The organism is Bacillus sp. FJAT-44742 (assembly GCF_002797315.1).
Classification (GTDB): domain Bacteria; phylum Bacillota; class Bacilli; order Bacillales; family Marinococcaceae; genus Thalassorhabdus; species Thalassorhabdus alkalitolerans.
This window is the reverse complement of record NZ_KZ454936.1, coordinates 885,975-1,347,347: the sequence shown is the minus strand read 5'-3', so window position 1 is coordinate 1,347,347 and position 461,373 is coordinate 885,975. Positions and strand designations below refer to the sequence as shown.

At 41.0% G+C, this 461,373-nt stretch carries 444 protein-coding genes, 1 tRNA gene, 3 rRNA genes, 4 pseudogenes, 4 riboswitches and 2 other annotated features (1 of these 458 cut by a window edge); of the genes and pseudogenes, 115 read left to right on the top strand and 337 right to left on the bottom strand.

The window, feature by feature from the left end:
• Positions 1 to 7 precede the first annotated feature (7 nt).
• From CEF17_RS06705 to CEF17_RS06650, 12 genes are all read right to left on the bottom strand, one after another.
• Positions 8 to 1,234, bottom strand: coding sequence for an FAD-dependent oxidoreductase (locus tag CEF17_RS06705; protein WP_157842958.1), 1,227 nt, complete (start codon positions 1,232 to 1,234; stop codon positions 8 to 10).
• Positions 1,235 to 1,437: 203 nt separating this feature from the next.
• On the bottom strand, positions 1,438 to 2,427 hold the full coding sequence (locus tag CEF17_RS06700; RefSeq protein ID WP_100398849.1) for a 3,4-dihydroxy-2-butanone-4-phosphate synthase: 990 nt from the start codon (positions 2,425 to 2,427) through the stop codon (positions 1,438 to 1,440).
• A gap of 13 nt (positions 2,428 to 2,440) precedes the next feature.
• Positions 2,441 to 2,791, bottom strand: coding sequence for a hypothetical protein (locus tag CEF17_RS06695; protein WP_100398848.1), 351 nt, complete (start codon positions 2,789 to 2,791; stop codon positions 2,441 to 2,443).
• A 23-nt stretch (positions 2,792 to 2,814) separates the two neighbouring features.
• Complete coding sequence (locus CEF17_RS06690) at positions 2,815 to 3,357, bottom strand: NADPH-dependent FMN reductase (protein WP_100398847.1); 543 nt, start codon at positions 3,355 to 3,357, stop codon at positions 2,815 to 2,817.
• A gap of 26 nt (positions 3,358 to 3,383) precedes the next feature.
• Entirely contained in the window at positions 3,384 to 3,986 is a 603-nt protein-coding gene (locus CEF17_RS06685; RefSeq protein WP_100398846.1) for a cysteine hydrolase family protein, read from the bottom strand.
• A gap of 68 nt (positions 3,987 to 4,054) precedes the next feature.
• The gene (locus CEF17_RS06680; RefSeq protein ID WP_100398845.1) at positions 4,055 to 5,224 is read right to left on the bottom strand and encodes an LLM class flavin-dependent oxidoreductase; all 1,170 of its coding nucleotides are present in this window, start codon (positions 5,222 to 5,224) and stop codon (positions 4,055 to 4,057) included.
• A gap of 17 nt (positions 5,225 to 5,241) precedes the next feature.
• Positions 5,242 to 6,006 (bottom strand): alpha/beta fold hydrolase, encoded by a 765-nt coding sequence (locus tag CEF17_RS06675; protein WP_157842957.1) that lies wholly within the window; start codon positions 6,004 to 6,006, stop codon positions 5,242 to 5,244.
• A gap of 232 nt (positions 6,007 to 6,238) precedes the next feature.
• Complete coding sequence (locus CEF17_RS06670; protein WP_100398843.1) at positions 6,239 to 7,078, bottom strand: SDR family NAD(P)-dependent oxidoreductase; 840 nt, start codon at positions 7,076 to 7,078, stop codon at positions 6,239 to 6,241.
• A 25-nt stretch (positions 7,079 to 7,103) separates the two neighbouring features.
• A complete protein-coding gene (locus CEF17_RS06665) occupies positions 7,104 to 8,132 on the bottom strand; it encodes a zinc-dependent alcohol dehydrogenase (protein WP_100398842.1) in 1,029 nt (342 codons plus the stop codon).
• Complete coding sequence (locus tag CEF17_RS06660) at positions 8,132 to 8,956, bottom strand: IclR family transcriptional regulator (protein ID WP_198508911.1); 825 nt, start codon at positions 8,954 to 8,956, stop codon at positions 8,132 to 8,134. Before CEF17_RS06660 ends, CEF17_RS06665 begins: the two co-directional genes overlap by 1 nt.
• 90 nt (positions 8,957 to 9,046) lie before the next feature.
• Positions 9,047 to 11,062, bottom strand: coding sequence for a TRAP transporter permease (locus CEF17_RS06655; RefSeq protein WP_157842956.1), 2,016 nt, complete (start codon positions 11,060 to 11,062; stop codon positions 9,047 to 9,049).
• A 117-nt stretch (positions 11,063 to 11,179) separates the two neighbouring features.
• Positions 11,180 to 12,289 carry a TAXI family TRAP transporter solute-binding subunit gene (locus tag CEF17_RS06650; RefSeq protein ID WP_100398839.1) on the bottom strand — a complete coding sequence of 370 codons (1,110 nt, stop codon included), beginning with the start codon at positions 12,287 to 12,289 and terminating at the stop codon, positions 11,180 to 11,182.
• A gap of 482 nt (positions 12,290 to 12,771) precedes the next feature.
• On the opposite strand from CEF17_RS06650, the gene CEF17_RS06645 reads away from it, so the two are divergent.
• A complete protein-coding gene (locus CEF17_RS06645; RefSeq protein WP_100398838.1) occupies positions 12,772 to 13,563 on the top strand; it encodes an IclR family transcriptional regulator in 792 nt (263 codons plus the stop codon).
• A 629-nt stretch (positions 13,564 to 14,192) separates the two neighbouring features.
• On the opposite strand, the gene hmpA is transcribed toward CEF17_RS06645, so the two are convergent.
• The gene (gene hmpA / locus CEF17_RS06640; RefSeq protein ID WP_100398837.1) at positions 14,193 to 15,428 is read right to left on the bottom strand and encodes an NO-inducible flavohemoprotein; all 1,236 of its coding nucleotides are present in this window, start codon (positions 15,426 to 15,428) and stop codon (positions 14,193 to 14,195) included.
• 200 nt (positions 15,429 to 15,628) lie between these two features.
• On the opposite strand from hmpA, the gene CEF17_RS06635 reads away from it, so the two are divergent.
• Positions 15,629 to 16,063, top strand: coding sequence for an Rrf2 family transcriptional regulator (locus tag CEF17_RS06635; protein WP_100398836.1), 435 nt, complete (start codon positions 15,629 to 15,631; stop codon positions 16,061 to 16,063).
• 205 nt (positions 16,064 to 16,268) lie between these two features.
• On the opposite strand, the gene CEF17_RS06630 is transcribed toward CEF17_RS06635, so the two are convergent.
• Both CEF17_RS06630 and CEF17_RS06625 read right to left on the bottom strand, forming a co-directional pair.
• Positions 16,269 to 17,978 carry a GMC family oxidoreductase N-terminal domain-containing protein gene (locus CEF17_RS06630; RefSeq protein WP_100398835.1) on the bottom strand — a complete coding sequence of 570 codons (1,710 nt, stop codon included), beginning with the start codon at positions 17,976 to 17,978 and terminating at the stop codon, positions 16,269 to 16,271.
• Positions 17,968 to 18,609, bottom strand: a complete 642-nt coding sequence (locus CEF17_RS06625) for a hypothetical protein (protein ID WP_100398834.1) — start codon at positions 18,607 to 18,609, stop codon at positions 17,968 to 17,970. The genes CEF17_RS06630 and CEF17_RS06625 overlap by 11 nt, the downstream gene beginning before the upstream one ends.
• A gap of 757 nt (positions 18,610 to 19,366) precedes the next feature.
• On the opposite strand from CEF17_RS06625, the gene CEF17_RS06620 reads away from it, so the two are divergent.
• The 4 genes from CEF17_RS06620 (at position 19,367) to CEF17_RS06605 (ending at position 23,593) form a co-directional block, all read left to right on the top strand.
• The gene (locus CEF17_RS06620; protein WP_100398833.1) at positions 19,367 to 19,795 is read left to right on the top strand and encodes a Chromate resistance protein ChrB; all 429 of its coding nucleotides are present in this window, start codon (positions 19,367 to 19,369) and stop codon (positions 19,793 to 19,795) included.
• Positions 19,788 to 20,210 carry a chromate resistance protein ChrB domain-containing protein gene (locus CEF17_RS06615; RefSeq protein WP_232725437.1) on the top strand — a complete coding sequence of 141 codons (423 nt, stop codon included), beginning with the start codon at positions 19,788 to 19,790 and terminating at the stop codon, positions 20,208 to 20,210. The genes CEF17_RS06620 and CEF17_RS06615 overlap by 8 nt, the downstream gene beginning before the upstream one ends.
• 32 nt (positions 20,211 to 20,242) lie before the next feature.
• Positions 20,243 to 21,385 carry a chromate efflux transporter gene (gene chrA / locus CEF17_RS06610; protein WP_100398832.1) on the top strand — a complete coding sequence of 381 codons (1,143 nt, stop codon included), beginning with the start codon at positions 20,243 to 20,245 and terminating at the stop codon, positions 21,383 to 21,385.
• An 837-nt stretch (positions 21,386 to 22,222) separates the two neighbouring features.
• Entirely contained in the window at positions 22,223 to 23,593 is a 1,371-nt protein-coding gene (locus CEF17_RS06605; RefSeq protein WP_100398831.1) for a DUF2254 domain-containing protein, read from the top strand.
• A gap of 301 nt (positions 23,594 to 23,894) precedes the next feature.
• Here CEF17_RS06605 and CEF17_RS06600 read toward each other — a convergent pair whose 3' ends face one another.
• Together CEF17_RS06600 and CEF17_RS06595 are read right to left on the bottom strand one after the other, a co-directional pair.
• Positions 23,895 to 25,208, bottom strand: a complete 1,314-nt coding sequence (locus CEF17_RS06600) for a 6-phospho-beta-glucosidase (RefSeq protein WP_100398830.1) — start codon at positions 25,206 to 25,208, stop codon at positions 23,895 to 23,897.
• A gap of 246 nt (positions 25,209 to 25,454) precedes the next feature.
• Positions 25,455 to 26,723 carry a Gfo/Idh/MocA family protein gene (locus tag CEF17_RS06595; RefSeq protein ID WP_100398829.1) on the bottom strand — a complete coding sequence of 423 codons (1,269 nt, stop codon included), beginning with the start codon at positions 26,721 to 26,723 and terminating at the stop codon, positions 25,455 to 25,457.
• 192 nt (positions 26,724 to 26,915) lie between these two features.
• Here CEF17_RS06595 and CEF17_RS06590 point away from each other — a divergent pair, with 192 nt between their 5' ends.
• From CEF17_RS06590 to CEF17_RS19900, 4 genes are all read left to right on the top strand, one after another.
• The gene (locus CEF17_RS06590; protein ID WP_100398828.1) at positions 26,916 to 28,193 is read left to right on the top strand and encodes an ABC transporter substrate-binding protein; all 1,278 of its coding nucleotides are present in this window, start codon (positions 26,916 to 26,918) and stop codon (positions 28,191 to 28,193) included.
• 112 nt (positions 28,194 to 28,305) lie between these two features.
• Positions 28,306 to 29,181: a carbohydrate ABC transporter permease gene (locus CEF17_RS06585; RefSeq protein WP_100398827.1), complete on the top strand. Its 876-nt coding sequence runs from the start codon at positions 28,306 to 28,308 to the stop codon at positions 29,179 to 29,181.
• A 181-nt stretch (positions 29,182 to 29,362) separates the two neighbouring features.
• Positions 29,363 to 29,998 carry a carbohydrate ABC transporter permease gene (locus tag CEF17_RS06580; RefSeq protein ID WP_198508910.1) on the top strand — a complete coding sequence of 212 codons (636 nt, stop codon included), beginning with the start codon at positions 29,363 to 29,365 and terminating at the stop codon, positions 29,996 to 29,998.
• Between the two features lie 101 nt (positions 29,999 to 30,099).
• Positions 30,100 to 30,196 (top strand) — tRNA-Sec (locus CEF17_RS19900).
• Positions 30,197 to 30,254: 58 nt separating this feature from the next.
• On the opposite strand, the gene CEF17_RS06575 is transcribed toward CEF17_RS19900, so the two are convergent.
• The 9 genes from CEF17_RS06575 to CEF17_RS06535 form a co-directional block, all read right to left on the bottom strand.
• Positions 30,255 to 30,488 carry a hypothetical protein gene (locus CEF17_RS06575; RefSeq protein WP_100398825.1) on the bottom strand — a complete coding sequence of 78 codons (234 nt, stop codon included), beginning with the start codon at positions 30,486 to 30,488 and terminating at the stop codon, positions 30,255 to 30,257.
• Between the two features lie 64 nt (positions 30,489 to 30,552).
• Positions 30,553 to 31,806, bottom strand: coding sequence for an NADP-dependent malic enzyme (locus tag CEF17_RS06570; RefSeq protein WP_100398824.1), 1,254 nt, complete (start codon positions 31,804 to 31,806; stop codon positions 30,553 to 30,555).
• A gap of 332 nt (positions 31,807 to 32,138) precedes the next feature.
• Positions 32,139 to 32,603, bottom strand: coding sequence for a glycine/sarcosine/betaine reductase complex selenoprotein A (gene grdA / locus CEF17_RS06565; protein WP_232725436.1), 465 nt, complete (start codon positions 32,601 to 32,603; stop codon positions 32,139 to 32,141).
• Positions 32,604 to 32,623: 20 nt separating this feature from the next.
• Entirely contained in the window at positions 32,624 to 32,953 is a 330-nt protein-coding gene (locus CEF17_RS06560) for a thioredoxin family protein (protein ID WP_100398823.1), read from the bottom strand.
• 2 nt (positions 32,954 to 32,955) lie between these two features.
• Positions 32,956 to 34,404 (bottom strand): glycine/sarcosine/betaine reductase complex component C subunit beta, encoded by a 1,449-nt coding sequence (gene grdC, locus CEF17_RS06555; RefSeq protein ID WP_100398822.1) that lies wholly within the window; start codon positions 34,402 to 34,404, stop codon positions 32,956 to 32,958.
• A 1-nt stretch (position 34,405) separates the two neighbouring features.
• Positions 34,406 to 35,362: a thioredoxin-disulfide reductase gene (trxB, locus tag CEF17_RS06550; RefSeq protein WP_100398821.1), complete on the bottom strand. Its 957-nt coding sequence runs from the start codon at positions 35,360 to 35,362 to the stop codon at positions 34,406 to 34,408.
• Between the two features lie 10 nt (positions 35,363 to 35,372).
• Positions 35,373 to 35,834: a glycine/sarcosine/betaine reductase complex selenoprotein A gene (grdA, locus tag CEF17_RS06545; RefSeq protein ID WP_100398820.1), complete on the bottom strand. Its 462-nt coding sequence runs from the start codon at positions 35,832 to 35,834 to the stop codon at positions 35,373 to 35,375.
• 43 nt (positions 35,835 to 35,877) lie between these two features.
• A complete protein-coding gene (locus CEF17_RS06540) occupies positions 35,878 to 37,194 on the bottom strand; it encodes a glycine/betaine/sarcosine/D-proline family reductase selenoprotein B (protein WP_100398819.1) in 1,317 nt (438 codons plus the stop codon).
• 14 nt (positions 37,195 to 37,208) lie between these two features.
• The gene (locus CEF17_RS06535) at positions 37,209 to 38,516 is read right to left on the bottom strand and encodes a glycine/sarcosine/betaine reductase component B subunit (RefSeq protein WP_100398818.1); all 1,308 of its coding nucleotides are present in this window, start codon (positions 38,514 to 38,516) and stop codon (positions 37,209 to 37,211) included.
• 234 nt (positions 38,517 to 38,750) lie between these two features.
• Here CEF17_RS06535 and CEF17_RS06530 point away from each other — a divergent pair, with 234 nt between their 5' ends.
• On the top strand, positions 38,751 to 40,304 hold the full coding sequence (locus CEF17_RS06530) for a glycine betaine uptake BCCT transporter (RefSeq protein WP_100398817.1): 1,554 nt from the start codon (positions 38,751 to 38,753) through the stop codon (positions 40,302 to 40,304).
• A gap of 14 nt (positions 40,305 to 40,318) precedes the next feature.
• Here the strand turns inward: CEF17_RS06530 and CEF17_RS06525 are convergent, their stop codons facing one another.
• Positions 40,319 to 40,981, bottom strand: a complete 663-nt coding sequence (locus tag CEF17_RS06525; RefSeq protein WP_100398816.1) for a TetR/AcrR family transcriptional regulator — start codon at positions 40,979 to 40,981, stop codon at positions 40,319 to 40,321.
• Positions 40,982 to 41,125: 144 nt separating this feature from the next.
• On the opposite strand from CEF17_RS06525, the gene pyc reads away from it, so the two are divergent.
• Positions 41,126 to 44,575 (top strand): pyruvate carboxylase, encoded by a 3,450-nt coding sequence (pyc, locus tag CEF17_RS06520; protein WP_100398815.1) that lies wholly within the window; start codon positions 41,126 to 41,128, stop codon positions 44,573 to 44,575.
• A gap of 212 nt (positions 44,576 to 44,787) precedes the next feature.
• Here the strand turns inward: pyc and CEF17_RS06515 are convergent, their stop codons facing one another.
• The 8 genes from CEF17_RS06515 to CEF17_RS06480 form a co-directional block, all read right to left on the bottom strand.
• Complete coding sequence (locus CEF17_RS06515) at positions 44,788 to 45,279, bottom strand: OsmC family protein (protein ID WP_100398814.1); 492 nt, start codon at positions 45,277 to 45,279, stop codon at positions 44,788 to 44,790.
• On the bottom strand, positions 45,272 to 46,453 hold the full coding sequence (locus CEF17_RS06510; protein ID WP_100398813.1) for a cobalamin-independent methionine synthase II family protein: 1,182 nt from the start codon (positions 46,451 to 46,453) through the stop codon (positions 45,272 to 45,274). The genes CEF17_RS06515 and CEF17_RS06510 overlap by 8 nt, the downstream gene beginning before the upstream one ends.
• Before the next feature lie 142 nt (positions 46,454 to 46,595).
• Entirely contained in the window at positions 46,596 to 47,417 is an 822-nt protein-coding gene (locus CEF17_RS06505) for a phosphate/phosphite/phosphonate ABC transporter substrate-binding protein (RefSeq protein WP_100398812.1), read from the bottom strand.
• Between the two features lie 21 nt (positions 47,418 to 47,438).
• Positions 47,439 to 48,566: an acyl-CoA dehydrogenase family protein gene (locus CEF17_RS06500; RefSeq protein ID WP_100398811.1), complete on the bottom strand. Its 1,128-nt coding sequence runs from the start codon at positions 48,564 to 48,566 to the stop codon at positions 47,439 to 47,441.
• Between the two features lie 444 nt (positions 48,567 to 49,010).
• A complete protein-coding gene (locus CEF17_RS06495) occupies positions 49,011 to 49,994 on the bottom strand; it encodes an MmgE/PrpD family protein (RefSeq protein WP_198508904.1) in 984 nt (327 codons plus the stop codon).
• A gap of 21 nt (positions 49,995 to 50,015) precedes the next feature.
• Positions 50,016 to 50,963, bottom strand: coding sequence for an ABC transporter substrate-binding protein (locus tag CEF17_RS06490; protein WP_100398809.1), 948 nt, complete (start codon positions 50,961 to 50,963; stop codon positions 50,016 to 50,018).
• Positions 50,964 to 51,113: 150 nt separating this feature from the next.
• The gene (locus CEF17_RS06485) at positions 51,114 to 52,478 is read right to left on the bottom strand and encodes a sigma-54-dependent transcriptional regulator (RefSeq protein WP_100398808.1); all 1,365 of its coding nucleotides are present in this window, start codon (positions 52,476 to 52,478) and stop codon (positions 51,114 to 51,116) included.
• Positions 52,456 to 54,594: a sensor histidine kinase gene (locus tag CEF17_RS06480; RefSeq protein WP_100398807.1), complete on the bottom strand. Its 2,139-nt coding sequence runs from the start codon at positions 54,592 to 54,594 to the stop codon at positions 52,456 to 52,458. The genes CEF17_RS06485 and CEF17_RS06480 overlap by 23 nt, the downstream gene beginning before the upstream one ends.
• A 176-nt stretch (positions 54,595 to 54,770) precedes the next feature.
• Between CEF17_RS06480 and citZ the strand changes: the two genes are divergently transcribed.
• From citZ to CEF17_RS06465, 3 genes are all read left to right on the top strand, one after another.
• Positions 54,771 to 55,886 carry a citrate synthase gene (gene citZ, locus CEF17_RS06475; RefSeq protein ID WP_100398806.1) on the top strand — a complete coding sequence of 372 codons (1,116 nt, stop codon included), beginning with the start codon at positions 54,771 to 54,773 and terminating at the stop codon, positions 55,884 to 55,886.
• A 415-nt stretch (positions 55,887 to 56,301) separates the two neighbouring features.
• Complete coding sequence (locus CEF17_RS06470) at positions 56,302 to 56,682, top strand: Na-translocating system protein MpsC family protein (RefSeq protein ID WP_100398805.1); 381 nt, start codon at positions 56,302 to 56,304, stop codon at positions 56,680 to 56,682.
• Positions 56,683 to 56,903: 221 nt separating this feature from the next.
• On the top strand, positions 56,904 to 57,914 hold the full coding sequence (locus CEF17_RS06465; RefSeq protein ID WP_100398804.1) for a sodium-dependent bicarbonate transport family permease: 1,011 nt from the start codon (positions 56,904 to 56,906) through the stop codon (positions 57,912 to 57,914).
• Positions 57,915 to 58,146: 232 nt separating this feature from the next.
• Here CEF17_RS06465 and selA read toward each other — a convergent pair whose 3' ends face one another.
• Positions 58,147 to 59,550, bottom strand: coding sequence for an L-seryl-tRNA(Sec) selenium transferase (gene selA / locus CEF17_RS06460; protein WP_100398803.1), 1,404 nt, complete (start codon positions 59,548 to 59,550; stop codon positions 58,147 to 58,149).
• A 302-nt stretch (positions 59,551 to 59,852) separates the two neighbouring features.
• Here selA and CEF17_RS06455 point away from each other — a divergent pair, with 302 nt between their 5' ends.
• On the top strand, positions 59,853 to 60,743 hold the full coding sequence (locus CEF17_RS06455; protein ID WP_100398802.1) for a selenium metabolism-associated LysR family transcriptional regulator: 891 nt from the start codon (positions 59,853 to 59,855) through the stop codon (positions 60,741 to 60,743).
• 564 nt (positions 60,744 to 61,307) lie between these two features.
• On the top strand, positions 61,308 to 61,418 hold the full coding sequence (locus tag CEF17_RS21010) for a ketopantoate reductase C-terminal domain-containing protein (protein WP_442857432.1): 111 nt from the start codon (positions 61,308 to 61,310) through the stop codon (positions 61,416 to 61,418).
• 903 nt (positions 61,419 to 62,321) lie between these two features.
• Here the strand turns inward: CEF17_RS21010 and CEF17_RS06450 are convergent.
• Entirely contained in the window at positions 62,322 to 62,414 is a 93-nt protein-coding gene (locus CEF17_RS06450) for a YjcZ family sporulation protein (RefSeq protein WP_100398801.1), read from the bottom strand.
• Between the two features lie 723 nt (positions 62,415 to 63,137).
• Between CEF17_RS06450 and CEF17_RS06445 the strand changes: the two genes are divergently transcribed.
• On the top strand, positions 63,138 to 63,416 hold the full coding sequence (locus CEF17_RS06445; RefSeq protein ID WP_100398800.1) for a GerAB/ArcD/ProY family transporter: 279 nt from the start codon (positions 63,138 to 63,140) through the stop codon (positions 63,414 to 63,416).
• A gap of 144 nt (positions 63,417 to 63,560) precedes the next feature.
• A complete protein-coding gene (locus CEF17_RS06440; protein WP_100398799.1) occupies positions 63,561 to 63,761 on the top strand; it encodes an aspartyl-phosphate phosphatase Spo0E family protein in 201 nt (66 codons plus the stop codon).
• A gap of 187 nt (positions 63,762 to 63,948) precedes the next feature.
• Here the strand turns inward: CEF17_RS06440 and CEF17_RS06435 are convergent, their stop codons facing one another.
• Positions 63,949 to 64,161: a hypothetical protein gene (locus CEF17_RS06435; protein ID WP_100398798.1), complete on the bottom strand. Its 213-nt coding sequence runs from the start codon at positions 64,159 to 64,161 to the stop codon at positions 63,949 to 63,951.
• A gap of 44 nt (positions 64,162 to 64,205) precedes the next feature.
• Positions 64,206 to 64,538 carry a hypothetical protein gene (locus tag CEF17_RS06430; protein ID WP_100398797.1) on the bottom strand — a complete coding sequence of 111 codons (333 nt, stop codon included), beginning with the start codon at positions 64,536 to 64,538 and terminating at the stop codon, positions 64,206 to 64,208.
• A gap of 478 nt (positions 64,539 to 65,016) precedes the next feature.
• Here CEF17_RS06430 and CEF17_RS06425 point away from each other — a divergent pair, with 478 nt between their 5' ends.
• A complete protein-coding gene (locus CEF17_RS06425) occupies positions 65,017 to 65,865 on the top strand; it encodes an STAS domain-containing protein (RefSeq protein WP_157842952.1) in 849 nt (282 codons plus the stop codon).
• A 567-nt stretch (positions 65,866 to 66,432) separates the two neighbouring features.
• Here CEF17_RS06425 and CEF17_RS19890 read toward each other — a convergent pair.
• The 8 genes and pseudogenes from CEF17_RS19890 to CEF17_RS06395 all read right to left on the bottom strand — a co-directional run bounded on the left by CEF17_RS19890 (position 66,433) and on the right by CEF17_RS06395 (position 72,068).
• Positions 66,433 to 66,585: a toprim domain-containing protein gene (locus CEF17_RS19890; RefSeq protein ID WP_157842951.1), complete on the bottom strand. Its 153-nt coding sequence runs from the start codon at positions 66,583 to 66,585 to the stop codon at positions 66,433 to 66,435.
• Positions 66,572 to 66,733 (bottom strand): annotated as a pseudogene (locus tag CEF17_RS20585) (group II intron reverse transcriptase/maturase); the annotation flags it as partial. The gene CEF17_RS19890 and the pseudogene CEF17_RS20585, both read right to left, overlap by 14 nt.
• A 15-nt stretch (positions 66,734 to 66,748) precedes the next feature.
• Positions 66,749 to 66,997: a maturase gene (locus CEF17_RS20580; protein WP_232725434.1), complete on the bottom strand. Its 249-nt coding sequence runs from the start codon at positions 66,995 to 66,997 to the stop codon at positions 66,749 to 66,751.
• Between the two features lie 213 nt (positions 66,998 to 67,210).
• Positions 67,211 to 68,086 carry an isocitrate lyase/PEP mutase family protein gene (locus CEF17_RS06415; protein WP_100398795.1) on the bottom strand — a complete coding sequence of 292 codons (876 nt, stop codon included), beginning with the start codon at positions 68,084 to 68,086 and terminating at the stop codon, positions 67,211 to 67,213.
• Positions 68,087 to 68,149: 63 nt separating this feature from the next.
• Positions 68,150 to 68,926, bottom strand: a complete 777-nt coding sequence (locus CEF17_RS06410) for a class I SAM-dependent methyltransferase (RefSeq protein ID WP_100398794.1) — start codon at positions 68,924 to 68,926, stop codon at positions 68,150 to 68,152.
• A 32-nt stretch (positions 68,927 to 68,958) separates the two neighbouring features.
• Positions 68,959 to 69,399 (bottom strand): tripartite tricarboxylate transporter TctB family protein, encoded by a 441-nt coding sequence (locus CEF17_RS06405; protein WP_100398793.1) that lies wholly within the window; start codon positions 69,397 to 69,399, stop codon positions 68,959 to 68,961.
• Positions 69,400 to 69,408: 9 nt separating this feature from the next.
• The gene (locus CEF17_RS06400; RefSeq protein WP_100398792.1) at positions 69,409 to 70,896 is read right to left on the bottom strand and encodes a tripartite tricarboxylate transporter permease; all 1,488 of its coding nucleotides are present in this window, start codon (positions 70,894 to 70,896) and stop codon (positions 69,409 to 69,411) included.
• A gap of 68 nt (positions 70,897 to 70,964) precedes the next feature.
• A complete protein-coding gene (locus tag CEF17_RS06395; protein WP_100398791.1) occupies positions 70,965 to 72,068 on the bottom strand; it encodes a Bug family tripartite tricarboxylate transporter substrate binding protein in 1,104 nt (367 codons plus the stop codon).
• Positions 72,069 to 72,272: 204 nt separating this feature from the next.
• Between CEF17_RS06395 and CEF17_RS06390 the strand changes: the two genes are divergently transcribed.
• From CEF17_RS06390 to CEF17_RS06380, 3 genes are all read left to right on the top strand, one after another.
• Positions 72,273 to 73,859: an ATP-binding protein gene (locus CEF17_RS06390; protein ID WP_198508902.1), complete on the top strand. Its 1,587-nt coding sequence runs from the start codon at positions 72,273 to 72,275 to the stop codon at positions 73,857 to 73,859.
• 38 nt (positions 73,860 to 73,897) lie between these two features.
• The gene (locus CEF17_RS06385; RefSeq protein ID WP_232725433.1) at positions 73,898 to 74,599 is read left to right on the top strand and encodes a response regulator; all 702 of its coding nucleotides are present in this window, start codon (positions 73,898 to 73,900) and stop codon (positions 74,597 to 74,599) included.
• 275 nt (positions 74,600 to 74,874) lie between these two features.
• The gene (locus CEF17_RS06380; protein WP_100398789.1) at positions 74,875 to 75,732 is read left to right on the top strand and encodes a manganese catalase family protein; all 858 of its coding nucleotides are present in this window, start codon (positions 74,875 to 74,877) and stop codon (positions 75,730 to 75,732) included.
• Between the two features lie 304 nt (positions 75,733 to 76,036).
• Here CEF17_RS06380 and CEF17_RS06375 read toward each other — a convergent pair whose 3' ends face one another.
• Together CEF17_RS06375 and CEF17_RS06370 are read right to left on the bottom strand one after the other, a co-directional pair.
• On the bottom strand, positions 76,037 to 76,279 hold the full coding sequence (locus tag CEF17_RS06375) for a hypothetical protein (RefSeq protein WP_100398788.1): 243 nt from the start codon (positions 76,277 to 76,279) through the stop codon (positions 76,037 to 76,039).
• Between the two features lie 229 nt (positions 76,280 to 76,508).
• The gene (locus CEF17_RS06370) at positions 76,509 to 77,423 is read right to left on the bottom strand and encodes a patatin-like phospholipase family protein (RefSeq protein WP_100398787.1); all 915 of its coding nucleotides are present in this window, start codon (positions 77,421 to 77,423) and stop codon (positions 76,509 to 76,511) included.
• A gap of 373 nt (positions 77,424 to 77,796) precedes the next feature.
• On the opposite strand from CEF17_RS06370, the gene CEF17_RS06365 reads away from it, so the two are divergent.
• Entirely contained in the window at positions 77,797 to 77,997 is a 201-nt protein-coding gene (locus CEF17_RS06365; protein ID WP_054637271.1) for an aspartyl-phosphate phosphatase Spo0E family protein, read from the top strand.
• A gap of 254 nt (positions 77,998 to 78,251) precedes the next feature.
• Here the strand turns inward: CEF17_RS06365 and sda are convergent, their stop codons facing one another.
• The 3 genes from sda to CEF17_RS19885 form a co-directional block, all read right to left on the bottom strand.
• A complete protein-coding gene (gene sda / locus CEF17_RS06360) occupies positions 78,252 to 78,401 on the bottom strand; it encodes a sporulation histidine kinase inhibitor Sda (protein ID WP_100398786.1) in 150 nt (49 codons plus the stop codon).
• Positions 78,402 to 78,587: 186 nt separating this feature from the next.
• Entirely contained in the window at positions 78,588 to 79,223 is a 636-nt protein-coding gene (locus tag CEF17_RS06355; RefSeq protein WP_100398785.1) for a hypothetical protein, read from the bottom strand.
• A 514-nt stretch (positions 79,224 to 79,737) separates the two neighbouring features.
• Positions 79,738 to 80,742: a hypothetical protein gene (locus CEF17_RS19885; protein ID WP_157842950.1), complete on the bottom strand. Its 1,005-nt coding sequence runs from the start codon at positions 80,740 to 80,742 to the stop codon at positions 79,738 to 79,740.
• Between the two features lie 600 nt (positions 80,743 to 81,342).
• On the opposite strand from CEF17_RS19885, the gene CEF17_RS06340 reads away from it, so the two are divergent.
• Positions 81,343 to 81,942, top strand: a complete 600-nt coding sequence (locus CEF17_RS06340; protein ID WP_232725431.1) for a peroxiredoxin — start codon at positions 81,343 to 81,345, stop codon at positions 81,940 to 81,942.
• Positions 81,943 to 81,986: 44 nt separating this feature from the next.
• Here CEF17_RS06340 and CEF17_RS06335 read toward each other — a convergent pair whose 3' ends face one another.
• The 14 genes from CEF17_RS06335 to CEF17_RS20835 form a co-directional block, all read right to left on the bottom strand.
• Positions 81,987 to 83,441, bottom strand: a complete 1,455-nt coding sequence (locus CEF17_RS06335) for a sodium:solute symporter family protein (RefSeq protein WP_100398782.1) — start codon at positions 83,439 to 83,441, stop codon at positions 81,987 to 81,989.
• A gap of 22 nt (positions 83,442 to 83,463) precedes the next feature.
• Complete coding sequence (locus CEF17_RS06330) at positions 83,464 to 83,709, bottom strand: hypothetical protein (RefSeq protein WP_054635891.1); 246 nt, start codon at positions 83,707 to 83,709, stop codon at positions 83,464 to 83,466.
• Positions 83,709 to 85,373, bottom strand: a complete 1,665-nt coding sequence (locus tag CEF17_RS06325; protein WP_100398781.1) for a class I adenylate-forming enzyme family protein — start codon at positions 85,371 to 85,373, stop codon at positions 83,709 to 83,711. The genes CEF17_RS06330 and CEF17_RS06325 overlap by 1 nt, the downstream gene beginning before the upstream one ends.
• Before the next feature lie 20 nt (positions 85,374 to 85,393).
• On the bottom strand, positions 85,394 to 86,950 hold the full coding sequence (locus tag CEF17_RS06320) for an acyl-CoA carboxylase subunit beta (protein ID WP_232725430.1): 1,557 nt from the start codon (positions 86,948 to 86,950) through the stop codon (positions 85,394 to 85,396).
• A 13-nt stretch (positions 86,951 to 86,963) separates the two neighbouring features.
• A complete protein-coding gene (locus tag CEF17_RS06315) occupies positions 86,964 to 87,416 on the bottom strand; it encodes a hypothetical protein (RefSeq protein ID WP_100398780.1) in 453 nt (150 codons plus the stop codon).
• Between the two features lie 14 nt (positions 87,417 to 87,430).
• A complete protein-coding gene (locus CEF17_RS06310) occupies positions 87,431 to 87,868 on the bottom strand; it encodes an acyl-CoA thioesterase (protein WP_232725429.1) in 438 nt (145 codons plus the stop codon).
• 244 nt (positions 87,869 to 88,112) lie between these two features.
• Positions 88,113 to 88,289 carry a hypothetical protein gene (locus tag CEF17_RS19880; RefSeq protein WP_157842949.1) on the bottom strand — a complete coding sequence of 59 codons (177 nt, stop codon included), beginning with the start codon at positions 88,287 to 88,289 and terminating at the stop codon, positions 88,113 to 88,115.
• Positions 88,290 to 88,823: 534 nt separating this feature from the next.
• Positions 88,824 to 88,967 carry a hypothetical protein gene (locus tag CEF17_RS20330; RefSeq protein WP_198153442.1) on the bottom strand — a complete coding sequence of 48 codons (144 nt, stop codon included), beginning with the start codon at positions 88,965 to 88,967 and terminating at the stop codon, positions 88,824 to 88,826.
• Positions 88,968 to 88,969: 2 nt separating this feature from the next.
• Positions 88,970 to 90,064 (bottom strand): hypothetical protein, encoded by a 1,095-nt coding sequence (locus CEF17_RS06305; protein ID WP_100398778.1) that lies wholly within the window; start codon positions 90,062 to 90,064, stop codon positions 88,970 to 88,972.
• Positions 90,065 to 90,236: 172 nt separating this feature from the next.
• The gene (locus CEF17_RS06300) at positions 90,237 to 90,506 is read right to left on the bottom strand and encodes a DUF3006 domain-containing protein (RefSeq protein ID WP_100398777.1); all 270 of its coding nucleotides are present in this window, start codon (positions 90,504 to 90,506) and stop codon (positions 90,237 to 90,239) included.
• Between the two features lie 2 nt (positions 90,507 to 90,508).
• Positions 90,509 to 91,906, bottom strand: coding sequence for an MBL fold metallo-hydrolase (locus CEF17_RS06295; protein WP_232725428.1), 1,398 nt, complete (start codon positions 91,904 to 91,906; stop codon positions 90,509 to 90,511).
• 62 nt (positions 91,907 to 91,968) lie between these two features.
• Positions 91,969 to 93,042, bottom strand: a complete 1,074-nt coding sequence (locus tag CEF17_RS06290; RefSeq protein WP_198508901.1) for a restriction endonuclease — start codon at positions 93,040 to 93,042, stop codon at positions 91,969 to 91,971.
• Between the two features lie 377 nt (positions 93,043 to 93,419).
• A complete protein-coding gene (locus CEF17_RS20840) occupies positions 93,420 to 93,923 on the bottom strand; it encodes an NAD(P)/FAD-dependent oxidoreductase (protein WP_269799473.1) in 504 nt (167 codons plus the stop codon).
• Positions 93,920 to 94,300, bottom strand: a complete 381-nt coding sequence (locus CEF17_RS20835; protein WP_269799472.1) for an NAD(P)/FAD-dependent oxidoreductase — start codon at positions 94,298 to 94,300, stop codon at positions 93,920 to 93,922. The genes CEF17_RS20840 and CEF17_RS20835 overlap by 4 nt, the downstream gene beginning before the upstream one ends.
• A gap of 297 nt (positions 94,301 to 94,597) precedes the next feature.
• Between CEF17_RS20835 and CEF17_RS06280 the strand changes: the two genes are divergently transcribed.
• Together CEF17_RS06280 and CEF17_RS06275 are read left to right on the top strand one after the other, a co-directional pair.
• The gene (locus CEF17_RS06280; RefSeq protein WP_100398775.1) at positions 94,598 to 95,080 is read left to right on the top strand and encodes a PaaI family thioesterase; all 483 of its coding nucleotides are present in this window, start codon (positions 94,598 to 94,600) and stop codon (positions 95,078 to 95,080) included.
• Between the two features lie 318 nt (positions 95,081 to 95,398).
• Positions 95,399 to 96,151 (top strand): sulfite exporter TauE/SafE family protein, encoded by a 753-nt coding sequence (locus CEF17_RS06275; RefSeq protein ID WP_100398774.1) that lies wholly within the window; start codon positions 95,399 to 95,401, stop codon positions 96,149 to 96,151.
• Between the two features lie 357 nt (positions 96,152 to 96,508).
• Here the strand turns inward: CEF17_RS06275 and CEF17_RS20570 are convergent, their stop codons facing one another.
• From CEF17_RS20570 to CEF17_RS06235, 8 genes are all read right to left on the bottom strand, one after another.
• Positions 96,509 to 97,492, bottom strand: coding sequence for a hypothetical protein (locus CEF17_RS20570; RefSeq protein WP_232725427.1), 984 nt, complete (start codon positions 97,490 to 97,492; stop codon positions 96,509 to 96,511).
• A gap of 337 nt (positions 97,493 to 97,829) precedes the next feature.
• A complete protein-coding gene (locus CEF17_RS06265) occupies positions 97,830 to 98,738 on the bottom strand; it encodes a PucR family transcriptional regulator (protein WP_100398773.1) in 909 nt (302 codons plus the stop codon).
• A gap of 202 nt (positions 98,739 to 98,940) precedes the next feature.
• Positions 98,941 to 100,440, bottom strand: a complete 1,500-nt coding sequence (gene xylB / locus CEF17_RS06260; protein WP_100398772.1) for a xylulokinase — start codon at positions 100,438 to 100,440, stop codon at positions 98,941 to 98,943.
• Positions 100,441 to 100,537: 97 nt separating this feature from the next.
• Positions 100,538 to 101,866, bottom strand: a complete 1,329-nt coding sequence (xylA, locus tag CEF17_RS06255; RefSeq protein ID WP_100398771.1) for a xylose isomerase — start codon at positions 101,864 to 101,866, stop codon at positions 100,538 to 100,540.
• 29 nt (positions 101,867 to 101,895) lie between these two features.
• Positions 101,896 to 103,917: a glycoside hydrolase family 31 protein gene (locus CEF17_RS06250; protein WP_100398770.1), complete on the bottom strand. Its 2,022-nt coding sequence runs from the start codon at positions 103,915 to 103,917 to the stop codon at positions 101,896 to 101,898.
• Positions 103,918 to 103,961: 44 nt separating this feature from the next.
• Complete coding sequence (locus tag CEF17_RS06245; protein ID WP_232725426.1) at positions 103,962 to 104,792, bottom strand: carbohydrate ABC transporter permease; 831 nt, start codon at positions 104,790 to 104,792, stop codon at positions 103,962 to 103,964.
• Complete coding sequence (locus CEF17_RS06240) at positions 104,789 to 105,724, bottom strand: carbohydrate ABC transporter permease (RefSeq protein WP_100398769.1); 936 nt, start codon at positions 105,722 to 105,724, stop codon at positions 104,789 to 104,791. The genes CEF17_RS06245 and CEF17_RS06240 overlap by 4 nt, the downstream gene beginning before the upstream one ends.
• A gap of 35 nt (positions 105,725 to 105,759) precedes the next feature.
• Positions 105,760 to 106,983 (bottom strand): ABC transporter substrate-binding protein, encoded by a 1,224-nt coding sequence (locus CEF17_RS06235; protein ID WP_198508900.1) that lies wholly within the window; start codon positions 106,981 to 106,983, stop codon positions 105,760 to 105,762.
• A 411-nt stretch (positions 106,984 to 107,394) separates the two neighbouring features.
• Between CEF17_RS06235 and CEF17_RS06230 the strand changes: the two genes are divergently transcribed.
• Together CEF17_RS06230 and CEF17_RS06225 are read left to right on the top strand one after the other, a co-directional pair.
• Positions 107,395 to 108,564 carry an ROK family transcriptional regulator gene (locus CEF17_RS06230; RefSeq protein ID WP_100398767.1) on the top strand — a complete coding sequence of 390 codons (1,170 nt, stop codon included), beginning with the start codon at positions 107,395 to 107,397 and terminating at the stop codon, positions 108,562 to 108,564.
• 148 nt (positions 108,565 to 108,712) lie between these two features.
• Complete coding sequence (locus CEF17_RS06225) at positions 108,713 to 109,852, top strand: ABC transporter ATP-binding protein (RefSeq protein WP_100398766.1); 1,140 nt, start codon at positions 108,713 to 108,715, stop codon at positions 109,850 to 109,852.
• 184 nt (positions 109,853 to 110,036) lie between these two features.
• Here CEF17_RS06225 and tyrS read toward each other — a convergent pair whose 3' ends face one another.
• The 3 genes from tyrS to CEF17_RS06210 all read right to left on the bottom strand — a co-directional run bounded on the left by tyrS (position 110,037) and on the right by CEF17_RS06210 (position 112,569).
• A complete protein-coding gene (gene tyrS / locus CEF17_RS06220) occupies positions 110,037 to 111,281 on the bottom strand; it encodes a tyrosine--tRNA ligase (RefSeq protein ID WP_100400817.1) in 1,245 nt (414 codons plus the stop codon).
• Between the two features lie 48 nt (positions 111,282 to 111,329).
• Positions 111,330 to 111,553: a binding site (T-box leader), on the bottom strand.
• Between the two features lie 14 nt (positions 111,554 to 111,567).
• Positions 111,568 to 112,080, bottom strand: coding sequence for a MarR family winged helix-turn-helix transcriptional regulator (locus CEF17_RS06215; RefSeq protein ID WP_100400816.1), 513 nt, complete (start codon positions 112,078 to 112,080; stop codon positions 111,568 to 111,570).
• A gap of 198 nt (positions 112,081 to 112,278) precedes the next feature.
• A complete protein-coding gene (locus CEF17_RS06210; protein ID WP_100398765.1) occupies positions 112,279 to 112,569 on the bottom strand; it encodes a hypothetical protein in 291 nt (96 codons plus the stop codon).
• Between the two features lie 171 nt (positions 112,570 to 112,740).
• Here CEF17_RS06210 and CEF17_RS06205 point away from each other — a divergent pair, with 171 nt between their 5' ends.
• On the top strand, positions 112,741 to 113,103 hold the full coding sequence (locus CEF17_RS06205) for a SpoIIAA family protein (RefSeq protein ID WP_157842947.1): 363 nt from the start codon (positions 112,741 to 112,743) through the stop codon (positions 113,101 to 113,103).
• 268 nt (positions 113,104 to 113,371) lie between these two features.
• Positions 113,372 to 113,572, top strand: coding sequence for a cold-shock protein (locus CEF17_RS06200; RefSeq protein WP_054635849.1), 201 nt, complete (start codon positions 113,372 to 113,374; stop codon positions 113,570 to 113,572).
• A gap of 191 nt (positions 113,573 to 113,763) precedes the next feature.
• Here the strand turns inward: CEF17_RS06200 and CEF17_RS06195 are convergent, their stop codons facing one another.
• The 4 genes from CEF17_RS06195 to CEF17_RS06180 all read right to left on the bottom strand — a co-directional run bounded on the left by CEF17_RS06195 (position 113,764) and on the right by CEF17_RS06180 (position 118,707).
• A complete protein-coding gene (locus CEF17_RS06195; RefSeq protein ID WP_100398763.1) occupies positions 113,764 to 115,218 on the bottom strand; it encodes a glycoside hydrolase family 32 protein in 1,455 nt (484 codons plus the stop codon).
• Positions 115,219 to 115,221: 3 nt separating this feature from the next.
• Positions 115,222 to 116,178: an aminoimidazole riboside kinase gene (locus CEF17_RS06190; RefSeq protein ID WP_100398762.1), complete on the bottom strand. Its 957-nt coding sequence runs from the start codon at positions 116,176 to 116,178 to the stop codon at positions 115,222 to 115,224.
• 104 nt (positions 116,179 to 116,282) lie between these two features.
• Positions 116,283 to 117,656, bottom strand: coding sequence for a sucrose-specific PTS transporter subunit IIBC (locus CEF17_RS06185; protein WP_100398761.1), 1,374 nt, complete (start codon positions 117,654 to 117,656; stop codon positions 116,283 to 116,285).
• A 226-nt stretch (positions 117,657 to 117,882) separates the two neighbouring features.
• Entirely contained in the window at positions 117,883 to 118,707 is an 825-nt protein-coding gene (locus CEF17_RS06180) for a PRD domain-containing protein (RefSeq protein WP_100400815.1), read from the bottom strand.
• A 402-nt stretch (positions 118,708 to 119,109) separates the two neighbouring features.
• Here CEF17_RS06180 and CEF17_RS06175 point away from each other — a divergent pair, with 402 nt between their 5' ends.
• Both CEF17_RS06175 and CEF17_RS06170 read left to right on the top strand, forming a co-directional pair.
• Positions 119,110 to 119,670, top strand: a complete 561-nt coding sequence (locus tag CEF17_RS06175) for a protein-L-isoaspartate(D-aspartate) O-methyltransferase (RefSeq protein WP_332835285.1) — start codon at positions 119,110 to 119,112, stop codon at positions 119,668 to 119,670.
• Between the two features lie 112 nt (positions 119,671 to 119,782).
• Positions 119,783 to 121,351: a BCCT family transporter gene (locus tag CEF17_RS06170; protein ID WP_100398759.1), complete on the top strand. Its 1,569-nt coding sequence runs from the start codon at positions 119,783 to 119,785 to the stop codon at positions 121,349 to 121,351.
• A gap of 126 nt (positions 121,352 to 121,477) precedes the next feature.
• Here CEF17_RS06170 and CEF17_RS06165 read toward each other — a convergent pair whose 3' ends face one another.
• The gene (locus CEF17_RS06165; protein ID WP_442857450.1) at positions 121,478 to 122,923 is read right to left on the bottom strand and encodes an aldehyde dehydrogenase family protein; all 1,446 of its coding nucleotides are present in this window, start codon (positions 122,921 to 122,923) and stop codon (positions 121,478 to 121,480) included.
• Positions 122,924 to 123,121: 198 nt separating this feature from the next.
• Here CEF17_RS06165 and CEF17_RS20830 point away from each other — a divergent pair, with 198 nt between their 5' ends.
• Together CEF17_RS20830 and CEF17_RS06160 are read left to right on the top strand one after the other, a co-directional pair.
• Positions 123,122 to 123,247 (top strand): hypothetical protein, encoded by a 126-nt coding sequence (locus CEF17_RS20830; protein ID WP_269799444.1) that lies wholly within the window; start codon positions 123,122 to 123,124, stop codon positions 123,245 to 123,247.
• Entirely contained in the window at positions 123,222 to 123,659 is a 438-nt protein-coding gene (locus CEF17_RS06160) for a hypothetical protein (RefSeq protein WP_100398757.1), read from the top strand. Before CEF17_RS20830 ends, CEF17_RS06160 begins: the two co-directional genes overlap by 26 nt.
• 60 nt (positions 123,660 to 123,719) lie before the next feature.
• Here the strand turns inward: CEF17_RS06160 and CEF17_RS06155 are convergent, their stop codons facing one another.
• From CEF17_RS06155 to CEF17_RS06145, 3 genes are all read right to left on the bottom strand, one after another.
• A complete protein-coding gene (locus CEF17_RS06155) occupies positions 123,720 to 124,649 on the bottom strand; it encodes an alpha/beta hydrolase (RefSeq protein ID WP_100398756.1) in 930 nt (309 codons plus the stop codon).
• 192 nt (positions 124,650 to 124,841) lie between these two features.
• Positions 124,842 to 125,132, bottom strand: coding sequence for a putative quinol monooxygenase (locus tag CEF17_RS06150; RefSeq protein ID WP_157842946.1), 291 nt, complete (start codon positions 125,130 to 125,132; stop codon positions 124,842 to 124,844).
• Between the two features lie 99 nt (positions 125,133 to 125,231).
• Positions 125,232 to 125,897 (bottom strand): type 1 glutamine amidotransferase domain-containing protein, encoded by a 666-nt coding sequence (locus CEF17_RS06145; RefSeq protein WP_100398754.1) that lies wholly within the window; start codon positions 125,895 to 125,897, stop codon positions 125,232 to 125,234.
• Between the two features lie 611 nt (positions 125,898 to 126,508).
• Here CEF17_RS06145 and guaC point away from each other — a divergent pair.
• Both guaC and CEF17_RS06135 read left to right on the top strand, forming a co-directional pair.
• On the top strand, positions 126,509 to 127,492 hold the full coding sequence (guaC, locus tag CEF17_RS06140; RefSeq protein WP_100398753.1) for a GMP reductase: 984 nt from the start codon (positions 126,509 to 126,511) through the stop codon (positions 127,490 to 127,492).
• Between the two features lie 277 nt (positions 127,493 to 127,769).
• Positions 127,770 to 128,132, top strand: a complete 363-nt coding sequence (locus CEF17_RS06135; RefSeq protein ID WP_100398752.1) for a hypothetical protein — start codon at positions 127,770 to 127,772, stop codon at positions 128,130 to 128,132.
• Positions 128,133 to 128,187: 55 nt separating this feature from the next.
• Here the strand turns inward: CEF17_RS06135 and CEF17_RS06130 are convergent, their stop codons facing one another.
• The 4 genes from CEF17_RS06130 to CEF17_RS20825 form a co-directional block, all read right to left on the bottom strand.
• On the bottom strand, positions 128,188 to 128,898 hold the full coding sequence (locus tag CEF17_RS06130; protein ID WP_269799443.1) for a phosphoadenylyl-sulfate reductase: 711 nt from the start codon (positions 128,896 to 128,898) through the stop codon (positions 128,188 to 128,190).
• An 81-nt stretch (positions 128,899 to 128,979) separates the two neighbouring features.
• Positions 128,980 to 129,306, bottom strand: a complete 327-nt coding sequence (locus tag CEF17_RS06125; protein ID WP_232725425.1) for an IDEAL domain-containing protein — start codon at positions 129,304 to 129,306, stop codon at positions 128,980 to 128,982.
• Between the two features lie 261 nt (positions 129,307 to 129,567).
• A complete protein-coding gene (locus tag CEF17_RS06120; protein ID WP_100398750.1) occupies positions 129,568 to 129,984 on the bottom strand; it encodes an RrF2 family transcriptional regulator in 417 nt (138 codons plus the stop codon).
• Positions 129,985 to 130,353: 369 nt separating this feature from the next.
• Entirely contained in the window at positions 130,354 to 130,482 is a 129-nt protein-coding gene (locus tag CEF17_RS20825; RefSeq protein WP_269799442.1) for a hypothetical protein, read from the bottom strand.
• Positions 130,483 to 130,896: 414 nt separating this feature from the next.
• On the opposite strand from CEF17_RS20825, the gene CEF17_RS20315 reads away from it, so the two are divergent.
• The 5 genes from CEF17_RS20315 to CEF17_RS06095 all read left to right on the top strand — a co-directional run bounded on the left by CEF17_RS20315 (position 130,897) and on the right by CEF17_RS06095 (position 138,792).
• Entirely contained in the window at positions 130,897 to 131,034 is a 138-nt protein-coding gene (locus tag CEF17_RS20315; RefSeq protein WP_198508899.1) for a hypothetical protein, read from the top strand.
• Between the two features lie 504 nt (positions 131,035 to 131,538).
• Complete coding sequence (locus CEF17_RS06110) at positions 131,539 to 132,291, top strand: ParA family protein (protein ID WP_157842945.1); 753 nt, start codon at positions 131,539 to 131,541, stop codon at positions 132,289 to 132,291.
• Between the two features lie 254 nt (positions 132,292 to 132,545).
• A complete protein-coding gene (locus CEF17_RS06105) occupies positions 132,546 to 134,186 on the top strand; it encodes an alpha/beta hydrolase (RefSeq protein ID WP_100398747.1) in 1,641 nt (546 codons plus the stop codon).
• A 141-nt stretch (positions 134,187 to 134,327) separates the two neighbouring features.
• The gene (locus CEF17_RS06100; protein WP_100398746.1) at positions 134,328 to 137,312 is read left to right on the top strand and encodes a PAS domain S-box protein; all 2,985 of its coding nucleotides are present in this window, start codon (positions 134,328 to 134,330) and stop codon (positions 137,310 to 137,312) included.
• A gap of 151 nt (positions 137,313 to 137,463) precedes the next feature.
• The gene (locus tag CEF17_RS06095) at positions 137,464 to 138,792 is read left to right on the top strand and encodes a DUF2254 domain-containing protein (protein WP_100398745.1); all 1,329 of its coding nucleotides are present in this window, start codon (positions 137,464 to 137,466) and stop codon (positions 138,790 to 138,792) included.
• Between the two features lie 39 nt (positions 138,793 to 138,831).
• On the opposite strand, the gene CEF17_RS06090 is transcribed toward CEF17_RS06095, so the two are convergent.
• From CEF17_RS06090 to CEF17_RS06080, 3 genes are all read right to left on the bottom strand, one after another.
• A complete protein-coding gene (locus CEF17_RS06090; RefSeq protein WP_100398744.1) occupies positions 138,832 to 139,554 on the bottom strand; it encodes an endonuclease/exonuclease/phosphatase family protein in 723 nt (240 codons plus the stop codon).
• Positions 139,555 to 139,693: 139 nt separating this feature from the next.
• Positions 139,694 to 140,062, bottom strand: coding sequence for a DUF2512 family protein (locus CEF17_RS06085; RefSeq protein ID WP_100398743.1), 369 nt, complete (start codon positions 140,060 to 140,062; stop codon positions 139,694 to 139,696).
• A 233-nt stretch (positions 140,063 to 140,295) separates the two neighbouring features.
• Positions 140,296 to 141,201, bottom strand: a complete 906-nt coding sequence (locus CEF17_RS06080; protein ID WP_100398742.1) for a phosphatase PAP2 family protein — start codon at positions 141,199 to 141,201, stop codon at positions 140,296 to 140,298.
• A 188-nt stretch (positions 141,202 to 141,389) separates the two neighbouring features.
• Here CEF17_RS06080 and CEF17_RS06075 point away from each other — a divergent pair, with 188 nt between their 5' ends.
• The gene (locus CEF17_RS06075) at positions 141,390 to 141,764 is read left to right on the top strand and encodes a hypothetical protein (protein ID WP_100398741.1); all 375 of its coding nucleotides are present in this window, start codon (positions 141,390 to 141,392) and stop codon (positions 141,762 to 141,764) included.
• A 12-nt stretch (positions 141,765 to 141,776) separates the two neighbouring features.
• Here CEF17_RS06075 and CEF17_RS06070 read toward each other — a convergent pair whose 3' ends face one another.
• The gene (locus CEF17_RS06070; protein ID WP_100398740.1) at positions 141,777 to 142,973 is read right to left on the bottom strand and encodes a class I SAM-dependent rRNA methyltransferase; all 1,197 of its coding nucleotides are present in this window, start codon (positions 142,971 to 142,973) and stop codon (positions 141,777 to 141,779) included.
• Between the two features lie 213 nt (positions 142,974 to 143,186).
• Here CEF17_RS06070 and CEF17_RS06065 point away from each other — a divergent pair, with 213 nt between their 5' ends.
• Positions 143,187 to 143,549, top strand: a complete 363-nt coding sequence (locus CEF17_RS06065; protein ID WP_100398739.1) for a hypothetical protein — start codon at positions 143,187 to 143,189, stop codon at positions 143,547 to 143,549.
• 62 nt (positions 143,550 to 143,611) lie between these two features.
• Here the strand turns inward: CEF17_RS06065 and CEF17_RS06060 are convergent, their stop codons facing one another.
• Positions 143,612 to 143,917 (bottom strand): hypothetical protein, encoded by a 306-nt coding sequence (locus CEF17_RS06060; RefSeq protein WP_100398738.1) that lies wholly within the window; start codon positions 143,915 to 143,917, stop codon positions 143,612 to 143,614.
• Between the two features lie 340 nt (positions 143,918 to 144,257).
• Between CEF17_RS06060 and CEF17_RS06055 the strand changes: the two genes are divergently transcribed.
• Both CEF17_RS06055 and CEF17_RS06050 read left to right on the top strand, forming a co-directional pair.
• Positions 144,258 to 144,677 carry a muramidase family protein gene (locus tag CEF17_RS06055; RefSeq protein ID WP_100398737.1) on the top strand — a complete coding sequence of 140 codons (420 nt, stop codon included), beginning with the start codon at positions 144,258 to 144,260 and terminating at the stop codon, positions 144,675 to 144,677.
• A 130-nt stretch (positions 144,678 to 144,807) separates the two neighbouring features.
• Positions 144,808 to 145,437: a hypothetical protein gene (locus CEF17_RS06050; protein WP_100398736.1), complete on the top strand. Its 630-nt coding sequence runs from the start codon at positions 144,808 to 144,810 to the stop codon at positions 145,435 to 145,437.
• 39 nt (positions 145,438 to 145,476) lie between these two features.
• On the opposite strand, the gene CEF17_RS06045 is transcribed toward CEF17_RS06050, so the two are convergent.
• Positions 145,477 to 146,145 (bottom strand): haloacid dehalogenase type II, encoded by a 669-nt coding sequence (locus CEF17_RS06045; RefSeq protein ID WP_100398735.1) that lies wholly within the window; start codon positions 146,143 to 146,145, stop codon positions 145,477 to 145,479.
• Between the two features lie 400 nt (positions 146,146 to 146,545).
• On the opposite strand from CEF17_RS06045, the gene CEF17_RS06040 reads away from it, so the two are divergent.
• Both CEF17_RS06040 and CEF17_RS06035 read left to right on the top strand, forming a co-directional pair.
• Positions 146,546 to 146,791, top strand: coding sequence for a hypothetical protein (locus CEF17_RS06040; protein WP_100398734.1), 246 nt, complete (start codon positions 146,546 to 146,548; stop codon positions 146,789 to 146,791).
• Positions 146,792 to 146,816: 25 nt separating this feature from the next.
• Entirely contained in the window at positions 146,817 to 147,251 is a 435-nt protein-coding gene (locus CEF17_RS06035) for a GAF domain-containing protein (protein ID WP_100398733.1), read from the top strand.
• An 18-nt stretch (positions 147,252 to 147,269) separates the two neighbouring features.
• Here the strand turns inward: CEF17_RS06035 and CEF17_RS06030 are convergent, their stop codons facing one another.
• The 3 genes from CEF17_RS06030 to CEF17_RS06020 all read right to left on the bottom strand — a co-directional run bounded on the left by CEF17_RS06030 (position 147,270) and on the right by CEF17_RS06020 (position 149,587).
• Positions 147,270 to 147,737, bottom strand: coding sequence for a hypothetical protein (locus CEF17_RS06030; RefSeq protein ID WP_100398732.1), 468 nt, complete (start codon positions 147,735 to 147,737; stop codon positions 147,270 to 147,272).
• A 202-nt stretch (positions 147,738 to 147,939) separates the two neighbouring features.
• On the bottom strand, positions 147,940 to 148,830 hold the full coding sequence (locus CEF17_RS06025) for an SMP-30/gluconolactonase/LRE family protein (RefSeq protein WP_157842944.1): 891 nt from the start codon (positions 148,828 to 148,830) through the stop codon (positions 147,940 to 147,942).
• A gap of 205 nt (positions 148,831 to 149,035) precedes the next feature.
• Complete coding sequence (locus CEF17_RS06020) at positions 149,036 to 149,587, bottom strand: excalibur calcium-binding domain-containing protein (protein WP_100398730.1); 552 nt, start codon at positions 149,585 to 149,587, stop codon at positions 149,036 to 149,038.
• A gap of 279 nt (positions 149,588 to 149,866) precedes the next feature.
• On the opposite strand from CEF17_RS06020, the gene CEF17_RS06015 reads away from it, so the two are divergent.
• Positions 149,867 to 153,100, top strand: coding sequence for a DEAD/DEAH box helicase (locus CEF17_RS06015; protein ID WP_100398729.1), 3,234 nt, complete (start codon positions 149,867 to 149,869; stop codon positions 153,098 to 153,100).
• 45 nt (positions 153,101 to 153,145) lie between these two features.
• Here the strand turns inward: CEF17_RS06015 and CEF17_RS06010 are convergent, their stop codons facing one another.
• Positions 153,146 to 154,105 carry a bile acid:sodium symporter family protein gene (locus tag CEF17_RS06010; RefSeq protein ID WP_100398728.1) on the bottom strand — a complete coding sequence of 320 codons (960 nt, stop codon included), beginning with the start codon at positions 154,103 to 154,105 and terminating at the stop codon, positions 153,146 to 153,148.
• A 188-nt stretch (positions 154,106 to 154,293) separates the two neighbouring features.
• Complete coding sequence (locus CEF17_RS06005) at positions 154,294 to 154,623, bottom strand: nucleoside triphosphate pyrophosphohydrolase (protein ID WP_100398727.1); 330 nt, start codon at positions 154,621 to 154,623, stop codon at positions 154,294 to 154,296.
• A gap of 179 nt (positions 154,624 to 154,802) precedes the next feature.
• Between CEF17_RS06005 and CEF17_RS19875 the strand changes: the two genes are divergently transcribed.
• Positions 154,803 to 154,958, top strand: coding sequence for a hypothetical protein (locus CEF17_RS19875; protein ID WP_157842943.1), 156 nt, complete (start codon positions 154,803 to 154,805; stop codon positions 154,956 to 154,958).
• Between the two features lie 59 nt (positions 154,959 to 155,017).
• On the opposite strand, the gene CEF17_RS06000 is transcribed toward CEF17_RS19875, so the two are convergent.
• The 5 genes from CEF17_RS06000 to CEF17_RS05980 form a co-directional block, all read right to left on the bottom strand.
• The gene (locus CEF17_RS06000) at positions 155,018 to 155,806 is read right to left on the bottom strand and encodes a YheC/YheD family protein (protein ID WP_157842942.1); all 789 of its coding nucleotides are present in this window, start codon (positions 155,804 to 155,806) and stop codon (positions 155,018 to 155,020) included.
• A gap of 275 nt (positions 155,807 to 156,081) precedes the next feature.
• Positions 156,082 to 157,248, bottom strand: a complete 1,167-nt coding sequence (locus CEF17_RS05995; protein ID WP_100398725.1) for a mandelate racemase/muconate lactonizing enzyme family protein — start codon at positions 157,246 to 157,248, stop codon at positions 156,082 to 156,084.
• Positions 157,249 to 157,416: 168 nt separating this feature from the next.
• Complete coding sequence (locus CEF17_RS05990; protein WP_198508898.1) at positions 157,417 to 159,294, bottom strand: sigma 54-interacting transcriptional regulator; 1,878 nt, start codon at positions 159,292 to 159,294, stop codon at positions 157,417 to 157,419.
• 23 nt (positions 159,295 to 159,317) lie between these two features.
• A complete protein-coding gene (locus CEF17_RS05985; protein WP_100398723.1) occupies positions 159,318 to 160,328 on the bottom strand; it encodes an LLM class flavin-dependent oxidoreductase in 1,011 nt (336 codons plus the stop codon).
• A 97-nt stretch (positions 160,329 to 160,425) separates the two neighbouring features.
• Positions 160,426 to 160,896, bottom strand: a complete 471-nt coding sequence (locus CEF17_RS05980) for a gamma-glutamylcyclotransferase family protein (protein ID WP_100398722.1) — start codon at positions 160,894 to 160,896, stop codon at positions 160,426 to 160,428.
• Between the two features lie 142 nt (positions 160,897 to 161,038).
• Here CEF17_RS05980 and CEF17_RS05975 point away from each other — a divergent pair, with 142 nt between their 5' ends.
• Entirely contained in the window at positions 161,039 to 161,704 is a 666-nt protein-coding gene (locus tag CEF17_RS05975) for an LPXTG cell wall anchor domain-containing protein (RefSeq protein WP_157842940.1), read from the top strand.
• 83 nt (positions 161,705 to 161,787) lie between these two features.
• On the opposite strand, the gene CEF17_RS05970 is transcribed toward CEF17_RS05975, so the two are convergent.
• Positions 161,788 to 162,027 carry a hypothetical protein gene (locus CEF17_RS05970; RefSeq protein WP_100398720.1) on the bottom strand — a complete coding sequence of 80 codons (240 nt, stop codon included), beginning with the start codon at positions 162,025 to 162,027 and terminating at the stop codon, positions 161,788 to 161,790.
• A gap of 300 nt (positions 162,028 to 162,327) precedes the next feature.
• On the opposite strand from CEF17_RS05970, the gene CEF17_RS05965 reads away from it, so the two are divergent.
• A complete protein-coding gene (locus CEF17_RS05965; protein ID WP_100398719.1) occupies positions 162,328 to 162,504 on the top strand; it encodes an aspartyl-phosphate phosphatase Spo0E family protein in 177 nt (58 codons plus the stop codon).
• 154 nt (positions 162,505 to 162,658) lie between these two features.
• Here CEF17_RS05965 and CEF17_RS05960 read toward each other — a convergent pair whose 3' ends face one another.
• The gene (locus tag CEF17_RS05960) at positions 162,659 to 163,699 is read right to left on the bottom strand and encodes an NAD(P)/FAD-dependent oxidoreductase (RefSeq protein ID WP_100398718.1); all 1,041 of its coding nucleotides are present in this window, start codon (positions 163,697 to 163,699) and stop codon (positions 162,659 to 162,661) included.
• A 182-nt stretch (positions 163,700 to 163,881) separates the two neighbouring features.
• Here CEF17_RS05960 and CEF17_RS05955 point away from each other — a divergent pair, with 182 nt between their 5' ends.
• From CEF17_RS05955 to CEF17_RS05935, 5 genes are all read left to right on the top strand, one after another.
• Positions 163,882 to 164,730, top strand: coding sequence for an ABC transporter ATP-binding protein (locus CEF17_RS05955; RefSeq protein ID WP_100398717.1), 849 nt, complete (start codon positions 163,882 to 163,884; stop codon positions 164,728 to 164,730).
• On the top strand, positions 164,678 to 165,601 hold the full coding sequence (locus tag CEF17_RS05950; RefSeq protein ID WP_100398716.1) for an iron-hydroxamate ABC transporter substrate-binding protein: 924 nt from the start codon (positions 164,678 to 164,680) through the stop codon (positions 165,599 to 165,601). Before CEF17_RS05955 ends, CEF17_RS05950 begins: the two co-directional genes overlap by 53 nt.
• A 123-nt stretch (positions 165,602 to 165,724) precedes the next feature.
• The gene (locus tag CEF17_RS05945) at positions 165,725 to 166,735 is read left to right on the top strand and encodes a FecCD family ABC transporter permease (protein WP_100398715.1); all 1,011 of its coding nucleotides are present in this window, start codon (positions 165,725 to 165,727) and stop codon (positions 166,733 to 166,735) included.
• Entirely contained in the window at positions 166,732 to 167,739 is a 1,008-nt protein-coding gene (locus tag CEF17_RS05940; RefSeq protein WP_100398714.1) for a FecCD family ABC transporter permease, read from the top strand. The genes CEF17_RS05945 and CEF17_RS05940 overlap by 4 nt, the downstream gene beginning before the upstream one ends.
• 126 nt (positions 167,740 to 167,865) lie before the next feature.
• Positions 167,866 to 168,387: a MogA/MoaB family molybdenum cofactor biosynthesis protein gene (locus CEF17_RS05935; protein WP_100398713.1), complete on the top strand. Its 522-nt coding sequence runs from the start codon at positions 167,866 to 167,868 to the stop codon at positions 168,385 to 168,387.
• A gap of 156 nt (positions 168,388 to 168,543) precedes the next feature.
• On the opposite strand, the gene CEF17_RS05930 is transcribed toward CEF17_RS05935, so the two are convergent.
• The 7 genes from CEF17_RS05930 to CEF17_RS05900 all read right to left on the bottom strand — a co-directional run bounded on the left by CEF17_RS05930 (position 168,544) and on the right by CEF17_RS05900 (position 175,441).
• On the bottom strand, positions 168,544 to 169,185 hold the full coding sequence (locus CEF17_RS05930) for a malonate decarboxylase holo-ACP synthase (protein ID WP_100398712.1): 642 nt from the start codon (positions 169,183 to 169,185) through the stop codon (positions 168,544 to 168,546).
• On the bottom strand, positions 169,176 to 170,870 hold the full coding sequence (gene mdcD, locus CEF17_RS05925) for a biotin-independent malonate decarboxylase subunit beta (RefSeq protein WP_100398711.1): 1,695 nt from the start codon (positions 170,868 to 170,870) through the stop codon (positions 169,176 to 169,178). The genes CEF17_RS05930 and mdcD overlap by 10 nt, the downstream gene beginning before the upstream one ends.
• Positions 170,863 to 171,162: a malonate decarboxylase subunit delta gene (locus tag CEF17_RS05920; RefSeq protein ID WP_100398710.1), complete on the bottom strand. Its 300-nt coding sequence runs from the start codon at positions 171,160 to 171,162 to the stop codon at positions 170,863 to 170,865. Before CEF17_RS05920 ends, mdcD begins: the two co-directional genes overlap by 8 nt.
• 16 nt (positions 171,163 to 171,178) lie before the next feature.
• Positions 171,179 to 172,054: a triphosphoribosyl-dephospho-CoA synthase gene (locus CEF17_RS05915; protein WP_100398709.1), complete on the bottom strand. Its 876-nt coding sequence runs from the start codon at positions 172,052 to 172,054 to the stop codon at positions 171,179 to 171,181.
• Positions 172,055 to 172,066: 12 nt separating this feature from the next.
• Positions 172,067 to 173,719 carry a malonate decarboxylase subunit alpha gene (gene mdcA, locus CEF17_RS05910; protein ID WP_442857449.1) on the bottom strand — a complete coding sequence of 551 codons (1,653 nt, stop codon included), beginning with the start codon at positions 173,717 to 173,719 and terminating at the stop codon, positions 172,067 to 172,069.
• Positions 173,720 to 173,758: 39 nt separating this feature from the next.
• Positions 173,759 to 174,697, bottom strand: a complete 939-nt coding sequence (locus tag CEF17_RS05905; RefSeq protein WP_100398707.1) for an ACP S-malonyltransferase — start codon at positions 174,695 to 174,697, stop codon at positions 173,759 to 173,761.
• Between the two features lie 78 nt (positions 174,698 to 174,775).
• Positions 174,776 to 175,441: a GntR family transcriptional regulator gene (locus tag CEF17_RS05900; RefSeq protein WP_198508897.1), complete on the bottom strand. Its 666-nt coding sequence runs from the start codon at positions 175,439 to 175,441 to the stop codon at positions 174,776 to 174,778.
• A gap of 283 nt (positions 175,442 to 175,724) precedes the next feature.
• Here CEF17_RS05900 and madL point away from each other — a divergent pair, with 283 nt between their 5' ends.
• The 3 genes from madL (at position 175,725) to CEF17_RS05885 (ending at position 178,014) form a co-directional block, all read left to right on the top strand.
• Positions 175,725 to 176,126 carry a malonate transporter subunit MadL gene (gene madL, locus CEF17_RS05895; protein WP_100398706.1) on the top strand — a complete coding sequence of 134 codons (402 nt, stop codon included), beginning with the start codon at positions 175,725 to 175,727 and terminating at the stop codon, positions 176,124 to 176,126.
• Between the two features lie 15 nt (positions 176,127 to 176,141).
• Entirely contained in the window at positions 176,142 to 176,903 is a 762-nt protein-coding gene (gene madM / locus CEF17_RS05890) for a malonate transporter subunit MadM (RefSeq protein WP_100398705.1), read from the top strand.
• 658 nt (positions 176,904 to 177,561) lie between these two features.
• On the top strand, positions 177,562 to 178,014 hold the full coding sequence (locus CEF17_RS05885; RefSeq protein WP_157842939.1) for an Hsp20/alpha crystallin family protein: 453 nt from the start codon (positions 177,562 to 177,564) through the stop codon (positions 178,012 to 178,014).
• Positions 178,015 to 178,131: 117 nt separating this feature from the next.
• Here CEF17_RS05885 and CEF17_RS05880 read toward each other — a convergent pair whose 3' ends face one another.
• Together CEF17_RS05880 and CEF17_RS05875 are read right to left on the bottom strand one after the other, a co-directional pair.
• The gene (locus CEF17_RS05880; RefSeq protein ID WP_269799471.1) at positions 178,132 to 179,706 is read right to left on the bottom strand and encodes a malate:quinone oxidoreductase; all 1,575 of its coding nucleotides are present in this window, start codon (positions 179,704 to 179,706) and stop codon (positions 178,132 to 178,134) included.
• A gap of 355 nt (positions 179,707 to 180,061) precedes the next feature.
• Positions 180,062 to 180,712 carry an SDR family oxidoreductase gene (locus tag CEF17_RS05875; RefSeq protein WP_100398702.1) on the bottom strand — a complete coding sequence of 217 codons (651 nt, stop codon included), beginning with the start codon at positions 180,710 to 180,712 and terminating at the stop codon, positions 180,062 to 180,064.
• A gap of 374 nt (positions 180,713 to 181,086) precedes the next feature.
• Between CEF17_RS05875 and CEF17_RS05870 the strand changes: the two genes are divergently transcribed.
• Entirely contained in the window at positions 181,087 to 182,373 is a 1,287-nt protein-coding gene (locus CEF17_RS05870; RefSeq protein ID WP_100398701.1) for a chloride channel protein, read from the top strand.
• A 181-nt stretch (positions 182,374 to 182,554) separates the two neighbouring features.
• Here the strand turns inward: CEF17_RS05870 and CEF17_RS05865 are convergent, their stop codons facing one another.
• The 7 genes from CEF17_RS05865 to CEF17_RS05835 form a co-directional block, all read right to left on the bottom strand.
• On the bottom strand, positions 182,555 to 183,922 hold the full coding sequence (locus CEF17_RS05865) for a permease family protein (RefSeq protein ID WP_100398700.1): 1,368 nt from the start codon (positions 183,920 to 183,922) through the stop codon (positions 182,555 to 182,557).
• Between the two features lie 47 nt (positions 183,923 to 183,969).
• Positions 183,970 to 185,511, bottom strand: a complete 1,542-nt coding sequence (locus CEF17_RS05860) for a class I adenylate-forming enzyme family protein (protein WP_100398699.1) — start codon at positions 185,509 to 185,511, stop codon at positions 183,970 to 183,972.
• Positions 185,512 to 185,719: 208 nt separating this feature from the next.
• The gene (locus tag CEF17_RS05855) at positions 185,720 to 186,919 is read right to left on the bottom strand and encodes a thiolase family protein (RefSeq protein ID WP_198508896.1); all 1,200 of its coding nucleotides are present in this window, start codon (positions 186,917 to 186,919) and stop codon (positions 185,720 to 185,722) included.
• Positions 186,903 to 188,966, bottom strand: a complete 2,064-nt coding sequence (locus CEF17_RS05850; RefSeq protein ID WP_198508895.1) for a 3-hydroxyacyl-CoA dehydrogenase/enoyl-CoA hydratase family protein — start codon at positions 188,964 to 188,966, stop codon at positions 186,903 to 186,905. The genes CEF17_RS05855 and CEF17_RS05850 overlap by 17 nt, the downstream gene beginning before the upstream one ends.
• Before the next feature lie 36 nt (positions 188,967 to 189,002).
• Positions 189,003 to 190,109: a cupin domain-containing protein gene (locus CEF17_RS05845; protein WP_100398698.1), complete on the bottom strand. Its 1,107-nt coding sequence runs from the start codon at positions 190,107 to 190,109 to the stop codon at positions 189,003 to 189,005.
• A 14-nt stretch (positions 190,110 to 190,123) separates the two neighbouring features.
• Positions 190,124 to 190,621 (bottom strand): DinB family protein, encoded by a 498-nt coding sequence (locus CEF17_RS05840; RefSeq protein ID WP_100398697.1) that lies wholly within the window; start codon positions 190,619 to 190,621, stop codon positions 190,124 to 190,126.
• A 12-nt stretch (positions 190,622 to 190,633) separates the two neighbouring features.
• Positions 190,634 to 191,569, bottom strand: coding sequence for a fumarylacetoacetate hydrolase family protein (locus CEF17_RS05835; protein WP_100398696.1), 936 nt, complete (start codon positions 191,567 to 191,569; stop codon positions 190,634 to 190,636).
• 159 nt (positions 191,570 to 191,728) lie between these two features.
• On the opposite strand from CEF17_RS05835, the gene CEF17_RS05830 reads away from it, so the two are divergent.
• Entirely contained in the window at positions 191,729 to 192,499 is a 771-nt protein-coding gene (locus tag CEF17_RS05830; protein WP_100398695.1) for an IclR family transcriptional regulator, read from the top strand.
• 12 nt (positions 192,500 to 192,511) lie between these two features.
• Entirely contained in the window at positions 192,512 to 193,288 is a 777-nt protein-coding gene (locus CEF17_RS05825) for an IclR family transcriptional regulator (protein ID WP_198508894.1), read from the top strand.
• Positions 193,289 to 193,337: 49 nt separating this feature from the next.
• Here CEF17_RS05825 and CEF17_RS05820 read toward each other — a convergent pair whose 3' ends face one another.
• The 4 genes from CEF17_RS05820 to CEF17_RS05805 all read right to left on the bottom strand — a co-directional run bounded on the left by CEF17_RS05820 (position 193,338) and on the right by CEF17_RS05805 (position 196,863).
• Positions 193,338 to 193,907, bottom strand: coding sequence for a hypothetical protein (locus CEF17_RS05820; protein ID WP_100398693.1), 570 nt, complete (start codon positions 193,905 to 193,907; stop codon positions 193,338 to 193,340).
• An 18-nt stretch (positions 193,908 to 193,925) separates the two neighbouring features.
• Complete coding sequence (locus CEF17_RS05815; RefSeq protein WP_100398692.1) at positions 193,926 to 195,152, bottom strand: FAD-dependent monooxygenase; 1,227 nt, start codon at positions 195,150 to 195,152, stop codon at positions 193,926 to 193,928.
• A 140-nt stretch (positions 195,153 to 195,292) separates the two neighbouring features.
• On the bottom strand, positions 195,293 to 195,697 hold the full coding sequence (locus CEF17_RS05810; protein WP_100398691.1) for an acyl-CoA thioesterase: 405 nt from the start codon (positions 195,695 to 195,697) through the stop codon (positions 195,293 to 195,295).
• Between the two features lie 524 nt (positions 195,698 to 196,221).
• Positions 196,222 to 196,863: an O-methyltransferase gene (locus tag CEF17_RS05805; RefSeq protein ID WP_100398690.1), complete on the bottom strand. Its 642-nt coding sequence runs from the start codon at positions 196,861 to 196,863 to the stop codon at positions 196,222 to 196,224.
• A gap of 482 nt (positions 196,864 to 197,345) precedes the next feature.
• Here CEF17_RS05805 and CEF17_RS05800 point away from each other — a divergent pair, with 482 nt between their 5' ends.
• Positions 197,346 to 198,677 (top strand): CitMHS family transporter, encoded by a 1,332-nt coding sequence (locus CEF17_RS05800; protein ID WP_100398689.1) that lies wholly within the window; start codon positions 197,346 to 197,348, stop codon positions 198,675 to 198,677.
• 54 nt (positions 198,678 to 198,731) lie between these two features.
• On the opposite strand, the gene CEF17_RS05795 is transcribed toward CEF17_RS05800, so the two are convergent.
• The 5 genes from CEF17_RS05795 to CEF17_RS05775 all read right to left on the bottom strand — a co-directional run bounded on the left by CEF17_RS05795 (position 198,732) and on the right by CEF17_RS05775 (position 203,481).
• On the bottom strand, positions 198,732 to 199,451 hold the full coding sequence (locus tag CEF17_RS05795; RefSeq protein WP_100398688.1) for a response regulator: 720 nt from the start codon (positions 199,449 to 199,451) through the stop codon (positions 198,732 to 198,734).
• Positions 199,432 to 201,114, bottom strand: a complete 1,683-nt coding sequence (locus CEF17_RS05790; protein ID WP_232725423.1) for an ATP-binding protein — start codon at positions 201,112 to 201,114, stop codon at positions 199,432 to 199,434. Before CEF17_RS05790 ends, CEF17_RS05795 begins: the two co-directional genes overlap by 20 nt.
• A gap of 226 nt (positions 201,115 to 201,340) precedes the next feature.
• Positions 201,341 to 201,628, bottom strand: a complete 288-nt coding sequence (locus CEF17_RS05785; RefSeq protein WP_100398687.1) for a hypothetical protein — start codon at positions 201,626 to 201,628, stop codon at positions 201,341 to 201,343.
• A 118-nt stretch (positions 201,629 to 201,746) separates the two neighbouring features.
• Positions 201,747 to 202,052, bottom strand: a complete 306-nt coding sequence (locus tag CEF17_RS05780) for a hypothetical protein (RefSeq protein ID WP_100398686.1) — start codon at positions 202,050 to 202,052, stop codon at positions 201,747 to 201,749.
• Between the two features lie 127 nt (positions 202,053 to 202,179).
• Positions 202,180 to 203,481: an ArgE/DapE family deacylase gene (locus tag CEF17_RS05775; RefSeq protein ID WP_332835284.1), complete on the bottom strand. Its 1,302-nt coding sequence runs from the start codon at positions 203,479 to 203,481 to the stop codon at positions 202,180 to 202,182.
• 348 nt (positions 203,482 to 203,829) lie between these two features.
• Here CEF17_RS05775 and CEF17_RS05770 point away from each other — a divergent pair, with 348 nt between their 5' ends.
• Positions 203,830 to 204,057, top strand: a complete 228-nt coding sequence (locus CEF17_RS05770; protein ID WP_100398685.1) for a hypothetical protein — start codon at positions 203,830 to 203,832, stop codon at positions 204,055 to 204,057.
• Between the two features lie 56 nt (positions 204,058 to 204,113).
• Here CEF17_RS05770 and CEF17_RS05765 read toward each other — a convergent pair whose 3' ends face one another.
• Together CEF17_RS05765 and CEF17_RS05760 are read right to left on the bottom strand one after the other, a co-directional pair.
• Positions 204,114 to 206,609, bottom strand: a complete 2,496-nt coding sequence (locus CEF17_RS05765) for a YhgE/Pip domain-containing protein (protein WP_198508893.1) — start codon at positions 206,607 to 206,609, stop codon at positions 204,114 to 204,116.
• 117 nt (positions 206,610 to 206,726) lie between these two features.
• Positions 206,727 to 207,332 carry a TetR/AcrR family transcriptional regulator gene (locus tag CEF17_RS05760; protein WP_100398683.1) on the bottom strand — a complete coding sequence of 202 codons (606 nt, stop codon included), beginning with the start codon at positions 207,330 to 207,332 and terminating at the stop codon, positions 206,727 to 206,729.
• A gap of 276 nt (positions 207,333 to 207,608) precedes the next feature.
• Here CEF17_RS05760 and CEF17_RS05755 point away from each other — a divergent pair, with 276 nt between their 5' ends.
• On the top strand, positions 207,609 to 209,060 hold the full coding sequence (locus tag CEF17_RS05755; protein WP_100398682.1) for an alanine/glycine:cation symporter family protein: 1,452 nt from the start codon (positions 207,609 to 207,611) through the stop codon (positions 209,058 to 209,060).
• Between the two features lie 93 nt (positions 209,061 to 209,153).
• Here CEF17_RS05755 and CEF17_RS05750 read toward each other — a convergent pair whose 3' ends face one another.
• Positions 209,154 to 209,360, bottom strand: coding sequence for a hypothetical protein (locus tag CEF17_RS05750; RefSeq protein ID WP_054635779.1), 207 nt, complete (start codon positions 209,358 to 209,360; stop codon positions 209,154 to 209,156).
• Positions 209,361 to 209,515: 155 nt separating this feature from the next.
• Here CEF17_RS05750 and CEF17_RS19870 point away from each other — a divergent pair, with 155 nt between their 5' ends.
• The 4 genes from CEF17_RS19870 (at position 209,516) to CEF17_RS20310 (ending at position 212,181) form a co-directional block, all read left to right on the top strand.
• Positions 209,516 to 209,689 carry a hypothetical protein gene (locus tag CEF17_RS19870; protein ID WP_157842938.1) on the top strand — a complete coding sequence of 58 codons (174 nt, stop codon included), beginning with the start codon at positions 209,516 to 209,518 and terminating at the stop codon, positions 209,687 to 209,689.
• Positions 209,679 to 209,858 carry a hypothetical protein gene (locus CEF17_RS05745; protein ID WP_100398681.1) on the top strand — a complete coding sequence of 60 codons (180 nt, stop codon included), beginning with the start codon at positions 209,679 to 209,681 and terminating at the stop codon, positions 209,856 to 209,858. Before CEF17_RS19870 ends, CEF17_RS05745 begins: the two co-directional genes overlap by 11 nt.
• Positions 209,859 to 209,983: 125 nt before the next feature.
• The gene (locus CEF17_RS05740) at positions 209,984 to 211,951 is read left to right on the top strand and encodes an aconitate hydratase (protein ID WP_100398680.1); all 1,968 of its coding nucleotides are present in this window, start codon (positions 209,984 to 209,986) and stop codon (positions 211,949 to 211,951) included.
• A 56-nt stretch (positions 211,952 to 212,007) separates the two neighbouring features.
• A complete protein-coding gene (locus CEF17_RS20310) occupies positions 212,008 to 212,181 on the top strand; it encodes a hypothetical protein (RefSeq protein ID WP_198508892.1) in 174 nt (57 codons plus the stop codon).
• 247 nt (positions 212,182 to 212,428) lie between these two features.
• Here CEF17_RS20310 and rrf read toward each other — a convergent pair.
• The 7 genes from rrf to CEF17_RS05705 all read right to left on the bottom strand — a co-directional run bounded on the left by rrf (position 212,429) and on the right by CEF17_RS05705 (position 222,240).
• Positions 212,429 to 212,545 (bottom strand): 5S ribosomal RNA (gene rrf / locus CEF17_RS05735).
• Positions 212,546 to 212,624: 79 nt separating this feature from the next.
• Positions 212,625 to 215,565: ribosomal RNA gene (locus CEF17_RS05730) — 23S ribosomal RNA — on the bottom strand.
• A gap of 297 nt (positions 215,566 to 215,862) precedes the next feature.
• A 16S ribosomal RNA gene (locus CEF17_RS05725) occupies positions 215,863 to 217,430 on the bottom strand.
• Together the 16S, 23S and 5S rRNA genes form the textbook arrangement of a ribosomal RNA operon.
• A gap of 559 nt (positions 217,431 to 217,989) precedes the next feature.
• Positions 217,990 to 218,406 (bottom strand): GNAT family N-acetyltransferase, encoded by a 417-nt coding sequence (locus tag CEF17_RS05720; protein WP_100398679.1) that lies wholly within the window; start codon positions 218,404 to 218,406, stop codon positions 217,990 to 217,992.
• Positions 218,407 to 218,619: 213 nt separating this feature from the next.
• The gene (locus tag CEF17_RS05715; protein ID WP_100398678.1) at positions 218,620 to 219,714 is read right to left on the bottom strand and encodes a Ger(x)C family spore germination protein; all 1,095 of its coding nucleotides are present in this window, start codon (positions 219,712 to 219,714) and stop codon (positions 218,620 to 218,622) included.
• A complete protein-coding gene (locus tag CEF17_RS05710; RefSeq protein WP_100398677.1) occupies positions 219,711 to 220,799 on the bottom strand; it encodes a GerAB/ArcD/ProY family transporter in 1,089 nt (362 codons plus the stop codon). The genes CEF17_RS05715 and CEF17_RS05710 overlap by 4 nt, the downstream gene beginning before the upstream one ends.
• A 10-nt stretch (positions 220,800 to 220,809) precedes the next feature.
• Positions 220,810 to 222,240 carry a spore germination protein gene (locus CEF17_RS05705; protein WP_100398676.1) on the bottom strand — a complete coding sequence of 477 codons (1,431 nt, stop codon included), beginning with the start codon at positions 222,238 to 222,240 and terminating at the stop codon, positions 220,810 to 220,812.
• Positions 222,241 to 222,430: 190 nt separating this feature from the next.
• On the opposite strand from CEF17_RS05705, the gene CEF17_RS05700 reads away from it, so the two are divergent.
• From CEF17_RS05700 to CEF17_RS05690, 3 genes are all read left to right on the top strand, one after another.
• Positions 222,431 to 222,649, top strand: a complete 219-nt coding sequence (locus tag CEF17_RS05700; protein ID WP_054635769.1) for a hypothetical protein — start codon at positions 222,431 to 222,433, stop codon at positions 222,647 to 222,649.
• 105 nt (positions 222,650 to 222,754) lie between these two features.
• Positions 222,755 to 222,870, top strand: a riboswitch (TPP riboswitch).
• Positions 222,871 to 223,002: 132 nt separating this feature from the next.
• Positions 223,003 to 224,790, top strand: coding sequence for a phosphomethylpyrimidine synthase ThiC (gene thiC, locus CEF17_RS05695; protein ID WP_100398675.1), 1,788 nt, complete (start codon positions 223,003 to 223,005; stop codon positions 224,788 to 224,790).
• Between the two features lie 21 nt (positions 224,791 to 224,811).
• A complete protein-coding gene (locus CEF17_RS05690; RefSeq protein WP_100398674.1) occupies positions 224,812 to 224,982 on the top strand; it encodes a serine protease in 171 nt (56 codons plus the stop codon).
• A 156-nt stretch (positions 224,983 to 225,138) separates the two neighbouring features.
• Here the strand turns inward: CEF17_RS05690 and CEF17_RS05685 are convergent, their stop codons facing one another.
• The 4 genes from CEF17_RS05685 to addB are packed head-to-tail and all read right to left on the bottom strand — an operon-like array spanning position 225,139 to position 236,937.
• On the bottom strand, positions 225,139 to 228,531 hold the full coding sequence (locus CEF17_RS05685) for an AAA family ATPase (protein WP_100398673.1): 3,393 nt from the start codon (positions 228,529 to 228,531) through the stop codon (positions 225,139 to 225,141).
• Positions 228,528 to 229,697, bottom strand: a complete 1,170-nt coding sequence (locus tag CEF17_RS05680; protein ID WP_100398672.1) for an exonuclease SbcCD subunit D — start codon at positions 229,695 to 229,697, stop codon at positions 228,528 to 228,530. The genes CEF17_RS05685 and CEF17_RS05680 overlap by 4 nt, the downstream gene beginning before the upstream one ends.
• Positions 229,698 to 229,700: 3 nt before the next feature.
• The gene (addA, locus tag CEF17_RS05675; protein ID WP_100398671.1) at positions 229,701 to 233,444 is read right to left on the bottom strand and encodes a helicase-exonuclease AddAB subunit AddA; all 3,744 of its coding nucleotides are present in this window, start codon (positions 233,442 to 233,444) and stop codon (positions 229,701 to 229,703) included.
• Positions 233,434 to 236,937, bottom strand: coding sequence for a helicase-exonuclease AddAB subunit AddB (addB, locus tag CEF17_RS05670; RefSeq protein ID WP_100398670.1), 3,504 nt, complete (start codon positions 236,935 to 236,937; stop codon positions 233,434 to 233,436). Before addB ends, addA begins: the two co-directional genes overlap by 11 nt.
• A gap of 228 nt (positions 236,938 to 237,165) precedes the next feature.
• On the opposite strand from addB, the gene CEF17_RS05665 reads away from it, so the two are divergent.
• Positions 237,166 to 237,429: a hypothetical protein gene (locus tag CEF17_RS05665; RefSeq protein WP_100398669.1), complete on the top strand. Its 264-nt coding sequence runs from the start codon at positions 237,166 to 237,168 to the stop codon at positions 237,427 to 237,429.
• Positions 237,430 to 237,451: 22 nt separating this feature from the next.
• On the opposite strand, the gene CEF17_RS05660 is transcribed toward CEF17_RS05665, so the two are convergent.
• Together CEF17_RS05660 and CEF17_RS05655 are read right to left on the bottom strand one after the other, a co-directional pair.
• Positions 237,452 to 237,703 carry a DUF2651 family protein gene (locus CEF17_RS05660; protein WP_198508891.1) on the bottom strand — a complete coding sequence of 84 codons (252 nt, stop codon included), beginning with the start codon at positions 237,701 to 237,703 and terminating at the stop codon, positions 237,452 to 237,454.
• Positions 237,704 to 237,990: 287 nt separating this feature from the next.
• Positions 237,991 to 238,293, bottom strand: coding sequence for a CC/Se motif family (seleno)protein (locus CEF17_RS05655; RefSeq protein ID WP_100398667.1), 303 nt, complete (start codon positions 238,291 to 238,293; stop codon positions 237,991 to 237,993).
• A gap of 379 nt (positions 238,294 to 238,672) precedes the next feature.
• Between CEF17_RS05655 and CEF17_RS05650 the strand changes: the two genes are divergently transcribed.
• The 5 genes from CEF17_RS05650 (at position 238,673) to CEF17_RS05635 (ending at position 243,982) form a co-directional block, all read left to right on the top strand.
• Positions 238,673 to 240,469 carry a gamma-glutamyltransferase family protein gene (locus CEF17_RS05650; RefSeq protein ID WP_100398666.1) on the top strand — a complete coding sequence of 599 codons (1,797 nt, stop codon included), beginning with the start codon at positions 238,673 to 238,675 and terminating at the stop codon, positions 240,467 to 240,469.
• Positions 240,470 to 240,487: 18 nt separating this feature from the next.
• Positions 240,488 to 240,646: a hypothetical protein gene (locus CEF17_RS19865; RefSeq protein WP_157842937.1), complete on the top strand. Its 159-nt coding sequence runs from the start codon at positions 240,488 to 240,490 to the stop codon at positions 240,644 to 240,646.
• A 244-nt stretch (positions 240,647 to 240,890) separates the two neighbouring features.
• On the top strand, positions 240,891 to 242,087 hold the full coding sequence (gene pgsB, locus CEF17_RS05645) for a poly-gamma-glutamate synthase PgsB (RefSeq protein ID WP_100398665.1): 1,197 nt from the start codon (positions 240,891 to 240,893) through the stop codon (positions 242,085 to 242,087).
• Positions 242,087 to 242,536, top strand: coding sequence for a poly-gamma-glutamate biosynthesis protein PgsC (gene pgsC, locus CEF17_RS05640; protein WP_100398664.1), 450 nt, complete (start codon positions 242,087 to 242,089; stop codon positions 242,534 to 242,536). Before pgsB ends, pgsC begins: the two co-directional genes overlap by 1 nt.
• Before the next feature lie 12 nt (positions 242,537 to 242,548).
• The gene (locus tag CEF17_RS05635; protein ID WP_100398663.1) at positions 242,549 to 243,982 is read left to right on the top strand and encodes a CapA family protein; all 1,434 of its coding nucleotides are present in this window, start codon (positions 242,549 to 242,551) and stop codon (positions 243,980 to 243,982) included.
• 31 nt (positions 243,983 to 244,013) lie between these two features.
• Here the strand turns inward: CEF17_RS05635 and CEF17_RS05630 are convergent, their stop codons facing one another.
• The 4 genes from CEF17_RS05630 to CEF17_RS21005 form a co-directional block, all read right to left on the bottom strand.
• Positions 244,014 to 245,630, bottom strand: a complete 1,617-nt coding sequence (locus tag CEF17_RS05630; protein ID WP_100398662.1) for a carbon starvation CstA family protein — start codon at positions 245,628 to 245,630, stop codon at positions 244,014 to 244,016.
• Between the two features lie 17 nt (positions 245,631 to 245,647).
• The gene (locus CEF17_RS05625) at positions 245,648 to 246,154 is read right to left on the bottom strand and encodes a DUF8052 family protein (RefSeq protein WP_100398661.1); all 507 of its coding nucleotides are present in this window, start codon (positions 246,152 to 246,154) and stop codon (positions 245,648 to 245,650) included.
• 232 nt (positions 246,155 to 246,386) lie between these two features.
• Entirely contained in the window at positions 246,387 to 246,680 is a 294-nt protein-coding gene (locus tag CEF17_RS05620) for a CC/Se motif family (seleno)protein (protein ID WP_100398660.1), read from the bottom strand.
• 375 nt (positions 246,681 to 247,055) lie between these two features.
• Positions 247,056 to 247,199: a macro domain-containing protein gene (locus tag CEF17_RS21005; RefSeq protein WP_442857431.1), complete on the bottom strand. Its 144-nt coding sequence runs from the start codon at positions 247,197 to 247,199 to the stop codon at positions 247,056 to 247,058.
• Positions 247,200 to 247,463: 264 nt separating this feature from the next.
• Here CEF17_RS21005 and CEF17_RS05610 point away from each other — a divergent pair, with 264 nt between their 5' ends.
• The gene (locus tag CEF17_RS05610; protein WP_100398659.1) at positions 247,464 to 248,180 is read left to right on the top strand and encodes a YqjF family protein; all 717 of its coding nucleotides are present in this window, start codon (positions 247,464 to 247,466) and stop codon (positions 248,178 to 248,180) included.
• Positions 248,181 to 248,233: 53 nt separating this feature from the next.
• Here the strand turns inward: CEF17_RS05610 and CEF17_RS05605 are convergent, their stop codons facing one another.
• The 5 genes from CEF17_RS05605 to CEF17_RS05585 form a co-directional block, all read right to left on the bottom strand.
• Positions 248,234 to 249,259: an STAS domain-containing protein gene (locus tag CEF17_RS05605; protein WP_100398658.1), complete on the bottom strand. Its 1,026-nt coding sequence runs from the start codon at positions 249,257 to 249,259 to the stop codon at positions 248,234 to 248,236.
• A gap of 91 nt (positions 249,260 to 249,350) precedes the next feature.
• Entirely contained in the window at positions 249,351 to 250,277 is a 927-nt protein-coding gene (locus CEF17_RS05600; protein ID WP_100398657.1) for a manganese-dependent inorganic pyrophosphatase, read from the bottom strand.
• A 224-nt stretch (positions 250,278 to 250,501) separates the two neighbouring features.
• Positions 250,502 to 251,053 carry a hypothetical protein gene (locus tag CEF17_RS05595; RefSeq protein WP_198508890.1) on the bottom strand — a complete coding sequence of 184 codons (552 nt, stop codon included), beginning with the start codon at positions 251,051 to 251,053 and terminating at the stop codon, positions 250,502 to 250,504.
• Between the two features lie 160 nt (positions 251,054 to 251,213).
• Positions 251,214 to 251,816, bottom strand: a complete 603-nt coding sequence (locus CEF17_RS05590; RefSeq protein WP_100398655.1) for a class D sortase — start codon at positions 251,814 to 251,816, stop codon at positions 251,214 to 251,216.
• A gap of 99 nt (positions 251,817 to 251,915) precedes the next feature.
• Positions 251,916 to 252,584, bottom strand: a complete 669-nt coding sequence (locus tag CEF17_RS05585) for an HAD family hydrolase (protein ID WP_100398654.1) — start codon at positions 252,582 to 252,584, stop codon at positions 251,916 to 251,918.
• Positions 252,585 to 252,696: 112 nt separating this feature from the next.
• On the opposite strand from CEF17_RS05585, the gene CEF17_RS19860 reads away from it, so the two are divergent.
• On the top strand, positions 252,697 to 252,861 hold the full coding sequence (locus CEF17_RS19860) for a hypothetical protein (RefSeq protein ID WP_157842936.1): 165 nt from the start codon (positions 252,697 to 252,699) through the stop codon (positions 252,859 to 252,861).
• 229 nt (positions 252,862 to 253,090) lie between these two features.
• Here CEF17_RS19860 and CEF17_RS05580 read toward each other — a convergent pair whose 3' ends face one another.
• The 6 genes from CEF17_RS05580 to ablB form a co-directional block, all read right to left on the bottom strand.
• Positions 253,091 to 253,744 carry a 3-oxoacid CoA-transferase subunit B gene (locus CEF17_RS05580; protein WP_100398653.1) on the bottom strand — a complete coding sequence of 218 codons (654 nt, stop codon included), beginning with the start codon at positions 253,742 to 253,744 and terminating at the stop codon, positions 253,091 to 253,093.
• Positions 253,729 to 254,430 (bottom strand): CoA transferase subunit A, encoded by a 702-nt coding sequence (locus CEF17_RS05575; protein ID WP_442857448.1) that lies wholly within the window; start codon positions 254,428 to 254,430, stop codon positions 253,729 to 253,731. The genes CEF17_RS05580 and CEF17_RS05575 overlap by 16 nt, the downstream gene beginning before the upstream one ends.
• Positions 254,431 to 254,449: 19 nt before the next feature.
• Positions 254,450 to 255,811 (bottom strand): aspartate aminotransferase family protein, encoded by a 1,362-nt coding sequence (locus CEF17_RS05570; RefSeq protein ID WP_100398652.1) that lies wholly within the window; start codon positions 255,809 to 255,811, stop codon positions 254,450 to 254,452.
• Between the two features lie 69 nt (positions 255,812 to 255,880).
• On the bottom strand, positions 255,881 to 256,165 hold the full coding sequence (locus CEF17_RS05565; RefSeq protein ID WP_100398651.1) for a YokU family protein: 285 nt from the start codon (positions 256,163 to 256,165) through the stop codon (positions 255,881 to 255,883).
• Complete coding sequence (ablA, locus tag CEF17_RS05560) at positions 256,165 to 257,586, bottom strand: lysine 2,3-aminomutase (protein ID WP_100398650.1); 1,422 nt, start codon at positions 257,584 to 257,586, stop codon at positions 256,165 to 256,167. The genes CEF17_RS05565 and ablA overlap by 1 nt, the downstream gene beginning before the upstream one ends.
• Before the next feature lie 215 nt (positions 257,587 to 257,801).
• Positions 257,802 to 258,671, bottom strand: a complete 870-nt coding sequence (gene ablB / locus CEF17_RS05555) for a putative beta-lysine N-acetyltransferase (protein ID WP_232725422.1) — start codon at positions 258,669 to 258,671, stop codon at positions 257,802 to 257,804.
• Between the two features lie 160 nt (positions 258,672 to 258,831).
• Between ablB and CEF17_RS20305 the strand changes: the two genes are divergently transcribed.
• Positions 258,832 to 259,005 carry a hypothetical protein gene (locus CEF17_RS20305; protein WP_198153430.1) on the top strand — a complete coding sequence of 58 codons (174 nt, stop codon included), beginning with the start codon at positions 258,832 to 258,834 and terminating at the stop codon, positions 259,003 to 259,005.
• A 69-nt stretch (positions 259,006 to 259,074) separates the two neighbouring features.
• Here the strand turns inward: CEF17_RS20305 and odhB are convergent, their stop codons facing one another.
• On the bottom strand, positions 259,075 to 260,334 hold the full coding sequence (gene odhB, locus CEF17_RS05550; protein ID WP_100398649.1) for a 2-oxoglutarate dehydrogenase complex dihydrolipoyllysine-residue succinyltransferase: 1,260 nt from the start codon (positions 260,332 to 260,334) through the stop codon (positions 259,075 to 259,077).
• Entirely contained in the window at positions 260,334 to 263,183 is a 2,850-nt protein-coding gene (locus tag CEF17_RS05545) for a 2-oxoglutarate dehydrogenase E1 component (RefSeq protein WP_100398648.1), read from the bottom strand. Before CEF17_RS05545 ends, odhB begins: the two co-directional genes overlap by 1 nt.
• A gap of 597 nt (positions 263,184 to 263,780) precedes the next feature.
• Here CEF17_RS05545 and CEF17_RS05540 point away from each other — a divergent pair.
• The gene (locus tag CEF17_RS05540; protein ID WP_100398647.1) at positions 263,781 to 264,578 is read left to right on the top strand and encodes an HAD family hydrolase; all 798 of its coding nucleotides are present in this window, start codon (positions 263,781 to 263,783) and stop codon (positions 264,576 to 264,578) included.
• A 207-nt stretch (positions 264,579 to 264,785) separates the two neighbouring features.
• Here CEF17_RS05540 and CEF17_RS05535 read toward each other — a convergent pair whose 3' ends face one another.
• A complete protein-coding gene (locus CEF17_RS05535) occupies positions 264,786 to 265,448 on the bottom strand; it encodes a hypothetical protein (RefSeq protein WP_100398646.1) in 663 nt (220 codons plus the stop codon).
• 171 nt (positions 265,449 to 265,619) lie between these two features.
• Between CEF17_RS05535 and CEF17_RS05530 the strand changes: the two are divergent.
• Positions 265,620 to 266,873, top strand: a pseudogene (locus tag CEF17_RS05530) (YeeE/YedE family protein).
• Positions 266,874 to 266,946: 73 nt separating this feature from the next.
• Here CEF17_RS05530 and CEF17_RS05525 read toward each other — a convergent pair.
• The 3 genes from CEF17_RS05525 to CEF17_RS05510 all read right to left on the bottom strand — a co-directional run bounded on the left by CEF17_RS05525 (position 266,947) and on the right by CEF17_RS05510 (position 268,707).
• Positions 266,947 to 267,252 carry a hypothetical protein gene (locus CEF17_RS05525; RefSeq protein WP_100398645.1) on the bottom strand — a complete coding sequence of 102 codons (306 nt, stop codon included), beginning with the start codon at positions 267,250 to 267,252 and terminating at the stop codon, positions 266,947 to 266,949.
• 276 nt (positions 267,253 to 267,528) lie between these two features.
• A complete protein-coding gene (locus tag CEF17_RS05515) occupies positions 267,529 to 268,422 on the bottom strand; it encodes a manganese catalase family protein (protein ID WP_442857430.1) in 894 nt (297 codons plus the stop codon).
• 72 nt (positions 268,423 to 268,494) lie between these two features.
• Entirely contained in the window at positions 268,495 to 268,707 is a 213-nt protein-coding gene (locus CEF17_RS05510; protein WP_232725421.1) for a YuzF family protein, read from the bottom strand.
• Between the two features lie 360 nt (positions 268,708 to 269,067).
• On the opposite strand from CEF17_RS05510, the gene CEF17_RS05505 reads away from it, so the two are divergent.
• Complete coding sequence (locus CEF17_RS05505) at positions 269,068 to 270,384, top strand: YjiH family protein (protein ID WP_100400806.1); 1,317 nt, start codon at positions 269,068 to 269,070, stop codon at positions 270,382 to 270,384.
• Between the two features lie 325 nt (positions 270,385 to 270,709).
• On the opposite strand, the gene CEF17_RS05500 is transcribed toward CEF17_RS05505, so the two are convergent.
• On the bottom strand, positions 270,710 to 271,039 hold the full coding sequence (locus CEF17_RS05500) for a hypothetical protein (protein WP_198508889.1): 330 nt from the start codon (positions 271,037 to 271,039) through the stop codon (positions 270,710 to 270,712).
• Between the two features lie 550 nt (positions 271,040 to 271,589).
• The gene (locus CEF17_RS05495) at positions 271,590 to 272,282 is read right to left on the bottom strand and encodes a hypothetical protein (protein WP_100398640.1); all 693 of its coding nucleotides are present in this window, start codon (positions 272,280 to 272,282) and stop codon (positions 271,590 to 271,592) included.
• A gap of 273 nt (positions 272,283 to 272,555) precedes the next feature.
• On the opposite strand from CEF17_RS05495, the gene CEF17_RS05490 reads away from it, so the two are divergent.
• Positions 272,556 to 273,353: an SDR family NAD(P)-dependent oxidoreductase gene (locus CEF17_RS05490; RefSeq protein ID WP_100398639.1), complete on the top strand. Its 798-nt coding sequence runs from the start codon at positions 272,556 to 272,558 to the stop codon at positions 273,351 to 273,353.
• A gap of 45 nt (positions 273,354 to 273,398) precedes the next feature.
• On the opposite strand, the gene CEF17_RS05485 is transcribed toward CEF17_RS05490, so the two are convergent.
• From CEF17_RS05485 to CEF17_RS05460, 6 genes are all read right to left on the bottom strand, one after another.
• Positions 273,399 to 274,565, bottom strand: a complete 1,167-nt coding sequence (locus CEF17_RS05485) for an alpha/beta hydrolase (protein ID WP_100398638.1) — start codon at positions 274,563 to 274,565, stop codon at positions 273,399 to 273,401.
• A gap of 205 nt (positions 274,566 to 274,770) precedes the next feature.
• Positions 274,771 to 275,610 carry a polysaccharide deacetylase family protein gene (locus CEF17_RS05480; RefSeq protein WP_100398637.1) on the bottom strand — a complete coding sequence of 280 codons (840 nt, stop codon included), beginning with the start codon at positions 275,608 to 275,610 and terminating at the stop codon, positions 274,771 to 274,773.
• Positions 275,600 to 276,349 (bottom strand): oxygen-insensitive NADPH nitroreductase, encoded by a 750-nt coding sequence (gene nfsA / locus CEF17_RS05475; RefSeq protein ID WP_100398636.1) that lies wholly within the window; start codon positions 276,347 to 276,349, stop codon positions 275,600 to 275,602. Before nfsA ends, CEF17_RS05480 begins: the two co-directional genes overlap by 11 nt.
• A gap of 14 nt (positions 276,350 to 276,363) precedes the next feature.
• Complete coding sequence (locus tag CEF17_RS05470; RefSeq protein WP_100398635.1) at positions 276,364 to 277,338, bottom strand: YbgA family protein; 975 nt, start codon at positions 277,336 to 277,338, stop codon at positions 276,364 to 276,366.
• A 167-nt stretch (positions 277,339 to 277,505) separates the two neighbouring features.
• Positions 277,506 to 277,889, bottom strand: coding sequence for a type II toxin-antitoxin system PemK/MazF family toxin (locus CEF17_RS05465; protein ID WP_100398634.1), 384 nt, complete (start codon positions 277,887 to 277,889; stop codon positions 277,506 to 277,508).
• 61 nt (positions 277,890 to 277,950) lie between these two features.
• Positions 277,951 to 278,223 carry an antitoxin gene (locus CEF17_RS05460; RefSeq protein ID WP_100398633.1) on the bottom strand — a complete coding sequence of 91 codons (273 nt, stop codon included), beginning with the start codon at positions 278,221 to 278,223 and terminating at the stop codon, positions 277,951 to 277,953.
• 212 nt (positions 278,224 to 278,435) lie between these two features.
• Between CEF17_RS05460 and CEF17_RS05455 the strand changes: the two genes are divergently transcribed.
• Positions 278,436 to 278,996, top strand: coding sequence for a hypothetical protein (locus CEF17_RS05455; RefSeq protein ID WP_100398632.1), 561 nt, complete (start codon positions 278,436 to 278,438; stop codon positions 278,994 to 278,996).
• 43 nt (positions 278,997 to 279,039) lie between these two features.
• Here the strand turns inward: CEF17_RS05455 and CEF17_RS20820 are convergent, their stop codons facing one another.
• Positions 279,040 to 279,174, bottom strand: a complete 135-nt coding sequence (locus tag CEF17_RS20820) for a hypothetical protein (RefSeq protein ID WP_269799441.1) — start codon at positions 279,172 to 279,174, stop codon at positions 279,040 to 279,042.
• Between the two features lie 244 nt (positions 279,175 to 279,418).
• A complete protein-coding gene (locus CEF17_RS05450; protein ID WP_100398631.1) occupies positions 279,419 to 280,123 on the bottom strand; it encodes a YhcN/YlaJ family sporulation lipoprotein in 705 nt (234 codons plus the stop codon).
• A 310-nt stretch (positions 280,124 to 280,433) separates the two neighbouring features.
• Positions 280,434 to 280,620, top strand: a riboswitch (Lysine riboswitch).
• Positions 280,621 to 280,790: 170 nt separating this feature from the next.
• On the opposite strand from CEF17_RS05450, the gene dapA reads away from it, so the two are divergent.
• Positions 280,791 to 281,678 carry a 4-hydroxy-tetrahydrodipicolinate synthase gene (dapA, locus tag CEF17_RS05445; protein WP_100398630.1) on the top strand — a complete coding sequence of 296 codons (888 nt, stop codon included), beginning with the start codon at positions 280,791 to 280,793 and terminating at the stop codon, positions 281,676 to 281,678.
• Here dapA and CEF17_RS05440 read toward each other — a convergent pair.
• Both CEF17_RS05440 and CEF17_RS05435 read right to left on the bottom strand, forming a co-directional pair.
• Positions 281,610 to 283,125 (bottom strand): annotated as a pseudogene (locus tag CEF17_RS05440) (IS1182 family transposase). The gene dapA and the pseudogene CEF17_RS05440 sit on opposite strands and share 69 nt — an antisense overlap.
• 552 nt (positions 283,126 to 283,677) lie before the next feature.
• The gene (locus tag CEF17_RS05435) at positions 283,678 to 283,809 is read right to left on the bottom strand and encodes a YfhE family protein (protein ID WP_100398629.1); all 132 of its coding nucleotides are present in this window, start codon (positions 283,807 to 283,809) and stop codon (positions 283,678 to 283,680) included.
• Between the two features lie 185 nt (positions 283,810 to 283,994).
• Here CEF17_RS05435 and yidD point away from each other — a divergent pair, with 185 nt between their 5' ends.
• Positions 283,995 to 284,240 carry a membrane protein insertion efficiency factor YidD gene (yidD, locus tag CEF17_RS05430; RefSeq protein WP_100398628.1) on the top strand — a complete coding sequence of 82 codons (246 nt, stop codon included), beginning with the start codon at positions 283,995 to 283,997 and terminating at the stop codon, positions 284,238 to 284,240.
• Between the two features lie 8 nt (positions 284,241 to 284,248).
• On the opposite strand, the gene CEF17_RS05425 is transcribed toward yidD, so the two are convergent.
• The 7 genes from CEF17_RS05425 to CEF17_RS05395 form a co-directional block, all read right to left on the bottom strand.
• Positions 284,249 to 285,190, bottom strand: a complete 942-nt coding sequence (locus CEF17_RS05425) for a DMT family transporter (protein WP_100398627.1) — start codon at positions 285,188 to 285,190, stop codon at positions 284,249 to 284,251.
• A gap of 118 nt (positions 285,191 to 285,308) precedes the next feature.
• The gene (locus CEF17_RS05420; RefSeq protein WP_100398626.1) at positions 285,309 to 286,706 is read right to left on the bottom strand and encodes a hypothetical protein; all 1,398 of its coding nucleotides are present in this window, start codon (positions 286,704 to 286,706) and stop codon (positions 285,309 to 285,311) included.
• A gap of 78 nt (positions 286,707 to 286,784) precedes the next feature.
• Positions 286,785 to 288,038 (bottom strand): M24 family metallopeptidase, encoded by a 1,254-nt coding sequence (locus tag CEF17_RS05415; protein ID WP_100398625.1) that lies wholly within the window; start codon positions 288,036 to 288,038, stop codon positions 286,785 to 286,787.
• Between the two features lie 72 nt (positions 288,039 to 288,110).
• Positions 288,111 to 289,556 carry an aldehyde dehydrogenase family protein gene (locus CEF17_RS05410; protein ID WP_100398624.1) on the bottom strand — a complete coding sequence of 482 codons (1,446 nt, stop codon included), beginning with the start codon at positions 289,554 to 289,556 and terminating at the stop codon, positions 288,111 to 288,113.
• Between the two features lie 48 nt (positions 289,557 to 289,604).
• Positions 289,605 to 290,645 carry a homoserine dehydrogenase gene (locus CEF17_RS05405; RefSeq protein ID WP_100398623.1) on the bottom strand — a complete coding sequence of 347 codons (1,041 nt, stop codon included), beginning with the start codon at positions 290,643 to 290,645 and terminating at the stop codon, positions 289,605 to 289,607.
• A 22-nt stretch (positions 290,646 to 290,667) separates the two neighbouring features.
• Positions 290,668 to 291,885, bottom strand: coding sequence for a M20 metallopeptidase family protein (locus tag CEF17_RS05400; protein WP_100398622.1), 1,218 nt, complete (start codon positions 291,883 to 291,885; stop codon positions 290,668 to 290,670).
• 17 nt (positions 291,886 to 291,902) lie between these two features.
• On the bottom strand, positions 291,903 to 293,117 hold the full coding sequence (locus CEF17_RS05395) for a cystathionine gamma-synthase family protein (RefSeq protein WP_100398621.1): 1,215 nt from the start codon (positions 293,115 to 293,117) through the stop codon (positions 291,903 to 291,905).
• Positions 293,118 to 293,377: 260 nt separating this feature from the next.
• Between CEF17_RS05395 and CEF17_RS05390 the strand changes: the two genes are divergently transcribed.
• Positions 293,378 to 295,096 carry a PucR family transcriptional regulator gene (locus CEF17_RS05390; RefSeq protein WP_100398620.1) on the top strand — a complete coding sequence of 573 codons (1,719 nt, stop codon included), beginning with the start codon at positions 293,378 to 293,380 and terminating at the stop codon, positions 295,094 to 295,096.
• A gap of 99 nt (positions 295,097 to 295,195) precedes the next feature.
• On the opposite strand, the gene CEF17_RS05385 is transcribed toward CEF17_RS05390, so the two are convergent.
• Together CEF17_RS05385 and kapB are read right to left on the bottom strand one after the other, a co-directional pair.
• Positions 295,196 to 296,341, bottom strand: a complete 1,146-nt coding sequence (locus tag CEF17_RS05385; RefSeq protein ID WP_100398619.1) for a PQQ-dependent sugar dehydrogenase — start codon at positions 296,339 to 296,341, stop codon at positions 295,196 to 295,198.
• 18 nt (positions 296,342 to 296,359) lie between these two features.
• Complete coding sequence (gene kapB, locus CEF17_RS05380) at positions 296,360 to 296,734, bottom strand: kinase-associated lipoprotein KapB (protein WP_100398618.1); 375 nt, start codon at positions 296,732 to 296,734, stop codon at positions 296,360 to 296,362.
• A 327-nt stretch (positions 296,735 to 297,061) separates the two neighbouring features.
• Between kapB and CEF17_RS05375 the strand changes: the two genes are divergently transcribed.
• On the top strand, positions 297,062 to 298,150 hold the full coding sequence (locus CEF17_RS05375) for an FUSC family protein (protein WP_100398617.1): 1,089 nt from the start codon (positions 297,062 to 297,064) through the stop codon (positions 298,148 to 298,150).
• 190 nt (positions 298,151 to 298,340) lie between these two features.
• Here CEF17_RS05375 and CEF17_RS05370 read toward each other — a convergent pair whose 3' ends face one another.
• The 5 genes from CEF17_RS05370 to CEF17_RS05350 all read right to left on the bottom strand — a co-directional run bounded on the left by CEF17_RS05370 (position 298,341) and on the right by CEF17_RS05350 (position 307,208).
• A complete protein-coding gene (locus CEF17_RS05370; RefSeq protein WP_100398616.1) occupies positions 298,341 to 299,825 on the bottom strand; it encodes a glutamate synthase subunit beta in 1,485 nt (494 codons plus the stop codon).
• 69 nt (positions 299,826 to 299,894) lie between these two features.
• Positions 299,895 to 304,490 carry a glutamate synthase large subunit gene (gene gltB, locus CEF17_RS05365; RefSeq protein ID WP_100398615.1) on the bottom strand — a complete coding sequence of 1,532 codons (4,596 nt, stop codon included), beginning with the start codon at positions 304,488 to 304,490 and terminating at the stop codon, positions 299,895 to 299,897.
• A gap of 625 nt (positions 304,491 to 305,115) precedes the next feature.
• Positions 305,116 to 305,994 carry an alpha/beta hydrolase family protein gene (locus CEF17_RS05360; protein ID WP_100398614.1) on the bottom strand — a complete coding sequence of 293 codons (879 nt, stop codon included), beginning with the start codon at positions 305,992 to 305,994 and terminating at the stop codon, positions 305,116 to 305,118.
• Positions 305,978 to 306,778: an NRDE family protein gene (locus tag CEF17_RS05355; RefSeq protein WP_100398613.1), complete on the bottom strand. Its 801-nt coding sequence runs from the start codon at positions 306,776 to 306,778 to the stop codon at positions 305,978 to 305,980. Before CEF17_RS05355 ends, CEF17_RS05360 begins: the two co-directional genes overlap by 17 nt.
• Positions 306,779 to 306,800: 22 nt before the next feature.
• On the bottom strand, positions 306,801 to 307,208 hold the full coding sequence (locus tag CEF17_RS05350) for a DUF2203 domain-containing protein (protein ID WP_100398612.1): 408 nt from the start codon (positions 307,206 to 307,208) through the stop codon (positions 306,801 to 306,803).
• A 247-nt stretch (positions 307,209 to 307,455) separates the two neighbouring features.
• On the opposite strand from CEF17_RS05350, the gene CEF17_RS05345 reads away from it, so the two are divergent.
• From CEF17_RS05345 to CEF17_RS05330, 4 genes are all read left to right on the top strand, one after another.
• Complete coding sequence (locus CEF17_RS05345; RefSeq protein WP_100398611.1) at positions 307,456 to 308,496, top strand: toxic anion resistance protein; 1,041 nt, start codon at positions 307,456 to 307,458, stop codon at positions 308,494 to 308,496.
• Between the two features lie 30 nt (positions 308,497 to 308,526).
• Positions 308,527 to 309,465, top strand: coding sequence for a hypothetical protein (locus CEF17_RS05340; RefSeq protein WP_100398610.1), 939 nt, complete (start codon positions 308,527 to 308,529; stop codon positions 309,463 to 309,465).
• 84 nt (positions 309,466 to 309,549) lie between these two features.
• Positions 309,550 to 310,518: an MBL fold metallo-hydrolase gene (locus CEF17_RS05335; protein WP_100398609.1), complete on the top strand. Its 969-nt coding sequence runs from the start codon at positions 309,550 to 309,552 to the stop codon at positions 310,516 to 310,518.
• A gap of 155 nt (positions 310,519 to 310,673) precedes the next feature.
• Complete coding sequence (locus tag CEF17_RS05330) at positions 310,674 to 311,648, top strand: DUF2777 family protein (protein WP_157842935.1); 975 nt, start codon at positions 310,674 to 310,676, stop codon at positions 311,646 to 311,648.
• A gap of 37 nt (positions 311,649 to 311,685) precedes the next feature.
• On the opposite strand, the gene CEF17_RS05325 is transcribed toward CEF17_RS05330, so the two are convergent.
• The 4 genes from CEF17_RS05325 to CEF17_RS05310 form a co-directional block, all read right to left on the bottom strand.
• Positions 311,686 to 313,161, bottom strand: a complete 1,476-nt coding sequence (locus tag CEF17_RS05325) for a PH domain-containing protein (protein ID WP_100398607.1) — start codon at positions 313,159 to 313,161, stop codon at positions 311,686 to 311,688.
• Complete coding sequence (locus CEF17_RS05320; protein ID WP_100398606.1) at positions 313,148 to 313,627, bottom strand: PH domain-containing protein; 480 nt, start codon at positions 313,625 to 313,627, stop codon at positions 313,148 to 313,150. The genes CEF17_RS05325 and CEF17_RS05320 overlap by 14 nt, the downstream gene beginning before the upstream one ends.
• A 26-nt stretch (positions 313,628 to 313,653) precedes the next feature.
• The gene (locus tag CEF17_RS05315) at positions 313,654 to 313,860 is read right to left on the bottom strand and encodes a hypothetical protein (protein WP_100398605.1); all 207 of its coding nucleotides are present in this window, start codon (positions 313,858 to 313,860) and stop codon (positions 313,654 to 313,656) included.
• 163 nt (positions 313,861 to 314,023) lie between these two features.
• A complete protein-coding gene (locus tag CEF17_RS05310; protein ID WP_100398604.1) occupies positions 314,024 to 315,160 on the bottom strand; it encodes a conserved virulence factor C family protein in 1,137 nt (378 codons plus the stop codon).
• Positions 315,161 to 315,306: 146 nt separating this feature from the next.
• Between CEF17_RS05310 and CEF17_RS05305 the strand changes: the two genes are divergently transcribed.
• Positions 315,307 to 316,035 (top strand): metallophosphoesterase family protein, encoded by a 729-nt coding sequence (locus CEF17_RS05305; protein WP_100398603.1) that lies wholly within the window; start codon positions 315,307 to 315,309, stop codon positions 316,033 to 316,035.
• 45 nt (positions 316,036 to 316,080) lie between these two features.
• Here CEF17_RS05305 and CEF17_RS05300 read toward each other — a convergent pair whose 3' ends face one another.
• The 6 genes from CEF17_RS05300 to rnz form a co-directional block, all read right to left on the bottom strand.
• Positions 316,081 to 316,503, bottom strand: coding sequence for a TlpA disulfide reductase family protein (locus CEF17_RS05300; protein ID WP_100398602.1), 423 nt, complete (start codon positions 316,501 to 316,503; stop codon positions 316,081 to 316,083).
• A 37-nt stretch (positions 316,504 to 316,540) separates the two neighbouring features.
• Complete coding sequence (locus CEF17_RS05295) at positions 316,541 to 316,852, bottom strand: thioredoxin family protein (protein WP_157842934.1); 312 nt, start codon at positions 316,850 to 316,852, stop codon at positions 316,541 to 316,543.
• Between the two features lie 250 nt (positions 316,853 to 317,102).
• Complete coding sequence (locus CEF17_RS05290) at positions 317,103 to 317,315, bottom strand: hypothetical protein (RefSeq protein ID WP_100398600.1); 213 nt, start codon at positions 317,313 to 317,315, stop codon at positions 317,103 to 317,105.
• Between the two features lie 73 nt (positions 317,316 to 317,388).
• Positions 317,389 to 318,303, bottom strand: coding sequence for a DUF6612 family protein (locus tag CEF17_RS05285; protein WP_157842933.1), 915 nt, complete (start codon positions 318,301 to 318,303; stop codon positions 317,389 to 317,391).
• A 137-nt stretch (positions 318,304 to 318,440) separates the two neighbouring features.
• Complete coding sequence (locus tag CEF17_RS05280) at positions 318,441 to 318,701, bottom strand: DUF2524 family protein (protein WP_157842932.1); 261 nt, start codon at positions 318,699 to 318,701, stop codon at positions 318,441 to 318,443.
• A 94-nt stretch (positions 318,702 to 318,795) separates the two neighbouring features.
• The gene (gene rnz / locus CEF17_RS05275; RefSeq protein WP_100398597.1) at positions 318,796 to 319,710 is read right to left on the bottom strand and encodes a ribonuclease Z; all 915 of its coding nucleotides are present in this window, start codon (positions 319,708 to 319,710) and stop codon (positions 318,796 to 318,798) included.
• 56 nt (positions 319,711 to 319,766) lie between these two features.
• Here rnz and CEF17_RS20300 point away from each other — a divergent pair, with 56 nt between their 5' ends.
• The gene (locus tag CEF17_RS20300; protein ID WP_198508887.1) at positions 319,767 to 319,943 is read left to right on the top strand and encodes a hypothetical protein; all 177 of its coding nucleotides are present in this window, start codon (positions 319,767 to 319,769) and stop codon (positions 319,941 to 319,943) included.
• Here CEF17_RS20300 and CEF17_RS05270 read toward each other — a convergent pair.
• From CEF17_RS05270 to CEF17_RS05255, 4 genes are all read right to left on the bottom strand, one after another.
• On the bottom strand, positions 319,932 to 320,453 hold the full coding sequence (locus CEF17_RS05270) for a type 1 glutamine amidotransferase domain-containing protein (RefSeq protein ID WP_100398596.1): 522 nt from the start codon (positions 320,451 to 320,453) through the stop codon (positions 319,932 to 319,934). The two genes, CEF17_RS20300 and CEF17_RS05270, sit on opposite strands and share 12 nt — an antisense overlap.
• A gap of 67 nt (positions 320,454 to 320,520) precedes the next feature.
• On the bottom strand, positions 320,521 to 321,276 hold the full coding sequence (locus CEF17_RS05265; protein WP_100398595.1) for a DUF3891 family protein: 756 nt from the start codon (positions 321,274 to 321,276) through the stop codon (positions 320,521 to 320,523).
• A gap of 250 nt (positions 321,277 to 321,526) precedes the next feature.
• A complete protein-coding gene (ilvA, locus tag CEF17_RS05260) occupies positions 321,527 to 322,774 on the bottom strand; it encodes a threonine ammonia-lyase IlvA (protein ID WP_100400805.1) in 1,248 nt (415 codons plus the stop codon).
• 294 nt (positions 322,775 to 323,068) lie between these two features.
• Positions 323,069 to 324,553: an aldehyde dehydrogenase family protein gene (locus CEF17_RS05255; RefSeq protein ID WP_269799440.1), complete on the bottom strand. Its 1,485-nt coding sequence runs from the start codon at positions 324,551 to 324,553 to the stop codon at positions 323,069 to 323,071.
• Between the two features lie 215 nt (positions 324,554 to 324,768).
• On the opposite strand from CEF17_RS05255, the gene CEF17_RS05250 reads away from it, so the two are divergent.
• The 4 genes from CEF17_RS05250 (at position 324,769) to CEF17_RS05235 (ending at position 328,180) form a co-directional block, all read left to right on the top strand.
• Positions 324,769 to 324,969: a hypothetical protein gene (locus CEF17_RS05250; RefSeq protein ID WP_100398593.1), complete on the top strand. Its 201-nt coding sequence runs from the start codon at positions 324,769 to 324,771 to the stop codon at positions 324,967 to 324,969.
• A 200-nt stretch (positions 324,970 to 325,169) separates the two neighbouring features.
• A complete protein-coding gene (locus CEF17_RS05245) occupies positions 325,170 to 325,502 on the top strand; it encodes a phasin family protein (RefSeq protein WP_100398592.1) in 333 nt (110 codons plus the stop codon).
• Between the two features lie 33 nt (positions 325,503 to 325,535).
• The gene (locus tag CEF17_RS05240; protein WP_100398591.1) at positions 325,536 to 327,209 is read left to right on the top strand and encodes an ABC1 kinase family protein; all 1,674 of its coding nucleotides are present in this window, start codon (positions 325,536 to 325,538) and stop codon (positions 327,207 to 327,209) included.
• Positions 327,210 to 327,574: 365 nt separating this feature from the next.
• Entirely contained in the window at positions 327,575 to 328,180 is a 606-nt protein-coding gene (locus tag CEF17_RS05235; RefSeq protein ID WP_054635694.1) for a trimeric intracellular cation channel family protein, read from the top strand.
• Between the two features lie 144 nt (positions 328,181 to 328,324).
• Here the strand turns inward: CEF17_RS05235 and CEF17_RS05230 are convergent, their stop codons facing one another.
• The 3 genes from CEF17_RS05230 to CEF17_RS05220 are packed head-to-tail and all read right to left on the bottom strand — an operon-like array spanning position 328,325 to position 330,125.
• Entirely contained in the window at positions 328,325 to 329,161 is an 837-nt protein-coding gene (locus CEF17_RS05230; protein WP_100398590.1) for a sulfurtransferase, read from the bottom strand.
• Positions 329,162 to 329,221: 60 nt separating this feature from the next.
• On the bottom strand, positions 329,222 to 329,602 hold the full coding sequence (locus CEF17_RS05225) for a YppE family protein (RefSeq protein ID WP_100398589.1): 381 nt from the start codon (positions 329,600 to 329,602) through the stop codon (positions 329,222 to 329,224).
• A 43-nt stretch (positions 329,603 to 329,645) separates the two neighbouring features.
• Complete coding sequence (locus tag CEF17_RS05220) at positions 329,646 to 330,125, bottom strand: helix-turn-helix domain-containing protein (protein ID WP_100398588.1); 480 nt, start codon at positions 330,123 to 330,125, stop codon at positions 329,646 to 329,648.
• A gap of 186 nt (positions 330,126 to 330,311) precedes the next feature.
• On the opposite strand from CEF17_RS05220, the gene CEF17_RS21000 reads away from it, so the two are divergent.
• Entirely contained in the window at positions 330,312 to 330,419 is a 108-nt protein-coding gene (locus tag CEF17_RS21000; protein ID WP_442857429.1) for a hypothetical protein, read from the top strand.
• A 49-nt stretch (positions 330,420 to 330,468) separates the two neighbouring features.
• On the opposite strand, the gene CEF17_RS05215 is transcribed toward CEF17_RS21000, so the two are convergent.
• Positions 330,469 to 330,720 (bottom strand): DUF370 domain-containing protein, encoded by a 252-nt coding sequence (locus tag CEF17_RS05215; protein ID WP_054635689.1) that lies wholly within the window; start codon positions 330,718 to 330,720, stop codon positions 330,469 to 330,471.
• Between the two features lie 173 nt (positions 330,721 to 330,893).
• Here CEF17_RS05215 and recU point away from each other — a divergent pair, with 173 nt between their 5' ends.
• Positions 330,894 to 331,493 (top strand): Holliday junction resolvase RecU, encoded by a 600-nt coding sequence (gene recU / locus CEF17_RS05210; RefSeq protein ID WP_100398587.1) that lies wholly within the window; start codon positions 330,894 to 330,896, stop codon positions 331,491 to 331,493.
• 85 nt (positions 331,494 to 331,578) lie between these two features.
• Positions 331,579 to 334,404, top strand: coding sequence for a transglycosylase domain-containing protein (locus tag CEF17_RS05205; protein ID WP_100398586.1), 2,826 nt, complete (start codon positions 331,579 to 331,581; stop codon positions 334,402 to 334,404).
• Positions 334,405 to 334,636: 232 nt separating this feature from the next.
• Here the strand turns inward: CEF17_RS05205 and CEF17_RS05200 are convergent, their stop codons facing one another.
• From CEF17_RS05200 to dinG, 11 genes are all read right to left on the bottom strand, one after another.
• Positions 334,637 to 338,221 (bottom strand): dynamin family protein, encoded by a 3,585-nt coding sequence (locus tag CEF17_RS05200; protein WP_100398585.1) that lies wholly within the window; start codon positions 338,219 to 338,221, stop codon positions 334,637 to 334,639.
• Between the two features lie 134 nt (positions 338,222 to 338,355).
• The gene (locus CEF17_RS05195; RefSeq protein WP_100398584.1) at positions 338,356 to 338,883 is read right to left on the bottom strand and encodes a YpoC family protein; all 528 of its coding nucleotides are present in this window, start codon (positions 338,881 to 338,883) and stop codon (positions 338,356 to 338,358) included.
• Positions 338,880 to 339,539: an endonuclease III gene (nth, locus tag CEF17_RS05190; RefSeq protein WP_100398583.1), complete on the bottom strand. Its 660-nt coding sequence runs from the start codon at positions 339,537 to 339,539 to the stop codon at positions 338,880 to 338,882. Before nth ends, CEF17_RS05195 begins: the two co-directional genes overlap by 4 nt.
• Positions 339,540 to 339,578: 39 nt before the next feature.
• A complete protein-coding gene (locus CEF17_RS05185; protein ID WP_100398582.1) occupies positions 339,579 to 340,280 on the bottom strand; it encodes a DnaD domain-containing protein in 702 nt (233 codons plus the stop codon).
• A gap of 303 nt (positions 340,281 to 340,583) precedes the next feature.
• Positions 340,584 to 341,873, bottom strand: coding sequence for an asparagine--tRNA ligase (gene asnS, locus CEF17_RS05180; protein WP_100398581.1), 1,290 nt, complete (start codon positions 341,871 to 341,873; stop codon positions 340,584 to 340,586).
• Positions 341,874 to 341,995: 122 nt separating this feature from the next.
• The gene (locus CEF17_RS05175) at positions 341,996 to 343,180 is read right to left on the bottom strand and encodes a pyridoxal phosphate-dependent aminotransferase (RefSeq protein ID WP_100398580.1); all 1,185 of its coding nucleotides are present in this window, start codon (positions 343,178 to 343,180) and stop codon (positions 341,996 to 341,998) included.
• A 173-nt stretch (positions 343,181 to 343,353) separates the two neighbouring features.
• A complete protein-coding gene (locus CEF17_RS05170) occupies positions 343,354 to 343,839 on the bottom strand; it encodes a hypothetical protein (protein ID WP_100398579.1) in 486 nt (161 codons plus the stop codon).
• Positions 343,840 to 343,855: 16 nt separating this feature from the next.
• On the bottom strand, positions 343,856 to 344,026 hold the full coding sequence (locus CEF17_RS05165) for a YpmA family protein (protein ID WP_083465308.1): 171 nt from the start codon (positions 344,024 to 344,026) through the stop codon (positions 343,856 to 343,858).
• Between the two features lie 147 nt (positions 344,027 to 344,173).
• The gene (locus tag CEF17_RS05160; RefSeq protein ID WP_100398578.1) at positions 344,174 to 345,493 is read right to left on the bottom strand and encodes an amidohydrolase; all 1,320 of its coding nucleotides are present in this window, start codon (positions 345,491 to 345,493) and stop codon (positions 344,174 to 344,176) included.
• Positions 345,494 to 345,525: 32 nt separating this feature from the next.
• Positions 345,526 to 346,383 carry a ComEC/Rec2 family competence protein gene (locus tag CEF17_RS05155; protein ID WP_100398577.1) on the bottom strand — a complete coding sequence of 286 codons (858 nt, stop codon included), beginning with the start codon at positions 346,381 to 346,383 and terminating at the stop codon, positions 345,526 to 345,528.
• 76 nt (positions 346,384 to 346,459) lie between these two features.
• Entirely contained in the window at positions 346,460 to 349,276 is a 2,817-nt protein-coding gene (dinG, locus tag CEF17_RS05150; RefSeq protein WP_100398576.1) for an ATP-dependent DNA helicase DinG, read from the bottom strand.
• Between the two features lie 215 nt (positions 349,277 to 349,491).
• Here dinG and CEF17_RS19855 point away from each other — a divergent pair, with 215 nt between their 5' ends.
• Complete coding sequence (locus CEF17_RS19855; protein ID WP_157842930.1) at positions 349,492 to 349,659, top strand: hypothetical protein; 168 nt, start codon at positions 349,492 to 349,494, stop codon at positions 349,657 to 349,659.
• Here CEF17_RS19855 and panD read toward each other — a convergent pair.
• The 11 genes from panD to CEF17_RS05100 form a co-directional block, all read right to left on the bottom strand.
• Positions 349,654 to 350,037, bottom strand: coding sequence for an aspartate 1-decarboxylase (gene panD, locus CEF17_RS05145; RefSeq protein ID WP_100398575.1), 384 nt, complete (start codon positions 350,035 to 350,037; stop codon positions 349,654 to 349,656). The two genes, CEF17_RS19855 and panD, sit on opposite strands and share 6 nt — an antisense overlap.
• 19 nt (positions 350,038 to 350,056) lie before the next feature.
• Positions 350,057 to 350,926: a pantoate--beta-alanine ligase gene (gene panC / locus CEF17_RS05140; RefSeq protein WP_100398574.1), complete on the bottom strand. Its 870-nt coding sequence runs from the start codon at positions 350,924 to 350,926 to the stop codon at positions 350,057 to 350,059.
• Entirely contained in the window at positions 350,926 to 351,762 is an 837-nt protein-coding gene (gene panB, locus CEF17_RS05135; RefSeq protein ID WP_100398573.1) for a 3-methyl-2-oxobutanoate hydroxymethyltransferase, read from the bottom strand. The genes panC and panB overlap by 1 nt, the downstream gene beginning before the upstream one ends.
• Before the next feature lie 115 nt (positions 351,763 to 351,877).
• Positions 351,878 to 352,048, bottom strand: a complete 171-nt coding sequence (locus CEF17_RS20295; RefSeq protein ID WP_198508886.1) for a hypothetical protein — start codon at positions 352,046 to 352,048, stop codon at positions 351,878 to 351,880.
• Between the two features lie 16 nt (positions 352,049 to 352,064).
• On the bottom strand, positions 352,065 to 353,069 hold the full coding sequence (locus CEF17_RS05130; RefSeq protein ID WP_442857428.1) for a biotin--[acetyl-CoA-carboxylase] ligase: 1,005 nt from the start codon (positions 353,067 to 353,069) through the stop codon (positions 352,065 to 352,067).
• Positions 353,042 to 354,214, bottom strand: coding sequence for a CCA tRNA nucleotidyltransferase (locus CEF17_RS05125; protein ID WP_100398571.1), 1,173 nt, complete (start codon positions 354,212 to 354,214; stop codon positions 353,042 to 353,044). The genes CEF17_RS05130 and CEF17_RS05125 overlap by 28 nt, the downstream gene beginning before the upstream one ends.
• Positions 354,215 to 355,354: an N-acetyl-alpha-D-glucosaminyl L-malate synthase BshA gene (gene bshA / locus CEF17_RS05120; protein WP_100398570.1), complete on the bottom strand. Its 1,140-nt coding sequence runs from the start codon at positions 355,352 to 355,354 to the stop codon at positions 354,215 to 354,217. It abuts the gene before it with no gap.
• Between the two features lie 2 nt (positions 355,355 to 355,356).
• Positions 355,357 to 356,049: a bacillithiol biosynthesis deacetylase BshB1 gene (gene bshB1, locus CEF17_RS05115; RefSeq protein ID WP_100398569.1), complete on the bottom strand. Its 693-nt coding sequence runs from the start codon at positions 356,047 to 356,049 to the stop codon at positions 355,357 to 355,359.
• Positions 356,042 to 356,455, bottom strand: coding sequence for a methylglyoxal synthase (locus tag CEF17_RS05110; protein WP_100398568.1), 414 nt, complete (start codon positions 356,453 to 356,455; stop codon positions 356,042 to 356,044). The genes bshB1 and CEF17_RS05110 overlap by 8 nt, the downstream gene beginning before the upstream one ends.
• A 9-nt stretch (positions 356,456 to 356,464) precedes the next feature.
• Complete coding sequence (gene dapB, locus CEF17_RS05105) at positions 356,465 to 357,268, bottom strand: 4-hydroxy-tetrahydrodipicolinate reductase (RefSeq protein WP_100398567.1); 804 nt, start codon at positions 357,266 to 357,268, stop codon at positions 356,465 to 356,467.
• Positions 357,268 to 357,663 carry a nucleotide pyrophosphohydrolase gene (locus CEF17_RS05100; RefSeq protein WP_083465291.1) on the bottom strand — a complete coding sequence of 132 codons (396 nt, stop codon included), beginning with the start codon at positions 357,661 to 357,663 and terminating at the stop codon, positions 357,268 to 357,270. Before CEF17_RS05100 ends, dapB begins: the two co-directional genes overlap by 1 nt.
• 88 nt (positions 357,664 to 357,751) lie before the next feature.
• Between CEF17_RS05100 and CEF17_RS05095 the strand changes: the two genes are divergently transcribed.
• Entirely contained in the window at positions 357,752 to 358,627 is an 876-nt protein-coding gene (locus tag CEF17_RS05095) for a YitT family protein (protein WP_269799439.1), read from the top strand.
• Positions 358,628 to 358,688: 61 nt separating this feature from the next.
• Here the strand turns inward: CEF17_RS05095 and CEF17_RS05090 are convergent, their stop codons facing one another.
• The 45 genes from CEF17_RS05090 to CEF17_RS04875 form a co-directional block, all read right to left on the bottom strand.
• Positions 358,689 to 359,372 (bottom strand): zinc metallopeptidase, encoded by a 684-nt coding sequence (locus CEF17_RS05090; RefSeq protein ID WP_100398566.1) that lies wholly within the window; start codon positions 359,370 to 359,372, stop codon positions 358,689 to 358,691.
• Between the two features lie 101 nt (positions 359,373 to 359,473).
• Positions 359,474 to 360,259: a sporulation protein YpjB gene (locus tag CEF17_RS05085; RefSeq protein WP_100398565.1), complete on the bottom strand. Its 786-nt coding sequence runs from the start codon at positions 360,257 to 360,259 to the stop codon at positions 359,474 to 359,476.
• A gap of 72 nt (positions 360,260 to 360,331) precedes the next feature.
• A complete protein-coding gene (locus tag CEF17_RS05080; RefSeq protein ID WP_100398564.1) occupies positions 360,332 to 360,928 on the bottom strand; it encodes a lipoprotein heptaprenylglyceryl N-acetyltransferase LhaT in 597 nt (198 codons plus the stop codon).
• A gap of 161 nt (positions 360,929 to 361,089) precedes the next feature.
• Positions 361,090 to 361,917, bottom strand: a complete 828-nt coding sequence (locus CEF17_RS05075; RefSeq protein WP_100398563.1) for a menaquinol-cytochrome c reductase cytochrome b/c subunit — start codon at positions 361,915 to 361,917, stop codon at positions 361,090 to 361,092.
• Between the two features lie 54 nt (positions 361,918 to 361,971).
• Positions 361,972 to 362,643, bottom strand: a complete 672-nt coding sequence (gene qcrB, locus CEF17_RS05070; protein ID WP_054635662.1) for a menaquinol-cytochrome c reductase cytochrome b subunit — start codon at positions 362,641 to 362,643, stop codon at positions 361,972 to 361,974.
• A gap of 14 nt (positions 362,644 to 362,657) precedes the next feature.
• Entirely contained in the window at positions 362,658 to 363,158 is a 501-nt protein-coding gene (locus CEF17_RS05065) for a ubiquinol-cytochrome c reductase iron-sulfur subunit (protein ID WP_100400803.1), read from the bottom strand.
• A gap of 138 nt (positions 363,159 to 363,296) precedes the next feature.
• Entirely contained in the window at positions 363,297 to 363,767 is a 471-nt protein-coding gene (locus tag CEF17_RS05060) for a YpiF family protein (RefSeq protein ID WP_100398562.1), read from the bottom strand.
• A 51-nt stretch (positions 363,768 to 363,818) separates the two neighbouring features.
• The gene (locus CEF17_RS05055; protein ID WP_100398561.1) at positions 363,819 to 364,379 is read right to left on the bottom strand and encodes a ReoY family proteolytic degradation factor; all 561 of its coding nucleotides are present in this window, start codon (positions 364,377 to 364,379) and stop codon (positions 363,819 to 363,821) included.
• 129 nt (positions 364,380 to 364,508) lie between these two features.
• A complete protein-coding gene (locus CEF17_RS05050; protein WP_100398560.1) occupies positions 364,509 to 365,777 on the bottom strand; it encodes a tetratricopeptide repeat protein in 1,269 nt (422 codons plus the stop codon).
• 424 nt (positions 365,778 to 366,201) lie between these two features.
• Positions 366,202 to 367,500, bottom strand: a complete 1,299-nt coding sequence (aroA, locus tag CEF17_RS05045; RefSeq protein WP_100398559.1) for a 3-phosphoshikimate 1-carboxyvinyltransferase — start codon at positions 367,498 to 367,500, stop codon at positions 366,202 to 366,204.
• 11 nt (positions 367,501 to 367,511) lie between these two features.
• Positions 367,512 to 368,612, bottom strand: coding sequence for a prephenate dehydrogenase (locus CEF17_RS05040; RefSeq protein WP_100400802.1), 1,101 nt, complete (start codon positions 368,610 to 368,612; stop codon positions 367,512 to 367,514).
• Positions 368,613 to 368,695: 83 nt separating this feature from the next.
• A complete protein-coding gene (gene hisC, locus CEF17_RS05035) occupies positions 368,696 to 369,802 on the bottom strand; it encodes a histidinol-phosphate transaminase (RefSeq protein ID WP_100398558.1) in 1,107 nt (368 codons plus the stop codon).
• 42 nt (positions 369,803 to 369,844) lie between these two features.
• Positions 369,845 to 370,657, bottom strand: a complete 813-nt coding sequence (trpA, locus tag CEF17_RS05030; protein ID WP_100398557.1) for a tryptophan synthase subunit alpha — start codon at positions 370,655 to 370,657, stop codon at positions 369,845 to 369,847.
• Positions 370,657 to 371,856, bottom strand: coding sequence for a tryptophan synthase subunit beta (trpB, locus tag CEF17_RS05025; protein ID WP_100398556.1), 1,200 nt, complete (start codon positions 371,854 to 371,856; stop codon positions 370,657 to 370,659). The genes trpA and trpB overlap by 1 nt, the downstream gene beginning before the upstream one ends.
• Positions 371,831 to 372,490, bottom strand: a complete 660-nt coding sequence (locus tag CEF17_RS05020; RefSeq protein WP_100398555.1) for a phosphoribosylanthranilate isomerase — start codon at positions 372,488 to 372,490, stop codon at positions 371,831 to 371,833. Before CEF17_RS05020 ends, trpB begins: the two co-directional genes overlap by 26 nt.
• On the bottom strand, positions 372,477 to 373,247 hold the full coding sequence (trpC, locus tag CEF17_RS05015) for an indole-3-glycerol phosphate synthase TrpC (protein ID WP_100398554.1): 771 nt from the start codon (positions 373,245 to 373,247) through the stop codon (positions 372,477 to 372,479). The genes CEF17_RS05020 and trpC overlap by 14 nt, the downstream gene beginning before the upstream one ends.
• Positions 373,237 to 374,265, bottom strand: a complete 1,029-nt coding sequence (gene trpD / locus CEF17_RS05010) for an anthranilate phosphoribosyltransferase (protein WP_100398553.1) — start codon at positions 374,263 to 374,265, stop codon at positions 373,237 to 373,239. The genes trpC and trpD overlap by 11 nt, the downstream gene beginning before the upstream one ends.
• Positions 374,234 to 375,778, bottom strand: a complete 1,545-nt coding sequence (gene trpE, locus CEF17_RS05005) for an anthranilate synthase component I (protein ID WP_100398552.1) — start codon at positions 375,776 to 375,778, stop codon at positions 374,234 to 374,236. Before trpE ends, trpD begins: the two co-directional genes overlap by 32 nt.
• 236 nt (positions 375,779 to 376,014) lie before the next feature.
• Positions 376,015 to 376,398 (bottom strand): chorismate mutase, encoded by a 384-nt coding sequence (aroH, locus tag CEF17_RS05000; protein WP_100398551.1) that lies wholly within the window; start codon positions 376,396 to 376,398, stop codon positions 376,015 to 376,017.
• A 12-nt stretch (positions 376,399 to 376,410) separates the two neighbouring features.
• Positions 376,411 to 377,487 (bottom strand): 3-dehydroquinate synthase, encoded by a 1,077-nt coding sequence (aroB, locus tag CEF17_RS04995; protein ID WP_100398550.1) that lies wholly within the window; start codon positions 377,485 to 377,487, stop codon positions 376,411 to 376,413.
• Positions 377,487 to 378,659 (bottom strand): chorismate synthase, encoded by a 1,173-nt coding sequence (gene aroC / locus CEF17_RS04990; protein ID WP_100398549.1) that lies wholly within the window; start codon positions 378,657 to 378,659, stop codon positions 377,487 to 377,489. Before aroC ends, aroB begins: the two co-directional genes overlap by 1 nt.
• Positions 378,660 to 378,829: 170 nt before the next feature.
• Positions 378,830 to 379,651: a CheR family methyltransferase gene (locus CEF17_RS04985; protein ID WP_100398548.1), complete on the bottom strand. Its 822-nt coding sequence runs from the start codon at positions 379,649 to 379,651 to the stop codon at positions 378,830 to 378,832.
• A 196-nt stretch (positions 379,652 to 379,847) separates the two neighbouring features.
• Positions 379,848 to 380,291, bottom strand: a complete 444-nt coding sequence (gene ndk / locus CEF17_RS04980) for a nucleoside-diphosphate kinase (RefSeq protein WP_054635653.1) — start codon at positions 380,289 to 380,291, stop codon at positions 379,848 to 379,850.
• Between the two features lie 309 nt (positions 380,292 to 380,600).
• Positions 380,601 to 381,572: a heptaprenyl diphosphate synthase component II gene (gene hepT, locus CEF17_RS04975; protein ID WP_100398547.1), complete on the bottom strand. Its 972-nt coding sequence runs from the start codon at positions 381,570 to 381,572 to the stop codon at positions 380,601 to 380,603.
• 11 nt (positions 381,573 to 381,583) lie between these two features.
• On the bottom strand, positions 381,584 to 382,447 hold the full coding sequence (locus CEF17_RS04970) for a menaquinone biosynthetic enzyme MqnA/MqnD family protein (RefSeq protein WP_100398546.1): 864 nt from the start codon (positions 382,445 to 382,447) through the stop codon (positions 381,584 to 381,586).
• Positions 382,444 to 383,052, bottom strand: a complete 609-nt coding sequence (locus tag CEF17_RS04965; RefSeq protein ID WP_100398545.1) for a UbiX family flavin prenyltransferase — start codon at positions 383,050 to 383,052, stop codon at positions 382,444 to 382,446. Before CEF17_RS04965 ends, CEF17_RS04970 begins: the two co-directional genes overlap by 4 nt.
• Positions 383,049 to 383,909, bottom strand: a complete 861-nt coding sequence (locus CEF17_RS04960) for a UbiA-like polyprenyltransferase (RefSeq protein ID WP_100398544.1) — start codon at positions 383,907 to 383,909, stop codon at positions 383,049 to 383,051. Before CEF17_RS04960 ends, CEF17_RS04965 begins: the two co-directional genes overlap by 4 nt.
• 9 nt (positions 383,910 to 383,918) lie before the next feature.
• Positions 383,919 to 384,653, bottom strand: coding sequence for a demethylmenaquinone methyltransferase (locus CEF17_RS04955; RefSeq protein WP_100398543.1), 735 nt, complete (start codon positions 384,651 to 384,653; stop codon positions 383,919 to 383,921).
• Between the two features lie 2 nt (positions 384,654 to 384,655).
• Positions 384,656 to 385,471 (bottom strand): heptaprenyl diphosphate synthase component 1, encoded by an 816-nt coding sequence (locus tag CEF17_RS04950; RefSeq protein ID WP_157842929.1) that lies wholly within the window; start codon positions 385,469 to 385,471, stop codon positions 384,656 to 384,658.
• Between the two features lie 218 nt (positions 385,472 to 385,689).
• Positions 385,690 to 385,908, bottom strand: coding sequence for a trp RNA-binding attenuation protein MtrB (gene mtrB, locus CEF17_RS04945; protein ID WP_100398541.1), 219 nt, complete (start codon positions 385,906 to 385,908; stop codon positions 385,690 to 385,692).
• A gap of 32 nt (positions 385,909 to 385,940) precedes the next feature.
• Complete coding sequence (gene folE, locus CEF17_RS04940; RefSeq protein ID WP_100398540.1) at positions 385,941 to 386,507, bottom strand: GTP cyclohydrolase I FolE; 567 nt, start codon at positions 386,505 to 386,507, stop codon at positions 385,941 to 385,943.
• A 157-nt stretch (positions 386,508 to 386,664) separates the two neighbouring features.
• Complete coding sequence (gene spoIVA, locus CEF17_RS04935; protein ID WP_100398539.1) at positions 386,665 to 388,146, bottom strand: stage IV sporulation protein A; 1,482 nt, start codon at positions 388,144 to 388,146, stop codon at positions 386,665 to 386,667.
• Between the two features lie 277 nt (positions 388,147 to 388,423).
• Complete coding sequence (locus CEF17_RS04930) at positions 388,424 to 389,143, bottom strand: hypothetical protein (RefSeq protein WP_100398538.1); 720 nt, start codon at positions 389,141 to 389,143, stop codon at positions 388,424 to 388,426.
• 57 nt (positions 389,144 to 389,200) lie between these two features.
• Positions 389,201 to 389,413, bottom strand: a complete 213-nt coding sequence (locus CEF17_RS04925; RefSeq protein WP_100398537.1) for a DUF2768 domain-containing protein — start codon at positions 389,411 to 389,413, stop codon at positions 389,201 to 389,203.
• Positions 389,414 to 389,669: 256 nt separating this feature from the next.
• Positions 389,670 to 389,927: a stage VI sporulation protein F gene (locus CEF17_RS04920; RefSeq protein WP_100398536.1), complete on the bottom strand. Its 258-nt coding sequence runs from the start codon at positions 389,925 to 389,927 to the stop codon at positions 389,670 to 389,672.
• Between the two features lie 60 nt (positions 389,928 to 389,987).
• The gene (locus tag CEF17_RS04915) at positions 389,988 to 391,073 is read right to left on the bottom strand and encodes an NAD(P)H-dependent glycerol-3-phosphate dehydrogenase (RefSeq protein WP_100398535.1); all 1,086 of its coding nucleotides are present in this window, start codon (positions 391,071 to 391,073) and stop codon (positions 389,988 to 389,990) included.
• A gap of 48 nt (positions 391,074 to 391,121) precedes the next feature.
• The gene (plsY, locus tag CEF17_RS04910; RefSeq protein WP_100398534.1) at positions 391,122 to 391,766 is read right to left on the bottom strand and encodes a glycerol-3-phosphate 1-O-acyltransferase PlsY; all 645 of its coding nucleotides are present in this window, start codon (positions 391,764 to 391,766) and stop codon (positions 391,122 to 391,124) included.
• Between the two features lie 36 nt (positions 391,767 to 391,802).
• The gene (gene der, locus CEF17_RS04905) at positions 391,803 to 393,116 is read right to left on the bottom strand and encodes a ribosome biogenesis GTPase Der (RefSeq protein WP_100398533.1); all 1,314 of its coding nucleotides are present in this window, start codon (positions 393,114 to 393,116) and stop codon (positions 391,803 to 391,805) included.
• Between the two features lie 186 nt (positions 393,117 to 393,302).
• Positions 393,303 to 393,914 carry a YphA family membrane protein gene (locus CEF17_RS04900; RefSeq protein WP_100398532.1) on the bottom strand — a complete coding sequence of 204 codons (612 nt, stop codon included), beginning with the start codon at positions 393,912 to 393,914 and terminating at the stop codon, positions 393,303 to 393,305.
• A gap of 187 nt (positions 393,915 to 394,101) precedes the next feature.
• Positions 394,102 to 395,151, bottom strand: coding sequence for a type 2 isopentenyl-diphosphate Delta-isomerase (fni, locus tag CEF17_RS04895; RefSeq protein WP_100398531.1), 1,050 nt, complete (start codon positions 395,149 to 395,151; stop codon positions 394,102 to 394,104).
• Between the two features lie 15 nt (positions 395,152 to 395,166).
• Positions 395,167 to 396,321, bottom strand: a complete 1,155-nt coding sequence (gene rpsA, locus CEF17_RS04890; protein WP_100398530.1) for a 30S ribosomal protein S1 — start codon at positions 396,319 to 396,321, stop codon at positions 395,167 to 395,169.
• 95 nt (positions 396,322 to 396,416) lie between these two features.
• Positions 396,417 to 397,013: a lysophospholipid acyltransferase family protein gene (locus tag CEF17_RS04885; RefSeq protein ID WP_100398529.1), complete on the bottom strand. Its 597-nt coding sequence runs from the start codon at positions 397,011 to 397,013 to the stop codon at positions 396,417 to 396,419.
• Entirely contained in the window at positions 397,010 to 397,690 is a 681-nt protein-coding gene (gene cmk / locus CEF17_RS04880; RefSeq protein WP_100398528.1) for a (d)CMP kinase, read from the bottom strand. The genes CEF17_RS04885 and cmk overlap by 4 nt, the downstream gene beginning before the upstream one ends.
• A 111-nt stretch (positions 397,691 to 397,801) precedes the next feature.
• Positions 397,802 to 397,975 (bottom strand): PilZ domain-containing protein, encoded by a 174-nt coding sequence (locus CEF17_RS20565; protein ID WP_157842928.1) that lies wholly within the window; start codon positions 397,973 to 397,975, stop codon positions 397,802 to 397,804.
• Positions 397,938 to 398,477, bottom strand: a complete 540-nt coding sequence (locus CEF17_RS04875) for a flagellar brake protein (protein ID WP_100398527.1) — start codon at positions 398,475 to 398,477, stop codon at positions 397,938 to 397,940. The genes CEF17_RS20565 and CEF17_RS04875 overlap by 38 nt, the downstream gene beginning before the upstream one ends.
• 553 nt (positions 398,478 to 399,030) lie before the next feature.
• Here CEF17_RS04875 and CEF17_RS20995 point away from each other — a divergent pair.
• Positions 399,031 to 399,176, top strand: a pseudogene (locus CEF17_RS20995) (IS5/IS1182 family transposase); the annotation flags it as partial.
• 188 nt (positions 399,177 to 399,364) lie between these two features.
• Here CEF17_RS20995 and ypeB read toward each other — a convergent pair.
• The 7 genes from ypeB to prsW form a co-directional block, all read right to left on the bottom strand.
• Positions 399,365 to 400,720 carry a germination protein YpeB gene (gene ypeB / locus CEF17_RS04870; protein WP_100398526.1) on the bottom strand — a complete coding sequence of 452 codons (1,356 nt, stop codon included), beginning with the start codon at positions 400,718 to 400,720 and terminating at the stop codon, positions 399,365 to 399,367.
• Between the two features lie 15 nt (positions 400,721 to 400,735).
• Positions 400,736 to 401,755 carry a spore cortex-lytic enzyme gene (sleB, locus tag CEF17_RS04865; protein WP_232725418.1) on the bottom strand — a complete coding sequence of 340 codons (1,020 nt, stop codon included), beginning with the start codon at positions 401,753 to 401,755 and terminating at the stop codon, positions 400,736 to 400,738.
• A 255-nt stretch (positions 401,756 to 402,010) separates the two neighbouring features.
• Positions 402,011 to 405,460, bottom strand: a complete 3,450-nt coding sequence (gene metH, locus CEF17_RS04860) for a methionine synthase (protein ID WP_100398525.1) — start codon at positions 405,458 to 405,460, stop codon at positions 402,011 to 402,013.
• Between the two features lie 39 nt (positions 405,461 to 405,499).
• Positions 405,500 to 407,344, bottom strand: a complete 1,845-nt coding sequence (locus tag CEF17_RS04855) for a bifunctional homocysteine S-methyltransferase/methylenetetrahydrofolate reductase (protein ID WP_442857447.1) — start codon at positions 407,342 to 407,344, stop codon at positions 405,500 to 405,502.
• Positions 407,345 to 407,374: 30 nt separating this feature from the next.
• Positions 407,375 to 408,481 carry a methionine biosynthesis PLP-dependent protein gene (locus tag CEF17_RS04850; protein ID WP_100398523.1) on the bottom strand — a complete coding sequence of 369 codons (1,107 nt, stop codon included), beginning with the start codon at positions 408,479 to 408,481 and terminating at the stop codon, positions 407,375 to 407,377.
• A 183-nt stretch (positions 408,482 to 408,664) separates the two neighbouring features.
• Positions 408,665 to 408,771: riboswitch (SAM riboswitch) on the bottom strand.
• 60 nt (positions 408,772 to 408,831) lie between these two features.
• Positions 408,832 to 408,996 (bottom strand): hypothetical protein, encoded by a 165-nt coding sequence (locus CEF17_RS20290; RefSeq protein WP_198153567.1) that lies wholly within the window; start codon positions 408,994 to 408,996, stop codon positions 408,832 to 408,834.
• Between the two features lie 12 nt (positions 408,997 to 409,008).
• Positions 409,009 to 409,665: a glutamic-type intramembrane protease PrsW gene (gene prsW / locus CEF17_RS04845; RefSeq protein WP_332835283.1), complete on the bottom strand. Its 657-nt coding sequence runs from the start codon at positions 409,663 to 409,665 to the stop codon at positions 409,009 to 409,011.
• 136 nt (positions 409,666 to 409,801) lie between these two features.
• On the opposite strand from prsW, the gene CEF17_RS04840 reads away from it, so the two are divergent.
• Complete coding sequence (locus tag CEF17_RS04840; RefSeq protein ID WP_100398522.1) at positions 409,802 to 410,773, top strand: asparaginase; 972 nt, start codon at positions 409,802 to 409,804, stop codon at positions 410,771 to 410,773.
• Positions 410,774 to 411,065: 292 nt separating this feature from the next.
• Here CEF17_RS04840 and CEF17_RS04835 read toward each other — a convergent pair whose 3' ends face one another.
• The 7 genes from CEF17_RS04835 to CEF17_RS04805 form a co-directional block, all read right to left on the bottom strand.
• Entirely contained in the window at positions 411,066 to 412,073 is a 1,008-nt protein-coding gene (locus tag CEF17_RS04835; protein WP_100400799.1) for a YpdA family putative bacillithiol disulfide reductase, read from the bottom strand.
• Positions 412,074 to 412,156: 83 nt separating this feature from the next.
• Positions 412,157 to 413,422 (bottom strand): Glu/Leu/Phe/Val family dehydrogenase, encoded by a 1,266-nt coding sequence (locus CEF17_RS04830; protein ID WP_054637400.1) that lies wholly within the window; start codon positions 413,420 to 413,422, stop codon positions 412,157 to 412,159.
• A 259-nt stretch (positions 413,423 to 413,681) separates the two neighbouring features.
• Positions 413,682 to 414,272, bottom strand: a complete 591-nt coding sequence (locus CEF17_RS04825) for a genetic competence negative regulator (protein ID WP_100398521.1) — start codon at positions 414,270 to 414,272, stop codon at positions 413,682 to 413,684.
• A 94-nt stretch (positions 414,273 to 414,366) separates the two neighbouring features.
• The gene (locus CEF17_RS04820) at positions 414,367 to 415,281 is read right to left on the bottom strand and encodes a MerR family transcriptional regulator (RefSeq protein ID WP_100398520.1); all 915 of its coding nucleotides are present in this window, start codon (positions 415,279 to 415,281) and stop codon (positions 414,367 to 414,369) included.
• A gap of 43 nt (positions 415,282 to 415,324) precedes the next feature.
• The gene (locus tag CEF17_RS04815; protein WP_232725417.1) at positions 415,325 to 416,092 is read right to left on the bottom strand and encodes a metallophosphoesterase; all 768 of its coding nucleotides are present in this window, start codon (positions 416,090 to 416,092) and stop codon (positions 415,325 to 415,327) included.
• Positions 416,093 to 416,305: 213 nt separating this feature from the next.
• A complete protein-coding gene (gene yhfH, locus CEF17_RS04810) occupies positions 416,306 to 416,434 on the bottom strand; it encodes a protein YhfH (protein ID WP_100398519.1) in 129 nt (42 codons plus the stop codon).
• A gap of 390 nt (positions 416,435 to 416,824) precedes the next feature.
• Positions 416,825 to 417,535, bottom strand: coding sequence for an SIR2 family NAD-dependent protein deacylase (locus tag CEF17_RS04805; protein ID WP_100398518.1), 711 nt, complete (start codon positions 417,533 to 417,535; stop codon positions 416,825 to 416,827).
• 118 nt (positions 417,536 to 417,653) lie between these two features.
• Here CEF17_RS04805 and CEF17_RS04800 point away from each other — a divergent pair, with 118 nt between their 5' ends.
• Positions 417,654 to 417,863, top strand: a complete 210-nt coding sequence (locus CEF17_RS04800) for a hypothetical protein (protein WP_100398517.1) — start codon at positions 417,654 to 417,656, stop codon at positions 417,861 to 417,863.
• A gap of 146 nt (positions 417,864 to 418,009) precedes the next feature.
• Positions 418,010 to 418,240: a hypothetical protein gene (locus CEF17_RS04795; RefSeq protein ID WP_100398516.1), complete on the top strand. Its 231-nt coding sequence runs from the start codon at positions 418,010 to 418,012 to the stop codon at positions 418,238 to 418,240.
• Positions 418,241 to 418,296: 56 nt separating this feature from the next.
• Here CEF17_RS04795 and CEF17_RS04790 read toward each other — a convergent pair whose 3' ends face one another.
• The 3 genes from CEF17_RS04790 to CEF17_RS04775 form a co-directional block, all read right to left on the bottom strand.
• A complete protein-coding gene (locus CEF17_RS04790; RefSeq protein ID WP_100398515.1) occupies positions 418,297 to 418,752 on the bottom strand; it encodes a DUF2663 family protein in 456 nt (151 codons plus the stop codon).
• A gap of 402 nt (positions 418,753 to 419,154) precedes the next feature.
• Entirely contained in the window at positions 419,155 to 420,681 is a 1,527-nt protein-coding gene (locus tag CEF17_RS04780; protein WP_100398513.1) for a RecQ family ATP-dependent DNA helicase, read from the bottom strand.
• A complete protein-coding gene (locus CEF17_RS04775) occupies positions 420,671 to 421,738 on the bottom strand; it encodes a YpbB family protein (RefSeq protein ID WP_157842927.1) in 1,068 nt (355 codons plus the stop codon). The genes CEF17_RS04780 and CEF17_RS04775 overlap by 11 nt, the downstream gene beginning before the upstream one ends.
• A gap of 219 nt (positions 421,739 to 421,957) precedes the next feature.
• On the opposite strand from CEF17_RS04775, the gene CEF17_RS04770 reads away from it, so the two are divergent.
• Complete coding sequence (locus CEF17_RS04770) at positions 421,958 to 422,212, top strand: ferredoxin (protein ID WP_100398511.1); 255 nt, start codon at positions 421,958 to 421,960, stop codon at positions 422,210 to 422,212.
• A gap of 30 nt (positions 422,213 to 422,242) precedes the next feature.
• Here CEF17_RS04770 and CEF17_RS04765 read toward each other — a convergent pair whose 3' ends face one another.
• On the bottom strand, positions 422,243 to 423,349 hold the full coding sequence (locus tag CEF17_RS04765; protein WP_100398510.1) for a M14 family metallopeptidase: 1,107 nt from the start codon (positions 423,347 to 423,349) through the stop codon (positions 422,243 to 422,245).
• 146 nt (positions 423,350 to 423,495) lie between these two features.
• Positions 423,496 to 423,709 (top strand) — a binding site (T-box leader).
• 223 nt (positions 423,710 to 423,932) lie between these two features.
• On the opposite strand from CEF17_RS04765, the gene serA reads away from it, so the two are divergent.
• Positions 423,933 to 425,555 carry a phosphoglycerate dehydrogenase gene (gene serA, locus CEF17_RS04760; protein WP_198508884.1) on the top strand — a complete coding sequence of 541 codons (1,623 nt, stop codon included), beginning with the start codon at positions 423,933 to 423,935 and terminating at the stop codon, positions 425,553 to 425,555.
• Positions 425,556 to 425,618: 63 nt separating this feature from the next.
• On the opposite strand, the gene CEF17_RS04755 is transcribed toward serA, so the two are convergent.
• The 26 genes from CEF17_RS04755 to CEF17_RS04630 form a co-directional block, all read right to left on the bottom strand.
• Positions 425,619 to 426,032 carry a hypothetical protein gene (locus CEF17_RS04755; RefSeq protein ID WP_198508883.1) on the bottom strand — a complete coding sequence of 138 codons (414 nt, stop codon included), beginning with the start codon at positions 426,030 to 426,032 and terminating at the stop codon, positions 425,619 to 425,621.
• A gap of 35 nt (positions 426,033 to 426,067) precedes the next feature.
• Positions 426,068 to 426,247 carry a hypothetical protein gene (locus CEF17_RS04750; RefSeq protein ID WP_100398508.1) on the bottom strand — a complete coding sequence of 60 codons (180 nt, stop codon included), beginning with the start codon at positions 426,245 to 426,247 and terminating at the stop codon, positions 426,068 to 426,070.
• A gap of 67 nt (positions 426,248 to 426,314) precedes the next feature.
• On the bottom strand, positions 426,315 to 427,427 hold the full coding sequence (locus tag CEF17_RS04745; protein ID WP_100398507.1) for a Ger(x)C family spore germination protein: 1,113 nt from the start codon (positions 427,425 to 427,427) through the stop codon (positions 426,315 to 426,317).
• Positions 427,424 to 428,515, bottom strand: coding sequence for a GerAB/ArcD/ProY family transporter (locus CEF17_RS04740; RefSeq protein WP_100398506.1), 1,092 nt, complete (start codon positions 428,513 to 428,515; stop codon positions 427,424 to 427,426). The genes CEF17_RS04745 and CEF17_RS04740 overlap by 4 nt, the downstream gene beginning before the upstream one ends.
• A 17-nt stretch (positions 428,516 to 428,532) precedes the next feature.
• Complete coding sequence (locus CEF17_RS04735; protein ID WP_232725416.1) at positions 428,533 to 430,038, bottom strand: spore germination protein; 1,506 nt, start codon at positions 430,036 to 430,038, stop codon at positions 428,533 to 428,535.
• Positions 430,039 to 430,242: 204 nt separating this feature from the next.
• Positions 430,243 to 431,163 carry a VanW family protein gene (locus CEF17_RS04730; protein WP_100398505.1) on the bottom strand — a complete coding sequence of 307 codons (921 nt, stop codon included), beginning with the start codon at positions 431,161 to 431,163 and terminating at the stop codon, positions 430,243 to 430,245.
• Positions 431,164 to 431,274: 111 nt separating this feature from the next.
• On the bottom strand, positions 431,275 to 431,847 hold the full coding sequence (locus CEF17_RS04725; protein ID WP_100398504.1) for a cob(I)yrinic acid a,c-diamide adenosyltransferase: 573 nt from the start codon (positions 431,845 to 431,847) through the stop codon (positions 431,275 to 431,277).
• Position 431,848: 1 nt separating this feature from the next.
• Positions 431,849 to 432,280 carry a bifunctional adenosylcobinamide kinase/adenosylcobinamide-phosphate guanylyltransferase gene (locus CEF17_RS04720; protein ID WP_100398503.1) on the bottom strand — a complete coding sequence of 144 codons (432 nt, stop codon included), beginning with the start codon at positions 432,278 to 432,280 and terminating at the stop codon, positions 431,849 to 431,851.
• On the bottom strand, positions 432,232 to 432,837 hold the full coding sequence (locus tag CEF17_RS04715; protein WP_100398502.1) for a histidine phosphatase family protein: 606 nt from the start codon (positions 432,835 to 432,837) through the stop codon (positions 432,232 to 432,234). The genes CEF17_RS04720 and CEF17_RS04715 overlap by 49 nt, the downstream gene beginning before the upstream one ends.
• Positions 432,795 to 433,568: an adenosylcobinamide-GDP ribazoletransferase gene (cobS, locus tag CEF17_RS04710; protein WP_100398501.1), complete on the bottom strand. Its 774-nt coding sequence runs from the start codon at positions 433,566 to 433,568 to the stop codon at positions 432,795 to 432,797. The genes CEF17_RS04715 and cobS overlap by 43 nt, the downstream gene beginning before the upstream one ends.
• The gene (locus tag CEF17_RS04705; RefSeq protein WP_198508882.1) at positions 433,565 to 434,140 is read right to left on the bottom strand and encodes a bifunctional adenosylcobinamide kinase/adenosylcobinamide-phosphate guanylyltransferase; all 576 of its coding nucleotides are present in this window, start codon (positions 434,138 to 434,140) and stop codon (positions 433,565 to 433,567) included. The genes cobS and CEF17_RS04705 overlap by 4 nt, the downstream gene beginning before the upstream one ends.
• Positions 434,125 to 435,201, bottom strand: a complete 1,077-nt coding sequence (locus CEF17_RS04700) for a pyridoxal phosphate-dependent aminotransferase (protein WP_100398499.1) — start codon at positions 435,199 to 435,201, stop codon at positions 434,125 to 434,127. Before CEF17_RS04700 ends, CEF17_RS04705 begins: the two co-directional genes overlap by 16 nt.
• A complete protein-coding gene (gene cbiB / locus CEF17_RS04695) occupies positions 435,188 to 436,144 on the bottom strand; it encodes an adenosylcobinamide-phosphate synthase CbiB (RefSeq protein ID WP_100398498.1) in 957 nt (318 codons plus the stop codon). Before cbiB ends, CEF17_RS04700 begins: the two co-directional genes overlap by 14 nt.
• Positions 436,144 to 437,619 (bottom strand): heme ABC transporter ATP-binding protein, encoded by a 1,476-nt coding sequence (locus tag CEF17_RS04690; protein ID WP_100398497.1) that lies wholly within the window; start codon positions 437,617 to 437,619, stop codon positions 436,144 to 436,146. The genes cbiB and CEF17_RS04690 overlap by 1 nt, the downstream gene beginning before the upstream one ends.
• Positions 437,620 to 437,641: 22 nt before the next feature.
• Positions 437,642 to 438,682 (bottom strand): FecCD family ABC transporter permease, encoded by a 1,041-nt coding sequence (locus CEF17_RS04685; RefSeq protein ID WP_100398496.1) that lies wholly within the window; start codon positions 438,680 to 438,682, stop codon positions 437,642 to 437,644.
• A complete protein-coding gene (locus tag CEF17_RS04680) occupies positions 438,663 to 439,676 on the bottom strand; it encodes an ABC transporter substrate-binding protein (protein ID WP_100400795.1) in 1,014 nt (337 codons plus the stop codon). The genes CEF17_RS04685 and CEF17_RS04680 overlap by 20 nt, the downstream gene beginning before the upstream one ends.
• A 230-nt stretch (positions 439,677 to 439,906) precedes the next feature.
• A riboswitch (cobalamin riboswitch) is annotated at positions 439,907 to 440,101 on the bottom strand.
• A 79-nt stretch (positions 440,102 to 440,180) separates the two neighbouring features.
• Positions 440,181 to 440,912 carry a class I SAM-dependent methyltransferase gene (locus CEF17_RS04675; protein WP_157842925.1) on the bottom strand — a complete coding sequence of 244 codons (732 nt, stop codon included), beginning with the start codon at positions 440,910 to 440,912 and terminating at the stop codon, positions 440,181 to 440,183.
• Positions 440,913 to 441,070: 158 nt separating this feature from the next.
• A complete protein-coding gene (locus CEF17_RS04670) occupies positions 441,071 to 442,855 on the bottom strand; it encodes an ATP-binding protein (protein WP_198508881.1) in 1,785 nt (594 codons plus the stop codon).
• On the bottom strand, positions 442,855 to 443,571 hold the full coding sequence (locus CEF17_RS04665; protein WP_054637369.1) for a response regulator transcription factor: 717 nt from the start codon (positions 443,569 to 443,571) through the stop codon (positions 442,855 to 442,857). The genes CEF17_RS04670 and CEF17_RS04665 overlap by 1 nt, the downstream gene beginning before the upstream one ends.
• 256 nt (positions 443,572 to 443,827) lie before the next feature.
• On the bottom strand, positions 443,828 to 445,015 hold the full coding sequence (gene ccsB, locus CEF17_RS04660; protein WP_100398493.1) for a c-type cytochrome biogenesis protein CcsB: 1,188 nt from the start codon (positions 445,013 to 445,015) through the stop codon (positions 443,828 to 443,830).
• A 5-nt stretch (positions 445,016 to 445,020) separates the two neighbouring features.
• Complete coding sequence (resB, locus tag CEF17_RS04655) at positions 445,021 to 446,685, bottom strand: cytochrome c biogenesis protein ResB (protein ID WP_100398492.1); 1,665 nt, start codon at positions 446,683 to 446,685, stop codon at positions 445,021 to 445,023.
• A gap of 15 nt (positions 446,686 to 446,700) precedes the next feature.
• On the bottom strand, positions 446,701 to 447,231 hold the full coding sequence (gene resA, locus CEF17_RS04650; protein WP_100398491.1) for a thiol-disulfide oxidoreductase ResA: 531 nt from the start codon (positions 447,229 to 447,231) through the stop codon (positions 446,701 to 446,703).
• A gap of 119 nt (positions 447,232 to 447,350) precedes the next feature.
• Complete coding sequence (locus CEF17_RS04645) at positions 447,351 to 448,073, bottom strand: pseudouridine synthase (protein WP_100400794.1); 723 nt, start codon at positions 448,071 to 448,073, stop codon at positions 447,351 to 447,353.
• Positions 448,074 to 448,247: 174 nt separating this feature from the next.
• Positions 448,248 to 448,778, bottom strand: a complete 531-nt coding sequence (locus tag CEF17_RS04640) for a spore maturation protein (RefSeq protein ID WP_100398490.1) — start codon at positions 448,776 to 448,778, stop codon at positions 448,248 to 448,250.
• A 1-nt stretch (position 448,779) separates the two neighbouring features.
• The gene (locus CEF17_RS04635) at positions 448,780 to 449,373 is read right to left on the bottom strand and encodes a nucleoside recognition domain-containing protein (RefSeq protein WP_100398489.1); all 594 of its coding nucleotides are present in this window, start codon (positions 449,371 to 449,373) and stop codon (positions 448,780 to 448,782) included.
• A gap of 6 nt (positions 449,374 to 449,379) precedes the next feature.
• The gene (locus CEF17_RS04630; protein WP_100400793.1) at positions 449,380 to 450,519 is read right to left on the bottom strand and encodes a D-alanyl-D-alanine carboxypeptidase family protein; all 1,140 of its coding nucleotides are present in this window, start codon (positions 450,517 to 450,519) and stop codon (positions 449,380 to 449,382) included.
• Between the two features lie 182 nt (positions 450,520 to 450,701).
• Here CEF17_RS04630 and CEF17_RS04625 point away from each other — a divergent pair, with 182 nt between their 5' ends.
• Entirely contained in the window at positions 450,702 to 451,382 is a 681-nt protein-coding gene (locus tag CEF17_RS04625; RefSeq protein WP_232725558.1) for a YetF domain-containing protein, read from the top strand.
• Positions 451,383 to 451,413: 31 nt separating this feature from the next.
• Here the strand turns inward: CEF17_RS04625 and CEF17_RS04620 are convergent, their stop codons facing one another.
• Genes CEF17_RS04620 through CEF17_RS04595 form a run of 6 tightly spaced genes read right to left on the bottom strand, consistent with a single transcriptional unit; the run spans position 451,414 to position 454,840 of the window.
• Positions 451,414 to 452,277 (bottom strand): DUF421 domain-containing protein, encoded by an 864-nt coding sequence (locus CEF17_RS04620; RefSeq protein WP_232725414.1) that lies wholly within the window; start codon positions 452,275 to 452,277, stop codon positions 451,414 to 451,416.
• A 21-nt stretch (positions 452,278 to 452,298) separates the two neighbouring features.
• A complete protein-coding gene (locus CEF17_RS04615) occupies positions 452,299 to 452,505 on the bottom strand; it encodes a DUF1657 domain-containing protein (protein ID WP_054637877.1) in 207 nt (68 codons plus the stop codon).
• 11 nt (positions 452,506 to 452,516) lie between these two features.
• Positions 452,517 to 452,864, bottom strand: coding sequence for a stage V sporulation protein AE (gene spoVAE / locus CEF17_RS04610; protein WP_100400791.1), 348 nt, complete (start codon positions 452,862 to 452,864; stop codon positions 452,517 to 452,519).
• Positions 452,865 to 452,866: 2 nt separating this feature from the next.
• Complete coding sequence (spoVAD, locus tag CEF17_RS04605; RefSeq protein WP_100398487.1) at positions 452,867 to 453,883, bottom strand: stage V sporulation protein AD; 1,017 nt, start codon at positions 453,881 to 453,883, stop codon at positions 452,867 to 452,869.
• Entirely contained in the window at positions 453,883 to 454,362 is a 480-nt protein-coding gene (spoVAC, locus tag CEF17_RS04600) for a stage V sporulation protein AC (protein WP_100398486.1), read from the bottom strand. Before spoVAC ends, spoVAD begins: the two co-directional genes overlap by 1 nt.
• A gap of 16 nt (positions 454,363 to 454,378) precedes the next feature.
• Positions 454,379 to 454,840, bottom strand: a complete 462-nt coding sequence (locus CEF17_RS04595; protein WP_100398485.1) for a hypothetical protein — start codon at positions 454,838 to 454,840, stop codon at positions 454,379 to 454,381.
• Between the two features lie 245 nt (positions 454,841 to 455,085).
• Here CEF17_RS04595 and CEF17_RS04590 point away from each other — a divergent pair, with 245 nt between their 5' ends.
• Entirely contained in the window at positions 455,086 to 455,769 is a 684-nt protein-coding gene (locus CEF17_RS04590) for a DUF421 domain-containing protein (RefSeq protein ID WP_100398484.1), read from the top strand.
• A 216-nt stretch (positions 455,770 to 455,985) separates the two neighbouring features.
• Here the strand turns inward: CEF17_RS04590 and CEF17_RS04585 are convergent, their stop codons facing one another.
• From CEF17_RS04585 to CEF17_RS04570, 4 genes are all read right to left on the bottom strand, one after another.
• Positions 455,986 to 456,192, bottom strand: coding sequence for a DUF1657 domain-containing protein (locus CEF17_RS04585; RefSeq protein WP_054636405.1), 207 nt, complete (start codon positions 456,190 to 456,192; stop codon positions 455,986 to 455,988).
• 151 nt (positions 456,193 to 456,343) lie between these two features.
• Positions 456,344 to 457,261, bottom strand: coding sequence for a superoxide dismutase (locus CEF17_RS04580; protein ID WP_232725413.1), 918 nt, complete (start codon positions 457,259 to 457,261; stop codon positions 456,344 to 456,346).
• A 193-nt stretch (positions 457,262 to 457,454) separates the two neighbouring features.
• On the bottom strand, positions 457,455 to 458,033 hold the full coding sequence (gene scpB, locus CEF17_RS04575; RefSeq protein ID WP_100398483.1) for an SMC-Scp complex subunit ScpB: 579 nt from the start codon (positions 458,031 to 458,033) through the stop codon (positions 457,455 to 457,457).
• A complete protein-coding gene (locus CEF17_RS04570; protein WP_100398482.1) occupies positions 458,026 to 458,790 on the bottom strand; it encodes a segregation/condensation protein A in 765 nt (254 codons plus the stop codon). The genes scpB and CEF17_RS04570 overlap by 8 nt, the downstream gene beginning before the upstream one ends.
• A 437-nt stretch (positions 458,791 to 459,227) precedes the next feature.
• On the opposite strand from CEF17_RS04570, the gene CEF17_RS04565 reads away from it, so the two are divergent.
• Positions 459,228 to 459,755 (top strand): DUF309 domain-containing protein, encoded by a 528-nt coding sequence (locus CEF17_RS04565; protein ID WP_100398481.1) that lies wholly within the window; start codon positions 459,228 to 459,230, stop codon positions 459,753 to 459,755.
• Between the two features lie 64 nt (positions 459,756 to 459,819).
• On the opposite strand, the gene CEF17_RS04560 is transcribed toward CEF17_RS04565, so the two are convergent.
• The 3 genes from CEF17_RS04560 to CEF17_RS04550 all read right to left on the bottom strand — a co-directional run.
• Positions 459,820 to 460,185, bottom strand: a complete 366-nt coding sequence (locus CEF17_RS04560) for a GNAT family N-acetyltransferase (protein ID WP_100398480.1) — start codon at positions 460,183 to 460,185, stop codon at positions 459,820 to 459,822.
• Positions 460,186 to 460,378: 193 nt separating this feature from the next.
• The gene (gene ribH / locus CEF17_RS04555) at positions 460,379 to 460,852 is read right to left on the bottom strand and encodes a 6,7-dimethyl-8-ribityllumazine synthase (RefSeq protein ID WP_100398479.1); all 474 of its coding nucleotides are present in this window, start codon (positions 460,850 to 460,852) and stop codon (positions 460,379 to 460,381) included.
• A 20-nt stretch (positions 460,853 to 460,872) separates the two neighbouring features.
• A protein-coding gene (locus tag CEF17_RS04550) for a bifunctional 3,4-dihydroxy-2-butanone-4-phosphate synthase/GTP cyclohydrolase II (RefSeq protein WP_100400789.1) crosses the window boundary here: on the bottom strand, positions 460,873 to 461,373 show its end. Its footprint extends 693 nt past the window's final position; the window shows 501 of its 1,194 coding nt (coding positions 694-1,194); its start codon lies beyond the right edge, outside the window; its stop codon occupies positions 460,873 to 460,875.

The window sequence follows — 461,373 nt, the reverse complement described above, 5'->3', positions numbered from 1 at the left end:
TATTTATTCACTTTGTGGGATTAACTTCAGGAGGTTTCCCAATGCCTTGATCTTGGACACTGGCAATTAACGAAGAATTAATCAACCACTCCCTAGCTTTTTCAGGGTCGTTAGCCACTTCACTCAGTTCTTTTTGCAGGCGTTTTCTTTCCTGTTCATCTTGTTCTTTCATTAACTTGGTATTCTTTTCGCTTATAGCTTTTACGTAATTTTTCGCCACACGTTGACGGACTTCACTGTACTTTCTTAATTCGGCTTCTCGATTAGATCCTTCTTTAAAGATACGTACTAACCTGCGGCTGAGATCTACCGCATCGTGTATGCCACTATTAAGACCCAGACCGCCCATAGGGCTATTTAAATGAGCAGCATCCCCTACTAAAACGACTCTTCCGTTATAAAACTTATCAGCTACTCTTTGATGTATCCGATAAATGGTATTTTCTACAATTGGGAAATGGTCAGTCGTATTAAGGGCTTTTTGAATTGTCTTTTGAATATTGTGTGGATCCAGGGCTTCCTTTTCAGGTGTATCCGGTTTCACAGGGTATAGAAACCTCCACGCTTCTGGCACTCGTAAAATAAACAAAAATTCGTTAGGATCTGATATATAGTTAACATAGGCTAAATCAGGAATATAATCATGAAAATCGGTAGGAGTGCCAACCAATAACCATCGTTCTTCATGAGTATAGCCATCAAACTGCACACCTGTTAATTTCCGGACCTTGCTTCTTCCCCCGTCCGCTCCAAGCAAATAAGGAGTTTTGAGGACTCTTTCTCCTTCCGGCGTCCCTATCGTAACACTTACTTCATCTTCATTCTGGGTATAATCAACAACCTCAGAATTAAAAATAACTTCGACATTTGAACGGTCCTTTAACCGTTCAAAGACTAGTTGAACATAAGTAGCCTGAGAGCACTGTAAGCGAAACGGATAATTGGTTATGTCAGAAATTTGGCTAAAATCAAACTCTGCATATAGCCCATCATTTCGATCTCTGTAGTGGACTTTGTATGCTTTAAAACCTTTCTCCAACATACGATCAACTACACCTGTTTCTTGTTCTAATAATTCCATGGTTCCAGCGTGAAAAGTTGATGCCCGCCACTCTTTATTTGGTTCAGCTTCTTTTTCCACAAGCAACACAGGAATATCATTTAAACTAAGTATTTCAGCAAGCGTTACACCAACGGGTCCTGCACCAGCAATAACAACGGGTTGATTAGACATAATCATGCCTCCAAATATTTAAGTCTTCTTGTTAATACTTTGATTTCTAAAATAGAATTACACTCCCTTTGTGTAACTCACTAAATGAGTTGGCAATCTCATTTTATAAGTAGACTTTATCAATTTTTTAGACAATTGTCAATATTTTGTGCTTTAATCACTCAACTAAAAATAAAAAACCCTCACTATTGGACAGTGAGAGGTTATACATATACCTTAGAATGAGCTGGGGAAACTATTCTTTCTTTTATAAGACGTTCAATCTCCCTCATAACTGCTTGCTGGACGCACCCCTGCTTTGTTTTAGAAACGTTCCTTTCTGGTGTAAATCCAAAAACAATCGTGCGTATCAAACCATTCTCTAATTGCTCATAATAGTCTTTAAAATGCAACAAACATGAACAGGCAGTTGAGTTTAATAAATCACCAATATGGCATGGTTGATAATAAATCGTCTCCATTTTCATATTGCCTAAAGAGTTAAAATAAACCTTGTATCTTTCATCTAGATAGTCATTTTTCAATTCTAAAACACTAACACCTTTGGCAGGATCGATGACTTCTTCATTTTCAACTTTTAGCCAAGTCGTTTCAAGTGCTTGTATTTTAAGAAGCGAACTAAAATGAAAAATCTCCATGTTATGATATGTCGCCAATTGTTTAACCTCTTCGAATGATGCAATATCCCCTTGTTTATTTAATATCTCACAAACGGTTGCGATCTTCCCTAACCCCTTCTCTTTCACTGCTACCAAAGCAGCTTCCGCAATTCCCTCCCGTTCAAGAAGCTTGTTAGGTTTACTGATTAAAGGGAAAACATGTCCAGGTCGTTGAAAATCTTTTGGTTCAGTCATTTTGTTATCAAACGAAGCTATTGTTTGATAACGTTCAAAAGCAGAAATTCCTGTTGTACTATCTATATGATCTACTGAAACGGTGAACTCTTTGTAATGATCTTCTCCTTCTTTCTTCAAGCTGTTTAGGTTGAAGCGTTTTGCCATGTCCTTTTCAATACAGACGTATACTAGTCCCTTCCCTTCTGTAATCATAAAGTTGACCATCTGTTCATTAAAATGCTTATCTCCACCTAAAAGATAAGCTACTTTTGAATGTAAATCATCATACAGTACGATAGGTTTGTGGAATTGGCTTTTATGAGGATAGTTTTTTTCGTTTTCATTTCTTGTAGACATGACCTGCTCCTCCTCAGCTTTGAGCTATTTCTCCTTGATTGGAGAGTGTATGAGCTCGAGATAAAAAGACATTGATTCTAGTAACTAAACCATGACTTCCAAATTTCACTCTTCCGTTTGACTTGATTCCTTTTTCTTTATCCAAATAAAGGAGAAACTCTATGATTAGTTTTCGCCGATCAAGAATCTGAGTCGCTCCTTTTTGATAAAAGATATTCTCTATAGTGTTATACATCCCTCGGTTGATAAAAAACTCTTTTTCACAATACTTGACAAACAATAAATCGGGGAGGTGAAGAAGTTCTTTCTGCTTTTTAGAAGAGATAGTAAATGCTGCTTTTGGTTTCTTTTTATACTTGCTCATAAGATTCTCCCTTTCCCTCCCCTTCATTGTTTCGTGTGCATTGCACCAAAGAAGCTAACAGAGTCATTTATAAATCTATGAAGCCTTTCCACCATCTCCTTATCAACCACCTCGTTATGTTCATTGAAGTGATCTCGGTGAATATAAACATAGGATGGCAAGGTGTATGCTTTAAAGTATGATAGGATAGGTTTTAACTGGTTCTCCATTACAAGGTAATGATTATATGAGCCACTAGTGGCAAGAACAGAGACACCCTTATTTTTCATTGCCTCCACGGGAAGTAAATCAAATAAGTTTTTTAACGTTCCAGGTATGGAAGCTTGAAAGATGGGTGTTGCTATAATGTAACAATCAGCATTAGTAATTTTGTCGATGATTTTTCGGGTATCACCTGTGTAAGCTGAGGGATCACGACCATCACAAAATTCAACGTCAAAATCTTTTAAATTAATAGTCTCCACCTCTACCTCCGAGTACTGCTCTTTAATTTTGGAGGCTACGCTGTTTAACACTGCTCCTGTTTTACTTCCTACGATTGTTCCTGATATGGCAAGTAGCTTCACATCTCTCTCCTTTCCGGGAAAACTTTTTAATTATTACCTGATAAAAGTTCCCTTTCCTTAAAATAATTGTTGATGGTCCTTACCTTGCCGAAGTATTGTTTTAAATTAAAGAGAGCATTTTCATGTTCATTCTGTGAATAGGCTGCTGTAGCATCTTCAAGGGTGATGGTTCCATAGTTAAGCATAAACCCATGCCGAACCGTGCTTTCTACGCAGACATTCGTTGTGCACCCGGCAAACAGCACCCGATTTATACCTTGGGACCTTAAAATTAGATCTAGATTTGTTCCTAAAAAAGCATCATATCTATTTTTTTCTATAACCAAATCATTTTTCTCTGGTCTTATGCCATAAAAATCCTTCCCCCATAGCGTACTACATAGTTGCCGAACGCCTTCACTTCGACTCTCCCAGACCGGTGCATTTGAAAGTGAATGGTGATGCGTTTGAATGTAAATAATCAAACATTCATTTCTTTTTGCATGCTCCACAGCTCTTTGAACATTAGGCACAATCGATTGAACTGCCGAGACATCGATCCCTCTCTTGGCCATCATTCCGTCGGAAGAACAAAAATCATTTTGCATATCAATGATTACTAATGCTTCCTTAACTGGATTTTTTGCCAACCTCCCTGCTCCTTTCTCTCTTTTATTACTGACAAGGGAGGAAAGTGTTCCTCTCCTCCCCCTTTTGGCTATCCTTGTACTGCTTTAGGCTGGTCTTCAAGTTCATGAAGCATAGGGATCACATGTTTTCCAAGTAGTCTAATATTATTCATCGTTCTCTCGTGCGTCATATTTCCAAATTGTATATTCATATTAACTACACCAAACCCAAGCTCAGAATGATACTCTTTAAGCTTTTGTTTAATTGTTTCTGGGGAACCTACAAGAATATATCCATTGTTTACTAGATCTTCAAACTTTAATGCACCAGGTGTACCTAACCCGGCCTTGGTTTTCAAAATCTGTTGCATTGCTTCTGGTGGGATATAACCAGGTGGGAAGAAAAAGTCTCTTGGCATGACCATTAGTTTGTCAAAAAAGTACCTTGCATGTTCTTCTGCTTCACGATAAGCTTGTTCGTCTGTTTCAGCACAGTAGATAAGCACGGACCATCCTAGCTGGCTTGCTTGTGCTGTGTACCCTTCTTCTTCTGCTGCTTCCCGGTATGCATCAAAAGATTTCTTTACACTTTTAATAGAGCTAAACGTCTGCAAATAGGTATAACGCTTCTGGGCAGCAAACTTAATTGTATCCTTACTCCCCTGTGAAGGGCACCAAATTGGCGGATGAGGTTTTTGGTAAGTCTTCGGCCAGGAGTTAATATTAAACGCATCATAGTGTTCACCATGGTAGGAAGTTGGGCCATCTTCAGTCCAGGCTTTTAAAATAATATCGTGTGCTTCAAAAAATCGGTCTTTTGATTTCGTAGGATCTAGTCGGAAAGAATAGGATTCTGCTCCGATTCCTCTCACAAAACCAGAAATGATTCTACCTTTCGTGATGACATCCAGCATGGCAACTTCCTCTGCTACACGCTGTGGATGTTCATGAAGGGAAATAGCATTTCCCAAGATTGCAATCTTTGCGCGGCTTGTTCGTCTTGCTAACGTACCAGCCATTACATTAGGAGATGGCATTAATCCATAAGCAGTTTGATGATGCTCATTGACTCCAATCCCGTCAAAACCCACTTCTTCGCAATATTCCAACTCATCTAGGTAAGAATTATAAAGCTCATTTGCTAATTCATGATCAAAATGAGAATTGGAGAAGTTTACCCATGCGCTCTCATACTTATCATTAAAATCCTCAGGCATATTTTTGTAAGGCATTAAATGGAATCCAAACGCTTGAACCATTATGATCCACTCCTTCTTTATATAAATTTTGAAATTTCTTTTAGTAGTTCTTCTCGCTTTTCGATGTAAGGTAAGTGTCCAGTTTCCTCAAATACAACAAGTTTTGAATTTGGCAATGCAGCATCTAGTTTTTCTCCGTTTTCGACTGGGATAAGTTCATCATTTTCTCCCCATATAATCAAGGTTGGGACGTGAAGACCTTCCGCTCTGGACAATAATTTAGGATCATATCCCTTCTCCCACATGAGTCTTGCATGCATGGACCTATTTTTTAACATTTCGATTGGCATGCTATCTAGAGGCGGCATTTGAGGAGCTTTAGATTTATCATAAAAAAGGCGTTGAGAAAGGTCATGAATAGTCATGCTAAACGGATCAATGGATTCCACGCCAGGAATGTTTATACCGGCTACATTCGAAACCACCAGTTTTTTGACTCTGTGTTGGTGAGTCAGTGCAAATTGAATTCCAATCCATGCACCGAGGGAACTCGCACAAATGGAAACGCTTTCTACTTCCAGCAAATCGAGAAAATCACGATAATGGAAAGCTATGTCCTCGACGCTGTCCATGTGTTTGCAAACATCTGAGTCATTGAAACCAGGGTGATCTGGCGCTATTACTTCATAATGCCTGGATAACTCCTCTAAGAAAGGATTCCATCCGCCACCATTTGCGCCGTGGAGCCAAAGTACCTGTTCTCCTTCTCCTTTCCGTAAGACTCTTACATTACACCCCTTCACATTAAGGGTTTCTTCTTTATAACTAACTACTGTGCTCATCATAACTCCCCTTTCATTTCACTAGATGAGATGTCCATCTCATTTTTGTTATAATAAAAGTAGCACGAGTTTTATGCTACTGTCAATGAATTATAAAAAATATTCAGATATTTATAAAAACCGTTTACTCTTTCTGTTATGTTGGAATATAAAAAACCCTTATACAGCATGAAAATGCCGTAAGGGTTTGTTTACAGGTTTCACATCCTTCTCAACAGGTTCCCCTAATCAATCAACTAAAGTACATGCCACCGTTCACGTTAACTGTTTGTCCTGTTACATATTGAAACTGGGTGGTGCAAAGACCGAGTACAACACTAGCTACCTCTTCAGGGTCCCCAAACCTTCCTTTAGGTATTGATTGCAACAGCGCTTCTTTATGTTCTTCCGGTAAGCTCTCTAATGCTTGTCCACGCGCTGATTTCACAAAACCTGGGGAAACAGCATTTACATTGATTCCATACTCTGCTGTTTCTAGTGCAAGTTGACGTGTCATGCCTATGATGGCTGCTTTGGCTACGGCATACGGGCCTGAGGTGAAAGATTCAATTTTGTTTACACCTCGCTGGCCAGCTATGGAAGCAAAATTAACAATGCGGCCATACTCTTGCTTTTTCATATAAGGAAGAACTGCTTGAGAGCAAAAAAAGGCACTATTTAAGTTAACATTAATAATTTTTTCCCATTGTTCGACGGTAGCATTTGAAATACCAAGGAGAGGCGTACTGCTTGATGTAGCAGTAGAGTCGGAGCCACCAGCCACACTTTCTCTATCTGTCTTGCTGGTGCCCCCTACATTGTTTACTAATATATCAATCCGTCCTTCTTTTTTAATCACAGTGTCTACCGTTTTTTTAATTTCTTCTAGATTGCTAACATCTACATCGTAACTAGAAGCAGATATGCCCTTCGCCTCTAAATCGTGTACAGCGCTTTCCAAGTATGTCTGATCAATGTCACCTATCACAATCTTGGCACCGTGGTTGCCCAGATGATTCGCAATGGATCGTCCAATACCTAGAGGGTGTGCTGCTCCTGTTATCAAAGCGACTTGTCCTTTTAAACTATACATACTAGATACCTCCCCTTATACATTGTTAGAATCTAAAAACAGGCTTAACAACTTTTTTGCGAATAGCATCTTCAAATGCTTTTTCCGCCTCATGTATGGAATAGAGTGTGATAAGATCACTTAACTCTAGTTTTTTAGTTGCTAATAAATTAATTGCTTGCCGAAAGTTGTTCCATTTATAAGCGCAACTTGAACGAATACTTATCTCACTTCTCACTAGGTGGGTTAAGTCTATTTGGGCAGGGCGCGAATAGAGGCCTACAAGGGTGACCACACCACCTTTTTGTAACACCTGTAAACTCGATTGAAGCGCAAGGGTAGATCCTGAGCATTCAATGACTACCCCTACTTTATCTGTTTTAAAGTGATGTTGAAGATAAGTAGTCATTTGTTCCTTTTCTACATTCACTGCGTGGAAACCATTCTTTCGCAACAACGGTGACCTCGCTTTTTCATCATCTGACAGTCCAGTTATAACCGGGATCGCTCCCATTGACCGAACGACGCAGGCTGTAAGTATACCAACGGGACCAGGTCCTGAAATTAGAACCAGCTCGCCGGGGGTTACGTCACAATTGTCTACAACCGCATGAATTGCTACTGCTAAAGGCTCAACCAGACAAGCTTGCTCAAAAGACAACTCTCGAGGAACTTTGTGTAGGTATTTTGGTTTCGTCACGATTTGCTCCGTAAAAACACCATCCATCTTCATTCCCCTTACCTCAAACTCGTTGCATAAATGAGTGTTTCCTTGCATGCAAGAAGAACACTTTCCACAATACAAAATGGCCTCCACTACAACAGGATCACCTGGAACAAAATCTTCTACGTTTGATCCAACCTCTATAACCTCTCCTGCACATTCATGCCCCATCGTAATCGGGGTGTTTATATAGTGATGAGTTGGCGAAAAAGTGTATGCGTGAATATCAGACCCGCACACAGACGCTGTTTTGATTCGTACGGTCACCTCATTTTCAGTACAGGTAGGCAGTGGAACTTCCTCTACCCCGATGCTTCCATATTTTCTCTCTTGCTTTCTTATCGCTTTCACTAGGACCTATCCTCCCTGCTTATAAGTAAAGAATCTTTCTTCTCTTTGAAATACTTACCCTTGTAACCCATACGGACGGATATCTCTTGTGTTGCTTTCAAAAGGAGATGTTCGGCCTTTGCAAGTTCTGGTCCTTTTAGCTGAACAGAGGGACCTACAATCCCGACGGCTGCTTCAGGTTGCCCCTTTTGATTAAAAATCGGCGCTCCCACTCCTGTAACACCTATTGTGGTTTCATCCTTTTCTGTAAACAGACCTTTTGAACGAATATCATCAAGCCTACGCATTACTTTCTCTTTCTTTGTTACTGTATATTTCGTTCGTTTAGGAATATCTTTATCCAAGATCCGCTCTACCTTATCTGTTTCTTCAAAGGCGAGTAAGGTATATCCCAAGACCCCATATACGTAAGGACGGCGTTGGCCTACGACTGATGAAAACTTTAAGCCTTCACTGTTTTCTTTAATGAAAACATATATGATGTCCTCTTCATCCCCTAGCGCCATTACAATCGATTGTTTCGTATCTGCCTGTAAGCGTAGGAGAATATCTTCCGCTTCTTGATACACATCAAGGGAAGAGGAAAGAAACACTCCCATTTCAATCAGCTTAAGCCCTGGTTTATAGTTTTGTTCTTTTTCATCAAACTCTACCATTCTTCGACTCTCAAGCGTACATAAGATCCTATAAACCGTAGACCTGGGGATTCCTGTGTATTCAACGACCTCTTCTAAAGTGAGCTTTTCATTAACCGTAGTAAATGCTTGTAAAACATCTATGCTTCGTTCGATCGATCGTATGGGATTAAATTTAATTTCTCTCATGTTTACCATTCCTCTAATCATTTTTCCAGGTAACGAAAAACGCGGCTTCTAAAAAACTCAGGAAGAAACCGCGTCTTTTTTACATTACGTTTAATCATTTTGAAGTTTATAATTCTCTTTGGTAGTTAAAGGTTGAAAATCTTTTTTTTTCAATTTCCATTCATTTAGAATGAAAAGAATACCAAGAACAAGACCTGAATAGTTTAAAATCCAGCTATACTCCCACATGGTATAAGGCATAAATAGAAATGCGGCTATAACTGTGACTATGATCCTTTTTCCGTAATGTAAACGATCAAAGAGATATCCCTCTACTCCCATGGCCAAGAGGTAACACGCAAAGACAGCTGTAGCTAAAGAAATCCCAGTTGCTACCCATGCTTGACTACCATCAAGGTTTATTAATAGTTCCGGTGCATAAACGAATAAAAATGGGACAATGTATGCAACAATGCCTAATTGCATGGCCCGGAACCCTATTTTATGTGGACTGCCCTGAGCAATAGGTGCAGCAGCAAAGCACGCAACAGCAATTGGCGGAGTAAAATTAGAGACGATGGCAAAATAAAAGACAAATAAGTGGGCAGCTAATGGTTCAACTCCCAATTGTATAAGAGTGGGAGCAACGAGTACGGCAACAACCGCGTACGCTGCTACAGAAGGCATACCCATGCCTAGAACAATACAGACCAGGGCACTTACGATCAAAAGTGTCAGCAATCCATAATCCGCAATCCCTTGTAAAAGCATACCAATATTAAAACCTAAGCCTGTAATTCCAGTTACACCCATGACGATACCCGCGGCTGCAAGTACTATCGTGATTTCTAGCATGAGTTTTCCAGTGCCAAAAAGAAGATCATACAACTTCGTAAATAGTTTTTTTCGAACCGATTTTTGCAGCAATCCTAACGTTAAAAAGGCGATAATAGAAGCATACATCCCTGATAAAGAGGGAGTATATCCAACAACAAATAAGAAATATACCAAAGATCCAAAGGCTGGGATGATTAACCAACCTGTCTTTACAACTGCTTTAAAAGAAGGCAGCATATGTGATTTTAATCCAGTAGCACCTTGTCTAGCTGAAATAAAGTCCACTTGTAAAAATAAACATAAGTAATAAAGAAAGGCTGGGATGATAGCTGCTACTGCCACTTCCACATATGGTACTCCTAATGTCTCAGCAATAATAAAGGCCGCAATACCCATCACCGGTGGGATAATCTGTCCTCCCGTTGAAGCTACTGACTCAACAGCTCCTGCTTGGGTAGAGTTAAAACCATTTCTCTTCATCAGAGGGATCGTCACATTTCCAGTGAGCAAGACATTGGAAACTGGGTTCCCAGTAACTGACCCAATAAAAGTTGACCCCAGTATGGACCCTTTAGCTGGTCCGCCTCGAAACCGACCGAATGAAAATAAGGCGATATCATTTAAAATATCTCCACCACGCATAAAAATTAATATCTGTCCAAACAGAATAAATACTAAACCAATGGTAGCTGCTAGATTTAACATGCTCATCATTGCGCTTGGATCAAGGTATAAATAATTAAAGAGCTGATCAGGGGCGGTAGCGCTTCCGCTTAGTACCCCTGGCATATACGGAGCCAGGAAACCATAAGATATAAAGCTGACCACAATGAGCAATAAAACGAGTCCAAGCATACGGCGTATGGCTTCTAACACTAATAAAACGGCAAGAGCACTAATAATAAATCGTTCGGTTGTGACTTGTCCGATCATTAACATAATACTTGGGTAAAAAAACAAGAGATACCCACCCACAGTTAAGCCAGTAACGGCAAGAATCCAATCATACCAAGGAACTTTGTTTTTAGGCGAGTTCTTCGTAGCGGGGATAACAAGAAAAACCCCAAATAGAATAAGCGCAAAAAACAAACCAAAATACTGTTCATTAAAAAGAGTAAGACCCATTTGTTGGTGGACATTTAAAACAAACAAAATCCCAACTACAGGAATCATTGTTAAAGAAGCACTGACTAATATATTCATAAATTTATTCTCAAATTTACGGTATCTTTGCTGCTGGGCTTCTTTCGGAGGTCTTTGATTGGTTGTTTGCACTTTTTTATCTGACATAGAACTTTCCTCCTGCATAAACTATATTGAGAAAGATAAGGAGAAGAAAGACAATACATCACTAAGAGATTCTTATCGTTGTATTGCCTTAAGAAAAACTCCTATTTTCAAATAGATTTAGTCTCCAGTTAGTTCATCTTGGGCTTCCTGAGCTTCTTCAGTCCAAATCCCCTGGTCTTCAAAAAACTCGATTGCTCCTTCGTGGTATGGAATCTCAGGGTTTTCATCAAACATTTGCTCTGGCTCCCATGTACTTAGCCAAGGATGAATATCATGTAATTGCTCGTGATTTTCCCACAATGTTTCCAGAACTTCATAAACCGTATCATTATCCATATGTGTAGAAGAAATAAAGTAGTTTGGATATTGAATCCCAGTTGTCTTCTCTGCTAGGTATCCTTCCGGGTCCACAGTCGTCATTTCAACTCCAGGAACTCTTTTTTCAATTTCTTCAAAGACTTCCTCTGAAACGCTTTCAATTTCATCTGGTCCATAATCATCTAAAAAATCAAAGCCAGCAAGTCCGGTCGCATTATGAGCTTCCTGCATTAGAGGCGTAGATGGCACAAGAGCAAAAGTAGCATCCACTTGGTTGTTTTGAAGGGCTTCTACTCCCCTGTCAATGGAAGGAACTGGTACATTATTTACATCATCCCAAGTCAATCCATTAGCATATAACGTTGCTTCCGAGATAAGCCTTGCTATAGTGGCTCCGGAAAAGTCTGACGCTACACGCTTGCCCTCCAGGTCTGCCACACTCTCGATACCAGAATCTTCTCTGACTGCCAGTCCAGTTGCTTTAATAAAATTACCTCGTACAAGTAGTCTCAGTTCATCCATTGACTCCTCGTATCCTACTTCCTCGTTTCCTTGATAAGCAAAAACCATGTCTGGTGCACTATCAACGCCAAATCCTATGTTTCCTTCATTTAATTGAGAAAGCCACGCATTAATCCCTGCATAAGGTTGAATAGAAGTTGACACATCGGAGTTTTGGTTAATCATACTGGCTAATCCATTTCCCACGGCGTTAACGGATGTCCCTTGAGGAGAAGTGGCAAAACTATAGGATCCACCATTTCCATTTTCAGCTTGTTCCACTTCTGGTTGTCCCTCATCCGTTCCCGTTTGCTCGGAGCCAGCAGATGAGTCGTTTCCCTCTCCACATGCAGTTAAGAGCAAAACGGTTCCCCCTGTAATTAACATACCTTTGTAAAATTTTCTCATATCTTCACCCTCTTAAATAAGATTCTTGTTTCAACATCAAGAGAACTAATTACCAAAATAAACCAACAAAGATAACGCTTTCAAAAATACCTAAAGGAACTAATGTCTAGTAAAATAGTAGTGCAGTCTACATGGGACCTCCTCACTTTGTACATTCACCTTTTACTCACTATGTGAGTTCATTAACTCATTATTTGATAAAAGTATAGCAATTATTGTGAGACTAGTCAATGTTATTTAAATTTTTGTAATTGTTTGAATTTAACGTTCTTTTGAGTAATATTAACTCGTCTCAGTAAGAGTGGAAGATAGAGTTTAAGACTATGTAAAAAAGATTATTGTACCTTTTATAAGGTGTTTGATCCTTTCCTACTTATTTAGATTGGTTAACATTTCTCTTCCTTTAGAATTTTGATATAATTACCATACAAAAATGAAATTACTTTCTCGATGTATGAGTTAAAATGTAGGGGGGAAGCCCATTGCGTAATGTTAAAATGAATCCCATTCGTTCTGTCGACCGCGCAATCGATATATTATTAGCTTTTTCCGCAGATACACCTGAACTAAGTATTGAGGAACTAGCAAAGAAAACAGAAATACCTAATTCCACTGTTTATCGTCTCTTGTGTACGTTAGAAAAAAGGAGTCTCGTTCATTTCAATGAAAAAACAATGAAATATAAACCAGGTGTTCAACTCTTTGCCCTAGGGTCTCTTACTCCCTATGTTCTAGACGTTCGGGAGGAAGCACAGCCGATATTAGAAAATATCTTTGAAAAAACAGGACAAACCATTATTATGTCAGTACCTGATGGGGATGAGATCATTTATGTATTTAAAAAAGAAAAAAACCATGGGCTAAAATTTTCTTCTTCTATTGGACAGAGAAGACCTTATATTTACGGGGTACTCGGCCCAAGCATATTAGCTTTTTTTCCGGAAAAAGAGAGGGAGCGCATTTTAAAAATTCCTAGACCAACATACACGACAAAAACGATAACCGATCAAACTGTTATAAATGAACGCTTAGAGAACATAAGACAAACAAAACTTTATACTGAAACTGATGAAACTACTTTAGGGGTAACCGGGGTTGGAGCCCCTGTTTTTAACATGAACGGAGAAGTTATTGCGGGTATAGGGGCAGTTGGACCTACGGTCTATATAGAAGATCAATTAGAATTGGTTCAAGAACTAATTCGAGAAGGGGCCAAAGAAATATCTCAAAAAATGGGATATACAGAGGACAATGCGGGCATCAAAATCCCGTAGAGTGAGTTAAGCAATGCTAGACCTAAGAAAAAGGCACCGAAAATATTTAGGGGGAAATAAATATTTTCCCAGCGATCTGTAACCAGCTAATTTAACCGTAAATTACCTGGCCCGCAGATCGCAGTTTTCTTTTCTCATACTGATGCTAGTAGATCCTTTTGGATTGATTGTTTGTTTTCATCAAAGATGCCACATCCCATTCCTATATTTCAATTCCTTTTGGACTACGTCCCAGAGCTTCTTTGTGGGATAGTCGCCCTTCTATAGGGTGTTCAAAGTTTAAAAGTAAATTAATCCTCTATAATCCCCCCATATAAAACATGAAAAAGCCATATCAACAAATGTTGATACCGGCCTTCAACAAACGATTAAAACACCAAGCATAAAAAATACAGAGGTCATGCACCTTATAAGGACCGTTTCAGTACCAGACGATCAATACACCTTCCAGACATAACGCTTCCAATCAGGTTTGTAAATTAGTGAGTAGGCTCCTCTAACAAGGCCTGTCAAAAAAGGAGCACACCTAAGCTAAGAGCGTAAGGGCCTATGAGTGGAAGATGGAAAATGTATCAAAAATGACCCTATAGGTCTAAAAAAAACGGAGAGGCTGCCTCTCCGTTTTTTTCTTAGCCCTCTAACGTTTGAGCCGGGCCAAAGAACTCAAAATGAATATGCTCTTCAGGAACGTCCCAGCTTTTTAAAATATAATTTACTGCTTTCATAAATGGTACCGGGCCGCAAAAATAAAAGTCTGCTTCCTTCGTTTCAATGACTGAACGAAGGAACTCCTTATCAATGAATCCTTCTTGCTTTAGAAATTCATTGCTTGTATCTTCTTGGGTGGGAGACTCAAAGCATAGGGCATAGTGTATATTCTCTCGCTCCTTAGCTAATGTTGCCACATGTTCATGCATGGCATGATGCTGTCCATTAATAGCTGCATGAATAAACGTAATCTCCCTTTCAGAATCCTTTTTTACAAGGGTATTAAACATGCTCATTAATGGTGTCAAACCTACCCCGCCGCTTATGAACACAACAGGACGTTTACTATCTTGATCCAAAACAAAGTCCCCTGCAGGGGCAGTATATTCTAATATATCTCCCTCTTTTACATCCTTGTGTAAGTAGTTAGATACTTTTCCAGAAGGGAATTCGTCTGGCCCAGACTCTCTCTTTACACTAATGCGGTAGTAATCATTTCCTGGAGCATCGGACAGGCTGTACTGCCGCATATGAGTGTACTCTTCTCCTTCAATCTTTGCTTTAAGCGTCATATATTGCCCTGGCAGAAAATCAGCAAGCTCTTTTCCGTCAGCAGGCTTTAAATAAAAAGATGTAATGACGTCACTTTCAACCACTTTTTTCTCGACGATAAATGGTCTGAATCCCTTCCAACCACCTCGTGCCTGTTCTGCTTCCTCATACATTTCTTTCTCTACTTGGATAAACACATCGGCAATCACACCATATGCCTCTCCCCATGCATTGATGATGTCATCTGTGGCGGCTTCCCCCAATACTTCTTTTATGGCCGCCAATATATTTTCTCCTACAATTGGGTATTGTTCTGGCATAATATTCAAGCTTCGATGCTTATGGGCGATTTGTTTAACAGCAGGTAATATTGTTTCTAAATGATCAATGTGGACAGCTGCGGCATAAATTGCATTGGCTAGTGCCTGAGGCTGTCTGCCCTTTTTTTGATTCGTCTGGTTAAAAACATTCAGCAGTTCGGGATGATTGCTGAACATCCGCTGATAAAAGTGAGATGTGATTTTCTCTCCATGTTCCGCTAATACCGGAGCAGTTGCCTTTACTATTTCTTTGGTTTCTTTACTTAAGGCTCTGTCAGAGCTCATATGAATTCCCCTCTTCCTCACCGTTCATTAAATATGCATTTTAAATACATATTTAATTTAACCATAAGCCGATGATGAAAATCAATATATAAAATACATATTTAAGGAAATGCCTATATGTTGTCACAAGTTATTAAACTTCATGCTCTGCAGGCAAAATTGTGTTAAGCTTTTTTTAAGAAATAGGAGGAGTGACTACTATGCAATTAACAACGTATACAGACTATTCCCTGCGTCTTCTTCTCTTTCTGGCCGTCCAGCCTGGTAAAGAACTGACAAGTATAAAAAAAGTATCAACTATATACGGCATTTCCTATAATCATTTGACAAAAGTCACCCATGAGTTAAGTAAAATGGGTCTAGTAGAAACGATTAAAGGAAGGAATGGGGGCATCCGCTTAGCGAAGCAGCCTTCCGACATTAATATTGGAGAAGTCGTCAAACAAACAGAAGATAACCTTGAACTTGTGGAATGCTTTAATGAAAACACTAATACGTGCGTTCTCAGCCCTGCCTGCCGATTAAAAGGCGTATTGAAGGAAGCTTTAAAAGCTTACCTTAACGTCCTAGAGCAATATACTCTTGAGGACCTTCTAATTAACGAGGAGACATTAAAAGAACTTTTCACTATATAATCCTTTTTGGAAGGTATATACTGTGCTAACATCCTTTAACTATTAAAAAAAGACAGGTTTATCCTGTCTCTTCATCCTGTATTCTCTTCTTTTTCACTGACCTCCAGCGCCATTTTCCGTTCCGCTCTTACAAACATTTTTCTCTTTGGTTTACCTTTCCGAATTCGCTTAAGGTATACAACATTTAAACCCAAATAATTCTTCTTTAAAAATATTTCTTCGCGATTAATTCAGCTGTCCTAGTAGCCAATGCTTGCGTGGTCATAGTAGGATTAGGGCCTCCAATTGAATTATAATGGACGCTATTGTCTGCAATAAAAAGACGCTTTACTTGGAAGGTTTCACAAGAAGAATCCACCACATACCCCATTCTCATAGTACTCTCTAAATGAATAAATAAATTTGGAGGCAAGTCACTTCTTATAATCTCTTTTGCACCCGCGTATTTTAACATTTCAGCAGCTACTTTTGCTAATTTATTTCTCTTTTCCTCGTCTCGTTTGCTTGGGGTATAACTAATACGTGGCACAGGTCCATGTTCATCTTTAATAAAAGGGTCTAGTTCTACTCGATTTCTATACTGTACCTCATCATCTGTCACAATTAACATTGTAAGTGATCTTTGGTATTCACTCATCGCTTTCTTTAACTTATTTCCGACTGTTCTTCCCTGGCTGTCCCATAGATCATTCGAATTGTTTGAGTCCTGTAGAGAACTATATCCTGTTTGACTGAATCCATGAAGAAATTGAGCAGTTAAACCAGGACTATTCCCCATGTTTTCAATCATCCCTAACCCCGGATAGTCAAGACGAGCTCCGGAAGTATGGCCCACAAATGGGTTCACTTCAGAACTCCCTAGAATATCAAGAAGCACCTCTTCTTCAAATGTCCCAGTAACAGCATCCATATAATGATTGGTTAGTCCTCTCCCCACCCATGGATTGTGGGGTAAATGAGAATTCATCCACAAACGTGGCGACTCTATACAGCCTGCCGCCATGACTACTACTCCAGCTTTCAGTTCTTCTACTTCACCGGTCCACGTATCACGTACCTGTACTCCTACTGCATGATGTTCACCACTTTTATCCTTTTCAGTCAATATTTTGGTTGCAAAAGTATTTGGTCTGATTCTCACTTTCCCCGTTTTTAATGCCAAAGGAATATAACTTACATTGGTCGAACGTTTTGCTGTCTTGTCTACGGAAGGACCATAGGGACATCCCTGTTCGCAATGTCCACTTAAAGTGCACCCTTCCATATGGCTGACTTCTTCTAATGTATAGTTTTCACTTGAAAGCGCTTTATTAGGAGGTAAAATGGCATTCGGTTGAGGACGGTACCCAGGACGGGTGACATCTAAGTTACCCAGAAGAGAAAAACCTGTCTTTTCTGCCCCATAGTAAAATAGTTCCTCCTTCGCCGTAGTGGGGGCAAACTGAACAGGCAAGGTTCTTTCTACCTTTTCAAAATAAGGGATGAGCTCTTTATAACTGATAGGCCACTCCCTATCAATAGCATGCGGGTAAGGACGAGGAGAGTTTGCAAAGTAATGAAGAGTAGTCCCACCAATGCCTGCATTTTGCCAGACAAGCCCTTGATCAGGTATATTTCTGAACCAAGGAGATCTCCTCCGATCTGCTGCTCCCCATCTAAATTTTCCAGTAACTGGGTCATTCATGTCCTGTTCACGTCTCGTGAGCTGCTCTCTGTAAAGGGACACATCTAAATCGTAAGTAGTATCACTTTCTTGATCTCCCCGCCTTTTATTAGGTTCGGGCCACTTTTTGTTTCCATACCATGGCCCTGCATCTAGAACTAATACGTTCAGACCTAACTCTCCAAGCTCTTTTGCAGCCACAGCTCCACCGCCACCAGAACCTATAATAATGATATCTGGATTATTTTCCATTTTTCTTCCCCCCATGTTTTAGCTCTAGTAAAAAACCTCTTAAGTCACGATGTCCATGTGAAACGCCAGGATAACCCGTTTGCTTCCAACTCAGAGGAAGGTACTCAAGTTTTCTCTCTTTCATATCATTCTTTTTAGTTATGCCATACCCCGGCCATTCTGAGTAGTATCCCAACATAGCAAATCGATTTAGTGCATCCGTTATATGCTTCACTAAACCACCGTTATTTTTAAAGGGATACGGCAAAGAAAACAAATCAAGGTCAAGGGATTCAAGCATGGATAAAACACGAATTCGATCAGATGGCGAAAGTTCAGGAAACAAAAGCTTGGGAGGAACGGTTTGCTTTAAAGCTGTCTCTACCCTATTGGTGTTAAGTAAGTGTATAGAGGCTGTGTTTAACAACTCCGCCGTAGGGGCTGCAAGCCGGATGGGGGCTAGAGAAAATTGTTCCTGCAAGGAAATATAGTGATTCAACGAATAAATAACATACTCATGAACTCCCATGTCATACGCAGATAAAGTAAACTCCGATCCTTCCTTTTCACCAAGCTTTGGAGTAGATGGAAGGATAGCATCCATTAAGGCAATAAAGGTTTTTTGCATGTCTTCTTGCGAAATGTTTGACAAGATCAATCACCTCTTTCAAAAAAATTAATGTTTGCTAATAAAACTTTTTTATATAAAAAGTGCCGCCATCCTAAACATTCTATTGGAAATCGATATACCCATTACTTTTTTATGAGAAACCTATTTAAGTGAAATAGATATTTACTAATAAGCATAATTATGTAACATATCTGGTAACGATATCGAAACACAAAAAATGGGATGTGGATTTCAAGAATCTTCTTTATCGGAATGAATTGTGCCTAGAGGGTTACTGCTAAACTATTGCTAGGAGAAGAGTGATGGAGGGTGATGAACAAATGATTCTTTCACTTCAAACGATAGAGGGCTTTTATTACTTCCATTGCGCCATGGTTTGTGAATATCTTTTAATACATAGTAATGATCCAACGCCACAAAAGACCGCGTAATAAATGATAGTTTTTGTTCAACTGAAGCACCCTGGCATACTATATAAGCTACGTTCCAGAAGTTGAATCACCCCGGCTAATTAACCAATCCAGCAGCTTTTCAAAGACTTGGCTAATCGTTAATCCTTTCATTTCATCTCCTCCTCAGCTCTTAGCATGAACCCCGTAGCCTAGTACAGGTGAATTTTCCAATTTTTATTTTCTCTTCTTTAACGACAGAAGGTCAGTGAAAGTTTCACTCTCTGGTTTCAATCCGTTTGTTTAAATATACTTGTTCATAATTGGTTGATAACTTAATTACATACTGTATAATGTAACCATGGTTACATACAAGTGGTGGTGAAGGTATGAATACTTGGTTACATATCACGTATAAAATTCCAAGACAACCTAGCGCACGAAGAGTGAGAATTTGGAGAAAACTTAAGCGTTTAGGAGCTCTTCATTTACATGAATCTATTTGGGTTCTTCCAAATAACAACTATACTTATGAGCAGTTTCAATGGTTGGTTGTTGAAATCAAAGATTTAGGGGGAGAAGCCTCATTGTGGGAAGCAAAAATAGCACTAGGGCTTTCAAATGACGAGCTAAAACAAAAGTTTCTAAAACAAGTCAACGTCGAGTATGAAGTGCTGTTAAAACAATTAACAGATAATACGAGTAATTTGGTTGATTTAGCAAAAAAATACCAACAAATAAAGTTGGTTGATTATTTTCATTCTCCGTTGGAGCGTGAGGTTCGTGAACAAATCAAACGAAAGAGAGGATATGATTAAAATGAAATGGGTGACATGGGAAAATATTGGGGTTGACCGAATGGCTTGTTGTTGGGTAATTCAAAAGTTTATTGACCAGAATGCAGAGTTTATTTTTATCCCTGAAGGAGAAACGAATATCCCTAAAGGAACTAAAGGTTTTGATATTCCTGGGGTTGAATTTTCTCATAGAAATGGGAATTGCTCATTTCACACGATATTAAACGAATTTAATCTAGATGATAAGACCTTACAAAAAATTGCTCAAATTGTAGATGAGGCGGATACTGTACAAGAAGTTTTTTTAGAGCCAGTTGCCCCCGGTCTCGATTATATATGTGAGGGGATAAGCTTAAATAGTAAGGATGATTACGAAGCATTAGAAAAAGGGATTATGATCTATGATGCTTTGTACTCAATGTTAAAAGAGAAATAGATGGTTAAAAGAATTAGAAGGAGCAACCAATAATGAAACAACCAAGTTTATGGCAGATTTTTTGGAACTACATTCTCATTGGATTGCAAGGATGGGGAGGTCCTGCTGCACAAATTCAGGTTATTCATGAAGATGCGGTGGAAAAGAAAAAATGGATTGATAATGACCGTTTTAGAGATGCTTTTGCCGTTTGCGGGATGTTGCCAGGACCTGAAGCACACGAATTATGTACATATGTAGGTTATCGCCAACGTGGTATCTGGGGCGGTATTATGGCGGGATTAGGATTTATGTTACCTAATTTTATACTGATTACGATATTGGCTTGGGCTTATTTTAAATTTGCCACAACTTCTGACATTGCTCAAGGTTTGTTATACGGTGTAAAACCTGCAATGGTTGCGATTGTATTATTTAGTCTATTTCGCATTGCCAATAAGTTTGGAGTTTTACAAAACAACAAAAAGATTTTTATTACCGTATTAATGATTATTCTAAGTTTTGTAACAACGATTGATCTTATTCTTTTACTGCTTGTCATGGGCTTTATATATATGCTTATTGTTCGTTACTTAGGAAACAATAAAACTTATAGTATCAATCCCTTGCCTCTCCTAGCAGTTTCAACAGCTGTAACAGCTGGTACAGCTTCACTTGCTACGACACTTTCTCTATTATTCTTAAAGGTTGGTGCTTTAAGTTTTGGAGGAGCTTATACAGTTATAGCACTTTTACAATTTGAGGCGGTTGATACGTATGGTTGGCTGACGACTCAACAATATATTGATGGTTTAGCTATTAATGAGTTGACACCTGGACCATTGATTATGGTTGCTGCTTTTGTTGGTTTTGCTGCTTATGGATTTTGGGGAGCTTCTCTAGCGACATTTTTCATATTTTTACCTGCTTTCCTCATCGTGCTGATCGGTGCACCTTACTTTGATAGAATAAGAAATAATACAAAGTTAAAGTTATATTTAGCAGGTGTAAGTGCTGCGGTTGTTGGTCTGATAACAAGCTTTCTTATTCGCTTATCCGTGGAAGTTTTTCAAGATTGGGGGAGTGTCTTGATCTCGATCATCGCCCTTGTTTTGCTTTTTAAATTTAAATGGAAGATTTGGCAAGTTTTTTTACTCGCATTAGTTGCTGGAACAGCTATAATGCTGCTTGGATAGTAAAACATGTCCCAAATAAGGGGGACATGTTTTTTATTATACTACATTGGCTTATTAAAGAATTCTTTCCATTACTTCAATAAGACATTTGTTGCACAATATCAGTCTACTGGAGTGTTAGTTCCTTATAAAAAAATCTAAAAACAAGTTTAACACTATTCTATACGGGGAATAAACTATAAATAACCGCCTTTTTCCTCCCATCGTCCTTTCTTTGTACATTAAGAAAGGCCTTTTTTTGTTTACTAGCGAATATTTTATTTTGTCATGATTTATTTTTCCTCTGTTCCTAATCGGTTGTTCACCACCTTACATTCCCCATTTAATCATTCATAGCCTTAATATCTATAAATGTTAGAGTGCTGCGATGGTTCCAAAAAAGATCCCGCCCCCCAGTTTAAAACATTAACAAATATCCTTTCAGGCATGCGAGTGAACACTAAAAAATCTAAACACTATATATTGTTCTTTTAAAGAACCAAGTAAGTAAGAAACCTACTTTAAGAACCAGTTGGTGGCAGTGATCAAAAACACTAAAAGGTAAAAGGTGTAACTAGCTACATAGCAATCCTAGGGGGCAATAGAAATAAACTCGTCGCTTGGACGTTTTCTTCTTGACACTTGTAGTAACCTATTTGGCTTAAGGTAGCTAGGACTGTTCATCCACAGAAAAACTATATCTTTGGAGCCAATGTTGCTGTTTTCTCTTAACAGTGACCCAAACAAAGTTTGACTTCCTCCTTTATATGATTTGTTATTACAGTTTGAGAAAGGAAGTTTTAAAATAGCCAATTCGCGGAATGGAAGGAGGTAAATATTGATCAGGAAGTGGGTAACATGGTGTCCTCTTTAAAGAAAATTTCATCCAAGTACAACAACTTATCAAGAAGACAAATAAAAAATGAATTAAACTCTCAAATTTGGTTTACCCCATTACTGTATAGTATTGGAGCAATTATACTAGTCTTCTTAACTTTATCAGCAGATTACTCTTTACTTCTTGGAGAAAAAGTACCTGACTTTTTCAGCGTAAGCTTTGAACTGACGAATACATTAATCAGTACTTTAATGCCTGCTATTTTAACGTTGACTGCCTTTACATTTAACTTAGTGTTGGTCGCTTTTGCCACATTTTCAGGGCAATTTTCTCCTCGTGTTCTTAAAAATTTTACCACTTCAAAAACGACGCAAAGAATTTTAGGTATTTTCAACGGTAGCTTCTTGTTCACTCTCATTATTTACTTTTTTCTAAGTGGCGAACAAGTAGGAGCTTATTTTGCCATTCCAGTGATGGCTACGTTTCTTGCAGGTCTTTGTGCAGGTATTTTCGTTCATTTTATTAACCATTCTGTCAAATGGATGCAAGTTAATAACATGACTCAAAAAATGAAAAAGGATTCAAAGACTTCTATTCTACTTTCTTTAAGAGATGAGCTAGAACCATACAGGCACACAAATTATTCGAGAGCACAACAAGAGATTCCAGTGAGCGAACCTTTTTATATAAAAGCTCCCCATTCAGGCTACATCCAAATTGTTGATTTTATTAAATTAGTAAAGTATGCAAAAAAAGACCACATTATTGTCAAACTAGAATGCGATATAGGTGACCATGTGTTAAAAGGCGCTCCTTTGCTAAGTTACTGGCCTGAAGAAAATCAACAAATCGATGAAAAATTATATTTATCAGCTTACTTTATTGGCAGCACGCAAACCGATATTCAAGACATTCGCTTTAACCTATCCAAATTTGTAGAAATTGCCATTAGGTCTCTTGGGAACTTTGACACAAAAACAGCATCCAATGCTATCTTCCAAATTAGTGATTTGCTTCGCGTAATTTGTGAAGTCACTAAGTTTATGCCTTTCTTAATGGATGAAAAGGGGAACTTGAGAGTTATTTTGATCAAATACGACTTTAGCGATTATCTGTATTATAGCTATAGCAGTATCCGTCATCACGCCAGGGACAATGTCTCGATTACGATTGAGTTGTTGAAGGCTCTAACAACGCTTTCTCAATCAGTCGATGAAACATATAAAACGGATATTTGGAACTTTGCCCTCTACATCGTTAACGGATTTAATAAAGATTATTTATTCTCTCATGATAAACGTTGCTTTTACGAAGCACTAGAGAACCTAGCAATTACTACTGACCATCAAGAAAGTTTCAATGACGATGTTAAAATACATGGTTTAGAGTAGAAAATGTGACAGGTCTTTATACCATTGATTCGTTATCCGTCCTAGACTTAACCAACAAAGGTGTCTTCGTGAAGAAAGAGAAAGCACTATTTGCAGATTTCAAACAACCAAAAAGACTGGTAGTTTAACCAGGAAAACTATTATTTCCCGTCACCTCATCTTACTATAAGAGTCTTTTTTTAAAAGAATACGACCTGAAATCACGCCCATACTTCAATATGAGAAGTGATTCCCTACCTTCTCCTAGGAACCTGCTTATTAAAAATGGTTCAAGTGTATAAACACTTGAACCATTTATCTTTTACGTACCTACTTTTTTATAAAAATTTGGTAAATGCTCTTTATGTGCTTCAAGCATTTCATCTAATATTCTCTTACCTACTTTGTTAGATGGAACAAGTGGGTTCTCTGTCATAGCAAGCAATGCTGTATCATAACTTCCTGTTACAGCGGCCTCCACACTCATTCCTTCAAACCTTTTGAGTTGTTGGACGAGTCCTCGTACAGCACTTGGAATGTCACCATGAATAATTGCCTTCGGGCCATTTTTTGTAATAACACAGCTTACTTCAACAGTAGAGTTACTCGGAAGACTAGCGATAGCTCCCTTATTTAGGGTGTTTACCGGTTGGATATCCCCCTTATCGTTATAGATAGATGAAATTAAACGAACTGCTGCCTCACTATAATATGCTCCCCCGCGTTGCTCTATTTGGGGTGGTTTTATTGCTAAAGTAGGAGATTTATAAAGGTCGAATAATTCCGTTTCAAGTTTTTTCACTACGGCTGCCCTCGTTCTACCCTCTTGATAGTTTTTCATCTCTTCTTGTAGAACTTCATCTTTCTTTTCATAGTACATTTGGTAAGGGCATGGGATAGCACTTAGTTTACGAGATTCTTGGCCTTCTACGTTTTTTATAAAGGCGTACTTCTTTGTATGTGATAATAAATCTATCACTTTCTCTTTCACACTCACTCCATCTAGATATACGTCTACCCCATAAACCATATGATTTATCCCAACAAAATCCATGCGAATACGGGAATGATCCACCTTTAATAGCTTTGCAATCCCCTTCTCCATTCCTATCGGGACATTACATAAACCAACGACGTTCTTATAATCACTGCAACGAAAAACGGACTCGGTTACCATACCGACAGGATTCGTAAAGTTAATTAACCATGCCTCAGGGCATAATTCTTTTATGTCTTTTACAAGGTCTAACATAACTGGAATGGTACGTAGCCCCTTAAATAACCCTCCTGGTCCATTGGTTTCTTGCCCGAGTACTCCATGTCTTAAAGGAATATTTTCATCTCGAGCCCGAGCCTCTAATAGCCCTACACGAAATTGAGTAATAATAAAATCAGCACCCTCTAAAGCTACCCTTTTATCTATTGCTAAATGAACCTCTATTGGAAAACCCGATTTCATAATCATTCTTTTAGCTAAGTTTCCAATTATCTCTAATTTTTCTTTTCCTGGTTCAATATCCACTAACCATAATTCCGTTACTGGCAATTCGTGGTACCGGTTTAAGATTCCTTCTATTAATTCAGGTGTATAGCTAGAGCCCCCGCCAATTGTTACGATCTTAACACCTTGTTTCATCGTTAATTCACCTCCACGTTGCTGTAATTCGCCCGTTTATCACTTCACTACCTTGTTCCATCGGTCCCCTTGCAAAGACAATTTTAGAGAGGACGTTAGTATATCAAATTGGTTATAAATTTATCTTGATTAAAATTTTAAAAACTTCTAGGAAGTTGTGTGTAAATAAGTCTTCCCCGAAAAAATTCTCATTTCTTCATACGATTGTGGTAATTCACTTCCTTGCTTCGCCGCACTCTCTGGCAACTAAGACACTATGGAATGAAAAATGGTTTGTCTTTTGTACTCCTCAATATTAACTGTTCTTTTTGACAAGCGTGATTCTTCGGCTGCGTGTGCTAGGATATGGCTTTCCACCAGTCGTTCATCTGGCGGAAAACTAATCCCAGAAAGGCCTAGGGATACGTCATGAACAAAAGCTTCCATTAAGCCGGCATCCCCTCCGGCATGTTTACCAAAAAAGGATGGTTGCATTTTTATGTGTTGTGGATCTTTTCCAAAGGGTAGGACAGTGAGTTCATTTTCTTCCATTGTCCCCTGCACCTCTCCTTTGGTTCCTAGTATTTTTACCGTTCTTTTTAACTTCTGAGTAAAGCCACTCATTGTTAAGGTCGCCGTTGTACCACTAGAAAATTCCATATTTACAATCTGATGATCTACGACATCATTATTGCATCGGTACACACACTTTCCATAAGGACCTTCCTCTAGTGCCTTTCTTCGTCCTGTCATGGAAAGATCGGAACTAATAGTAGAAACAGGCCATTCTATATTTTCGCCAAGATATATCTTTACAGCAGAATAAGGACATTCATTTTCTATTACACAATCTAAGCACCTATTAGAGGAACCAGTGGGCGCGTTGGCCTTTTGAAAATGAATTAAATCCCCAAACGAGGAAACACTCTCACACCTTGCATCCAGTAAGAATGATAAAATATCAAAATCATGACAGCTTTTCGCCAAGACCATTGAACAGGAGGTCGCTTGGTTATTCCAATTGCCTCTAACAAAACTATGAGCCATATGCCAGTACCCCACATCCATTTCAATTCCTACATGCCTAACCTCACCAATGACCCCCGCTTTTATTATTTCCTTAATTTTCTGAAAAAAAGGAGTATATCGTAAGACATAACATACCATTAATAACCTTCCTTTTTCTCTGGCTTTCCTTTCCATAAGAATACATTCACGTAAGTTATGGCTCATTGGCTTTTCCACAAGTACATGATATCCCTTCTCTAACGCATGCATCGTTGGTTCAAAGTGCATTTGATCTTGGGTGGTAATAATAACGGCGTCACAAAATCTAGGTAGTGAGAACATATCCTCCCAACTTTGAAAGCACCTTTTTTCTTGTAATTGAAACCTATCAGCCAGTTTCTTTCTTCTACTTTCATCTGGTTCCGCGACAGCTACAATTTCCATTTTAGCTGGATGTTGTTCTGCATACTCGCTATAGACGGTTCCACGATTGCCCGCCCCAATGAGTGCGACTCTTACTTTCTTCATAGAAAACACCCCTCACTTTTTTAGGGAATATTAAAATTTTTCTGCAAATAATCATGATTATGTTTTAATTGTAATTATTTTTTATTATAATGTCCATAAGTAATTGTTATTTGAAAGACTTTTATAATTTCAAATGTGAGGAGGTCTATGAGCACGGAGTCAGTCAATCTAAAAACGATGAGGTGAAAAAACATGAGAGAAAAAAGCACTCTATTAATTAGTTTACTTTTTTTATGTTTACTTACGGCTTGCACGGAGAACACAGGGACATCCGAAGCAGGGGACAATCAAGAAGAAAAACCACAAGGGTCCATAGACCTTGACATTTGGGTAATGGGGGCGGATGACTATTGGAGATCCTATCACGATGATTTAGCTAATCGGTTTGAAGAAAAACACAACAACATTACTATAAACATTGACTACATTCCATGGGATGAAGGTGAAAATAAATTAGTCACGACAGCTGCTAATGATCGTTTACCTGATATTACCACGGTTGCGGGGCGGTGGACTCCACAACTTGCTGCTATGGGAGCCTTTGAACCTCTTGACCAATTTATTGATACAGATTTCAAGGAAAGTTTTGTAGAAGCTCCATGGGAGACAACCCAATACGAAGACCAAACATGGGGATTGCCAGTTGGCTTTACAACAACCGGTCTTTTTTATAGGTCTGACTGGCTGGAAGAACAAGGTTTTACCTCTCCCCCTGAAACATGGGAAGAATTTGTAGAAGTAGCTAAATCTTTTACCACGGACAATCAGTACGGCTTTGGGTTAGTTGGCTACAATGGAATGGAAACCACCATGTTTTGGGCCCCTTTTCTATGGTCCAATGGAGGAGATTTTCTTACTGAGGACTTGCAACAAGCTGCTTTTAATAGCAATGAAGGAGTAGAAGCTCTAGAGTTCTACACTGATCTATTAAGGAAACATTCCGTGGCACCAGAAGGAAGCGTGAATAATGATAGAACTGACTCACGGGATCTGTTTATTACCGAAACAGTTGGTATGACCACACAAGGACCCTGGCTGCCAAAATTTATTGAAGAAGGGGCTCCCGAGTTAGAATATGAAATCGCTCCATACCCTGTAAAGAAAGAAGCAGTAAATCTAGGAACGGTCGATCACATTGCTATGACAAAGCAAGCTACTCATAAAGAAGAATCATGGAAATTTATAGAGTTTTTTACAAATAAAGAAAATGATATGAAATGGGCTCAACATCAAGGGTTTATCCCCTATCATAAAGAAAATTTGGACCGTGATGACCGAAGAAATACTAAAGAATTTGAAGTTTTCTTTGAGGTAGCACCCGATGCAAAAGCGTATCCAACAATTCCCGAATGGCCTCAGATTGACCAAGCGATTGCAGAGGCCATTCAAGAAACATTAATGGGGGTTAAATCACCACAAGAGGCACTAGATGAAGCAGCTGACGAGGTAAACCAATTATTATCAAAGTAAACGATAGTCCAGATAAGTAGTTCAGGCCTGCTATGTTATACTCCTTGCACGTTTGGGAGTGAGTAGGCCTTAGCTATATCTGGTATAACCAGTCCTGGAAGGAGGACTTCTATTGAAAAGAAAAGGTACAGTTATCTTTTTTATTTTTCCAGCAAGCGTAGTATTAGCCTTTATTGTTTTGTATCCTATTTTCCAGACGTTTTTATTAAGCTTTCAACACAAAGTACTAATATCGCCTGAGAATGATCGGTTTATCGGATTTGGACATTACATTGAAATATTTAAGAGTGCTGTTTTTTTACATTCTATTTTCATTACTATCATCTTTGCCTTTACCTCAGTGTTTCTTAAATTAACCTTTGGAATGATTGGGGCCCTTATGTTGCGTGTAAAATCAAAAGCTTCTACATTTTACTTGTCAATATTTATGATTCCCTGGTTAATACCCTCGGTAGTCGCGGCGCTCACATGGCGTTGGATACTTCATGATCAATTTGGCATCTTAAATTATGTATTGGAAACTCTTAACCTTATAGATGTAAAAATCAATTGGCTGGGAACTCCTATTTTAGCTTTATTAGCAGTCATCGTCGTAGATACTTGGACAGGTTTGCCTTTTATAATTATTGTTTGTCTGGCCGGACTACAAACCATTCCGAAAGAATGGTATGAAGCATCTAATATTGACGGAGCCAACGCCTTGCAACAATTCTTGTATATCACTCTTCCTGGAATGAAACATATTATTCTCGTCATGGGAACCTTAAGTTTCATCGGAACCTTTAATAGTTTTAATATCATTTATACCCTTACGGGAGGTGGCCCGGCCAATGCTACCAACACCCTAGTCTTATACATATACCAAATGGCTTTTACAAATTATGATTTTGGAATGGCTGCGGCCTTATCTGTGGTTACATTCATATTTATTATGTCTGTCGTTATCATGTACAGAAAAAAGCTCGATAAGGAAGGGGAATTTATATAAGATGCATAGTTGGTATAAATTGTTGTGGTGGATAGGTACAAGCCTGTATGGCTTACTCCTTATAGCACCTTTATTGTGGATGTTCTCCACTTCCTTAAAAAAAACAAATGAAATTCTACAGCCACATCCTACTATAATTCCTGACAACATAACGGTGCAAAATTATATTCATGTAGTCAACATGCCAGCTTTTCGTGGGTATTTATTTAACAGTCTTTTTGTCTCCGGAACTACCACGCTGATCGTTATTCTTTTATCGAGTTTAGCGGGATACGGGTTTTCTCGTTTAACATTTAAAGGGAAGAGGTTCTTTTTTAATAGTTTTTTAAGTGTGCAAATGATACCGGGGATTGTTTTACTTATTCCTTTATTTTTTATTTTACAACGGTTAACTCTAATCGATACCTATACTGGCTTAATTGTTACGTACGTTGCCTTTTCCCTGCCCTTTTGTACATGGATCATGACAAGCTTTTACAATCGAATCCCGAAAGAATTAGAAGAAGCTGCTTTTATGGATGGTGCTACAAGATTCCAAGCCTTTTATAAAGTTGTAGTCCCCCTGTCTTTTCCTGGGGTACTTGCTGTGGGAATCTTTTCTTTCCTGATAGCGTGGGATGAATTTCTTTTTGCGTTAACCTTAACTGATTCAGAAAGTAAACGAACACTACCCTATGGATTATATAGCTTCATGAATCAATATGGAGTGGAATGGAATACCTTAATGGCTGCAGCCATTCTCACTATGATTCCTCCAATAATCATTTTTTTAGTTATCTATAAGTATTTTTCTAAAGAGTTTCTCTCAGGACATTAAAAGAATAATAGGTTCATTTTAGGTAAATAAAATGAACCTATTATTCGTATAAAATTACTAGTATTTTTGTCATTTTTGTAATATAATAGTAGTATCAATACGGGGTTGGTTGGGGTACTGGTGACCCCCTAGGTCTTCAAAACCTTTTGGGAGATGCGTGACATCTTCGGTGGGTTCGATTCCCACACAATCCCGCCAAAATTTATTCCTTCGAATCCTTCCCCTCTAAACTTTTATGATATCTCCAACTAAAACATTAAGAAATCCTACTTGTATAATATTTATGTGATAACTTTTCTATTTCATTAAAAGTAAGGGTACGTGGGTCTAAGGAAGAAATTTTACTATTGAATTCATTTACTTGATACACCTCGTATACTCTCGTATTTATCTCTGGTGAGATAAAGAGAGTTCCACAGATGGTGACTTTTTGAACACCAAAACTTTCTCCGTATTCAAAGCTATTCAGTTTAAACTTTGCTTCACTCATTCAGTATCCCTCCTTTTATAGTACATTCACCATCGGACTCAGTCATTTACAAACCATGTGATTTTTAAAAAATTAACTTTTCCTCTTTTCCTATCAAGGATAAATTTTCTGTTTTTTCTCTAACTGTGCAAGGATCTACCTCTTTTCTTGCCACTCCCGTGTTGAGTGCTTCCTGGGCAATGGCCGCAGCTACATTCGGAGCCACCCGTGGATCAAATGGACCGGGTATGACATAATCTTCTGATAATTCGTCTTCAGATATGAGGGAAGCAATAGCATACGCGGCTGCTAATTTCATTTCCTCATTTATTTCGGTAGCGTGTACATCCAGAGCTCCCCGGAAAATACCTGGAAATGCCAAAACATTATTTACTTGGTTGGGAAAATCTGAGCGCCCTGTTCCAATAACTCGAGCACCAGCTTCTTTCGCTTCATCCGGATTGATTTCAGGATCTGGATTGGCCATAGCAAAGATAATTGGATCTTCGTTCATGGTTTGAATCATTTCTTTCGTTAATGTCCCAGCTGCTGAAACGCCAATAAATACGTCTGCTCCTCTTAAAACGTCCTCTAATTTCCCTTCCAATTTTTCTGGATTCGTAATTTTTGAAACTGCTTCTTTTGCAGCATTCATTCCATGAGATCTACCCTCATAAATAATTCCTTTTGAATCACATAAAAAGAGGTTTCCAACTCCAATTCTTTCTAACAATTTAATAGTTGCAATCCCTGCCGCCCCTGCTCCATTGACAACAACCTTTATATTAGGTAGCGATTTATTAACGATCTTTAATGCGTTTAGCAAACCTGCTACTGTCACAATTGCTGTCCCATGTTGATCGTCATGGAAAATGGGGATGTTTGTTTCTTTTTTTAGACGTTCTTCAATAACAAAACAGTTCGGTGCTGAAATGTCTTCAAGGTTGATTCCGCCAAAGTTTGGTTCAAGAAGTTTTACCGTTTCCACAATCTTATCGATGTTTGTAGTATTCAAGGATAGGGGAAATGCATCTACCCCAGCGAAGCTTTTTAACAATACTGCTTTACCCTCCATCACCGGAATCGAGGCTTCAGCTCCAATATTACCTAATCCAAGAACTGCGGTCCCATCAGAGATAACAGCAACCATGTTTCCTTTCATGGTATATTCAAACACTGCACTCTTGTCTTTTTGTATTTCCTTACAAGGTTCAGCCACTCCTGGAGAATAGGCCAAACTTAAATCCTTTGGGTTTCTTACTTGTATTTTTGATGTAGTTTCCAGTTTTCCTTGTTTTTCCCGATGAACTTGCAATGCTTCTTCTTTAAAACTATCCAATCCGCCCACACTCCTTAAATTTGTAAAAGTTTTATCTTTCTTATCTTTGAGCCTAGTCAAGAATTCTTTTCACAGTGCAGTTCATCGTTCGGCTACCTTTTTCTCCAGTTAATTTCTTCGAGTAGCATATTTAAAAAATTTTTGTCAATGCGTTTCTCTTTTCCTAATCGATAGATATACAACAACGTATCAGTGGATAAATTTTTAATTGGTAACAGCCCCTTGTTGTCCTTACTAAACTTTATGGTGGTATGAAAAAGTCCCTGCGATAAGGGACTTTTTCTTGAAGTAGATTCATTGTTTTGGAAAGCTATTATTCAATTTGTGGAACGCTACACATTTTCACTAGCACGAGCATTATTCATCGCGGTAATAATTTCATCTTTATCTAGTGATAACTCCATTAACCCAATTTGATCCTGATAGACATCTTCGGGGATTAATGCCTTAATTTCGTCTTCAAGAATATGATAAACAGGAAGGCCTAACGGTACGCCAGCTAACGGTCCGGCGAACGTAGGATCACCCGCTGTAACTGTCTCAGCAAAGATTTCGGCACTATCCTCATCTGGAGACCCTAAAATAACATACACATTTTCATTCCCATACTTTTCAGCTGCTTTCTTTACCTCTTCTTGGACCACCTGGTCCATCGCACCGGCAGCCGTTCAAACAAAGCACTGTGTATCTTTGTAAATAATCTCTGCCCCTGCTGCTTTCATGCATTCTTCAATTGCTGGGGCTGGTACTCCGTCTCTTTCTCCAAGAACAAACACTTTTTTGTTTGATAGATCCATTATCATCCCACCCTTTCAAGTTATTGAGATACTTCCAGACTTTCGTCAATTAATTTTTTTATGTCTTCCTTCGTCAGCTCTCCGCCTGAGATGCGATTTACCTCTTTTCCATCTTTAAATAGTAAAAAAGAAGGGAGGCCCATTACACGATGTGTAATGCATACTTTTCGATTTTCTGAGCTATTTAGTTTTACTATCTTTACCTGATCTCCGTACTCCTCAGCCAGTTGTTCCACATCCGGCATTAATTTTAGGCACGGTTGGCAACTAGGTCCCCAAAAATCAACAATTACTGGTTGTTCCGCTTGAAGTACTTCTTCTTCAAAATTCTTTTTGTTTACATCCTGCATCCTTATACAGCTCCTTTGTTTTTTTCTATAATAAAAGACATTCCATCGGAAAGCGTTGTCATTTTCCCTAAGAAAAGACTTCCTTTTCCCACAAACATGGCGTTATTTATTTCTCCGTTATTAATCATGTCTCTGGCATGACCAATAAACGGAATCGCTGAAGCAATGTGCCCTTGAGTAGGTGAAAAACCTATCATTCCACGTTTCTCTTCAAACGAATTCATTTCCGACCGGTCTAATTCTTTTCTTAAGACGGCCATCCCAGCTATTGTACGGTAATTTCCTCTTGGAACATTTCCATTCCCATTCGGTTCTGTCACATCTGGATTATGAAGTTCTACTGCATACTTATCGATATCTGTGATCTTCTTTCCTATTCTTTCAAGAGGGTTTACAACCAACGTTTGATAAATGGCTTGAGCAGAAGATCCAGCCGAGATATCGTGCTTTCCAAACCCATCCATTCGAATTTGAGGATTTTTCCCATCATCCTCTCCAATCAATATAGCAATTGCGCCCATTTGATCTTCCGTGATTGGCATTTCTTTAGAAAGGTTTCCGGCATATTTCATTCCAAGTTTCGCTAGGCAACCACCTCCGATTACTAATACTTCTTTATGAGTCCCGGCTTGTACGAGACTGGCTGCAATGCTAATTGCGTGGGCAGGCGCACAACAAAAGGATTTAATATCTGAACCAGAAGCATTAATACACCCTGCGTGCTCAGCAATTGACTTGGCCATGTTTCCACCGCCACGCTGATAACGATCTCCCACTGCTTCCTCATCACAACCAATGACATAATCAATCTGTTCAGCGGAGACATTAAAGCCGTGTAATACATGCCGCATCGCAACAATGCCGGATGCTTTATTACTAAGGTTCTCTAATAAAATATGAGCGGATAAAAACTTGTCTTCATCATGACCTGCTTCAATGACCCCTATTAATTGGTCTTTGTTTACATGCAAAGGTAAGGCATTTCCATTCGATAGCTTTTCATCAATTTCATTTAAAGAAATCCCTTCGCCTAACGCTTCAAGATCTTCTTTTGAAATCAAGGGATGCTTTTCCAAAGAAGCTTTCACATATTCTTCTAAAAACTTTTCTTCTAAAGAAATCAAATTATACCCATCTGCTATTTTCAGCCACCCGTAAAACTCCTCCTCAGGGAGAATTTCTCCCCAGGGGCTGAAGCGTTCAGCCCCTTCCAATTGAGTATTCGTCCATGGCCTTTCATAGTCTTTTAATAATTCAGGTCTCATATTCCCGATAAAGACTTGGTTGGGAGGATAAGAGACTGCATCTTGAAAACTACGTAATCCATTTAAAATTTGATCTAAGGTTTCAGGTTTTTTTTCAATTTCTCTCACTGGTTTTGATCCATGACGGACCAAGCTTGGGGTATGAGTAATAACAAAGGAAGACCCTTTAATAACAGGTGCTGTCATGTTACACCTCCAAATTTATTTCTTTTAATTCTTCTTCTAAATTTTCTACGTATTGTTGAGCTGACAGTGCTGCAATACTGCCATCTCCTGTTGCTGTAATGATTTGACGAAGCATTTTCTCATTTACATCGCCGGCGGAAAAAACTCCTTTAACCTTGGTTTTCATGTCTTCATCAACTTCAATGTATCCATTTTCATTGGTTATTCCTAAATTCTTTACACAATCAGTGAGAGGATCCATGCCAATGTAAATAAACGCTCCTGCACATGGGAATTCACTTACCTCACCTGTCAATTTATCTTTGATACGAACACCCGAAACCATCCCATCCCCCACTATCTCTTCTACCGTGTGGTTCCAAATGAAGTGGATTTTGTCATTTTCAAAAGCCCGTTTTTGGATGATTTTTTGGGCTCGCAACTCACCTCGGCGGTGAATGATGGTGACCTTTGTGGCAAATCTTGTTAGAAAGATGGCTTCTTCCACCGCAGAGTCTCCTCCGCCAACAACGACTAACTCTTGGTCTGCAAAAAATGCTCCGTCACACACGGCACAATAGGACACTCCAAAACCCGAAAGCTCCTCTTCTCCTGGAACACCCAGACTACGGTGTTTTGCTCCTGTGCCAATAATCACCGATTTTGCTTTATATTCCTGGTTATCTACGACTACTGTTTTCATAGGATAGCCATCTCTTATCTCTTGAATGTTTCCTTGAACATATTCAGCGCCGAACTTAATAGAATGTTCATACATTTTATTCGATAAGTCAGGTCCTAAAATGGCTTCATACCCGGGGTAATTCTCAATATCTTCTGTTTTTGTCATTTGCCCCCCAGGAAGTCCTTTTTCTATCATTAATGTTTCCATTTTGGCCCTCGACGTGTAAACAGCAGCCGTCATACCAGCAGGACCTGCTCCAGCAATAATCACATCATAAACCTTTTCGCTACTCATAGGCTCCCCCTTATTCTGCAGAAATCTGTCTGGCATTCTTCATTGCCGAAATGATTTCATCCTTATCTAGTGATAACTCCATTAACCCGATCTGATCCTGATAGATATCTTCGGGAATCAATGCCTTAATTTCGTCCTCAAGTATGTGATAGACGGGAAGGCCTAAAGCCACTCCAGCCAACGGTCCGGCAAATGTGGGATCACCCGCTGTCACCGTCTCAGCAAAAATTTCGGCACTGTCCTCATCTGGTGATCCTAAAATGACATACACATTTTCACTCCCATATTTTTCAGCTGCTTTCTTTACCTCTTCTTGGACCACCTGGTCCATCGCACCGGCAGCCGTTCAAACAAAGCACTGTGTATCTTTATAAATAATTTCTGCTCCTACTGCTTTCATGCATTCCTCAATTGCTGGTGCTGGTATTCCATCTCTTTCTCCAAGAACAAACACTTTTTTGTCTTTAATCATTTGCAATTCCTCCTTTAATAAAATAAATATCATTTAGTTATCTTTAGATTTTCACATCCAAAATGGTGGCTTCTTCAACGTCAGCGGCTAACGCACCTACCGCTACTTCTACACGATGTTTTCTAAGTTTCCATTGCTCCTCAATCGGTGTATTAGGATCACCTAATGGGTAAGGGATTGATATGGTCGGTACTATACGATTTGATCCAACCGTCTTAGCAATAGACACAAGATTCGCCATTTGTACAATAGGAATGCCGGCTTTTTCAATTTCCTTGGTAATCGTTGCCCCGCAACGAGTGCAAGTTCCTCAGGTGGAAGTCAAAATAACAGCTGAGACATTAGCGTTCTTTAGATCCTGAGCAATTTCTGCCCCCATTCGGCTCGCTTCTGCTTGCGTTGTACCGGTTCCTACGGTGGAATAAATATACTCATGAACCTTTCCTATTTCCCTTTGTTTTTCCATCTCTCTTAATGCATCCAAAGGAACAATGACATTTGGATCTGCATTTGCCGCAGAGGGATCAAAACCAGCATGAATGGTTTCCCATTTCCCTGCCTCTAAGGAGTCTAGAGTGGAAATATCATATTTCCCCCACTTTGTGGCTGAGGCAGATTGAATTCGGTCTGGATTTCCAACCGGTACAATCCCCCCCGAGTTAACCAGCGCAATTGTTGCTTCATTCAGTTTTTCAACAGGGGAAGCAATGTCTACCCGTTCAATCACAGGCATTGGCATCTCAGTCTCATATTTTTCATCATGTAGTTTTTTTAGTAACATGGTTACAGCTCGTTGGGCCCCAATTTGCTCAGGTTGGTGAAACGTTTCTAACCTAATGCCTCTCGGAAAGTATCCTTCTTCTTTAGCCGATTGAACTTCTTCACCTTGAAGAAGTTTTTTTCCAAAACGGGCCATTTTAGGAACGTCTTTTCTCATTGCCGCTGCACTATTCCCACCAGGAAAAATGTAAAGGTCCTTATGAAACATTTCTACAGCAGGATTTTCAACATACATACTTGTCACTACAGGAACACCAAATCTATCTTGGACGGCTTTGCAAATTTCACCGCAGGCAACGCCATAGCGCCCAGCCATAAAAGCAGGACCGGCAAAGAAAATATCAAACTCTTTATCTTCTAAATACTCTAAAATTCTCTGAATCGCTTCTTCCCTGTGAGACCCCATAAAGTTATCGCCACAAATCACCGTGTGAGTAACCTCTACTTCAGGGGCCAATAATTTGTTTAGTAGTAACCCCGGGCCAATCGTACCTGAGCGTATTTCCGGTTCAAAATCAGCTTTATCCTCTCCGCCAATTTGACCAAAAAATTGATTAATATAATGAATGGCTTTTTTCACTCTCTATCCCTCCTTTAATACTCAACTACGGTCTTGTAATGGTTTCCAGAGCTAGAATCGGCGCAAAACACACCATTGTTTTCCATTTCAATTGACCCATCTTCTTTGACTGATCCATCCCACCCCCCGGAGTTTCCGTCCCGAGCCAACGCTTCCAAGTCGCCGATGACAGTTTCCATAGGAGCCAATTTAAGATATTGAGACACGTTCCCTGTTGAAACAATGGCGTTAGCCTTATCTGAAAGATCAACAAGTGGTTGAGATTTTCCATCACGCCCTGTACATTCATTTGTAATTCCTACTACTTTAATCCCGGCATCCTCTAACTCGTTATAAACAAGAATGAAATCAGAATCAGGGTTTCCATACCCCTCTTCGGAGATCACTGCCCCTGTTGCTCCCAGATTTGTAGCAATCTGTCTTACAAAAAGAGCTGACCGCTGCTTTTCTTCTAAATTCACATTTAAGTTGGAGAGTATCACCCCAAGGAAATTTATACTTCTCCCGTGTTCCTTCAATAAATGCTTGACCACTTCATTATTTACATGCTGATAAGTGGATATTTTGGAAGACGATGGCATAAAGCTCCCAGAAACAACCGCTCCGTCGAGTAACTCATTTGGTGACATGAGTGTGGGAACCATGCGATTGGCATCCCAGCCATACACCATCGCGTTGTACCCTGTTTCAAGCATTTGGGATTGAAGTTGAAGGACATAGACGACACCTGGGAGGTTTTTAATATCCTCCATACGTTTACCTAGGGGATCATGTCTATACACGTCCATGTCTTCCGGCTCTAAATCTTTCACACAGCTTCCCAAATACTCCGCCAATCGCATCGCTGCCCAACGTAGAGCAGTGTTTTTTTTCTGTTGTTCATTTTTTTCAAAGTCTTCATTAGTATCTGCAACCAAACAAATGTTCAATAATTCTGAAAAATATGTTTGCTGAGCTCCCGGACCGCTCATATCGATAAGTCCATCTTGAAATCCCCCCCAACGTTCCCCTACCGCCAGCACACTAGTTCCTTTTAATGCATGAGTTCTTCCATGCCCAGCTTGGGTCAGTTTGTTTGTTACTCCAGGAAACATTACTCCCCCAGACACTTTATACCGAGGTTCAACTGCTTCTTTAACTGGAGTGATTCTAACAGATTCTCCGGGTTTTGCTAGGACAATGTCAGCTGATCGAATCCTTTCATCTTCATAAACAACTTTTAAAGCTTCTTCTTTATTAATGGTTAAGACACCATTATGAAAAGAAGTGTGACTGCCAAAAATTACGTCTTTCACATGAAAATTTCCTACTTCTAACTTCAAAGCGTTCCCCCCTTATGAATCATTCGATAATCATGATTATTTTTTGTTGATTGATTACATTATATTTACCCAGAAGGCAAAAGTAAACATTTTTTTTAAATTAGTTTAGAAAATATTCTGAATTGTTTTTTAATCATGATTATGTTACTATCGTGTTTAACAAATAAAATAACCTTTTAAAGGAGGGATAGCCCCTATCAAATGGAAAAACTAAAACTATAAGGAGGATCATACGTGAGGGAATTCATTCAGAAGAATACAGTCTTAAGTATTTCCCTAACTATCATTTTGCTGTTTGTCATCTTTGGCGCCTTTTTTAATGAGTTGCTGGAATTGTGGGTGAACTATTTTTTAGACACAACTGTTGAATATTTTGGGTGGTTTTATTTAACCGCTACTCTAGTATTTCTATTTATGGCGATTTTGTTGATTTTCTCCAGGTACGGAAAAATTCGCTTAGGAAAAGACACCGACAGACCTGTATACAGCAGAATGTCTTGGATAGCGATGTTATTTAGTGCCGGCATGGGGATTGGATTGGTATTTTGGGGGGTGGCTGAGCCTTTATTTCATTACATGACTCCACCATTTGGAGATGCCGCTACGGCTGATGCTGCAAATACGGCAATGACATATACGTATTTTCATTGGGGACTGCATCCATGGGCGATCTATACCATTATTGGACTAAGTTTAGCCTTCTTTCAATATCGAAAGAATCTTCCTGGGCTTATCAGTTCAACCTTCTATCCACTTATTGGAGATCGTATTTATGGGCCAATTGGAAAAGGGATCGATGTGTTAGCCATCTTTGCCACAGTGTTTGGGATTGCTACGTCCTTAGGCCTGGGAACACTGCAAATCGCTGGGGGGTTAAGCTATTTATTTGATGTTCCCAATGTAGTCAGTACACAAATAATAATCATTGCTGCTGTGACAGTACTTTTTGCAGGTTCGGCGGTAATTGGAATCAACAAAGGAATGAAAATCCTTTCTAATTTTAATATTTTACTTGCCTTGGGCTTAATGTTACTTCTGCTGTTTTTAGGTCCTACTTCTCAGATATTCAAAGTATTTACTAGCACTTCGGGGAGTTATTTAGATGACGTCCTTTATATGAGCTTACGTATTAGGCCTTTTGGTGACAATTCTTGGATTGCAGGATGGACCCTATTCTACTGGGCATGGTGGATTGCATGGGCTCCTTTTGTTGGTAGTTTTATAGCAAAAGTTTCAAAAGGTAGAACGATAAAAGAATTTATCCTAGGAGTCCTGTTTATACCTACTGTCGGCACATTTGTATGGTTTTCCGTTTTTGGAGGGACGAGTTTACATCTGGTACACAATATGGGAAACACAGCGTTAGCTGAAGCAGCCACAGCTGACGTAGCTGAAGCTTTGTTTGTATTCTTTCAGTATTTCCCATTTAGTACGGCTTTAAGTGTCATTGCGGTTATTCTGGTCGTGAGCTTTTTTGTCACATCTGCTGATTCCTCTACGTTTGTTTTATCAGTTTTCAGCTCAAATGGAAACCTAAACCCTACTAGGAAGCTTAAACTGACCTGGGGATGTTTATTATCTCTTGTATCCATTGTTTTACTTTTAAGTGGCAGCCTCGAGACCTTACAATCTGCTTCGATTGCAGCTGCTTTTCCCTTTACTATCATTATGTCAGTGATGTGTTATTCTCTTTTGAAAGGATTGATACTCGAACATGGAAAGATACAAAACCACCCCACTCCCAAGGAATCAAATATTCAGGAGAATAAGCATAAAGAGGTCATGTAGTACTTTTCACTCTATTAGCTCTTATGTTTCTCCATAGAGGATCGTATATGATTTACAGTTATTTCTGTTGCTTCTTCAACGGTGTATTCGCATCTTTTATTCAAAAACATCGTATGCATGCCTTGCCATATTAAATAATGCATCTCGCTAATTTGGTTTGCATCTCCGGCTTTAATGTAGCCTTTTTCAATACAAGCATTCAATGCTATACGATCTCTTTTCGTAAGATTCGATTCTAACAGCATTTCTCTTAACTCCTCTGGAACTTCAACAAGGTCTGTTGGGAACATTCCATAGTATTCCTTTAAGAGCTTCTCAGCAGGGCAACCTAAGTTTGAAGAAAACACGGAGTAATAAATTTGTGGATCACTAAAGGAAAATCTTGAAAAGCACTCCCACATTTTTAGGTACTCTTCCAGAGGATCGTTAGAGGAAGCAAGGTATTCAGGTAAAGCATTAACATACTTTTTAATATAACGCATCGAAGCAAAAAAGATTAAATGAGACAATTCTTCAAAATAGTTATAAATTGTGGCGCTATTGAAGCCGGCTAAATCAGCGATTTTCCGAATGGTGATTTTGTCCATTCCTTCTTGTTCAATAATTTCTGACGTGGCATCTATGAAATACACCATCATTCGAATGGTCTGAATTTCTTTGTTCTTTGCCTTTTTCATAATCTTCACCTCAATAATCGTTTTTTAATCATGATTAAAATATGATTACGATAAGTTTAGTGTAGCATAATTTTCAGTTATATGGGTCAGATTTTCTTTTTTTATTTTTAAAAAATGCTTATTACTATTAAAGGGAGTGGTTTGATGGAAATCAAGAAAATTAAAAAACTGTTAGTAGCCAATAGAGGAGAAATTGCGATTCGAATTTTTAGGGCTTGTACTGAGTTAAACATCCGAACAGTAGCCATATATTCTCAAGAAGATATTGGGGCTTATCACCGCTACAAAGCAGATGAAGCGTACCTTATCGGAGAAGGAAAAAAACCAATTGAAGCCTACTTAGATATTGAGGGAATCATTGAAATTGCAAAAAATAATAAGATTGATGCAATTCACCCAGGTTATGGATTTCTATCTGAGAATGCTCATTTTGCTTCAAGATGTGAAGAGGAAGGCATTAGTTTCATCGGTCCGAAAGTGGAACATCTTTTAATGTTTGGAGACAAAATTTCTGCAAGGAAAGAAGCCATTAAAGCAAATATCCCAGTCATTCCTGGAACAGACGGCCCTGCTAAAAGCTTCACGGAGGTAAAAGAGTTTGCTGATCAACATGGTTATCCTATTATCATTAAAGCCTCACTTGGTGGTGGGGGCCGAGGTATGCGAATTATAAGAAGCGAACAATCGTTAGAAGAAGGGTATAACCGAGCCAAGTCAGAAGCCAAAGCAGCCTTTGGCCAGGATGAAGTCTATGTAGAAAAGTTTGTAGAAGACCCTAAACACATTGAAGTCCAAATTCTGGCTGATCACCATGGAAACACGGTGCACTTATATGAAAGAGATTGTTCGGTACAGCGTAGACATCAAAAAGTTGTAGAAATTGCCCCTAGTATTTCGATCAGTCCTGTTCTGAGAGAAGAGATCTGCCAAGCCGCTGTTCGGTTGGCTGAAAACGTTGGATATCTCAATGCCGGGACAGTTGAGTTCCTAGTCACCAACTCTAATGAATTTTTCTTTATCGAAGTAAATCCAAGGATTCAGGTGGAACATACAATTACTGAAATGGTCACGGGCATTGACATCGTTCAATCCCAACTATTAATTGCTGAAGGAGAATCTCTCTTTGGGACCAATATAAACATTCCCCATCAAGATAACATTCATACAAATGGGTTTGCTATACAATCGAGAGTAACCACGGAGGATCCGAGCAATAACTTTATGCCTGATACCGGAAAGATCACCGTTTACCGTTCAAGTGGAGGGTTTGGCGTAAGGCTTGACGCAGGAAATGGTTTCCAAGGTTCGGTCATCACTCCACATTATGATTCTTTACTAGTGAAAATTTCAACTTGGGGCACAAGTTTTCACCAAGCTGCTAACAAAATGTTAAGAAATCTAAAGGAGTTCAGAATAAGAGGGATTAAAACCAATATCCCCTTTTTAGAGAATGTAGTGACCCACTCCAAGTTTTTATCAGGAGAATATAATACTTCTTTTATTGATTCAACCCCTGAACTGTTTACCTTTCCGAAACGATTGGACAGGGGCACGAAAATGTTATCTTATATAGGATCCACTACGCTAAATGGATTCCCTGGCTTGAAAAAAGAAATAACAAAACCAAATTTTCCTAAACAAAGAATACCAAAAGTAAAATCATACGAGCCCCACCCTCCTGGTACAAAGCAAATTCTAGATCAAGAGGGTCCTGAAGGAGTAGCCAATTGGGTCAAAAAACAAGACAACGTATTATTGACCGATACTACATTCCGTGACAGCCATCAATCCCTACTTGCCACACGGGTACGAACCAAAGATTTAATGCAGATCATTGAACCCACCTCCCGTATGGTACCGAACTTATTTTCTGTTGAAATGTGGGGTGGAGCCACATTTGACGTAACGATGAGGTTTTTAAATGAAGATCCGTGGGACAGATTGATCAAATTACGCGAGAAGTCTCCTAATGTTCTGTTCCAAATGCTTCTCCGTGCCTCAAATGCTGTAGGGTATAAAAATTACCCTGACAATTTAATTAAAGAATTTGTGAAAAAGTCTGCAGAAACTGGGATCGATGTGTTCCGTATCTTTGACAGTTTAAATTGGATAGAAGGGATGAAACTTGCTATAGATTCTGTTCGGGATAGCGGGAAAATTGCTGAAGCTTCTATTTGTTATACCGGAGATATTTTGGATGCCACACGTACCAAGTATGATATCAACTATTACAAAGAAATGGCACGGGAACTTGAACAGTCTGGGGCGCACATTTTAGGAATCAAGGATATGGCTGGGTTATTAAAACCTGAAGCTGCCTATCAACTTATTTCCACCTTAAAAGACACAATCGATATTCCGATACATTTGCATACACATGATACTAGTGGAAATGGCTTGGCAATGTATATCAAAGCTATTGAAGCAGGAGTAGATATCGTCGATACAGCAGTAAGTTCGATGGCTGGTCTCACGTCACAGCCGAGTGCAAACTCTTTATACTACGCGTTAGAACACAACAATCGACAGCCTGACATAAATATAGATAGCCTAAACAAACTTTCTCATTACTGGGAAGATACGCGAAAATATTATGCAGGTTTTGAAAGCGGTATGAATGCTCCCCACCCTGAAATTTATGAGCATGAAATGCCTGGTGGGCAGTACAGCAACCTTCAACAGCAAGCAAAAGCCGTCGGTCTGGAAGAAAGATGGGATGACGTAAAACGTATGTACCGGAAAGTAAACGATCTATTTGGTGATGTAGTCAAAGTAACGCCTTCTTCTAAAGTCATTGGCGATATGGCCTTGTACATGGTCCAAAACGATTTAACAGAAGATGATATTTATGATAAAGGGTACTCATTGGCCTTTCCCGACTCTGTCGTAGAATTTTTTCAAGGCTATCTCGGGCAACCGTATCAAGGATTTCCAAAAAAACTCCAGCAAATCATCCTAAATGGTCGGAAAGAGATTACTGTTCGCCCAGGGGAGTTGTTGGAACCGATTGACTTCCAAGGGATAAAGGAACAGCTGTTTCAACAACTAAACCGACAAGTTACCGATCTAGAGGTTCTATCCTATGCTCTTTATCCAAAGGTTTTTATGGATTATGCCAAATTGCGCGAGCAATATTGGGACCTATCTACTCTAGACACACCTACTTTCTTTTATGGGATGAATGTTGGTGAAGAAATTAACGTAGAGATCGAGCAAGGGAAAACGCTGTTTGTAAAACTTGTTTCCATAGGGGAACCTCGTATTGACGGTACTCGTGTTGTTTACTTTGAACTAAATGGAAAATCACGTGAAGTAACAATAAAGGATTTCAATATTGAAACATCATCTGCTGTGAAACCGAAAGCAGATCGACAGAATGAGGAGCATATTGGTGCTTCTATGCCAGGTACTGTGCTTAAGGTTTTAGTGACAAAAGGAAACAAAGTAAAAAAAGGAGATCAATTAGCTGTTACTGAAGCAATGAAAATGGAAACCACCGTCCAATCTCCTTTTGATGGATTAGTAAGAGATGTTCATGTCTCCGATGGGGAAACCATTGAAACAGGAGATTTAATTCTAGAAATACAAAAATAGTTTTCAAAAACATAACAAGGAGGCGCTCTTATATAAGGCGCCTCCTTGTTTTGGAAAGATAAGAACCTTCAAATGTAAAAGTTTGGCCATATTGAAATGTTTAAAAGAAATGGAGTTTGAATTTAACACACATAAAGAAGTCCGAGAATTCCAAACAGATTCTCGGACTCGTGCATAATGGATAGCATTCTTGATCTATTGAAATTGGCTCCTCATAAAAGCTCCTTGAAGTTAACTTCTAGATCCATGGATCTCTTTAAGGTATTATAAACAGGTGAACGGTTGAGCGCCTTGGTACAAAAATCAAAAAAATTACTGTCTTTAAGTTCAACATATAAATAAACGGTTACCGTTATTTTATTGATACACGGTTCATCCTCATAACCTCTTACGCCTAATAAGGTTAGAGGGTTTTCCAGTGAAAGATTCAAAACTCCTTCAATTTCTTCAATAATGGACCCCTCCTTTTTGGACTGCTCTAAAAGGGTCAATATAATGCTACTTAAAACAGATCCTCCAAAATACTCGAGACTACTAATTTGTTCGTATTCTGAGTCAAAACTGACTTCCTTTTGAATCTGAAAGCTATTATTATTTGTAAAAATTTTCACAGATGAGAGATCATTAGACGTTCCTCTAAAGCTCATATCAAAAACTCTGGACTCCTGTAATGTATTTATTTCATCTCTTGGCTGTTTACTCATATTTGCTCCTTAATACTGAAGCGGCTTCTGTTAGTGAGCGTATTTTACCTGAGATATTTTCAAGTATGTTAACTGGACTACTTGAAAAGGTTGCAAACCCGCAGTCAGGATTCAGCCATATTTTTTCCTTTGGAAGAGAAGTCATGGCTTCTTCCACTCTTGATAAAATGGAGTCCATTGTCTCAATTTCATCTGTACGTGGATTAATCACACCTAAGCCAAGTACTGGATTCTCACGAATTTTTGGATCAGCTAATAAGGAGTTCAACTCTCCTGCCCTTGGTGTTGAGAATTCAAGTGTCAATAGATCAGGATTCACCTTCGCAAATAACTCTATCAGCGGCGTATAGGGGCCTGTCAATAATATGCTCTCATTCTTACTCCAGTTTCCTCTGCAGATATGAATAGAAGCAACGGTTTTTGTTCTATCAATATACTCCATTATCTGCCCAATCAAGGAACTGGCGAATTCTAGCTCCTCTTTAGGATCCTTTTTTTCGGAAAGAGCAGCGCACATAAACGACCTTGGCCTTCCATCTGTAAAAACCACCTCGGTCAATACCGGTTCATCAAATTGAATTACATCAACTCCGATATTGATCAGATTGTCTATCTCTTCCTTCATAACCTTTATAACATCTTGCCCAAGTTCCTCCTTGCTCCCGTAAAACTTACCAGAGAGATTAGGAAGCCACATTGATCTTGTAAGGAGATAGGGACCGGGTAATGTAATCTTTACGGGTTTATCAGTAAATTTCTTCATAGTCCTAAGCTCATCTGCGACAATATCACCTTTGTGTTTCAACTTACCGACACAAATGGCATTTTTAATACTGATTGCTGGAACATCAAGTGTGGTCAATATATTTTCAAAAGCTTGTTTATCTTCAATATAATCGAGCATTTCACTCATGCTCATCATTTCTACGCCACTAATTTTATCGGAAACAAAGGACACATAGTTATCTCGTCCAATTTCTCCACTTGTGATGATATCAATCCCAAGACCATCTTGTAGATTAATCACCTTTTTGGTTTCCATCTCAATTAGCTTGTTAAAGTCATTTCGTTCAATCGTTCCTCTTCTCATCTTTCTTAGTGCGCTTAAAACCTCTTTTGATCTAGGCATGCTTCCCATTAATGAAGTAGGAAATAATGGAAATGGTCTTTTCATTTTTCTCATCTCCTAAAATGGATGTACATAGGTAAAGAGAAGAAACGGTTACCCCCTCCTTCTCTTTTTCATGGGAGTTTTATAAACTAGGTAAATAAAACGATTGATTTTGACCGAGCCGTTAGATTTGATTTGTTAAAAATTACTTGTGAAGGAACTTCAGATAATCATTCGCTTCACGTAATTGCTGATATCCTGTGATTCTCCCTTCAACCCATTCCTTCAACCCTTCCATATCCATCATCTTCTTATGGTCTTCGTTATTGTAATCCATTGTATTAAGCACTTTTTCCCATTCTATAAATCTTTCCGTTGAAAAATCAGGATGTGCAACGAAAATACAGTGATCAAATACTTCCGTCGTATCAATACAAACCAATTGGTTTTCATCAATCGTGCCATCCTTCTTCCATGCTTCCCAGTTTAAATCCAATACGACAGATACATCTACTGCACCTGCCGACAAGGCTTTGATAGCATCTAATTCTCCCCCAACGTGGTCTCCATGAAGACCAATCCCAATATTAAACAATTTCTCCGTGTAATCTTTACCATAGTCAAGCCCATATTTTTTATGTAAATGGTTGATTGGGATCAGTCTTGCTTGAGGTGAGTCTATTGCTCCAAAACCAATCGTCTTGCCCTTTACCTCCATAAGATTTGTGATACCGCTATCTTTTTTGACAATAAAGCAGGTCTTTCTGTCTCTATCCGTATCTCTCATTGACCCCATCTGGCATTTCCCATCGGTTCTCAAATATGTGTCCAACCATGCTAGAGGTGAATTCCAGGCAATATCTATTTCCTTATTCAACAATCCGTCTACTTGACTTTCATAATCTTTATAGAAGACACATTCTACTTCAATTCCTTCCTCATTGAAAAAATCAGCTATGATCCCCCAGATTACTGTAACCCTCGGATCATAAATAACAGCTCCTACTTTTATTTTATCGTTATTCAATGAAATTCCTCCCTATCGTTTTTATGGAATCATCTGACCTGTTAATGATTTGCCAAGCCAAACAGTCAGAACGTCATTGCTTGGAGCCATAACTTGTCCAGCATATGCATCTCTCAAAAGTCTTTCAATCGGCAATGCCTTATTGTAAGCTTTCCCTCCTCCCACTCTCATGGCAAGCCTTCCACAGTCGATTGAAGCTTCAGATGCGAAGACTCTGGCTGCCAGTATCTTTGCTAGCGCATCTTCTTCTCCGTTGGCACCCGCATTTGCAGCATCCAAGGTCATAGCTTTTGCAGCAAATGCCTGCTTATAGATATGACCAATATGCACTTGTACCGTTTCAATATTTGAAAGCGAACTTCCATCAGGATATTTACGATCCGCAGCATAAGGGCTTACGATATCAACCATATGCATAGCAGTACCACTATTTACCGCTCCTAGTCCTGTGATGAAGAACGGTGCAACAACGTTAAATACTTGCTCTTCACCAGAACCTTCTGCTCCAATGCGATAAAAGGAGTGCAAAGTCACATCATTAATATGCATGGGACATGACGAGTTCCCCCTCATTCCAAGACCATTCCAATTTGAATTTTCAAAAGTTAAGCCTTTTTCCTTCAGAGGGATGACCCAGTTGTTTATTTTTCCTTCTTCTACAGAAGGCGCAAGAACCAGATAATAGGAAGCATACGTTGCTGAAGTGACCATGCTCTTTGTACCGTTAAACGTTGTGTAATCACCATTAACCTCAGCTGTAACTTCTGGTTTATAAAAGTGTGTTCCTGTCCCGATTTCGCTGTAGGCTAAAGCTAAAAATTCCCCTTTTTCTACGATGTCTGTAAAAATTTTTTTCTTAAGGTCATCACTGCCATGCGTTAGAACACACATCAAGGCAACATTATGCATCATATAGCAAAGAGCAGTGGTAGCACACGTCTCTGCAAAGGCTAGACAAGCCTGAGTATGTTCCACAAGTCCTTTGCCATAACCACCGTATTCTTCAGGCACAAGCAGTTTTAAAAAGCCTTTTTCCCCTAGTGCCTTAAATGATTCTTCAGGAAATCTCAGCTCCTGATCCGTCAATTCTGTGTATGGCAGTATGTAAGACTTTGCAAAATCCTTGCCATCTTGATAAACATTGTTCATAATTTCTCCCCCTTGTTTATGGAATGTTATTTTAAGAATCTATGAATCTATTATGATAAAGTTTCTAAAGTCAACATGACTTTTAATGATAATAAAACATCACACTTATCAAATATGCTCAAAAATCAGAATACTATTACAAGCTGTACTTACCGATTTGTTTTCTCTACCAAGTTCCCGTTGAACTATTTTAATTACTTTCTTGCGCATACTCGACTACAATGACTTCATTTGCTGCGCAGTATCCTTCTACTACGTTACATAACATTACTTATATGGAATTAAGCTCTCAATAAAAATAAATTTATTTAAACCACTTGACTTTTAAACATACTGCTACAACCTACATTGAATAAACCTCATATGCAAAACGGTAGAAGATACTATCTCCATGGGAGATCCCTCTTCTACCCTTTTCCTATTCCACGTAATTGTTACCTTTCTTTATACTACTTTCATTAAGAACACATTACTAATAACCGAAGTAAAGTTCCTCATATCAGCTACATCCTCTAGACTATCGATGGAATTAAGGATGTGAATACTATTTTCCCTTCCTATAACAGGCTCTGTGAGGGAGAGAAATTTCTGTTTGACTTCATAATCTGTCACCTCTCGAAAGGGTTTTACAAATCCAATGGGCTGCAGCGCATCCTTAGGACAAAGATTTAGTTTATACCAGAGATCCTTAATTAAATACTCTTCTCCTATGTCTTGTACTTCCGGACTAAAACTTAGATTAACAGGTGAGAAACGATCTCCCTTACGTTCTATTCCCTTTTCGGTAAGACGAGGTGAATTCGCTCCAGCCATACTGCCCCAAGCAGCTACATCACATTGATCAACAGAACAGTCAATAGAATCCATTAACGGAGAATAGGTAATATAATGTTCAGTAGACCCTAACGCATACTCTATTTTATTTTCAGGTAAACCAATGATTCGACTGACCCCTGCTGCAGCACCCATAGCAGCCCAAGAACAATGCTGGTTTAAAGGAGTAGAAGAGTGGTTCCCGATCATCTCCGATCGTATCCCTACCTCGTAGCCTACCAGTAGAGCAGATAAAAAGGTTTCACCGCTTACCTTTCTTTCTTCTGAGGCAGCTAAAATGGCTGGAAAAATAATGGAACCGAGAGGACCAGTGATTAAAGAATGACTATCATCGACTCTTGATGAACGAGCCATGGTGGCGTTCATAAATGCTGCCCCAACGGAATTTAATTTTTCTGATGATAGATAAACTGTGGATTCACCTTTTTTCCAAAGTTCAAAAGCACCGTCTTTTGCATGTTCAGCTTCCTTTGTTTGAGAGCCCGCTATGATACTTCCAACGCTATCTACAATGGCTTTTTTTAGGGTTTCTTGAACCACCAGTTGAGTTTCTTTATATTGTTCTTCCAAAATATAAGTCGTCATTCTATCCATCATAAAGCCCTCCTTGTTCAATCAATCAATTAACTGTTGTTCCTCTAACCATTCCCTACTAACCTCAAGGGTATTTGCATGTAAGATATCGACTTCATAATTAAGAGACCTTATTGTTTCCGTATCTAAACGTTCAGCAATGTCGTTTAAAAGATTAGGCAAGTCGTTAAATTGTTCAAGTACCTCTTTTCTTACAGCCGGAGCTACATTATACGCTGGAAAAAATGACTGGTCATCCTCCAACGCAACAAAATCTAAATTCTGCATACTGCCATCTGTGACAAACCCAACAATCGCATCTACGCGTTGATCTTCCAGAGCTTTGTACGTAAGGTGAGAATCCAACCTCATGACTTGTTCAGAGGGTAAACGGAAATTATAGGTATCCTCCAATCCTTTAAGCCCGTCATATCTTTGGTGAAACTCTGTTTCAGAGGCAAAAGTGAAGTCATCCGTATTCTCGATGTAATGAGCTAATTCTGAAATGGTTGTGATTCCGTGTTGTTGGGAAAAATTCTCTCTAACAAGAATAGCGTAAGTGTTATTAAATTCTGACTTTTCAAGCCAATAAATATCATTTTCTTTTTCTAAAGCTTTTACTCTTTTATAGGCTTTCTCTGGATCATTTTCGCCTTCTTCATTTAGATAAAGCATAAGAGCAGCGCCTGTATATTCCCAGTAAAAATCAATATGACCGTCTAGCAACGCAGTGCGAAGATCATGACTTAACATGTCACTAACGGTTTCGACTTCATATCCATTTTCTCTTAAATACACAGAGGTAATTGTTAAAAGAAGGGATTGTTCTGTGAAACTCTTTGCACCAATGGTTAACTTTCCTTTGCTTTCTGGTTGTTCATTTACTTGATGTGATGATTGGTTATTCACACACCCAAACAGTAAAAGTAGAAATAAAAGACATAAAAGCAGTTTTCTTTTCTCGCTATACTTCCATCCTTTGTTTTTCATGCTGCCTTCTCCCCTATTATAAAATGCAAATCCCGTGCCAACTTGAAAGCCCTTTCTTTTCTGGTAGCACGTAGATATTTGTAAAAAAATCTCTCATTTCCGTAAAAAATTTTTTACAAAAAAGGGACAATCATTAAACCTTGATTCCCCCTACTCTTTTTGGAAATATTTGTTCATCTTATATAATAAATTTTGACGAGAAATTCCCAACATCTTTGCTGCTGCTGCAGGTTGACCTGTGGCTTCATCTAACGCCTTAAGGATTAATTGTTTTTCAATCGATTCCAACTTCTCAGGAAGTGGTTTATTATTTTCAAGATTTGTTTCACTCAAGTCATCATTTTCTTTGAAGTCTCGAATTTCCATCGGAAAATCATCAATGAATAAGGTGGTATCCTGGCACATAACAACAGCTCTTTCTACTGCATTTTCTAACTCTCTAACATTTCCTGGCCAATTATAGTTTTTTAAAACGTGTAAAGCATCTCTATCAATATCATAATTCCGTTTGTCCTTTTTTCTAAATCCCTCTAAAAACTTTTCAAGTAACAATGGGATATCGTCTTTTCTTTCTCGCAAGGTAGGGATATATATATCAACTATATTTAAGCGATAATAAAGATCCTCACGGAATGCCCCCTCTTCTACCATTGTCTTTAGATTGCGGTTCGTAGCTGCAATAATCCTAACATCGACCTGATTCACTTCATCACTGCCAACTGGAATATATGTTTTATCTTGTGTCACTTGAAGCAGTTTCGCTTGGAACGCTGGAGAAACTTCTCCTATTTCGTCTAAAAAAATGGTGCCCCCATTTGCAGCTTCAAATTTACCTTTTCTATTACTTTGAGCCCCGGTAAACGCTCCTTTTTTATGGCCAAACAATTCCGTTTCTAACAACTGTTCAGGGATTGAAGCACAATTGACTGGGATAAATGGTGCTTTACTCCGATAACTTAAATGATGAATCGACTTTGCAATTAAGCTCTTTCCTGTCCCACTTTCCCCCTGAATTAAGACATTAGCATCAGTCGTTGACACTCGTTCTACTAATTGAAAGATTTTCTTCATTACGGAGCTTGCTCCAAATATTTCTTCTACCATGGACGTTTGTTTTAATTTTTCTTTTAATACATTGTTTTCTTCTTTTACTCTCAACCATTCAATCGCTTTTTCAATGACTATGGATATCTGCTCAATTTTCGCAGGTTTAATGATATAGTCAAACGCCCCTGCTTTCATTGCTGTCACTGCGTTTTCTATATTTCCGTAAGCTGTCATTAATATATATATTTTTTTCGGATAAAGGGAAGTAAATTCCCTTAATAAATCTACTCCGTTACAATCTGGAAGTTTAAGATCAAGAAAAATAATATCAACTTCTAAATCTTTTATTTTCTTTCGAGCTTCTTGTCCATTCGCTGCAGTAAATACAGTGTATCCACGTTTTTTTAAAGATAACTGAAATATTTTTAGTAATTTATGTTCGTCGTCAACTAGTAATATCGACCTCACCAAGATTCTCCCCTTCCTCCGGACATTTCGGCAACACAATAAAAATCGATGTTCCTTTTCCTTCTTCACTTTTGGCCCTTATTTCACCACCCTGCTGGGTTATAATCTCATAGGCAATCGATAGTCCCAACCCAGTCCCTTCTTTTTTGGTTGAAAAAAAAGGGTTAAATATCCAGTTTATCTTTGAAGGAGGAATTCCATGCCCTGTATCTCTAAACTCTACCTCCCAATTGGAAGCCCCCTCTTTGATGTTCATTGACAATTCCCCGCCTGATTCCATTGCTTGTATACTATTTAAAATGATATTTAAAAAGACTTGTCCTAATTTGCTCCTATGCGATAGAACATAAGCCGAATCAAACTTCTGGTATTCAGACTTTACTGTGATTTGATGGTCGTCAAATTTTTTCCTTAATAACAATAAAAGTTCATCCAATATCAAAACAACATTAACTTTCTCAGTACTAACGTCGTGCTCATCCTTTGCCATCTTCAGGAAGTCGGTTAATAGCAAATTCATTCGTTCTGTCGTTTCCACAATGTCATTGCTTAATTCTTTTATAAAGCTTTTATCTACTTCCCCGTCCATTGTTTCATATTGTATGGCTTCAGAGGCTGCTTGAATAATACTTAACGGGTTTTTAATTTCGTGGGCAATGCCGGAGGTTAGTTGTCCTAAAGACGCTAACCGTTCATTTTGCTTTACGTAGTTTTCTAATTTTTTTACTTCACTCACATCCCTAATTATTAACAGCGTAGCAACTTTATTTTTGATTTGATCTCTAAATCTGGAAGAATAGATGCTTACCTCAAACTCTCTATTCTTCGTATCTACCAAAGAAGCTTCAACCTCGTGAAACTCCCTTCCATCTAAAAACTTTCCCCAGGAAACATTTCCTTCACCGGTAGTACTTTTAAGGGGAACGTTAAATATTAGTTTCCCTACTGCCTCTTTTTTGCTATAGCCCGTTAACTGTTCAGCCCCATTATTAAATGTTAATATTTTCCCAGTCTGATCCAATGTTATCACTGCATAAGGAATCGATTCTAGAATACTAGCCAGTCTTCTCCCTTTATTTGTCAGCTCTTTTGCCATGCTGTGCATCGTCACAGATAAATCTTGCAGCTCATCATTCGTACTTACGAGAGCAAAGTTACTTCTTTTTCCGTCTTTATATTCTTTTGCTTGATTAATAAGATTGGTAATTGGTTTAACAACACTAGTCGTTCCGAAAATAGTAAATAGGACTGTCAGAAAAGATACAATTAAAAACCCTTCAATTAGTACCTTTTGTACACTGACCACTGGAACAAGAGCCTGTTTCTCTGTTTCCCCAACGATTAACCCAAATTCGCTTGTTAGAACGGGACGATAGGCTAACAGCATCTTTTGGGAAAATATGATCCCCTCCCAGTGTCCAATACGCCTTTTACTTAGAAGGTCATGTATGGGATGCATGTGTAACGGTTCTCCGATTAAACTTTCATTTTGATGGGCAATCACTCGACCATTACGATCAATTAAGGCGTTCATTCCTTCCTGGCCTACTTGTACTTGACTCAAAGCAGTCGACAAACTTTCCAAATCCACCAGAGCACTAATTCCACCTCTGAATTCTCCCTCTTCACTCAGTATAGGTACGGTTATTGCAATGGTTGGTGTCCCATCTTCCAGTGTAACTAAATTTGAAATGTGATGGGTCTTGCTCCAGCGAAGTCGCTGCCTGATCTCCTCCAACTTATTATCTGGAAAATCAAGATGGTCAGGGACCGAAAGAACCCTTTCTCCCTCTTCATTAAAAATATTCAGATAGGAGAAAAACGCATTTTGTAAAACTAATTCGGTCAATTCCTCATATACACCTACAACCTCCCCCTCTTGGTCCATAACATAGGGCGAAACGCTGTTTATTTCACTTACTATTTGTTGAATAACAAGATCCGTATGACTAGAGAGGGTTTTGGCCATTAACTCATTCCGTTCATCTATTTGCTCCCGAATGGAATGGTTTAAGACAAAGGTTGCGATAACAAAAATGATCGTTAAAGAAACAATACTTCCAAGTAGCGAAAGCAAGAGATATTTTTTTGTTAATTTGGAACGAAAATATTTCATGACCTTTTTTTCCCTTTCAAACAGAAACGTAGAGTGACTGTTTTTCTTTTAATTATAGTAAATAGTAGTTTTTTTCTAAATAGAAAAAATATTATTTCTTTCTATGTAAAATAATCAAAATTATGATATAATCATGATTACAAGAAGTTACCATTCAAGAAAAAGGAGCGGGTTATGTGTTAAAAACAAAGGGTCTAGAAGGAATTGTTGCTACCACATCACGTGTAAGTTCCATTATTGAGGATCACTTAACCTATCAAGGATATAACATTGATGATCTAGCTGTACAAGCTAGTTTTGAAGAAGTGATTTATCTCTTATGGCATGGGAAACTTCCTAATCAAACAGAGCTTGATGAATTGCAAGACCAACTCCTCAGCAATAGTCAGCTACCAGACATGTTTATAGAGCATCTGAAAGCTTCTCCTCTTAAAGACGTACACCCTATGGCTTCTCTTCGTACCTGGGTTTCCCACTTATCCCTGTTTGACGAGGAAGCGGATGACTTAAACAAAGAAGCCAATTATAGAAAGGCTATCAGAATACAGGCAAAAATCCCCTCCATAGTAGCTGCTTTTGCTCGTTTGAGAGAGGGAAAGCAACCCCTTCCCCCTCGTGAAGACTTTTCTTACGCCGCTAATTTTCTTTACATGTTAACCGGTAACGAACCTAATGAAACAGCAGTAGAAGCTTTAAACAAAGCGCTCGTGCTTCATGCAGATCACGAGTTAAATGCCTCTACTTTTACCTCACGAGTTTGCGTTGCAACTTTATCGGACTTGTATTCAGGTATTACTGCAGCGATTGGTGCCTTAAAAGGTCCTTTACATGGCGGTGCTAACACGGCAGTTATGGAAATGTTAATGGAAATTGACCAGGTTGAAAACGTAGAGCCATTTATTCGGAATGCCTTGAGCAAGAAACAAAAAATCATGGGGTTTGGCCATAGAGTGTATAAAGACGGGGACCCGCGAGCCAAGCATCTCAAAGAAATGTCTAAACAATTGGCACTACTTACCGGCGAAAGTAAATGGTATGATATGTCAGTCGAGATTGAAAATATAGTGACAAAGGAAAAGGGGCTTCCACCTAATGTTGACTTCTATTCAGCCTCGGTTTATCACAGCTTAGAAATCAAACATGACCTGTTTACTCCTATCTTTGCAGTGAGCCGAACTTCTGGCTGGATTGCACATATTCTAGAACAGTATGAGAATAATCGTTTAATTCGTCCTCGTGCTGAGTATATTGGAAAGGTAAATCAAACCTACCTCCCCGTTGAGAAAAGATAAATAAATTATAGAAAGAGGTTGTTTCAAAAAATACCCGTGCAGACTTCAGCCCGAAAAGTCCGCACTGGGGGGGCTTGCTCACGAGGAAGCTGAAACATTGACTGTGGCATAGGAGGCACCGTGAAAGTAAAGGAAGTGAAGCGTGAATGGAGACTGTACCTGTTTTGCCCATAGGTGAAAGCGAAGTGTATTTCAGTTGAAAGAAGCCTTTTGGAACAGCCCATATTTAATAAATGATATAAAATTTAAGTTGACAGATACAGACAGATAAATATAATTAATTATATAATTTGTTTATCCTCTGGTGTTAATGGCTCCATTACTGCTAAGGGGCAAATGAGCAGTCTGTTATAAAGGTATTTATGGCATGCTGAAAATTTGTTATCTAAGCTATATTACACGAGTGGAGGAAGCAATGACTTCTCAGCAGCTTCGTAAAAAAGGGATGCTGGAATCCGAAATTAGTAAGGCTTTTACCCAGTGGGAAAAAGACTACTTAGGACGGGGATCAGTAAAAGTAAAAACAGATATTGTACGACATATGATTATCGTAGTTGTTAACGGGATTTTAACGCCTGCGGAACAAGAGCTTGCCAAAGACAGACAGGGCATGCTTTCGATTAAGAAGATCAGAGCTGACTTGATTGAAACCGGCAACGCTCAACTGAAACAAATTATCTATGATATAACGGGTGAAAACGTGAAAAGCTTTCATACTGACATCAGCATTCCTCAAGGGGAGCGTGTCATTATTTTTATGCTACATTCAGATCTTCAAGCGAAGATCCCTTCATAAAATGGGAGATCATTTAAACGCAGAGAATGCGAGTGAATGATAAACCGACATTCATCTAAAAAGGAAGTGGGCAGCCACCCATACATCCTTTTTACATGGTGTCGGTTTTTTTATTGCCTTCATCTGCACCGGCACTGCTCAAGACACTTTGAATATAAACAATGCTGCTAAAAAATTTACGAATTTAAAAAATGCAATACATGGAAAGGGTGAAGAAACCGATGGAAATTATCTTACAAAACCTGCTTTCGCCAATTATCTTATTTTTTATCCTGGGCATTGTGGCTTCCTTATTCAAGTCTGATCTTTCGTTTCCCAGCGGGTTAAGTGAAGCACTAAGTATTTATCTATTAATTGCCATTGGGATTAAGGGAGGAATTGAGCTTTCTAATTACTCCTTTCAAACAGTCATCACCCCGCTTGCCGGAACTCTTTTTCTAGGGATTTTAACTCCTGTGTTAACCCTTATGATTCTAAAAGTTTTCTTTAAAATGGATCTTCATAATGCGATTGGTCTGGCAGCCACCTACGGCTCTGTCAGTATTGTCACCTACGGTGCGGCGATTGCTTTCTTAGGAGATTTTGGTGTCAGCTACGAAAGCTTTATGAGCGCTATGGTTGTTGTCATGGAAATTCCCGCGATATTAGTCGCCCTTATCCTATTTGGGATGGCTCAGAGTAAAAAGAAACAGCAGGAAATGCCTGTACAAGGTGTTGGAATTGTAGCTCAGTCGCCAATTCCTCTCATTGATAAAAGCATTTTGCGGGAAAGCTTCTTTGGGAAAAGTGTTTTGCTTCTGTTAGGGAGCCTTCTTGTCGGCCTCGTAACAGGGGAGGATGCCATCCCGGTTGTTCAACCGTTATTTATGGATATGTATTACAGCGTCTTGATTCTTTTCTTGCTTAACATGGGACTCATTGCCGGAAAGCGATTAAGTGTCATCAAAGAACACGGCATTAAGCTTATCTCACTGGGAGTTGTTATTCCTGTAGTATACGGTGTGCTAGGTATTGTTACAGGATACGTTGTTGGCCTGTCTCAAGGAGGAGCAACCCTGATGGGAGTGTTAGCCGCTTCTGCTTCCTATATCGCAGCACCGGCTGCTCTTCGGGCGTCTGTGCCGAAGGCTAACCCATCTATTTATTTAGGGCTGGCTCTCGGAATAACCTTCCCGTTTAATTTAATTGTCGGCATACCGCTAATGTACGCTATTTCTCAGTGGTTTTACTAAAAAAACTTTCGTACAGCAGTCCGGTCCGGCTCCTTTGAGGAGCCGGATTTTTTCTATTCCACCTATTGAAACCGCACTCGGATGGGCGTCCTACGCCCACAGCATATGGAAAGTGACGACGGCAAAACATAGCCCCAAAAGAGACATCGCCTAAAAATATTAGATTATGAAAAATTTTCATCGGTATCATCACTGTTGGAGATTTTATTTTAGGAACAGATGAGACCGCCCATTAACCTTCTTTTACTTTTTTTATTTTGTTTAATATTAACGGAATTTCCTCCATTGCTACTGTGCGAAAATCAATGAGAACTTTCTCATTTTTAAGACGTGCAATAATCGTAGGCTCCCCTTCACGCAAAAGATCAAATATCTGTTGAGAACTGAATCTTGAATGAGTTAAAGTGACAACACAAGTAGGAATCTCCACCCCGGGCATTGTTCCTCCTCCAATTTGGGCAGTCTCCTCTCTTACTTCCCCTTGCCACCTTTTACTTTCCATTGTATTGATGTGCGTCATAAATATCTCTGCTTTATCTTTTACATTTGTGAGGGGCGTAAGTATATCTCCAATAGCTGGTATTTGACTAGCGTTTCCTTTGAGATATGCTTTTATTGTAGCTTCTAATGCTGCCAAGGTCATTTTATCTACTCGTAATACTCGTGCAAGCTGATGTTTTTTTAACTTATTGATCAACTCCTTTTTTCCCACTATAATTCCAGCTTGTGGGCCTCCTAGCAATTTATCACCGCTAAAAGACACGATGTCTACTCCTGACTTTACCACCTCATCAACAGTCGGTTCGTCACCAATTCCATAATTGCGAAAATCATGTAACGCCCCACTTCCCAAATCTTCATAGACCATTACGTTTTTGTATTGAGACGCTAGATCTGTTAACTCTGTTGCCTTTACGGACTTGGTAAAGCCAATGGTTTTAAAGTTACTTGTATGAACTTTCATTAAAAGCGAGGTATCTTCATTGATAGCACATTCATAGTCAGATAAATGCGTTTTATTCGTCGTCCCTACCTCTTTTAGTTTCGCTTCACTCTCTTCCATAATTGAAGAGACTCTAAAAGATCCTCCTATTTCTACTAATTCTCCTCGAGAAACAATCACTTCTTTTCCTTTTGCTAATGCTCTTAAAATAAGATACACGGCTGCGGCGTTATTATTAACTACCATGGCCCCTTCTGCTCCGGTAATTTCTTTTAAAATAGATTCAATAATATCATGCCTAGATCCACGCTTTCCCTCTTCAATATTGTATTCTAAATTAGAGTAATTTGTAGCGGTTTGGATCACTTGTTCAATAGCTTCTTCACTCAATTTTGCCCTTCCAAGATTTGTATGCAATATGGTACCGGTAGCATTGATCACTCGTTTTAATCGGTAACAGTGAAAATCAACCGCCTTTCTTTCCACCTTCAGGAAAATTTCATCTACAAAACGGGGATTTTCCTCGTAGTCATATTCATTATTACGTATCCCATCCCTTATTACCTCAATTTCTTCTTGTATCCATTCAGTTAGTTTAGTGTATGGGATCTCCTTTTCGTTTGCTAGAGTCAAAAACCTTTTATCAGATTTAAGTTTATGAACAGCTGGTAAACCTCTAAAAAGTTTTTCCATGAAACCCCCTCCTCCTTGTCATGTTCATCTAGTTTTATCGTAGTAAATAAACAGTATCATCACATAACCATGATTACAATATGGTTATAATATTTAAATTATCCAACCTTTTTTACTATTACAGTAAGCGATCTCACTCCTAGTACTATTACTAACTTTTACTACAAGGATAGAAACTTGGTTATATTTAAAATCTAATTGTTTACTTTTTTTAGACAGTTAGTTATATTTACTTTAACTATAAGTAATCATGATTACAACATTTTTTGCCATTAAGCCAGAATACAGAAAGGACAATCAAAATGAATTTAAAGAGAGTTGAAACCTTTTTGCTTCTTATAGATCATAAAAGTTTTTCAGTTGTTGCTGACCTATTGAATATTAGTCAACCAGGAGTCACTAAACAATTAAAAACGTTGGAGAAAGACTTGGGATCTACTCTCTTACATCGAACCTCCCTTGAACCTACAGAGGCCGGGCGAATTGTTTATAAAAAAGGGAGGCACCTTTTACGTGAATGGAAACTATTAAAGGAAGAATGTCAGGCATTCCAAAATCACTTAACAGGGTTTGTTCGTGTTGGAGCTAGCACGATCCCTAGTACATACATTGTTCCGCCTTTATTGAAAACGTTTATTACCCAAAACCCGCATGTAGAAATCTCACTCACCGTTGATGATTCTGAAAAAATACTTGATTTTATTCAAAATGATAAATTAGATATAGGCATAATTGGTTGTAAGACTGCAGATAAAGAATTACATCACAAGGTTATCACGCAAGATAAGCTAACTTTAATTGGGCCAAACGATAGCGAAGAAATTAAAGATTTCGAAGATATAAGGGATCTTCCATTTATTTTTAGAAGTGAACAGTCAGGTACTTGGAAGGCCGTTCAACAAGGATTGGCTGAGTGGGGTGGTTCGGTTAATGAGCTACATTGCTTAACGACTGTCCACAGCACTGAAAGTGTTATCACCATGGTCGAATCAGGGCTAGGGTACTCCATTGTGTCCCATCTAGCTGCTCGAAACGCGTATAATCACAAGAGGATAAAAATTCTTCTAGAATTGCCTATCAATCGGGAATTTTATTGCGTCTATCCTTCCCATAAACAGAATAATTTTGTGGTTAGGATGATGATTGATTTAATAGAAAAAGAAATAAAAGAAGGAAATGGCTTTTATTCTTAGTTTTAGGATGTGGTAATTTCTGTACTTTCCCTACCTACTCTATATTGGTCCTCATCATAGTACCAATACACTTTTGAAAAATAACAAAATTGAGATGTTTCGTTATGAAAAGAACTAAATCCGTGACATCCCACAGATACTCATACTAAAGACTTTGGGAACGATTTATGTATTGTACCTCTTTAATTTGTAATCGTTTTCGTTGAAAATCGGTAGATAATTATATAAAAAATAAGGGATATAAAAATGGCAGAAATAAAGTTGATTAATGTTGCTAAGGTTTATGAAAAACAAATTATATAGAGGAAAGCAAACATTCTCAAACACATGTAAAAAAATATATTTTTATTGCTTCCTTTTCAGGCATTACCTCCGCGATGCTACTCCCTGCTGTGTATATTGCTAGTACAAAACCTTCTTTTTTCTGTTGCAAAAAAGATGGTCTACGAATTGAAGTCCCTTGCTGATATGGAAGGAATATCTTTAACGAAAAAATGAAGTCCTGCCCATGATACGTAAGTTAAAGACTTTTCCAAAAGAGGCTGTCTCTTCGATGCACCAGGTATGAGGAAAGGTTTTCCTTTGGAAGTTGAACATTTACATGGGGGCGCCCTTCGAATTGCTGCCAAACATAAAGTGACTCTCCCTGTCATTGACACAATATATGGATTCTAAAACCATACGAAAGAGGAACCTCACGGTAAACTCCTAAGAATAAAACACCTTCGATAACAATCTTCGGAGGTGTTTTCCATGAGCCAACACATGTATTAATAAAGCGGAATAATAGCACAAAAGAACTGGAGCAGATCCACCATTTGATTAACAGAATTCCCCGTAATAATGGTTCTCCTTGTTTAAATACAGTCCTTAGAATTTAATTTTTTCAAAGTTTTATATAGGCTATTACTGGTCTCTTTACTCCTAACACATAAGATGATTTTATGTAACGTTAACATGCCTTGGTAGCTAATGGAAAAGTATTACACCACCCGGATTTCGCCCATATTCATTGCAATATCTTCAGTTGCTTGAAGAGTGTTTTGTGCGGCGTTAAACACGACATCAGTATACATTTTTTACGGTGTTCGTAAAACCTTATCTTCCATTTTGCTGTTGGTTCTGTTGATTATTTTGTTGATTCTGATGGTGTAGTTAACTAATGACCTTTTTGTTTGTGCAGATAAAACGAAATTCAAAGTAAGTCCTTCATTGTTGTTCTCAAGATTCTACCCACCCCTATTAAAGCTCTATTACAGAATAAGTAATTTAATTAAGACAAGAGGGGCTTATTTAAATTCCAATCGTTTTTTATATTCCAGTTTCCCTACTGCGACAGCAAGAAGCTCGGCAATCCTGGAAAGATAGTAAACAATATGATCCCTGTGTAACGTGACTGAAACCTTTGGTGGTTCCAGTAGTTCGGCAAGCTATCTACAACCGAAAGTAACCAAAGTTTAAAGGATAAATCGAACGATAAAAAGGCAAAGGTAGAGACCTAAGCCTTAGTTATAAAAAGAGGAAATGTCTGCACGGATAAGCATTCCCAGATCTAATATCACAAAACCAATCTTTTTATTAATATCTTCTAACAACAGTTGCTCCAATAATGACTAAAAGGATGAAGAGCACCACGATTAAAGCAAAACCACTATCGCATCCATAGGACATCTATATCCCTCCTTCCTGCCTTTCGCAAGATATACTTTTAGAATACTCAACCACACGTGGGTTTGATTGTGCAGATAAGGAAGGCGAGTATGTATTTTCTGTAATTTGTTATAGGAAGGAAAAAAGCGCCTTTCTATACAAAAGACGCACAAGTCCAGGATTATTTGTCGAATTTATGTATAATTTCAGCGAGGTAATCACCAGGAGCAAAATGATGAGTGATTAACAAACAATCTTTTCATCTTAAGTTGTCACTCTAATTGCTGGTTTTGTTGATTTCGTTGGTTTTGCTGCTGTGATTGCTGGTTTTGTTGCCGAACTTCTTGAACGTCAGATTTTCCTTTTAATCCCTGATATTTATTTAGTAAAACGTTTAGTTCCTGGCTACATGAACGGTTCTTTCATCCGTTATGTTTTTTACTTGCTTAAAGAACCTGTTAGTAGAAGCAGGTTAAAAATCTTCCTCCTCCTCTGAATACTTTGCTTCAGGTTCATGATTAAAATATTATTAAAGGAGATAATTTTGAGAAGAAATGCACGCAATGATAAAGTAAGCCGTGGCTCAAAAATTACAAGAGATAAAAAATGAGATGCAAAATGAAAGGAAAAAATGCAAAAATATATGATTCAGAAAAGACAACGTATGAAATCTGACTGTAACCAACAAATACCAAAGGGGCCCGACACTGTTTCACTAGGTCAAGGAGAGCAATCTGAAACGTTATGTTGATTATAAGTACTTATGCCGCCTCAAAAGGAATCGTATTTTTAAATATCTTATTCGTGCCCACCATTATCTTAACAATAAGTGGTGTCATTGTTATAAATATTGGTAACGCTGAGATCAAAAAAATGTTTCCGATGTTGGCAGCAGGTGTGTTTCCTGTTTTTGAAAGTGTCTTTGTTCCTTTATTTGCTTTAAATTCCTTTATTCCCTTATTTATATTACTTGGTTTTTTACAACATAAAGAAGTAAAAATAACCCATTGTATATCAGCGTAGGAATAACTACTTTCATCTTTGCAAAAAATCGCGTTAAAAACTTGGGTATTAAAACAAGATTCAACATACTTTCTCCACTACTTTCTGGTAATGTAAAAGACGTGCTTTTGATTTCTTGTAAAAACCTAAGGGAGGACACGTGCCATGAAGGATAATGACAACAAAGATTTACTATACAAAATACAAAGTAAAAGAAAAGAAATGTACAAAACTGCCACTCAATATGGTGTGACTGACGGTAGAACTATCGTGGCGAGCCAAGAGTTAGATGTCCTCCTTAATGAATATCAATATTTTCAGCAAGGCCTCAACATATCTGTGAGATACAAAGCGCATGATGTTTAACAAAGAATAAGCTTTTTGTTGATTAAAACCATACACAAATATAGGATCTGGTAACCCCCCTTCCTCAGTGAATGGAAACAAAAAATGGCACACGGACATTAGTGTAGAAAAGGGATTGAATCAGCTACCGAACCGGCAATAGAAACGGTAAAAATAGGCAGAGTAAAAGCGCCCCGGGCAGGACGCCTTACTTTCGTTTCATGGTTATGATCATTCCATCGTCCGTGTCAATAAGTAAGTATTCAATCAAATCGGTTTCGGCCTTCATCGTCTCCCAACCATCTTCATTCACGTAAGCGGCAAATCCGGATTTATTGACTAAAAAGTCGTCTATATCCTCGATGCTTTCAACATTATCCCGGTCTAACGCGAACATTGCACCTGCCATAGCAGCAAGCAAACCTCAGCTACCTTTCTCGCTCTCGTCTGTCTTGCCAAGGATTGTCACTTCGGTAACATTCCCCCTTTCCGATACCTTAATAGAATGCGTAACAAAGTACTCATCTGTTGGTGGTAATTAGATCCAGGCTGAAACTCTTCAACATTAAAGACTAACTCACTATCGAAATACATTGAAATGAAGGAGTTGTAGTCTGAAACGAATTGCTCGTATTGCGGAATAGCAGCTGTCCCTTTCTCTACCGGTGATGAGTGGTCTTGCTTACCTGGAACGATGTGGTCTTCCTCACTTTCCCAAACTTCCCCCATTTCTTCTTCCAATCTAGTCACCTCCCCTGCCTCTGCCGATTCGACCTTTTCATCTGCAGAGGCATGCACTTCTTCTTACGGGTAGCCTTCACTCACCTCCTTCTTTATCAAGGATTTTTTTCTCCATCCCCCTTTGTTACTTCCACCTATTTTTTTCAAGTCACGTTACCACCCACCTTGGTGTTAGTAAGAAATCAAAATATATAATTATACGGTAGGTGAAATATAAAGAATCCTAAAATAGGACCTTACCTTCTAAAACCGCCTCGCTTTCAACCTTTTCCATGTGTTTCCTGCTACTCCTAGCTTCCTGATCTCCATCACCTCCTGTCCACTACATTGATACCAAACCTAACTTTTACTTGAAAGGCTTGTCTTAAAAAAATTATCTCTTCTCAGTTCTCTTCCTAGCATTCTTGTGGAAAGGATATCTCTTGGTAATACCATAATTTTCCGTGTGGTTTCCTAAAAATTGTTTTGTTACGATGGCTGTATGCAAACTTACATACCTGGTATATAAATTAAATGGATGATTGGAGGCATGTCGATGTTAAATGAAGCACAAATGAATCTTATAGGGAACGAAATTATAATACAAAAAGAAGCCATAACCAGGGAAGTAGAAGAAAGAATAAATAAAAACCAGGGTCTAGGAGGATTAAATAGCGAAGAACTCATTCAAATAAGAGCTGAGTTTGTCGGGTTTATTGGCGAATCTTTAACGAAAGCCAATATTGACCATGTATTAGCTAAAGCCTATGAATGGGGGAAGCAGTTAGGACAGCATGCGACCGCGCTAGATGTTCCGTTGGATGAAGCTCTAGCAGTCATACCTCATTACCGAAATTTTATTTTTTCCTTTATAAATAAGAGCTTCCAACACGAAAACTTAACTTTTTTAGATTGTTCGTCCCTTGCGGAACGAATTAACCCAACCATTGATAAAATTATTTATGGTTTTACTCAATCCTATAAGGATTATCATGAAAAGATATTTAAGGAAGCGAAAGAAGAACTGATCGAACTTTCCGTACCTATTGTTCCAATCACAAAAGACGTGGCTATTTTACCGTTAGTGGGAACCTTAGATACATACCGTACCCAGGAGCTAATGGGTAAAACGTTAAAAAGCGGAGCTGATCTTGGGTTAACGTACCTGGTAATCGATTTATCAGGTGTTCACATGATTGACACTGCTGTTGCTCAAAACCTTTTTCAGCTCCGGGAAGCTCTACAGCTTCTTGGCATCACTGCTATTATGGCTGGAGTAAGGCCAGAACTAGCACAAACGATGGTCACCTTAGGTATCTCATTCCAAAAGACTTATATCGTACGCAGCCTGCCTGAAGCTTTATCATTAACAGGGGTAGAAATTGCTATTAAAAACCAATCTTAAACCTAACCCTTACAATTGAAGTACCAAATCTTTTTACGTCTTATTAGCCAACCACCACACCAACATGATTCTGGTGGTTGTTTTTTGTTTTCGTGTAACTTAGATTTCTAACATTCAATTGATTTTTTCCTTTTTTTCCATAAATTAGTTTAAACTCTTTACAGAAAAGGAAAGGACCTTTAAGCAAACGATAGCGTCAGGGCTTACCGTTTGCTGGGAAGACTTTTACCTTCAATTGTTGTTCGGAGAATCTCTTATTACAACCATCCGATGCATTCTGATGGTTGTTTTTTTTGACTAGACTACAAAAATTTCTTTTATTAATCAACAGGGTTTTATCGTTACGTAAAGTACCAAGTCATAAATTTAAACATTACATAAGAACGAATAAACGTTATTTATTATGGTAATACAAGAACAAATCTTCTCGCATTGTGATGGATGAGCATGAATTTTACAGATAAGGATGCTGAGATTTTTGATCCTTTTATTTTCATTCCAAACGTGATTAAAAATTTTGAAAGGTATATGAAAATCATTGAAAAATCTCCATTCGAATTGACTTTCTCAACCATATATCCCTTTTCCCCTGCATAATTGCTGCTCGTTTAATGCTTCCATTTTTAAGTTGCCTATACTGACCATCCGGGTATCTTGAACCTTTTCTTTTTTCCCCGACCAATAGGAAAGCAGATCAATCGGAGATTCAAAAACGTCCACCCTGATACGCCTTTGACTTTGATACACCTAAAGCGAAGAGTTCTCTGATTCGGGTTTTGGGTCGTTTCCATACTTTCCATCTAATCATTCGAAGTCTTCGTCGAATCCATTCCATCATCCTTCGGAAGACAGGCGGGGTCGCTGGGAGACCGAAATAGTTCTTTCATCCGATTAAGAACCGATTCAACTTTTCGATCCGGGCTTCCATTGAGGTACTCTTTCTTCTGGAAGTCAGGTCTTGGCCCCGTCCTTTTGCCCGTTCGATAGACTCCTTGTGAATTCGAATTCTTGCTTTCCCTTTCACAGATGGAGTAAAGCTGAAGCCAAGAAACCTCCGATTCCATGGCCGATCAATCCTCCCCTTTTCCCGGTTGATCTTTAATTTCAACTTCTTTTCGATAAACGTAATCATATTTTGTACACCCTCTGTGCTGCTTTGATTGGGAAATATTACATTTTCATAAAATTAGAATTTCACCAATAATAATACGCGAACTATTCCTCTCATTTTCACATTTACATTTATTATGAATGTGCTCAAATACAAAAAAGCCTTCATTATTTTCAAGAACCCATTTGGCAAAATGGGTTCTTGAAATAACAACTTTCCATAAAGTATATCTAATTAATTAATTGATAAATATTTATCCTCTAGATGTTTGATTTTTTTTAAGTGTGTTAGTCGGTTTCTTTCTTTCATGGAAATAATCTCGTCGAGCATGTGTTGAGTAGTCTGATCTTCCCTAAGGGAAAGTAAGGCATCCTGCATTGCTTTTATTGCTCTTCTATTAAGAAAGTTGGCATAAAGGACAATCTTATACCCGAGAGTTTCTAGTTCTTCATTTGTCTTTAAAGGGGTTAACCCATGTTCAACCATGTTGGCAATTTGTGGAGCATGAGGCAGTGATTTTGTGATTGTCTTCATTTCATCCTCTGTTTGAGGTGCTTCAACAAATAAAATGTCTGCACCGGCTTCGCTATACCTTTGAGCTCTTTCAATTGCTGAATCAATCCCCTCAGTTGCTCGTGCATCTGTTCTTGCTATAATTTTAAAGTTAGGATCTTTTCTTATGTCTACTGCTGCTTTTATTTTGTTTGTCATCTCTTCAACGGAAACTATTTGTTTTCCGTCAAAGTGTCCGCATTTTTTTGGAGTACTTTGGTCTTCCAGTTGAATAGCTGAAACACCGGCATGTTCAAATTCAATCACGGTCCTTACCAAATTAATCGCATTCCCAAACCCGGTATCACCGTCAGCAATAACTGGTATGTTTACTGCATCACAAATGTACTTCACTTGATCCAACACTTCTTTAAAAGAAAGCAGCCCAACATCTGCCATTCCTAACAAGTTGTTTGATAAGCCGGCTCCAGTAACGTATACAGCTGGAAACTCTGCTTCTTCAACCAGCCGAGCTGTTAAGGCATTTGCAGCTCCTGGAGCGACAATGATACCTTCTTCCTTTGTTAGTAGATTGTGAAACTTTATATTTCTATCCATACCAATCTCCTTTGAAGAAAAGCTAGTCCCAATACCGTAAATAAGGATTTACATATCACAAATCTATGATGATTTAATAGCTTTTAAAACGATAGCCTCTCCATTAAAACTGACCACTCTGTCTTCTTCAGCTTTTATATTAAATTTTGCCTTAATCTCCTCGTCTGCGTTATTGATGAAAGAGCTTAAGTCTTGTTTTTCGGTTTCTGTCATTTTCATTCGATCACACCAATCATCAAAGTGAAAGGTTTTTTCATAACGATGGCATACACTGAGTTCCAACCCATGCTGCTCAATCATAGCCAGCCACTCAGACTTTTTCCATGCTCTTACATGGCTGTGGTCCCTTTCTTTTTCAATCGTGTTATAAAATGTGTCAAAACTGTCTAGTTCTGGTGCAGTATTGTCTATAAGTAGAAATTCTCCACCAACCTTTAAGACTCGCTGTACTTCCTTTATAAACTTGTGCAGGTCTGGAAAGTGGTGGGCGGCAATCCGACAGGTAACTATGTCAAAGGAATCATCCTGGAAAGGCATTTCTTCTGCATCACCATGAACAAATGAGACATTATCGTGTTGATTTTTCTGAATCAAGGAACGAGCTTCTGTTAACATTTCTTTAGTAAGGTCAAAGGCAACCGCTTCAGCTACATAGGGAGCAAAGGCATTGACTGTATGCCCGGCCCCTGTAGCCACATCTAATAACTGTTCGCTGCCTTTTTTCTCTGCTAGTTCTACTAACAACGAAAGATCCTTTCCTTTCGCATGAAGATCGCTTACTGTGTATCCGTAGGCATTCTTACCAAACTGCTGTATCACATCTTCTTTTTGGTTAGTCAAAGAAACCACCTCATTCTATTATTTACTCCGCCTTACATGAAAAAGAGTATTCCTCCTGGCCACTTTAACTCTACAAACTCTCCTAGTACAAAGAGGAAAGCTAATGTTCCCCCTACACTAACTGCAATTTGGAGTAATTTCATACGAGTGACAAAGTATAAAAAAGCAATTAAATAAATTACCGTAGAAGGAATGAAACCTATAATAGTTATTAACAGGATATAACCGATCAACCATCCAGCATACTTTAGTACTTCTCCAAATTGCTGATGAAAGAGCGTTTCTTCCTTCGTTTTCACATGATGTATTAATGTTTGTATAAAGACAATCAAGGAAATGATTGCCCCTATAGATGCTACAGTCATCGGGAAATATCTAGCTGTATCTTGAAAAGAAAAAGATTCAATGATGAACCAAATACATCCTATAAAGATAAAACCAATAAATATAAGAGACACGGTTGTTTTCCGCATGATTAATACTCACCCTTTATTTTTAGCTCCTCTTAGAGCACTTAATTTAGTTATCCAATAACTGCTGGCAAATATTAAAATGATGATACCTGCTATAATTAAAACTCCCGGTCGGTACACCCATTCCCAATCAAAACGAGAGACGGAAATCCAAAGGTATCTTTCGGCTGCCAAAGCTAATACAAATCCTATTAATATCGGCGCTCTTGGCCAGTCAAGCTGAACCATAATCCAACCAATAATACCTAACAACACAAACAACAATAGATCTCCCCAGTGCTGACTTGTTTGATAAGCTCCTATAATTAAAATGATGGCAAGGAATGGAACAAGCTTCGAAGGTTCAATTAAACTAAAGCGTGAAATTGGTTTGGTTAGGAACAGACAAGCCGCAGCCCCTATGATATTTGCTATTACAAGTGTCCATATTATTGACATCGTCAAGGAGAGTTCATCAGTTACCATTCTAGGCCCCGCTTCTACACCCATTAAAAGCAGTCCGCCAAGGAGGATGGCAGTGGTTCCGCTTCCAGGTATTCCAAACATTAACGTTGGAATTAAAGAACCTCCTTCTTTTGCATTGTTAGAGCTTTCAGGTGCAATAACACCCCGAATGTCACCCTTTCCAAAGGATTCATTGTTTTTACTCGTTTGTTTAGCCGTGCCATAGCTTAACCAATCCACAACACTTCCACCTAACCCAGGGATAAAGCCAGCTACTGCCCCCAAAATAGAACTTCGTAAGACTAACCAACGGTTCTTTACTGCATCTTTAACTCCCTCAAACCAACTGCCCGAAAGAGACGAGCTTTCTGATATACTGCGTCTGCCAACTAGTAAGTCAATCAGCACAGGAAAAGCAAAAAGGCCAAGTGCCACTAGTGGCAGCGGAATGCCATTATACAAGTACAACCAGTCAAAGGTATAGCGGTATTCAGGTACAGATGGAGCACTCCCTATTACTCCAAGCATCATTCCAAATAAACCTGCTAAAATTCCAATAAAAGGGTTTTTCCCAGCGAGAATACCTACCATACTTAACCCTAATAGAGCGAGCATAAAGAGTTCTGGCGATCCAAAGGTGAGTATTACTGGCCGAACAATTGGGATAATAGAAAAGAGGATAATCCCGCCTATCACACCTCCAACCATAGAGGAAAAAAATGCAGCTCCTAATGCCCGTGCAGCCTGACCTTTTTTAGCTAGTGGATAGCCGTCCATTATCGTTGCCTGAGATCCAGAAGATCCCGGTATCCCTAAGAGCACAGAAGGAAACGTGTCTCCTGTGTGAACAACCGCTACCATACCTATTAATAGAGCCATACCTGCATATGGATCCATCCCATAAACAAAGGGAAGAAGGATTGACATGCCTACTGTGCCGCTTAACCCAGGCAGCAATCCAATCGTTAACCCGATAAATATACCAAGCATCATGTATAGTAACCGAGATCCATCTAAAACGATCGTTAATGTTTCAACAAGAGTTTCCAGCATCTTTGTGTTCTCCTCCTTTCCTTTGCTTTGCTTTAAATTTTGAACTTACATGCATGCACCAAAGAAATTTATTGGTCCAGTCCATAGGTTTCATCTAAAAATCCTTTCACCCATTCCTCTGTACCTTCAGGAAGATCAAGAAGTCTTGGCATCATTTCCCGTATTTCATCTCCTACAAACGGTTCATAGCCCATTACTTCCTCTCCTTCAACTTGATATTGCTCGTCTTCGACCATCCCTTCGGCCCCTTCTACTAACTCATTAAATGCTTCTTCAGGGACATCTTCATGCACCCAAAGAACCTTTTGGACAGTAAACACAGCACCTACAAAGGCCTTGTAAGCATCCCATGCCTCTCCGGATGGCTCTTCACCGTAAATATCTATGTAGACTTCTTCTACTGTCGGTAAATCAGGAAACTGTGGATCTCTGACAAGGTTTCCATCCTCATCAAGCTGTCCTATTGAGTACATTGGTACAGCTTGTCCATCTTCTACCATAGGCTCTACGTTTGATAAATAACTAGAAGTAGTCTGAAAATCCATGTTCGTTTCACCTTGTTCAAAAGCAACTCTAGCTGGTCCACTGCTTTCATAGCCAAAAATCCCATCTACATCTAACCCCAAAACCTCAAAGGATAGAAGAATGGTTAGTGGTAGTCCTGTGACACTGGTGCCCCCATAAACCAACTCCTCCTCGGCTTCTAAAATTTCATTAGGGTCGCTAATCCCAGTAGAATCAGAAACATAAACTACCCCTCCATCAGGGTATCCAATGACTGGCTTGAAATTTTCGTAGTCATATTCTACTCCCTGTTCATCTAGTAAGTAAGCCGTGGTTGTAGATATACTAGCCCACAAAGAACTTTCACCGTCTGGCTCTCTCATTAGGGCAAATTCGTTGGAACCTGTAATGGTTCCCCCGCCAGCTATGTTTACAACTTGTACGTCAGGAGAACCCGGTATATGTTCACTTAAGTATGGTGCCATAAATCGTGCCTGAATGTCTGAGCCACCCCCCGGACTAGTAGGTACAATCATTTCTAAATCATTGTTTTCGTAAAAAGGTTCTCCGTTCTCTGAGCTTGCCTCCTGAGCGGAATCATCTCCACAAGCTGTAAGCGCTAATAGTGATAGACATGCAACCCCTAAAACTTCATTTCTTCTTTTCATTTTCCTAACAACTCCTTTAATCACTTGTTATAATTAAATAGTTAAATACGTAACGCCTTGAAAGCGTTAACAATTTCGTAGCGTAAGTGTAACAGTGTAATTTAGAGATTATAATATTTTTAAAATTTACATTATTTAAATCATTGATAAAATTAATTTCATAATATTCAAATTGGTAATTATTGGATGATGGGAGTTGTAGTTGTGAAGTTCTCTTTGTTACAAAAAATGATGGCCTTAATTATTGTGGTGGTTTTTCTTAGTCTTGGAACGGCTGTTCTTTTACTCTCATTTAGCTTTAATGGTATAATGCACAATCACTTTGGGGAGCGTGCCATGGATGTGGCTAAGATGACTGCTAATAACGAACGTATCATAGCAGGTTTTCAAGATGAAAATCCTTCCTCTATTATTAACCCCCTGGCAGAAGAAATTCGTTTACAAACAGGGGCAAGCTATGTAGTGGTGGGAAATTTAGAAGATATAAGATACTCCCATCACGATCCTGCACAAATTGGAGAACCAATGGGCTCTTCTAATACCCCGGTGTTTGAAAATGAGGAGTCTATTGTATACATAGACAAAGGCGTATCTGGAAAAGCAGCCAAAGCCAAAACCCCTATCTACAATCAAGATGGAGAATTAATTGGCGTATCTTCCGTTGGGTTTTTAAGAACGGATATCAATGAAACGATTATTCAACACCTCATCAGTATTTCTACGTGGTTTTTAATTCCCTTATTGCTTGGGATGGTGGGTGCATTTGCAGTTTCAAAAAACGTTAAAAAATCTATATTTAATCTCGAACCAGAAGAAATATCTTACGCTTTTAAGGAAAAAGAAGCAATTCTGGAGTCCATTCATGACGCAACGCTAGCAGTAGGTACAAAAGGTGAGGTCGTCTCAATAAATAAAAAAGCAAGAGAAATTCCCTACTTAAAAAATCAAATAATAGGAGAGAAAATACAGCATGAACAGTTGCTCCTCGTGTTAACTTCTATGGTAAATGAGAGATTGTCGCACAAAAGCTTCAGAGTCTTACTAAGTGAAAAAGTTTACCTTGTTAATGCATCGGCTATTATGGACCAGGAAGTAAAGGGTATTGTGTTCACTTTTCGTTCCTTAAAAGAAGTAGAATCCTATGCTAAAGAATTTTCAAAAATAAAAGAACATAAAGAAAATATGCGTGTTACCAACCATGAGCATCTAAACAAATTAAATACAATCTATGGGTTATTAAAATTAAATAAGGTAGAGGAAGCTACACTTCTTATTTCACAAGAAGTGGAAAAGCAACAAGACCTTATCTCATTTTTAATGGAATCTGTGTCTTCTCCACTCATTGCTGCGTGCTTGCTTGGAAAGACAAACCGTGCATCGGAACTAAAAGTATCATTAACTATTGATAAAGATAGTTGCTTATCTTCTCTTCCTTCACATATATCAGATGAGAAAATAGTAACTATAGTGGGCAACATCATTGATAATGCAGTCGAGTCGGTTAGAGCTAAACCAAATCAAGACGGGAAGGTTCTCGTTTCATTTACCGATATAGGGAATGATATTGTATTTGACATTGAAGATAACGGATCGGGGGTCCCTAGGGACATGGTTGATAGAATTTTTTTGGAAGGGGTTACAAGTAAAAGCGGAGATGACCACGGGCTTGGGCTTGCGATTGTCACCAGGACTTTAAAGCACCTTAATGGTGAAATCATAGTTGAAACCAGTCAATGGGATGGCGCACGATTTACAGTGATTATTCCAAAATCTATAAGTAGGACAGCCTAAAAAGATTTACATCCACTTTTTTATAGGGAGTGAGTATCGTGAAAACAATCGAAGTAGTAATTATAGAAGATGACGAAACAGCGGCTGCTATATATGCTGAGTTTATTAGTAAATCCCATGGGTTTGCGGTATCTTTTATTGCCAACTCCGCTGAACAAGCATTGGAGATGTTAAAAATAAAAAAGCCAGATCTTATATTACTAGATGTATTTTTGCCCGATATGAATGGAATAGAATGCATTTGGGAAATAAGAAAAAATTATAGTGGAATTGATTTCATTTTAATTACTGCCTCCAATGAAACAGAAACGGTGAAAGAAGCAATACGCGGAGGTGCCTTTAGCTATATTATAAAACCGGTAATGATGAACCGTTTTTTACAAACTCTGGAACAGTATAGAAGTACTTTTTCTCGTCTTTCAAAAGAGATTGAAATAGAGCAAAATGATATTGACAATATGTTTAAATATGAAGCAAAACAAACAGAATCTCAATCTTCTAACACAAAAAAAGCTTCCTTACCAAAAGGAGTTGACAGTTTAACACTAGACCGAATTTTAAAAGCCACACAAGAGTTTGATGATAGTTTCAATGCCGATCAATTAGCTAAATCTGCAGGAGTTAGTCACTCCACAGCGAGACGTTATCTTGAATACTTAATTTCTTCGAAAAAAGTAGAGGTCTTTATGCATTACGGACAAGTCGGCCGTCCCGAAAGGAAGTACAAAAAAACAAGATAAATGATCCTTTTTACTCTCTTGTATTCCGTTTTTGTGCCGTCAAAATGAGTTACACGCATGCTGTAAGTAAAATTGCTAAGAATTGTGTTGGCCCAATGGTGTACTTTTTCACTTTATTCTCCTCTTTTCTCTCTATATGAATTGGAAATGCCTGCTAATTGAAACAAGGATATGAATGACCTGTAAACTGGACTGTTATTATCATATCTTCATGGAATATATATCATATCTTTTTGGCAATATATATGAGAATTCATTTGAAAGGTGGGGGCATTATGTATTTTTATAGAGAAGATTTAATTAATATGATTGTGCCTGATAAACCAGATCCTCATGCTGCAAAAGTTCTCCAAGAGGCACTTGGGGGTCAATTTGGCGAAATGAGAACTTTGATGCAATTCTCATTTCAAAGTGCAAATTTCAGGGGGAAAGCGAAACAATATCGTGATCTAATAAGAGGGGTCTTTCTTGAAGAGCTTAGTCACGTGGAACTCGTTCAAACAACGATTAACCAACTATTGAACGAATCTGGCGGGGATATGCCAGGAAATCAGGCATCTGATGGTGCTCCACTAGATGATGTCATACAATCCGGCGCAAACCCTCACCATTATATTATGGGTGCTAAATCTTCTCTTCCGGTTGACGCAGGCGGCAATCCATGGAACGGTTCATGGGTATATGACCATGGAAACCTTGTAGCAAACCTCCTTAATAATATTGTCCTTGAATCAACGGGTGTTCTACAGAAGTCAAGAATTTACGAGATGAGCAACAATAAAACGCTGCGGGAGACAATCGCTTTCTTAATTGTTCGGGATAATGCCCATCAAAATGCATTTGCCAAAGCCTTAGAAACCCTGGGTGTTGATTGGGGGAAACTTTATCCGATTCCAAATTATGATTTAAACAAATATCCAGAATGCCGTAAATATGTCGAGATGGGCTTTCATAATGCACAATTTAATTTCCGTCTGGACGATACCCGAATCAGTGAAATTTTTCAGGGTACAACCCCAAGCAGAAATGGCGGGGAGTTATCAGTGGTTGATCCACCAAAAGGCTACCCCGTTCCTGAAATGCCTGAAATGCCAAATGAGCATGCCCCAGGCCTTTCTGATCTCAATAATTAAATTGAAAATCCTTTCATTTTATCACTGCGCCCTTACCTGTAAGGGCGTTATTAGTTTTCAAAAGAAATAACCCCTCATGAGTAGTTAGTATCAGGTCCACATTTATCCCGCTTTTCAAACAATAAATACTTTTTAAGCTCATGTTCTTAATAGTCTGTTTACGCACTAAGTATTTTACTCAAGAATAAGACACGCGAGAACTCACCCCTAGTTATATCCACAAAAAAATAGCATACGAATTGTTTTACGAATTCGTATGCTATTTTTTTATATTTTGATTGCTTACAAAGCCGAAAAGGTCTTTTTACGACTTATTTTCTCGCAAGCGGAGAAACTGAGGGAGATCTTTTAGGAAAAAAACGAGAAAAATGCCTGATACAAACAAGCCGATCCCTATGTAAAACAAGGTGGTTTCGCTTGATAACCCGATGAGCGCTGCCCCGAGAGAAGCAAAAGGATACCCAACCATCCCGACGGTTTCTTTTTTGTAAAATGAATAAATGGAAATGAGCGCATACGCTCCTGCGATAAACAGAAAAACTCCCATAAGTCTCCTCCTTGAATCAATTACTTTGTTGATTGTACCAAAGTTTTTGGTTTTTTTCAGTAACTGATCTGGGTTGGATCAAAAAGCAGGTGATGCCATCACCTGCTAATTACGTCTGAGAACGATTCATCCTGTTAGGATCCCCCACAGGATGAAGGGCACGGTACAGAAAGAGATGTCTTTCTTCTGATTCCTACTCCCAACACAAGAGCTATTTTCTAGGCTTATCCTATTTAAAAGTGTGGGATCTACCTGCCTTATGAACCGCAAAATCCCAAGTATCTAAGAAAGATCTAGCTGAAGAGTACCCAGCATGTAAAAGATAGTCGATTTCTTTTTCGGTTAAATCAAAGTCTGTCGCTGTTATGTCACCCGTTGGAATAAGAATGGTTCGGTCTTTGATTTCCTCGCTTATATATCGTAAATCATGTGCTTGAAGCATGGTTCTAAAAATATTTTTAAAAAGGTGGAGAGGTGTAGGAATGACAGAATGAACGTTCACTTCCTCTTTCACAAACCGGAACCCAAATGTCGGGAAACGAGGATGAGGGACATCAAAAATCCAGACAGGAAAGTTACTTAATAACCAGCCATCTAAAATATAAGCTTTTTTTTGGTTTTTTGTTTTCCATATGACAGGACGAAAGAAAAACGGGATGGTAGCACTCATCGTTACGGCCGTTGAAACTTTTAGATCACCAGCTTCCATGTTATACTTTTGTAAATCATCAGGTAAAATGAGCATCCGGCCATTAGATATATCAGAGGCTATGATTTTTAGCCGCCCCTCTGGTAAATCAGCGAAAGTTACGATCCCTTTTGCAGCAAGAAGAGTATCCAGCCAAGATTCTAGAAAATCGTTTTTATATATACCCAAATGGATAATGAGTTGGAGCCAGTTCCCTATAAAGGGAACCCGATTAAGTAGTGACCTTCCTTGAAGCTGAGTATAATCCAGCTCTGCCATTAGTTCTTTCATTTCCCAGCTTTTATATCCACTTGCCAAGAGAGCTGCAATGACCGCTCCAGCGGATGTACCTGCTAGACGCTGCCACTTTATACCCTCTTCTTCCATCGCTTCCACTGCACCAACCATGGCAATAGCCCGAACTCCTCCACCTTCAAAGACGGCATCCGCTTTCATATGTCTTTCCCTCCTCTCCTACAATTCTGAGTTCTTTCATTACCGTTTCCCTTTCTCCTTGTAAATTACCCTATAGAAAACTTCTAAATGAAGGATGATGTTGTAAGAAATCTTGTCTATTACTGATCATCCATACTTGTTGTCGTATAGACAAAAATAGAAGCTGCATCATGGAACTCATAGAGGCCACAGGACACAAAACCGCTTTTTTATTAGGCTGAGAGCAACATAATAAGTAATAAACCAAAATAAAACTTGGACACCAAAACAAAATTCAACACACTTCATCTACCACTATCTGGTAAGATAAGGGTCATGATTTTTACTAATTTTGGAATAAAAGAATACTGATAAAAGGGAGGAATGCATTATAATGGAAGGGTTTCATGATAAAAATTTAGCACACCAAATACAAAATAAAAGAAAAGAAATGTATACAAATGCCAATCAATTTGGTATTAGTGATGCAAGGACTCTCTTAGTCAGCCAAGAATTAGATGTTCTTCTTAATGAGTATCAGTATTCTCAACAAAGTCAGAATATATCTGTGAGATACCAGGGACAAGATATTTAACAAAGAACAGACATTAAAAAACCCATAAGTGAACGAAACTATGTAGGTCTCATAACTTGAAAAGCGGTTATTTATATTTGAACCCTCACTTCTTCCTTGTAGAATTTACGCACTTAAAATACCCACATTTTACACACCCATTGAACTGTATTCCCATAAAAGGAACAGTCTATATTTATTAATTCCCTAGTTGATAAATCGTTAGAGAAATAAATCAAAAAAAAGAGAATGCAATTTATGCACTCTCTTCCAGGTTAATTGCCAGCTAGAGAGCCTGGAACTGAGAGATTCCTTTTCCTTATTTCTTTCCTTAACAATTCTACAAATTGTTCTTCCAGATTTTCTTCTTGCGCCAAGCGATAAGCTTCAAGCAGCTTTTTGTCTGATAATTCTTCTAACGACACTACCTCTCCCCCAGTGATGCTCCCTATTTATTGTATCCATTACCGTGTAGGAAAGGTTTCTAAAACACTTTTTGATTTCTTGATGTCCAAGCCTTTTGGTAATCAAGAGAGAAATCGGCCTAAGGGGTGGATTAGAGCCAAACCAACTGTTTATCGCGGCATGTAAAACACTGGTATCTGAAGAACTTATTCACCAACTCTTTCTGCTTTTTCAACTAACGTCTGTACTCGGTTATATCTTTCCCCTGATTGCACGCCTGCATATATCGTTGCACCGTATTGCTCTTCATCGTACCCATTATAGGCAACATCGAGATCATGAATGATTCGATGAGAATAGACTAGAGCATCCTGGTTGTTTTCTTCAACTGCCAAGCGTGTAATCTTGATAAAGTTTTCTAAATCACCTTTGATATCTGAACTGGCTAGACCAATCAAATCTTCAATTAAGTCAGCTTTATGTAAAAGAGAGCCTTCCACGTTGGCAAACGCTTCATCCCTTTGGAAGTCCTCAATTCCTCTGTGTCCCGTGAATTGATTTAATAGTTTATGAGATTCGTCTATGGCATCAGCAAGTTCCCATTCATGGTCAGCATGTTCATCACCTACTATGGGCTTGGCTTCTTCTTCGAATTCATGGTCCTGTTCCTCCGCAGATTTTTCGGTCTCTATTATTTGATCTTCCTCTGCTGCAGCTTCAATTTCTTCAGTTTCTTTCGTTTCCACAGTTTCATCTGTCATGGTACCAGTAACATAAATTATGCCAAGGACAGACACCGTAATCCCTGTAAGTATAGAAGCAATTCTGGTTGTTTTCTTCATTTAAATACCAATCCTTTTCTATGTTGTATCTCATTGAAGTATAGGTTTTATTTTGTTCTTTTCCCGGTAAGAGGGTTCATTTTAACCTGCCCTTCCTTTTTTTCAGAACAAGGAACAAGATTATGATTCCAACGATGATCGTAATTATTGGTAAAAACATTACTATGGAATAAATAAGGTCGCCATTGTTTATTACAGCAGCTGGTATGACATCCAAATTAAAGTCACTCCTCTCAGTTGGATTCACGGAACAATATTTCTAGAGTAACACATGGGTCCTCACTTGGTTATCAATTCCCTTATTAACCTCTTGTTCCGTCATTTTCACATTTTAGCGGAAAACATTCATGTTGTGTGGGTCCCCGGCTCCTTCTTTCGTTTACTAAAATGTTAACGTATTTCATTTGACGAATCATTAATACTTACAGAGACATTTTCAATATAGTGAATAAAAAGAAGAAAGCTCCTTATTTTGAGCTTCCTTCTTCTTGTCTAACATGCTATTACCTTGCTTTTATTCAGTATCTTCAACGTCTGCATCTGCAGAAGCTTGATAGTTAACGGTCACTTCGTCCGTGTCATTGATTTGCACAGCTTGCTCTGCTTCAATGTCAGTCTCTGTCTCTAGATTATCCTCTTCTTCTACTCCTTCTTCATTCTCTTCTACTGCGTCCTCATCTTCTTCTATTGCATCTTCATCCTCTTCAACTGCATCTTCATCTTCTTCTACTGCGTCCTCATCTTCTTCTACTGCTTCGTCATCCTCTTCTACTGCTTCGTCATCCTCTTCTACTGCTTCGTCATCCTCTTCTACTGCTTCGTCATCCTCTTCTACTGCTTCGTCATCTTCTTCTACTGCTTCGTCATCCTCTTCTACTGCTTCGTCATCCTCTTCTACTGCATCTTCATCTTCTTCTACTGCATCTTCATCTTCTTCTACTGCATCTTCATCTTCTTCTACTGCATCTTCATCTTCTTCTACTGCATCTTCATCTTCTTCTACTGCATCTTCATCTTCTTCTACTGCATCTTCATCTTCTTCTACTGCATCTTCATCTTCTTCTACTGCATCTTCATCTTCGACCACAGGGATTGTAGCAAGTGTCTCCTGTAACTCTAAAACTTCAGCTTCAGTTTCAGAGATATAGTTTTCCGCTTCCATTGCCTCATCGCTATCAGCATCAATCCTGTTGTTCGTTAACCCAGATAATTGATTTGAGGAAGCGTTCAATCTATTTAATAGAGAGTTTAAGTTTCCGCTATACTCCTCATATTCTTCTTCCGTTAATTCAGTAGCCTCATTTAGGATGGAAGAAAGTATGGCAACTTCAGTCTCTACAGAAGCAACCCTTTTTTCAACACTTCCTAAAGGACCTTGTCCGTTTGCTTGTGCCTGTGCTGCTTGATTACCTTGTGCTTGAGCATTTGGATTTTGAGCGTCAGCCTCGCTTGCTCCAGAAGTAGCTGCCAGTCCTAAAGCTAAACTCGGTGCTGCTAGCCACATAATTCTTTTGTTCATAAATTTCTGCCTCCTTAACATTTTGTAAAGAAATGCTACACCAGCAGATATCCCCCATGAAAAAGCAAGACAAAACTAATTTTTTAGCAGTAATTTCCTTTTAATATTCATGTAACACACGGCATTTCACTTGTGAAAAGTAAGTAATAATTACTAAGTTATATTCAATCATCTAATCTTTTTTAATCCTACATTTTCTTTACAATTACGTTACAATTAGTTATTTTAATATAATAATTAATTTTGCTTTCAACATTATAAAGTACCCATAATGACAACTATCTATCTATAGTCTTATTATAATATCCTATATTTATATATTAAAAACGTCCCTTTAACAGCAACTGAAATTTGTATTCTATTCAATCATGAAATATGGCCTGCTAAAATTGAAACCAGGTTCCCTGACTTCCTGAAGCTTTAGATGAAATGTCGTATGAATGTATTCTTTTATATCTATTTCATATATTGAATGGAGTATAAAAAGTAAGGAGGGTTATTTTCGCTTCACCACGTATCTTTAGGGAATGACATTACGCAACAACATTCATAAGAGCCGAGAGGATGGTTTAGAAGGATGGAGGCGCAATATCGACAGCAATGGAGGTCGGTCAAAGCAATGCTTGTCCGTTACCTTTTTGTGCATCGAGAGACGATGTGGCTCCCACTTTTTCAGCCGAAGCCTATGTGAATGGGCAAATACAAACGATCAATTTAGAAGACTTTCGTGGAAAATGGGTGGTGCTTTTTTTCTATGCCAGTGATTTCACCTTTGTTTGACCGACAGAGTTAGCAGCAGTTGCTGCTCTGTATCCTCAGTTAAGGGAAATAAATGCTGAGGTTTTTGGTATTAGCACAGATAGCGTTTATGCTCATAAAGTGTTTAAGGATATTTCACCCTCTGCACGGCAGGTTCAATTTCCCTTGATTAGTGATCGGAATCAATATATAAGTCGCGCATACAGGGTACTAGATGAACAGTCTGGATCCTCCTTTAGAGCAACAGTCATTGTAGATCCTAATGGAGTCATTGTGTCTAAATTAATCTATCCACGGGAAGTTGGCAGAAACACTTATGAAATCCTAAGATTGCTCCAAGGCATTCAATTTGGAAGACAGACTAATTTAGGAGTGCCTGTGAATTGGGTTCCAAGCATGCCGGGCATTGAACGTAGAACGGAAGATATCGGAAAGATATAAAAGCAAAAAAAAGGCTCGCTCGCTGGCAAGCCTTTTTTTTGCTTTTATAAATGGTACGCATCCATCTTCTCAATGATCTCTTGTGATGCCTTTTCACTAAATAAAGAGACAACATACATGGATACTAATGAGACTGGAAGAGCGATTAAGATTTCTGAATTGTACGGCATCGTGAAGAAGATAAAGCAAATGAGAAAACTAATCGAACCTGTTAACAGACCAATAATCGCTCCTGTTCGAGAGGCTTTCTTCCACCAGATCCCCAATACTATTGGACTGAATAAACTTGAAACCATAAATCCTACTGCCGCCGTATATAATACAATTAAGAAGGCGGGCGGATTAAGAGAAAGCAGCATAACGACAATCCCAACCACCCAGGTGAAGGCCATCGATACTTTCACGACTCTTTCTCTACTGGCATTCGGGTTTAAGACTCCTTTATATAAGTCATATGAAAAAGCACTGCTGACCGCTAAAAGCAGGGCATCGGTTGAAGACATGACCGCAGCCATTATACCCGCTGTAATAATCCCCATAAGGAATGGACCGAAAAATTGTTCTGCGATTAAAAGCAGCCACATATCAGGTGGTGAGTTTGAAAGCAACGTTGCATCCATTGTTGGTATATAAGGCACGATGACAAGACCCATTCCAATCATTAAAATTCCAAATATCAACATACTTATATTTAAAGATAATTTTGCAGACCTTACATTACTTGCCGTAAAAATTCTCATTACTAAATGGGGCGTAACACAGACCGCCGTTGCCCACGTAACAAACGCTCCCATGTAAGCCGCTACAGGCAGCGTAGCACCAACCGATGCGAGAGCAGGATTCTCACTCGTTGCATTTACAAAAAACGATGGCCAGTCCATTGGAAGATGAATAACCCCGGCAATAACGATAGAGGAAATTAAAAAAATCATCATAGCGCCTTGTAGTATATTCGTCCACGTGACTGCAAGCATACCGCCCAGGGATACATAGAATATAAAGACGAGGACAATAATTATCAGGCCCCATTCATAGGATAACCCCGTTACATAGGAGGCAATTAATCCTCCAGCAGTCATTTGTGACATTAAGTACATTGCAGAGCCAATAATAATGACCACGGGAATCGCAATTTTAAAGAATTTTCCTCCAAAGCGATCATTAATAAACTCAGATACAGTAAATTTCTGTGAATTGCGCAATGGCTTGGCTACTAATACACTTGCTACAGAAAACCCGACAACAGATCCAACGGTCATCCAGGCCAGGAATGGAAAACCTAAGTTCCATATCGTCCCGGCCCCGGCCATAAATGACCCCCCACTACCAAGCGCCGCCAGCATAGCCAGAGAATTCACTCCGGTCCCAATCTTACGGCCTGCTACATAATAATCTTCTATACCAGTTTGAGATTTCGAGATACGCCTTTGGCTGTATAGTCCAAGTACTACCAAAAAAAGTAAATACATAATCATGATCGAAAGCTCAACTGTCTTCACTTTTACTCCCCCTATTAAATACTTAAGTATCGAAGGAGCGATTAGATCGCTCGCTGTCGATGTTCACCTCTTTGGACTTGCTCCTTATAATCAAATAAATCGCCACAACCGGAGCAATAAGATGCAACGCATACGCTCCCCATGCCTGAAGCGTTAGATGAAGAATCATTACATCATAACTCCATGGTAAAAAGAAGACACCGGCATAAAGGAAAATTCCAACCAGGAACCACCCTTCCCCTTTTGGCAGACGGTACCAGTTTCCCATTACGCTTCACTACCTTCTTTTAAGAGTCTCCGTAACACTTTTCCTGAGCTTGTAGCTGGAAGCTGTTCGCGAAACTCTACATACCGGGGATATTTGTAAGCTGCCATTTTCTCCTTAGACCACTTAATAATCTCTTCTTCAGAAACCTTTTCGACTGATGGATTCAAGATTACAAATGCTTTAACACTTTCACCGCGGACAGAATCTGGTACACCAACCACTGCAACTTGTGCAATCGCAGGATGTTCCATTAACATTTCCTCGACATCCTCTGGAAAGACACTGTAGCCGGAGCATTTAATCATTTCTTTTACTCTGCCGCTAAAGAAGAGATAACCATCTTCGCTGAAGTATCCAATATCTCCCGTGTGGACCCACCCATTCCTGAGAGTTTCTCTTGTGGCTTCAGGGCGGTTCCAATACCCTTTGAATACACCAGGATTTTTAATGACAATCTCCCCTTGCTCTCCAACAGACTGGTCCTCTCCTGTTTCGAGATTAACAATCCTCATTTCGGTATCAAAAACAGGAATCCCGCAGCTGCCGAACTTGATGTTGTCTGCTGGCATAAAGGTGTCACACGTGTGAGTCTCACTTAATCCATAGGCCGCTTCATACATCTGGCAGCCGCCTGTCACGTCCTTCCATTTGTCAGCTAACTCTTCAGTGACTGGCATACCAAAGCTAGTAGCCAGATTTCGTCTAAGAGTATTTAACTTTCTTTCCTTTAGCCCCGGGTATTGGAGAAGTCCAGCGTTCATCGGAGCCACACTATACCAAAAACTTATTTCATATTTCTCTATAGCCGTTATCACAGGCTCTGGTTCAAATTTGGTCAACAGAACACATGGCGTCCCCGAGTAAACTGGAATATTGACTCCCATCACCATGCCTGCAATATGACATAACGGCATCACCGCAAGCCATCTATCATCAGATCGTGCCCCGTTTGCCAGTACTGCGGCGGCCGTTTTAAATAAAGCGTTTTCATAAGTGAGCATCGCTCCTTTTGGTCTACCTGTTGTCCCGGAGGTGAAGACCATTAAAGCTACGTCTTCGTCTACTTTCACAGAACGTTTCATGAAGTCCGCTGGATACTTCTCTAATTCTTCTTTCAAATCAAACACGCCTGACGCTGCTCTCTTCTTTTCATACTGAAAATCAGCAGGAAATGGGTACGGACTCTCTTTTCCCATAAAGTCCTGGTAATTCGTTGTGACAGCCACTTCAAGGGACGGAATGTGAGCACGAATATGTTCGATTTGGGGGTATATTTCATCACCAGCTACAATGACCCGCATACTCGTCTCGTTGATTAAATACTCCAGTTCGGTTTCCTTATACATCGGGTTTAATGGACAGACAATCACTCCGAGCTTTTGGGCCCCGTAGTGAGCAATAATGTACTGGGGACAATTCTGCATAAATAATCCAATGCGGTCTCCCGTTTCAACTCCTTTTTCCAGTAAGAAATTTGCAAATTGATTGCTCGCGTCGTTTATATCCTTCCAGGTTATTTCATTCCCGTAATAAATGTAGGCTGACTCATCAGGTCTATTGGTAGCATGATCTTCTACATATTCGTGAAGGGGTTTCTTTCCTAATCGGTAGGTTAATTCCTTCGGTACATCCTCCGGCCAGTTTTGCATCCACACGTTTTTCATCCTTCCATCCTCCCTATCATTTAGAAACTTGTCGGCCAATCAGCTAACAATCGTTTACTTTTTGAACCTTTATTTACACAAGCATATTCAAGCATTTGACATAGAAACTTTCTTGTATCTCGAGGATCAATCACATCATCGATGAGAAATTTGCCCGCCGCCTTATACGGTGAACTGTCAAATCCCCAGGCAGCAAGAAGTTTTTCTCTTTCTCGATCCGGTTCCTCTGCATCCTTCAGCTTTCTGCCATAAACTACATTGACTCCCACTTCCGGACCGGTAAAATTTATTTCTGCACTCGGCCAGGCTACAACAAAGTCTGCTCCCATCGTCGGTCCGCACATATTGCCATAGGCTGCTCCGATGCTTTTTCGAATTATAACTGATAGTTTAGGTACAGTTGACCTGGCCAAGGCTTGATTCCACTGCATAATCTTGCTTGGAACCTTCTTTTTCTCAGCAGAGCTGCTCACTCTGAAGCCTGGAATGTCATGTAAGAAAACGAGGGGAATATGAAACGAGTCACATAAACAAATGAAATCCGTTGCTTTATCACATTCCTCCGGACCGCTTGAACCAGCAAATTTCATCGGTTGATTGGCAATCACCCCTACGACCTGCCCATTTAAGTGAGCAAGTCCTGTTAGCAATGATTGTCCAAATAATGGCTTTAACTCAAAGAATTCACCATCATCCATAATTAGCTTAATAAGTTTTTTCATATCGTACGCTCTTGTCCGCCTTGTAGGGACCAGGTCAAAGACCTCGTCCAGCCTTCGATCAGCATCATCTTTTGTTGCTTTTCTTGGCGGCTCTTGTTCAGCGTTAAGGGGCATATAGCGAAAGAAATCTTTCATGGCCTCAATTGCTTCTTCCTCTGACTCTGAGACATGATCAATTTGTCCAGTCACCTTTGCATGAACCTCCCATCCACCTAACTCCTCTGGAGAAATCTCCTCTCCTGTTGCCATCTCCAGCATTCTGGGTCCGGCAACCGCCATGGAGGTTCCTTTTACTTGGGTGGCAAAATCTGAGGAGACGGTAAGCCAGGTCGGGCCCCCGTAACTATCACCCAGGATGCTTGATATCATTGGGATCTTTCGTCCAATGGTCAGGAGGTTTTGAGGAAATAGCTTATCACTTATGCCATCGGATCCCATCCCATCAGGCATCCTGAGACCCCCACCTTCCCCCAGGTTAAAAACTGGAAACCCCCGCTTAAGGGCATACTCGTGCAGTGCCTCTGATTTACGAAGATGAACTTCCCCTTCTGTGCCGGCAAACACAGTCTTGTCAACCGCTTCCACCACTACAGGCCGTCCTTCAATTTTTCCAACTCCGCATACCATTCCATCGGCAGCACTCTTTTCTTCTGCACCAGGAAACGTGGAATGGCTTAAGGCACCAAATTCTATGAAACTGCCAGCATCCAGGAGTTTTTCGATTCTTTCTCTAGCCGTGTAAAATCCACACTCATGGTGTCTATGAATTTTTTCTTCTCCCCCCATTAACAGAGCTCGTTTTCTTTTGTCTTCCAACTCCTCTATCAGTTGGTTCATGGTCACTTCTTCGTTCATGATATCTCTCCTTTCAATCCCTTTCCCAGGTACACATTCTTTTCCATTTCAATCGATTCTTTGCCTGTAATAAGTAGGCAAATTGAAAACGGGGATGATTAGTAATGATCCATGGAGACGTCTGACACAATTCCTGTAAATCAGTAAGGAGTTGACGTAAAACTCTTTTATTATCAGAGTAGGTAACCGATAAAAAGGTAATTCCCTCAAAATGCTTGCGACTTCCTACCATCCCCGAGAAGAAACGAGTCAGAGGGTCTCCTGAAACATAAATCAAGGTAATGGTCATTTCATCAGTTTCAAGTAAAATTCTTTCATGCTTAGAATCGTACATATAAAAAGGAGGCCGTCTCTTCTCCTTATAAGGGATTTTGTTTTGAGAAAGAACTCCTTTAAACAAGTCGGCAGCCTGGTTCTGGGGGATTCCCACAAACGTTTCCCATTTACGACGATGAATAGATAACACCAAAACTCCTCCTCTTATTTCACTGAAAGGGCCGTCCCTTCAAACGAGCTTATTTTATCTACTACTTCTTTTGGTATCGCTTTTGCCTTTCCGGCTGTACTATCAAAACAAACTTGTATGGATTCAGCTTGAACAAGGACTTCTTCGTCACGAGTGATGACATATTCAAAGGTCATGCTTGAAGTACCGATCTTTTTCACCCGGCAATGAACCTGTAGCATGTCATCAAGCTTTGCTGGAGAAAGAAATTCAAGCGTCATTTTTCGAACGACCAGATCAAATACATTTTCCTCTGCTAATTGCATCCAATCGGGGCTGATCACTGTACGAAAATATTCGGTTACTGCAACGTCAATATAAGTTGAATAATGGGCATTAAAAACAATTTTTTGACCGTCAATTTCTGAATAACGGACTCGTATGGGATGTGAAAAATAATAATCTGATAACAAGAGTTCTTCCTCCTTCCAAAACATACTAACCGGTTAGTATGTTTTGCTCATAGGTATTTAAAAAGGGTGTAACAAGGATTTTCACTTACAACTAAATTTATGAATAAATCGTTCTTCTACAGAGGAGGTCCTGCCGTGGCTGTTGAGGTGTCTAATTATTAGGGTAGCATCAAAAATTCAGAGATGCAATAAATAGTCTGAAAATTTTAAATATAATAGACGCCACTTGCTTTACTTAGTGGTGTTAAGCAACGTAAGGGGCAAAGGCATTGACAGTGTGTCCTGTCCCTGTTGCCACATCTAATAACTGTTCACTCCCCTTCTTATCTGAGAGGGATACTAACAGCGGAAGGTCCTTTCCTTTTGCATGAAGTTCACTGACTGTGTATCCCTGTGCATTTTTCCCTAACTGCTGTTTCACATCTTCTTTTTTTGTTTATTCAAAAAAATATCTCCCTGGCAAATATTATATTTGTTACCGTCTTGCTTCTAGATGGGGATTCTGCAGACCATACTATTTCTCCCATCACTCCATCATGGGTTTCTCCATTTTACTTACATTAGCATCTTTTTCCTATATAATCTTACATGACTATTCTACAAGGTCCATACTCCCTGGCATTATATCCGCCTAAAATGGGACAAGTATGTAGAGATAACCGACAGACTAAAAGCTCGTCCACCTTCTCTCTGTATAAATCAACAAGCATTCGGTCAAGATGATAAAAACCGATCTTTGAGGAGGCAGGAATGATGAGTAAATCTGAAACATCGAAACAAATGGATGAAATGATTAAGCAAATGAAGGAAAGAAATGAAAAAGCAAGGGAAAAAGGGAATAAAGCGCTGGGAAAATAAGCTCTATGTAACGAGTTTTCGAGGTCGGAATCCGGAGACTAACATCCTACATACACCCATATAAAAAAAGACGAAACCACCGGGGTTCGTCTTTTTTCTAGTTTCCTGTCTTTTTTAACTCATTATTTTTCAATGCTTTAAGTGCTTTCTCTCGTGCTCTTTTATTTTCAAGCTTGCGTTTTTTCATATATTTGTCGGAGAGTTGTTTAGAATAAGGCTTTTCTTTTAGCGCTTCTCCCATCTTTACTCCTCTCCTTTCTTAGGGGCTTGGCTATTTTCTGAGAACTTGTTTAATAGCTCGCAGCAAATCCATAGGATCTCCTGGATAATCGTTACATTTAGTTTACCAGTTTCATCCTTAATGTTCAACTTGTCCCGGTTTGAACGATCAAGGTGCAAGGAAAGCACCCATTGCGATCCATCCTGCAGCGTTCGTGTCCAGGAAATAAAGTCTTCTTGAATATAGGGGTTTGATTGGCTCCTGGTGGTAGATCGTATGTATTTGTTATTCCCATCATTTATCGGGATAAAACGATCCACCTCTGCAATATTGATTCCATAGCCGCCTACAAAGAAAAGTCCAGCGTCTTCTATTCTATAAATAGTATAACTAGAACCAAAGTTAATATGATCGAGGTTAAACTGATCATTGACTAATAAATTTAACTTCCCTTTTAACTGGTACAATATATCAATCATAAAATCTGCTTTTTCTTTAAAGAAAACAGCTGAGTTTTCAGAGTGATCGAGTTCAATAAGCAGTGTTTCGATGGCTTCATCTTTTACTTTTATTGATTCATTTTTTTCTTCAATCCACTCATTCTTCTTCCTTATTTCTTCTCTCAGCTTTTCGATATCCTGTTCTAATTCCTGCTCTAATTGTTCTTTCAAGATATAAAGGAAATCTTTTTCTCTTGCCATAGGAATAAGGGAACTATATTCCTTTTTCTTTCTTTTCTCATATACTTCAAGGTGGAACATGTCACTGTCTACACTGCTCATTTCATGTAAAACAAGGTTTCTCAAAAGAGCTCCTGCCAATACTATGGCTATGATGATCAGGACGAGCATAGAACTTAGGGGAAGCTCAATTATGGGCTGAAAGGCATTCGTAGCAGCCGCAGCAAGCCACCCAGGCACAACGATTACCAGAACCCCGGCTAATCCTCTAAGGGAGAGGAAGTCATCTACTCTTCTCCATAAGTAACGAAGAGAATTGAACAAGAGAAGTTTGGCGGAGACTGTTTGTTGCTGCTTGGATGATTCATAAAGTGCATTTACTAGCTCATTTAATTCATTAGACAGGATGCTTAGTTTATATTTAAGCTTCGGATTCATCACAGCCTCCTTTCATCTTCCACTTTTTTCTATTATACATGATAATGGGAAAGAATGAGAATGGGTGTTCTGTATTTCCCGTTGAAATTACGGTGATCCTATTAAAAAATCCCCACCCGCTAGATGGTGTCTAACAAGTAGGGTACAATCACATCACTCATTCCTGCTCTTACTACTTTCTCTTAAACTTACTTCCTTTCCCCTTCGCACGCACCTTTTCCATCTTATTTCGGATGCGTTCACTCATCTGTTGAGCGTGCTCTCTGTCTAAAGAGAGTTTGGTTACCTTCTCTTTTTCTATCGTCAAAACAAACCAGTCGCCAGTCGAACTGCCTTGTGGCAGCTCTTCTTTATTGATCACATACTCTTTTCCTATGTCTTCTGCTAAAATAACAGCATACTTATCATCTACAATTCGATCGAGTACTCCTTTTGTCTCCATCCTTACCCTCCTACGCAGGCCAGCCCTTCCGCCTTAATTTCATCGATTCTTGCAGAACCAATCCCGCTTATCCTGGTCATCTCTTCTACAGAACTAAACGGTCGGTGGCTCTCCACTTCCTCTGCCCGATCCGGACCGATTTGATGAATCTCCTGCAGCTCTTCAAAAGACGCTGAGTTTATATCAATACATCCATTTATATCTGTTTCTTCTTGAACAGATTGATCTTCCACTTCCTCTTCTGTTTGGGAAAGGGTATCATTCGAAGATTCTTCTGTAAGGCTGGATTCACCTCTGTCATCATCGCTTGTATCACTGTCAGATGTTGATGATGGCGATATGGTTCCATCCTGGTTGGCAGCTATATCATAGCTTTCTCCATCAGTTGTTACAATGATCGTACTATCGATATCTGTCCCGTAAATTTCTACATTTCTATCCTCTAAGCGTTGAATGACGGAATCATGTGGGTGTCCGTATTGGTTATCTTCTCCTGCCGAATAAATAGCAGTCTCGGGGCTTACTTCATCTAAAAAAGGGGCAGTGGTTGAAGTATCGGAACCGTGATGACCTAATTGAAGAATGTCAGCCTCTAATTCATGGCCCCGCTCAATCATCGCCTTTTCTGCTTCTTTCTCTGCATCTCCTGTCATTAGCAGTGAAAAGGAATCACCATAAAGAAAGCGAGCAGATAAAGATCCGTGGTGAAGGTCTCCATTAATACTGTCTGGATTCACCATTTCCAGTGTCAGCGGACCTATATCATAAATTTTACCAGCTCTTGGTTCCTCATAAGAAACGTCACTGTCATCAACTGCATCCATGACCCGTTCAAATGTTTGTGAATCATGGGTATCTCCAGACATCCATACTTCGTCTACTTCAAACTCTTCAATAATAGTGTCAGCCTGGCCAATGTGATCAGCGTGGGGATGACTTAGCATCATAACATCAAGGGTTTCAATATCGTGTGTATGTAAATAATGTACTACGTTATTTTGGTTCCAGTTCCCAGCATCAAAAAGAAGGTTGTATTCTTCCCCTTCATGGCTGTATTCAAAAAGTGTCGCATCTGCTTGCCCTGCATCAATAAAGTGTATGGCCAGCTCTTCTAATTCCTTAAAATCTTCGGAAGCACCTGATGAATTCCCATTCACCTCTTTCGTTTCTCGTTCTGTTTCTTCGTGTTGATCTCCTTCATGAACCGGGTCTTCCGTCCCCTCTTCCGGGATTTCTTCTTTTTCCTTTTCGTTTTCTTCTTGCTCATTTCCTGGGCTCTCTTTCCCTGTTTCTTCACTCGTAGTCTCTTCGGCTGGTTGATCATCTATTGTGCCTTGCCCGCACCCAGCTGTAACCATAATAGAAAACGCACCCACATAAAGTAATTGTTTAATTTTCATCTGGCTGTTCTCCTTCCTTTTTATTAAAAGCTTAAAGAGGACGGAGTATACATAGATTCTACCTAACTAAGGTCTTCTCCCTCACCATTCTCTAGTAAACTATCTGTATCCAGTGTGTAATAAGATATATCTTTTTTAACAACTAAAGTCTCATGTTCGAATATTAAGTCGATTAATTTCTTTCCATCTATCAAGGTAATTGGCGCAGCTCCCCTTTCAAGTGAGGCTTCCTTTGCCCCTCTTGAAAAGTCGGATAACGTAATAACCGTCCCTCTAAAGGCTTGAAAACGGTGAAGGCTCCCTCTCAGCTGATCTATTACCGGTCTCTGGATGTTGTTTCTAAACCTTTTTACTTGTACTACCTCTTTTACAGTAGTGATACCATTTTGAATTGTACCGATCACATCCACCCCCTTGTCATTGGTAAGTGAGGTAACTTCAAGATCTTGGTAATTCATTGCTTCTAGTAAATCTCTAATGATATATTCGAATTTTTGCGGAGATACATTATGAAGTTGTTCTTTTAACTGCTGCTTTTGTTTCTCATTATGTTCATTAATAAGTAGCGTAAGGTTTTGTTCTTCACTTATTTCTTTCGAAACAAATTGTGAGGATGTTTCTTGTAAATATTTCTTTCCTACCTCTGTTATGTAATAAGAAATTCCATCTCTATAAACAAGGCTTCGAGCCATAAGGTTGGCCAGTCTTCTGCCGAGGAAATTTTTAACCACTGAATCTGATTTATAGTTTGAGTTTTCTTTTAGATATTTTCTCCATTCTGGAAGAAAGGTTTTTCTAGTGCCCCCTGGATGAATTGAGGTTAAATATAGAATAAACAAGCACCCTTCTTGTTCATCAATTTTTTTTATCATTTCATTAGATTCAGAGGAAGCAAATATCTTTCCCCTTTCGGTGATTGAAAAAACACCCTCTGTTGTTTCCTCAATCAGTGAATAATTTGCCATGAGTTTGTTACTCCCCAGAACATACCGTGGATTTATTCCGGTTTCACTATGTATTTGCTGAGCCATATCTTTAACATCCCCTGTTAACCGCTCTGGAATCCATTCATCAGGATTCTGCCAATTCACTGTTTCCTGGGGTGTACCGGTTAAATTCCATATGGTTTGATTCATTAATTTGTATTGTCCAATGCTCTTGTTTTGAAGAAAATGAAGTAGAGCTTTAACCTCCCAGTATGGTCGAAAACCGGGTGTACGCACCATGTCAATCACCTCGCTAAAATGTACTTATCAACCTTTATCTCACTACTATTAACCATGCCATTCGGAACAGGTATTAAACAAGGAAAAATGGTTGTATTCATAAAATTGAACGTTTCTATTATAAAATAAAATAATAGTTTTATGGTTTGTTCAGTCACAACATTTTTCTCTCGTCAGAAAGCCGCAACGTAAATTATATTTTCATCAGGAAAAATCTAGAGTTAAAAGACGATAAAGAAAAAACACAGAAGATCCCTTGGAGTCTCTGTGTTTTTACGTTTCGATTATTATTTCTCCTTCTTTAAAAGTGGTCGGGTCTGAAGATATAAGTCCAGATCTTTACTCGCTCCCGTTACAATGTTCTCGGTTAGAATTTTTGATAAGATCTGGCTGTATACAGTTCCGTTATCCCCGAACCCAAACAAAAAATAACTGTTTGGTGCTTCGTCATATATACCGATGATGGGCAGGCCATCTACTGTGCCGCCATAAAAAGCGGCCGAATAATAAACCGGCCTTATCTTAATATCAGGGAACAGCTTGTTGAATTCTTGGACCAGCAAATCTTTTTTGTTCATTAGCTTACTGTCCCTTACCTCCGGGTAGGCGGTATTTTCATCAAGACCGCCAATGATTACCCGGTTGTCTGCTGTGGTTCGCATGAATACATATGGCCGGGCTGTCTCCCAAATCAATGTACGATTATGACAGGATGAGAAGTCCTCAACACGATTGGTAGTAATCGTATATGTACTTACAAACGAGACCATTTTCTCTTTTTTCATATCTATGCCTTCATATCCCGCTGCATAAATAACCCTCTTCGCATGGATGAGTTTTCCGTTTTTGGTGAGACAGTCACTCTGTCGTTTTTCTCATCATACGTGTGCCCATTCAGTTCAGTATTCTCAAAAATGCGGACACCCTTTTTGGCGGCATAATCCAACAATCCATGAGTGAATTTATATGGATTAATTTCTGCGTCATTATAGGTGTACAATGCAGCGTGTTTTGTAAACGGATATTTCCTCCCAATATCTGTTTCTGTCAGAAATCCCAGCTCAAACTGGTGCTTTTTCAATAATTCATATCCTTTTTCCAGCCGCTTTACATCTTCAGAATAGCTTGCAAAATAAAGGGTATCCCGTCTTGAAAACTCGACATCAATATCAATTGATTATGACAATAAAACCCATAATATCTTTAATTTTCAAGTACCGTCAATTAAGTTTTATGTTGTATTCTCTTTACGTCATTATAAAAGATATTCACAAATCAAAAGAGCACGCAACAAATAAAGGTGCTTAACGACAATGGGCTTTCACCCGATTTTCTACTATATTTAATAATGAGTAATCTCTTTTGTAATTCTTAAGCTAGATTCATAATCATTAATTTGACACAGGAAAATGTGGCACTTTGGCGAACCATTAGTAGGGATCATATCTTTGATGGGGGGCTATTTATGGAAACGGTAGATAAAGCTATTCAGGATATTTACCCAGAAGAGATTGCCTGGTGTTATGGCTGTGGACGCTTAAATGAAAAAGGCCACCACTTCCGTACAGGCTGGCATGGTGACCAGACAGTGACCATTTATACACCATCTGAAGAGCACACGGCAATTCCAGGGTTTGTCTATGGCGGTGTGATTGCGTCCTTAATTGATTGTCACGGGACAGGTACCGCTTCATTAGCCCTGCATCACAAAAACGGAAATCATATTGGCGATGGCACTGAACCTCCCCGCTTTGTAACTGGATCATTACACGTGGATTTTCTCAAGCCAACGCCAAAAGATACACCACTTAAAGCCATTGGAACAATTGAAGAAATCCATCCAAAAAAGTGGAAGGTTCATACTGAAGTCTTTGCAAATGATGTTCTATGTGCGACAGGAGAAGTTGTAGCTGTCGTGATGCCTGGCACATTTTCAACACAACAATAGCCGCCCTGCTATGAAGAGACGGATCATTCCTCTTCATAGTAGGTTTTCGTATGTGTGGAGTTGTTTGTTTTTCAGTTCCTTTTACACTTTTCCCCAGCCGTTCTTGGATGGCTCTCATACAAACCAGCAAGAGGAAGCTTTCGCTCTAAGCCAGCAGTCCCTTCCCTTGATAACAGACGAATACGTTAACACGTGTTACGATCAGAAAAGGAAATCGATTCTATAATAGTACGATGTCATTCTTCCTTATTTAGTAAACTAACTAGCTAACTACTATTCTCATAATAAAATATATCTATCAAAAGTGGAGGAATCGTTTTGGCAGGGTTACATACAATAGAGCTTTTAATTGTTATTGGGTGCGCTATCTTAATAGGCATTTCAAAAACCGGTCTCCCCACCCTTGGCATATTTGTCGTAGCTGTGATGGCTACCGTTTTCCCTGCAAGGGATTCCATTGGTATCGTTCTCCCTATGCTTATCACGGCAGATATTATTGCAGTAGCATATTACCGGAGAAGTGCTAATTGGAAATTGCTTTTTCGTCTTGTCCCATGGGTATTAGGGGGGTTAGCTGCAGGGTTTATTTTTCTGTTTTTTGTAGATGTCAGCCGCCCTATTGAAGTTACTTTAGGAAGCATTGTGGTGGCAATGGCTATTCTTCAACTAATTAACGACCGCCTAGGTGCTCAGTGGATGAAAAATCTTCCTGACTCTGTGTGGTTTACAGCCTTCTTCGGAACGCTTGCCGGTTTTACTACGATGGCTGGAAATGCGGCCGGGCCTATCATGGCTTTATTTTTACTATCCATTGGGCTCCAAAAGAAAGAATTCATAGGTACTGGCGCTTGGTTTTTCCTTACGGTCAATCTAATCAAAGTCCCCTTGTATGTTTCAATTGACTTAATCACTATGCATACACTGACCTTAAACGCCTGGATGATACCAGCTGTATTACTAGGAACACTAATTGGAATTACCACGTTAAAGAAAATTCCTCAACGTATTTTTGAGTATATAATTCTAGCCTTAGCCTTTATAGGAGGCATCCGTCTTCTAGTAGGTTCATAAAAAGAAGGTCCACTGCTTTGTTCTTAGCAACGGACCTTCTTTATCTTTCTAGTATAGGTTCTTACACCTTTCCATGTTTTATAGTAATGCCTTATCTTAATTATGAATCATTATCTTTAACGCTTTCACAAAGAATCAAGGCTCAACCCATTGACCTTCCTGTGACACAATAATAAAAAATAACCAACATCAACCATTCAGTTAAATACTTAACCCTTCTTGTTTTTTAACATTTATGCAATCATTCCTTTTTATAATTGGTCTCTCACATCCTTGGTATAATTTCTTCCTTTACCTTTTAGACAAAAAAATGAGCCTTAAAATGGCTCAGTAACTATTGTTCTTCTACTTCTACCCCTACTCAATAGGAATAAGCTTTACGGGAGCTCTTGATTCAATAACAAATCCATCTGTTACGAAGAATACATATTCATTTACCCCATGGTCACTCCGGTTACTTAAAATAGTATTTACTGTGGATCTTCCATCATTATCATTTACAAATAGGTTACTACCCTGGCCTTCAGGCACGGCCTTGTAACGGCCTTCCGGGAGATCGTGGCCCACCACAAACATGCCCGCAGGAAGGACAACAGGTTCTTCACTTTTTTCTTTTATTACAGTACCTATTGCTTCCAGTTCCTCTTTTTTCTCATCGATTTCTGCTTCAATTTTCTCTTTTTTCTTCTTATTAGAATATATTTTACTAGTTAGCGATGTCAGTTCTTCCTCCATTTCTTCTTTTTTTGCAGCTCCTTCTTCCTCATAAGAAGTCATTTCTTTCTGAACTTGTGCTTCCTTTTTTTCCAGCTCCTCTTCCAAGGTATTTATATCAGATTTTATCTCTTTTTTCTTCTCGTTATAAATTTCAACAAGTTCATTTACTTCATTGTTTAATTCTTCTTCAAATCCTGCTTTTTTTGTTTCCAGCTTACCTTTTATCTCTTGCAGTTCTTCTTTAATGACGCTTTTTTGGTCAATAAGATCCATCACCTCTTTGACTTCTTCCTCTTTTGCTGTTATTTTTCCCTCTTCGGCTTTCAGCTTCTCTTCCGCTTCCGCAGTCTTTTCCTCCACTTCTAATAAGTCTGCCTCTGCCTCTCTGATTAATTCCCGGAGCTCACTGTAGGTGACCATTTTCTCTTCTATCTCTATATTTCTCTCCTCTTCCGATTGGGGTATGAGTAATGAAAGAAACATTACCGCTATACAACTGCCTATGACTATTAGCGGTTTTTTTACTTGTTTTCTTTTTATCAAATGAATGATAAGCCACACACCGCTGCCAAACAAGGTGACTAAAGCGAGAAAGAACAGCAATCCCGCTGCTACGCTCCCCATTTTTTCTCCCCCTCTACAAAGAATGTGACTATCCTGCTAAGCAGATAAAAATCTATAAAAAAAGGGATGTTTTAAGAAAACACCCCTTAGCAATCGTTTTACCCTTTTCATATTTTTATCTTTTTAGTTCTTCTCTCCCCCTCGAATTCTTTATGATTCAAACAAAATATATGCTCAGTCAGAAAAAAAATTACTAGCTTCTGCTTTTCTTTTTTAGCTCTTCTTTCCTGTTAAATCCCTTACTTCAAAGAAATTATTCAATGCTTCTTGTACACTCCTTAATTCTGTGGCACCGTTAATCATTTGGTAGATATCTATCCGCTTTAGGTATCATAAATTAGTTTTTTAATGATTCTTTTATCATCAAGGTAAAATATACACCAGCTGCTATGGAAAATTTTTTTATATCCATTCCAGTGACATCAATAAATTTATCAAGTCTATATTGAAGTGTATTTCGATGAAGGTGAAGACGTTTCGCCGCTAAACTAGCATTGAAGTTAGATGCTATATAGATTTTTAGCGTAGAAAAAAGATCCTCTTCTCTCTCTAGCTCAGCAAAAACATAAGAAATCAATGATCGCTTTGAAAACATATCATCATTATCATTCTCAACCATGACATAAGGAATACTCTCATAAGCTTGAAAGGTTTTCTTTGGACAAAGCTTGTAAGCATTATAAAATAATTCTTTTTCCAGTTTAAACCATTTTATTGCGTCATCGTAAATGCAAATGGACCTTCCAAAAAATATGGAAATATTAACTAGGAAATCTCCCATAATCATCTCTGAAAGTTGATCTTCTTCTAGCATCTCTTCTTGGTCCTTTGTATTTGACAAAATGACTACCGCGTAGTCTGGTTTTTCAAATACTAATATAACCTCTGTACCAAAGTAATATGTTAAAGCTTCTTTTAGACCAGAGTACTCACTTTGTAGATGATCACCCTTAAGGTGGATCATTTGAAAGGAAGGTTGTTTTTTATATTTATCCTTAAGAGGATGACCATGAAACAAATGATTTGACCACTCTTTCTCCTCTGTAGTATAGAGTGTGAATGAGTAGTCTACCTTTGTTAAAAACAAAGATAAGAGATGTTTTTCTCTTTCAGTCACACCTTCTTTAGGAAGAGCAATGTATTTACCCTCTTTTGATTTGTAAAAAAGAAAAGACTGGAGTGCTAATTCGTCTACCTCTTCAAGGTACCTAGCCTTTGGAAACAACTCCTTTATTTGTTCAATCATAAGAATACTCCTCTGAAATAAACTTAAATTGCTACCTCTTGATATTAAACAGAAGACACCATTTCCTCTTTTGTACTTAATTGAAAGTTTCCCCTTATTCTCTTAAAGCATTACTATTTCTCCACTAATCAATTCTTGAGAAAATAATATATGGAAGGTGAATATGGGACAAGTATCTACCCGGTCTAAATTAATATTTTGTTTATACGCGAAATTCTGCTAGCTCTTTTGTTATTCCTTTGGTATGGTGGTAGACTTTCTTGTAAAGTGGATAAAGCTTTTCATACTCTTTAACATTCGATGGTTGGGGAGTCACTATTGTTCCTTCCTTCACCCAATTTTGGGCGGCTTCGTGAAGAGAACTAAACCACTGACAACCTGTAGCCGCAATGATAGCAGCCCCCATTGCCGGGCCTTGTTCATTTGTAAGACTTACTACCTTTTTCCCAAAAATGTCAGCCTGCATTTGCAGCCATACTTCCGACTTAGCACCGCCTCCAATAGCTATCACAGTGTCTATTTCCATTCCATTTTCTTGAATAATATCTAGCGATTCTTTTAAAGAAAAAGTTATTCCTTCCATGATTGCTTTCAAAAACTCTTCTTTCCTATGAGAAGAATCCATTCCAATAAAAGAGCCCCGGACAAAAGGATCTATATGCGGAGTTCTTTCACCAACTAGATAAGGAGTAAAAAGGAGACCTCTCGAACCGACTGGTAAAGATGCAGTAGCAGCAATGCATTCACTAAAATCCTGTTCTTTTAAAAATACCTCTTTAAACCATTGCAAACTGTAACCAGCAGCAAGAGTTACACCCATAGCATAATACTTACCGTCTGGGGCGTGATTGAAAAAATGAAGATCTCCATTAAAATGCGTCTTCTCCTCCCCTGCATAAGTTAAAAGCACGCCTGAGGTTCCAATAGAACACATTGTTTTCCCTTTAGATAATATCCCAGCTCCTACAGCCCCACATGCATTATCTGCCCCTCCTGCAAATACCTTTGTATCTTTTGAAAGACCGATTTCTTCTGCAACACCCTCAAGAAGTCCGCCGCAGTAAGTATCTGATGGAAAAACAGGCGGACATAAATGGTGGGGAATCCCCAGCTCTTCCAGGATCTCAGTACTCCATTCATTTTTGTTTAAATCGAGCATAAGAGTGCCTGCTGCATCTGATAGATCTATTCCCATTCTTCCAGTGAGACGATAACGAACATAATCTTTGGGCAGTAAAAAGGTTGTAGCCTGTTTATATATCAATGGTTCATTCTTTTTCACCCACAATAACTTAGGTAAAGTGAAGCCTTCCAATGGGTTATTTTTTGTGATGTTCCATAATCGATTTTGGCCGATGACCTCTTCTATGTCTTTTGTCTCTTCATTTGTTCTTGTGTCATTCCATAAAATAGCTCGTCTTAATGGATTGTTTTCTTCATTTAATAAAATTAAACCGTGCATTTGTCCAGAAAAGCTTAATCCCTTGATATCGTCTTTATTTAAATCATATTTGTTAATAAGTTCACGTAATACATTTTTTGTTTCCTTAACCCAATCGTCTGGAGCTTGTTCGCTATACCTATCATGGTCATGAAAAATGGGATACGTGGCTGTTGTTTCACCTGCTACATTACCTTTTTTATCTACAAGTAAAGCTTTTACACTACTTGTTCCTAGATCTATGCCAATTACATATTCCATCCATTCCACTCCTACATTTTGATTGAATTTTAGACCTCTAGGTAAAATTCCCTCTATAAAAAAGGAGCTGCTTCTTGCCTGCAGCTCCTGCTTTGTTTTACACCTTTGCCGGCACTCCAGCTTGCAGAATATATTGATTCAATATTCCTTTTATCATTTCCTGATGTCCGGATTCATTTTTAATAGTGTTCTCCATTGCATACTCTTGAAGTTCCTTAAAGGAAACTTTATTTTCGATGATAGCTTTTCCAACTCCTTCCTCGAAGCTAGAGTAACGCTTAGCAATGATATTTTCAAAGACTTGATCTTCTATTAATCGTTGAGCAACCTTGCAGCCATAGGCAAAAGTGTCCATTCCTACGATATGTCCATGCACGAGATCAATCGGTTCAAAAGAAGGTCGACGAACTTTGGCGTCAAAGTTGAGTCCCCCGTTACCTAAACCTCCGTTTTTGAGTATCTCATACATTGCTAACACAGCACTGTAAATGTCAGATGGGAATTCATCAGTGTCCCATCCTAAAAGCATGTCTCCTTGATTGGCATCTACAGAGCCTAGGATACCGTGCTCTCTAGCATATCGTAATTCATGTTCAAATGTATGGCCTGCCAACGTTGCATGATTGGCTTCAATGTTAACTTTAAAGTGATCTGTCAGATTATAGTGCTGTAAAAAAGCATAAGTTGTAGCCGTATCAAAATCATACTGATGCTTTGTTGGTTCTTTAGGCTTTGGCTCTATTAAAAATTGACCGTCATAACCTATTTCTTTCGCGTAATCAACTGCCATATGATAAAAACGCGCCAGGTTATCAAGCTCAAATTTTGTATCTGTATAAAGAAGTGTTTCGTAACCTTCACGCCCGCCCCAGAATACATAATTTTTTGCATCAAGCTCTTTTGCTATCTCTAATTGCTTTTTTACTTTAGCTGCTGCATGAGCATAAACAGCAGCATTGTTTGACGTAGCTGCCCCAAACATAAAGCGGGGGTGGCTAAACATATTGGAAGTATTCCATAGTAAAGAAACATTCTGGGCTTTCATTTGTTTTTTTAGAAGACTAACAATTTCATCAAGATTTTGATTGTACTCTTTTAAGTTACTTCCTTCTGGAGCCACATCTACATCATGAAAAGCAAAGTGATCAAAGCCAAGCTTATCGATGAATTCAAAGTTTGCTTCAACTCTAACTTTAGCCTGATCCATCCCACTATATTGATCCCATGGTCGCTGCATGGTAGGAGATCCAAATGGATCGGAGCCATCCATGGTAAATGTATGCCAGTAGGCAACTGAAAAACGAAGAAGTTCCTTCATTGTTTTTCCTGCGATTAATTCATCAGGATTATAGTGCTTAAAGGCAAGAGGGTTATTACTGTTCATTCCTTCATATTTTATTTTTTCTATATTTTTAAAATAATCCATTTCTCACACCTCTTAGTGACGTAATATTTTTATTCTTCAAAAAGATTTACTGATAACTCGGACCCTTCTCTTAGAAAAACTGGTATAGACTCTAGCGGGGCAGAACATTCTATAAATTGTCCACCTTCATAGGTTTTATGAGTGTTTACGTCTTTCCAAACCTGTCCTTCTGGCAAATACAACTTCCTTGAACGCTCACCTTCATAAAAAATAGGTGCTACTAGAAGATCTGGCCCAAACATATAAGTATCTTCTATGTCCCATGCTTCTTTATCTTTTGGAAAATCATAGAAAAGTGGCCTCATCGGTGGTGTTCCATCTTGATGTGCTTCATCCATCAACTTAGTGATATAAGGACGAAGGTTCTCTCTGATGGTCATATACTTTTTGAATATGTTATATGCTTCCTCTCCGTAGCTCCAAACTTCATTATCAGAGCCACTATCCCTGAGACCTCCACCGCTAGTGCCTAATGGTTCGGAATGAGGTTCTCTATCTCCATGAAGCCTGAATACAGAACAGAATGCTCCAAATTGAAACCAACGAACAATACATTCTCTAAAAGAAGGGTCATCTGGGTAACCTCCATGAAATCCTCCTATGTCTGTGGTCCACCACGGTATACCGGCTAAGCCCATGTTCAATCCAATAGAAAACTGGTTTCTAAGAGATTTAAAACTTGAATCTATGTCACCTGACCAGACTAAAGCTCCGTATCGTTGACTTCCCGCCCAGGCAGACCTTACTAAATTAATAATCCCTTCATGACCTTCTTCTTTCATTCCGTCAAAAAAAGTTTTAGCGTACATAGCCGGATAAATATTACCTACCTGAACATTTGGACCTTTATGGTACCTATAGTTATCAAAATCATATATAGAGTATTCTGGTTCAGCTTCATCTAACCAAAATAGATTAGTACCCTTATCGTAGTAGTTTTTCTTTGCTTTTTCCCAAACATATTTCCTTGCATCTGGGTTTGTTGCATCAAAGAATACCGTATTCCCTAGAAAATCCATGGTTGTTCTAATTCCTCTATCAGTTCGAACAAGCAACCCTTTTTGAAGCATCTCTTCATAATTTTCACTAGTTTTATCTACAGTCGGCCAAATTGAAATCATTAATTCAATATCCATCTCTTTTAACTCTTGGATCATCCCATCAGGATCAGGCCAGTAATCTAAATCAAACTTCCAGTCTCCTTGATTTGTCCAATGAAAATAATCTATAACGATCACTGAAATAGGAAGGTTTCTTCTTTTATACTCTCTAGCAACATTTAACAACTCTTCTTGTGTTTGATAACGTAATTTACATTGCCAAAAGCCCATCGCATAATCAGGCATCATAGGAACGGTTCCTGTGGCTTTTGCATACTGTTTTTCTATCTCTGCTGGAGTGTCACCAGAGGAAATCCAGAAATCCAACTGTTTCGTTGATTGGACAAACCACTCAGTGATATTTTTACTAAAAGTAACTTTCCCAATAGCTGGATTGTTCCATAAAAAACCATAACCTAGACTAGATAAGGCAAAAGGTACTGTTGATTGAGAATTCCTATGAGCTAGCTCTAACGTACAATTCTTTAAATCTAAATTTGATTGCTGATACTGACCCATTCCAAAGATTTTTTCATTTGGGTCCGACTCAAACCGAAGAGTTAACTGGTAATCTCCACCGAGGATTGGCTTGAATTCTCTAGCTTCAATATTTAAGGCACTTTTAAACTCCTTGACATCATCTCTTTTATCCCTTTTTCGTACGAATTCTTCTAAAAGTATTTCTCCTTTACTATTAAAGAAAGTTATTTTTCCGCCGTTTGTAATTTCAGCACTGATTTTTCCATTCTTTATTACCGCTTTCTCTTCATAAATTCTAATATCTGCCTCAAAGTCTTCAGGAGGAAGCAATGCCCAATTTTCATTTTGCATGGCCTCCATATGAGTGGCACGCACTCTAAAACTATTTTCTCCCCACGGTTCTACCCAGAGCTTCTCACTGTCATATAACCTGACTAGCCTTTGATTTTCTACTTTAAAGTAATTGTTCAATTTCTATACCTCCAATATTTTGTATGGTAGTAAAAGGTGAGTTATCACTTTTCAGATCCAGCTGTAATACCGCTAACAATGTACTTTTGCATTGCTATAAACAATATGATTATCGGAAGCGCTGCTACAGTGGCCACAGCCATTAAGCTTTCATACTGTGTTCCATATTGTCCTATAAACTGAGTAATTCCTACTGTTAAAGGTCGAACACTTTCATCTGAAGTAAGCGTTAATGCAAAAATTAGATCTCCCCAAGCAAATAAGAAGCTAAATGTCCCAACGGTTAAGAGCATGGGACCCGTCAGTGGTAACACAACTCTTATAAATGCTGTAAAACGGTTACAACCATCAATGAGAGCAGATTCTTCAAGGCCTTTAGGGATTGAGAGAAAAAATGGTCTCATGATTAATACAGCAAATGGGAGCGCTATTGTAGTGTTGCCTAGTATTAAAGCTGGAAAGCTATTGAGTAAATTCATATTACTGAAGAAAATAAACAACGGCATTGCCATCATGATTCCAGGAACCATTTGCGTGACAAGAAGGATAAGCAAAAATGCTCCAGTCCCTTTTAACCTGTATCTTGCCATCGCATACGCAGCAGGAAGAGCTAGCAAGAGAGTCAAAGTGGTAGTTCCTATAGCTACTATGAAAGAATTGCGCAAATACATTAGAACACTTTGATCTTCAATCACGTTGTTTATATAAGCACTGAAATCAAGAGTGTCAGGAATAATGACTGGAGGGATAGCAAATATATCTGATGATGGTTTAACGGAAGTGGCAATCATCCAGTAAATTGGGAAGAGAAAAATACCTGTTATAAATATTGCTGCTACAAATAACAAATATTGTTTAGGTGTATATTTCTTCACTCTGTCTCCTCCTTTCTACTTAAATAGATGTAGATTAGAGCCACAAAAGTTAAAATGACTAATATAACAGTTGATACTACCCCACTTAGACTAAATTCATAATTTACAAAAGCCAATTCATATGCATAAAAAGGTAGAACATAAGTTGAATTTACAGGACCGCCGCCAGTCATTATTAAAATTAAATCAAACACTTTAAAGGTATAGATAATACCTAGTACAAGAATTACTAATAGAGAAGGTTTTAACAGTGGCAATGTAAGAGAGAAAAATGATCTTATTTTTGAAGCCCCGTCTATTCTAGCTGCTTCATAGATATCTTTTGGCAAGGATTGAAGCGCTGCCAGGATTAAGATCATGTTAAAAGGTATCCCTATCCAAACATTCGTTACTATCACTGCAAACAGAGCTGTACTTTGCTGTCCTAACCAATTAACCGATTGATCAATGAACCCCAATTGTATTAGTAAGTAATTGATAATTCCGTAATCAACATCTAACAGCCAAGTAAACAATGTCCCTGTTATAACCATTGGTGTCATCCAGGCTAACAATAATATAGAACGAAAAAAGTTTCTAAAAGGGAAATCCTGATTAAAAAACAAAGCTAACAAAAATCCGATCCCAAACTGCAATACGATACAAGAAACTGTATAAATGAGCGTGTTACCTAAAGCTGCTAAGAATAAAGGGTTCTGTAATACTTGTACATAGTTTTCAATTCCAATAAATGATCCACCAGCTCCTAAATTCATTAAGGTTACATCTTGAAAACTAAGTATTATGTTATAGGCGATAGGGTAAATCATGAATATCAAGACATATAATAGAGCTGGTAAAAGAAACAAATACTTAAATAAGCTTTTTTTAAAAATCAACCTTGGAAGAAGCAAATTTTTGCTCCTTCCAAGTTGAGTTACTCTTTTTTCCATCTTTACCCTCCTTATAGTGACAATGTGGTACTTGGTTAAGGTAACAAAGGAGTAACGCGTTCATCTGCTTCATTTAAGACTTCCTCAACATCTTCCCCCATTAAAGATCTTTGAAGTGATTCTTGAATGATTGTTGAAATTTCAGGATAGTTGCTTCCGTATGCCCTTGGTTGAGCCGTTTCTAGCTGATCTATAAAGACTCTTAATTGCTCATCTTGATTCCAAATGTAATCATCGTCATCGCCTACATCTACTCTGCTTGGTAATCGCCCTCCATCCTCATGAGTTGGTCCTAAAATTTCTGGCTGTTGAGTATACTTTAGAAATTCCCAAGCCTCTTCTTTATGTTCAGATGCCGAAGTAATCGCCCAATTTTCGCCACCCAGGATGGACGCTTCCTGATTTCCTGCAGGCATAGTAACTACGTCCCAATTTAAATCTTCAGCCTCATTTCTTATATTTGGAACTTGCCAAGGGCCATTAACCATCATGGCCACGTTTTCAAGCTGGAAGTGAGTTCTTAAATCTTGTTGATCCCAGTTAATTACGTTTTCAGACATTGATCCTTCATCGATCATTTGTTGCAGAAGCTCCATAGAAGATATAGCCTCTGGACTAGACAAGCTGTCTAGATCCGCTCCTGCCTGCCAAAGAAAAGGAAGGTATTGGAAGGTGCCTTGTTCATCTCTTACAGCACTAAATGCGAAACCGTACCTGTCATCAGTGGTTAACTGACTAGCTACCTCTTCCAGTTCTTCCCAAGTATCAGGAGGTTCAGTAATACCAGCCTCTTCTAACATATCAACATTATAAAAAAGAGCTAATGCATTACTATTATTAGGGATCCCATAGTTTCTTCCATCAAATATAGTAGATTCCCATGCTCCTTCATAATAATGTTCCGCCTCTCCCCACTCTTCCACTTCCTCTGTAATATCTGCAAAAGCACCAGCTTCAGCAAACGCTTGGTGAGCAGGATTATCTACTAAGACTATATCTGGTAATTGATTACCTGCTATTCCTTGTGATATACGTTGATTAAGATCTGCATTTGGTACATAAGTACGTTCAAAGGTTATGTGGGGGTTTTCTTCTTCATATGCTTCAAGCAACTCAATTTGTTGTCTACCATGGGCAGCATCGTTCTCAAAATAGTCCCAAACAGTCAAGGTAATTTGGCCATTATCCTCATTACCAGTACTACCTTCTTCCGCTCCGTTTCCACAGCCTGCCAATAATACTAAACTTGAAACTGTCAAAACTCCTATTTTTTTTGTAGACGCTTTCAAAAAACACACCATCCTTTAATAAAGTAATTAAAAAATTATAGACACTGTCCTTCAATTCCATTAGTTTGTTTACTATATAAACTAATTGAAGTTTAACTTATAGTCTAGGCTTATGTAAATAGTTTTTTCAATATTTAGTTATTTATTGAGCAGTTTTTTCCTAGAATATATAACTTTTGTTGTTGTTAAATTATTCTTAACTCTAATGCATTGCTTTTAAACTAATAGAAAACACCTATAACTTTGTTATATTATTAAACTAAGTTTATTGATAATTCCGTAATGTTTAAGGTATTATTACTTTAAACTTATAAATTATTTTTCAATTTTTTCAAATTCATGCTACTTTTTGCCAAAATTGTTGTTACAGGAGGGATACCTATGAAAACGGGAGATCACAGCCTTGTAAAAAAAATAAATAAATCTATCGTATTAAATAAGATCCAAAATAATAGTCCTATATCTCGAGCTCAAATTTCTAAGTTAACAGGTTTAAATAAAGCTACTGTTTCCAGCCTTGTTAGCGAATTATTAGAAGAACAATTCGTTCAAGAAATAGGGTCTGGCATATCCAGTGGTGGTCGTAAACCTGTTATGCTCTACTTTAATAAAAACGCAGGCTTCTCAATTGGAATTGATCTTGGTGTTAATTATGCTCTTGCTATTCTTACTGACTTACAAGGAAACATTCTTGAAAGAGAAGAAATTACTATTACTGATAAAGAACCAGCAGCTGTGTTCCAACAATTAAAAAGCTTAATTGAATCTATTGGAGTAAAATCTCCAGACTCACCCTACGGAATTATTGGTATTGGAGTTGGAGTACCTGGAATTATTAACAATGAAGGAAGAATCCTTTTTGCTCCTAACCTCGATTGGCATGGCGTACATTTAAAAGAATATCTGGAAGAACATTTTAACGTACCAATAACAATTGAGAATGAAGCAAATGCAGGAGCTCACGGAGAGAAAATTTATGGTGGAGGGAGAGACTCTTCAAATTTAATTTACGTAAGCATCGGGGTAGGGATAGGAGCGGGTGTAGTTATAAGAGATCAGTTATATAGAGGGGCTTTAGGAATCTCTGGTGAAGTAGGTCACTTTACAATTGAATCTAACGGTAAACGATGTGAATGCGGGAATAAAGGATGTTGGGAACTTTATAGCTCAGAAAGTGCAATAATCAACAGATTAAACCCTCACTTTTCAGACGAAGAGCTTACATTAGAGGTACTAATTAAGAAAGCTCAACAAGGAAATATGGAGGTAATCAATACTTTCTCTCAAGTTGGTGAATTCGTTGGGATAGGATTAGCTAATATAATTAATTCTTTTAATCCTGAACAGATTATCATTGGAAATAGGTTCTCAAAACTAGAGAAATGGTTGCAAAATCCTATAAAACTGGTATTACAGCAAAGGCTTCTTCCATATTTTTATGAGACTACTTCTGTTACCTTCTCAAATCAAGGTATATATTCATGCGCTTTAGGGTCTTCTGCTTTTGCAATAGAACGTTTTTTATCCGCTAACAAAGTTACAGTAGTATAAAACGTCATATGTACTAAAGTAGTTCACCTTTCTGTTATACAACCTGCACAAACTATGAAACTTATTTTGATGCAGATGTAATATATTAAAACGCTTACATTGATTTTATACTAGAAACATACTTACACTTTAAAAAGGAAGTGAGAATATGGCTAAAATCAAACTTAATGAGATTTATAAAATTTACGGTGGAGATGTCACAGCTGTAGAAAATTTTAATTTGGATATAGAAGATAAAGAATTTATTGTTTTCGTTGGTCCATCAGGCTGTGGAAAATCTACTACATTAAGAATGATTGCTGGGCTCGAGGATATTAGTAATGGAGACTTGGTTATAAATGGAAAGCGAATGAATGATATCCCTCCTAAAGACAGAGATATAGCTATGGTCTTCCAAAATTACGCTCTTTATCCTCATATGAGTGTATATGATAATATGGCCTTTGGTCTGAAGCTTCGAAAGTTTAGCAAAAAAGAAATTAAAGAACGAGTGGATAATGCAGCAGACATTCTAGGTTTAAAAGACTATTTGAATAGAAAACCAAAAGCTTTATCTGGAGGACAACGACAAAGAGTTGCGCTTGGAAGGGCAATTGTACGAGATCCCCAAGTTTTCCTTATGGATGAGCCGCTTTCAAACCTTGATGCAAAACTACGCGTGCAAATGCGTGCTGAAATAATTAAGCTCCATCAACGCCTTCAATCTACAACGATATATGTAACCCATGACCAGACGGAAGCAATGACTATGGCAAGTCGGATAGTCATAATGAAGGATGGAGTTATCCAACAAGTAGGTACTCCAAAAGAGGTTTATGAAAAACCAATAAATGTATTTGTTGGTGGATTTATAGGCTCTCCGGCTATGAATTTCATTGAGGGAACATTAAAAAATAACAAATTTGTAACAGAAAACACAGAAATAACTATTCCAGAAGGAAAGCTTAAGCAATTAAAACAAGAATCTTTGCCACATAATAAATTGATTTTAGGGATAAGACCTGAAGATGTTCATGATGAGCTTTTATTTATCGATTCTTCACCAGATTCAAAGATCACTTTAGATATTGAGGTCGCAGAGATGAATGGAGCAGAAACATTACTTAACAGTACCATAGGCGGCCAAAAATTGATTGCAAAGATTGATTCCCGAACGGATATCGCTAGTGGCAGTAAATTAGAGGTTGCTTTCAATATGCATAAAGTACATTTCTTCCATCCTGATACAGAAGAAAGGCTTACTTACACTTCCAATGAAGAAGAAAAAAAATCAGCTATAAGCGGTTAACCATAACCTTTTCTTTAAAAGATTACGTTTATTAAGATAGACCCAAGAAAAGATCACTTGGGTCTTTTTATTTAGCTAGATTAGAATCAATAGAATAAGCTATACTTCCATGTAATATTTTAAAAGTTCCCCAAGAAGAAATTATCAAAAAAAAGTACAACAAAACGTTGTACCTTCCCCTCGATTATAATTTTATTTTAGCAAATTTACGTTTTCCTACTTGTACGATTAAGCCATTACTCAAGGTAATAACAGCTCCCGTATCTTCTATTCTGTTCCCATCCACCTTGACACCTCTATTTTCAATCATACGCCGGGCTTCACTTTTAGATTTCAAAAGATCCAGCTGAACAAGTAGATCTATTACGGACACTTCGGCGTTGCCCTCCCATTCATATTCTTGAATGTCTTCTGGTGTTTTTCCTTGTTGAAAGACAGAGACAAAGTGCCCCTCTGCCTGTTCAGCTGCTTCCCTTCCGTGATACATCTCAACAACCGTTTTTCCTAATAGCATCTTGGCATCTCTTGGGTGAAGCTCCCCTGACTGTACCTCGTTTTTTATCGTTTCAACCTCAGCTGGGGATAAGTTTGTAATGAGTTCAAAGTATTTGTTGAGCAACTCATCTGGAATGGACATTGCTTTTCCGTACATTTCATTTGGACTTTCATCAATACCAATGTAGTTTTTCTTTGACTTTGACATCTTTTCTACACCATCAAGGCCTTCCAATAAAGGCATTAACATCGCTACCTGAGGTTCTTTATTAAACCTTTCTTGAAAGTGCCTGCCCATAAGAACATTAAAGTGTTGATCGGTTCCCCCAAGTTCTATATCACTTTCTAAAATGACAGAATCATATCCTTGCATGACCGGATAGAAAAATTCATGAAGGGAGATCGGTTTACGAAATGCCATACGCTCCTCAAAATCGTCTCGTTCAAGGAGCTGGGCAACAGTGACCTTCCCGGCCAGGTTGATCACCTCTTCAAATTGTAAGGGACTGAGCCATTTTGAATTATAGTGAAGTTCTACTTTCTCCATATCAATTACTTTTCCAAATTGTTCGAAGTACGTTTTTGCATTTTGTCGTACTCCTTCATCGGTCAACTGCGTTCTGGCAACAGACTTCCCTGTAGGATCTCCGATTTTTCCAGTAAAATCACCAATAATGAGCTGAATGGTATGGCCATTCTCTTGAAACTGCCTGATTTTATTAAGTACCACCGTGTGGCCAAGGTGAACATCTGGAGCCGAAGGATCTAATCCAAGCTTAATTTTTAATGGCTTGCCTTCAACAATTGATTTCAACAATTTGTTTTCCAGCTCTTCGGTTGGTATAATCTCACGAACTCCCTGCACGTAAAGATCTAATTGTCTTTGGACTTCTCTTGCCTGATCTTCTGTTAATTGCTTTTTACTTGTACTCATCATCGTCTTCCTTTCTCTAAATAAAATATAAAAAAACCACGCCCCTGCTAAAGGGACGTGGTTATTGTTGTACGCGGTACCACCCTTTTTGAAGAGCATGAACTGCTCTTCCACTCATTTCCTTAACGGTATCACCCGTTCTTTGCTGCTGTACATTCACAAAGACATCTCAAGGAGGTAATTCATAGCTGCCTTTATGTCAGTTCACACCAGCCACTGACTCTCTGCAACAGGGAGGTAGACTACTACTAAGTTCCTATCATCGATTTTTTATATTTACTTTTACTTAAAAGTTGTTCTCTTTAATTACTTTTCGCAACAGTTCAGAGACTTGCTTTTTTTCCTCTTCCCGTAAACTACTGACAATCTCGACCTCTCCCTGGTGAAAGCGAGGATATAGCTCCTGCATGACTTCCCTTCCCTTTTCGGTGATCGAAAGGTACGTAATGCGTCTGTCGCGATTATCTGTACTTCGCTGGCAAAGATCCTTTTTCTCCAGTGTTTTCGTTATGTTGCTAACCGTCGCTTTGCTCACTGCTGAAAGTTCTGCAGCTCTTTTTGTTTCAACGCTTTTCCATACCCACAAATCATAAAGGATGGAAAACGCAGTCCAGGAGAGTCCGTAATCTGCAAGGACTTCACGCTCCATTTTATTTCTCAAGCCCTGTGCAATCCGATAAATATTTGTAACCACTGCGATAGATTCTAAATGTAATGATTCGATAGGCAGTTTCGTTAAATGATTGATCGTATCAATTTCTTCCGGAAGCAATTCACTATCATTATCAAAAGAATGGATGACGACCACCTCGTTTTCATAATCATTAGCTATGAAACGATTTTAGCAAAAACATTTGCAGGTGACAATAACAACATAAAAAATCTTTTCTCAATAATTTTTTACTTTCTCTAATTGTTATAAAATGGTGACCATGTTTATACAAACTGAGGAGATAAAAGAAAGGACCCTCTTCTTAAAGGGCCCCCCTCCCCTTATTCATCCTGCTCCCCCCAGCATTGCCTTCTTTTGATACCCGCATCTTTTACAAACATACACACGAACAGACTTCAATTCCTGATCATAACCCTTGTGTTCATAGTTATGGAAACCCACTCTGCATAATAAAGGCTTGTCTTTTTTTACGACAAGTGAAGCGATGACATGCAAGATAATACCAACGATCATGGCGCTCAATGCGTACATCCACATTGCCTCAAAGTCAATGATGAGCATTATCGCGCCAATAAAAACCAACGTCCAGGCACTAAATTTCACTTTTTCAAACATAACATCCTACCTCTCCTCCTTATGCTCTATACCCCCTTAACTATTCCTATAAAAGATACACCCTTCCCTCAATCTGCTTAAATCATGAATTGTTTCTCTCTTAATCATCCGATTATTGTGTCCGATGGAACGGGTATTATAAAAGGACACTACTTCGCGGAGGTGAGGCACATGATTAAAGAGCTTCCCATAAGTGAGAAAGAGATTGTGGCCTTTGAGGCCCAGGAAACACTTACCGAAGAAGAATTCCAGCAGGTAGCCGAAACTGTTAAATCCCGTATTAATAAGTATGAAAATGTCCGGCTCATGATTGTTCTTCCCCACTTTGTGTTTCGGAAAGTTACTACGATAGAAAGCCGGATCAGTTTTTTAAAAGATCATCTGGGTTATATTGAAAAGTTGGGCCTCGTAGGTGATGAAGACCAGAAGCTCTTTGATGCTGTTTCTAAAATTGTGGATATGGCAAGCGACACGGATATCCGTCGATTTACTTTATCAGAGCAGGAAAAAGCAAAGGAATGGATCGCTGAGTAGGCAGGCGGTGAGACGAAAAGTCCTCCCGCTTTCCTATCTTTTTAGATGATCCTCACTAATGGGCTCACACTCCTGTAAATTTTTCCTAACATTTATAATCATAGGATTTTTTCATAGAGCTTGTATTTAGTTCAGGATAATGGTAAGCTATTATTACTTAAGATTGTTCACTGCTTCAAGAAGAAAAAGGGTAACCCGCTTCGTCTTAACACCAAGTAGAGCAAGTTTAAGAATTATCGTGCTTAAAAGCACTAGGAGGATTTTTTCCATGGAACAAGGTACAGTTAAATGGTTTAATGCAGAAAAAGGATTTGGTTTTATTGAGCGTGAAGGTGCTGACGATGTATTCGTACACTTCTCTGCTATCCAAGGCGACGGATTCAAAACTCTTGAAGAGGGACAAAACGTAACATTTGAAGTTGTAGAAGGACAACGTGGACCACAAGCGGGTAACGTTGAAAAACAATAATTAAATTCACAAAGACGCTGCTTACCGGCAGCGTCTTTTTTGTGTCTCTATTTTGGACAACAACTACGCCCTATGGCTTTCCCTATCCTATGAAAAGCCTTCACCTTTTTACTCCATATTCAAAGAAAAAACGGCCCTTCTTTTGATAAGAAAGACCGCTATACCAATATTTCCTTACAGCATAATAAAAGTCAGGAGAAGACCTTTTTGAGGTCCCATTTTCTCACGGCAAAGCTGCATTTGTGACTGGAGCCGAAAGTGATCTCACTATTCTTTGGATCCGGATAAAATCTTGCCGAAAAAGTTTCCCTTCCCTCATTGATAAATACTTCAATAGAAGAGGTGTCAACAAATACTTGTAAGGATTCCAAATCATTTAAGTGACACTGGCGTCTCTCCATGGTGCCGTCCACGTAGCTTTTTCTCTCAAGGGTAACCAATTGTTGTTCCGAGGAGTAAACCAAACGAGCAGCTCCATTGATGTTTATTTCAAACCAGCCCTTTTCAATGACTATATCCTCAAGCATTAATTCTATCGTATTACCGTTTATTTCTGGTAAAAAGATCGTCTCCCCGTTCAGCTGTGCCTGGTGTATTACACCACTTCCTTCACGCAGCTCTTCAAGCTCTCTTGCCGGCTTTTGAATAACCTTGTGATCTACAATCGTCAACTCTCTTGGAAGAGTCATAATATGGAGCCATTTATAATCTACCGTCGGGTGAGCCTGTTCATCCTGGTCAGGAACACTCATCCATGCAAATAAGATTCTTCGTCCCTTTGCGTCAACAGTGGTCTGAGGCGCATAAAAGTCGAATCCCCGGTCCAGTTCTTCAAACTCACCATGGTCAAAGGAAGAGGTTTCAGGATCAAATTTCCCGATAACGTAGCCTGCCTGGTAGACGTTTTGATATTTCATGCCTTCTGCCTCTAACCCTTGCGGGGAGAAGATAAGCATATCCTGGTCATCCAGGGAAAAAAGGTCAGGGCATTCAAACATATAGCCAAAGTCCTTTATCCTTCCTTTATCTCCTCCGGCAAGAATTCCTTCGTGAGTCCATTCGGTTAGATTGTCAGAGCTAAAAAGAGCCACAGCTCCTTTCAGGTCCTCTGTCTGAGCTCCGACGACCATATAATACCTGTCACCCTGCTCCCATACCTTCGGATCCCGAAAATGAGCCGTATATCCTTTCGGCACCTCAATGACCGGTCCTTTTTTCTCAAAAGTAAGGCCATCATCTGAAACGGCCAGACATTGATAAGACTCTCGATTCCCTTCTTCATCCTTTACATTCCCGGTATAAAAGGCATATATCTTTTCCTTATGCTCAATCGCACTACCAGAATAGCAGCCATTTTTTTCAAACCATTCAGAAGGGGCCAGGGCAATTTCTTCTTCCTTCCAATGGACAAGGTCTGTTGAAGAGTAATGGCCCCAGAATTTAGCTCCGTGTCCTGTTTTAAATGGCATCCATTGATAGAAAAGGTGGTAGGTACCTTTCCATTGTATAAAGCCGTTTGGGTCATTCAGCAGGCCAACAGGAGGCATCACGTGGTAGTGAAGGCGGTACGGGTCACTAACGACTGTATTCTTGTGTTCACTTACAGCTTCTGCAGCCTCTTTTCGCAGTTGCTCATCACGAGTCATTCCTTACATCCCCGCTTTCTTCAGATGTTTCTTTACTTCTTCCAGAACAGGAAGTGCGGTCATTGCACCTTTGGTAGATGCCGCGAGTGCTCCGGAAACCGATGCAAATCTTGCCATGGTAACAGCTTCAGGTAGCGTTATGGAGTCAACGGATCCTTCATGTTCGTTCAATGAATAGAGCATTCCGGAAACAAAAGCATCTCCGGCGCCTGTTGTATCCACAGCTTTGACTTTCAGAGCGTCTACATGAGCCTTCCCATCCTGTGTAAATACATAGCTGCCTTCAGCACCTAAGGTCACCACAATTAACGGGATGTGATATTGGGATAACTTTTCGACGCCAGTATCTATATCTTTCTCACCTGTAATAAATTCAAGCTCTTCCTCTGAGATCTTTAGGACATCAGCCTTACCGAGCATGGATATGATCGTATCTTTTGCCTGCTGTTCAGAGTCCCAAAGCCCTAACCGAAGGTTTGGATCATAGGAAATGATCAATCCTTTCTGTTTGGCAAGTTCGACAGCATGAATAATGGCCTGTTTTGCCGGATTGCTTATCATGGAGATCGAGCCAAAATGAAGAATTTTATGATTATGTAAGTCCCTTTCTGAAATTTCTTCAGGCTTCAAAAAACGGTCTGCACTCGGATTAATATAAAAATCAAAGCTCCGTTCCCCGTCTTCCGTGTTTGTCACAAAAACAAGCCCGGTTCGTACATCCGCTGAAAGAAGCATATGATCTGTTCTTACTCCGTACTCGCTGAGTGTCTCCTGTAAAAAACGACCTAATACATCATCCCCGACTTTCCCCACAAACGTTGATTTTGCTCCCAGACGAGCCAGTCCTACTGCAACGTTGGCAGGTGCGCCTCCTGGGCTTTTTTGAAAGTTCACATTCTCCTTGTCAAGAGGAATAAAATCAATTAACGCCTCACCAAGTGATACAATCCCTTTTTTCAATTTGTTAACCTCCTGAAATTATTTACTATTACACCTTTTTATTAATAAAAGCACAACCCGGGCAAGCCACAAGAGGCCTGCCGAGGTTGTGCCTCAAACAATACTTATTTATTTGGTTCATCATCCCATCCGAGCAGGAGGGTAGCAATTATGGCACCAATAAGAGCAACAATTACCCCAATGCCATAATTAATAGGGTCCTGGGCAATAGCAAACATTGGTAGTCCTGTTAAACCGATACCATTTGCCATTACTTGTGTGAAGACGACATATGCTCCGCCTAGGGCACCCCCGATCGCCGCACCAATGAATGGTCTGCGGTGCTTTAAGTTAACCCCAAAGATAGCAGGTTCCGTAACACCAAGAAACGCAGATACAGCAGCTGGAACAGCAACTTCTTTTGTTTTCTTGTTTTTTGTCTTAAAGAAGACAGCCAACGTGGCCCCGCCTTGGGCAACATTTGCCATCGCCCAGATTGGAAGCAGGTAATTTCCTCCAATCTGAGTAAGGAGCTCGGCTTCTATTGCATGGAAGCTGTGGTGAACACCAGTTAACACAATGGTAGAGTACAAGCCTCCAAATATCAAGCCTGCTACAGGCCCAGCGGTCTCATAAAGAAACCCTAGTGCTCCTGTAATCGCATCACCGAGAATACGACCAAGAGGGCCGATAAATAGTAAAGTAAAGAATCCGGTTAAAATGACTGTTAAGAATGGCGTAAGCAGTAAATCTACTACGTTTGGAACGATTCTGCGCAAAACTTTCTCAATTTTCGCCATGACATAAATAGCTAAGAGAACCGGTATTACCGTCCCCTGATAACCAAGCATTTCAACTCCGATGCCAAAGAAGTCCATAGTTTCCGGCTGAGCATCTGTAAGACCCCATGGGTTGAGCAGTTCAGGATGCGTCATTATTCCGCCGATAACGGCCCCAAGATACGGGGTTGCACCAAACTCTTTTGCCGCACTAAAGCCGATTAATATGGGCAAGATGATGAAGGCTGCGGAGGAAAACATATCGAGCATTATAAATAAAGCAGTGTCCTCATCAACCCAGTTATACGTGCTCATTAATCCGAGGAGACCCATCAGCATACCAGATGCCACTATGGCAGGAATGATCGGAACAAAGATATTAGACAGCGTCCGTGCAAAACGTGCAATCGGGTTCATTTTTTTATTAGCAGCTTCCTTATGAGAGCCTGAATCTTCTTTTTCCCCTGATCCAAGACCTGCAAGAGGAGCAAAATGAGAGAATACTTTGTTTACTGTGCCTGTCCCAAATATAATCTGAAATTGCCCGGAACTGGAAAAAGCCCCTTTTACTCCTTCAAGCTCTTCAACGGCACCTTTGTCAATTTTGCTTTCGTCATCAATTACCAAGCGAAGACGGGTCGCGCAGTGACTGCCGCTGATAATATTATCTTCACCGCCTAAAAGCGGGATTAAATCCTCTGCGATCTTTTTGTGATCCATTTTATACCCTCCCCTGTATTTTTTCGCAAACAAAAAAGACCTAAAGTATATAAAAGTACACATGTCCTGTCCAAAAAAGACAGACTTCTTGTGTCCCTTTACATAATTTAGGTCTTGCCTGCACTACCAGTCACAATCCTGCGATATGAAGTTTAACTTTTTTTAGTTTACAACATGAAAGCGCTACCGTCAAGAAGAAACAAAAAGACTAAAACCAAGAATTTTGCTACTTTTTGAGACGCTGGAGATGAAGGGAAAGATACGCTATTTCTGACGATGGAAAAGTAATTCCATATTCCTTCTTCAGGTATTCAGCAGCTATCTTAGCACAGTGGTAGGCTTTCTCATATTTTTCTTTAATCAGCTCCGCCATCTCTTTTTCAATGGGTTCGAATTCGCTTTCCTGCTCCATGCGATTCAAGGCAAACCTCAAATGGGTAATCAATCTTTGATAATTAATGCTCTCTTCATCAATTTCAAGGTTCATCTCATTTTCCACCTGGGCGATAAAATCATGAATCACTGTTGCTTGCTTCATTGTATCACTCATCGTAGCATTTTCAGGCTTGGCTGTATGAATATGAAGAGCGATATGAGCCGCTTCATCATCCGGAATCTCTATTCCAAGTTCCTTCTTAATTTCTTCTTTTGCCCATACCCCAACCTCAAATTCTTTTTTGTACAAAAGCTTGATTTCACTTGTCAGTTTATTTTTTATTGGGATCCCCTCTCTCATTCTCTCTAACGCAAATGAAAGATGATCGGTAAGAGCAATATGGATATGGTCATTTAAAGGGACTTCCAGATGCCCTTCAGCATAGCTGATAATTCTTTCTGCCAATTCTATATGTGTTTCCGGCAGGGTGGAAAGGAGCTGTTGGAATTTTTCTGACGTCTTCTCCTGCAACAAAAAGACCTTTTCAATTTTATCCTTTGGAATGATATCATTCTTTCTTTTCTGAAAAGCAATTCCATTCCCCATTACAATCTTCTCTTGCGGGCCATCTACAACCACAACAGCATTGTTGTTTAATATCCTGAAAATACGCATCATCCTGTTCCTCCATAAAAGTAATAAGAAATATTACCGTGAAAGGACTTAATTTTACCAGTATAAAGTGATTAAGGTCAATTGAAAGGGTGCCCTGAAAAAGAAAGAAGTCTTAGTTTATGTATACAGAAACAAAGGTGGTTGATGGATGAATCAATTTACTATTAAACCAGCTGCCTGATCATTATGCAAGTTTGACGGCTTTTTCTGACGGGTACTATTTCATGGTTATCTTTACCAGGAAATGAAGGTAATACCCTGAAAAATCTATGATTTTCGTTCTACGTTTTGGGGAAATGAAAAAAGATAAGATGGTTGCTTGCCTTCTTGGTTACTTTGAGAAAAAAGGGGTGAGGAGAGATGAGTTCACAGGAAAAAAAGATAATCCAATACTTTCGCCAGATGAATAGAAGCTTTTATATGAATACAGATAAAGATATGGCACACATGGACCTGGCTGTATCCATTGGCCACGGCCAGACCATTTCTCAGCCTTCCCTTGTAGCGAAAATGACACTTACTCTGGATCTTGAGTCCCATCACCGGGTACTGGAGATAGGGACAGGATCTGGGTTTCAAACCGATCTATTAGCTGCTTTTTCAAACGAAGTATATACAGTAGAACGGATTGAAGCTCTCCATGAACGAGCTAAAGAAAAATTAGCTCAAGCTGGGTTTGAAAACATTACATTTAAGCTCGGAGACGGCAGGGCAGGGTGGAAAGAAAAGGCTCCCTTTGACCGGATCATGGTCACAGCTGCAGCGTCTGTTATACCGCCGGAATTGCTTGAGCAATTGGCGCCCGGTGGAAAAATGGTGATCCCTGTAGGTTCGCCTAACAGTCAGGAGCTCACTCTGGTGGAAAAAGATGCAGATGGCTCCGTTTCATCAACAGTTTTAGGAAGCGTTGCATTCGTTAAGCTTCAAGGCGCATATGAGCAGAAAGATGACCTTGATGGGTGAAATCAATAATTAATTATAAGTTACACAAAGGTTGACTTGTAAGACAGCTTTTATATGTTTTCAATACTCCTACCTCTTAGAATATAAATCATAGAAATGAAGGAGAAATTGGATGAGTTCGAAGAAAGTAAATAAAACAGAAAATGATTCAAAACTGAAATTAATAGATTATAAGATATTTTTACCCGCCTTATTCATCATTATCGCAATCAGTATCCCATTTGCAATCAATGAAGAAGGATCTCTTGAAGTATTAAACGCAGTGTTTGACTCTATTGTCGGGGCATTCAGCTGGGGGTATCTCTGGTACGGGGCCATCCTGGTTGTGGCAGGACTGTATTTATCATTTTCAAAGTATGGAAATGTCGTATTGGGAGATCCCACAGAAAAGCCCAGGTTCACTCTTTTTGAATATGCTTCTATTCTCGTAGCCATGGGGGTAGGTTCAACACTCATGCGGACAGGCATGCTTGAATGGTCCTCCGTGGCAATAGACCCACCACTTGGTGTAGACCCTCAGTCCACCGAAGCCATCCTGTGGGGGAACGCCTATAGTATGTTCATGTGGAGCTTTCAGGTATTTGCAATTTTTGTAATGATTGCGCCGGCTATGGGCTACATTTTACATGTGAGAAAGCGCCCCCTTATGAGGATTTCTGAGGCCTGCCGTTCGATTTTCGGAGACCGATTTACAGATGGTTTTGGGGGAATGATTCTGGATATTATTTTCCTCATTAGTATTCTTGCTGGTGCAGCTGTAACTCTGGGATTAGGAGCTCCGATTGTCACTTATAATTTATCAGCCTTACTTGATATCGAGGTAACGTTTGGCTTAACTCTTATAGTAACGATTATCTGGGTATTGTTATTTTCAATCAGTGCCTATGTAGGGATCGAAAAAGGAATAAAGCGTCTAAGTAAATTCAATATGTACCTTGCCGGTGCCTTTGCCCTCTTTATCATGTTTGCAGGTCCTGGAATTTTCATCCTTGATTACTTTACGGAAAGTGTTGCTTTCCTTCTTTCCAACTATCTGCAAATAAGCTTCATGACAGAGTCCTTGGCCGGCGGTGACGTAAGTCACATCCAGAGCAACACAGTTTTCTGGTTTGCCTACAGTGCTACATGGGCCATGCTTCACAGTGTATTTGTGGCTAAGATTTCTCGTGGTCGGACCATTAAAGAGATGATCCTCACGTATTTCCTTGCTCCCACACTCATTTCATGGGCAGCAACAGGGGTTCTTGGCGGACTTGGTGTCTACAAGTACCTGACTGGTGAAGTGGCTGTCCTTGATATCGTGCAAAATGGAGATGAGATGGCGGCGATTCCTGCGATACTCTCTTCTCTTCCACTCCCTGAAGTGGCTTTGATTATCTTTATGGTTGTGGCGTTAATCTTCTTAACTACAACACTAGATTCAACTACGTACACGATTGCAGCTTATACAAGTACAGAAGATATGAGCAAAACAGAACCTTCAAAATTTCTGCGTATCGTTGTAGCCGCTATTATTACGGCAGTAGCTTTAATTTTGATGAGAGTGGGCGGACTCGCTCCCCTGGAAGTCATTTCGGGGCTTATGGGCTTACCTGTGATTATCATTCAGTTCCTGTTAATCTATGCTGCTATAAAAATGATGAATCAGGACCGTGCTTGGGTCTACAATGTAAGAAAATAAAAAAGATGTCTATACGTAAAAAGCCGAGCTGGAATGAACCAATCCAGCTCGGTTTTTTTGTTGATTTGATTGTCTGCAACAGACACGTAACATCGCTGCAAAAACAAATTTATCATTGGTTTGTTATTAAAATGGATACTCTCTGTAGCCAGACATCACGCTTACAGTTTGAACAGTAGTAAATTTATCTAGAGCCCATACTCCGCCAAAACGGCCAAGCCCTGAATCCTTTTCTCCTCCAAAGGCAACGTGGGCCTCGTCATTGACGGATTGATCATTCACATGGATCATCCCTGTTTCAATTTGACGGGCAACCTCCATACCCCGAAAGCGGTCCTTTGTAAAGACAGAGCCGCTAAGTCCGTAAATTGTATCATTAGCCGTTTCAATGGCTTCTTCCTCTGACTGTACTTTAACAATAGAAACCACAGGCCCAAACAATTCATTTTGGAAAATGTCCATATCTTTTGTCACGTTACTTACAACTGTTGGCTCAAACACGTTTCCTTCATGTGATCCGCCGGTTAGAAGGTTGGCTCCCTCTTTTACACTGCGGTCTACTTCATTTTGAATGCGCTCCACTTGTGAGTGATTAATCAGCGGTCCTACTACCGTAGATGAATTTGATGGATCTCCATAAGGAAGGTCTTTTACTCTTTTTACAAATTTCTCTACGAATTCATCATGAATAGAAGCATCCACAATAATGCGATTGAGGGCCATGCAAATTTGGCCCTGATGAAGGAACTTGCCAAAGATAGCCGCGTCTACGGCACGGTCAACATCTGCATCACCCAGGACAACCATCGCGTTATTGCCGCCAAGCTCAAGGGCCGTATCTTTTAGAAGCTTTCCTGCCTCGGATGCAAGGTGGCTTCCTACCTCCGTGGAACCTGTAAAGGAAATCAGTTTAGGCACCTTATGCTGGACGAAAGCATCACCTATTTCAGAGCCCCGGCCGACCACCACATTCACGACTCCTTTAGGAAACCCAGCTTTTTCAAACAAATATCCAAATAATAGTCCTGATGTCATTGGTGTATCTGATGCCGGTTTAATAACGACTGTATTCCCTGCTGCAAGCGCAGGTGCCACAGAGCGCATAGATAGATGGAACGGAAAATTCCACGGGCCGATGACTCCAACGACTCCTTTGGGACGACGGTATACGTAATTCTCTTTATTTGGAACATTAGAAGGTAGAATTTGTCCATTCATTCGTGAAGGAAAGGAAAGGGCTTCTCTTGTTACTTCATAAGCTGCCCCAAACTCAGCTTCTGCTTTTATTCTCGTACTGCCTGATTCTTTTACCAGCCACTCTGTAATCAAATCTTTTTCTTCTTTAAGTACCTGAAGCAGTTTTTCAAAGTATCCTTGCTTTTCTGCAGGTGTATAAACAGCCCACTCCTTTTGAGCATGGGCTGCTGCAGAATATGCTTCATTTACCTCTTTTTCAGATGCTGATTTTATAGTGGAAATTCTTTCATTTGAGAAAGGATTATTGTTTTCTATCGTTTTCTCACTGCTGCCTTCTTTCCAGTTTCCATCGATGTATTGTAGATCTAGGTGCAAAGTCAAGGTGACTCATCCTTTCAATGTATAGTAGATATTTAAGTTTTTAGTTTAACACCACTGTATTTTGAAACAAGAAATATGCTCACCCGCTCTTTTTTTGCTGATACACTTTGAAACAGCTTGTTATATTTTCTGATGATAATTATACTAATATAATATTCGTAGTTACATAAATGGAAAGCAGGGGGACGCATGATGAAAGAGAAATGGCTAACCTTTGGACTGTCTGCCTTAGTCCTGTTAACAGCGTGCGGGGACGGCAGTTCTGAAGAAACATCAGCAGAAGAAAGAGAAAGTGAGCGAAACAGGGAGCATCGGTGATGGAAAAGAAGTGTTTGAGGAGAATTACGGGGAGCCTACACAGGAGGGTGATACGCTTATCAGTTACCATGATGATTACATTCTCGTTTCTTTTCTGGAAGGCATAGCAAATTCAGTTACTGCCCAATTTGAAATGACTGATGAACCAAGAAGAACGGAAAGTGAAGTGCTTGAGGAACTTCGGGGTATGATGCCTGAGGATGCAGTGGAAGTAGATGCTTATGAAGAGCCTGATTATTTCAGAAAAGTCCTTGTTTACCAAAGTGATTTGGTGGCAGATTCCTTTGAGAAGTTGGAAGACTACAACCCCTTCAGGGAAGAGGAGGCTGGAACCTTTATTCTCATTTTAGAAGGCGAGCCTGAAGATGACAGCTACTTTGGTGCGTTAATCGCTCCGGGCCATCATCCATAAACAAAATAAGGGACACTTTTTTACAATAGGAAGTGTCCCTTATTAATTGATTGCAGGCAGCTACTTGTTAAAAGCCTGTTTCAAAGAAACTGCTGCCTTCTCAATACTTTTCTTTCCTTGATCTATAACCCCTGGCATCCAAAAGAAGCCATGCATCAACTCGTCATAATGAGCCTCTTCTACATAGACACCGGCGTGTTTCAGACGTTCAGCATACGCTCTCCCCTCATCACGAAGGGGATCGAAACCGGCAGTAACAACTAAGGCTGGAGGCAGCCCCGTTAGATCTTTTGCAAGCAAAGGGGAAGCATATGGCTCCCTTCCTTCTTCTGGGCTGTTTAAGTAATGATCCCAGCACCATTTCATCGTGTCTTTTGTCAAAAGGTACCCGTCACCGTTTTCTTCATATGACCTTGTAGTATAGGCATGATGGGTTACAGGATAAATTAGCATCTGATACCTCAAAGACACTTCTTGTTTGTCCCTTGCCATTAAGGATACAACGGCAGCAAGATTTCCGCCGGCACTGTCCCCGCCTACAGCTATCCATTCCGGGTCCGCTCGTATAGTGTGCCCTTGCTCAGCTGTCCATTTTACAGCGGCGTAGGCATCTTCCACGGCTGCAGGGTATTTATGCTCAGGAGCAAGCCTGTAGTCTACAGATATGACTATACAATGAGCGCGATTAGTAAGTAAACGGCATGACACGTCTACTCCATCGAGATCCCCTGCTACCCACCCTCCACCATGAAAGTAAACCAAGGCAGGAAATGGCCCTTCCCCTTCTGGAGTGTAGATACGTATGGGTATCTGTCCTTCAGGGCCTGGTATCAATTTGTTTTCTACCTTCCCTACATGCTCTGGCTCTCCAGAGAAACTTGAGAAATCAGTTGCTGCCCTTGCCTCCGCTGGTGTTAAAGCATGTGTCGGCGGTCTGCCAGCTGCCTTTATCTGTTTTAAAAGATCTTTAGACTGTGGATCCAGTGCCATCCTTCATTCCTCCCCTCAATATGTGTTGTCTCTTTTTACTTACATCCTTTCACATCCCCTTCAGGTCTCTTTCACCCTGAGAAAAATATATGTCCGCCCCCTTCTCCTAGAACAAGAAAGAAAAAATACCAGGCATAGAAATTCAGCCTGGTATAACAAAGTGATGTAACTGTCTGTGGCCCCTCGCTGCCCTTACGCAAATACATTATTATATGTAGTAATTGTATAAGGCTCTTCAAGCAATTCAGGAACTCTTTCTTTAAACCGTGCAAAATGTTCTGTTTCACGGTGCTTTGCCTGGTCTTCAGGTGCTTTATAGACTTCAATAATTAAAAAGCGGGAGGGTTCCTCCTTTTCTTGAAAGACGTCAAACTGAACGATTCCTTCTTCCTCAATGCTGTGCTTTCGGTTGTCTTCTACCACCTCAATAAAATTGTTGACTTCATCTTCTTTCACTTTCATAGATACATGGACGATATACATCATTTACCTCCTCGTTTTTTTATTTGTAATTGCTTATAAAAAAGGAAACTCCCTTATATTAGGAGTTCCCTTCCCAATGATATTATACGCTTCCTGCTCTTAACTTTCTATGGCTTCTACCACTTTATGGGCGGCACTTTCACTGGACATAGGGTTTTGTCCTGTTACCAGGTTTCCATCGCGGACGGAGAAATCCTTCCAGCTTTCCCCTGAAACAAATTCTCCTCCTTTTTCACGGAGCTTTGATTCAAGTAAAAATGGCATTTCTTTTTCCAGCTTCATACCTCTTTCTTCCTCATCCGTAAAGGCATTCACTTTCTTCCCTTTAACTAGTGGAGTGCCATCCTTATAGGTGACATTAACCAGACCAGCTGGTCCGTGGCATACAGAGCCAATGACTTTGTCTTCTTCTGCAAATTCCTGTAGAACCTGCTGCAGGGTTTCATTCTCCGGAAAGTCAAACATGGTTCCATGGCCTCCAGGCAGGAAAACAGCGTCAAAGCCATTGGCATCGTCACTGCTTAATTTTGCAGTGTTTTTTAATTCCTCTTCAGCCTCATGCCATTTTTCATTTTTCTCTTCAGGAATACTGTTTGGGTCAAGAGGCACCTCTCCGCCTTTAATGCTGGTTACCTTGACCTCGTAACCTTTTTCCTTAAAGATATTATACGGCACAGCAAACTCCTCTAACCAAAGGCCGGTTTTATGATCGGCTGAGATCGTTGTATGATTTGTTACTACCATTAATACTCGTTTATTAGCCATGTGAATAGCCCCTCCTACGTGTTGTTTTTTAACGTTGCACCCTAATTTTACGACCTTAGGAAAAGAACCGACAAACAATATGCTTATACATAACAGTTAGACGGGGTTAGTTTACACCCAAGGCAGAAGATTATTCTAAGGTGCCTTATGAGGGTGCCTATGAGGGTGCCTGGCACCACTATTCTCTGTAACATAACTTCCCCACTACATCACGGGTTCCTCTTCATTTATGTTACATCCAGGCAGCGGTGCCTGGCACCACTATTCTCTGTAACATAACTTCCCCACTACATCACAGGTTCCTCTCGATTTCTGTTACATCCAGGAAGCGGTGCCTGGCACCACTATTCTCTGTAACATAACTTCCCCATTACATCACGGGATCCTCTTCATTTATGTTACATCCAGGCAGCGGTGCCTGGCACCATGGCGTATCTGTTTTTTCTAGGGAATTAAAACTTTTAAGCTCTATTTTCTGGTTAACGTAAGGTTAAATCCTAACAATATTACAAAAAGGCTTTGACATCTTTCGTGAAATGATGTAAATTACCTAAGGGACGAACAATTAAAAGTCCCTTACTCTACATCATTCGTTTTTAGGAGTGTAAATTATGGACAATGTATTTGATTATGAAGACATTCAATTAATTCCTGCAAAATGTGTAGTTAACAGCCGTTCTGAATGTGATACAACCGTTACTCTAGGCGGGCATAGCTTTAAGCTGCCTGTTGTACCAGCAAACATGCAGACAATCATAGACGAACAGATCGCAAGGTTCCTAGCTGAAAACGATTACTTTTATGTAATGCATCGTTTCGAACCAGAAACTCGGATAGATTTTATTAAAGATATGAAAGAAAGTGGATTAATTGCCTCAATTAGTGTTGGAGTCCAGGAGGAAGAGTACTCTTTCATTGAACAGCTAAAAGCTGAAGAACTTTCTCCTGAGTTCATCACCATAGATATTGCCCATGGCCATTCAAACTCTGTCATCAACATGATTCAGCACATTAAAAAGCACCTCCCTGAGAGCTTTGTCATTGCTGGAAATGTCGGTACACCGGAAGCAGTAAGAGAATTAGAGCACGCTGGTGCAGATGCGACAAAAGTGGGGATTGGCCCAGGAAAAGTATGTATTACCAAAATTAAAACAGGGTTTGGAACTGGCGGCTGGCAGCTGGCAGCCCTTCGCTGGTGTGCTAAAGCTGCAAGTAAGCCAATAATAGCCGATGGCGGGATTCGGACTCATGGTGATATTGCTAAATCTGTACGCTTTGGTGCAACAATGGTTATGATCGGTTCTCTATTTGCCGGTCATGAAGAATCTCCTGGTGAAACAGTTGAAAAAGACGGAAATCTTTACAAAGAATATTTTGGTTCAGCTTCAGAGTACCAAAAAGGGGAAAAAAGAAACGTGGAAGGCAAGAAAATGTACGTTGAGCACAAAGGATCTCTTCATGATACATTAACTGAAATGGAGCAGGATCTTCAATCAGCAATCTCCTATGCCGGAGGAAATAAGCTGGAATCAATTCGTACCGTGGACTATGTAATCGTAAAGAATTCTATCTTTAATGGTGACAAAGTATTTTAACAACTACGTTAATTTCTCCCCTTTTGGGAGATAACCAACCTAGCTTACGATATTTTAACGAGCACGGGCTCCATTTTGGAGCCTTGTGCTTTTTTTTACCGTATTTCCCTCCTTTGGCTTCATTTCTGTTTAACATATGAAAGCCATAGGGTAAGGAATTAAGAGCCCTTCATTTACAGCCGACATTTACCTTTTCCTGACTTCTTTTCAGGAATGAAATGGTCATATTGGGGTAAAGATAAAGGAATGGAAAATTTCACTAAAGGAGGCTTATGAATTGGATCAGCAAATAGATCAAGTATCACAATGGCTGGAATCCCAAAAAGGAAATATCCTTTTTATCAAAAAAGAAGAACTGGAAACCGGGAAAGATGAAGTGATGAATACAGATAATGTCCGGTTTACGTTAGATTCTGTAGACGTCAAAAACAATAAAGCGTCCATTGATGATTACATTCCATCTAAAGAAATCATTCTTCATGGATCCGGTACAGTTCAAACTGATGAAGGACCAACTGATCTCCCTAGTGATGTATACGAGATTCCATTAGGTGGAGAGATAAAAACCGAAAAAGACAACAACGGAGTCAAGTTGGAGACAGAAGACGTAATTTATACCATCTTTGCCCAAAGCAGATAATTCTCACTTTCCATATCAAAAGAAGCGATCTCTCAAAAGAGGATCGCTTCTTTACTTATTCCTTATGAAGTCCGCATTCTGTTTTACCGCTGCCGCTCCATCTTCCGCTTCTTGAATCCTGCCCATCAAGTACAGCTGACGTACAATGAAAGCAGCCGATGCTTGGAAAGTTCTGGTCATGAAGAATGTTATAAGGAAGGTTATTTTCTTTAATATGCTCCCATACCTCATCCCAGGTCCAATGAATCAGGGGAGCAATTTTAATGGATTGAAAACGATTGTCAATATTGACAAATTGCGTATTCTTTCGGGTTGGAGACTGTTCTCGACGCAAGCCAGACATCCAGGCTTTATGCTTGGACAACTCTTTTTCCAATGGTTCCAGCTTTCGCAAAGCACAGCATTTATCAGGAGCTGTTTCCCATAGTTTATCACCGTACTGTTCAGACTGCTCCTTCACGGAAAGCTCAGGCTTAATGGACTCTATCGAAAGATCCGGAAAATATTCTCTCACTTTTTTCAGTAGATCGTAAGTCTGCTTAAAGTGAAAGTCTGTATCAAGAAAGACTACTCTTGCTCCCGGTTTCACTCGATTGATAAGATCAAGGAGAACCATCCCCTCGGCTCCAAGACTGCATGCGTACACAAGATCGTCACCGTACGTTTCATATCCCCATTTCACAATGTCCAACGCATTCCTGCCGTCTAATTCCTCATTAACTTTTTCCACTTCATCTTGTGTGGTAGTCGGGTAATCTAAAATCAAACCCTCACCTCCGTTTATCGTTCAGCACCTGTCTGGTTGTAAGGATTTGCAAGCCACTGATGAAAGAAAACATTTTCCTTATTATAATTCCTTTTGCTCTTTTTTCTTCCATTCTGCAGAAAGCTCTAAGAACCATTCTTCATCTTTCGTTTCTAAAGCCAGATCTATAAGAAATTCAAGCTGTGTTTTACTTTTTTCAAATGAGCTCGGAATTGTTTCGACCCAGTGGTGAAGCATTTCAATTGTATCTCCCACTATATCCTCGTTATCAGAGTTGACTACTGTGACTCTTACGATGTCCTTTGCCGGATCAATCTTGTCAATATACCCTATGATCAGCTCTCCATTTGGTGTCTTTCCTGTTACCCAGCAGCTTTCTTCAACAAATGCTTTACTTACTGTAAACAATAGCATTCACCTTCCTGTGGTATTTGTCCGACCTGAATCAGTCCATTCTGATTCCTTCAGCGGCTCTTTTTCATTGACACATCGGCCGTTACCCTCACTATTTATATATTGTATTTCCGTTTTTCCCATATTGCTAACGTATATTTCTTTCTCTATGCTCTTTTTTATCTGTAGTCATTTTTGTTACATTTAAAATAACTGAAAAGAAAGCTTTACGCTTCCTCAATGTTTATTATCTTAAAACATTTATTCCCTTGTCAATTACTTTTGTTTAATATAGATAAAGTTAACAACTTCTCTGATTGTATAATCTTTTAAATATTCACCAAGGTGCTCTTCTGCTCCTAAAAATATATGCAGCAGGACATTTTTCATGTTCGCCCCAACAATACAGTCCTCATTAGAATCGGGACACTTAGGCTGCAAAGCTCCTTCAGAGGTAACTTGGTAAATATCCCACAATGTTATCTGACCAGGATCAAGCGCAAAAATAAATCCACCGCCAGTACCTTCCTTTGAAGTAATAAACTCATGCTTTCGCAGTAAACTTAACACTTTCCTTATCCGTACTGGGTGCACACACGCACTTTCTGCTATCGCCTCGCTTGTAGACATTCGGTCTGGTTTCAAGGCAAGAAGCGTAAGGCTGTGTACGGCTAGTGTAAAATTACTGTTCATTTCCATGGCCTCCTGCAAACATTCACTAAATGATAAGTGAGTCATCAACATCTTTGTTGACCTATAACTGTAATAATATACATTACAGTTATGATTGTCAATGATATTACCACTTTTTCGTTACATCTTTGTTTGCTAAGAAGGATGCCCGTTTTTTGTTTATAACAGGCTGCGGCCATGGCAAATGTTTTTTTAGATCTTTATTTAATAAAGCTAGCCTGACGCCTTTCCGCTGTATGCAAAGGAGAATAGGTCTAACACAGATCCCAGAAAAAATAATTTGCTTCCCCTTCCCCCCTCCGTAATCAGGTGCAATTCGTGTTCTCAACAAAAAAAGCACCCTTTGGCTGCTTTTAAGAGGGAAAATTATTATCTTTTTTCATATTTATATCCATCGATCACTTTAAAAGGCTGATACCCCCATTTGCGGTAACACTTTAAAAGACCCATTTCCTTGGGCTTGTAGTAAACAGATAAAAGCTTTTTTGCAAGTAACAATTGAAATTCCTCCTCACAGTGATGGACGATCGTAAGATGAAAAAATTCTTTGTTATCCAATTTTATTGATTTCCCGTATTAATTTCCGTTAAACATTTAAATCTTATTCTTACCCCACCTTCCTTTTCATAACTTTTTTATCTTTCTCAACTATCTGCCACTTAGTTTGTTATATTCCCAACAAATTTTGAGAGAAAAGCAAAAAGCAGAGGAATAAGGAGCATTTATTCGTTTTATTAGGAAGAAAACATACCAAACAAAACAAATAAGATATAGAGTGATTTGTCAGAAAATTTAACAGTATATCGCTTTTGTTTTACTATTACCCTTCGTGCTACGATTATTACTGTCAAAAAAACATTTTGAAAGGGTTGATCGGACATCCATAGGATAAGCTCCAATCACACAACTGAAATGGAAAAAGCGATGTACCAATCCCACGGGTTTGGATACGCGGAATATGACAGATGCCTCGATAAACGAATGATCGTTGAAGCTTCACGAGAAGAAAACTACAAAAAAGGCTGTGAGATTGCAGCTGAGTTTCAGTAAAAAACATAAAATAAAGAAAAAAGAACCGGCAGAAAGCTGGTTCTTTTTTCTATTTCAAGTATGAGCGAACCCCCTATCCTAATTTCCTGTCTCCCGGTTACTCGAGTTACCAGTATGTATACACCCGTTTTTCCTTCTCTGGATCCCAAACAGCTCTAGCTCTAATCATCTGCCAAACCATTCACATCGATTGATGGACATGTCTCCCTCATGTTTTACGTGACGTGTTTCGAGCTGGCCGCGTTTCTTTCCTTTAGGGGACTGAGCTAAAAAACTAGAAGCCGTTAATTTGAATCTTTAGTTTTATTTATATTCTTTTTTAATTCTCATACGATTAGGGTAGCAGGGACTAGGGAAATAGTTTACTCTTACCTTACTTACTATTTTTCTATTGACTAAAAAGGCAAGAGGAAGATTCTACAGAATATCTATTATATCGGCGCAGGACTCTTGCTAACGACGTATTATTGTTAGTCTTATTATATGAAAGAAAGGAACATCGATATGGGGAAAGTAATTTGTATATATAATAATCAGAGTGAAAGTTTAAAAACTACAACAGTTATCAGTTTAGCCAGAAACTTAGCCAAGGAAGGAAAAAAAGTTTTAATCATAGACACCAATTATGAAGCAGATGTCTCCCTTTCTTTTGTCAGCACAATTGATAATTTTTTAACAAGCCTTTATGAGGTGATTATGAAAGACGTTGATCCTTCAAAAATCACAGCTGCTGTTCATCGCTACATTGACCTCTTGCCTGCAAACGATGATTTAGCAGGAGTGGATATTGAAGTCATAGGCAATCCAGAAAAGTACCCTGCACCCTTTAATTTAATAAAGGAAAAGTGCACCAAGCTGCGAGAAACCTATGATTACATATTACTGGACACGCCTTCAAACTTTTCCTTGCTGTCAGGGAACGCTATCCAGTTTGCTGATCAGGTACTCATCCCTTACGCGCCCGATTCATCCTCACTGCGATCTTTACAGCGGGTGATTAAAACAATCAAAGACTTTAGTAAGAGGTATCATCCTTCTCTTGAAATTGCAGGTGTATTTGCCGTCAAAGTAAATTTTGAAACCACCCTTCACCAGCAGATTATGCAGGAAACAAGGCGCTATTGTGTAACTGAAAGGATTCCTATGTTTGAAACATTTGTGGCCAACACTCCGAAAACTTCCGGATCCATCTCACAAAAGCCTGAACACCTTTCTGTATACCAGGAACTTTTAGAGGAATTAAAAAAGGCAGAGTGAAGCATCTTCCGTTTGGATTTCTCCTGACTAATGAAACCAGCCTTGCTGCTGGTCAGGCTGTTGAGAATACTTCTCAACAGCCATTTTTTACCTCATTAACCTGATTACTCCGATAAGAATAGTTAACTTAAAATAACTAATACACTAGGATGCCGAATAAAATAGTCCAAATTTTAAGTGTAATTTTCCCTATGCTGTGCATCTTAATAGTGAGAACTTATTTGGCAACTGAATTTTGACAAGGAGAGGCTGTTATGGTCCAATTGTGTAGATCTGCAGACAACCTTCATAAAAGGCTCTATATCCTTCTGCTTTGTGCCAATATCCTCACTCTGCTTCTTTGCACTGTATATCTAGCCACAGCTCCCCTTCATGTCTGGTGGAATGCCCTTGGGGTCCTTCTTCTGTTAACTTTGCTGGGCAATATAGTCGCAGCGATTACGCCAAGCCCTCATTCATGGATCGATTATCTTTATTTACTGGCAACCGCCGGATTCTTTGTGGCCATTCCTCTCTTAAACCGAGCCGCTTCAATAAATATTAGCCATTTGTCATCTCGAAGCACGCTTACAGTTGTATTGCTCTTTTCTCTACTCTTTCTAGGTTTAATAGTAACTTTCATGAAATTACATAAGCGTGCATCATATTCTGAAAAGGCAATACCAGACAGCCTGACCGTAAAAGGGATAACAATACTGCTGACCATCACCATTTTCATTGGTGTATACGCTTCCGTTCATTTAATTATCGGGAAAAGTGCAGGAATTATCGAAATGACATTTCCCCAGTATGCCGTATTTTTCAGCCTTGTCTATCTTGCTTTAACAGGCCTCCTCTTAAAAATGCACAGAAACAGAAAAAGCTCTTTTTTCTATAAATCAGTACTCATTGGCGGGGTTTGGTCTGCATCCGTCTTTTTGATCCCGCTGGCTGTGACCCCCTTCTGGCTGGTTGATGCAGAGGAGACCTATACACAAAGCTTTGAAATAACCTCTGAGCCTTTAATTTCTTTAGAGGCAAAATCTCAAACGATGATGAACATACCTTTTTCCCTTCCTGACTATTTTTTTGGAAAACGATCTGGGGAGTACCGGGTGATCGAAAACATCCCTTATTATGAAGGGACCACTGGTCCTGACAAAGGTATCAAGCTGAAATTTGATGCCTATCTTCCTCCAGAAGGGAAAACAGACCTTCCTGGTAAACAGTCTGTGCTGATCAGGATTCATGGCGGTGGGTGGACAGCCGGAGATAAAGGTTCTTCTAATAATCCCCAGGTAAATAAATATTTTGCAAGCCAGGGTTTTGTTGTTTTTGATGTTCAATACGGTCTCAGCCACGAGGAGAAACTCTTTTCCTTTTCCCAGGTGCCAGAAAACATTGTGGCCGGTTTTTCCATAGATGATATGGTCCGCCATATTGGTATTTTTACAGACTACCTGGCTAAGCACCACCAGGAATATGGTGCTAATTTGAATTCTGTCTTTGTTTCAGGAGCTTCTGCCGGCGGGCAATTAGCCAATGCTGCAGGACTTGGCGCTAATGGAGTGCATGATTTTATTAATCCATCACTTCATGTGAAAGGGATTATTTCTGTCTATCCTGCAAATGGGTTAGCCCCTTATTTAGAGATAGAAGGGACAAAGGAACTGACAGATCCAGCTCGGCTTATCTCTGAAAAAAGTCCACCGGCACTTGTTTTCCAAGGAACACACGATGGTCTGGTACCTCCATTTGTTGCCCAGGCTTTTGACCAGACTTACAAACAATACAATTTACAATCAGCACTTTTGTTGGCTCCTTTTGGGGGGCATGCCTGCGTTTCCTATTTTCCTGGCTACTATAACCAGACGTTTCTTTATTATATGGAAAGGTTCTTATATCAATTTCAGTAAAAAACTGGAGGAAGTTATACCACGCTCTTATGGAATCTGTTACTCTAGAAATAGGCGCGACAGCTTACTTTCTCCTTTCTTATGAGCTGGAAAAAAGCTGTTGTACGAGTAATTGCTGTACAAAGGAGTTAGAATATACTCATGTTTCAGAACCTTTTTAATAAAATACAAATTCCTCTTATGATTACAAATTCAGATGGGAAAATTGTTTTTATAAATGATGCAGGGAAAAAAGTTGCAGAAGATGTAACCGGCAGCAACCTCTATCAATATTTACCTGCTGCTTATGAAAGCGTTGTTAAAGAGTACACATTATCGCCCAAAGCTTTTATGTCAAAACAAGCTGCTGAGAAAGTGGAAATCCTCCTAAATGGCAGCCTCAAAACAGCTGATATGACGGTACTGGATGAACAGCACCTCCTTTTTCAATGGAACCATTCTCTGACGACATTTGAAAAACTTTTTGAAATTAAAGAAACGATGACAAATAGAATATTAGATGGAGGTTCACTCCTTGACATTCTTACAGCCCTGTCTGATGTGGTGAAACAAGAGCTTGGGATGAGTCCCCACTACTCTCTAGTCCTTTTAGAAGACGAAAATAAAGCAGCAGATGTGATCTCCCCTACTCTTACAGAATGCTTGCCTCCAAGGCTTAATGGACGAAGGCTCACAAAAGAAGACGGCCTCTATGGAGAAACTGTACATGCTAATAGATCTTCTTTTGTTTATGACCTTTCGGAAAATGAAAAGTTGAGTAATTATTACCACTTTCTTTCTTCATACGATATACGCTCAATTTGGTGCGAACCTATAATCATAGACGGAAACATCGCGGGCATTTTTACAATGTACCATAATGCTTCTTCAGCACCAACGGAGCACGATATAAAGCTGCTACATGTCTGCAGCTGTCTAATTGCCCTTGCTATCAGGCATACAAAAATGAAAGAGAAATGGGAACAGGTAGAAAAACAGGAATATGAGATGATCGCTAATTATGCCGGAGACGCTATTACTGTTCTCAACAAAGAGGGCTGTGTTATATATGCGTCTCCTTCCCACTTGCCCATTACAGGATATTCTGGAGGGGAATTAGAACAAAAGAGTGTACTTGATTATATTCATCCAGACGACCGTCCAGAAGTTGAGGAAAAAATCAGCTGCTTACATGAATCAAAGCAAGAAGGCTATATAGAGGTGAGATTCAGAAGGAAGGACGGCACATATATCACAGTAGCCTGCAATGCAAAGCCCGTCCTTAAAGGAAATAACAATGGTGATATATACCGTATTATTGTTATAAGCAGGGATATTACTGAGCAGAAAATCGCTGAAAAAAAGCTCGAAGAAAGCGAACAGCACTATAAGTCTCTCTTTCATTATAATGCTAACCCTGTTGCTCTCTTTAACTTGGATGGGAAGATTGTCTCGGCCAACGGTCCCCTGGAAAAAATGCTTCCTTATCGTAAAGAAGAATTTAATGGTTACTACCAGCAATATATTCATCCAGATTACATTGAAAGTACAGACTGGTATTTTCAAAGAGCCGTAAATGGCGAGGCTGTTTCCTATGAAACTGTCGGTCTTAACAAAAATGGCCATCCCGTTTATTTCCTTATTACGAATATCCCTGTTATTCTTGGTGGAAAAACCGTGGGAGTTTATTGCATAGTAAACGACATTACAGATAAAAAACTTGCACAGGAGCGCTTAAGAGAAAGTGAAGAGGAGCTCAGGGTCCTGCTGAATTCAATGCCTGAATTTGTTATTTTCCAGGATAAAGACGGAAGGCTTATTGAATTAAATGAATCGGCAAAGCAATTGCTCAGCTATACGCAAACAGGTTCTCAAGGCAAGTGGAATCCAGGATGGTTCTCTCAAGTAGAGAAGACAGAGTGGGAGAAAAAAGATAAAGAAGCCTGGGAAAAAGGAGAATTTATTCAATATGAACAAGAGATGGTCCATTCTGATGGCGAGCCTCGAACCTATGAAATTGTAAAAGCGCCCCAATTTAGTGATCACAACGAGAAAAAGTATATGGTCACTATAGGACGCGACATCTCTGTTCGCAAGGAAATGGAAGGGGAATTAAAAGAAACGAAAGAACTTCTTGAAGCTGTTTTTAATAATAGCGCTGATGCCATTCTTATTTTTAAGCTAAACGGAGAACTGCTGAAAGCAAACCCTGCCTTTTACTCTCTCTATGGTTACTCACCAGACGATCCTAACATTCTTCAAACGAATTTAATTCCCGAAGAATTACAAGAGGAAACGAATGCGCTCCTTGAACGAGTGAAAAAAGGCGAGAAAGTCGTGGACTATGAAACAAAGAGAAAAACAAAAAATAGAGAGTTATTTGAAGTCAGTATAACTTATTCTCCTATCAGAGATAAACACGGCAATATATCCGGTATTTCAGCTATTTCAAGAGATATTCGCGACCGAAAGAAAACAGAGGAGCTCCTGCGCAGATCGGAAAAACTGTCAGTTATAGGCCAGCTTGCAGCAGCTGTTGCCCATGAGGTACGCAACCCTCTAACTTCTATTAAAGGCTTCACTCAATTATTCGAGGATAAAATTGAAAAAGAATATACAGAGTTAATGCTTTCAGAATTAAGCAGAATCGAAATGATTATCAATGAGTTTCTTACATTGGCTAAGCCGCAGGCAGTCAACTTCAAACAAGAAGACATTATCACCGTACTGAGAAATATTCTTTCTATCATTGAAGCCCAGGCGCTATTAAATAATATTACTATACAGACAAGCCTTCATGCTGAAAATGCCCTGATAAACTGTGATCAAAACCAAATGAAACAGGTATTTTTAAATATCATCAAAAACGCAATGGAAGCGATGCCTACAGGCGGGGTTTTGTCTGTAAAGACCCAGATTACTGATTCCTGTTTGGAAATAAGGATTACTGATGAAGGTGTCGGCATACCTTCTGAAAGAATACAAAGACTTGGAGAACCCTTCTTTTCCAACAAAGAAAAAGGCACAGGCCTTGGGTTAATGGTCTGTTTTAAGATTATCGAAGACCACGATGGCCGAATTGACATAAACAGTGTGGAAGGACAAGGCACCACAGTCACCATCAAACTCCCTTTGCAAGAGGAATGATCAAGAAAGAAACTTTACCCTGGCAAATGCTATTTTCAGATGAAAAGCCTCCCTGGCAGGGAGGTTTTTCTTCTTATCCTTCCATTAATTATGGATAATCCTTCCTTCCCTCGCACAACCTAGGGGTAAAACGTACAAAGGAGGAGCTCCAATGTCATTACACCATTTTGTCCATTGGCTTCGGTCACGGTTTTGGTACCTTCCTTTGGTGTATGGTTTGTTTGCATGCCTTTTTGCATACGTCAGCTTACAGATTGATGTAAACCTTTACCGGTTTGACATGATAAATCAAATTCTTCCTGACTTATTGTTTTCGGATCTTGATCGGGCAGAAACCATTTTAAGCTCTATTTCTGCTTCATTGCTGACCATGACAACAATTACCTTTTCTACCATTCTTGTCGTCCTGACCACGTACTTATCTGAGTTTTCGCCTCGTGCTCTGCATAATTTTATCACTGATCGGAATACTCAGCGTGTACTCGGCGTGTTTTCCGGAGGCTTTATTTATACCATCCTTCTTCTGCTTCTTCTTCATGAACCTGGATCAGAAGCCGGCTATATTTCCCCGGCCATCGCTGTTGTCTTTGCTATTGTATGTTTAGTTGTATTTATATTTTTTGTGCATCATGTAAGCAGCTGGATTCAGGTCAGTAATTTAATTCATACCATCACTCTGGAAACAATGGAGAAAATTGAACATGACCTCAGCAGCATAAAGGAATTCACTGAGGATTCACCGTGGCAAGACTGGGAAAGCGGTGAACTCACCCATTTAGATGCGATCTCCCTGACTGGAAATCAAGCAGGATATATCCAGGATGTGGACATACTCGGCTTAGTTAAGCAAGCAGAAAAAGATGATACAATTGTAAAAGTATTACGTAAAGTCGGAGAATATGTAGACCAGGACACCCCCATACTTTCTATCTATACTTTAGAGCCACATGAAATTCATGGGGCCTATCAAAAATACATTTCCATAGGCATACGCAAAATTGCTTATGATAACATTGAGTTTGGCCTGACCAAACTGGTTGAGATTGCCCTGCGGGCTCTTTCCCCGGGTGTAAATGACCCCAATACAGCCATAAATGGCATTGATAATCTAGGTAAAATTCTGTCAAAGCTGGGCAAGAAGCATCTCCCTCAGGCCTACCACAACGACAAAGAAAACAATTTGCGAGTGGTATATGATAAACCATCTTTTCTGGATTATTTATATAAATCCTTTTACCAGATACGCCAATACGGAACGAATGATATCTCTGTTCTTTCTTCCCTTCTCGGTGCGTTAACTTTAATCGCTGAAAGCAATCATTCTTCAATAAAGAAGAATGTATGGGAGTTTTCCCAGTATATTATTGAGGGAGTAGATCATCAGGCTATGCTTTCATTAGACAAACAATTTATTAATAAAAAGCTACATAAGCTATCTCAAGCTGCCGGGTATTCAAAAGACTACAAACCCTTTGTGTAATGGAGTTTGTAAAGTATGGTCCCTTTGGGAAGTTCTCCATTATAAACGGAGGCAGGCTACTAAAGGCAAATGATCTGATGCATTTGGATGAGTGGTCACTACTTTTGCTTCGGTAACAATTACATTATTACTGGTAAATATATAATCTAACCTGAATCTTGGTTGTAGAGAAGGGTATGTATGTCCTTTTCCATTCCCGGCAAAATGCCAAACATCCTGTCCCTTTCTTGTTATCTTTCTCCACCCTTCTGATCCTGGTCTCATATTAAAATCTCCCATTATTATAGAAGATGGGTTCTCAGTAAGCTGATTCATTATAAACTTAGTCTGCATGCGGTGGAGAAACGGATTAAGGCTAAGGTGCGTTACGTTAAAATAAACGGCCTTGCTGTTTACTTGGATAGATGTCTGCAGGAATGACCTGCCTTCAAGTATGCCGGGGACAAAATCAAATTGGTAAGTTTTTTTAGTAAGGATCGGAAAGCGGGATAAGATTGCATTTCCATATTGCCGCAGACGTGTGCTTTGTTTAGATTTTAGTGTAAGAGAACCACTGAAAGCCTCGTACATGTTTAATTTTTCAGCTAATACGCTAATTTGGTCCATATGATTGCTGCGCCTGGAAAAGTGTTTATCTACCTCATTAAGACCAACTATATCTACGTTACTTTGGGCTATGACGTCTGCAATTCTATTAATATCTACTTTTCGATCCATTCCCTTGCCATGGTGAATGTTATAGGTCATTACCTTTACTTCCATCTTATCTCCTCCCTCCACCTAATGAATGGAAAAACAAAAGAGCAAGCGTATCCATTGCTCAGTCGATGGCTGATGCATTCCTAAAATTAAATAACGCCGGCTTCGTTTACGAAACCGGCTTTTTGCTTTTTGATCGTACTTATGACTGCGGAGTAGGTTCTCTGTCCGGAAGAACACCTTCCGCAATAAATTTATGATAGAACCACTCTCCTACAGCGATGACAACAGATGAAATAACAGCAACGGTGAAAGGAACGCCGGTACCATACACTAACGGCCCGATCAGCCAAATCGCTACAGCGGCCAAAGCTATATCACCAATGGTTGCTACAGTATTATTAGAAACGCGAAGAATACCTAAGTCACCAACTAAGTAGCTGAGTCCTGCAATGATAAGGCTTAATCCAAATGTAGCTCCAGCCGGGTATCCATACATGCCCGTCATAACAATTAATAAAACAACAGCAACCATTAATACTTTGATAATAAGTGCAACAACATGCTTCAAGAGAAATTCCTCCTTTTTTCATCTCCACCCATAGTCTTTACAAAAAGTTTTTTTTCACAATGAATTTTCCCATGTAGTATTTTCCATAACTGAAAACACATGTAAAAGGTGTCTTTAAAGAAAGTTTCAATTTCTCTCTATGCTGTGATGATCCTGCCGTTAAAAGCACCAAAAAAACAGAGGACCCGCCTTTTTAAACACACGGGACCTCTCACTTTGAATTATGTTATTTTTTATGCCGATAACGTTTTCTTATTCTGAGTTGAGTGTCCTCCTGTTGGATAAAGACCAAGCTTTACAAATACATAAGGGGCGCCAAGGAGCCCCCATAACCCAATAAGCCCGTATCTTATAAAGTCATAAGTAGCTGTTTCTGGAAAGATTATTTTTACCCCCGATTGCAAGGCAATGATACCAACAAAGCCAACACCGAAAGCAATACTTTTTTTGAGCCAGTTTTGCGGAATTTTCATTTGGACATGTTGTTTTTCGAGTAAATATCCAATCCCCGCTCCTAAGAGGAACCCTGCGTATTTCAAACCCTCTGAATGGGGGAATATCGCGGTCAGTAGAAATGGAAAAGCGATAACCAATCCCCAATGTACACCTGCTGGCAGGCTAGCAATCTTTTCTTGAAGAAAAAACCCGGCCAGAATGACTGCAAGTCCAATCCCTATTCCAGTTATTACATCTGTTGGCCAATGTACTCCAGCATATAAACGAGAAAGAGAAATGCTTAAAATAAGGAAAACTGCAAATAACGAGAACCACTTGTTTCTTATGATTAAAGCTAAATATCCCCAAAGGGTCATTGATCCTTGCGCGTGGCCGCTTGGAAATGAATCGTAGGGGTAGTGGCTCCCCACTTCTGCTGAAGAAACAAACAGAGAGTTGATTCCTTCAATCCCGATCGGCCTTTGTACAGCAAATTGAATCTTTAAAAAGGCATTGATAAAGATTGATACTAAAAAAACATAAAAAAGCCGAAAGCCTATTGGTTTGGATATACACCAATAAACAAACGGAAGAATAATAAAATAGAATTCTTCATTTCCTAAAAAGGTGAAAATCGTTGCAAAGAAAGTAAGTATGGGATTTTGCCACTCGGTAAATGCTTCTAAAATGTCAATTTGATTCATCTTCTGCTCCTTTGTGTAAATTACAAGTAAATACTTTCTGCACAAAAGAACTATTTCCTTTTACCTGTTAGAATAAATTACAATTTATAAGAAATAAAATAATTTTGAATATTATTTGAAGTTTATTGGCAAAGTTTGTCATTGAGGGTATAATTGAATTGTAATCTTCATACGAAGGGGTGAGAAGCATGAATGAAATTCCAAGTATTTATTTGGCATTGGTGGAAAGCTATGACAACGCCTACGACGTCTATCTTGTGAATAACACTGAGCATCTTATCGATCAGGCTAACAGATCTATAGGAGGCCAATATGATGATGATTTCAAAACAAGCTCCGACAACTTAATTTTTGAGTTCGGCCCCCTTGGCCCCTACAGTTCTGTTAAAATAGATCGTTTAGAATTCTTCGACTTTCAATTTGTAAATCCTTATCGAATGACTTTTGTACTAGCCGGCCAGGAAACGAAGAAAACCTTTATTGTTTCCAAATACCTTAACGAACATCCTTCGAGCCCGTATATTCTTCCTGAAGAACAAAAGTCCGGGTATCTTGTAGAATAATCCTGTAATTAATTATTTAGTTACTTTAATAAAGACCACTTTTAAGTAGTTACCTTCCTTAAAATCCGCTGTTGTTTTGAAGTCTGAAGGCAATGAAAATTCCTCTTCTAGTTTGTATTTTCTGCCCATTTCTTTGAATGCTTTTTCAATGAATCCTTTGAACTTTTCCATTCCAAAGCCGCTGTAATTAGTTGAAGCTACAATCATGCCATTTTTTTCGGTAATAGCTATCGCATCTTTTACTAGATTTTTGTAATCTTTTGCTGCGCTGAAGCGATTCTTTTTTGAGCGTGCAAAGCTTGGGGGGTCAAGGATAACCATACCAAACTTCAATTGTTTTTTTACCGCGTATTTAAAATAATTAAATACGTCCATTACTTTAATTTCATGCGCTTCATGGTCGATGCCATTTACACTGAACTGCTCTATTGTTTTAGGGAGGCTACGGTTAGCAAGATCCACACTGGTTGTCTTTTCTGCTCCCCCAAGAGCTGCGTACACGGAAAATGCGCCCGTATATGAAAACGTATTTAATACGGTTTTGCCCGATGCATACTTGTCTCGAATCTTTTTTCTCACTTCCTTTTGGTCAAGAAATATACCGGTCATTGGGCCTTCATTTAAATAAATGGCGAAGCTGACACCGTTTTCTTTTACTATAAGAGGAAACTCGCCCCGCTCCCCTTTTATAAAATCATCATCTTCAATGTATTTCCCTTCTGTATTGAACCGTTTCTTCTCATAAATACCTGTATATTCTACAAGCTTCTCAAGAGCTTGGAGGATTGTACTTTTAAATTGATATATTCCTTCACTGTACCAGCTTATTACGTAATATCCATCATAATAATCAATCGTAAGCCCGCCAATCCCATCACCTTCCCCGTTAAACACGCGGAATGCTGTTGTATCATCTTTATCAAAGAATATCGCTCTTTGGTTTAAGGCTGAACTGATCTTTTTTTCAAAAAAATTAAAATCAATGAATTCCTTTTCTTTTCGAGTAAGCACCCAGCCATACCCTTTATTTTGCCGTCCATAATAGCCTCTTCCAATAAAATTTCCTCTTTCATCTACAAGGCGGATCAAGGAACCCTCTTCCTTAAGGTCTTGTATATTAACAATGGCTTCCTTTGTTATCAAAGGATAACCGCCTTTCATTTTTCCTGCCTGCTGATTCTCGATGGTAAGGGTAATTTCCTCTGCCATGTTATATCATCCTAACGTAGAGTTTTATGTATAGGTAAGTTCTAAGCTCGGATTTCATTATAATATAATTTCTGTGATCACTTCCACTTCGTTACATTTCCTTTATTCGCACTCAAACAAAAATTTAGAAGCGTGGGGGAGGAAGGCAATGTTTCAGAACAGATTACCTTTTTCTTTACTTAAGAGGCAGGTAGCATAAGGAGGGGGAAACTTATGTTACTAGATGTTTATATCGGTACATTAGATGACAGCATTTTCTCATATAAAGGGGGAAATTGGAGCGGCAATACTCCTAAGAAGATAAGCCCATGGTTTCCAGAAGGCCACAAAGCATTTAGCCTCCTTTTGGAAAAAATAAAAAATAATGAGTTCAGAGGAAAACAAGTTGATTGGGGAGGTTGGGCTGCTATTATAACTTCAGACATAATCTGTCTGTTCCTTAACGAGCTTCCAGCCAGTGAAAAACGGAGCCAGTTACTTACTCAGGTTTGCAAAAGAGCAGCTCAACCAGCAGAAAGAGTATGTACTTGTTGGCATAGAGTCGTAGCCATGCTGAAAAGCCCTTGTTTCTTTTAAGAAATCAAGGGCTTATTATGGCATTACGCCTGCACTATTCTCATTACGTTACTTTGGATGCTTTAACTCATATAAGTACCCTCTACCTTGTATTCAATATCTCCGTTATCTAACACTAAAGCCGAAATTTTTTTGATCCGAAGGTTAACTTTTCTATCTTCGATTATTAGTTCGCACTGATCATTATGATTTATTTCAATTCCAGAGACAAATTCAAGTTCCACAGTTCCCGGTACCAATTTTCCTTTTCCATAAATCGCTCCTCCGCCAAGCTGGAGCTGATAAAACTTTTCTCTATATGGCACCGTGTGCTCAATGACCTTACCTTCCACGATAACGTTTTTATTTTTGAATAATAGTACAGACATAATAATAACTCCTTCCTATTTTTCAAAATATTCTTCTTGGTAGCTCTCTTATTCCCTGATTAAAACAGAATATAACATTATTCGTTTGACAAAATAACACAAGAAATTTCGCGATAATTTTTCAATGGAAGATGACCTCGTCCCTTTTGTTAATGATTCTTTTTTTAAAATAATTGTTTATTATGGTAGGTGAAATTTTATAATTGAGCATTTCTTCTAGGTAATACCTCTTTAAAAAGCTATAAGCAAGCACTACCTTTGGTTTATTTTTCCTCCCAGTGCTTTTAAAAACAAAAAAACCGGGAAAGGGGATGTATCCAGAAAAAAGGAGGAATACGTAATGAAATCAATTAAACTGGCAGCAGCTTCTTTCTTTGCATTGTTATTTTTTGTTTCATCCGCTAACGCTTCCGATGCCTGCGCGTGCAGTGAACCTTATGAAGTGAAGCCCGGAGACACGCTCTATTCGTTAGCCCAGCAATACGGAGTAACGGTCGAGCAAATCCAAAATAAAAACTCTATGGGAACATCTACTTATATTATTGCTGGAGAGGACATTCTCCTTCCTCCGGAACCAATAGCAGATGCTGAGGCCCAGGAACCTTCCGCTGAACCAGAGTCTGCGGTATATATTGTCGAAAGCGGGGATACCCTTTATAGCATTGCTCAGTCAGAAGGCACGACAGTACACGCCCTGCAGACCCACAACGATATAGAAAGTGACGTAATTTTCCCCGGCCAGGAATTAACCATACAGTAAATGATAAGAGGAGGTCCCAACATATTTGAGGACGTCCTCTTTTTTGTTTGAGTGCCCCATTACAGTCTGACCCGCTAGTCATAACTAGCCCCTTTTGGACATACATTGAGGTAATGTAAGGGGGGCTGTTATGGATTATTTTTATGAATATGGGTGGCTGCTTTTCCTCGCTGCCGAAGTCCTGACATGGGGAACTGCCATGGCATTGTTTTACAGCCGCTACTTTCTTTCATCGAGATTTCTTACTCGTGTGTCGATTGTCAGTATTCTTGCATTAACTGCCTTTCAACTTTATTTAGTAGGAGTCGATTACTATATAAATCAAGAAGTTTCCTTTACCCAGGTACTCATGCTCCTTTTTATTTTTTATGCGGCTACTTTTGGAAAATCATACATTTCACGCTTGGATGGGTATATGAAACAGAAATTTGAAAACCGAGATACTTCCTGGAAAACTTATCTTCCATTTTCTCTAAAAATTCAGCCCGAACAAAAACGGCAGCAATGGTTTTACCTCCACACAGCTGTATTTTTTTCTCTCCATTTATTATTGCTTCCTATGACAAACAGCTCTTTACCAACCTGGGAATGGTCTTTTTATACCGGATGGATGAGCCAGCCTCATCTTGGCTTCTACCCCTATCACTCATTTAACATTTTCAGTTATGTGTGGAGAATCATCTATATGATTGATGTTTTCTTTTTTCTTTGTTTTTCATATTTTCCTTTGCTGGTTCAAAGACTCCGATCTCGCTTATAGAAGGGGCCACTAGCCTTATCCCGACATCATACACGCCCATCAGTCAGTATGGTTTAATAGCTTTAAAATCCCTGTCAAATCATTACTTTCTATATCAGGTCTTACGTCAAGCTCTTCCAGGGGCAAGTGCTTGCGGTTCACCCAGGCGGTGCGAAACCCAAAGGTGGACGCTCCAATTACATCCCAGCCATTAGCAGAGACAAATAGTACTTCTTCTCTTTTTACCTTCAAGTCTCTGAGCACTGACTGGTAAGAAGCCGAAACGGGCTTATAATGTTTATAATCATTTACACTGATAATCTTGTGAATAAGAGAAGAAATCACAGATTGGCTGACAAGAGGCTCAATCATATCCCGGGAGCCATTGGAAAAAATCACACGCTGATAATCATTCAGCTCTTCCAGCACTCCTTTGGCTTCCTGAAAGACGGCTAGATTCAGATATTCATTGCGTAATGCCTGCTCGTCACTTTCACCTAACTCAAGCGCTAATTCTTTACACGTATACCGCAAGCTGTCTGTGGTGACTTTTGAAAACGGCTCATAGATACCCATAAGCTGACGTAAAAACGTGTATTCAATTTGCTTTTGCCTCCATCTTTCACTTATCTCCCTTCCGTTTCCCGGAAATAATTGTTCTGCCTTCTTTTCCACTGAGTGTACATCAAAAAGAGTTCCGTATGCGTCAAAAACAAGCGCTTGAACCATATTACTCTCCCTCCTTGCTGTTTCTTTTCCCCGCGTTCAGAAGTTACCTTTTACAATGTTCGAGTCTTTACCGACAAAAACCTTCTGTTGGGTATGATCATCAGTCCCATTAGAAGGTTTTCGTTGTTTTTTGTTTGCTTGCTTACATAAAACCACGTCACCTGGAAAGGACAGGTTGGTGTCCTATTGCGGTAGGTTTCGTTTTATTTCAAACAGCAGAGACTGAAGCCTGTTTGAAATAAGGCCTCTTATCATCTGCCCTTTTCCCTTTTTATGACCTACTCGTCTTTTCTTTTTTTACGTTTTTTGTTTTTAAAGTGATTTCTATCACAAAACCTTTATTTTGGGATTGCTATACTTTTCTTATGAATAGAGTACAAGATAAAGGAGAGTGATAAGCATGTTGATGGATTTTCTATCTCATTATCAAATAAATGCTTATTACCTGATCACCTTAAAAGCAAGCAACCAGACTATGAGCATAGACGAATTTATCACTTATATAGAGGGCATAAACAAAAGTAACGCTATAAAAGAACGGTTATTAACTCTCGGGATGTTAATAGATAAAGACATGATTCTGGCTTATTTGGCAGGAACGGCAGAATTATTCTTGCAGCACAGCAATCTACCTGTCCATAAATAATGGACATAGCAAGGGAGAGCTTTTTATGAATTCTTGTTTTGAACAGGATTTACAGATGATAAAAAAAGAGACAAATAGTGATTTTGCTGCTATTGCCTGGACTGAGGAAGGGGGCAACACCCACCGCTGGAAGGAGGCTGTCGGCTTTTCAAATAACAGATACAAAAATATTTGCAAAAGAAATGGCTCAGGTCTTGCAGGTGTAATCTTTACTGCAGGAAGGCCGTTTCGCTTAGATAGTGAGAATCCCTATTTAGAGCATAAGAGGCTGGAATCTCCAATTATGCTTGCAGAGAACCTTTTTGCCGCAGCTGCTGTACCAATTAAAATAAATGATAAAGTAAAAGGGATTCTTCTCGTCGGAAGCCGGACTGAAAGACTTTACACGAAGTCGGACCTCTCCCATATGACCAAAATGGCAGAAAAAATCGATGCCTGGCACCCTGCTCGAATGTCATAAAAAATGGCAGAATCCTTCTTATGAAAGGATTCCACCATTTTTTTCTGTTACAGCTGAATCGGGCGCCATGCACCAGGAAGAAAATTCCATAATCTCAAGGACGTCTTCCTCGGAAATATGGAGCATGCGTGCGATCTCTGTAACATAAGGGCTTTTTAATTCTCTTGTAACCAGTACGTCGTTTGTTTCTTTTATATCCCTTGAGCTTGGCATCGCTTGCCCCTGCAGTTCTTTTCTTTTATGTTTCATACGCTTTAAAGCGTTTATTCTTATGACTGCCATCACATCTTTTTTGCTATAGGTCTGGCATGCCTGCAGCTCTTCAATTGAAAAATACATTCCAGCCGATCGGTACAGCGGTATTTCCTCCGTTGATTTGGCAAAGGTTAAAGCAAGGTGTTCAATCTCTTTTTCTACTTCAAGCATTATATACAAAGGTGCACCAATAGAATCAAGAGCCAGCGCTTCAGATGGAATCATCCCCATTGTTTTCCTCCTTTTTTTCCCTTTATCTTCATCTTAAGCAAAGAATTTATAATATCTAGTGAGAAATGTCACTTTTAGTAAAAAAAGGTACTTACCTCCTACAAACAATCACCTGGACTCCTGGGCCCTCTGTCATATAATAGCGTTCAACACTTTCATATGATCTATTTTTTCTTTCAAAATGTTACAAGCACCTTGGGTGTTATGCACCCTGGTAGCGGTTTGGAGGCAGGCCGGTTACGTCTGCCAGAGTGATGACAAAGGTAAACCCTGCCATAGGCTGTTCTTTTTTCTCTTTTTCTGTCAGCTTCACATCGGCTGTAGTGACAAAAAGCTGATTTAAGTCCTTCCCCCCAAAAGTACAAGACGTTACCAGAGAAGCAGGAAGATTAATTTCTTCCTGTTTTTCTCCGGTGTCAGGATCCCATCTGCTTACTTTTCCACCTTCAAAGTGAGCAATCCACAACTTCCCCTCTGAATCAATTGTCATGCCATCTGGTTTTCCTTTTTCCTCAGTAAAATCAATCACAGGCCGAGGCGTAAAAATATCTCCAGTCTGGAATTCATAGTTAAAAACGACAACCTGCTGTTCAGGAGTGTCTATATAGTACATGCAATTCCGGTCTCTGTTCCAGGCCAGCCCATTAGAAACTGTGACAGGGGAATGCATCTTTCTCACTTTCCGCCTTTCATTGAGACAATATAAGGCTGCCGCTCCTGTCTCCCTCGTTAAGGAGATGGTTCCTGCCCAAAATCGTCCTTCCGTATCACATTTTCCATCATTAAAGCGGTTATTGGCTTTCTCTTCTTCCGGGTCTGAAAGAAAGTGAAAATTGTGGTTTTCCATATCAACGATATAAAAGCCATGCTGCATCGCTGCTACGAGTTTTCCTTGTGAAGTAGGGGCTACCGCTCCTACCATCTGTCCTGTCTTGATGGAACGAACCTTTCCATTTTCTGGATCATACTCATGAATCCGCTCCCCGGTAATATCCACCCAATATGCTTTCTTTTTTTCATCATCCCAGATCGGACTTTCTCCTAATTCTGAATAGTGGGCAATGACCTGGGCATCCACTTCTCTCTCCCTCACGCTGCATTTCACCTCTCTCCTTGAAGTCAATTTACCAATCTCTTTTCACACCATTCCCAAGAGAGAAAGGATTTAACCGGTATTTCTCCATAACATCTTTGTCACCGGGTTCAAATAAGTAAAATTTTTTCTTTTTAACATATAAAAAAACGCGGCTCTGAAAAGCCGCGTTTGTCAGAAGGGTGGACTATTTTATCTTTAAAAATTACACAGTAGCTCGTCTGCGAATGGTTAACAGTACTGCAGCCCCTGCGGCAGCTAATGTGCCCATAAGCACCATGAAAGGATTAGCTGTCGCTGTTGCAGGAAGGGCTCCTCCCTCTTCTTCAGAACCATTGTCCTCTTTTACCGGAGCTGGGGCCTCTGCATCTTCCTCAGATGCTTCTTCCTCTGTGCCATCTTCTTCTGTTGCTTCTTCAGCAGCATCCTCTTCTTCTACTGCCTCTTCTTCCTCAGTTGCATCTTCTGTCGTGTCTTCCTCGGTTGTACTAGTCATGACTTCTTCATGATCCGTGAATTCTGCTTCAAAGTCTGGTAGAGTCAGGCTTTCACATGGGATACCGTCACTGTCACCGTCCAGGCCATGTGGATCATTTTGAGAATGATACCCATTTGATTCCCAGAAGTCCCATACTTCCGCCCCGGAATCAAAGTCCCCGCAGTTTCTGTCCTGGGCTCCTGCCGGCAATGCAAAAGCCAGAGCGGCCATCAATAAAAATACAAAACCAAATAACGAGATTGATAGTTTTTTCACCATAACTTCTAACCCCTTTATTAAGTATTTAGTCCACCCCTCCTTTAATCCTATCAATCTACTTCCTTATTTTACAAGTAATATACTAAGATGGCATGAAAGATTATATTTACCAATTTCTTGCTAGTTTAATAGATATGTTTTTTCCTTTTCTGAAATGAACTTTCTTCACCATTTTTCTGAAAAATTTCTGCAGACAGTCCTGTTTGAAATAAGAGCATGGAAATCTCCTTTCGATCCTTGGTATAATAGAGGAATTACAAACTTCTCAAGGAGTAAGATATGTTTCCACTAACCTTAGACGACGTTAAAAACCTGGCGGGAGTTTCCATTTACTCCAGGGGCCTCACTTATTATCAAAAAGGCTCTGTCCATAAATTTAATATAGATACAGAAGAAGAAGAAACAATCGTAACTGCAAAGGTTGCGGGCAGGAGGATCTATGAGGTTGACTTGTTTTTAGAGCATAGAACCGGCCAGGTATCAGGACATTGCAGCTGTCCGGCAGCTGAGATGATGGATACCTGCAAGCACATGACTGCTGTGCTGATTAAAGCTGTGAATGCTGTCTCAAATGACGATATGCTTCCATACGAGACAGAGCCTCTCGTAAACAGAACAACGGTTTCCTACGATCCTCACGTGAGTGAATCATTTACTGAAGAAATTATTTCCCAGCTGACTGATGAACAAGATCCTTCTTTTCATCCTGAGATCCCTTTAACAGTCCAATTTACAATTAAGCCGGATGTGGGAATCACGTACTGGAACAAAGGGTCATTTTCCTTGCGGTTAAAGGCAGGAACGAACAGCAAGCATTATGTGGTGAAAAACACTAAAGAATTTCTTGAATCAATAGCTGAGAAAAGGACTCACTATTTTACACCTTATTTTACTTATGATCCGAGTGAACATTATATCGCTGAGCCTTTAGGACAGTTTTTACAGCTGCTGAAAGAAATCTCTGATCATAACGACTGGTACGGTGAAGATCACTACCGTTACAGCTCGAAAAAAGATGAAATCAATATCCCTCCTATGTTTTCTCAACGGACAATAGACCATCTACTCACTTTAGAGGAAGTCTATGTCCAAGAAGATAGGGAGGCTATACCTATACAGGTAAAAGAAAAAACCTTCCCTCTTTTGTTTTATGTAAAAAAGGAGAATGACTATATTGTTCTTTCCCTTTCCGATTCATTTAAGATCTTAACAAGCCTGGAAGGGACAGACTTTATAATGGATCAGGGAATCTTTTACAAAGTAAATGAAGAGCTCCAATTTTCTGCTTTTTCTCTATATAAAGCGATAAAGAAAACCCGCTCCTCCTCCATGGCTCTTACAAGGCCTCAGTTTGAGAAGATAGCGGGTACCGTGATTCCTATTTTAGAAAAATACAGCCTTATCCATCTTGACCAAAACATTATGACAAACATCCAAACAGAAAAGTGTCACCCTGTTGTAGACATTGAAAAAGACGGAAGCCAGCTGCTTGCTCGATTATCTTTTCAATACGGAAGACAAGTCATCTATCCATTTGAAGAACGAGAAGAACAAGAGATCCTCATTGCTCGTGACATGAAAACAGAGCGAAAAATAGTCTCATTAATTGAAGAGGCCTATTTCCATTGGAACGGCAGTAGATTATCCTTAAACGGCGAGGAAAATATCGGACGTTTCTTTTACCGCATCCTTCCTGACTTAAGAAAACATGCAACCGTTACGCTTTCCGACGAAGCAGAAGAGATGATTGCTTATGAGCTTCCCGACTCTGTCCTTACTTTTGATATTGACCCTTCTAATCAGTGGTTTGAAGTCAGTTTCCGAACAGATGATATTTCCGGAGAGGAAATAGAGTCTATTTTGTCTTCACTGAAAGAAAAAAAGCATTATCATACAACAAAAGAAGGAAAAATCATGTCTTTGGATCAAGATCATTGGAAAGATACCTTGCATTTTTTAGAGAGGACAGGGATGCATCCTGAAAGCTTATCTGATGGTCCTTCACTCCTTCCAAAGTATCAGGCTCTTGAAGCAGATGAACTTGCGAAAGGAAAGGGGTCGTTTCACCGCTCTCAGGCATTTGAAACGTTAGTGCAGTCTATTCTCCATCCGGAAACAACAGAGCACAGGATCCCGGCCTCCCTGAATGCCGAGCTTAGGGATTACCAGCTCAGAGGTTTCCAATGGCTGAAATCATTGTCTCATTACGGTTTTGGCGGGATATTGGCTGATGATATGGGTCTTGGGAAAACTGTACAGGCCTTAAGCTTTATTTTATCTGAACAAGAAGAAAAGAAAACAGGACTTCCCTTTCTTGTCGTCGCACCCTCTTCTCTTCTGTATAACTGGGAAAGAGAAGGCCAGACGTTTTCTCCCTCTCTGCGTATAAAGGTAATAGGTGGGAGTAAGGAAGAAAGAAAAGAAATGCTCAGTGATCTTACAGACACAGATGTTTGCATTACCTCCTACCCTCTCTTACGAAGAGATACCGATTTATATGAGCCTTTATCCTTTCAAGGTCTTCTTTTAGATGAGGCACAGACCTTTAAAAACCATGCTTCACAAACCTTTAAAGCAATCAAAAAGGTAAAAGCTGCCCAGGCCTTTGCTCTTAGCGGCACACCTATTGAGAATCGCATGGAAGAACTCTGGTCATTAATGGCGGTAGTTATGCCTGGCCTCTTTCCTGACAGGACAGATTTTAAAAAAATATCGTTAGAGACGATCCAAAGAAAAGCGGCTCCGTTTGTCCTCCGCCGGACAAAAAAAGAAGTGTTAACAGAGCTTCCTGATAAAATCGAACAGACTCGCTATTCTGAGTTGACGAAAGAACAGCGTAAACTCTATTTAGCTTACCTTGAGAGAATCCAGTCTGAAACAATGCAGCAGTTAAGCACAGAAGGCTTTCAAAAATCCAGGATGCAGATTCTCGGCAATTTAACCAGGCTGCGCCAGCTCTGCTGTCACCCTTCTCTTTTTATAAATGATTACGAAGGCGAGTCTGGAAAAATGGAAGAACTGATGTCTATACTTGAAGATTCTCTAGCAAATCAAAGCCGGATTCTTATTTTTTCCCAATTCACCACCATGCTTTCTTTAATTGGAGAAGCCTGCGAGAAAGAAGGAATCTCATACTTTTACCTTGATGGAAGTACACCATCGAGGGAACGGCTTGAATTGGCCAGCCGTTTTAACAACGGAGAAAAGGAAGTGTTTCTTATTTCCTTGAAGGCTGGGGGGACCGGGCTCAATTTGACCGGGGCAGACACGGTCATTTTATATGATTTGTGGTGGAACCCTGCGGTTGAAACTCAAGCTGCGGACCGGGCTCACCGCATGGGACAAAAGCAGGTTGTCCAGGTCATGAAGATGGTCACCAAAGGAACAATTGAAGAAAAAATCCAGTCTCTGCAGGAAAAGAAAAAATCGTTGTTTGACAACCTTATTCAATCAGGAGAAACAAATTTAACCTCACTCTCAGAAGAAGATATAAGAGACATCTTATCGCTGTAGGAAAGGACGGGCCGGGCCCGTCCTTTTAGTTATGTTACAGAAACATTACAATCCTTTCGGGTGCCAGGCACCCAAAGAGGGGCGGCGCAGGCTCAGCCGGTTAGCAATAAAGGCTCCTACGGAAAGATTGATGATCATATTAATGATGGGGGGGACAGCTCCTAATTCTCCGATAAACTCAAAAGCAAGAATAGCCGCAAGTGCTGTGTTGCATAAACCGACGTGAAATAAAACTGCTCTTGCTTCCTCTTCCTGTACTCCTAATTTCTTAGCAAGGACGTAGGCGAGCGCCATAGGAAGAACAACCTGTAAAAAGGCAGCTAAGACAATTAGGGGAAGGATCTCTGCTTCCCTTGCAATCGTGTCTTTTCCATCTCCAACGATGGTATGTATGATAAGAAGCAAAGAAACGGATGATCCAAACCTCGTCAGAGACTTGGAGTGTTCTCTGGCCCTTGGGAAAAGGCGCTGAACAATAATGCCAAGAAACAAAGGAATAACAACAATGAATAGAAACGATTGAAGAAGACTTATAAATGATATCGTTACTTGATTTCCTGGCAGCCCTGTCATCGCCAATAAAGTAACAATAGGGCTGATCCCTACATCAAGTAAGGAAGCGGCAATCACAAGGGATGTATTCCCTCCTGCCAAAAATGTATAAAGAGTGGCTGCTGTTGCGCTTGGAACTGTCCCTGACAAAATCACACCTGCCGCTACTTCAGGTCGGCTGGAAAAGAAGAGATAAGCAAGACTGAGGGACACCCCTACAGTTAATGTCCACTTTAACATTGACGCAATAAAAAGCTCTTTTTTCTTTTTTCCCACATCCTTAATTGCAGTGATATCCATGGAAAGCCCGGTAAAAAATATGACGATTCCAAGAAGAACACCTGGAACCCAGCCAGGAGCATCCCAATAAATAGGGGAAAAATAAGTGAGGATAGCTGCTAAGATGATAAGCAAAGGCAATTTTTTTGAAAGAAATTCAGAGATAAGGTTCATGATTTAATCCCTTTCTTGTTCAAATCCACTATGTAAAAAGGAGCTCTTTAGAAACGAGCTCCCTTGCTGCGTAAAATCTAAGCTGTTTTGGCATATCTTTAAAACTCCTAGGCAGAGAAGCGAGCATGTTTTTCTGCGGCAACAGATGTCGCTGTACAGCTTATGAGCCTGCTGAACAAATGAACTTGTTACTTCTTATCTTCAACCATAACTAAAAATCTTTTCTCATCGAAACCGCCTCTGACTCTTGCTTTTTCCTTTCTTATTTCCTCAAGCTTTTCTGGAGAGGCCCCATGTTGATTTGATAAAGCATGAAGAAGTTCAAGAATATCAGCTAACTCATTCAGTGCATCTTCATCTGTTTCAGCAGATAGATATTCATTTAATTCTTCCTGAAGCTTCTTTTGAGCTTCTTCCTTATACTTCTCGTCTGACAGCTCTTCGGCCTGGTATCCTTTTCCGGACAGCCGGAGCATATCGGGAATATGATCACGTACCAGCTTGTTGTAAATTGGCATCCAATCATCCTTTCAAATAATCTGTTCTATAGTATACCTGTTTTTATAGTGTGCGTAACACATCATTTTATCTCTTGGCTTAATACAAATTGTCTTTTTTTGTTTTTATTATTCTTTCTCTGAATGAAGAATGATTCCTTTCGATTTGTGACATAGTAAGAAAAAAAGTGGTGATAACAATGTTACGATACAATGTGCCCCGTCTTGTTGTCTGGAGCATGATCCTGACTTCAGTCCTTAACCTGGTAATTATTATGATGACCTCCATCCATCACGGACAAGTCAAGCAGCAGTTTCGAGACATCAAAAATATATTAAAGATAAGGATTCAATAAACAGGAAAAGGAGGGTCTTTTTTATTAAGACTCTCCTTTATTACAAACGTGTTACATTCTTATGAGGTGCCAGGCACCCGTTTCTCGTGTTCCTTGCGGATTTTTTTAATTCTTCGATACATTGTTTTGTCGGTGAGCTTATAGAAATTTCTAATGCCAGGGCACAAATTCCCTTCGATGACCCACACATGTCCCCCTTTATCCACTCCGATATCAAAGCCCATGATGGTATGCTTTTTCCATCGTACAGCCAGCCTTTTGGCAGCGAGTAATGAGACTCGTTCTGCTTCCTCCATTATTTCTTTTCTGCTCACTGACGGATCGATACTCGCCTTTTTTAATGCTTCGGGAACGGGTAGGATTATACCCTTGCTTATTTTGTTATTCGTTACAATATAGCCTTTTCCAGCAACCTTTGTTACCATCCCGGTTGCTTCCCACTTTTTCGTCACTTTTCTTTTTTGAACAATAACCCTGATATCAAAGGGACTGTTATTATATTCGGCCAGATCAATGTATCTTTGAACAATGTAGTTTCGCTGCAGTGGATGTTTCCTGGTGCTGATATACTTGTCAATAAATGCCAGCATTTTATCTCTGCTGCTGTATGTGACCTTATAACTTCTTTCCTGAACTTCAAATTTGTTATTTTCAAGCTGCGTTACTTTTAAAATATTTCTCCCTCTTCTTCCAATCACAGGCTTTACCATCACCTGGTTGTATTTTTTTAGAAAATCCAGCAACATTGTATGAGTATATTTTTCCGTAGCTGGCAAATGAGGCTGAAGCTCCTCTCTTTTTTGCATGAGTTGATGCTTCTTCCACTTGCTTCCTCCCGTATATCTCATGCCTCTCCCTCTTTCATGAAGACTGAGTCCGCCCGTTTCATTACACCCCATCTTTTTCAAGGATGCAGTTCAATTATTTTTCAAAGCGGATACTGTTACTTTTACTTGGTATGATTACTATACGCTTTTGGAAAAAAGCAGTTTAGTGAAAGCAACCAGCCAACAATTCAAAATAGAAAAAAAGACAACAGCCTTTTCTGGAAAACTAGCTATATTCTTTAAGGTGAAATGAAAAGAAGCGCAGACCTGAACGGCCTGCACTTCTTTTCATAAGATTATTTAGCCACCGTCTGTAAAAGCTCATATAAATTGGACTTTGCTTCAAATCCAATGCCGGGCACATCTGGAAGACTTACGTACCCATCTTCTACCGGAAAGTTATCAGCAAATCCACCAAAGGGCTCAAACACTCCCGGATAGGATTCATTTCCTCCAAGACCCAGACCTGCCGCAATGTTCAAGGACATTTGGTGCCCTCCATGAGGAATACACTGTCTTGGCGACCATCCATAATCACTAAGCATATCAAGAATTCTTAAATATTCTACGAGTCCATAGCTGAGCGCACAATCAAATTGGAGAATATCCTTGTCTGAGCGCATTCCACCGTAGCGAATAAGATTGCGGGCATCTTGCATGGAAAATAAATTTTCACCTGTGGCCATCGGGTTTTTGTAATACTTTGCAAGCTCAGCCTGTAATTCGTAGTCAAGGGGATCACCTGCTTCTTCATACCAAAACAGATCATAGGGCTCCAGTTCTTTGGCATATTCAATTGCCGTTCCTAAATCAAAGCGGCCGTTAGCATCAACAGCCAGATTCTTCCCTGATGGCACTACGTCAAGCACCGCTTCAATTCTCTTTATATCTTCCTTTAAAGAATCTCCTCCTATTTTCATCTTTACGACATTGTAGCCAAGATCCAGGTAGCTTTTCATTTCTTCCTGAAGCTTATCCAGTCCTTTATCAGGCTGATAATATCCGCCCGCTGCATAAACAAAAACCTTCTCATCCACCTGTCCATTTCGGTACCTGTCAGCAAGCACCTGGTATAACGGCTTTTCTTCTATTTTTGCCACGGTATCCCATACAGCCATATCCAACGTTCCTACGGCAACTGAACGCTCGCCATGTCCTCCAGGCTTCTCTCCTGTCATAAGAACATTCCAAATTTTGTGTGGATCAAGGTTTGTTTCTTCTTCATTTAGGATGTCACCAGGTGATGCATCTAAAAGCCTGGGGATAAACCGCTCTCTTAATATTCCGCTTGGTGCATATCTTCCATTTGAATTAAAGCCATATCCGATCACTGGTTTGCCATCTCTTTCAACATCAGTCACAACAGCCACGACAGAAGCAGTCATTTTACTAAAATCAATATAGGCATTACTTATGTCAGATTTAATGGGTACAGCCTTTTCTTTGATATCTACAATTTTCATTTTTCTTTCACCTCTGTGTTTATTGTCTCTTGTAGTCACGAAGAGCTGCCTAATTAAATATGCAATATTTGTGCCAACATTTTTAAAACCATGAAAAAAGTGCAGAAACAACACATCCAAGCATTGTTTCTGCACTTTCATTTGCCTATATGTTTCATATTTGAAATATCATTTTTCATTATTGAAACTCAACTTTCTCCATAACGTTGATTTACTGATCCTGTATTGTCTGCAGACTTCTTCTTTATCGCCGTCATACTGATCCAGAATTTTTTCCCAAAGCTCTTTTTCCATCAGCTTAATGTCCTGGGTCACTGAGAGCTCAACTTTTGCTGATTTCGTTAGCGGCCTCTTGTTTAACTGTTTTTCAACAAACCCCTTTGAAATATCTTCAGCAGGTGTTAACAAAACTAAGCGGTGAACAAAATTTTCAAGCTCCCTTGCATTGCCTTTCCATTTATGAGCGAGAAGAGGAGAAAATACATCCTCGCTTTGCCAGCGGAGAGGTTTGCGACCGGACTTCTTCTCTTTTTCGAGAAAAGAAAGCGCTAAAGGAACAATATCCTCTTTTCTCTCACGAAGAGGAAGAAGTTCAACCTCTAGTATAGCGAGTCGGTAATAAAGGTCTTCCCTGAATTTTTCCTCTTCTACAAGCTGAGACAGCCTTTGATTGGTTGCACATATCACTCGTACATCCACTGGGGTAATACGGCCGCCGCCAATTCTCTTGACCTCTTTTTCCTGAAGGACACGAAGAAGCTTTGCCTGAAACTCAAGAGAGATTTCACCTATTTCGTCCAGAAATAATGTGCCCCTGTGTGCTAATTCAAACAGGCCTGGCTTTCCCCCTTTTACAGCTCCGGTAAAAGCACCTTCCTCATAACCAAACAGTTCACTTTCAAGAAGAGTTGGTGAAAGTGAAGCACAGTTTATCGAAACAAATGGTTTCTCTTCGCGCTCACTTTCATTATGAATACTCTGGGCAACAAGCTCCTTGCCTGTTCCGCTTTCCCCGTATATCACCACGGTCCCTTCTGATGCGGCAAACAGTGCTGCCTCCTCTAAGGCCTCTTTCATTTCTTTATTTTTTGTTACGATATCTGTAAATCGATGCTTTGCTGTCAGTCCTTTCTTATTTAGTTCCTTTCGGATTTCGAGTTCGAGCTTTTGCAGTTTTTTCGTTTCTTCAAAAATAAGGACTGAGCCTTGAAAATTGCCATCTATGTATATGGGCAGGGTAGTGTATATAATTCTTTTTCCTTGAAGAAGTTTATTTTTTTGTTCTTTTTTTATATTAATATCCTTTGCCTCAGGGATTGCTTTTCTTACATCGCGGCCTGTTACCTCTTCATTTTCCTTTTGAAAAATATGCTTTGCCGCTTCATTAAAAACCGTGATTCTGCCTTCTTCATTTACTGTAATGACGCCTTCATTTACATAGTGAATAACGGATTCCAGCTCTTTTCTCTTTGCTTGCTCATTACGCTGAATGGAAAGTAAATGCTTGGCGGTATCTAGAGCAGTGTGAAGAGCTTCTTCACCTGATAATAACAGTTCACTGAAAACACCTAGCTTTGTCGCTGCTTTTACAGCCGCTTTATCGCCAATGACAACTTTCACATTATTCTTTACTACGAGGCCTTCTATTTTTTTCTTTATCTGTTTTTTGTTTTGATAGCTTTCAAATGTAATATTAGTATCCTTTGACAAGGAAAGATTTTCTGTGAAGGTCAACAGGTTCTCAGGGGTGACCACGGCAACATCGATAAACCCTTTAGTTACTGTGCTGCTCACTGAACGAAGAACGTCCTTAACCGAGACAGGGATATCAATGACTGGCACACTTCCCTTCTCTCTCAATAAGCGAGCTGTGCCTCCGCGGGAAATAAGAACTTTTGCTCCCCTCACCTTTTCCGGCAAGTCCCTCTCATCCTTTAGGTCTTTTTCCAGGGAAATCAGCGAAAATGGAACATCAGTCTTCAGCCGAAGTCCTTCAAACCGTTCAGCAAGCTCAGCAAAGGGTGTAATCACCACAACATCTTCCATGAAACTCCTCCTTTCTGACATATCTATCTATTCTTACCTTGTAAATGAAAGGCTTTAGAAAGAAGCTCATAAGACCGTATTCTTTTTCTCTTGTCATATATATTTGTTATGATCAACAATTCATTTGTCTGGTAACGGCGGCTCAGGACTAAAAGCTCTTCTTTAACCTGTTCAGGGGTTCCGATAACTGCTCTTTTTCTGTTTTCTATGATTCTTACCTTGTCATTATCACTCAATAACCTGGCTTTAGCCTCTTCAATAGAAATAATTTGTGTATTACCTCCTTTTTCTACAGCTAGCAGCCAGTGATCCTGACTGACAGCAAGCTCCTCTGCTTCCTCTTTGCTTTCTGCACAGACTACGAATACACAGGCATTTACCTTGGGATTATCCATTCTTGGAGATGGCGTGAAAGATTTCAAATAACTGTTCACAGCTTCTGCCCCGCTATATGGATTAATAAAATGGCCGTACGTAAATCCGGCACTATTCCTCCCTGCTACTTTGGCCCCTCTTTCTGAAAGGCCAAGAACCCAGGTTTCAGGCAGCGTTGAAGTGACTGGGTTGGTGTTAATTCCTTTATAAGGATGGCCTTGAGGAAGATTTGAATCTAAAAAGCCTTGCAAATCAAAGAGCTGGCGGGGAAATTCAATCAAGTTCTTTTTTACTCCGTCAGTCAAGGCTAAGCGTATAGACGGCCCCCCTCCAGGTGAACGCCCTACCCCTAAATCAATTCGGCCAGGAAAAAGGGCTTCCATTGTTTTGAAATTTTCCGCTACTTTGTAAGGGCTGTACTGGGGAAGAAGTACTCCTCCTGATCCTACCCGTATACGATTGGTATTTGAAGCAATGTGGGTCATCAAGATTTCCGGAGAGGAGCTTGCCAAGCCTGCTGTGCTATGGTGTTCAGCGACCCAGTAGCGGCTGTATCCTAATTGCTCTGCTCGTTGAGCCAGTAAGACAGAATGATTTAGTGCCTGACCTGCACTTTCACCCTTAGAAATAGGAGATTGGTCAAGAATGCCTAACTTCATGTGGACTCCTTTCTTTCCTACGTTTCTATGTGGTTGAGTTTTGATAAAAATAATAATGGAAGCGTTGCTGCTAATTCACTGCCAACCCCCGCTAAATTTATTTCTTTCTTTCATGAATATGAGTAATCCAGCATCCGGATGAAACATGTTCAGCCGTCCCGGCGGGATGGTTCCAATAATAAGTATAAGCTTTGGTTTTTTTTCCAGATAAAGATTCGACAATAATGGTTCTTCTTACATAATCACTGCCCTCTGGTTGTTCGGGATCATATCCTTCTAATAAATCAAGATTTTTTTGGACCTCTTCATAATACTCAGGGCTTATATATAATAAATCTCCTTTGATTTTCTCTTCACCCTTGCGCATGCAAGGAAAAGCACCACCTGTTACCGAATAAAGCACACCCTTCGCAATGGCTGGAACTTCTTCTATCGTTTTGCCTCGAATAAAGGATTCATAATTGTAAAGACCTGGCCGGAGAGTTCCATAAACAAAAAAAGGAATCTGGGCTTTCACCTGATGATTCTTCTCCTTCCCGCTTCGATATTTATTCTTTAATTTTCTCATTATACAATACAAGTTTTTTTCCTAAAAATAATCCCTATTAAGATTATTTACCTAAATGTCCTATCTAATAAATAGACGATACAGGAAACTTATGCTACCATTAGTAGGTATTTTGACTCATATCATAGATTGGAGTGTTTTGATGAAGGTACATATCTTGTTTCCTTTTGCTCTGCTTATCCTTTTGCTTTCGGGGTGCGCAAAGCATGAAATGGTTCTGGACCTCAAGGAGGATGATAGTGCTCAATTTGAGATGACTGTCTCAGTGGATACTACTCAGGTGCCATTTGGAGAATCTGAACTGAGAAGAGAAATCGCTGAAGCTTCCCAGGAAGCAGAGAAGGAAGGCTTCACCGTTCAAGTTATTGATGAAGAAACTGAAGCAGGGCTCATAGTTTCAAGAACGATTGAGGATGTCACACAATTAGAGGCTGATGATCTGATTGATGACGCAGCGGAATTCATAGAGGTCCAAGCTCTTGATCATCACACAAGAGTTCTGAATATCCAGTTTACCGGTGAAGAAGATGAAATGGCAGCGGCTATGCTTGACTCTTCTTTGGTGGTACATTTTCCTTCTGTCCCTGTAAGTCATAATGCTCATTCTGAAGATGGGCAGACTCTTACCTGGTATATTGATGTCGCGGAGGGAACCGAAGTCCATGCTGAATACGAAACAGGAAGCAGTACTTCAATGCTCTTAATTGCCGGGATTATTGCTATTCTATTGGGAGGTATAGCAGTCTTACTCTTAAAAAGAAAGAATCCAAGGAAAGATGAAGCACAACCACCGAAACAAACCGCCTAAATATAATAAGACTGCAGAAGAACTAAACCATACATGAGAGGAATAGCCCCATGTAGAAGCAGTTCAACAGCAGTCTGTTTTTATTACTCTGATTCTTCTCTTTCTTCTTCATCCTCCAGTAGCTCATCTTCTATCAATTCTTCTACCGGCGGCTCCATGTTTTCAGCAATTGTATTGACTATCGTAGGATTTAACTCTGCTCTTTCTATCACTTCAACCTGTGTTTCAGGGGGATCAGTCTTTACCAGCCACTCTACCATTATGAAACCTAATAATAAACCTGCAAGCACCGTTCCAGTCGTCACTGCCGCAACTTTCTTCAATGGCATCCCTCCCTTGTCCCTGCTTAAATTGTATCACCGGGCCTGAATGCACAACAACTAGATTCGTCCTCTATAGATTTCTCTTTTTCTCACTTAAACTTGTATTTTTTACATTTTTTATCTATTACTATGAATATTCAATCACTTTTTACTTTTTTAACTTTTTTTACTTACAAAACAAATTTCAACAAACTTCTACATATCTGATATCTTATGATTAAGAAAGTGTTTGATCAACCCACCTTAGAGAACTCAGCTCAGACCCACGTAAATATTATTCATGGGAGGCCAGCTGGAAAAATGGAACTAATCGTGCTGAACAGGCAGATAAAGAGTAAAAAGAAGGAAATGTATCATAAAGCCAAGCAATTTGGGATTAATGATCCGAAGACGATTCAATGCAGCCAGGAACTTGACCTGCTGCTTAATCAATATCAGGAACTAAAAATCCCCTCTAAAGAACCATCATTAGTTTAATGGCTCACAAATATTTATTGATTTATGCAGAATTACTTGTCTGAGGAAGAAAAACAAAAAGCAGTTTTTGTTTTTCTTTCTCTTTTTTTAGGTTCATTCCAAATCTTCATCACCGCCAGCTCCGTCTCTTCACCTATGTAACTTTTTCCCTTGCTTACTCTCTTGCTCTCTTTCTATTTTTCTCCTTAAAGATCTCATTGTGAGAGGAAACTCTTCCTTTTTCTTCAGCTTGAGGCTCGATAAATTGCTTTGCTTTATTAACAGCGTTTGCTGCATCCTGAAAGGTACCGGCAATTAAATTCAGTTTTCCGTTATGGGAAAGCACATCTCCTGCTCCGAAAAGACCTGGCTCAGAAGTTTCACTCGCCGCATTTCCCGCAATAAGCTTATTATTTTTTAAAGTAAGAGTAAGGCTGCTTTTCTGAAGCAAATCCGAGTCCCTTTCATATCCGTGATTTATAATCACCTCATCCACTGGTAAACTTATTTTTTCCCCGGTCTCAATATATGTTAACTCCACTTGGTCAATAGTTTCTTTATTTACAGCAGCTATAAGTTTGGAAATGAAGGTTTGGAAGTAGCATGTGACAGAACTATTTAACATCTGGCTTACCTGTGATTCATGGCCTTTTAATTCACTATTACGATAAGTAACAAATACTTTTTCAGCAAGAGGTTCCAGCTCGTTTGCCCAGTCTATTGCTGAGTTTCCTCCCCCCGAAATCAGTATCCTTTTCCCTTTAAATGCTTCTAACGATTTCACTGTATAGTGAAGGTTAGTGATTTCAAATCTATCAGCTCCTTCTATGTCAAGCTTTTTAGGGTTCAGTATTCCTCCTCCTACAGCCACAATCACCGTTTTTGTTCGGTGAAGAGCACCTGACGAGCCATAAAGGAGATAATGACCCTCGTCATTTTTTATGATATTTTCAACTTTTTCATTCAAGACAACCTCTGGATTAAATGTCATGCCTTGTTCTATCAGCTGCTCCATTAGCTTTGCTCCGGTAATGGGGGTAACTCCCCCGACATCCCAAATCAACTTTTCTGGATAGACGTTTAATTTTCCGCCAAGCGTTGGCTGATATTCTATCAATTTAGTTTTCATTTCCCGCAAACCACTGTAAAAAGCTGAGTAAAGCCCGGCTGGCCCTCCTCCAATAATCGTTACATCATAGAGCGGAGACTGGTTCATCATTACTCACTCCTGTCTTCTCAATTATAAATGATTATCATTATCAATTAAGCTTACTCGTTTTTACCTGTTTTTACAATACAAAATAGTGTTGACAATCATCGAGGGCAGAATTATAGTGTTGTTGTAGTGATATTGATAATCATTTTCAACAAAAGTTATGTAGAGCTGGAGGTAATTTTATGGAACGACTTTTTGCATCCGGCCTTTATGTTGGCTACGGGGAAGAAATAATCGTTAAAGGAGTTAGTACCACCATTCCTGATGGTAAGATTACGGTCATTATCGGCTCTAATGGATGTGGAAAGTCTACTTTACTTAAAGCCATGACACGTATCATTCCCCATCAATCAGGCTCCATCATCTTGGATGGCAAAGATATAACAAAGGAAAAGACGAAAACGTTAGCTAAAAAGATGTCCGCTCTTCCCCAGTCACCGGAAAGTGCAAGCGGGTTAACGGCGGGAGAACTTGTTTCTTACGGGCGTTTTCCTCACCAAAATGGTTTTGGGCGTTTAACAAAAAAGGATCGTGAAGCTATTTGCTGGGCCCTTGAGGTCACAGGTACTAGAGATTTTGTATATCGGCCAGTAGATTCTCTGTCAGGCGGTCAGCGTCAGAGGGTCTGGATTGCCATGGCATTAGCTCAGGAAACAGAAATGATTTTCCTAGATGAACCAACTACCTATTTGGACATGGCCCACCAGCTTGAAGTATTAGAACTACTGGAAAGTCTGAATAAAAAGCAGGGGCGGACAATTGTAATGGTCCTTCATGACATTAACCAGGCAGCACGGTTTGCTGACTATATCATTGCTTTAAAAGACGGAGAAATCATTAAATCAGGTTCCGCTGATGAAATTATCTCTCCTTCCGTATTACAAGAAGTCTTTCAAATTGATGCAGAGATCGGCAGGGACCCACGGACAAATAAACCTCTGTGTATTACTTATAACCTGATTAAAGGAGAACAAGAAAATGAACAAACAACTATTGATTGCTCAACTTACACTAGGAGCATTTCTTATTAGCGCATGCGGCAGCCAGTCTGGTTCATCGGCTGAAGAGGATGTTTCCTCATCTTCTGAAACTATCACTTATGTATCTGAAAACGGGCCCGTTGAAGTACCTGCCGACCCAGAGCGCGTGGTGGTCCTCTCTTCCTTTGCCGGAAATGTAATGGCCCTGGATGTAGATATAGTCGGGGCAGACTCCTGGTCCCTTGATAACCCAAGATTTCAGGAAAAACTAGAAAACGTTGAAGAAGTAACAGATGAGAGTCTGGAGAAGATTATTGAGCTTGACCCCGACCTGATCATCGGACTTTCAAATATTAATAACGTTGATAAATTAAATGAAATTGCTCCCACTGTTACCTACACCTACGGGAACGTTGATTATTTAACTCAGCATATTGAAATTGGCAAGCTGTTAAACAAGGAAGAAGAAGCAAAGGAATGGGTCGATGATTTTCAGGAAAGAGCACAGACTGCCGGGAATGAAATCAGGGAAGAGATCGGTGAAGACGCCACTGTTTCAGTGATAGAAAGCTTTGATAAGCAGCTTTATGTCTTTGGTGACAACTGGGGCCGCGGTACAGAAATTCTTTATCAGGAAATGAATCTGGAGATGCCTGAAAAAGTGGAAGATCTCGCCTTGGAAGAAGGATACTATGCCCTTTCAGCTGAGGCCTTGCCTGAATTTTCAGGGGATTACCTTGTCTTTAGTAAATATTCAGATGCTGATAATTCTTTTCAAGAAACAAAAACCTTCCAGGAAATACCTGCAGTGAAGAATGATCAAATGCTGGAGGTAAATGCGAAAGAATTTTATTTTAACGACCCTTTAATGCTTGAACTTCAGCTTGAAGAATTCAAGGGATTTTTTCTTGATGATAAATAAAAATTTTTAAAGGGGCAGGCTATGCAGTTTCTTTTTCTTTCAGCTGAAGTTATCTACCAAATCAAGCTGAATTGACATAGGACTGCCCCTTTCTATTTCACTTTAGAAAAGATGGGAAACACGATGAATAGAAAGTTCCTACGCAAAGTAAGTTTTACATATAAATTAATAGTTTCACTCATCCTTCTCATTGGAATGTTCACGGTTTCTCTGCTTATGGGTGCCGCTGAAATCACTGCTTACGATGTATGGCTGGCTCTTATTTCAGATATTAGAAATGAACAAGTGCTTCTCATCCAAGAGATTCGCCTCCCAAGGGAAATTGGGGCCTTATTTACAGGGGCAGCATTGGCAGTGGCAGGGGGAGTAATGCAGGGACTGACAAGGAACCCTTTGGCAGATCCCGGTCTATTAGGCTTAACGGCAGGGGCTAACGCAGGTCTTGCAGTAACGATGGCTTTTTTTCCTGGGATTAATTACTTTGGAATCATGATTGCCTGTTTTATCGGTGCTGCTGCAGGAGCAGCCATGGTATTTGGCATTGGCGCAGTAAAAAAGGGCGGTTATTCCCCCTTTCGGATTGTTTTAGCAGGAGCAGCCATATCTGCTTTCTTGTTTGCCTTAGCAGAAGGGGTTGGAATTTATTTTCGCATTTCTCAGGATATCTCGATGTGGACAGCAGGGGGGTTAATCGGCACGACCTGGGGACAGTTGCAGCTCATTGTTCCTTTTATTACTTTCGGAATCGTACTCTCTATTCTACTTTCAAGACAGCTCACCGTTCTAAGCCTACATGAAGAATTAGCAGTCGGTCTCGGCCAGCGGACCATGCAAGTAAAGGTTCTCCTATTTATTATTATCATCATTCTAGCCGGATCTTCAGTAGCACTGGTTGGCAATCTGGCTTTTCTGGGCCTGATGATTCCTCATATCGTCCGCTGGATGGTCGGCACTGATTACCGGTTCATTATCCCCATGTCAGCAATTATGGGAGGAGCATTTATGCTGTTTGCTGATACGGCCGGCCGTGTTATTCATGCCCCCTATGAAACACCGGCAGCCGCAATCGTGGCTATCATTGGCCTGCCTTTTTTCCTCTTAATTGTCCGGAAAGGGGGAAATAGATTCTCATGATTCATCCAGACCTGTATCGCAAGCAAACAATAGTACTTATTATTCTCCTTTTTTTAAGTGTGACGACAATTTTCATGTCCACTGTATTAGGCTACTCTTCCTTGTCTATTCATAGAATTATTCCTGTTATTTTAGGACAAGGAACGTTTAAAGAAGAATTTGTTCTCTTTTCTATTAGACTGCCGCGTATAGGGATAACCTTTCTGGCTGGTATGGCGCTTGCCTTGTCTGGAGCGATTCTTCAGAGTATTACAAGAAATGATTTAGCAGACCCTGGGATTATAGGCATTAATGCAGGAGCGGGTACAGCTGTAGCTGTCTTCTTTTTATTTTTTCCTGTCCAGGCCGGAACCTTTGTTTTACTGCTTCCTGTGGCGGCCTTTATTGGTTCTCTTATTACTGTTTGTTTTATTTATTTCTTCTCTTATCAGCGGCACACTGGACTTCAGCCAATCCGCCTTATTCTTGTAGGCGTAGGTTTTTCTACGGCTCTTTCCGGGTTAATGATTATTCTAATTTCTTCAGCAGATCGCCAGAAAGTAGACTTTATTGCCAAGTGGCTGGCAGGAAGCATCTGGGGAACGGACTGGGTATTTATATGGGCTCTTTTGCCTTGGCTGGTTATCCTGGTTCCTTTTACATTGTACAAAGCAAACCGGTTAAACCTTCTAAGTCTCAGTGAGGAAGCAACAGCAGGAGTCGGCGTATCCATAGGGAAGGAACGAGTTCTTTTATTACTTACAGCTACAGCCCTTGCCGCTTCTGCAGTTTCTGTTACAGGTGGAATTGCTTTTGTCGGCCTGATGGCTCCTCATATAGCAAAAGCATTAGTAGGACCCAGACACCAGTTGTTTCTTCCTGTAGCAGTTTTGACAGGCGGATGGCTTTTATTATTTGCTGATACAATCGGAAGAAACCTTGTAGAGCCTGATGGGATACCTGCTGGGATTATTGTGGCTTTGATTGGAGCCCCGTACTTTATTTATTTGTTATTAAAACGGTGATTCTTGATGTATGCTAAAAAATCAAATTCTGAAAACCTTTACGCCTCCCAACTAAAAAATTGGTACAGAATCTATAGTATGGTAGAATATAAATCGTTATCATTACGAAAAGGAGGTATATACGAAATGTCTGTCACTGAACACCGTAACGAGGCCCCTTCCTCAGTAAATTGCATGATTATCACTGTTTCAGACACCCGAACAAAAGAAACGGATAAAAGCGGTAAACTCATTAAAGATTTATTAGAGGGTGAAGGTCACAACATCACCCGTTATGAGATTGTACAGGATGATTATCAAGGCATCCAGGAATTAATTAAACGTTCTGCCAAAGACAAGAACATCGATTCCATTTTGTTAAATGGCGGTACGGGAATAGCTCTCCGTGATACAACCTATGAAGCCGTTGGGTCACTATTGCAAAAGGAAATGCCTGGCTTTGGAGAATTGTTCCGTTATTTAAGCTTTGCAGAAGATATCGGAACCGCTTCGATATTAAGCCGGGCAGTAGCAGGTGTATATCATCATACTGCGGTCTTTTCCATGCCTGGGTCTTCAGGAGCTGTGCGACTGGCAATGAATCGAATCATTCTCCCTGAAATTACCCATATCATCCGTGAAGTACGTAAAGATTTACCAAAAGACTAGCTGAAAGAAGACATTATTTGCAATAAGGCCCTCCTATCTTTTTTTGAAGAGAGGTGGCATATTCTCCCCTCTTTATAGGTGAACTCGCCATTAATTTGTAAACAAAGACAAACAGGCTCAGCGTTCCTAAGAGAACATACTGAGCCTGAATTCGTTCTACAATTCTACGACCTGCCTTTTACCCCAGGGATTTTCAGTAAGCATGGGTCCTTCACTCGTTCGCAACAAGATTTTACTGTTTTCCCTCGCAAACTCTATAAGGGAAAAAGCTCCTTCAGATGTTTCTACTTGAGCATCAATACGTGTCTCAATAGTAGACAACTCATCAACAATACTTGCTGCCAAATATTTATCTAAAGGATATGGTGCCCGAATAATGATATCAATATCGCTTGTTTTAGAGACAGAAGGAAGGCCGGTTGCCAACTCAAACCCTGAGCTTCCACCAGGCCCCCAGCAAAGATTGTTTTTACTCATTATTTGATCTACCATCTCTAAGGATTGAAAAAGCCCCTGGTTGATTAAGCTTCTGTGCTTTTTCCATCTCTTTTCTGTGACTATTGATTCAGGAGTAACAACTTTTTTTATATTTTTCTTTGATAAATAACAGGCAAATCGTTCACCTCTTGATCTTCCTCGAAAACCCGCTGGGAAACTGTCTTCTGTTTGTGGAGCTCGGCGAACGACCGTCCAACATGGATAACGAAGAGTTTCTTCAAGCCAGGAAATGTTTTGGGCTATGCTCAGTGCTTCCTCCCCGTCATTCATTTCAACCAAATCATGCGGCCTTAGTTCCATTGTTCATTCAGTCTCTTCCTTACTTCCAAAGAAGCTTTTCTACCGCCTCCAACGGCTTCTTTGGAAGTAAGTCTATTTTGTAGATTATGGTCTTTTCCCAGCCTGGAATCATCAATTGCCTGATCGATTTCTTTCATTATTTTTTCGGTGTCACCCTTTAAAGGTGAGGACGCATTTACATCCGTAATTAATTTGTGGAGTGCACCCAGGGTTTGAAATGAACGAATGTCATAAGCTGTGGAAGGAACGGTTTTTGCCGATTGTTCTAATTGTTCAAGAGAACGTCTTGTAATTCTTGCATTAGACTCCTTCGACATCACTTGAACCTGTACAGATGGATCGTCAACTGCCAGGATGCGATTTGCCTGAAGACCGTGAGCCAAAAAGGCTCCGGAAATCGCTTTGCCGACCACTAAAGATACAACCGGGTGTCCTGCTAAACGAGCTTTTGCGTAAGCATTCGCCGCAGCGGCACATGCCAGGTGAATTCCTATCAATTCTTCATTATACCCATAGGCCTGACTAGGGACATCTACAACCGCTACGATCGCCCTTTTTTGCTCCTTATTTTTGTCTTCTTCTATTGCTTGATGTATGTGATAAGCAATCGTCCATCCTTCTTCTAAACCTACTTCTCCACCTCGGACTCTTGGAAACTTATTTTCTTTATCGGGGACGACGGCAAGGACACGGGCATCTTTCCCATTGATAATGGTATCACCGCAGCGAACAGTCTTTACTTGGGAAGATTCGACCGCCCCGTCTATCGCCATCAGTTCGGTAAACCACTTGCTTCCGTTGCTGTCAGCTGAAATGGACATGCCAGCTGTTTCATCTTCTATCGTAATCGCTCCCTTGCTTTCCTTCCAAAGCGCCAAATACTTTTCCGGAGTAAGTGATTCTGAAGGGTCAAAAGAATGAAGCAAATGAAGAAATGAGCTGATTTGTTCACACCTTGGTTCTTCATTACCAGGTTCCTCAAAGTGTTTCATCACTTGAGAACGGATGCTTTGAATATCATCCTCTATCAGTGTATCAGCATGATCTGTTTTCTGTCGTTGCTCGCCTCCTACTGTTCTCCAGACAAGCTGCCTGTCACCGGCATCAAATTCTTCAATTCCCGCTTCTTGCTCAATAACTTCTGGTCCATTTAACCCTAGTCTGCCTTCTTTCGTAATCAAAAGCTTGCTGAACAATCCTGCTGCAATAGACATTCCGCCAAACGATCCTATTTTACCGGGAATAATTCCTATTACTGGGGTTTTTTCGCGAAGAGCAACAATGGACGCCTGGATTTCTGCTATGGTTAATAGTCCATAGTTTGCTTCTTGCAGCCGCACTCCCCCTGTGTCAAAAATCAGCACCGGCCGGGTGGGAATACCATTCTCATGATCCTTTAATGCCCTCTCGAAAGCACCTGCGATTTTGGAGCCAGCCACTTCACCAATCCCGCCTCCTTGAAAATCTCCTTCAATGGCCACAACAACTGCATTTTCCCCGCCAAGGAGACCTCTTCCTACAATAACTCCGTCATCACTTTGAGGAACTACTCCTTGAGGTGCAAGATGGGGTGATTCAAGCTGTTCATGGGGTGGTATTAACTCTCTAAATGTCCCTTCATCCAATAATGCTTTAACACGCTCTCTTGCTTTTAATTCTGTCAGACTTTCTCTTAGCTTAAGCATATTGCCTGCTCACCTCCATTAATTGTGCAAGTCTCATGGAAACAACTCCAGGAGTGGCTCCAAAATCATTAATGATTACATCGGCACAAATATCATGATAAGAAAGAAATCGCTCCAGAACGTTTTCCCATGTTTCATTAAACCCATTAATACTTGTCCTTACTTGAATGGAGGTTCTGGGCTGATCAGTCGGCTGAAGCAGTATTTCAAGGTCCCCGGATCCTACTACCCCAACATGCGCTGAACTAGAAACAGGGGTTGTTGCTGGAAACTCAAATCGCAATGTATCCATTTAAAACCTCTCCTTGTTATAATTTTTGGAGCTGTAACTCTGTTTTGTATCTAGAACGTCTTATTTGTATACTATCGATGAATAACACAGCTGCAAGCAGATCAGCACTCCCTCCAGGCGAAGCATTTTCTTCTATTAAATAGTTGTTTAATTGAAGTAAGTGACGCCATCCCTGACCAGAAGCAGGACCACCCGCTAAAAGAATTTTACGACATCTTTCTTTTGTCTGTTCAAGTACTTGACTGCCGCCGCGGTGTAAAAGACAGGTGTCGTCCAGATAAGCCATCATTGAGATCAGGGAATAAAGTCTTGCCTGTTCTTCAGAATGGCCTGCCTCTCTGTACTGGAGCAAAGCTGGAAGCCCTATATCTATAACATGAGGGAAACCGTGCTGAGCCTGCCCTTTTGCTCCACGCACCTGATATTTTTTAATTGCTTTTTCCCCATTTGTTTCCTTTACGGGCGCATAGCGGTCATCAAACCGGGCAATCTGTGCTGCAGTATCAGTGATGGAACCAGCATCCGCTTCAGGGCCTTTAATAGCCGATGCAGCAGTCAACAATCCAATAGCCCATATCGCACCTTTATGGGTATTGACGCCTTTCGTCTCTTTCAGCATATCGTACTCGCCTTTTCGACCAATTCTTGCAATCTTTTCTCTCAGCTTTTGTGTTGGTTTTTCACTCCAGGCAGCTTCCCCAATCTTATAAAAGGTCTCTTGAAGTGAGGCTGCTGACTTCAGCATTAGATCGAGATTCATATCGGAATGAGAGCCAGTATCACGTCGATCTACCAGGCCGGGCTTTGGTGTAAGCAAGGCTTCTTCCATCAAAGCTTCTACCGCTTTATCTGCTAAATATTCTGATCCATCAACCATTGTTATATTTTTCATAATTCTCCTTCCTTACCAGCTTCTAAATTTTGCCGGCGGCTCGTACAAACCTTCGGACCATTCCACTAGTTCCTCTACACTTTTTGCAGCCAGAAGTGACCTTTTTGCTTCTGTTCGGTTGATGTTAAGGTCCTCCGGATATGAGATAATCCCTCTCTCCCTTAACTTGGCCGTTTTCTTCCTGGTTGTCTCCAGGCCGATTGGAGTCACACCTGCAACAGAAGCTATTGCTTCTCTCCTTTCTTCAATGCTGTCAGTTTTGTACAAATAGGCGATTCCTTCTTCTGTTACCAAATGGGTCACATCGTTACCGTAAATCATAACCGGAGTAACTGCGAGGTTAGCATCCTTGGCTACATCTATCGCATCCAAAGATTCCACAAACACAGGCCGGTTTCCAGCCTGGAAGGTTTCCACCATTTGAACAACAAGCTTTTTACCCTTAGCAAGAGGATCGTCACTGTTTACCATATTCATCCATGCAGGAGTAGAATGGCGACGCCCTCCCGGGTCATGACCCATATTTGGCGCTCCTCCAAAACCAGCAAGCCTTCCAGAGGTTACAGTGGAGGAATTTCCTTCCCGGTCCATCTGAAGGGTCGAACCCACAAAGATGTCAACCGCGTACTGACCAGCAAGCTGACAGAATGTACGGTTAGAACGGAGACTTCCATCTGGTCCAGTAAAGAACACATCAGGACGTGCCGCTATATAATTTTCCATCCCTACCTCACTTCCAAAGCAATGAATGCTGTCCACCCATCCACTTTCGATAGCAGGTATCATGGTTGGGTGAGGGTTCAGGGCCCAGTGCTTGCAAATTTCCCCTTTCAAACCAAGTGACTCACCATAAGTAGGGAGAAGAAGCTCTATGGCTGCAGTATTAAACCCAATTCCATGATTTAATGACTGCACATTGTGCTTTTCGTAGACACCTCTAATGGTCAGCATGGCCATTAAAATCTGTATTTCTGAGATGTGGCGCGGGTCCCTTGTGAACAAAGGTTCAAGCTGGAACGGCTTGTCTGCTTCCACTATGAAATCAATCCAGGATCCCGGAATGTCCACACGGGGCAGATCATCGGTAATTTCGTTTACCTGGGCAATGACAATCCCATCCCGAAAAGCAGCAGCTTCAACGAGCGTTGGAGTTTCTTCTGTATTAGGACCAGTATATAAATTTCCGTTACTGTCTGCTTTTTCAGCAGCTACTAAAGCAACGGATGGAATCAAGTCGATAAAAAGCCTTCCATATAATTCAATGTACGTATGGATATCCCCCATTTTCAGGTCGCCGTCTTCCACCATTTGAGCCATACGACGGCTCTGCGGCCCAGCATAGGCAAAATCAACTTTCTCGGCAATTCCCTTTTCAAAAATATCCAAGTGCTCTGGTCTTGAAAGACTGGACATAATCATATGAAGCTTGTTTACTTGGTCAGGGTTTACGTGTGATAACGCATAGGAAAGAAAAGAAGCCTGCTTTTGATTATTTCCTTCTAATACTACACGGTCCCCGGGGGATATCAGTGATTCCATCGCTTCAACAATATTGGCTGTTGGTATGACCTTATTTTCAGCTATGTTCTTAATAGACTGTATTCTTTTTTGTTTAGCATCTCTTCGTCTAGTCCACTTTCGAGCCGTCGGGGTTTTAGGAATCATATTCATATTGATTTCTCTCCTTTCAACTTTAAAAAATACTTAGAGACCAGCGGTTCTGTTTCTTTCCATTAGGAGCCTTGTTGAACGGATTCCGCTTTGCATGGCTGAAACCGCTCTGGCAGAAGGAAACGCCCTTTCTGCAAGGTCCTTTAATATCGTACTGGCAGAGCATTCAACAAATAAACGTCCCCCCTTCTCAAAAATAATCTCTGTGGATTCATGCCATTTCACAGGCTGAGATATACTTAATGACAAATCCTTTTTAAGCTTTGGACCAGCGGTGATCAATCTGGCTGACGAAATGCCTGCCAGGGGGAATTTTAGAGGACTGAACTTCACGCCCTCGAGAGCCTTCTCCATCTTTTTACTAACCTCTGTTAACAAAGGACAATGGGAGGGGACGCTTACTTGAAGAGCATCTGCCTTTCTGGCGCCCCGCCTTCCTGCCTCTGCGACGACTTGCTTGATTGCCTTTTTGTGACCTGAAATGGCAAACTGATCAGGAGCATTTTCATTCGTTACATACACAGGATAGCTATCCGAGTAGATCGCTTTAATGATTTGCTCTATCCGGCCTTTCGGTAAGCCGGTTATCACTCCCATGCCATACTCATTACTTTGAAGAGAGGCTTCCATGTATTCCCCTCTTTTTTTTACAAGCTTCACAGCGTCAGGAAAAGAAAGCGCTTCTGCTGCTGCAGCTGCCGTAAATGCCCCGACGGAGTGACCTGCTCCCATCTCCGGCAGGGCGACCTCTTTTGTGAGCAAACGGTATACCGCCATACTGGCAACTAGAATAGAAAGCTGTACAGAGGTTGTGGAGGTTAAGGCATCAGGGGAGTCCCTCAATGTTATATCTTCATTTATTGCATTGCTTGCTTCCTCGATCGTTCGTTTTACTTCGGGTTCTTTTGGTAATGACTGAAGCATGTAAGGCCTATGCGATCCTTGTCCTGGAAAAAGAAAAACAATACTCATCTTCTCACCTCCACCAGTCGATAGTCGACCGAATAATTTGTAAGCGTATACAATGAATTCTTAAAAAGAGAGGAAGAGTTATTCTTCCTCTTTATCTTTTAACAGTTGATTTTGAATGCTAACTATAACATCATGATTATGCTTGTGAAGAAGGCTATCGGCTTCCTTAAACTTACCCGTTTTTAAAAGTTTCACCAGCATTCTGTGTTCTTTTACTGACTTATCTATGTTTCCTTCGACTGAGAAGGAAAGATTTTGTATGGTTAACAATGGCTGTTCGATTCTTACATAGTTATTTTTAATCACTTCACTTTGGCTCATTTTAATAAGTGCAGTATGAAAGGAATGATTTAATTGAGTATAATTCGTGTGGTTTGTTTCTTTTTCCATTTCAGCTAAAATAGATTCCATCTCTTTCAAGGAATCAGCATTGATTCCATTTTCCTGGATTCTTTTCATCGCAAGTGCTTCAAGCATAATACGGATTTCAAGAAGGTCATATACTTCAGACTCGGTATACCCTTTTACAATCGCTCCTTTTCGTGGAATTCGTTCAACCAGGCCCTCAATTGTCAGCAAGTAGATGGCTTCTCGGACTGGCGCTCTGCTTGTGCCGTATTCCTCCGCATATAAATGCTCGACTAATTTCTGGCCAGGCTTCAGTTCCCCCGTCATAATTTGTTCAGTGATGTGTTTAGCAATGACGCTTGACAAGGCATTATCCTTTGTTAAATTCATGCTCATAAGGACAGCCCCCTTTCTCTTCTATTTGGTCGACTGTCGTTTCACTTAGTATAATACGTAAAAAACAAATCCGCAAGAACTTTTTAAATTTTAAAAAAACCTTGAATTATCAAAAAATTATGTCTAGTATAAGAGTACAGTCAATTGTCGACCGTTTCCTTTGCATTTTTTGTAATCGTTTACACTACTTTACGGGAGTGATGCCTCCTCGTCAATGATTATGAGTGGTAATGTTGATCGTCCTCTGTCCTTTGTTATCTCTATTATAAAGGAGTTGAATGCATTGGTCATTTATGGAGTGGCAATTTTAGCAGTTTGTATGCTTATTGGTGTAGTGCTCGGAGATTACCTTGGTATTTTGATGGGTGTTAACGCCAATGTCGGCGGTGTTGGAATCGCGATGCTTTTTCTGGTCCTGTTAATTGACCATTTAAAGAAAAAAGGAATGTTGAATCCTAAATCAGAACAGGGAATGGCATTTTGGAGTGCGATGTATATCCCGATAGTCGTTGCCATGACTGCTCAGCAAAATGTAGTCGGTGCTATCGAAGGAGGTCCTCTTGCTATTTTAGCTGGTATCTGTGCAACTCTTGTAAGCTTTGCCCTTGTTCCCCTCTTAAGCCGTATTGGAAAGGACAAGTACGACAGCTTGAAACAGGAAGAAGAGTTTAAAAAAGCAAATTAAGGAGGGTAACCATTTATGGAAGTTATTTTAGAGATCCTTGAAGCAAACAGTCTTGTTACCGCTTTTGCAGTTGTAGGCGTTACGATGTATATTTCTTATTTCCTTTCAGATAAACTCACGAAAGGGCGTCTCCACGGCTCCGCTATTGCTATCATTCTCGGCTTAGTCCTCGCTTATATTGGCGGCGTGTATACAGGCGGTGAAAATGGTTTGGCTGACCTGTCAATGTTTTCCGGGATTGGGATGATGGGCGGCGCTATGCTTCGGGACCTGGCAATTGTTTCCACAGCATTTGGAGCCAGCTTTTCAGAATTTAAGAAAGCAGGCTTTGCTGGGATCCTTTCTCTCTTTGTCGGTGTCTTCATTTCTTTTTTTGTCGGAGTCCTGGTTGCACTTTCTTTTGGATATACGGACGCAGCAAGTTTAACAACTATTGGCGGCGGAGCTACTACCTATATTGTTGGTCCTGTAGCAGGTACCGCAGTTGGTGCAAGTTCTGAAGTGATTACGTTAAGCATCGCTGCAGGACTTGTGAAATCTATCATCGTAATGGTCGGTACTCCTTTTGTTGCAAAATATATTGGATTGGACAACCCTCGTGCAGCCGTGGTATATGGCGGTCTGATGGGCACGACAAGCGGCGTAGCAGGAGGGCTTGCTGCCACAGATCCAAAATTAGTACCGTACGGAGCAATGACCGCAACATTTTTTACCGGGCTTGGATGCCTTCTTGTCCCCTCCATCCTCTTTCTTATGATCAGCTTTGTTGCTGGTTAGTTAGATTACCTTCTTAAGGATTTAAACCAATAAACTACCACTTTTGAAAGCATGGCTGCTTTTAGTGGTAGTTTTTAATTTTTATGCATTCTCGATTACACATAGCTTCGTCATGTTTCCTTTACATGAGTTCCTATGTCTCTTTGTATTGGGTGAACAGGTAATAGTCTTCCTCCACAGAATTCCTCCTTAGTAATCGTACTATTATAAGAGTAAAGCCTGCTTTTTTTTGCCTTACATCTTTGATCAAGCCAAAAATAACTTGTACACAAATAATACGTTTTTACATAATTGTGCCTACAAGTGTTGAAAATACTAATAAGGAGGGATCTATATGGGAAAACAATCAAAATCAAAACGAAACATAATAAAAGGGAAAGATGCGGTTCAACCACAAAACGGAGATAGAACAACCATCTCAAAATCAGGAAGAGAGAATAAAGACAATTAAAAAAAGGGGCGACATCGAGACTGAGGTTTTGATGTCGCCCTTTTTCTGATTTATTGTTCGAGGGGCTTTCAGAGCTTATATAACTGGTTTCGCTTGCCTATGTTACGAGCCCACACACCTCCTTTTTCAAGACGTATAAATAAGAAGAACTTATTAGGTATAGCCTTCAAATCATATTGTAAGAAAAAGAGGTGAAAATGAGTGGATATGAACCATAAAAAACTTCCAAGCCTTTTTACTGAAGGTGTAATGAGGGACCTGATACAACCCATGGATTCTTTTATAAATGAAGCTTTTAAGCACTTTCATTCTTTTTCCGAGAGTAGATTTGTTGAGAGAGAAATAGAGGAAACCGAAGATCATTACTTTTTGGAATTCTATCTCCCCGGATGCTGCAGTGACCAAATTCAACTTGAAGTTATAGACAATTTTTTAAAATTGTCTGTGAACCACTCTTCCATCATCGAAGAAAAGAATGACCTTACCATGGATCAGAAACGAGAACAGTCTTTTCAAAGAATGCAGCGACTTATTCCATTTTCTTTTCCGATCTCGGAAAACGAAATCAACGCAATCTTTGAAAATAAGGTACTGCGGATTACTGTCCCCAAAAAAAGTACCAGCGAGAAAGTAATTGAGATAAATAAAACAGATGAGTAAAGAAATGGATTCGTGACACCATTGACCTTTCTTCACCAGTAAAACAAATAATCTTCGTTAGGGATGCTAAGGATATATAAAGAGAACTCCTTGCAAAAAAATACAGGAAGCATAAATCTATGCTTCCTGTAACATACGGGCCTTATCCTCGTTTTTTTCTTGGGTAATATCATCTTCAAATCCAAGGGACTTTGCCGTAGAAGCATGCATTTCTTTCAAAAGCTCAGGGTTTTCCATTAACGACAAGCCATAAGAGGGAATCATTTCTTTTAGTTTCGGTTCCCACTCTGTAAGATGATCCGGGAAACATTTTTTTAGAACTTCAAGCATAACGTGAACAGCTGTAGAAGCACCCGGTGAAGCACCCAATAAGGCTGCAATAGAGCCATCTTCAGAACTAATTACTTCCGTACCGAATTGAAGTGTTCCTTTTCCGCCTTCTTCTGTATCTTTAATCACCTGTACTCGCTGTCCAGCTATGACCAAATCCCAATCCTCGCTCTTAGCATTAGGAATAAAATCACGAAGCTCTTCCAACCGCTGTTCTTTTGACAGCATCACTTGCTGCATCAGGTATTTTGTTAAAGACATCTCTTTTGCTCCTGCAGCAAGCATAGTCAAGACATTATTAGGCTTTACCGAATTTACCAGATCGAACATTGAACCACCTTTTAGGAACTTAGGTGAAAAGCCGGCAAACGGTCCAAACAACAATGATTTTTTATTATCAATATATCTTGTATCCAGATGAGGAACTGACATTGGTGGAGCGCCAACTTTGGCTTTGCCGTATACTTTTGCATTATGCTGCTCTATAACGTCCGGGTTATTACAAACCATAAATATACCACTGACCGGGAACCCACCGATATTTCTTCCTTCAGGAATACCTGATTTCTGGAGCAGATGGATACTTCCTCCCCCGCCTCCAATAAAGACAAACTTAGCAGTGCGGCGTTCAACAGAACCATCGTAAAGATTCTTCACTTTTAACTCCCACGAACCATCGCTTCTGCGCTTAATATCATTTACGCTTCGTCTATACTTTACTTCCACATCTGTACTTTCCAAGTGATCGAACAACATATTGGTTAATGCACCAAAGTTAACGTCAGTTCCCGTGTCAATCTTTGTCGCAGCTATTGGTTCATTTGAATCTCGCTCTTCCATCACAAGCGGGATCCATTCCTTCAGTTTCTCTGGATTATCGGAGTATTCCATGCCTTCAAATAAAGGATTATCCGAAAGCGCTTTAAAACGATTCTTTAGAAACTTAACATTTTGTTCCCCTTGTACAAAACTCATATGAGGCAATGGCATAATAAAATCCTCGGGACTTTTTATCAGCTTTCTGTTAACTAGATAGGACCAAAATTGCATGGAAAGCTGGAACTGTTCATTTATTTTTATCGCTTTACTAATATCTACAGACCCATCTGGTTTTTCAGCTGTGTAGTTAAGCTCGCACAGGGCCGCATGTCCGGTTCCTGCATTATTCCATTCATTGGAGCTTTCCTCTCCAGCATTGTCGAGCTTTTCAAACACAGTTATTTTCCAGTCGGGGACTAATTCCTTCAGCAGTGCACCTAATGTTGCACTCATAATTCCGGCACCAATTAATATAACGTCTGTATCCGTTTGATTGTTGCTCATGTTTACCACCCTCATACGCATAAATTTACAGAAAAGGATGCATGCGTCCTTTTTTAGGCGCCAACATCTAACAAGTCAGGGCGCGACTCGTCACACATCTTTTCTGAATCAATTATAACCTGTTTATAGTGTATCACTATCGGTAAAAGATTAAAATATTTACTATTATATGATAGATTAAAATTTTCTAACACTATTATATAATAGCCCGGTGTTATTTAAAAGCTGAAAGGTGGAAGAATTTCACTTCTTTATTATCTCATCTCTGTATTTCCCCTCTTTTAAAATGATCTGAAGTTTTACTAGTACAGGAGCGGTAAGGATTGTCTTAAAAAAAGACAATTCACCTTGCCGGCAAATTGTCTTCCATGAATCGAACAAGAGTATCATTTTTTTAGATTGAATGTATTGCTTCTTCTACAGGTTTATCTCCCTGAACTATCTGAAATTCTTTTCCAATTGTTTCCTCATTTTCTAATGTGGCAACAATGACTTTTGCCACGTCCTCCCTTGGAATTTCGTCTATCTTAATGTAAGCAGCTGCCTTTATTTGACCCGTTCCCTTATCATTTGTAAGCAAGCCGGGATGAATAATTGTATAATCCAAATCTGCCGCTCGTAACCATTCATCAGCATAATGCTTCGCTGCGACATATGGGGCAAAGGAAGCAGGCGCCTCTTGTATCGCTTGACGGCGGGTATCAAAGGAACTAATCATGATAAAGCGTTTTACCCCTGCAGTTTTGGCTGCCTCGATTGTTTTTACAGCACCATCCAAATCAATCATTATGGTTTTGTCTTTGCCTGTATGCGGCCCGGACCCTGCAGTGAAGACAATGGCATCGACTCCCTCTGCTGCTTTCGCTATTGCTTCGATATCCTCTTCCAAATCCACTACCGCAGTTTCAGCCCCAAGGCTTTCAAAATAAGAAGCTTGCTCCTCTTTACGGATCATTGCTCTGGCTTCCAGGCTTTCATTTTCCTGAATAAAAGAAACTAGGTGTTTTCCAATTTGGCCGTTTGCACCTACAACAAGAACTTTCATTTATATCATCCTTTCTATGATTTCCATCTAAATTTTCCCCATTACCTGATGACTCCAATCCGAAAAGACCCTGTTTCAGTCTGTAACTCCTATAAAATTTGATCAGGTACTGAAAGTAAAGAATATCAACAAGACCAACTGTAATCAATTAATTTGCTGACCAGTCAAGGAGGTCGCCTAGTACATTTACATACTTCCTATCTGTTACATAAATAATCCAGGCTCAGTAAAAGATAAAAGGAAGGGACAAATAAAACATTAGATGGATATTGAGTCTGCCAGAAAGGAAAGCTGCCTTTCCTTATTTGTATCACATAATTAATATGAAGACGCTCTACATGGGGATATAAGCTAAGGAAGAGAGGAGAGTTCCTATGCTCTCTAAGCACTTTTTGCTTACCGTCACAAAGTGGGTATTAATAGGAGGAATCATTGGCCTGATTATTGGCTCAACCACGGCACTGCTCCTGCATACGAACGATTTTCTTGGAGAATTACGCAAACAAACCTCCTGGCTTATCCTTTTCCTTCCTCTTGGAGGCTTGTTGATTGGATATATGTATATGACTTTTGGGCCCAGTGGGGGAGTGGATTTATATAAAGGAAATAACCTGGTAATTGAAGGCGTTCAGGGGAAAGGAAAAGTCCTTCGCAGAATGGGGCCAATTGTTTACTTAGGAACATTTATCACAGTACTATTTGGAGGCTCAACCGGCAGAGAAGGTGCTGCGATACAAATGGGCGGAAGTGTTGCAGAAGCTGTCATTCGTTTTTTTAAAATAAATGAAATCGATACTAAGATCCTGCTCATGAGCGGCATAAGTGCAGGTTTTGGAGCGGCCTTTGGCACCCCTGTAACTGGCGCAGTGTTCGGGATGGAAATGACAGCTTTAGGAAAACTGAAATACGAAGCTATTGTCCCATGCCTGACAGCAAGTTTTATAGGGCATTTTATAACTGAAAAAGTATGGGGGGTGGAGCACGAAAGCTTCATCATTCAATCCGTACCCGAACTATCAATTCTGGCATTTGCCAAAGTCATTTTTCTCGCTGTCCTTTTTAGTTTCATAAGTGTGCTTTACTGTCAATTACGACACGGTATCCATCAGATTTCAGAAAAACATACAAAGAAAAACCATATGCTGCGTGCCTTTGTGGGTGGAGTCATCATTGTCGGCTTAACGTACCTTGTTGGTTCCTATGAGTATAATGGACGAGGGTTGGAAATGCTTGAACAGTCATTTACACACGACGTTCCTCCCTTTGCATTTCTCGCTAAACTGGTTTTCACTGCGGTTACGTTAGGAACAGGCTTTGTGGGCGGAGAAGCCATTCCTTTGTTTTTTATTGGTGCTACTTTAGGAAATACTCTCTATCAATTTTTTGATTTCCCTATGTCTTTCCTTGCTGCGCTTGGTATGATTGCCGTTTTTTGCGGCGGGGCAAATACTCCAATTGCTGCCTTTCTTTTAGCAGTAGAAATGTTTGATGGAAAAGGGCTGGAATACTTCTTTACGGCATGTCTGGTCAGCTATATCTTTTCAGGACATCATGGACTCTGGCCATCTCAAACAATTTATGAACCGAAAAGCCGTCTCTACCAGACCGCAAGCGGGGAGACGATCAAAAAGGCAGAGCAAAAGAATAGAGGATCAACATAACAAAGAACAAAAAAATTTTAGAATAAACCACCACTTGCCCCTCACCAACAAAGCCCACTTCAAGTGGGCTTTGTTGGTGAGGCTTATGAGTACTTTTCATTTTTTAAAATAAATTTGTACTGTATATCATAAAAAGACTGAATTATCAGATATAACTTTCTATTTAAAATGATCTGAATTATTAAACAACATCTTTTCCCTCGCTTCTATATACTTGTTCTTTGCTTTTACTGATAAATACCTCTTTTTGCAAGAGAAAGTATAGAAGAAGCCCAACGACAAGGCCGTAAGCTGCTCCATATACTGCCAGTACAATACCCATGACACCTGCAACACCAATTTCCGTTTCATTTTTTAATTGCTGAATACCTACAGTAATACATAAATATCCGGTTAAGATTAATGTAATAGAAAGAGCAATAGGTAAAAATGGTTGAAATAAAGTAACTAAAGGCAGTATAAAAATAACCAATGACAAAGAAATAATGAGGGAATTTGTACCTGAAAAAATGGATTGCATCGCTTTTTTTCCAAAAGTATATCTTTCAGCGACAGAAGCGGTTCCTGCTGTAAAGATAGGACCTGCTAAACCAGGGTGTGGGAAAAATAATGCATGCATGAAATTTCTAAAAAAAGTCAAGAAGTGAATTTGATTTGAATCATATTCAATTTTTTCGTCTGGTCTATAAGAACTTGACCTTTCTAAGAGCTTATCTCCTACTATGATATCACCATAGGCTATAATGTAAGCAAGAATAGCTGTAGGAATAGCAGCCATAAATATTTCCCATGCAGGAAAGCCTAGAACAAATGGTGTTACATTCCACGTTTCACTGAACGAAGGTATGGTAATTCCCCATTCTACTTGTGGAGATGGGTATTCAGCTACAAGCCATCCAATAATGATTGCAACGACAATCGAAGGCATAATTCCATAACTTGCTATAAAACGTATAAAACGTTTTTTTTCGTGGAGTCGACGAAATGATCTAGAAAACATAATATATAAGCATAAGAAAGCTCCAATAATCAACGTAATCGGCGTCTCTGCCAGCCTTCCTCCTGCTTCAATTTCAGTCATGATTGCAGCGATACCAGCTCCTATTAAAATCCCTGCTTTTAATGAGACCGGAAGCTTTGTGATAAACACTTTACCTAAACCCGTTACCCCAAATATAAGAAAGATTAAAGCTACGAGTAATTGCAGGGCAATGAGTGCTTGTATTGCTTCAGTTCCCGGCTCGAAACCACTTAAAAAAACAATTAGAACAGGGATTAATGGTGTAATAAAACCTGGAACAAACGGTACACCAAACATAGGAGGTATTAACATAAAAAACTGACCGAGCATAACAATGGTGATGGCCGCCCCATAAGACATTCCTAAAGGACCTGTCATGATTTCAATCATACTTAGCCCAATAGCAAAAATAACAATTCCTTGAATCAGCTCTGGTGTTTCTAGTCTATAGTGAATAAAGGGAATACGCACCTGATATTTCCCTAACTTCCAATGAGGGTGAACTTTTCCTTTCGTTTCTCTATCCATGGAAATCCTCCTACTAAATAAGTTTTAATTAAACGCTTACAATTTTCTTATTGACTTATTTGCTCACGAAGTTTTCCCTTTTGAATTTTCCCGCTTGCCGTCATCGGAATGTTGTCTGTAAAAATAATTGTTGCTGGAGTTTTATATACCGCCATATGATCAGCTACATAATCCTTCACTTCTTGTTCAGTCATTTTTTCTCCTGAACGAAGCTGAACTACAGCGTATACTACCTCACCAAGCACTTCATCAGGCATACCTATGATAGATGCAGCCGCAATTTTTTCAGGTTTAAGAAGAAGCGATTCTATTTCTTGAGGGTAAATGTTAAAGCCCCCGCGTACAATCATTTCTTTTTCTCTTCCTACATAACGAAGATTACCTTCTTCATCTAGTACACCTAAATCCCCTGTATAGTACCAGCCTTCTTTATCAAGCACTTCGTTCGTTTTTTCAGGCATTTTATAATAGCCTTTCATGTTCCCAAAACTGTGAACGGCAATTTCTCCCGTATGGCCAACTGGAAGCTCTTCTCTATGTTCATCTACTATTTTTAGCTTTACACCCTTAAATGGTTTACCAACTGTCTCTAGTATCACTGATTCTTCATCATCCATAGAATTGATCGTCACACCGCCACTCGTTTCACTCGAACCAAATGATTGGCACAAATTAAAATCCATTTTCTTCCGTATTCTTTTCATTTGTTCTGGTGAAATCGGTGCTGCACCAACCATTCCGGTTCGCAATGAGGATAAATCATAGGTTTCAAATCCTTCTACTTCTAATTCTTTTAAAAACATCGTAGGAACCCCTTGATGTACAGTAACCCTTTCCTGCTCAATTATTTCAAGTGTCTGCTGTGGATTAAACTTTTCCAAAAGCACCATGCGAGCTCCAGCAATTATTGCCGGAATCATATTACAGGCAATACCAAAAATATGAAATAACGGTGCCGGGACCACAAACACATCACTATTATTGCAGGACATTTCCTTTACTACTGCGTCTGCACACTTCGCAACGCTGAGATGGGAAATCATAACCCCTTTTGGTGCCCCGGTTGTCCCAGAAGTATATAAAATACAAAATAAATCCTCTGATGGATCAATGAATGCATTTCTTCCAATATTACCGTTATGGGATACAACACGTTCATAAGAAATAAGCTTGTCTTCTACAAAGCGAACAGACACAACCTTTGGTACCAATTGAGAAACAATATCCATGTTTGCATTGTTCAAAAAATTCTTCATTACAAACAGCACTTTGGGTTCTGCATTTTCTAAGATATATTCAATTTCTTGGGATCGGTACAGTGGATTGAATGGTACGACTATCGCTCCAATTTTTGCAGCAGCGAAAAATATACAGACTGTTTCATTCCAATTGGGCAGACAAACGCCTACTCTGTCTCCTTTTTGTACCCCTAATGCTAATAGCCCTTCTGCCAGCTTGTCACTTTGCTTTACCAGCTCGTTATAAGAAAGTCGATTTTTTTGATCGAAAGCGATTTCCCTATCCCCGTATTGCATTGCTGAAATATTTAACAAATCGTGTACGGTTTGTTCTTTTTGCCCGTATACCATTCATAACACCCGCCTTTTAAAGTCTCTTCCAAGATTAAGATTCATGCTACTTTTTCCTTTTGAAACCGCTTACTATCAGTATAAATAAATGCAGAAATTACTTTATACCTACTTTCTTGTATGTAGAACAACTGTGAATAATTTTAATTTTTTTTAAATGAAAAAGCTGTTGAGGGATCCCCAACAGCAATCTTACAACACCTTGTGACTACTCAATTTTTAAGATGATAGCAGCACCATTGTCCCCTGCGGCACACCCAGTCACTAATGCATACCCGCCGCCCTTTTCAACCGTTTCTTCAATGGCTTCTATTATAAGACGTCCGACTGTAGGTGCTTGAGGGTGGCCAAAAACTAAGGAGCTGCCGTAATTATTGAAGTCGTAAGCATCTATACCCAGGGCTTTCGCTAAATATAAATCATTAACTATGAATGGATTATGATTTTTTATTGTGGAAATTTCTTCTATTCCTATTTCAGCTTTTTCCAACGCCATTTTTACAGCAGGAACCGGAGCAGCTGGCATAGTTCCTTTATCCGCTCTGGCATACCCGTAAGAAACAACTTGAATAGAAACACTTGGATCTGTACTTAATCGTTCTGCATGCTCTTTAGTCGTTACAATAATACCAGCATTCCCATCTGCAGGGTGCGTCTGTCCGCCAAAAGAGACAATACCATTTTCCATAGTAGGATTCAGGCGACGCAGAGATTCTAATGAGGTCTCTGTCACCCCTTCATCTGTTTCTATCGTTTTTGATTGACGTTTCGTTACCGCAACCTCAATGGGTAACATATACCGCTTTTGAAAAGCACGATCATCTTTAAGCGCCTCTCTATATTGCTCATATCTTCGCCAGGTGAGTTCATCAGCTTCTTCTTTTCCAAACTCATTGTCCCTGGCTACTTTCTCAGCTGTCATCAGCATACCTTTACCAGTGGAAGGATCGGCTGCCATGTTGTCTAAATTCCAGTTCTCTGCTATAACCTGACCACCCGGCCCATTAGGATGAGGCCAAATCGTATGTGGTCCGTTTGAACATCTATCTGTTAATAAACAGTACCCTACCGACATATTCCCAACTTCTACAGAAGCTGCAGCATTATAAAGAGCAGTTGTTGATGTGGCACAGGCATGCATTAGCGTCTGTCCTGGTATATCGGGTGCCCCCATCAATGTAGAAGCCCAAGAAGCACCATAAAACACACTTTTTTGACCAACAGTTATGCCTAAATAAATATAATCTAACTCATTGTTAGGATCAATATTGCGCTGTTCAAACCATTTTTTACTACTTTTAGCCCCAAGTTCAAGGGAATTTTCATGTTGAAAGCTACCCTGCCATTTACAAAATGGTGTCGCATAATAACCCCCATAAGGGATAAATGCTTTATTTAACATGCTCATAATTATCAGACTCCCCTACAAACACAGGACGACTTCCCGTAAGAGAAGAAACCAATCCATTTAGTGCATCTTTTGTTTTAAAAATCGTTGTTAAATGATCAAGCTCAAGCTCGACCCCTTCATCAATTGTACACTTCGACTGTTCATTAATAAGCTGATTTATCAACTTTAAGGCAACGGGGCCTTTTTTGGAAAGAATTTTTGTCAGCTTATCTGCTAATGCTTCATCTACTGCATCTGGCTTTTCTCCGTTCAACATTTTTTGGACATTCTCATCTGAAAAAGCTTGAATATATTCATCATAGGAAGATGGAATTTCTCTTCTTATATATTTATCATCTTGTCTTTTTTCCGCTACTGTCTCAATTGTTTCTTCAAGATTCTCCGTGTTAGTTATTTTCGCTATAATTTTTAAGTTTTCCGCATCTTCAGCACGGATTGATTTTCCTGTCATAACATAATATTTTGTTAGTTCTTTACCAACATGATGATTCATTCGAAGCATCCCGCCAAGTCCTGGGTAAATCCCTAAACCGCTTTCAGGAAAGGCCATCGAACCCTGACTAGTTGCAACGATTTTCTGACAGGCCAATGCCAATTCACTGCCACCCCCAAGTGATAGTCCATCTAATACGGCAATGGTTACTTTTTCAGAGGTTTCTAATCTTCGTAACAGAGAATGACCTTTTCTAGTAAACTCCACGTTCTTTTCTATTTGATTGTTTTCAATACAGTCAATAAAGAATCGAATGTCAGCTCCAGCGATAAAGGCTTTTCCCGAGCCTTGTATAGCTATTCCCTTTACTTCCGCCTGCTTTTCTACTTTATCAAACTCTTGTTCTAATTGCTCAACAACTACTGGGTTTAACGCATTCATTGCTTCCGGACGGTTAATCGTTAGATAGGCTATTCCATTCTTTATCTCTGACTTAATAAATTGGAAGGTAAAAGGTTGGTCCTTTTCTGCCTGTTCTTTTAATAAGACTGGATTATGAAAACCAGGATAGCTGCCATTTAACTCTTTGACTAGCTTATAAGCTTCACGTACTCCAACCTTGTTCATTAATTCAAATGGACCTAGTTTCCACTTCAACCCCACTTTAGCGCCGATATCTGTATCTTCAATACTTGCTACTCCTTCTTCAACTTGCGCTGCCGCAATACCAAAAACAGTGGCATATAAGCGTTCTTGGATAGAAGGAAAGTCCTTTTCAATCACACTTCCACTAAGATCCCAAGTGTCATTTTTATTGACTTGTTCTTTTAATAATTCTGCAGGCTTATAAAATTCGCTAATTTCTTTCGCTAAATAGGAACAAGAATGCTCAGCAATTGGCAAGCCAGTAACATTCATCAATTCAAATGGTCCCATTCCAATTTCAAATGCTTCTTTTGCTGCTTCCTCAATTGTCGGAATGTTTGCTACTCCCTCTTCTACTAAACGAACAGATTCATTTAAGAATGGTACAAAATAGCGGTTAACAGCAAATCCTGGAGAATCTTTTACAAGAATGCACGTTTTGTTATGAAGCTTCCCAATTAACATTGTCGTTTTTATTGTATCTTCACTGGTTTGTTCGTGAGGAATCACCTCAACCAGCCTGTTTTTAGCCGGATGATAGAAATAGTGCATTCCTATTACTTTTTCAGGCCGGGATGTATACCCTGCAATATCTTTAACAAACAAACTTGAAGTATTCGTAGCAAATATAGTTTTGCTTTCACAAACTTTATCCAACTTCTCAAAAACGCTTCCTTTAATACTTAAATCCTCAAAGACTGCCTCTACCACTAAATCTGCATCCTTTAATGCTTCATAGGAAGAGGAAGCATGAACTCGATTCATAATCTCTGTTAATTGGTCATCACTAAATATCCCTCGATCTACCCCTTCTTGCAAGGTTTCCCTAATGATGTCTATCCCTCGTTGGACTTTTTCTTCATTTATATCTACTAAGGTAACATCCAGTCCCTCTTGGGCCATTTTTTGAGCAACCCCGGACCCCATGTTTCCGGCTCCTATCACACCCACTTTATAATTAGCCAAAACTATTTCCTCCCTTTATATAAAACCATTTTGTCCTTAACCATATGGTTGGAATGTTTTTTCAATAGCCTGTTTTTGGTCCGCTTCTTCTTCCCGTTGCCATGAAAAATGTTCCATTATAGGTGTATCATGAACAGAAAACAAATGGGAATGCCCATCTTCGAGATTCACATGTTCATGCCAACACCAGCTTGGAATGATAAAGAAATCTCCCTTCTCCCACTCAAATTTAACACCATCAATCACACTATAGCCTCGACCCTCATGAACATAATAAATCGACGAATTTGTGTGGCGGTGAGCTTGGGAGTGAAATCCTTTAGGCAGCCTTTGCATCCATGCAGCAATATTGGCGTTTGCCGTTTTTCCAGTCGAGGGATTAATAAATTCCACTGTGTAGCCATCATAGGCATCCGGTTCATATTCCATCATCCCGTTTAATGCACTTTCTGTCTGAGCCCACGTATAGGCTCCAACCGGAGCTTTTTTAGGTTGACGATCTGCTTTCGGTCGAACGAGTCCTCCTTGATACTGCTTACTGGAATAATTATCAGGGTGAGTGGCTTTCTCCAATCCATCAGGATGTCCTTCAAAGAAAGTCCCACCGGTCGAATAAACAAAAGGAATATCAAGAACATCCATCCAAAACATCGGTTCTGTACCTTCGTGACCGTGTCCATGCCACATTCCCTGGGGGGTGACTACAAAATCTCCTTCATTCATAAACATCCGTTCCCCGTTAATAACCGAGTAGGCACCTTCACCATCCATAATAAAACGCAAAGCACTCTGGGTATGCCGGTGGGAAGGTGCTTCTTCCCCTGGGAGAATTAGCTGAACTGCTGCGTACAAATTTTGTGTAGCAGCACCCCATCCCCATGGCTCCCGTTCTTTTAAACCAGGATTCTGAAGGTAAATTGCCCGTCTTTCGCCTCCTCGTTCAGGAGTGAATATCTCTTTTGCCTCCAAGAGGTATTCCTTCAAGGTAGACCATTTCCAAAGATAAGGAACAGCCAATGGCTTTGGTTCTTTAGAAACCAGTTCAGGTATTGCACTCCATAGCGGGCCAAGATGATCTTTTTCAATTTTATTATTGAAATCTTTTACAAGTTCACTTTCAAAAAAAGCTTGTTTTTCAGCCACTTCCGAATCCCCCTTTAATGTTCTTGTCTATTTTGATATTGTGTTATAATCCGTTGAAATTGATTCTTGTGAGTTTCCAGGTGTTCTACTAAAAAATGCTCTACAAGAAAAGACATAGGCTTTGTCCCAAACTTAGGGATATTGTGTTCTCTCTCTATATTCAACTCATGCTCTTTTACGTTTTGTAACCTATCAATTGTTGTTTTTTTCGTGTTATGGATACCATTGATGACCTCTTCTACCTGACGATCATCTGCAGCAGCGACTGCATCCAGACGGCCTTGATGCTGCATATTTCTTCCCCACTTTTCAGCGTGATGCTCCAGGACATTTTCAAGCTCTCCCGTAAAATATAGAGGGAATTCTTCTACATGGCAGAGAAGCTCCATAATGGACCACTCTTGGTCAGAAGGTTTCCATCGGATTTGCTCTTCTGGTAAGGAAGCAGACTCATCAATAAAGAATTGGAGCTGTCCTGCAATCTTATCTGCATATTCTTGTCCACTTTTCATGTATATCTCTCCTCACACTTGCCTTACTGTGTTTTCTAACGTCCCAATATTTCCAACATCGATTGTGACTACATCCCCGTCCTGAAGAAAAACTTGGGGATCACGAGCTACACCCACTCCCCCAGGTGTACCGGTACATATAACATCCCCCGGCTCAAGTGTCATGATCTCTGATAGAAATGCTACAAGGCGATTCACATTAAATACAAGGTTTTTCGTGTTAGATTGTTGTCTTACTTCCCCATTTACTTTAAGAGAAATATCTAGAGAGTCTGGGTCTGGAACTTCGTCTTTTGTGATCAGCCACGGTCCCATAGGAGCACTGCCATCCAGTCCTTTTCCTTGAAGCCATTGTAAGGTCCTCATTTGCAAATCTCTTGCACTTATGTCATTGACAATCGTGTAACCTGCTACATAATCAAGAGCATCCTCCTCTTTTACATCTTTTGCACGCTTCCCAATGACGAAAGAAAACTCTGCTTCATAGTCCAGCTTATTGGTAATAGACTTTAAGGGGATGTCATCCTCCGGCCCGATGATAGCGTTTGCAAACTTAGCAAAAATCACCGGATGTGTCGGCAGTTCCCGACCCATTTCACGAATATGTTCTTGATAGTTATGTCCTACACAGATAATCTTGCTTGGATTTTGCACCGGCGCTTCTATCCTTACTTCTTCTTTTGAAAGAACCCATTCTTTTTTTTCTTCCTGAGAGGCATTATTTTCTATATACTCTACTGCTTTACGTGCCAAAGACATGCTTTTTTCACCGCCCTGCAGAAAGCCAACTCCTTTTGAGGGTACTTCTGCTTCTGCCAGCAATCCCGCCCGTAGTTCTCCTTTATCCTTCAAATAGGACACATAAGCTCCATGTAAATCAATGACCTTATTTTCTTTAATACATGCAAGTCTTGACTCATTTCCTCGTTTGTAATGGATCAATTTCATCATCAATCACCTCGGTAATAGTGTAATAGACAAGTAACTCTGTCTAATCTTTTCTTTTATCTACTACTATTCTAGGAACTTTTTTCGTCGAAACCCACCTTGCTTTTCTTTTATATGGAACGTATGATGGAAAAAACATAAAAAGTTTGGAGTGGAAACATGACCAATCGTTACACCAGCCTTGAAAATGCTGTTCGCATTTTAAAAAGCTTTTCTGATCGCCAGCCTGAGTACGGTGTAAGTGAACTGTCTGAAAAATTACAGTTAGGTGTCAGTACTACCCACCGTTTACTCACTTCGCTCGCTGAAGAGGGCTTTGTGGTAAAAAATAAAGAAACCAATAAATACACACTTGGTTTATCTATTTTACAACTGACAAACACAGTAACAGAACAAATGCACATCATTCGGGAATCTTTTCCCATACTTCAACAATTAACGAATAAGACTGGAGAAAGTTCACAGATTAATATCATTGACAGTACGGAGGTTTTTTGTCTTCAAAAAGTAGAAAGCCCCCATGATCACTCACTTGAGTTCCATTTAGGTAAAAGAGCCCCCGTACATTGTACTAGTGCTGGTCAAACTATTTTAGCTTATCAATCCGAACAAGAGATTCAACAATTTTTGTCACCACCGTTAGAATCATTTACTCGATTTACTCTTACCGAACCCAATCAAATAAAAGCAAAATTGGCACAAATAAAAAAAGACGGATATGCAGTGTCGAATCAGGAATATGAAGACAATGTATTTACCGTTAGTGCTCCTGTATATAATAAAAACAATACTGTAGTTGCCTCCATAACCATTGTTGGGCCAGCACAACGGATGAAACCACGAAAAAAATTGCTTATAGAAAATACAATAACAGCTGTCCAAACCTTGTCTTCCATAATTAAGAAAAGACAATCAGCAAGTTTTAAGTAAAGGATGATAGGTATGTCCTCAGAAAAATATCGTCTTTCTTCGGTCACTAACGCCATGAAAATTCTAAATATATTTAAAATCAATAAAAACAAGGAACTAAGTGTTACTGACATTGCAAGCCAAACGAATATACCAAAAAGCTCAGCTCATCGGTTAATTACAACGTTAAGAAAAGAAGGATTCCTATCTCAAAACCCTCGCACAGGAAAATATCGTTTAGGCTTAGCCTTGCTTACACTCGGTGGTGTTATTTCTGTTCACAAAGAAATTTACCGGGAGGCGTTCCCTTATGTAGAACAGCTTGTTCGGAAGATAGATGAAACTTGCCATATTTGCCTTCTTGAAGAGCAGCATGTGGTGTATTATTACCGGGTACATCGGAAAGCCCCTGAACATCTTGTCACCCAAGAAGGACGAAAAAGTCCGGTTCATTGTACAAGCGAGGGGCTGTTATTGCTTGCATTTCAAGAGAGCTCTTATCAAGAACGTGTTCTATCTGAACCACTCTATCGTTTCACCCCTTACACCATCACAGACCCCGAACAAATCCGTTCTAGGCTTTCAACGATAGCAGCAGAAGGCGTTGCTATTAGTGAAGGGGAATACTTTGAAGGATACACCAGTATCTCCGTCCCTATCAGGGATTATTCTTATAATGTTGTTTCTTCATTAACACTGGTTTCTCAAACAAAACGTCTGAAACAAAAACAGTACTCCTATTATGTCAAACAATTAAGGTTAACAGCCTATGAAATTTCAGAAGCTTTAGGATATTATGGTAATCTATGAAAAAATGACTGATTTCACAAGTTTCACTTTTGAAATCAGTCATCCTTATCTAACAAATTAAAAACTTACTTCCACTAGGACCAATAGGGAAATATCCCGCTTCCAAAATCGTAATAATAGAAGTAAAAGGGTTTTCGGTCCATCCATTTCTATCAGATAACGCTTCCCAAATGCATGCCAACACACTAACATACATCACGTGCGTAGAGACAAAAGCGACGGTTTTTTCATCTTTAAAAACTGTAAATGCTTTATCAAACGCTTTTACGTAGACAAGTTCAGGCATATGGTATACAAGATCATCAATAATATCCATTCTGCCAGTCCATTTACTTTCTTCGGCTATACGGTCCGGCAGGTGATATAACACCTCCCAAACGTCACTTCCTGTGACATTGAATGTACTAATGGTTTCGGGTAAATCCTTCAAACTGACCCACTCTATGTTTAGTTGCTTCACATTTAATAACTTCGTAAACTGGTTTATCTCTCTTTCCACATCGGCATTTGGGTAGCCGACGGCTGAAAACCAGTTTATACGATAAATTCGGTCAACCAGCTCGGCGGCTTGCTCACTTTTTGGACTAAAGCCATAGGTTTCTTTTTTCACCGTCTGCAACAATTATCATCCTTTCACTTAATATTTTGTTGTTAATTCTGGCGGCCCGAACTTTGGCCCGTAAGGTCCCTCATCCAACCACCTGCCAAGCTTCGGAGCTACTGCAGTTAAGGATGCTGCTACCTCTCTTTTTAAATTCATTTCTGGTGAGTCTCCTTGTAAATGATGAAGAGCTGTAGAAGAGCCGTCCCTGTTCCATTTTGCAGCAATTCTACGCTCAATAGCTGATGCATCAATAGATTTTAGTCTTGCTTGCTCCTGGTTTTCTTCCTTTAAAGCCTGAGTAATCCCTCTTACCGCTATCAGGGCATCAGGAACCCCTGAATTTAAACCCCTTGCTCCAAATGGGGCAAATAAATGTGCCGCTTCTCCTGCAAGTAAGACACGGCGATGTTCATCAGTAAATGAATCAACAACAACTTGATTAAAGCGGTAGGAAGAGACCCATGTAATTCGCTCTGCGTATTTTGGATCCATGACTTTAGGAAGCCATTTTTTAACTCCCTCAATTTCTGTAAATTCTTCTGAATCATCTTCTGGAAGTAATTGAAGATCTACCCTCCAGCCACCTTTAAATGGTACATGCATCACATTACGACCACCCATAGCGGGGTGCTGATAATGAAAAATACGTTCTAGTGGCAAAGGATTATCCTGGTCTTCTTCAATATCTACTACGAGGAATGTATCTGCTGTACGTGGACCTTCAAACTTCAGGCCTGTAGACTGGCGGATCACAGAGCGAGCACCATCTGCACCGATACAATATTTCGCATTCCATTCTTCTCCATCCGCAGTAATCAGCTTGACACCTTCCTTGGAAGTTTGACAGGTTTCAATAGGTGCTCCCCATTTAAATTCTACTCCCGCTTCGATACATGCATTATAAATATGTTTTTCAATTTGATCTTGGTGTAAAGCTGTAAAAGGAGGTAGCTTGTCCGAATCTTTCGTATTTGTAACTCCGTAATTTTTCTTGTATACTTCCTTGCCCTTATAAAGAGTTCTCTTTACCGGCCATACTATTCCGTTACGAGCTAATGTGAAACCAAGTCCGGAGGATGTTTTTTCCAATAGTTCTAAACTATGGTTATGAAGATAAATTGCTCTACTCCCAGGCCGTGGATGCCCTAACGGATCCGCTTCTAGTACTACTGATGAAATCCCCTGTTTTTTTAAAGCGAGAGCTGCCGTCAAACCTACAGGCCCAGCTCCAGCTACAATCACATCTCTATGGTTGCTCATCTTTTTCTCCCCTTTACCGACTAATTGTAATCGCTTTCTACTACCAGTGTAATCATAATAAAAACGTTCGTCTTACTGTTTTTCTGCTATGTGGGATGCTAGCATTTTTCTTCTTTAGAAAAGCAAAACGATGAAGATTTTCACTGCGTGGTCAGAGCTTCTTTAATGAAGTCCGGCACTGGCACAGCTTTCATCTGATCGTTTTCCACTGTGGTCCATGCTCTCTTTTCATATCCAATGGCAATAACGGAATTTTCTTTTATAAATTCATGACGAAATCTAAGTACCTTCCTATTTATCTCTTCGATAAAGGTAATGACCTGCACCTTGTCATTATGCTTTAATGGAGCTTTAAATGTGCAGGAAGCTTCGAGTAAGGGGAGTTGGATCTTGTAATTTTTTTGCAGAGCAGGAGTTGAATAACCAGCTGCTTCAAAAAATTCATGCGTTGCTTCATCCATCCATTTATAAAAGTTAGGATAATACACAATAGTTGCTGCATCGGTGTCGCCCCACCGTACTTTAATATGGTAAGTATTCTTCATGTTTCTCATCCTCTCTCTTGTGTTAACTTGATGTTATCTTTATTTTTACTGTCACTGATATGTACATTTTCTTTTATACGAAATCATTAAAAAATTAACACTTCATTTACAAATCCACCAAACTTTTATTCTATTGCCTTTAGCTATTAGGGTCACTAAACATGATGAACAAAAAGAAATGTGTTAAAGGTGAATCTTAATTTTTTAAAGTTACTTGTTTGAAATTAAAAAAGCAAAACGCCTTATAAAAACGTTGTTAATGGTAATAAAGTGAAGCATGGATGGATGGTACAAGTGCTCATCTTTTAACGAAAATCAAAACCAAAATGTAACAAAGTCAATAAAAAAAACCACCAAAATTAATCTGGTGGTTGATCTTTTGTTAAGGGTGTAATATATTATTTGTCCTTTGCCTTGGGCTTAAGTGAATAGCATACTTTATACTGTTCAAGAGCCATAGTACTCTCTGAATTCAAAAGCTAAAATTAAGTAATTCTTTTTTCCGTCTCAAAAAGGAGGGTATTTTAATAATCCTTTACTCTTGAAACAGTGAGCCCATCCCCAAGTGGAATAAGTAGGGACTCTAACGAAGGATGTTCAGCTACGGTTTGATTAAATTGCTTCATTACTTCGGTGTACCGTCTAGGATTCACACTAGGGTCTGCGACACTGCCGCCTGCAAGGACATTATCTGTCACAATATATGCCCCAGGTTCTGCTAGCCTTAGGCTGTAATCTAAATAATTTTTGTAATTTTCTTTGTCAGCATCTATAAAGAAAAAATCAAATTTTTCATTTTCTTTTACAAGCTGTTCAAGACTTTCCAACGCTTCCCCTGTCATATATGTAACCTGGTCTCCAAAGCCGGCTTTAGTAAGGTTACTTTGTGCCAGTTTTGCATATTTTTCCTCTAGCTCCAGAGATATCAATGTTCCTTTTGTGCTAAAACCCCTTGCAAGGCAAATACCGCTGTATCCTCCAAGAGCCCCTATTTCCAAAACTTTTTTAGCGCCAGCCATTGTAATGAGCATTGTAAGAAACTTACCAGAGGCGGCAGAGACAGAAATGGCAGGCATGCCGTTATCTTTTATGGATGAAATCACTTCCTCAAGCAAAGGATCCTCGGTAAGAAATAATGACTCAATATAATCGTTAATTCTGTTCATACTATCCATTTCCTTTCCTGCTTTCCCTCTTTTACAGCTACCTTTCAATCCAAATCATTTGACTACATTCTTTGATTACCATATCAATGGCTTATCGTTCTCAACTAACACTTGATGAATAGACTGAAATTCTGGTGTGAACTCTGTAACAGTTTAAATGTATACAAAAGTATAAAAAACGTCAACATAATTGAAAATGATTTTCAATTAATCAAATGTATTTCAATATTATAAGTCTTCCATCCGACTGAGCGTAGTAATTGGTCATTTGGAAGCTTATCCCTCCCTGCGAACAATATGAACAAAATAAACAATATGCTATTATTATCTCTTATTTTTCTTAGATACATAATCTATTCTCTCATTGTACTGTCATGATAAATTGTTATACATATCAGAAACTTCGAAAAAAGTGAATATTCCTTGTTTATCTGAAAGCGTTTTCTTAAAATTTTAGTAAGTTTTGAAAGGAGAAAAATTATATGTTAAGCATCATTGGATTTGCTACAATAATCACAATCGTTGCCTTACTTCTTAAAGGGAAAGTATCACCAATCATTGCTTTAGTAATGGTTCCGATCATTGGAGCCCTGTTTGCCGGGTTTGGGATCGTTGAAATTGGAGAATTCTTTAGTGAAGGAATTGACAGCGTTATTAACGTCGTTATCATGTTTATTTTTGCTATTCTCTTTTTTGGAATAATGCAAGACGCTGGATTGTTTGACCCTTTTATAAATAAGATGATTGCAATCTCAAAAGGAAATGTAATTGCGGTGGCTGTCGGAACCGTTATCATAGCTGCTGTCGCCCATTTGGACGGTTCAGGAGCCTCTACATTTCTTATTACCATTCCTGCATTGCTCCCTTTGTACAAACGTCTGAAAATGAGCCCGTACCTCCTTCTCTTATTGGTAGGTACAGCAGCCAGTATTTTAAATATGCTCCCTTGGGCTGGTCCCCTGGGCCGTACGAGTGCTGTACTCGGAATGGATCCTACTGAATTATGGAGACCCCTCATTCCGTTGCAGGGAATTGCTCTTGTGCTGTTGATAGGAATGGCTGTAATTTTAGGAATTCGTGAAAAGCGTCGCATTGCTAAACTTAGTGAAACCGAGTCAGCTCATTTAGAAGCAGCGTCTGCCCAAGAAGCGGCCGACATTAATGAGCCTGCGGAAGAAAAAACAAACGAGTGGGCACGTCCGAAACTAATCTGGTTAAACCTTTTACTTACATTAGGCATGATCGCAGCACTGGTCTGGGGAGAAATTCCAGCAGGTTTTGTCTTTATGATCGCTTTAAGTATTGCTCTGCCGCTTAATTACCCGAAAGTAAGCGATCAGATGGATCGCATAAGAGCACATGCACCAAATGCTCTTCTCATGGCAAGCATTATCCTAGCTGCAGGCTCTTTCCTGGGAATATTAGGAGGGACCGGGATGCTGGATTCAATTGCTGTCGACATGGTAGCTATTTTACCAGCGTTTATCGTTCCTTATCTACATCTTGTCATTGGAGCGTTTGGTGTTCCTTTTGAATTGATTCTAAACACTGATGCCTACTATTTCGCACTCCTTCCAGTGGTGGAACAAATTGTGACAGGTTACGGTGTAGACACTTTTTCTGCTGCTTATGCCATGATTATTGGAAATATCATTGGAACATTTGTAAGTCCTTTTGCCCCTGCCCTGTGGCTTGCTCTCGGGCTTGCCGGCTGTGAAATGGGGAAACATATCAGGTATTCTATATTCTGGGTGTGGGGCTTCAGCCTGGTCTTAATGGCCGCAGCTATCATGATTGGTATCATTTCTATATAAGGTAAAAAAACGCCCTGCAAAAGTTGCGGGGCGTTTTTCACTCTCCTTATTTGTTTAGGTTTTAATGTACCTTCTTTCTGGTCTTCCTACCTCCCCATAAATTAACTCCGTTTTTGCGCGATTTGTTACAACCAAGTACTCTAAATATCTTCTGGCCGTCGATCGGCTTGTTCCAATATGTTGACCTACTTGCACAGCTGTACATCCATTGTTTCTGCTCTCTTCAAGGACTACATCCACTTTTTCCAAGGTCAAGGGGTCAATTCCTTTGGGAAGCTTTCCGTCTCCACCTTCTCTCTCTTCAGGTGAAGCCTTTATTCCTCTTATCGCATCCAGCTCTTCTTGTGTGATTTCCTGTTTCCTATCAAGTAGTTTCTGCTTTTCAACGTACCGTTCAAAGGTCTGGCTGAGCCGGTTAAAATCAACTGGCTTAATAATGTAATCAAAGATTCCCCCTAGCATTGTCTGTTTAATTGTATCTGCTTCTTTGGCTGCCGTTACCATTATTATTTCAATGCCGGCGTATTGTTTCCTAATCTTCCACATCAATTCCAATCCCTCTACATCAGGTATATAAACATCCAATAATATTATATCAGGGAGCACACTTGTTTCTTCCAGATACTCTAGTGTTTCTTTTCCGGTATTTGCAATGCCGGCCACCTGAAATCCTGAGATCTTTTCCACGAACTGTTTATTTATATTGGCTACACGAAAGTCATCCTCAATGATAAATACATTGTATATATTCTTCTTAGTAAATGAGTTGCTCATATTGACCACCCTCTGCTTTCAACTCTTTAGGGACTGTAAAAATAAAACAGGCACCACCCAGCTCACTCGTCTCTAAAGCTAATTCTCCCCCTGCTTCTTCCAAAATCTGCTGTACTAAGGCGAGGCCTATTCCCCTGTGAGTACCTTCCTTCGTGGTAAATCCTTTCTGAAAAACCTTTTCTATATGCTTTTTTGCAATACCCGGGCCGCTGTCTTCAATTTCAAAAAGAATGTCATGGCCCATATCAGTAAAAAACACATGGATAACAGGGTCATTTTCTCCTTCTAACACAGCATCAAATGCATTTTCAAACAAATTCCCGATCACTGTTACTAATCCGTCTCTTTGTTTTTCTGTAAGCTGTGTTACTAATTCACTGTGTGGATGAATTTCCGTTTTAATACCCAGTTCATGGGCTCGATTTAATTTACCTAATAAAACAGCACTTACATAGGAATCACTGACATTGCGAATGAAGAAATGAATCCATTCTTGCTGCTCTTTGCTCTCTTTGTTTATATATTCAACAGCTTTTTTTGTTTGATTCAGCTGAAGGAAGCCTGATATTGTATTTAATTTATTTGAAAACTCATGGGTTTGAACACGCAGTGCTTCTGAATATTGTTTAACGTTTGAAAGCTCTTCAGCCAGCTTTTCCACTTCCGTACGATTTCGGAAGGTTGACACAGCCCCCATTAATCTATTTTCATAGTATATGGGAACTCTGTTAACGATAAAGCGCTCTTCATTGACCCACAATTCTTTATTAAATTGTCTCTCCCCCGTTTCCAAAACCTCTGCCAGTTGAGTGTGAGGGATTACGTCTTCTATATATTTTCCAACGACCTTATCACTTTCCACCTGAAGCACTTTTCCCGCCTGGTTATTACACATCGTAACGATACCCCGGCGGTCTACAGCAATCATCGCTTCGTGAATCGATTGGAATACGGATTCTCTTTCCTGGAAAAGACGTCCAATTTCTTCTGGTTCCAGACCCAAGATTGACCTTTTCACGTGAAGTGAAATTAAAGTAGCGCCAATGATTCCAATTAGCATAAAAAGAAAAATCCAATACCACGTCTCTGTTACATAGTTTCCGATCGTCATTTCAACGTCGTCAAGTAAAAAACCAACAGAAACGACACCGATTATTTCACCCTCAGCCGTAATGATAGGGGCTTTCCCACGGATCGAGGGGCCTAGAGAGCCTGTTGCTTCAGAAACATAAGACTCACCAGAGTATAGAGCCCGGTCATTATCATCACCTACCATTGTCTGGCCAATTCGATCTTCATTAGGATGAGAATATCGTTCTCCATCTCTATTTCCAACAACAATGAATTCAGAATCTGTCTGAGTGCGTATGGCCTCTGCAATCGGTTGAATCACTTCGGAAGGAGAAGATAATGAGAACGCTTCCTGAACTTCTGGGATTTCTGCCACAGATTGAGCCACACTCAGCGCTCGAATGCCCATTTGCTCTGACACCGTATCTGAGTGTTTTGCATTTGTGTAAAATCCTAAAATGACCAGCATGAAGATGATCAAGGAGCAGATTAATACAATCATTTTCTTTAATAACGTAAACCGGTAGGCAGGGATTCTATTAGTAAAAGGTATTCTTTTATTTACCTGGTGCATAACCTGATCCTTTCTCATTCTAATAAGGTTCCGAGATTTATTTTACTACATTTTGCTGTTAGAAGAGTGATGTTCTTGTACAGTTATTTGCTATGACCCAAAATAAAAAGACCTACGCCGCTGTCACAGCACCTCAGGTCTATAAAACAAATCCTTGCTTATGTTATTTCCTTTTCTTATCTTCCTGTGAAATAAACCCAGCTGCCGGTGTTCCGCTTTTTCCATTGATTTTGGTAAAGAAGGATTATTTATGCAAGTTCCCGCTAAATAACTCAACTTGTATAGTCTCACCGTCTTCATTCGTGTATTCGTAATCAACGGATGCAAACCTATCCTTTCTTGCACTCCCCGCATCAATAACAACAGAAAAACCAGTTATATTTGGAAGAGTAGAAGGATCCATGTATCGTTTAAAGGAAAACACAAAAGACGCTATTGCACTTTTTTTGCGCTCAACATACCACCATTCATCTCCAAGTGGGTAAAACTTTGGACGGTGTTTTTCAAAAAAGCGAAGGATAGTCTTTTCCATAATAATCCCTCCTTATTGTGTTGAATAAGGGCCTTATCAGATGGAAGAATTGGTTTCATCGTGCGTTTTTTAAATTTAGAGTAAGAGAAAATTTTGTTTGTAAAACAGAGGAAGTTGCTTACGGGCCTTCAATGACCTGATTAGCGTCTGGATAATAATTCGCAGTATAGACTTTTCTTTTTTTGTCCTGATGTATGATTTCAATTTGATAATCGTTTCCACCCATTTCAATACTGTAACGAGGATATTCTGGAAGAGGGTCGAGAGTCATAAACTCGATTTGTCCGGGGATCAGCTTTCCCTTACCTAAGGGGTAGGTGACACTCATTGCTTGCTGCATTCTTGGACGAACTCTGCGTGGTTTTGTTCTCCGCACCACTTGTACTTCATATAATAACTCTCCATTCTTAAAGAGATTGATCACATCTTTACCTCCTTCCGTTTCTTCCATTATACGGGTTATATGAAAATAATTACAAGTTGTAAGGTGATAAATAGATAAGCATTCACAGAAGCAAGAACAAGTAGAAAGCTGGATACATAAATGCCCTTCACACCTGTTTATTTTCTTTTTCTGCATTGCACCAATGAGTGAGAAAGCGGGAATATACTTTTGTCACTTCTTTCATGCTTCTCAGATCCACCCACTCATTACTACCATGCATATTGCCTCCGGCAGGACCGTAACATGTGGCTGGAGTTCCAAAATATAAATTAAACAACCTTATATCGGTTGTACAAGTGATAGAGGTTGTTTCAAAAGGTGTGTGGGAAGTCTCTTCGTGGCTTTTTCTTAACACTTCAAACAATTCCGAGGATTGATCGAGTGATACACCATCAGCATGGAAGCCGTAAAAGGTTATCTCCGGTGGATTTTTTTTCAGCCAGCTGTCTTTTGCGGCGGCTTCCAGCAGCCATTTCTTAACTTCTTTTTTTATATCAGCCGGGTTTTCATCAGGGTAAAAACCTACCCTGGCTTCTATTACACATTCAGAGGGCACACTTGAAGGCCAGTCACCTGAATGAAATGTTCCGACGTTAACATTCAAGGGATGAGGATGATCCTTATAATCTTTATGTTTACGTCGATTATTTATATAGTTTCTGTATGTTTCAAATGCTTTGATCATTACATATCCCTTTTCGATGGCATTCACAGCCTGGTAGGCTCTTTCGGTGTGGGCACCTGAACCTTTTACTTTTACTCGAAGCCAAATTACTCCAATTTGTGAAATAACAGCCTTTTGAGCAAAGGGTTCCGGAATAAGAGCTCCGTCTGCCTTGTATCCTCTCATTAAGGCTGCCAGTGCCCCATTTCCTGTGCACTCCTCTTCTATTACCGTTTGAAAACTCAGGTCTGCTCCAAGCTCATAACCCGCTTCTTTTACCGCTCTGTAGGCAAAGATCATAGCAGCAATTCCTGATTTCATATCCTGTATTCCCCGGCCATACATTTTGTCCCCGACAATGGTTGCTCCCCACGGATCATAATCCCAGGCTGAAGAAGGTTCAGGACTGACTACGTCTACATGCCCTTGAAGTATTAAACTTTTCCCTGTCTTCTTCCCTTTTCTTTTTTTGCTGCCTATCACTATCGGCCGCCCATCATAAGACCACTCCGGCACAGAAAAAGCAGGATGAACAGAAAGCTCCTTAACGTCAGGGACAAATGAATCCACCTCAAGCTTCAGTTCATCTTTAAAATAATTTATGAAAAATGATTGCAAGGCTCCTTCATTCCCTAAAGTGCTTGGAAAACGGCCTATATGCTGAAGAAATCTGACCTCCTCTTCCCATAGATCATCAACCTTCTCATAGATCTCTTGCATCATCTTATTTTTACCGTGATTCACTAAATCTCCTCCTTCATCTATAAGACTGGCAGAAGAATTTTTTTCATGCTTGTCACCTATCTTCTTCTAAAAAACCCTCCTCTCTGTCCCCTGCTTTCTTAGAGAGGATACTTGTTTCTATCAAAGGATAAATGTGATAGAGTGGCACTAGCTTTTTTAATGAAATGTAGTTGCTCCCAGGTTTGATCTCAGGGTTTTCACGCTGCTATCATTTTCTTCTTACTAAATATCATACTTTTGCATTTATATATGTATGCTTGGGTGATGTGTTTTTTATTTCCAACATTCCCCACACACCCTTGAATTTGTAAATTTCTGCCTAAATACTTTGAAAGGAGGAATAGTAATATGGAAACAAACTCCAGCCAAAAAGGCCTTGCTGTTATGGCCGTTATTTTAAGTGTACTCTCTCTTGTTATTCCCGTGGTGTTTGCTGTCATTTCAGCTGTTCTTGCCCTTTTTATTACTTGGAAAATTAACGACCCTGCTCAGTACAACTTAAAAATTATTGCAAGATGTCTTGCTGTCTTGGGATTGATTATTAGTGCTATCTACTTCTTTTTAACTTTTATGTAAATAGTCAATATAAAAGGTAGAATATCAATTATGTAAAAAAATAAAGCTGCCCTGAATCAGGCAGCTCTATCAAATGATTTATCTCCATGAGGCAAAAATGGCAAGCAAAGTTTTTTGTATTTTACTAGGTAAAAGAAGGTGGAAGCAAGAAGAACAGCTCCCATCATTATAGATAGCCTCCAGACGCTTTCTACTAGTAGCGGAGTAGAATCCATAAAGATTGACGCTCGAAACCCCAGTACCGAATAGGTCATGGGAAGCCACCCGTGAAGACTCTGCAAGGGAGAGGCAAGCAGTTCATCTGGAAAGCTCCCTGCGCTTCCGCCAAGCTGAAGAATCAGGAGAATGATAGCTATAAAACGACCTGGGTTATCCAATATACCCACGAGACAAAAGACGATCGAAACAAATACAATACTTGTAAAAAGGCTAAATAAAATAAACCCAGCAGTATTTTCAACAGACAGGCCAATAATAAAAAGCAAGAATCCAGCCATTAGCATAGATTGTAAAATACTGACTGTTACAGCAACTCCAAACTTCCCGCGAAACCACTGCCAGCCATTTTCATGAGCAGCCAGCGGGGTACGAAAAGGGTAAATAATAGAAAGTGTGAGACCGCCCACATACAGGCCAATCGACAAAAAGTAAGGAGTGAGACCTTCTCCATAAGAATAATCAGCAGCTGGAGATGGGCTTTTTGACTGGACAGGATTTGCAAACATTTTTTCCTGGTTTTCAGAAGGTGTATAATCCATCAACGTGTCACTTAACTTTGTTAAGCTGGCACTTAAATCTTCAGAACCCTCACTTAACTCATTGAGACCCTCTGCAAGTTCAAAGCCACCCTCTTCTGCCTCCCCAAGCCCGTTCGATAGCTCTGCTGAACCTGCCTCAAGAGCCTGTAAACCATTATTTAAAGCCTTTATTCCTTCATACGCCTCTTCTTCCGCTACAACAGCCCCTTCATAAAAGGATTCAATATCTAACAACCCATGGTGCACATCATAAAGCACTTCCAGCACTGTATCATTCATGACCTCCAATTCTTCTTCCATCTGGCCCTCATTTAAACTGCGGGGCAGTGAAGATTGAGCTGATTGAATAACTCCCTGGATATCTTCAAGGTATAAAATAAGTTCATCACTCATTTGCTGGATTTCATTATTAATATGACTGATCGTATTACGGTACTCAGCGGCATCCTCTTCAAGTGAAGCTAATACTTGATGTACTTCTTCCTGTTTTGCCCCCATGTCTTCATCAATCTCACGCACCTGATCCTGTAGCGATTGGAACGCCTGCTGTATTTCCTCTCCCTCATTTTCAGGAAAAAGCATGCTAATATTGTTGTACCATGCCGTTAAATCCTCGCTTTCTCTCCATTCCGGGTACTCCTCATCCAGTAGAGATGGTAACTCTTTCAGCAGATAATGAATATCTTCCAGTGCATTCAGTGGGTCCTCTATCTTCCCTTCAATCTTTTTAGTAGACTCCTCCCATTCTAGTAGTGCTGTCGAGATTTCATCAATTGAGGTAGTAAGACTGGACGCATGACCTTCCATGGTATAAAGTACCTTATCTATCTCCTCATAAATCTCCTCTGTCCTTTGCTGAACCTCGCTTGCCTTTACAGTGATATCATAAATAGAGTCGTCAGCCTGTGAAAGGAGACCATGGATCTCCCCAAGGTGATTGTTTACCTTTTCAAAGGAGTCATCTATTTCTTCAGCATCTGAGTCTTCAAGCAGAATTATCCCTTTTTCTATTTTCTCTGCTGCTAATTCAAATACTTCTTTTATTTCTTTTCCTTCTTCTGATTGATGGAGGTAGTGATGCACCTCCTCTGCTCCAGCCAGAAGCTGATTACTTCCTGAAGCTGCTTCATAAACTCCCTTATCGACCTCTTCTGAACCTTTCGTCAGAGAAACCAAGCCCTCATTTAGTATTCTTATATTTTCTTCGGCTTTTTGGTTCCCTTCCGCAACATCAAGTGATCCTTTTTGTAAGGCAGAAACAGCTTGAGTAAGCTCACTAAAAGCATCGTTTGCAATTTCAACATAGGCTGCTGTTAAGGCTCCAGACAATTCATGCTCAATTTCTTTAATAGCAGTTTCGGCAATTTGAGAAGATACATAGTTATAATCTTCATTAATATCATAATAAATGTTTGCCTGGGTTGGGTATGGTTCTGTAAGCGAGCCAATTTCTTGAGAAAATGCTTTCGGTATTTCCACGTAAAAATAATAGGAATGGTCTTTTAATCCTCTTTGGGCCTCTTCCTTTGATACAAACTCAAAGGCAAGAGAAGGATCCTTGGATAATTCTTTAACGAAATCATTCCCAGCTTCTATTCTTTCTCCGTTCACCTCCGCCCCTGTGTCCTCATTAACAACAGCTACAGGTAAATTTTCTATTTGACCATATGGATCCCAAAACGACCAAATGAGAAGCCCTCCATATAACAAAGGCATTAGAATAATACCAATGATTGCAATAAACAATTTCTTAGATGTAATGATGCCTTTGAGTTCGCCAGTGTACCCTTTCATAATTCCCCACTCCATTTTTGACCATTTTATTCAAATAGTCATTTTTAATCTAAAAAAATTTCACTTCGTTTTCTTATCCAAAGAAAGTAAAAAGCAACAGGAAGAAATCTTATTGCCCTATTGCTTTGATGATAGACTTTGTGATCTGCTCTTACTTAAAATGCCTCTTGTTAAATGTTTATTAAATAACCGTACGATCTCATCTTTTCCTAATGGCTCATAAATTTCCGAGTATTCCACAGTCACAGCCATATACAGCTTGTAAATTACAAACGCCGTGATGTGAGGGTCCTCTACACTGACCTTTCCATTGTTTTTCGCTGTTTCAAGAAGCTTTTGAATACACTCAATAATGAATTTCTCCACTTTTTCCAAAGCCTGTTTCGCATTTGCTGAACCAATCGTTGAAACTTCCTGGCTTAACTTCAACAGCAGCTGATGCTGTTTTCGAAAGGTAAGAATTTCATATAGTGCAATGGAAATGTTCTCCTCTACTTCCTTCTCAGGTTCAATGGAATTATCAAATACATGCTGAATTTCTTGCAGCATTTGTTCGAGCACGGCTTCAAACAAGTTTTCCTTACTTTCAAATGAAGTGTAAACTGTTCCTTTTCCTATATTAGCCAACTTGGCCACTTGATCTATTGTCGTTTTTTTGTAACCAAACATGGAAAAAGAGGAAGCAGCAGCTTGCACAATCATCTCTCTTTTGTTTTGTAGCATAAGTATAAACTCCTCTTAATTGACCATTTTTCTATTTGAGTCACTTTTTAGTCTATCCAAGTTGCTAGTCAAAAGCAACTTCTTTTTTGTCAATACACACGATTTTAAATTATGATATATTGTTTATTTGCTCAAAATAAGGGGAATTTTATAGATGATTTCTGAAATCTGTTCTTGCTCCGCTCAGCCTGTATTCCTCTTGTACTAATAAACCTTGTCAATTCCGGGTGATTTTTGCAAGAATGGTTGTCTACTATATTAGGAAAGGTTGATCAGATGGAAAATTTATTCAGGAATGATACGTGGCTTGGAGAGCTTGTAGGGCTGGGAAACGATCTCCTTTGGACTTACATACTTATAGCCCTGCTTCTTATTCTAGGTTTTTATTTTACCTTTGCCACAAAGTTTGTTCAGTTTCGTTTGCTAGGTGAAATGTTTCGACAGCTCTTTAAAGGAACAGACCGTACAGCGTTTAAAGAACGCAAAGGAACCACGCCATTTCAGGCATTTGCCATAAGCACGGCTGCAAGGGTAGGTACAGGAAACCTGGCCGGGGTAGCTGTGGCCATTTCATTAGGTGGGCCAGGGGCAATTTTTTGGATGTGGCTAATCGCCTTAATTGGTGCTGCTACAGGATTTATTGAAAGTACGTTGGCTCAGATTTATAAAGTAAAAGACAAAGACGGATTTCGGGGCGGGCCGGCTTATTACATGGAAAAAGCCTTGGGAGCAAGATGGCTTGGTCTATTTTTTGCCGTTTTAATTACTCTTTGCTTTGGTCTTATTTTTAACGCCGTTCAGACTCATACGATTACAGATGCTTTTGTCGGCGCCTATGGGATTAGTCCTGTATGGGTTGGAATGATCGTCGCCATCTTAATTGGTATCATAATTTTTGGCGGGATCAGGCGCATTGCTGTTGTCGCAGAAGTGATTGTTCCTGTATTCGCCACCGCTTATATTCTTGTTTCGTTAATCATTATGATCATTAATATTACTGAGCTTCCTGCTGTCTTTTCCTTGATCTTCAGCAATGCTTTCGGTCTTCAGGAAGTTGTTGGCGGTGGTTTGGGAGCAGCTATTATGAACGGAGTACAGCGCGGCCTTTTCTCTAATGAAGCCGGGATGGGAAGCGCGCCAAACGCTGCGGCTACCGTTTATGTTTCTCACCCAGTCAAACAAGGACTCATCCAATCGCTCAGTGTATTAATTGATACCCTCATTATTTGCAGTGCCACTGCTTTCCTTATTCTTCTTACTGATATCTATACAGTGGGCGAAATGGAAGGTATACAGCTGACACAAGCAGCCATGACAGCACACATTGGGGATTGGGCTTCACTATTTGTTACGATAGCTATCTTTTTCTTTGCTTTTAGTTCACTGCTTGGTAACTATTACTACGGCGAAACCAACGTGGAGTTTATTTCAGAAAAGCCGATTTACCTTCTTCTTTTCCGAATTGCGTTTCTCATCATGGTTATGGTCGGAGCCATGAGTGAATTAGAATTAATCTGGTCCATGGCTGATTTATTTATGGGAATGATGGCTACTGTTAACCTTATTGCCATCGCTATCCTAGGAAGGATTGCTTTTAAAGCACTGAAAGATTACCAAACCCAGCGAGACCAAGGAGAGGATCCTGTCTTTTACCGAAACAGCATTGAAGGACTTAAAAATATTGAAAGCTGGGATAACAAACCGGAAAAAAACACATCAAATAAATAATTGTGAAAACTGCTTCTTCGCGGAAGCAGTTTTATTTTATTTACCTATAACACAAATAAAACACCGGCGCGATTGCCGGTGTCACCTCAGGTCCTATGAATTATTATAAACCTGCATAATCTCATCTTTCGCAATATCCTCATTTGCCACTTCGATCTCCCGGTGTGCATCGACTGAATCCCCGGTTATCTCTTCTGTGCGAGTAAAAGGCTGATTACTGCTTGATCCGGTTCTTACTCCAATTTCCCCTTTTGCATCTGCCTGGGTTGGAAGCTTAAACTTCTTCTTGGCTTTTTTCACTTTTTTCACCTCCTCTTTTTAGCTTTCACGATTTCCCACTATCATCACCACCCAGTTATTTCCTTTTATAGCTCCATCATGTATATACGCCTTCTCAAATGCCTATCCTGACAGCAAAAGCATTATTCATTCCTGAATTGAAAGGAGTATTAAGAATGAAAGCTGATAAAGGAATGTTTACAAATGAGGAAATACACGCATTGCAAACCATACAATATCAAAAAGAAAATGCCAGAAGCATGGTAGAACTCTACTCTCTAGAAGAAAAAGAATGGGATATTTACCGCACTGCATTTAGCAAGAAAGGAAGAGAAGTGTATGAAATTTAGACCATTTGATCATTTAAGTCATTCAGATATATCCACGATAATAAAGCTTAAGGAAAAAGTAAATACTTCTTGTACCCTCCAAGAGAAAAACAAATATGAAGAAGATATTGCTGCTTTAATGCAGAAAAGCTGGATGCATTTCAAAAACCTCCACTTAACCAGAAGATAACTCGTGATTATATAATATTTGTTTACTATTCAATGCTGCGTCTTTTATAAAGTATAATTCCACACCTTCTGCTAAATATATGAAGTAATGTGATATATCTTATTACTTGGCAGGAGGGTATTTTTATGGCTATGACGGCTGCAGAAAAATTAATCAAAGCTCACCTTGTTTCAGGTACGATGAAAGCAGGAGAGGAAATTGGCCTGAAAATCGACCAGACACTCACACAGGATGCAACCGGTACAATGGTCATGCTTGAATTAGAAGCAATGAATCTGGACCGGGCACAAACCGAAGCTTCTGCTCAATATGTTGACCATAACGTAATCCAAGAAGACAGTAAAAACCCTGATGATCATTTATTTTTAGAAAGCGCTGCTCGCAGATTCGGTCTTTATTTCAGCCGGCCTGGCAATGGGATCAGTCACCCTGTTCACATGCAGCGGCTTGCAAAACCGGGAAAAACACTATTGGGCTCAGACAGCCATACTTGTGCAAACGGCTCCATGGGCATGCTTGCTATGGGTGCTGGCGGAATTGATGTAGCAATGGCCATTGCCGGGGAACCTTTCTATTTAAAAATGCCTTTAATTTGGGGGATTGAAGTAACTGGAGAACTTAGAGACTGGGTCAGTGCCAAAGATGTGATCCTTGAACTGCTGCGCCGCCATGATGTGAAAGGCGGAGTCGGGAAAATCATTGAGTTTCACGGTTCCGGCTTAAAGAATTTAACAGCAATGGATCGCCATGTTATTGCAAACATGGGAGCTGAGCTTGGTGCCACCTCCACCGTCTTCCCTTCGGATCAAGAAATTAAGCGTTACTTAAAGACACAAAACAGACAGGGAGATTGGGTTGAATTATCAGCTGATTCAAAAGCAAACTATGACATTCACGAGAAGATCAATTTATCTGAGATTGAACCCTTGATCGCTAAGCCCTCAAGTCCGGGAAAAGTGGTGCCTGTCAGCGATATCGCTGGAGAACCGATTTACCAATCCTATATTGGGTCCTCTGCAAATCCGGGTTACCGGGACTTTGCAGTGGTTGCTGAAATTGTGAAAGACAAACAAATCGCTAGAGGGGTTTCCTTTGATATTAATCCTTCTTCGCGGCAAATATTAACCGACCTTGTTAATGAGGGGCACATCGCAAGTTTATTATCAGCTGGAGCCCGCCTTCATCAAGCTGGCTGTAATGGCTGTATCGGCATGGGCCAAGCACCAGCCACAGGACGCAACAGCCTAAGAACCACCCCAAGAAATTTTCCTGGCCGTTCAGGAACACGAGAGGACAGTGTCTTTTTATGCAGTCCTGAAACAGCTGCAGCCTCAGCCTTAAAAGGAGAGATTACTGATCCGAGGACACTGGAAGATAAATATCCCAAAATCAAAGAACCTCGACACCCTTCTCAAGACGTGGGACTTCAAGAACCTATTCCTATCGAAGAAGCAAGAGAAGTTGAGCTTCACAAAGGCCCTAACATTGCCTCCATTCCTGAAATGGAGCAGATGCCAGATGAGCTAGTTCTCCCCGTTTTGTTAAAAATGGGCGACAATATTTCCACCGATGAAATATTGGCTGGAGGCGCACGGGTACTTCCTTACCGAAGCAATCTTCCGGAGATTAGTAAATTCACATTTGAGATTGTAGATGATACCTATTATAACCGGGCTAAGGGAGTGAAATCTCAAGGAGGACATATGATTATCGGGGGGTTTAATTACGGGCAAGGGTCAAGCCGGGAACATGCCGCTCTCGCCCCAAGGTATCTTGGCATGCGTGTTGCCTTAGTGAAAGACTTTGCCAGAATCCACTGGCAAAACCTTGTAAATTTTGGTATTTTACCGCTCACCTTTGTGCATGAAGAGGACCACAACAATATTGAACAAGGTGATGTCATTCGCTTTTCCAACATCATTGATTCCCTGAAAAATAACAAGCCTCTCTATGCCGTGATTGAAGGACAAAATAAAAAAATAGAAGTAAAACATGCCCTATCTCCTCGGCAAATTGAAATTATACTCCAAGGCGGCCTTATTAACTGGGTGAAGGAAAGAGCAAAAGTAAAAATGAAAGAAGTGACCACCTAAACACAAAAATTGTTGGATTCTTGGAAAAAGAAATGAGTAAAAAGGAGCTGACCCTAATGAACAGAGACAATATTTGCAAAGCCTGCGATGGATCCGGTCTTCTTATGGATGATGAAGAATGGCAATACCATTGTACCGTGTGCGGAGGAGATGGGGTTTTCAGCATGGGTGAGACCCCCGAACCAGACAAGCCATTTTCAGTCGATGAAATGAATAGAACATTAGAGTAGAGAAAAGATACGAGCCCCAAGCTTCTAAAGGGGGCTCTTTTGTTTGCTGGTTTCCGGTTTTCTACCTTTTAATAAAACCAGGTCAGCTAAGTGCGTTTCATATCATCTGCAGTAGCCCTTAACCCTGGTTTTTGTTATGATCACTCTGGGACAGCAGCCAGATATAAGGGTATAATGTTTTCTCCATTTCCATTACATTGGTAAAAACCCAAAAAAAGCACCCATAACATGGGTGCTTTCATGATTGGCCTGGCAGCGTCCTACTTTCACAGGGAGTTGCCCCCCAATTATCATCGGCGCTGAAGAGCTTAACTTCCGTGTTCGGCATGGGAACGGGTGTGACCTCTTCGCTATCGCCACCAGACATAGAGAACATCGTTCTCTCAAAACTGAATAACAGAGAAGAAATAGAGTATATCACCGAGGCGCCCACCTATTTGTGTTAGGATAAGCCCTCGACCGATTAGTATCTGTCAGCTTCACGTGTCGCCACGCGTCCACCTCAGACCTATCAACCTTGTCATCTTCAAGGGGTCTTACTAGCTTGGCGCTATGGGAAATCTCATCTTGAGGGGGGCTTCATGCTTAGATGCTTTCAGCACTTATCCCGTCCACACGTAGCTACCCAGCTATGCTCCTGGCGGAACAACTGGTACACCAGCGGTGTGTCCATCCCGGTCCTCTCGTACTAAGGACAGCTCCTCTCAAATTTCCTGCGCCCGCGACGGATAGGGACCGAACTGTCTCACGACGTTCTGAACCCAGCTCGCGTGCCGCTTTAATGGGCGAACAGCCCAACCCTTGGGACCTACTTCAGCCCCAGGATGCGACGAGCCGACATCGAGGTGCCAAACCTCCCCGTCGATGTGAACTCTTGGGAGAGATTAGCCTGTTATCCCCAGGGTAGCTTTTATCCGTTGAGCGACGGCCCTTCCATACGGTACCGCCGGATCACTAAGCCCGACTTTCGTCCCTGCTCGACTTGTAGGTCTCGCAGTCAAGCTCCCTTTTGCCTTTGCACTCTTCGAATGATTTCCAACCATTCTGAGGGAACCTTTGGGCGCCTCCGTTACTGTTTAGGAGGCGACCGCCCCAGTCAAACTGCCCACCTGACACTGTCCCTGAACCGGATCACGGTCCGAGGTTAGAATTTCAGTACAGCCAGGGTAGTATCCCACCAGCGCCTCCACCGAACCTGGCGGTCCGGTTTCCAAGGCTCCTACCTATCCTGTACAAGCTGTACCAAAATCCAATATCAAGCTACAGTAAAGCTCCATGGGGTCTTTCCGTCCTGTCGCGGGTAACCTGCATCTTCACAGGTAATATAATTTCACCGGGTCTCTCGTTGAGACAGTGCCCAAGTCGTTGCACCTTTCGTGCGGGTCGGAACTTACCCGACAAGGAATTTCGCTACCTTAGGACCGTTATAGTTACGGCCGCCGTTTACTGGGGCTTCAATTCGAAGCTTCTCCCCGAAGGGGATAACCTCTCCTCTTAACCTTCCAGCACCGGGCAGGTGTCAGCCCCTATACTTCGCCTTGCGGCTTCGCAGAGACCTGTGTTTTTGATAAACAGTCGCTTGGGCCTTTTCACTGCGGCTCTCCGGGGCTTTAACACCCTAGAGAGCACCCCTTCTCCCGAAGTTACGGGGTCATTTTGCCGAGTTCCTTAACGAGAGTTCTCCCGAGCGTCTTAGAATTCTCATCCCACCTACCTGTGTCGGTTTGCGGTACGGGCACCTCTCACCTCGCTAGAGGCTTTTCTTGGCAGTGTAGGATCAGGAACTTCGGTACTATGATTTCCCTCGCCATCACAGCTCAGCCTTACAAGAAGCGGATTTGCCTGCTTCTCAGCCTACCTGCTTGGACGCGCATATCCAACAGCGCGCTTACCCTACCTTTCTGCGTCCCCCCATTACTCAAATGGTGAGGAGGTGGTACAGGAATTTCAACCTGTTTCCCATCGCCTACGCTTTTCAGCCTCGGCTTAGGACCCGACTAACCCTGAGCGGACGAACCTTCCTCAGGAAACCTTAGGTTTTCGACGGAAGGGATTCTCACCCTTCTTTTCGTTACTCATACCGGCATTCTCACTTCAAAGCGCTCCACTGGTCCTCACGATCCAGCTTCTCAGCCCTTTGAACGCTCCCCTACCACGAACACCTGATGGTGTTCATTCACAGCTTCGGTGATACGTTTAGCCCCGGTACATTTTCGGCGCAGAGTCACTCGACTAGTGAGCTATTACGCACTCTTTCAATGATGGCTGCTTCTAAGCCAACATCCTAGTTGTCTAAGCAACTCCACATCCTTTTCCACTTAACGTATACTTGGGGACCTTAGCTGGTGATCTGGGCTGTTTCCCTCTTGACTACGGATCTTAGCACTCGCAGTCTGACTCCCGAGAAATAAGTCTCTGGCATTCGGAGTTTGACTGAATTCGGTAATCCTGTAGGGACCCCTAGTCCAATCAGTGCTCTACCTCCAGGACTCTAACTCGAGGCTAGCCCTAAAGCTATTTCGGGGAGAACCAGCTATCTCCGAGTTCGATTGGCATTTCACCGCTACCCACACCTCATCCCCGCAATTTTCAACTTGCGTGGGTTCGGGCCTCCAACAGGTGTTACCCTGTCTTCACCCTGGACATGGGTAGATCACACGGTTTCGGGTCTACGACCACGTACTATGGCGCCCTGTTCAGACTCGCTTTCGCTGCGGCTCCGCCTCTTCAGCTTAACCTTGCACGGGATCGTAACTCGCCGGTTCATTCTACAAAAGGCACGCCGTCACCCATTAACGGGCTCCGACTACTTGTAAGCACACGGTTTCAGGATCTCTTTCACTCCCCTTCCGGGGTGCTTTTCACCTTTCCCTCACGGTACTGGTTCACTATCGGTCACTAGGGAGTATTTAGCCTTGGGAGATGGTCCTCCCGGATTCCGACGGGGTTTCACGTGCCCCGCCGTACTCAGGATCCACTCCGGAGGAAACGAAGTTTCGGCTACAGGGCTCTTACCTTGTCTCGCAGGTCGTTCCAGACCGCTTCGCCTACTTCGTTTCTTTGTAACTCCAATGGAGTGTCCTACAACCCCAGGGTGCAAGCACCCTGGTTTGGGCTGTTTCCGTTTCGCTCGCCGCTACTCAGGAAATCGCATTTGCTTTCTCTTCCTCTGGGTACTAAGATGTTTCAGTTCCCCAGGTCTGCCTTCTTACACCCTATGGATTCAGGTGCAGATCCTATCCCATTACGGATAGGGGGTTCCCCCATTCGGATATCTCCGGATCAAAGCTTACTTACAGCTCCCCGGAGCATTTCGCTGTTCGTCGCGTCCTTCTTCGGCTCCTAGTGCCAAGGCATCCACCGTGCGCCCTTTCTAACTTAACCTATTAGGTGGTTTGTTTCTAAGTCACGCCTCGAAAGTTCCACTTTCATGAAACTCCGGTGTGATTTTTGGCTCTATTTCTTCTGTTATCCAGTTTTCAAAGAACGAAGCACAGGATGTGCAAACTTCGGTACCGTCACAGGACGTGACGAATGGTGCCGAAGATCCTTATCCTCGTCTTCCTTATAATAAGGGAGAGTGTACTTTGAGAGTTATCCTCTCAAAACCGAATGAAAGTCAAAACGTCCGGCCAGGACCCGAAGGTCCCGGTCGTCGATTCGGAAAAAATTACTCCGTAGAAAGGAGGTGATCCATCCCCACCTTCCGGTAGGGATACCTTGTTACGACTTCACCCCAATCACCTGCCCCACCTTCGGCGGCTGGCTCCTAAAAGGTTACCTCACCGACTTCGGGTGTTGCAAGCTCTCGTGGTGTGACGGGCGGTGTGTACAAGGCCCGGGAACGTATTCACCGCGGCATGCTGATCCGCGATTACTAGCGATTCCGGCTTCATGCAGGCGAGTTGCAGCCTGCAATCCGAACTGAGAATGGCTTTTTGGGATTGGCTGAACCTCGCGGTCTCGCAACCCTCTGTACCATCCATTGTAGCACGTGTGTAGCCCAGGTCATAAGGGGCATGATGATTTGACGTCATCCCCACCTTCCTCCGGTTTGTCACCGGCAGTCACCTTAGAGTGCCCAACTGAATGCTGGCAACTAAGGTCAAGGGTTGCGCTCGTTGCGGGACTTAACCCAACATCTCACGACACGAGCTGACGACAACCATGCACCACCTGTCACTCTGTCCCCCGAAGGGGAAGACCCTATCTCTAGGGCGGTCAGAGGATGTCAAGACCTGGTAAGGTTCTTCGCGTTGCTTCGAATTAAACCACATGCTCCACCGCTTGTGCGGGCCCCCGTCAATTCCTTTGAGTTTCAACCTTGCGGTCGTACTCCCCAGGCGGAGTGCTTAATGTGTTTACTTCGGCACCAAGGGCATCGAAACCCCTGACACCTAGCACTCAACGTTTACGGCGTGGACTACCAGGGTATCTAATCCTGTTTGCTCCCCACGCTTTCGCACCTCAGCGTCAGTAACAGACCAGAGAGTCGCCTTCGCCACTGGTGTTCCTCCACATATCTACGCATTTCACCGCTACACGTGGAATTCCACTCTCCTCTTCTGCACTCAAGTTCCCCAGTTTCCAATGACCCTCCACGGTTGAGCCGTGGGCTTTCACATCAGACTTAGGAAACCGCCTGCGCGCGCTTTACGCCCAATAATTCCGGACAACGCTTGCCCCCTACGTATTACCGCGGCTGCTGGCACGTAGTTAGCCGGGGCTTTCTGGTCAGGTACCGTCAAGGTGCCGCTCTATTCGCACGGCACTTGTTCTTCCCTGACAACAGAGCTTTACGATCCGAAAACCTTCTTCACTCACGCGGCGTTGCACCGTCAGGCTTTCGCCCATTGCGGATGATTCCCTACTGCTGCCTCCCGTAGGAGTCTGGGCCGTGTCTCAGTCCCAGTGTGGCCGATCACCCTCTCAGGTCGGCTACGCATCGTCGCCTTGGTGAGCCGTTACCTCGCCAACTAGCTAATGCGCCGCGGGCCCATCTCACAGTGTTAGGATAAATCCCAACTTTTACAATAAGATCATGTGATCTTATTGATTATCCAGTATTAGCCCCGGTTTCCCGGGGTTATCCCAGTCTGTAAGGCAGGTTGCCCACGTGTTACTCACCCGTCCGCCGCTCATTCCACAAGCTTTGCCCCGAAGGGCGCAGCTTGTTTCCTGCGCTCGACTTGCATGTATTAGGCACGCCGCCAGCGTTCGTCCTGAGCCAGGATCAAACTCTCCGATAAAATGAAGATGTTTGAAACTAACTTAACTTACTTTAATAGAAATTAACTGACGTTTGACTTTCATTCGATTTTCAAAGGACAACTTGTCGTCGTTTTTTGGCGACTTAATTATCATAACACCTTCACAACATGGCGTCAATAACTTTTTTGTTTTTCTTGCCTTGTTGATGACTTGCTGCGGCAAGATATTAAATATATCATCCTGTGGAACAAAACACAACACAAGTTCGTCTGGTAATTTATACTATTTGTTAATAAAAAAATCATTTCTATTATATAAAATATAAATATGGATTGAGAGTTTATAATGAAGTCAATATGTCACCTTTATATTGCAAATAATAACTGGGGGAGATGATGAGCTGCCATTGTAATAGACGGCTTACAACACCATGCTGAGGCATGAAATCATTTTAATTTGCACATGGTTACAGTGGAAGATCATCTTCTTTGAACAATTTCTTACGCCCGTATAGACCTCCTTGCCCATAAAAACAAGACAATATGAAGCCGCCATCCGTCATTTTTCTAAAATACACATAGAATTGCCATTCGCCATTCAAAGATTAATAGAGTTCACATGAAAGTGAGTCTGCTTTGAAAACCCTATCGACTCACAAAACTTGTCTGATTTCTCATTATTATTAAGTACAAACACATGGCATTTTTCTATCTCATCTTCTCTTAACCTTTTAAGAGCCTCTTCTGTTAAAGATTTACCTAAACCATTTCTTTGGCAATCCGGATGAACAGCCAAATGATGCAGATAACCTCTTCTGCCATCATGCCCTGCCAACAGAGCTCCGATAATTCTTCCTCCTTCTGACGCAACGACACTTAACTCAGGATTTCTTATTAAATACTTATGAATCCTTTCTTTCGTATCAGAGCTCCCTAACACTACACCTTCTGCATGCTCCCAGAGCTCGTACACTTCCTCATAGTCGTTTATAGTAAAGGTCCTGATTTCCCTCATGCTATTCCTCCTGAAGATTATAATACCTTTCATTTTAGTAAAAGAATCCGTTAAAGGCCAATGTTGATTTTTTATAAGATATGTAATTGCGGATAAAAGCGGGAGATGCTTTCGGGAATAGCATGAACCAAGGATCACGGCTAGCGATTTTCCCGAAGAGGCTAAGCAAAGCAGGGGCTCCCGCAGTCCACAAATCTGTAACAAAGATATACATCAATTCACAATGCCTGTCTGTTCAATTTCTACAGTTACATCCGGATGAAAATTGACCGTAGGAAAGATTTCTGACCACTCAACCGATTCCCAATAATCATAATCGTTTGCTATTATTTTTCTTCCGATTCCTAATCCATCGCAGTTAACTTGTTTCATTTTATCAAACAGTTCTTTGCTTTGTTCTTCGAGCTGTTGTTCCATCAGCTGGTTTAATGATGCTGTTACTTCTCTTTCAAGCAAATCGTCTGGAGGATACTCTTCTACATTTACCATCAGTTCCATATTCATAAAAACATTGACTTCTTGCGTGAAATCATCCACCTTCACGTCAATATCTCTTGTCATTTCCATAACTGAAACATGAATAAAATTAAGGTTCCTTTCTTTTTGATCCCCCACTTTAAAAGTAAATTCCGCATCCTTGCCCATCTGGTTATTCCACAGCAGAAACAATGTACTCTCTTCCGGAGTTAACTCTCCAGACTTATTTCTTCCATCAAACATGATTAACCCGTCTATTTCGATATCATTCTTTGCAATGCGGAGCCCTGGAAGAAGGAGGTCCTGCCCCTCATCAAAAAGTAACGGGCAAATAAACTGAATGTTTAACTTTGGGATCAAAGTCGTAACCTCTCCGCTTTCCATCAATTCACTAATGTAATCCGGGGTTTCTGGCTTATGCTCATTTGTAAAAAACAAGGCTTCTTGCGCTTTATCTTTGACCACAGCTACCCTTGCATCTAAAGCACTTTGGGGATCCCTGTAAAACCGATCCAAATAAGGAAAAATATCTTCTTCTACTGCTCGTTCTCCAAGAAGAAGTATTCTAAGCTTACTGTCATCTACCTGCTCAGGCATTTTTCGGTTTAATAATATTTTATTTTCCCCCATTGTATTTCCTTCTGCAGATACAACCTGGTCTCCCTCCCCCTCCCCTCCCGGAAGAGGAGCAGAAACCGTAGTAATGTACCTTCCTTCATCTGTGATATCAATACTGGTCGCTTTAATAAGTGTGTACTCTTTTAACAGACGCTGATCCCAGCACCCAGTTACAGCCAGAAGTATAATAACGCAGATTAAACCTCGTTTCATGACGACCTCCTTTTTCGCAGGAGGCTGAAGATGTATAAAAAAATGGGAAAACCTGCGATAAAGATAAAGCTTATATTTCCTACCCACTCCGTTACCATATCGATGAATAGCTGGTTCCTAGGTATAAGTGCCAGTAAACACGACAACAAAGCAACAACTAAAACAGCTGTTTTGTATTTTATGGCTGGAAAAAGAGTGGTTACACCTTTGGAAGCTAAAAACACATAAGTGGAATAAGAGGTTAACACAAAGACGATCCAAATAGCTAAAAAAATAAGGTCAATCCTTTCAAACACCGGTGTACTGTATGCTTTAAGCATGTATACAACGGGTTCAGGAACGATCTCTATTTCCTTTGGACTAAAAAACATCATAGGAATAACTGCTGAAATAGTGTAAAGCACAGTAACAAATAAATTTGCGGCAAGAGAGACCTTTAACTTTTGCTTCATCGTCCCCTTAGTCAGAGCAAAAAAGATGAGAACAAGCTCAAAGCCGACAATGGCCAGAATAGATGACTTCATCCCATGATACAAAGAAGGCAAATCCAAATTCTGCCCAAAAGGTCGGATGTAATTAATATTTGCGTCAAAAAGCCCTGCACAGATCGCAGCAATTAATATTATCAGGACTCCTGATATAATCACATAAAACTGGGCCATTACCTGCACATCTTTTTGCACAAGGTATACCGCTTTAATAACCATAATGAGGAGCACAGCCCAGACTGGTGTATGATGAAATATCCATTTTGTTATGATCTCTGCATATAAAACAAGAGCCACAGCAGCTATGACTAAAAAAAACAAGGTATACAATGTATTTAAGAATGCTCCAGGCACTTTGCCAATCAGATAAGGAGCCATCTCAAATAACGACGACCGCTGTCTCTTATAAAGGGCCCAAATAACAATCATTATTACAGCGGTAAATAACCCGCCTAACGGAATAGCCATCCACCCGTTCCACCCAGCTTCATCCGAAACCGTATGGGCCAGGGAAAGAATATTCACACCGATTTGTGTTTGAATAATAATAAAAAACAGTTGAAAAGGAGTAATCTCGGAAGGGGATAAAATTTTCATAATCGCTCCCTCATTTTCCCTGTCTCGTTTTATCAAGAGCCTGACTGCCAAAAGGTCTAGTGTTCATTTTCCATAACGGTCCGCGAATGACGCTATCCTTCAACTCAGTGAATGATAAAGGGGCAAGCGGTGATAAATAGGGCGTACCAAAAGATCTTAACCCGCACATGTGGATCAAGATGAGAGTTAGGCCAAACACAATACCAATTAACCCAAAGGCTGCTGCAGCAAGCATTAAGGGAAAGCGAAGAACCCTCACTGACATACTCATTTCATTGTTAGGAACGACAAAAGAGGCAATGGCCGTGATGGCTACGACAATAATCATCACGTTTGAAACAAAGCCTGCATTAACCACCGCGTCCCCAATAACAAGTCCACCTACGATGCCGATGGTCTGTCCCACCGGACTGGGAAGCCTGATACCTGCCTCCCGAATCAATTCTATGGTAATTTCCATAATAAAAGCTTCAATCAAGGGAGGATATGGAATCTGATCAATGGACTCCTTAATCATAAGCGTCATCCCTTCAGGTATTACTTCAAAGTGAAAGGAGACAATCGAAATGTAGAGAGCAGGCAAGGAAACAGAAATTAAAAAGCTTAACAAACGCAGCAAACGAAAAGACGTCCCCATCATCCAGCGACTATTATAATCATCCGGGGATTGATAAAAAGCCCAAAAGGTAGTCGGACAGATCAACGCTGTTGGACTGCCGTCGCTCATGACAGCCACTCTTCCCTCAAGCAGATTCCCAGTTACTCTGTCTATTCTTTCTGTGTTTAAAAATTGAGGAAACGGCGTAAAAGGTTCATCCTCAATAAACTCCTCAGTAAAACTGGGAGCATTAACAGTATCTGCTTTTATGGAAGTGATCCTGTCGGCCAGTTCAGTTAACAACTCCTCCTTTGCTAAACCACTTATATAGACAATAGCCACTTTCGTGCTAGTACGTTCTCCAATTGTAAAGAATTTCACAGTCAAATCCGGGTTTTTGATGACGACACGCAATAGGTTTAAGTTTGTATCTAATGATTCTACAAATCCGGCATGGGACCCACGGATAACCTGCTCGTTTACTGGTTCTTCAATATCTCGTTCAGGTGTCTGGCTTACATCAAATAAGAGGGCTTTATCTTCCCCTTCTATAATCACTGCCCCGTAGCCCTCTGCAATTCTCGTAATAATATAAGATAAGTCTTTTGTTTGCGCCCATTCAGTTTTAGCTATCTTTGCTTTTACGTCTGCTATTTTAGTATTTGGCTTAAGATGTTCAAGTACTTGCTTCTCAAACTCTACTCGTTTCACTCTTGTCTCAAGAAACATAACAGACAGTTCAGTATGAAAATAAGGCAAGGACAGGCACATCAAATCATCTGTATCATTAAGACCCTTTTTTACTATTTCTACCTGCTCACCTAACAGAGAAGCATTTTTCAATTAAACACACCTCCCCCGTTTTTCTTTACTTTGCACATATTGGCACAATTTATGTAAATAGCCATGAATATTCAATTTAAAGAAACTCTACTGTGTTTAAGAATGATGACTTACTCTATTGCATTTTTAGGATTAATTATATGTAAACCGGGGAAGTAGGTAGGTAAAAACACAGGGGAGGAATAGCCTCATGACTGATGCAACAGAAGTAATCCGTTTTGATTGTGTAGGAGACACTCATGAACCCCATATCGTGAAATGTAAAAATTGTAATAAAGAATTCCGTGCAGAAAAAATGGATCAACATGTTACCTGTTCTTCCTGCAGGCAGAAAGATACCTTGTCAAGCAAGGATTTTGAAGTAGTTGGCGTCGTACGAAAGGTTAAAAAGGAACTTACACCTCACTAAAAAAAGCAGTTCTATTTGACGATGCCATTTTCACTGTTTTAAGAAATATGGAATTATTCCTTTCTTTTTATGTCATCTGTCCTTATAATGAATAACAAATGGAATATTGCAAACTAGGGGTGTCTGCAAAGCGCAGGCTGAGAGAGAAACGCGATGAGGTTTCTTGACCCTTCGGACCTGATCTGGTTCATACCAGCGTGGGGAAGTTTAGATTGACAGCTATTGAATTTTACTATCAACTTCTGCATACAAAGCCGGTCCCCTATTTTAGGAACCGGCTTTTTTGTGTTATCCCGCCTGTTTTCTCCTGATCTCGTCCTTTTCCATTAATTTTTAACAAGGAGAGATTTTTTATGACTACCCCATCATCTTCATTGCAAGAGCAGAATGTGTCTATCATGTCAAGCTTTACAGGAAGTAAAAAAGTCTACATTCAAGGTTCAAGAAAAGACATTCAAGTTCCTATGAGAGAAATCGGACTTTCCCCCACTACTGGCGCAGTCGGGGAAGAAAAAAACAAACCTGTCCGTGTGTACGATACAAGCGGACCATACACAGACCCTTCCTATCAAGCTGATGTTACAGCGGGACTCACACCAATTCGCCACAAATGGATTAATGAACGAAAAGATACCGAAGAATACAAAGGCCGAAAATTGAAAGCCGAGGATAACGGCTATAAAGATATTTCCGATCCCCGCGCTGAGAAAGTTTTTCCCGGCCTTACCCGAAATCCTCTAAAAGCTAAGGAAGGAAAAAATGTAACCCAGCTTCATTATGCTAAAAAAGGTATCATAACCCCTGAAATGGAATTTATCGCTATACGGGAACAAATGGATCCAGAATTTGTCCGAAAGGAAGTAGCCGAGGGAAGAGCTATTATTCCAGCAAATATTAACCACCCGGAAACTGAGCCCATGATTATCGGCAGAAACTTTCACGTCAAAATAAATGCTAATATAGGTAACTCTGCAGTGTCTTCTTCCATTAAAAAGGAAGTTGAAAAAATGACCTGGGCCACCAAATGGGGAGCGGACACCATCATGGACTTATCAACTGGAAAGGATATACATACAACAAGAGAATGGATTATTCGAAACTCATGCGTTCCCGTCGGTACCGTCCCTCTTTATCAAGCACTCGAAAAAGTGGATGGAGTAGCTGAGAACCTTACTTGGGAGATTTACCGGGATACACTCATTGAACAAGCTGAGCAGGGTGTGGATTATTTCACCATTCATGCAGGCGTACTGCTCCGGTACGTTCCCTTAACTGCCAGCCGCCTGACAGGGATCGTATCACGAGGTGGTTCTATTATGGCTCAGTGGTGCTTGTTTCATCATGAAGAAAACTTCCTGTACACCCATTTTGAAGATATTTGTGAAATTATGAAAGCATATGATATATCTTTTTCCTTAGGTGATGGCCTTCGTCCAGGATCAATTGCCGATGCTAACGATGAGGCCCAGTTTGCAGAACTGGAAACTCTTGGCGAACTAACGAAACTTGCCTGGAAGCATGAGGTTCAAGTAATGGTGGAAGGTCCGGGTCATGTACCTATGCACTTAATTAAAGAAAATATGGATAAACAGATTGCACTTTGTGACGAAGCCCCCTTTTACACTTTAGGGCCGCTGACTACTGATATTGCTCCAGGCTACGACCATATTACGTCTGCTATTGGGGCTGCAATGATCGGATGGTATGGAACGGCTATGCTTTGTTATGTAACTCCTAAAGAGCATTTAGGACTGCCAAATAAAGACGATGTCCGTGAAGGAGTCATTACTTACAAAATAGCTGCCCATGCTGCAGACCTTGCCAAAGGCCACCCAGGTGCCCAGAAAAGAGATGATGCTCTTTCAAAAGCACGGTTTGAATTTCGCTGGAAAGATCAATTCAACCTCTCTCTTGACCCTGACCGCGCCCTTGAATACCATGATGAAACTCTGCCAGCTGAAGGTGCAAAAACTGCTCATTTTTGTTCCATGTGCGGCCCAAAATTTTGCAGTATGCGTATTTCCCATGATATTCGGCGTTATGCTTCTGAACATGACCTTGAAACTGCTGAAGCTGTAGAAAAAGGTCTGAAAGAGAAAGCAAACCAATTTAAAGAAACAGGCGGAAGCCTTTATCAGTAGGGAAGGGACAGGAGTGATTAAATGAACAAAGCAGAGGATATAAAGCGAGAGATTGCTCTGGTGCAAGGGAAGCTGACCAGGCTGGAAGATGCCTTAGCAGAAATCCAGGCAAGCTGCTTCCATCAGTATACTGATTATCAATACTATAAAAGATGTGCTCACTGTGAGAAAGTCGAGGTTCTTTATTATTGAAAAAAGCAAATCATTAGATAACAAAGCCAGGCAGCCATCTGACCATAGAAAGTGCTTCTCTGGCAAGATTTATTATTCAATTTACACTAAATAAGAGGGGGATCAGATCCCCCTCTTATTTAGTCGTTATTTTGCATATTCTACCTGGCAGTTACCTTACATGGATTCCAGAGAAACCGTACTCCCTTTACCACCTGATTCTGCAGGTGTGACTGTAAGCTTTCTTGGAAGACGCTCTTTCAGTTCAGGCACATGGCTGATGACACCGACTGATAATTTATCAGCCTGAAGCTTTTCCAGAGCAGAAATGACTGTTTCAAGGAGCTCCTGATCCAAGGTTCCAAACCCTTCATCAAGAAAGAAAAATTCAAGAGGGTGTTCGCCCCTTAGCTGGATAGAAGCGGATAAAGAAAGGGCGAGAGCAAGTGAAGTGAGGAATGTCTCCCCTCCTGAGAGAGTAGATACTGAACGCTTAACCCCGCCATTGCTGTCATCTCTTATTACAAATCCTCCTGAAGAATCAACTTCAATAGCATACCTTCCTCTTGTTAATACATGAAGGCGCTCCGATGCTGCTTTGCTTACCTGCTCCAGCTGTTCTTCAGCAATAAATTCAACAAATGCCTTCCCTTTAAATATCTTTTCCAATTTATGGTATTTAGAATATGTTTCACCCAGTTTTTCTATTTCCTTCTGGCATTCCTTATAACGCTTATGTTTCTCTGTAATATCCCGGAACACTTCCTGGGCAGCGCCAGATTGTTCTCTAAGCTGGTCTACCAGGCTCTTAGTTTCTCTTACTTTTGCTTCAGTTTCTTCCAACTGTTTTTCACTTACTGTCCGATTGTCCAGCTGCTCTGTATACTCGTTAATCAAATGAAGAAACTGTTTTTCTTTTTCGTAAAAGTTTTGAATGTAGTTTTCATACTCTGTTCGTTTATCCTGGCCAAGAACGGCAGCTCTTACTTCTTCCTTTGACGTAAAGTTTGTTTTTTTTCTATGCTGTTCCCATTTAGCAGAAGCCTCTGCTAAACGCTGCTCTGCATCCTTACATGCCTGCTCGGCTGCTGCTTTTTCATTCTCAGCCTGATGAAGCAGGCTTTTGGCTTTATTAAGAGCATTCAAACTGCTCTCTTCTTTTTCTTCTAACTCGGTTAAAGTCGCTTTTACTTCCTGGAGAAGCGCATCTATGGTTTTTGTACCGGCAAGGTTAGAAATATAGCCTTTCATTTCGCGAATAAGTTCTGTTTTTCCAGATAGCTTTTCTTTTAAGGACGCTTCCTTTAGCTGGCATTGATTAAGCTCGTTTTCTAGTTGGTCAATCTCTTCTTCTTTTCGTTCAATAAATGGTCTGCTTTTTTCAATTCTCTGACGAAGGATGGCTGCCTGCTCTTCCTGTTTCTCCAGCTTCTTCTTTTCATCTTTAATGGATTGAAAAGATAAGGAAGGGTACAGCTCCTCCCACTTTTGCATTTCGTTATCAGCATTTCCATGAAGCTCAGTTACTTTTTTTTGAGCAGCATCTCTGGCTTTTTCTTCGGACTTTTTCTCCGCTTCAAGCTGGTTTATCTTAGTGGTTATATCTGTAAACCGTTTCATGTCATCTTTCACTAGATACTCTAAATGTTCTATTGTAAGTCCTTCTTGCTTTAAGGAAGTAAGTTTATAGGATGCTTTTTCCTCCCACCTGCTGTCACCAAGTGAAGGGAAACCCTCACTTCCTTCACTTTCTTCTTCCTCTGTTGCTGCAGCAACCTCGGCAGACAATCCTTCTGTAAGCTGGCTTGACATTTGTTCCAGCTTCCACTTTCTCTGCCCGATTTCTGATTTCACCTGGGCTGCTGTTTCTTCCCAGCTGCTAAGCTTCTCTATCGTATCCTTGGAGTCTGCCGAGGCGTATTGAGTTTCCTTAGAAGGAGAGGGGTGTTCCCGGGAACCACACACCGGGCACGGCTCACCTTCTTTCAACTGGCTGACTAGCTGGTGAGCAAGCGCTTCTGCTCTTCTTGCCTCCATTTCTTCCTGCTGACTGGCTTTTTCTTTTTGCAGAGCTTTCCGAAAAGAATCTATGCTTCTCTCTTCCTCAGCAGTTCTCTCATACCAACGAAAGATCTGATTAAAACGTTGTTTTCCTGCGTCCTCAGCATCTTTATAGTTTGCGGATTGTATTTCAATTCTTTTTTCCATTTCTTTCAGCCATTTATTTCTCTTTTTTAGCTCTTCTTCTTCTTCTGATGCTCTGCTTTGTAGTTGTAAAACCTTTTGACTAGCTTCATAAGCCTGATAGATTTCTTTTTTGGCTCTCTGCTGTGGCTCCAGCTCTGCTAGTTCTTCTTTCATACTCTTTTGAACATCCACGTATTTCTTATGGTCTGATTTTGCTTTTTGATAGTTTTGCTGAGCCCTGCTTTGCTCCTCAAAAAGGTACTTACTTTCTTGCTGGAGCCTTTCATAGGACTCTTGTTCTTTTTGAAGCTTCATTTCTGTTTCTTTTGCCTGACTGAGTTCTACATGCTTTGATTGTAAACGCGGCTGCTTTTCTTTAAAAGAAGCTTTGGCCTTTTCATAGATTTCTGTTGCTTCTTTTTCATGGTCAGAAGCACCTTTCACCTCTTTTATCCTTTTTTCTCTTTCACATTCCCACTTTTTAAAGCTCTCTGTCCAGGACTGCACTTCTTCTGCGTAGGGAACCAGTTTTTCAGCCTGTATAGAAAGTTCGCATTTTTTCTCTAACTCTTGAATGTTATCTTTCTTGTCAGTCAGGTTTCCTATTTCCCCTTCTGCTTTGGCCTTTTTTGTCTGGAGTTCCATTATCTCTTTTTCTTCGCGCTGACGTGTCTCAAGGTTTTCAAGCAGATTTTTGTTCATTTGCAGATCTTCAGATAAACGATTCACTTTTTCTTCCGCTTCTTTTACCGTATCTTCCGAAGCATCTCCCAGGCTTTGCTGGACAGCCTCTATTTTCTCAATTTCATTTTTTACTTGAATGGCCTTGGATTTAATTTTGTTGTTTAATTCATCTCCGTATTTTTCAAGGTTAAAGAGGCGCTGGAGCATATGACGACGGTCAGTACCTTTTAATGATAGAAATTCTGCAAACTTTCCTTGGGGAAGAACAACCGCCCGGGTAAAATCCTCAATGGATAAGCCAAGGAGAGCTTCAATTTCCTTTCCTACCTCATTGGCTTTGTCTGCTAAAACCACTGGTTCCTCCGTAAGATCAAGAAGCCTGCACGTAGCTGTCCGTAATCGAGAGTCGACGGTTCTTTTTAACGAGCGCTCTGCTTTATAAGTTCGCGGACCAAGTGTAAAGGTAAGGGAAACAGCCAGGCTGTCCTCGGCATGGTTTAATATTCCCTGGGTATTATTAGGAGCTCTTTCTACCTTGCCGTAAAGAGCAAGTGTCATGGCGTCAAGCAAGGAAGATTTTCCGCTTCCTGTCGGACCGAAAATACCAAATACGCCTCCTTCGCACAGGTACTGAAAATCCACTGTCTGTTTTTCTCTGAAACTATGCAGACCCTGGACCGTTAACGCGATCGGCCTCATGATGTCACCTCTTCTTCCTCATTTACTAATTCGAGAAAAAGCCTCACTAAGTCTTCTTCTGGCTGGGCTCCTCCCGTCTGACGTTCGTAAAACTTGTAAAATAACTGATCGATTGGCACTTGGTCCCTTTTTTGTTCGTTTGTAGCCTTCTGCTCGGGAAAGATCGGGCGAATCGTCACAATTCCAGGGTACTCCTTGCGAAGACGATGTATTTCTTCCATAGAAGGTGTGTGCTCTAAATGTACTTCAAGGTCAATCCAGCTCTGGGTGTCTCTTTTCTCACTCATCCACTGATGAACTTGAGAGAGACCTTCTTTTGCCCGCCACCTGACTAATGGTTTTCCGCAAGAAAGGTGTACTTCTTTCACTATTGCTTCTCCACCTGGCTCTGCATCGATTATGGTTACTGATTTAGAGTATCCTGCTTCAGAAAAACTAAAGGCCAGAGGCGAACCGGCATACCTTGCTTTGCCAGGAGCCCTATTCACATTCTGAGGACGATGAAGGTGGCCTAGAGCTGTATACTGGACATTTTCCGGCAAGCTTGTTGCCCGTATCGTATAGGCTCCCCCTACTTCAATGGGCCGTTCTGAGTCAGTGGCCGATCCACCGGCTACAAAAATATGGCTCATTGCTATATTGACATCTTTAGGCTCGAATGTCTTAGTCAGTTCACCAAAAATCTGTTTTATCCGATAATCATAAGCCTCCCGGAGCGTTTCTTCCTCTCCTTCTTCAACAAAGCTTTCCTTTAACCGGGATTCTGAAGGGTAAGGCAGGGAAGCAAGGTGCAGACGTTCCCCGCAGGATGGGACCTCCAGATACGTTGTTTCTTTTGTCGGATAGCCAATAATAGAAATTGCCTGCTCCTTTGCCAGAGTTCTCGCTGCCGATAAACGCTCCGGGTGGTCATGGTTTCCCGCTATGATGGCAACAGGTCTTTTCCCTTTGTTTGAAAGGCGGGCCATACTTTCATAAAATAGCTGTTCAGCCGCTGCCGGCGGGTTTACAGAATCAAATACATCTCCAGCCATTAAAATGGCATCGACTTTTTCTTCTTCTACAATAAGAGCAAGCTCATCAAAAAACTGCTCATGCTCTGCCAGTCTGTCTCTGCCTTCCAGCGTCCTGCCAAGATGCCAGTCAGCCGTGTGAAGTAATCGCATTTCTTATTCCTCCTTTCTATCTGTGTGCATCGCAAAAGTATAGGAACCATCGAAGAAATATAAATAGGACTCCTGTATTTTTTCGTTAAAAATTGATTCAAGAGCTTGCCTGTAAATACTGACTTGCGTTTGATAGCGTTCCCTCATGACCTGTTCCGCTTCTTCAAACCCTCCTGTAAACCGGTTCGTAATCTTGTCACTTTTGTAATCTACAAGGACAAGATCACCTTTCTCGTCTCTAAATAATAAATCGACAACTCCCTGGACTAATACTTTTTCGTCTTCTTCATTTTCATTCCAGTCCCGGTAAGCTTTTGAGGAGGCCATTGCAACGGTAAAAGGAACCTCGCGTTCAACCGTCCTCGCAGAGGAGACTCTTTTTCCTAATTCAGAAGATAAAAATTGAACCACAGCCTCTGTATCCACACTCTCTGCTTGTTCTTTTGTTAATAGTTCTCTCTCAGTCATCATAAACAGCAAGCGGTCAACCTCTTCTTTTGAAAAAGTTGAACGAAGAGGAACGTGCTGCATTACAGCATGAATTGCGGTTCCACGTTCAGCCGGTGTTAACCGGGATCTCTGCATAAAGCGGGGACGTTCGGCAGCCTCCGATTTAAAATGCCCGATAAATTCCCGGTCACTGTACTCATCATCTATATCATGTTTGATTTCACTCACTGTCTGTTTCGATCGGTGAACCGAGGCTGACTGAAATGGATAATCCCATTCTAGACGGAAGCGGACCACTTCCTGATAGGGAGAAGATTCTTCTACGGGGTCTAGTCTTTTCACCTTGTTTTCAAGAAGAGAAGCAGCTGTTTCCTTTTTCTCTGGCAATTGCTGAAGCTCTTCTTGCTGTTTAATTTCGATTTTCCATCTACTAGGGTCATTTTCAACGCTTTCGAGAACCTTTGCGTTTTCTTCTCCTCTTAGATCTGTGCCTGCTGAGTGTCTGAGTACAGCCGGCCCAATCCAATCCAGGTAAGAACTGCTTTTTGCCCGTTCTGCTGCTGGAAGCAGCCAATCCTCGATCGATACATGCTCCTGCCATTTTTGAAGAGATTTTTCTGCATCTTTTACCGTTCCTACAAGATAAAGCTTTTCTTTTGCTCTTGTTAAAGCAACATATAAGACTCTCATTTCCTCCGCGATACTTTCTAATTTCATCCGGCTTTTGATGGCAAGCTGAGGAAGAGTAGGATAGGATACTCTTAATGCAGAGTCAATAAATTTCGATCCTAATCCAAGTTCTTTATGAAGCATAACGGTGCCCCGGACATCCTGCATATTAAACTGCTTGTTCATACCGGCAAAGAAAACGACCGGGAATTCCAGCCCTTTACTTTTATGGACTGTCATAATACGCACCACATCCTCCTGCTCTCCCAATGCGCGGGCGGCACCAAGATCATCCCCTCGTTCCTGCATTCGTTCAATAAACCTAAGGAATCGAAAGAGTCCTCGAAAAGAGGTTTCCTCATAGGCTCGCGCCCTATCATATAAAGCTCTTAGATTTGCCTGTCTTTGTTTTCCTCCTGTCAGTCCGCCGACAAAATCATAGTACCCGGTTTCTCTGTATAAATCCCAGATTAACTCTGAGAGGGATCCGCACCGGGCACTGGTCCGCCAATGATTAAGACGTTCTAAAAAGAAGGTGACACGGTCTTTTAGAGCTTCATCTTCCATCTCTATGGATGCTATTTTCAGAGCCTCATAATAGGAACTTTTTCGATCCTTTATTCTTATTTGGGCAAGCTCTTCTTCATCCAGGCCAATGATCGGTGAACGTAAAACGGATGCAAGAGGAATATCCTGATAAGGGTTATCTATCACTTTTAAGAGAGACATCATAACAGCGACTTCCACAGCCTCAAAGTATCCAGTACTAAGCTCTGCGTATACAGGAATGTTTTCCTTTTTAAATTCTTCCATCATCGTTGCAGCCCAAGGCATGGAACGCATTAAGATTACAACATCCCGGTATCTTATTTTTCTCATCGCTTTACTGTCTTTATCGAAAACTTCCTGACCTGATTCCACAAGACCTTTGATTTTGCGCGCTATCAACCTTGCTTCAAGCTGTGCGGTTTCCAGTTCCTCTTCTAACTCTATCAACTCATTTTCGTTTCGGCTGGATTCGATTGGATCCCCTTTATTTATCACTGCAAGCTCTGCTTCAAAGCCAGCGCTTTGAGGGTAACTTGTGTTACCAAGGCGGAGCTCGGCTGCTTGATCGTAAGAAATCTCTCCTACTCTTTCATCCATAACCTGCCGAAACAAAAAGTTGGTTGCATCGAGAACTTCCGAGCGGCTGCGAAAGTTCTTTGCCAAGTCGATTCTCCATCCGTCAGTATTATCTTCTTCCTGGTATTTTTTATATTTTTGCAGGAATAAACCCGGTTCGGCCAGTCGGAATCGATAAATACTCTGTTTAACGTCCCCGACCATAAATCTGTTATCTCCTTTAGAAAGAAGTGAAAGAATGGTTTCCTGAACGAGATTTGTATCCTGGTATTCATCCACCATTACTTCTACGAAATAATCCTGGTATTCCTTTGCTGCTTCAGAAGGCAGTCGTGTCCCATTTTCTCCAAATCCTTGAGTTAAAATAGTAAGACAGATATGCTCAAGATCTGAAAAATCAACCAGGGCTTTTTCCCGCTTGGCCTCTTGATAACGGCTTGAAAATTCTTTTACAAGCTTCACGAGATACCTAATGGAAGGAGCCATAGTCTTTACGTCTTTGAGAAACACCTCAGGTGGACGGCTAAACAACCCTTCCTTTAATTCCTGGGTCTGTTTTTTTGCCCGCTCCCGCAAACTTTTGGCTTGTTCCTTCAAATCATCAAGTACTCCTTCTGTTTTCCGGATTGTCTTGAGCTTTCCATAAGTAAATGTTTGAAATTTATCATAAAGTTCAGCCCAGTTGTCTGCCTGCAAAAGTAATGAAATCTTTTCCAGGTCCTCTGAAAGATTTTCACCATATGGATGGGGCCCTCCAGGTTCATGTGTCACTTGCAATGCTTTTTCAATCCAGCTTTGAGCTCCCCTCAGCTGCGATTGGATATCTTGAAGCAATTCAGGAGTCCAGGGGAGGTCTTCTACCCGCTCAGCATCTGAGATATCATAGCGTGCAGCCATTTGGTCCAGCCAGTATTCAGGAGAAGGATGGGATCTGGAAAAGTCATATAACCTTCTAACCAGGCTGCGAAGAGCATCATCACTTCGGTCTCCGCTGTACATATCAACCAGGTTATAAAAACTAGAGTTACCTTCTATTCCGTACTCCTCTTCAAAGATATCCTCAATGATTTCTTCTCTCATCAGCTCTCCTTCAGTGTCATCGAGTATGCGAAACTTTGGATCGATATTCACTTTATAGTAATACTTTCTTATTACGTTCATACAAAAAGAGTGGAGAGTTGAAATATGAGCCCGGTTTAATAGAGAAAGCTGGCGTCTAAGATGAAGGGAACCGGGCTGCTTCTGGATTTCCTTATTAATCGCTTCCCCGATCCTGTTTCGCATTTCCGCTGCCGCTGCATTTGTAAATGTCACAATTAATAACCGATCAACTTCTGCCTCATCATCCGGGTCAACAATCTTCCTGATAATTCTCTCTACCAGTACCGCTGTTTTTCCACTGCCGGCAGCTGCAGCCACCAATATATTGTTTCCTTTCGCATCTATAGCCTGCCATTGTTCATCGGTCCATACGGCATCCTTTGGCTTTGGTCTAACTTTCATCATTGTCACCGCCTTTCTTCCGAATCATTTCAAGGAGTTTATCTTCTTTATACTGAGCAAGGGGCCTAAAGTCATTTGTCTCCATAGCAGGATCGAATTGGCAGACCGATTTATATGAACAAAATGTACAGGAAGTATTTTGCTTTACTTTAAAAGGATTTATCTCTACGTGCCCACTTGTAATCGACTCACCAATTTCCTTTACCTGTTTACGGAGAAACGTTCTTAAATACTCATAATCATCTGGATCAATAATGGAAGAGTTAGAATAAAATCCTCCATTTTTCTTCAAGCCTACCGGTATGATTTGTGAATGTCCGCTTTCAAGAGTCTTATCCATTTCTCTGATAGCATGTTCATCAGCTGTTAAGAGGCCTTTCATCTTAAACTTCTTGAAGAGTTCTCGTTCAATTTCTTCCATGCTCATTGTCTGCGTTGCCTGAACGATAGGATTATGAACGTGGAAGTACAAAACACCAGCCGGATCAGCTTTTTTGCCAAGCCACTCTTCTGAAAATGAGATGACCACATCAAGATAAATCAACATTTGCAGAGCCAGGCCAAAGTATACATCAGTCAGGCTGATATCTTTCTGGCTCGATTTATAATCAATGATACGAAGAAGCAGTCCATCTTCTCCACTTGTTTTGTCCACTCGGTCAATACGTCCGACAACTTCCATCTTTGCTCCATTATCAAGTGAAAATCGAAGAGGAGGAAGCTCTTCCCCTGGACCAAACCCTACTTCCAGGCCAACAGGAGAAAAACCAGAGATCTTTGACTGTTCGCTAAGAACAATGGAAGCTCTTGAAACCACTTCTTCAAGCTTTTCCTTTAAATAATAATGACGGTTAGAGCTTAGAAGAATTTCCCGCTGAATTTTCGGAGCAAGCTCATTGACAACTTCCTTGGCAAGATTACGACTCTCTTCCTTTGAAAGAGCAGCCCAGTCTTTATTTCTCAAACGAAGATGATCTGCCACTTGCTTTAAAGCAGCATGAAACAGCTGGCCTACATCAGGGGCTTCAAGCCGGTACGTATCTCTCTCTTTGAGAGAAAGTCCGTAGGATACAAATTGTGAAAAAGCGCAAGATTGATGCTGCTCCATTCTCGATACACTCGTTTTAATGTTTTGTCCATACAATTCCATGCTTGTCTTTCTATCAAGTATTCGAGTTGTATTTTGATAAAATAAGCTTGATAAGGTAATGCCGGCTCGCATACGCCAATGAGGAATTTCTGTATACCAATTGTAAATATCCCACCAAAACGGAGCCATTGGGTAGCCTTTTTTCCAGGCCTGCATTTGGGTTGTTAAATAAGAGAGAGTTTTTCCCGGATTACTAATAAAAGCTAACTGCTGATCTTCCTCTTCTTCATGGGGATCGTTCATTAGCAGAGTTTCCTCCACGTCAGGAAACAGCTCTTTTACACGTTTAATTAACATGGAAGGCTGAAGGGCGCGCCCCTCCTCATCAGCCATAGGGTATGAGTAATAAAGCTTCTCCGAAGGAGTAGCCTGTGCCAGGTAACTTAAAAATTGCTCATCAAGCAGCTGCCTTGTACTTCCTGGAGCAAGCTCCATCCCTGTACTTTCCAGCCACCCTCTCTCCTCATCATTAATGAGGCCATCTTCATCAGGACGGGCAGGTATGACCCCATCGTTTACATTCATTATAAATGTGCATTTAATTTGAGATAGACGAGAGCGTTCCATGTCAGCAACGATCACCTGGTCCATCGCTGGGGGTACAAGTGCAAATCGCATACTTTCTGCTCCTGAATCGAGCATGCTTTGAAACATTTTGAAAGATAACCTTTCATTTCCCGCCATTTCCACCATCTGGTCGAGAAGGTCAATCACAGCCCCCCACACCTGGTCATGCTCACGAGAGTAGGCAAGATCCCCTGCCTGAGCCGCCTCATCTCTCATCTTCTCAAGCTTTTTGGGAACTTCCAACTCCTCAAGGAACAAGTAAAGTGCTGTGCACTTTTCTTCTATAGTCTCTGCCTTTTTTATTTTCCGTTCCAGCTTTAATAAAGGTACAGTCAGCTCTCTTCGTAGACGATTTATCTGATTTTCAAATTCTTGTTCTTTATCTGTTTTAACAAATTCACCTTCTGCGAGAGTACGAAAACGGCTGTATGTCCACGGTTCGTTTTCACGCCAGCGCTTACCTTGTATTCCATAAGCAAGGACATAATTTTCCAGTTCATCTACCTCTTCTCTCATCTCTTGTTTCCCGGCATCATATGGAAAGAGAAGATCGGTTTTGAAACACCTGAAGACCGCTTCATAACGCCAATTCCCTTGGATCACTTCAAGACTTGAACGAATAAGCTCAATTACCGGGTGATTGAGCATAGATCTTTTCTGATCCATAAATAAAGGAATCTCATAATCTGTGAAAACAGTATCTAGAAGATCTCCATATTCATTTATGTTTCTCAGCAATATCGCTATATCCTGATACCGGTATCCTTCTTCCCTGACAAGGCGAAGAACTTCCCTCGCTACTCCCTCTACTTCCGCACGGCGGTGAACGGCAGAAAAAATATGGACGGCATCCCCACATGAAGCAGGTGACAGAGGTCTTGCCTCATAAGAATTCTCTAAATGAGCAAGGCAGCTTTCCCTGAAACGCTGCCCACTCTCAAATGTAACCACATCCTCCACTTCACAGCTTGTTTCTTTGCACAGCTGACGTAACGTTTGATAGGTTTGAGCCGTCATATGAAATAAATCAAGCTCATGGGGAGCTTCTATGTCATATGGTTTATCAAGGGTAAGAGCAATCGTAACATTTGAGGCCTTAGCCATTAACTTATCAAGCACTGCCAGTTCTTGGGGAGTAAAACTGTGAAAACCGTCGATATACACTTCCGCATTTTCTACAAACGAAGAATCCTGGATTTTTTCAGTTAAGAGCTGCAAGTAATCCTCTGTGCCCACGTAGGCTCCGGCCAGCTCTTCTTCCATTCGTTTAAAAATGACACTGACATCATCCAGCTTATCAATCAGTACTCGTTCCTGGGGAGTCACGTTTTCCTTTGCTTCCAGCTCCCTCTTCTTCTCCACAAGAGCTTCGGGAGTCACCGCATATCTTTTACATTCAGCCACCATCTGCTCTAGTTGTTCTATAAAGCCGCTTGTTTCTGTTGATTTAGTAAAAATAGAAAATCTTTCTTTTTCTCGCTCAACAATCTTGCGGAGCAGCATATGTATACCTGTTTGTTCCAGGTGATACCTTGCTGCCCCCCCTGTTTCCTGAAGAACTCTCCATGCAAGGCGGGAAAAGCTGAACACTTGTGCTCTAACCATTCCTCCTGCAGATTTCACTAACTGATACTCTGACTGGAAAGTCATTTGGTCAGGTACTAAATAAATAATTGGCCGCCCGGCTGGTTCTTCCGCTAATTTTTGCTGAATCTCCTGTAAAATAGCTGTTGACTTCCCACTACCGGAACGACCCAAATAAAACGATACCCCCATACTTTTCCTCCTTTTTCATGATCTTTATAATCGTTATCTCTGTTCACTTCAATTTATAATTAACAAAATTATCATATCGTAAAGAACGTTCGTTCTCATTTTAACATATCGTACAAGGTGTGGGTTTAAATCTTAAGACAAAGGGAATAAGAAAAAAACCTTTCTCAAAACATGAGAAAAGTTTCCTGGTTGACTGAAAGTGTGAGTTGATCGAAAAGGGTGTTAATTATGAAAAATTATCACATTCTATTTATCATTGGAATGGGTTTATTTTTTATTTCCGTCTTCGTTACTTCAGATTTACGGTATTTTGAAATTTTCTTTTCCTTTGGAGCTGCTTTGTTTTTTATATTATTTTACTTGTATTTATGGAAGAGCAAAAGACAAGGTACCCTTGAAAATAACTATATTCCGCTCATTCTTTCTATTCTGTCAGCTGTTTTTCTACTCGTATGCATTTATTATATCTTCCATAAACTAACGATTGCCTAAGGCAATCGTCTTTGTGCTTCGCTCATGTTCTGACTTTTTGCTGGAAACGGTAACGCAGAGACCAGGTGATAAAAGAAGCAAGCAGTGACAGACCTGTGTAAAAAATTACCCAGGGAAGGTTTATAGTATGAAACAACATATTGCTTACGATCGGAAATATAATTAAGACTGCTAGCGGCATAATATAAAACCTTTTCAGCTTAGCTGTACCATACACAGATACCGCAAAAATAAAAAAAGGTAAAAATGGAAATAGAATTTGCAGATCAGCCATGTTCATTATAACGCACCGTCCTTTCCCGTGTTTCCCCTATTATTCCATTTAGCTTCTGTTGTATGTATGAAAGATGCAACCTTTTTTAAAGTAGAATCCTTAGCTCATTTTAGTACTTTTTATGTTTTCCTGCTGGAATATAAAAAAGGCTGTTTTCGAATATCTTTTCGAAAACAGCCTTTTAATTTTTACTACCCAATGAAAATCAAACCTTTCGCCTAATTTAGTCTCTCAACAAAAAACCCGTTGTAGAATCTTTAATTATTTGAACGGCAGTTTCTTATATGCTATATAACGGACTTCTTTTTAAACCGCTTGAATCCGCTTACGCTCAGATGACGGAATGGCCCATACCCATTAATCTTAATTGCTGCGGCTTTTTTTACTTCTAAAGAAGGATGCACGTACACTTGAATATCCTTCACTTCAATTAGGTGGTATCCATCCGCTTCAACTGGCTTTTCAAAGCTTAATTCTACGTCTATTAAAGAACGGCTTGAACGGCCAAACGGCTGAAACGGGCTTAATGTGACAGCTCCCCCATTTTTCCTGATCCATTGCCGTGTTTCTGAATTTACATTTACAAGCATAAAAAAACCTCCTTACTATCATCAAAAAATTTTTACAAGACAAATTGTAACACATCATATCACGATGATAAATAGAGATATAAAAAGATATAGTGCGTTATTTTCATCATCACATGACATAATAATACCTTACGCTCTATATTTCGCTATTAACTTCAATAAAACAGAAATAATACAAATAATAGACGATTAATTCACAGCTAATTGTGGAGATAATTGGTACTTAACCGAAATGCTTTTCCCTTAAAATCAGGCAGCGTTGTGACCTTATTTTTTGTTGCTATTTCTTTATATAAATTGGTAATATATTAGCTAGGCAGTTGTCGAGGTTTAGCTTTTTTACTAGATTCATGCTTAACGAAAGGAGCGGACAGACGTTTTGTCAGCGAAAACAATAACAAACATACTAGCAGGCGTAGTTGTCCTGGGCCTCATTATTTATGCCGTCGGCGGGTTTACCGGCGGAGACGACGATGACCAGGCGAGTGATGACGAATCTGCAACAACAGATGAAGCAAATGATGATCTAACCAGTGATGAAGTAGAAATGGATGCAGAGGAAGAAGAATTACAGGAAGTCAGTATCGAAAGTCCAGGTGGATATGGCATCAGCAGCTCTGATCCCCATGCTGCTGAAGTCGGAAGTACTATATTGGAACAAGGCGGAAACGCTGCAGATGCGGTTATTGCTATGTCATTCACCTTAGGGGTCACAGAAAATCAGGGCTCCGGCCTGGGAGGCGGGGGCGCTTCTCTTGTTTTGGAAGACGGGAATGTACCTGTTTTTTATGATTATCGTGAAACTGCTGCCAGCACGGACCCTGAAGATATGATTGCTGTGCCTGGGTTTGCCAGAGGAATGCAGGAACTTTACGATAACCATGCTTCAGGTAATTTTACGATCGAAGAGCTGATTGATCCTGCTATACAATTTGCTGAAGAAGGCTATGAAATGGATGATTTGCAGGCCTTAGGGCTTGAACGGGCCGATTACCGCATTTCTGCCGACATGGCTCCCCCGTTGTTTCCAAATGGAACACCCGCTGTAGAGGGAACAACCATCATTCAGCCTGAACTTGCAGAAACTATGCGCACCCTTCAAAATAATGGTCTTAACGACTTTTATGAAGGAGAGATTGCACAAAACATAACAGAACAGGTAGACCACCTTTCTTCTGCAGACCTACAAGGATATGAAGTGGAAACTCGCGAGCCTGTTCATGGCAATTTCGAAAATTATGATCTTTATTCAGCTCCACCTCCATTGTCTGGAATTACCTTTATTCATATTTTGGAGATGGCTGAAAGAGTTGGCATTGAAGAGCTGATGGAGGATGAACCAAATTCTGAGTATGTGCATGTCTTGTCTGAGATTATTCGAGAAGCTGATTTTCAGAGGATGGAATTTATGGGAGATCCTAATTTCTATCCAGAAGAAGGATATGAACATTGGAATTCCAATCATAATCCAATGCATCAGGACAGGCTATTAAGTAATGATTACCTTGATTATATGGTAGAAACAAGGCTTCCTAATCGTGATCGCTTTGAAGAAGTCAGACCAAGTGTTATTGATGAAGCCTCGGAGTCTTCAGATACTACCCACATATCAGTTGTTGATGCTGACGGTATGTCCATTTCCACCACTCATTCTTTAGGGAACTTTTTCGGTTCAGGTATGATGGTAGATGGCATGCTAATGAACAGTCAGCTCACTTCTGGTTTCAATACTACTGAGGGATCTCCCAACGTGATTGAAGAAGGAAAACGCCCGAGAAGTTTTATTTCCCCTACTATTGTGGTAGAGGAGAATAATGAAGAAATTATAGTGATGGGCTCTCCAGGAGGAAACCGGATCCCAGCGATGATGGCACAGACTATGCTAAGACATGCCTACCTTGATGAGACCTATGCGGAAAGTGTAAATGCGAGTCGTTTCTTTGCAGAATATGACCCTGAAAATGAAGAAGACAGAGTGATTTTGGAAAGCCCGCTGCATGAAATCCCTGGACTTCGGGCAGATTTAGAAGAAATAGGCTACCTCACTACCGTTACTTCTTCAAGAACAGCATTTGGCAGCTTGGAAACCATTTATGTAAACTCCCTTGAAAACAAAGTTCAAGGAATTTCTGACTCAAGGCGTGCTGGAAGTGCTATAGTAGATGAAGTTGAATAATATGATGGAGTGATGATTGTGAAGCAATTGTTAGGGTACTCTCTATTCGTACTCATGCTGGTTACGTTTATGTTTTCTTTCAGACAGGATGAAGGCCTGACATCAGAAGAAGAGAATCAGATGGACCAGATAAGAAATGATTACTTTCAACAGGAAGAAATTATAGATTCTCCTTAAGGGAATTGTAACATTATGTTCATTTTTCCCTTGCCGCCCTTTCTTTTACATGGAAAGGGCGTCTTTTTTCACTTTTTTTCTACAATGTTACATAAAATACTTTGAATATAGGTCAGGTTGTTCATTTACTTGTCGCAAAGAGTGTTATATTATTGTTAAGGATTTACTCAACATAAATGTGTTTTGAGAAGGGAAAAATAGGGTTAGTACTTATAGAGAGTATGTTACTAGGAGGATCATAACAATGACTTTAATGTTCTTGGCGTTTGCTCTTGTTATCGTAGCAGGAGTAATCGAAAAGCAAAGAACCCAAAGAGCAATAGATTCAATTCCTCTGCGAGTGAATGTGAATGGTGTTCGGGGCAAATCGACTGTTACCCGTTTAATTACAGGGATTGTTAATGAAGAAGGGTATAAGACAGTAGGAAAAACAACCGGGACAACCGCCCGGAAAATTTATTGGAACGGTGAAGAAAAACCAATCCAGAGAAAGCCTGAAGGGCCTAATATCAGAGAACAAAAAGAGGTTCTTCAAGAAGCATCCAAACTAAATGCTAATGCGTATGTAAGTGAGTGTATGGCAGTTAATCCTGATTATCAGATCACACTTCAAAATGAATTCCTGCAAGCGAATTACGGTGTCATCGTGAATGTGCTCGAGGATCATATGGATGTTCTTGGCCCTACTCTGGATCATGTAGCAGAAGCCTTTACTGCCACAATTCCTCATAATGGACACTTAATTATTAATAAGGGGCCTTATGAGTCCTATTTTCGTGTTCTCGCTAAAAAAAGAAACACAAAAGTCTATATTGCAGACAAGGATGCTATACCAGAGGATTACCTGAACAAATTCACGTACATGGTATTTCCTGATAACGTGGCAATCGGACTTGCGTTTGCAGAAGCAGCAGGTATAGACAAAGAAACGGCTTTAAAAGGGATGCTAAATGCCAATCCAGACCCTGGCGCCCTTCGCTTTCTCCCTTTTAAAGATAACCATGACAACGTGTCATATTTCATTAATGGGTTTGCAGCTAATGATGCAACCTCGACATTAAATATTTGGAAGCACATTGAGGAGTCGGATTATCCATCAGAAGAGCCGGTTATTATTCTAAGCTGCCGTGATGACCGGGTAGAACGGACGGAACAATTTGTCAAAGATGTTTTGCCAAAATTGCCTCCTCATCGTTTAGCTTTAATCGGATCCTTCACTCAGCCTGTAGTCAATGCCTACAAGCGTGGAGAGCTTCCAGCTAAAGAACTCATCAACCTAGAAGATAAAACAATCACTGAAATAGCAGACGTATTAATGGAACAAGCAAACAATACTACTCTGTTTGGATTGGGCAATATCAAAGGAGCAGGCGGAGAGCTTGCGGACTATTTCCAAAATAAATCCAAATCAGACGATTCAGTTAAAGAGGAGGCCATGTAGTGTTTGGTACAGATTTATATATCGCATTAATTGTGGGAGTCGTTTTAAGTTTAATTTACGCAGAAAGGACAGGCGTCATGCCGGCAGGGCTAATCGTTCCTGGTTACCTTGCCCTGGTATTTGACCAGCCTGTCTTTCTCCTTGTTGTCTTTCTTGTAAGCTTGCTTACTTATGTCATTGTCGCTCATGGACTGGCGAGGATAACTACCCTTTATGGCCGGCGCAAGTTTGCTGCCATGCTTTGTACAGGTATTGTACTGAAAGTGCTTTTTGATTACTTCTATCCGGTGCTCCCCTTTGAAATATACGAATTCAGAGGACTAGGGGTCATTGTTCCCGGATTAATTGCAAATTCTATTCAAAAACAGGGAGTCATCCCTACTATTTCCAGTACACTTGTCCTTAGTGCTCTTACTTTCGGAATTATTACAGTTTATTACTTAATATAGGGGTTTTAGATCATGGCAAATAGAAGAAACCTTACTTATAAAGAAAAAGTGTTGGCAGCAGGAAAAAAACATAAGAAAAAAGCCCTTCCCCACTCTCTTGTTGCCCTTGGCCTGTGTATTATTCTTTTAATTTCAGCTAGACTCTTAGAACCTGAGCCATCTGCCAGTGATGTTCCTGATACTGAAGGCTCCATATTTACCGCTTCCATGGTTGGTGACATAATGATGGGCCGCCACGTTGAAGAAGTAATGAATAATCACGGGGATGACTATATTTTTGAACATGTGGCGCCAGTATTTGAAGCCTCTGACTATACGACAGGAAACTTTGAAAATCCAGTTATCTTAAACGAAGATGAATATGACTCAGCTGACAAAATTATTCATCTCTTCTCAAAGCCACGAGCAGTTGAAGCCTTACAGAATGCACACTTTACCACTATCAACCTGGCAAACAATCATATGATGGACTATCAGCTTGAGGGCCTGGAAACTACTCTCCGAACGTTCTCCCGTCCGGAGGAAGCCAAGCCGGAAGATGATACACACTTAGATCCAGAATTAAGTGCTCTCCTTGAAGCAGAGCTTCCACAATACGACGTCCAGGCGATAGGTGGAGGCAGAGACTTAGAAGATGCCATGCTTCCTTCCTATCATACGTATGATGTGAACGGGCAGGAATTAACAGTCGCTACTGTCGGCTTTAACGATGTCTTTTACTCTGCCATGGAACAAGCAGACGATAACAGCCCAGGGGTATTAACGACAGATCCTGGCTACATTTCAGATACCTTGCAGGCCGTTGAGGCGGATCTTGTGATTGCTCATATTCACGCAGGACAGGAATACGACAGCGCTCCTACCTCTCGCCAAAAGGAACTAATGAGATTTATGGCAGATGCCGGCGCTGATATCGTGGTTGGTCACCATCCACACGTACTCCAATCTGTAGACATTTATAACGACAGCATCATCATGTATTCCATCGGAAACTTTGTTTTTGATCAAGGGTGGACAAGAACACGAGATACTGTCATCGCCAATTACCAGCTCCAGGATGATGGTCAGGCTACGTTGGAAATGCTTCCTTACCGTATATTTGAATCTCAGCCCAGACCTTTGACAGGGGCAGCGGCTGACCTGCACAAGCAGAGAATTTTCAGGCAGCTGACCAAAGATACAACTCATACTGAATCTATCCGTGAAAATGATGAACGTCTCATCTTTGAAGTCGATCATTCCCATGTGATTGAACGGATGAATGAGCCTGATGAAGAGGAAAACGCTCCTCCTGAACAGACAGAAGAATCATTGGAGGAAGAATATGATATAGAACCACCTCAAGAAACAGAAGAGCCGCAACAGCCAAACGAAGGTATTATTGAAGATGAACCTGTTGAGGAAGGACCAACAGACGGTCAAGATGAAGGACACTTTTCACCATAAAAACCTGGCGAATTCTCGCCAGGTTTTTTCATTACTGTTTCACTGTGATGTCTTTATTTTCTTTTCCGAAAATGGCTCTCCACCCTTCAATGGCAAGGAAAATACAAAGAACAAATAAAATGAAGGCGCTTATCACTAAAAACATATTACCGGCCAGCAGATTATTATACATTAAGACGCCAAGAGCGGCTACTGTGACAACAAACATAAATACCATGGGAATTGCTGTATAAAATGCCTTTGCTCCCTGCTTTGACAGCCAGACGGTAATGGCGAGAAGGGCCAAGGCTCCAAGCATTTGGTTAGCAGCTCCAAACAACGGCCATACCGTTGACCAGGTACCAGTTAATGCCAGCGCACCAGCCCCGACTAACCCCAAGGAAGTAGCAGCATGATTATTCTTGAATGCCTTTGTTCTCCCCTCACCAAGCTCCTGAATCGCATAACGCATTAACCTTGTAGCTGAATCCAGCGTGGTTAACAAAAATGCAGAAGCGGTAAGGGCTGTAAAGGTAACGGCAGTCGCTTCAGGGATGCCCCAGTGTGACATAAAAAATCCAATGCCGGCCGCAAATGTTCCGATTGGCCCCCCTAGAGCGTCCATCCGTGCGGCAAAATCAGCCTGAGTTAAATAGGCAACACTTCCAATAGCTATAATGGCAAGAAACCCTTCAAGAAGCATCCCGCCATAGGCGATGAATTTTCCATTTTTCTCATTATCCAGCTGTTTTGCCGTAGTTCCGGAAGAAACAAGGGAATGAAAGCCGGAAATTGCTCCGCATGCGATCGTAATAAATAAAATAGGAAACAAAAACCCCAGTTCCGGATTCACAAATCCTGTATAGGCCGGAAGCTGCATCATAGGTGCTGCAATTAATATACCGATCGCAGCTCCAAAAATCATCCCGTATAAAAGAAATGAGTTAAGATAATCTCTTGGCTGCAGCAACACCCAAACAGGAAGTATGGAAGCGACATAAGCATATACAAGCAGAATTACAGCCCATACATTTGCTGATAATGAAACCGGAAACAAAATTCCCATCCACACACAAAATAACATGACTAAAACTCCGAGGATGGTGGCACCCAGTAAGTTAATTTTAAGCTGGTTTACAAGGAAACCAAATATAATAGCAACCGTTAAAAACAAGATAGAAGCCGTGGCTGCTTCGGGCACAGCTACAAATGTATCCGCTACCAAAATAACAAAAACACCTACGATCAAAATCAATGTGGCAATGGAAAATGTAAGAAACAGAAGCTGTCCTCTGTTGCCGATGTATTCCTTAATAATCGTACCAATGGATTGAGCCTTATGTCTTATGGAAGCCTGTAAGGAGGTATAATCATGAACACCGCCGATAAATATACTTCCTACTATTATCCAAATGACCGCAGGCAGCCACCCAAACAAAGCTGCTGACACTGGCCCTACAATGGGACCTCCCCCGGCTATTGTGGCAAAATGATGGCCAAGGAGGACTGGTTTTTTTGCCGGGACGTAATCCACGCCATCATACAGGGTTGAAGAAGGAGTTTCTCTTCCTGGATCTACTTTCATTTGTTTTTCTAAAAAACGGCCATACGTAAAGTAAGCAATAATAAAAATAACTCCTGAAATTAACAGCAAGGTTAACAGATTCATGAATATTTACTCCTTTCCTAGAGCAAGGTATCAAACACGTAAACCAGCTCTCTCCCTTTTTTATGGATATAAATTTCTTTTTCTTTAACTTGTACAATGGCAATATATAAATCGGCCCACCCATCTTTTCCATAATTTAAAAATTTGATTTTTCGAAAACGCCTTGCCATTTTTTTTGCTTCATTGGCTACCTCTCCTTCTGTTACAAGGACCCCTGCAAACATCGTTGACATATGCTCTCCTTGGTTTGGGATGAAACTTTTCATATGAGTAAGCATTGATTCTGTCATCCTTTTTATGTCTTTTGCTGCAATATGCTCTATTTCTTTTACAAATAGAAAGTGCTGGTTTTGCACCTCATACACTCTAACTTTCTTTGTTAGAAAGTACTTTTCATCCTTGCGGTGATACTCTGCAGTAAAGGAGAGGGGTTCGTTTCCCAGCTTCGTATCTCTATACACATTGTATTGATTCGTCATTCTATTTGCAGCTTCTGTTATTAGCCCCTGCACCTGATTATTCAATCTTCTCCCCCCCATATATTTGTTTAAATGTTCAGTTAATTTACAACCTCCCTTTTTCTCCTTTCTTTATAATCATTAGAAAATATTTCGACATTAATTCTCCGGTTCCTTTTCCTCGAAAGAATATATTTTATGAGTATATTATGGGATTACATCCCACAAAAAAAAGATGCTACTCTTTAGCATCTTGTCAGTCCTTTCTAAAAGTCTTTTGAATGATTACATTCGTAACTTATTTCTTTTTTCGGCGAAGGCCGGAAACGTGCAAATGCTCAAATGGCCCATATCCTGTAATGTGCATTTTTACGTCTTTTTTCTCTTCGAGTCCCTTGTGCACATACACCAGGACGTCATTGACAACCACTTTGTTATAAAAACTTTCCTCTTCAGGTGTTCCATGAGAAAGTATTGTATCTACTGATTTAGATTGCACTACCCCATGCAGAGGGTGAAAAGGATCTATAGTAACTGCTCCGCCTCGTTTCATTATCCAGGCCCGCGTTTTGGCATTGATGTTGATTTTCACTGTATCTCTCCTCCTTTACACGCATTTCTTTATGTTATTCTATGTTATAAGTAAATACCCTGCGTTATGAGGAGAAAAACTTGTATTTTTTTATTTATTTGTTTGTATATGAGGATTTTCGATTATTTTCCGCATTAAATCGCGAATTACTCTTTCTTTTTTATGTACAAGACAGTATTTTCTGCACCAAAGCACACAAAATAGATCTCCATTTCTGTTTTTTGCTTATTTAACGTTTCTTTTTCACTGTCCTCCTAGCCAAAGGGAGCGGTCAAATCTTTGGGATAATTGTAAACCCCCGTGCTTATATTAGGAAAAGGCAAACTATCAGCCGTATATATTCAATGGCAAGCTCAACATTTTTTCCTAACAGCTTTATAGTTTTCCAGCTTCTCCTCTGGTTCCTCTCATCCATACAGGTCCGACTGTGTGAATGATATGATCAGCTTGAAGCTCCCCAGCACTCGTAATTACCGCACTTCCAGTAGGACAATAACCTATTTCCCTGCATTCTTCCATGATTACGGGGCCTCCTGCCTGATAAATGGGGCTGTCTACCCACCTCCTCCTTGTAATCCATTATTTGCAGCATTACCAATAATATCGCATGCGGTTGTTGTAATGTCTCCATGGATGACCTTAAGCTTTGTCACTCTCTTTCTCTAACTTTCAGAATCCAACTCTTTTTTTACATACATACTGTACTCTTCGTCTTTTATTTTTGCAAGGTTTCCTCATCACCGGTAAACTAGAAGATAACTGATTAATTGAAGAGGTGAAACCATGGCTGATCAAGAAAAACCTGTCTACCTTATGAACATGACCTGGAAAAACGTCTTATTTGCACATTGGAGCTATCCTGTGGAAGAATTGCAGCAGATTTTGCCTGAAGGAATGGAAGTAGATACATATGAAGGGAAAGCTTACGTAGGAATTGTTCCCTTCTTCATGGAGGATGTACGAGCTCGCTTCATGCCTCCCCAAACTTCTTTTGCGTTTCCAGAACTCAACCTGCGTACATATGTGAAAGTTAATGGCGAGAAAGGTGTATATTTTTTTAGCCTTGATGCTTCTAATCCTCTTGCTGTGGAACTAGCCAGACGACTTTTTCATTTAAATTATTACCATAGTGCATTCTCATGTGAAACTTACGGGGATGACACTCGCTATGTTCATCAGCGCAAAAACAGTCCTGCTCGCTTTGTCGCCCAATACCAGCCTGAGGGCGCAGTATTTTATTCTAAGCCCGGGACATTAGAGTATTTTTTAACAGAAAGATACCGCCTGTTTTCCTCTTCAGGCAGCCAGTTGTTTAAAGGGGATATTCATCACTCACAATGGCCCCTTCAAAAGGCATCCATGTATCTAAAGGAAACCAGATTATTTGAAGTCAATTCCTTAACGATGCCAGAAGAAAAGCCTCATCTTCTTTATTCAAAAGGTGTACAGGTTCTGGCCAACCGTATAAGAAAATTGCCTGACTCGGCTCCCATTGTGTAAGAAAAAATAAAAAGACCTGTCATCTGATGCGAGGATGACAGGTCTTTTTCTACTCACTCTTCTACAATTTTTAATCCCTTTTTGCCAAAGGCATAGTAAATGCCATGCTCCAAGGTTTGAAAACAGTCCAGCCTGGATAAATCTATATTCTTCTGAGCCATGATGATACTTAATTCACCGGAGATTCCAACTAAAATAGTTTTCGTTCCTATTAATGAGGTGGCAGCAGCCAACTTGTCTATTAAGGTGGAAGTATGAGGAGTAAGGTCACGATCAAGGCCGGTTAAATCCAAAATAAGATACTTTGCTTTATATGCCGGAAGGTTATTCAGTGTTTTTTCAATCAGTTCTTCCATTCTCTCTTCATCATACTTTCCTAAAAGAGGAACGACCACAATGCCCTCAATCACTGGAATCATAGGAGAAGAGAGGGTTTTCACCAGGGTCTGCAGCTCATCTGTTTTGCTTTCGACCAGTTCTTCTAATCTTGCTATTTCTTTCGCTTCCCTTGATCTTATCAGCGCATGAATGTTTTCTTTTACTGTTATTGACGATGGAAAATACTCTACAATTGTATGCTCATGTCCTTCAATTTGGTACTGCTTCACTGAATACCAGATGTTTTCATTAAAGAGACCACTGAAGATCCCGGCGTAATGAGCCGGAAGAAATGTTCCTCCAGTTTGTTTCCCCTGAGCTACATTTATTTTATATTCCCAGTCATCTTTCAAGTGCATGATAGCAGTCTGTTCTTTTACATTTATATCTACCACGACAGCTGATCCCCATCCTGCTGATCCGTAGGTTCGGGTGATAAGGTTTGCAGCTTCCTCAGTACTGACCTGTTTAATGTTTTGAAAATACTCTCCTACCACTAATCCTTGCCTGAAGCCAGTGGTCTCAAGGACAACATTGGCCGGTTCCTTGCCGGACACTTCTTCGATTGTATCAAAAAACTCTTTCATTGCTGTAGATATCCAGAAAAGGATCGAATCCTCTCCTTCAAACAAAAAGCGCCCTTTTTTAGTATCCCAGCCAAACTGCAAATTATTGATGTTTATTTCATGATTAAGCTCCATCCTATACAGCCTCCTATTCTTCCACTGACCAGCAAAGGAAATACCATTAAAAAAAGCATAACCTTCAAGTTATGCTTTTTAATCCTGCTTTTTACTTTAAAGCATCTGTCAGGGAAGGAACAATCTGTTTCTTACGAGATACTACATCCTTTAGTGTTGCCCTTTTGTTATCCAATGTTACATTAAATGCTCTTTCTACTCCTGCAGCTTCTTTACCAAGGGATAGCACTACCGAGTTATTTTCAAGTATATCAGTCACAACAAAGACAAACAAATCCAAATTCTTTTCCTCAATCACTTTTGAAATAGCAGCTTCCAATTCATCTTGCTGTTCGAGAACTTCCTCAGCATCTACAGTGTTCACTTGTGCGATTTCCACTTTGGCATTTCCCATTTGAAATTCTTTTGCATCAAGAGAAATCAGCTCTTCAATGGATTTATCACTTAAGTCAGCTCCTGCTTTAAGCATTTCCAGTCCGTATTCTTCACTGTTTACGCCAGCGATGTCCGCTAATTCTTTAGCTGCATCAATATCTTCCTGGGTACAAGTAGGGGACTTAAATAAAAGAGAATCTGAAATAATAGCAGACAGCATAAGGCCGGCAATATTCTTTGGAATGTCTACGCCCTGTTCTTTGTATAATTTCTTTAGAATGGTTGCTGTACATCCAACAGGTTCTGCACGGTAATACAAAGGATCGCTTGTTTCAAAATTTGAGATTCTATGGTGATCAATTACTTCCACCACTTTTACCTCTTGAATGTCATCTGCACTTTGCTGGCGTTCGTTGTGGTCTACTAAAATAACGTCCCCACCCTCGTTTGCAACCGTTTCCACGTAACGAGGAGCTTCTGCATTAAAATAGTTAAGCGCATATTCAGTCTCTCCGTTGACAGAGCCTAAGCGAAGCGGCTCAGCCTCCACTCCGATCTGCTTTTTTAAGTCAGCATAAGCAATTGCTGAACAAATTGTGTCGGTATCAGGATTTTTGTGTCCAAAAATAAGTACTTTTCCCATGGGACCACTCCTTGCTAAGTATTATGATATGAATTCTCAACTTTCATTCTATCACGTTTTGCAAACTGGGTCTTGGTCTGATTGTACTTTGTTCCTGAAAAATTGAGTATGTTCACCCACTCTTTTTGGGCCCGGGAGTGCTCCATTCCAGTCATCAAAATAGTTTGTACAAAAAACCCTTTGTCACTGGAAGTCTCTCCAAAAACAAAGGGTTTATCTCATAGTTAATGAGCAAATTGCTGTTTAGCTTTCTGTTCTATTTTCTTAATATAATGAAAGACTTTCTCTTCTCTTCTCTTATACTCGCTGATTTCCGTAACTCTGTGCAGCTCTCTATATTTAGCCCGGATTTCAAGTAATCCAATTACAAACTCATTTACCTTCTTTTTCTTTAAGAAGACCTCAATAGGCAGATTCTCCGCATAAGCCTGCTCCTTCACAGCCTTATACTCCTGAATGTCTATAAAGTCCAAAAGTAGACTCCCATTTTCCACTAGGGATGTAATTTCATTTACTTCAAGCACCTCTACTAATACTTCTAGGGCTTTTCGATCATCATTGTTTCCTTTAAACTGGTTTCTTTCTTCTTCAAGTGCCATTGAGGATCGTCCATGTTCCACCCTTAGTGTCCTTGCTTTATTACAAATAATTACCTTGAAATTCTGTTCTTTTAAGTTTATATGAAAGGTTCCAAAAACTACCTCAGTTAACAGTGATGCCTGTTCCATTTCTCGCTGCACCTTAATAAATTGCTCGGTAATATTTACCACTGACATCATCACCTCAGTTTGTTTTTTTTATTATAAAATAAAGTGGAGTAAAATTAAAATAGTTTTTGGAGATTTTTTCAATCTTTTACACACTTTTTCCGTAATATGATTTCATCACTTTTATGAAGACATAGAAAAAAAGATGCGGATTCTTTCCACACCTTTTTCAATTTGTGACCATTTCGCCTTGTATGATATAACGGTCAGGAGCGTTCCCTATATAATCAAACGGGTAACAGGTTGTAAGAGTAAGTGTTGGTGTCTCTTTATCGACAATCACCGTTCTGTCCTCAGCTCCGGTAATCCATATGTCCTTAACAGCATACTCGTACACCTCATTCTTATACTCTATATATAAAGAATCTCCTTCCTTCACATCACCTAATGCGGTAAATACTGTATCTCTATGCCCGCTTACGACTGTATGTCTGAATTCATCTGGAGTCGTAGTCCATTCGCTTACATACATTCCAACACCCTGATCGAGTGTTTCCTCATCTGCTCCCCAATACACAGGGTAGCCTGTTTCGATAGATGGTATCTTTAACTGGGCCATCTCTTCCCCAGTTGTAAAATTCTCCACTTCATCACTCATTTGAGGATCTTGATGTTCTATGTTCTCGCTTGGAGAGACTGCATGAGCTGACAGTTCCTCACTTTCTTCGGAGGGTATCTTTATTACAGCCTGGGAACTACTATACCACTGATACCCATAGAAAACTGCCATGCTCAGGCCCAGCCCGATAATAGCAATAAGTATTTTTTCCATGCCAACCTCCTTTTTTCTATTTTTTCAAAAATTATAGAAGAAATAAACCCATATCTTTCAATTTTCTTTTTTTATCTGCTGTACTTCTCTTTGAATAAATTACATATGATTAAACAGCTCGGTAAGTCTGGTCACTTCAAATTCCGGAGAGACATGAACTGGATTATTTCTTTTTCCCCTGTTAATCCAGACTGCTTTAATGCCTGCTTTCTGTGCCCCATGCACATCATCTTTCAAAGAATCACCCACATGAAGAACTTCTTCCGGCCTGCAGCCTGCTTGCTTTAACCCTTCTTTATATATTTCTACTCGTGGCTTATAAGCACGTACATCTTCACTGGTTATCAGTCCCTCTACATGAAGGTGATGGTAGTCGGCTGCCTTTTCTAAATCCAATTTGTCAATATTTGAAAGAATAAAGACAGGAACCTTGACTTCTTTTAAAAACAGTTCAGCATCTTTATATATTTCAGGTCTTTCCCAATAGTCAAAAATAAATTGGGCGTGTTTATCAGCATCCAGCTCAGCGTCGAAATAATCCAATGTTTCTTTTAAGGAAATAATTTCAATTTCTCTCTGCCTCAAAAAATCTTTCCCGTAGCTAGTCTCAAACCTCTCAGAGAAGCGATTCCACCAGTACTTATTTACCTCCTGCCAGGTACAAGGATTGTTTGCCCGTTCAGCTGTTTTTTTGCTAATTTTCTCAATCATCTCGTTATCCTCAACAACAATGGTGCCAAAAAAATCTAAGAATATCGCTTTCGTCATTGACTTATGACTCTCCTTTTCTTTTCATTTAATCAATTAGCAGGGCCACTTTTTCTCCCATCTCTTTTTTTCTTACCCTTTTTTAATAGATGATTAGCAGCTATTTTTCTACATGAAAAAAGAAGTGGTCATTACAATTAAAAAAATGGCATCTTCAGGGAGCAGACATACGATCGCTTATTTTTATGTAAGGCCCCTTAACGTTGAGGCAGTTTCAGAAAAAAGAGATATCCCATTCTCCGGAGGGTTGTCCATCATTCTAGTCGGCAAATTCTAACAAAAACCAGCAGAAATAGGTGTAGAGTCCAGGGGGAAAAGCAACAGCTGAAGATCTCCAGTGAGTAGTGATCTTTAGCTGAAGCGTTGCCCTCGCTAGTGAAAGCTTGAACCAAAGTAGATTTGAGTCTTTGGCAGTGGTTAATTGTATTCCGGCTGAAAGATACCTTTTATATTATATTCTAACTAGAAAGGGGAGGCCGTGTCACCAACCGGTCACCAGCCTCCTGTCAGGTAAGATGTTGAGAAATGAAAAGGGGGGCATCGGTTTGATCGATAACTTCTTGCACAGTATAGGGATACATAACCTCAGTCAAGCAAAGGCCTTTATCAGTTACAGCAATAACAGCCCTATCTGTAATAACCGTGGAAACACATTCTTTTGCGGTTAAAGGCAGAGAGCAGGAAGAAACTATTTTTGACTTTCCCGCTTTATCCACATGACTCATTACAACCACTACTTTCTTAGATTTGCAGGCCAGCTCCATGCCTCCTCCAATACCAGGCACCCTTTTACCAGGCACAATCCAATTAGCCAGATCTCCTCTCTGACTTACTTCCAAGCCCCCGAGAACTGACAGGTCAATATATCCTCCTCTTATCATTCCAAAAGCTGTAGCGCTGTCAAAGTAAGAAGCCCCTTCTTTCAATGTAATGGGAAAGCCCCCTGCATTACACAATGCCGGGTCTTCCTTCCCTTCCCCGGGTGAAGGCCCCATCCCTAATATCCCGTTCTCGGCATGAAACATCACCTGAACATCCTTAGCAACATATTCAGGAATTAGGGAAGGAATACCTATACCCAAATTCACGATCATTCCGTCTGTTACTTCTTGTGCGGCACGCTTAGCAATGTTTCTGCGACTGTCTATTCCCATGCCCATGTCCAATCGATCCCTTCACTTTGTACCACTTTATCTATAAATAAACCGGGAGTCACAATCATTTCCGGATCCAGTTCTCCAGCTGGTACAATTTCTTCAGCTTCTGCAATCGTGTAGCTTCCCGCCATCGCTACCAGGGGATTTGTATTTCTTGCACTCTTATCATAGATTAAATTACCAAACGTATCCGCTTTTTTGGCATACACAATGGATACATCTGCCCGTAAAGGCCGTTCGATAAGAAAATCCTTATCGGCTATAGTAATTGTGTTTTTATTTTTCTCTACCATCGTCCCTATGCCCACGTCAGTTAGAATACCTCCAAGCCCCATGCCTCCCGCTCTGATTCTTTCAGCTAAAATCCCTTGGGGAGAAAATTCAACTTCAAGCTTTCCCGCATTCATCAAAGAACCTGCTACAGGGTTTGAGCCAATGTGGGAAGCTATTAATTTTTTTACTCTTCCTTCTTTAACCAACCTGCCAATTCCAATGTTTGGAAACGATGCATCATTGCCAATAAGAACCAGGTCTTTTACATTTGAGTCAACTATACTTTTTATTAATGAAGGAGGGTTTCCTACCCCGCCAAACCCTCCATACATTAGAACCATGCCGTCTCTTAAAGGCTCGAGTGCCTTTTTGATTGTTGAAATTTTGTTCTTCATTTTTTTTGCTTGAGAATCCATTATTTCCATGACTCCCCTCTTACGACACAAAATGATGTCCTTCTTTGCAAAGCTCTTGCAGAAGTTCCTGGAAAACATCCTGCAGTATAGTCATCATTTCATCGATTTCCTTTCTCGTTACAATAAGCGGGGGGGCAATAATGACTGCATCACCTTCGTATCCTCTTTCTCCTGCTGTGGCTGGGTAAATGAGCAGTCCTTTTTGCTGTGCTTTATTTATCACTCTTTCGGTTACTGCTGCCTTTCTCGGAAATGGCTTTTTTGATACTGGGTTACATACAATTTCTATTCCGGCAAGAAGCCCCTTCCCTCTAACCTCACCGATTACTGGAGTAGACTGTTTCAGCTTTTTTAGCTTTCTAAATAAATACTTGCCTTGCAGGCTTGCTTTTTCAATTAATTTATATTGATTCATGTATTCAAGGACAGCAAGAGCGGCAGCAGCTGACTGTGGATTTGCACTGAAAGTATGGCCACTCATAATACTTTTTGATCCGTTGAGCACAGGCTGCAGAACACTCTCCTTGCAAAGAGCAGCTCCTATTGGCGCATAGCCCGCTGAAAGACCTTTTCCGGTTACAATAATATCTGCTTCTGATGTCCAGTGCTCTAACGCAAACATTTTTCCAGTCCGTCCGAAGCCTGTCATTACTTCATCAGCTATAAACAGTACATTGTTCTTTTTGCATATTTCCTGGACTTGTTCATAATATCCGGGTGGGGGTACAATGACTCCTCCAGCTGCTCCAATAATGGGCTCAGCAATAAATGCCGCAACGTTGTCGTTTCCAGCTCTTTTAATTGCTCTTTCTATATCCACAGCACACATCATATTGCACTCAGGATATTCCATATGAAATGAACAGCGATAACAATAAGGAGCCTCTGCATTTGGGCCATCATCTAAAAGGGTGACAAACTTTTCCCGCCTTAACTTATGGCCCGATAATGACAGGGATCCCAGGGTGATACCATGGTAGCTCATCCACCGGGAAATAATTTTATTTTTTTGAAAAAGCCCTTGTTCCTGAAAATGCTGAATAGCGATCTTCATAGCTGTTTCCGTTGCTTCTGATCCGCTATTTACAAAAAAAGACCAGTAATTCTCTTCGCTGTTTACTGCTTCATTTATTTTATGAGCCAGCAGTTCTGCTGGAGAGTTTGTAAATTGAGAGCGATATACAAAAGATATTTTTTTTGACTGTTCTTCCATTTTTCTAATTATTTCCGGTATTCCATGCCCAATACTTGCAGTTACTGCACCTGAAGAACCGTCTATATACCTTTTTCCTTCTGTATCATATATATAAATTCCAGATCCATAAGAAGCAGCAGGATAGCTTTTAGTAAGAAAAGGTTTAATTAATAGGGATTTCTTCATGTTCTTTTCCTCTCTTCAACCTGGCTCAGGAAGGAGCATTCCATCTTTCACCTTAAAACCATTCTCTACCTACAGTTCATCGTACCTAAAGTAATTTCGTTTTAACTTACGAGGAATTTCCATTAGCTTTTGATACGATATACTTTTTGTGACTTGATCTGTATCGATGAGTAATAACTGGTCTTCCAATTGAATAATCGTGTCTTCTTCCTGGTATACCATGCCACATTCTTTGCACTGCACAGCAGGAGTATCCGTAATTTCTATTGCTCTGGTTCCATCAGGAAGTTCCCAATACACTGTAGTTTTGGATGTAACGGCGCTTTCTGACTCACACCATTCACAAAGAATCATCAGTGTTTTTCCTCCTTACTTCCACCAGAATCTGTATTTCCTTTTTTCAGCTGGGCTTGATATTTTTTCTCTTTCAACTCATCTCTCTTTTCACGCAAATCCTTTAACGTCTTGTGAGAAGAATTACTTTGGAAGCTTTTCCTTCTATCATATCTTTCTAATGTTGACGGAATCAGTGTGCTCTGTTTTTCATTTAAGAGAGAGGCAATACCCGTTTTCGCTTCTTTATCCTCCAGGTCTTCATACACCTGTGTAAAATAATCCTCTGCCGTCCCAGGAGTGTAATTTACTGGTTCAGGATACGTGGTAATCACACCTTCAAAATTACGCATCACTATTTTTTCTGGACTCTGAGAAATGATGTAGTTAGGCTGGAGAGTAATTTTCCCTCCTCCCCCAGGTGCATCAACAACAAAAGTGGGAACACTGTAGCCTGAAGTGTGGCCGCGCAGCCCTTCCATTATTTCCAGTCCTTTAGAAATCGGTGCCCTGAAATGGCCGATCCCTTCTGATAAATCACATTGATATATATAGTAAGGCCGAACGCGTATTTTGACTAAATCGTGCATGAGTCTTTTCATTATAGAAACACTATCGTTAATACCCGCCAATATAACCGCTTGGTTTCCTACAGGCACGCCTGCATCAACAAGCATCTCACAAGCTTTCTTTGCTTCTTCTGTAATCTCGAGAGATGTATTAAAGTGGGTATTTAACCAAACTGGGTGATATTTTTTTAAGATGTTACACAAGTTCTCAGTAATCCGTTGCGGAAAGACTACAGGTGCTCTTGTTCCAATGCGGATAATTTCTACATGTGGAATCTCTCTTAGCCCTTTTAGTATATATTCAAGGATTTTGTCATTAATTAATAACCCGTCTCCTCCAGATAATAAAACATCTCTTACCGATGGTGTGTTTTTTATATATTCTATGGCACCATCAAGCTGTTTCTTGGGCACTCCCATTCCAATCTGCCCTGAAAAACGTCTTCTAGTACAATACCTGCAGTACATAGAACACTGATTTGTAACCAAAAACAGCACCCGGTCCGGATAGCGGTGCGTAAGTCCCGTAACGGGAGAGTCCTCATCTTCTTCTAACGGGTCCTCCATATCATACTTCGTTTTCTGGATTTCTTTGTTTATGGGTACTGACTGCATACGAATAGGACAGCGCGGGTCATTTGGATCCATTAGTGAAGCATAGTATGGGGTAATATTTAAAGGAATGGTTTTCGTTGAAATTCTAACGCCCTCTTCTTCTTCAGGAGTTAAGTGAATAACCTTTTTTAAGTCATCTAACGTACGGATCGTGTTGGTAAGCTGCCAGATCCAATCGTTCCACTTCTCTTCAGGAACATCTTTCCAAAGTTCAAATTCACTCCAGTGGAGCTTAGGTTTATAAAGCTTATGATTCATGAAATAACCTCCTTTTCAAGGTTTCAGTCAGGATAGACGTAAATGAAAGGCTCAGTTGCTGCTATTCTATCGGGTTCTGATCTGCCTCTCATTCATATCAGTTATCAAACTAGACTGAAGAGCCTTTTTAGAAAAACTTTTTCATTATGAAAAAGCAGTTATAGTCCATGCTTATGACAATTAAATGAAATATATTTTAAAGAGCACCCATTTCCTTACGGAAAGGAATGGTGGACAGTCAGATCCTTAACCCATACGTTCATGTTTTCAAGGGAATTATAAATATAGCAGTTATTCGTCAGCCTCCCCCTGTACAAGTACCCTAGCTGACAGAAGGCGCTATTCATGCCAAAGGAAAGGGCCCTGGCAATTGAATAAGCACAGATGATCTTTTGCTTGTACAACTCCTTTTCCAGTTCTTGTAGAAGAAATTTCATAAGACCATGCTTTCTTTCCTCCGGGATTGTTGCACAATCTGTTAATTCTGCATTGCGATACGTGTGATTCACCTCTGCCGAAGCAGCACTGACGATTTTTTTATTTTTTTCAGCTACAAAAAAAACCTGTCCTTCACTCAGCTTCTTTTTTACATAGGCAGGCTCGTTCATCGGTGTGGGGTAGATAGAAAATACTTGGCTGTATAAACAGGCAAGTTCCGTAGAATCCCTTTCATTTGCTTTTCTTATTGTATAGGCAACAGGTGCCTTGTCTGGATCCTTTCTCCTAATGTTTTTTTTAAGGACTTTTGTCAATAACTCATCTTCCTCCAGCCAGCTGGCGGTGTATCGACGATCAATCGTTTGATATTTTACCATTGCATAATTATCGGCACCGCTGAAATATTTTGAAAAGACAGCCTCTGGGGTATACCCCTTCTCAAGGAGTGACATCCAAGTTTCCTGGAATGAATAAATAATTAGTTTTTCAAACGGTTTGTTTACAGTAAGCTTTTGGATGGTGTTGAGCAATACATCCGTTGAACCATAAAATCCATCCACACGCAGTCGTTTGTTAAAGTAATCCATTTCTATTTCTGCCTGAAGGTTATCTTGGTGCACAATGATTGTTTCGGATTGTAAATTCACTAGATGCTCCTTTCTGTCCAAATTTCTTTCTTCAACCAATATATGTAGGAAATGAAGCCCTTACCACCTACGAAAATACCTTTGATCACCGGTTTATTTTCTGGAAAATTGCACACGATAATCATAGGTGTAAATTTTAAATAAGAAAGGCGGAAATCAAATGAAAGAAAAAGGCAGACAAGGAGAAGAACCAACAATTGCGAATGGGATAGATGACGATGAAGAACTCAGTGAAAGAGCTACAGAGGAAGAGATTAAAAATGGGGAGTCAACGAGAGTCATAACCCTAAGCTATGATGAAGATCCTCGATTAGGAGATAACAGAAGAGAGTAGAGGACAAAAAAGAATCCCCCGTATGTTCAGGGGATTCTTTTTACAAAGTTTTATAGACTGATGATGTCCTTATCCTTCAAGAAGGAGAGTTTCAGGGTCTTCTAAAAGTTCTTTTACTTTTACAAGGAACCCTACAGCTTCTTTACCATCAACGATACGATGGTCATAGGATAGGGCAATATACATCATTGGGCGATTTTCCATTTTTTCTTTATCAATAGCCACTGGGCGCCATTGGATCGTATGCATCCCAAGGATACCAACTTGTGGTCCATTCAGGATCGGTGTGGATAGCAGGGAACCAAAGACACCACCATTTGTGATGGTAAAGCTTCCACCTTGAAGATCCGAAAGGGCCAGCTTGTTATCACGGGCTTTTTTAGACAAATTGAGTATTTCCTGCTCGATTCCGGCAAAACTCAATCTGTCAGCATCACGGACAACAGGAACGACGAGTCCGTCGTCAGTAGATACGGCCATGCCAATATCGTAGAACTCTTTTTTCACGATCTCTTTATCTTGTATTTCAGCATTAAGGTACGGGAACTGTTTCAAGGCAGCTACCACTGCTTTCGTGAAGAATGACATAAAACCAAGCTTTACATCATGCTGATCAAGGAATGCATCTTTTCTTCTTTTCCGCAAATCCATAACCGCAGAAAGATCAACTTCATTGAAAGTAGTCAGCATGGCAGACGTTTGCTGAACATCTACTAAACGGTTCGCAATGGTTTGGCGTCTGCGGGACATTTTTTCCCTTACAACTGGCTTACCGTTGAATTCATCTTTATTTGCTGCAGGAGCAGCTTCCTTCTTAGGTGCTGAAGGCTGTGATTGCTTTTGCTCGGATCCTTTGTTTGCCTCATAGGAATCCACATCTTCTTTACGGACACGGCCTAGTGGATCACGCGTTGGCACCTGGCTGATATCGATTCCTTTTTCCCGTGCCAGCTTACGAGCAGCCGGTGAAGCGACAGGACGTTCAGAAGCCGGAACCTCTTCTGTCTCCTCCTGAGCTGGAGATTCCTGCTTAGCATCCTCTTTAACTGATTCTTGCTTTGGCGCTTCTTTCTTTTCTTTGCTTGCACCGCCAGCAGCTTCCCCTACAATTGCAATGACATCCCCAACCTGAACTGTATCTCCAGGCTCTTTAACCAGCTCCTGGATGATACCGGACTCTTCAGAAGTAATTTCTACGTTAACTTTATCCGTTTCGAGTTCAGCGATGTTTTCACCTTTTTCCACTTGATCACCCGGCTGCTTCAGCCATTCTGCAATCGTTCCTTCTGTAATAGATTCAGCGAGTTCTGGTACTTTGATTTCAGCCATTATTTAGGGCCTCCTTCTGATTTCTGGTTCAGTGCTTCATTGATAATGCGGGACTGTTCTTTTTTATGAACTTTTGGATCACCTTCAGATGGGCTGGAACGTCTTCTTCGTCCGCTGTAGCTTACATCAGCCCCCTCCGGTGCCACCTGGCGCAGCAACGGCTGGATATAAGTCCACGCTCCCATATTGGAAGGTTCTTCTTGTACCCATACCACTTCTTTTACATTATTGTAACGTGAAATCACTTCTTGAATCTCTTCCTCAGGGAAAGGATAGATTTCTTCTACTCTTACAATATGAAGCCAGCTTGTATCCATATCATCATTTATTGTTTCATGCAAATCAATTGCCATTTTTCCAGTACAGAAGATCAAACGTTCAACCTTTTCTGCATCCTGCCCAGTTTTCGGTTCTTCCAAAATCGGTTTAAAATGACCTTGGGTAAACTGATCTGCAGAAGAAGCAACATTTGGGTTACGCAATAAGCTCTTAGGTGTTAAAAGTACTAATGGTCTTACTTCCTCTTTTTCCAAAATAGCAGCCTGCCTTCTTAATAAGTGGAAATACTGAGCAGAGCTGGACAGATAACAGACATTCCAGTTGTTTTCAGCTGCTAGTGTCAAAAAGCGTTCTGGGCGAGCGCTGGAATGTTCAGGACCCTGCCCTTCATAACCATGCGGCAGAAGCATAACCATGCCAGATTTCTGGCCCCATTTTGCCCGGCCTGCAGAGATAAACTGATCAAACAGGACCTGAGCAGCGTTTGCAAAATCTCCAAATTGCGCTTCCCATAAAACAAGCGTTTCTGGTGAATGAACATTATATCCATATTCAAAACCTACTACTGAACCTTCAGAAAGCGGGCTGTTATGGACCGCAAAGGATGCTTTCGCATTAGATAATGTATGAAGAGGAGAATAAATATCCCCATTTTTATAGTCATGGAGCACGATGTGTCGGTGAGCAAATGTTCCGCGCTGGGAATCCTGACCAGTCAGCCTGACAGGAGTTCCATCAGTAATAATAGATGCATAAGCCAACGTTTCAGCGTGCGCCCAATCAACCTTTCCGCCTTCTTCAAATGCTTTTTCCCGGCGTTTAAGAATTTTTTCTAATTTAGGAAAGACCGAGAAGCCTTCTGGCCACGTGATTAATTCTTTATTGATATGACGAAGTTGATCTGTCTCTACCCCTGTTTCTATAGTTGGAAGTCTCGACTCTACCTCCTCGGGTATTTCAACTGGAACTGGTTCATCTGATTTATTTCCAGATACCTTGTCATATTTTTCCTGCAGGTTCGCCATCATGTCTTCCTTGATTTGTTCAGCTTCTTCCTTAGTGATTAGTCCGTCTTGAATTAAACGGTCAGCATAATATTCACTGGCTGTCTTATGCTTTCTGATTTTTTCGTAAAGATGAGGCTGTGTTGCGGCAGGCTCGTCCATTTCGTTATGACCAAAACGACGGTATCCGATCAAGTCAATGAGAAAATCCTTTTGGAATCTTTTCCTATATTCATAAGCAAGCTGCACCGCTGCAATACATGCTTCCGGATCATCAGCATTTACATGAACAACAGGGATTTCATAGCCCTTTGCCAAGTCACTTGAATACATCGTAGAACGGGAATCATGAGACTCTGTAGTAAATCCAAGCTGATTGTTAGCAATAATATGAAGTGTTCCGCCAGTTTGATATCCTTTAAGCCGGCTTAGGTTTAACGTTTCGGCTACGATGCCCTCTCCTGGGAAGGCAGCATCCCCATGTATAATGACCGCTGTTGACTTAGAGGTATCTTGTCTCGGGAAACCCGGCGCAGACCTGTCATCCTGAGCTGCACGGGCAAATCCTTCTACTACCGGGTTTACGAATTCCAAGTGACTCGGGTTATTTGCAAGAGTGATTCTTGTTTCATAAGACTCCTGCTGAATAGATTTCTCAGCACCTAAGTGATATTTCACATCTCCAGTCCACCCATAGTTAATTCCGGTGGAACCCTCTGATGGAACAAGCTCTTTGTTAGGAGAATGCTGAAACTCAGAGAAGATCATGTCATATGGCTTACCGAGCACGTGAGCAAGAACACTCAGGCGGCCCCGGTGCGCCATTCCGATCATGACATCTTCCGCTCCTCCGCGGGCTGAATCATGTACATACTCATCAACGATGGGAACTAAGGTATCGACACCTTCTATAGAAAACCTCTTTTGACCGACAAAGGTTTTATGCAAAAATTGCTCAAAGCTTTCTACTTCACGTAAACTGGTGAAAAGTGATTTTCTTTTCTCATCAGATAACGTTTTATAAATTTCACCTGATTCAACCATCTTATTAAGCCACTGGTGTTCTTCAACATCATGAACGTGGTCAAATTCAAAGGCGATTGTTTTTGTATAAGAGTCCTTTAGATGGCTAATCGCCTCAAGGCCATTAGTCACATGGGACGGCGCATCAGGACAAATGATATCTGCTGGAAGTCTTTCAAGATCTTCCTCAGTTAGTCCATATTCCTTGGGATTTAAAAAAGGATTGTCGTCTCCCGGCTCTTTAAGCGGATTAATATCCGCAGACAAGTGACCATGAACTCTGATATTTTCAGCTAGCTTAACGGCGGCTGCTACTTTATGTACGCTAGCAGCTGTTTCTCCTTCTTGCTGTGCAGGTGCATGTCCGTTTACTATCTTTACGTCACTGGAAGGCGGACCAAATTGATCAAACCAGTCTTTCATATCAGGATCTATGGAACTTGGATCTTCCTGATATTGTTCGTAAAGATCCCATACGTACCCCAGGTTAGGACCGTAAAACCCTTCCCATGGTTCCCCCTGCTTGGTTGCTTTTCTGCTCATCTGAACAAACCTCCAACTACTAAGTGATGAAAAATTTTGAACATGGGTGACAGTAAAACTTATTATTCTGAATGAAAGATTCTTATGTAGGGATGGTCTTCCATTGCCCTTAATTCCTTAAAACTCTTTTTTCTAACCACTCCTCCTGAGTCATTGGACTAATGCGAGAAGTACTTCAATAAACAAATGTTGATTTATGGATAAAGCACCCCCCATTTGGGGAGAACGCTTTCACCAATTAATTTTAACATGATGTAAACGCATTCTCAAAAATATCCCGTGTTTTGTCGCATATCTTTGCTGAGAATTCAGTAAGGACTTTGAGAAAAAACGAATCATCATGCCTATGATATAAATCCAGATTGTAAAAAGTCGTCAATTTGTGTCTAATATGTGAAAGCTATAAATCTATTGTACAATAAAAAACATGATTTTTCAGGCACTCTCGCAAAAATTTTTAATTTTTTCGGTATCATTTTTAAAGCTTAACTATTCTAAATTTATCAAATTTTCCGTTTATTTATCTTATCCTGCAGCCTGCTTTAAATGTGCTAAAATAAAAAGGCATACATACCAATGCCAGGAGTGACTTTCATTATGATTAAAGGTGTAATTTTTGACTTAGATGACACGCTTCTTTGGGATAAAAAAAGTGTCCAGGAAGCTTTCCGGGAAACATGCAAGGAAGCACAAAAAGAAAAAGGAATTGACCCACTATTATTGGAGGAGAAGGTAAGAGAAGAGGCAAGTGCCCTCTACTGCTCTTATGAAACCTTTCCTTTCACTAAAATGATAGGAATTAACCCTTTTGAGGGGTTATGGGGAGATTTTACAGACAAAACCGATATTGGGTTTAGAAAAATGAGCAAAATGGCTCCAGATTATCGAAAAGAGGCGTGGACAAGAGGCTTGAAGCAAGCAGGAGTGGACGATCCTGTTTTTGGAGCATACCTTGCTGAACGGTTCCCTTACCACAGAAGACAGTTGCCCTTTGTATATGATGACACCTTTGAATTGTTAGCAGAACTTCAAAAAAACTATCGCATGCTCCTCTTGACTAACGGCTCTCCTACTTTGCAGAATGAAAAGCTTGAAATGACACCTGAACTTGTTCCTTATTTTGACTACATTCTGGTCTCTGGAGCCTATGGAAGAGGAAAACCTGATGCGAGCATATTCGAACATTCCTTGTCTCTTTTAAACTTGACAAAGGATGAAGCTGTAATGATTGGAGACAACCTCAACACAGATATTAAGGGCTCTAATAAAATAAATATGAAAAATATCTGGATTAACCGAGAAAACAAGGAACCTCAACCAGACATCCCCTTTACTGAGGAAGTCAAAAGTTTAAAAGAAATTCCGGAAATCCTGAAAAAATGGAATGAAAACTAAGAATAGCATTTTCCTGAAAGCAATCAGGAAAATGCTTTTTTAGAAGAAGGGGAGCTCCCTATCTTTTTTGGACTTCAGCACCGTCCTGAAGGTGAGCATTTCGAGCTATTGTCCCTTTTCCTTTTATGCTTCGTCAGACTCTCCCGGATCACTCCTGTACGTTGCTTTTAAGGAGAACAAGGAGCAGGCTCTACCCTGCTCCTTGTTTTACATGTCAGGCAGACTTTTTAAATAGTCCACAACCATACTTGGCTGTTCCTGCAGCGTCCACCCTTTACTTTTCAATTTTTGTTCATGGGACCGATTAAAGGCTTTGACTTCTTCCTGAATATAAAAAATCCAGTCATTCATTTCCTCTTTTCTTTCCTTTGACAGGCTTTCTTCTACTGTACAGCAAAGAAATGAACGGCAAACACTTGTTTTGTAACCAGACGGAAGGCCGCATCCTTGATTTGATACAAAAAATTGACACGTTGAATAACTAAGCTTAGTGTCCTCTTTCTCCATTGGCAACATGGAAGAAGTATTAACCTTTTTAAAAGCAGGATTCACTTCAGCCTCTATTTTTATTGAAAAAGAAGAAACAATAGCCTTAGGATGTTTATATATCGTCTCATAAAAGAAGTTTTTATCCCTATCCGCCATTTTCTTAATCTCGAATAAGGTGAAAACTGGGCTATAGCTGCAACATCCAACCTTTTCTAAAACGTCCTCACCTCTTTGAAAAAATGGATCCGGACACCGAACGCAGGCTGCGGCAGTTATCTGCTTATTGTCTTTATCGATCGTAATCATTTTCCCATACTCTCCCGCTCTCTTTCTGTCTTTTTTTAGTGCCAGGCTTTTTGATACAATCTGTCTGAGTAACATAACTGCTTACACATTTTAAATATGGCTGTCCTTCCTGACAACCCCTTTTCTTTTCCTCTCTACTTAGCAGTCAAAGTATTTTAATTAGTATGTGTATTTTTTTTGGAGTTGACTAAGCCTTACTATGCCGCTAAGATTACTAAATGCAACAAGAAGAGAGGTGGAATTATTATGGAAGCAGAAACAAAAAATAAGCCTGTCACCCTTTCTATCAATAAGTCAGCCCAGTTGCTCCCTCCCCCACAGACTTTACTCACTATCGGTGGGCTTCTCACTGCTATTATGTTGACTTTTATTACCTTACAAATTGCAGACGGGCAGATGGCTCTCTTATTATGGATAGGATTATTACTAGGCTATACTCTTTTTCATTCAAGGTTTGGGTTTACATCCGCTTTTCGAAGGTTCCTTGCCGTAGGAAACGGGGAAGCCATAAGAGCTCATATGGTCATGCTGGCTGTTGCCTCCACCCTATTTGCTCCTATATTGGCTTTTAATCTGAGCTTTTTTGGTGATGATGTTTCTGGTTTAGTATCGCCGGTCGGGGTCAGTGTTATCTTTGGCGCCTTTATTTTTGGCCTTGGCATGCAGCTTGGCGGCGGCTGAGCGTCTGGAACTTTATATTCCGCAGGTGGCGGAAGATCATCCATTTTTATTACATTAGCTGGGTTTATCGCCGGTTCTGTAATCGGTGCATGGCATTTTGACTTTTGGCTAAATGATATGCCTTCATTGCCTGCTATTTCATTGGCAGAAAGTACGGGCCTAGGGTTCCTTGGTGCCTGGGCTGTCCAAATTGCAGCGTTTGCTTTCATTATTTGGCTTACTTTTTATATCGCTAAAAAAAGAAAACCACCCCGCATGGCTGAATTGCCAACGGAGAACGGCTGGAAGAGAATCTTTAGAGGGGCCTGGCCTATTCTTATTGCAGCTGTTGTCCTTGCTGTTCTAAATGCCATTACTCTTTTGACCCGCGGGAGCCCTTGGGGAATCACGTCTGCCTTTGCTCTTTGGGGATCCCAAATCTCCCAGAGCATGGGAATTGATGTCGCATCCTGGTATTACTGGTCTAGAGACGGTATGGAAGAGCAGCTTACACAGTCTGTTTTTCTTGACTCGACAAGCGTCATGAATTTCGGTCTCGTAACCGGGGCTTTTATTGCCTCAGCTGCCGGAGGACTATTCGCTCTTAAGAAAATTCCATTTAAAACAGCTCTTGCTTCTTTAATCGGCGGTCTGTTAATGGGGTACGGAGCAAGACTGGCATTTGGATGTAACATTGGTGCATACTTCAGCGGCATTGCTTCGTTTAGTGTGCACGGATGGGTATGGGCTGTTATGGCCCTTCTAGGCACTTATACAGCCCTTTGGATCATGCCATGGTTCGGTCTGAAAGTTCCGAAGCCAAATGATAAATCTTGTTAAGTAAAACTGTCTTATACGGTAGAGAGCCGTGTAAGACAGTTTTTTTACTTTCTTCTGTGTTAGCATGCACCTTTTATTGCTCTCTTTCTTCTTCCCAGCTCTTGGTTACCTCAAGGTAAGGTCTTAATTTTTTTACATACCTTCTTACTCTGTAATAGACTTCTTTTCGTAAATTAGATGAAGGTATATGAGAGGAGATATTAGAGAGCTCCGGATATACTCCGTAATTATGAAAGAGAACGGGAACCACCATCTTATGAAGGATCCTTCCGGAATGCTGATCAATCACTTCGATGTCTACTTCTGCAACCAAGGACCCTATTTTATCTTCAGGTTTTTTTCTATACACTTGTTGTATATCAAATACATATTGAGGCACACGATCAACTCCTGAGAACATCTCTTGCTTTTTCTATTCCCTTTACCCACACTACCAAACAAAAGGAGAACAGCTGCTTATCATTTTGGGAATTTAAAAAAGAAGCGGGGGGCAAAAACAAAGAATTAATGTTCACTCTCACACTTGGCATCGCATTTTTATTCAAAGCTTTATAATCCCCTATCAAAAACATTAAAAGCTCAGGAACAAAAGAAAAAGGAAAGCTCATAAAAGCTTCCCTTTTTTGCATTTCCTTGCATCATTGTGCTTTTCTGTTTATATTCCGGCGCTTCTTTGCAGTCTTTTTACAATTTCCATAAACTCATCGGGACCGATGCCAGGCGCAAACTCCTCCGGGATTTCTTCTAAGTCAGGTATGGGAGCACCATCCGGAGTGCCTATAACTACCTCCAATTGTCCTCCATCCGGGTGCTGCCCTTTCCATATCTGTGCAATATCTCGGTAATACCTGTCACTCCATGTGTATAGTCTTCTATGAAGTCCCTGTGCTTCATATTTTCTTGCATGGTCAAAAGCTCTGTTATCCAGGTTAGGAATCGGAATCATCTTGGTCATGTCCACACCTGTAGCTACTTCCAATGCTTTAGCATAGGCAAGAACATGAGTTCCTCCTCTTACAAGCAAATACCCTATCATTTCACGAGCAGTTTCATTGGATGTCATTTCATATACTCTCATTTTATGTGTGCGTGCCCCGACTTCAAGGAAAAAGTTATTTACTAAATCCAATATAAGATTTCCGCTGGTAAAGGCGTAATCTCCATTCCAGGGCCTTCCCATGGAATCACTTAACAAAGCAGACTGGGCACTGACAATAAAATGCTGACTGTTTCGTTTGTCTTTGGCTGCCTGCATAGGTGTAATATCCGGATCACCAGGGAAGGTGGTTCCTTCTATCATTAAATTAATTGTATTTGATACTAATTCCACATGCCCAAATTCTTCAGCCGTAATACTGGCAATAATTTCGTAGAACGGCCTTAATTTTTTCTTGTTTCTGAAATTAAAAGATTGGATCATATACGTGTTTAACGTGGACATTTCTCCAAATTTTCCTCCGAGGAGCTCTTGAACAGCCGCGGCCCCGTTAGCATCTGGAGATTTCGGCTTCGGCAAATCAATTGCCAGCTTATCAATTCTCTTAAACAACACAACCCCTCCATTCATAACACGTGTGGTCCTTTTAAGTTGTATGAAAGAGCAGGGTTGTATCATTCTTTTTTAAGAAGGCATCACCCAGACAATTTGTTCGATTCTCACGTAAAACGTTGAACCATGAGATTCTACTACTACATGGTCAGGCATAACATTTTGTATAATACCCTGCACATTTCCTCTCACAGTTTCTATAACCACCCGGCTGCCTCGGATTGAAAGCAGTGTTTGATACACATAAGGGTCTACATTCGTAACAAGCTGTGGAGTTGATTCCATTTTTACCGCCTCCATTTTCTTATTCGAAATAACCTATGTTATAAGAAAGAAAAGAGTGCGTCTGCCTATAAAAAAAGAATGAATGTAGCGTAATATCTCTCTAAATCGCCATGTTTTTGAATATTATATCCAGGACATATTAGTCTTTTAAATTAAAATCTTTTCAAAATTTCCTTTATTTCATAGTCCCTTGATAATTACATGAAACATGTTATTTTTATAATATATTATTTAACTTTATACAGGTTTTATCTTTTCATTCCTACAATAATAAGGTAAAGTTGGATAACTATACAATTATATACGTGAATAGAGGTGTTTTTTTTGGAAAATCAATCAACAAATAGAAATGAGAGTTTTATGCGATTTATTATCCCCTCTCTCATAGGGATTTTTCTTTTTATGATTCCCATTTCTTATGACGGTTCCGTTACAATTCCAGTAGCTATATTAGCTGGAATGGTAGAGGAATTACTTGGGCCTGCCCTCCCTGCTATTGTCACCATTTTAATCGGGCTTGCAGTTGTCGGAACTTTGCTCGCTAAAGTGGCCGCTGTTTCGTGGATTACTAATAATACTTTTTTAGATAATTTATTTTCGGTCACTCCCATTTGGTTTATCGTAAGGATCATTGGATTCATCCTTGCGGTGATTACTTTGTTTCAATGGGGGCCTGAGTGGATCTGGCACGAATATACAGGCGGCTTAATGCTGTTTGACCTTCTGCCTCTTCTCTTTACAGTCTTCTTATTTGCTGGCTTGTTTCTGCCGCTACTCTTGAATTTTGGACTGCTGGAATTTGTCGGCACACTATTAAACAAGATAATGAGGCCCTTGTTTACGCTTCCTGGCCGTTCTTCTATTGATTCTTTAGCGTCTTGGATGGGAGACGGAACAATCGGGGTGCTTTTGACCAACCAGCAATACGAACAAGGTTATTACACGAAAAGAGAAGCTGCCGTCATCGGGACGACATTTTCTGTAGTCTCTATTACTTTCAGTATTGTCATCATTGAGCTTATGGAATTGGGCCATATGATTATCCCTTACTATTTGACCATTGTGGCAGCCGGCCTAGTTGCCGCTCTTATTATGCCGAGAATCCCGCCACTTTCAAGAAAGTCAGATAACTACTATGAAAAGGCAGAACGGAAAGGGAGCAATGACCAGATACCAGAAAATACATCAACTGTCTCTCATGGTTTGCGTCAGGCATCAGCAAAAGCGCAAGAAAACAAATTCCGCACGATAGCTACAGGAGGCGTGAAAAATGTCCTTGATATGTGGCTTGGCGTCCTGCCGATTGTGATGGCACTGGGAACAATTGCTGTTATTATTGCTGAATTTACCCCATTTTTCGTATGGCTTGGTACACCATTTATCCCGCTGTTGGAACTAATGCAGGTTCCTTATGCTGCTGAAGCATCACAGACAATGCTTATCGGGTTTGCAGATATGTTCCTTCCAGCAGTGATTGGAGCAGATATTGCCAGTGAGTTCACGCGGTTTGTGATCGCATGTTTATCTGTAACCCAGCTTATCTATATGTCTGAAGTCGGGGGCTTGCTTCTTGCTTCAAAATTACCAGTAAGGTTTATCGACCTTGTGATTATCTTTATCCAAAGAACTATCATTACTCTTCCAGTAATCGTAGTTATTGCTCACTTTATTTTTTAATCATAAAAGGGATTGGATCAAAACCTTCTCTTATAGATAAAGATTCAGAATGGGACTGCACCCCAAATGGTAGAGTATATAACCTATCATTTGGGGTATTTTTCTTAGACAAAAGTATAGTAATGAGTGTAGACTAAACTTACAAACAGCAAAGAAAACACCGTGAATGCGAGAAATGAAGCTTCAAAGGGCGGGGTCCTTGTTTCTTTATATGCAAGAGAGTAGCCTTTTTACAAGTTACCCCCAATGTAAACATATGATAAAAGAAAAAGGCACTCACTGTTGGTGAATGCCTTTTATCTGGGTTTTCCTATATACTTTTTATTTACTCCGACTTTGACTCGCCGGCTTCAGTTCTTTTCTTTCCATACCAATCATCGAGAACTTTAGCATCAAGCACTTTGTTTTTTACAAATTCTTGCTGTTCTTCATCAAATTGGCTGGTCCAGTCAAGCTCAAGGTCATCAGCCAGGCCGACAATCGTTAATAGTTCCTGCCATGCTACATAGCGCTTATACCAGAAAAATTGCGGCTGCTCGCTCATATATGGGTAAAGATCGTCAAATTCAGTGTGTTTACAATCGATCGTGCGTTCAAACTGTACTTTGGCATCCTGAATCTTCTCTTCAAAGAAAGAACCAATATTCTTTTCCATGTCCTCTCTCACTCTCCCCTTTATCTAATCTCACACGTCCTAATAGGATGATATGATTTAAGATTATTTTGCCATAACCGGCCTATGAAAGCAAAGGAAGATGCATATATAAATAGAAATTTTTTTATACATATGAAAAAATTTCCTTGTCCTGTGAGACACCATCTCCTTTGTCAGGCTATTCTTCATGCCTTGGCCTTCTTTTAATAAAAGGCTTTGTTACATCTTGTTGGTGATTTTCATGAGTATTCTCTTACAGCTAAAAGTAAAAGCGTGACATCCATTATGATTCACTTCGCTCCCATTCCAAGTATCTTCTATGCACCTGAAGGCACAAGTGCCACATCCGCTTAAGCTTCATTTCATTCGCTTCACGGTGTCTTCTATGCCTCGGCATGATTTCAACTTTCTCGGAAAAACCACCCTGTAGCACCTTTAGCTTCTATTAGTGTTGAAGGCTTCTAGCACTACTTATAAAAAATCAACATCAGTCTTTAACAGAGCCTGAAAAAAGAGCTTCCGCATAAGCGTGAAGCTCTCTTCATATTTTTTAGCTGATTTCTTGCAAACGTTTTTCCATCTTTCGAACCTTATAGTCTTCAGCATGAAGGTGTTCAAATTCCTTAAGCCTGCGTCTCATCTTACTTTTTACAGTCACAGCCGGTAGAATCCCCTTATTAATCAAGTATTTTGTAAAGAAATCTACGTGACCGCTTTCATACTTATCATTTTCTTCAACTGCCTCAAGGTAATGATACATTGCATCCTCCAGGCTCTCATACTCAGATACGAAATCACCATACTTCTCCATGCAATATCTATAGTTATTTTCACTTAATTTATTCATAAAAATGGTCATAAACTTCTCTTCATTACCTTCAAAGGTAACTCCCTTTCTTTCTAGAAGCATAATAAAAATAACCATCTCCTTATTGTAAAAAGCGGATGCTTTTCTCATCTCTCTTGTTATATGAATAGACAGGCTTGAACGACCGCTTGATCTTGCATATAGCCGGTTAAGTAAAGCTCTGGCCACTTCCGGTTTCAATAAAAAGCTTGGATGGGCTGTCTTTAAATAGCGATCAATCTCTTGATGAAGAATCTCGTTTGTCTTTTCTTCTTTTTCAATTTCCTTCAGCGACTCAAGACGCTGAAACTCAGCGTATTCACGAATTCTCTCCTTTGTTTCCTCCGCCCATTTTTGTCTTTGCCACGTCATTCTTTCTTTTAATGTTCCCAGCATGAAGACTCCTCCTTTCAGATGAACATTCTCTCTCATGTTCTCTGTCATTTTTCTCTGTTATTTTTAATCCAAAAAGAGTGTACCACAGACCATTTGAAAAGAAAAGCTAGAATTATAAAGTATTTTATCAAAATATGATTCTCATCGAACCTCATAATGATATTTACTAGATTATTACGCCTAATCGTTATTATTGTGGAAGATTCTAATAATTTAATAAACTATCTTTACCGTGATAAACTATACAAGAAGTCAAAAAACAGGAGGGTTATAATGTCTATTTTCCGTGAAGACTCGCTGGCTGGTGAGCATGCTTTAATAACAGGAGCAACTGGCGGAATCGGAAAGGAAACAGCCAGGCTCCTCGCTTCCATGGGAGCAGATATTACAATTACAGGAAGGAATAAAGAAAAGCTTGCTGCCCTTATAGTCGAATTAACAAACAGCAGGCCGGATATATCTATAGCCTCATTTCCTTGTGATATAGGAAATAATGAAGATAGAGAGGAGCTAGTTCACAAAGCAAAAAAGGAAAATGGCAAGGTCACCATACTTATTAACAGTGCAGGTGTGTTAGGTGGGAACGTACTTGAGGAACTCACACAAGATGTGATGGAAAAAGTTATGCACATCAACTATACATCTGCGGTATTATTATCCCAGCTTGTTTATCCTGACATGAAAGAAAGGCAGAAAGGTGCTGTCATCAATGTTTCCTCGCTATCCGGTTTAAGAGGAACCTATGGAAATACTGCTTACGCTGCTTCCAAATTTGCATTGATTGGCTTTACCCACTCTTTTGCAGTTGAAGCCATCCAGCATGGAATTAGAGTGAATGCGGTATGTCCCGGTTATGTAGATACAGAAATGGGGAGCCAGGCTATTGAAAAAGCCGGGAAACGACAACATCGTACTTTGCCTGAACAGCTGCAAAAAGTAAATGCCTCTCTTCCATCTGGAAGGATTACTTCACCTGAGGAAGTGGCTCATACCATTGCCTTTCTGGCTACAGACAGCGCCAAAAACATCGTGGGAGAGTCTGTGAAAATTTCAGGAGGCGGTGTGCTATAACCAAAAAAAAGAGAGCGTTCTTTTTCAAGAAGCTCTCTTATCTCACTACCAATTATGAAACTGAGACCAGGTGGTTCGTCCGATTAAAAAAGCTGCAATCGCATATGCCTCTGCCTCTTCCTTTATTCTTGCAATTCCTTGGGGAGGCTGTTCAACAGCAATTTCAAATTCCTCCGGTACCTCATTTACCTCCCCTGCAAAAGCTTCTCCCAGGAAGCGAACGCTATGGTTCATAGCCATCTCACCGCTCCTCATTACTTCATAGAATGAAACGAATCCGTGCATTACTCCTCTGTATCGCACCGTTTCTACTGGGATCCCATTTTCATGAAGCTTTTTACCGTATAATTCACCTTCATCCCTAAGTGGATCAAACTCAGCAGTAACAATAAATGCTGGCGGAAGTCCATCTATGTCCTTGGCTTCCAGCGGGGAAGTATATGGGTTATACCACATATCCTCTTCCGGTGTATAAGCATCTCTTGCTTTAAGCATGACCTGCCTGGATAATAAATAATATCCGCTGTCATATGCAGTTCTTGAGGCAAACTCTACATCCCGGAATGTTGTCAACGGATAATAAAGAATTTGAGCTGCAATCTCCGGTCCTTCCCGGTCCTTTGCCATCATTGTCACTACAGCAGCAAGGTTCCCTCCGGCACTGTCTCCAATTACGGCTAATTGTGAAGGATCTCCTCCAAGCTCTTCTGCGTGGTCATAAGCCCAGAGTAATGCATCGTAGCTGTCTTCCACGGCCGCAGGGAAAATATGCTCAGGAGCAACCCGGTAGCCAACCCCTATAACAATGGCACCCGTTCTGGCTGCCAGCCCTCTCATAACATTTTCATGAGTGTCAATACTTCCGTAGCCTTCAAGAAAAGCCCCTCCGTGATAATACAAAATGATTGGAGCTTCTTCTACATTTGAATAACGATAGACCCTTAAATCGATTGAGTGGCCATCGGAAACTTCTGTCTCATAATTTTCTCTTAACATCACTACCTCAGGGTTGGATGAACCCGTTGAAGCCAGAAAGGCAGGCGCTTCAATATCTAATGGAATTAAGTTATTATTTACAGCGTGAAGGATAACCGCAGTTTTTGATGGCAGCTTCCCTTGATCGGTGCTCGACCAGAGCTGCACAGATAATATTAAAGCGATTATTACAGCAAACGATGAAAGGATAATTATTTTTAGGCTTTTTTTCCACATATATTCTGTGTCACGTCCCTGAGAGACATGCCCTCCTCCTTCACAGTTGTTCTTAGTTGGTTGTTGATATTGTAATTATATCAAAAACGAAAAAGAAAATCTTTACATTTTCACATTTTATTTTGACACTTTTACATATTTTCTGTTTGTTTAAAACATAAAAAAACTCTGAAGATTTTCATCTCCAGAGTAACGTTGATTTCTACTATCTTTGCAAAGGATAGTCATGTGGATGGACAAATTCATATCCTTCTTCTAACAATTTAGGTACAGCTTTTTTTACCCCTTCAGCGGTCCCGCTTCCCGGCTGGTTCATATGGAGCAAGGGTATAGATCCGGGCCTGCTGTCAAGAAGAGCTTTTTTCACCTCTTCTGCAGAATATGTTGCCCCCGCATCGCCTGCCACATCAAATCCTAACACCTCTAACCCTAACTCTTCAACGATTGCTACGGCAACTTCATCATAGTATGCGGTTCCTGAACGAAAGAAGACAGGCGGTTCACCAGTCAGCTTTGTTAGTTCCTTCTGGGCCTCTCCTACTTCATAATGAACTTCTTCTTCACTTTGTGTGCCTTGTATGCCCCACGCTGTTTGCCCTGAAACAGAAAGAGGAACGTGATCTGTCCCATGATTTTCTATGCGAAAAAGAGGGTTATCCGCCAGCTCTTTCGTCTTTTCAGGATTTTGCTCAGCCCACCTTTTATTAATAAACAAAGACGCCTTTATTCGGTTCTCTATAAGAAATTCAACCAGATCTTCATCATATTGATCCCCTTGCGGTCCTCCGCAGGCATCAAACGTCAGAGCAATGACTTTTTCATCAGTCGCCATGCGATGATAAACTCCTGTTACTTGTTCTCCCCACTCGTTGGGTTTTTGGGAAATCTCCTCTTGCTTGTCCCAACTTCTCTTTTCTTCCCCAATCAATTGTTTGTGACTGTGCAGCGTTTCTGCTTCACGATTTTCGTCATGGTTTTGGCAGGAAAACAACAGGAAACTAATGATAAGAAAAGGAAAAACACCCCATCGATATCTATCTGACATCAAACCCTTTCCCCTCCACAAATTCTTTCATATACGATCGCTTTGGATCTTTCAGCATGGAGGCCATTTGCTCCGACCATCTTTGATTTCTTTTTCCATTTGTCCTTTTTGTATAATAAGCTGATACAATCTCATCAAACTCTCTTAATTCTCCTTCTATCACTTCTTCATTATTGTTATACGTATTTTCATGATAGATATGATGAAGAGGCAGACGAGGTTTCATCTCTGTATCTTTTGTCGGCAATCCTACACATAGGCCAAATAAAGGCAACACCCGATCCGGTGTCTGAAGGAGCTCACTTGCTTTTTCTAAATTATTGCGAATGCCTCCAATGTAACAAATGCCGTATCCCAAAGATTCCGCTGCAATTGCCATGTTCTGGGCCGCTAAAGAGGCGTCAATCAAAGCTACCATAAATTTTTCTGTACTTTCTAAAGAAGGAATCACATTTGTTTCTTCTCTTTTTCCAATGTATTCATGTCTTTTCAAGTCAGCGCAAAAAACAAAAAAATGTCCATTCTCTTCAACATAACTCTGGGGCCCGGCAAGCTCAGCCAATGCTTTTTTCTTGTCTGGATTTGTCACTCCAATAATACTGTAGGCTTGTATGTAGCTTGACGTTGAAGCCTGTTGTGCACATTGGATTAACGTATCAACTGTCTTTTTTGAAAGTGATTTGTTTTCAAATGACCTTACTGAACGGTGGGATAAAATGGTTTCGATCGTTGAATTCATTGTTTCCTCTCTCCTTACGTATACGCTCGTCCCTTTCCGGAGTCGCTAATTTCGACAAGTTCTTCTGGATAAGGCAGAAAAAAACTTTGCCTCAGTAAATATGCTTCCTCAAATCGAACGGCCCAGGATTTCAATATACTGGTAATGCTTGTTAAAGGTATCTTTTTTTCTCTGTACCTTTCTAGCATATCAAGAAAGAAAGCTTTCTCACCAGCATGTAGCCCCGAAGATAAAAAACCAAATACATGCTCACACACATTAATATAACGCTTGGTAGAAGGAGCCTGTTGTAACGCATGTTTTAGTGCAGCTTCATATTTTTCAAACACATTCTCTGCCGGCAGTCTTTCATGATTAGCGGCTATATTTCCAAGCTTTTTCACACTTTTCTGATCATAAGCCATAAGTAAAAATTTTTGTCTGGCATGAAAATTTACTAACTCATGTATCTTTTGCGTGCGTTTCTTTTCCTTAAAGGCAGCTAGAGTAAAAATCTTCGTATAAAAGTGTTCTCTTATCGTAAAATTGCTAAGTCTTCCTTCATCCTCTACAGCACAGCCAGAAAAGTGTGATAAAACTGCTTCAGCAAAAAGTCCGCTCCCCAGTTCCTTAGTCGCTGACCCTTTCTCAGCTCCAGTGTACACCTTAGCATCAGAAATGCCACATGTAGGGGATCTGTTTTTTAAAAGAAATCCATCGACTTCTTGTAAGCTTTTTATAAATCGTTCTGAAAACTTATGCATTTCACCTGTTATATATTTCTTTGAAGAAGGCTGGATCATTTCCTTACTTCCATTATTATCTACAAGGCGAATCGTATCTCTTGGTACCCCTAAGCCGATTTCTACATCTGGACAAACTGGAATGAAGTTCACAAAAGAAGAAAGCCGCTGAATCGTTTTGTTTGGAATCATTTCTCCGTTATATCTGCACGCGTCAAATTCAAGGCACTTGCTCACGACGACTTGCGGTGTCGCAAATTCTCTCATTTTTCTCCCTCCAATACAGACAACTTCCATTGGCTATACCCTTATTTTTATCATTTTAGAAGTTATCTACACGAAAAGAAGAAAATTTAAAGTAACGACAAAAAACACGCCTAAAACGAGGCGTGTTTTTCAAACGAAATATGTAGGGACGTTAATTTATGTAAATCCTAAATATCCATTAATCCTAAACTAATGTCGAGCGCTTTCTTTACTTCTTCCATCATCGCATCGTCAAGATGGGTGATCTTATCTGTCAAACGCTGCTTATCAATAGTCCGAATTTGTTCAAGCAAGATTACACTGTCTCGGTCAAAATCATGCTTGCTTGCATCAATCTCCACATGTGTAGGGAGCTTTGCTTTCTTAATCTGCGCTGTAATAGCTGCAACGATGACCGTTGGGCTAAACCGGTTTCCAATATCATTTTGGATAACTAGTACCGGCCTCACGCCTCCTTGTTCAGACCCTACAACAGGTGAAAGATCAGCAAAAAAGACGTCGCCTCGTTTTACTTTTTTTGAATGGTGATGACCGTGATTCGTATCACTCAACTCATCCGTTCACCTCCTTCACCTGATCCCTTTTCAAAAGGGTATGCAGGGCGAGCAGGCATTATACCCCTTTTTCTTGTAATACTGCCTGCTCTCCGATGGTTAATGCTTCCTCATCTGCTTGTGCAAATTCTTCAGCAATCCCCAAGTTAATCTGGGCCATCTCGAGATACCCTCGTTTCATTTGAAAACGAATGTCGGTGCTTTTCTTTTTTTCAATTTGATTTTCGATTACTTTTCGAAAAAAGGAATCTATTTCCTCTTTTGACAAATGCTCTATTTCCGAAAATATATCTTCCGGAAGCTCCACGGCAATTTGCTGCAAATACGACATAGAAGACGGCCCCCCATGCATCTTTTATTCCCATATTTCATTATAAGGGAAAAAGCCTTAAAAATAAAAGAGGTTTTTTTTATTACCTACATTTTAGCCTAATAACTAAAATATTAACAGGTTTTTTTCTTTTCATTCCTCCCGCATAATTATCGACTTCCTTTTCCAAAATAAGAAAAAGCATCCTGGATCAGGGATAAGGAGGAAAAACCGTGAAAATATACAAATTGCTCTTTGGCTTATTGTGTCTTGTCGCCTTGCTCGGTGCCTGTGGAGAGGGAGCCGTCGATGACTTAGAAAGTGATTTAGAAAGGACTCATTATGAAAAAAATAATGTAACAGACACTACCCCAAATGATAAAGTTCAAAACCAAAAGCGGCTGCAGCATACAAAAGGGTCAGAAGATTATGCTGATCTTTATGAATATTATATAGATCGTTCAAATGCTCACCTTGAAACACTTGCTATGAACATTCATGGAAAAGAAAATGAAAATCTTACTGACATATTAGAGCCTATTGAACAAATGGAAAAGGAAGCAGTGGAACTCCTGGCTCTGCCTGTGCCATTTGAATTTGAAGAGCTTCACGCGATCCATACAAGTAAGATGGCTGAACTAACCCACTTAAAAAATTCCCTTGCCGATTGCTTTGAAGACTCAGATGAACACGAATGTTCTATGGTGGAGGTGCATTTTGACAACATCCTTTTAGCCCATAATCAGATGGAAATCGTTTGGACTGATGTTACAAGGAGAGAGGGAGTATTTTAACCAGGTTCTATATATACAGTTACAGGAATAACATCTTTAGCAATTACTTCCCTTCAAGCATTTTTATGTAATAAATAAAGAACAGAGTAACTCTGTCCTTCCAGTACTGGCGTAGATGACGAAGGATAAGTGAGCAGAAGACAGCAGGATGAAGCATTCGGGATGTGAACCATTTCATAAGGGTTCACTCCTGCCGGCTTCTGAAATATGCGATCTAACCATCTCACAGAACCCGTGGACAAAGTAATTCACTAAAGAAGTATACGTTTTATTTTCTATTTAACAGACTTATGAACTAAAAGAGACTCCATAAAAGCTTATTATTTAATCGTGCTTTTTAATAATGTTCCTTAAGGTTACTCGAACGTTTATCTAACAATAAAAATAAAAAATCAACCTTGGCCTTACACAGAGCTAACAATTTAATAAGGCCAGTTTTCGCCTGGTCGCTGAAATTCGTACTCTATATCCTTCAGGAAATCGTGGAGAGTGTGACTTTCAAATCTTCCTTCACCCTTCTCCGCTGCTCTGATTCTGTTAACTGATTTTCTATCTGTGAAGATATGCAGCTGATCTTCATCCACTACATCTGACAAAAAGCTGTAAATTAAATAATGAACTTTCCTTTTATCGTCCTCATGTGATTGAACTCCTACAAAAAAATGACCTTCTTTTTCCACAACATAGGCTTCATCAATTTCGTCTGCCTGCAAGAGACGCATTTTCATCTCTACATCAGGTTCTTCGTAGCCTAAAGACCCAGGAGTTCCCTCTTTAAAATAGGGCGTTTCCCCAGCCTGAGGACTTTGTCTAATAGTCATTGGCCTCCTTGACCATAGCCGATCCCCACTCCCGAACCTTCTGTCTCTTTTTTCGTGCCAGGTGTCTTCCTCAGTACTTCTTCCATACCGAATAATTTCGCCGGTTTTATCGCCTTCTCTGCCGGGAGCATCATCTGGTATCATCATATCGCTTAAAATACCTTCATGCTTTCTTGCCGACTCTATCCCTAAATCATTATAAGCCTGGTCTTTTCCACGATCTGCACCGATCTCATGCCTTTGTTCAATGACACATCCTGATATTAGAAAAACAAACAATAGTAGTATTGTCAGTTTTTTTATCACGCTTTTTACCTCCTTTCTTCTCTTTTTTATATTTTGCGTTTTATATCTGTGTTAATCCGGGAAAGGATAGAATCAAAGACAATTTTAGGAAGGCAGGTTATCCTGCGCCTCTCTTTCAGGACAGGTATCACTCTTATCTTTCCAGTCTTTACTATTTAAATCAGATGTTTACCATCAAACCTACAAGGGCAAACAACCTGTAAGAACAAGAAAATACAACAAATTTCTTATCAAAACCCATTGCAATTGATCAAAAGGTTTGATACAGTTTCTGTAGAAAATCAATTTTATATCCTGCTTCTTTACTGGAAGTGAGGTTAGAGGCGCGAAGACCATTAGTATGTAACAGGAGGCACATGAGAGCCGTGGAATGTTACAGAAAGGGGGATTTGCCGAAGTGGAGAGCTTCTCATGAACTCGAAGCTGGTTTCGTATTGAATAAATACGTAACTGTCATATAGCGCCAATGACGCGCTGTATGGAGGGCTATCTCACGCATAAACGGTTCTGTAGATTACTGAACGTTATGCAACAATGAGACATCCCTCTCATTGTTGCTTTTTTACGTTCAGGTGTACCAACGACTGACTACGTTGAGAACCTGCCCTCACCCGGTAAAAAGAACTTGGTGAAAAATGAACGATATTTTATGAAGAGGGTGATGTACATGAATTTTGGTCGTGTATTAACAGCAATGGTTACACCATTTGATGAAAATGAAGAAGTAGATTTTAACGCAGTCACAAAGCTTGTAAATCATTTAATTTCAAACGGAACGGACGCACTCGTTGTCGCAGGAACTACTGGTGAATCCCCTACACTTTCAAAAGAGGAAAAGCTTCTTTTGTTCGAACATGTAGTGAAAGTAGTTAGTGGCAGAGTTCCTGTCATTGCCGGTACCGGTTGTAACAATACAAAAGCTTCAGTGGAATTAACTAAAAAAGCAGAACAAGTTGGTGTAGATGCTGTAATGCTTGTTTCTCCTTATTACAGCAAGCCGTCTCAGGAAGGCTTATACCAGCATTTTAAGACTATTGCTCAAGCAACAAACCTTCCAGTTATGATTTATAATATTCCAGGGCGAAGCGTCGTAAATGTTTCAGTGGAAACAACGATCCGCTTGTCCTATATTGAGAATATCGTATCAACAAAAGAAGCGAGCGGTGACTTAGATGCTATGTCCCGCATCGTGGAAGAAACACCTGACAACTTCTCTCTTTACAGTGGAGATGACAGCTTAACTCTTCCGATAATGGCTATTGGCGGAACAGGAATCGTTTCTGTTTCTTCACACATTTTAGGAAATGAAATGCAGGAAATGGTTCAGTCCTTTTTACAGGGGCATCCTCAGTTTGCAGCCAAAAGACATCGACAGTTGCTGCCGCTTATGAAAGCTATGTTTGCAGCTCCAAGCCCTGTCCCAGTTAAGGCTGCTTTAGAGCTGAAAGGTATCATTTCAGGAGATGTTCGTCTTCCAATGGTTCGTTTAAGTGAAGGGGAAATGAATGAGCTCCGCACTACTCTTCAACCTAAGGCTACGTTTTATGTAAGCTAATAAAATAAAAAGCTTGCCATTCGGCAAGCTTAGATTGTCGAGAAGAGGCTGGGACAAAACAGTCTCTGAAATGAAATAAAAGGTGTCAGTTATCGATTTTCGATAGCTGGCACCTTTTTGGTGATCAGAATTGGGATGATGGGGCTTATGGGCGGTGTACTTTCTCAAGTTCACCGCCAGTAATGCAAATCCAATTTCGTTTTTCACCTGTTTTTTTCCTCTCACCGACATTCGGGTGAAACGCAAATTAGCCTTCAGAAATCCGAAGGTTGGCTCCACAACGACCTTACGCTTCCCGTAGAGCTCGCCGGTTTCTTCGTCTGAAAGCATTTCTTGAATATAGGCTTTTTGATTTTCCCACTTCTCATTATAATAAACCTTGCGGTTACTTCCTTCCTTGGCTTTCGTACACTGAGAACGAAGTGGACATTCCAAACAATCTTTACTTTCATAAACCTTAAACTTACGTTCAAATCCTGATTTATCTGTTCTTGTCGACCAAGCTCAGTTTCTTATCATTCGGACAGGTAAAAGAATCGGTCTCCTGGTCAAAGATCCAGTTACTTACGTTGAATGGGTTGTTCTTATATGCTTTTTTCTTCTCTTTGCGATACATGCTGTATGTGTTGAGTGGGGTTCGCTGACGATTGTTAAACACGTCTTCATAATTCTGTTCACTTCCATAACCCTCATCAGCCACAATATAAGATGGCAAAGAGAAAAAATCTTCCTCAATTGTGTCCAAAAAAGGGATGAACGTCCGGGTATCAGTAGGGTTTGGAAAGATATCGTAAGCAAGAGCGTACTGGCTTTCGGTTGCAATCTGCAGATTATACCCGGCTTTTAGTTGCCCATTCTTCATATAGTCGTCCTTCATCCGCATAAAGGTGGCATCATGATCCGTCTTTGAGTAACTGTTTCGCTCTCCCAGGATCGCAAGATCCTGCATATATTTATGTTTGCGTAAAACAAAATCCTTAAACTGCTTACGATATTGTTTGGGTGTTTTTCGTTCTGATCGAAGCTGCTTGCGCACTTTCGTATCTGTCGATTCTTCGATTCGCTTATCAAAATCTTCAACGGTTTCCTCAAGCTCTTGTACGACCTCTTCGAGCTCTTCAGAAGATAATTCCTCGAGATTCTCCCGTTCGATGGCAGGAATGATATCCTGGTTTAGCAGCTCCTCATAAAGTTGATTCGACTTTTCCACTGAGCCGGCGCTGTACCTTTCAACGGATTTACGCCAGACAAAAGTAAATTTATTCGCGTTTGCCTCCACCTTTGTGCCATCAATGAAGATTGCCTCATCATCAATCAGCTTTTCTTATGCTTCATCCGGTATAGTTTCCACGAGATCATTGACCGCAAAAGCAACATCATTTTCCTGGAGTTTATAAAAAAGGTCCATCGGCAAAACGACTTGATTCATGTTATAATCTTTAAATATAAGGATACCTCCGATTCTGTTAGGTTGTGGTGGTTTAACTTTATCAGAAGGTATCCTTTTTGTGTACATAGACGTTGATTGTTCAAACATCACAAGACGCCTGCAGGAAAAGCAAGAGCTGAAGATCAGCCGGGGGATTCACCCGGCTAGCTGAAGCCTTGCCTGCGGCAAGCGAGTGTATTTTTAACAATCAACCAACAGAATTATAATATAAGTAAGGGCCCTCACCGACGGTGAAGTCCCTTCTATTTAGCTGATTTTGTCCCACCCTCTTTTCTTTCTGTAAAATATTTATTTTGGAGAATTTTTGCAGGGTTAAAAAGATCACAAGTCACCTTACAACCCTTGATAGGTGACTTGCGATCTTTTTTATGTTCTGTGCGAAGGCTGCTGACATCAACACTTGTTCATTAGAAGACCCTCTCTTTATAGTATTATCGCGATCAGTCCGCATGATTTTCACATTTTAACAACTAACGTATAAATAAAAAGAATGGCACCCACAAACAGTGAGGCCATTCTTTTTATCTTGGTTTTGGTCCAGTTTTTATTTTACTTTTGCTCTTTTTGCATTTGTTCTATTTCTTTATCAGCTTTCCTGAAAATTTTTGCATAACGCACTTCCTGAGTACTATTTAGGCCATTATGCTTTTTGTTAATGGAACGATGTGCAAAGTGTTTCACTCGAAAGCTCACCTCTTTGGTAAAGTATAATTTGTTTGTGCTTATTATTCTTTTGCCCTTTCTCGTGCATAGTCAAACATTAAATTTACTGGAAAGCATATAAGGAATCCCTCTTTATTTTCCCCTTACACCACTTTTCTCTTTCTGCTAAGATGTAGAAGAAAACGTCTTACGAGGAGAAACCGATGAAATTTATCCTAATCAAAATTCTTCGTTTTTATCAACGATTTATATCACCATTAACCCCGCCAACATGCCGCTTTCATCCGACATGTTCTCAATACAGCCTGGAGGCCGTAAGAACATATGGAGCACTTAAGGGCAGCTGGCTGACCATAAAACGCCTTTTAAAGTGCCATCCTTTTCATCCTGGCGGCTTTGATCCGGTCCCTGAAAAAAAGAATCAAAATAAAGGGAGGAACGCATCGTGACTGTTCCTTTAAAGAGAGAGATGATCTGTCTCTCTTTTTTTGTTTTTATAGAGAATAAATTTCTTTTCTACATACCCTGTACCAAACAAAACACCAATTACGATAAAGGTAAAGCTTGCAATTTGTGGCAGAGTTATGTTTTCACCTAAAAGAAGTGCAGAACTAACCAATCCAAAAAAAGGAACAAGATTATTAAATACCGCTGTTTCGCCAGCCCCTATCTTTTGGATGGCTCCATTAAACAATTGATGTCCTACAGCTGTTGCCAATACAGCCGAACCTATAAATATGGCCCATACATACAACGGTGCCGTAAACATCTCCCTGATTCCATTAGGCTCAAATACTACACTTAGGACCAGCAAGAAAAAGGACCCTACAATAAACATGTAGCCAGTCATCAAAGCAGGACTGATTGTACTTGTTGCCTGCCTAATAAAAATAAAGCTCAGCGCCTGGGTAGCCATCCCCAAAAAAATAAATATATCTCCTCTTGTTAAGGCCCCGAAGTCCCCATCACCCATAAATACAATCAAGAAGACTCCAGTAAATGCAGACAAGATTCCGACAAACCTCAGCTTAGTCAAGGGATCACCGAGAATCATCATCGCCAACACGGAAGTGGTGACAGGAAGCAATGCTAAAATAATTGATGCATTAGAGGCCGTAGTTTCTGTAAGCCCCATTGCCAAAAAAAAGTGATGCCCCACTACACCGAACAGCAAGGCAGCAATCGTAATTTTCCATTCTTTTTTCGTTAATTTCCTAAAGCTTTTCCGAAGAAAAATAATAATAAATACAGTCAGGCCGGCAAGAAAAATTCTAAGTGCCTGCATAGATGCAGGTGCCATAAAGTCCACCAGAACTTTCAGAGCAACTACATTCAGCCCCCAGACAAGCATGACAGAAAATATAAGTACATAGAGAGGCCATAAACGTCTTTGTTCCAACGCACTTCCCTTCTTTCTTATGCAAATTTCTATTTGACGCCGCAGCTACTAACTACAGGCCCAGACCACAAAAGTCCGTATCATTTGCTCGTAAAATGACTATAAAGGATTAATACAGCTACATACTTTGGATACCATGGATGCCCCAGAGTAAAAAAGTAAACAAAAACATAATAACAAAAATGAAGACAACATTTTTCTTCACGATCTCCAGGGGCGAAGTTTTCATCAGATGAGATGCCAAAAGGACCGAGCCCGAAAATGGAGACAGCTGAGTAGAAAGTGTCCAGGCTGCAAGCATTAAGAGTCCCATGTATGATGCCTCCACACCAAAGCTCTCGGGAGAAAGAGAACTCCCCAGTCCTATCACTATAATGACTGGATGAATTCCTATAAATGCAAGCAAAATGGCTGTTCCTACCAAAAGGAAAGAAAAGACAGGCACAATTCCCTGCGACATGTACAACAAGGCTTCAGATAAGACCTCTCCAATTTCTGTTTCAGATAAAGCTACCCCGATAAATCCGGCTGTAATAAAGATAGTTAACTCATTATGAAGCTTTACAAAGGACCCTTTTATATGCCCAGCTCCTGCGCTTAGAAATTCCTTTGTTACATTGGCAGCAACGGACCAGGCCAAAGGAAGAATCAATGCAAGAATGGAGACTACAGTCAGCATATTGATCTCCAGCACACTGTCTAAGTAAAAAGAGGAAAACAAAAGAATTATAACATAAGCCGCAAACGCCCATAATAAACGCCTTGTTTCCCTGTCTATTCTCGTTTCATTTTGTATAAGAGTGTGATCTCTATCATCTTTAAAGGAAAGAAACGGAAAAAACAAAGCAGTCACAATTGTGTAAACAAAGGCGAGAAAGAGACTGTATATACCGATTTCCTGCCAGGATAAATCATAAAGAACAAGCACAAGCCCAACGTTCACAAAATAAGGAGACCAAAGCATACAGAATCCAAAGCCGCGCAGCAGTGTCATTCCAAAACGCTTTTCCTCATACTTTGAAAAGCTCTCTTCGCTGATTCGGTGAACTAAAGGCATGGAGCCTAAATTTAAGAGGGAACCCATGGAAGCTGTTAAGATATACCCTAACCGATAGGGCCTCGCCTTTTTTGTAAGTTCTCTTCTGGCAATAGCTGTCTTTAAAGCTTGTAAATAACCTGCTTGAGACATCAAGGTTCCATATAGAGGGATCAGAAGAAATAATGCAAGGAGGTTCAAGTTTTCTCCAAAACTGAGCCATATCGTTTGCATATCCACCTTATATCTGAAGAAAATCAGACTGCCAAGGACTAATAAAGAAATCACTACAATCTTGTTCACCGGATTGATAAGAACCAGCCCGCACAGTAACAAAAGAAATGTGAGAAAACTATATATGTAAGGGAGAATTTCTATGGGTATAAACAAATGCAGTAAATATAAAAAAACTGCGGAAAACGCAGCAATTCCCAAAAACGATTGAACATTTTTCACGTAAATCCCGTACCTTTCTGCCAAAAAACCTTCCTTATTATTTATCCTACCACGTAACGCCTAAAAATGAGTATGATTTGCTCCAAAGAAAAAAGCCGTTCTCTATGAAGAGAAGTCGGCTTTTTTTGGGAACTCCACTTGATTTTCAGGAATTTCAACTAGTGACAGGCCTGAATACGATGCTGGCTTTTTTATAAATAAATCTTTTGGTACATCAGCCAAAAGCTCGCATCCTGACTCGGTGACACGAATCGATTCAGTAATTTCAACTCCGTAGTCATCAAGCCAGATTCCAGGCATTAAATGAAATGTCATATTAGGCTGCAGCAGCGTCCGGTCTCCTTTGCGGAAACTAATGGTATGCTCACCCCAGTCAGGAGGATAGCTGAGACCAATGGAATAACCTAAGCGTGATTCTTTAAAGAAGCCTCGCTTGGCAATACTCCTGCTCCAAACTGCTTCCACTTCCTCTGCAGTTATCCCAGGCTTAATAGCATCAATGGTTGTTTCAATTCCCTCTACAACGACTTCGGCAAGTTCTTCTACTTTGCCAGGCGCCTCTCCAATAGCCATTGTTCTTGCCATCGGCGTATGATACCGATTATAACATCCTGCAATTTCAATGGTGAGATAATCTCCATACTTATACCTTCTGTCCGTCCACGTCAGGTGGGGACTTGCTGTGTTTTCACTGGTCGGAATCATTGGGACAATGGAAGGATAATCGCCGCCGTAATCAGGTGTTCCGCTAATTTGCGCCTGATAAATAGCAGCAGCTACATCATTTTCCCTCACACCTACATCTGCTGTATCGTAAGCAGCCTTCATGGCATTTTCTAAAATTCTTCCAGCTTTCTTCATGCACTCTATTTCACGGTCTGATTTCACAACCCTTACCCAGTTTACGAGAGTACTGGTATTTTTAAATTCAGCATTGGGCAGTCCATGGACAATTCTTTCATAACACATAGCTGTAAAATAAAAAGAGTCCATTTCTAAACCTATCTTTCGGTTACCCTGCCCTATCTCTTCCAGGATATTTGCTACAAAGTCCATTGGATGCTTAATGCTCGACTGCACAAATTCATCCGGGTAGGAAATAATATGATTTGTATCAAGCCATGTTGTCACTTTCGCACTATGGGCATCCATTTCTCTTCCAATCCAGATGGGCTGTTCCTCGTCAATCATCACTACTAGAATTTGATGAACATAAAACGACCAGGCATTATAACCAGTTAAATAATTCATGTTGGACGGATTTGAGATTAATAACACCTCAACTCCGTATTCAAGCATTTTTTGTTTAGTGTAATTCATTCTAGTTAAGAATTCCTCTTTAGGGAATAACAACATTGACAACCCACCTTTCATCTTTCCAGCTTAGTGGACAAAAAGGCTTCCCCTTTTGTCCACTGGCCCATTATATTATTCTTCATCAGTTAGTTTAAAGCAGACGACACGCTCTTCTGACATGTCTCTCATGGCATATTTGACACCTTCTCTTCCAAGCCCGGAGCCTTTTACACCGCCAAACGGCATGGCATCGATCCTGAAATCACTGCTGTCATTGATCATGACTCCTCCGACCTGGAGCCTGCGAGCCCCGCGCATGGCTTTGTTTACATTTGTTGTAAATATACCAGCCTGAAGACCGTAATTAACATCGTTTGCTTTTTCTATTGCCTCTTCAAAGGAATCAACAGATGAAAGGATAACGACCGGCCCAAAAATTTCTTCTACAGCCACTGCCGCATGCCTGGGAACATTCGCTAGTACGGTAGGTTCGTAGAAAGCTCCGTTCCTTTTTCCTCCTGTCAAAAGCTCTGCTCCATCTTTTAGAGCATCTTCAACCATTTTTTCCACTCTCTTAGCTTCTTTTTCATTAATAAGCGGACCCATATCAGTATATTCAGAAAGCTTGTTTCCGGATTTTAGCTCTTTTGTCTGTTGTACAAATTTATCTTTAAAGGATGAATACAGGTCTTTTTCTACATAAATTCTTTGGACACCCAGGCAGTTTTGTCCTGCGGCAGCAAAAGAACCAGATACAGTTGAGGAAACAGCATGATCCAGGTCAGCATCCTTTAAGACGATAGCCGGTGAATTAGAACCAAGTTCCATAGATACCTTCTTCAACCCCGCCTTTTTGGCAATTGCTTCCCCTGTTTCAAGTCCTCCGGTAAAACTAATCATGCGAATCTCTTTATTCTCAATTAAAGTATCGCCAATATCTCTGCCTCTTCCAGTAATAACAGTCATTACCTTTTTAGGCAATCCGGCCTCTGTAAAAGCTTCTGCTAATTTTAAGGCACTTAATGGCGTTTCTGAAGCTGGCTTCACAATAATCGCATTTCCTGCAGCAATAGCAGGGCCAATCTTATGAGCCACAAGGTTTAAAGGATCGTTAAAAGGTGTGATGGCGGCAACAATACCGATTGGAAAACGAAAGTAGTAACCCATCCGGTCTTCATTTCCGGCATTTTGATCGAAATTAATTGATTCACCAGTCATTCTTCTTGCTTCTTCCGCACTGATACGAATGGTTTCGATCGTTCGTGTTACTTCTCCTCTGGCTTCTTTAATTGTTTTGCTGCCTTCCAGAGCTATCATTCGGGCAAATTCTTCATGTCTCTCTTGTAAACGTTTAGCAGCCCCCTGAAGAATATCCATTCTTTCTTTTACCGATAACGATTCAGCTATTTTAGCGCCTTCCTTTGCTTTTTCTATCGCAAGCTCCATGTCCTTTTTGCTAGCTGCCGGGACTGTATCAATCAACTGATTATTTTCGGGGTTATAGACTTTGATTTTATCCTCTCTGTCTACCCACTCACCTGCTAAAAGCATTTTCTGGCCTAATAATTTTGTTGCCATGTTCCTCGCCACCTTTCTTCACAAAGTTTCGCATGATCCCTGCAACACTTATATTTGCTGTCGTTCCATATTAATCAAATCAATTAAAAGGGCGAAACCTGTTTCTGGAATACCGGCGCCGGCTCCGACAAGAGTGACAGGTCCTGATAGGTCACACTCATACGTAACAGCATTGAGCGCCCCTGAAATGCTGGATAGAGGGTCTCCTTCTGCTACCTTTTCCGGCCCGACAGAAGCTTTTACTCCGTCCTGTGTTCTTTCCAGTCTGCCGATAAGCTTCCACTTTGCTCTTTCTTCCTTTGCCTGTTCAATGTCTTCTGAGGAAAGGTGAGATATTCCCTTGCAGGCAACATCCTCTTTCTTTAACGGAACCCCCATTACAACGTTTGCCAGGATGACAACTTTATAAAGGACATCATACCCCTCTACATCACTTGTAGGATCAGCTTCAGCGTATCCAAGCTCCTGTGCCTGGGCAAGAGCTTCTTCATATTTCATGCCCTCTTCCATTTTTGTCAGCATATAATTGGTCGTACCATTGAAGATGCCTCGGATTTGTTTAATTTTATTTCCAGCCAGTGAGGTTAATGGCATTCGAAGTGCTGGAGTACCGCTCATCACCGTACCTTCAAATAGAAACCGTACATCATTTTTATCAGCTAATTCTTTAAGCTCCTCATATGCAAGTGCAACCGGTCCCTTGTTTGTAAGAACTGCGTTTTTCCCGCTTTGAAATGCTCTCTTGCAATGATCAATTGCAGGCTGTCCTGTCTTAACATCAGTAAACGTTATTTCAATCATTGTATCGGCATTGGAAGCTTCAATGGTTTCCATACTGTCCATTCCTCTGACAAGATCAGGAGAGTCTGGATACCTGTCGAAATTTCCATCTTCCTTTAATACATCCATCACTTTGTCCAGCTGCAGTCCATTTGGATCATGAAGAGATCCTTTGTATAAATCACAAATGGAGACAACCTGAAAGTCAGTGTCAAATTCATCCTTGAGCCAATCACTTTTAGACAAAAGAATATCTGCCAATCCTTGGCCGACTCCTCCAAAGCCTATAAATGCAAGTTTGTGTGCCATATTGCCATCCTCCTAGTAAAAATTAAAGCTGAGGATCGGACATGAATTTTAGAACAGATCCTGCAAGAATAGATGCTCCGACCGGCAACGCCTCTTCATTAATATCGAAGCAAGGCATGTGAAGACCTCGATCCTTGCGGTCATCCTTGCCAGCTCCAAGAAAAAACATAGCGGCAGGAACCTTTTCTGCCATATATCCGAAATCCTCACCACCTAAACCGTATGGTTTGTCATGAATGACCATTTCTGGGAAAAACTCTCCAATGGTCTCTCTTACTAGATTGATTGCTTTAGAACTATTATTTAAAGCTGGCTCCCCTTTTTTCACCTCAAGTTCATAACTCCCGCCTAATGACTGTGCAACCGCAAATGCCTGGTGCAGTTCTTCCTCCAGCTCTTTTCTTGTCTCTTTTGTATAGCTGCGCATTGTACCCTCAAGAAGAACCTTGCTCGGTATAACATTTGTTGAAGAGCCGCCTTCAATATGACAGACACTGATCACTGCTGGCTCTAAAGGCGAAACTTTTCTGGCGCTGATACCATGGATGCTCTGCAAGATGAATGAAAGCATCCATGTTGGATCCGTCCCTAAATGAGGGTAGGCTCCATGCCCTCCGGTTCCGTGGATGGAGCCTGTAAATGTGTCCACATTAGCCATGCTGGGTCCTTCATGAAGGCGGACATGGCCGACAGGGTACTCAGGATCCATATGAAGGGCCAAAGCCACATCTACATTATCAAGTACTCCGTGGCTGATCATATACGGAGAGCCTGTTACCCCTTGTTCATCTGTGTCTTCTTCTGCAGGCTGAAAAATAAACTTTATCGTCCCGGCAAAAGCCGGCTTTACTTTTTCAGCTAGAATGCGTGCTGCTCCAAGGACGATTGTCGTATGGGCATCGTGTCCGCAAGCATGCATGACTCCCGGCTGTTTTGAACGATAGTCTTCTTCATTTTCTTCCTCGATAGGAAGAGCATCCATATCTGCTCGCAGGGCTATGACAGGACCATCATCGCCAAAAGCCAGTTCTCCAACTACTCCGGTGGATAATCCTGTATGCTCAAGACCTGCATATACTTTCATACCAGGGATCCTCTCCAGTTCTCGTTTCACGACACTTGATGTCTTGTATTCTTGGAAACTGAGCTCAGGATATTGATGAAGCTCTCTTCTTAGCTGTATGAGAGATTCTTTCAGGATAAGTGCTTCTCTAAACACCTGGTTCTGCGACGTTAGCATAGTCATCCCCTCTACTGTTACCTTTTAGCTGCTTCAGCTTTTTTAAGGCTTGCGAATGCATTCTCAAGATCCTGAATTAAATCATCTGTATCCTCAATCCCAACAGAGTAACGGACAAGGCTTTCAGGTATTCCAAGGGCTGCTCTTTCCTCTCGCGTGTTCTCAATATGGCTGGTTGTTCTAGCCGGTCCAACAGTCGTTTCCACCGCCCCAAGATTCGCTGCCCGGTTGGCAAATTCAAGTTTAGGAAGAAACTGCTTTACTGCATCCATACCGCCTTTAACAGAGAAGCTCAGCATTCCGCCAAACTGCCGCATTTGCTTTTTCGCAATATCGTGACCTGGGTGATCTTCAAGACCTGGATAGAACACTTGATCAACCTGTTCATGATTCTTCAAGTATTCTGCAATTTTCATGGCTGATTTACATTGCTGGTTCATCCGTAAATGAAGTGTTTTCATGCCACGTAGAATGAGGTATGCCGCCATCGGATCCATGGTTGCACCGTTAATTTCTCTATAGTGGTATATTTTCTCTACCAGTTCTTTTGAACCACAAACAGCTCCTCCAAGAGCGTCCGCATGCCCTCCCAAATATTTGGTGGCACTGTGAATGACGAGATCCACACCATACTCAAGTGGGTTCTGAAGTATAGGAGTTGCAAAAGTATTATCCACAAATACAAGAGCCCCTACTTCTTTTGCAACCTTTACCATCCTCTCAAGATCTGTAATTTTTACCGTTGGGTTCGTAGGTGTTTCCAAGTAGAGGATGTCACATCCTTTGCGCACTTCTTCTTCAATTTGTTCATGGTTCCCGGTTTCACAAAGTTTCACATCTATATCAAGCTGAGGGAGAAACTCACTGAAAATCTTATTTGTTCCACCGTACGTGTCTTTACAAGATACAACGCGGCTTCCAGGTCTTAAAAAAGTTGCAAGAGAGTTGCTGATCGCAGCCATCCCGGTAGAAAAACTAGTAGCTGCCTCGGCATCCTCTAATATTTTTATCTTTTGTTCAAACGACTCAACAGTCGGATTTGTATTTCTTCCATAAATATGGCCTTTTTCTCTGCCCACAGCCACATCATACCAGTGATCCAAGTCGTCATACGTAAAAGCAACACTGTGTACCACTGGAACCTGAGACGCTCCGTGCACCCTGTATTCTTTTTCGCCTGACCATACCGCTTTTGTAGATAGGGATGCGCCTTTGTTTTGATTGATCGTCATTTGGATCACTCCTTTTAAGAATTAGGAACTTTAATTTCTACTATCATCTTACGAAAAAGAATAAAATTTACCATCTGTCATTTTGTATGAAGTTTTCAATTCTTTTTTCATCACATTGAATGAACTATTTTCTGACATTGTTGTTTCAAATTAAGCCCTTAGGCTCACTATTATGCTATAATAGGTCTAAAACTTGGATTAATTAAGCATTCTTACTCTTTTCTCATGTTTTCGTGCTTTTTATAAGCATCTGAGAGGTGATGATATTGTTAACGGTGGAAAATATTCTTTCTTTTGAGGTTTTGAAAGAAGCGAAACAAATGGCAGGAGGAAACGGCAACCTCGATAAGCCCGTCGAGTGGGTATCAATTATCGAGACACCAGTTGAAGATTTTGTACGAAAGAATGAAGTCGTGTTGACTACCGGGATCGGGTGCAGAAACGATGAAAAAAAACTCTTGTCTTTCGTAAAAGAAGTGATGGATTCAGATGCAGCTGCCTTAATTATGGCAGTAGGAAGATACGTAAGAGAAATTCCTAAAGGGGTGTTAGCCTACGCAGAAACCCACGGCTTCCCCATCATCGAAATTCCCTGGGAAGTCAGATTTGCAGAGATCAGCCAGGCCATTTCACAGGCCCTTCACCGTCAGGAACACGAAGGTGTTAAAATGTCAGAAGAGTTCCGCAAACAGCTCTTAGAAATTATTCTTGAAGGAAAAGGTCTTAATGAAATATGTACCTATGTCCACAAGCACTTAAAGGCACCTGTTTTAATTTTGGATAAAAGAGGTGTGATCAAAGGCAGGAGCAAGAACGGACATGAGCTGGAGGAGATCTGGCAAAATTATTTATATCATACTGTTGATCCACTCAGTATGTTTCATGAAGACACCCCCGAATCATTTTCCCAGCCAAATATGCACTGGCTTGATATTGAGCAGGAATCCGTCCTTCAAATCCTTATTCAAAGTGCAAGGGAAATCCAGGGGTTTCTTCTTATATCCCTTCCAGAACCTCAAGAAAGCGTTTTTAATGATCATACCCTGCCTCTTTTAGAACATGCAGTAACAGCCTCTGCTTTATGCTTTTTGCACGATCATGCTGTCCTTGAAACGGAAATGCGTCTTAGGGATGATTTTGTCTGGAGCCTGGCTAAAGGCCAGGTTTCCAGCTGGGATGCAGCCTTATCACGGGCAAAGTCACTTGGGTATTCCCTGAACGTTCCCTATCTCTGTCTTTTGGCACGTCCGGAAAACCTTCGGGTGTTATATGATCATAACCCTCAGCCGCATGCTTCTTATGAACAATGGCTGCATCATCTTGGCAGTATGTTTGAAGAAGAGGTTTTTCATGCAGGGAGGACAATGCAATTAAAAACGATGTGCACCTTTCAGCGGGAGGAATTAGTCGTATTTGTTGAAGTCCGCTCTGAAAGAAATATGGAAACCATCTTTCCTTTTTTGGACCTTTTACAGTATCGTTTAGAACAAAAGCTTCCTCAGCTCACTGTGTCGTGGGGGGTAGCGAAAACATCTGGCAAGCAGTCCTTTTACGATAGTTTCCAGGAAGCCAGAACGGCGCTTGATATTGGACGAAGACAAAGAGGTAAAGGCTATATCAGTACTTATGCAGATACCAGGTTTGACAGAGCTCTCATGGCTCTGGCTGAAAATAATGAATTAAAGCAGATTACAGACGCCACCATTGCTCCTATTGTTCATTATTCAAAAGAAAGAGGAATTGATTTAATTCATACTTTTGTAGTCTATAACCAGCATAAAGGCAACGTCAGCCAAACGGCACGTGCCCTTAACCTCCACCGCCAATCTCTTTTATACAGACTTAAAAAAATTGAAAACATGACTGGCTGTGACCTGGATAATCCTGAGGATATGTTCTTAATAGATTTGTCTATCCGTTTACACACTCTTGGTTATGATGGCGATAAAGAAGGTGTCTTAGAAAGAGGCAATGGTTAATCGTTCGAGTTCTCATTCATCCATCTTTTTTATTACTACAAAACCGGCCATTGAGAAGCGCTTCTCAATGGCCGGTTTTCCTATTTTATACTTAGATTTTTAATCTTGAAAGAAATTATCAATTCTCACAAGCCGGTCGTCACCTTCCTGAGGCTGCCCTCTTCCATCAGTATTATTAGTTATAATATAAACGGTCTCTTCCTCTATAAAGACATCACGTAAACGACCTTCACCTTCAAAAAGGCGCTCTATCGTCTCTTCTTCTACGTCAACTCCAAACAATGCTTCTCCCCGGAGTCCTGTCACTAGTAAATACCGGTCGTTAATCATAGCAGAGCCAGAAGGCGCCCAAGTATCCTCGCCAGATTGAAGCAATGGTTCCTCCATTCCCTCTTCTGTTTCATCACCTGAGATTAGAGGCCAGCCGTAATTATTTCCCGCCTCAATTCGATTAATCTCATCTTCTCCAACAGGTCCATGTTCTGTGCTGTACATTGTTCCTTCACTGTCCCATGACAGACCTTGAGGATTTCTATGTCCATAGCTGAAAACAGCTGAGTCTTCAAATGGATTGTCCTCTGGAACTTTCCCATCAAGTGTCAAGCGCAAAATTGAACCTGCAAGATTGTTTTCATCTTGTGCTAGATCCGGCTCAGATGCATCCCCTGTAGTAGCATACAAATACCCATCAGGTCCAATAGCCAGCCTTCCACCATTGTGAATGGAGTCTCCAGGAATATTATCTTTTATCACCCCTTTTTCGGTCCATTCCCCATTGTCCCTCTCAACGATTACGATTCGATTCTTCAATCCGTCTTCTAGATACGTATAATACAAAAAAGCCTGGTTGTTCTCCTCAAACTCCGGGTGTAGAACAAAGCCGAGTAATCCCCCTTCTCCTTCATGGGTGAAGGTCTCTTGAACATCTATATCCTCTCGGTTGATTACACCATTTTCAATGACAGCGATAGACCCTTCTCTTTCCGATATATAAAAGGTTTCATTCACTTTATTAATGGACCAAGGAACATTTAAGTCTTCAGCTTCTGTTTGAACCTGCAGGCTTTCTGCTTCCTCACCAGACTCTTCTATGTCTTCAGAAGACCCTTCACCTTCTGATACACTTTCTGCACTTTCATCGTTTACTCCCTCTTCTTCAGCATCTTGGACGGACTCCGTTTCCTCACCATTACAGCCAGTGATCAAAAGGACTAACAGCAAGGCTGCGTATATTGCCCTGTTCACCTTCCTCAGCTTCCTTTCTTATAATTTATAATCGTTTTCTACTGTCTCCAATGTTTTTAAGGCTTTTTGAGACCATTCGTCATTTTTTTCTCTTAATAAGCCCTTTTCTTTTTCAACCGCGTGCTTTAATGATTCTTTATAATCAGGAGGCTCTTCATCGTACTTTCTGAGCATGTCAGTCTGAACCCACACCTTCTCAAATTCAGCTAAAGCCTTTCGTTCATGAAATAAAGGAACATCTACTTGTTTTGGGTTATGTAGATCTCCTTGTTTTGGATGTTTTAAAACTGCTCTTACTTTAACTAATGTTTTTTCCCCTTTTTGGTCAATTTCTTCCCCTACATACACACCTGTCTTATAAGGAGCCTGGATTATTTTTGCATCAGCTGCCATTATAAATTCCTCCTTCTTTCCTATTAATGACTAAAGCACCTTTTCTCTTTTAACCTATCACCGGATTGAGGTCCTTGCAAGCTAATACCTTTTAAACATGGTTTCTAAAAAAATGCAGTCATACTACCTTTCTTTTCCCCAGATCAGCTGTAAATAAATCGCCAGCTTTACTTTACATAATTATATTATCGTTACCTGATTTCTTTTTCGCTAATTCATTTATTACGGTACGTGAAATTTCAATTTTGATTTTGATAATTTGTCCGGTATGATTAAAGAGTCAGCAAGTGAACGGAAAAAGAAGTGAAGATAAAGGTGTGGTTATAAATGTGGAGCGGGAAATTAAAAGTTCGCATGATTGGAGGACGAATCGCTAAAACGGGGGTGGCTGTCCTCCTAACAGCATTAATTTGTCAGTTTTTGCAGGTTCCTCCCGTACTAGCCGTTGTGACTGCCATTGTAACGATTGAACCTACAGCTTACGAATCGATTCGTAAAGGGTTTATTCGCCTTCCTGCCTCTGCGATAGGTGCTGCAATTTCTTTAGGACTTGTCTTTTTTCTTGGTGTCACCCCTTATACCTTTGCTTTATCTGCTATTTTAACACTCTTTATCTGCCATAACCTGAAGCTTCAAGATGGCATGCTCGTTGCTTGTTTAACTGCCGTGGTTATGATTCCTGACATAGGTGTAAACTACATGGGTGATTTCTTCACTCGCCTCGGCGGAACTTTTATCGGCCTTATTACTTCAACCTTGGTAAACGTGTTATTATTGCCTCCAAAATTTATACCGGCCTTAGAAAAAAAACTTGATCAATTGTTTATAATAAGCGGAGATATACTGGAAGAGCTCTCTTCCTCGGTGTTACAAAACAACACCATACGTCCTGCGGCCCCACAGTTGGAGAAGTTTCAAAGACTGCGCAAGGAGATTGAAAAAAGCGGTGAACTGGCTGAATATCAACGAAAGGAATGGAAGTTTCATCATGCCTCTTTTCGCGAATTAAGAAAGTTTATGTATCTTGAAAAAAGATTGCGAATTCTGCAGCGTATCTCTCTTCATCTCGGCCACTTACAGTATATAGAAGGAGATCTTTCTTTCAATGATCAAGAAAAAAGAAGTATTTGGGCGTTGATTACCTCTTTAAAAAAAGCCTTTATTGCGGGCACTCACACGTTTGATGAAGAACACTACTTATTGATTGAAAACTTAAAAAATCAATTTATTACGCACAACAAAAATTATTCACCATTGAATACAGACCATTATCATCTATTTTCTGGAACTTCAATTGCCCTGTATGAATTTCTTTCCCTCCATGATACTGTGGAGGATTTATTAAAACTGAGAAAACAACAGGAAGCCTCTCTTCCACTCCCTCCACCTTCGTCTTCTATTACAAAGTCCATATAAAAAACATACAACCGGTCAAGTAATCACACACTGGGATAAAGTGTGCAAAGGAAACAGAGAAAAGAGACAATAAAAGAAAGACCTTTCCCAAACCGGGGAAGGTCTATTCCATCCTATTTCATAGAACCAAATAAAGCGAGGATGTCTCAGTAGATCCACTACATTTTTGAGACACCCTCTTCTTAAATGATTATGGCAGGTTTGAGCTTCCCATTAAATAACGGTCAACCTCTCTTGCTGCCTCGCGCCCTTCATGAATTGCCCACACGACAAGACTTTGGCCACGACGATTATCTCCAGCAGCAAATACACCTTCCACGTTTGTACTATATTTTCCATATTCAGCATCCACCGTGCTTCGCTCGGTTGTTTCTACCTTCAACTCATCAAGTAAATGCTTTTCTGGACCTGTAAAACCAATTGCCAAAAGAACTAAATCTGCTTTCCAGACTCGTTCTGTTCCTGGAATTTCTTTTCTCAACTTTTTGCCATTTTCATATACTGTGTCGACCTCTACAGTATGAAGCTCTCTAACATTACCCTTTTCGTCCCCGACAAATTTAGTCGTTTGAAGCTTATATGCTCTAGGGTCTTTGCCAAATACTGCTTCAGCTTCTTTATGCCCATCTTCCTGATTATAAACGACAGGGAATAATGGCCAAGGATTTAGAGGCTCTCTGTCTTTATTCTTTTCCGGATGAATATCAAATTGTACAAGAGATTCACAGCCATGACGCAAAGATGTAGTGATACAGTCCACTCCTGTATCTCCCCCGCCAATCACAATAACATTCTTTCCTTTAGCGGACAGATAATTTTGATCCTGATGCTGTGAGTCAAGAAGTGACTTTGTATTTTTCTTTAAGAATTCCATTGCATAATGAATCCCTTTTAAATCTCTGCCTTTCGCAGGCACATCTCTTGGTACTTGGGCACCTGTACATAACACAGTGGAATCAAATTCTTCATTCAGCTTTTCTGCTGGGTAATCTTTACCAATCTCTGTGTTAGTAACGAAGGTAATTCCTTCTTCTTCTAATAATCTCACCCGTCGTTGAAGGACTTCAAAAGAAAGTTTTACGTCTGGAATCCCGTAAGTTAAGAGGCCTCCGACACGATCATCTTTCTCAAATACTGTTACTGTATGACCTGCTTTATTCAGCTGGGCGGCAGCAGACAGACCAGCTGGCCCCGATCCAATGACAGCCACCTTTTTGCCTGTACGTTTTTTAGGAGGCTCAGGCTTGATCCAACCTTCTTTAAATCCTTTTTCAACAATATGAAATTCAATTGATTTAATGGATACAGGGTCGTCACTAATAGCCACTGTACAGGAACCTTCACACGGTGCTGGACAGACTCTGCCTGTAAATTCAGGGAAATTATTCGTTTTATGAAGTCTTTCTAGAGCTTCTTTCCATTTCCCTCTGTAAACAAGATCATTCCACTCTGGAATCAAGTTGTGAACTGGACAGCCAATTTCCGCCGAGCCATCCATCGTTGTTCCTGCCTGGCAAAAAGGAATCGCGCAATCCATGCAGCGGGCACCCTGCTCAGATAGCTTATCTTCGGGCATTAATATAGTGAACTCCTGCCAATTCTTTACTCTCGCAAGAGGATCTTTTTTTGCTGGTGCTTCTCTCTTATATTCCATAAAACCTGTTGATTTTCCCATCTTACTCACTCCAAACGTTCCTAGTCTTGGTTGCCTAACTTGAAAGGGAGAGCTCAAGAAGCAGCTGTCTTACTTGCCGCTTACCCGAGCTTTTTCATTTTTATTTTCATCAAAAGCAACCATGATCGCTTCGGCCTCTGTCATGCCTTCTTTTTTCATGCGCTCAACAGCTTCAAGCATCCGTTGATAATCCATTGGAATAACTCTTACAAACTGTTTAACTGTTTTATCCCATTGCTGCAATACTGTTTCACCGAGTGAGCTATGAGTATAGTCTACATGATTTTTAATCATTGCTTTTAATTCTTGAATTTCCTCTCCATCTTGCAACGTTTCAAGCTGGACCATTTCTTTATTGCATCGCTGTGCAAACGTTCCGTCACTGTCTAATACGTAAGCAATACCGCCTGACATACCAGCTGCAAAGTTCTTGCCAGTTTCTCCAAGAACCACAACTCGGCCTCCTGTCATATATTCACAACCATGGTCTCCTACACCTTCAACCACTACGCTAGCTCCACTGTTTCTAACACAGAACCGCTCACCGGCAACCCCACGAATATAAGCTTCTCCGCTTGTCGCACCATAGAAAGTAGTATTTCCAATGATGATGCTGTCTTCTGGAGCAAAAGTCGACTCCTCTGGAGGATAGGCAATGACCTTTCCGCCTGATAAACCTTTTCCTAAATAGTCATTCGCATCGCCAATAAGAGTCATAGTCATCCCCGCGGGAAGAAAAGCTCCGAAACTCTGGCCTGCAGATCCAAGGAATTGAAGATTTATAGTATCCGCCGGCAGTCCTTTGGCGCCAAATTTTTTCGTTACTTCGCTCCCTGTAATGGTTCCAACCACACGGTCTGTATTCTTAATGTTGAAGGTGCCTTCCACTGTTTCTCCATTTTCAATGGCTGAATGGGCCAGCGGTAGAATTTCTCGGATATCCAATGATTCATTAATCATATGGTCTTGATCTTTATGGCGGTAGTGCTTTTCTTGATTATCTTCGTGCGGACGGAATAGCAAAGGAGTGAGATCTAACGTATTTGCTTTCCAGTTGTCCACTTCTTCAACCTGCTCTAATATATCTGTTCTTCCAACCATTTCTTCGATAGTACGGAAACCTAGCTCAGCCATAATTTCACGCAATTCTTCCGCTACAAAATACATGAAATTCACTACATGATCCGGAGTTCCGACGAATTTTTTACGAAGCTCAGGGTTTTGAGTGGCAATCCCTACTGGGCATGTATCCAAGTGGCAGACACGCATTAATACACAGCCAAGAACGACAAGTGGAGCTGTTGAGAACGCATATTCTTCAGCACCCAGAAGTGCAGCTACGGCCACATCTCTCCCAGTCATCAGCTTACCGTCAGTTTCCACTGAGATTCTATCTCTCAAGTTATTCAACACCAGAGTCTGGTGGGTTTCAGCCAGTCCAAGCTCCCACGGAAGACCAGTATGCTTAATACTTGTTCTGGCAGCAGCACCTGTTCCGCCATCATATCCGCTTATAACAAGACCGTCTGCGCGCCCTTTTGCTACACCTGCAGCAATGGTACCTACGCCTGTTCCTGATACAAGCTTTACACTGATATATGCACTTGGGTTAGCATTTTTCAAATCATGAATCAATTCCGCTAAGTCTTCGATAGAATAAATATCATGGTGCGGCGGCGGCGAAATAAGTCCTACACCCGCAGTCGTTCCTCGTACCTCGGCAACCCACGGATATACTTTGTTCCCAGGCAGCTGTCCGCCTTCTCCAGGCTTTGCGCCCTGAGCAACCTTAATTTGAATTTCATCTGCATTTACAAGATAGTGGCTTGTAACTCCAAAACGGCCGGAGGCGACCTGCTTGATAGAGCTTCTCCTAGAATCCCCGTTTGCATCACGAGTAAATCTTTTTGGGTCTTCCCCGCCTTCCCCGGTATTGGACTTACCACCGATACGATTCATCGCGATCGCTAAAGCCTCATGAGCTTCCTTGGAAATGGACCCAAAAGACATGGCGCCTGTCTTAAAACGTTTGACGATATTTGAAACAGGTTCTACTTCTTCTAAAGGAATGCTCTTATGGTTGTCTGTAAAGGTAAGCAAACCGCGCAGTGAGGTTTGTTCTTTTTCCTGCTCATTAATAGATTTCGAATATTTCTTAAAGAGTTCAAAGTCTTTTGTCCGGCATGCCTGCTGAAGCATGTGAATGGAATGAGGATTATACTGGTGAGCATCCCCGTTTCTGCGCCACTGCAGGTCATCACCCGGTTCAAGTGTTGTGTCTTTTCCTTCTCGGTCATTAAAAGCTTTTGTATGACGAAGAAGGACTTCTTTAGCAATGATTTCAAGGTTCACTCCGCCGATTCTTGAAGTGGTCCAGGTAAAATACTTATCAACCACTGAAGGATCAATGCCTACTGCTTCAAAGATCTGAGCGCCCCGATAGCTTTGAATCGTTGAAATTCCCATTTTAGAGAGAACCTTCATGACACCCTTTGTAGCTGCTTTAATATAAGTAGCTACGGCTTCAACATAGGAAGTCGCTTCCAGGCGTCCATCCTTAATCATCGCATCAATGGAATCAAAGACCAGATAAGGATTGATGGCTTCTACACCGTAGCCTATAAGCACAGAAAAATGATGTACTTCCCTGGGCTCAGCAGATTCAACAACAATGCTTACCTGCGTTCGCTTTCCATTCCGAATCAGGTGGTGGTGGAGGCCGCCAACAGCAAGAAGAGCCGGGATGGCTGCTGATTCCTTATTTACCCCACGATCACTTAAAATCAGCACAGTTGCACCATTTTCAACGGCTTCATCTGCCGAAGCAAACAGCTGGTCAAGTGCTGGCTCTAAACCTTTTTCCCCTTCTTTTGCAGAAAAGAGCATAGGAAGAGTTACCGATTTAAATCCTGGTCGTTTGTTTGAACGCAACTTGGCAATTTCCTCATTGTTTACTAACGGTGTTTTCAGGAAGATATGCCTTGCACTTTCGGGAGCAGGGTGAAGAAGATTTCCTTCTTTCCCAATCGTCGTTCCGACAGCAGTAACCAGTTCTTCACGAATCGCATCAATAGGCGGGTTCGTAACCTGGGCGAATAGCTGTTTGAAATAGTTATATAATAGCTGAGGTTTCTTTGAGAGAACAGCAAGGGGGGAATCATATCCCATGGACCCAACTGGATCTACTCCTTCAGTAACCATCGGCTTAATCATCTTCTCTAGTTCTTCGTACGTGTATCCAAAAGCCTGGTGGCGGGTATTTAAATTTTCAAAATCGGTGTTGTATACGTCCTGGCTTTCCATCACGTCATCTAAATCACAAAAATGTTTATCGACCCATTCCTTATAGGGCTCTTCAGAAGCAATCGTGTGCTTAATTTCCTCATCTGGAACGATTCTGCCTTCTTCCATATCGACAAGAAGCATGTGGCCAGGATGAAGCCTTTCTTTATAAAGCACATTAGAAGGATCAATGTCTAACACGCCCACTTCTGAGGACATAAGAATATGGTCGTCTTTTGTCACATAGTATCTTGCAGGACGCAGGCCATTACGATCTAGACAGGCGCCTACGCTGCGGCCATCTGTATAAGCGAGCGCAGTAGGGCCGTCCCATGGCTCCATAAGCGTACTATGAAACTTGTAAAATGCTTTCTTTTCTTCATTCATTAAAGGATCATTCTGCCATGGCTCAGGCACCATCATCATTGCCGTATGTGGCATTGAACGGCCAGCCAAAGTCAGAAATTCAAATGTATTATCAAACATGGAAGAGTCACTTCCAAGGTGGTCTACCACCGGGTGGATCTTTTCCAGGTCATCTTCGAATTTATCAGATTGAAATACCGCTTCTCTAGCATGCATCCAGTTAACATTTCCTTTAATAGTGTTAATTTCACCATTATGAATCATGTAACGGTTTGGATGAGCTCTTTCCCAGCTAGGAAAAGTGTTTGTCGAGAAACGGGAGTGAACTAAGGCAACGGCTGTTTCAAAATCATCGTTTCCAAAGTCTTTATAAAATTGGCTCAATTGTTCAGTTGTCAGCATCCCTTTGTATACAATTGTACGGGACGACAAACTTGCAAAATAAAAGCTGTCTTCATCAGGGACATGATGCCCAATCTCTTGTTCAGCACGCTTTCTTATTACATAAAGCTTTCTTTCAAAATTTTCTTGATTTTCAATTGCTTCATTTTTTCCAATGAAAATCTGGCGAATATAAGGCATAGTCGACTTGGCATTATTACCTAGCATTGAACCGTCCGTAGGAGGGATTCTCCAGCCTAATACCTTTTGTCCTTCTTCTGCAACAATCTGTTCAAGCTGTTTTTCACATCTATTTCTAAGCTCTTCATTCTGGGATAAAAATAACATCCCTACTCCATAAGATCCTTCTTCAGGCAGCTTTATCCCAATGTCTTTAACCCTGCTGTTAAAAAAGCGGTGGGGTATTTGAAGAAGCATCCCGGCTCCATCGCCAGTGTTTACTTCATCTCCTTGGCCACCTCGATGCTCTAGTTTACACAGGATATCAAGGGCTTTTTTTACAATATCATGAGATTTTTCCCCCTTGATATTAGCTAAAAAGCCAATGCCACAATTATCGTGTTCAAATTGGGAGTCATACATACCCACTCTCCGTGAAAAGTTGCGTAATGTCATTACCCTCTCCACCTCTCTTTTCTGTTTCACACACAAGAAACCTACAATCTTTTTTTTTATCTCTAATATACAAGATCATACCATTAAACTTTAGGTTCGGCAAATTATTTCCCATACTCCACCTCCTTTGAAAGCGCTTTCCGCAGGCGTTACCCAATTATTACCTTAGTTTTTTGAAAATACAGCACTTACATAAAAATAATAGTGCTTGTATTTTTAATCGTTTAACATGATCGCAAAGAAAATCAAGTAATAACCTATTTACTTCCCCATATCTGTTCATTTCTCTAGTTTTCTCGCGTTATCAAAAAAAATTAGTGTTCTTCTTTTCTTTTGTAATTAGGACCGTCATTTATTCGTGTATTAATACTCTTTCAATTTTTAGAATATTTAGTTAATTATCCCCCGAATAATATATCTTGAAACAAAAATTTTTTCTTCATATATATAAGAGGCTGAAACAAAACTGGCTCACTTATGTAAACAAAACTCGAATTATAGAAGACACCGTGCAAGCGAGTATTTTGAACAAGCAACTAGTAGAATACTGGAGACAAAAAAAGAGCTCTCACCGATGGTGAGGACCCTTCTTATTAGCTGGGTTTTGCCCAAGACTCTACACATCCTATTCCTTCTCTTTTCCATCCTTTTCTTTCTCTTTCATCTTTTCCTGTACTTTAAAAAAATTAACCGTGCTTGAAATAGCCTTTTCTAACTCAGGTGAAGATTGTTCAAAAGGATGGGCGGTGTTAAAGGTATGGCTTCCCGTTTCAATCCATTCCAGCCGACCATTTTCAGCGTTTTTGTTCAGTTCCTTCGCTCCAGCTGTAAGCTTAGGGGCATCTTCACCACCTTGTATAAAGAGCTTTGCAGTTTCTGTTTCTTGAACAGCCTGGATAATATCATACCTTTCATGGTTACTCTCCACATCTTCAACTGCCTTTTGTTTGACAGGCATATACTCTTTCGTCCTGCCATTGTAAATATACCCAGTCCCATTTTCCCTAATTTCTTTTTTCAACTCTTCATGAAATAGATCCGCCTGGCTTATTGCATTCCACGTAGCTACTCCATTGATCTTTTCTTCATTCTCCCTTGTATATAACAGGACGGTTGCTCCACCCTTACTGTGGCCGAGCAGGTACAATGATTCCTTATCCATTAACTCGGCGTAAGGAAGTGTATCATCCTCAATTGCTGACACAATTTCGTTAAGATCCTCGATTTCCCTGTGATAAGTATTTTCAGAGAACTTATCCATTTCGGTAAACGAAAGCAAGTCCTCACCTACCCCGTTCATTGAAAAATTAAAGGTAATTGCGATGAAGCCGTGCTTTGTAAATTGCTGTGCGGTATAAGGAAAAAAGCCCCAATTTTTAAACCCTTTGAATCCGTGAGCCAGTATGATTACAGGCTTTTTTTCGATTTGTTCGTCACTGCCATAAAATACCGTTCCTCTAATGGTTAAATCTTCAGCTGCTTTTATCTCAAAGTTCTCTAACATCCTGTTCCTCCTTTGTTTGTATAGGAAATGAAAATGATTGCTCTTTAACCTGGCCGCCATTTGTAAAGGTTCGTTCTATCATCTTTGCATTGTAATCAGCAGTAACCGCGAGCACAGTCTGGGACCTTGTCCCATACGAAGGACTGATAATAAATGGAGAAGATAAAAGCCTTTCCATCTCAATGCTTATCCCGGTGTTTGGAAGAAATTGATCAGGAGCTTTATCCGTGTCTGTCAGTGCTGCAAAAAGAGGTTCCACAGGAAGATCAGTAAATGGCTCATCTTGGATCAGCTTCTTCATTTTTTGTTTGACTTTATCCACTTTTGGCCATGGTGAATTGAGCTGGGCATTACTCAGGCCATGGATACCCGGCAACATGGCTTCCGCTTCTCTCCCTTCCTGCTTATTTGAATAATAAAAAAGGTTATCGACTGTGCCTGCTATAAGGTTAAAGCCATTGAATTCATCTTTTTCTTTAGAAAGCTTTTGAAAAAAACTTTCCGTGTCTTCCTTTTTCAAAAATCCTGCTGTAATTTCTCCCCTTGAACGTTCCTTCTCCTTTTCATTCCCATCTCTCACATTCGTAAGAGCAGCAAGGTAACCGTGCTTGGTCATTCCCATCCAAGTGCCGCCTTTTTTTAAATCTCTTCCAGCATAAACAAATGGAGCGTCTTTCCATTGGTGCAAAAGGGACGTTGGACGGTTATAGAACTCGTCCCTATTGGCTGCTATAATAAGTGGATACTTACTGTGTACCTTATAAGCTACCGCGACCAGACACATGGCTTGTTCTTCCTCTCTCTATCTAAATTTCATCATCCGTTCTGGAGATTTTTTTTCTGCCTGTAAATCCTTCAAACAAACCATGGTAGTACTTCACTTGATTTTCACCCTGCCTCCAGCAAAGAAGTACTGGCTCCCCTTCTACTTTTGCCGGGAAGTCCACAAGTCCGTGATCAATACTTTTTACGAGGATCCCGTTTCTCTCGAGACGTTCAATATGAAGATTGGCCTGAATCTCTACAAAATCAACCATGCATTCTAAATAAAATAACTTCTCTCCTGTATCAGGAATGGGAGAATGCTTAACCAGTTCATAATGTTTTACACTTTCAGTAAAGCTCTCCTGGAGGTTCTGCAGTTCAGACATTTCTTCCTTAACAAAAGGAATATGGCAATTTGCTTCTTCTATGGTGAAATACTTCTTAAACATAAAAGGCTCCTCCTTTATGGATACGAGACTTAGTGCCTAGTCCTAACCTCTGCTTTCATTATCTATCATCTTAGTTTCTCTATTCCATCTCTTCTTGAATTGCAAACCGCAACTTCTCTTTCCCTTTATCGTATCTAATATCATTTGAAAAAGGAATCATAAACAGGACGAATGTTCATGGAAGATGATACAATATCGACAAGAAGAGGGTTTACTTTTGAAGATGTCTGAAGGAGGGTACTCAATAATGGATGAATATAAAAATCACAACCTTAATCAAGAAACTAGCGAGAACGCAAAAAGAGATGCGCAGGATTATATAAATAACCTTAATAAGTCTAATGTTGATGAGCTTCTTTCAAAAATAAGCTCGCTAGGTGAAAACGAACAAAAGCAAGCAGGGGATTCACTTGAAGCTCTAAAACGGCCAGTAAGTGAAATGATGAATCAAAAAGACAATGAGTTACCTGATAAGCTTCATGAATTAAAAGTGATTGTCGGAGAACTTGAGCCCGAACATTTAGAAGAAAGCAGAGTCCAGAAAGTATGGAACAAACTACTGCGTCGCAGCCCAATGGAACAATACGCCCAAAAGTACCAGACGGTAGAGGCACAGGTTGAAAATATTATTGAAGGACTTCTTGCCGGCAGAGATAAGCTGCAAGAGGACAATGTAATGCTTGAACAGTTAAAAGAAACAGCAACCGCCCGAATCTATGAGCTGGAAAAACAAATGGCATTAGGGCAGGAGTTAAACCAAATGCTTGAACAGGAAATGACGAAAGAAGAATGGCGTGATAACCCTGCCTCATTGCAAAAAGGACAAGTAAGGGTTGTATCAAGAATAAAAAACATGAGTCAGGCTGTCATGGTGCTTCAGCAGTCTCTTGCCTCCGTGGATCTTATTCTGGATAATAATGAAAAGCTTGAAGAAGCTATTTTTAATGCCATTACGATGACCAAAAATATTATAACCGTTACTGCTTCCATCCAACTTGCTTTAGGGAACCAGCGGAAAGTTATTGATGCTGTCCAAAATGTAAACGAAGCAACAGAAAATATGATCCTCTCCAATGCACAAATGCTTAAATCCAATACAGAAGAAACATTAAAGACCCTCGAAGAGCCTGCAGTAGCCATCGACACTTTTCGGAAAGCTTATAATGATGTCCAAGCTGCCATTGAACTGACAGAAGAATCTAACGAACGAATTGTTCAATCAGGGAAAAAATTCATTGCCGAGCTAGATGATTTAAACAAGGAAATGCGTACAAAGCTGTTAGAATAAAAGGTGAGATGACTAAAAGAAGGTGGTTTTTTGTTTAAACAATGGCTAGAAGACGTATGGTTTGACAAACTTCTTCCTGACCACTTAAAACCTGTAGACCAGCACATTTTTTCTGATGCAAAGGGCCTGCAGCTTATAGAAGATACGGAGGCTGTATTAGATACGCTTATTAATAATGGAAAACAGACGAAAATGCCCCACTCTTATAAAAAAAACGGCGGCACTTTCCAGTTCCGTTTAAAGGTAAACCGAAAAAGAATGAAGCTTTTAAGTTATGACACTACCAAGTCTGAAGCTGCAATTAAAAAACGGATTATTATCCTCTATCAGAGAAAATATCATCATGGGAGCCGGGGACACCGTATTAAAGAAGCTTCTGTTCAATATATAAAAAATGGAAAAACCTACGTGAGAAGCTTGCAAAAGTCCAGGTACTTTCAAGGTATTTTTTATAAATTGAACGTGTTAGATGATGTCTTTCTGGGCCAGCTTATTGAACCGGATAAAAAGGCTCCTCCTTCACTTGCCAAGAAGAAAATACAGGAAGAAAAAATATCTGAGCAGACATCTTTACCAAAGGAATATAGTGAGCTTTTGTCAGAATGCAGACATCGCCTGATTTACAAATGGAGCCTTCTCCCTTCTCCTCATCAAAACCGCCTGAGAAGATTGGTAGAGGAAACGGAAAAGCTTCTTGTTTACGCTCATAAGCTTGACGTGGAAGAACGATATGTATGTAAACGAATGCTTCAAAAAGATATTCCAGTCTTACTTGAAACGTACTTGTCACTAAGCAGTGAAAACCAGGAGGAGCAAAAAGAACCGCTCTATGAAGCTCTGACTAAAATGGAAATTAATATTCGTTCAATGCAGGAAAGCATTGAGGTATCAAAAGCAGAAGAAATGAAAAAGCTCTTTCGGATTAATGAACAAAGGTATTCTGCCTCCGAAAAAACAAATGGAAAATAAAGTATCCCCTTTATCTTTACAGATGAAGGGGATTTTTCTACACTTAAATGGAAAGGTTTTCAAAACGATAAGGGGTTGATCATAATGTCTGTAAGGTGTGAAGATCTTGGACACAACTTGTATGTAATAGATGGCTACGATTTAGGACTTCCTAACAGGACCGGAGTCTATATTTTTAATGAAGAAAGAATTACCATTTTAGAAACTGGCCCGAGTATGTCACTTCCTTACATAAAACAAGGAATGAAAGAACTTGGGAGAACACTTGATGAAGTAGATTACATTATTGTTACACACGTTCACCTGGATCATGCAGGAGGTGCGGGACTCCTTCTAACAGAGTGCCCTAATGCAAAAGTAATTATTCACCCCAGAGGAGCCCGTCATTTAATAGATCCTTCCCGACTTATTAAAGGGGCAAAAGCCGTTTATAAAGAAAAATTTGAAGAGTTGTTTGAGCCTGTCATCCCGATTCCGGAAGACCGTGTCGTCGTTCTTGAGGATAACAGCACATTGACTATTTCTTCCGAGCGGACGTTAACGTTTCTAGACACTCCTGGCCATGCAGCTCACCACTACAGCATCTACGACCCTGAAAGCGAGGGGGTATTTACTGGGGACACCATTGGTATTCAGTACCCTGACGCAAAAAAAGTGAATAAAGACATATATATACCATCCACTTCTCCTAATCAATTTGACCCTGATGCTATGCTTTCCTCACTCGAAAGAATTATGGCTCTTGAACCTAAACGGATTTATTTTGGCCATTATGGAATGTGTAAAGACCCAAAAGAAGTAGACAAACAAATAAAAATGTGGCTTCCTCGTTTTCTTTCCATTGGAAAAGATTCCTTTGAGCAGCATCACACTGAAGAAAAGCTTTCAGAAACTCTCTTCACTGAAATGAGCGAGCATTATCAGTTAGACCACAGCGAAGACCTTTCAAACCTGACTGCTTTTTTAAAAATGGATGCCTCAGTTTCGGCTATGGGGATCATTCACTACTTTGCTCAACAAGAAAAAGCAAAGAATTCAGCAGCGAAAAAGTAGAAACGATATTTGCAACCCCTTACATTTTCTCCTTCTTTTGAAGGGGTGCTTTCTTTTATCTTGAATCTCTTCTTTAAATCACCGTATAATGTGAAGAGCAAATATCGAAACTAGCAGAACTACTCTGTTAAATGAAGAATAAAGCGAGGGTTATCATGAATAGAGCCAAAGCAAGTCAGTATAAAGGCCAGACAATAGTCGTAGATGAAGGGAAAATGGGTTCTTACTTCGGAATCCTTACTAACATTCACGCCCTCCCAAATAAACCTTGGATGGCTTCTGTTCGAATCACTGGTATCCAGGCTCTTCCTGCATCAGCAGACTTGAATGAACCAATGTATCTAGAAGGAGAAGTTGTTGAATGCTTGGGAACGAAAGTAAAAGAAGCTGAAAATGAATATACTGGCAGCTATGAATCTTCTTTTATCGATGCTCTGCAGAAAAAAGGCCAGTGGCTACAGGAAAAAACTGCACAGTATACGTCTTTTCTTCACGCTATTGAAAAGAAACTCCAGTTTTATAACGCTTCCCTCGTTAACGTTGAAGAAATAGATCAGGAACCTGAAGATGAAAGCTTTGTTTACTATTCCATTGTAAAGATAAATGAAATTCTTTATCTGCAGGAAGACACGCGTAAGGAACAACTAGAACTGGAAGGATGCCCATTCACCCTTGAAATCGAATACAAAAATAAGTGGATAAAATGCACTCCCGCCGATGGCCTTTCCTTTTTAACAGAAAATGGAAAACTCATCCCTGTGAGTGAAGGGGCACGTGTGCGGATCAGCAGACAGCAGTTTGAACCTTTTACCATTTTATTAAATGAGTTAGAACAACAATCGCGGCAGTCCCTGGAAAAGGGATTACGTACTCTGGGATTTACGGAAAAAGACCTTGTGAAATGCCATAATCGGCTGCTTCATGAGCTGCTCGCCAGAGAAGCTGAAACATCCTTTCAAGGCGTGAACTTTCTTATGTTCCAAAAGAACAGCTCCACTCTGATTGTGCAGCATCATTATGAAAGAACGCTTCAACAAAATAGTCCAGACTCCATCTTTGACCGATTTGAATTTACAACTGATCAAGGGGCCAGGAGCATTATTACCTATTCCAATGCTCTCTCCAAATAAACTTCCTACACTAAAAACCCAGCAAGGAAAGGGCTGTCTAGCCCTTCTCTTGCTGGGTTTCTTTTTCAAAGGAATACCACTGATACAAATCATTTCCGTCATCCTCAGCCATATCACGGACCGAAAATGATTTCCCTCCTGCTGTAGAGAGAATGGAAACAGTAAACGTGCAAAGGTCCATTCTTCTTTGAAACAAGGAATGGCTTTTTTCCACAGACTGTATTCTTTTTTTAGGGACTACCTCTCTCGTTAAATTAAAGTGCCGTGTCTGGAAAATGACATGCCTTTTTGTTACGGCATGTCCTCCATCCTTATACCGGAGCCAGCCAAGAGCAAATGCAACAGGTATAAAGATAAGCAGCCAATTGCCAAATGGAAGCCATACAGCTGCAGGAATGACTACAATAAGAACTGGTATGACAGCTCTCACCATAAACCGAATCAGCGCTCGTTTAGGAAGCGGTGTCAATTGCTTTTCAATTACGTAATCAGGAACAATTTCATTTAGGATCTCGTTGGCAGCTTTTTTCCTGACCAAGGGAAGAAGGAGTGTAGAAAGCTGTTCATCACTGCTTCCTCCTCCTGCACTCTCTACATACACACTAGTAAAACCGAGGGGCTGGCGAATCATGGTAGCTACATAGCGTACGGTAGTAATCCGCTTAATGTTTAAAGTGAGCTGCCTTGTTTCCAGCAAACCTCTTGAAATAATAAGGTCATTTCCTCTCTTGACGACGCTAAAATTGCCGTATTTGATGACGGTAATAAAAATTGAAATAATCCATGCTATTAACGTGATAAGAAAGATAAGTATGATAATAACAAAAATACTCGATTCCACAAAAAAACCTAATGTTGTTTCATAAAAAGTCTCAGGGAGCAGCTGGTCTACTTGGGTAAACAAGGCTAAGACAGCAGAAAGCACCAGCCCTACACCACCTGATGTCAATCCTGCTATAAATAAGTCTCTAACTGGAAGCTTCCATTGGTAGTCCACAGGATGTGCTTCCAATTCCTCTTCCTTTTTCTCCGCCGTTTCCTCTACTGTCGTATCATCCTCCTCTGTCGTACCTCGGTTGAGAAGCATCGACCGCAGCTCTTTTGCTTCTCCTTTGGTGACAGCTACTATTTCAACCTCTGGTTCGTTTCCTCCCCCAGCGGTCTCTATTCTTACTTTAACAAGGCGGAATAATCTCTGAAGCACGCCCGCTGTCACATCGAAGCTTTGTACTCTGTGCCTGCGGATGTAACGATTTTTTTTAATAAAGATTCCTTGCTTTATCCTCAGCTCTCCCTCTTCGATGCTATATCGATAGGTCAACCAGTAGAGCAGGCTGTGGATCAGCATAATAGCCAGAATGATAGGAAATACCAAGCGAAATCCAAATATGTTTGGTCCTGTGCCCCCCACCACAAAAGCGAGGATCAAGGGAATTAAGAAATCTTTTATGCGGCCGAAAAATAATATGACAATGGCTGCCCCATGCATTCTTTTTCCTTTATTCATCTTCATCAGCTGTTTGTGCCAGCATGGCAATTTGATCTCTAAGGTTATCGGCCACTTCCTCAGTTAGAGCAGGGATTTCATGAACGTCTGCTGCGGTAGAAATTGTAACAGCTGAAAGTCCATATCTTCTGTAAAGGGGACCCTGTTCCGTATCCACATGCTGAACCCGTATCATAGGGATTAATGTTCGCCTCACAATAAACACCCCGTACTTTAAGTCAATTTCCTGTTCATGTACTTCATAGCGCCATCTCCTCCACCTGACACTTGGAATAACCCAGACAAAAAACAAAAATAATATTCCATACAAACCTATAAAGAGCCATAAAAGCCACTGGGGGAAGTCGTAAAAGTACATTAATATCCCGTAAAAGACCGGAATGCTTAAAAAGAACAGACTCTCTAGCGCCCCTTTAAACCGCCAAACTGGCAAAGCTTTTCTGGAAATACGTTGTGTTGGTTCTTTGCGCAAAATAATACCCCTTTCCCCTTGACCCCTTATTCTTCATCAGCGTAAACAATCTCTACGCCTAGTTCAGAAAAAAGTTGAAGAACCTGGTCATTTAATGTTTCATCTCTTAATAATCCAAGAGATTTGACTATTTCTATTTCAGCTAGTTTTCCATTTTCAGCTTCTTCAAGCAAATCAAGGATTTCGGTGTACTCTTTTTTTTCTAGTTCGTTCATAATCTCATCTTTCGTCAATTTATTTCTCCCCTTTTTTTATTATGTAATTGTCCTTTTATCTTACCATGAACCATTTTATTCTAAAAAAACTTCCCCCACAAAGGAAGTGTCGCTTCCTCCATCGGCAAGTTTAGTCCAAAAAGAAGAGACTTCCTTCTTGCGAAGCCTCTTCTTCATATTATTATTTATTTTTTGATTGTTCAATGGTGTCAGTCATCTGCTTCCATACTGATCCCTTTGCTTCTTCGCCCCCTTCAATGCGTTCAAGAGCCATTTTGACTTGCATGGCCACCTCAAACTCAGGGTCATCCTGGGCTTCTTTCAGCGGTTCAACTGCCGATTCATCTCCAACCTCATAAAGAAACATTGCTGCACGCCAGCGCACAAGTTTGTTTTTATCCTTTAGTGCTTCCGTCATGGCAGGTATACCTGCTGTATCCCCAATATCCGAAAAGCAGTCTCCAGCTGTTCTTCTCACTGTAACCGTCTTATCCTTTAGCGCTTTTTCAAGAAGCGGTAATACTACAGGCTTTTCAATCATCCCAAGATAAACTGTCGCCAGTCGGCGGATCGCAGGCTTTTCATCTTCTAAAGCTTTTTTTAATACAGGCAAATCTTCTTCTGTTGGATCCATCTGCTCCATAGCCGCATACCGATTTTTCCAATCAGGATCCTTTAAGTCCTCAAGTGTCACCGTCTTTCGCTTTTTCTGAGGGAGTTCAGAAGGATTCTCATCTGCCAGGGCTCGTTGAACAAGATTGTCGAGACGTTCCTGATTGTAGGCAGCAGACACTTCTTCTGCTACTTCCTGACCGATTTCTTCCAGATCACTTCCATAACGCGTGCTGCTTTCAACCCACTTTCGTTCTAGTACGACATTATCTTCTTCTTGTTGGGCCTCAAAGGCTGCTTTCTGAAACCTTTCAGGAAGGCCCACCCTCTTTTCCTCATCCCCTGTGGTCAGCTTAATTTGCATAGGGATTCCTTTAAACTCTTGTATGGAGACTTGTACTTCTCCAAAGGCATCATCCACTGTTTGCTCTGCTTCTGTTTCTGCAGTCTCCTCGCCAAATACCGCTCTGACCTGCGGGAGAATTACTTTCCAGTCTACTTTTGCGTTTCGCTCTAGCGCAAGAAAATCAGCTACATGATAAACACCTTTAATACCCTCAATTGTAAAAATCTCTTTAATTTGTATTGGAGCGTCTTCTTTATTATTTTGTGTATAATTATTGCTCTTTCCCCCGGCGAGTGTTTCATCCAATATTACTTTCATTGTATTGGGGCTTGGGGTTGGCTCAATTGTCTTTATTTTCATTTTCTACTATTACTCCTTTCCACGGTGTTACTGGATTGATTGTAACATAACCAATCCTTCTCCTTCCATTCCAAGCATTGTTAAGATTCGTAACTGTTTCTCAACTCATGTATAATGGAAAAAAAGAGCAAAGGGGGAAAATATTAATGCAAGTTGCAATCCTTTCAGACATTCACGGAAATGCTAAAGCATTAAAAGCAGTATTAAACGACCTTGCTGAAAAGAACGTCAAAAAGTTATACATAATCGGTGACTTATGTTACCGGGGACCAGAACCTAAAAACGCTCTTGAAACTGTACGTTCCACCCCGGCTAAAGTGTTAAAGGGAAATGCAGATGAATGGATCGTTAGGGGAGTGAAAAAAGGAGAGGTGCCTGACAAAGCTCTTGCTATTATGAATCAGGAAAGGGAATGGACAGTTGAAAGACTGACACAGGATGATATCTCTTATTTAGAAAACCTGCCTTCTTCCTTCCATGAGAACCTGACAAATGAAATATCAATGCACTTATTCCACGCTACCCCTGACAGCTTATTTGAAATTGTCACAAAAGAAGCAAGCAATGAAGAACTTGAACATTCTTTAATGACCCAGGTGGATGCTGACTTTTATATCTACGGTCATATTCATACACCATTTGTGAGAAAGATTGGCGATAAGACTGTGATTAATACTGGGAGTGTGGGTCTTCCCTTTGATGGAGATAATCGAGCATCTTATGCACTGCTTACGATTAAAGATGGAAAAGTAGAAGCTGCGATAGAAAGAGTAGAATATGACATTAACCGGGTAGCCGCCTCTTATGATGCAAATGATTATCCTAACCGGGAACAGATGAAACAAATTATTATAAGCGGAAAAAAACCGAGCTAAGGATAAATGAAATCAGCCGAGCTCTCTATGGAGAGGACTCGGCTGTTACTTTTTTAAGATGCTTGTTACGCCTTCCATAATAGTTAAAAAGGAAACTTTGTCATTGTACATTTGTACAATCTCCTGTTCTTCATTGATCAATACAGTAGTTGGAACACCCATACATCTATATTTATCATATGTTTTTGTTCCTTCATCTGCAAGAGCCGGAAACCTGTATCCCTGCTTTGCAAGAAATGCGTGCCCGTCTTCTTTATTACCTTCTCGGCCGGTAACATTTACCGTCAGAAAAACGAGCTGCTCACTTTTCATGCTTTCATAGAAGTGATTTTTCTGAGCAAGATCTTTTACTGAGTCAGGACACCAGGAGGCCCAGAATGTGAGCATAACAGGCTTTCCTTTATAACTTTCTAACTTTACAAATTCACCGTTTTGAATATTTTTCAAAGAAAAATCAGGTGCTTTCATGATATCTTCTGCTCCTCTCTTTGGCCGGTACCCTTGTTTACTTTATGTATGGCTTTAGATTATTTATAAATGACTCGATTGAACCAAAAGCATAGATTGTTTCTTTACAATCCCCCTCTTTAAATATCTTTACACAAGGTACACTTTGTATTTTCAGCTGTTGAACAATCTTCGGCATCAAATTAACATTCCCTTTGTATGCTGACGGAGCTGCAGATAATTCCTCAGCGGCAAGGATCATCTTTTCAGCTATTTTACATGTCCCGCACCACGGGGTATAAAAATAAATCATCACTGCTTGATCTCTTTGTAAAACAGCATGTAACTGTTTTTCTGACACTTCTTCCATTGAAGCTTTCCCCCCGGGAGGCATTTTATTCTTTTATCATATCTTCTCATTGCCTGACCTTCAAGTGAAGCACTTGGGATCTTAAGTCATATCTGTTCCACTCAGTATCTTCCTGCGTGCAGCCGGCTAACCAAGTGATTTTGAATCCAAAAATAAGGCTCCAATTACCAAAGACGATAATTGGAGCCTTATTTACTTAGGTGAGACGGTTTTGCCTCACCCCTTCCTTCAGGAAGAGGAAAATGATGATTTATTGATCGGTTTGTTCTTCATTCTTTTCAACGACCGCATCGCGCCATTTCATAAGGTCGTTCACTATCCCGCCAAATTCCTTATTAAAGGGATAATTTTCCTGCATTAATGCCTTCTGTTCCATTTCAGGCAGTCTCCTTAATGCTGTTTCAGCTTCATTAGCCGCTTGTACTAAACGGTCTAATCTACGATTTAAATCAGCTCTGCTCATCGGGAATCCTCCTTCTTTGCATTCTATTTCTTTTTACCCTAAGGAGAAGAATGCAAAACTTTCAGGAAGATTCCTATTCCGCCCAGGAGACATCAACGTTATAAATCATTTCTTCCTCCTCAATTTCGAGAGCTTCTTCTTGAACGGGCCGGGGAGGTAATGAGGGAGTTGTATCATTAATACCGGAGAAGGTCCCCCGAATAATAATGTCTGCTGGCAGACCGCCTTCTTCAGATGGTGTGATAAAATGGAGGTCAATAGAAAGACCGGAAACTTCAAATGTTTCCTTATGAAAGGTAAGAATATAAGTCAAAGAATCAAATGTAACATTAAGAGGGCCATCTGTCAGACTGACTCCAGCCTGGTCTCCCATAAGACGGTAAATATGGGTATTTAATTCTTCAATATTTACTCCTATATCTTTAAAAGAGATGACATACTTTTCATCCTTTTCTATGATGGAAGCTCGGCTGAAGGCCTGGAAAGGAAATTGCAAATGCTCATCCATGCTGTTTTCTGCCTCCACAAAAGCAAGAGCCTGCTCTGCAACTGGCGGCGGTACTCTCCGCCATGTATTTTCATTAGAATGAAAGAGGTAATAGCCGCCTTCGTTTATATAAAACTCAGAATACATCTCTTCACCAGTTCCCTGATGAATCATAGTTTCATAGCTTTTGTGCAAGGAAAAAGGCTGGAACTTCACTTCAGATTGTAAAAATACTTCTTTTAAGAATTCTTCTTTATCAGCTCTCATCCTATTTTCCCTAATGTTCATTTCCATAGTATAACTTGTCATGGTATTTAAGCTGTTTTCCATGTTTTTTATCATTTCATGAGACGTCGTTTCACTTTCCCCTTCTCTATCTCCCCCGGCCGTTTCGTCTATGGATGAAATGCTCCTTGTTGATGCTTCCTCTTCAGTATTCACACAACCGGTTACATAAAATATGGAAAACAAGAGAAGGCTTAGCCACATCCTCCTCTGCATAAAAACGCCCCTTTTCCACTTCTTTCTCTACTTATTCCCATTAATAATGTAATCATATCATTAATTGTTAGAGTATTGAAAAATTTATGAGCGCTGTTCAGTATAATCTAGCTTCCTGCTTTGAGCTGCTCTTGCTCCTACTGGCCAAGAATCATGGCATTTTGCATTTGTCTTAAACGTGCCTGTGCTCTCTCTAATTCCACCCGCTGCTGAGGTGTAGTGCTTCTCAAAAGGTGAGAAAGTTCATCCTCAACTTCATTAATTCTTTGTTGTAACAGACTGTATTCCTCCTGGTTGTAATACTCTAGCTTTTGACCCTCCTCCCATTCGCTGCGTGCCATAGCAATCGTCTCCTCCACTTTACTAAGCATTGCATCCATTTGTTTATAAATAGCCATTAATTTTCCTCCTTGCATATTATGTTTCATTATTATTCCGGAAAGAATAATCACCTATACAAAGAGAGGTAAGGGAAAGAATGGATGTCCTTTTTCACTTCACTTTATAAACAAATCCATCATAAGCAACAGATATGTTGGAAAATTCTCTGGCAGCTTCTTCTCTCAGGATTTCAGGTTCCTTCTCATACCTGGGGCTTATATGGGTGAGAATGAGATGCTTGGCCTTGCCGTCCCTGGCAATGATTGCAGCTTCTTTAGCAGTGCTGTGCCCAAACTGTCCGGCATGGTCTTTTAGATTTTCTGAAAATGTTCCTTCATGTATAAGTACTTCAGCGTTTTCAGCTAACGTTCTGCTACCCTTGGATGGTTTGGTATCCCCTGCTATACTGATCACCCTCCCTGGCCGGTCCGGTTCCAAAGCTTCCTTCCAGCGAACCACTGTTCCATCTTCCATGACAACGTCCTTTTTTTCCTGAAGCTGTTTATAAAGAGGGCCTGGCGGCAAACCCTTTTTCACTAAATATTCCTTTCGCATACGTCCTCTCCTTGCTGGCTCTGTGTAACGGTAGCCAAAAGAAAGGACAGTGTGGTCCAGCATAACTACCTCTACAGCACCCCTATCTGTTTCTATCTTTTCACCAGCTCTCACTTCATTCACATCCAGAGGATAGTTCAGATACGTGCCCGATGCCTCCAAGGAGATGGTTACAAATTGCTTTATTCCTGGGGGCCCGTAAAGAGTGAGAGGGGTTGTTGCTCCCATAAAAGAACGGCTTCCTAAAAAGCCAGGAAGACCATAGATATGATCCCCGTGCATATGGGTAATAAATATTGCTTCAAACATTGGCGGCCTTAATGAAGAATTAAGCATTCGGTGCTGTGTTGCTTCCCCACAGTCAAACAGCCAGGCTCCTTTTGCCCCCGAAAGAAATCGAAGCGCCGTTGCGCTCCCATTTCGTTGTTTGGAAGGGACACCTGCTCCAGTACCTAAAAAATGTATTTCCATGTACGTTCCTCCCTTGTTCATTCGATAATAACAGGAAAAAAGAGATGGGATAAAATTTGTACGAACATCGTAAAGACGAAGAGAACTATATGGATCTCCCTTGTGACTGGGCAAAAGCAAAGGGGGGACCAAAATATGCTCCTTCCTTTCTGGCTATCAAAAGAAAGAAACCCGAACCACTGTTAAAAAATGGTCCGGGTTTTCTTTCCAGGCTCAGCAAATCATTTAGCTAATGCATCGGCAAATGCTTTTGCATAGGGAGGAAGATCAGGGGGGCGGCGACTGGATACAATATGACCGTCCACAACTACTGCCTCATTTACCCACGTTGAACCAGCATTTGTCATGTCATCTTTGATTCCAGGCGTGCTTGTTACCTTGACACCCTCCAAAATACCAGCTGAAATTAAAACCCAGCCGGCATGACAAATTTGGCCGATTGGCTTCTTCTCTTGATCCATATGTTTCACAATCGACAACACTTCATCGTAACGACGTAATTTATCAGGTGCCCATCCTCCTGGCACCAGCACTCCATCATAATCGTTTGGGTCTATACTGGAAAATGCCTCTTCAGCCGTTGCAGGTACTCCATATTTCCCGGTATATACCTTGCCCTTTTCTTTCCCTGCAAGGACTACCTTAGCACCCTCTTCCTGAACACGCATCAGGGGATACCAAAGCTCGAGATCTTCAAATTCTTCATCTACCAATGCTATAACTTTCTTACCTTCTAATCTCATAATGGCCTCCTTTAGATGATCTTTATCTATTCTACCATCAGCCATCAATTTTGAAAAAAGAAGGGAACTACGAAGGGGGATGAAAAGTAATAAATGTTTTTATTTGTTCTCTTTTTTTCCAGGCTGCTGCTAGGCCCGTTTTTTTACAATCTTGTTTAGACACTCTCCAGCTTCTCAGTGTAAAAGAAAGCCTTTGAGCAAGGGGAAAAGGTGTTATCTCAATATCTTGGGTACTTCTCCAGCTGGCTTGCATCTGTTTTTTACCTAGAAAGTCAAAACGCTGTCTAAACCCATTTTTAAACCAGGGATACTCTTTTTCTTTGCTTACTCCAGGTTGATTTAAGCAGGAATATAGTGAAATATCATCACAAAATTGGAGAATGTTTACATGTTCTGTTTCAAAGCCAGCCCGTGCTCCCTGTCCTCTAAGTTTATCTTGTCTTTTTTGTTCCTGCTCATAAAACTCTTTACCTATTTTTGTTTCATTGCTCGTAAAAAAAGAAGCGTAATGGAGGCTCCCTAATAAGGCGGCATAAGGATTAATTCTTTCAATCTCATCTACCCCATTAGAGTAAGCATTTATTTTCTCGTTCATTGGATAATCAGTAAAAGAAAAAGGCCTTTGTTTCTTTTCATTCCACAACGGTTCTTTATCAAGGGGAATCCATGCTCTGTCATGCTCTTTTACAGCAAGAATGACGGCTTCCCACAAACTGGTCTTCACGGCTGGATCTCCCCAAAACGCGCACACTGCACCAGACAACCTGGCATGTTCGTGCTGCTCAATTAACTCAAAGCTGTCACTCCATTCTCTAATAATCACTTCAACTCCCCCTTTGTTTCATCTTTTTCTACTCGTTTTATATAATAAATTCTTGATAAAACAGAGATAGTCCTTTTTTATTAAGGAGCAGGATAATGAAAAACGCAGATTCCTGCTTATCAGCTCTTTCCCTTATATTTCTTTCAATTCTATTAAGTAATAATTACGGTAAGTGAAATTTTAAATTAATCGACAGTTCAATCATTATCATATAAAAAGAGGATGCCGCCAACATGGGGCATCCTCTCCATTACACTAGGAAAGTAAATAATCGTTCATCTTTGTTAATTTCGTCGTATTGAAAGCCTTTTTTCTGCATTCTCTCAATAAGCTGCTGATAATCCTTACTGCATTTTAACTCCACGCCTACTAAAGCCGGTCCGCTTGTTTTATTGTTCTTTTTTGTGTACTCAAATCTGGTAATATCATCAGTCGGCCCAAGGACTTCATCTAAAAATTCACGCAAGGCACCTGCCCGCTGGGGGAAGTTGACTATAAAATAATGCTGGAGCCCTTCATAAACAAGAGATCTTTCTCTCATTTCCTCCATCCTGCCAATATCATTATTCCCGCCGCTTACAATACAAACTACGGTCTTTCCTTTAATTTCATCCTTGTAAAAATCCAGGGCTGAAATCGGCATGGCCCCTGCCGGCTCTGCCACTATGGCATTTTGGTTATACAGTTCAAGAATCGTACTGCAAATTTTCCCTTCCGGAACAAGCTTAATATCATCTAAGACATTTTTACAAATATCGTAAGTAATCTCACCTACACGTTTGACAGCCGCGCCATCAACAAACTTTTCAATCTCTTCCAGCTCCACAACTTCTCCGCTGGCCAAAGACTCTTTCATTCCAGGAGCGCCGGCTGGCTCTGTTCCAATTATTTTGGTAGAAGGAGAAATGGATTTAATATAGGTGCCTACGCCGGAAACGAGGCCACCGCCTCCAATTGAACTGAACAGATAATCTATTTTTTCTTCTATATCATTCATAATTTCCATTCCGACTGTGCCCTGACCGGCAATAATTTTTTCGTGATTAAAGGGATGGATAAACTCCATATTGTGCTCTTCCCTGTATTCCATCGCCTGGGCAAATGCATCATCAAATGTATCACCTGTCAGTATAACTTCCACAAATTCCTTGCCGAATAATTTCACTTGGTCAATCTTTTGACGGGGCGTAGTGTTAGGCATAAATATCTTGCCTTTTACTTTTAAAGCTTTACAAGAATAAGCAACTCCTTGGGCATGATTGCCGGCACTTGCACATACGACTCCGTTTTCAAGGCTTTCCTTAGAAAGACTATGCATAAGGTGATATGCTCCCCGGATTTTAAAAGACCGGACAACTTGCAGATCTTCCCGCTTTAAATACACATTCGCGTCATATCTTTCAGAGAGAACCTGGTTTTTTTGCAGAGGAGTATGAGTAACTACATCCTTAAGAGTTTGATTAGCTATGATTATGTCTTCGATATGAATCCTGCTCATGCTTTTTTTCCTTTCATTTGTCAGGGTTTGCGCTGTTGTCATTCGAATCATCCTTTTTACGTCTTTACCAGGCTATTATGTCCCTTTTTTCCTGTCATTTGCTTTGTCCTGCAGGCCTCACATAAAACCTGCTGCTCTTCTTTATTAAAGAAGAGCAGCGTAATACAGACAAGCTGCCTATTTATCCTTACTAATTATAACATCATTTTACTATGGTTAGAGATAATCTCAAGCCATTTCAAGCAACTTGTCCCTTATAGTGGACTAAAAGATGAATCAAAACGTTTTCATCTTTTATTTTCTGCCATAAATGATGGCAAGGAGGCGTTCTATCCTCTTAAAATTCTTCTTGGAATAAGGAAAGTAATTAAATGAACGTTTTCTCTTTCCTTTTTCAATCATTATAGCCTGGGTATACGTGAAAGCTTCAACTCCTTCTCTGCCGTGGTATCTTGCCGCTCCACTTTCTTTCACCCCCCCAAAAGGGGCATTCATATTGGCAATATTCTTAATGACATCATTTACATAGACGCTTCCTGTATTCAGCCGTTCAGCCAGCTGTTTCCCTTTCTCTGTATTATTTGAGAAAATGCTTGCATTTAATCCAAAGCGCGAGTCATTTGCCAGCCGAATCGCTTCTTCTTCACTACTATAGGGTGTGACTGTCACAACAGGTCCAAACGTCTCTTCCTGCATAATTTCCATCCCTTGATTTACATTAGTTAAAATCGTCGGTGGAAAATAAGGATACTCAGCTTGTTTCCACGTCTCATCCGTAACACAGGCTGCACCATGAAAGATAGCATTCCCCACCTGCTTTTTTACCCTTTCAAAGCCATCTCTTGTTGTCATCCCGCCCATATCAGAATGAAAATCAGTTCCCTGGGTTAATTCCAGGGCTTTGCTGCGAAGCTTCTCTACAAAATCTCTATATATTGATTGATGGACATATATGCGCTCAACGCTGACACAAACCTGGCCGCTGTGAAGAAAACTACCATACAATCCTGCTTCAACAGCACGATTTACGTTAGCATCCTCACAAACAATCATCGGATCTTTGCCTCCAAGTTCAAGATCAACAGGGATCATATAGTCAGCCGCATGTTTCATAATGGCTTTGCCGACAGGAACACTGCCTGTAAAAAAAATCTTTTCTGGTTTGGCATCAACTAGGGCTATTCCCTGCTCTTTGCCTCCATGAACCACCTCAACTGTTCCAGTTGGAAAGACAGAGGAAAATAGCTCTTCCATCCATTTGTTTAATTTTGGCAGGACTTCAGAAGGCTTTAGTACTACCGTATTTCCAGTAACTAATGCAGTAAGTGCAGGTACCATTGAAAGCTGTAAAGGAAAATTCCACGGAGAAAAGACCGCGATTGTTCCCAGTGGCTTTCTCACTACACTGGTCCTCTGCTTCCCATAAATAAACGGTGTTTTTCTCGTTTCCTCTGCCATGTATCCTTCAATTTCTTTTTCATAATGAACAATGGCATCTGCTGTCGCTAAAATTTCGGCTGTCAAGGTATCCGTCGGTGTTTTATGTGCTTCATTCTGTAAAATACTGATTACTTCTTTTCTCTTTTTCAACAGTTGCTTTCGCAGCTTTTTCAAATATTCAATTCTCTTTTTTAATGACAGTGAAGACCAGGTTTCTTGTGCATGTTTAGCTCTGTTCATTTTTTCAGTAATTTCTTCCGGTGTGTTCCAGCTCGTCATTTTTATCGCCTCTTTCTTCTTTCTTTTTGAAAAAACGCTGTTATGTTCAGGACGTATCATGGTACAAGCAGGAAAGCTTACAGGAAAAGCGTGGCTTATCGTAACAAAATCCTTGTAAAAGGAAGGAATTGAAAAAAAATAATAGAGCATCTATAATAAGAGTGATATCGTGTGAAGGGGAGTATATCTTTTTCCAGCATACACGGAAATTCGGTCCGGCATCAAAGGATCGAACCCAAGGATGAGTGGCTCTATACATACAAAGGAGGATCACAATGGTCAAAAAATGTAGTGCATGGTTAATGATGGCGTTTGCGATTTTTGCTCTTTCTCCTCTTGCTGCTTTGGGAGCAGGAGATGGAAACGGAGAAAATGGCGCTGAAGAAGTAGGAACGTTCATGTATACTTCTTTATCTGTCCTTTCTCTGGTTACTATTGTTTTTGTAATTGTACTTATGTTTACTGATAATAACTAACCTGTAAAGCATTCAGCCTTTGGCTGGATGCTTTTTTCCTAAACGCTGTATTTTAAAATGTTTTGCGCCGGTTAGTTTTGGTAAAATACAAGTATGGGGAAATCAAAGCTTCTATCTGCTCGCTTCCAAATCGAGAGATAAGAAAGCAGTTTCCTTTCGCCCGGGAAAAAAGAGGGCAAAATTCTGCAGGAGGGGTTATGATGAACGAACTATTAAAAAAAGGATTTTTCCTAGGACTCGGTGCAGCAGTGACAGGGAAAGAAAAAGTTCAAGCATATTTGGATGACCTTGTTTCAAAAGGACAGATCACTCCGAAGGAAGCCGATGAGTGGATGGATGAAATGGTTACGAAAGGTAAATCAACAGAAGCTGAATGGTCCTCTCAAGCTAAAGACCGCATGCAGGATTCCTTTAAAGACATGGGTGTTGCTACTCAAAAAGATATAAATGAACTAAAAGAACAATTAGCAGCGATTGAATTGCAATTAGCACAGCATATCAAAAACAATGATGATGAAAACAACTCAAACTAACCAGCGAGACATTCAGGAGAAAGGAAATGTTGCATGGCACTTTCTAGAGGTCTCAAGCACGCAAACCGCTACCGAAAAATAGTAGCTACTCTGACAAGACACGGGTTTGGCTATATTATCCAGGAGGTTGGGTTATTCCATGTCCTTTCTCTCCCAAAGCGTCTGGCCGCTGATTCAAACAAAAAAGAAACTAGATCTGTTGGTACCCGAATTCGGCATGTGGTAGAAGAGCTTGGTCCAACCTTTATAAAGCTTGGCCAAATGATCAGCACAAGAAAGGATATCTTTCCTCCTTCTATTATTCAGGAGCTTGAAAAGCTTCAGGATGACGTACCTCCCTTTCCTTATGAAAAAGCAAAGAAAATGATTGAAGAGGACATGGATACCTCAATTGATGAGGTCTTTTCAGAGATTTCAGAAAAGCCCCTTGCAGCTGCCTCTATCGGACAGGTACACTGGGCCCGCCTTAAAACAGGAGAAGAAGTGGCCGTTAAAATATCACGCCCTCATATCAAAGAAATTGTCGAAAAAGATATAGAGATCCTTAGAGATCTAGCCCGACTGCTTCACCAGCGTTTTACATGGGCTCAGTTTTACCGGCTCCAGGATGTAATAGAAGAATTTGTTACTGCTATACGAGATGAAGTGGATTATTTTGTAGAAGCCCGTAATACAGATAAAGTCAGGAAAAACATGGAGGAATTTGAACGGGTCGTGATCCCGGAAATTTATGAAGAGTTTTCTACCAAACGCATACTTACTATGTCTTTTTTTAAAGGGAACAAGATCAGTGAACTTTCGGAATCAAGAAGTGAGGTTAAAAAAAATGCCCTGGCCCGTTCATTAGCTGACGCTTTTTTGCATCAGGTGTTAATTGACGGCCTTTTCCACAGTGATCCTCACCCAGGAAACATCATTTTTTTGGATGAAGACAGAGCCGCTATGCTCGACTTCGGCCAGGTAGGGCGCCTTAATAAAGCAATGCGGTACCAGTTTGTCAGTTACGTTATTGCGATGACCCGCAAGAAACCTGAAGAAGTGGCCGATACCATTTATGAAATGGCTGAAATTCCTGAAGATATTAATCATGATCAATTTGTGGATGATGTGGAATACTTATTGCAAAAATACTATGACCGGCCGTTTAACCAGGTACGGTTCGGTGAAGCAATCAATGACATATTCTCAATGTCTCATAGGTACCAGATCCAAATTTACAAAGAATACACACTTCTTGCCAAAGCGATTATTACACTCGAAAGCCTGCTCGAAAGACTTGATCCTGAGCTGAGCATTGTGGAAGTTGCCGAGCCTTACGGAAAAATGCTCGCTCGTGACCGTTTAAATCCGTTTACCTGGCTTACGAAAGTGGGACGAGAAGGAAAAAGACAGCAGGACATTCTTACTGATATTCCAAAAGAATTAAGAGATGCGTTAAGGCAGATCCACAAAGGAGTAGGTATTGACGTAAAAATACCTACGCTGAATATCTTCTTAAATAAAATGGACAAAATTGTTAACCGAATTTCTTTTAGTATCACACTTCTTGCCTTTAGTATCATTATGGTAGGCCTTATTATTGGTTCCACGTTTGGGGACCAAAATTCTATTCTTGTCCAGCTTCCAGTCATTGAAATCAGTTTTATTGTTTCCTTTTTTATGTTTCTTTTATTAATTTACTCCATTTTAAAATCCGGACGTTTTTAAGAGCTGTCTTATTGGATGTTTACAATGTCTTTTCACATTTTTTTCAAACAACGTGTTTACAGTATGCTCCCTTAAGGTGAGTCTTTCACTTCAAGGGATTAGCTTGGTTCACGTTTTCAACTTTTCCAATGATTACGAGAAAAGCAGCCAGGGTAAGCTTTGCTCGAGCTCTCATTACAGCGACCGGGCAAAATAGACCGCACGCCTCTTATTAGAGGATTTGCGGTCTTCTTTTACTGCAAAGAAGCACTTACCTCGTGTAACAGTCGGACCATTCTTTTATGCAGGCTGGCGGGGTGGATCATTCTTTCATTTCTCCACGGCTTTGGTAAGATAAGCGTGAACATTATACAAAGGAGCAGCCTATGACCTGGGACATATTAAATATTATCGGAACAATTGCCTTTGCCTTAAGTGGTGTGATTGTAGCAATGGAAGAAGATTATGATTTACTAGGAGTTTATATCCTGGGGTTTGTTACGGCTTTTGGGGGAGGAGCCGTGCGAAATTTATTGATTGGTGTGCCTGTCTCTGCTTTATGGGAGCAAGGAAACCTGTTTACGATTGCTTTTATTGTTATGACTTTAGCTTTTCTTCTCCCGAATCTCTGGCTTACTCAGTGGGGAAAATGGGGAATATTTTTTGATGCCATTGGCCTTGCTGCATTTGCTGTTCAGGGAGCCATTTACGCTGCAGAGATGAATCACCCGTTGAGTGCAGTTATCGCAGCCGCTGCCCTTACTGGTGCAGGAGGCGGGATGATTCGAGACGTGCTTGCAGGACGCAAGCCTATGGTGCTGCGTCAGGAGATCTATATCGCCTGGGCCATGCTTGCAGGATTATTGATTGGTACAGGGGCAGTAAACACCATGGCTGGGTATATATCTTTGCTGGTTGTCATCGTCACACTCCGAATGCTGTCAGTCTATTATAAATGGCGCCTGCCTCATCGTTCTTTAAAGAACGGATAAGCAGTGCCCTTTCTAGTGAATAGTTGTACCTTTACCTTGTACAAGCGTGCGTATTTTGTTAAAACTCACAATGAATGTAATAAAGCGAAGTGAAAAAAAAGCTCATTCTTCCCTATTTACGGCAGGGAAGGATGAGCTCTTATATTATGATTTATCTGTTTCATAGGGAAGATCCGGATATGAAGACCAATCACTCCAGCTCCCTGCATATAACCGGACATTTTCAAACCCTGCTTCCTTTAAGGCAAGAACATTAGCTGCCGCCGTTACCCCAGAACCGCAGTAGGATATGATTTCATCAGAATGAGACAACCCGGAAAAGTGACTTTGAAGCTCTTCAGATTCTTTCCATTTCCCCTCTTCTGTTAATACTTTCTTCCAAAAATAATGCCTGGCTCCAGGGATATGACCTGCTACCGGGTCAACCTCATCCCTGATTCCTTTGTATCGTATTTCATCACGACCATCAATTAAAACTTTGTCTTCTTCATGTAATGCTACCTTCACTTCTTCCAAATGAACTAATAGACGAGGTTCTTTAGCAGCAAAGAAATACCTTTTCTCTATAGAAGGAATTTCCTCGGTTACAGGATATCCTTTTTTCTTCCAATTTGTAAATGTCTGATCAAGGACATAAACACTCGGATGGCCAAGATATAACAGCATCCACCAAAAGCGAGCTGCCATGGCTCCGCCTTGGTCGTCATATGCTACAACCTTAGTATCCTTATCAATCCCAAGTTCAGAAATAAAATCCGCAAATTGCTCCATGTCAGGCAGAGGATGCCTTCCACCATGAACTGCCGGAGAATCTGATAAATCCTTTTCCAAATCAACATGTACTGCTCCAGGAATATGGCTTTCATAATATTCTTTTTTTCCCTGCTCAGGCTGTCCCAATTCAAAACGACAATCAACGATCCGAAGGTTTTCATCATGCAAATTTTCATACAGCCACTTGGTTGTTACTAGATAGCTCACTACACGTCCCCCTTCTTCATTTATTTCTATATTTTAACATGCCTTAGCAGCATGCTTCTATTAAGAAGGGGCTTTTAACTCATAAAGTATTCCTTCAAGAACGTAATCCACTGACTGCACCATTTCATGGAATCTTTTTGATTTCGTATCTATTTGAAAAGCAGTCACTGACAGAATAGTGAGGTTCTCGTGAGTGTCTGTAATTTGTTTTTTGTATATATATTTTGGCTTCTCTTCCTCTATCCACCTTTCAGATACTTGCCTCCATTTGTCAGCTGCTTCTTTCACGTGGTCGGCAAAGGGCTTCACCTGCCCATAAAAATCGGGAGAGTAACCTTCTTTTAAGGTGCTCTGTTCATACTGTTTCAAAGCCTTTTCATTCCACTGCTTTACTTCCTTTGTTAATGAATGTAAAAGAGCGGTGTCTTCTTTTGTCCACATTATCTCTCACCTCTTTTTTATCATACCAAAGGAAGGTTTCCCCTTAAACTGAAAACAATCCGGCAAGAAACCCTTTTTCTTTTTTGGAAGGGCCGTTTTCGTCCTGTGGTTCTATCTCTTTCATTTTTATCTCTATTAGGCTTTCTTCTATCTTCCCGATTTTTCTTTCGACTTCTTCAAGCTCCTGCCTGTGCTTTAGTAATTGGTAACTTACAACTTCATCTGCTTTTGTTTCTATGATTTCTTCGAGCTGTTCTATTCTCTTTGTCATAATATCCATTTTTTCCAGTACTGAGGCTGAAGCTACTTGAGATAAGTGAGATTCGGTGTCATTTTTCCGGCTGTCATCCCATTCCTTTTTAAGAGCTTCGAATTTAGAAATGGCCTCTTCTCCATATAAAAAATGTCCCCGGTCATTTGTTGAACATTTAATATTATGCTTCTTTACCCACTTATGAACAGTAGCAGGAGCTATTTGCAGCAATTCGGCCACCTCTTTAGTTTTCAGCATTCGTTCACTCATCTTGAAACCTCCTCCATTCACTTATAGCTAGGTAATTCTACCTTTCTGCTTGCTCTCCTTTCCACCTTACAAAACTAGTGCTTATTCGAAAAAGAAAGAAGAGATGTGTGCCTTTTCTTGTTTTTTTTCCGCCATTCGCATAGCAGCGTGAACCAAGGGGACAGTAAGAAAAAAGGAGGGGTTGAATTGAGAAAAAAACCGAATCAAAACAATGCGAAAGTGAAAGGCAAGGAAGAGAAAAAAGTCGGGTACGGAGATAAGAAGCTCGAGGGCCCGAATCGTCCTGCTGAGTAATCAGAGGAAAAAAGAAGCTTTCACTCTGCGAAGAGCGAAAGCTTCTTTGTTATTCATCTGATTTACTATTGAGCCTTTGAGCAACCGTTTCCGGTTGAATAGCAGAAAGAATGACATGGTCGCTGTCAGCAAGAATAATGCTTCGAGTTTTTCTGCCATTTGTCACATCGATGAGCATTTTTCTTTCTCTTGCTTCCTGGATCATTCGTTTGGTCGGAGCTGAATCCGAATTAACAATTGATACGATGCGTCCAGAAGGCATCATGTTGCCAAATCCCAAATTTATAGGCTTATCACTCATCTTATCCCATCTCCTTCTATGTAATAAAATTATTCTAACATATACAGTTCCCCCCTTGTCCACTTAGCCTATAAACGTTCAAGAAAACATCTTCTTTGTAATGAGAAGTTGTGCTATGATAAGTTGATGACATTTGACTGTCCTTTATTTTACACAAAAGGAGGGTGAATTTGTTGGCCTTTCGCTATCCAAACGGGAAACGATTTATTCCTTCTGGAACAAAGCCGTCCAAGTCTCTCTCTGGGACATCTCCTCAATTTGGCAACAGAGGGATGACCTTGGAAGAAGATTTAAATGAAACAAATGAATATTATTTACAAACCGGACAGGCTGTCATTCATAAAAAGCCAACACCTGTGCAAATTGTAGGAGTTGATTACCCAAAGAGGAGTGCTGCCACCATTACGGAAGCCTATTTTAAACAGCCGTCCACAACTGACTATAATGGTGTATACGCTGGAAAATACATTGATTTTGAAGCCAAAGAAACAAGGAACAAAACTTCCTTCCCTTTTGGCAATGTCCATGAGCACCAGGTAAAGCATATGGAACAGGTCGTAAATCAAGGCGGTATCGCATTTTTAATTTTTCGGTTTTCACCGACACAGGAAGTATATTTATATGATGCTTCCCACTTTGTTTATTGGTTCAGAGAACAAAAGGAACGCAAGTCCATTCCTAAAAATGATATCGAAGAAAAAGGACATCTCGTGCCTCAAGGTCTATCTCCTCGTCTAGATTATTTACAGATAATTGACCGTGTCTATTTTTAAATTTGTAACTTATCCTATCCGTTTACGTCTAACAGGATAGGAGAGCTCGGTTCGTTTGAACTGATAGAAAGGAAGATCTAGCAGAATGAGTCAAGAGTATCGTTCAAGAACAGAAAAACGTCAGGCTGAAGAAAAAAATAAACGGGGCAATAAAAAAAAGGCAGAACATACAACGCTAAAGCAGCCGTTATGGAAAAAAATAGTCATAGCTTTTTCTATTATACTTGCCGTTTTGGTCATCGCAGGCGGAGTTACAGCTGTCGCTATGATCAGGGATGCTCCTGCACTTGACCCTGAACAGCTCGTTTTTTCCCAGGCTGCCCAGATATATGATGACCGCGACGAACTGATTACTCAGCTCCAGGCCACAGAAAATCGTGTCATGGTGGATATAAACGAAGTACCTGACCACGTAAAAAATGCATTTATTGCTGTTGAGGATGTCCGTTTTTACGACCACTTTGGTGTTGATATGCGCCGGATGTTTGGAGCCCTTGCAGCCAACGTATCCTCAGGTTTTGGAGCTGAGGGGGCAAGTACAATCACCCAGCAGGTGGTTAAAAATGCATTTCTGTCCCCTGACAAGCAGATAACGCGAAAAGTACAAGAACAATATCTTGCAGTACGCCTTGAACAGCAGTACAGCAAAGATCAGATTTTAGAAATGTATTTAAATCTTATTTATTTCAACAACGGCGCTTATGGTATTGGACAAGCTGCCCAGTATTACTTTGACGTCTCTAATGTGGAAGAGCTTGCCATTGAAGACGCCGCTCTTCTTGCAGCTATTCCGCGCCGTCCGAGTTACTACGATCCTACAAACAATCCGGAAGCTGCAGAATCGAGAAGAAACCTTGTCATATCTTTAATGGAAGAACACGGTTTGATCAGCTCTGATGAAGCGGCCGAAGCAAGAGCTGTTACCATTGAAGAACAATTGAATGTATCTGAGCTTGCTGAAACCGAAGGTCAAGTATATGATTCATTCATTTCTCATGTACAAAGTGAAATAGAAAATATTGATGGGATCACCTCTTCAGACTTATATTCAGCAGGGCTTCAAATTTATACCACCCTTGATACCTCTGCTCAAGATTACGCTGAAGATGTCATTCAAACTCGTGATTATATTGATTCATATCCTGATAATGAGCATTTCCAGGTCGGTTTCACCCTGCTTGATACTCAAACAGGTGAAATAAAAGCAATGGTTGGCAACCATCACGGCGGTGAGGTTGCTCGCGGATGGAACTATGCTACACGTTCAGAGGCCCAGCCTGGTTCAACTATTAAACCAGTGTTGGATTATGGTCCCGCCATTGAAAGCCTGCAGTGGTCCACCGGCCATATTATTCCCGATGAACCACATTCCTATTCAGACGGTACGGAGATCAGGAACTACTCAAGAAACTATATGGGCAACATAAGCATGAGAGAAGCTTTGGTCCGGTCTTTAAATATTCCAGCTGTAAAAGCTCTGCAGGAAGTTGGACTGGATGAGGCTCAAGAATTTGCCGCCAATTTAGGAATGCCTTTTGAAGAAATTCATGAAGCATACGCTCTTGGCGGAGTAGCAGAAGGTGTCTCCAGTAAAGAAATGGCTGGTGCATACGCAGCCTTTGGTAACGGCGGAGAGTTTATTGATCCTTTTGCAGTAAGAAAGATCGTCTTCCCTGACGGCAGAGAAATCGACCTTCGTCCGGAAGCCAGCGAAGCTATGAGCGATTATACTGCCTATATGATAACGGATATGCTTAAAGGAGTGCTTGATGAATCATATGGTACAGCAAGAGACATCAGCCTTCCTAACCTGCCTGTGGCCGGTAAAACAGGAACAACAAACTTTACGGCCGATGAAAGACAGCAATATAATATCCCTTCCGGCGGTGTCCCTGATACGTGGTTTACAGGGTACACGTCCCGCTATACTGCTTCCGTGTGGACAGGATTCAGCGGCGGCCGGGATGCAGGCTATCTAAGTGAAGGACCGGAGCGCCGAATCGCTAAACAAATCTTTGAACTTGTCATGAATGAAGTTTCTGATGGTATTGAAACTCCTGACTTTGAACAACCGGAATCAGTTGTAAGAGTGGATGTCGAAAAAGGCACCGGAAAGCTCCCAAGCCCTCAAACTCCCCAGTCTGAAATAACTGAGGAATTGTTTGTCAGAGGGACAGAACCTGACAGCGTCTCACAAGAATTTATTGAAGAAGAGGAAGAAGAAGAAGAAGAGGAAACAGAAACTCTCACATCAGTTTCCGGTTTATCGGCTTCCTACAATCAGGAGAATGACCAAATTATTGTGACCTGGAATTACGATGGGAGCGGAGCTTCTTTTGAAGTGAGTCATGGTACTGGTGGATCTCTCAATACAGTAGCTACACAAGGAGAAATGCAATATATCCTAAATGCACCTGAAAAAGGCACTACTCACGAATTCCAGGTGATAGCCGTTGAAAACGGGGAACGAAGTGATCCAAACAATGTAAGTGTAACAGTTCCTGATGAAGAGGCTATAGAAGAAGAGGAGCCGGAAGAAGAAGCAGACGAAGAGCCTCAAGAAGAGGAACAGCCGGAGGAAGAGCAGCCTCAAGAAGAAGAGCAGCCTCAAGAAGAAGAGCAGCCTCAGGAAGAAGAACAGCCTCAGGAAGAAGAGCAGCCTCAAGATCAGGAGGAAGAGAACGGTGCTCCTGAAGGTGGCGGGAATAACGGCGACAATGGACCTCCAGAAGAAACACCAGCTCCACCTGCTGAAGAAAATAATGGCAACAACAATAATGCAGAAACAACTCCAGAACCACAGCCGGAGCCACAACCTGATCCGGAACCAGCTCCACCTGCTGAAGAAAACAGTAATGACCAATCGGCAGGAAGTAACGGCGATGACAACGGCAATGGAGAAGAAGACTAAGATTAAAAAGCGAGACTAGAACTAAACAGTCTTATAATAAAAGAGGATCCAATAACTGGATCCTCTTTTTGTTGATGATAAAACGGTTTACGGTGTTTTCGGGTTGTGGACGTTCTCAAGATTACCCTTCACTGCATATTTCATTTATTTTTTCCCCTTACTTTTCCTTTTTCATCAGTTATCCTTTCAGAAGGAAGATGCTGTGGCAGGCAACCATACCCTTTTATAATGATCATCTAAAAATAGATGTCAGTTTTTCCTTCTCAGCTTCAAGGGCAGGTTTCATGGAAGTATCCATCATCCAAGTAAGTCTTTCTTTTTCCTGATGCAGGCTTTCTTTTAAACGGTTTTGTCCATTCTTCTCCCACTGAGCTACCCTATCAATTAATTCTTCTTTTACTTTTGCTTCTACAGTAGCCAGTTTTGAAGCTGCTCCTTCCTTTCCATCCTCAATTAACGATTCTTTGAGGCGTTTAATTTCGTGGTTCTCAAAGAAGTCCTTTTTGGATTTCACATAAGGCGCATATTTCTCACGGTCTAAGGCTAAATAGGAAGGGTGCTCCAGGGAAATGGACTGTTCCTTCCATTCCTTATTACTGACTGATAAAAATGGAAGCTCTTTTCTCCATTGTTTCATCCATTCAGAAATTCCCTCTTCTCCTTCTCTTCTAAGCTTTTGTTCCAATCGGATCAAGGAAGCTTCTATTTCCTGCCTAAGGAATTGTTCTATAAACCCTTCAAATTCATAAATCGCCCCGTCGAGCTGGTTTCTCAGCTCTTTTTTGGTTGAGCCGTTAATGACCGCACTATTAATGACATGAGGAAAATAATCATTCATGACAAAGGCAGTTCTCTCTTTTAAATAAGCAAACTGCTGTTCTGATTCTCGAAGCACTTCTCCCTTGCCTTTTTGCAGTGAGAAATTTTCCGCCTCTTTCCCCAGCCTTTGTATCGTAGCTGTCTGCCCTGCAAGCTGTCTTTCTTTTTCTTCCTTGTCTCCTGCCATTCCTGAAAGAGTGTCATCAATTTTATTAAGAATTTCTTCAGCTTTTCCTTTAATAGATAATAGATTTAAGTGCTTTAGTTCTTCTATGGTATGCTCACGGAAATGATCTTCAAACATTCCGAATGATGATTGATCCAATACTTCCTTTTTCTGCTTTGCCTCCAGACCCTTTTTACTGGAAAGAGCAAATAAACGTGGCTCTTTTAAACCATTACCCTTCAGCTGTTCTTTCACATGATTCTTTACCCCGTTTAGTTCCTGGGGTGAATTTGCCAAATCAGATGCATTAATTATGAAATACAATTTATCTTGCTCAAAGGTTTCATTAACCTTGCCCATTTGCTGAAGAAAGTACTGGTCAGCCTTTGAGAAAGCATGATTATAATAAGTTAAATAGAAGATGGCATCTGATACTCTCATTTGCTCAAATGCAACGTTCGTATGACGCCCATGAATAGAGTTCACACCCGGGGTGTCTACCAGCTCTACTCCTCGCTTTGTCCATTCACAGTCATAATAGACAATGACTTCTTGAAGCAAACATGCTTTCTCTTCCTTAGCTACCAAATCATGCAGTTCCGGCAGCGGCATTGTCAGTTCTTCGCCCAGTTTCCAAGGTGATTGTTCCAAAGACCTTTTCAATGTTTTTAAATATTGAATATTTGTTCGTTTCCACGTTGAGGTGATATTTTTCTCAGATCTGTCCCATGACCTTAAGGTTTTTAACTGAACATCCTCTTCAAGCTCTCTGGCTACTTTTTTTATTTCATTATTTAAAAACTCTTCACTTTTGACAAACACTTTCACAGTACCATGAGAATGCTCTTTATCAGACTTTCTTACACGGTTCACAGTGGCTGTTGTAGGATGAGGCGAGACTGGAAGAACCGTATCGCCAAGAAGGGCATTACCGAAACTCGATTTCCCCGCACTAAATGCTCCAAATAAAGAAATGACAAAGGTTTGATTCTCATAGCGGGTGAGAAAATTCTCAAGCTGCCTTCTTTCAGAAGATAAGAATGATCTGTCTCTATACTCGCTTACATACGTACTGACCGGCTCAACCATCCAGGATAAATCTTCTTGAATGCGGGAGGTGAAGGTCGTTTCCTCTTCTTCCTGGTCAATTACACCTTCATCTGGCATAGTGACTTCAGAAAAAATATTATTATCTGCATCTGGCGCCCCTCGTTGGAGAAGATCCTTCAGCTTGTTTTCTAATGAAAAGATCGGATCATGTCTTCTAAGCCACTCATTGACAGCTTCTATTTCATTTTCAAAACCTTGTTGGACTTCCTCCCATGCTTGTTTTTCAAAATCAAGGCTGGCAGATTGTTGTAGCAGACCTTCGATTTCTCCCTTTTCGTTTTCATATGCTTTGCTGATTCCCTGCTCATACAGGGAAAAGAGCTCATCAGTTTTCTGTTTGACTGTTCTCACTATGTCAGATGTGATTTGCTTTGTGAACGTATAAACAAACTGACGATCCATCTGCTGTGTTGTCACATAAGGAGCAAACCATTGCTGATCCACTGTTATCTCTAATTCCTCAAGCTGCCTTTCATAATAGGCTTGATCAGGCAAGTCCTCCCTGCTTGCATTTGAGAGAAGATTCTTGATGTGAAAAAGAAGCTGAGTGTTGATTTTTTCATTCAGCTCTTCGGTGAGAGCCTGCAAGCGCTGGTTTCTTTCTTCTTCTGTTTTCTTTTTACTAAAGAACACCCCTACTTTAAATTGAGGATCCTGGCTTTCAAGCCAACTCCTTGCCTTTTCTGTAGTTGAGTACGGAAACAACGTTACATTTTCAAATAAGCTGTTTCTATCGTCATAAAGTTTTTTGATAGCCTGTTTCTTTTCTCCATCGAGAGTCTTCAGGCGATGTTCCCTGGATTTTTGTTTGCGAATAAGTTCAGGGTCGATATCATTTTCTTCGAGTCTTGCTTCCCATTCTTCCTTTGCTTCTTCTATTTCCTCTTCAATCCTAGACTTCAAAGCTTCTGCAGTTCCTGCTGCAAGCCTTGATAAACTTTCTGAAAGAATCTCCTCGCCCCGGTATAAAAGGGCTTTCATTTCCCTATTAAATACTTCAATTTGGTTTGCCGGATGATCCAAATCCTTCATGCTTGTGTAATAAATCGAGATAGGATGAATATTCCATCGATCAAGCATTGTCTTAATTGAATTCTCATAAGCATGGAGGCTTAATTCTTTCTCATCATGCTTATCTATTTGATTAATGACCAAAAAGATAGGCTTTTGTTCTGATGTCAGCTGGCGGAGAAAATGCAGGTTAGTCTCTGACTGGACATGGTTGTAGTCTGTTACATACACAATTACATCTGTCGTATATAATTGCTCAGCTGTTACCTGCTGGTGGGTAGGGTCTGTAGAATCTACCCCTGGCGTGTCCAGTAGGCGGACATTTTCTCCCAGAAAAGATAAAGGAGCTGTAATAGTTATTTGTTTGATTGCCGCTCCGTCCATGCCCCACTTACGCACATCACCCCATGGAATTTCTCCCTCCCAGCGCTCTGCAGAACTGTCAGGAGTTTCTGCTTCAAGGCCTAAGGGCCCTTGCTTAATGGTAATGATATTTGCACTGGTAGGGATAGGACTTGTCGGCAGTACTTCTGCCCCAAGAATATGGTTTAAAATTGTTGATTTTCCTGCTGAGAAATGGCCGCAGAACGCGACATCAAATGTCTCATTATTTTGTTTTTCTTTCAGCTGTTCCAGTCTAGCTTGGTTATCCTTACGAAAAGGAAGCTCTTGCTCTAAATGATGGATGAGATCCGTCTTTGTGATCGTCATTTCTTTTATACACCGTCCTTCACGCTTACTATAGCGAATTTTCTAACAAAAGACCAGTCTTTCATGGCATAAAAAAAACCTTCCTCTTTGGATGAAACTCTCCTATACAAAAAAAGACAGCTAAGCTGCCTTTTTCAGTTACTTTTCTTTGTTTTCAGCAAGGATACTTTAAATCGTTTTTCAAGTTCATCAAACATTTCCTTTAGCTGTACAAAAGAAGCATGATGATCTGGCGCCTCGAAAACAAAAGCTAATCTATCTTCTATATTAAAAGGCTTTACCTCAAGCCTTTTACTTTCTTTACTAAGAATACTCGGCTTCGCTGATGGCACCGGTTTTTCATTTGCCCACCACAGCGCACTGATCAGGTTTGCCAGTTGTTTAACCATGAGAGGCGAAGCTTCTGCCCTTTTTCGCTCTCTATATAAAGCTGCTAATTTTCCTCTTTCTTGTTTCCATTCTTGCAGGAGAAAAGATACGTATTTCTCCACCTCTGTCCATGGCTTAGAATCAACCGGTCTGTATATGAACCTTATTTCAGCATAGAAAGGGTATTTCCGGATGCCTTCTTCAATGGGGACAGACAATGAAATCAACTCAGTCACCGAGCTGGAATAAAAAGGGGCTTCACAATAAGGGGCAGGAACAGGTACATCATTCACGCTGTCCCCTCCTTTTTTTTCATCCGTTTCTTTCCTTCCCGGCATAGATCCAGGAGCGGACAAATATCACATTTCGGCGACTGGGCCTTACAATGGTACCTTCCAAAAAAGATTAAACGATGATGGGTCACAGACCATTGATCCTGAGGAATTTTTTTCATCAGTGTCTCTTCCACCTGAGTCACATTATCTTTCCACCTGCAGATCCCTAGTCGTTTAGAAACCCGTTCAACGTGGGTATCCACTGCAATTGCAGGGAAGTCAAATGCTACAGAGGATACAACGTTTGCTGTTTTTCTCCCGACACCAGCTAGCTTCATTAATTCATCCCTTGATTCTGGAACTTCACCATTATACTCTTCAACAAGGGATCGGCTCAGCTTTTTGATGTTTTTGGCTTTGTTTCGATAAAGCCCAATGGAACGTATATCCTGTTCAAGCTCTTCCTGTTCCACAGCCAAGTAATCTTCTGGTTCTTTATATTTAGCAAATAATGAAGGAGTAACCTTGTTTACAAGAGCATCCGTGCATTGAGCAGAAAGAACAACGGCTATTAATAATTCAAAAGGATTCGTATGGGTAAGTTCACATTCTGCTTCAGGAAACATTTCTCCGATGGTATTCAGAATCTCTTCCACCTGTTTTTTTGTCAGCATTTCCATTTACTCCTTTCTGCAGATTGCACCACCCATTCTTTAGGAATCAAGCCAGTTAAAACCGGGATAATGGGGGGTTTTCTCACGCTCCTGAACTGGTCGTCGATTTGTTTGGTACTTTCGGAATTTTTCTCCGTGCTTCCTTGCTTCCTCCACTGTTTTTACTCCGTTTTTTTGCCATTCGAACAAAATACGGTCTATGTAACGTAAATTAAGTTTTCCAGAGATCACCGCTTCTCTAAGGGCTGCATGAATAATTTCTTTTTCATATTGATCCTGCTCAAGCCACATGGCTATCGTTTCGCATTCCATTGGTGAAAGGGGCCTGCTGAATTCATGCTCAAACAACTCATACAGCTCTCTTTCAGCCGTCTCCTTCTCTTCCTGGCATCCTTCTTCTGTTTCCTGTGCGAACATAGTAAGAAGCTGATTATAGAGCGGGTCAAGAGAATACGTTTCAAACATTACCTGATTTTCGTCCTCTTGTTCTTCTATATGGAGAAATCCTCGCTTTATTAACCCACGAAGATGGCCGGCACATGCTTTTGCTTCCAGTGTCATTTTCGCAGCCAAGTCATCTGGAGTAGGAAACGCATGTCCCTCTTCCATATAACGATGTACATGGATAAGCACCATCATTTCTTCCTCTTTTAGACCGAGCGCTGCGTAATAATCTAAGAACAGCTTTGGTATCGAGATGTGTCCTGCTTTAAGCCATCCGATCAATTGTTTTCTTTCCATCCTTTTCCCTCCCCTGCCGTGGATCTTTCCAGATCCTGCTTTTGTATCAAAGAAACACCATGATTAGCTCTGTTCCTTGCATCCTGGACCAGTGCTCTTCCAGAAGGCTTCTCGCACGCGTTTCCTGCTAAATGACTTAATAAAAAACAACATAGGTCATTAACAGAGCTGATTTAAAATAAAATCCCCCGCATAACGGGGGTAAGGTCCTGGTATTTATACGATGATCATCTAAGCATCAGGTCATTGAGAGATCATTTTACCATTGATTATTAAAATAAAGTAGTCTTGATTTTTTTCCTTTTATGGATATAACCGATTTAAGAGACGTGGAAATGGAATGGTTTCCCGGACATGTTCCGTCCCTGAAATCCATGCAACTGTTCTTTCTAATCCAAGGCCAAATCCAGAATGAGGAACCGTACCGTATTTACGTAAATCTAAATACCAGCCGTACGCTTCTTCAGAAAGATTATGTTCGTTGTAGCGATCTTTCAGCAGTTCAAAATCATCAATTCTCTGGCTTCCGCCGATGATTTCACCATAGCCCTCAGGCGCTATAAGATCGGCACAAAGTACAACATCTTCCCGGTCAGGATCAGGTTTCATATAAAAAGCTTTGATATCTTTTGGATAATGAGTAATAAACACCGGTTTATCAAATTTTTCAGCAATGATTGTTTCATGAGGGGCACCAAAATCTTCTCCCCATTCAACCTCTTGGCCTTCTTTTTTCAAGATATCAATTGCCTCATCATACGTAATCCGTGGAAAAGGAGCACTAATTTGCTCCAGCTTGGATGTGTCACGCTCAAGAGCTTTGAGCTCCTGCCCGCAATTTTTAAGTACAGCCTGAACCACATAACTTACATATTGCTCCTGAATTTCAAGACTTTCTTCATGTTCAACAAAAGCCATTTCTGGTTCAATCATCCAAAACTCGATTAAATGACGACGAGTTTTGGACTTTTCTGCCCTGAAGGTCGGTCCAAAGGAAAACACGCGGTTAAAGGCCATGGCAGCCGCTTCCATGTACAGCTGTCCTGACTGAGACAAGAAGGCATCTTCATCGAAATACTTGGTGTGAAATAAATTAGTCGTTCCTTCTGCTGAATTTCCTGTCAAAATAGGAGGGTCAACCTTAATAAAACCTTCCTTATCAAAAAATTCATATGTTGCCTGGATAATTTCATGTCTAATCCGGAGTGTAGCATGCTGTTTTTTTGAACGAATCCACAGATGACGATTGTCCATTAAAAATTCCGTGCCATGCTCTTTTGGAGTAATAGGGTAATCTTCTGCTTGCTGGATCACTTCAATTCCTGTAACTGTCAATTCATATCCGGAAGGAGCACGGTCATCTTCTTGAATGACACCTTTTATATATAATGAACTTTCTTGTGTGATTTCCTTTGCTTTTTTAAACAACTCCTCGCCAACTTCACTTTTGACAACGACTCCTTGAATAAATCCTGTTCCATCGCGAAGCTGTAAAAAGGCAATTTTTCCACTGGAGCGTTTGTTTGCAAGCCAGCACCCAATCGTAACCTCATTACCTACGTGACTGCCTGCTTTTTTAATCGTCGTTTTCACGTTTTTGTCCCTCCTGTCGGTTCTCGGTTCACTTATCCACAAGCCTCATTATACATGGGCTTAAAAATGGAAGTCAACGACACCACAAAAGGACGGCTCTCTCTAAGAACCGTCCTTTTTGTTTACTGTTTTTTCTTTTCTATAAAGCGTCCAATACGTTCAATCGCTCCTTCTAATAAATCCAGTGAAGTAGCATAGGATAATCGTACGTTATCTGGTGAACCAAAGCCTGATCCAGGAACCAGCGCTACTTTCTCTTCTTCGAGAAGATCCTTTACCCACTCATCCACGTCATCATAGCCGTTCATTTTTGCAGCTTCCTTCACGTTAGGAAAAAGATAAAAGGCTCCTTTGGGTTTTACACACGTTACTCCCGGAAGCTCTACAAGCTTTTCATAAATCGTATTCAAGCGATCCTCAAAAGCTTTCCTCATGTTTTCTACAGAACCATCATCCTTCTCGTAGGCAGCAATGGCCCCGTACTGAGCATTGGCTGTCGGGTTGGATGTGGAATGACTGGCAAGGTTGGTCATTGCTATAATAATTTCTTTTCTCCCAGCTGCGTAGCCAATGCGCCAGCCAGTCATAGAGTGAGACTTAGAAACACCGTTTATAATAATCGTCTGTTCTTTCAGCTTCTCAGACAACTGAGCTACTGATGTATGTTCTGCTCCGCCATACACAAGCTTTTCATAAATTTCATCGGATACAATGAGTATATCGTTTTCCAAAGCTGCTTCTCCAACCGCTTTTAACTCCTCCGGCTCGTACATGGAGCCTGTAGGGTTGCTTGGAGAGTTCAGGATAAAAGCTTTAGTTTTGCTGGTTATAGCCTCTTGAAGCTGTTCAGGAGTTACTTTAAAGTCATTTTCTTCTTTACCTTCAATATAAACTGGCTTTCCTCCAGCAAGCTTGACCTGCTCCGGATAACTTACCCAGTAAGGAGTCGGGATAATTACTTCGTCTCCTTCATCTAAAAGAGTTTGAAACAGCGTATATAGGGCATGCTTTGCTCCGGTGCCCACAATAATTTCTTCAGAGCTGTAAGTAAGGTTTTGGTCTTGCTTAAATTTATGGGCGATCATTTCCTTTAATTTCGGCAGGCCCCCTGAAGGAGTGTATTTTGTATGTCCTTCCTCCATGGATTGAACAGCTGCTTTTATAATGTAATCAGGAGTGTTAAAGTCTGGTTCTCCAGCTCCCAGACCTATGACATCATGGCCCTGGGATTTTAATTCTTTCGCTTTTGCTGTGATTGCTAATGTTGAAGATGGTGTTAGTGTTGATACTCGCTTAGCTAATTTCATCTTATGGCCTCCTCTAGATTCCTTGCAAACGTCCATAACTTTATAAAAGGTTATTTTTCAGAAAAATCACCTAAAGATAAGTTTACGGAATGAGCGTGTTGAATTCAAGCTTCATCCCTTTTCCTCAAACAGAGCATAACAAGAAGGGAAGGCGCAGCAGCCTGTCAGCCCATTCAGGTTGACTCTTGCAGGCTGTACCGTTTAACGAAGGAGGCATCTTCAAAAGTAACGTAGTAATAATGAAATCTTCCTTCCTGACTGCGATACGTTATTTCATATACAGGCTGGTTTTGGTCATAGCCTAAACGCACCGAACGAATATCCACGCCTTCTTCCGCTTCCTCCACCATGGAACGCACCTGCCCTTTGGTTACTCCTTCACCAGCTGATCGGCGGTCAATCAGCTCCCACTCTTCATCATAAAATAATATCTCTTCTTCGCCTTCGTCATTGAAAGCTCTTGCTACCCTGTATTGTTCCTCGCCGTTGTAAATTTCTGCTTCTTCCACCGAAGTTATTCCATCTTCCCCCTGCGCAGCTTCTATTGTCCGGGTTTCCAGACTGGCCAGAGGGGAACGTGCACTTTGGTAAAAAAGAATACCTACAACAATAAGGGCCACGACAATTGCGACACCGAGAATCGCAACCAGATTCCGCATGCCCTTCACTTCCTTTCTATGTGCGGTATATTGTAAAGACCATCTGCTCTTTATCTTCTTCGTCCAATGCCAGCCCAAACATTAGATCTTCTTTTTTCAATGTCCGATTTAAAGAATCAACAATTTTGTAAAGGTCAGGAGTTGATTGAACCTTCACTGTCGATAATACCTCGATTTTGCTTTCCATGTTCATCCCTGCCTTCCTTTTGTTTCTGTCCCCATTTTGCATGCCTGCACCTTATCAGGGGAACTATAAAAACATACCCGTTAAGGGAGTGAATGAAAACAAACCCGCCCGTACCTCATTCATGCCTGCACCTGCCTATGGTGCAGGTTAATTTCGGTACAAACCGTTTAAACGACGGTACTGGTTATTTGCTTCATAAATAATCCTCTCTTCATCAAGGGTAATAAGCTCCTTATTACTCATTACGGCCCTTCCATTAACGAAAACGTCTGTTACATCCTGTCCAGAAGCTGAATAAACAAGATGAGAGACTCTATTCTCCACGGGCTGAAGATGAGGCTTTGAAGAATCCACTAATATAAAATCTGCCTCGTACCCTTCTTTTATTAAGCCGCTTTCAGTGAAACCTGCTGCCTGAGCTCCATGAATGGTCCCCATTTGCAGCGCTTCTCTGGCCGTAACCAGGGATGCATCATGAAAAAAGCCCTTTTGCAGTAAAGCAGCTGTCCTGACTTCCTGGAACATATCAAGGTTATTGTTGGATACAACACTGTCTGTCCCTATTGATAAATGAAGACCTTGCTTCATCATTTCTCCAACAGGCGCCACACCCGAACCAAGCTTTAGATTGCTAAGGGGGTTATGGCTGACTGAAACGTTCTTGTCTGTCATTAGTTTTATCTCATAAGAGTTTACATGAACCCCATGGGCAGCCAGAACCGGACTTTCAAAAAAGCCCAGGTCATCTAAATGTTCAACCGGTCGTTTTCCGTATTCTGCTTCATGGCGAGCGACTTCTTTTTTTGTTTCTGCTAAGTGAATGCTTAAAGGAAGGTTTTCAATGCTCGCTCTGTCTGCCACCGCCTCCAGAAAATCAGGAGTGCAGGTATAAGGAGCATGAGGGAACAAAAACCCCTTCAGCCTTTTCGATTCATGGCTTTCCCATCCTTTCGCAAGGACAGCAGCTTCATGTAGCTTGTCTTTTAACTCCTGAGGAGTAAATCCAAGGGCAATCATGCCTCTTGATAAGGCACCCTTTAAGCCTGCTTCCACCACTGCTTCCGCAACGGTATCCATATGTAAATGATACATGTCTAAAAATCCTACGGTGCCTGAACGGATCATTTCCACCAGGGCAAGAGAAGTTCCTGCATTGATCATGTCCTTATCTAAAAACTTTTCCCGTGGCCACACTTCCTCTTTCAGCCACTGATCAAGGGGTAAATCATCAGCCGCTCCCCTTAAAATGGACATAGGGGTGTGACAATGAGTATTAAAAAAACCAGGGAGCAGCCATTTTCCTTTTGCATCTTTTATATTTACAGCCTTCTCTTTCAGTGCCAAAGGAGGGGGGCCTTCACTCACTTGGATGAATCTCCCCTCATGAATCAGCACAAAACCATTGTCGATCATCTCTTCGTTGTCCAGAGTGATTACCGCTGCATTCTGGATTAACAAATCATACATCTTATCTGCCCCTTACTCCTTCAGATATAATCCTATTTCCTGGAGATTAATGTGAACCATTCATTTTTTTCTTTGTTCCATTTAAAAGAGATAGTACCGTGCTTGCCTGTTTGGTACACATCAATCCAGGCATCATTCAGCCGTTCCAATAACCCTTTGTCCGCCCGGTCTCCACCCAAGAGAAAAACGATTGCTATCTGGGGATCCACATGGTCCAGGAACATAAGATTGGCTCCAAAATGACTCCCGAAATCTCCTACTTTCAAAAACGTTGATTTAATTCTGGGATGATCTGTCAGCGCTTCTTCTACTTCTTCCTTTGCTGTCCCCATGTATAAAAGACTTTCTCTGCCGTAGGAAAATTTAAGAACGAGCGCGCCCTCCTCATCTTCTCCCGCAAAAAGAACCTCGGTTTCCATCCCACTTGCAGGGAAATTCACTTTCCCTTCCTCCCAATATATCACTTTGGATGAAAGTGCCGGAAACCGGTCTGCAATCATTTCAGAAGATTTCCGGCTTCCAATAATGGTGTCTATGCCGTATTGGGCGGAAAGCCAGTCTGTGTTAGCTGTATAAGCCTCATCCTCATTTGTAAGTACCAGAGCATCAATCGCATACACATCAAAGGCCTGAAGACTTTCTTCAAGCTTTGGCCTGCTTCTTTGCCCCCCGGTGTTTATAAGGACATTTTCTCCTGCACCTGATTGAAGAAGGGTAGCCTCTCCGTCGGGCAAATCCATAAAGGTTATTAAGAATTCATCAGCTTCTAGATGGATGTCCATTTCTAAGGCAGGACTTGCCTCAGTGCTGGCAGGATAACTTTCCTGACACCCCGTCAAACCAAGCTGCAAAAAGCAAAACAAACAGACATATAGCAATACATCACGCACCTGTGTCGCTCCCCTTCCTTATAAAGAGCCTCCTGAACCTTCCTTAGTGTACGTGATTTCATAGCAGCTTATGAACTTACTCATTTAAAAAACGATCAATTTCATTTAATACTTCGTCCATTGGTTTCTGAATGACCGGTACCTTGGGAAGAGACCTTATAAAATCTTTGCCATAGGATGATTGCAGCAGCCTTTTATCAAGGACCACCACCACACCTTTATCGTTTTCCTGGCGTATCAGGCGTCCGAACCCCTGTTTAAATCTCAGCACAGCTTGTGGAAGAGACAATTCAGAAAATGGATTTTTTCCCTCTGCTTTCACTTTTTCAGATTTAGCCTGCAAAACAGGCTCGTCAGGAGGAGAAAAGGGCAGGCGCACGATTACAAGGCAGCTTAAAGCGTCACCTGGAATATCAACACCCTCCCAAAAAGTGCTTGTTCCTAAGAGAATAGACCTTTCATGCTGTCTAAATGTCTTCATGAGCTTTGTTCGGCTTCCTGTTTTCACCCCTTGGCCAATCAGGACAAAATCACCTTCATCATCCCATTCTCGCAACAACCTGTAAGTTTTCCTGAGCATGTCGAACGATGTAAATAATACGAGCATACGGCCTTGCGTAATAGATGCACTATGATAAATAAACTCTGCTGTTTGCTCAATAAAAGCTTTTTCATCAGCCCTTTTAATGCTGCCCATATCCTCTGGTATTAACAATTTGGCCTGTCTTTGGTAGTTAAAGGGAGAGGGAACAGATAAGGTTTCAACTCCAAAGTCATCAAGGCCTAAACGTTTTTTTATAAACCGAAAAGAATTTTTAACGGTCAAGGTTGCCGAAGTCATAATTACGCTGTCTTTTTTTGCAAAAAGTTTATCAGCCAGAAGTTCGGAGACATCGATTGGACGGGCATACAAATACGTGGCATTTTGAGCGCCTTTGCTTTCTGCTTCCATCCAATACACCATATTAGGATCTTCTTCAAGGAGCAATTTTTCAAGCATGGTTCCTTCTGCCAGCAAGTCTCTTACTGCTGATAAAAAATCTGAGAAAATCCCCCGTTCTTGAAAGGAGAGGAGCTCTTGATCTATATGATCACCGACTTCAAGAAGCTTCTTTCCCTCTTCTTCAAGAAGCATAACCACTCTTTTGGCTCCTTCCTGGATAGCCGACAATCCCTTTTCCTCTGATGGGGAAAAACGTATGGAAAGCCTTCCTACTTCAGAGCTTCCTCGTTTGGAGCGGCCCAGACAAAAACCATGAAGCATTCGAAAGAGCTCATCTATTTCAAATTTCAAATCAGCCAGTTTTTCAGTTCTTGCCTTTACCCATCCCTGCTCTTTTATCGGGGGACCGTCAGGAATAATGGCTACACTTTGAGCAAGAAGGCCCTCATTATCCATTGTTCCAAGGCGATGAATAAGATGAGTGAACCTGGTGTAATCTGTTTCAATTCCCAGGTGCTGGCTTGCCAGCTGCTCTAAATGATGGGCTTCGTCAATTACAGCATGCCGGTAACCAGGCAATAGAGACTGGTCATGTACCATGTCCGTAAACAACAAAGCATGGTTAGTTACCACGATATCTCCATGAAAAGCCCTTTCTCTTGCCTGTTGATAAAAGCAGCGTGAAAACCATGGGCAGGAAGGACCCGTACATGATTCCCCGTCGCTCTTCACTTGATCCCAGAATCTCCGTGAAGCTCCACCCACAAGGTTAAGTTCTTCAACATCCCCATATTCTGTTTCTGTAAGCCAGACGAGAAGCTGTCCCAGTGCCAAAGCCTGCTCATAATGTTCGGGCTGTTCATCAAGAAGCTGTTCAAACTTCCGCAAACATAAGTAATGACTTCTGCCTTTTAACAGGGAAACATCAAAGGTATAAGGGAGAGCTTTTTGCAGAAGGGGGATCTCCTGAGCCATCAGCTGGTCCTGCAGCGTGATCGTTTGCGTCGACACAATTACAGGACGGTTCGTTTGCTTGGCAAATTCCACGGCAGGAAGCAGGTAAGCCAGTGACTTTCCTGTTCCTGTACCTGCTTCTACAAGTAAATGGCTGTTCTGATTAAAAGCATCATGTATTGAAGCTGCCATATCTTCCTGTCCGGAACGATATTCATATTTTTTCATCGAACGAGCCAGGTGCCCTTCTTGCTTGAAAAATTCATTGCTGTTTATTCTCTGTTCCCCATCTGGCTGTTTTTGACTTCTCTTTTGAAAGGGAGTCTTCCTTTTAAGAGCTATTTGGCGATAGACTTCAATATGAGCCGGGTCTTCAGCATCTGCTTTCACTTTTTCTCTGAGAGCACTTTGAATGATAGGCTCAATCTCGCTTTCCAGGTGTTTTGATAATGGAAGCATACGGTGCAGCGTAGCTGCTGGCAGCTCTTCAAGCTTTTTCTTCAGTTTCATCCAGATAATAGCTGTAACTTCTGCATCACTGTCCGCCTGATGAGGGCGGTCATGAACCACAGAAAAGGTTTCTGCGAGCTGATTCAGCTGATAGCTTGCTTCTGTCGGGTAAAGAAGGCGGGCGCATTCAACGGTATCTATCACCGGGCCGCCAAATGGCTCATAACCTGCCCTTTCTAATTCCCCATTAATGAAAGAGAGATCAAAAGGAACGTTATGGGCGACAAAATAGGAACCTTCCAAAAACGTAAGGAGTCTCGGCACCTGTTCTTCAAATAATGGAGCGTCAGCCACATCATTATCATTGATACCAGTTAGCTGCTGTATGAAGGAAGGAATGCTGTGCCCCGGGTTAAAAAAAGAAGAGTAGGAATCAACAATTACTTCGTTTTCTACAGCGACTGCACCGATTTGAATAATCCTGTCTCCTTTTTTGGGAGCATTTCCAGTTGTTTCTACATCTATAATTACGTATCTTTCAGTCATTTTTTCACCCCTGCTGCCTTTCACGATGGCTTAAAACTATAGGTGCATTTTTCCACACTCATTTATTATAACAGATTAAAAACATGGATTATCTCTGTACCGTTACCAACTTATATTTCTCCTATCAGGTAAAGCACCAATTAAGTATATGTTACGAAGCAGGGTCCTTATTTTTCGGAAGGTTTCCACAAGGGAGGACTGAAGAAGGCACATGTATGTCAGGATCCGGCGGCCTGCGGCCAAGTATAGTAAAAAATATGGGGATTGTAATGAACGATCCCACTCCTGCTGTAAAACATACAAACAAACGAGCTGGAGTGAACCCTTCCAGCTCGCTTAACGAGGAGTCGAGACTTTTAAGACAACCGCCTCTCCTATTATAAAATTGTATGTGCAGGTTCTGTTGCCATTAATGTCTCAATTTCATTCTTATCATTCATTATGGCTACTTTTGGTTCAAACTTTTCCAAGTTTTTCTCTTCGACCATCGCATAAGCAATTACAATGATAAGATCCCCGGGCTGAACTAGACGGGCAGCTGCTCCATTTAAGCAAAACACTCCGCTGCCTCTTTCGCCAGCGATCACATACGTTTCCAGCCGTGCGCCATTATTATTGTTTACCACTTGAACCTTTTCGTTTTCAATAATGTTTACAGCATCTAATATATCCTGGTCAATCGTTATACTTCCTACGTAGTTCAAATCCGCTTCAGTGACAGTTGCACGATGAATTTTCGACTTCATCATAGTTCGAAACATATTCTTTCCCCCAATAAATTTAATAGGCGGCAGCAGCTTTGCGGCTGGCCTCTAATGTTATATTGTCAATCAGGCGAGCTTTCTCAAAACGCAGAGCCGCAGCTATAATTACTCTGCCCTCTATCGACTCAACAGGCTTTAAATCCGGATAAGAGAGAAGCTCAACATAATCTATTTCTCCGTCTGTTTTGGCCTCAATCATATCCTTTACTTTTTCAATGACCTTCTCCGGCCGATCTTCCCCTTCGTTTATCAATGCTGCTCCCTGAACAAGACTCTCATACAAGGCAGGGGCCTGACGCCTCTCTTTTTCAGAAAGATACACATTTCTTGAACTTTTGGCGAGTCCGTCGTTTTCCCTTATTGTTTCACACGGCACGACCGTCACAGGGATGTTTAAGTCACTGACCATCTTTTCGATGACTGCTACTTGCTGAGCATCTTTCATACCAAAATAAATACGAGACGGCTCTACCATATGAAGGAGTTTCAATACGACAGTCGCCACCCCATCAAAATGACCCGGACGATGCCTGCCGCATAAAACGTCTGTCCCCTCCTTTACCTGCACTGTGACAGAAAGGGGAGAAGGATACATCTCCTTCGTATCGGGGCAAAACAGTATATCTACACCCCGTTCCACTGCCAATTTCTTATCTCTTTCAATGTCTCTTGGATAGCGGTCAAAATCCTCATTAGGACCGAATTGAAGAGGGTTAACAAAAATACTCATCACCACGGTGCCGTTTTCCTGGCAGGCTCGATCCACCAGCCGTAAATGTGCTTCATGCAAATATCCCATTGTAGGAACAAAACCAATCTCATGTCCTTCGTTTTTCTTGCGGGAAAGTTCTGTTTTAAGCTCCGCGATTGTTCGTACGACCCGCACTACTTCACACCCCCGTAAAAGCTTTTCAGCTGTTCTTCTTTCATCGTAAAGGTGTGCTGTTCTTCGGGGAAGCTCTGTTCTTTCACTTCGTTTACATACTCTGCGATGGCTTTTTCAATGATAGAATCCACATCACTGTATTGTTTCACAAACTTTGGCACAAACCCATTACCGTAACCAATGACATCGTGATAAACAAGCACCTGTCCGTCTGTGTCTTTTCCAGCTCCTATACCAATGACAGGGATAGAAAGTTGTTTTGAAACCAGCTCAGCAAGCTGCTTTGGAACGCACTCTAATACAATTGAAAAAGCTCCAGCATTTTCAATTTCTTTTGCCTCTTCAAGCAATGCATGGGCTGCCTCATCACTTTTCCCCTGTACTTTGTAGCCGCCTAGGACTCCCACAGACTGCGGGGTCAGGCCCAAGTGAGCCATGACAGGAACCCCGCCGGATGTTAAAGCGGAAATACTCTCGACAACGTTCCCGGCCCCTTCCATTTTTACCGCATGGGCTCCGCCTTCCTGAATAAGGCGTCTTGCATTCTGAACAGTTTCTTTTGTTCCTTCGTGATAGGTTAAAAAAGGCATATCTGTTACTACAAAGGTATCCGGCGCTCCGCGGCGGACGGCCTTCGTATGCAAAATCATATCCTCCAATGTAACTGGCACAGTAGAATCATAGCCATGGACTACCATACCTGCTGAATCACCGACAAGAATAAGGTCAACCCCCGCTTGTTCTGCACCCCTTGCAGAAGGCGCATCATAGGCAGTCATCATTGCAATCTTTTCGCCGGATGATTTCATTTTCTGAAAACCAGAAGTTGTTTTCACTACTCTTCTCCTCCTTTTTTAGCAGAGAAGATACAAAAGAAACCACAGAATGGAGTAACCACAAAAATTCCTTCTCCCTGGGGAAGAAGGATTTATACCATTTAAGCAGGACAAACTAAACCTGCTCGAGCAGATCACTCTGATAAACGGTTTCTTGCATCCCTCTGTCCCTGTCCTCGTAATGTTGGATCAAGGCAGACATAATAATAAAAATGCTCTGAATAGTGCTGGCACAGCCAGCTGTCATGATAGGCCAGTGCAATTCACTTGGATATTGCCTGTCCATTGATTATACCAAAATTTTAATTGGTATCGTTGTTAAATTCAATATCTGCACTGTAAATATATTTTATTTCACCGTCTTCTTTTTCCAGGATGAGTACACCGTCATCGGTTATTCCCTTTGCCGTTCCATATTCTGCTCCTTGAACGGTGCGAGCTGTGATTTTTTTGCCAAAAGAAATAGCAAGGGCCTCCCATCGTCTGCGCACACGATCAAATCCATCGTGCAAAAAGTACTGATACCAATATTCATACCTTTTGAGCACTGAAGTCAATACATCAGCCCTGTGAAAAGTTGTCCCTTTTTCAATAGCCAGAGATGTGGCGATAGATTGAAGGTCTTCGGGAAGGCTGCTTTTTTCCTGATTCACGTTAATGCCCACTCCTACAATGACAGCTTGTACTCTGTCTGGTTCTGACTGCATTTCTGTGAGTATGCCAGCTATTTTTTTTCCTTGTACCAAAAGGTCATTAGGCCATTTAATTTCTGCTTTTACACCAGTTGCTTCCTCAATTCCTTCAATGACAGCTACTGCTGTCAGCAAAGTAAGCTGGGGCGCTTGCTGGGGAGGAATATCCGGTCGCAGCAACAGACTGAACCAGAGGCCTGTCCCTGACGGCGAAAACCATTCTCTGCCAAGCCTTCCTTTTCCTTTTGTTTGTTCATCAGCCACAATCACTGTTCCTTCCGCCGCTCCGTCCCTTGCCAATTTGTGAGCGACTTCCTGGGTGGAGGGTACAGACTTTTCATAATGAACATGAGCTCCCATGATAGAGGTTGTCAGTCGTGAAGAAATTTCTTCCGCACTTACTGTGTCCGGTGTAAAAAGGAGACGATACCCTTTTCGAGGGACCGCCTCTAGTTCGTACCCGCTTTTTCTCAATTCTTCGATATGCTTCCACACAGCTGTTCTTGATATTCCCAGCTGCTCGCTGATATACTGCCCGGATATAAACTCATTCCCAGCTTCTGTAAGTACTTGAATTAGTTTGCCTCTCACGGATCCATCTGCTCCTTTATCCAAATTATAAGGTCTTCTTTACAGTTTTTCACTTTGTTATTTATCACGGCTGTTTCCAGTTCCTTTAGACATTCACTTATCCAGGGCCCTGGTGTTCTTTCAAGCGCTTCTGCAAGTTCACTGCCATTAACAGACAAATCTTCCCGAGAAGCAATAGGGAAGCTGTCAAACCTGGCATGTAATTCTTCTTTGCTCCAGGCATCATTTTTCTTAAAGAACACACCATAAAGTTCCTCGGCAGCCAGTGCCGCAGTCTTCCCTGCCCTGTACAAGTCTTCGTTCGTCCATTCATTAGCCTTTCTCCAGCAGCTCCAAAACATCACTTGTTTGACCTTTTTTTGCAGCGAATTAGATCGCTTCCACTTCTTTAAACGAAAACCAGGTTCCCTTTCATTCATTAAAAGTAAAAATGCAGCCCAGCACTGGACTTCCCCCTCTACCCTTACTACTGGCTCCCAAGAGTCGGGGATCTCCCAGTTTTCAGGAAACAAGTCTTTCCTTAGAGAAGTCAGGGGCAAACAAGTAAAAAATTCATTCAGAGCTCGCTGGCTGTAAGGACCTGTGAGAATTTTAACCCATTCACTGCCTATACGCTCTGCTGCTGTGTTGTCCAATTCTTTTGCTAAGGAGCGTATCGCGTTTTTTGTTTGTGGTTCAATGAGAAAATCATATTGGGCAATGAAGCGAAAGGCACGTATCATCCTCAAAGGGTCATCGAGTATACGTGCATTAGGATCTTTGACTCCTCGTATAAGTCCCCTTTCAATATCCTTTTTTCCCCCGAAAGGGTCAATGACAAGTTCATCCGCAGTTAAAGCCATAGCGTTCATTGTAAAATCTCTTTTTTCTAAATCGGCTGATAATGTGCTGCTTTCATCATTCTTTCCCCGAAACGTTGTCACTTCATAGGGTAAGCCACGGTGCAACACTAAAATGGTTCCATGTTTTTTTCCCAGAGCTGCCGTTTTCGGGTACATTCTTTCAATTTCTGCTGGCCGGGCATCTGTCGCAATATCAATATCATTTACTGGTACATTTAGAAAGTAGTCGCGTACTGCTCCCCCAACAATATAACCTTCAAAACCGTGAAGCTTTATTTCACTCAATAATTCCTTTGCACCTCTCCAAATATCTTGCTGGCGGGTCATTTAATTTTCCTCATTTTCTAGTGCTGTTTTGTAAATTGATTCATATTGCTCCACAATGGAAAACGATGAAAACTGCTGCTGCGCCCTTTCCTTTGAAAAAACCGACAGCTTCCTGTATAAGCTTTCACTTTCTAAAAGCTCGACAGCTTTTTCACCTGCTGTCACAGGATCTTCTGCCGGAGTGATAAAACCTGTTTCTCCATCGAGAACTACTTCCGGTATTCCACCGACCGCTGTGCCGATAACAGGAACTCCACAAGCCATCGCTTCTAAAGCTGCGAGGCCAAAGCTTTCTTTTTCAGATAACAGAAACATGACATCAGAAATAGACAACAGGTCTGCTATATGTTTTTGGTTGCCTAAAAATTTAACTCTATCTTCAATACCGAGTTTTCTGGAAACTTCTGCCGCCTTGTTTTTTTCCGGCCCGTCTCCTACCATTAAAAGCCTGGCTTCCATTTGCGAGGCCACGACTGAGAATGCTTCGACTACATCTGTTATCCTTTTGACCGGACGAAAGTTGGAAACGTGGATAATCACTTTTTCCCCTTCCTTTATTCCGTATGCCTCCCGTAAACCTGGTACTTCTTTTTCCTGATACACACGCTCGTCAATAAAGTTGTACACTGTTTCTATAGCTCTGTCCGTATGAAACATTTCCCTGGTCTGCTTTACCAGAGCGGATGAGACAGCTGTAACCACATCAGAGCGGTTAATTCCGTATTTGATAATTTCTTTTAAAGAAGGATCATACCCTAAAACCGTAATATCTGTACCATGCAGAGTCGTGATAATTTTAACATCCTGCTCGGTCATATCCTTGGCAAGCAGAGCACAAACTGCGTGAGGGACTGCATAATGGACATGAAGAATATCAAGGTCCTCCTCATTAATTACTTCTGCCATTTTACTTGCCAGCGTCAAAGAATAAGGAGGGTATTTAAACACTTCATATTGGTTTACTTCTACTTCATGATAATAGATGTTTGAATACACTTTATTTAATCGAAAAGGAAGGCTAGAAGAAATAAAATGGATTTCATGGCCCTTTTCAGCTAACAATTTTCCCAATTCAGTTGCAATTACCCCTGAGCCTCCGACACTTGGATAACAGGTAATTCCTATTTTCAATTTTCTCATGGCTATACTCCTAATAGATTGTCAATAAGAAGAGGGCTGTCTTTTATGAATGCTTCTGCATACCCCACACCTGCTTGTTTGCCAAAAACATATTCCCGGGCACGAACCCCTTCCACATATCCATTCGTCAACGGGGTTTCTATTGTTCCTTCTCGTCTTTCAAACTGGCTTTTATAGCAGGAAAGGGCATTAATCTTTTTCTCTATGTAAGCTGATATATCCACATAAAAGTCCGCTTCCTGGATACCGTTTATCATGTAAAAATGCAAAGCATCCACTTTATGAGCTTCGGTGTGAAAGGCTTGATATTTTTTGATTTTGGCGTTAAAGACTGCTTCCTTTACGATCTTTCCGCACATGCCGTGATCAGGATGCCGATCAGGCATAGGAGCAAATACCACCTTAGGCTTTACAGCTCGAATTAAAGCCACGAGTTCTGTAAAATCCTCTCCTTCTGTATGCAATGATCGATCATTAAATTCAAGCTGATACCTTTGTACGCCCAACACCTCAGCAGCCTCTCTTGCTTCCTGCTGTCGTTCTTCCACTGTACCATTTGATGACAGCTCTCCTTTGGTAAGAGAGCAAAGGGCCACCTTTGCTCCATTCACCACATGTTTTGCAAGGGTCCCTCCCATACCGATTTCTACATCGTCCGGGTGGGCTCCGACGGCTAATATATCAGCTCTATTCATTACGGGCTCCTCCAGCAATATCTTGTCTAGAGGGGATCAGCCCCTCATGAAGGGCTTTTATCATTACTCTGGCACTAACTGGATTTGTGGCAGCAGGCACGTTATGCACATCACATAAACGCAACAAGGCTGAAATATCCGGTTCATGGGGCTGGGCCATTAAAGGATCGCGGAAAAAAATAACCAAATCAATATCATTACTTGCTACAAGCGAGCCAATTTGCTGGTCTCCTCCAAGAGGCCCAGATAAAAAGCGAGTGATATCCAGATTCGCAGCTTCTGTAATTCTCTTTCCTGTAGTTCCTGTTGCATAAAGTTTGTGATCTTTTAATGTCTCTTTTGCTTCTATAGTAAATGTGACCATATCCTGCTTCTTTTGATCATGAGCAATCAAAGCTATATTCATCAGATCACCTTATTCCATTATATTTTCTAAGCCGTAAACAAGAGTATCAAGTTTCATTGCAGTTTCCACTGCGAGCTTAACACCAGGCATAAACGATTCTCTGTTAATGGAATCATGCTTTATGGTAAGAGTCTGTCCACTGCTGCCAAACATCACTTCCTGGTGTGCCACAAGGCCCGGCAGACGGACGCTGTGGATATGCATGCCTTCCATACCAGCTCCTCTTGCACCTTCCCATTCTTCTTTTTCGTCTGGATGCCCCTGCTTTTTCTCTTCTCTTACTTCACTAATTAGTTGCGCAGTTTTGATTGCTGTGCCAGAGGGGGCATCAAGCTTTCTGTCATGGTGCTTTTCTATAATTTCTACGTCTTCGAAATACTTTGCAGCCATCTGGGAAAATTTCATCATTAATACAGCACCTACAGCAAAGTTAGGGGCAATGATCGCTCCAAGCTCTTTTTCCTCAGCTTTCTTGCGCAGGCGCTTTACATCCTCTTCTGTAAACCCAGTTGTCCCGACTACCGGACGGACATTATAATCTAACGCTAAATCCATATGTACTTTTCCTGCTTCAGGGTTAGTAAGATCTATGAGAACATCCGCTTCCACGTCCTGAAGGCATCGTTCCATGTCTGTGTACACTCTCGCTGATTCATCAGGCATCCCTTCAACTTCTCTTAATTCCTTCCCTTCGTTTCTTGAATCAACTGCTGCTACTAACTCAAGGGAAGGTGCTCTGTTAACTAATAACACTGCCTCTTTCCCCATGTTTCCTCGCGGTCCTGCTATAATCACTCGAATCGTTTCAGCCATTATTGATCATCCCCTTCATTTATTTTCGTCCATCGATCCTTATCTCTCGTATTAAACTTTTCCATTACCAGATCAAAGGATTCTTCCATATTAATATCCAAAGAATTAGCAAAGCAAATAAGGACAAACATCATGTCTCCAATCTCCTGCTCCATTGCTTTTACATCTTCAGTGGACTTTTTAGGCTTTTCTCCATACAGATGATTAACTTCGCGGGCAAGCTCACCCACTTCTTCTGTCATCCTTGCAAGCATAGCCAGCGGGCTGAAGTACCCTTCTTTAAATTGGCCAATATACTCATCAACTTCTTTTTGCATTTGTTCCATGGTTTTTCTCTCCATTGTTTCCACCTCGCACTTCTCCCTTATGGTAGCGAAAGAAAAGCTGTTTGACAATCATGTTGTTCGTTGCTCGCCTTATTTCAATCCCTTATAATGAATAAGGCTTTACTAAGTTTTCGTTTCATGCGAGGAGGCAGTAATTTTGAGCATAGGAAAACATCTGAAAAATTGTTTTTTTGTTTTAGTGGGTTCTGGGGTGATGGCCTTTGGGCTCGTCTACTTTAATATGCAAAATAACCTGGCAGATGGCGGCTTTACAGGTATTACCTTAATTTTATATTTTATGTTTACGATAGACCCTGCGTTTTCTAATTTAGCATTAAACATTCCTCTTTTTGTCATTGGATATCGAATACTAGGAAGAACGGCATTTGCCTACACTGTCATTGGCACGATCGGTCTTTCTTTTTTTCTGTGGCTTTTTCAAGTCTACCCCGTCGTACATCTTCCTCTTGATGAAGATATGACTCTTGTCGCCTTATTTGCAGGGGTATTTCTTGGTGTCGGATTAGGCATTGTCTTTCGCTACGGAGGAACCACAGGCGGAGCGGACATTATTGCCAAGCTGGGCTTTCGCTATTTTGGATGGAGTATGGGAAAAACGTTATTTGCCTTTGATTGTATAGTCATAGCTTCCTCTTTGATTTACTTGAATTACCGGGAAGCCATGTATACACTGCTTGCGGTTTTTGTTGCCGCAAAAGTAATAGACCTTATCCAGCAGGGAGCCTATTCTGCAAAAGCTTCATTTATTATTTCTGAAAAAGCTCCTGAGATCGCAGAGGCTATTTTAAAGGAAATGGATAGAGGAGCGACAACATTACAAGGAAAAGGAAGCTTTACTGGTTCAAGAAAAGAGGTTCTTTACTGTGTGGTCGGGAGAAGTGAGCTAATGAGGCTGAAAAACCTGGTTACTCGCATTGATCCTCATGCCTTTGTCACCATTAACGACGTTCAGGATGTTTCTGGTGAAGGATTTACGCTCGATGAAAACAAAAAGCCATTAGGGCACCAGTAAGACCTGGCAGGTGACATTTATAAAGTGGACCAACTAAAAAAACCTCCAGACTGGAGGTTTTTTAGTCGTCGTTCATCATGAAATACATCATCACAAAACGAACCAATTCAAGAACTGCAACTAGTGCTGCTGCAACGTATGTCAAGGCTGCTGCATCTAGTACCTTTCTCGTTTCACGTTCTTCATCATTTCTTATAATCCCGGTGGCTACCACCTGGTGCATCGCACGACTGGAAGCGTTAAATTCAACCGGCAGAGTTACCACTTGGAAAAGCACTGCTGCAGACATGAAAACAATTCCTAACAGCAACATACCTGAAGCCTGCATAAGGATACCCGCAAGAATGAGGAAGAAAGAAATATTTGATCCAAAGTTTGCAATGGGAACTAAGGCATGCCGGAAACGAAGGAATGCATAGTCTTCTGCATCCTGAATGGCGTGACCAACCTCATGGGCTGCCACAGCAGCACCAGCCACAGATTGACCGTAATAGTTTCCTTCTGAAAGCCTTACAACTTTGGAACGGGGATCATAATGGTCAGTAAGCTGGCCTTTGACCGGCTCAATCGCTACATCAAACAACCCATTTTCGTCGAGTATCTTCCGTGCGACGTCAGCTCCGCTCATCCCTGAGGAGTTCTGAACCTGTGAATACTTTCTATAAGCGCTTTTCACTCGCATTTGCGCCCAAATCGGGATCAAAATAAGAAGCCCGAAATAAATAATCATCATTGTTAAACTCATAATTTCACCTCCACCCTCCAATCTATCTCTATTTACCTATTATTTTACTGAATCCGCTGTAAGGCGTCAATCGAAACGTATTAAAGCCTTTATGAGGGATTCTACTGCTTCATTTTTTCCCGTCCTTTTTCTCCCTTATATTTCTTCCATCCTGCATAGGTAAGAGAAAGAATGACCATTCCTCCTACTGATATCATCACCCAAAGCAGGGAAGGATCGAGAGCAGAATCTCGGTTTTCTGGATGAAAAAGAGATCTCATTTCCTTTTCCAACTTTTCCAAGTGTTCTCCCCCATCTTCCTGCAGCCATTCCCTTCTGTTTTGGTCCATAAACTTTACATAGGAAGAAACCCGTTCATAAACAGCCGGTTCTTCACGTATTGTAAAAGCAGGGCGAATGATCTCAAACTGTCTCAGCCACTCATTAAAAACACGCTGAGCTTCCTGCTCTTCCTGATTCACTGCATGCTGGTACACTTCCTTCAGCTTTTCTTGAAGCGTAGGCTCTGTTTTTTTCCATAAGGGGTTTTCCCTGCTGATTACACTGTCTAGAGCAAGTCTGAAAGTAAGAAGATGTCGGACTCTCTCTTCCGGCGGAAGATCAGCAGCTGTCACGCCCTCCTGTGCTCCTTCATAAGCTCGTATTAAGGTGCCCATATCTCTTGAATTCAGATCTTCCTTTTCATAGTCCATTTCCGGAAGCCTGTCTCCTATCCAGTTAAGTACCTGCTTGCCCTCTTCATATCTTTCTTCTTGCACGAGGCGCAGTGCCATATCCGCTTTTTTATTTAGTGAATGGAAGTCAACTGTGTCGTCAGCCAGTGCTTGACCATTGAACAGAAAGCTTATATGAACAACGACTAATAGGAAGCATACACAAACACGCAACGTTTTCCCTCCTTTTTCCTCTCTCTCATCCTTATGCTTTTTTGGACAAGAGTAGAACAAAGGAAAGGGTTGCTAAGGAAGCTGCAGTTTTTTGCGCTCACTTCTGACACCAGCTACATACACGATCCAGATAGAACCTATTGAAAGCCAGAATGTAAAGTATGCAACATGGTGGATGTGATCTGTTAAAAGCCCGGAAACCCATGGATGCATGCCGTAGATGTAATCTATGACATCATTGTGCAGCGTCCAAACCGACACAACAACAAGGTGCCATACCTTTATACGGTAAAAAGGAGCAAACAACAGACCTTGAATGGCCATACCAAGATGAGAAGCGATCAGCAGATAATTCTGCCACCCGAGTTCAGCCCCCATAAAACCGGGCACGATGTTCATTACAACAGCCCATATCCCATACTTTACCAGCGTTACTGCCGCCAAAGCTTCGATTAAACCGTTATTTTTTCTAAACAGAAACAAAGCAAGTACAAAGCAAAAAAATAAACTTGCGGTCGGGCTGTCTGGTACAAAAATCAAAAAGTGAGTGGGGGTGATGGCAAGTTGATCTTTGTACCACCAGTATCCATAAATCGTCCCAAGGATATTTATAATCAGCAGAAGGGCCAGCATTAAGGGAGAAGCCAGCCAGTACAGCAATTTTGACATGAAATATCATTCCCCGTTTCCAACTTTGTCATCCCGTGTTGCTCCCTGCTCTTTTTCTGCTCCTCTGCAGATTCTGCTGCATTAGCAGAGGTTTTATGTACATTGGAATACATTCATCTACAAGAAAAAGCTGACCTTTCAGTCAGCTTTTCCAGTAATTCTTATTCTTCTTCTTCGTCTTCGTCTTCCTCGTCTCCACCGTTGCCTTCTCCATCAGGCTGTCCGTTAGCGGCGATGTATTCTGCAAGAATTTCAAGCTCTTCGTCACTGCCGTCAAATACTCCAGGCATTTCTCCAATACCTTCTACGGCGATTTCAGCAATTTGATCAACATCATAAGGTACATCATACAGGTCAGGACCTGCTGCTCCGGCGCCTTCCATCTGGTCACCGTGACAGCCGATACAGCCTTGCTCAACGTATATGTCATAACCCTCATGATCTTCCACGATATCAATCAAATCGTCCTCGTCCATCATCTCACCTTGTTCAGCTGCCGCTTCCCAGTCATGCTGGTCTACAGATTCCCAAGTAAGATAAATGGTAGCAATAACACCAAGAAACATCATTGCACTTGCAATCGGACGACGAGAAGCTCTTCTTTCTTTCCCTGTATCAAGCCAAGGTGCAAGAAGAAGTGCGCCAAAAGCAAGTCCAGGGATAATTACAGCTCCAACAACCGTATAGGCCCCGGCAGCAAACTCATACTTTAAAAGCTGGTATAAAAATAAGAAATACCAGTCCGGCAAAGGAATATAGCCAGAGTCCGTTGGATCAGCCACGCGCTCCAGTGGTGCTGGATGTGCAATAGTTAAACACAAATACCCAATGAGAAAGACAGCCCCGACCATCCATTCACGCAAAAGAAAGTTTGGCCAAAAGGCTTCGGTCTTACCCGGATATTCCGAATAGTCTTTAGGAATATTGGGTTTACGGTCAGCAGGAACACGGGAGTCCCCAACGAACCTCATACCTTTTCCACGATGCATCGGTTTCCCTCCTCAGTCTCAGTACAAAAAACAAATAATCAGTAACGCTGAGGCCTACAATGGGCCAGAGATACCTTGTCTTCTGATCATAATAAAGTGTGCCGCCATAAGTCCCAATAAAGCGCCAGGCAAGAAGAATACATGAATAGCGAAGAATCGGGTCAGAGTCTGGGCACCAATAATTTCACCGCCGGCAAGCAATGTAGCTGCCAGTTCACCGACAAATGGAACGGCTTCAGCAATCTCAAGTCCTACGACAGTTGCGAAATATGCTTTCATATCCCAAGGCAATAAGTATCCAGTAAAACCTAAAGCGAGCATTGTAAAGAAAATAAGTACACCTACAACCCAGTTAAGTTCACGCGGTTTTTTGTACGCTCCTGTGAAAAATACGCGCAGCGTATGTAGGAACATCATTACAATTACTAAACTAGCTCCCCAGTGGTGCATGCCTCGAACAATCATTCCAAAAGCAACCTCACTCTGGAGATACCTTACAGATTCATAGGCATTAACGATATCGGGTACATAGTACATGGTCAAGAACATCCCGGACAAGATTTGAATAACTGTAATAAAGAAAGTTAGTCCGCCGAAGCAGTAAACAAATGCCGAAAAGTGATGTGCCGGGTTAACATGCTCAGGCACCTCATGATCGGCAATATCTCGCCACATCGGTGTAATGTCCAGGCGTTCATCAATCCAATCATAAACTCGTTGAAGCATGGATGACGCCCCTCCTAAATTTGTGGTTCTGGTCGACCTAGATAAACAGTGCCATCGCGAACTTCTAGTTCATAACGATGAAGTGGCTCTGTTGGAGGTCTACCTGGCACATTAGTTCCATCTTTTTCAAATAAGCCAAAATGACACGGACAATAGTAATGCTCAGGGTAATCGTCGCTACCCTCCCAGTTAACTGTACATCCTAAGTGAGTACAGATTGGAGAAAGAGCTACAATTTCGTCGCCTTCCTGATAAATCCAAGCTGTATTAGTCGTTTCAGAAGTGTACCAGCCGTCTTCTTGTTCAAAACTAAAGTCAAAACGCTGAGGCTCCTCGGTCAGCTCATCCACTTCCGCTACAGCAATAAAGTCACCTTCCGCTCCTACCTGCAATACAGGATCAATTGCAAACCGAGCCATAGGTAAAAGCATTCCAGCCGCCATGAATCCACCTACACCCGTTAAAGTGTATGTAAGAAATTGACGTCTTGAGACATTATGATTCTTTTCACTCACCACATTTCCCCCCCTACTATATAGGTTCAGTCCATCCGGACACGTTTATCACACACAATATAACACTAGGACATACTCATGATAGCCTAGTAAAGCTTTGCCTGTCAATCTTTTGGCTGAAGGAATTTAAGATCAATTTCACTCTGATGGATTGCTCTTCCATTTATCGACCATTAAGGGAAGGAGCTGCTTGATCTGCTCAGAAATGATTTGCTTTCTATATGCCATATCCAGGTGCTCAAAAGGGATTACAGGCATCCAGATAAGCATGTTGCGGAGATCTCCTTCTTTCTTTTTCCACTCATGATCAGATGTCACAAAGAAGACATATTTAAGACCTTGTTCTCTCATTACTGAAACCCATTTCTCGAGCCTCTCAATTCTCGTATCCAGATCTTCATCTGACATATACGTAAATGGAGGAACCTGAAATACTCTTCCTTTAAACTGCTTTTCTACTTCATCACAAATCACTGTAATAAACTCTCCCATTGATACATGGTTCTTCATTTCACTGCCAAAGCTTACTGGCACGAGAGGAAGTACTGCGGTATCAACATACTCCCTCGCATCCAGGTAAGTTTTTACATCTTCGGTTGTCCACTTCATGGCCTTCACCCTTTCATCCAATTGCATGCACAAGAAAAAAAGCCCTTATTATTAAGGGCTTTGTATCATTTTCTTTTTTAATTGTATCATTTCCAAGGACAATCTTTCAAAAGAGTCCCTGTCCTTTTTTAAAAGTGCTTCATCAATCTCCACTTTCAGAGAGCGAAGGCGAAACGAGCGAACTGCCTCTTCTGTAATTATTTCAGCCATAAGCCTGAAAAACACATTTTCTTCCGTCCGGTTTGGAAGATAAGGGTTCTCTTCGAGCACTGAGATATACTTGTGACTGCCTTTGGAATCCTGAAAATTTAACTGAAGATAGATATCTTCGTCAGGATTCAAACGTATATCATGAAATGAACGTTCTGCGTTCATGGTTACATGCTGGTTTTTGTGGAAGGAGAAGGGTATATGGTCTACGTCATTTGCAGAAATAACCAAGGCTTTAGGGCAAAATTCAGCTTTTTCAACAATGTGCACTTTTTCAAGCAAAGTGTCCTCACTTATCAAATAGTTTAAAAGCCATGCACACTCTCTTCTCTTTAGTTCGTGTACATTAAGAAACCAACGTAAAAAGTCGCGCTTTTCAATGAGTGATTTAGTGCTGCCCATGGTAAGACCCTCCAATACGTTGAAAGACAAGATTCAGAGAATCCACTGTCCTATCTTAAATATTATAGGAAGACTCTTCGACAATACGAACTAAATGTCCTTTAATTTTCAATAAAAATGTGACCATTTTTAAAACATTGCTTCTTCTAATTCCATTATAAGCTCTTCAATATCCTGACGGGAAGGATTCTTTTCTAATAGAATTCTAAATTGATGCAGAGCCTTTTCTCTGTGTCCCATTTCTAAAAGTATACGTCCATATTCTTCAATAAATTCTATATCCTCTGAAAAAGCCGAAAACGCATTCTCATAACTTGTTAATGCTTCCTCCAGCTCATCCATCAGGTTTTTCGCTTTACCTTCATACCATGTAAATACCGGATCTTCCTCTCCCATTTCCCTCAAATGAGAAACCAGCTCAAGAAGCTCTTCTCCTTGTTCCTGCTCTTCCAGGTAACTTAATAATGTCAAAAAAGCTTCCTGATTGCCTGGGTTGATGGCAAGAGCTTCTCTAAGCATTTTTTCCCCCGGCTCTTTTTGACCTGATTTTAAATAAAGTTTTCCGGCCTCCACGTATAAATCATCATTAAATTCATCAACTTTGATCCCTTCTTCTGCGACCTCCAGAGCCTTCTTAAAATCATTGACTCCTTCGTACGCTCTTGCCAGGTAAGGATAAAGGCTGGCAAATTCTTTATCCATGCTCTTTACTTCTTCAAGCTTTCTTGCCGCCAGTTCATAATCTCCTACCTGAAGAGCCGTATAACCATATCCAAACAAGGAGCTGAGCTCTGTTTTCTCCTTTAATCCTTTTTCATAAAAAGAAAGAGCCTCTTCAAATTGGCCGGTGGCACTGTATGCTTCCGCCAGACGAAGGGCCAGGCTCCCTTCTGGAAATTGAAAACCTTTTTCATTCGCTTGTTTTAAGTAAGGAATACTCTTGTTGAAGTCTCCTCTTTCAATATAAAATTCACCTAGTCCAGCCAGCAGGACTGGCTCTTCTGGAGCATGCTGCAAGGCTTTTTTCATTTTGTCTTCCGCAACTTCATCAAGGCCCTGAAGCTGGTATAAATCAGCAAGGAGCAATTGGGCTTGAAGGAACGTACTATCCTCTTCCTTTATCTCAAGAAGCCATTCAATCGCATCCTCTTCTTCATCCAGATCAATAGCAATCTCGGCTGCCAGTATATATAATTCCCCTTCATCGGGATAATAAGTAAGAAGCTCTTCAACAAGGGGACGGGCACGATCAGACCGGCCCAGCTCCTGATAAAGCGCTGCCAGATCATATTTCGTTTGATGGTCAGCCTTTTCTTCGAGGGAATGGAGATGGGTGAGCCCTTCCTCTACGTTCCCTTTTTCAATTACCCTTAACGCTTGTTCTATTTCACTGTTCAATACTTGATCCTCCTTTATTACCCTTCGGCTCCTACTCTTCTTTACCAGAGTATTTTCCCTTATGGCTTTTTTTAACCTTAACACCTCTATAATTCCTAAGAACTAATGAAATCTAGCGGCTTGGCATTTCATCAACTTTTTAGTATAGCAGAAAATAATCACACACCATATCTTGAAGCATAAGTAAATCACAGAGCTGGTACACAAAAAAGCAAAAAAAAAACTGATTTGTAAGTAAACGCTTACAAATCAGATTAGCATAAAGCTATAAATGAGTATGGATAGGAGTGGAGAGAAACCATACACTACCTTTATTATATCTTTTTTCCTCAATATGTCAATATACTTTAAAAAGAAATGTAGAATTCCAAAAGAAAGGACTGTCCGTATCAGCCTTTCTTTTGGATATGAATATCTTCTTTGTTTAATTTCCGGTGCCTCTAAGCTTGTCAATATGCTCGTAAAAGCTTGGATAAGAAACTTTAATTGCTTCTGTATCGAGGATTATGCTCTCCCCTTTTGCTATTAAGGCAGCAATACTCATGGCCATTCCAATTCGGTGATCTCCAAAACTATCGAGCTCAGCTCCTTGCAATTGGGCAGAGCCGCGAATGATCATACCGTCTGGCGTAGCTTCGATATCCGCTCCCATTTTTTTCAACTGACTGACTACCGTATCAATTCTGTTGGTTTCTTTAACCTTCAGTTCTTCAGCATCTTTAATTACAGTGGTACCCACAGCCTGGGAAGCCATGACTGCAATGATAGGAATCTCATCGATTAGACGAGGGATGAGATCTCCTTCAATCGTTGTACCCTGCATATTTGACGTTTCCACCACAAAATCTGCCACGGGCTCCCCGTTGACATCCCTTTTGTTTTTTTCCTTAAAAGACACTCCCATTTTTTTCATAACGTCAATGATTCCCGTTCGTGTCGGATTCACTCCTACATTTTCGATAGTAATTTCACTGTCGGGAACGATGGCCCCGGCTGCAAGCAGAAATGCTGCAGAGGAGATATCACCTGGCACAAACACCGAGCGTCCCTTTAGAGCTTGACCGCCTTCTACAGAAACAGTCATATTGTCACGGGTTACTTCCGCTCCAAAAGCCTCAAGCATTCGTTCTGTATGATCTCTTGAAAGTGAAGGTTCTTCAACGGTCGTTTTGCCTTCGCTTTGAAGCCCTGCCAAAAGAATGCATGACTTGACTTGAGCGCTGGCAACTTTTGAGATCCAGTGAATACCTTTCGTCTCTCCGCCGCGAATGGAAAGCGGTGTATAGGTTCCATCTTCTCGGCCGTCTATTGCTGCGCCCATTTGCCGTAAAGGTTCTGTCACTCTCGACATTGGCCGTCTCGCTATCGACTCATCGCCAATGACTACAGAGTGAAAAGGACGGCCAGCAAGAATACCTAGCATTAACCTTGTAGTCGTACCTGAGTTTCCCACATCAAGTATTTCTGACGGCTCATTTAATCCACTCCATCCTTTTCCGTAAACAGTCACCTTATCTTCCTTCTGGAGGATGTCAATTCCCATTTTCTGAAAGCATGCGATTGTACTTAAGCAATCAGCCCCTGGGAGGAAGCCAGTGATTTCTGTTTTACCTTCAGCTATTGCTCCAAACATGACTGCCCGATGGGAAATTGATTTATCCCCGGGCACCTGGACGGATCCCTTTAATCCTTTTTGCAAGCAAGTTAATGACTTATTACTCATCTTCCAGCCTCCTATTCCATAACGTATGTTTCATACAGCTCCCGCTGCAAACACTTTTTCCCTCGTTCCCGGTCTTCATCAGATCTGAACGTAAGGCGGAGTACCCCCATAATATCCTCACGGGTTTCGATAATTCGAATGTTTGTTATACTGATTCCTTCTGTAGCTAATAGGCCGGTTACATCAGAAATGACGCCGGGATGGTCAGGCACGTCCACATACAGATCATAAAAGGACGGGATGGCACCTTTTTTTCTCGAAGGCAGGCCATCTCTAAACAGCTTGGCTCTTTCAAAGAAACCATATATTTCTTCTTTATCACCCTGTTTAATAAATGTATGAATTTTACTCATTTCCACCTGCCACTTTTCAAGAAGATCAAGGAGAGGCTCTTTGTTATGTAAAAGAATGTCCCGCCACATCACAGGGCTGGCAGAAGCAATCCTCGTAATATCACGAAATCCCCCAGCAGCGAGGGTCTCCACCATATCTTCTTCTTCTTTCATTGAAGCGACCTGGTGAACAAGCCCGGCTGCAACGATATGAGGAAAGTGACTAACAACACCAACTAGTTTATCGTGCTGGTCTGGAGACATTTCGATAAATTTAGCTTTCGTTCCTTTCAGCCAGTTTTGAAGCTGAATGACTTTTTTTAAAGGCGTATCCTTTGCTGGAGTCAGGATGTAATAGGCATTTTCAAACAGGTGGGCCTTTGCCGCCTGCACTCCCGTTTTATGGGAACCTGCCATAGGGTGCCCGCCAATAAAGGTAACGTCATGGTTTTGAAAACCCTGAGACTTTTCAAAAATTTTCTTCTTGGTACTCCCTACGTCTGTAATGATTACTCCAGATTTCAGCTTTTCATCCTTCAAACTCTCCACTAACTCTTCTGTCTTGGTCACAGGGGTAGCAAAAATAATAAGGTCGGCTTCGTGTACTCCTTCGGCTAAAGACCTTGTTCCCTGGTCGATAACCTTCAGAGATTCAGCCAGCTTTAACTGGTTCTCATCAACCTCTACCCCTATGATAAAAGCATCATGTTCTCGCTGGATGGCAAGGGCAATGGAACCGCCAATCAGGCCTAACCCTACCACGCATACTTTCCGGCTCAATGAAGGTTCCTCCTTTGGATTCCCATGCTTAGTTCCTCGGTAAAAAGGCATGGAGAAAGCCCCATGCATGGGGCTGAACTCCTTTATCTCTCGGCTACTGTTTTTGCTTCCTCGATCGTTTCCTTTAGGGCCTTCATACATTTGCGGTTTTGCTCTTGATCTCCTATTGTGATCCTTACACAATTTGGAAATCCAAGGGCTTCCCCGGATCTGAGGATAAAACCTTTTTTAAGCATCGAGTCAAATACCACATCTCCGGAGATACCTGTGTTGATTAATAGAAAGTTAGCCTGAGAGGGGTAATAGTAAAGGCCTTCTTCTTTACAGAAAGCCGTAAATTCCTTAAGGCCTTGTTTGTTTTTCTCATGACACTGTCTAACATAATCTTTGTCCTGCAAAGCTGCAATGGCCGCTTCATGAGCCATGACTGTCGTATTGAATGGAGGGCGGACTGGATCAACCGTGCGAATTAATTCCCTTGATGCCACACCAAAACCAATGCGAAGAGCTGCCAGCCCATAAGCTTTAGAAAATGTTCGGAGAACAATAAGATTTGGGTAATCATCAAGAAGTTCAATGGTGTTTGGATAATCTTCCGCTGTTACGTATTCTATATACGCTTCATCGGAAACAACTAAAACGTCTTTAGGTACCTGCTTAAGAAAACGTAAAAAGTCCTCCTCATTATTATAGGTTCCAGAAGGATTATTAGGATTGCATACCCATACAATTCTCGTCTCATCATCTATTTCTTTGAGCATAGCGTCTAGATCATGCACACCATCAGTTAGAGGAACTTCTCTGATTTCAGTACCTTCCACGACTGCATTGTGCTTATATTGTGAAAATGTTGGGGCAGCCATGACTGTGTTCGTTTCAGGTGTTAAAAAGGTGCGGCAAAGCATTAAAATGACCTCATCAGATCCAGCACCAAATATCAGCTGCTCTTTCTCTACTCCAAGTTCTTTTGCCACCGCTTCCCGCACGCGGGCTGCATACCCGTCAGGATAAATTTCAGGTGAAGAGGAAGCTGCGATCATCGCTTCCTTCGCTTTTGGAGAAGGACCAAAAGGGTTTTCATTTGAGGCCAGCTTAATGATTTCACCCAGTCCCAATTCTGCCTTTACTTCTTGAATGGGCTTCCCCGGCTTGTATGGAGTCAGGCCCAATACTTGTTTTTTTGCTTTCATGTTAGTAGCACCTCACCACGTAAATTCATTGCTTCTTCTATGTTACGATGAAATAATGCCGGCGACAAATTCTTTCAATGATTTTATTGCTTCTTCCCTTTCGCCTTCCTTCTTCAGCTTGTCCTTGTGTTTTTCAACCTCTTTCATAATTGCACTGCCGATAATTACTCCGTCGCAGGAGCCTTGCAAATCTGCTACATGTTCTTTTTTTGAAATGCCAAACCCAACAGCAACCGGGACTTCGGCGTGTTTTTTTACCTGCTTAATAAAAGAAAATGCTTCAGGAGGGAAATTCTCTCTCGTTCCGGTCACTCCCAGACTTGATACACAATATAAAAATCCTTGAGCCTCTTTTGCAATCTTTTCTATTCGATGCTTTGAGGTAGGAGCGACGAGAGAAATAAACGACAACCCATTTTCTTTTGCGTTCTTTGCGAACTCCTGACTTTCTTCAAAAGGAAGATCAGGTACTAACACACCATCTGCCCCTGACTCTTTGGCACAATTGATAAATTTATCCTCGCCAAACTGAAGGATCGGATTATAATAGGTAAAAATAACGACAGGAATCGTAAGGCCCCTTTTTCTCATTTCCGGGATTAGAGTAAGGGACTTTTCAAGAGTTATTCCCTGCCCCCGGGCCCGCTCAGCTGAACGTTGAAGGACCGGCCCGTCTGCCAGGGGATCCGAGTAAGGAATACCAAGCTCCAATATATGAGCCCCTTGCTCTTCAAGCGCCAAGGCTAATTGGATGGTGGTTTCTTTGTCTGGGTCTCCTGCCATAATGAACGGAATGAATAATGGGTAGGAAGCTTTTTTTGCGGCAGCCTGTACATTGTCCCTAAGGGCTTTCATTAGCTCTCCCCCTCTGTTTTCAACTTTTCACGGATCGTATGGACATCTTTATCCCCTCGTCCTGAAAGGCAGACAATCAGCGTTTCGTCCTTACTCATTGATTGAGCGGTTTTAAAGGCAAGGTGAAGAGCATGGGAGCTTTCTAGTGCTGGCAGGATACCCTCTGTCTTTGAAAGCTTCTTAAGAGCCTGCAGCGCTTCTTCATCCGTGACTCCCTCGTACACAGCCCGGCCGCTGTTAGCCAGGTGGGCATGTTCCGGGCCGATGCCGGGATAATCTAACCCTGCTGAAATAGAATAAGGTTCGATGATCTGGCCTGCTTCATCCTGGATTAAATAGGTCAGGGATCCGTGAATAACGCCTCGTGTTCCTTTCGTGATTGTAGCAGCATGCTCGTCTGTATGAAGACCTTTACCTGCTGCCTCTGCTCCGAAAAGCTTCACATCATCCTGAAGGAAAGGATAGAATAAGCCAATTGCATTGCTTCCCCCTCCTACACAGGCAACCGCTGCTTCTGGCAGGCGGCCTTCTTTTTCTATGATTTGCTCTTTCGCTTCGTCTCCAATCACTCTTTGAAAGTCCCGGACCAATTTTGGATAAGGATGGGGACCGACAACCGAACCAATTAAATAAAAAGTATCCTCCACGTTTGCCACCCAGTATCTGAGCGCTTCATTTGTAGCGTCTTTGAGTGTTTTACTGCCTGAAGAAGCAGGTATGACCTCAGCACCTAACAGCTCCATGCGAAATACATTCAAAGCTTGCCTGCGAATGTCCTCTTCGCCCATAAACACCTTACATTCCATTCCCATTCTTGCTGCAACTGTTGCAGTAGCGACCCCATGCTGTCCTGCTCCTGTTTCGGCCACGATCTTATTTTTCCCCATCCGTTTTGCAAGGAGAACCTGTCCGATTGCATTGTTCAGCTTATGAGCTCCAGTATGGAGAAGGTCTTCTCGTTTTAGGTAGATTTTCGCTCCGCCAAGCTCTTCTGTCAGCCTTTGGGCAAACGTAAGCGGAGTAGGTCTGCCTGCATATTCTCTTAAAGTATCAGCATACTCCTTTTGGAATGCTTCATCCGCCAAGGCTTCTTCTAATGCCTGCTCTAATTCTTCAAGGGCATACATCAATGTTTCAGGAACAAACTTCCCTCCAAATTCACCGAATCTGCCTTTATGATCTGGATACATTACGCTCATGAGTTTCCAACCTCTTTTCTATCTCCTGAATGATTGCGGGATCTTTTTTGCCTTCTCTTTCAGTTCCGCTGGATATGTCCACTCCATAAGGCGAAAAAGTCAGGAGTTCTGCTATATTGTCTTTATTGATGCCGCCTGCTATAAAGAGAGGCAGGTTATATTCACAGCCTGCTTGCTTATAAAAAGGAACAGCCTCCCAGTCAAAGGAGGTTCCTGTTCCTCCCCAGGCCCCTTTTACCCTGGCATCAATAACTATTCCATCGGCCTCCTTAAACTCCTTCAGCTGTGAAACCGTTTCTTCCCCGTGGTGAAGAGCTTTCCACACCAGACAGCCTGTCCGCTGCTGCACGGTTTTAAGGAAGCTGCCTGATTCTGTCCCATGCAGCTGGATAATATCAATGGGCACTTCATTTAGTACCGCTTCTATTTCTTTAATAGACGGGTTCACAAATAAAGCGACAAGCTCCTTATTTCCTTTCTCTGCTGTTTCAATCCAGGATTTTACTTGTCCTGCCGTAACTTTTCTTTTGCTTTCTGCAAAGACAAATCCTAAATAATCTGCGCGGCTCCCCATAGCCGTTTCTACATCCTCTAAGGAATGAAGACCGCACATTTTAAATTTAGTCTTCGCCATGAAGTGATTCCCCTTTCAGCCGTTTTACAGCCTCGCCAGGATCGTTTTGTTTCATTAGTGATTCACCTACCAGCACAGCATTTGCCCCTGCTTTTGCCACGCGCTCTAAATCCTTTGGTTCATGTATGCCGCTTTCACTTACAAAGACCGATTCTGCGGGAATCAAAGATCCTGTTTGTTCCGTCACTTCCAGACTTGTGACAAAAGTAGAAAGATCCCGGTTATTCACTCCAATAATTTCAGGGGTGAAAACGTTCATCAGTTCCTCTAATTCCTGGGAGGAATGAACTTCTACCAGGCACTCCATTCCCTTATTGTACGCCAGGTCATACAGTTCTTTAAGCTTTTCAGGTTCTAAGGCCGCGGCTATTAACAGGATAGCATCGGCTCCCAGGGCTTCACTTTCCTCTACTTGCAATGGATCAACAATAAAATCTTTCCGGAGGACGGGAATCGTAACGTGCTTTTTTATCTCTGTTAAATATTCTCGATTACCTTGAAAATACGTCACATCTGTTAATACAGAAATCGCATCTGCCCCTCCACTTTCATAGGACAAGGCAATCTCCAGCGGGTTAAAATCCTCTCTGATTACGCCCTTTGAAGGTGAGGCTTTCTTTACTTCTGCAATCACGTGAGATTGGCTTCCTCTGCGGGTTAGATAAGCTTTTAAGGAACGTCTTTCGCCTTGATAAGGATCAGGAATAGTAAGAGAAGCAATCTCTTCCCTTTTCGTTTCGAGAATTTTAGTTAGCATTCGTCTGTTTCATCCTTTCTTCCTTAAGCTCTTCTAACTTTCGCAAGACCGTGCCATCTTCCACAAACTGCTTTGCACGTTCATACCCTTCCTTTAGACTTTCAGCTTGGCCGGCAACATAAAGGCCGGCAGCGATATTTAATAATACAATGTCTTTTGCTGCCCCTGTTGTTTCACCAGAAAAAATACTATAAATAAGCTTGCTGCTTTCTTTTGGGGTGTTTACCTGAATGTCTTTAAGGGTCCACAGGTCTGCCCCTATTTCTTCAGGCGAGATCTCATAATGTGTAATGCTTTCACCATGTAGTTCTGTTACATATGTGTTGCCCGTGATCGTAATTTCATCAAGGCCGTCTGTACCGGTCACAAGCATCGCCCGTTTTGTTCCCAGGCGTTTTAAGACCTCAGCCATTTTTTTTCCGTACTCTTTATCAAAAACCCCTATCACCTGAACCTGGGCGTTTGCCGGATTTGTTAATGGTCCGAGCAAATTAAAAATGGTGCGAAATCCAATGTCTCTTCTAGGCTCCACTGCGTGTTTCATCGCAGTATGGTACAAAGGCGCAAACAAAAATGACATCCCTTGCCGGGCCAATGTCTGAGCTGCTGACTGCGGTGTACTTTGTACCGGTACTTGAAGCTCTTCAAGAACGTCTGCACTCCCGCTTTTAGAAGAAACAGAGCGGTTACCGTGCTTTGCCACCTTAATGCCCGCTGCTGACAAACCAATGGCAGCTGCCGTAGAGATATTAAAGGTAGATGTTCCGTCGCCTCCTGTACCGCATGTATCAATGACAAAGTTTTCTTTATGTGGAATTTTAACTACGTGATCCCTCATTGAGCGGGCAAACCCAGTCATCTCCTCGACTGATTCCCCTCGAAACCGAAGAATGGTTAACAGGCTCGCAATCTGACTTGGCGTGGCCTCTCCTGTCATGATTTCATCCATCACTTCTTTGGCTTCATGTTCAGTCATATGTTCTCCATTAATACAAGCGTTCAGCATGGCTTTGATCATGGTTTCCACTCCCCTCATTCTTTTCTCGGCTAAACATGGTCTCTGCTGTTTCAATAGCTCTGATTAAAGCGCCAGCTTTGTTTTGCGTTTCTTCATATTCCTTTTCTGGAACAGAATCAGCTACAACGCCTGCTCCTGCTTGAATATACGCCTTCCCATTTTTGACTACCATCGTGCGGATAGCAATACAAGAATCGACATTTCCGTCATACCCCACATATGTCACGGCTCCTGCGTACACTCCCCGGCGATCAGGTTCAAGTTCCTTAAGAATTTCCATGGCCCGTATTTTTGGCGCTCCAGATACCGTTCCTGCAGGAAATGCTGCCATGAGAGCTTCCAAGGGCTGCTTTTGTTTAGACAGTCTGCCGGTAACTTTGGAAATGATATGCATTACGTGAGAAAAACGTCCGATCTCCAGGAGTACAGGAGTCTCCACGCTGCCATACTCGGCTATTCTGCCTACGTCATTTCTTGCCAAATCCACAAGCATGTAATGCTCAGCTCTCTCTTTCTCATCATCAAGGAGCTCCTTTGCCAGCGCTTCGTCTTCTTCAAGGGTTTGACCTCGTTTTCTTGTACCGGCAATCGGGTGAATTTCAACATGTTCATTATGAATCTGGACAAGTCTTTCCGGAGAACTTCCTACTATTTCGTAATTTTCAAAATGTAAATAAAACAAGTATGGAGAAGGATTAATCATTCGTAATACACGGTAAATGTCAAATGCTGTTACTGTAACTTCCCGTTCGAAACGCTGAGATAAAACAGCTTGAAATATGTCCCCGGCATGAATGTATTCTTTGATCTTTTTTACATCTTCTTCAAATTGTTCTTTGTTATAGTTAGAACGTACCGAAGAAAAATCGGGGGTCAAGTTAGCAGTTATAGGCTCAGACAGCAGTCCTTCCTGTGAGCTGTTCCTGAATAAAGAGCTCACTCTTTCAACTTCTTCCTGTGCTTTTTTATAAGCTGTTCCCGCTGTACTAGATTGAGTATCAGCATGGTGTATAATAGATAATTCCTTGCTGTTATGGTCTAACGCTATAATTGTTTCACAGAATAAAAAGTGAATGTCTTCTCTTTCTTCGTCCCTGCTCTGCTCTTTTAAAACCGGCTCAAAGTCTTCAGCCGCATCAAAAGGAACCACTCCAACAGCTCCCCCTGAAAAAGGCACTTCAAGCTCGGAGGGTGCAGGATTAATCCACTGCAGCGCATCTGCAAAAAGGCTTGTTAAATCTGTAGATGCCAAGACAGTTTCCTTATTCATCCTCTTAAAGGTGAATTCCCCCTGTCTCCCATCAATGCGGTATATAGGGTTCAATCCTATAAAGGAATATCTTGACCAAGGTGACGCTTCATCCTTGCTTTCAAGGAGGAAAACAGCTTCCCCTTCTACTTGTTTATAAAGTTGTATAGGTGTTAACGCATCTGCAAAAAAACGGCGGACATAAGGCACCGTGCGATAAGTATGGGAATATTCAAGAAATTGACTGTTCGTTGTTTCAGACATTTTCATTCACCTCTCTACGAAAATTTGTACCGTGAGAGGAGTACAAGAGGAGGGGGGAGGGGAGACTTTATTTATTTATCTAAATTAAATTGAAAAGCCTAAAGCGCTGGAGCTTTAGGCTTAAAAGGACATAACTTTTCCTTCTCCGCTCAACTATACTCTGCTCAACTCTCACTCTGCTCTTTTCTTTCAACTTACAATCTTTATCCTAATCTCAGCTCTAAACTTCTTTCATGTTACCTTGCATCTTGAGAATTTGTCAAACCTAAATCAGGACGAAGAACGGACGCTCCGCCAAGGTATACATGGTTAATTTCTTCCTGGGCTTTGGCTGTATCAACGGTTACCATGATCCTTATGCACTTTTCAAGACTGCCAGGCACAGGAATTTCCGTCGCACACATAACAGGCACGTATTGCCAGCCTTCAAAGGATCTTGTTACCTTTGCCGGAAAGGCAGTATCCAGATCCTTTGTTACTGTAAACCAAATGTGAGCGACTTGCTCAGCGTTTATTCCATTTTTATCAATCATCTGCTGTAATAAAGATGTGGTAGCTTGTAAAATGTCTTCGGACTGGTTGTTTTCTACAGTAATAGCCCCCCGAATACCTCTAATCATTGTCCTCCCCCTTTACTTATCAGCCAATACATTCTGAATAACTTTCTCTTCCACGGCAGCAATCATTGGTTTTCCCGGTTCTGGAAGAAGAACCATTCGTATCTGGCCTTTTGAAGACTTTTTATCCTTTTTCATTGTCTCAATTAACTCTTTATGAGACAGGTCTTTATGTTTATTTACAGGGTATCCCAAATCTTCTAACCATTTTTCTTCACTTTCTACGTCCCAGGCAGACAGTTGCAAGGCGTTGCTTACTTTCATTGAAAATAAGATGCCGATAACGACAGCCTCGCCGTGGGTAAGGCCTCCATAGCCTATGTTTTTTTCAATAGCATGGCCAAGAGTGTGGCCGAAATTCAAATAACCTCTGACCCCTGATTCTTTTTCATCGTCTTGAACGATGTCAGCTTTCACTTGAATGGAGCGAGTAAGCAGGTCTTTGATTTGGTCTGACTTTAAGTCTGAGATCGACTGAACTTTCTTTTTAAGCAGCTCCACAAACTCTTGATTACTGATGTAGGCATGCTTAATCATTTCAGCAAAACCTGACCTCCACTCTTCATCCGGCAAGGTAAGAAGAGTGTTAGTATCATACAAAACGGCTTTCGGCTGATGGAAAGCTCCCACCATGTTTTTGCCAAGAGGGTGATTGATCCCTGTCTTCCCCCCCACACTGCTGTCATGGGCAAGAAGAGTAGTCGGCATTTGAATAAAAGGAATCCCTCTCATATAAGTAGCTGCCATAAACCCGGCAATGTCACCAATTACACCCCCGCCTAGTGCAACGATAATTGACTGGCGGTCTAGTCCCTTTTCAAGAGCCTTTGTCAGTAAATTTTCATATTGAGTGAAAGATTTGGTTTCTTCCCCTGCCGGTAACACAGCTGTTTCTACAGGAAGAAAAGGAGCAAAAGCTTCCGACACCTCTGTGAGATAAACAGAACCGACCTTGCGATCAGTCACAATAAGAACTTTGCTTTTTCCGCTGAGGATGTCTTTTAACAGCATCCCTGCCTGCTTTCTGATGTTCGCTCCAACCCAGATAGGATATTCTCCTGAGGAGGAACGGATGGTTAACGTCGGTTCCATTAAAATTCCCTCTCCCACTGTCGCTGTTCTTCAAGATTTCGTTTCAAGGCATCCATTCTGTCCGCTCCGAATGCTTCTACGATCGCTTTTGCCACTTCAAATGCTACTACATTCTCCATTACAACAGAGGCCGCGGGCACTGCACAGCTGTCAGACCTTTCGATACTTGCCTGAAAAGATTCTTTGGAATCGATATCTATGCTATTTAAAGGCTTATATAATGTAGGAATCGGCTTCATGACACCCTGGACCAAAACTGGCATACCGTTTGTCATGCCTCCTTCAAATCCCCCGAGGTTATTTGTTTTTCTTTTATACCCTTCCTTTTCATCCCAAGTAATCTCATCATGAACCTTGCTTCCCGGCTTGCGTGCGGCTTCAAAACCAATGCCTATCTCCACACCTTTAAAGGCGTTAATACTCATTACCGCGCCTGAAATTTTCCCATCAAGCTTTCGGTCGTAATGAACATAGCTTCCTAGCCCAACGGGAAGACCTTCTACTACAGCCTGCACCACACCGCCAATTGAATCTCCCTCTTTTTTTGCCTGGTCGATAGCTTCCATCATTTTCTTTCCCGCTTCTTCATCTAAGCAGCGAACAGGAGAAGATTCGGTTCTTTCCTGAAGGTCCTTAATACCGTTATACTCGGTATTTTCAGCTTTCACCCCGCCGATTTCCAATACCTGTCCGGCCACTTCAATGCCAAGGCTCTTTAAAAACTTTTTAGCTACTGCTCCGGCGCATACTCTGGCAGTAGTTTCTCTAGCAGAAGAGCGCTCTAGCACATTTCTCATATCTCGGTGATTATATTTAATGGCTCCATTTAAATCAGCATGTCCTGGCCTTGGCCGGGTGATTTTCCTTTTCACTTCTTTTTCTTCCTCTTCAGTGAGAGGATCAGTACCCATTATTTTTGTCCAATGCTTATAATCATCATTTTTTACGACTAACGTTATGGGAGCACCTGTTGTCTTACCGTGCCTGACGCCGCTTAAAATTTCCACCTGATCCTTTTCAATTTGCATGCGGCGCCCGCGGCCGTATCCTCCCTGCCGGCGCAGCAGCTCTTTATTTATGTCTTCCTGCAATAATTCGAGGTGAGCAGGTACTCCTTCAATAATCGTAGTTTGCTGCGGGCCATGAGATTCTCCTGCTGTCAAATATCTCATATTACAACTCCACTCCTCTTCTCACTGTTCTTATCTCTTTAGCGCTTTTATGCATTAAATGATAACATATTCTTGCTTTCATTTGAAAGCTCAGACCAAAATTCTTCTATTATTTTGAATCTTCCTGCCAGTTTTAAGGATGAAAGGGGACAGTCTGACCTCTCTCACGCCTATATATTTTTTATTTTTTTATAAAAAAATGTATCCTCTGCTTCAAAACCATATTGTTCAGGATTAAAAATCTGCTCAGTGCTTCCTACAAAAAGAACTCCCCCGATCGTTAACGCTCGGTTAAATTTCTTGTAAAGAATTTCTTTTGCTTCTTCGGTAAAATATATCAGTACATTTCTGCATATCACCAGGTTCAAGCCTTTGCTAAAAGGCTCGGACAACAGGTTTTGTGTAGTAAAACTGACATTTCTCTTAATGTCTGGAGCGACCCTGTAGCCTGAAGACTCTTTTTGAAAAAATTCATTTTTGGCCAGCGGAGGAACATTTTTTAATGAACGTTCACTGTAAAAGCCTGCTTCTGCCCTTTTAATTACAGATTGATCGATATCTGTGGCTAAAATGTTGTAGAGACAGTCGGGAAAGTGAGACTCCATAATCATGGCCAGCGTATAAGGCTCTTCCCCTTGCGAACAAGCGGCAGACCAGGCATTAAGGCTCTTTGTTTCCGATAATAAACGAGGCAGTATTTTTTCTGATAAAACCTGCCAACGTCCTGGGTTTCTATAAAATTCAGACACGTTAATCGTAATTCTTTCAAGAAAATCATCTAACAGCTCAGCTTGTTTTGTTAAGCCATGCTGATAAAAGGCTGAAAAATTGGAAAACCCTTGTTTTTCATAAAATGCTGTAAGCCTTCTTTTCATCTGAGCTTCTTTATACAAATTCAAGTCTATACCTGTTTTTTTCAAAATCTCGAATTTAAAACGTTCATAATCCTGCTTTTCATCGAGAAGGCCCCCTGTAATTTTCTCTTCCCCCATCTTCTTATGTCCCCTCTGCTGTCAATAAATATGTAAATGTAATAGTCTCTTTGTACCACAAAAAGAATGAACCTGCCAGCATTTTCAAAAGCCCTCTTGTTCCACCCTTAACAACGTTCTTCCAAAAGTATCACAGCCTGTATTAATAAGAAGTCTTGAAAATACAAAAAACCGGCATCTGCCGGTTTCTTATTTCTTATACCCAAGTACCAATCGTTTTTGTATAAGATTGAAGTTCACTTTTCTCAAAAAATAACCCTATTTCTCTTTCTGCGCTCTCACTTGAATCAGATCCATGAATGATATTCATTCCTACTTGAACGGCAAAGTCACCGCGGATCGTGCCAGGTGCTGCATCACTAGGATTGGTAGCTCCCATCATCTGACGAGCGGAAGCGATTACATTTTCGCCCTCCCATACCATTGCAAACACTGGACCAGAAGTAATAAAATCAACCAACTCACCAAAAAACGGCTTATCTTTATGCTCTCCGTAATGCTTTTCAGCTAATTCATTGGAGATTGTCATTAATTTAGCACCTGCTAACGTGTACCCTTTCTTTTCAAAGCGGCTGACAATTTCCCCTACTACATTTCTTTGTACGCCGTCAGGCTTTACCATTACAAATGTTTGTTCCATAAAAAATCCCTCTCTTTATCATATGTATAAATACTTAACTCGTTTCAACCTTCATAATTGTACCAAAAGTTCCTTGCTGCAGCAATATTAGTAACGTTCTTTTTTTTCAATCTATTGGAATCGTTTTCTTTTTTTCATACTGGCAGATCATTGTCTCATGTCTTCCTAGGGGCCCTGCGGCCAGAAGGCGTCTTACACTTTTTCTCTACAATCAAGTGACCTAAAAATGAATATTCGCCTTAGGCTCCTCTTATGGGAAAGAGCCTACCCAAACAAAGCTCTGCCTATATAAAAAAGACAGAGCTTCCCTTAATGATCTCTTTTCCCAATATATTTTGCAATGCTTTGAAGTGATTCTGTGGCGGATATATCCGGCAGCCCTTCAAGTGCTTCAAAGGCTTTTTTTAGATAGCGCTGGCTCATATCTTTGGAAAACTCCATACCCCCGGATTCCCGGATTTCCTGCAGAACTTCCCTCATTAGTCCCTCTTCAGGATCTTCATTCGCAAAGATTTCTCTTAATTTCTCTCGCATAGAAGAATCCTTATCCATAGCATACAACACCGGTAAAGTAATATTGCCCTGAAGGAGATCACTCCCCGCCGGCTTGCCCAATTCTTTTTCTGTTCCCACAAAATCCAGAACATCATCAATAATTTGATAGGACATCCCCAGGTTGTATCCGTAAGCATGAAGTCGTCGCTGGTCAGCCTTACTCGCATCTGACGCCATCGCTCCTAGTTCACAGCTAACGGCAATGAGTATGGCTGTTTTGCGTCTAATACGTCGTAAATATGTACGAAGATTTTGATCCCAGTTATATTGATCCCTGATTTGCTCTACTTCCCCAATACACATTTCAATCATCGTATTAGATATAACCTTATGGATTTCCGGTTTTTCAAAAAATGTAGCTTTTTCTATCGCTTTAGCAAACAAATAATCTCCTGAATACATTGCTACCCTGTTATCCCACTGCGCCTTGATGGTCTTTTGCCCTCTTCGAAGCTCGGCATCGTCAATGACGTCGTCATGAACAAGGGAAGCCATATGAATTAATTCAAGAGAGACAGCAATGTGCTTTATCCGTTCAATATCATACGTACCGTAATTCCCTGCAAGTAACACCACAACAGGACGAATTCTTTTCCCGCCGGCTTTAAGCAAATGAAGGGACGCATCTTCCAGTACAGGATGAGTGGTTAAAACGGAGCGCTCCAGCTCCTCTTCAATTTTCTGAATCTCTGGTCTTAAATAATTATATAAATCTGCCAACTTCATTGCGTTCACCTTCAAATAATGGTTTGGCTCTCTAAACCTTTCTTCCACATGGACAGCTGTTTTACAGGCTGTTCAATAAATCTGTGTTTGTACACTAAATGATAGTAATAGAGTAGGCCTTCTTTTTCCTTTTCTGAAAAATCATAAACTAATCCACTGAAATAATGATCCCAAAACTCTTTTCGTCCGCCATGCTTATGAATAATTTCTTGAATCATGGTCTGGAAATTGGTCTGAATAGACAGCTGTTTACTTCGTTGGAGGTTCTTATAGAGTTCTTCAAGCAGCTGATTTTCTTTTCTTGCAATATCTTTTCTCACTGCAATCACTGCAAACGTCATAGGAAGTCCTGTATTTTCATACCAGAGTCCCCCGATATCATAAACATACAGCCCTGAAGACTTTTCCCAGCTCTTAAAGATGGCATCATCACCAATAAGAAGACATGCGTCATGTTCTCTGAGCATCTCAGCTCCATTTGGCTCCATCAAATTGTACGTAATATTTTCATGTTTGTAAAACTCTTTAAGGATCACTTTTAATAAATGGACTGATGTGGCGCTGCTGTTCGTTAACGCAATGTCACTGTGTGAAAGCTCAGTTATAGGCTTTTTGGAAAATAAGAAAATAGAACCGACATTCCCTTTAGCAGAGACAGAAAGATCGGGAAGAAGGTCATAGAGCTCAGGATTCTGTCCGTAGGCAAAGGAAGAAATCCCCCCCACATGAACGCTTCCTTCCTTCATAGATTTATTCAGTTGAGCCGGAATCTGGGGAACAAAGGAGCACCCTTTTTCCTCTAACTCCTCACGCTTTAAAAAATAATAAAGGGGCAATATGTTTGTATAAGAAATTTCCCCGATTGCAAGCTTCACTGCTGTTCCCCCCATCGTGTAAATAAGGTATGTTCAACTCCTAAATTATCAAGCACTTTCCCTACTACAAAGTTAACAAGATCATCAAGTGATGCAGGAAGGTGATAAAAGCCTGGCATCGCCGGAATAATATGGGCTCCTGCTTTTGAGAGAGCAGTCATGTTTTCTAAATGGATTTGATGCAAAGGCGTTTCTCTTGGCACAATGGTCAAGCGTCTTCCTTCTTTTAGCATGACATCTGCCGTTCTTTCTAAAAGATTCCCTGAGTTTCCATTAGCAATTTTGGATAACGTTCCCATGGAACAAGGAATAATAATCATTCCGTCGTTTTTGTACGAACCGCTGGCTATAGGAGCTGTAAAATCACGAAGACTGTGGGTGTGCAGGTGCTCCAGATTCCCTTCTCCAAATAATTGTTCAAGGCAGGCACTCCTATTTGATGTATCAAGCCTCAGCTCTTCTCGAAACACCTGCCAGCCGGCTTCTGAAATAAGAAGGTGTACCTTACAGTGGTTTTTAAGCAGCTCCTTTGTTAACCGCACACCATAAATCGCCCCGCTTGCACCTGTGATTGCTACTGTGTAAATCTTTTGAGGGGTCTTCATATTAATAAATCTCCTATCGTGAAAACAAGCATTACTATGCTTATCACTCCGTTCATCGTAAAAAAAGCCACATTCACTTTTGATAAATCGTCTGCTGATACCAGAGAATGTTCGTAAACCATAATGGCGCCTGCAATAAGGACTCCCACTAAAAATACCCAGCCTAATGTTGAGGCGGCAAACAGCCATAATAGAAGTGAAAAGCTGAGTATGTGAAAGGCCTTTGCAAACATTAATGCTTTTCGGATGCCAAACCTGCTGGGAATCGAATGAAGCCCTGCTCCCCGGTCATAGTCAGCATCCTGCGTCGCATAGATAACGTCAAAGCCTGCTGTCCAGAAAGCAACAGCAAAAAACAACAGATAGGCTTCAAGCTGCAAAGTTCCTGTCGCACCAACCCAGCCGCCCAGTGGGGCTATTCCAATCGTAAGACCGAGAAATACATGGCAGAGCCAGGTAAAACGTTTCGTGTACGAATAAAAAACAAGAAAGAAAACAGCCAATGGCAGTAAATAAACAGCCAGCATATTTAACTGAAAGGCAGAAACGAACAAAAGAGCAAAGGAAAAGAGAATAAAGGCTAAGGTCTCCACCTTTGATATCAACCCTGCTGGTATAGCCCGCCCTGCTGTCCGGGGATTGTCCTTATCAATTTTGGCATCAATGACTCTATTTAGACTCATGGCAGCACTTCTTGCCCCTACCATTGCAAGGGTGATCCAAAGCCACTCCCACCACGTTGGCCATGTTCCTTCTACAACAAAGCTTCCAAGTACTGCTCCTAAAAAAGCAAAAGGTAAAGCAAAAATAGTGTGTTCAAATTTTATCATTTCAAGTATTATCTTTATTTTTCGCATAACAGTAATTTACCCCAATTCATCCTCTAGGACAGCTGATCCTTTCTTAACAGCAAAATGCGTCGCAGCCACTCCTCCGGAATACGATTGAACGTCTACGCGGTCAAAGCCTGCACGGAAAAACATTCCTGTAAGTTTATTTTTATCTGGAAAGTTCATTGTAGATTCCTGCAGCCAGGAATATTCATCATAGCTTTTGGCAAGGACTTTGCCAAATGCCGGCATTACATACTTAAAGTATAGGTTGTATACCTGTTTAAATCCCGACTTTTCAGGCTGGGAGGTTTCCAGACAGACTGCTTGTCCACCTGGTTTCAGGACCCGATGCATTTCCTGTAGTACTGTATCATAGTCCGGCACGTTCCTAAGGCCAAAACCAATGGTAACAAAGTCAAAGGAATCATCTTCAAATGGAAGGTTCATAGCATTTCCCTGCATCAGAGTTATATTGCCATACTTTGAAGCATCTACTTTCTTTTGACCTACCTGAAGCATATTCGCACTGAAATCCAATCCAGTGACTTCCCCCGACTCGCCTGCTTCTTTTGCTAACGCCAAGGTCCAGTCTCCCGTCCCGCAGCATATATCAAGAGCTTTTGCTCCTTCGAAAACTTTCATTTTTTTCATGGTATCCTTGCGCCAGGCTTTATGGCGCTGAAAACTGATTACAGAATTCATCATATCGTATTTATCATGTATTGACTCAAATACTTGATGCACTCTTTCTTCTTTAGTTTTTGCCATCTTTACCCTTCTTCCACTGCATTATCCTGATAATAGCTGTCTTTTGAAATTACTTCCTGAATCCGGTTCACCATTGGAGCTGGAAGCGGATGACTGGAAAGAAAAGACTTAAGCTCGCCTTGAAATTGCTCATTCTTCTCAGCTGCCCAGCGTTTTGTTTCTGTACTTGGCCAATTCTTCGGCTGGCTTTCCGCTCCCCCGGTAACATAACGGTTAATGGCGTTCGCCACAGCGGACACCACAACAGAAGAGTCTTTGTTTACTTCTTCAGAAATACGTTTATAAACAAAGAAGATTTCAGCCACGGCACCTATCCATTCTTTCCCATAAAATTCAGCCATATTTCTGATTAACCCGGTTTCGGCTCCTGTTATTCCTTCCACCAGCGCCTCTTCACTTAGGACCTCTGATTGATGGAGGGTCATTTTGTGTTCATTCATTTGTTGTATGGAGGCCGTAAACACATTTAATACGGAAAAATGTTTTCCTTTGGTAAGAGTATGGTAATAAAGACTGCTGAAGAAATCTCCTGCCAGCACAGTTAATTGCCTGGACTTTTTCTTTTGGTCACAATCTAAATTTTGTAATGATATGGATTCATGCACTTCAAACGCCGCCTCGACTAAAAGGGCAGCGAGAATTTGTTCTTTTTGTTTTTTCTTTGGTAAATGATCGGTTATCGTATAAAAGAAAAGGATCTTATCTTCGTCTACGGTCGGATCCTTTACATATCGGGCCAAATATGAGTGATCAATAAGCTCGTAAAAGCTTTCTTTGATCTCAGCAATCTTAGATGCCAGAATATGTTGACTGTTCATTAGTGACGTCCCCCATACTCTATTCTGTTCATAAATGACTGTCTTACGTTTCGACAGAAATTCTATGTAATGTGACAATAAAAGCATTCATGTCTTTATATTATAGCATAAAAAAGAAAAACCCTTAAACATCTTGTTTTTCCATAAGTATTCTAGGCAAACCCTTTCAAAAGGGCAAAAAGAGTGCTTTCACAGCAGATGCAGTGAAAGCACATAAGTTATGAATCTGTATCCATCTCCCCGTGACTCGTTTGGATTACTGCTTTGCCACGAATTTTGACAGCTGAAGTATGTTCAGTAAATTGGGCGATCATTACTTCGCCTTTGTCCAGTTTTTCAGAATGATGAAAACGTGTATCCGTTCCTCGTGTCAGGCCAATCACGTTCACACCGTCTTCTTTTGCTTTTATGACAAAAAAGTCATCCTTCCCATCCATAGCACTGGTTCCTCCTCTTCACGTTTCCGTACTCAGCGGTTTATTAAAGAAAGGACTTCTGCTCGCGAAGCTTCATCTTTTTCAAAAACTCCTCTTACAGCAGAAGTGATCGTCATAGATCCAGGCTTCTTTACACCTCTCATCGTCATACACATGTGCTCTGCTTCCACTACCACTATCACTCCATGAGGTCCCAGCATTTCGACAATACTGTTTGCAACGGTTGATGTTATCCTCTCTTGAAGCTGAGGTCGTTTTGTTACTGTTTCTACGGTTCTTGCCAGTTTGCTTAACCCGGTAACTTTCCCGCCTTTTGGTATGTACCCGACATGAGCTTTCCCATAAAAAGGAACTAAATGATGCTCACACATTGAATAAAAAGGAATATCCTTCACAAGAACAAGTTCCTCATGGTCTTCTCCAAAAACAGTGCGCAAGTGCTCTGATGGATCTTCGGTTATTCCGGAAAAGATTTCCTGATACATTTTTGCTACACGCTTAGGAGTATCTATTACGCCTTCTCTGTCCGGATCGTCTCCTATGCCTTCCAAAATCATCCGAACGGCTTGTTCAATTTTCTCTTGATCAAAGGTGCTCACTCGTTAGCCCTCCATAAAATAATGTATTATCTTGAAAAAGTTTAGCACAGGGACCTCTTAAAAGCAAAGAAAGTCAGCTATCTGCTCCTTGTAAGGCAAAAGCAAAAAAACCTCCTGAAGGAGGCTTTCCACTTTTTTCTGCCGCTGCATTTTTCAGCTATAAAATGATCGCAATGAGCCCGCCGGACCCTTCATTGATAATCCTTTCTAACGTTTCTTTAAGTTTGTACCTTGCATTTTCCGGCATCAATGAAAGCTTTGCCTGGATTCCTTCTCTTACAATGGAATTAAGGGAACGTCCAAATATATCTGAATTCCATATAGATAATGGATTTTCCTCAAAGTCTTGCATTAGATAGCGGACAAGTTCTTCGCTCTGCTTTTCTGTTCCGATGATCGGGGCAAATTCAGACTCGACATCAACTTTAATCATGTGTATGGAAGGAGCCACTGCTTTCAGCCTTACTCCAAATCTTGCACCCTGCCTGATAATCTCCGGTTCATCCAGACTCATATCAGTCAATGCTGGCGCTGCTATTCCGTATCCAGTCTGCTTTACCATCTTTAAAGCATCAGCTACTTGATCATATTCACTTTTTGCATAAGCAAAGTCCTGCATAAGCTGAAGAAGGTGATCTTTTCCTCTAATCTCTACTCCTACAACTTCTTTTAATATTTGATCATATAAATCATCGGGCGCGTACAAATCAATTTCAGCTACTCCCTGCCCCATTTCAATGCCTGCCAGACTAGCATTTTCAATAAATTCAAATTCAGTCGCAAACTGGTCTACTACCCTGTCTACATCCCGAAGCCTTTTAATGTCTTTTACAGTGTTTCTTACAGATTCCTCATATTCATTTCTGAGCCAATGATCTTCTCTTAGCACCATTACCCAGCTCGGAAGGTTTACATTGACTTCATGCACCGGAAACTCAAACAATACTTCGCGCAGAACATTATGAATGTCATGCTCACCCATACTTTCAATACTTAAAGCCAGGACAGGGATATCGTGCTCCTCGGCTAACTGTCTCCGCAGATCTTCTGTTTCAGGATGCTGGGGCCTGACGGTGTTGACAATCATGATAAACGGTTTTCCAACTTCCTTTAATTCTTCTATTACCCTTGTTTCAGATTCCAGATAGTCGGCTCGAGGGATTTCACCAATTGTGCCATCTGAAGTCACCACAACGCCAAGGGTTGAATGCTCTTGAATTACTTTTCTCGTCCCTATTTCTGCGGCTTCTTGAAAGGGAATAGGTTCCTCATACCAAGGAGTATTTATCATACGAGGACCATTTTCATCCTCATAGCCCTTCGCTCCAGGGACAGCATACCCAACGCAATCCACAAGACGGATATTAACCTTAAGTCCTTCATCAACTTCCAGGGAAACAGCTTGATTAGGCACAAACTTCGGTTCTGTGGTCATAATTGTTTTGCCCGCCGCACTTTGCGGAAGCTCATCCTGTGCCCTTGCCTTATCGGCCTCACTTTCCATATTTGGAAGCACCACTAACTCCATAAATTTCTTGATGAATGTGGACTTCCCAGTCCGAACTGCCCCAACCACCCCTAGGTAAATGTCGCCGCCGGTTCGTTCGGCGATATCTTTAAAGATATCAACTTTTTCCACGAGATCCCCTCCCGTTCAAGATAATATTTCCTTTTTAACGAAATTATTATGGCAGACGTTACATTCTATGATGTTGTCCACACGATATGACTGAAAATATGAAAGTAAAGATAAGGAAAGCTTCGTCTTACTTGGCTCCTGCCGGAAGAGGAGAAAATGTCTGCCAACGGTTTGCCTGTCTCCTCTTGGTTAGTCGAACCTGCTCCCGGCACACCCGTTGTTGCACAAAAAAACCTCTTTCAACCCATTATATAAGGGAGAAAGAGGTTTAGAACTGTTATATCTCTTCTGTCATGAAAACTGGTTCATCATCTTCTATCGTATAAGGGACAGAGAATGCCGGGACAACAGGAAATTCTTCAGCCAAAAGCTGCCTGATGTCTTCTCCTTCTTCATAACTGTGGTCAAATTCACGGAGAGCCATATTCAAATCAATTGAATAATCTATATAGATCTGGCCGCTTCTATCCATTAAAAGAGGGAGATAAGTGTCGAAATAAGGACTTTGCACTCTTGCATCTCTATGGTAATTTAACCGGTCCAAATCGATCGTGAACAATCCTGGAGCGACTGTCTCATCTACTGGCGCAAAACCGTTCTTATTAATATACTGATTGACAAAACGCTGGAACTCCTGGATTTCACGCATAAGTGAAAGCTGAAGCACTTTCACTTCAGGATCTTCCTCGACATTCATCAGTACGTATTGAAAAGTACCTCCATTTTCAAAAGAATTACCTGGAGGTTCTTGAATATAACGAGGCATTAACCTTCTAAAGTCTATCACATATCTTTGATATTCTTGTATGTTTCCATCTCGTGTCTGAATAGGCAGCACACCGTGGTCCTGCTGATATTGATCTACTGCAGTCTGGACAGACTGGATTTGGTTGTCGTAAGGCACTTGGTTTTCAGCACGCTTTTCCTGTGGATACATGCAGCCGTTCAAAACCAAAGATACTAAAATTAAAATACTTATAAGCTTTCCTTTTCTCATGGTGCTACACCTCTTTACGTCAATTGCACTATACTCCCAGGTCTAGAGAGGTCTGACTTACAGCAAGGTAGCCGCATCAGCCAGTGGGCCGCGAAAAACAACAAGAAATACAATCAAACCAGCAATCATTAAACAAACAAAGGAAAAAGATAATACGATAAATCGAAAAATACCTGATAGCTTTTCTCTTGCTAATAATGCAAAAGCTACGGATACAAACATTAAAAATAATCCTACAAAAGAAAACCACATATTATCTAAAGCGCTCATAGCTCACCCTCCTTTTTCACCGTACATATTATAACACAGGCTTGTCTGCACGCCAGGATTTTCATGACAATTTTATGTATTTCTATTCCTCTTCAAAAAAAGAACTGGAGAACGGGGCCTCTCCAGCTCTTTGCGACTAAATTCTTTCTATAAGCAGTCTGCTCCATAGTTTCCGATTCATTTTAGTATATGCTTAGCATTTATTTGTTCCTTCACACCGGCCCATTTTTTTAAAATATATATTTTCCAGAAAGGGTTATTTTCTAAATAGCTGACTTAAAGAGGCAAAGTCCATAGGGATGTTATTGTTTACAATAGCTTTTACAAGTTCATCTTCCTTTTGTTTGGAGACCTTTACTCCTGCCAAACGAGCAACATCATTAATCAGCCTTCGAACCGTTGATTCATCTTGAAAGTTAGCCCCTTCCACTGACTGGGCCAGCTTAAATAAATCTTCCTGTTTAACATTTGTTTTTCGTTCTACATTATCAAAAAAGCCATCCTTACCACTCACATTTATGCCTCCCTTTCGTTTCTGGCTCAAGGTATCTTATGCAAAAGGGAGGAAACTGTGCTAGATGTCTTCGCTTCTCGGAGGAGAAGTTTTTTCTGAATAACCGCCTTGAAAATCCGGTCCCAGAAGAAAAGAAAGGTTTTCGACTTCGTGTTTTTTCACACGGCCCATCAGCCTTTCAACGGCTTCTTCAGGAAGGCGATCATTAAATAAAACGTCATATAGTGCTTCTGTTATTGGCATTTCTACACTTTCTCTCTCGGCAAGCTGGTAAGCAGCTTGAGTCGTTCGCACTCCTTCGACAACCATTCCCATTTCTTTGAGTACCTGGTTTAGATCCATACCTTTTCCAAGCATATTACCAGCCCGCCAGTTTCGGCTGTGAGTGCTTGTACAGGTAACAATTAAGTCCCCGAGCCCTGACAGTCCCGCGAAAGTCATCGGATTGGCTCCCAGTTTAATACCAAGTCGTGCAATTTCAGCCAGGCCTCGTGTCATTAAAGCTGCCTTGGCATTATCCCCATATTCCAGGCCGTCAGTCAAACCGACACCTAATGCAATAATGTTTTTCAAGGCTCCACCCAACTCTACCCCAATCAGGTCAAGGTTTGTATAAACACGAAAATGCTTGTTCATAAAGAGGTCCTGAGCCTGTTTAGCGCTTTGTGCGTCCAAAGATGAAACCGTCACGCTTGTAGGCTGCCTCTCACATACTTCTTCCGCATGACTCGGTCCTGACAAGACGACGGTAGAGCCGATCAGGTTATCCTCCACTTCATCTTCAATCATTTCGGAAATTCTTTTTAATGAGTCTGGCTCAATTCCTTTACTTGCATGGATAAGCACAGGTTCAGAATTAAGATAGGGCTTCATATGCTGAAGAGTTTCCCTGATTGCTTTTGTCGGGACGACAAGCAGCACAAAGGACACCCCAGAAACTGCTTCCTTCAAATCATGATATCCTTTTATATTTTCAGGAAGCACCCGGCCGGGAAGATACCTAGTATTGGTATGTTCCTTATTCATTTCCTCTACCTGCTCTTTGCGCCGAGCCCAAAGCCTGACGTCATGTCCATTATCAGCAAGGACCATAGCAAGGGCTGTTCCCCAGCTCCCTGCTCCGATCACTGCTACTTTTTCTTTCACATCCCTCACTCCTTTCCCTCACACCTCTATACCCTATATGTATCGTTACTATTTTGTTTTTGCGCCAATTTTACTTTCGGTGCCCTTTGCAAGCCGTTCTAAATTAGTACGATGACGCCAAATAGAAAGAAGACCAACAACTATTGTAAAATAAAAATAAGGCATAGGATGATCATAATGCTCCAGCGTCAAAAAGACCGCAAGGGGAGTCAGGGCAGCAAAAATAAGAGAACCCAATGAAACGTAACGTGTAATAATAATAGACAATATAGCGATCACACCTACATATACAGCAGGAAAGAAAACAAGGCTGGCCACCACCCCTATAGTGGTGGCTACTCCTTTTCCTCCTTTAAAGCCGTAATAAATCGGCCAATTATGACCAAGGATAGCAGCCAGGCCTGCAAGGGCAGGAGCCACTCCCTCCATCTCTCCAATTACGGTGAAAGCTGGCAGCACCTCGGCAGCCTCCAGGTAACGAGCAATAACTACAGCAGCAACCCCTTTAAAAATATCTAACGCCAGCACCAGGACCGCAGGGCCTGTACCAAGTACCCTAAGTGTATTGGTAGCACCGGCATTCCCGCTTCCATGCTGGCGGATATCAATCTTTTTAATTCTCTTTGCTATGACGTAGCTAAAGCTGATGGAGCCGATAAGGTATGCCAAAAGGACTGATACAATCGTTTCCATACTATTTTCCTCCCCCTAGGAACACTTTATCTCTAGTTATTCATTCTTTTTCCTTGCAATAATTCGCAGCGGGGTTCCTTCAAAGTGAAATGCCTCTCTAAGCCGGTTTTCTAAAAACCTCTTATACGAAAAATGAAGAAGTTCAGGATCATTCACAAAAAGAACAAACGTAGGAGGCGCTACTGTTACTTGTGTGACATAATTGATTCTTAGCCTTTTCCCATGATCTGTTGGTGTTGGGTTCATTGCCACAGCATCCATAATCACATCATTTAATACGTGAGTCGGAATTCGCTGGTTATGATTGTCCGCTACATTGTTCACTAAAGGAAGCAAGTGCTGAAGGCGCTGCTTCGTTTTTGCTGACAAAAAGAGGATTGGGGCATAGGAAAGAAATAAGAATTGCTCTCGTATATTTTCAGTAAACAAAGCCATTGTTTTGTCATCTTTTTCTACGGCGTCCCATTTATTTACGACCATAATGACTGCCCTCCCTGCTTCATGGGCATAGCCTGCAATCTTTTTGTCTTGCTCAATGATCCCCTGTTCCCCATCGATCACTATTAAAACCACATCAGAACGTTCGATAGCCCTTAAAGCACGGAGCACACTATACTTTTCTGTGCTTTCATATACTTTCCCTCGTTTTCTCATCCCTGCTGTATCAATGAGTACATACTTTTGGTCGTCTTTTTCAAACGGTGTATCGACGGCATCTCTTGTCGTACCAGCAATATTGCTGACAATAACACGCTCTTCTCCCAATACTGCGTTTACAAGAGAGGATTTACCTACATTTGGACGTCCAATGACAGACACTCTGATTGTATCTTCCTCATACTCGTCTTCTTCTTCCTCAGGAAATTGATTGACCACCTCATCGAGCAGGTCACCAAGACCAAGGCCATGTGAGCCTGAAATAGCTATAGGCTCTCCGATGCCAAGAGAATAAAATTCATAAATTTTATCCATCATGTCAGGGTTATCAATCTTATTTACACCAATAATGACAGGTTTTTTCGTACGGAAAAGGAGATTGGCTACTTCTTCATCAGCCCCTGTGACTCCTTCTCTTCCGTTTACCATAAAAACGATAACGTCAGCTTCATCTATTGCGATTTGAGCCTGCTCTCTCATTTGAGTTAACAACGGCTCGTCCCCAATCTCAATACCACCTGTATCAATTAAATTAAATTCCTTATTTAGCCATTCAGCTTTACTGTAGATGCGATCCCTTGTTACTCCTGGAACGTCTTCTACGATGGCAATTCTTTCACCTACTACACGATTAAAAATAGTCGACTTCCCAACATTAGGGCGTCCTACAATGGCTACTACCGGCTTGGCCATGTTTTCCCAACCTTTCTTTCCACTTCTTATTCCATATTCTTGTTGCTGTTTATCCGCTTTCAGAAGTGCTTTGTGTTAGCTTCTCATTTTCTTCCACGCAACATCTGCATACACTATACCTGTATTCTCCACAGAAGAAAACCCTTCTTTTCTCTGGAAGAAGGGAACATCAGCTTTCTTATTCTATCAGAGTGATATTCTCTTCGACAAGTTCTTTGAAGGAAAAGACTGCCTTTTAGACACCTGGTATAGCCCTTCTTCTAAGCAGCCCCATAAATAAATAATAAAAACAGCCGCTGCCCATTTATCAAAAAAAATAGGAGGCGCAATAAACATTCCTTCCGTTAAAGATGATAAGACCATAGAGGCGACCACCTCTCCTGGAAAAAATATAAGAAAGGATGCTGCAACCCTTTCCTTTTGCCTTTGGAGCAGTAATATAATAGAAAACGCCATAATACCAGCGGGTACAAATGTCAGATGCCAAAGGAAAAAAACAGGATCATACCATTCGATAAATCGAAGGGTTGCATATAAAAAAAGTAAGGCCAAACTGTTTCCAGCCACCCTGAAAAGTGAAAAGCCTTTACACCTGCCGGCATAAAGAAAGCCTGCTGTAAACAACAAAATAAATGCTAGATTTATATTTATGTTCCCCCATTGTACATGAAACGAAGAGGCTATAATACCAAGGAGGGTAACAGAAGACCACCATAATCGTTCATTTGTTTCTTTATGAAAAAAAGTAAGACATATCCACAAAAACCAGCCTATCAAATAAAACCAGAGTCCAACCATTCTAAACTCCTTTTTATTGCCCAGTATAGACAGAAAGCTACAATCCTAACCTCGCTTATATAAGAGACAAGGACAATAATCAATAAAAAAGAAGAGGTATTCTCAAAAATGATGATTTTGAGCGCGCCTCTTCTCATAACAATTAGGAAAGCAAGAGCCTCTTAGTGAGAAAGGTTTTTCCCCTCCTCTACCTGCGGCTGTAGATTTCCGTAGCAATCCCTCTTTCACTTAGCCAGTGAGCGGTTTCCCCGCTGATCACCAGAGGAGCTTTTTGCAGTCTGTCAATGTCCGGAGTACCTAACGCAGTCATAACCGCTTGTAATTGACTCTTAGCAGTCTCGATATATGATATGACCCCCTCGGTACCTGATTCTTTCAATACTTTCAGCATACTGCCAGCAAGGCCTGCTGCTGAAGCTCCGAGTGCGATGACTTTAGCAATATCTGCTCCATCCTTTATGCCCCCTGAACCAATGATGCTCACTTTTTCTTTGCATTGAGCAATCTCTGCAATAGATGCCGCCGTTGAAATCCCCCAGCTGTCAAAGAAATCCAGTGGTATCTCTCTTCGTTTGTTTTCAATGGTCGAAAAATTAGTTCCTCCCTGGCCGCCTGCATCTATAATGGAAACACCTGCATCCGCAAGTTCTTTGGCCGCTTCCTTTGCTATCCCAAATCCCACTTCTTTAACAATTACAGGTACTCCTATCCTTTCAGAAATAGAAGAAATACGAGAGACGGTTCCTTTAAAATCTCTGTCCCCTTCTGGCATTACGAGCTCCTGAATCACATTTAAGTGGATCTGCAGGGCGTCTGCTTCCAGCATGTCTACGGCAGCCTTTGCCTGATCTACCGTCGCCTCACTTCCAAGATTAGCGAAAATACAGCCATTTGGGTTTTCCTTTCTTACAATCGTATATGTATTCTCCTCCGCATTATCTTTTAAAGCTGCCATTTGCGACCCTACTGCCATAGCTGTATTTGTGGCAGCGGCAGCTTGTGCCAGCTTGCGGTTTATCGTTTCCGTTTCCTTTCCTCCGCCCCCGGTCATGGCGTTAATAATAATCGGCGAACTTAATGTAAGTTCGCCGATTGCTGTAGAAATATCTACTTCCATAAGGGAGGTTTCGGGTAAACTATTATGAACGAAACGGAGGTCATGTAAACCGTTACCACCGGAAAAACCGGTGGATAAGGCGTGCGTGATGTGGTCTGCTTTACGTTTCGCTCTTGTCACCTTTTCTAAGCCTCCTTATTTTTTATATTTTTTTAACTGATCCCCAATCATATCTCCAAGAGAAAAACCGGAATGATCTTCTTCAGGAGCTTCATATTCCTGCTGAACCTTTTTCTCTGGAGTTGCTTTCTCTTCAAGCTCTCGTATGCTTAAAGAAATCCGCTGTTCTGACGGGTTAATATCAAGGACTTTTGCTTTTACTGACTGGCCTTCTTCAAGGACTTCGCCAGGTGTTCCAATATGACGGTTGGCAATCTGGGAAATGTGGACAAGACCTTCCACGCCAGGTGCTACTTCTACAAATGCGCCGAAGGAAACCAGGCGTTTAACCTGTCCTTCAATTACATCTCCAGGCTCAATTTGACCTTCAATCGTTGTCCAAGGCCCAGGAAGAGTTTCTTTGATGGAAAGAGAAACTCGTTCGCTTTCCGCATCAACGGCAAGGACTTTTACATTAATTTTGTCGCCTTCTTTCACAATCTCTCCCGGGGATTCCACACGGTGATGGGCCATTTGTGAAATGTGAACAAGACCGTCAACTCCGCCAATGTCCACAAAAGCACCAAAGTCTGTCAATCGTTGAACCGTTCCTTCTACAGTGTCGCCAATTTTCAGGTCTTCTAGCACCTGCTGTTTTTTACTGGCTGCTTCATCATCTAACACAGCACGCTGTGATAGGATAAGCTTGTTTTCACTCGGATCGATTTCCACTACCTTGAGACGTAGTGTTTTCCCTTTGTAATCAGAGAAGTCTTCAACAAAATGACGTTCAACCAAAGAAGCTGGAATGAAGCCGCGGACTCCTAAATCCACTACTAATCCGCCCTTTACTACTTCAGCAACATCAGCTTCAATAATCTCACCTGACTCAAATTTCCCCTGCAATTCGTCCCACGCCTTGTCGGCTTGCGCCCCGCGGCGTGATAAGACAAGCTCATCATCCTCCATTTTGGTAACTTTCAACTCTACTTCGTCACCTTCATTAAGGATGTCACTTACTTTTTCTACATGCAGGCTGGAAAGTTCGCTGATTGGCACAATTCCATCTACTTTATAACCTACATCTACGAAAGCCTGCTTTTCCTCTACTTTCGTTACTTTTCCTGTTACAGTACTGCCTACTGAAAATTCGGCCATACCGTTTCCTTCATTGTTCATTTCTTCAACCATTGACAAAAGCCTCCTTCACTGCCCTTTAGGGAATAGAACTAAATTAAAATATATAAACTCTTTTACTAGCAGTAAAAGAATTTACTTATCCTTATTTATTTGGATGTTCCTTCATTGTGTTCATCCAATAGACTCTGAATCCTGGCCATTATCCTTTCAGTGGCCTGTTCAGCACTTCCTTTGTTCTCTCGTAAATCTTGGATGTCAAGTGGCTCTCCGAAAACAACTTTCACACGGCGAAACGGCTTATAAGGTCCAATGATTACAGCCGGGATAACTGCAGCATCACTGCGGAGAGCAAAAAAGCCTGCACCAGCCAGCCCTTTACCTAATTCACCAGTCTTGCTTCTAGTTCCTTCTGGAAACAAGCAAAGGACACGGTTTTCTTTTAAATATTTAATGCCCAATTTAAGAGCCTGCCTATCCCCCGCCCCCCGTTTTACAGGAAATACGCCGATTTTATCAAGGGCGGGGCCAAGGACTTTCACATCAAAAAGCTCACTCTTGGCCATAAAATTAATCTGGCGCTTAATAGATGTTCCTATTAAAGGAGGGTCGAAGTTGCTGATGTGGTTTGAACAAATAACCACAGGACCCTCTTTTGGTATATTACTTTTCCCGATTACTTTAGGTCTGTAAACCACGGAAAAGAATATTGTAAAAAGTGATTTTCCAATTCGATAAAGAATCATGTAGCACGAACCCTTTCTTCGACGAGCCGGCAAATCTGCTGAACTACTTTCTCAATAGACAATTGCGTCGTGTCAATTTCTTCTGCATCCTCTGCTTTGATAAGGGGAGAGATCAGACGCGTAGAATCCAGCTGGTCCCGTCTTCTGATTTCTTCAATCACTGCATCTAGCTTGGAATCCATTCCTTTGTGAATTTCTTCCTCGTATCTGCGCTTGGCTCTTTCCTCGACAGAAGCAGTTAAAAAAACTTTAACCTCTGCGTCCGGAAGCACGGCGGTGCCAATATCTCTCCCGTCAAGGACGGCCCCCTTTCTGGAAGCCAGCTCCCTCTGGGCCTCCACCATTTGCTCTCTCACCTTCTCGTGAGCTGCAACAATGGATACATTGCGGGTCACCTCATTTTGACGAATAGCAGCAGAAACCTCCTCGTCATCCACAAAAACTTCTGTCCCCTTCTCATCAGGAACAAGCCGAATTTTTGTGTTTTCAAGCAGCTGACCCAGCTGCTCACCGTTGTTCAAATCCGCCTTTTCCTGTAAGGCTTTCCATGTTATCGCTCTATACATGGCGCCTGTGTCAATATAGAGATAGGAAAGAGCTGAGGCAACCTTTTTGGCTACCGTGCTTTTTCCTGCTCCTGCCGGGCCATCAATGGCAATGTTGATCAGTTTCATGATTCACCCCGTATAGTTGCTATGTAGAAAATGTAAATTAGTCATTATCACTGTTATGACCCTTTGTGTACATTTATATTTACACGTTATCATAACACAAAGGCCTATACAAATCTAACGTAACGCTTTTCCCACCTTCCCGCGCTGAGCGATTTGCTGTTCAAAACAAAAACGCACAATCTTCTCTCGGTCTTTACCGCCAATTTCAATAAACTGCAGGGCAGCCTGTTCTTTCACTTCGGCTCTTTTTTTATAGACATTTACGACTTTTGCTTTTGCACGGATCAATTCTGTTTCCTCTGTGTTCCTGTAAAAGAACTACGTACACCTGCCATATGCTTCCTATGTCTACTTTTGTGTTCCATGGAAGCACAGCAGCAGCTCCCCCGCCGCTAATATTAGTAGTGAAAATTATGATGGGAGAAGCTTCCTCATTCACAGAATGAAGAGCCAGGTTTGCACAGGCATCGACTCTCACATAGTTCCGTCTTTGAATTCGTTTCATCCCTTTTTCTCCAGGATCCTTTAACAATAGTACTGGAATCTTATCCTTATTTCTTGCCTGTATTTCTGTCACGAAAGAGTACACGGCGGAATCAGCGCCAATGATCCATGCGTGAAATACAGTACCTTCAATAAAAAAGGCACTTTTTTGAGTCTGCTCATTTATCGGGAAATCAATAATCAATACCCCTTCCCTCTTCCCCACTAACCGGCACCGAAAACGGCTTAATTCACCGCTGCTTATTTCTTTACGCTCCAGAAATATTCTGTCTCCTATTTCTATCATGCCCAGTATCCTCTTTCCATTTTGAATGAATATATTCTGAATTGTTTCCCAACCATTTCTTCTTTGTCTTTTATTATGGCATGATTCATAAAAAAGAAGAAGCCTGAATACAGGCTTCTTCACAGCTGTTTGGCATTGGGAGTGAAGTATGTAAAGAGTACTCTTCCCCTTACCATTTCATTTTCTGCGGCAATAAGAACCACTTTGTCAAAGATGTCTTGAAACACATTTGTCCCTCAAACAGATTATGACGGTTGAAACTAGCGTAAATTGGACGAAACATGCCGTTCATCCCAGATAAAAAAATGTAAATGAAACTTCTATATGATTTCACTACGATTTAGAGAAGCGAAAGGCGGCGACTCCTGCGGGAAAAGCAACAGCTGAAGATCACGCAGGGCGATGTTCCCGAGGAAGCTGAAGCGTTGCCCGCGGAAAGCGGCCGTCTGTAGCGAATGAAGAGTGTAGACTGTTTTTGTAGCAGTTATCTTTTTAGGTTATATTCATCTGAATAACCCGGTTAATCATTTAAAAATGGCTGGTGATAAGAGTTTCTCAAGCAAATAAACGTAAATTCATAAAAGAAACAGTGCAATCGTCCAGGAGCTTGATGAAGCGATTAAAGAGGATCACGATCACACAGAAAGAAGTCCCTAAAAGAAGAAGCTGAAAGAAAAGGAAATCAAAGTGAGTATCACCATCATATGAATTAGTCATATTCATCGCTACAACCGGGAGCTTTTACCTGAAGGCACAAGTACAACATGCGCGTGTATTTTTGAACTAGCAGCTACTATAATATTGGAGACAAGAAAAGGGTCTCACCAATGGTGAAAACCCTTCTTATTAGCTGGGTTTTGTCCCAGCCTCAGTGGCTTGCTTATCTTTTAGTAATCTGTGTTATAAACCGGCTCGGCTTCTGCCATTTTATCTATCTGCTCTTCTTCACCGCTCTTGGCGTTAATAAAGATTCGGAACGTGTCTTGTCCGAGGGTGCCATAGAACTCATAACAAAGAACTTCTTTTTCCTCTTCGTTTTCAATAACGGCCACATGTGCTTCTCTTACTTCAAGGTTAGGATTTAATGCTTCTTCAGCTTCATCTTCTTCCAATTCAGGGGTGAGGTCTTGCCTTTCCTTATGATTAGCAAAGTAGTCAACTCCCTCATATCCAATCACATCCCCAGTGTCTAATGCGACATCAACTGTTACGATATCAGGATATAAACGGACGTTGTCTTGAACTGGCGCAAATTGAAACACCCCAACTGATTCATACTGACTGCTGTCAATGAGCTGCATGTTGTCAAAATGATTCCTTTGAAGGAAATGTTCTGCTCTTTCTGAGGCTGCGTTTAAGCTGATTTGAGGCTCTCCTACAGTCCTTGATTCAAGTAAGAATAAAGGGAGGCCGCCTTTTTTTGTCATTTCCATGTACACAGATGATTCACGCTCAGGGTCCTCAATGACCAGCTCATACCCTTCATAAAAAGACCCTTCTCCTAATTCCTGGATGACAATGTTGTCCTCGTTTGGTACATCAAGAAATTCTTTCGCCCTCGCAACTGCTTTTTCTTCATCTATTTCTTCCTTGTCATCAATTCTTTCTGATAATCTCTTTTCAAAGTCTCCTCCAAACCCATTTTCAGGCCCCCAATTTGTTTCCGAGAAACCTTCTACTTTCTCATCAATCATCGTAAAGCCGTTTACGATAGAATTATTCATGGGCTCCTGTTGTGCGAGAAGTTCACTTTCTGCGTCTGTCCAATGCCAGCCTTCTCGTAAAGCCGAAGCTTGTATCTGTCTTAAGTCATGTTTGATCTCTTTTGCTTGTTCATAGTAGTTCTGCAATTCTTCATATTCTTCATCTGATAAAGGATCATCGTCCAAATTTCTAATTGAGGTTTCATAGCTGAAATCGCCTATATTATAAAGGAATTCCTCTGTTTTGCTTACTGGAATCATCCCAAGAGGAAGCTGACCCATTTCGCTTTGAGCCAGTGATGTAACTCTCCAGACTTCTGCTAATGATCCCGACAAATGTTTTCTGGAATTCATCGCCAGCGTAGAACCAATTTCGTCTTCCAGCTGATCTATGTGATAGGCTAAATCATGAAAGGCACGCTGATAGTTGTTTTCTGTCTGCATTAGGACCTGGCTTTTTTCCTGGTTTTCATTAAATCCCCAAAACCCTAATCCGATGACGCCAATTGCGAGAGCCCCTATAATAATATTTCGTATCACGTTTCTTCACCTCCATTAATGACAGAAAATATGTTTTCCTATTTTTTTAATTTGCGGTCTCGTCCAGATCCATCCTGAAGTTGCTGTATCTGGATTAAAGTAATATTCTGCTCCGCTTGATGGATCCTGGCCGTTAATTGCATCCAGTACAGCACGTCTCGCTGTATCATCAGGCTCAAGCCAGATCTGACCGTCAGCTACCGCTGTAAAAGCTCGCGGTTCAAAAATCACTCCAGAGGCTGTGTTTGGAAACGTCGGGCTGTGGATTCTATTAATTATTACTGCAGCCACGGCAACCTGGCCAACATACGGCTCTCCTCTTGCTTCCCCGTATACAGCGTTTGACATAATCTGAATATCATTTTCAGAATAGCCATCCGGTACATTCATGGCCTTTTGAATGTTTGCTTCATTTGTCTGTTCCTCGGGCTCTTCTTCTTCAGGCGCAGGCACTGCCGGTTCTTCCGGTGCTGCTTCTGGTACAGGTTCTTCTGCTGGAGCCTCTTCCTGTGGAGCTGGTGCTGGTTCCTCTGCTGGAGCTTCCGGAGCTGGTGCTGGCTCCTCTGCTGGAGTTTCCGGGGCTGCTCCTGGATCCCTTCTTGCTACCTCCGGCTGGTCTTGCGCTCCTTTTGGTCCTTTTTGCTTATGTTTTGGCGTCTGACCATAGTGTGTAAATTGTCTTCCTTCCCTAAGAGCTCTTTGAACAAATTCTTCATCATAATTCGTAGAGCGTTCAAGCATGGCTTTCATTTCTTCACCTACTAAACCATCCACTTCCATTCCAAATTCTTCTTGATACTTTTTCACAGACCAGTAAGTCCCCCACCCAAATACACCATCGATGGTTTCATCGTAAAAACCAATGTACTGCAGGCGTGATTGAAGTTCCACTACATCGTCTCCAGTGGCTCCACGTTGTATCACCTGGTCTGTAAACGCTTCTGCAGCTTGAGGCGGAAATAATCCGCACAGGATGGCAGTGCAAAGAGATGCAATGATCCCTTTTTTTAAACAAGAGAGCATGTTTGTCCTCATAAATGATCCTCCTTACTTTTTTCATGACTGCCAATGTTTCCATCATTACCTAACGCTAGTTTTTGTTGGACGTTTGTTTTTATTCATACATTTTCCTTTAATTATTGAAGCAAGAAAAAATGGTAGAAAAAGTAAGCACTTTCCCCGATTTTTTCGCAGAAAAAAAGCTGCTCACATTGCCTATTGCAATGTGAGCAGCTTCCCTCTACGGCGAATGCCCAAAATAATCCAGATATAAAAAACATATTATGAAATTTAGAGAACGTTAAAATATCTTCCTTCCGGATGAGCAAAAACCATCGCGGACACGGAGGCTTCTGGTTCCATCATAAATTCATCTGTCAGCTGGACTCCGATTTTTTCAGGATTCAAGAGTTTAAAGAGCTTTTTCTGGTCTTCCAGATTAGGACAGGCAGGATATCCAAAGGATACCCGGATACCCTGGTACTTAGCAGAAAAACGTTCCTCCATTGTTAAGTCGGGAGAATCCGGAATTCCCCATTGGTCTCTCATCATCTGATGGACTCTTTCAGCAAACCCTTCCGCTGTTTCCAGTGCTGCAGCCTGAACCAGATGACTGAACAAATAATCGCCATTTTCCTTTGCTTCATTAGCCATCTGCCGTACTCCTTCTCCTGCAGTAACCGTGAGCAGCCCGATATAATCCATTTCTCCGCTTTCAGTCGAACGGATAAAGTCAGCAAGACAAAGATAAGGGGCCCGCTGCTGTCTTGGAAAGGAAAATCTTTCAATTACATTTTTCTTGTCCGGACTGTCATAAATGAGGATGTCATTACCTTCAGACTGAGCCGGGAAAAACCGGTAGATGCCGTGTGCCTGAAGGAGCTTTTCAGACTTGGCTCTTTGCAGGAATTCATCTACCTTTTCTTTTAGCTCTACTGCTCTTTCGTCGCCTTCACTTAAAAGACGGCTTACTTTCCCTTGAAGGCCGAGGTGCCTTCCTAACAGCATCTGCATATTAATGTATGGCTCTAAATGGGAAAGTTTATAATCCCTTAATACATGCTCTTTAAGATCCGGCGGTGTTAACACTGGAACCTCCTGAGAGACTTCTGAGCGCACAGGGATTTCTTCTGCCGCCGCCTGCTTTGGTTTCTCTGCGGCTTTTGATTGTTTACTCTGCTGCTTTTCCCTGATTTCCTGCTCTAATGCCTCCCGCTTTTCTGGGTATGCAAGCCGGTTTGCCAGTTCAAGACCATTCATGGCATCTTTTGAATAGAGAACAAGCCCATCATACTCTGCAGCAATTTTCTCATCGGTGAATTTCCGGGTTAACGCTGCCCCGCCAACTAACACTGGAAGGGAGATTTCCTGATTCTTTAAATCCTGTGCTGTCAGTACCATCTGCTGGGCAGACTTTACCAAAAGACCGCTTAATCCGATAGCATCAGGCTTTTCTTTGCGTACTGCTTCGATCAATTCATTTGAGGTAACCTTGATTCCAAGGTTCACAATTTTAAACCCATTATTAGAGAGGATAATGTCTACAAGGTTTTTCCCAATGTCATGGACATCTCCTTTAACGGTAGCAAGGAGAATTTTCCCTTTCCCGCTGTCATCCTCTTTGACTTCCATATACGGTTCTAAATGTGCTACGGCAGCCTTCATCACTTCAGCACTCTGGAGTACTTCGGCCACAATTAACTCGTTATCATTAAAAAGCTTTCCTACTCTATCCATACCGATCATTAACGGCCCGTTAATGATATCTAAGGGGTCTTCATAAGAGTCAAGAGCAAGATCTAAGTCAGGGTATAACCCTTCTTTTGTTCCCTCGACAATATATTCTCCGAGACGCTCTTCAAGAGTAAGGTTTTTTTCTACTTTCTTTTTTTCAGACTTCTTGCCTCTGTAATGAGCGGTAAATTCAGCTAGAGTCTCGTCTGATGTTTCAAAAAGAAGCTTTCTCGCAAGTTCTTTTTCATTGTCTGGAATACTTGCATACCTTTCCACTTTTTCCGTGTTTACAATGGCGTAATCAAGGCCTGCGTTTGTGCAATAGTACATAAACGATGAGTTTAACACTTCACGGCCAACCGGGGGTAGACCAAAGGATACGTTACTAATTCCCAGTATCGTTAAACATTCTGGCAGGGCTTCTTTGATCAAGCGTATCCCTTCAATTGTGGCTTCAGCTGAACCAATGTACTGTTCATCCCCTGTCCCAACGGGAAAGACCAATGGATCGAAGATAATATCTTTTGGATTGATTCCGTACTGGTTAACAAGGATGTCATATGAGCGTTTGGCAACTTCAAGCTTTCGTTCAGCTGAAACGGCCATTCCCGTCTCATCAATCGTACCGACTACAACAGCTGCCCCAAATCTTTTAACGATCGGAATAATCTGTTTAAACCGCTCTTCCCCGTCCTCGAGATTAATTGAATTGATTACTGCTTTCCCCTGAGAATAAGTTAACGATTTTTCAATCACTTGGAAGTCAGTGGAATCAATCATTAAAGGGACCTTCACTTTATTGACGACATGCTGTAAAAAGTTCTCCATGTCTTCGGCTTCGTCCCGGTCAGGGTCAGCGAGGCAAACATCTATAATATGGGCCCCTTTTTTCACCTGTGCTCTTGCAACTTCTGATGCTTCCTCAAACTTCCCTTCTCCGATTAACCGTTTAAACTTACGAGACCCAATGACGTTTGTCCGCTCCCCGACAAATAACGGACGCATATCTTCTTCATAAATTAAAGGCTCAATGCCCGAAACGGCGTGAGGGTGATCGTTTTGTGCTTTCCTTGGCTCGTAGCGTTCTGCTACGTCTTTCATTACCTTGACGTGCTCCGGAGTCGTTCCGCAGCATCCCCCTACTACATTCAGCCAGCCTTTCTCAGCAAAAGATTCCAGCTTTTTTGCCAGTGACTTGGGAGATTCATGGTAATGTCCTTCTTCATCAGGCAAACCGGCATTTGGGTAACAATGCACGTGGGTTGTTGCTAATTCTGAAAGAGAACGGAGATGATCTCTCATAAATTCAGGCCCAGTTGCACAATTTAGTCCTACAACTGCAGGTTTCATATGCTCTAAGGATATATAGAAAGATTCAATGGTCTGACCGGCAAGAGTTGTCCCCATTGGTTCTATCGTGCCTGAAATCATTAAAGGAAGTCTTATTCCTAAAGCTGAAAAAGCCTGGTCAATTCCTAGATAGGCAGCTTTCACGTTTCTCATGTCCTGGCTTGTTTCAAGAAGCAGGATATCGACCCCGCCTTTAATTAAGCCCCTAGCCTGCTCTTCATAGGAGGCGATAAGTTCCTCAAAAGTAGTTCCTCCGGTCACCGACAAAGATTTTGTTGTCGGTCCCATCGCGCCTGCCACATAGCGGGGAGCATTTTCTGTTGAAAATTCATCTGCCACTTTCCTGGCAATTTGTGCCGAAGCAATATTAATTTCTTCCGCCCGGTCCTCAAGATCATAATCAGCAAGGACAATATCCGTGGCCCCAAATGTATTGGTTTCTATAATGTCAGCACCCGCTTCAAGGTACTCCCGATGAATCCGCTCAACGACTTCAGGAGCTGTAAGGTTTAAGAATTCATTACAGCCGTCATACTCTTCCCCGCCAAAGTCCTCAGGCGAGAGGTCTGCATTCTGAAGCATCGTCCCCATTGCTCCGTCTAATACCAATATCTCTTTTTGTAATCGTTCTTCAAATGATATTTTTTTCTCGGTCATTGGTGTGTCCACTCCTTTTACCACCCGGTACCCCTATGCTTACCTGCTTTTTACAGTTTCTTTCTGTAAGCTCGCTTTTTCCTTTATATAGCGGGTCAGCTCTACTGTCATTTCATAACGCAAAAATGGTGTAATTAAATAAATTCCATTAAAATATTTCATTGCTTCATCTATTAATTCTTTTGCAATATCAAGGCCTTCTTTTTCTGCTTTCGCCCGATCTTCCCCGCAAGCAGCCATTCTTTCCCTGATTTCATCCGTCAGCTTAATGCCTGGCACTTCGTTATGAAGAAACTCTGCATTTCTGGCACTTACTAAAGGCATAATGCCAATATACACAGGCACCGGCAAATGTTTGGTTGCTTCATGGATATCATGAAATTGTTCTTTTCCATACACGGGCTGGCTCATAAAGTAATCTACCCCAGCCTCAATCTTTTTTTCGAGCCTTTTAACCGCTCTTTCTAACGATCTTACATTCGGGTTAAAAGCACCTGCTACTGAAAAAGATGTTTTTTCCCCTAGAGATTTTCCTGAAAAAGATCTTCCTTCGTTCATTTCTTTAATCAAGGAAATAAGATCAAAGGAAGTCAGGTCGTATACAGAGGTGGCGCCAGGGAAGTCCCCAACTTTCGTTGGGTCTCCTGTTACAGCCAGGAGATCATGAATGCCCAAAGCATGCATTCCCAATAAGTGAGATTGGAGCCCAATTAAATTTCTGTCACGGCATGCGATATGAATAAGAGGACGTGCTCCTATCTTTTCCTTCACCATCGTTCCCATAGCCATGTTATCAATGCGTGGTGAAGCGAGTGAATTGTCAGCCATAGTGACTGCATCAGCGCCAGCTTCATGAAGCTGTTTCGCACCTTCTAAAAACTTGTCTGTCGCCAGCTTTTTTGGAGGATCTAATTCAACTACAATGGCAACTTCATTTTTTGCCTTTTCAGAGAGAGAAGGCGTTTCCGTCCTCTTTGAAGCCTGAATAACTTCCTGTTCAACAGGGACTGTTTCCTTTGTATCGACAGGCTTTTCTCCTTTTACCGCCCTCGATAGCTCAGCAATATGTTCCGGCGTTGTACCACAGCATCCGCCTATGAGACGGACACCCTGGCTTCGCAAATCCTGGCCTCTCTCATAAAAATAACTTGGGTTCGATTGGTATACAAATCTCCCGTCATCTAAATCTGGCAGACTGGCATTCGGATAAGCCGAAATATACGCTCCTTCTATTAAGGGGACATTTTCCAGGGAACGCAGGATATGATACGGGCCCATCCGGCAGTTTAAACCGACCACATCAGCTCCCTGGGCTGCAAGAGTCTGAAAAGCTTCTGTGACGCTGATCCCTCCATGGAGAACTCCAACCTCACCCAGAGAGACCTGGGCTACAATAGGAAGATCAGTCATCTTACGAAACATCTTAACCGCCGACTGAACCTCTTCATAATTATAAAATGTTTCTAGAATTAAACCATCAGGCTTTTCTGAAAGAAGAGCTTTTGCCTGTTCTTCCAATGCTGAAAGAATATCGTCATTGTCATAATCTGTTTTTTGAACTCCACGGATGCCTCCGATCGTAGCGAGGACAAAAGCATCTCCTCCGGCTGCTTTTCTTGCCAGACGAACGCCTTGTTTATTTATCTCTATCGTTTCATTCTCAAGACCATACCGCTCTAATTTAAGACGATTTGCAGCATAGGTGTTTGTTTGAATCACGTTTGCCCCTGCCTTGATATATTCCCTGTGTACGCTTGTCACAGCAGAAGGATCTTCTATATTTAAGACTTCAAAAGAGCCTGTAAACCCTTTGTCATATAAATATGTGCCTATCGCTCCGTCTCCGACAAGCATTCCATTTTCCAGAGCTTTTAAGAATTCCACTTCATTCATCCTTTCTCCAATACGCTTCGGTTACTGTGAAAGTTGTTCTAATGCCTGCTGTAAATCTCTTATTAAATCCTCAGCATTTTCAATACCCACTGAAAAACGAAGGAGACGGTTACAGACACCATTGGCCAGTCGTACTTCTTCAGGAACGTCAGCATGGGTTTGAGTGGCAGGGTAGGTCATAAAGCTTTCTACACCGCCAAGGCTTTCTGCAAATGTGACGAGGTTTAACCCTTTTAAAAGCTGATTTACATGCTCTTCATCACAGATACGAAAGGAAAGCATGCCTCCTTTTCCTGGATAAAGAACTTCATCAATCAATGGATGTTCGTTCATGAAAGCAGCTACCTTTTGGGCATTTTCCGTATGCTTTTCCATCCGCAGAGACAGTGTCTTCATGCCTCTCATTAACAGCCAGGCATCAAGAGGAGAAAGAATCGTTCCCATACCGTTATGAAAAGCAGCAATGTCTTCACAAAGCTTCTCTCCTTTTGCAACAATTAAGCCTGCGATGACATCATTATGGCCGCCTAAATACTTGGAAGCACTGTGAATGACAATGTCGGCTCCTTTTTCAATAGGTCTTTGAAGCACTGGAGTATAAAAGGTGTTATCTACAATTAAAAGCAGGTTATTCTCTCTTGCAACAGCAGCAAGGCCTTCCAAATCAGCTTCCTGCATTAATGGATTTGTCGGCGTTTCGATAAATAAAGCTTTTGTATTTTCTGTTATTTTTTCTGAAAAAGATGCAAGGTTTCGAGGATCTCCGTATGTAAAGGTTAATCCCCACTTTTTCCATCCTTCTTCAAATAAACGATATGTGCCGCCGTACAAGTCCTGGGATGCCAGGATCTCATCCCCGCTTTTAAATAGCGCTAGAACTGTTTGAACAGCTGCCATTCCTGAGCTTAACGCAAACCCCTTGTCTCCGCTCTCTAACTCTGCAATCGCCTTTTCAAGAAGTTCTCTTGTAGGATTTCCTGTCCTTGAATAATCATAGCCGGTCGATTCTCCTATACCGCTGTGCCTGTATGCAGTTGAGAAATAGACAGGTGCGCTTACTGTACCTGTAGCCTCCTCGCTTCTATTTCCTATTTGTGCAAGTTTTGTTTCTAGGTTGTACCGAGACATTCTCTCCACTCCTTATGATGATAATCTGTTTTTCTTTATTTTCAAATTTTTTCAGAAAAAGGGCTGCCTAAAGTTTTTGCGACCTTTATCCCTCTTTACATTTGTTGGAAAAATGCATATGTACAAAATAAAGCCTTCTTCGGTTAAGAAGAAGGCAAGACAGTATCGAGACACGCTAGCTTCTTCTCATCTTGCAGGTTTATCTCCACCTGCTGGAATTAGCACCTGACCAAAACTGGCTGGTTGCTGAGATTTCTTCGGGCCATTCCCTCCATCTCTCTAGATAAGAAAGCTTCCTATAATAAAGTTGTTATTGCTACACTACACGAAAAAACATGAAATTGCAACCTTTATTCCGGCGTAGCCTCTACATTGAGCTCCGTTTCATTCCCGCATACACATCGTTTAAACCCTGTTTCATATTCACCATCAGCTCGCTGGCGGCCTCGCAGAATATATTTTTCTCCGCATTTAGGACAGCGAATCACCACTCTGTATCGAGTTTCAGTAGTCAATACGATCACTCCTTATTCCGTTCTCTCATTCGCTTTTTTCACTTTTGTTAATGCAAACCACCATAAAAAAATCATAAAAGGGGCGATGCTCGTAAAAAGATATTGATTAATGGTTAATAGTATCAAATCAAAAAAACCGTGTAAAACAACAGGGATGATCAGGGCCAGGAAAAGCCATTTGTTAACATGGTCATTCACTTTAAAACGAGCAGATCCCAGATAATATCCCATGACTACTCCAAACAATGCATGACTGCTCACAGGCAGAAACGCTCGTCCGACAGCAAAGTCAATACCTGTTGCCATTAGATATAACACATTCTCGGCTGCTGCAAACCCTAAAGATAAAGAAACAGCGTAAACAATTCCATCGTACCTGTTTTTCAGTGTGCCAAAACGATAAGCGATAAAATACAGCAGAAACCATTGAAAAAACTCTTCAAGGAAAGCGGCGCTGACGAATGCTTTGAACCAAGGTTCGGTAATTAAAGCCTCCCCTTCTAAAGCATATTGTATAACCATCACGGGGAAAACTAGCAGCACTCCTATAATAAAAGCTTTTATGACCTGCCCTATCATGTTTGAACCGTATTGATTGCGAAGATAAAAATATACAAGTAATGATATGGCAGGTGCAAGTGCTGCTGTAAAAAGTGTCACCACCGTCATAACCGTCCCCTCTGTTCATCTTCATGGTAACATGTTAGTTTTAAGGTTGAAAATTGTTTACCTTTTTTTGCAAACCAGCATAGTTAAAAAGGTTTGGAAACACAGGGTATAAATTATTCTTATGTGAGGTGATCCTTTGAAAAAAATACTCATCATCCATACCGGCGGTACGATTGCCATGTCTGAAAATAAAGAAACAGGCATGGTCGCGCCAGAAGAAAAGAACCCTCTTCATTCTGTAAATGAAATGTTACAGGAGACAGTAAAGATAGAAACGGAAGATTATCTTCACCTTCCTTCTCCTCATATCACCCCCAGGCACATGCTGGGTCTTGCCGAAAAGATTAATGAAAAGATGAAAAATTCTCATTTTGACGGGGTCGTAATTACCCATGGAACAGATACGCTGGAAGAAACCGCCTACTTATTAGACTTGCTCTTACATTTGGACCAGCCAGTTGTTATCACTGGAGCTATGCGTTCAAGCAATGAGCTTGGCGCTGATGGCCCTCATAACTTAATTTCAGCTGTAAGAACAGCAGCAAGTGACAAAGCAGCCAAAAAAGGGGTCATCGTCGTCTTTAATGATGAAATCCATACAGCTAAAAACGTAACAAAAACCCATTCAAGCAACATTGCCACCTTTCAAAGTCCTCAATACGGGGCCATTGGGATCTTAACAAAACGCGAAGTTTCTTTTCATCACATTCCAGCGCACAGGGAACACTTTCCTGTTACAAAGCTGTCTAAAAAGGTGCTGCTTGTAAAAGCATACGCTGGCATGGAAGAAAGTGTGATGGCTCATATAGCCTCTCATCCACTCGATGGTCTGGTGCTTGAAGCATTCGGACAAGGGAATGTGCCGCCAGCTATTGTCCCCCCTTTGGAATCACTCATTGAAAAGAACATTCCAGTCGTACTGGTTTCCAGAAGCTACAGCGGTATCGTCCAGGACACATACGGCTATGAAGGAGGGGGCAGGCAGCTGAAAGAAAAAGGAGTCATATTTACAAATGGATTAAATGGACAAAAAGCACGGCTTAAGCTGATGGCTGCTCTTGAGATGACTCAGGACCATGGAAAGCTCCAGGAAATATTTTTGCGCTGAAGTTCTTTAAATCAGGCTCTGTAAAAGGTGAAATTGATTTTTTAAGTCATTAGATAATAGATAAAAGCGCGAAGTTCCTTCGGGCCCTTGAGCCGCAGCTCCCCCCAGAGTTGTTTCCCGAGGGAGCCGCGGCAATTCACGTACTGTAGAAGACACCGTGGATGCAGGAAGGGACACCAGAATGGATATGGCACTTGGTCCTTTAGGTACAAGCGAGGGCCTGTAAGCGGGAAATCAACAACAATATCCAAAGCCACGATCTAAAAATGACAACCTTATGAAGGCTGTCATTTTACAACTGTGTGTTATAGTCCCTGGATCTCAGCCGCTCGTATATCGTTTTGGAGACAGCATCGCCATGGAAACGCCCGTTTTCTATAAAAATCTCGTTTGCATTGTTTCCTGCTGCAATCACACCCGCTATAAAAAGATTTTCCACATTCGTTTCCATTGTTTCCTCGTCAAATACCGGGCGCCCTGTTTCCATTTCAATTTCCACACCCATCTTGGTTAAAAAGCCGTGGTCAGGATGATACCCTGTCATCGCCAAAACAAAGTCTGCCTCAACAGTTTGTTGTTCACCATCAGCTATAAAATGAACATTATTTTCAGTAATTTCTTCAGGGACAGCATGGTAATGCATCTTTATTTTATTGTGGCGGAGCAAAGAAAGAAATTCAGGCAATATCCAAGGCTTTACATCCTCTGGCATCTCCCCGCCCCGATATAAAACGGTAACGTTTGCCCCTGCTTTTTCTAATTCAAGTGTAGCATCTACGGCTGAATTTTTTCCGCCGATAACGACCACATTTTTTTTGAAGAAAGGGTGAGCTTCTTTAAAATAATGGAATACATGCTCGCTTTCTTCTCCCTGTATCCCCAAATAATTTGGATTGTCATAGTAGCCAGTGGCTGTGATCACAAAAGGGGCTTTATACTCCTTTGCTTCACCTTTTTTATCTTCAGTTAAGAGTAAAAAGGAATCATCTTCTTGTTTACAGACTTCCTTCACTTCTTCAAAAGAATGAATACGTAACTTTTTACGTTTGACAACTTCCCTGTAATAAGAAAGGGCCTGGTTTCGCTTTGGTTTTCTTTCTTCTGTCACAAACGGCAGATCCCCAATCTCTAATTTATCACTTGAACTAAAGAATGTTTGATGAGTCGGATAACGGAAAATCGTGTGAACAACGTTTTCCTTTTCAATAATCAGGGGATCCAGCCCCTTTTCCTGACAAGAGATGGCAGCTGCCAGCCCACAAGGCCCTGCTCCGATTATAATGACTGTCTCTTTTATGATGCTCACCTTTGCCACTCCTTATCTTTGTGCATTAGCGAACCCCCTTCCTCTACGAGCAGGGGGTCCTGAATGTTATATGTTCTTTATATCCAGCCTCGGAATCTGGATGCCTCGGCCATTTTTCTCACACCAATCATATAGGCAGCAAGGCGCATATCTACTTTTCGTCCATGAGCAAGACGAAAAATATTTTCAAATGCATGGACCATTACCTGTTCGAGCTTTTCTTCCACCTCTTCTTCTGTCCAGTAATATCCCTGATTATTCTGCACCCATTCAAAATAAGAGACCGTTACCCCTCCAGCACTTGCCAGAACATCCGGTACAAGAAGTACACCTCTATTAGATAATATTTTTGTTGCTTCCATCGTAGTCGGTCCATTTGCTGCTTCCACGACTATGTCTGCTTTTATATTATTGGCGTTTTCTTTTGTTATTTGGTTTTCAATCGCTGCCGGCACCAGAATATCACACTCTACCTCAAGAAGCTCTTGATTGGTCAATGTGTTTTTAAACAAGTTGGTCACTGCTCCAAATGAATCTCTCCGATCAAGAAGGTAATCAATATCTAATCCATCCGGGTCATAAAGAGCTCCGTACGCATCAGAAATGCCTACGATATGAGCCCCAGCATCATAAAGAAACTTAGCCAAGTAGCTGCCTGCATTGCCAAATCCCTGAATAGCAACCTTGGCACCTTCAAGGGCAATGCCTTTCTTTTTAGCCGCTTCTCTCATGCAGATGGTAACTCCTTTTGCGGTAGCAGATTCTCGTCCGTGAGATCCTCCTAACACTATAGGTTTGCCTGTTATAAATCCAGGAGAATCAAACTCCCTGATCCGGCTGTATTCGTCAAGCATCCAGGCCATGATTTGCGAATTTGTAAATACATCGGGGGCAGGAATATCCTTTGTTGGCCCGACAATTTGGCTGATTGCTCGTACATACCCTCTGCTTAAACCTTCTAGCTCACGAAAAGACATGTCTCTTGGGTCACAGATAATTCCGCCCTTTCCGCCTCCATAGGGCAAGTCCACAATGCCGGCCTTTAAAGACATCCAAATAGATAAGGCTTTGACTTCTTTTTCAGTAACGTTTGGATGAAAACGGACTCCACCTTTTGTAGGACCAACCGCGTCATTGTGCTGGGCACGAAATCCGGTAAACACTTTTGTGGAGCCATCATCCATCCGAACTGGAATCCTTACAGTTAGCAAACGTACAGGTTCTTTCATGAGTTCATATATTTCATCTGGATACCCCAGCTTACCCAGGGCCTCTTTTACTACTTTCTGTGTAGAAAGCAAGACATCCATGTTTTCTTGCTCTGTTTTCTCATTTTCTTCCATGTCTGTTCACCTCTATAAAAAAATAGAAAAGCGTTTGTCTCAAGGCCTTTAGCCAGGAGCGTCAATTATCGCGCATGTTCTAGATTTTTTACATTCAATCACTTACTACTATAAAGAAAGATTGCGTTTATTTCTACCGAAACGCTGTCTTTCTTTTTCTCACTTCAAAGAGACTGTCATCCTCTCCTGCCTTTCATTTCAGACCCTTAGATCCAAGCTGGTAAACCCCATAAAAAAACACCTCTTATAAAGAGGTGGCCTATCGTGAAAAGTAAGATACAATCTCACTTACTGCGTTTTCATTCAGCAATCTGGAAGAATATTCTTTTAAAAGTGTATAGGAAGTAGTAGACGGCTCTCCATACTCGGACATCACTGCAATAAAGGTGTCCTCTGAAAGAGCAGTGGTTTCTGCCTTGTGAAAATATATATAGTAGCGCTCTTTATGAAAGAGCAGCTGCCCGCCAGTAATTCCAGAGTCATAAAGACGCCACGCCAGCTGAATAATATCTTCAAACGATCGATATTCAAAAAGCATTTCCGGCCTCTCATCCATCGTTATTTCTAATTCCAGAACATCTTCATCCATTTCTTCAAAAGAACAAGGTGCTTCTTCAGACGATAAATGAATGATCATTCCCTGAGCAGGCAGAGCATATACTTCTACTGATAAATACCCTTCTACTTTAAATCCAAGAACTTCATCTGCTTCAAGAACCATATCTCGGAACAATTGTTTCACTCGAGGAGAGTCATTCCATAGATCATCTTTTTCTAACCCCCGCTCACTTAAATCATCCAACGTTAAAAACACTTTCACTTTATTGGTGGTAATTTTCTCCAGGCGCATAGCTGCCCCTCCTTCGCCCTGATCCACCCCGCTTTGATGCGATCACTTCTTATCCTACTTTATTCATTAAGCTTTTCCACCGTGATAGACTTTTCTACCTTCTATATTGCTGAAAGTAATCATGAAACCAATGATCCCATCCATGTATGGTGGAATCCATCATAAGCAGGTTATTATCCAACTCATTTGTTGATATCCCTTTTAACGCTCTCCCACCAATTCCAGTGACCATCTTCGGGTGTTTTTTTGCTACTGTCTTGACCACTTGAAGGGCACCCTTCAAATTCTCAATCATCGTACACGACATGAAAAAAAGCTTAGGCTCCACTTGATTTACTACCGTGAGAATGTCTCTGCCAGGAACCCCCGTACCTAAGTAAATCACATCAAAGCCTTTTCTCCTCAAAAAAAACGTAAATGTTAGCAGACCTAACTCATGGCGTTCATCAGGTGCACAAACAACCAACACTTTAGGAAGATAGGCATCAACCCGGTAACTTTGAAAGATGTTACCCATTTTCATTTTAATAAAATTTGAAGCGTAATGTTCATGAGCAGCCGTTATAGAATTCCGCTCCCATAAATCCCCTACCTTTATAAGCAGAGGAGTAAATATTTCCATAAGAACCTTTTCGATGGAGAATACACTAAAGGCTCTGTCAGTGAGAGCCTGGGCTTCACTTTCATTAAAAGATAGCAAGGCTTCCATTATTTTAATCGAAAACTCTTCAACCTGCCCGTTATCCTTTACTTCAACAGAATCCAGTTGAAAATTTTCTTTCTCAAATAGATCCACTGCCTGCCCAATGGTAAAACCCTTTTCCACTTTAGCTATTAACCATCGTAAGATCCCTACATGCTCCTCAGTATACAACCGGTGCCCTGCCTGGTTCCTTACTGGTTCTATAATTTGGTAACGACGCTCCCAGGCCCGGAGCGTACCTGGCTGGATTCCAAGCATCTTAGATATTGCCTTAATATTATATTTACCGGTTTCTTTTTGCGACACAGGAGATTTTCACCTCTTACCTTTCTGCGTTTTCTTGAATCAGTTATTTATCGTCTTTTACTAATGTGAGTAAATGTGTCTCTGCCGGCGCTCCCAGCCTCATTGGTATTGTTGTGGTTCCGTAGCCGTTGCTCAGGAGCAGGATGGCACCGTTTCTTTGTTTTATGCCGCCCTTTTCCCTTATCCCCTTTCCAAAGAGCCTGATTTGCCCCCCGTGTGTGTGTCCGCTGAAAACAAGAGATATATTATGAGACTTTTTAAGCTTGTCGATGATGGCTGGATCATGGGCCAGTAATACTTTAAAGCCATCCCCTGAGTATGCTCCTGCTTTTTCCAGATCATCTCTTCCATGATTGAGTTCATCCACTCCTATCAGAAAGAGCCTTTCCCCGTTCTTTTGTAAGACAGCTGTATCATTGGCGAGCACCCTTACGTTGTGGTCCCTTAGTATCTTCTCCAGCCTTCGGGCATCTTTTTCATAATCATTATTCCCCCATACGAAATAAACGGGAGCAATAGATGTAAGCTTTTTAAGATTTTCTTCCACTCTGGAAAAAGGAACTGCTTTTTCCATGATGTCTCCCCCGACAAATACATAATCAGCTTTTCCTTTAACCTCTCTGAGAATGGAAGAGTGAATGGAACGAAAGTGCAAATCAGATATAAAAAAGATCCTTACTCCATGAAAAGAAGAAGGAAGGTTTGAAAAAGAAAATGTGTGCTCACTGACACGATTGCGCCTTGCTTCAATAAGCATGTATCCAAATAATGCAGCACAAACAGTAAAAATAATTCCTATAAATGATTTCACGATTACCCTCCTCGCACTCCTAGAAAGAGTATAGCGAAATTCTACTTCATTGAAAAGAAAAGAAGTGGATACTATTACCACGTCTTCTTCTTTTTACTAAACATCTCTATATCTTTTCCTAGTCTGCTCTTTAAAGGTTATTTTATTGTTTGTACACAAAAAAATAACAGGTTGAAAACCTGTTATAAAACAATCATTGTATGTTTATTTTGTTTATTCACCGTGCCGAAGGCATCTATCACATTGGTTCATATAGGATTCGTGCTGCTCATGCATTTCTTCTCCGCAGTCGGTACACATTTTTGGAGGCAAATTTCTAAAGAATTCCAAGATATTTTTCATACATTCCACTCTCCCTTGAGTTGTTTGTATACTCATTGTATTATAACAGTTCTGAAAATACAACCGTGTTTTATAATATTTTTCCTTTTTTTCTTTTACTGTTCTATTACAATTACTATGTAATGGCTTTGTTAAAAGGTAAGAGTGTATTTTTGATTGCAGGTAACTGTGCGAAACGTCTTCAGGTCTCGAATAATAGGAAAAAACCGCAGCGTCGTTTTCCTGGAAAGTTGAGGCATGGCCCGTCACGTAGAAGACACCGTCCTAAAAGGGCGTCGTACTTGTACCGTTTAGGTAAAAGCAAGCATCTTTTAACGAAAAACAACAACATGATCGAACAAAGCTTATTCAATAAAAAGCGCTGGGACAAAACCTAGTTCGTCCCAGCTCCTACGTAATTATGTTGTTAAGTTGCTGCAGAATGTCTTTCGCACTTCCTTCAATTGTTTTATCAAATTGTGAAAAAGAATCAATCTCTTTATTCAGCCATACCGTTTTCCCTTTTGTCATATAAGGAAGCTGGTTTACTGGCGAGACTTGGAGGCTTGAACCGATAACTAATATCAGGTCTGCTGAATCAATGGCATCCAGGCTTGTTTCCCAGGCCTCTTGAGGAAGCATTTCACCAAACAATACGACGTTTGGTCTCAGTCTGCCACCGCATTCTCTGCAGTTTTCACCATTCAGAAATAACTCTTCAAGAGCTCCTGTACCACAGTTGTGACAGCGAAACGTTCGGATATTCCCGTGGAGCTCTGAAACATTTCTATTACCCGCCTGGTGGTGAAAACCATCAACATTTTGAGTGGCAACGTGACTAACCATGCCCTTTTCTTCCCATTCTGCAACTATAAAATGACCTTCATGAGGCTTACAATGACTGAGACTGATAATCCTGTCCCGGTAGAATTCGTGAAATAAATCATAGTTACGGTGCAGGGCATCCACATTGGCTACAGTAGAAGGATCAATGCTTTTCCACCAGCCTTCTTTCGAACGAAAATCCGGGAGTCCGCTTTCCGTTGACATTCCTGCTCCAGTTAATACAACCGTGTTTTTGCTTTCAATCATCCACTTTCCAACCTCTTCCAATGGCGCCAGTCTCCTTTCAAGGTAGTAAAAAATTTGTTATGTTTTTGTGAAACACATAGCTCTTTCTATTTTACTTTCTTATAATTAATAATGAAAACAACCGATATAGAGAAAAGAGGAAAGAATAATGGACCTCACTGTATTTTTAATTGGGACTGCCTTATTTGCCGGCGGCTTTGCATTACTCCTTTATTTCCTTGTAAAAAAGAAAAAGTTGACTGTGCCTTTTCTTGCTATGGGCGTCGGAGTTATTTTATGTTTTTCGGGGTTAATGCTTGCTTCTCCTTTATATGAGGACGAAGAATCCGAAGAAGCTTTCTCGAGTCTGCCTCAATAACATCGTTCCCCCTCCTTCATGAGCTCCCTTGTAAAATTGAAATATATGGAAGATAATTTGCTAACTTTATTGAATTTTCAATCAATTTAGTTTACACTGTTAGTGAGCGCTTACAATTACGTTTTTGTTCGAAGGAGGAGGAACAAATGATACTTACTAAAATAAAACATCGGTCTCTATTTACTAACGACGATTTACGATACAATGAAAAACTTGGACTTCCGGTAGAAGTATTCTGCACGATGCAAAATACCACGGTAGCATTTGGCCAAATTGAATCTTTTTCCAATTTATCAGTATCCATAGCGAATACATGTTATAACCGAAAGCGGTTTGTGTTCTTCGGTCACCAGCCTGTGGATCATTCAACCCTATAAAAAGAACCGTTCCATTTGGACACGGTTCTTTTTTCACGGGCTTCCCTTCTGTTGGATCATAAATGAAACAGGTTAATATCATAGTTTTCCTGTAAGCATGAAAACAACTCATGCCTTGTTTCCCATCTTTCCTTTGTGTCCCAAAGCTCTTCACTTCTTTGAATTAATTCTTCGCGAAGCTTTTCAAACTCTTCCTCGGCTTTCACAAGTTTTCTTTTCCCTGTGATCAGTGTCCCTGCACCAAGAATGCAGCTGACAGCCGCCAGCTGACCCCACCATACGGTAAACAGCATAAGAATATTTTGTAAAACCTCATTGTGCCCCTGGCTTTGCATGTAAAAAATTGATAAGAGCAGGACTGCCATGCTGACCATTGTAAGGATTCCTGCTCTTTTAACCAGGACAACAGCTGCCTTTTCTTTTTCTTTTCTAGATACTAATTCCAGTAACAACGTTTCAGCCATAGGCGAAATATCAACCTCATTTAATTTTTCAGCTGTCTTTTGCTCCATTTCCCACCTCCTCCACTCTACACTTTATTTGGAGAGTTTAGGAATTATACATTCAGAGAGATGGCATAGGAGAGATTATTCATACCAGATAAAGGAACTTAAACCAAGGAGTACGATCAATATAAATAATATAAACAACAAATTTATGAGAGAAAAATGACTATTTTTCTTTTTGACTTTCTTATTTCTATGAGCTTCACTCCTGGGAGGAAGAGATTCGTTGTTGACTTCGTCATAGCTGTGGTCATTCAAATGAAGGGACACATTATCTTGTTGCATCCTTCGAGAGCGCGCGCTTTTTATCATGAATATTCACCTCTATTGTTTAGAAATGATTTACCCTCTTTCATGCCCTGGTTTACGTTGAGCTGGATTTACTCTCCTTTTTCTTGAAAATGACTGTTATTGGTGCAGTATGTGGCGTAAACGTGCATGCCACTGAAAAATTGTTTCGGCTTTTTGTTCAGTTGTTTCGGCTTTTTGTTCAGTTGTTTCGCTTTCAGGAGGATCGTGACCGCATTCATCACAGCAAATAGCTGGCCGCTCAGACTTCATCGTCTCATTAAATACTTTTAAAAGGCCTTCCCGACGGCACCCCTTTTCGTGAATCCATGTTTCCATTTGCCGAAGTTGACTATATTTCACTCGTTTTCTTTTCACAATCTGATTTTCCAGTATTCTTCCTATCTCTGTCACATTATGAGTCGTGAGAATGGAGGTAGCATCTATGATCTGAAAGAAACGTAAGTAAAAGTGAAGAAAGCGTGCGTGGGTTTCCTCCATTCCGTACTGTTGCATGAGTACTTCCTCTGTGATCTGCTTGCAGGAATGGTTGTTGACGATATTATCTAAAACGGCAAGATATTCCTCTTTAGGGGGAAATTCATTTTCAATCAGCAAGGCAGGAATATCGCCATCTTCTGGGCTTACAAGCAGCAGGGATACACTTTGCCTTCCGTCTCTTCCGGCTCTCCCTATCTCCTGAATAAAGGATTCAAGGTTTGTTGGGTATTGGTAATGAATAACAAAACCAATGTCAGGTTTATTAATGCCCATGCCAAAAGCGCTTGTACAGCATATGACATCTAAGGAAGAGGATAAAAATTGCTGCTGAATCAACAGGCGGTCTTCATTACTCAACCCTCCATGATAAGATGCTGTTGTTTTTGAGGTTTTTTCCCTAATAAGCTGTGCCAGCTTCTCCGCTTTCTTTCGCGAAGAGATATAGACCATTCCCGGCCCAGGAAGATTCTCTATCCATTCGATAAGTTTTTTTTCTTTGCCATGCTCGCCTGTGTGTTTCTCAACAAAAAGGGCAATATTAGGCCTGTCTATGGGGTGAATGAAATGCACAGCCTTCTCTAACTGAAGCTGTGTCACAATATCCTTCTGGACTTTAGGAGTGGCTGTGGCAGTTAATGCCAGGCATGGTGGGTTTCCAATCCTTTTTCTCACTTCACCAAGTCGTAAATAGTGAGTTCGAAATTCATGCCCCCATTGCGATATACAATGGGCTTCATCCACGGCAAACAAAGAAATATTCATGTTTTCAAGGCGGGAAAGTACCCATTCCTGGGTCAATGTTTCCGGTGACAAATAAACGATTTTATGAAAGGGGAGTTCCCTTATTTTCTCCTTTTTTTCCTCATGACTGAGAAAGCTGTTAATAGCTGTCACTGATTTTATCCCTTGCTGCTTCAACTCTTGTACTTGATTGTCCATCAGAGCCAAAAGAGGGGATACTATGACAGCCGTTCCTTCTTTTATAAGAGCGGGAAGCTGATAACAGAGGGATTTCCCTGAACCAGTCGGAAGCATGGCAAAGACATCGTTCCCGTCAAAAATATTCTGTACAATTTGCTTTTGCCCCTGCCTGAACTCTTCATAGCCGAACCATTTCTTTAAAGCATCCTCAAGCTCAAATCCCATGTCTTTCCCCCTGTGCGAGGGCCAGCCGAATCTGAAAGTAAGTAACCCCTGCTCCGACTTCCTCTTTGATTATTTTCAGTTTTTTCGTCTGTCTGCGCATCGACGCTTGAACAATTTCTTTTTGCAGCTGTTCAGAGACATATGTATCAATTAAAAACGACGGATCGTGAGAACTAATTTCAACAATATGGTCTTCTATTGTACTTGGCCGCAGCCCTCGTATAACGGATATTTCCTCTTTACTCTTTTTCTGCAAAAGAAGTTCTTTTGTCTTTAGGGCAGTTGCTGTAAGCCCCTGGCTGTTTTCAATGTCCTTGATAATAGAATATAAAAATGGATATGACCAAGGTCGGGCAGATCCTTCCTTAATCAGATAATGAAGTACACCATTAAAACGGAACCTGGCTTCAGAGCTTTCAATGTCAAATGTTGAAGCACATTGGCCAAAGGTCAGACCAGGGGCTTTCCATCCGCTTAACCTTGAAACAAATATATCTGAGTCCAGTTTTTCGAGTGTGCATAAAAGCTTATGTAATTCTTGAAACAAGGTCTCTGCCGAAGCTTCTTTATCAGGTTTTCTTTTCCACTCTTCTTTCACCCACGTGAGCACATCATGGTTGTTAGTTACTGGAATGTAGTAAGAATCTTTTTTTAAACCGAACGACAAAGCCTGAACAAAAAGAGAAAGCCTTTGCCACAATATAGAAGCCGCTTTTTCGTATAGCCAGCCATTGTAATGGTTAGACCAAGGAGGATGAGAAACGAGTTCATTAACCTTTTCCTTTCCTTTGGAGGTTAATGTGCCGCTGTCTTGTGAAAGTACTATGTACTTCTGTTGAAACGCTAAATCATGAACATCCTGGTTAAATTCTCTTTCACTGTAACCCGGAAGTGACTGAAATAAGAATAACGTCTGATAAAGCTTTCCATCTTGAATCGTTTGTGCTGTTTTTTTCCCTGTAAGAAGGTGGTAAGCGGATCGCAGTGTACGGTCTCCTTGAATGCGAAAAAGAACAAACAAAAGAAGTTTCTGCCTGAATAAAACCCTTTCTGCCAAAGAAACCACCTTCCTTTTTTAATAGTCTTCATTTCCAGTCGGAATAATTATAATATAAACAAAGCCTACTATATCGGCGTCTTGTAAGGTTTTTTCAAGTTTATCTGTTGAAAATTTTATCACGAAAGCATACAATATGAAATAGAAATCAATACGTTATCCATGTAGATAGATTCAATAGAGTCGTGGATAAATTATATATAACAGGAGGATTTCAACATGGCTAAATATACAATTGTAGACAAAGACACATGCATTGCCTGTGGAGCTTGCGGGGCAGCTGCACCTGATATTTATGATTACGACGATGAAGGATTAGCAGAGGTGATCCTTGATGGCGATGAAAATAAAGGAGTAGTAGAAGTACCTGATGAACTGGAAGAAGACATGGAGGATGCCTTTGAAGGTTGTCCGACTGATTCTATTAAGATTGCTGATGAGCCATTTGACGGCGATGCATTAAAATTCGAATAAAAAAGCAGCTCGTCAGCAGACGAGCTTTTTTTATTCCTTTTCCCATTTATCCAGCGGCGGAGAAAAAGAAGGAAAAGTTAAACTTTCTAAAATAAGAGGAACATTATTCAGCCACATTTCCAGTGAGGCGTCAAAGGAAAGAGGATTTTTCCCGTTGCCAGTTTCAATGGTAAACCCGGGGCGCTTCCATTCTTTAATAAACCAATCTTTAAACCCGGCAGCACTGGCAGCGGTTTTTACAGGGTGATAAGAGCTGGCACTGGCAAGCCTCTCAGCGAGATTTTTGCACACCTTAGGTTCCATATCCCGGTATCCCCAGTAAATTTCCTGCCCTTGAGAATGAAATGCCAGCACGTGGGAAAAATCTTCTTTCATTGTAAGCAAGTATATGCTTTTACTTTCAGGCTCACTGATTGGGCTCACCCCTCCGAAATGGCGGTACCACGGCTGCTTTGGACTTGTTTTAGCCTCCTCCTTCCAGCCGGCTGGCCATTGGTGATTTAAATCTACTCCATTTATATTAGCTGACCAATGCCTGAAGTCGGACCAGCCATCATTTATAGCAGCCACCTGTTCATAATGAGAATGTCCTTTAGACAGCCCTTCTTGAACAAGTTCTGCTCCATCAGGGTTTACTAAAGGAACAATAAACAAAGTGGCGTCTTGATACAGCTTATGAGGAGAATAACCGAGCCATGGAGCTTTTGTATTTACTTTTTTTATAAATGTTTTTAAAAAACTCATCAAAAGCCACGAATTCATCCACTCATTGCCATGCCAGGTGCCTGTAAGAAAAATTTTTTTCTGCCCTTTCCCATACTTAAACAGCCATAAGGGCTTCTTCATTACAGACTGGCCGATCTGCTCGACCTTAAGTCCTTTAATCGTTTGACTCTGCAGCAATCTGCGATCATTATCAAGCTCTCTCCATCCGTATTCCTCACTGCATGGATATAACTTTTTTCTTTTCGTTGAAGAAGCATTGTCCGGGATTAGGAGGTGTCTTCCCGGATAAAGATAAGAGTGTGATGAAGGAATCTCCTTGTTGGCTGCCAGCAGATCCTCTATCCTGATATGAAAACGATTGGCAACTTTCGTTAACGTATCACCGGATGTTGTCTTATAAGTAAATACCATACTATCCCGCCTTTCTCATGTATGTAAAAGTATATGAGCTTAAACAAAAATGAGAAGGAGGGAATTGACAGATAACCAGCCTTGTGTTAAATTATCAGACAATAAGAGATAGACAACTGTCTATCTGTCATGGACAATATGATACATGAAATCCGAAGATGAAGAATGACGAAAACTTTGGTCATCCCAGAGAGCCGGCGGTGGTGAGAGCCGGTATGCCAATTTTCCGATAGCCCTTCTGAGCAGTCACTTTGAATAACAGTAGAAGTGAACGGGTAAACCGTTATCTTATGAGCTTAGGCTCCCTAAGGCAGGCATCTCCTGCGAACGAGGGTGGTACCGCGGACTTCCGCCCCTCACGATTATTCGTGGAGGGGTGGAAGTTTTTTAATGGAGCGCTTTCATAACCAAAGGAATTTGCATAATTTATGCTTATTTAGATACAGGCTATGTCCAAAGCACAATATTGTGTGATAAGGTCAAAGCTATAGTCAATGCAGAGGCCAGTGTTTACAGTTCACGAGGCTTAGGCATGAAATACCCTTAGCATAGCTTAGATATAATAAAGGAGAGTGGAGAGGTAATGATTCAGCAGCCAGTTCTTGAACAAACTCAACAGAAAGGAAAGAGTCAGTTGTACAATATACTCGTAGCAGACTCTATGAGCAAAGAAGGATTAGTTCCTCTGCTCAGCAATGAAAATGTAAATTGCGTAGAAAAGAAAGTTGACGAAGTAGAGGATCTTTCCGTGTATGACGCTCTTCTTGTCCGGAGTGCGACGACTGTTACCCCGGAACTCATGGACCAAATGAAGAACTTAAAGATCATAGCTAGAGCTGGTGTCGGTGTTGATAACATTGATATCGATGCTGCAACAAAACGCGGAATAGTGGTGGTTAACGCTCCTGAAGGGAACACAATTTCCACCGCTGAACATACGTTTGCCATGATCATGTCTTTAGCCCGCAAAGTTCCACAGGCCACCATGTCTATTAAAAATGGTGAATGGAACCGCAAAGGATTCCAGGGAACCGAGCTTCGTGGGAAAACCCTGGGAATCGTTGGTTTTGGGAGAATTGGTACTGAGCTTTCCAAGCGTGCCAAGGGATTTGAAATGTCAGTTCTCGTATTTGATCCTTACTTGCCTACATCACGTGCAGAAGAGCTCGGCGTAACCACAGTAGATTTAGACGAGCTTCTGTCCAAAGCTGATATCATTACCGTTCACACCCCGCTTACAAAGGATACAAAGGGTCTTCTCGGCATGGAAAATATTGCAAAAACAAAAAAAGGCGTGTACCTCATCAACTGTGCCCGTGGCGGTATTATTGACGAAGAAGCTCTTGAGCATTATATCGAGAACGGGCATGTGGCAGGAGCGGCTCTGGACGTGTACGAAGAAGAACCTGCTACAAACCACAAGCTGCTTGCCCATGAACAAGTCATTGGAACGCCTCATATAGCTGCTTCCACAAAAGAAGCACAGTTAAACGTGGCTGCTCAGGTTTCTGAAGAAGTGGTAAATTTCCTTGATGGACTTCCTGCTCTTAATTCAATCAACCTTCCTACGATGTCTAAAGAGCTTTATGAAACGATCAGGCCTTATTATGAACTAACGAAAAAAATGGGAGATATTTTATCACAGGTAATGAAAACACCTGTCCAGGAAATTGATGTTCAATACGGCGGAGAGGTTGCTGACCTGGATACATCCGTCTTGACAAGAGCCCTTATGGCCGGGTTTTTAAGCCATCGCGTGGATGCACCTGTCAATGATGTCAATGCTTCTCTTATTGCTAAAGAGCGAGGCATTATCTTTGGTGAGAAGTACCTGACAAATACAGTTGGCTATTCCAACCTGATCAAAGCTACTGTTCAGGGAGAAGGACGCACCTTTACGATTCAAGGAACGTTTGTAAAAGAATACGGCCCACGAATTGTCCGTATCAATGATTTTAACGTTGACTTTTATCCGACCGGGCACTTAATTTACATTCAGCATTCTGACAAACCAGGGGTCATCGGAAAAATGGGACAGCTGTTAGGAGAGCATAATGTCAACATCGCAACCATGCAGGTGGGACGCCAGCAGGAAGGCGGAGATGCCATCATGATGCTTGCTGTAGACAAAGAGGTTACAGATGAGGTTGTTAAAGATTTAACCTCTATTGAGGAAATCACGTACTCTGATAAAATTGAATTGTAATTACCTGCAAAACAAACTCCCTTGCGGTTAGCGCAAGGGAGTTTGTTTATTATACTTGGTACCTTAATGAACCGGCCATATGTAGCGAAGAATCTTACTCTGCTGCACGGGCTTTTTTTTCTGTAAAAATTGCTTCCCTTGCTGAGAAAGTCTTGCATGCCCCTCTTCTTTCACAATGAAGTGCTCCATCTCTGCCACCTTCTCCATGAAACGATATAAAGAGATACCTCCCGGGCGCCTGTGTTTACTTAAAAGCTGGTAACACAATGCCGCTTCAATTCCTTTCCAAAAGCGCCTGTGTAAAAAACCGTCGCGGTCCAGCCTGATTGTTTCATGCATTTCTATCTTTCGCAGGAAAAATAGAAAGGAGTCATAAAGGAGCTCTTCCTGTCCCTGTGAATCAGCCTGTTCGTTTAACCAGAGAAGGAGCGAAGCATCCACAGTAATAGTTTCATCCTCTTCCCATTTCATTTCCATTCGATCCTTTGTCTTCGTAGGTTACTTAAAGTGTATCATAACTTAACTCTTTCAACGATCTTTTCATTTTCTATACAAAGACACTCCTCTTCTGCTGAGTCACTGCTGCTTTGTTCTGAAGCAAGCGTGGAAATACTAAGAAATAAAAAGACAAACCCTACCACCAGTGCAAAAACAAATACCACTAAAAACCGTTTACTGTAATCAGCTATCAAATTTCTTTCTCTCCTTTGCACACAAACTGAGATTAGTGTATGCACTTCACTTTCCTTGTAGAACTTTTTAATCTGTCGCTCCAAATTGAAGAATATTTACATCCACCTTCACTTCAGCAGTTAATAAAGGATATTTGGTCTCTTTCCATTCCTTCGGATCCCAGTCTCTTGTCCTGCTTCGGTATTGTTCTCCAAAGCCTAATGGATCAATATTCAAATCAACAAAATAGTTGATCAAACGCTCACCTGTGTCCTCAATCTGATTAGCTATGGAATCTTCGACAGCTTTTAAGTGCTGATCATTTTCTAAATTAACCTCTCCAATAAAGTCATCCACGTCACCTTTAACATCCAATTGTACCACATAATGGGGATGAGGATTCCGTTTTACCTCCTCATACCTCACCCGGGAATGAATATTATCTAAATGAAGGGTGACATCGACTCCATCTCTTTTCACCTCAAACGTGTGGTTCCCGCTGTGTGACCCTTCAAGTATCATTTTAAAAATAAACGACTCATCAGGGCCTAAATGAGCCACTTTTTTCTCCCCGTCAAAAAGGGCTAGTCCGTTAACAATGATTCGGTCTTCTACTGTTTTTAGAAAGGGAAGGTATGCATCCTTTCCATCACTATGGAAATCAAACAAGAAGCTGTGGAGATTTGAGCGAGGAATGTTCTCTGCATTTTCATTTTCTTCAATTAAATTAGCAAAGTACATGCCCACTCTTTCCCTGGCCCCTGTGTGGTCTGTATCAATCGCCTTTTTAGCTTCTCCTTCCATAATAGATAGGTGAATCTGATTCCCTACTCTCGGATCGCGATAGAAGCTTTCTACAAAGGCACTTATTCCCTCACCCTCTGCCAGGTGCTGACTAAAGGCAAGTATTCTCAATTGCCCGTACCGAAGGGGCCTTTGCCAGTCCCTGGTAAGTTCATTGCGTGTCTCCTTTGGACTTCTCCCTCTTGAGCTTAATGTCACGTTTTCGAGCTGACCTTCCTCTCCGGCTTCAAAATAACTAGGAAACCCGACTGTTTGTTCATAGACCCCTTCTCCTTCATCAAGATCAAATGCTACAATCTGGACAAGAGCTATTTCATCAAGAATTCTTGTCTCCCAGCACCCAGTAAGAAAAATGACAGTAGAGAGAATAAAGAAAGTAAATATTTTTTTTATCATGGTTTCTTGCTCCTCTTCGTTACGATCAACTGAGTAACAAACAAGATTGGTATATACACAGCCAGAAAGTAAAAGCCAAAATTCGATACATAATTATTAAAGTTCCCGATAGCTTCTCTGCTTTGCAGAAGTGGATTTATAATTAACAAAGCAAGCAGAAAAAAGCAAAGGGCATAGCGCTGCCTTATGGGAAACATTTGTTTTAGGCCCCTGCTTGCCGCCCAGAAAGCCAAGCCGATATTTGGGGCAATGATAATCATCCAGATAGAAATACCTATATACTCAAACCTTTCCACAAAGGGAAGCTCTATTACTTTTAAAAGAGTGAGTGTTGCCCAAATCGTACGGTTAAGCTGTTCTTCACTATAAAAAGCCAGGCTTATTATCATCAGGGTCGTATATGTATAAACAGTAGCCCAATGACCCAGCTGTGCCCACTTTAAAGAAGAGGGGGCATTTTTAATAAACGGGTAAAACATTAGCAGAAATTCTACTCCTAAAAAAGTTAAGGTCGTATCCTTAGATCCTAAGAGGATTTCTTCCACGCTGTGCTTCCAGATCGGGAGCAAATTAATAAAATGGGCATATTCAAGGGGCAAAAGCATAACAAAAAACATTACGCTTGGCAGGATGACTCCAAACACACACAATCCTACCACTGCCCTGAATCCTCCTAATATTAAGTAATAAAAGAAAATGACTGTGATAACCGTTAATATTATTGGCGGCATATCTTCAAAAATCCACACCTGCACCACTTCGATATATGTTCTGGAAACGAGGATCGCAAGTGCGGCAAAGTAGGTGATCAGAATAAGGTTCAACAATCCGCCCAACCATTTTCCAAAAAGAGTCTGATGAATACCGATAATGTCAGTATTTCCTCTTTTTAAAATACTGTAGATCATCGAAAGAATAATAGAAATCCCTATTCCCGCAATTATTACTGATATCCAGCCATCGTACCCGCTATGTTCGATGACAATGCGCTGAAAGCCCAACACCCCTATTCCCACCTGCATTCCATGAATAAGAAAAAAAACCATAGGAGGACCAACTTTAAACTGTTCTTTTATTTCATAATTCATACAGCCTGTCCTCCTTTTTACTCGTCAATATCCTTTTTTTGCATTGCTTTTTGGAAAGGGATCCTCTGCCGTTCCTTTGTTCTGCTCTGTTGAGGCCTCGTTGTCAGCTTGTTAAAAGGAAGCCTTAAAAATGCGTCTTTCCAATCGTTCAGCCTTAGAGGATAAAGGGGAGCCAGATAGGGACGCCCAAGGGAATTAAGCTTGATGAGGTGAGCAATCGTAAACATAAGGCAGACTACAATTCCAATGCCTCCCATTAAGACGGCCCCAAGCAAGAATGGAAATCTGATCACACGGATCGTATTACCCATTTGATAAACTGGGGTTGTAAAAGAAGCCAGTGCGGCCAGTGCCACTACGATTAAGAGAATATTACTCGTCAGACCTGCTTCTACAGAGGCTTGACCAATTACAATCCCTCCTACGATACCAATCGTCTGTCCTACCTTAGTAGGAAGCCTTGCTCCAGCCTCTCGTAACAGCTCAATGGTTAACTCCAGAAATATGGCCTCAATAATTGGAGGAAAGGGAATATTACTGCGAGATAGAACCAAGGTTGTTAATAATTCTTTTGGAATAAGTTCATAATGAAATGTTAAAACAGCCACATAAACAGGAGTAGCCAGGACTGAAAATGAAACAGCAGCAAAACGAAGAAGCCTGACAAACGATGCAATCTGCCAGGGAAGGTAGTAATCTTCCAGCGAAGAGAAAAATTCTATTAAGGTAGCAGGGGTCGTGATACCTTCTGGTGACCCATTGGCCATAAATACTACCTTACCTTCTGTCAGTGCAGCAGCCACCCGGTCGGGCCTTTCTGTATTAATAAACTGAGGAAAAATAGAGTACGTATGATCCTGAATCATTTGAGCCAGACTGTTGCTGTCAAGAACCTGGTCAGTCTCCAGCTCAGAAATACGCTGAATGACTGTATTGACATTGTCTTCATCAGCTACATCTTTTATATATAAAACAGCAACTGAGGTTTTTGTGAGAGAACCGATTTCCATCTTTTTAATGTAAAGAGTAGAAACAGGAAGGCGTTTTCTAATTAAATGAATATTGGTATCTAAAGTTTCTACAAACGCTTCCTGGGGACCAGCTACACTAAATTCAACTTCCGGCGGTCCAACGTCTCTTTCTTGTATGTTAGGTACACCTGCCAGAAGCCCAATTGCGTCATTTTCTTCTTTGTGAATAAATACAGACCCTTCTAATAAAGCCTTTTCAATGTCTGTAAACTTTACATTTATAGAAGTCTCTTCAACAGAGACAATGTTTGAGATATCTTCGTAAGTACTCCAATTCTTCTCCTTTAAGGGCAGAATAATATTATTTTGAATTTTTTCTTCAGCAGTCAGCGTTTCAAAATAATAAAGGGAAATGAACCCTGATGAGGTATAAACCGGCTGCTTTTTAAAGTCATTACTTTGAAGCTCATGGCGCTTTAATCCTTCTTTTATGCTCTCTGGAGGCCGTTGCTCTCCCGGCTGTTTTCTTTTAAAAAACCTTTGAAGAAACAAGGGATACCCCTCCTCTCCGTTCTCTATTCATTTCTTTAGTATGAGAGAAGGCTCGTTTCTTTATTCTTATAACCTTGAGTGAGATACTTTTTCTAACTAAATTTTTTTCATAACAAACAGCGAAAGGACCCCCTATGATGGAAGTCCTTTAGCTTCTGCTTCTCTGGATGAATAAACGAAGGCTTGCTTTTTCTTGCTTTTTTATTATTTTGAGGATGATAAAATATTTACAGTCAGTTCCCCTTGATTTTTATTTGTTTTTGTTTCTATGAGAATAGGAGCTTCGTTTGAATTTTTGAACCTAAAATCAGGTCCTTCCCAGGATACGGTAGCGTCTCTTCCAGGCGGCACATACCCAATGTCTTTGGAATGAGTGTGTCTCTCGGTCACGGCTAAACCCGCTTGATCTACAGCATTAAATAGTGTGCTTGAGGTCTGGCATATCCCTCCGCCAATACCCCATACAAATTGCTGATTAACAATTTCCTTTGCCGGCTGATATCCTTTGTCTTCCGTTCTTTCCCCTACAGCATCATTAAAAGAGAATTCCTCACCAGAGGGAACAATATGATAGTGAAGGCTTTCTGCGGAAAGATTAATATTTTCAGAGCGTCCAGCGTCACCGCCATTGAAATATGTAGTGAAGCTTCCTAAGTTCTTATCTGTTATCCCCTTGAGGTCTTCTGGCTTAAGCAGCGGCTGAATCTCTTCCACGGTGATTTCCAGGACATTTTCATCAAAATCCATCTGTAATAAAGTTTTTTGAGTCTCTTCTTTATTCAATCTTTTTCCAGGAGATCCTTCGACTACTTCCCCATTTTCTGTCAACCCAGGGTTTTTTGCTGGTTCATACACTAATTTGTCCAGCTCTTTCAAAAACGCATTCAGCTTATTTCTTTCCCATTTATCTCCTGGCTGGTAACCATATTCGTGGAGTAAAAATGATTCCAGGGTTTTTCCTTTTTCCTTTGCCTTGATCTCCCACATATATGGAGCTTTTATAAGCGCCGCAGAATTCTCGGCACTGGCTGCAAAGCTTATCTCACGTGCTTCTTCTTGAAAAAGCTGAACGAAAATACCTGCGGCCACAAAACAGATGCTGCCAGCTAAGATCGTCTTTTTCATAGATCTCCCTCTTTTTTTAAAGTTTGCTTTCTCCTCTTCACTTTATGAAAGGGATGAGAAAAATAAGACCATAAAAAAACCAGGTGAGAAAGGGGGCTCACCTGTTTTTGTTTATTTTTTATTTTTTCCTCGAAAAACAATCGCACTTCTTTCATATTCCACATCGGGAACAGAAAGACGGAAGTTTGCAACTCTGGCCGCTGCAAAGAAGTAATCAGACAGGCGGTTTAAATATTTTAATACCTCCAGGTTAATATCTTCTTCTTTTTTTAATCCAGCTACTATACGCTCTGCTCTTCTTGCCACAGTCCTGCATACATGCAGCTCTGCTGCAGCCTGCGAACCCCCGGGAAGAATAAAGCGCTCTAACTCAGGAGCTTCCTTAATGTACTCATCTATTCTGTCTTCAAGGGAAGATACCATTTCACTTTTAACCTTTACAGGGGCTTTTTCGTTTACGGTAGCAAGATCTCCGCCACAGTCAAACAATTCGTGTTGAATTTTCATCAGTTCAGGGACAATATCAGGGAACAGTTCAGGATCCATGACACTCACTGCTTTTCCAACAAATGAATTTAATTCATCACAAGTCCCGTAGGCTTCAACACGGATGTGGTCTTTGTCTCTTTTTCCGCCAATAATGCTTGTTTGGCCGCTATCACCAGTTCTTGTATATAATTTCATATTACTCCTTCTCCCTTCCTTTTAAAAGGTTTCCTATACCAAACCATAATACATACGCCTTTTCTGACTTTTTCACCATATATTGATAGAGCCTGCCGGTTTCGTCACGCCACCTTCTATCTTCTTCATCAACAGGGACAATTCCTTTGCTTATATCCGTGCCTATGATAAGTAACAGCCTTCCTTCTTTGTTTCTTTCCCACTCCAGCCAATGCTCTATGCTGCTAAGCACAGCCCCATAATTCCCAGCACACTGTTTCATCCAATGTTCCATTCCTTCTAATATCATAATGTCTTGAGAAGAATCATCACAAGAAAGACTGTCGCCATCGTATGCACATGCCCATACATACTCCCTTTGTGATTCATACAAGTACGTCTCTTTTACCCATTGTCGTTTTCCGTTGAAGGCACCACCTGTAATGAAATGCATACTCTCCCCCCTTCTCTTTCTTGAAAAGAAGCCTTAATCCCCCCACCATAGGGGATGTGCCACAAAGAAGATTTCTGATCTGCAGCCACCTTGATCCACTCTCTGATGACGCCTCCATGTGTGAAAATCACTGTGTTCTCTGCTCCGTGGTTCCATGCAGTCTCCCATGCTTCCTGAATTCTGAAATGAAAAGCTGATAATGTTTCTCCTCCAGGGGGGGAAACAAGTGACGGGTCGTTAAGCCATTGACGGTACCTGGGATTTTCTTTTAAATCTTCATATGTTTTCCCTTCCCACGTGCCAAAATGGATTTCTCTCCAGCCTTGATCAATGATTGGTTTCTTCCAAGGATAAACCATTGATGCTGTTTCCTGGCAGCGCAAAAGGTCACTGGAGAAAAGAAGACATGAGGAAGGGAGGTTCAGCTCTTTTATCAGGTTTGAGGAAGGCTCCCAGCTGCTTTGTAGCGAAGGGTTGCTCCAGCCGCAATATCTCCGCTGTTCGTTGTAGTCTGTCAGACCATGGCGAAGTATCCAAATGTAACGAGTGTCATCCATAATAACGTTTCCGTCCCTTCACATAATGCTCCTGCCATATCTCCATTTACTCCGCCAAAGTGTCTCTTAAAAAAGAAGTAAGCCAACACATAGCCTCCAGTCACTGTAATACATAACAGGAAAGTCAATTCTAAAGACAAAGGAAACAGAAGGAGTAGAAGAAAGGCAAGAAACACAGCAGCGAGTACATCTTTCTTTTCTATTTCTGTGCGAAACCAGACAGCCAGACCTTGACGGGAAGCTAACGGAGCAAGAGACAATAAGCAAGCCATTGAGACTCTTGCCAGCATAGGAATACAAATAAGGAGGAAGAAAAGCTCCCAAGTAAATAACCCTTGTGCTTCATATAGAAAAAGAAATCTTCCCCCAAGAAGGAAAACTACTGATAAGACAGCAAAAGACCCGACGTGGGGATCTTTCATTATTTTCATTTTCTTTTCTTTCTCCTGCCGTGAGCCTACCGCATCACTGACATCCATCCAGCCGTCAAGGTGAAGACCGCCGCTTAGCCCAGCCATGATAACCAGCAAGAAAAAAGCGGTGACGGCAGGAGGAAGCCATGGAGAAGCAATCAGATAAAACAACGCGCCTGTCCCGCCAATACATGCACCAATAAGGGGAAAAAAGGGAAGAGACCTCCTGGCTGAAGCTGTACTCCAATCCACTCTCTTTCCGGCCGGGATAACCGTTAGAAAGCTTAAGGCAAGAATCATGCCTTTGTACCACCTCATTCTTTGTTCCTTCCCTTCATTAAAAGGGGCATATCATGTTCCACCATATACGCATTATCTGCCAAACGTATGAGCTGTTGGTGAAGCCTTCCTAAAGCCGCCATATACTGATAAACAAACGGATCATCTGGGACCGGTGCCTGAAAAATATCATTACTAATTAAGATTAAGTGCCTGCTCTTTTTCTTCAGATCTATAGTCACGTTCATCATGCGCTCCTTGACATCATCTACGGGCAGAGCATCTTGAACTGATCTATGACTGTAAAATAGCTCATTACTCAGCCAAGTGGTGATGCAATCGAGAAAAACCGTGTCTCTCTTGGTAACAAGTGGAACGCATTCATGAAGATTTCTTGCTTTTTCGATCGTTTCCCAGCTCCTGACACTTCCTTCTCTCCTTGCTTGATGTTCATCAACCCGGCTCTTCATCTCCTCATCTGTTATTTTTGAAGTAGCTACATATATCAACCTTCCGTCCCTGTCCACTTCTTTTTCTGCCAATCCCTCGCCAAATTTACTTTTTCCGCTTCTGACACCTCCGCAAATGAAAGTCATCATCGCTCTTTCCACCATTGCATGACTGCCAAGAGACGGTCGTTTTCTTCTTTCTTTTTTACTGCCATTCGTATGTAGCTCCCATTCAATCCAGAGAAATTATAGGTGTGTCGCACATGAATGCCTTTCTCGGAAAGAAAGGTAATCAAAGGTAATAAATCTTTAGTAGGGTCTTCTCGAAGCAGGTAATAGTTTACAGTTGATGGAGAAATGACAAAGCCCATTTCTTCCAGATTGGTTTTCACCCGCTCACGCTCTGTGGCAATCATGTTTACTGATGCATCTGTAAAACTCTGTTCTTTGAATGCTTGTTTTATCGCGCAACCCGCTATATTATTCACGCTCCATGCAGGCATAAGCTTCTCTGCTTGTCTTACTTTATCAGGTGAAGCAATCAGATACCCCGCTCTTAACCCGGGTATTGAAAACATTTTTGTCATTGAACGGATAATGATAAGGGTGGGGAAGCTGTGTCTCCAGGATAATAAATGGCGATGATTAACGGTAAAATCGTAAAATGCTTCATCGCAGACTATATCAATATCCCTATCATGACAGGCTTGAAACATTTTGCTCAGCAGTTCCTCCCCATAGGAAACACCAGTGGGGTTATTGGGATGAGAAAAGAACACGGCATCAACACTGGAAAGTGCCCCAAGAAAATCATGCAGGGAAGGCTGCCACTGGTTTTCTTCTTGGGCCATGATTGTTTTAATCCTTGCTTCGTTTGCCTCTAAAGCCGTGCGGTATTCTGCAAAGGAAGGCTCTATTAAGAGTACGGTTTTATCTTTATATAATCGGGCAAGAAGAAAGATAATCTCCGATCCCCCGTTGCCAGCTAACACTTCCTCTTTCCTTACTCCTGCAGCTTCTGCTACAGCCTTTCTTACATCCTCGCCCTGGGGGTGAGGATAATAAAAGGCTGCTTCCATCCAGGACGGCCATAACTTTCTAAACGAATCAGGTGGTCCAAAGGGATTCGTGTTTACACTGAAATCAAGAATGTCCTGGGGTACTGAGGTACCAAGTCTTCTGGCTAATTCATTTGGCATCGCTCCGTGTTCAGGCCAATGCATAGACAACTCCTCCTATTAACCAGCAAAAAAGTATAAATACTGCTACTGTCTTTTTCATGATATGAACGGCTTCTAAAATTCGATCAGGAGCAAGTTCTTTTGTTCCCCTGCCAAAATGAGGTCTGGATACCATTTTACCGTGATACATTGTATCCCCGCCAAGAGTAACGCCTAGTATGTATGCTATGGCTGCCTCCCCATACCCGCTGTTTGGGCTGTCATGAAGCTTTGCATCTCTCATGGTTCCTTTCATGCTTTCGAAAGTAGAGAGTGGTTTGCCAGCGCCAGCACTTATCACCATTAATAAAGCAGTCAGCCGTGCCGGAACAATATTTGCCAGATCATCTGCCCTGGCAGCTGCCCAGCCAAAATGAAGGTATTTGCTTGTTTTGTAACCGACCATTGCATCACATGTATTAATGGCACGATAAAGGTAAGCAAGAGGAGCTCCTCCAATAAGGGCATAGAAGAGAGGCGCTGTTACACCGTCAGACGTATTTTCGCCCACACTCTCCACAGCCGACCTTACCATATCCTTTTCTTGCATCGTCTCTGTATCCCGGGAAACGATCATCGCAGTCTGTCTCCGAGCCTCATTAGTGTTTCCCTCTCTTAGAGGCTTGGCAATATTTTCAGCCGCTTTTTCTAAGCTTCTCTGTCCGATCGCAAGCCAAATCAGCACACTCTCAGTGAGTACACCAACGACTGGATGGATGCTGTAAGCGGCAACAACAGCGGCTGAAATGACACCAAGGGTACAAAGGCAGACAATAAAAAGGAGAACTCCCCCTCTGGCTTTTAAAAAAGTGCCCTTATTTAATTTCTTTTCTAAAAAAGAAATTAGAGTACCCATTACTACCACCGGGTGCGCTTTTGAATGAGGATCACCCAGGAAACGATCAAGCAGCACCGCTCCGGTCAGTGCCATCAAATGATACATCATCAAGCCATTGTTTCCTTCCTGCGAAAATAGGAAGAAAGCGATTCTGTCACAGCTTCATAAACCCCTCTTCCGATTTGGCGGCCAAGAGGCGTAACCGTTCCCCCATACTCATGGGTTCTGCCCTGCTGGCTTGCCGCCACCACGATACTGTCCGTAGATGTGCCTGTCGCAATCGTTTTTGTTCTCTCATCCAGTATCCCAAAGTCTGCCAGAGATTTTGCTTTCGCTTCCGTAGCGGTCATTAAAGCCTGAACAAAGGCGGCATCAGGAAGCGTGCCGTCTATAAACACCCACATATTAATTGTGCCCGCTGTTTCTTTAACGGATTGATGAGTATGTGCTCGAGCCGCATCAACGGCATTAGAGGTGCCTGCCGTGACCAGGATCAGCAAATCTGCATCCTCAGTAGAAAATCTGCGGAAGGCGGCGTCTTTCAGAACAGCTGCGGTCATCATCCCTACAGTATCTGCATCGTCAATACCTCTTTGTTGTAAGAATTGACGAAACTCTTCCTCCGTATTATCACAATAATAATCATAAGGGACGTGCCGGTTAACAAAATGGCTGGCCCATCCTATTCCTGATCCGATAACTGCTGAAGAACAAGTTTTAAAGGGAAACGGGACAGTAAGGTGAATGATTTCCTCAGTTGTCTTCTTTTCAATATTTGTCAGCACGTTCATAGATCTCTCCTCTTTACTAGGAGTAAGTGAAAGAAGGGGGCTGGGAACATCCGGATGTTCCTTTCGTGTAATGGCCGTTTCGTAAACTTCCTCCAGCAGATTTCCTTCCATCACCTTGGCAGGGGGACCGAGAGCCTTTTCTTTCCCTTTATCCATGAGAAGCACTCTGTGACAATACATAGAAGCCATATTTAAATCGTGGAGAACTGCCACTACTGTTAACCCTTTTTCACGTGTCCAGCTTTTCAGCGTGTCGAGCAGGCTCATTTGAAAAGAAACATCCAAATGATTGGTAGGCTCATCAAGCAATAGTATATCTGGTTCCTGTGCCAGCGCTCTGGCAAGCATTACTCTTTGCTTCTCACCGCCGCTTAACTGGCTAACAGGCTTCTCCGCAAAGTGAAGGACATTCGTTTCCTGCATTGCCTGGTGGATGACTTCTTCATCAGCTGATGTGGTTAAACCAAGCCACCCCTTTTGATAAGGATATCTCCCAAGCTCAACAACCTGTCTGACACTATAGGAAAAGGCAGTCTCTGCATGCTGGGGAAGTACCGCCATTTTTTTAGCCAGTTGTTTCGAGGAGTAATCCATAATATCCTTGTCACCGAGAAGAACTCTTCCTGAAGAGGAAGGAAGGGCGGCATGAAGGATTTTTAATAACGTGGACTTTCCGCTTCCATTTGGACCTAGTATTCCAAAGATTTCCCCTTTGTTAATGTTAAGGTTAATGTCCTTTACGACATCTTCTTTATTTGTATAACCACCGGAGATATGTTCAATCGTCAGCACGTTTCTGCACCTCCTTTTCTGCTTAAAGCTTTTTGCGTTCTCTCAGGAGAAGCAATCCAAAAACAGGAGCACCAATGATTGCTGTTAATACACCAATAGGGAGTTCCGTCGGGGCAATCAGAGTCCTTGCTGCCATGTCTGTTAATACGAGAAATGCCCCTCCTATCAGTAGCGATAACGGTAAATGATGACGGTGGTCAGCTCCAAACAACAGACGGACCAGGTGAGGGATAACCAGCCCGACAAATCCAATCGTTCCTGAGACCGCTACTGCTGACCCCGTTAACAAGGATGCTCCAAGTAAGATGGAAATCTTTCTTGCTTCTGTATTTACTCCTAACGTTTTAGCTGTCTCTTCACCAAAAACCATTGCATTCAGCTCTCTGCTGTTTGCAAACAGTATAACAGCTCCCGCTATAAAGAAAGGAAGCATAAGAAAGACATGACTCCACCCTCTCATTGATACACTGCCCATCAGCCAGGTAATGATCTGACGAAGTTCCTCACCTGTTAATGCAATCAAAAGAGACATCAACGATCCTAGAAATGAACTGAATATGATTCCCGCTAAAATAATAGTTTCTGTAGCTAAATTCTTTTGCACAATCCTGGCAAAAAACAGTACTAGAAAAAGAGTCAAAAATCCGGAGACCACACTGACAAAAGGAAGAGTAAAAGCTCCAATCAGCGGGAGAGAAAGCCCAAGAAAAAGAACAATCACAGCACCAAGAGCAGCCCCGGATGATACACCCAGTGTGAATGGATCTGCCAGGGGATTTTTTAAAAACCCTTGAAAAGCAGATCCTGCCATGGCTAGAGATGCCCCTACCAAAAGGGCAAGAGTTACGCGAGGAAGACGGATATCCAAGATAATGTTTCGCGTAACGGAATCGATTTCAGCGCCTAGTGGTATTCCGGCACCTTCCTGAAGAAGAACTATCACTGTCGTTGAAAAAGGAATTCCAATACTGCCAATTGAAATACCAATAATAAGGGCTGCAAAAAGGAAGAGAACACTCCCTCCATAAGCAGCCCACTTTTTTTTATTCGTTGTTAAAGACATCAGGATAAACCAGCTCAGCAATTGCTTCAGCACCGTCTACTAAACGAGGTCCTGGTCTTGTAACTTTATCTGCATGTACATCATAAATTCTTTCATTTTCTACAGCTGGAATATCACTCCAGCCCGATCGTGAGAGAATTTCTTCTTCAGGATCTTCCACATAAAAACCATAGGTTGTAATGATCACATCGGGATTTAAGGCGATAACATCTTCTTCACTGTACTGAACCCACCCCTCTTCATTTTGGGCAGCATTTTCAGCATTGATCATTTCCAGAATCTCATGTAAAAAGGTGTTTGTGCCAGTAGTATATATTTCTGGAGCCGGCCCCACCTCAAGCCAGACTGTTTGTCTTTCATCCTCGGATATTTCCTGGGCTTGTTCCTGGAGATCATTAACACCTTCCTGCATCTCAGCTACAAGCGTTTCAGCCTCCTCATATGTCCCTGTGGCCGCACCAATCATTTCAATCGAATCGTAAGCATCATCAAAACCAGAAGCCTCACTTACAAATAAAACGGTAATGTCTGCCTCCTGCAATTGATTGAAACCTTCCTCACTGAAGTGAGCGGAGGACTCATGAGCCAGAACAAGATCAGGCTCTAATGACAAAATGGTTTCCACATCAAATTCCATCCCGCCTACACTCTGAATATCATTCACTTCTTCGGGGTATGTATCGTTGTCAGTAACTCCCACAATGCGATCTCCGGCTCCTAATGCAAAAGCAGTCTCTGTATTGCTCGGAATCAAGCTGACAATTCTTTGAGGCTCTTCCTCAATTGTAACCTCTTCACCAACTGCATCTTCAATCGTCACTGGAAAATCGGCTTCTGCACCGACTTCTCCGTCGGTGTCAGTGTCTTCTTGCGGCTCCTCAGCTGTCTCTTCTTCCATAGATTCTTCAGTCGTATCCTCGGCAGCTTCTTCTCCTGTATCCTCTGTCTCTCCGCATGCTGCTAAACTCATTACTAAAAGTAGTGACGTACCCATTACCCATTGTTTTCTCACTCTTTGTCTCTCCTTTTCATTTCCGTTCTTTCTCTAAAATGGTGAAAGGACTCGATACGGCAGCTTTTCTTATCCCATGGTTACTAACATCCTATAGATGCAAAAAAGCTCCCCTTTTTCAAAAGGAGAGCATACATGTGTATAACCTAAGTCACTGTTAGACAGCCGTAAGGCAGTTATCACGTCTGCTTCCACCTTTTCCTCGAAGGCATGGCATATATTCATCTAAGGCAGGTCTCCTGACTTCCACGTTCTGGACCAGCCTGCCTTCCCAACCTGCTTGCAGCAGACAGTGGCTTGATAGGCTTTCCACGCGTATACAGTGGCGGGACCGTGCCGGATTTTCACCGGGCTTCCCTTTTAACATTTCCCTTGATAGGAAATTGACCATAGATGTGAACGGTATTTTGTTTTCTCCATATTCAAAGTATACAGGATATTTTTTGTTTGAAAAGATGATTTTTCAGCATTTTTTTCATTTTCCCTTTATTTCTCCTTATGGCAAATAAAAATTTGTCGAGGAGATGTGGCGGATTGGTAAGGAGAAGCATCATAATCCCCAAAGTGAGATTGAATAGTGAAACCGCTGCTTTCAAGCATACGTTTAAGCTCATCTGCAGAATAAAGCTTCACTCGTTCAAGGTATTCTCTTTTTGATTCATTATCGTGAATCGTAATCGTTTTCGTAACAAACCCCTTGTCAATTTTCCGCTGCTGCCTGATGTGCAGGCCGTCCTTATTTGATTCATCCTCTGCTATCAGGTTTTTCGTAACATACTCAGGATTTAAATAGTCAAATAAAAACCATCCCCCAGGCTTTAATGCTTGATAAGCATTTTTAAAAACAAGCTCATTCTCTTCATCATCCGGAAAGTAACCAAAACTTGTAAATAAATTAAATACAGCATCATATTCATTGTTAAATTGAATATTTCTTACATCCGCACGCATGTACTTAATAGGAAGGTCACTCGTCAAGTCAATCGCTTTTTTCAATAAAACAGCTGAGAGATCGACCCCGGTGACGTCAAAATCCTTACGGGCAAGCCAGCGGCAATGGCGTCCATGACCACAGCACAGATCCAGCACTGTCATCTTTTTTTGAAGAGGAATATAGGACATTAATGCTTCAAGCTCCCGAGCTGCTTTTTGTTCATCCCTGTGATCATAAATTCTCAGATAGTCTTCCTGAAAGCTTTCTTCGTACCATTCTGTCAATGTGCCCACTCCTTTCCCTGAACTTTTGTATGGAGCTTGTAAGTGTCATCGGACAAAGACTGAGAGAGCTTTCAGCCTGTGCTGCCCTCTCCCTTCTTTATACCGTGCCAAAATAATTCTCTTTTCAACAGCACTAGGAAGACAAATAACTACCGAGGTTATTGAACGTCTTCTCTTGGTATATGAAAGGTAAAAGTCGTGCCCTCCTCCACTTTACTGTGAGCAGAAATCTGGCCGTTATGTCCCTCCACAATATTCTTTGCGATAGCAAGGCCAAGGCCCGTTCCTGAGCGGCCCCGAGTTCTGGCTTTATCTGCCTTATAAAAACGTTCAAACACAAAGGGCAGGTCTTCTTCTGGTATACCTGATCCAGTGTCCTCCACATCAACAGAAACTCCGGATTGGTCTGTTTCCACACGAAGTGTCACCGTTCCGCCAGCCTCCGTATGACGAATGGCGTTATGAATTAAGTTCGTCAGCACCTGCTCATATCTGTCTGGGTCAACATCCATCACAGGCTCTTCTCCGGTAACTTCGGTTTGAAGATTGACTCCCGCTTCTTTAGCCAGGCCGTGAAACTTTCTGGTTATTTTTGCGCTCATTTCATGGATCTGAATCGGCTCTTTATTTAATTGAATATGGCCGGCCTCCATACGAGCAATATCAAGAAGCTCATTGACCAGTCTACCCATTCGGAGAGACTCTTCATATATAATCTGGCCAAGCTCCTTTTTCTCCTCATCTGTAGCTGCAATATCATCAATAATTGCCTCACTATACCCTTGAAGCATCGATATCGGGGTTCTGAGCTCATGGGATACATTGGCAATAAAGTCCTTTCTTAGCTTATCGTGCTGCTTCTCCTCTGTCATGTCTCTTATCAGCACGACGACCCCTCTCACAAAGGTGCCATCGTATAGAGGTGTCATAATAATCGCATAGTGCCGTCCTTGCAAATCAATTTCAGTTACTTGTTCCCGCTCGATCGCTACTACCTGCTGGAAGAGCTTTTTCATATCCTTTGGCAGCTTTTCCAGTGTTAATTCTCCACCCATTTCATAATAATAGGCTTGAAGAAAACGATCTGCAGGAGGATTAGTAATCAAAATGCTTCCTTTGCGGTCAATCGTTACTACCCCGTCGGCCATACTGCTTAAAACTCGGGAAAGCTGCTCTTTTTCTTGATTAACCTGGGTTACGCTTCTGTTTAATTCCCGGCGCATTCGGTTAAAGGCATTAGCAAGCTGCCCAATTTCATCGTTAGTGAGTGTTGGAACCTTTGTGTCAAACTTCCCTTCTGCTACTTCAAGTGTTACCTGCCTCATTTTTCGGAGGGGGGCAGTAATTCGGCTTGAGAGAAAAAATGCAAAAATAGTCGTTAAAATAATAGCAATTCCCGCAGAAAGAAGGATAATCTGCCTTGTCACTCCTGTCGTATCCTCTATTACAGCAAGAGACTGATAAAGAAATAATGCTCCATCATCCTCTCCCATTTCCAGAGGGATACCGACCACAAAAATCTCATTATGGATTTCTTCACCATTTTCATATACCGGAAAATCCCCGTGGGTGACGACACTTTCATTTTCAGTAATGACCCTTGAGAGGATCTCATTTTCTAAGAAAATGTCTGAGGGCAGGTAGACATTATAAGGGTCCTCAGCGGTTGAGGACCAGATGTGTTCCGTGCCTTCAAAGATTGTCAGCCTCGTTTCGTATGAGGCGGCGATCCCTTCAATTGTTTCAAGTGCTTCTATGTCGTCATCAAACTCCTCCATTAAAGAAGCGATTACATTCGCATGATTTGTCAGCTGCTCTTCCGCCTCATTTATATGGAACCCTTCAAAAAACTGCAGGAGAAGAACTGTCAGGAGAAGCAGGACGACTGATACAAGTAAAAGGATGGTAAGCCAAAGCTTACCAACAACGCTTCTCCACAGCATTATTCGTTCACAGCCTCAAATTTGTAACCTACTCCCCATACGGTAGAAATCATATTTGCAGCATTTTCTGACACGCGGCTTAGTTTTTCACGGAGCCTTTTTATATGAGTATCTACTGTTCTCAAGTCACCGAAAAAGTCATAGTTCCATACATCTTTTAACAGCTGCTCTCGTGAAAAGACTTTATCTGGTGACTGAGCAAGGTAGTAAAGAAGTTCATACTCCTTTGGAGTCAGGTTTATCACTTCACCTTCAACGGATACTCTATGGGCATCATTATCAATGGTTAAATAAGGAAAGACCAATACATCCTTTGTTTGCGTTTCTGTTTGGAGGAACTTTGTTGTGGAAGAGCGTCTAAGGAGAGCTTTTACCCTTAACACGACTTCACGGGGGCTGAATGGCTTCACAATATAATCATCCGTTCCTACTTCAAACCCTTGCACCCTGTTTGCTTCCTCTCCTTTAGCTGTGAGCATGATCACTGGGGTCGCTTTTGTTTTTCGAAGCTCCTGGCACACTTCTACTCCATCCATGCCAGGCATCATAATATCCAGTAAGATAAGATCATATTCTTCGTTTAATGCTAACTCTAACGCTTGTTCTCCATGATCGGCTTCCTCAACTTCATAATTTTCTCTTTCTAAATACATTTTCAGTAGACGGCGGATACGATCCTCATCGTCGACTACCAATATTCTTGCTTCCTTACTCATATCGCTTGCCTCCTAATCCTCTTCCTAAACTGTTAGTCTTCATGACTCGTCACATAATGAACATATGAATACATCCCATTCGCACCGTATAAAATGACTGGAGTCATTTTATTTCTTCCATGACCATTCTAACATGATAAGGAAAAGAGCATAAATTAAATGTACTTTTAGCACCTTCCGATTTCTTTACGTTATGCACACAGCATTTCTTGACCTCTTTTAAAAAATCCTCCCGTAAAACGGGAGGAAAATATTATTAAGCGTACGAGTGCAGCCCTGCTATGACAAGATTTACAAAGATTAAGTTAAACATAATAATAGCAAACCCAATCACACACAGCCAGGCAGACCTTTCACCGTGCCATCCTCTTGAAAGACGCAGGTGGAGATAGGCTGCATAAAACAGGAATGTAATGAGCGCCCACACCTCTTTTGGATCCCAGCCCCAAAATCTTGTCCAGGCAATCTGAGCCCAAATCATGGCAAAGATCAATCCACCGAGAGTAAAGACAGGAAAGCCAATCGCAATGGCCCGGTAGCTGACTTCATCGACCATTTGGGGATTAACTCCTTTTAAAATGGGCTGGATAGCTCCACCAATCCGTTTTCTAAACCCTAATCGTAATCCCCCGTAAAGGATAAGACCAGAAGCTAGAGCCCAAACAACCGTATTTAAGTCGTCACTCCGAAGCCATTCCGGCATAAAGACGAAGGGATTCATTCGGTCTTCGCTGATCAGCTCGCCTTCATTCGGTCCGATCAATGCAGGAAGCTCATACGTAATTTCCGCCTCTGCTCCCTGCTCATTTACGTACTGAAATGTCGCCTCATAGTCCATAAGGTTAAATACATTGGTAATGATGACAAAACCGAGCACACTGATTAAAGAATACATAATCAGCTCAAGAGAAAAAGTCTTCTTGTTACGCTGGGTAAAGTCAAGCGTACGAACAAGGTATACAAGACCTGCTGCAAAACCTATCGCAAGGATCCCCTGGCCAATGGCAGTCGTAATGACGTGAATATGAAGCCAGTAGGACTGCAATGCCGGTATTAATGGATCCACTTCTCTTGGGAAAATGGAAGCATATGCAATAATCAGCATCACAATCGGCATCGTAAACAAGCCGAGGACATCGTACTTATAAATAGCATAGAGAATGATAAAAGCAAGCCCCATGCAGATCCCTAAAAAGGTTGTATATTCAAACATGTTACTTACAGGAGGATGCCCGGCTACCGACCAGCGGGTAAAGAAATAGCCTAAGGCAAAAATCAAACCAATAATAGAAGCAATAAAACCTAATCGCCCCCAGCGGTTTCCAGACATTTCTCCTTCCTTGTTACGCCATTTTTTACCTGTCACAGAGACAGCAAAAAATATTGTAGCAGCAAGGTAGCAAAAAAAGGCGACTAATAATAAATTTCCACTAAGTGCGGCCATTGCCCTCACTCCTTCGTACTTTCAATTTTCTCATCCAGCTCTTTTTCTTCTTTTTCAGCCGTTTGATCGGCAGGCATTTCTATGTCTGTCTCATCAGTTACAGACTGTATATCTCGCTTTAGAGTCTGATAGTTTTTATTCGTGTGGCCGGCTACCATTACTTCGCTCCCATTGTATTGAAGCCAGATTCTCCGGTGAGACCAGTAGGAGCCTTGAACGAGACCGATCATAAAGATAATGCCTCCGACAATGATATAAGGAAGGGTCAAGTCTTTGCGAACAGTCAAGGCCGTCACATTGTTGGTTTCGACTCCTGCAAAGCTCATTTCATACTGATTTTCTCCGAACACATCCATATTCTGCTGGATCGCGACAAAGGCGTATTCTCCTTCGTCATCTACGTCAGGACCATGCATTTGGAAAATGAATGCCGGATTATCAGGAATCCTGGATTCAGTAGAAGGAATACCGTCATCATCAAAGAAAAAGTTTGGAAAATAATCAGAAATGACAACACTGTAACCGTCACCGAGATCATATGAATCTTCAGGGTTATAAAGGTCGATGTCAATCTGCCCGAGGGCCTCTCCTGTTTCCCTGTTCTCCATCGTAAAGCTCATCATGCTGAATTCATTGAGCTTATAATCGGTCTGGTATAAGGAAAAGTTATCTACATTCATCGGTTCATTCACACGGATCTCCTGGCGTGCGATTTCCGTTAAATCACTTTCCGCACCAACGGTTCCCCCTGCTTCCCTTTCATAGAGAACAGCATTGGTCTGGAATGTTTCAACGACTGGGCCTCCGGCTCTTTCAATAGCAGCTCCAAACGTTTCATCATCCTCATCATACAGCTCAACAAAAAACTCTTCATTTTCAAGGTAATACTGACCGCCTGTGCCTGGAATAACTTGTGTTTCCCCTTCACGCACCCACACATGTTCGTCCACGTACATGCCGGGGAAGAAGCGGAGCATGGCACCGATAAGAAAAATGATAAGTCCGAGATGGTTCACATATGGTCCCCACCTTGAAAATCTACCTTTTTCCGCTAACAAGTTTCCATTTTCTTCTGTGATTTTGTACTTCTTCTTCTCGAGAATGTCTTTAGCCTTCGCAAAAGCTTCTTCTTTATCAGATACCTTGTTTTTCCCATAAACTCTTTGTCTTTTTAGAAAACCTTCGTGACGAGTGACTCTTTGGGTTTTTAAAGCTCTGTGCAAGGGTACTACTCTATCAATACTTGCAATAAGAAGCGAGATTCCAAGACCCGCCACTAACGCCATGTACCACCACGAACCGTACATGTTATGGAGCCCCAGTTCATAATAAACCTGGCCGGCTATTCCATACTCATCCCTGTAATAAATGGATGGATCCTCTCCTGGAGGAATGTACATTTCCTGAGGGAAAATGGTTCCCAGAATTGAAGCGAGCAGAGTTAAAACAATCAGCCAAATACCTACCTTTACCGACGAAAAGAAATTCCATACTTTATCGACTATCGTTTTGTTATAGGTTTGTGATCTTCGTGCTACTCCTTCATAACGCATATTAATAACTTCTTTGTTTTCAGCTGCTTCCTCCAAAGGCTTTCCGCAGGATTCGCACAGCTGAGTGCCATATGGGTTCACATGACTACAGTTATCGCATTTTACCTTGTTGCTCATTTGAACACCTCGTAACTACTGTTCAGGCTTAATCTTTTCCATAAATTCTGCTACCATATCTTCTGTCATCTGTCCCACATGCTTGCCCACGACTGTTCCATTTTCATCTATGAGCAGCGTTGAAGGCAAAGGGCCGATTCCATAGGCATCTACAATATTATTTCCTTTATCAAGTAAGATTGGAAAGGTAAGGTTGTGGCGAGATACAAAACGCTGAACCACCAGCTCAGATTCATTTACGTTGACAGCAAGTATTTCTACACCTTGATCCTTAAAGACTTGATACTGGTTTTCCATATAGGGCATTTCTCGTTCACATGGAGGGCAAAAGGTTCCCCAAAAGTTAAGAAAAACCCCCTGGCCTTCATAATCTGCAAGCTCTACCCTCTCTCCTTCCAGGTTTTGAAGGACGAAATTAATGGCTTGATCCCCTTCAGCTACTACCTCCTGCTCAGAGAAAAAGTTCATGTAAAACGTATACAACAGAGCTGCCGCTATGGCGGATAACACAGTACTTCTAACGATAAGCCTGCGTTTTTTATTCATTTTTCCTTCCTCCTGCCACCTCATAAAATAAAGAAAATAAGTGATCAATCGACATCTTTTCTTACGCCAATATTATTATAACGTTACTTGTCTGTTTATGGGTGACTGCCTTTTGAAACTTATGTGACAGCAAGCTCCCTAAGCTTTTTAACTTCTATTGGCTTAAGCGCCCTTGCTTCCCCGGGTTCCATACCTTCCAAAGTCAGGAAGCCGTATTTCTCCCTTTTCAGCTTCAATACAGGGTGACCTATCGCTTCAAACATCCTTCTCACTTGCCTGTTTTTACCCTCATGTATTGTTATTTCAATAATAGAAGTGTTTCTCTTTTTATTCCCTGATTGAAATTTGACCTTAGCAGGTGCCGTTTTCCCGTCTTCCAACTGAATGCCTCTGGCTAATTGAGTCAAAGCATCTTTACTTGGTTTTCCTTCCACTTTTACAATGTAAGTTTTATTGACCTTGTTCTTTGGATGAGTTAATAAATTTGCAAACTCTCCATCGTTCGTAAGAAGGAGCAGACCAGAAGTATCATAGTCTAGACGGCCGACCGGGAATATTCTTTGTTCTACCTCAGGCAAGAAATCAGTAACGACTTTGCGGCCTTTGTCGTCATTTACCGCTGATATCACTTGCTTGGGTTTATAGAGAACGTAATAGACAGGTTCTTCTTTATCGATAGGTATACCGTCAACCCTTACTTCATCTTTATTTGGCGTAACTTTTGTTCCAAGTTCTGTAACCTTCTTTCCATTTACTTCAACTCTTCCTTCTTTAATGAGGTCCTCTGCTTTTCTTCTCGATGTGACCCCAGCATTCGCGATTACTTTTTGTAAACGTTCCATGGCTTTCACCTCATTCATCATCATACCTACATCCTAATCAATTCTCAAGTTCTCAACGATTAGAGCAAACTGCCTATCACAGCATACCATGTTTTTCCCGGCCAAACATAAAAAAAGCTTGGCAGACGCCAAGTCAGAGTAATTCTCTATTTATTGTTTTTAGTAAAGGAAGAATCAGGAAAAAACGAGAAGGACAATGACAATGGCAGCAATGATTCCCGCCAGATCTGCAAGCAGGCCAACTTTTAAGGCATCGCCCATTTTCTTAATTCCCACTGCTCCGAAATATACAGTCAGAACGTACAGGGTAGTATCTGTGCTCCCCTGCATGGTTGAAGCAAGACGTCCGATCAATGAATCTGGCCCGTAGGTGGCAATCAAATCACTGGTCATTCCTAACGCTCCTGTGCCTGAAATAGGCCTGATCAGGGCAAGAGGGACAATTTCTGCAGGAACACCGAAAACGCCAAGAATAGGCTGTATCCAGGAAATAAGCAAATCCATTGCACCTGAAGCCCTGAATACTGAAATAGCAACCAGCATGCCAACAAGATAGGGAATAATGGAGACCGCCAGTCCAAATCCTTCCTTAGCCCCTTCCACAAACGTTTCATAAGTAGGCACTCTTTTCATCGTACCTAAAAAAAGAATACCTCCTATGATAATCGGGATAATCCATGTGGAAATTAAGGTGACCCATTCCATATTACCTTCTCCTTTTCACTAGCCGGCGGTGGTAAAAGTAACGGTCAATTAATAAAGCGGCGGCCGTGGAACACGCCGTAGCAATAATAGTAGTTCCGACGATTTCTGTGGGGTTGGCTGACTCGTAATTCATTCGAATGGAAATGACAGTGGTGGGAATAAGGGTAAGGCTCGCTGTATTTAGTGCCATAAGTGTAATCATCGAACGGCTCGCTTCATCCCTCCCGTTATTGAGGCGCTTTAGCTCTTCCATTGCTTTAATCCCCATAGGAGTCGCCGCATTACCAAGCCCAAATAAATTAGCAGTCATGTTTGAAATAATATAACCCATGGCCGGATCATTCTTGGGTACCTCTGGAAAAAGCCTGCTGACAACAGGGGAAAGCATCCTGCCAAGTAAATCAAGCAGGCCGCTTTTCTGGGCTATTTTCATCAGCCCAAGCCAGAATGCCAGAATACTGATTAAACCGATACATAGCACCACTGCTTCTTCAGCACCCTTAAATACAGCTTGATTGACCTCTTCCATTTTCCCGGTAGCAGCCGCAACAATGAAACCAATGATCAGCATGGAAGCCCAGATGATGTTTATCATTATGACTCACTCCGATAAGGCCCTGTACAGACCCCTCAATTTCGCCCAGAATCCTTCCTCTTTATCAGATGATGTATCTCTCTTAAAGTATAAGGCAATCGCATGAAAAGGCTCTCCGTTCAAGGAGTACTCAAGCTTTCCCACTGGCTGGGGAGGAATGTATGAATCTGCTCTCTCTTCTGATGGGGGTTCATACAATACAATTTGTTGTTTTACGTTCCTTTTCTCCTCCTCTGTCAGGGGGTAGCGATACGTATAAGGGATGAGCACTTTTTTGTCGTAAAAAGGATCATCTGTTTCCTTTAGCAGCCCTTCTTTCGCAAGAACTTCCATATCGTAATTTTCAAAAGTCCATTCATACATCTTTATATGGTCATTCCAATCAGAAGGAGCATTAATTGTTACTGCGATGAGAGACATGTCGTCTTTTTCAGCTGTGGTGACAAGTGTTCTTCCCGCTCGTTTTGTATAACCTGTTTTCCCTCCGGTACAATACTCATACAACTGTGTTAGAAGACGATTTTTATTGCTCCATACCCTGTCCCAATCTTCCCCTTCCTGGGGAGCACGGTACGTTTTGGTTCCTGCCACTTCCTGGTACTTTTCATTCTTCATGGCGTACTTTGTAAGCAGAGCCATATCATAAGCCGTTGAATAATGCTCTTCATGATCATCCAGCCCATGTGGATTAGCAAAGCGGGTATTTGTCATTCCTATTTCCTGTGCTTTTTCATTCATTAAAAAAACAAAGCCATCAAGGCTCCCGCCTACATGCTCGGCTATGGCTACCGCTGAATCATTTCCAGAACGTAGCATCAGTCCAAATACAAGATCTTCTAGTTTAATGTTCTCTCCTGGCTTTAAGTACAGGGACGACCCTTCCGTATAAGCTGCATTTCCGCTTACCTTCACTGTTTCATCCAGCTTCCCTGATTCAATCGCTATAATTGCCGTCATAATTTTTGTAATGCTGGCAATACGCATCTGTTGATCTTTATTTTTTTCATACACCACCCGTCCTGATTCAGCTTCCATCAAGACAGCTCCCTTTCCCGACACTTCAAATGGGGCAGCCTCAGCAGCAGAAGGAAATATTTGAAAAAGAATGAAAAAAACAAGCAGTGATCCATATAATCTTCGTTTCATCTCCACCCCAGCTTCCTTCCTGTTTCTATTTCTCCTTGAGGAGAACAATGATACAAGCTCAGCTTGTTTGTACATTCTATGTATTAAGCCGTTGTTTATGAATGGCTCATAAAAAAAGAAAGGAAGGCCCACAATACAAAGAAAAGGGGGTGCAGGAAATAACGGAGACGTTTCTTTCAGAAATGCTTACTGTTCTCTTGCGGATCATAACTATTTTTCCTCTTTTACTTGTTATTACCTTGTACATGGGCAAACGTTCCATAGGCGAAATGCCTGTATTTGATTTTCTTATTATTATTACCCTCGCTTCTGTAACCGGAGCTGACATTGCTGATCCTTCTGTTTCCCATGCTCATACAGCATGGGCTCTCGTGATTATCGGGCTGTTTCAAAGATTCGTCTCACGAGTATCCATACGCTGGAGAACATTGGGAAAAAAGATCACCTTCGAGCCTACGATGGTCATCGCCAATGGGAAATTCCTTCCTGAAAACATGAAGAAGATCCGTTATTCTATCGATAATGTCCTGGGGATGTTAAGAGAGAAAGGAAATTTCCATATAGGGCAAGTTAAGCAAGCCATCATTGAAAGCAACGGCCAATTAAGTGTACTTTCTGCAAATAGTGCGGGAGAGGATAAAGATAAAGGTGACGAGCTGTCTTTTCCTCTTATCCTGGATGGAAAGATAGATCAAAAAACCCTGAAAGAATGCGGAATTACAGCTGACTGGCTTGCCACTGTTCTTCGAAAAAAAGGAATCTACCGAACAGAAGATGTCTTCTTTGCAGCTGTCGATCAGCAAAAAAAGCTTTATGTTACGAGACAGAAGGAAAAAGAACCTGAAACTTTTCCCCGCCACTAAAAAACACCCGGTGGAATCCCACCAGGTGTTTTTACGTTTGTGACAAAATCGGGCGAAGAGCGTTCAATACTTTTTCAAGGTCTTTTGCCGACTTACTATACATTGCTTTTGCCTGTTGATCATCTGTTGCCAGCGCATACCCCTCCAGATCTGCCTGACACTTTTTTACTGCTGACAGGAAGAGGGGTTTTTCTATAGGCTGCGGGGTCTGAAGCTTATCATCAAACAGGTCCACTTGCAGCTCTCCCAGTTCGTCCACCTGAGCTAAAAAAATATTTTCTATCGTAATGCCCAGCTTTTCTACTTCTGTTTGAAGCCACTCTCTGGAATATCCTCTTCTTGCCAGTGCCTCGTCTTTTACTTCTCCGTCCTGGACAATTGTTTCTGGTTCTTTTAAAGAAGGAACATCCAATTGTGCTGTTTTAGGAGTCAGGGGCTGCTGTTCTTTTTTAAGAAGAACATTCAACTCGCCATTAGGTTCTAGTAAAGCGAATTCTACATCAGCGACTTGAAATGCCTGCTTTTCCCTAAGCTTTCTTAACAACTGATCAGATGAAAGCTGGCTTTTTTTCATGTGGTCCTCTAATATCTTGCCATCTTGAATAACGGCAACGGGCTTTCCTTCATACCAATATCTAAAGGTTTCGCTTCGAAGAGCAAGAAAAGCCAGAGCAAATGGGAGAAATCCCCAAATCAGCAGAGCAAAAACAGGAAAAGCAGGGGGGATAGCTAAATAAACTGCTGATACTCCTGCAGCTCCACCAGCTGCTATCGATAGCATCCCTTCAAAGGCGCTCCACTCACCGACAGGTTTTCGCACCCACATTTTTGCTATCAGAAAAATTAATACGAATAATACAATGGACCGAATCATCACCTCTACCCATCCAGGCATCCATGACACCTCCTATTTGTTTTATAACCCTTTATATTGGGGTTCCTCCAGCTCAAGCAGAGATATTCGCTGCTCCATCTGGACGATGACCTGGCTTACAACCTCTTTGTTGTCCTGAAATAATTTTCTGTGATCGGCTTTTTCAGATTCAGCTGTATACTTTTCCAAGGATGCTTCAATTCCTTTTAGCTGTGCGAGCGTACCTTTTACCTGGGAAGCAACAGTCATTATGGTTCCTCCTAACCCTTTGGTCTAAAAATTAAAGCTGCGATAAATGAGAAAATGATCGCTGAAGAAATACCTGCACTTGTTACCTCAAAAATACCTGTAACCACACCTACAATGCCATGCTGTTCTGCTTCTGCCATAGCCCCATGGACAAGAGCATTACCAAAGCTTGTGATGGGAACAGTGGCCCCGGCACCTGCAAAGTCAATAAGAGGCTCATATAAACCAAGGCCATCGAGGATGGCACCGAAGACCACTAATGCGCTCAATGTATGAGCTGGTGTCAATTTCCCTACATCCATCATAAGCTGCCCGATCACACAAATAAGGCCTCCGACAATAAAAGCACTAATGAACATTGTCATCCCTTTGCCCCCTCGCTTTCAATGGCTACGGCATGCGCAATACATGGAATGCTCTCTTTTTGCTGAAAGGTCAAAGGAGATAGCAATGCACCGGTTGCCACTACGAGAATCCTCTTATAGTCCCCATTTCTCATTCGGTTTAATAAATGGCCGTATAGCACGGCTGCTGAACATCCGGAACCACTCCCCCCGGCGATCACTGGCTGATCATCGTTATAAATCATGATTCCGCAATCCTTAAACTTTTCATCTGAAATACTTAGGTTATGTTTTTCAAATAAATCTAAAGCGATAGGCCGTCCTACTTTACCCAGGTCACCTGTTACAATTAAGTCATAGTAATCAGGTTCAATAGTAAGATCTCTAAAATGAGCCTCAATCGTATCAACTGCTGCGGGTGCCATGGCCCCGCCCATATTAAAGGGATCGGACAAACCCATATCCACAACCTTCCCAATCGTCGCTGCGGTCACTCTAGGACCAGTGCCGCTCGAAGAGAGGAGAGCCGCTCCTCCTGCTGTAACTGTCCACTGGGCTGTAGGTGGTTTTTGTGCCCCGTACTCGGTTGGGTACCTGAACTGTTTTTCAACGGCTGAATTATGGCTCGCGGACCCTGTTAGTATATTATTGGCTCCTCCATTATCAATAAGGAAAGCAGACAGAGCCAAGCCTTCCATAGAAGTAGAACAAGCCCCGAATAATCCTATATACGGAATACTTAAAGTACGGCAGGCAAAGCTTGTCGCGGTAATCTGGTTTATTAAATCACCAGCAAGGACAAATTGTACTTGATCCTTGGAGAAACCCTGCTTATCTAATGCAAATTGAAAAGCTTCCTCCATAAGTACTTTTTGAGCCTTTTCATAAGAATCCTGTTCCATCCACAAATCTTCATGAAGGGCGTCAAAGTCATTACTTAGCGGTCCCTTTCCTTCGAATGGACCGCCAACGACTCCTGTTGAAATGATTGCCGGTTTGTTTTCAAACACCCATGACTGGCGGCCAGCTAACATTATAATCCCCCCCACTGTATAAGAATGGTTCTGATGAGAGCGATAAAAAAGGCAGCGACACTTCCAAAAACAATTACCGAACCGGCCAGTTTAAACATGTTACCGCCGACTCCCAGGACATATCCTTCCGTCCTATGCTCGATGGCCGCACTTGCCATGGCATTGGCAAACCCAGTAACAGGAACCGCTGTTCCAGCTCCAGCATATTGAGCAAAGCGATCGTATACACCTAATCCAGTCAACAAAATTGATAGAATAATTAACACTGCAACGGTAGGATTGCCCGCTGTCTGCTCATTAAAATCAAAAAAATGAAGAAAAAAAGTTTGAATACCTTGTCCTACAAAGCAAATAAGGCCTCCGACCCAAAAAGCACGAATGCAGTTCTGCACCACAGGCCGTTCAGGTTCTCTTCCTTTCGCCAGTGTTTGATATTCCTGCTGGGCTGGTGTAAGAGTTTTCTTTTTTTCATTAGCCACCTTATTATCCCCCTTGTTATCCCTTCATGTACTCTTCCACTTTACCTAATCGTTTATTGATATCACTTTTGTTAAGCTGGCGCTGATGGACCTCTCTTTCTAGTTTTTCAAGCTCCATATAGGCTTTCTGGTCCGTGGACAAATAAATCGTCATTCCAGGCCAGCGCTTGGTGAGCTTCCTGTGACCGGCTTCTCTAATCTCTTTCAGACGTAAACGGGCACTGTGCTTCACTTGCGGTGCAATATAAAGCTCTTTTTCAAAACTTACTGCTGTAACATCTGTCACTTCTTCCATGGCCCGAATTATGGCTTTGGCTTCCTCGGCCCTCGCCTGAAGCGGTGCCGCAGCATTTTTAACAGGCTCTGGCGGTGACACTTCTGTATGTCCGGATATTTCAGGAGGCTGTTGGCAGCCAGCGGTGGTAAAAACAATGGAAGCGATGACCAGCAGTACACATGTTAGTTGTTTCAATTTCATTGACCTGCACCTCCAACCATCTACATTCTCCTTTTAGTATGAAAAATTCAGTTCCATTTATGTATTTCTTATTTGGAGAATGTTGTAAATCAACTGATGGGCTGTTCTTTTTGGTCTGCAGAACAGCGTTTTGATTACATCTACCACTCTGTGTCCATTCATCGATTAAAACTCTTGAGTAAATCCTGTATTTTTTGGAAAATGAGGGAAATAGTATAAAAAAACACTATGGAAGTTGATGGAATATGAATACAAATTATGCTTTTTTAACCGTTGAGCTTCTCATAGGCTTCTTTGCTCTTTTAGTGGTTACAAAGCTTTTAGGCAAAACTCAAATTACCCAACTTACCCCCTTTGATTTTATTTCTGCTTTAGTTTTAGGTGAACTTGTTGGGAATGCAATTTATGATAAAGAGATTCATGTTACATACGTTCTTTATGCCATCTTTGTCTGGACGGTTCTCATTTCAACAATTGAAAAAATCACTCAGAAATTCAAAAGGTCCAGAAATGTTTTAGAAGGGAAACCTACGATTGTAATTAGGAACGGACAATTAGATTATGAAGCGTTACAGAGCAATAAGTTAGACATAAACCAACTGCAGCACCTTCTCCGGGATAAGGATATATTTAGCTTGAAAGATGTACAGTATGCTATTTTAGAGGCGAATGGTTCGGTTAGTGTTATGAAAGCAGATCGTGCTGCCACGCCAACAAAAGAAGATTTAAATATACCTAAAACCTCTTCTTATCTTCCTATGAGTGTCATTCTAGACGGGGAATGGGTAGAAGATAACCTCAAAGAAATAAACTGGACCAAGGACCAGATTTTAAATGAATTAAATAAAGCCGGTATACCTAACATCAGGAGAGTGTTATACGCTGAATGGAACGGGTCCCTGCCTTTGCACATACAAAAATATGAGTAAAAAGCTCACTCGCACTGGAAGGCTATTCAGATGATCTTACATTTCCTGGCTTTCTCAAGAGTCTTTCAGAAAAGGAATGGTTTGGGGGACAAATCTGACGAGGAGTCAGCGAAGGAGAAGAGAGTGTGATGTTTTACATTTTTTACCATCATCTACAAGAAAAAAATATAAAAAACCCAGCTTTAGAGAAAGCCTGGGTAATTGACACAGTGTTTTCTATTGCTGGGAATATTGAGGTTCTTCCTGTTCCACCTGCTTCATTCTCATATCTAAACTGTCCACGATATTCTGAGTTTGCTGCGCAAGATTTTGATATGTTTGCTTTGCTTGTTGATTTTCAGTTTGTAAAGCAAAGGTCTCCAAACTCGCTTGTGCACTTTTGAGACCTGCTAATGTTTGTTTAATTTGTGTTCCAACTGTCATTCCTATCTCACTCCTTTATCGTATTCCTTATTTAATATGGAGTAATCCAAGTACAATATGCGCGTCATACTTTTCCATTAAGTAACCCGCCTTCCAACGAAGACGGGTTCTTTATACCTAGGCTAAAACAACGAGCTATCGTGCAGACGTGCTAAAAGGGCTCCCACTGGAGACGACGTGCTTTCTCAAATCTGTCAGACACATCATCCCAATCAATGACATACCAGAAATTATCGACGTAATTCCCTTTTTCTGTTTTGTATTGTAAGTAATAGGCATGCTCCCAGACATCCAGTACTAAAAGAGGGATGACATCCCATTGTGATAAATAATGGTGCTTCTCAGCCTGGAGAATTTCCAGTCTTCTGGCTCGTGGAGCCCACACTAAAATAGCCCACCCAACACCCTGGACCTTTTTTGCAGCTTCACTAAAATGCTCTTTAAATCCTTCAAAGCTGCCAAAATCTCTTTCAATGAAATCTCTGAGCTCACCACCAGGTTCTTCTCCGCCAGCAGGGCTCATATTATTCCAAAAAATGGTGTGTAAATAGTGGCCGGCGCCATTAAAGGCAGCTTCCCTTTCCCAATATCTCAACAGTTCAAAATCTCCCGTTTCTCTTGCCCTTTGCATTTCTTCTTCTGCTTTATTTAATCCATCGACATAAGATTGGTGATGCTCACTATGATGAAGTCTCATAATTTCTTCCGAGATCACTGGCTCTAACGCATCGTAGGAATAAGGCAAAGGAGGAAGACGGTGTTCTCCAGGGGGCACGTAATCCTGAGTCTCCCCTCTGCTTTCAGTCGTTACACTTGCTCCGCTCTGAAATTGTTCATATGCTTTTGCTGTTTTTCCTACCTGCTCTATGAAATAATCGAGCTTTTCCTTATCTTCTTCCATTGATTCCGGCCATGATTCTTTTAAGCGATAAAGTTCCGTTTCCATAGGTGCTTCTTCCTGCTCGTCACTTTGCACATCTACTCTTGAATGGTATATATATTCTTCCAAATCATCCATCCACTCTTTTACACGATAAAGATACTCATTCCATTCTTCCCGCTGGGACAAGAGCCTCACTCCTTTCTCTATTTTAAAACTTATGGAGTGAGGAGTTGTCCCATTCTCTTAAAAATGACAGGTCCTATTTTATGGGAGGTGCCTGGCACCTTGGAACGCTGTAACATAAATAAGAGCCCACGTCTGATCCAACAGGAACTACTATTACAAGCAAAGGTGGTGCCTGGCACCAGGACAGGATGACCTATTCCTTGATTGTATCTTCAAAGCTTTCAAAGAAAAGGTCTGCTTCTTCCTCACTTTCTTCTTTTCCCTCAGGCAGCGGAGGAAGCTCATCTAAAGAGGAAAGCTCAAAAACATCAAGAAAACGCTGGGTCGTTTGATACAAAATAGCCCTTCCTGTACTCTGCGCTCTTCCGGCTTCCTGAACCAGTCCTTTGCTAATCAGGGTCTGCATCGGCTTCTCCGATTTCACTCCCCGGATTTCTTCTATCTCCACCCTTGTGATGGGCTGTTTATATGCAATGATAGCCAATGTTTCAAGAGATGCTTGTGACAGACTGCCTTTTCTTGACTGGTCAATCAGTTTTTTAAAATACGGAGCATGTTCTTTTCTCGTCATCATATAAAATCTGTCGCCAAATTCCTTGATTTGCAGGCCACGTTCTTCATATTCATAGTTGCTTGAAAGGAGAAGGAGCGCTTCTTTCACTTCCCCGGCATCTCCGTCTAACGCTTTTACCGCATCCGGCACAGCTAGGCCTTCATCCCCGCACACAAATAAGAGTCCTTCGAGCACCGACAGCATATCCTTGTTACTCATCTTGTATCTCCCCCTCTCTGCTGATAATAATGATGTCCTCAAAATTATCCATCTGCATGCATGAGATGGAATGAGCTTTCATTAATTCCAAAACCGCCAAAAAAGTTACAACCATATGAGATTTATCAGGGGAATCAAATAGTTTTGAAAAAGTAGTAGGTTCCTTTTGTCTTGATAACAATGTTCGAATTTCGTCCATCCTTTGAGTTAAAGGAATTTCTTCGGAACGAATCTTCGTTTGGCGAGGCTTTTTGTACCGCACACGCTCTTTTAACTTCTGAAAAGCTTGAATCATATCATATAAAGAAAGGTGTTTCGTATCAATTTCGTTATCTTCCTCTAAAGTCTGGCTGTTATCTATCGTGCTCGGGGGCTTTGAAAATGTAAGATTCCTTTGTTCCTCACGATTTTTTAAAGTGCCCGCCGCTTCTTTAAATCGCTTATATTCCAGCAGCTGGCTCATTAATTCTTCCCTGGGGTCTTCCTCCCAATCCTCAGTCAGTTCTTCGTCTATCATTTCTTCCTGCTTTGGAAGGAGCATTTGACTCTTGATAGCAAGCAGCGTTGCAGCCATCACTAGATATTCGCTGGCAACATCCAATTCCAGCTCTTGCATTGTCTGCACGTACAAGAGATACTGCTCGGTTATTTCTGAAACAGGAATGTTATAAATGTCAACTTCTGCCTGCTGTATCAAATGTAACAAGAGGTCAAGGGGACCTTCAAAAGCATCAATCTTTACGTTGTATGAATTCACGTCTTATCACCTGATTTTTAAAATGGTTCTGTTAAAAAGGGAATGTTAATTTTTTACAATTTGTGTCATTGTGATAAAAGAGCGACGCCTTCGGGAATAGCATGAGCCTCACGAGCCCGCAGGGAGCTCCCGAGGAATCAGAGATCATGCCCGAGGAACGCGAATAAAGTAATGTATAAATCGATGTCTGCTTGCCCCTATAGGTGTTATCAAACGTCTTTGACGAACAAGATGGAACAAAGATAAAAAAATAATTAGTAAAAAAATATATTTTTTCCAGCAAAACACCGTGTGTTTTTACTTGAAACTGTTGAAATTATAACATAACACCTTTCTTAACAAAGGCAACCAGCTATTGAAGCTGGATTAAATGTGTTATAATAATTGCCATGCTAAACTTATCGGTTTTCTTTGTAAGAAAGGAGTTTCTGTTGTCTATGTATCCAAACGCATATATCGAATACCTCGTATACTTTCATGGGCCCAGAGACTTCTTTGAATGTCATGAGGTTCTTGAAGAGCACTGGAAGAAAGATAAGAAAGAAGAAAGAAATCCACACTGGGTGGGTTTAATACAAGTAGCCGTTTCCTTATACCACCAAAGAAGGAATAATTTCTCTGGCGCCATTCGTATGATGGCAAGCGCTATAAACATTCTAAGTAAAGAAGCCGAGAATTTGAAGCTCCTTGGCTTACAATATGAGGAATTACTTCAAAGGCTTGAACAGAGGCTAACGGATATGTATGAATATAAGGACTATGAGGAATTTAACCTCCCAATCGCTGATTTGGATCTCCTTGCCTATTGCAAGCAAAAATCCTTGGAAATCGGCTCGCTCTGGGGATCCGACAGCGACTTCGAAAATGGTATGATTATTCATAAACACACTCTTCGTGACCGATCCGAAGTGATTGAGGAACGCCTTAAACAACAATATGTCAAAGAAAAGGAACGGAAGGCGTAACTTACGCCTTCCGTTTTTTTTATGCTTATTATATTATGCTTATCATTTACAATCCTGCAAGCTTCTAATTCACTTCTTGATTCACTTCATTTTCACAGCAGCTCAAAAAACCTGATGTTTCTTCAGAACCAACCATTTCACAGCCTAAGCGTTGCGAAAGAACAGACACCATTTTCCGGCCAATTCCTTCATCTCGAAACGAAGGGTTTACACAAAGATGCTTGAGTTCAGGTGTTCCATCTTCATGCATATAAATTCCGATTACACCTACAAGGTCATCGTTTTCTTTCCAAAGATACAGCTGCCTGTTTTCCTCTTCTTCATAAAGACGAATGGTTTCCTGCAGTTTCTTAACTTCCTTTTCTTCAGGCATAAAAGAAAGAAGACCCATAGCTATCTTTTTATACGAAGATTTGTACTTGATGAACATTTTCATCCCTCATTGCTCATGTTGATCTTATACCTTAATATGCTGTTCCTTCTTCCTCAATTATACCTGTGTATCACCAAAAGAAAAGGTTCAAACGACATATTTTACCACCTACAGGCAAGGAAATTTGACTCACATTAAGGATGTTTGTCCTTTTATGTTATACTGCTTAGCCATTTACGCTATCGTTATTTTACTCTTCTTTTAAGCTTTTATCAAGGTTGGCCATTTCAATTGCTGTCACAGCTGCTTCTGCCCCTTTATTTCCTGCTTTCGTCCCGGCACGCTCAATCGCTTGCTCAATTGTGTCCGTGGTAAGGACACCAAATATTACAGGAATCCCGGTTTGAAGAGAAAGAGAACCTACTCCCTTTGCAGCTTCACCGCACACATAATCAAAATGAGGAGTAGAACCGCGAATAACAGTTCCAAGTGTAATGATGGCGTCATATTTCCCTGTTTCAGCCATCTTCTTTGCTGCAAAAGGAATTTCAAATGCACCCGGTACCCAGGCAATATCGATATTTTCTTCATTTACGCCATGGCGTTTAAGCGTATTCTCTGCTCCGCTTAATAATTTACTCGTAATAAATTCATTGAACCTTCCAACCACAATCCCAATTTTCTGGCCCGTGCCTACTAGTTCACCTTCATAAATGTTTCCCATGTCAATTTCCCCTTTCATTGCTAAAAATGCAGCATATGTCCTAATTTAGAATGTTTGGTGCGTAGATAAGTTTCATTATCTTTGTTATATGGTAATTCTAACGGCACTCGCTCTACAACTTCAAGTCCGTACCCTTTAAGACCTGTTATTTTCCTGGGGTTATTAGTCAGCAGCTTCATTTTGGAAATTCCAAGATCTCTTAAAACCTGAGCTCCTATGCCATAATCACGAAGGTCCGGACCGAATCCAAGCTTTTCATTTGCTTCAACGGTATCGTAGCCTTCTTCCTGAAGCTTATAGGCTTTCATTTTGTTAATTAAGCCTATCCCCCGTCCTTCCTGTCTCATATATAACAAGACACCTTTTCCTGCTTTTTCTATCTGCTGCAAGGCAGCATTCAGCTGTGGTCCGCAATCACAGCGGTGGGAACCAAATACATCTCCTGTTAAACACTCGGAATGCACCCGAACAAGAACGGGCTCATCCGGAGCAAACTGGCCCTTAACGAGGGCAATGCTTTC

Bases quoted from the DNA above. Each gene is read 5' to 3' on its own strand.
- CEF17_RS06615 (WP_232725437.1), top strand. From the start codon at position 19,788: ATGATTAAAATGAAATGGGTGACATGGGAAAATATTGGGGTTGACCGA.
- CEF17_RS06090 (WP_100398744.1), bottom strand. From the start codon at position 139,554: ATGGAAGTAAAGGTAATGACCTATAACATTCACCATGGCAAGGGAATG.
- CEF17_RS05325 (WP_100398607.1), bottom strand. From the start codon at position 313,161: ATGAAGATGAATAAAGGAAAAAGAATGCATGGGGCAGCCATTGTCATA.
- trpD (WP_100398553.1), bottom strand. From the start codon at position 374,265: ATGATCAAAGCCATGCTGAACGCTTGTATTAATGGAGAACATATGACT.
- CEF17_RS06050 (WP_100398736.1), top strand. From the start codon at position 144,808: ATGGATTATTTTTATGAATATGGGTGGCTGCTTTTCCTCGCTGCCGAA.
- CEF17_RS04950 (WP_157842929.1), bottom strand. From the start codon at position 385,471: ATGAACAGTCAACATATTCTGGCATCTAAGATTGCTGAGATCAAAGAA.
- CEF17_RS06445 (WP_100398800.1), top strand. From the start codon at position 63,138: ATGTTGATTATAAGTACTTATGCCGCCTCAAAAGGAATCGTATTTTTA.
- CEF17_RS19855 (WP_157842930.1), top strand. From the start codon at position 349,492: ATGTCAGGATCCGGCGGCCTGCGGCCAAGTATAGTAAAAAATATGGGG.
- CEF17_RS06495 (WP_198508904.1), bottom strand. From the start codon at position 49,994: ATGGATAGAATGACGACTTATATTTTGGAAGAACAATATAAAGAAACT.
- CEF17_RS04850 (WP_100398523.1), bottom strand. From the start codon at position 408,481: ATGTCTCGGTACAACCTAGAAACAAAACTTGCACAAATAGGAAATAGA.
- CEF17_RS05660 (WP_198508891.1), bottom strand. From the start codon at position 237,703: ATGGCTGATCTGCAAATTCTATTTCCATTTTTACCTTTTTTTATTTTT.
- CEF17_RS05160 (WP_100398578.1), bottom strand. From the start codon at position 345,493: ATGTATGATTTGTTAATCCAGAATGCAGCGGTAATCACTCTGGACAAC.
- CEF17_RS06375 (WP_100398788.1), bottom strand. From the start codon at position 76,279: ATGGGAGTTTTTCTGTTTATCGCAGGAGCGTATGCGCTCATTTCCATT.
- CEF17_RS06500 (WP_100398811.1), bottom strand. From the start codon at position 48,566: ATGAACAATGTTTATCAAGATGGCAAGGATTTTGCAAAGTCTTACATA.
- CEF17_RS06415 (WP_100398795.1), bottom strand. From the start codon at position 68,086: ATGGATAGAAATATAAAGTTTCACAATCTACTAACAAAGGAAGAAGGT.
- CEF17_RS06150 (WP_157842946.1), bottom strand. From the start codon at position 125,132: ATGTATATCGTCCATGTATCTATGAAAGTGAAAGAAGATGAAGTCAAC.
- CEF17_RS05310 (WP_100398604.1), bottom strand. From the start codon at position 315,160: ATGAAAATAAAGACAATTGAGCCAACCCCAAGCCCCAATACAATGAAA.
- CEF17_RS06330 (WP_054635891.1), bottom strand. From the start codon at position 83,709: ATGGGAAACTGGTACCGTCTGCCAAAAGGGGAAGGGTGGTTCCTGGTT.
- CEF17_RS20305 (WP_198153430.1), top strand. From the start codon at position 258,832: ATGAAAGAAAAAGGCAGACAAGGAGAAGAACCAACAATTGCGAATGGG.
- CEF17_RS05835 (WP_100398696.1), bottom strand. From the start codon at position 191,569: ATGAAATTGATCCATTACAAACGAGGAAATGAGTCAAGACTTGCATGT.
- gltB (WP_100398615.1), bottom strand. From the start codon at position 304,490: ATGACATTACGCAACTTTTCACGGAGAGTGGGTATGTATGACTCCCAA.
- thiC (WP_100398675.1), top strand. From the start codon at position 223,003: ATGACTACCCCATCATCTTCATTGCAAGAGCAGAATGTGTCTATCATG.
- CEF17_RS06370 (WP_100398787.1), bottom strand. From the start codon at position 77,423: ATGAAAGCGGATGCCGTCTTTGAAGGTGGAGGAGTTCGGGCTATTGCC.
- CEF17_RS04560 (WP_100398480.1), bottom strand. From the start codon at position 460,185: ATGTTCATCAAGTACAAATCTTCGTATAAAAAGATAGCTATGGGTCTT.
- CEF17_RS05405 (WP_100398623.1), bottom strand. From the start codon at position 290,645: ATGGCACACAAACTTGCATTTATAGGCTTTGGAGGAGTCGGCCAAGGA.
- CEF17_RS05915 (WP_100398709.1), bottom strand. From the start codon at position 172,054: ATGAAAAATATAACAATGGTTGATGGATCAGAATATTTAGCAGATAAA.
- CEF17_RS20830 (WP_269799444.1), top strand. From the start codon at position 123,122: ATGAAAGAGAAATGGCTAACCTTTGGACTGTCTGCCTTAGTCCTGTTA.
- hisC (WP_100398558.1), bottom strand. From the start codon at position 369,802: ATGAAAGCAAAAAAACAAGTATTGGGCCTGACTCCATACAAGCCGGGG.
- CEF17_RS05470 (WP_100398635.1), bottom strand. From the start codon at position 277,338: ATGAGAGAATTTGCGACACCGCAAGTCGTCGTGAGCAAGTGCCTTGAA.
- CEF17_RS05080 (WP_100398564.1), bottom strand. From the start codon at position 360,928: ATGTCAAAATTGCTGTACTGGCTGGCTTCTCCCTTAATGCTGGCCCTT.
- CEF17_RS05805 (WP_100398690.1), bottom strand. From the start codon at position 196,863: ATGAACAGAATTAACGATTATATTGAGTCATTATTTCTTACCGAGGAT.
- CEF17_RS06440 (WP_100398799.1), top strand. From the start codon at position 63,561: ATGAAGGATAATGACAACAAAGATTTACTATACAAAATACAAAGTAAA.
- CEF17_RS05945 (WP_100398715.1), top strand. From the start codon at position 165,725: ATGAATAGAAAGTTCCTACGCAAAGTAAGTTTTACATATAAATTAATA.
- CEF17_RS05765 (WP_198508893.1), bottom strand. From the start codon at position 206,609: ATGAAAGGGTACACTGGCGAACTCAAAGGCATCATTACATCTAAGAAA.
- CEF17_RS05500 (WP_198508889.1), bottom strand. From the start codon at position 271,039: ATGGAAAAGAATATTGGTTCTTTCTTTGAAGAGAAGATTCAGGATGCC.
- CEF17_RS06630 (WP_100398835.1), bottom strand. From the start codon at position 17,978: ATGGAAAATAATCCAGATATCATTATTATAGGTTCTGGTGGCGGTGGA.
- CEF17_RS06105 (WP_100398747.1), top strand. From the start codon at position 132,546: ATGGTCCAATTGTGTAGATCTGCAGACAACCTTCATAAAAGGCTCTAT.
- yhfH (WP_100398519.1), bottom strand. From the start codon at position 416,434: ATGAAAAATATCTTGGAATTCTTTAGAAATTTGCCTCCAAAAATGTGT.
- CEF17_RS05585 (WP_100398654.1), bottom strand. From the start codon at position 252,584: ATGACGAAAGCGATATTCTTAGATTTTTTTGGCACCATTGTTGTTGAG.
- CEF17_RS05165 (WP_083465308.1), bottom strand. From the start codon at position 344,026: ATGGAAAGCAAAATCGAGGTATTATCGACAGTGAAGGTTCAATCAACT.
- CEF17_RS04800 (WP_100398517.1), top strand. From the start codon at position 417,654: ATGGACCTCACTGTATTTTTAATTGGGACTGCCTTATTTGCCGGCGGC.
- CEF17_RS04685 (WP_100398496.1), bottom strand. From the start codon at position 438,682: ATGTCTTTAACAACGAATAAAAAAAAGTGGGCTGCTTATGGAGGGAGT.
- CEF17_RS05870 (WP_100398701.1), top strand. From the start codon at position 181,087: ATGCTCTCTAAGCACTTTTTGCTTACCGTCACAAAGTGGGTATTAATA.
- CEF17_RS05290 (WP_100398600.1), bottom strand. From the start codon at position 317,315: ATGAGCAGAGCTGATTTAAATCGTAGATTAGACCGTTTAGTACAAGCG.
- CEF17_RS05090 (WP_100398566.1), bottom strand. From the start codon at position 359,372: ATGAGTTTAACAATGATGATTATTTATTTCGGGCTTCTTATTTTGATC.
- CEF17_RS06515 (WP_100398814.1), bottom strand. From the start codon at position 45,279: ATGAGTAAACAGCCAAGAGATGAAATAAATACATTACAGGAGTCCAGA.
- CEF17_RS06620 (WP_100398833.1), top strand. From the start codon at position 19,367: ATGAATACTTGGTTACATATCACGTATAAAATTCCAAGACAACCTAGC.
- CEF17_RS04745 (WP_100398507.1), bottom strand. From the start codon at position 427,427: ATGATAAAAAAAATATTTACTTTCTTTATTCTCTCTACTGTCATTTTT.
- CEF17_RS06040 (WP_100398734.1), top strand. From the start codon at position 146,546: ATGTTGATGGATTTTCTATCTCATTATCAAATAAATGCTTATTACCTG.
- CEF17_RS06180 (WP_100400815.1), bottom strand. From the start codon at position 118,707: ATGCGTATTTTCAGGATATTAAACAACAATGCTGTTGTGGTTGTAGAT.
- CEF17_RS06185 (WP_100398761.1), bottom strand. From the start codon at position 117,656: ATGGATCACAAAAAGATCGCAGAGGATTTAATCCCGCTTTTAGGCGGT.
- CEF17_RS04930 (WP_100398538.1), bottom strand. From the start codon at position 389,143: ATGAGAAAAGGAAAGCTTATAAGTATTTTAATTTTAGTATCTTTGGTT.
- CEF17_RS06060 (WP_100398738.1), bottom strand. From the start codon at position 143,917: ATGTCTGTACTATTATTCAAAAATAAAAACGTTATCGTGGAAGGTAAG.
- xylB (WP_100398772.1), bottom strand. From the start codon at position 100,440: ATGGAATATGTAATTGGCATAGATCTAGGAACAAGTAGTGTAAAAGCT.
- CEF17_RS05720 (WP_100398679.1), bottom strand. From the start codon at position 218,406: ATGAGGGAAATCAGGACCTTTACTATAAACGACTATGAGGAAGTGTAC.
- mdcD (WP_100398711.1), bottom strand. From the start codon at position 170,870: ATGCTTAAGCTAAGAGAAAGTCTGACAGAATTAAAAGCAAGAGAGCGT.
- CEF17_RS05710 (WP_100398677.1), bottom strand. From the start codon at position 220,799: ATGAAAATTTTATCCCCTTCCGAGATTACTCCTTTTCAACTGTTTTTT.
- CEF17_RS06510 (WP_100398813.1), bottom strand. From the start codon at position 46,453: ATGAAAAGACCATTTCCATTATTTCCTACTTCATTAATGGGAAGCATG.
- CEF17_RS06065 (WP_100398739.1), top strand. From the start codon at position 143,187: ATGTTACTAGATGTTTATATCGGTACATTAGATGACAGCATTTTCTCA.
- CEF17_RS06110 (WP_157842945.1), top strand. From the start codon at position 131,539: ATGGGGAAAGTAATTTGTATATATAATAATCAGAGTGAAAGTTTAAAA.
- bshB1 (WP_100398569.1), bottom strand. From the start codon at position 356,049: ATGAATAGAGCTGATATATTAGCCGTCGGAGCCCACCCGGACGATGTA.
- prsW (WP_332835283.1), bottom strand. From the start codon at position 409,665: ATGACGGTGGTGACACTTTTTACAGCAGCACTTGCACCTGCCATATCA.
- CEF17_RS06290 (WP_198508901.1), bottom strand. From the start codon at position 93,042: ATGAATCAAACCATATGGAATTTAACCGGTACACCCCAGGAAACAGTG.
- CEF17_RS05570 (WP_100398652.1), bottom strand. From the start codon at position 255,811: ATGAAGAAATCCCTATTAATTAAACCTTTTCTTACTAAAAGCTATCCT.
- CEF17_RS05460 (WP_100398633.1), bottom strand. From the start codon at position 278,223: ATGTCGTATTTGCAGCAAATTGCCGTGGAGCTTCCGGAAGATATATTT.
- serA (WP_198508884.1), top strand. From the start codon at position 423,933: ATGATTCAGCAGCCAGTTCTTGAACAAACTCAACAGAAAGGAAAGAGT.
- kapB (WP_100398618.1), bottom strand. From the start codon at position 296,734: ATGGCAGCTGATGCAAAAATAATCCAGGCTCCTTATAAGACAGGTGTG.
- spoVAE (WP_100400791.1), bottom strand. From the start codon at position 452,864: ATGTTCATTAGTGCTTTTATTGTCGGAGGCCTTATTTGTGTGATCGGG.
- CEF17_RS04900 (WP_100398532.1), bottom strand. From the start codon at position 393,914: ATGGTTGGACTCTGGTTTTATTTGATAGGCTGGTTTTTGTGGATATGT.
- CEF17_RS06605 (WP_100398831.1), top strand. From the start codon at position 22,223: ATGGTGTCCTCTTTAAAGAAAATTTCATCCAAGTACAACAACTTATCA.
- CEF17_RS04790 (WP_100398515.1), bottom strand. From the start codon at position 418,752: ATGGAGCAAAAGACAGCTGAAAAATTAAATGAGGTTGATATTTCGCCT.
- CEF17_RS06680 (WP_100398845.1), bottom strand. From the start codon at position 5,224: ATGGTTCAAGCGTTTGGATTCCATTTAATGCCTTACAAAAATATGCCT.
- aroH (WP_100398551.1), bottom strand. From the start codon at position 376,398: ATGATTAGAGGTATTCGGGGGGCTATTACTGTAGAAAACAACCAGTCC.
- CEF17_RS05255 (WP_269799440.1), bottom strand. From the start codon at position 324,553: ATGATACGTCCTGAACATAACAGCGTTTTTTCAAAAAGAAAGAAGAAA.
- CEF17_RS21005 (WP_442857431.1), bottom strand. From the start codon at position 247,199: ATGGAAGAATGCAGGGAAATAGGTTATTGTCCTACTGGAAGTGCGGTA.
- resB (WP_100398492.1), bottom strand. From the start codon at position 446,685: ATGAGCAACAAGGTAAAATGCGATAACTGTAGTCATGTGAACCCATAT.
- CEF17_RS05815 (WP_100398692.1), bottom strand. From the start codon at position 195,152: ATGAGCAACCATAGAGATGTGATTGTAGCTGGAGCTGGGCCTGTAGGT.
- CEF17_RS05630 (WP_100398662.1), bottom strand. From the start codon at position 245,630: ATGAATCTGTTAACCTTGCTGTTAATTTCAGGAGTTATTTTTATTATT.
- CEF17_RS06170 (WP_100398759.1), top strand. From the start codon at position 119,783: ATGAGTTCGAAGAAAGTAAATAAAACAGAAAATGATTCAAAACTGAAA.
- CEF17_RS06455 (WP_100398802.1), top strand. From the start codon at position 59,853: ATGAATTTAAAGAGAGTTGAAACCTTTTTGCTTCTTATAGATCATAAA.
- CEF17_RS05280 (WP_157842932.1), bottom strand. From the start codon at position 318,701: ATGGCTATTTATAAACAAATGGATGCAATGCTTAGTAAAGTGGAGGAG.
- CEF17_RS06205 (WP_157842947.1), top strand. From the start codon at position 112,741: ATGATTAAAGAGCTTCCCATAAGTGAGAAAGAGATTGTGGCCTTTGAG.
- odhB (WP_100398649.1), bottom strand. From the start codon at position 260,334: ATGGCTGAAATCAAAGTACCAGAACTCGCTGAATCTATTACAGAAGGA.
- CEF17_RS06590 (WP_100398828.1), top strand. From the start codon at position 26,916: ATGAGAGAAAAAAGCACTCTATTAATTAGTTTACTTTTTTTATGTTTA.
- CEF17_RS04645 (WP_100400794.1), bottom strand. From the start codon at position 448,073: ATGGAACGTTTACAAAAAGTAATCGCGAATGCTGGGGTCACATCGAGA.
- CEF17_RS05370 (WP_100398616.1), bottom strand. From the start codon at position 299,825: ATGGGAAAATCAACAGGTTTTATGGAATATAAGAGAGAAGCACCAGCA.
- ndk (WP_054635653.1), bottom strand. From the start codon at position 380,291: ATGGAACAAACATTTGTAATGGTAAAGCCTGACGGCGTACAAAGAAAT.
- xylA (WP_100398771.1), bottom strand. From the start codon at position 101,866: ATGGATTATTTTAAAAATATAGAAAAAATAAAATATGAAGGAATGAAC.
- CEF17_RS06305 (WP_100398778.1), bottom strand. From the start codon at position 90,064: ATGAATCCGAAGCTTAAATATAAACTAAGCATCCTGTCTAATGAATTA.
- CEF17_RS06700 (WP_100398849.1), bottom strand. From the start codon at position 2,427: ATGTCTACAAGAAATGAAAACGAAAAAAACTATCCTCATAAAAGCCAA.
- CEF17_RS05985 (WP_100398723.1), bottom strand. From the start codon at position 160,328: ATGAAGTTAGGCATTCTTGACCAATCTCCTATTTCTAAGGGTGAAAGT.
- CEF17_RS05575 (WP_442857448.1), bottom strand. From the start codon at position 254,430: ATGGATTCTCAAGCAAAAAAAATGAAGAACAAAATTTCAACAATCAAA.
- selA (WP_100398803.1), bottom strand. From the start codon at position 59,550: ATGGAAAAACTTTTTAGAGGTTTACCAGCTGTTCATAAACTTAAATCT.
- trpA (WP_100398557.1), bottom strand. From the start codon at position 370,657: ATGAAAGCCCTTAGGGACAATGTACAGGCTGCCGCAAAAAAAGCTTCC.
- CEF17_RS05330 (WP_157842935.1), top strand. From the start codon at position 310,674: ATGAATAGAGCCAAAGCAAGTCAGTATAAAGGCCAGACAATAGTCGTA.
- scpB (WP_100398483.1), bottom strand. From the start codon at position 458,033: ATGAGTAACAAGGATATGCTGTCGGTGCTCGAAGGACTCTTATTTGTG.
- cobS (WP_100398501.1), bottom strand. From the start codon at position 433,568: ATGAGGTGGTACAAAGGCATGATTCTTGCCTTAAGCTTTCTAACGGTT.
- CEF17_RS06265 (WP_100398773.1), bottom strand. From the start codon at position 98,738: ATGATTGAACAAATAAAGGAGTTGTTTCCAAAGGCTAGGTACCTTGAA.
- CEF17_RS06010 (WP_100398728.1), bottom strand. From the start codon at position 154,105: ATGAACCTTATCTCTGAATTTCTTTCAAAAAAATTGCCTTTGCTTATC.
- aroA (WP_100398559.1), bottom strand. From the start codon at position 367,500: ATGAGTAATAAGTCATTAACTTGCTTGCAAAAAGGATTAAAGGGATCC.
- CEF17_RS06155 (WP_100398756.1), bottom strand. From the start codon at position 124,649: ATGGCACTGGATCCACAGTCTAAAGATCTTTTAAAACAGATAAAGGCA.
- CEF17_RS20315 (WP_198508899.1), top strand. From the start codon at position 130,897: ATGGAAAAAGCGATGTACCAATCCCACGGGTTTGGATACGCGGAATAT.
- CEF17_RS04625 (WP_232725558.1), top strand. From the start codon at position 450,702: ATGCTTACTGTTCTCTTGCGGATCATAACTATTTTTCCTCTTTTACTT.
- CEF17_RS20580 (WP_232725434.1), bottom strand. From the start codon at position 66,997: ATGATTACGTTTATCGAAAAGAAGTTGAAATTAAAGATCAACCGGGAA.
- mdcA (WP_442857449.1), bottom strand. From the start codon at position 173,719: ATGATTCCTAAAACCCCGACGGCTCGAAAGTGGACTAGACGAAGAGAT.
- CEF17_RS04670 (WP_198508881.1), bottom strand. From the start codon at position 442,855: ATGCTGTGGAGAAGCGTTGTTGGTAAGCTTTGGCTTACCATCCTTTTA.
- CEF17_RS05170 (WP_100398579.1), bottom strand. From the start codon at position 343,839: ATGCGGAATCTGGTTGCGATTCTCGGTGTCGCAATTGTCGTGGCCCTT.
- CEF17_RS05840 (WP_100398697.1), bottom strand. From the start codon at position 190,621: ATGAAAAGTGGACAAGAATATGCAGATAAGATTGCAGGACAGCTCCAA.
- nth (WP_100398583.1), bottom strand. From the start codon at position 339,539: ATGCTGACAAAAAAACAGGTGGAAGAGATTCTGAATACCATCGGAGAA.
- CEF17_RS06230 (WP_100398767.1), top strand. From the start codon at position 107,395: ATGAAAACGGGAGATCACAGCCTTGTAAAAAAAATAAATAAATCTATC.
- trpC (WP_100398554.1), bottom strand. From the start codon at position 373,247: ATGCTAACTAAAATTCTCGAAACGAAAAGGGAAGAGATTGCTTCTCTT.
- CEF17_RS20330 (WP_198153442.1), bottom strand. From the start codon at position 88,967: ATGGGAGAAGCGCTAAAAGAAAAGCCTTATTCTAAACAACTCTCCGAC.
- CEF17_RS05980 (WP_100398722.1), bottom strand. From the start codon at position 160,896: ATGAGAAAATTAAAGAATAAATATCGAAGCGGGAAGGAGAAGAATCAT.
- dinG (WP_100398576.1), bottom strand. From the start codon at position 349,276: ATGACTGAAAGATACGTAATTATAGATGTAGAAACAACTGGAAATGCT.
- CEF17_RS05055 (WP_100398561.1), bottom strand. From the start codon at position 364,379: ATGGGCAGCACTAAATCACTCATTGAAAAGCGCGACTTTTTACGTTGG.
- CEF17_RS04955 (WP_100398543.1), bottom strand. From the start codon at position 384,653: ATGGCAAAAACTAAAGAAGAAAGAGTGCATCAAGTATTTGAGTCAATA.
- CEF17_RS05755 (WP_100398682.1), top strand. From the start codon at position 207,609: ATGGAAAATTTATTCAGGAATGATACGTGGCTTGGAGAGCTTGTAGGG.
- CEF17_RS05875 (WP_100398702.1), bottom strand. From the start codon at position 180,712: ATGAAAGTTCTTGTTGTAGGTGCAAACGGCCAAATTGGAAAACACCTA.
- CEF17_RS05480 (WP_100398637.1), bottom strand. From the start codon at position 275,610: ATGTCAGATAGATATCGATGGGGTGTTTTTCCTTTTCTTATCATTAGT.
- CEF17_RS06405 (WP_100398793.1), bottom strand. From the start codon at position 69,399: ATGCGGAAAACAACCGTGTCTCTTATATTTATTGGTTTTATCTTTATA.
- CEF17_RS04795 (WP_100398516.1), top strand. From the start codon at position 418,010: ATGATACTTACTAAAATAAAACATCGGTCTCTATTTACTAACGACGAT.
- qcrB (WP_054635662.1), bottom strand. From the start codon at position 362,643: ATGCTTCAACGAGTTTATGATTGGATTGATGAACGCCTGGACATTACA.
- CEF17_RS06525 (WP_100398816.1), bottom strand. From the start codon at position 40,981: ATGAAAAAGGCAAAGAACAAAGAAATTCAGACCATTCGAATGATGGTG.
- mtrB (WP_100398541.1), bottom strand. From the start codon at position 385,908: ATGGATGGGAAGGATGACTTTTTTGTCATAAAAGCAAAAGAAGACGGT.
- CEF17_RS05220 (WP_100398588.1), bottom strand. From the start codon at position 330,125: ATGAGTGAACGAATGCTGAAAACTAAAGAGGTGGCCGAATTGCTGCAA.
- CEF17_RS05685 (WP_100398673.1), bottom strand. From the start codon at position 228,531: ATGAGGCCGATCGCGTTAACGGTCCAGGGTCTGCATAGTTTCAGAGAA.
- CEF17_RS06320 (WP_232725430.1), bottom strand. From the start codon at position 86,950: ATGAACGAAGAAGTGACCATGAACCAACTGATAGAGGAGTTGGAAGAC.
- CEF17_RS05200 (WP_100398585.1), bottom strand. From the start codon at position 338,221: ATGACGATCACAAAGACGGATCTCATCCATCATTTAGAGCAAGAGCTT.
- CEF17_RS05565 (WP_100398651.1), bottom strand. From the start codon at position 256,165: ATGATTCTTTGTGAATGGTGTGAGTCAGAAAGCGCCGTTACATCCAAA.
- panD (WP_100398575.1), bottom strand. From the start codon at position 350,037: ATGTTTCGAACTATGATGAAGTCGAAAATTCATCGTGCAACTGTCACT.
- CEF17_RS05355 (WP_100398613.1), bottom strand. From the start codon at position 306,778: ATGTGTCTGGTCGCGGTAGCTTATAAGGTACACAGTAAGTATCCACTT.
- CEF17_RS06035 (WP_100398733.1), top strand. From the start codon at position 146,817: ATGAATTCTTGTTTTGAACAGGATTTACAGATGATAAAAAAAGAGACA.
- CEF17_RS05635 (WP_100398663.1), top strand. From the start codon at position 242,549: ATGGCAAATAGAAGAAACCTTACTTATAAAGAAAAAGTGTTGGCAGCA.
- CEF17_RS04780 (WP_100398513.1), bottom strand. From the start codon at position 420,681: ATGGGATTTGAGCTTGAGGATGCTTTAAAGAAATGGTTCGGCTATGAA.
- CEF17_RS05350 (WP_100398612.1), bottom strand. From the start codon at position 307,208: ATGTTTAAGAAGTATTTCACCATAGAAGAAGCAAATTGCCATATTCCT.
- CEF17_RS04715 (WP_100398502.1), bottom strand. From the start codon at position 432,837: ATGGATGACACTCGTTACATTTGGATACTTCGCCATGGTCTGACAGAC.
- CEF17_RS04960 (WP_100398544.1), bottom strand. From the start codon at position 383,909: ATGCGAAAAATAAAGATAATACTTGAAATGATAAAATTTGAACACACT.
- CEF17_RS04765 (WP_100398510.1), bottom strand. From the start codon at position 423,349: ATGGTATTTACTTATAAGACAACATCCGGTGATACGTTAACGAAAGTT.
- ilvA (WP_100400805.1), bottom strand. From the start codon at position 322,774: ATGAGCAGGATTCATATCGAAGACATAATCATAGCTAATCAAACTCTT.
- CEF17_RS05545 (WP_100398648.1), bottom strand. From the start codon at position 263,183: ATGAGCAGAAAAGCAACCAAGCAGGGGGAACCATGGGAAGGGTTTTAC.
- CEF17_RS04740 (WP_100398506.1), bottom strand. From the start codon at position 428,515: ATGAATTATGAAATAAAAGAACAGTTTAAAGTTGGTCCTCCTATGGTT.
- CEF17_RS06560 (WP_100398823.1), bottom strand. From the start codon at position 32,953: ATGCAGGATGTAAACAAAAAGAATTTTGAAGAAGAAGTACTTCAAGCG.
- CEF17_RS06145 (WP_100398754.1), bottom strand. From the start codon at position 125,897: ATGGCTAATAAACGAGTATTAATGGTAGTAACAAATCATACAACGATC.
- CEF17_RS06080 (WP_100398742.1), bottom strand. From the start codon at position 141,201: ATGAATCAAATTGACATTTTAGAAGCATTTACCGAGTGGCAAAATCCC.
- aroB (WP_100398550.1), bottom strand. From the start codon at position 377,487: ATGGAACCGACGTTAACCATCCGTTCCTCCTCAGGAGAATATCCTATC.
- CEF17_RS06695 (WP_100398848.1), bottom strand. From the start codon at position 2,791: ATGAGCAAGTATAAAAAGAAACCAAAAGCAGCATTTACTATCTCTTCT.
- CEF17_RS04885 (WP_100398529.1), bottom strand. From the start codon at position 397,013: ATGATTCTTTATCGAATTGGAAAATCACTTTTTACAATATTCTTTTCC.
- CEF17_RS20310 (WP_198508892.1), top strand. From the start codon at position 212,008: ATGAACAGAGACAATATTTGCAAAGCCTGCGATGGATCCGGTCTTCTT.
- CEF17_RS05785 (WP_100398687.1), bottom strand. From the start codon at position 201,628: ATGGAAAAGACTATCCTTCGCTTTTTTGAAAAACACCGTCCAAAGTTT.
- CEF17_RS06195 (WP_100398763.1), bottom strand. From the start codon at position 115,218: ATGACTCGTGATGAGCAACTGCGAAAAGAGGCTGCAGAAGCTGTAAGT.
- CEF17_RS06225 (WP_100398766.1), top strand. From the start codon at position 108,713: ATGGCTAAAATCAAACTTAATGAGATTTATAAAATTTACGGTGGAGAT.
- CEF17_RS04565 (WP_100398481.1), top strand. From the start codon at position 459,228: ATGTATCCAAACGCATATATCGAATACCTCGTATACTTTCATGGGCCC.
- CEF17_RS06580 (WP_198508910.1), top strand. From the start codon at position 29,363: ATGCCAGCTTTTCGTGGGTATTTATTTAACAGTCTTTTTGTCTCCGGA.
- CEF17_RS05345 (WP_100398611.1), top strand. From the start codon at position 307,456: ATGGATGAATATAAAAATCACAACCTTAATCAAGAAACTAGCGAGAAC.
- nfsA (WP_100398636.1), bottom strand. From the start codon at position 276,349: ATGAATTCAACGATCGAAACCATTTTATCCCACCGTTCAGTAAGGTCA.
- CEF17_RS06635 (WP_100398836.1), top strand. From the start codon at position 15,629: ATGCAATTAACAACGTATACAGACTATTCCCTGCGTCTTCTTCTCTTT.
- CEF17_RS05510 (WP_232725421.1), bottom strand. From the start codon at position 268,707: ATGGAATCAACTCCACAGCTTGTTACGAATGTAGACCCTTATGTGTAT.
- CEF17_RS04725 (WP_100398504.1), bottom strand. From the start codon at position 431,847: ATGAAATTATATACAAGAACTGGTGATAGCGGCCAAACAAGCATTATT.
- CEF17_RS05740 (WP_100398680.1), top strand. From the start codon at position 209,984: ATGGCTATGACGGCTGCAGAAAAATTAATCAAAGCTCACCTTGTTTCA.
- CEF17_RS05270 (WP_100398596.1), bottom strand. From the start codon at position 320,453: ATGAGATTAGAAGGTAAGAAAGTTATAGCATTGGTAGATGAAGAATTT.
- CEF17_RS06660 (WP_198508911.1), bottom strand. From the start codon at position 8,956: ATGAGAGAAATTAAATTTAATCCCATACGATCGATCGAACGAAGCATA.
- CEF17_RS05965 (WP_100398719.1), top strand. From the start codon at position 162,328: ATGGAACTAATCGTGCTGAACAGGCAGATAAAGAGTAAAAAGAAGGAA.
- CEF17_RS06070 (WP_100398740.1), bottom strand. From the start codon at position 142,973: ATGGCAGAGGAAATTACCCTTACCATCGAGAATCAGCAGGCAGGAAAA.
- CEF17_RS05760 (WP_100398683.1), bottom strand. From the start codon at position 207,332: ATGCTACAAAACAAAAGAGAGATGATTGTGCAAGCTGCTGCTTCCTCT.
- tyrS (WP_100400817.1), bottom strand. From the start codon at position 111,281: ATGAGTACAAGTAAAAAGCAATTAACAGAAGATCAGGCAAGAGAAGTC.
- CEF17_RS06395 (WP_100398791.1), bottom strand. From the start codon at position 72,068: ATGAAAAGAAGAAATGAAGTTTTAGGGGTTGCATGTCTATCACTATTA.
- trpB (WP_100398556.1), bottom strand. From the start codon at position 371,856: ATGAGCGTAATGTATCCAGATCATAAAGGCAGATTCGGTGAATTTGGA.
- ribH (WP_100398479.1), bottom strand. From the start codon at position 460,852: ATGGGAAACATTTATGAAGGTGAACTAGTAGGCACGGGCCAGAAAATT.
- CEF17_RS04825 (WP_100398521.1), bottom strand. From the start codon at position 414,272: ATGCGCCTGGAGAAAATTACCACCAATAAAGTGAAAGTGTTTTTAACG.
- addA (WP_100398671.1), bottom strand. From the start codon at position 233,444: ATGAAAGTTAGACCAAAGCCAAAGGATGCCGTATGGACCGATGAACAA.
- cbiB (WP_100398498.1), bottom strand. From the start codon at position 436,144: ATGATGTATCATTTGATGGCACTGACCGGAGCGGTGCTGCTTGATCGT.
- CEF17_RS06670 (WP_100398843.1), bottom strand. From the start codon at position 7,078: ATGTATAGTTTAAAAGGACAAGTCGCTTTGATAACAGGAGCAGCACAC.
- CEF17_RS05935 (WP_100398713.1), top strand. From the start codon at position 167,866: ATGTCTGTCACTGAACACCGTAACGAGGCCCCTTCCTCAGTAAATTGC.
- CEF17_RS05375 (WP_100398617.1), top strand. From the start codon at position 297,062: ATGTGGAGCGGGAAATTAAAAGTTCGCATGATTGGAGGACGAATCGCT.
- CEF17_RS06355 (WP_100398785.1), bottom strand. From the start codon at position 79,223: ATGAAGAAAACAACCAGAATTGCTTCTATACTTACAGGGATTACGGTG.
- CEF17_RS04700 (WP_100398499.1), bottom strand. From the start codon at position 435,201: ATGCATTGGCCTGAACACGGAGCGATGCCAAATGAATTAGCCAGAAGA.
- CEF17_RS05540 (WP_100398647.1), top strand. From the start codon at position 263,781: ATGATTAAAGGTGTAATTTTTGACTTAGATGACACGCTTCTTTGGGAT.
- CEF17_RS05655 (WP_100398667.1), bottom strand. From the start codon at position 238,293: ATGCTTGTAAATGTAAATTCAGAAACACGGCAATGGATCAGGAAAAAT.
- CEF17_RS04985 (WP_100398548.1), bottom strand. From the start codon at position 379,651: ATGGGGGAAGAGAAAATTACAGGGGGCCTTCTCGATGAAAAGCAGGAT.
- pgsB (WP_100398665.1), top strand. From the start codon at position 240,891: ATGACTTTAATGTTCTTGGCGTTTGCTCTTGTTATCGTAGCAGGAGTA.
- CEF17_RS05960 (WP_100398718.1), bottom strand. From the start codon at position 163,699: ATGAACCAGTCTCCGCTCTATGATGTAACGATTATTGGAGGAGGGCCA.
- CEF17_RS05830 (WP_100398695.1), top strand. From the start codon at position 191,729: ATGACCAATCGTTACACCAGCCTTGAAAATGCTGTTCGCATTTTAAAA.
- CEF17_RS06295 (WP_232725428.1), bottom strand. From the start codon at position 91,906: ATGAAAATTAAACAATTACTTTATGTGGGTGCGTTTTCTATTATGGTT.
- CEF17_RS06490 (WP_100398809.1), bottom strand. From the start codon at position 50,963: ATGAAAAACAAAGGATGGAAGTATAGCGAGAAAAGAAAACTGCTTTTA.
- CEF17_RS06045 (WP_100398735.1), bottom strand. From the start codon at position 146,145: ATGGTTCAAGCGCTTGTTTTTGACGCATACGGAACTCTTTTTGATGTA.
- chrA (WP_100398832.1), top strand. From the start codon at position 20,243: ATGAAACAACCAAGTTTATGGCAGATTTTTTGGAACTACATTCTCATT.
- CEF17_RS05205 (WP_100398586.1), top strand. From the start codon at position 331,579: ATGAGTCAAGAGTATCGTTCAAGAACAGAAAAACGTCAGGCTGAAGAA.
- sleB (WP_232725418.1), bottom strand. From the start codon at position 401,755: ATGAGGACAAACATGCTCTCTTGTTTAAAAAAAGGGATCATTGCATCT.
- CEF17_RS05665 (WP_100398669.1), top strand. From the start codon at position 237,166: ATGAAAAATTATCACATTCTATTTATCATTGGAATGGGTTTATTTTTT.
- CEF17_RS06055 (WP_100398737.1), top strand. From the start codon at position 144,258: ATGAAATCAATTAAACTGGCAGCAGCTTCTTTCTTTGCATTGTTATTT.
- CEF17_RS04730 (WP_100398505.1), bottom strand. From the start codon at position 431,163: ATGAAAAAGACGATCTTAGCTGGCAGCATCTGTTTTGTGGCCGCAGGT.
- CEF17_RS06210 (WP_100398765.1), bottom strand. From the start codon at position 112,569: ATGTTTGAAAAAGTGAAATTTAGTGCCTGGACGTTGGTTTTTATTGGC.
- CEF17_RS20570 (WP_232725427.1), bottom strand. From the start codon at position 97,492: ATGGGGAGCGTAGCAGCGGGATTGCTGTTCTTTCTCGCTTTAGTCACC.
- CEF17_RS06650 (WP_100398839.1), bottom strand. From the start codon at position 12,289: ATGAGAAAATTTTACAAAGGTATGTTAATTACAGGGGGAACCGTTTTG.
- CEF17_RS05240 (WP_100398591.1), top strand. From the start codon at position 325,536: ATGGCACTTTCTAGAGGTCTCAAGCACGCAAACCGCTACCGAAAAATA.
- CEF17_RS05175 (WP_100398580.1), bottom strand. From the start codon at position 343,180: ATGAAATTAGCTAAGCGAGTATCAACACTAACACCATCTTCAACATTA.
- CEF17_RS19885 (WP_157842950.1), bottom strand. From the start codon at position 80,742: ATGAACAAAAGAATTATGTGGCTAGCAGCACCGAGTTTAGCTTTAGGA.
- CEF17_RS06400 (WP_100398792.1), bottom strand. From the start codon at position 70,896: ATGCTGGAAACTCTTGTTGAAACATTAACGATCGTTTTAGATGGATCT.
- CEF17_RS05860 (WP_100398699.1), bottom strand. From the start codon at position 185,511: ATGGTATACGGGCAAAAAGAACAAACCGTACACGATTTGTTAAATATT.
- CEF17_RS04640 (WP_100398490.1), bottom strand. From the start codon at position 448,778: ATGGAATGGGTCACCTTAATTTCCACATGGATTATCCCGATTATCATA.
- metH (WP_100398525.1), bottom strand. From the start codon at position 405,460: ATGACCGAGAAAAAAATATCATTTGAAGAACGATTACAAAAAGAGATA.
- CEF17_RS05700 (WP_054635769.1), top strand. From the start codon at position 222,431: ATGACTGATGCAACAGAAGTAATCCGTTTTGATTGTGTAGGAGACACT.
- CEF17_RS05490 (WP_100398639.1), top strand. From the start codon at position 272,556: ATGTCTATTTTCCGTGAAGACTCGCTGGCTGGTGAGCATGCTTTAATA.
- CEF17_RS04925 (WP_100398537.1), bottom strand. From the start codon at position 389,413: ATGAGCGCTTTAGATAATATGTGGTTTTCTTTTGTAGGATTATTTTTA.
- CEF17_RS05245 (WP_100398592.1), top strand. From the start codon at position 325,170: ATGAACGAACTATTAAAAAAAGGATTTTTCCTAGGACTCGGTGCAGCA.
- CEF17_RS05110 (WP_100398568.1), bottom strand. From the start codon at position 356,455: ATGAATATAGCTTTGATTGCTCATGATCAAAAGAAGCAGGATATGGTC.
- CEF17_RS06425 (WP_157842952.1), top strand. From the start codon at position 65,017: ATGTTAAATGAAGCACAAATGAATCTTATAGGGAACGAAATTATAATA.
- resA (WP_100398491.1), bottom strand. From the start codon at position 447,231: ATGAATAAAAAACGCAGGCTTATCGTTAGAAGTACTGTGTTATCCGCC.
- CEF17_RS05715 (WP_100398678.1), bottom strand. From the start codon at position 219,714: ATGAAACGAGGTTTAATCTGCGTTATTATACTTCTGGCTGTAACTGGG.
- CEF17_RS04680 (WP_100400795.1), bottom strand. From the start codon at position 439,676: ATGGGTACGTCACTACTTTTAGTAATGAGTTTAGCAGCATGCGGAGAG.
- CEF17_RS05610 (WP_100398659.1), top strand. From the start codon at position 247,464: ATGGCTGATCAAGAAAAACCTGTCTACCTTATGAACATGACCTGGAAA.
- CEF17_RS05810 (WP_100398691.1), bottom strand. From the start codon at position 195,697: ATGAAGAATACTTACCATATTAAAGTACGGTGGGGCGACACCGATGCA.
- CEF17_RS05865 (WP_100398700.1), bottom strand. From the start codon at position 183,922: ATGGATAGAGAAACGAAAGGAAAAGTTCACCCTCATTGGAAGTTAGGG.
- grdC (WP_100398822.1), bottom strand. From the start codon at position 34,404: ATGACAGCACCTGTTATTAAAGGGTCTTCCTTTGTTATTACTCATACC.
- CEF17_RS05885 (WP_157842939.1), top strand. From the start codon at position 177,562: ATGAACCATAAAAAACTTCCAAGCCTTTTTACTGAAGGTGTAATGAGG.
- CEF17_RS06600 (WP_100398830.1), bottom strand. From the start codon at position 25,208: ATGAAACAAGGTGTTAAGATCGTAACAATTGGCGGGGGCTCTAGCTAT.
- CEF17_RS05955 (WP_100398717.1), top strand. From the start codon at position 163,882: ATGGAACGACTTTTTGCATCCGGCCTTTATGTTGGCTACGGGGAAGAA.
- CEF17_RS06175 (WP_332835285.1), top strand. From the start codon at position 119,110: ATGAATAGAAGCTTTTATATGAATACAGATAAAGATATGGCACACATG.
- CEF17_RS06480 (WP_100398807.1), bottom strand. From the start codon at position 54,594: ATGAAATATTTTCGTTCCAAATTAACAAAAAAATATCTCTTGCTTTCG.
- CEF17_RS06595 (WP_100398829.1), bottom strand. From the start codon at position 26,723: ATGAAGAAAGTAAGAGTCGCACTCATTGGGGCGGGCAATCGTGGAACC.
- CEF17_RS05060 (WP_100398562.1), bottom strand. From the start codon at position 363,767: ATGAAGTGGACAACCGAAGATGTAAAAACTTACCTGGATGCGAGGGAG.
- CEF17_RS06095 (WP_100398745.1), top strand. From the start codon at position 137,464: ATGTCATTACACCATTTTGTCCATTGGCTTCGGTCACGGTTTTGGTAC.
- CEF17_RS04590 (WP_100398484.1), top strand. From the start codon at position 455,086: ATGAATACAAATTATGCTTTTTTAACCGTTGAGCTTCTCATAGGCTTC.
- CEF17_RS05580 (WP_100398653.1), bottom strand. From the start codon at position 253,744: ATGGGCATGGGAATAGACAGTCGCAGAAACATTGCTAAGCGTGCCGCA.
- CEF17_RS06030 (WP_100398732.1), bottom strand. From the start codon at position 147,737: ATGGGGATGATTCCATCTGAAGCGCTGGCTCTTGATTCTATTGGTGCA.
- CEF17_RS05940 (WP_100398714.1), top strand. From the start codon at position 166,732: ATGATTCATCCAGACCTGTATCGCAAGCAAACAATAGTACTTATTATT.
- CEF17_RS04720 (WP_100398503.1), bottom strand. From the start codon at position 432,280: ATGCATTTCATTACAGGTGGTGCCTTCAACGGAAAACGACAATGGGTA.
- dapB (WP_100398567.1), bottom strand. From the start codon at position 357,268: ATGGCTGAAACGATTCGAGTGATTATAGCAGGACCGCGAGGAAACATG.
- hepT (WP_100398547.1), bottom strand. From the start codon at position 381,572: ATGAAGTTGGCAGATTTATATAATTATTTAAGACCAGAGATTCAGAAA.
- spoVAD (WP_100398487.1), bottom strand. From the start codon at position 453,883: ATGTTAGCTGGCCGCCAGTCATGGGTGTTTGAAAACAAACCGGCAATC.
- CEF17_RS05605 (WP_100398658.1), bottom strand. From the start codon at position 249,259: ATGGAGCTTAATCATGAAATAAACATCAATAATTTGCAGTTTGGCTGG.
- CEF17_RS04770 (WP_100398511.1), top strand. From the start codon at position 421,958: ATGGCTAAATATACAATTGTAGACAAAGACACATGCATTGCCTGTGGA.
- CEF17_RS05920 (WP_100398710.1), bottom strand. From the start codon at position 171,162: ATGGATACATTGCGATTTGAGTTTCCAGCAACAACCCCTGTTTCTAGT.
- CEF17_RS05790 (WP_232725423.1), bottom strand. From the start codon at position 201,114: ATGAGAAAGGATCAGGTTATGCACCAGGTAAATAAAAGAATACCTTTT.
- CEF17_RS04595 (WP_100398485.1), bottom strand. From the start codon at position 454,840: ATGAAATTGAAACAACTAACATGTGTACTGCTGGTCATCGCTTCCATT.
- CEF17_RS05900 (WP_198508897.1), bottom strand. From the start codon at position 175,441: ATGAGCATGAATTTAACAAAGGATAATGCCTTGTCAAGCGTCATTGCT.
- CEF17_RS06470 (WP_100398805.1), top strand. From the start codon at position 56,302: ATGACTTCTCAGCAGCTTCGTAAAAAAGGGATGCTGGAATCCGAAATT.
- CEF17_RS05285 (WP_157842933.1), bottom strand. From the start codon at position 318,303: ATGCAGAGGAGGATGTGGCTAAGCCTTCTCTTGTTTTCCATATTTTAT.
- CEF17_RS06365 (WP_054637271.1), top strand. From the start codon at position 77,797: ATGGAAGGGTTTCATGATAAAAATTTAGCACACCAAATACAAAATAAA.
- CEF17_RS04620 (WP_232725414.1), bottom strand. From the start codon at position 452,277: ATGCCTGGATGGGTAGAGGTGATGATTCGGTCCATTGTATTATTCGTA.
- CEF17_RS05185 (WP_100398582.1), bottom strand. From the start codon at position 340,280: ATGGAAAGAAAACAATTGATCGGATGGCTTAAAGCAGGACACATCTCG.
- CEF17_RS06200 (WP_054635849.1), top strand. From the start codon at position 113,372: ATGGAACAAGGTACAGTTAAATGGTTTAATGCAGAAAAAGGATTTGGT.
- aroC (WP_100398549.1), bottom strand. From the start codon at position 378,659: ATGAGATATTTGACAGCAGGAGAATCTCATGGCCCGCAGCAAACTACG.
- CEF17_RS06380 (WP_100398789.1), top strand. From the start codon at position 74,875: ATGTATTTTTATAGAGAAGATTTAATTAATATGATTGTGCCTGATAAA.
- CEF17_RS04630 (WP_100400793.1), bottom strand. From the start codon at position 450,519: ATGAAACGAAGATTATATGGATCACTGCTTGTTTTTTTCATTCTTTTT.
- pyc (WP_100398815.1), top strand. From the start codon at position 41,126: ATGGAAATCAAGAAAATTAAAAAACTGTTAGTAGCCAATAGAGGAGAA.
- trpE (WP_100398552.1), bottom strand. From the start codon at position 375,778: ATGTCTGAAACAACGAACAGTCAATTTCTTGAATATTCCCATACTTAT.
- CEF17_RS05020 (WP_100398555.1), bottom strand. From the start codon at position 372,490: ATGGCGAAGACTAAATTTAAAATGTGCGGTCTTCATTCCTTAGAGGAT.
- ccsB (WP_100398493.1), bottom strand. From the start codon at position 445,015: ATGGCCGCACTTAGTGGAAATTTATTATTAGTCGCCTTTTTTTGCTAC.
- CEF17_RS05975 (WP_157842940.1), top strand. From the start codon at position 161,039: ATGAAGGTACATATCTTGTTTCCTTTTGCTCTGCTTATCCTTTTGCTT.
- CEF17_RS04615 (WP_054637877.1), bottom strand. From the start codon at position 452,505: ATGACTGTTGCTTCCCAGGTAAAAGGTACGCTCGCACAGCTAAAAGGA.
- CEF17_RS05800 (WP_100398689.1), top strand. From the start codon at position 197,346: ATGTTAAGCATCATTGGATTTGCTACAATAATCACAATCGTTGCCTTA.
- CEF17_RS05930 (WP_100398712.1), bottom strand. From the start codon at position 169,185: ATGGAACTAAGGCCGCATGATTTGGTTGAAATGAATGACGGGGAGGAA.
- CEF17_RS06280 (WP_100398775.1), top strand. From the start codon at position 94,598: ATGGAAACGGTAGATAAAGCTATTCAGGATATTTACCCAGAAGAGATT.
- CEF17_RS19875 (WP_157842943.1), top strand. From the start codon at position 154,803: ATGTTACGATACAATGTGCCCCGTCTTGTTGTCTGGAGCATGATCCTG.
- bshA (WP_100398570.1), bottom strand. From the start codon at position 355,354: ATGAGAAAATTGAAAATAGGAATTACCTGTTATCCAAGTGTCGGAGGC.
- CEF17_RS19870 (WP_157842938.1), top strand. From the start codon at position 209,516: ATGAAAGCTGATAAAGGAATGTTTACAAATGAGGAAATACACGCATTG.
- rnz (WP_100398597.1), bottom strand. From the start codon at position 319,710: ATGGAAATACATTTTTTAGGTACTGGAGCAGGTGTCCCTTCCAAACAA.
- CEF17_RS20295 (WP_198508886.1), bottom strand. From the start codon at position 352,048: ATGGACAGGCAATATCCAAGTGAATTGCACTGGCCTATCATGACAGCT.
- CEF17_RS06675 (WP_157842957.1), bottom strand. From the start codon at position 6,006: ATGAGCACAGTAGTTAGTTATAAAGAAGAAACCCTTAATGTGAAGGGG.
- CEF17_RS04585 (WP_054636405.1), bottom strand. From the start codon at position 456,192: ATGACAGTTGGAACACAAATTAAACAAACATTAGCAGGTCTCAAAAGT.
- CEF17_RS06120 (WP_100398750.1), bottom strand. From the start codon at position 129,984: ATGAACAGTAATTTTACACTAGCCGTACACAGCCTTACGCTTCTTGCC.
- CEF17_RS05745 (WP_100398681.1), top strand. From the start codon at position 209,679: ATGAAATTTAGACCATTTGATCATTTAAGTCATTCAGATATATCCACG.
- CEF17_RS21010 (WP_442857432.1), top strand. From the start codon at position 61,308: ATGAGGAAAGGTTTTCCTTTGGAAGTTGAACATTTACATGGGGGCGCC.
- CEF17_RS04875 (WP_100398527.1), bottom strand. From the start codon at position 398,477: ATGATAGAAATAGGAGACAGAATATTTCTGGAGCGTAAAGAAATAAGC.
- trxB (WP_100398821.1), bottom strand. From the start codon at position 35,362: ATGAGTAGCGAAAAGGTTTATGATGTGATTATTGCTGGAGCAGGTCCT.
- CEF17_RS06020 (WP_100398730.1), bottom strand. From the start codon at position 149,587: ATGGTGAAAAAACTATCAATCTCGTTATTTGGTTTTGTATTTTTATTG.
- CEF17_RS05400 (WP_100398622.1), bottom strand. From the start codon at position 291,885: ATGCTAACGTCGCAGAACCAGGTGTTTAGAGAAGCACTTATCCTGAAA.
- CEF17_RS05125 (WP_100398571.1), bottom strand. From the start codon at position 354,214: ATGACCCGCCAGCAAGATATTTGGAGAGGTGCAAAGGAATTATTGAGT.
- CEF17_RS06705 (WP_157842958.1), bottom strand. From the start codon at position 1,234: ATGTCTAATCAACCCGTTGTTATTGCTGGTGCAGGACCCGTTGGTGTA.
- CEF17_RS04665 (WP_054637369.1), bottom strand. From the start codon at position 443,571: ATGAGTAAGGAAGCAAGAATATTGGTAGTCGACGATGAGGATCGTATC.
- CEF17_RS20820 (WP_269799441.1), bottom strand. From the start codon at position 279,174: ATGAAATGGTTCACATCCCGAATGCTTCATCCTGCTGTCTTCTGCTCA.
- CEF17_RS05295 (WP_157842934.1), bottom strand. From the start codon at position 316,852: ATGGAAGAAGTGTCAGAAAAACAGTTACATGCTGTTTTACAAAGAGAT.
- CEF17_RS04755 (WP_198508883.1), bottom strand. From the start codon at position 426,032: ATGGAAATGAAATGGGAAGAGGATGAAACTATTACTGTGGATGCTTCG.
- CEF17_RS05215 (WP_054635689.1), bottom strand. From the start codon at position 330,720: ATGAGTGATAAGCCTATAAATTTGGGATTTGGCAACATGATGCCTTCT.
- CEF17_RS06005 (WP_100398727.1), bottom strand. From the start codon at position 154,623: ATGCCAATTTACAACAAGCTGGTACGTGATCATATTCCCGATATGCTC.
- der (WP_100398533.1), bottom strand. From the start codon at position 393,116: ATGGCCAAGCCGGTAGTAGCCATTGTAGGACGCCCTAATGTTGGGAAG.
- CEF17_RS05990 (WP_198508898.1), bottom strand. From the start codon at position 159,294: ATGGAAGATGTTGTGGTGATTACACCCTTTGCTGAGCTTGCTGAACGG.
- CEF17_RS06100 (WP_100398746.1), top strand. From the start codon at position 134,328: ATGTTTCAGAACCTTTTTAATAAAATACAAATTCCTCTTATGATTACA.
- CEF17_RS05485 (WP_100398638.1), bottom strand. From the start codon at position 274,565: ATGTGGAAAAAAAGCCTAAAAATAATTATCCTTTCATCGTTTGCTGTA.
- CEF17_RS05305 (WP_100398603.1), top strand. From the start codon at position 315,307: ATGCAAGTTGCAATCCTTTCAGACATTCACGGAAATGCTAAAGCATTA.
- guaC (WP_100398753.1), top strand. From the start codon at position 126,509: ATGGACAATGTATTTGATTATGAAGACATTCAATTAATTCCTGCAAAA.
- CEF17_RS04965 (WP_100398545.1), bottom strand. From the start codon at position 383,052: ATGAAGACCCCTCAAAAGATTTACACAGTAGCAATCACAGGTGCAAGC.
- madM (WP_100398705.1), top strand. From the start codon at position 176,142: ATGGAAGTTATTTTAGAGATCCTTGAAGCAAACAGTCTTGTTACCGCT.
- CEF17_RS05395 (WP_100398621.1), bottom strand. From the start codon at position 293,117: ATGACGATCAATCAAAACAAAGGCGCATCCCTATCTACAAAAGCGGTA.
- CEF17_RS06015 (WP_100398729.1), top strand. From the start codon at position 149,867: ATGTTTCCACTAACCTTAGACGACGTTAAAAACCTGGCGGGAGTTTCC.
- CEF17_RS06465 (WP_100398804.1), top strand. From the start codon at position 56,904: ATGGAAATTATCTTACAAAACCTGCTTTCGCCAATTATCTTATTTTTT.
- CEF17_RS05250 (WP_100398593.1), top strand. From the start codon at position 324,769: ATGGTCAAAAAATGTAGTGCATGGTTAATGATGGCGTTTGCGATTTTT.
- CEF17_RS05995 (WP_100398725.1), bottom strand. From the start codon at position 157,248: ATGAAAATTGTAGATATCAAAGAAAAGGCTGTACCCATTAAATCTGAC.
- CEF17_RS05235 (WP_054635694.1), top strand. From the start codon at position 327,575: ATGACCTGGGACATATTAAATATTATCGGAACAATTGCCTTTGCCTTA.
- CEF17_RS05335 (WP_100398609.1), top strand. From the start codon at position 309,550: ATGTCTGTAAGGTGTGAAGATCTTGGACACAACTTGTATGTAATAGAT.
- CEF17_RS05360 (WP_100398614.1), bottom strand. From the start codon at position 305,994: ATGTTAGAGAACTTTGAGATAAAAGCAGCTGAAGATTTAACCATTAGA.
- CEF17_RS05855 (WP_198508896.1), bottom strand. From the start codon at position 186,919: ATGAGCATGTTAAATAAAGCATTTATCCCTTATGGGGGTTATTATGCG.
- CEF17_RS06325 (WP_100398781.1), bottom strand. From the start codon at position 85,373: ATGAAAAACGTGTGGATGCAAAACTGGCCGGAGGATGTACCGAAGGAA.
- CEF17_RS06000 (WP_157842942.1), bottom strand. From the start codon at position 155,806: ATGAGATATACGGGAGGAAGCAAGTGGAAGAAGCATCAACTCATGCAA.
- plsY (WP_100398534.1), bottom strand. From the start codon at position 391,766: ATGGAAACGATTGTATCAGTCCTTTTGGCATACCTTATCGGCTCCATC.
- ablA (WP_100398650.1), bottom strand. From the start codon at position 257,586: ATGAATCATAAGCTTTATAAACCTAAGCTCCACTGGAGTGAATTTGAA.
- CEF17_RS06450 (WP_100398801.1), bottom strand. From the start codon at position 62,414: ATGTCCTATGGATGCGATAGTGGTTTTGCTTTAATCGTGGTGCTCTTC.
- CEF17_RS05225 (WP_100398589.1), bottom strand. From the start codon at position 329,602: ATGTGGACAAAAGAAGACACCGCTCTTTTACATTCATTAACAAAGGAA.
- CEF17_RS05300 (WP_100398602.1), bottom strand. From the start codon at position 316,503: ATGAAAGCACCTGATTTTTCTTTGAAAAATATTCAAAACGGTGAATTT.
- CEF17_RS05825 (WP_198508894.1), top strand. From the start codon at position 192,512: ATGTCCTCAGAAAAATATCGTCTTTCTTCGGTCACTAACGCCATGAAA.
- addB (WP_100398670.1), bottom strand. From the start codon at position 236,937: ATGGGGGTATCGTTTTATTTGGGTCGTTCCGGTAGTGGGAAGTCAACA.
- CEF17_RS05505 (WP_100400806.1), top strand. From the start codon at position 269,068: ATGCGATTTATTATCCCCTCTCTCATAGGGATTTTTCTTTTTATGATT.
- CEF17_RS06575 (WP_100398825.1), bottom strand. From the start codon at position 30,488: ATGAGTGAAGCAAAGTTTAAACTGAATAGCTTTGAATACGGAGAAAGT.
- CEF17_RS05390 (WP_100398620.1), top strand. From the start codon at position 293,378: ATGATATTGTTAACGGTGGAAAATATTCTTTCTTTTGAGGTTTTGAAA.
- hmpA (WP_100398837.1), bottom strand. From the start codon at position 15,428: ATGAGCTCTGACAGAGCCTTAAGTAAAGAAACCAAAGAAATAGTAAAG.
- CEF17_RS06075 (WP_100398741.1), top strand. From the start codon at position 141,390: ATGAATGAAATTCCAAGTATTTATTTGGCATTGGTGGAAAGCTATGAC.
- CEF17_RS19860 (WP_157842936.1), top strand. From the start codon at position 252,697: ATGAAAAAAGAAGTGGTCATTACAATTAAAAAAATGGCATCTTCAGGG.
- CEF17_RS05075 (WP_100398563.1), bottom strand. From the start codon at position 361,917: ATGCATCGTGGAAAAGGTATGAGGTTCGTTGGGGACTCCCGTGTTCCT.
- CEF17_RS05795 (WP_100398688.1), bottom strand. From the start codon at position 199,451: ATGAGCAACTCATTTACTAAGAAGAATATATACAATGTATTTATCATT.
- CEF17_RS05690 (WP_100398674.1), top strand. From the start codon at position 224,812: ATGAACAAAGCAGAGGATATAAAGCGAGAGATTGCTCTGGTGCAAGGG.
- CEF17_RS05770 (WP_100398685.1), top strand. From the start codon at position 203,830: ATGGAAACAAACTCCAGCCAAAAAGGCCTTGCTGTTATGGCCGTTATT.
- CEF17_RS05950 (WP_100398716.1), top strand. From the start codon at position 164,678: ATGAACAAACAACTATTGATTGCTCAACTTACACTAGGAGCATTTCTT.
- rpsA (WP_100398530.1), bottom strand. From the start codon at position 396,321: ATGGTTGAAGAAATGAACAATGAAGGAAACGGTATGGCCGAATTTTCA.
- CEF17_RS06655 (WP_157842956.1), bottom strand. From the start codon at position 11,062: ATGTCAGATAAAAAAGTGCAAACAACCAATCAAAGACCTCCGAAAGAA.
- CEF17_RS05410 (WP_100398624.1), bottom strand. From the start codon at position 289,556: ATGGCAACAAAATTATTAGGCCAGAAAATGCTTTTAGCAGGTGAGTGG.
- dapA (WP_100398630.1), top strand. From the start codon at position 280,791: ATGAATTTTGGTCGTGTATTAACAGCAATGGTTACACCATTTGATGAA.
- CEF17_RS05415 (WP_100398625.1), bottom strand. From the start codon at position 288,038: ATGTTGTTATTCCCTAAAGAGGAATTCTTAACTAGAATGAATTACACT.
- CEF17_RS05495 (WP_100398640.1), bottom strand. From the start codon at position 272,282: ATGCTGGGAACATTAAAAGAAAGAATGACGTGGCAAAGACAAAAATGG.
- CEF17_RS05905 (WP_100398707.1), bottom strand. From the start codon at position 174,697: ATGAGTATTGTTTTTCTTTTTCCAGGACAAGGATCGCATAGGCCTTAC.
- CEF17_RS05590 (WP_100398655.1), bottom strand. From the start codon at position 251,816: ATGGAAAAAATACTTATTGCTATTATCGGGCTGGGCCTGAGCATGGCA.
- CEF17_RS04830 (WP_054637400.1), bottom strand. From the start codon at position 413,422: ATGGAAGAAAATGAGAAAACAGAGCAAGAAAACATGGATGTCTTGCTT.
- CEF17_RS05600 (WP_100398657.1), bottom strand. From the start codon at position 250,277: ATGGGAAAAGTACTTATTTTTGGACACAAAAATCCTGATACCGACACA.
- CEF17_RS06240 (WP_100398769.1), bottom strand. From the start codon at position 105,724: ATGGAAAAAAGAGTAACTCAACTTGGAAGGAGCAAAAATTTGCTTCTT.
- CEF17_RS05680 (WP_100398672.1), bottom strand. From the start codon at position 229,697: ATGCGATTACTTCACACGGCTGACTGGCATCTTGGCAGGACGCTGGAA.
- CEF17_RS05535 (WP_100398646.1), bottom strand. From the start codon at position 265,448: ATGTTACTCAGACAGATTGTATCAAAAAGCCTGGCACTAAAAAAAGAC.
- yidD (WP_100398628.1), top strand. From the start codon at position 283,995: ATGAAATTTATCCTAATCAAAATTCTTCGTTTTTATCAACGATTTATA.
- CEF17_RS04635 (WP_100398489.1), bottom strand. From the start codon at position 449,373: ATGATAAACATCATCTGGGCTTCCATGCTGATCATTGGTTTCATTGTT.
- CEF17_RS06300 (WP_100398777.1), bottom strand. From the start codon at position 90,506: ATGGAGACAAAAGGAGTACTCGATCGAATTGTAGATGATAAGTATGCT.
- CEF17_RS05595 (WP_198508890.1), bottom strand. From the start codon at position 251,053: ATGTCAGTGGTAAATATTACCGAGCAATTTATTAAGGTGCAGCGAGAA.